Annotated in this window: 430 protein-coding genes, 4 tRNA genes and 5 pseudogenes (2 of these 439 only partly in view); 183 read left to right on the forward strand and 256 right to left on the reverse strand. The window is 61.7% G+C overall.

Going from position 1 to position 461373, the window contains the following annotated elements; genetic code table 11:
• Positions 1–574: the 5' portion of an SRPBCC family protein gene (locus tag M1E02_RS18095; RefSeq protein WP_479375569.1), read on the reverse strand. 341 nt of this gene lie to the left of the window's left edge; 574 of the gene's 915 nt are visible here — the first part of the coding sequence; it begins with the start codon at positions 572–574; its stop codon lies beyond the left edge, outside the window.
• Positions 575–835: 261 nt separating this feature from the next.
• Between M1E02_RS18095 and M1E02_RS18100 the strand changes: the two genes are divergently transcribed.
• Genes M1E02_RS18100 through M1E02_RS18115 form a run of 4 tightly spaced genes read left to right on the forward strand, consistent with a single transcriptional unit; the run spans position 836 to position 5924 of the window.
• Positions 836–2362 carry an ABC transporter substrate-binding protein gene (locus M1E02_RS18100; RefSeq protein WP_479378213.1) on the forward strand — a complete coding sequence of 509 codons (1527 nt, stop codon included), beginning with the start codon at positions 836–838 and terminating at the stop codon, positions 2360–2362.
• 26 nt (positions 2363–2388) lie between these two features.
• Positions 2389–3330: an ABC transporter permease gene (locus M1E02_RS18105; protein WP_479375570.1), complete on the forward strand. Its 942-nt coding sequence runs from the start codon at positions 2389–2391 to the stop codon at positions 3328–3330.
• A complete protein-coding gene (locus tag M1E02_RS18110) occupies positions 3323–4159 on the forward strand; it encodes an ABC transporter permease (protein WP_479375571.1) in 837 nt (278 codons plus the stop codon). Before M1E02_RS18105 ends, M1E02_RS18110 begins: the two co-directional genes overlap by 8 nt.
• Positions 4152–5924, forward strand: coding sequence for an ATP-binding cassette domain-containing protein (locus tag M1E02_RS18115; protein WP_479375572.1), 1773 nt, complete (start codon positions 4152–4154; stop codon positions 5922–5924). The genes M1E02_RS18110 and M1E02_RS18115 overlap by 8 nt, the downstream gene beginning before the upstream one ends.
• Here M1E02_RS18115 and M1E02_RS18120 read toward each other — a convergent pair.
• Positions 5897–6217: a DUF6221 family protein gene (locus tag M1E02_RS18120; RefSeq protein WP_479375573.1), complete on the reverse strand. Its 321-nt coding sequence runs from the start codon at positions 6215–6217 to the stop codon at positions 5897–5899. The two genes, M1E02_RS18115 and M1E02_RS18120, sit on opposite strands and share 28 nt — an antisense overlap.
• Before the next feature lie 79 nt (positions 6218–6296).
• The gene (locus M1E02_RS18125) at positions 6297–7430 is read right to left on the reverse strand and encodes an acyl-CoA dehydrogenase family protein (RefSeq protein WP_479375574.1); all 1134 of its coding nucleotides are present in this window, start codon (positions 7428–7430) and stop codon (positions 6297–6299) included.
• A 207-nt stretch (positions 7431–7637) separates the two neighbouring features.
• On the opposite strand from M1E02_RS18125, the gene M1E02_RS18130 reads away from it, so the two are divergent.
• Positions 7638–8141: a MarR family winged helix-turn-helix transcriptional regulator gene (locus M1E02_RS18130; protein WP_479375575.1), complete on the forward strand. Its 504-nt coding sequence runs from the start codon at positions 7638–7640 to the stop codon at positions 8139–8141.
• 60 nt (positions 8142–8201) lie between these two features.
• Here the strand turns inward: M1E02_RS18130 and M1E02_RS18135 are convergent, their stop codons facing one another.
• Positions 8202–9275, reverse strand: coding sequence for a LacI family DNA-binding transcriptional regulator (locus M1E02_RS18135; RefSeq protein ID WP_479375576.1), 1074 nt, complete (start codon positions 9273–9275; stop codon positions 8202–8204).
• A gap of 225 nt (positions 9276–9500) precedes the next feature.
• Between M1E02_RS18135 and M1E02_RS18140 the strand changes: the two genes are divergently transcribed.
• Entirely contained in the window at positions 9501–13757 is a 4257-nt protein-coding gene (locus M1E02_RS18140; RefSeq protein ID WP_479375577.1) for a putative Ig domain-containing protein, read from the forward strand.
• A gap of 58 nt (positions 13758–13815) precedes the next feature.
• On the opposite strand, the gene M1E02_RS18145 is transcribed toward M1E02_RS18140, so the two are convergent.
• The 11 genes from M1E02_RS18145 to M1E02_RS18195 all read right to left on the reverse strand — a co-directional run bounded on the left by M1E02_RS18145 (position 13816) and on the right by M1E02_RS18195 (position 24253).
• Entirely contained in the window at positions 13816–14922 is a 1107-nt protein-coding gene (locus M1E02_RS18145; RefSeq protein ID WP_479375578.1) for an NAD(P)-dependent alcohol dehydrogenase, read from the reverse strand.
• Positions 14923–14932: 10 nt separating this feature from the next.
• A complete protein-coding gene (locus tag M1E02_RS18150) occupies positions 14933–16441 on the reverse strand; it encodes an aldehyde dehydrogenase family protein (RefSeq protein WP_479375579.1) in 1509 nt (502 codons plus the stop codon).
• Between the two features lie 89 nt (positions 16442–16530).
• Complete coding sequence (locus M1E02_RS18155) at positions 16531–17019, reverse strand: MarR family winged helix-turn-helix transcriptional regulator (protein WP_479375580.1); 489 nt, start codon at positions 17017–17019, stop codon at positions 16531–16533.
• A 551-nt stretch (positions 17020–17570) separates the two neighbouring features.
• The gene (locus tag M1E02_RS18160) at positions 17571–18359 is read right to left on the reverse strand and encodes a class I SAM-dependent methyltransferase (protein WP_479375581.1); all 789 of its coding nucleotides are present in this window, start codon (positions 18357–18359) and stop codon (positions 17571–17573) included.
• A 510-nt stretch (positions 18360–18869) separates the two neighbouring features.
• Entirely contained in the window at positions 18870–19412 is a 543-nt protein-coding gene (locus M1E02_RS18165) for a GNAT family N-acetyltransferase (protein ID WP_479375582.1), read from the reverse strand.
• Positions 19413–19582: 170 nt separating this feature from the next.
• The gene (locus tag M1E02_RS18170) at positions 19583–19963 is read right to left on the reverse strand and encodes a hypothetical protein (RefSeq protein ID WP_479375583.1); all 381 of its coding nucleotides are present in this window, start codon (positions 19961–19963) and stop codon (positions 19583–19585) included.
• A gap of 273 nt (positions 19964–20236) precedes the next feature.
• Positions 20237–20500 carry a hypothetical protein gene (locus M1E02_RS18175; RefSeq protein ID WP_479375584.1) on the reverse strand — a complete coding sequence of 88 codons (264 nt, stop codon included), beginning with the start codon at positions 20498–20500 and terminating at the stop codon, positions 20237–20239.
• Positions 20501–21112: 612 nt separating this feature from the next.
• Positions 21113–21883 (reverse strand): MBL fold metallo-hydrolase, encoded by a 771-nt coding sequence (locus M1E02_RS18180; RefSeq protein WP_479375585.1) that lies wholly within the window; start codon positions 21881–21883, stop codon positions 21113–21115.
• Positions 21884–21885: 2 nt separating this feature from the next.
• Positions 21886–22674, reverse strand: coding sequence for an amino acid ABC transporter ATP-binding protein (locus M1E02_RS18185; protein WP_479375586.1), 789 nt, complete (start codon positions 22672–22674; stop codon positions 21886–21888).
• Positions 22674–23408, reverse strand: a complete 735-nt coding sequence (locus M1E02_RS18190) for an amino acid ABC transporter permease (protein WP_479375587.1) — start codon at positions 23406–23408, stop codon at positions 22674–22676. The genes M1E02_RS18185 and M1E02_RS18190 overlap by 1 nt, the downstream gene beginning before the upstream one ends.
• Positions 23408–24253 (reverse strand): transporter substrate-binding domain-containing protein, encoded by an 846-nt coding sequence (locus M1E02_RS18195; RefSeq protein ID WP_479375588.1) that lies wholly within the window; start codon positions 24251–24253, stop codon positions 23408–23410. Before M1E02_RS18195 ends, M1E02_RS18190 begins: the two co-directional genes overlap by 1 nt.
• Positions 24254–24474: 221 nt before the next feature.
• On the opposite strand from M1E02_RS18195, the gene M1E02_RS18200 reads away from it, so the two are divergent.
• A complete protein-coding gene (locus M1E02_RS18200) occupies positions 24475–25344 on the forward strand; it encodes an Lrp/AsnC family transcriptional regulator (protein WP_479375589.1) in 870 nt (289 codons plus the stop codon).
• A gap of 355 nt (positions 25345–25699) precedes the next feature.
• Here the strand turns inward: M1E02_RS18200 and M1E02_RS18205 are convergent, their stop codons facing one another.
• Entirely contained in the window at positions 25700–25930 is a 231-nt protein-coding gene (locus M1E02_RS18205) for a hypothetical protein (protein ID WP_479375590.1), read from the reverse strand.
• A 276-nt stretch (positions 25931–26206) separates the two neighbouring features.
• Here M1E02_RS18205 and M1E02_RS18210 point away from each other — a divergent pair, with 276 nt between their 5' ends.
• Complete coding sequence (locus tag M1E02_RS18210; protein WP_479375591.1) at positions 26207–26626, forward strand: response regulator transcription factor; 420 nt, start codon at positions 26207–26209, stop codon at positions 26624–26626.
• 302 nt (positions 26627–26928) lie between these two features.
• On the opposite strand, the gene M1E02_RS18215 is transcribed toward M1E02_RS18210, so the two are convergent.
• The 4 genes from M1E02_RS18215 to M1E02_RS18230 all read right to left on the reverse strand — a co-directional run bounded on the left by M1E02_RS18215 (position 26929) and on the right by M1E02_RS18230 (position 29935).
• Positions 26929–27954 (reverse strand): CU044_5270 family protein, encoded by a 1026-nt coding sequence (locus tag M1E02_RS18215; RefSeq protein ID WP_479375592.1) that lies wholly within the window; start codon positions 27952–27954, stop codon positions 26929–26931.
• Positions 27917–28516: an RNA polymerase sigma factor gene (locus M1E02_RS18220; protein ID WP_479375593.1), complete on the reverse strand. Its 600-nt coding sequence runs from the start codon at positions 28514–28516 to the stop codon at positions 27917–27919. Before M1E02_RS18220 ends, M1E02_RS18215 begins: the two co-directional genes overlap by 38 nt.
• A gap of 200 nt (positions 28517–28716) precedes the next feature.
• A complete protein-coding gene (locus M1E02_RS18225; RefSeq protein WP_479375594.1) occupies positions 28717–29154 on the reverse strand; it encodes a hypothetical protein in 438 nt (145 codons plus the stop codon).
• A 199-nt stretch (positions 29155–29353) separates the two neighbouring features.
• A complete protein-coding gene (locus tag M1E02_RS18230; RefSeq protein ID WP_479375595.1) occupies positions 29354–29935 on the reverse strand; it encodes a helix-turn-helix domain-containing protein in 582 nt (193 codons plus the stop codon).
• A 93-nt stretch (positions 29936–30028) separates the two neighbouring features.
• Here M1E02_RS18230 and M1E02_RS18235 point away from each other — a divergent pair, with 93 nt between their 5' ends.
• Positions 30029–30997 carry an NAD(P)/FAD-dependent oxidoreductase gene (locus tag M1E02_RS18235; protein ID WP_479375596.1) on the forward strand — a complete coding sequence of 323 codons (969 nt, stop codon included), beginning with the start codon at positions 30029–30031 and terminating at the stop codon, positions 30995–30997.
• Positions 30998–31009: 12 nt separating this feature from the next.
• On the opposite strand, the gene M1E02_RS18240 is transcribed toward M1E02_RS18235, so the two are convergent.
• Genes M1E02_RS18240 through M1E02_RS18260 form a run of 5 tightly spaced genes read right to left on the reverse strand, consistent with a single transcriptional unit; the run spans position 31010 to position 36252 of the window.
• A complete protein-coding gene (locus tag M1E02_RS18240; RefSeq protein WP_479375597.1) occupies positions 31010–31855 on the reverse strand; it encodes a CPBP family intramembrane glutamic endopeptidase in 846 nt (281 codons plus the stop codon).
• Between the two features lie 6 nt (positions 31856–31861).
• Positions 31862–32641 carry an enoyl-CoA hydratase gene (locus tag M1E02_RS18245; RefSeq protein WP_479375598.1) on the reverse strand — a complete coding sequence of 260 codons (780 nt, stop codon included), beginning with the start codon at positions 32639–32641 and terminating at the stop codon, positions 31862–31864.
• Positions 32638–33684, reverse strand: a complete 1047-nt coding sequence (gene mmsB / locus M1E02_RS18250) for a 3-hydroxyisobutyrate dehydrogenase (RefSeq protein ID WP_479375599.1) — start codon at positions 33682–33684, stop codon at positions 32638–32640. Before mmsB ends, M1E02_RS18245 begins: the two co-directional genes overlap by 4 nt.
• Positions 33677–34753 carry an enoyl-CoA hydratase/isomerase family protein gene (locus M1E02_RS18255; RefSeq protein ID WP_479375600.1) on the reverse strand — a complete coding sequence of 359 codons (1077 nt, stop codon included), beginning with the start codon at positions 34751–34753 and terminating at the stop codon, positions 33677–33679. Before M1E02_RS18255 ends, mmsB begins: the two co-directional genes overlap by 8 nt.
• Positions 34753–36252, reverse strand: a complete 1500-nt coding sequence (locus M1E02_RS18260) for a CoA-acylating methylmalonate-semialdehyde dehydrogenase (RefSeq protein ID WP_479375601.1) — start codon at positions 36250–36252, stop codon at positions 34753–34755. Before M1E02_RS18260 ends, M1E02_RS18255 begins: the two co-directional genes overlap by 1 nt.
• A gap of 251 nt (positions 36253–36503) precedes the next feature.
• Between M1E02_RS18260 and M1E02_RS18265 the strand changes: the two genes are divergently transcribed.
• Both M1E02_RS18265 and M1E02_RS18270 read left to right on the forward strand, forming a co-directional pair.
• Positions 36504–37310: an exodeoxyribonuclease III gene (locus M1E02_RS18265; protein WP_479375602.1), complete on the forward strand. Its 807-nt coding sequence runs from the start codon at positions 36504–36506 to the stop codon at positions 37308–37310.
• 37 nt (positions 37311–37347) lie between these two features.
• On the forward strand, positions 37348–38229 hold the full coding sequence (locus M1E02_RS18270) for a DUF8083 family protein (protein WP_479378214.1): 882 nt from the start codon (positions 37348–37350) through the stop codon (positions 38227–38229).
• Here M1E02_RS18270 and M1E02_RS18275 read toward each other — a convergent pair.
• The 13 genes from M1E02_RS18275 to M1E02_RS18335 all read right to left on the reverse strand — a co-directional run bounded on the left by M1E02_RS18275 (position 38226) and on the right by M1E02_RS18335 (position 46810).
• The gene (locus tag M1E02_RS18275; protein ID WP_479375603.1) at positions 38226–39320 is read right to left on the reverse strand and encodes a LacI family DNA-binding transcriptional regulator; all 1095 of its coding nucleotides are present in this window, start codon (positions 39318–39320) and stop codon (positions 38226–38228) included. The genes M1E02_RS18270 and M1E02_RS18275 overlap by 4 nt on opposite strands.
• 144 nt (positions 39321–39464) lie before the next feature.
• On the reverse strand, positions 39465–40433 hold the full coding sequence (locus M1E02_RS18280; RefSeq protein WP_479375604.1) for a carbohydrate ABC transporter permease: 969 nt from the start codon (positions 40431–40433) through the stop codon (positions 39465–39467).
• Entirely contained in the window at positions 40430–41395 is a 966-nt protein-coding gene (locus M1E02_RS18285; RefSeq protein WP_458113097.1) for a carbohydrate ABC transporter permease, read from the reverse strand. The genes M1E02_RS18280 and M1E02_RS18285 overlap by 4 nt, the downstream gene beginning before the upstream one ends.
• A 97-nt stretch (positions 41396–41492) precedes the next feature.
• Positions 41493–42830 (reverse strand): ABC transporter substrate-binding protein, encoded by a 1338-nt coding sequence (locus M1E02_RS18290; RefSeq protein WP_479375605.1) that lies wholly within the window; start codon positions 42828–42830, stop codon positions 41493–41495.
• Between the two features lie 154 nt (positions 42831–42984).
• Positions 42985–43596 carry a hypothetical protein gene (locus tag M1E02_RS18295; protein WP_479375606.1) on the reverse strand — a complete coding sequence of 204 codons (612 nt, stop codon included), beginning with the start codon at positions 43594–43596 and terminating at the stop codon, positions 42985–42987.
• On the reverse strand, positions 43593–44156 hold the full coding sequence (locus M1E02_RS18300) for a hypothetical protein (RefSeq protein ID WP_479378215.1): 564 nt from the start codon (positions 44154–44156) through the stop codon (positions 43593–43595). Before M1E02_RS18300 ends, M1E02_RS18295 begins: the two co-directional genes overlap by 4 nt.
• Positions 44157–44284: 128 nt before the next feature.
• On the reverse strand, positions 44285–44668 hold the full coding sequence (locus M1E02_RS18305) for a hypothetical protein (protein ID WP_479375607.1): 384 nt from the start codon (positions 44666–44668) through the stop codon (positions 44285–44287).
• Positions 44665–44856, reverse strand: coding sequence for a hypothetical protein (locus M1E02_RS18310; RefSeq protein WP_247048367.1), 192 nt, complete (start codon positions 44854–44856; stop codon positions 44665–44667). The genes M1E02_RS18305 and M1E02_RS18310 overlap by 4 nt, the downstream gene beginning before the upstream one ends.
• Positions 44853–45347, reverse strand: coding sequence for an Asp23/Gls24 family envelope stress response protein (locus M1E02_RS18315; RefSeq protein WP_479375608.1), 495 nt, complete (start codon positions 45345–45347; stop codon positions 44853–44855). The genes M1E02_RS18310 and M1E02_RS18315 overlap by 4 nt, the downstream gene beginning before the upstream one ends.
• A 107-nt stretch (positions 45348–45454) precedes the next feature.
• Positions 45455–45901, reverse strand: a complete 447-nt coding sequence (locus M1E02_RS18320) for a hypothetical protein (protein ID WP_479375609.1) — start codon at positions 45899–45901, stop codon at positions 45455–45457.
• Positions 45902–46442: 541 nt separating this feature from the next.
• A tRNA-Phe gene (locus tag M1E02_RS18325) sits at positions 46443–46518 on the reverse strand.
• 48 nt (positions 46519–46566) lie between these two features.
• A tRNA-Asp gene (locus M1E02_RS18330) sits at positions 46567–46640 on the reverse strand.
• A 97-nt stretch (positions 46641–46737) separates the two neighbouring features.
• Positions 46738–46810 (reverse strand) — tRNA-Glu (locus M1E02_RS18335).
• 240 nt (positions 46811–47050) lie between these two features.
• Between M1E02_RS18335 and M1E02_RS18340 the strand changes: the two genes are divergently transcribed.
• The 4 genes from M1E02_RS18340 (at position 47051) to M1E02_RS18355 (ending at position 51046) form a co-directional block, all read left to right on the forward strand.
• Positions 47051–48028: a DMT family transporter gene (locus M1E02_RS18340; RefSeq protein WP_479375610.1), complete on the forward strand. Its 978-nt coding sequence runs from the start codon at positions 47051–47053 to the stop codon at positions 48026–48028.
• A 10-nt stretch (positions 48029–48038) separates the two neighbouring features.
• Positions 48039–48464: a metallopeptidase family protein gene (locus M1E02_RS18345; protein ID WP_479375611.1), complete on the forward strand. Its 426-nt coding sequence runs from the start codon at positions 48039–48041 to the stop codon at positions 48462–48464.
• 59 nt (positions 48465–48523) lie between these two features.
• Positions 48524–49444, forward strand: coding sequence for a cation diffusion facilitator family transporter (locus M1E02_RS18350; protein WP_479375612.1), 921 nt, complete (start codon positions 48524–48526; stop codon positions 49442–49444).
• Between the two features lie 186 nt (positions 49445–49630).
• Positions 49631–51046, forward strand: coding sequence for a C40 family peptidase (locus M1E02_RS18355; protein ID WP_479375613.1), 1416 nt, complete (start codon positions 49631–49633; stop codon positions 51044–51046).
• Between the two features lie 45 nt (positions 51047–51091).
• Here M1E02_RS18355 and M1E02_RS18360 read toward each other — a convergent pair whose 3' ends face one another.
• The 4 genes from M1E02_RS18360 to M1E02_RS18375 all read right to left on the reverse strand — a co-directional run bounded on the left by M1E02_RS18360 (position 51092) and on the right by M1E02_RS18375 (position 55212).
• On the reverse strand, positions 51092–51985 hold the full coding sequence (locus tag M1E02_RS18360) for an ABC transporter permease (protein ID WP_479375614.1): 894 nt from the start codon (positions 51983–51985) through the stop codon (positions 51092–51094).
• Positions 51975–52967: an ABC transporter ATP-binding protein gene (locus M1E02_RS18365; RefSeq protein WP_479375615.1), complete on the reverse strand. Its 993-nt coding sequence runs from the start codon at positions 52965–52967 to the stop codon at positions 51975–51977. The genes M1E02_RS18360 and M1E02_RS18365 overlap by 11 nt, the downstream gene beginning before the upstream one ends.
• Positions 52964–54046: a LolA family protein gene (locus M1E02_RS18370; RefSeq protein ID WP_479375616.1), complete on the reverse strand. Its 1083-nt coding sequence runs from the start codon at positions 54044–54046 to the stop codon at positions 52964–52966. Before M1E02_RS18370 ends, M1E02_RS18365 begins: the two co-directional genes overlap by 4 nt.
• A 134-nt stretch (positions 54047–54180) precedes the next feature.
• Positions 54181–55212 carry a universal stress protein gene (locus tag M1E02_RS18375; protein WP_479375617.1) on the reverse strand — a complete coding sequence of 344 codons (1032 nt, stop codon included), beginning with the start codon at positions 55210–55212 and terminating at the stop codon, positions 54181–54183.
• 437 nt (positions 55213–55649) lie between these two features.
• Between M1E02_RS18375 and M1E02_RS18380 the strand changes: the two genes are divergently transcribed.
• Positions 55650–56282: an NAD(P)-binding protein gene (locus M1E02_RS18380; protein ID WP_479378216.1), complete on the forward strand. Its 633-nt coding sequence runs from the start codon at positions 55650–55652 to the stop codon at positions 56280–56282.
• A gap of 36 nt (positions 56283–56318) precedes the next feature.
• Here M1E02_RS18380 and M1E02_RS18385 read toward each other — a convergent pair whose 3' ends face one another.
• Positions 56319–56984, reverse strand: coding sequence for a copper resistance CopC family protein (locus tag M1E02_RS18385; protein WP_479375618.1), 666 nt, complete (start codon positions 56982–56984; stop codon positions 56319–56321).
• Positions 56985–57094: 110 nt separating this feature from the next.
• Between M1E02_RS18385 and M1E02_RS18390 the strand changes: the two genes are divergently transcribed.
• Together M1E02_RS18390 and hutG are read left to right on the forward strand one after the other, a co-directional pair.
• Positions 57095–58537: an NCS2 family permease gene (locus tag M1E02_RS18390; protein WP_479378217.1), complete on the forward strand. Its 1443-nt coding sequence runs from the start codon at positions 57095–57097 to the stop codon at positions 58535–58537.
• Positions 58538–58622: 85 nt separating this feature from the next.
• Positions 58623–59639 (forward strand): formimidoylglutamase, encoded by a 1017-nt coding sequence (hutG, locus tag M1E02_RS18395; protein ID WP_479375619.1) that lies wholly within the window; start codon positions 58623–58625, stop codon positions 59637–59639.
• Positions 59640–59642: 3 nt separating this feature from the next.
• On the opposite strand, the gene M1E02_RS18400 is transcribed toward hutG, so the two are convergent.
• A complete protein-coding gene (locus M1E02_RS18400; protein ID WP_479375620.1) occupies positions 59643–61511 on the reverse strand; it encodes a D-apionate lactonase family protein in 1869 nt (622 codons plus the stop codon).
• Positions 61512–61828: 317 nt separating this feature from the next.
• Between M1E02_RS18400 and M1E02_RS18405 the strand changes: the two genes are divergently transcribed.
• Genes M1E02_RS18405 through M1E02_RS18415 form a run of 3 tightly spaced genes read left to right on the forward strand, consistent with a single transcriptional unit; the run spans position 61829 to position 65160 of the window.
• Positions 61829–63163, forward strand: coding sequence for an ABC transporter substrate-binding protein (locus M1E02_RS18405; protein WP_479375621.1), 1335 nt, complete (start codon positions 61829–61831; stop codon positions 63161–63163).
• Positions 63164–63208: 45 nt separating this feature from the next.
• On the forward strand, positions 63209–64195 hold the full coding sequence (locus M1E02_RS18410; protein WP_479375622.1) for a carbohydrate ABC transporter permease: 987 nt from the start codon (positions 63209–63211) through the stop codon (positions 64193–64195).
• Positions 64192–65160: a carbohydrate ABC transporter permease gene (locus tag M1E02_RS18415; protein ID WP_479375623.1), complete on the forward strand. Its 969-nt coding sequence runs from the start codon at positions 64192–64194 to the stop codon at positions 65158–65160. The genes M1E02_RS18410 and M1E02_RS18415 overlap by 4 nt, the downstream gene beginning before the upstream one ends.
• Positions 65161–65204: 44 nt before the next feature.
• Here M1E02_RS18415 and M1E02_RS18420 read toward each other — a convergent pair whose 3' ends face one another.
• Positions 65205–66509, reverse strand: coding sequence for a cation:proton antiporter (locus M1E02_RS18420; RefSeq protein ID WP_479375624.1), 1305 nt, complete (start codon positions 66507–66509; stop codon positions 65205–65207).
• A 103-nt stretch (positions 66510–66612) separates the two neighbouring features.
• Positions 66613–67413: a GDSL-type esterase/lipase family protein gene (locus M1E02_RS18425; RefSeq protein ID WP_479375625.1), complete on the reverse strand. Its 801-nt coding sequence runs from the start codon at positions 67411–67413 to the stop codon at positions 66613–66615.
• Positions 67414–67614: 201 nt separating this feature from the next.
• On the opposite strand from M1E02_RS18425, the gene M1E02_RS18430 reads away from it, so the two are divergent.
• Positions 67615–67848, forward strand: coding sequence for a hypothetical protein (locus tag M1E02_RS18430; RefSeq protein WP_479375626.1), 234 nt, complete (start codon positions 67615–67617; stop codon positions 67846–67848).
• A 130-nt stretch (positions 67849–67978) separates the two neighbouring features.
• Here the strand turns inward: M1E02_RS18430 and M1E02_RS18435 are convergent, their stop codons facing one another.
• The 6 genes from M1E02_RS18435 to M1E02_RS18460 form a co-directional block, all read right to left on the reverse strand.
• Positions 67979–68215: a hypothetical protein gene (locus M1E02_RS18435; protein WP_479375627.1), complete on the reverse strand. Its 237-nt coding sequence runs from the start codon at positions 68213–68215 to the stop codon at positions 67979–67981.
• Positions 68216–68376: 161 nt separating this feature from the next.
• A complete protein-coding gene (gene hutH, locus M1E02_RS18440) occupies positions 68377–69969 on the reverse strand; it encodes a histidine ammonia-lyase (protein WP_479375628.1) in 1593 nt (530 codons plus the stop codon).
• Between the two features lie 5 nt (positions 69970–69974).
• Positions 69975–71681, reverse strand: a complete 1707-nt coding sequence (locus tag M1E02_RS18445) for a urocanate hydratase (protein WP_479375629.1) — start codon at positions 71679–71681, stop codon at positions 69975–69977.
• Between the two features lie 184 nt (positions 71682–71865).
• Positions 71866–72693, reverse strand: coding sequence for an IclR family transcriptional regulator (locus M1E02_RS18450; protein ID WP_479375630.1), 828 nt, complete (start codon positions 72691–72693; stop codon positions 71866–71868).
• Positions 72694–72769: 76 nt separating this feature from the next.
• Entirely contained in the window at positions 72770–72982 is a 213-nt protein-coding gene (locus M1E02_RS18455; protein WP_479375631.1) for a hypothetical protein, read from the reverse strand.
• Between the two features lie 62 nt (positions 72983–73044).
• On the reverse strand, positions 73045–73386 hold the full coding sequence (locus tag M1E02_RS18460) for a hypothetical protein (RefSeq protein WP_479375632.1): 342 nt from the start codon (positions 73384–73386) through the stop codon (positions 73045–73047).
• A 384-nt stretch (positions 73387–73770) separates the two neighbouring features.
• Between M1E02_RS18460 and M1E02_RS18465 the strand changes: the two genes are divergently transcribed.
• The gene (locus tag M1E02_RS18465; RefSeq protein WP_479375633.1) at positions 73771–75927 is read left to right on the forward strand and encodes an amylo-alpha-1,6-glucosidase; all 2157 of its coding nucleotides are present in this window, start codon (positions 73771–73773) and stop codon (positions 75925–75927) included.
• Between the two features lie 20 nt (positions 75928–75947).
• Here the strand turns inward: M1E02_RS18465 and M1E02_RS18470 are convergent, their stop codons facing one another.
• The 5 genes from M1E02_RS18470 to M1E02_RS18490 are packed head-to-tail and all read right to left on the reverse strand — an operon-like array spanning position 75948 to position 81562.
• Positions 75948–76925 carry a D-2-hydroxyacid dehydrogenase gene (locus M1E02_RS18470; RefSeq protein ID WP_479375634.1) on the reverse strand — a complete coding sequence of 326 codons (978 nt, stop codon included), beginning with the start codon at positions 76923–76925 and terminating at the stop codon, positions 75948–75950.
• A complete protein-coding gene (locus M1E02_RS18475; protein WP_479375635.1) occupies positions 76922–78004 on the reverse strand; it encodes a tartrate dehydrogenase in 1083 nt (360 codons plus the stop codon). The genes M1E02_RS18470 and M1E02_RS18475 overlap by 4 nt, the downstream gene beginning before the upstream one ends.
• Positions 78001–79548: an aldehyde dehydrogenase family protein gene (locus tag M1E02_RS18480; protein WP_479375636.1), complete on the reverse strand. Its 1548-nt coding sequence runs from the start codon at positions 79546–79548 to the stop codon at positions 78001–78003. Before M1E02_RS18480 ends, M1E02_RS18475 begins: the two co-directional genes overlap by 4 nt.
• A gap of 34 nt (positions 79549–79582) precedes the next feature.
• Entirely contained in the window at positions 79583–80860 is a 1278-nt protein-coding gene (locus M1E02_RS18485; protein WP_479375637.1) for an NAD(P)/FAD-dependent oxidoreductase, read from the reverse strand.
• Between the two features lie 27 nt (positions 80861–80887).
• Positions 80888–81562, reverse strand: a complete 675-nt coding sequence (locus M1E02_RS18490; protein WP_479375638.1) for a haloacid dehalogenase type II — start codon at positions 81560–81562, stop codon at positions 80888–80890.
• A gap of 357 nt (positions 81563–81919) precedes the next feature.
• Between M1E02_RS18490 and M1E02_RS18495 the strand changes: the two genes are divergently transcribed.
• From M1E02_RS18495 to M1E02_RS18550, 12 genes and pseudogenes are all read left to right on the forward strand, one after another.
• Complete coding sequence (locus M1E02_RS18495; RefSeq protein ID WP_479375639.1) at positions 81920–82849, forward strand: ABC transporter substrate-binding protein; 930 nt, start codon at positions 81920–81922, stop codon at positions 82847–82849.
• Between the two features lie 48 nt (positions 82850–82897).
• Positions 82898–83794 (forward strand): amino acid ABC transporter permease, encoded by an 897-nt coding sequence (locus tag M1E02_RS18500; protein ID WP_479375640.1) that lies wholly within the window; start codon positions 82898–82900, stop codon positions 83792–83794.
• Entirely contained in the window at positions 83791–84558 is a 768-nt protein-coding gene (locus tag M1E02_RS18505; protein ID WP_479375641.1) for an amino acid ABC transporter ATP-binding protein, read from the forward strand. The genes M1E02_RS18500 and M1E02_RS18505 overlap by 4 nt, the downstream gene beginning before the upstream one ends.
• A gap of 2 nt (positions 84559–84560) precedes the next feature.
• On the forward strand, positions 84561–85694 hold the full coding sequence (gene solA / locus M1E02_RS18510) for an N-methyl-L-tryptophan oxidase (protein WP_479375642.1): 1134 nt from the start codon (positions 84561–84563) through the stop codon (positions 85692–85694).
• A gap of 75 nt (positions 85695–85769) precedes the next feature.
• Positions 85770–87023, forward strand: a complete 1254-nt coding sequence (locus M1E02_RS18515) for an aspartate aminotransferase family protein (protein ID WP_479375643.1) — start codon at positions 85770–85772, stop codon at positions 87021–87023.
• A 29-nt stretch (positions 87024–87052) separates the two neighbouring features.
• Positions 87053–88507 (forward strand): NAD-dependent succinate-semialdehyde dehydrogenase, encoded by a 1455-nt coding sequence (locus M1E02_RS18520; RefSeq protein ID WP_479375644.1) that lies wholly within the window; start codon positions 87053–87055, stop codon positions 88505–88507.
• Between the two features lie 43 nt (positions 88508–88550).
• Positions 88551–89267, forward strand: coding sequence for a GntR family transcriptional regulator (locus M1E02_RS18525; RefSeq protein ID WP_479375645.1), 717 nt, complete (start codon positions 88551–88553; stop codon positions 89265–89267).
• Positions 89268–89435: 168 nt separating this feature from the next.
• Positions 89436–90362 (forward strand): ABC transporter substrate-binding protein, encoded by a 927-nt coding sequence (locus M1E02_RS18530; RefSeq protein WP_479375646.1) that lies wholly within the window; start codon positions 89436–89438, stop codon positions 90360–90362.
• A 9-nt stretch (positions 90363–90371) separates the two neighbouring features.
• The gene (locus tag M1E02_RS18535; RefSeq protein ID WP_479375647.1) at positions 90372–91304 is read left to right on the forward strand and encodes an amino acid ABC transporter permease; all 933 of its coding nucleotides are present in this window, start codon (positions 90372–90374) and stop codon (positions 91302–91304) included.
• Positions 91301–92065 (forward strand): amino acid ABC transporter ATP-binding protein, encoded by a 765-nt coding sequence (locus tag M1E02_RS18540; RefSeq protein WP_479375648.1) that lies wholly within the window; start codon positions 91301–91303, stop codon positions 92063–92065. The genes M1E02_RS18535 and M1E02_RS18540 overlap by 4 nt, the downstream gene beginning before the upstream one ends.
• 121 nt (positions 92066–92186) lie before the next feature.
• Positions 92187–92870: a GntR family transcriptional regulator gene (locus M1E02_RS18545; RefSeq protein ID WP_479375649.1), complete on the forward strand. Its 684-nt coding sequence runs from the start codon at positions 92187–92189 to the stop codon at positions 92868–92870.
• Between the two features lie 627 nt (positions 92871–93497).
• A pseudogene (locus M1E02_RS18550) lies at positions 93498–94026 on the forward strand (LysE family translocator); the annotation flags it as partial.
• Between the two features lie 39 nt (positions 94027–94065).
• On the opposite strand, the gene M1E02_RS18555 reads toward M1E02_RS18550, so the two are convergent.
• Positions 94066–94833: a 3-hydroxybutyrate dehydrogenase gene (locus M1E02_RS18555; protein ID WP_479375650.1), complete on the reverse strand. Its 768-nt coding sequence runs from the start codon at positions 94831–94833 to the stop codon at positions 94066–94068.
• Between the two features lie 112 nt (positions 94834–94945).
• Between M1E02_RS18555 and M1E02_RS18560 the strand changes: the two genes are divergently transcribed.
• A complete protein-coding gene (locus tag M1E02_RS18560) occupies positions 94946–95842 on the forward strand; it encodes a LysR family transcriptional regulator (RefSeq protein WP_479375651.1) in 897 nt (298 codons plus the stop codon).
• On the opposite strand, the gene M1E02_RS18565 is transcribed toward M1E02_RS18560, so the two are convergent.
• The 3 genes from M1E02_RS18565 to M1E02_RS18575 all read right to left on the reverse strand — a co-directional run bounded on the left by M1E02_RS18565 (position 95839) and on the right by M1E02_RS18575 (position 99913).
• Positions 95839–96777: a spermidine synthase gene (locus tag M1E02_RS18565; RefSeq protein WP_479375652.1), complete on the reverse strand. Its 939-nt coding sequence runs from the start codon at positions 96775–96777 to the stop codon at positions 95839–95841. The genes M1E02_RS18560 and M1E02_RS18565 overlap by 4 nt on opposite strands.
• A gap of 86 nt (positions 96778–96863) precedes the next feature.
• On the reverse strand, positions 96864–98390 hold the full coding sequence (rfaE2, locus tag M1E02_RS18570) for a D-glycero-beta-D-manno-heptose 1-phosphate adenylyltransferase (protein ID WP_479375653.1): 1527 nt from the start codon (positions 98388–98390) through the stop codon (positions 96864–96866).
• Positions 98387–99913: an aldehyde dehydrogenase family protein gene (locus tag M1E02_RS18575; RefSeq protein ID WP_479375654.1), complete on the reverse strand. Its 1527-nt coding sequence runs from the start codon at positions 99911–99913 to the stop codon at positions 98387–98389. The genes rfaE2 and M1E02_RS18575 overlap by 4 nt, the downstream gene beginning before the upstream one ends.
• Positions 99914–100165: 252 nt before the next feature.
• On the opposite strand from M1E02_RS18575, the gene M1E02_RS18580 reads away from it, so the two are divergent.
• Positions 100166–101311, forward strand: a complete 1146-nt coding sequence (locus M1E02_RS18580; protein WP_479375655.1) for a glycosyltransferase family 9 protein — start codon at positions 100166–100168, stop codon at positions 101309–101311.
• Here M1E02_RS18580 and M1E02_RS18585 read toward each other — a convergent pair.
• From M1E02_RS18585 to M1E02_RS18615, 7 genes are read right to left on the reverse strand one after another with little or no spacing between them, the layout of a single operon-like run.
• Positions 101277–101978 carry an SDR family oxidoreductase gene (locus tag M1E02_RS18585; RefSeq protein WP_479375656.1) on the reverse strand — a complete coding sequence of 234 codons (702 nt, stop codon included), beginning with the start codon at positions 101976–101978 and terminating at the stop codon, positions 101277–101279. The two genes, M1E02_RS18580 and M1E02_RS18585, sit on opposite strands and share 35 nt — an antisense overlap.
• 33 nt (positions 101979–102011) lie before the next feature.
• Positions 102012–103406, reverse strand: coding sequence for a PfkB family carbohydrate kinase (locus M1E02_RS18590; RefSeq protein ID WP_479375657.1), 1395 nt, complete (start codon positions 103404–103406; stop codon positions 102012–102014).
• A complete protein-coding gene (locus tag M1E02_RS18595; protein ID WP_479375658.1) occupies positions 103403–104113 on the reverse strand; it encodes a D-sedoheptulose-7-phosphate isomerase in 711 nt (236 codons plus the stop codon). Before M1E02_RS18595 ends, M1E02_RS18590 begins: the two co-directional genes overlap by 4 nt.
• Positions 104110–105369: a glycosyltransferase gene (locus M1E02_RS18600; RefSeq protein WP_479375659.1), complete on the reverse strand. Its 1260-nt coding sequence runs from the start codon at positions 105367–105369 to the stop codon at positions 104110–104112. Before M1E02_RS18600 ends, M1E02_RS18595 begins: the two co-directional genes overlap by 4 nt.
• Entirely contained in the window at positions 105366–106382 is a 1017-nt protein-coding gene (locus tag M1E02_RS18605) for a glycosyltransferase (RefSeq protein ID WP_479375660.1), read from the reverse strand. Before M1E02_RS18605 ends, M1E02_RS18600 begins: the two co-directional genes overlap by 4 nt.
• Positions 106379–107455, reverse strand: coding sequence for a glycosyltransferase family 9 protein (locus M1E02_RS18610; protein ID WP_479375661.1), 1077 nt, complete (start codon positions 107453–107455; stop codon positions 106379–106381). The genes M1E02_RS18605 and M1E02_RS18610 overlap by 4 nt, the downstream gene beginning before the upstream one ends.
• Positions 107452–107994, reverse strand: coding sequence for a D-glycero-alpha-D-manno-heptose-1,7-bisphosphate 7-phosphatase (locus M1E02_RS18615; RefSeq protein ID WP_479375662.1), 543 nt, complete (start codon positions 107992–107994; stop codon positions 107452–107454). The genes M1E02_RS18610 and M1E02_RS18615 overlap by 4 nt, the downstream gene beginning before the upstream one ends.
• An 85-nt stretch (positions 107995–108079) precedes the next feature.
• On the opposite strand from M1E02_RS18615, the gene M1E02_RS18620 reads away from it, so the two are divergent.
• Positions 108080–109030, forward strand: a complete 951-nt coding sequence (locus tag M1E02_RS18620; RefSeq protein ID WP_479375663.1) for a glycosyltransferase family 9 protein — start codon at positions 108080–108082, stop codon at positions 109028–109030.
• On the opposite strand, the gene M1E02_RS18625 is transcribed toward M1E02_RS18620, so the two are convergent.
• Positions 108988–109830 (reverse strand): sigma-70 family RNA polymerase sigma factor, encoded by an 843-nt coding sequence (locus M1E02_RS18625; protein ID WP_479375664.1) that lies wholly within the window; start codon positions 109828–109830, stop codon positions 108988–108990. The two genes, M1E02_RS18620 and M1E02_RS18625, sit on opposite strands and share 43 nt — an antisense overlap.
• A 185-nt stretch (positions 109831–110015) precedes the next feature.
• Between M1E02_RS18625 and M1E02_RS18630 the strand changes: the two genes are divergently transcribed.
• Positions 110016–111167 carry an NAD-dependent epimerase/dehydratase family protein gene (locus M1E02_RS18630; protein ID WP_479375665.1) on the forward strand — a complete coding sequence of 384 codons (1152 nt, stop codon included), beginning with the start codon at positions 110016–110018 and terminating at the stop codon, positions 111165–111167.
• A gap of 91 nt (positions 111168–111258) precedes the next feature.
• Here M1E02_RS18630 and M1E02_RS18635 read toward each other — a convergent pair whose 3' ends face one another.
• The gene (locus M1E02_RS18635) at positions 111259–111747 is read right to left on the reverse strand and encodes a hypothetical protein (protein ID WP_479375666.1); all 489 of its coding nucleotides are present in this window, start codon (positions 111745–111747) and stop codon (positions 111259–111261) included.
• 197 nt (positions 111748–111944) lie between these two features.
• Here M1E02_RS18635 and M1E02_RS18640 point away from each other — a divergent pair, with 197 nt between their 5' ends.
• The 5 genes from M1E02_RS18640 to M1E02_RS18660 all read left to right on the forward strand — a co-directional run bounded on the left by M1E02_RS18640 (position 111945) and on the right by M1E02_RS18660 (position 116139).
• Complete coding sequence (locus M1E02_RS18640) at positions 111945–112847, forward strand: hypothetical protein (RefSeq protein ID WP_479375667.1); 903 nt, start codon at positions 111945–111947, stop codon at positions 112845–112847.
• Positions 112844–113266: a phage holin family protein gene (locus tag M1E02_RS18645; RefSeq protein ID WP_479375668.1), complete on the forward strand. Its 423-nt coding sequence runs from the start codon at positions 112844–112846 to the stop codon at positions 113264–113266. Before M1E02_RS18640 ends, M1E02_RS18645 begins: the two co-directional genes overlap by 4 nt.
• Positions 113267–113284: 18 nt before the next feature.
• On the forward strand, positions 113285–113881 hold the full coding sequence (locus tag M1E02_RS18650) for a DUF3618 domain-containing protein (protein ID WP_479375669.1): 597 nt from the start codon (positions 113285–113287) through the stop codon (positions 113879–113881).
• A gap of 123 nt (positions 113882–114004) precedes the next feature.
• On the forward strand, positions 114005–115156 hold the full coding sequence (locus M1E02_RS18655) for a YihY/virulence factor BrkB family protein (protein WP_479375670.1): 1152 nt from the start codon (positions 114005–114007) through the stop codon (positions 115154–115156).
• Between the two features lie 131 nt (positions 115157–115287).
• Positions 115288–116139 (forward strand): universal stress protein, encoded by an 852-nt coding sequence (locus M1E02_RS18660; protein ID WP_479375671.1) that lies wholly within the window; start codon positions 115288–115290, stop codon positions 116137–116139.
• A 3-nt stretch (positions 116140–116142) separates the two neighbouring features.
• Here M1E02_RS18660 and M1E02_RS18665 read toward each other — a convergent pair whose 3' ends face one another.
• Both M1E02_RS18665 and M1E02_RS18670 read right to left on the reverse strand, forming a co-directional pair.
• Positions 116143–116820 (reverse strand): O-methyltransferase, encoded by a 678-nt coding sequence (locus M1E02_RS18665; RefSeq protein WP_479375672.1) that lies wholly within the window; start codon positions 116818–116820, stop codon positions 116143–116145.
• Between the two features lie 60 nt (positions 116821–116880).
• Entirely contained in the window at positions 116881–117234 is a 354-nt protein-coding gene (locus M1E02_RS18670; protein WP_479375673.1) for a thiamine-binding protein, read from the reverse strand.
• A gap of 70 nt (positions 117235–117304) precedes the next feature.
• Here M1E02_RS18670 and M1E02_RS18675 point away from each other — a divergent pair, with 70 nt between their 5' ends.
• The gene (locus M1E02_RS18675) at positions 117305–117925 is read left to right on the forward strand and encodes a TetR/AcrR family transcriptional regulator (RefSeq protein ID WP_479375674.1); all 621 of its coding nucleotides are present in this window, start codon (positions 117305–117307) and stop codon (positions 117923–117925) included.
• Between the two features lie 45 nt (positions 117926–117970).
• On the opposite strand, the gene M1E02_RS18680 is transcribed toward M1E02_RS18675, so the two are convergent.
• From M1E02_RS18680 to M1E02_RS18690, 3 genes are all read right to left on the reverse strand, one after another.
• Positions 117971–118294 (reverse strand): hypothetical protein, encoded by a 324-nt coding sequence (locus M1E02_RS18680; RefSeq protein ID WP_479375675.1) that lies wholly within the window; start codon positions 118292–118294, stop codon positions 117971–117973.
• A gap of 14 nt (positions 118295–118308) precedes the next feature.
• Positions 118309–119067 (reverse strand): GAF and ANTAR domain-containing protein, encoded by a 759-nt coding sequence (locus M1E02_RS18685; protein ID WP_479375676.1) that lies wholly within the window; start codon positions 119065–119067, stop codon positions 118309–118311.
• A gap of 98 nt (positions 119068–119165) precedes the next feature.
• Positions 119166–119897 (reverse strand): ANTAR domain-containing protein, encoded by a 732-nt coding sequence (locus tag M1E02_RS18690; RefSeq protein ID WP_479375677.1) that lies wholly within the window; start codon positions 119895–119897, stop codon positions 119166–119168.
• A 225-nt stretch (positions 119898–120122) separates the two neighbouring features.
• Here M1E02_RS18690 and M1E02_RS18695 point away from each other — a divergent pair, with 225 nt between their 5' ends.
• Complete coding sequence (locus M1E02_RS18695; protein WP_479375678.1) at positions 120123–120368, forward strand: hypothetical protein; 246 nt, start codon at positions 120123–120125, stop codon at positions 120366–120368.
• Positions 120369–120424: 56 nt separating this feature from the next.
• Here M1E02_RS18695 and M1E02_RS18700 read toward each other — a convergent pair whose 3' ends face one another.
• From M1E02_RS18700 to M1E02_RS18715, 4 genes are all read right to left on the reverse strand, one after another.
• Positions 120425–120649 (reverse strand): hypothetical protein, encoded by a 225-nt coding sequence (locus M1E02_RS18700; RefSeq protein WP_479375679.1) that lies wholly within the window; start codon positions 120647–120649, stop codon positions 120425–120427.
• Positions 120650–120725: 76 nt separating this feature from the next.
• Entirely contained in the window at positions 120726–121037 is a 312-nt protein-coding gene (locus M1E02_RS18705) for an AzlD domain-containing protein (protein ID WP_479375680.1), read from the reverse strand.
• Positions 121034–121825 (reverse strand): AzlC family ABC transporter permease, encoded by a 792-nt coding sequence (locus M1E02_RS18710; RefSeq protein ID WP_479375681.1) that lies wholly within the window; start codon positions 121823–121825, stop codon positions 121034–121036. Before M1E02_RS18710 ends, M1E02_RS18705 begins: the two co-directional genes overlap by 4 nt.
• An 18-nt stretch (positions 121826–121843) precedes the next feature.
• Positions 121844–122719, reverse strand: coding sequence for a glycerophosphodiester phosphodiesterase (locus tag M1E02_RS18715; RefSeq protein ID WP_479375682.1), 876 nt, complete (start codon positions 122717–122719; stop codon positions 121844–121846).
• Between the two features lie 50 nt (positions 122720–122769).
• On the opposite strand from M1E02_RS18715, the gene M1E02_RS18720 reads away from it, so the two are divergent.
• From M1E02_RS18720 to M1E02_RS18730, 3 genes are all read left to right on the forward strand, one after another.
• Entirely contained in the window at positions 122770–124086 is a 1317-nt protein-coding gene (locus M1E02_RS18720; RefSeq protein ID WP_479375683.1) for a DUF445 domain-containing protein, read from the forward strand.
• 58 nt (positions 124087–124144) lie between these two features.
• Complete coding sequence (locus M1E02_RS18725) at positions 124145–124636, forward strand: DUF488 domain-containing protein (protein ID WP_479375684.1); 492 nt, start codon at positions 124145–124147, stop codon at positions 124634–124636.
• Positions 124637–124703: 67 nt separating this feature from the next.
• Positions 124704–125735 carry an SDR family oxidoreductase gene (locus tag M1E02_RS18730; protein WP_479375685.1) on the forward strand — a complete coding sequence of 344 codons (1032 nt, stop codon included), beginning with the start codon at positions 124704–124706 and terminating at the stop codon, positions 125733–125735.
• On the opposite strand, the gene M1E02_RS18735 is transcribed toward M1E02_RS18730, so the two are convergent.
• From M1E02_RS18735 to M1E02_RS18745, 3 genes are all read right to left on the reverse strand, one after another.
• Positions 125697–126446: a LamB/YcsF family protein gene (locus M1E02_RS18735; protein WP_479375686.1), complete on the reverse strand. Its 750-nt coding sequence runs from the start codon at positions 126444–126446 to the stop codon at positions 125697–125699. The two genes, M1E02_RS18730 and M1E02_RS18735, sit on opposite strands and share 39 nt — an antisense overlap.
• Positions 126436–127296: a hypothetical protein gene (locus M1E02_RS18740; RefSeq protein WP_479378218.1), complete on the reverse strand. Its 861-nt coding sequence runs from the start codon at positions 127294–127296 to the stop codon at positions 126436–126438. Before M1E02_RS18740 ends, M1E02_RS18735 begins: the two co-directional genes overlap by 11 nt.
• A gap of 130 nt (positions 127297–127426) precedes the next feature.
• The gene (locus tag M1E02_RS18745; RefSeq protein WP_479375687.1) at positions 127427–128074 is read right to left on the reverse strand and encodes a hypothetical protein; all 648 of its coding nucleotides are present in this window, start codon (positions 128072–128074) and stop codon (positions 127427–127429) included.
• Between the two features lie 60 nt (positions 128075–128134).
• Here M1E02_RS18745 and M1E02_RS18750 point away from each other — a divergent pair, with 60 nt between their 5' ends.
• Complete coding sequence (locus M1E02_RS18750) at positions 128135–129460, forward strand: MFS transporter (RefSeq protein ID WP_479375688.1); 1326 nt, start codon at positions 128135–128137, stop codon at positions 129458–129460.
• 41 nt (positions 129461–129501) lie between these two features.
• Here M1E02_RS18750 and M1E02_RS18755 read toward each other — a convergent pair whose 3' ends face one another.
• Together M1E02_RS18755 and M1E02_RS18760 are read right to left on the reverse strand one after the other, a co-directional pair.
• Positions 129502–131859, reverse strand: coding sequence for a glycoside hydrolase family 65 protein (locus M1E02_RS18755; protein ID WP_479375689.1), 2358 nt, complete (start codon positions 131857–131859; stop codon positions 129502–129504).
• A 55-nt stretch (positions 131860–131914) separates the two neighbouring features.
• Positions 131915–132661 carry an HAD family hydrolase gene (locus M1E02_RS18760; RefSeq protein ID WP_479375690.1) on the reverse strand — a complete coding sequence of 249 codons (747 nt, stop codon included), beginning with the start codon at positions 132659–132661 and terminating at the stop codon, positions 131915–131917.
• 272 nt (positions 132662–132933) lie between these two features.
• Here M1E02_RS18760 and M1E02_RS18765 point away from each other — a divergent pair, with 272 nt between their 5' ends.
• Positions 132934–133311, forward strand: a complete 378-nt coding sequence (locus M1E02_RS18765) for a DUF7793 family protein (protein ID WP_479375691.1) — start codon at positions 132934–132936, stop codon at positions 133309–133311.
• Between the two features lie 23 nt (positions 133312–133334).
• Here M1E02_RS18765 and M1E02_RS18770 read toward each other — a convergent pair whose 3' ends face one another.
• Positions 133335–133952: an alpha/beta hydrolase gene (locus tag M1E02_RS18770; protein ID WP_479375692.1), complete on the reverse strand. Its 618-nt coding sequence runs from the start codon at positions 133950–133952 to the stop codon at positions 133335–133337.
• 196 nt (positions 133953–134148) lie between these two features.
• Here M1E02_RS18770 and M1E02_RS18775 point away from each other — a divergent pair, with 196 nt between their 5' ends.
• Positions 134149–134406, forward strand: a complete 258-nt coding sequence (locus tag M1E02_RS18775) for a DUF6458 family protein (RefSeq protein ID WP_479375694.1) — start codon at positions 134149–134151, stop codon at positions 134404–134406.
• A gap of 55 nt (positions 134407–134461) precedes the next feature.
• On the opposite strand, the gene M1E02_RS18780 is transcribed toward M1E02_RS18775, so the two are convergent.
• Positions 134462–135694, reverse strand: coding sequence for a pyridoxal phosphate-dependent aminotransferase (locus tag M1E02_RS18780; RefSeq protein ID WP_479375695.1), 1233 nt, complete (start codon positions 135692–135694; stop codon positions 134462–134464).
• A 3-nt stretch (positions 135695–135697) separates the two neighbouring features.
• Positions 135698–136408 carry a TetR/AcrR family transcriptional regulator C-terminal domain-containing protein gene (locus M1E02_RS18785; RefSeq protein ID WP_479375696.1) on the reverse strand — a complete coding sequence of 237 codons (711 nt, stop codon included), beginning with the start codon at positions 136406–136408 and terminating at the stop codon, positions 135698–135700.
• 115 nt (positions 136409–136523) lie between these two features.
• Between M1E02_RS18785 and M1E02_RS18790 the strand changes: the two genes are divergently transcribed.
• The 7 genes from M1E02_RS18790 (at position 136524) to M1E02_RS18820 (ending at position 142763) form a co-directional block, all read left to right on the forward strand.
• A complete protein-coding gene (locus M1E02_RS18790) occupies positions 136524–137231 on the forward strand; it encodes a DUF4386 domain-containing protein (protein ID WP_479375697.1) in 708 nt (235 codons plus the stop codon).
• Positions 137232–137492: 261 nt separating this feature from the next.
• A complete protein-coding gene (locus tag M1E02_RS18795; RefSeq protein WP_479375698.1) occupies positions 137493–138302 on the forward strand; it encodes a DeoR/GlpR family DNA-binding transcription regulator in 810 nt (269 codons plus the stop codon).
• A complete protein-coding gene (locus tag M1E02_RS18800; protein ID WP_479375699.1) occupies positions 138299–139297 on the forward strand; it encodes a 1-phosphofructokinase family hexose kinase in 999 nt (332 codons plus the stop codon). The genes M1E02_RS18795 and M1E02_RS18800 overlap by 4 nt, the downstream gene beginning before the upstream one ends.
• 1 nt (position 139298) lies before the next feature.
• Positions 139299–141344 carry a PTS fructose transporter subunit IIABC gene (locus M1E02_RS18805; protein WP_479375700.1) on the forward strand — a complete coding sequence of 682 codons (2046 nt, stop codon included), beginning with the start codon at positions 139299–139301 and terminating at the stop codon, positions 141342–141344.
• A 56-nt stretch (positions 141345–141400) separates the two neighbouring features.
• Entirely contained in the window at positions 141401–141679 is a 279-nt protein-coding gene (locus M1E02_RS18810) for an HPr family phosphocarrier protein (protein WP_479375701.1), read from the forward strand.
• 203 nt (positions 141680–141882) lie between these two features.
• Complete coding sequence (locus tag M1E02_RS18815; RefSeq protein ID WP_479375702.1) at positions 141883–142494, forward strand: SRPBCC family protein; 612 nt, start codon at positions 141883–141885, stop codon at positions 142492–142494.
• 2 nt (positions 142495–142496) lie between these two features.
• Positions 142497–142763: a DUF7218 family protein gene (locus M1E02_RS18820; RefSeq protein ID WP_479375703.1), complete on the forward strand. Its 267-nt coding sequence runs from the start codon at positions 142497–142499 to the stop codon at positions 142761–142763.
• Between the two features lie 104 nt (positions 142764–142867).
• On the opposite strand, the gene ku is transcribed toward M1E02_RS18820, so the two are convergent.
• A complete protein-coding gene (ku, locus tag M1E02_RS18825; protein ID WP_479375704.1) occupies positions 142868–143923 on the reverse strand; it encodes a non-homologous end joining protein Ku in 1056 nt (351 codons plus the stop codon).
• A 40-nt stretch (positions 143924–143963) separates the two neighbouring features.
• Between ku and M1E02_RS18830 the strand changes: the two genes are divergently transcribed.
• On the forward strand, positions 143964–146537 hold the full coding sequence (locus tag M1E02_RS18830; RefSeq protein WP_479375705.1) for an ATP-dependent DNA ligase: 2574 nt from the start codon (positions 143964–143966) through the stop codon (positions 146535–146537).
• 123 nt (positions 146538–146660) lie between these two features.
• On the opposite strand, the gene M1E02_RS18835 is transcribed toward M1E02_RS18830, so the two are convergent.
• Positions 146661–146921: a hypothetical protein gene (locus tag M1E02_RS18835; protein ID WP_479375706.1), complete on the reverse strand. Its 261-nt coding sequence runs from the start codon at positions 146919–146921 to the stop codon at positions 146661–146663.
• Between the two features lie 18 nt (positions 146922–146939).
• The gene (locus M1E02_RS18840) at positions 146940–147134 is read right to left on the reverse strand and encodes a hypothetical protein (RefSeq protein WP_479375707.1); all 195 of its coding nucleotides are present in this window, start codon (positions 147132–147134) and stop codon (positions 146940–146942) included.
• Positions 147135–147736: 602 nt separating this feature from the next.
• Here M1E02_RS18840 and M1E02_RS18845 point away from each other — a divergent pair.
• Positions 147737–149317, forward strand: a complete 1581-nt coding sequence (locus M1E02_RS18845; protein ID WP_479375708.1) for an MFS transporter — start codon at positions 147737–147739, stop codon at positions 149315–149317.
• Between the two features lie 111 nt (positions 149318–149428).
• Here the strand turns inward: M1E02_RS18845 and M1E02_RS18850 are convergent, their stop codons facing one another.
• The 5 genes from M1E02_RS18850 to M1E02_RS18870 are packed head-to-tail and all read right to left on the reverse strand — an operon-like array spanning position 149429 to position 155657.
• Positions 149429–150199: an SDR family NAD(P)-dependent oxidoreductase gene (locus M1E02_RS18850; protein ID WP_479375709.1), complete on the reverse strand. Its 771-nt coding sequence runs from the start codon at positions 150197–150199 to the stop codon at positions 149429–149431.
• A gap of 46 nt (positions 150200–150245) precedes the next feature.
• On the reverse strand, positions 150246–152111 hold the full coding sequence (locus tag M1E02_RS18855; protein WP_479375710.1) for an IucA/IucC family protein: 1866 nt from the start codon (positions 152109–152111) through the stop codon (positions 150246–150248).
• Positions 152108–152665 carry a GNAT family N-acetyltransferase gene (locus M1E02_RS18860; protein WP_479375711.1) on the reverse strand — a complete coding sequence of 186 codons (558 nt, stop codon included), beginning with the start codon at positions 152663–152665 and terminating at the stop codon, positions 152108–152110. The genes M1E02_RS18855 and M1E02_RS18860 overlap by 4 nt, the downstream gene beginning before the upstream one ends.
• Positions 152662–154062 (reverse strand): lysine N(6)-hydroxylase/L-ornithine N(5)-oxygenase family protein, encoded by a 1401-nt coding sequence (locus tag M1E02_RS18865; protein ID WP_479375712.1) that lies wholly within the window; start codon positions 154060–154062, stop codon positions 152662–152664. The genes M1E02_RS18860 and M1E02_RS18865 overlap by 4 nt, the downstream gene beginning before the upstream one ends.
• A complete protein-coding gene (locus tag M1E02_RS18870) occupies positions 154059–155657 on the reverse strand; it encodes a pyridoxal phosphate-dependent decarboxylase family protein (protein ID WP_479378219.1) in 1599 nt (532 codons plus the stop codon). The genes M1E02_RS18865 and M1E02_RS18870 overlap by 4 nt, the downstream gene beginning before the upstream one ends.
• A 298-nt stretch (positions 155658–155955) precedes the next feature.
• Between M1E02_RS18870 and M1E02_RS18875 the strand changes: the two genes are divergently transcribed.
• A complete protein-coding gene (locus M1E02_RS18875; RefSeq protein ID WP_479375713.1) occupies positions 155956–156540 on the forward strand; it encodes a dTMP kinase in 585 nt (194 codons plus the stop codon).
• Here M1E02_RS18875 and M1E02_RS18880 read toward each other — a convergent pair.
• The 5 genes from M1E02_RS18880 to M1E02_RS18900 all read right to left on the reverse strand — a co-directional run bounded on the left by M1E02_RS18880 (position 156537) and on the right by M1E02_RS18900 (position 161316).
• Positions 156537–156986 carry an ATP-binding protein gene (locus tag M1E02_RS18880; RefSeq protein WP_479375714.1) on the reverse strand — a complete coding sequence of 150 codons (450 nt, stop codon included), beginning with the start codon at positions 156984–156986 and terminating at the stop codon, positions 156537–156539. The genes M1E02_RS18875 and M1E02_RS18880 overlap by 4 nt on opposite strands.
• Entirely contained in the window at positions 156986–157315 is a 330-nt protein-coding gene (locus tag M1E02_RS18885; protein ID WP_247043422.1) for an STAS domain-containing protein, read from the reverse strand. Before M1E02_RS18885 ends, M1E02_RS18880 begins: the two co-directional genes overlap by 1 nt.
• A complete protein-coding gene (locus M1E02_RS18890; RefSeq protein ID WP_479375715.1) occupies positions 157312–159318 on the reverse strand; it encodes a glycosyltransferase family 2 protein in 2007 nt (668 codons plus the stop codon). The genes M1E02_RS18885 and M1E02_RS18890 overlap by 4 nt, the downstream gene beginning before the upstream one ends.
• Positions 159315–160550 carry a PP2C family protein-serine/threonine phosphatase gene (locus M1E02_RS18895; protein WP_479375716.1) on the reverse strand — a complete coding sequence of 412 codons (1236 nt, stop codon included), beginning with the start codon at positions 160548–160550 and terminating at the stop codon, positions 159315–159317. The genes M1E02_RS18890 and M1E02_RS18895 overlap by 4 nt, the downstream gene beginning before the upstream one ends.
• 166 nt (positions 160551–160716) lie before the next feature.
• Positions 160717–161316, reverse strand: coding sequence for a hypothetical protein (locus M1E02_RS18900; protein WP_479375717.1), 600 nt, complete (start codon positions 161314–161316; stop codon positions 160717–160719).
• A 253-nt stretch (positions 161317–161569) separates the two neighbouring features.
• Here M1E02_RS18900 and M1E02_RS18905 point away from each other — a divergent pair, with 253 nt between their 5' ends.
• Positions 161570–162307, forward strand: a complete 738-nt coding sequence (locus M1E02_RS18905; protein ID WP_479375718.1) for a GAF and ANTAR domain-containing protein — start codon at positions 161570–161572, stop codon at positions 162305–162307.
• 12 nt (positions 162308–162319) lie between these two features.
• Here the strand turns inward: M1E02_RS18905 and M1E02_RS18910 are convergent, their stop codons facing one another.
• From M1E02_RS18910 to M1E02_RS18920, 3 genes and pseudogenes are all read right to left on the reverse strand, one after another.
• Positions 162320–162664 carry a GNAT family N-acetyltransferase gene (locus tag M1E02_RS18910; RefSeq protein ID WP_479375719.1) on the reverse strand — a complete coding sequence of 115 codons (345 nt, stop codon included), beginning with the start codon at positions 162662–162664 and terminating at the stop codon, positions 162320–162322.
• A complete protein-coding gene (locus M1E02_RS18915; protein WP_479375720.1) occupies positions 162661–164004 on the reverse strand; it encodes an acyltransferase family protein in 1344 nt (447 codons plus the stop codon). The genes M1E02_RS18910 and M1E02_RS18915 overlap by 4 nt, the downstream gene beginning before the upstream one ends.
• Positions 164005–164125: 121 nt before the next feature.
• A pseudogene (locus tag M1E02_RS18920) lies at positions 164126–164518 on the reverse strand (DUF1304 domain-containing protein).
• Between the two features lie 194 nt (positions 164519–164712).
• On the opposite strand from M1E02_RS18920, the gene M1E02_RS18925 reads away from it, so the two are divergent.
• Complete coding sequence (locus M1E02_RS18925) at positions 164713–164922, forward strand: dodecin (RefSeq protein WP_479375721.1); 210 nt, start codon at positions 164713–164715, stop codon at positions 164920–164922.
• 178 nt (positions 164923–165100) lie between these two features.
• Here the strand turns inward: M1E02_RS18925 and M1E02_RS18930 are convergent, their stop codons facing one another.
• The 3 genes from M1E02_RS18930 to M1E02_RS18940 all read right to left on the reverse strand — a co-directional run bounded on the left by M1E02_RS18930 (position 165101) and on the right by M1E02_RS18940 (position 166416).
• Complete coding sequence (locus M1E02_RS18930; RefSeq protein WP_479375722.1) at positions 165101–165391, reverse strand: hypothetical protein; 291 nt, start codon at positions 165389–165391, stop codon at positions 165101–165103.
• Positions 165392–165516: 125 nt separating this feature from the next.
• Positions 165517–165681 (reverse strand): hypothetical protein, encoded by a 165-nt coding sequence (locus tag M1E02_RS18935; RefSeq protein ID WP_479375723.1) that lies wholly within the window; start codon positions 165679–165681, stop codon positions 165517–165519.
• A 351-nt stretch (positions 165682–166032) separates the two neighbouring features.
• Positions 166033–166416, reverse strand: a complete 384-nt coding sequence (locus M1E02_RS18940) for a MarR family winged helix-turn-helix transcriptional regulator (protein WP_479375724.1) — start codon at positions 166414–166416, stop codon at positions 166033–166035.
• 85 nt (positions 166417–166501) lie between these two features.
• On the opposite strand from M1E02_RS18940, the gene M1E02_RS18945 reads away from it, so the two are divergent.
• The 10 genes from M1E02_RS18945 to M1E02_RS18990 all read left to right on the forward strand — a co-directional run bounded on the left by M1E02_RS18945 (position 166502) and on the right by M1E02_RS18990 (position 179460).
• Positions 166502–167956, forward strand: a complete 1455-nt coding sequence (locus M1E02_RS18945) for an MFS transporter (RefSeq protein ID WP_479375725.1) — start codon at positions 166502–166504, stop codon at positions 167954–167956.
• A 184-nt stretch (positions 167957–168140) separates the two neighbouring features.
• A complete protein-coding gene (locus M1E02_RS18950; RefSeq protein ID WP_479375726.1) occupies positions 168141–169013 on the forward strand; it encodes an aldo/keto reductase in 873 nt (290 codons plus the stop codon).
• Between the two features lie 64 nt (positions 169014–169077).
• Positions 169078–170049 carry an aldo/keto reductase gene (locus tag M1E02_RS18955; protein WP_479375727.1) on the forward strand — a complete coding sequence of 324 codons (972 nt, stop codon included), beginning with the start codon at positions 169078–169080 and terminating at the stop codon, positions 170047–170049.
• 168 nt (positions 170050–170217) lie between these two features.
• Positions 170218–170493 carry a VOC family protein gene (locus M1E02_RS18960; RefSeq protein WP_479375728.1) on the forward strand — a complete coding sequence of 92 codons (276 nt, stop codon included), beginning with the start codon at positions 170218–170220 and terminating at the stop codon, positions 170491–170493.
• An 86-nt stretch (positions 170494–170579) separates the two neighbouring features.
• Positions 170580–173132, forward strand: a complete 2553-nt coding sequence (locus M1E02_RS18965; protein WP_479375729.1) for a rhamnogalacturonan lyase — start codon at positions 170580–170582, stop codon at positions 173130–173132.
• Between the two features lie 83 nt (positions 173133–173215).
• On the forward strand, positions 173216–174046 hold the full coding sequence (locus tag M1E02_RS18970) for an aldo/keto reductase (protein ID WP_479375730.1): 831 nt from the start codon (positions 173216–173218) through the stop codon (positions 174044–174046).
• Between the two features lie 111 nt (positions 174047–174157).
• Positions 174158–174421 carry a GlsB/YeaQ/YmgE family stress response membrane protein gene (locus M1E02_RS18975; protein WP_309105793.1) on the forward strand — a complete coding sequence of 88 codons (264 nt, stop codon included), beginning with the start codon at positions 174158–174160 and terminating at the stop codon, positions 174419–174421.
• Positions 174422–174552: 131 nt separating this feature from the next.
• Positions 174553–174948: a YtxH domain-containing protein gene (locus tag M1E02_RS18980; protein ID WP_479375731.1), complete on the forward strand. Its 396-nt coding sequence runs from the start codon at positions 174553–174555 to the stop codon at positions 174946–174948.
• Between the two features lie 182 nt (positions 174949–175130).
• Positions 175131–176183, forward strand: coding sequence for a LacI family DNA-binding transcriptional regulator (locus M1E02_RS18985; RefSeq protein ID WP_479375732.1), 1053 nt, complete (start codon positions 175131–175133; stop codon positions 176181–176183).
• Positions 176184–176445: 262 nt separating this feature from the next.
• Positions 176446–179460: an alpha-amylase family glycosyl hydrolase gene (locus M1E02_RS18990; RefSeq protein ID WP_479378220.1), complete on the forward strand. Its 3015-nt coding sequence runs from the start codon at positions 176446–176448 to the stop codon at positions 179458–179460.
• A 54-nt stretch (positions 179461–179514) separates the two neighbouring features.
• Here the strand turns inward: M1E02_RS18990 and M1E02_RS18995 are convergent, their stop codons facing one another.
• Together M1E02_RS18995 and cuyB are read right to left on the reverse strand one after the other, a co-directional pair.
• Positions 179515–180156, reverse strand: coding sequence for a GntR family transcriptional regulator (locus tag M1E02_RS18995; RefSeq protein WP_479375733.1), 642 nt, complete (start codon positions 180154–180156; stop codon positions 179515–179517).
• 59 nt (positions 180157–180215) lie between these two features.
• The gene (cuyB, locus tag M1E02_RS19000; protein WP_479375734.1) at positions 180216–180989 is read right to left on the reverse strand and encodes a cysteate racemase; all 774 of its coding nucleotides are present in this window, start codon (positions 180987–180989) and stop codon (positions 180216–180218) included.
• 203 nt (positions 180990–181192) lie between these two features.
• Between cuyB and M1E02_RS19005 the strand changes: the two genes are divergently transcribed.
• Entirely contained in the window at positions 181193–182476 is a 1284-nt protein-coding gene (locus M1E02_RS19005; RefSeq protein WP_479375735.1) for a dicarboxylate/amino acid:cation symporter, read from the forward strand.
• Positions 182477–182819: 343 nt separating this feature from the next.
• Here the strand turns inward: M1E02_RS19005 and M1E02_RS19010 are convergent, their stop codons facing one another.
• Positions 182820–183104 carry a hypothetical protein gene (locus tag M1E02_RS19010; RefSeq protein WP_479375736.1) on the reverse strand — a complete coding sequence of 95 codons (285 nt, stop codon included), beginning with the start codon at positions 183102–183104 and terminating at the stop codon, positions 182820–182822.
• Positions 183105–183495: 391 nt separating this feature from the next.
• On the opposite strand from M1E02_RS19010, the gene M1E02_RS19015 reads away from it, so the two are divergent.
• The 5 genes from M1E02_RS19015 to M1E02_RS19035 all read left to right on the forward strand — a co-directional run bounded on the left by M1E02_RS19015 (position 183496) and on the right by M1E02_RS19035 (position 196435).
• Positions 183496–186339, forward strand: coding sequence for a LamG-like jellyroll fold domain-containing protein (locus M1E02_RS19015; protein WP_479375737.1), 2844 nt, complete (start codon positions 183496–183498; stop codon positions 186337–186339).
• Entirely contained in the window at positions 186336–189158 is a 2823-nt protein-coding gene (locus M1E02_RS19020) for a LamG-like jellyroll fold domain-containing protein (RefSeq protein WP_479375738.1), read from the forward strand. The genes M1E02_RS19015 and M1E02_RS19020 overlap by 4 nt, the downstream gene beginning before the upstream one ends.
• Positions 189155–195418, forward strand: a complete 6264-nt coding sequence (locus M1E02_RS19025; protein WP_479375739.1) for an RHS repeat-associated core domain-containing protein — start codon at positions 189155–189157, stop codon at positions 195416–195418. The genes M1E02_RS19020 and M1E02_RS19025 overlap by 4 nt, the downstream gene beginning before the upstream one ends.
• Entirely contained in the window at positions 195403–195768 is a 366-nt protein-coding gene (locus tag M1E02_RS19030; protein ID WP_479375740.1) for a hypothetical protein, read from the forward strand. Before M1E02_RS19025 ends, M1E02_RS19030 begins: the two co-directional genes overlap by 16 nt.
• Positions 195769–195865: 97 nt before the next feature.
• Positions 195866–196435 (forward strand): RNA 2'-phosphotransferase, encoded by a 570-nt coding sequence (locus tag M1E02_RS19035; RefSeq protein ID WP_479375741.1) that lies wholly within the window; start codon positions 195866–195868, stop codon positions 196433–196435.
• Positions 196436–196802: 367 nt separating this feature from the next.
• Here M1E02_RS19035 and M1E02_RS19040 read toward each other — a convergent pair whose 3' ends face one another.
• On the reverse strand, positions 196803–197768 hold the full coding sequence (locus M1E02_RS19040; RefSeq protein WP_479375742.1) for a hypothetical protein: 966 nt from the start codon (positions 197766–197768) through the stop codon (positions 196803–196805).
• 855 nt (positions 197769–198623) lie between these two features.
• On the opposite strand from M1E02_RS19040, the gene M1E02_RS19045 reads away from it, so the two are divergent.
• On the forward strand, positions 198624–198824 hold the full coding sequence (locus M1E02_RS19045) for a hypothetical protein (RefSeq protein ID WP_479375743.1): 201 nt from the start codon (positions 198624–198626) through the stop codon (positions 198822–198824).
• A gap of 198 nt (positions 198825–199022) precedes the next feature.
• On the opposite strand, the gene M1E02_RS19050 is transcribed toward M1E02_RS19045, so the two are convergent.
• Positions 199023–199412: a deaminase gene (locus M1E02_RS19050; RefSeq protein ID WP_479375744.1), complete on the reverse strand. Its 390-nt coding sequence runs from the start codon at positions 199410–199412 to the stop codon at positions 199023–199025.
• 248 nt (positions 199413–199660) lie between these two features.
• On the opposite strand from M1E02_RS19050, the gene M1E02_RS19055 reads away from it, so the two are divergent.
• Both M1E02_RS19055 and M1E02_RS19060 read left to right on the forward strand, forming a co-directional pair.
• Positions 199661–200254, forward strand: a complete 594-nt coding sequence (locus M1E02_RS19055) for a hypothetical protein (RefSeq protein WP_479375745.1) — start codon at positions 199661–199663, stop codon at positions 200252–200254.
• A 360-nt stretch (positions 200255–200614) separates the two neighbouring features.
• A pseudogene (locus M1E02_RS19060) lies at positions 200615–200910 on the forward strand (barstar family protein).
• A 204-nt stretch (positions 200911–201114) separates the two neighbouring features.
• Here M1E02_RS19060 and M1E02_RS19065 read toward each other — a convergent pair.
• Complete coding sequence (locus tag M1E02_RS19065) at positions 201115–201336, reverse strand: hypothetical protein (RefSeq protein WP_479375746.1); 222 nt, start codon at positions 201334–201336, stop codon at positions 201115–201117.
• Here M1E02_RS19065 and M1E02_RS19070 point away from each other — a divergent pair.
• Complete coding sequence (locus tag M1E02_RS19070; protein ID WP_479375747.1) at positions 201335–201679, forward strand: hypothetical protein; 345 nt, start codon at positions 201335–201337, stop codon at positions 201677–201679. The two genes, M1E02_RS19065 and M1E02_RS19070, sit on opposite strands and share 2 nt — an antisense overlap.
• Before the next feature lie 583 nt (positions 201680–202262).
• On the forward strand, positions 202263–202499 hold the full coding sequence (locus M1E02_RS19075) for a hypothetical protein (RefSeq protein WP_479375748.1): 237 nt from the start codon (positions 202263–202265) through the stop codon (positions 202497–202499).
• 515 nt (positions 202500–203014) lie between these two features.
• On the opposite strand, the gene M1E02_RS19080 is transcribed toward M1E02_RS19075, so the two are convergent.
• Together M1E02_RS19080 and M1E02_RS19085 are read right to left on the reverse strand one after the other, a co-directional pair.
• Positions 203015–203560, reverse strand: a complete 546-nt coding sequence (locus tag M1E02_RS19080) for an RNA polymerase sigma factor (protein WP_479375749.1) — start codon at positions 203558–203560, stop codon at positions 203015–203017.
• A complete protein-coding gene (locus M1E02_RS19085) occupies positions 203557–204171 on the reverse strand; it encodes a hypothetical protein (protein WP_479375750.1) in 615 nt (204 codons plus the stop codon). The genes M1E02_RS19080 and M1E02_RS19085 overlap by 4 nt, the downstream gene beginning before the upstream one ends.
• A gap of 468 nt (positions 204172–204639) precedes the next feature.
• On the opposite strand from M1E02_RS19085, the gene M1E02_RS19090 reads away from it, so the two are divergent.
• The 3 genes from M1E02_RS19090 (at position 204640) to M1E02_RS19100 (ending at position 207258) form a co-directional block, all read left to right on the forward strand.
• Positions 204640–205083, forward strand: coding sequence for a hypothetical protein (locus tag M1E02_RS19090; protein ID WP_479375751.1), 444 nt, complete (start codon positions 204640–204642; stop codon positions 205081–205083).
• Positions 205084–205194: 111 nt separating this feature from the next.
• Positions 205195–205641: a hypothetical protein gene (locus tag M1E02_RS19095; protein ID WP_479375752.1), complete on the forward strand. Its 447-nt coding sequence runs from the start codon at positions 205195–205197 to the stop codon at positions 205639–205641.
• 1254 nt (positions 205642–206895) lie between these two features.
• Positions 206896–207258: a recombinase family protein gene (locus M1E02_RS19100; protein WP_479375753.1), complete on the forward strand. Its 363-nt coding sequence runs from the start codon at positions 206896–206898 to the stop codon at positions 207256–207258.
• On the opposite strand, the gene M1E02_RS19105 is transcribed toward M1E02_RS19100, so the two are convergent.
• From M1E02_RS19105 to M1E02_RS19115, 3 genes are all read right to left on the reverse strand, one after another.
• Entirely contained in the window at positions 207255–207590 is a 336-nt protein-coding gene (locus M1E02_RS19105) for a hypothetical protein (RefSeq protein ID WP_479375754.1), read from the reverse strand. The two genes, M1E02_RS19100 and M1E02_RS19105, sit on opposite strands and share 4 nt — an antisense overlap.
• Before the next feature lie 88 nt (positions 207591–207678).
• The gene (locus tag M1E02_RS19110) at positions 207679–207972 is read right to left on the reverse strand and encodes a putative quinol monooxygenase (protein ID WP_479375755.1); all 294 of its coding nucleotides are present in this window, start codon (positions 207970–207972) and stop codon (positions 207679–207681) included.
• Between the two features lie 72 nt (positions 207973–208044).
• On the reverse strand, positions 208045–209043 hold the full coding sequence (locus tag M1E02_RS19115; RefSeq protein ID WP_479378221.1) for a LacI family DNA-binding transcriptional regulator: 999 nt from the start codon (positions 209041–209043) through the stop codon (positions 208045–208047).
• Positions 209044–209206: 163 nt separating this feature from the next.
• On the opposite strand from M1E02_RS19115, the gene M1E02_RS19120 reads away from it, so the two are divergent.
• From M1E02_RS19120 to M1E02_RS19135, 4 genes are all read left to right on the forward strand, one after another.
• Positions 209207–210316 carry a substrate-binding domain-containing protein gene (locus M1E02_RS19120; protein ID WP_479375756.1) on the forward strand — a complete coding sequence of 370 codons (1110 nt, stop codon included), beginning with the start codon at positions 209207–209209 and terminating at the stop codon, positions 210314–210316.
• Between the two features lie 2 nt (positions 210317–210318).
• On the forward strand, positions 210319–211365 hold the full coding sequence (locus tag M1E02_RS19125; protein WP_479375757.1) for an ABC transporter permease: 1047 nt from the start codon (positions 210319–210321) through the stop codon (positions 211363–211365).
• The gene (locus tag M1E02_RS19130) at positions 211362–212156 is read left to right on the forward strand and encodes an ATP-binding cassette domain-containing protein (RefSeq protein ID WP_479375758.1); all 795 of its coding nucleotides are present in this window, start codon (positions 211362–211364) and stop codon (positions 212154–212156) included. The genes M1E02_RS19125 and M1E02_RS19130 overlap by 4 nt, the downstream gene beginning before the upstream one ends.
• A 94-nt stretch (positions 212157–212250) precedes the next feature.
• Entirely contained in the window at positions 212251–213198 is a 948-nt protein-coding gene (locus tag M1E02_RS19135) for a carbohydrate kinase family protein (RefSeq protein ID WP_479375759.1), read from the forward strand.
• On the opposite strand, the gene M1E02_RS19140 is transcribed toward M1E02_RS19135, so the two are convergent.
• On the reverse strand, positions 213181–214167 hold the full coding sequence (locus M1E02_RS19140; protein WP_479375760.1) for a LysR family transcriptional regulator: 987 nt from the start codon (positions 214165–214167) through the stop codon (positions 213181–213183). The genes M1E02_RS19135 and M1E02_RS19140 overlap by 18 nt on opposite strands.
• A 149-nt stretch (positions 214168–214316) precedes the next feature.
• On the opposite strand from M1E02_RS19140, the gene M1E02_RS19145 reads away from it, so the two are divergent.
• Positions 214317–217256 (forward strand): FAD-binding and (Fe-S)-binding domain-containing protein, encoded by a 2940-nt coding sequence (locus tag M1E02_RS19145; RefSeq protein WP_479375761.1) that lies wholly within the window; start codon positions 214317–214319, stop codon positions 217254–217256.
• Here M1E02_RS19145 and M1E02_RS19150 read toward each other — a convergent pair.
• The 6 genes from M1E02_RS19150 to M1E02_RS19175 form a co-directional block, all read right to left on the reverse strand.
• The gene (locus M1E02_RS19150) at positions 217231–217854 is read right to left on the reverse strand and encodes a DUF1349 domain-containing protein (protein ID WP_479375762.1); all 624 of its coding nucleotides are present in this window, start codon (positions 217852–217854) and stop codon (positions 217231–217233) included. The genes M1E02_RS19145 and M1E02_RS19150 overlap by 26 nt on opposite strands.
• 9 nt (positions 217855–217863) lie before the next feature.
• Positions 217864–218736 (reverse strand): carbohydrate kinase family protein, encoded by an 873-nt coding sequence (locus M1E02_RS19155; RefSeq protein ID WP_479375763.1) that lies wholly within the window; start codon positions 218734–218736, stop codon positions 217864–217866.
• Positions 218737–218841: 105 nt separating this feature from the next.
• The gene (locus tag M1E02_RS19160) at positions 218842–219780 is read right to left on the reverse strand and encodes a tetratricopeptide repeat protein (RefSeq protein ID WP_479375764.1); all 939 of its coding nucleotides are present in this window, start codon (positions 219778–219780) and stop codon (positions 218842–218844) included.
• A 147-nt stretch (positions 219781–219927) separates the two neighbouring features.
• Positions 219928–220656, reverse strand: a complete 729-nt coding sequence (locus tag M1E02_RS19165) for a Type 1 glutamine amidotransferase-like domain-containing protein (RefSeq protein ID WP_479375765.1) — start codon at positions 220654–220656, stop codon at positions 219928–219930.
• A 98-nt stretch (positions 220657–220754) separates the two neighbouring features.
• On the reverse strand, positions 220755–222419 hold the full coding sequence (locus M1E02_RS19170; protein ID WP_479375766.1) for an amidohydrolase: 1665 nt from the start codon (positions 222417–222419) through the stop codon (positions 220755–220757).
• Positions 222409–223866, reverse strand: a complete 1458-nt coding sequence (locus M1E02_RS19175) for an APC family permease (RefSeq protein ID WP_479375767.1) — start codon at positions 223864–223866, stop codon at positions 222409–222411. The genes M1E02_RS19170 and M1E02_RS19175 overlap by 11 nt, the downstream gene beginning before the upstream one ends.
• 164 nt (positions 223867–224030) lie before the next feature.
• Between M1E02_RS19175 and M1E02_RS19180 the strand changes: the two genes are divergently transcribed.
• Positions 224031–224639, forward strand: a complete 609-nt coding sequence (locus M1E02_RS19180) for a TetR/AcrR family transcriptional regulator (protein WP_479375768.1) — start codon at positions 224031–224033, stop codon at positions 224637–224639.
• Positions 224640–224643: 4 nt separating this feature from the next.
• Here M1E02_RS19180 and M1E02_RS19185 read toward each other — a convergent pair whose 3' ends face one another.
• The 8 genes from M1E02_RS19185 to M1E02_RS19220 form a co-directional block, all read right to left on the reverse strand.
• Complete coding sequence (locus M1E02_RS19185) at positions 224644–225675, reverse strand: HoxN/HupN/NixA family nickel/cobalt transporter (protein WP_479375769.1); 1032 nt, start codon at positions 225673–225675, stop codon at positions 224644–224646.
• Positions 225675–226460, reverse strand: a complete 786-nt coding sequence (locus tag M1E02_RS19190) for an urease accessory protein UreD (RefSeq protein WP_479378222.1) — start codon at positions 226458–226460, stop codon at positions 225675–225677. Before M1E02_RS19190 ends, M1E02_RS19185 begins: the two co-directional genes overlap by 1 nt.
• A 218-nt stretch (positions 226461–226678) precedes the next feature.
• On the reverse strand, positions 226679–227296 hold the full coding sequence (ureG, locus tag M1E02_RS19195; RefSeq protein WP_479375770.1) for an urease accessory protein UreG: 618 nt from the start codon (positions 227294–227296) through the stop codon (positions 226679–226681).
• Positions 227297–227328: 32 nt separating this feature from the next.
• Positions 227329–228006, reverse strand: coding sequence for an urease accessory protein UreF (locus tag M1E02_RS19200; protein WP_479375771.1), 678 nt, complete (start codon positions 228004–228006; stop codon positions 227329–227331).
• Positions 228007–228010: 4 nt separating this feature from the next.
• Positions 228011–228496: an urease accessory protein UreE gene (ureE, locus tag M1E02_RS19205; protein ID WP_479375772.1), complete on the reverse strand. Its 486-nt coding sequence runs from the start codon at positions 228494–228496 to the stop codon at positions 228011–228013.
• Between the two features lie 16 nt (positions 228497–228512).
• A complete protein-coding gene (ureC, locus tag M1E02_RS19210; protein WP_479375773.1) occupies positions 228513–230243 on the reverse strand; it encodes an urease subunit alpha in 1731 nt (576 codons plus the stop codon).
• Positions 230240–230599: an urease subunit beta gene (locus tag M1E02_RS19215; protein ID WP_479375774.1), complete on the reverse strand. Its 360-nt coding sequence runs from the start codon at positions 230597–230599 to the stop codon at positions 230240–230242. Before M1E02_RS19215 ends, ureC begins: the two co-directional genes overlap by 4 nt.
• 9 nt (positions 230600–230608) lie before the next feature.
• Complete coding sequence (locus M1E02_RS19220; RefSeq protein ID WP_247043639.1) at positions 230609–230911, reverse strand: urease subunit gamma; 303 nt, start codon at positions 230909–230911, stop codon at positions 230609–230611.
• A gap of 110 nt (positions 230912–231021) precedes the next feature.
• On the opposite strand from M1E02_RS19220, the gene M1E02_RS19225 reads away from it, so the two are divergent.
• Positions 231022–232377 (forward strand): alpha-amylase family protein, encoded by a 1356-nt coding sequence (locus tag M1E02_RS19225; protein WP_479375775.1) that lies wholly within the window; start codon positions 231022–231024, stop codon positions 232375–232377.
• On the opposite strand, the gene M1E02_RS19230 is transcribed toward M1E02_RS19225, so the two are convergent.
• The 5 genes from M1E02_RS19230 to M1E02_RS19250 all read right to left on the reverse strand — a co-directional run bounded on the left by M1E02_RS19230 (position 232374) and on the right by M1E02_RS19250 (position 235832).
• Positions 232374–233636 (reverse strand): glycoside hydrolase family 27 protein, encoded by a 1263-nt coding sequence (locus M1E02_RS19230; RefSeq protein WP_479375776.1) that lies wholly within the window; start codon positions 233634–233636, stop codon positions 232374–232376. The genes M1E02_RS19225 and M1E02_RS19230 overlap by 4 nt on opposite strands.
• Before the next feature lie 64 nt (positions 233637–233700).
• Positions 233701–234258 (reverse strand): cysteine hydrolase family protein, encoded by a 558-nt coding sequence (locus M1E02_RS19235; protein WP_479375777.1) that lies wholly within the window; start codon positions 234256–234258, stop codon positions 233701–233703.
• Between the two features lie 12 nt (positions 234259–234270).
• The gene (locus M1E02_RS19240) at positions 234271–234411 is read right to left on the reverse strand and encodes a hypothetical protein (RefSeq protein WP_479375778.1); all 141 of its coding nucleotides are present in this window, start codon (positions 234409–234411) and stop codon (positions 234271–234273) included.
• Between the two features lie 22 nt (positions 234412–234433).
• Positions 234434–235438, reverse strand: coding sequence for a LacI family DNA-binding transcriptional regulator (locus M1E02_RS19245; RefSeq protein ID WP_479375779.1), 1005 nt, complete (start codon positions 235436–235438; stop codon positions 234434–234436).
• 76 nt (positions 235439–235514) lie between these two features.
• The gene (locus tag M1E02_RS19250) at positions 235515–235832 is read right to left on the reverse strand and encodes a hypothetical protein (RefSeq protein WP_479375780.1); all 318 of its coding nucleotides are present in this window, start codon (positions 235830–235832) and stop codon (positions 235515–235517) included.
• Positions 235833–236145: 313 nt separating this feature from the next.
• On the opposite strand from M1E02_RS19250, the gene M1E02_RS19255 reads away from it, so the two are divergent.
• From M1E02_RS19255 to M1E02_RS19285, 7 genes are all read left to right on the forward strand, one after another.
• Entirely contained in the window at positions 236146–237192 is a 1047-nt protein-coding gene (locus tag M1E02_RS19255; protein WP_479375781.1) for a LacI family DNA-binding transcriptional regulator, read from the forward strand.
• A 132-nt stretch (positions 237193–237324) separates the two neighbouring features.
• Positions 237325–238596, forward strand: a complete 1272-nt coding sequence (locus M1E02_RS19260) for an ABC transporter substrate-binding protein (RefSeq protein ID WP_479375782.1) — start codon at positions 237325–237327, stop codon at positions 238594–238596.
• 59 nt (positions 238597–238655) lie between these two features.
• Positions 238656–239618 carry a carbohydrate ABC transporter permease gene (locus tag M1E02_RS19265; protein ID WP_479375783.1) on the forward strand — a complete coding sequence of 321 codons (963 nt, stop codon included), beginning with the start codon at positions 238656–238658 and terminating at the stop codon, positions 239616–239618.
• Positions 239618–240502: a carbohydrate ABC transporter permease gene (locus M1E02_RS19270; RefSeq protein ID WP_479375784.1), complete on the forward strand. Its 885-nt coding sequence runs from the start codon at positions 239618–239620 to the stop codon at positions 240500–240502. Before M1E02_RS19265 ends, M1E02_RS19270 begins: the two co-directional genes overlap by 1 nt.
• Before the next feature lie 8 nt (positions 240503–240510).
• A complete protein-coding gene (locus M1E02_RS19275; RefSeq protein ID WP_479375785.1) occupies positions 240511–241824 on the forward strand; it encodes a family 1 glycosylhydrolase in 1314 nt (437 codons plus the stop codon).
• Entirely contained in the window at positions 241806–243335 is a 1530-nt protein-coding gene (arfA, locus tag M1E02_RS19280; RefSeq protein WP_479375786.1) for an arabinosylfuranosidase ArfA, read from the forward strand. The genes M1E02_RS19275 and arfA (M1E02_RS19280) overlap by 19 nt, the downstream gene beginning before the upstream one ends.
• A 75-nt stretch (positions 243336–243410) precedes the next feature.
• Positions 243411–245540 (forward strand): RICIN domain-containing protein, encoded by a 2130-nt coding sequence (locus M1E02_RS19285; RefSeq protein ID WP_479375787.1) that lies wholly within the window; start codon positions 243411–243413, stop codon positions 245538–245540.
• Positions 245541–245690: 150 nt separating this feature from the next.
• Here M1E02_RS19285 and M1E02_RS19290 read toward each other — a convergent pair whose 3' ends face one another.
• A complete protein-coding gene (locus tag M1E02_RS19290; protein WP_479375788.1) occupies positions 245691–246287 on the reverse strand; it encodes a TetR/AcrR family transcriptional regulator in 597 nt (198 codons plus the stop codon).
• Between the two features lie 127 nt (positions 246288–246414).
• Between M1E02_RS19290 and M1E02_RS19295 the strand changes: the two genes are divergently transcribed.
• Positions 246415–247164, forward strand: coding sequence for an SDR family oxidoreductase (locus tag M1E02_RS19295; RefSeq protein ID WP_479375789.1), 750 nt, complete (start codon positions 246415–246417; stop codon positions 247162–247164).
• Positions 247165–247603: 439 nt separating this feature from the next.
• Here the strand turns inward: M1E02_RS19295 and M1E02_RS19300 are convergent, their stop codons facing one another.
• Positions 247604–248365: a DeoR/GlpR family DNA-binding transcription regulator gene (locus M1E02_RS19300; RefSeq protein WP_479375790.1), complete on the reverse strand. Its 762-nt coding sequence runs from the start codon at positions 248363–248365 to the stop codon at positions 247604–247606.
• 59 nt (positions 248366–248424) lie between these two features.
• Between M1E02_RS19300 and M1E02_RS19305 the strand changes: the two genes are divergently transcribed.
• From M1E02_RS19305 to M1E02_RS19315, 3 genes are all read left to right on the forward strand, one after another.
• Positions 248425–248802, forward strand: a complete 378-nt coding sequence (locus M1E02_RS19305) for a DUF4406 domain-containing protein (RefSeq protein WP_479375791.1) — start codon at positions 248425–248427, stop codon at positions 248800–248802.
• Positions 248803–248819: 17 nt separating this feature from the next.
• Positions 248820–249491, forward strand: a complete 672-nt coding sequence (locus M1E02_RS19310) for an NUDIX domain-containing protein (protein WP_479378223.1) — start codon at positions 248820–248822, stop codon at positions 249489–249491.
• Positions 249492–249680: 189 nt separating this feature from the next.
• Entirely contained in the window at positions 249681–249851 is a 171-nt protein-coding gene (locus M1E02_RS19315; protein ID WP_479375792.1) for a hypothetical protein, read from the forward strand.
• A 22-nt stretch (positions 249852–249873) separates the two neighbouring features.
• Here the strand turns inward: M1E02_RS19315 and M1E02_RS19320 are convergent, their stop codons facing one another.
• The 3 genes from M1E02_RS19320 to M1E02_RS19330 form a co-directional block, all read right to left on the reverse strand.
• Positions 249874–250494 carry a hypothetical protein gene (locus tag M1E02_RS19320; protein WP_479375793.1) on the reverse strand — a complete coding sequence of 207 codons (621 nt, stop codon included), beginning with the start codon at positions 250492–250494 and terminating at the stop codon, positions 249874–249876.
• A gap of 316 nt (positions 250495–250810) precedes the next feature.
• Positions 250811–251608: a helix-turn-helix domain-containing protein gene (locus M1E02_RS19325; RefSeq protein ID WP_479375794.1), complete on the reverse strand. Its 798-nt coding sequence runs from the start codon at positions 251606–251608 to the stop codon at positions 250811–250813.
• Positions 251609–251874: 266 nt separating this feature from the next.
• Positions 251875–252042, reverse strand: a complete 168-nt coding sequence (locus M1E02_RS19330) for a hypothetical protein (RefSeq protein WP_479375795.1) — start codon at positions 252040–252042, stop codon at positions 251875–251877.
• A 114-nt stretch (positions 252043–252156) separates the two neighbouring features.
• Here M1E02_RS19330 and M1E02_RS19335 point away from each other — a divergent pair, with 114 nt between their 5' ends.
• The gene (locus tag M1E02_RS19335) at positions 252157–253140 is read left to right on the forward strand and encodes a family 43 glycosylhydrolase (RefSeq protein ID WP_479375796.1); all 984 of its coding nucleotides are present in this window, start codon (positions 252157–252159) and stop codon (positions 253138–253140) included.
• 25 nt (positions 253141–253165) lie between these two features.
• Here the strand turns inward: M1E02_RS19335 and arfA (M1E02_RS19340) are convergent, their stop codons facing one another.
• The 7 genes from arfA (M1E02_RS19340) to M1E02_RS19370 all read right to left on the reverse strand — a co-directional run bounded on the left by arfA (M1E02_RS19340) (position 253166) and on the right by M1E02_RS19370 (position 264304).
• On the reverse strand, positions 253166–254701 hold the full coding sequence (gene arfA / locus M1E02_RS19340; protein WP_479375797.1) for an arabinosylfuranosidase ArfA: 1536 nt from the start codon (positions 254699–254701) through the stop codon (positions 253166–253168).
• Between the two features lie 548 nt (positions 254702–255249).
• Positions 255250–256266, reverse strand: a complete 1017-nt coding sequence (locus tag M1E02_RS19345) for a hypothetical protein (RefSeq protein WP_479375798.1) — start codon at positions 256264–256266, stop codon at positions 255250–255252.
• Positions 256267–256403: 137 nt separating this feature from the next.
• Positions 256404–257489, reverse strand: coding sequence for an alpha/beta hydrolase (locus tag M1E02_RS19350; RefSeq protein WP_479375799.1), 1086 nt, complete (start codon positions 257487–257489; stop codon positions 256404–256406).
• 139 nt (positions 257490–257628) lie between these two features.
• Positions 257629–259149: an L-arabinose isomerase gene (araA, locus tag M1E02_RS19355; protein ID WP_479375800.1), complete on the reverse strand. Its 1521-nt coding sequence runs from the start codon at positions 259147–259149 to the stop codon at positions 257629–257631.
• A gap of 25 nt (positions 259150–259174) precedes the next feature.
• Positions 259175–259870 (reverse strand): L-ribulose-5-phosphate 4-epimerase, encoded by a 696-nt coding sequence (locus M1E02_RS19360; protein ID WP_479375801.1) that lies wholly within the window; start codon positions 259868–259870, stop codon positions 259175–259177.
• The gene (gene araB, locus M1E02_RS19365; protein WP_479375802.1) at positions 259867–261642 is read right to left on the reverse strand and encodes a ribulokinase; all 1776 of its coding nucleotides are present in this window, start codon (positions 261640–261642) and stop codon (positions 259867–259869) included. Before araB ends, M1E02_RS19360 begins: the two co-directional genes overlap by 4 nt.
• Before the next feature lie 160 nt (positions 261643–261802).
• Positions 261803–264304: an alpha-L-arabinofuranosidase C-terminal domain-containing protein gene (locus M1E02_RS19370; RefSeq protein WP_479375803.1), complete on the reverse strand. Its 2502-nt coding sequence runs from the start codon at positions 264302–264304 to the stop codon at positions 261803–261805.
• A 340-nt stretch (positions 264305–264644) separates the two neighbouring features.
• Between M1E02_RS19370 and M1E02_RS19375 the strand changes: the two genes are divergently transcribed.
• The 5 genes from M1E02_RS19375 (at position 264645) to M1E02_RS19395 (ending at position 270839) form a co-directional block, all read left to right on the forward strand.
• On the forward strand, positions 264645–265625 hold the full coding sequence (locus M1E02_RS19375) for an ABC transporter substrate-binding protein (protein ID WP_479375804.1): 981 nt from the start codon (positions 264645–264647) through the stop codon (positions 265623–265625).
• Positions 265626–265704: 79 nt separating this feature from the next.
• The gene (locus tag M1E02_RS19380; protein WP_479375805.1) at positions 265705–267228 is read left to right on the forward strand and encodes a sugar ABC transporter ATP-binding protein; all 1524 of its coding nucleotides are present in this window, start codon (positions 265705–265707) and stop codon (positions 267226–267228) included.
• The gene (locus tag M1E02_RS19385; protein WP_479375806.1) at positions 267228–268259 is read left to right on the forward strand and encodes an ABC transporter permease; all 1032 of its coding nucleotides are present in this window, start codon (positions 267228–267230) and stop codon (positions 268257–268259) included. Before M1E02_RS19380 ends, M1E02_RS19385 begins: the two co-directional genes overlap by 1 nt.
• A complete protein-coding gene (gene yjfF, locus M1E02_RS19390) occupies positions 268259–269275 on the forward strand; it encodes a galactofuranose ABC transporter, permease protein YjfF (RefSeq protein WP_479375807.1) in 1017 nt (338 codons plus the stop codon). Before M1E02_RS19385 ends, yjfF begins: the two co-directional genes overlap by 1 nt.
• Before the next feature lie 106 nt (positions 269276–269381).
• Positions 269382–270839, forward strand: a complete 1458-nt coding sequence (locus M1E02_RS19395) for a family 43 glycosylhydrolase (protein ID WP_479375808.1) — start codon at positions 269382–269384, stop codon at positions 270837–270839.
• A gap of 9 nt (positions 270840–270848) precedes the next feature.
• Here the strand turns inward: M1E02_RS19395 and M1E02_RS19400 are convergent, their stop codons facing one another.
• The 3 genes from M1E02_RS19400 to M1E02_RS19410 form a co-directional block, all read right to left on the reverse strand.
• Entirely contained in the window at positions 270849–271877 is a 1029-nt protein-coding gene (locus M1E02_RS19400; RefSeq protein WP_479375809.1) for a LacI family DNA-binding transcriptional regulator, read from the reverse strand.
• A 66-nt stretch (positions 271878–271943) separates the two neighbouring features.
• Positions 271944–273611, reverse strand: a complete 1668-nt coding sequence (locus M1E02_RS19405; protein WP_479375810.1) for a VWA domain-containing protein — start codon at positions 273609–273611, stop codon at positions 271944–271946.
• A gap of 270 nt (positions 273612–273881) precedes the next feature.
• Positions 273882–273954: transfer RNA gene (locus M1E02_RS19410), tRNA-Lys, on the reverse strand.
• A 273-nt stretch (positions 273955–274227) separates the two neighbouring features.
• On the opposite strand from M1E02_RS19410, the gene M1E02_RS19415 reads away from it, so the two are divergent.
• The 5 genes from M1E02_RS19415 (at position 274228) to M1E02_RS19435 (ending at position 281408) form a co-directional block, all read left to right on the forward strand.
• Positions 274228–274887 carry a hypothetical protein gene (locus M1E02_RS19415; RefSeq protein ID WP_479375811.1) on the forward strand — a complete coding sequence of 220 codons (660 nt, stop codon included), beginning with the start codon at positions 274228–274230 and terminating at the stop codon, positions 274885–274887.
• Positions 274888–275168: 281 nt separating this feature from the next.
• Entirely contained in the window at positions 275169–275786 is a 618-nt protein-coding gene (locus M1E02_RS19420; RefSeq protein ID WP_479375812.1) for a DUF47 domain-containing protein, read from the forward strand.
• A 1-nt stretch (position 275787) separates the two neighbouring features.
• On the forward strand, positions 275788–276804 hold the full coding sequence (locus M1E02_RS19425) for an inorganic phosphate transporter (RefSeq protein ID WP_479375813.1): 1017 nt from the start codon (positions 275788–275790) through the stop codon (positions 276802–276804).
• Positions 276805–277240: 436 nt separating this feature from the next.
• Positions 277241–279841, forward strand: a complete 2601-nt coding sequence (locus M1E02_RS19430; protein WP_479375814.1) for a LamG-like jellyroll fold domain-containing protein — start codon at positions 277241–277243, stop codon at positions 279839–279841.
• Between the two features lie 100 nt (positions 279842–279941).
• Complete coding sequence (locus M1E02_RS19435) at positions 279942–281408, forward strand: family 43 glycosylhydrolase (RefSeq protein ID WP_479375815.1); 1467 nt, start codon at positions 279942–279944, stop codon at positions 281406–281408.
• Between the two features lie 99 nt (positions 281409–281507).
• On the opposite strand, the gene pstB is transcribed toward M1E02_RS19435, so the two are convergent.
• From pstB to pstS, 4 genes are all read right to left on the reverse strand, one after another.
• Positions 281508–282287, reverse strand: a complete 780-nt coding sequence (gene pstB, locus M1E02_RS19440; protein WP_479375816.1) for a phosphate ABC transporter ATP-binding protein PstB — start codon at positions 282285–282287, stop codon at positions 281508–281510.
• Positions 282288–282345: 58 nt separating this feature from the next.
• Entirely contained in the window at positions 282346–283449 is a 1104-nt protein-coding gene (gene pstA / locus M1E02_RS19445) for a phosphate ABC transporter permease PstA (RefSeq protein ID WP_479378224.1), read from the reverse strand.
• A gap of 12 nt (positions 283450–283461) precedes the next feature.
• Positions 283462–284394: a phosphate ABC transporter permease subunit PstC gene (gene pstC, locus M1E02_RS19450; protein ID WP_479375817.1), complete on the reverse strand. Its 933-nt coding sequence runs from the start codon at positions 284392–284394 to the stop codon at positions 283462–283464.
• 203 nt (positions 284395–284597) lie between these two features.
• Positions 284598–285716 carry a phosphate ABC transporter substrate-binding protein PstS gene (gene pstS, locus M1E02_RS19455; RefSeq protein ID WP_479375818.1) on the reverse strand — a complete coding sequence of 373 codons (1119 nt, stop codon included), beginning with the start codon at positions 285714–285716 and terminating at the stop codon, positions 284598–284600.
• A 357-nt stretch (positions 285717–286073) separates the two neighbouring features.
• Here pstS and M1E02_RS19460 point away from each other — a divergent pair, with 357 nt between their 5' ends.
• From M1E02_RS19460 to M1E02_RS19475, 4 genes are all read left to right on the forward strand, one after another.
• Positions 286074–287915, forward strand: a complete 1842-nt coding sequence (locus tag M1E02_RS19460) for an alpha-amylase family glycosyl hydrolase (protein WP_479378225.1) — start codon at positions 286074–286076, stop codon at positions 287913–287915.
• Positions 287916–287991: 76 nt separating this feature from the next.
• Positions 287992–288885, forward strand: coding sequence for a polyphosphate kinase 2 (gene ppk2, locus M1E02_RS19465; RefSeq protein WP_479375819.1), 894 nt, complete (start codon positions 287992–287994; stop codon positions 288883–288885).
• A complete protein-coding gene (locus M1E02_RS19470) occupies positions 288875–292843 on the forward strand; it encodes a Pls/PosA family non-ribosomal peptide synthetase (RefSeq protein ID WP_479375820.1) in 3969 nt (1322 codons plus the stop codon). The genes ppk2 and M1E02_RS19470 overlap by 11 nt, the downstream gene beginning before the upstream one ends.
• Positions 292840–294243, forward strand: coding sequence for a M1 family metallopeptidase (locus M1E02_RS19475; protein WP_479375821.1), 1404 nt, complete (start codon positions 292840–292842; stop codon positions 294241–294243). Before M1E02_RS19470 ends, M1E02_RS19475 begins: the two co-directional genes overlap by 4 nt.
• 16 nt (positions 294244–294259) lie before the next feature.
• Here M1E02_RS19475 and M1E02_RS19480 read toward each other — a convergent pair whose 3' ends face one another.
• Positions 294260–294940 carry a 4'-phosphopantetheinyl transferase family protein gene (locus tag M1E02_RS19480; protein ID WP_479375822.1) on the reverse strand — a complete coding sequence of 227 codons (681 nt, stop codon included), beginning with the start codon at positions 294938–294940 and terminating at the stop codon, positions 294260–294262.
• A 338-nt stretch (positions 294941–295278) separates the two neighbouring features.
• On the opposite strand from M1E02_RS19480, the gene M1E02_RS19485 reads away from it, so the two are divergent.
• On the forward strand, positions 295279–296136 hold the full coding sequence (locus M1E02_RS19485) for a helix-turn-helix transcriptional regulator (RefSeq protein WP_479375823.1): 858 nt from the start codon (positions 295279–295281) through the stop codon (positions 296134–296136).
• A 149-nt stretch (positions 296137–296285) separates the two neighbouring features.
• Positions 296286–297746: an MFS transporter gene (locus M1E02_RS19490; protein ID WP_479375824.1), complete on the forward strand. Its 1461-nt coding sequence runs from the start codon at positions 296286–296288 to the stop codon at positions 297744–297746.
• 186 nt (positions 297747–297932) lie between these two features.
• On the opposite strand, the gene M1E02_RS19495 is transcribed toward M1E02_RS19490, so the two are convergent.
• Entirely contained in the window at positions 297933–299834 is a 1902-nt protein-coding gene (locus M1E02_RS19495; protein WP_479375825.1) for an RICIN domain-containing protein, read from the reverse strand.
• 356 nt (positions 299835–300190) lie between these two features.
• Positions 300191–301048 (reverse strand): SDR family oxidoreductase, encoded by an 858-nt coding sequence (locus tag M1E02_RS19500; protein ID WP_479375826.1) that lies wholly within the window; start codon positions 301046–301048, stop codon positions 300191–300193.
• 124 nt (positions 301049–301172) lie between these two features.
• On the opposite strand from M1E02_RS19500, the gene M1E02_RS19505 reads away from it, so the two are divergent.
• The 3 genes from M1E02_RS19505 to M1E02_RS19515 all read left to right on the forward strand — a co-directional run bounded on the left by M1E02_RS19505 (position 301173) and on the right by M1E02_RS19515 (position 303632).
• Positions 301173–301577, forward strand: coding sequence for a winged helix-turn-helix transcriptional regulator (locus tag M1E02_RS19505; RefSeq protein WP_479375827.1), 405 nt, complete (start codon positions 301173–301175; stop codon positions 301575–301577).
• 128 nt (positions 301578–301705) lie between these two features.
• Positions 301706–302323, forward strand: a complete 618-nt coding sequence (locus M1E02_RS19510; RefSeq protein WP_479378226.1) for a DUF6919 domain-containing protein — start codon at positions 301706–301708, stop codon at positions 302321–302323.
• Positions 302324–302468: 145 nt separating this feature from the next.
• Entirely contained in the window at positions 302469–303632 is a 1164-nt protein-coding gene (locus M1E02_RS19515) for an ABC transporter substrate-binding protein (protein ID WP_479375828.1), read from the forward strand.
• 736 nt (positions 303633–304368) lie between these two features.
• Here the strand turns inward: M1E02_RS19515 and M1E02_RS19520 are convergent.
• The gene (locus M1E02_RS19520) at positions 304369–304803 is read right to left on the reverse strand and encodes a hypothetical protein (protein ID WP_479375829.1); all 435 of its coding nucleotides are present in this window, start codon (positions 304801–304803) and stop codon (positions 304369–304371) included.
• A gap of 264 nt (positions 304804–305067) precedes the next feature.
• Here M1E02_RS19520 and M1E02_RS19525 point away from each other — a divergent pair, with 264 nt between their 5' ends.
• Positions 305068–305481 carry a response regulator transcription factor gene (locus M1E02_RS19525; RefSeq protein ID WP_479375830.1) on the forward strand — a complete coding sequence of 138 codons (414 nt, stop codon included), beginning with the start codon at positions 305068–305070 and terminating at the stop codon, positions 305479–305481.
• Positions 305482–305507: 26 nt separating this feature from the next.
• On the opposite strand, the gene M1E02_RS19530 is transcribed toward M1E02_RS19525, so the two are convergent.
• Together M1E02_RS19530 and M1E02_RS19535 are read right to left on the reverse strand one after the other, a co-directional pair.
• Positions 305508–305945 carry a DUF3592 domain-containing protein gene (locus M1E02_RS19530; protein ID WP_479375831.1) on the reverse strand — a complete coding sequence of 146 codons (438 nt, stop codon included), beginning with the start codon at positions 305943–305945 and terminating at the stop codon, positions 305508–305510.
• A gap of 1 nt (position 305946) precedes the next feature.
• A complete protein-coding gene (locus tag M1E02_RS19535) occupies positions 305947–306333 on the reverse strand; it encodes a DUF3592 domain-containing protein (RefSeq protein WP_479375832.1) in 387 nt (128 codons plus the stop codon).
• Between the two features lie 259 nt (positions 306334–306592).
• Here M1E02_RS19535 and M1E02_RS19540 point away from each other — a divergent pair, with 259 nt between their 5' ends.
• The gene (locus M1E02_RS19540; protein WP_247043898.1) at positions 306593–306796 is read left to right on the forward strand and encodes a cold-shock protein; all 204 of its coding nucleotides are present in this window, start codon (positions 306593–306595) and stop codon (positions 306794–306796) included.
• Positions 306797–306859: 63 nt separating this feature from the next.
• Here the strand turns inward: M1E02_RS19540 and M1E02_RS19545 are convergent, their stop codons facing one another.
• A complete protein-coding gene (locus tag M1E02_RS19545) occupies positions 306860–308491 on the reverse strand; it encodes a CocE/NonD family hydrolase (RefSeq protein ID WP_479375833.1) in 1632 nt (543 codons plus the stop codon).
• The gene (locus M1E02_RS19550; RefSeq protein ID WP_479375834.1) at positions 308488–309120 is read right to left on the reverse strand and encodes a TetR/AcrR family transcriptional regulator; all 633 of its coding nucleotides are present in this window, start codon (positions 309118–309120) and stop codon (positions 308488–308490) included. Before M1E02_RS19550 ends, M1E02_RS19545 begins: the two co-directional genes overlap by 4 nt.
• A 158-nt stretch (positions 309121–309278) precedes the next feature.
• On the opposite strand from M1E02_RS19550, the gene M1E02_RS19555 reads away from it, so the two are divergent.
• Together M1E02_RS19555 and M1E02_RS19560 are read left to right on the forward strand one after the other, a co-directional pair.
• The gene (locus M1E02_RS19555; protein WP_479375835.1) at positions 309279–309983 is read left to right on the forward strand and encodes a GntR family transcriptional regulator; all 705 of its coding nucleotides are present in this window, start codon (positions 309279–309281) and stop codon (positions 309981–309983) included.
• A gap of 49 nt (positions 309984–310032) precedes the next feature.
• A complete protein-coding gene (locus M1E02_RS19560) occupies positions 310033–311520 on the forward strand; it encodes an NAD-dependent succinate-semialdehyde dehydrogenase (protein ID WP_479375836.1) in 1488 nt (495 codons plus the stop codon).
• Between the two features lie 75 nt (positions 311521–311595).
• Here M1E02_RS19560 and M1E02_RS19565 read toward each other — a convergent pair whose 3' ends face one another.
• The 3 genes from M1E02_RS19565 to M1E02_RS19575 form a co-directional block, all read right to left on the reverse strand.
• Entirely contained in the window at positions 311596–312147 is a 552-nt protein-coding gene (locus M1E02_RS19565) for a YdeI/OmpD-associated family protein (RefSeq protein WP_479375837.1), read from the reverse strand.
• Position 312148: 1 nt separating this feature from the next.
• Complete coding sequence (locus M1E02_RS19570) at positions 312149–312571, reverse strand: VOC family protein (RefSeq protein WP_479375838.1); 423 nt, start codon at positions 312569–312571, stop codon at positions 312149–312151.
• A gap of 114 nt (positions 312572–312685) precedes the next feature.
• On the reverse strand, positions 312686–313588 hold the full coding sequence (locus M1E02_RS19575; RefSeq protein WP_479375839.1) for an AEC family transporter: 903 nt from the start codon (positions 313586–313588) through the stop codon (positions 312686–312688).
• Positions 313589–313813: 225 nt separating this feature from the next.
• Here M1E02_RS19575 and M1E02_RS19580 point away from each other — a divergent pair, with 225 nt between their 5' ends.
• The 7 genes from M1E02_RS19580 to M1E02_RS19610 all read left to right on the forward strand — a co-directional run bounded on the left by M1E02_RS19580 (position 313814) and on the right by M1E02_RS19610 (position 320910).
• Positions 313814–314344 carry a CGNR zinc finger domain-containing protein gene (locus tag M1E02_RS19580; protein ID WP_479375840.1) on the forward strand — a complete coding sequence of 177 codons (531 nt, stop codon included), beginning with the start codon at positions 313814–313816 and terminating at the stop codon, positions 314342–314344.
• 128 nt (positions 314345–314472) lie between these two features.
• Positions 314473–315951, forward strand: a complete 1479-nt coding sequence (locus M1E02_RS19585) for a fumarylacetoacetate hydrolase family protein (protein ID WP_479375841.1) — start codon at positions 314473–314475, stop codon at positions 315949–315951.
• A complete protein-coding gene (locus M1E02_RS19590) occupies positions 315944–316615 on the forward strand; it encodes a GntR family transcriptional regulator (protein WP_479375842.1) in 672 nt (223 codons plus the stop codon). The genes M1E02_RS19585 and M1E02_RS19590 overlap by 8 nt, the downstream gene beginning before the upstream one ends.
• Positions 316616–316642: 27 nt before the next feature.
• Positions 316643–318184 carry a 5-carboxymethyl-2-hydroxymuconate semialdehyde dehydrogenase gene (hpaE, locus tag M1E02_RS19595; RefSeq protein ID WP_479375843.1) on the forward strand — a complete coding sequence of 514 codons (1542 nt, stop codon included), beginning with the start codon at positions 316643–316645 and terminating at the stop codon, positions 318182–318184.
• Between the two features lie 46 nt (positions 318185–318230).
• Entirely contained in the window at positions 318231–319328 is a 1098-nt protein-coding gene (hpaD, locus tag M1E02_RS19600; RefSeq protein ID WP_479375844.1) for a 3,4-dihydroxyphenylacetate 2,3-dioxygenase, read from the forward strand.
• A gap of 2 nt (positions 319329–319330) precedes the next feature.
• Positions 319331–320116 carry a 2-oxo-hept-4-ene-1,7-dioate hydratase gene (hpaH, locus tag M1E02_RS19605; RefSeq protein WP_479375845.1) on the forward strand — a complete coding sequence of 262 codons (786 nt, stop codon included), beginning with the start codon at positions 319331–319333 and terminating at the stop codon, positions 320114–320116.
• The gene (locus M1E02_RS19610) at positions 320101–320910 is read left to right on the forward strand and encodes an HpcH/HpaI aldolase family protein (protein ID WP_479375846.1); all 810 of its coding nucleotides are present in this window, start codon (positions 320101–320103) and stop codon (positions 320908–320910) included. Before hpaH ends, M1E02_RS19610 begins: the two co-directional genes overlap by 16 nt.
• Before the next feature lie 38 nt (positions 320911–320948).
• On the opposite strand, the gene M1E02_RS19615 is transcribed toward M1E02_RS19610, so the two are convergent.
• Entirely contained in the window at positions 320949–321890 is a 942-nt protein-coding gene (locus M1E02_RS19615; protein ID WP_479375847.1) for a proline dehydrogenase family protein, read from the reverse strand.
• A gap of 132 nt (positions 321891–322022) precedes the next feature.
• Between M1E02_RS19615 and M1E02_RS19620 the strand changes: the two genes are divergently transcribed.
• Together M1E02_RS19620 and M1E02_RS19625 are read left to right on the forward strand one after the other, a co-directional pair.
• Positions 322023–323672 carry an FAD-binding dehydrogenase gene (locus tag M1E02_RS19620; RefSeq protein ID WP_479375848.1) on the forward strand — a complete coding sequence of 550 codons (1650 nt, stop codon included), beginning with the start codon at positions 322023–322025 and terminating at the stop codon, positions 323670–323672.
• An 83-nt stretch (positions 323673–323755) separates the two neighbouring features.
• Positions 323756–324892, forward strand: coding sequence for an FUSC family protein (locus tag M1E02_RS19625; RefSeq protein ID WP_479375849.1), 1137 nt, complete (start codon positions 323756–323758; stop codon positions 324890–324892).
• Here the strand turns inward: M1E02_RS19625 and M1E02_RS19630 are convergent.
• Positions 324889–326109 carry an MFS transporter gene (locus tag M1E02_RS19630; protein ID WP_479375850.1) on the reverse strand — a complete coding sequence of 407 codons (1221 nt, stop codon included), beginning with the start codon at positions 326107–326109 and terminating at the stop codon, positions 324889–324891. The genes M1E02_RS19625 and M1E02_RS19630 overlap by 4 nt on opposite strands.
• Before the next feature lie 185 nt (positions 326110–326294).
• Between M1E02_RS19630 and radA the strand changes: the two genes are divergently transcribed.
• Positions 326295–327668, forward strand: a complete 1374-nt coding sequence (radA, locus tag M1E02_RS19635; RefSeq protein ID WP_479375851.1) for a DNA repair protein RadA — start codon at positions 326295–326297, stop codon at positions 327666–327668.
• On the opposite strand, the gene M1E02_RS19640 is transcribed toward radA, so the two are convergent.
• From M1E02_RS19640 to M1E02_RS19650, 3 genes are all read right to left on the reverse strand, one after another.
• Positions 327661–329082 (reverse strand): GH1 family beta-glucosidase, encoded by a 1422-nt coding sequence (locus M1E02_RS19640; protein ID WP_479375852.1) that lies wholly within the window; start codon positions 329080–329082, stop codon positions 327661–327663. The genes radA and M1E02_RS19640 overlap by 8 nt on opposite strands.
• Positions 329083–329213: 131 nt before the next feature.
• On the reverse strand, positions 329214–330398 hold the full coding sequence (locus M1E02_RS19645) for a fatty acid desaturase family protein (RefSeq protein WP_479375853.1): 1185 nt from the start codon (positions 330396–330398) through the stop codon (positions 329214–329216).
• A gap of 12 nt (positions 330399–330410) precedes the next feature.
• On the reverse strand, positions 330411–331517 hold the full coding sequence (locus M1E02_RS19650; RefSeq protein WP_479375854.1) for a ferredoxin reductase: 1107 nt from the start codon (positions 331515–331517) through the stop codon (positions 330411–330413).
• Positions 331518–331616: 99 nt separating this feature from the next.
• On the opposite strand from M1E02_RS19650, the gene M1E02_RS19655 reads away from it, so the two are divergent.
• Positions 331617–332819 (forward strand): PucR family transcriptional regulator, encoded by a 1203-nt coding sequence (locus tag M1E02_RS19655; protein WP_479375855.1) that lies wholly within the window; start codon positions 331617–331619, stop codon positions 332817–332819.
• A 38-nt stretch (positions 332820–332857) separates the two neighbouring features.
• Here M1E02_RS19655 and M1E02_RS19660 read toward each other — a convergent pair whose 3' ends face one another.
• Both M1E02_RS19660 and M1E02_RS19665 read right to left on the reverse strand, forming a co-directional pair.
• On the reverse strand, positions 332858–333403 hold the full coding sequence (locus tag M1E02_RS19660; protein ID WP_479375856.1) for a DinB family protein: 546 nt from the start codon (positions 333401–333403) through the stop codon (positions 332858–332860).
• 71 nt (positions 333404–333474) lie between these two features.
• Positions 333475–333873 carry an Hpt domain-containing protein gene (locus M1E02_RS19665; RefSeq protein ID WP_479375857.1) on the reverse strand — a complete coding sequence of 133 codons (399 nt, stop codon included), beginning with the start codon at positions 333871–333873 and terminating at the stop codon, positions 333475–333477.
• 114 nt (positions 333874–333987) lie between these two features.
• Here M1E02_RS19665 and M1E02_RS19670 point away from each other — a divergent pair, with 114 nt between their 5' ends.
• Positions 333988–334374 carry a DNA-directed RNA polymerase subunit alpha C-terminal domain-containing protein gene (locus M1E02_RS19670; protein WP_479375858.1) on the forward strand — a complete coding sequence of 129 codons (387 nt, stop codon included), beginning with the start codon at positions 333988–333990 and terminating at the stop codon, positions 334372–334374.
• Between the two features lie 80 nt (positions 334375–334454).
• A complete protein-coding gene (locus M1E02_RS19675; RefSeq protein ID WP_479375859.1) occupies positions 334455–334724 on the forward strand; it encodes a hypothetical protein in 270 nt (89 codons plus the stop codon).
• 42 nt (positions 334725–334766) lie between these two features.
• Here the strand turns inward: M1E02_RS19675 and M1E02_RS19680 are convergent, their stop codons facing one another.
• The 7 genes from M1E02_RS19680 to M1E02_RS19710 form a co-directional block, all read right to left on the reverse strand.
• A complete protein-coding gene (locus M1E02_RS19680; RefSeq protein ID WP_479375860.1) occupies positions 334767–336386 on the reverse strand; it encodes a glycoside hydrolase family 32 protein in 1620 nt (539 codons plus the stop codon).
• Positions 336383–337453, reverse strand: coding sequence for an ATP-binding cassette domain-containing protein (locus M1E02_RS19685; RefSeq protein ID WP_479375861.1), 1071 nt, complete (start codon positions 337451–337453; stop codon positions 336383–336385). Before M1E02_RS19685 ends, M1E02_RS19680 begins: the two co-directional genes overlap by 4 nt.
• A complete protein-coding gene (locus M1E02_RS19690; RefSeq protein WP_479375862.1) occupies positions 337450–338412 on the reverse strand; it encodes an ABC transporter ATP-binding protein in 963 nt (320 codons plus the stop codon). Before M1E02_RS19690 ends, M1E02_RS19685 begins: the two co-directional genes overlap by 4 nt.
• Positions 338409–339344, reverse strand: a complete 936-nt coding sequence (locus tag M1E02_RS19695; RefSeq protein WP_479375863.1) for an ABC transporter permease — start codon at positions 339342–339344, stop codon at positions 338409–338411. Before M1E02_RS19695 ends, M1E02_RS19690 begins: the two co-directional genes overlap by 4 nt.
• Before the next feature lie 10 nt (positions 339345–339354).
• On the reverse strand, positions 339355–340332 hold the full coding sequence (locus tag M1E02_RS19700) for an ABC transporter permease (RefSeq protein ID WP_479375864.1): 978 nt from the start codon (positions 340330–340332) through the stop codon (positions 339355–339357).
• A gap of 59 nt (positions 340333–340391) precedes the next feature.
• Entirely contained in the window at positions 340392–342113 is a 1722-nt protein-coding gene (locus M1E02_RS19705; RefSeq protein ID WP_479375865.1) for an ABC transporter substrate-binding protein, read from the reverse strand.
• A gap of 78 nt (positions 342114–342191) precedes the next feature.
• A complete protein-coding gene (locus tag M1E02_RS19710) occupies positions 342192–343259 on the reverse strand; it encodes a LacI family DNA-binding transcriptional regulator (protein WP_479375866.1) in 1068 nt (355 codons plus the stop codon).
• A gap of 300 nt (positions 343260–343559) precedes the next feature.
• On the opposite strand from M1E02_RS19710, the gene M1E02_RS19715 reads away from it, so the two are divergent.
• Positions 343560–346154 (forward strand): GH32 C-terminal domain-containing protein, encoded by a 2595-nt coding sequence (locus M1E02_RS19715; RefSeq protein ID WP_479375867.1) that lies wholly within the window; start codon positions 343560–343562, stop codon positions 346152–346154.
• 127 nt (positions 346155–346281) lie between these two features.
• Here M1E02_RS19715 and M1E02_RS19720 read toward each other — a convergent pair whose 3' ends face one another.
• Entirely contained in the window at positions 346282–346833 is a 552-nt protein-coding gene (locus M1E02_RS19720) for an AAA family ATPase (protein WP_479375868.1), read from the reverse strand.
• A 278-nt stretch (positions 346834–347111) separates the two neighbouring features.
• Between M1E02_RS19720 and M1E02_RS19725 the strand changes: the two genes are divergently transcribed.
• On the forward strand, positions 347112–349685 hold the full coding sequence (locus M1E02_RS19725; protein ID WP_479375869.1) for a GH32 C-terminal domain-containing protein: 2574 nt from the start codon (positions 347112–347114) through the stop codon (positions 349683–349685).
• An 85-nt stretch (positions 349686–349770) separates the two neighbouring features.
• On the opposite strand, the gene M1E02_RS19730 is transcribed toward M1E02_RS19725, so the two are convergent.
• The 6 genes from M1E02_RS19730 to M1E02_RS19755 all read right to left on the reverse strand — a co-directional run bounded on the left by M1E02_RS19730 (position 349771) and on the right by M1E02_RS19755 (position 354832).
• On the reverse strand, positions 349771–350298 hold the full coding sequence (locus tag M1E02_RS19730) for a sigma-70 family RNA polymerase sigma factor (protein ID WP_479375870.1): 528 nt from the start codon (positions 350296–350298) through the stop codon (positions 349771–349773).
• Positions 350299–350656: 358 nt separating this feature from the next.
• The gene (locus M1E02_RS19735; protein ID WP_479375871.1) at positions 350657–352540 is read right to left on the reverse strand and encodes a collagen-binding domain-containing protein; all 1884 of its coding nucleotides are present in this window, start codon (positions 352538–352540) and stop codon (positions 350657–350659) included.
• A gap of 318 nt (positions 352541–352858) precedes the next feature.
• Complete coding sequence (locus tag M1E02_RS19740) at positions 352859–353173, reverse strand: hypothetical protein (RefSeq protein WP_479375872.1); 315 nt, start codon at positions 353171–353173, stop codon at positions 352859–352861.
• Positions 353174–353635: 462 nt separating this feature from the next.
• Positions 353636–353995: a hypothetical protein gene (locus tag M1E02_RS19745; RefSeq protein WP_479375873.1), complete on the reverse strand. Its 360-nt coding sequence runs from the start codon at positions 353993–353995 to the stop codon at positions 353636–353638.
• On the reverse strand, positions 353992–354255 hold the full coding sequence (locus M1E02_RS19750; RefSeq protein ID WP_479375874.1) for a hypothetical protein: 264 nt from the start codon (positions 354253–354255) through the stop codon (positions 353992–353994). The genes M1E02_RS19745 and M1E02_RS19750 overlap by 4 nt, the downstream gene beginning before the upstream one ends.
• Entirely contained in the window at positions 354239–354832 is a 594-nt protein-coding gene (locus M1E02_RS19755) for an RNA polymerase sigma factor (protein WP_479375875.1), read from the reverse strand. The genes M1E02_RS19750 and M1E02_RS19755 overlap by 17 nt, the downstream gene beginning before the upstream one ends.
• A gap of 712 nt (positions 354833–355544) precedes the next feature.
• Here M1E02_RS19755 and M1E02_RS19760 point away from each other — a divergent pair.
• The 3 genes from M1E02_RS19760 (at position 355545) to M1E02_RS19770 (ending at position 356333) form a co-directional block, all read left to right on the forward strand.
• Entirely contained in the window at positions 355545–355700 is a 156-nt protein-coding gene (locus tag M1E02_RS19760; RefSeq protein WP_479378227.1) for a DUF6308 family protein, read from the forward strand.
• A gap of 98 nt (positions 355701–355798) precedes the next feature.
• Entirely contained in the window at positions 355799–356104 is a 306-nt protein-coding gene (locus M1E02_RS19765; protein ID WP_479375876.1) for a hypothetical protein, read from the forward strand.
• On the forward strand, positions 356085–356333 hold the full coding sequence (locus tag M1E02_RS19770) for a hypothetical protein (RefSeq protein ID WP_479375877.1): 249 nt from the start codon (positions 356085–356087) through the stop codon (positions 356331–356333). The genes M1E02_RS19765 and M1E02_RS19770 overlap by 20 nt, the downstream gene beginning before the upstream one ends.
• 80 nt (positions 356334–356413) lie before the next feature.
• Here the strand turns inward: M1E02_RS19770 and M1E02_RS19775 are convergent, their stop codons facing one another.
• A complete protein-coding gene (locus M1E02_RS19775; protein WP_479375878.1) occupies positions 356414–357094 on the reverse strand; it encodes a hypothetical protein in 681 nt (226 codons plus the stop codon).
• Between the two features lie 726 nt (positions 357095–357820).
• On the opposite strand from M1E02_RS19775, the gene M1E02_RS19780 reads away from it, so the two are divergent.
• The 8 genes and pseudogenes from M1E02_RS19780 (at position 357821) to M1E02_RS19815 (ending at position 368475) form a co-directional block, all read left to right on the forward strand.
• Positions 357821–358393, forward strand: coding sequence for a hypothetical protein (locus M1E02_RS19780; RefSeq protein WP_479375879.1), 573 nt, complete (start codon positions 357821–357823; stop codon positions 358391–358393).
• 176 nt (positions 358394–358569) lie between these two features.
• Positions 358570–358971 (forward strand): VOC family protein, encoded by a 402-nt coding sequence (locus M1E02_RS19785; RefSeq protein WP_479375880.1) that lies wholly within the window; start codon positions 358570–358572, stop codon positions 358969–358971.
• 688 nt (positions 358972–359659) lie between these two features.
• Positions 359660–360343: pseudogene (locus M1E02_RS19790) on the forward strand (IS30 family transposase); the annotation flags it as partial.
• A 465-nt stretch (positions 360344–360808) separates the two neighbouring features.
• Positions 360809–361768 carry a carbohydrate ABC transporter permease gene (locus tag M1E02_RS19795; protein ID WP_479375881.1) on the forward strand — a complete coding sequence of 320 codons (960 nt, stop codon included), beginning with the start codon at positions 360809–360811 and terminating at the stop codon, positions 361766–361768.
• 5 nt (positions 361769–361773) lie between these two features.
• The gene (locus M1E02_RS19800; RefSeq protein ID WP_479378228.1) at positions 361774–362676 is read left to right on the forward strand and encodes a carbohydrate ABC transporter permease; all 903 of its coding nucleotides are present in this window, start codon (positions 361774–361776) and stop codon (positions 362674–362676) included.
• Between the two features lie 82 nt (positions 362677–362758).
• Positions 362759–364102: an ABC transporter substrate-binding protein gene (locus tag M1E02_RS19805; protein WP_479375882.1), complete on the forward strand. Its 1344-nt coding sequence runs from the start codon at positions 362759–362761 to the stop codon at positions 364100–364102.
• A gap of 152 nt (positions 364103–364254) precedes the next feature.
• On the forward strand, positions 364255–366888 hold the full coding sequence (locus M1E02_RS19810; RefSeq protein ID WP_479375883.1) for an AMP-binding protein: 2634 nt from the start codon (positions 364255–364257) through the stop codon (positions 366886–366888).
• A gap of 75 nt (positions 366889–366963) precedes the next feature.
• Entirely contained in the window at positions 366964–368475 is a 1512-nt protein-coding gene (locus tag M1E02_RS19815) for a flotillin family protein (RefSeq protein WP_479375884.1), read from the forward strand.
• A 33-nt stretch (positions 368476–368508) separates the two neighbouring features.
• Here the strand turns inward: M1E02_RS19815 and M1E02_RS19820 are convergent, their stop codons facing one another.
• Positions 368509–368745 (reverse strand): hypothetical protein, encoded by a 237-nt coding sequence (locus tag M1E02_RS19820; protein ID WP_479375885.1) that lies wholly within the window; start codon positions 368743–368745, stop codon positions 368509–368511.
• Between the two features lie 231 nt (positions 368746–368976).
• Between M1E02_RS19820 and M1E02_RS19825 the strand changes: the two are divergent.
• A pseudogene (locus tag M1E02_RS19825) lies at positions 368977–369702 on the forward strand (ScbA/BarX family gamma-butyrolactone biosynthesis protein); the annotation flags it as partial.
• An 82-nt stretch (positions 369703–369784) separates the two neighbouring features.
• Here M1E02_RS19825 and M1E02_RS19830 read toward each other — a convergent pair.
• The gene (locus M1E02_RS19830) at positions 369785–370447 is read right to left on the reverse strand and encodes a ScbR family autoregulator-binding transcription factor (protein ID WP_479375886.1); all 663 of its coding nucleotides are present in this window, start codon (positions 370445–370447) and stop codon (positions 369785–369787) included.
• A 23-nt stretch (positions 370448–370470) separates the two neighbouring features.
• On the opposite strand from M1E02_RS19830, the gene M1E02_RS19835 reads away from it, so the two are divergent.
• Together M1E02_RS19835 and M1E02_RS19840 are read left to right on the forward strand one after the other, a co-directional pair.
• A complete protein-coding gene (locus tag M1E02_RS19835) occupies positions 370471–371496 on the forward strand; it encodes an NAD-dependent epimerase/dehydratase family protein (RefSeq protein WP_479375887.1) in 1026 nt (341 codons plus the stop codon).
• A gap of 247 nt (positions 371497–371743) precedes the next feature.
• Complete coding sequence (locus M1E02_RS19840) at positions 371744–372079, forward strand: histone-like nucleoid-structuring protein Lsr2 (protein WP_479375888.1); 336 nt, start codon at positions 371744–371746, stop codon at positions 372077–372079.
• Positions 372080–372106: 27 nt separating this feature from the next.
• Here M1E02_RS19840 and M1E02_RS19845 read toward each other — a convergent pair whose 3' ends face one another.
• A complete protein-coding gene (locus M1E02_RS19845; protein WP_479375889.1) occupies positions 372107–372691 on the reverse strand; it encodes an RNA polymerase sigma factor in 585 nt (194 codons plus the stop codon).
• Between the two features lie 277 nt (positions 372692–372968).
• On the opposite strand from M1E02_RS19845, the gene M1E02_RS19850 reads away from it, so the two are divergent.
• Entirely contained in the window at positions 372969–373205 is a 237-nt protein-coding gene (locus M1E02_RS19850; RefSeq protein WP_479375890.1) for a hypothetical protein, read from the forward strand.
• A gap of 657 nt (positions 373206–373862) precedes the next feature.
• On the opposite strand, the gene M1E02_RS19855 is transcribed toward M1E02_RS19850, so the two are convergent.
• The 8 genes from M1E02_RS19855 to eat all read right to left on the reverse strand — a co-directional run bounded on the left by M1E02_RS19855 (position 373863) and on the right by eat (position 382294).
• Entirely contained in the window at positions 373863–374081 is a 219-nt protein-coding gene (locus M1E02_RS19855; RefSeq protein ID WP_479375891.1) for a hypothetical protein, read from the reverse strand.
• Between the two features lie 160 nt (positions 374082–374241).
• A complete protein-coding gene (locus M1E02_RS19860) occupies positions 374242–375672 on the reverse strand; it encodes an RNA polymerase sigma factor (protein ID WP_479375892.1) in 1431 nt (476 codons plus the stop codon).
• A 100-nt stretch (positions 375673–375772) separates the two neighbouring features.
• Positions 375773–376381, reverse strand: coding sequence for a DUF2510 domain-containing protein (locus M1E02_RS19865; protein ID WP_479375893.1), 609 nt, complete (start codon positions 376379–376381; stop codon positions 375773–375775).
• 98 nt (positions 376382–376479) lie between these two features.
• Complete coding sequence (locus tag M1E02_RS19870) at positions 376480–377259, reverse strand: 3-oxoacyl-ACP reductase (RefSeq protein ID WP_479375894.1); 780 nt, start codon at positions 377257–377259, stop codon at positions 376480–376482.
• A 28-nt stretch (positions 377260–377287) separates the two neighbouring features.
• Entirely contained in the window at positions 377288–378655 is a 1368-nt protein-coding gene (locus M1E02_RS19875) for an aldehyde dehydrogenase family protein (RefSeq protein WP_479375895.1), read from the reverse strand.
• The gene (locus M1E02_RS19880; protein ID WP_479375896.1) at positions 378636–379403 is read right to left on the reverse strand and encodes a gamma-glutamyl-gamma-aminobutyrate hydrolase family protein; all 768 of its coding nucleotides are present in this window, start codon (positions 379401–379403) and stop codon (positions 378636–378638) included. The genes M1E02_RS19875 and M1E02_RS19880 overlap by 20 nt, the downstream gene beginning before the upstream one ends.
• The gene (locus M1E02_RS19885; protein WP_479375897.1) at positions 379384–380793 is read right to left on the reverse strand and encodes a glutamine synthetase family protein; all 1410 of its coding nucleotides are present in this window, start codon (positions 380791–380793) and stop codon (positions 379384–379386) included. The genes M1E02_RS19880 and M1E02_RS19885 overlap by 20 nt, the downstream gene beginning before the upstream one ends.
• A 64-nt stretch (positions 380794–380857) precedes the next feature.
• A complete protein-coding gene (gene eat, locus M1E02_RS19890; protein WP_479375898.1) occupies positions 380858–382294 on the reverse strand; it encodes an ethanolamine permease in 1437 nt (478 codons plus the stop codon).
• Positions 382295–382469: 175 nt separating this feature from the next.
• Here eat and M1E02_RS19895 point away from each other — a divergent pair, with 175 nt between their 5' ends.
• Positions 382470–383198, forward strand: coding sequence for a FadR/GntR family transcriptional regulator (locus M1E02_RS19895; protein WP_479375899.1), 729 nt, complete (start codon positions 382470–382472; stop codon positions 383196–383198).
• Between the two features lie 9 nt (positions 383199–383207).
• Here the strand turns inward: M1E02_RS19895 and M1E02_RS19900 are convergent, their stop codons facing one another.
• Positions 383208–384821, reverse strand: coding sequence for a peptide chain release factor 3 (locus tag M1E02_RS19900; protein WP_479375900.1), 1614 nt, complete (start codon positions 384819–384821; stop codon positions 383208–383210).
• Between the two features lie 340 nt (positions 384822–385161).
• Here M1E02_RS19900 and disA point away from each other — a divergent pair, with 340 nt between their 5' ends.
• A complete protein-coding gene (gene disA / locus M1E02_RS19905) occupies positions 385162–386238 on the forward strand; it encodes a DNA integrity scanning diadenylate cyclase DisA (RefSeq protein WP_247041202.1) in 1077 nt (358 codons plus the stop codon).
• Positions 386239–386336: 98 nt separating this feature from the next.
• The gene (locus M1E02_RS19910; RefSeq protein WP_479378229.1) at positions 386337–387065 is read left to right on the forward strand and encodes an HNH endonuclease family protein; all 729 of its coding nucleotides are present in this window, start codon (positions 386337–386339) and stop codon (positions 387063–387065) included.
• Between the two features lie 20 nt (positions 387066–387085).
• Here M1E02_RS19910 and M1E02_RS19915 read toward each other — a convergent pair whose 3' ends face one another.
• Positions 387086–387355, reverse strand: a complete 270-nt coding sequence (locus M1E02_RS19915) for a GlsB/YeaQ/YmgE family stress response membrane protein (RefSeq protein WP_479375901.1) — start codon at positions 387353–387355, stop codon at positions 387086–387088.
• A 186-nt stretch (positions 387356–387541) separates the two neighbouring features.
• Here M1E02_RS19915 and M1E02_RS19920 point away from each other — a divergent pair, with 186 nt between their 5' ends.
• The 3 genes from M1E02_RS19920 to M1E02_RS19930 are packed head-to-tail and all read left to right on the forward strand — an operon-like array spanning position 387542 to position 388922.
• Positions 387542–387934, forward strand: coding sequence for a hypothetical protein (locus M1E02_RS19920; RefSeq protein ID WP_479378230.1), 393 nt, complete (start codon positions 387542–387544; stop codon positions 387932–387934).
• A 1-nt stretch (position 387935) separates the two neighbouring features.
• The gene (locus M1E02_RS19925; protein ID WP_479375902.1) at positions 387936–388331 is read left to right on the forward strand and encodes a helix-turn-helix domain-containing protein; all 396 of its coding nucleotides are present in this window, start codon (positions 387936–387938) and stop codon (positions 388329–388331) included.
• A gap of 60 nt (positions 388332–388391) precedes the next feature.
• Positions 388392–388922 (forward strand): DUF2087 domain-containing protein, encoded by a 531-nt coding sequence (locus M1E02_RS19930; RefSeq protein WP_479375903.1) that lies wholly within the window; start codon positions 388392–388394, stop codon positions 388920–388922.
• Here the strand turns inward: M1E02_RS19930 and M1E02_RS19935 are convergent.
• Positions 388919–389677, reverse strand: coding sequence for a hypothetical protein (locus M1E02_RS19935; protein ID WP_479375904.1), 759 nt, complete (start codon positions 389675–389677; stop codon positions 388919–388921). The genes M1E02_RS19930 and M1E02_RS19935 overlap by 4 nt on opposite strands.
• Before the next feature lie 128 nt (positions 389678–389805).
• Between M1E02_RS19935 and M1E02_RS19940 the strand changes: the two genes are divergently transcribed.
• Together M1E02_RS19940 and M1E02_RS19945 are read left to right on the forward strand one after the other, a co-directional pair.
• A complete protein-coding gene (locus M1E02_RS19940) occupies positions 389806–390762 on the forward strand; it encodes an HhH-GPD family protein (RefSeq protein WP_479378231.1) in 957 nt (318 codons plus the stop codon).
• 90 nt (positions 390763–390852) lie between these two features.
• Entirely contained in the window at positions 390853–391383 is a 531-nt protein-coding gene (locus tag M1E02_RS19945) for a hypothetical protein (protein WP_479375905.1), read from the forward strand.
• Between the two features lie 21 nt (positions 391384–391404).
• On the opposite strand, the gene M1E02_RS19950 is transcribed toward M1E02_RS19945, so the two are convergent.
• The 5 genes from M1E02_RS19950 to M1E02_RS19970 all read right to left on the reverse strand — a co-directional run bounded on the left by M1E02_RS19950 (position 391405) and on the right by M1E02_RS19970 (position 394967).
• A complete protein-coding gene (locus tag M1E02_RS19950) occupies positions 391405–391875 on the reverse strand; it encodes a sensor histidine kinase (protein ID WP_479375906.1) in 471 nt (156 codons plus the stop codon).
• Between the two features lie 156 nt (positions 391876–392031).
• Positions 392032–392736, reverse strand: coding sequence for a dihydroxyacetone kinase phosphoryl donor subunit DhaM (dhaM, locus tag M1E02_RS19955; RefSeq protein ID WP_479375907.1), 705 nt, complete (start codon positions 392734–392736; stop codon positions 392032–392034).
• On the reverse strand, positions 392733–393362 hold the full coding sequence (dhaL, locus tag M1E02_RS19960) for a dihydroxyacetone kinase subunit DhaL (protein WP_479375908.1): 630 nt from the start codon (positions 393360–393362) through the stop codon (positions 392733–392735). The genes dhaM and dhaL overlap by 4 nt, the downstream gene beginning before the upstream one ends.
• A complete protein-coding gene (gene dhaK, locus M1E02_RS19965; RefSeq protein WP_479375909.1) occupies positions 393362–394363 on the reverse strand; it encodes a dihydroxyacetone kinase subunit DhaK in 1002 nt (333 codons plus the stop codon). The genes dhaL and dhaK overlap by 1 nt, the downstream gene beginning before the upstream one ends.
• 94 nt (positions 394364–394457) lie before the next feature.
• Positions 394458–394967, reverse strand: coding sequence for an amino-acid N-acetyltransferase (locus tag M1E02_RS19970; protein WP_479375910.1), 510 nt, complete (start codon positions 394965–394967; stop codon positions 394458–394460).
• 235 nt (positions 394968–395202) lie between these two features.
• Here M1E02_RS19970 and M1E02_RS19975 point away from each other — a divergent pair, with 235 nt between their 5' ends.
• Positions 395203–396288: a glycosyltransferase family 4 protein gene (locus M1E02_RS19975; protein WP_479375911.1), complete on the forward strand. Its 1086-nt coding sequence runs from the start codon at positions 395203–395205 to the stop codon at positions 396286–396288.
• 74 nt (positions 396289–396362) lie between these two features.
• Here the strand turns inward: M1E02_RS19975 and M1E02_RS19980 are convergent, their stop codons facing one another.
• The 4 genes from M1E02_RS19980 to lysS form a co-directional block, all read right to left on the reverse strand.
• Complete coding sequence (locus tag M1E02_RS19980; protein ID WP_309106030.1) at positions 396363–398855, reverse strand: ATP-dependent Clp protease ATP-binding subunit; 2493 nt, start codon at positions 398853–398855, stop codon at positions 396363–396365.
• A 414-nt stretch (positions 398856–399269) separates the two neighbouring features.
• Positions 399270–399596, reverse strand: a complete 327-nt coding sequence (locus M1E02_RS19985; protein ID WP_247041229.1) for a histone-like nucleoid-structuring protein Lsr2 — start codon at positions 399594–399596, stop codon at positions 399270–399272.
• Between the two features lie 178 nt (positions 399597–399774).
• Positions 399775–399963 (reverse strand): hypothetical protein, encoded by a 189-nt coding sequence (locus tag M1E02_RS19990; protein ID WP_479375912.1) that lies wholly within the window; start codon positions 399961–399963, stop codon positions 399775–399777.
• Positions 399964–399966: 3 nt separating this feature from the next.
• On the reverse strand, positions 399967–401499 hold the full coding sequence (gene lysS / locus M1E02_RS19995) for a lysine--tRNA ligase (RefSeq protein ID WP_479375913.1): 1533 nt from the start codon (positions 401497–401499) through the stop codon (positions 399967–399969).
• Between the two features lie 131 nt (positions 401500–401630).
• Here lysS and M1E02_RS20000 point away from each other — a divergent pair, with 131 nt between their 5' ends.
• Positions 401631–402464 carry an alpha/beta fold hydrolase gene (locus M1E02_RS20000; protein WP_479375914.1) on the forward strand — a complete coding sequence of 278 codons (834 nt, stop codon included), beginning with the start codon at positions 401631–401633 and terminating at the stop codon, positions 402462–402464.
• Between the two features lie 151 nt (positions 402465–402615).
• On the opposite strand, the gene M1E02_RS20005 is transcribed toward M1E02_RS20000, so the two are convergent.
• The 17 genes from M1E02_RS20005 to M1E02_RS20085 form a co-directional block, all read right to left on the reverse strand.
• Positions 402616–404178 (reverse strand): DHA2 family efflux MFS transporter permease subunit, encoded by a 1563-nt coding sequence (locus M1E02_RS20005; protein ID WP_479375915.1) that lies wholly within the window; start codon positions 404176–404178, stop codon positions 402616–402618.
• Between the two features lie 157 nt (positions 404179–404335).
• Positions 404336–405238, reverse strand: a complete 903-nt coding sequence (gene panC / locus M1E02_RS20010; protein ID WP_479375916.1) for a pantoate--beta-alanine ligase — start codon at positions 405236–405238, stop codon at positions 404336–404338.
• Positions 405239–406147: a Rossmann-like and DUF2520 domain-containing protein gene (locus M1E02_RS20015; protein WP_479375917.1), complete on the reverse strand. Its 909-nt coding sequence runs from the start codon at positions 406145–406147 to the stop codon at positions 405239–405241.
• Entirely contained in the window at positions 406140–407729 is a 1590-nt protein-coding gene (locus M1E02_RS20020) for a PH domain-containing protein (RefSeq protein WP_479375918.1), read from the reverse strand. The genes M1E02_RS20015 and M1E02_RS20020 overlap by 8 nt, the downstream gene beginning before the upstream one ends.
• A complete protein-coding gene (locus tag M1E02_RS20025) occupies positions 407726–408238 on the reverse strand; it encodes a PH domain-containing protein (RefSeq protein WP_479375919.1) in 513 nt (170 codons plus the stop codon). Before M1E02_RS20025 ends, M1E02_RS20020 begins: the two co-directional genes overlap by 4 nt.
• Positions 408219–408749, reverse strand: coding sequence for a DUF3180 domain-containing protein (locus tag M1E02_RS20030; protein ID WP_479375920.1), 531 nt, complete (start codon positions 408747–408749; stop codon positions 408219–408221). Before M1E02_RS20030 ends, M1E02_RS20025 begins: the two co-directional genes overlap by 20 nt.
• Before the next feature lie 3 nt (positions 408750–408752).
• The gene (gene folK, locus M1E02_RS20035; protein ID WP_479375921.1) at positions 408753–409301 is read right to left on the reverse strand and encodes a 2-amino-4-hydroxy-6-hydroxymethyldihydropteridine diphosphokinase; all 549 of its coding nucleotides are present in this window, start codon (positions 409299–409301) and stop codon (positions 408753–408755) included.
• Positions 409298–409657: a dihydroneopterin aldolase gene (gene folB / locus M1E02_RS20040; protein ID WP_479375922.1), complete on the reverse strand. Its 360-nt coding sequence runs from the start codon at positions 409655–409657 to the stop codon at positions 409298–409300. The genes folK and folB overlap by 4 nt, the downstream gene beginning before the upstream one ends.
• Positions 409658–409687: 30 nt before the next feature.
• Positions 409688–410608, reverse strand: a complete 921-nt coding sequence (folP, locus tag M1E02_RS20045; protein ID WP_479375923.1) for a dihydropteroate synthase — start codon at positions 410606–410608, stop codon at positions 409688–409690.
• A 9-nt stretch (positions 410609–410617) separates the two neighbouring features.
• Positions 410618–411262 (reverse strand): GTP cyclohydrolase I FolE, encoded by a 645-nt coding sequence (folE, locus tag M1E02_RS20050; RefSeq protein WP_372489797.1) that lies wholly within the window; start codon positions 411260–411262, stop codon positions 410618–410620.
• Between the two features lie 9 nt (positions 411263–411271).
• Entirely contained in the window at positions 411272–413338 is a 2067-nt protein-coding gene (gene ftsH, locus M1E02_RS20055) for an ATP-dependent zinc metalloprotease FtsH (protein ID WP_479375924.1), read from the reverse strand.
• A gap of 201 nt (positions 413339–413539) precedes the next feature.
• Positions 413540–413719 carry a PspC domain-containing protein gene (locus tag M1E02_RS20060; protein ID WP_458112777.1) on the reverse strand — a complete coding sequence of 60 codons (180 nt, stop codon included), beginning with the start codon at positions 413717–413719 and terminating at the stop codon, positions 413540–413542.
• 76 nt (positions 413720–413795) lie between these two features.
• Positions 413796–415310: a pectinesterase family protein gene (locus tag M1E02_RS20065; RefSeq protein WP_479375925.1), complete on the reverse strand. Its 1515-nt coding sequence runs from the start codon at positions 415308–415310 to the stop codon at positions 413796–413798.
• A gap of 1 nt (position 415311) precedes the next feature.
• Positions 415312–417336: a pectinesterase family protein gene (locus tag M1E02_RS20070; RefSeq protein ID WP_479375926.1), complete on the reverse strand. Its 2025-nt coding sequence runs from the start codon at positions 417334–417336 to the stop codon at positions 415312–415314.
• A 72-nt stretch (positions 417337–417408) separates the two neighbouring features.
• Complete coding sequence (locus tag M1E02_RS20075) at positions 417409–418317, reverse strand: carbohydrate ABC transporter permease (RefSeq protein WP_479375927.1); 909 nt, start codon at positions 418315–418317, stop codon at positions 417409–417411.
• A gap of 10 nt (positions 418318–418327) precedes the next feature.
• Positions 418328–419281, reverse strand: coding sequence for a carbohydrate ABC transporter permease (locus tag M1E02_RS20080; RefSeq protein ID WP_479375928.1), 954 nt, complete (start codon positions 419279–419281; stop codon positions 418328–418330).
• Positions 419282–419313: 32 nt separating this feature from the next.
• On the reverse strand, positions 419314–420618 hold the full coding sequence (locus M1E02_RS20085) for an ABC transporter substrate-binding protein (RefSeq protein WP_479375929.1): 1305 nt from the start codon (positions 420616–420618) through the stop codon (positions 419314–419316).
• A 284-nt stretch (positions 420619–420902) separates the two neighbouring features.
• Here M1E02_RS20085 and M1E02_RS20090 point away from each other — a divergent pair, with 284 nt between their 5' ends.
• Genes M1E02_RS20090 through M1E02_RS20100 form a run of 3 tightly spaced genes read left to right on the forward strand, consistent with a single transcriptional unit; the run spans position 420903 to position 424450 of the window.
• Positions 420903–421811: a DUF6807 domain-containing protein gene (locus M1E02_RS20090; protein ID WP_479375930.1), complete on the forward strand. Its 909-nt coding sequence runs from the start codon at positions 420903–420905 to the stop codon at positions 421809–421811.
• Positions 421812–421817: 6 nt separating this feature from the next.
• Complete coding sequence (locus tag M1E02_RS20095; protein WP_479375931.1) at positions 421818–423398, forward strand: glycoside hydrolase family 43 protein; 1581 nt, start codon at positions 421818–421820, stop codon at positions 423396–423398.
• On the forward strand, positions 423395–424450 hold the full coding sequence (locus tag M1E02_RS20100; protein ID WP_479375932.1) for a LacI family DNA-binding transcriptional regulator: 1056 nt from the start codon (positions 423395–423397) through the stop codon (positions 424448–424450). Before M1E02_RS20095 ends, M1E02_RS20100 begins: the two co-directional genes overlap by 4 nt.
• Positions 424451–424477: 27 nt before the next feature.
• Here M1E02_RS20100 and M1E02_RS20105 read toward each other — a convergent pair whose 3' ends face one another.
• Positions 424478–425539, reverse strand: a complete 1062-nt coding sequence (locus M1E02_RS20105) for an alanine racemase (protein ID WP_479378232.1) — start codon at positions 425537–425539, stop codon at positions 424478–424480.
• A gap of 282 nt (positions 425540–425821) precedes the next feature.
• Here M1E02_RS20105 and M1E02_RS20110 point away from each other — a divergent pair, with 282 nt between their 5' ends.
• Complete coding sequence (locus M1E02_RS20110) at positions 425822–426190, forward strand: YegP family protein (RefSeq protein ID WP_479375933.1); 369 nt, start codon at positions 425822–425824, stop codon at positions 426188–426190.
• 71 nt (positions 426191–426261) lie between these two features.
• Here M1E02_RS20110 and hpt read toward each other — a convergent pair whose 3' ends face one another.
• From hpt to dacB, 8 genes are all read right to left on the reverse strand, one after another.
• Positions 426262–426813 (reverse strand): hypoxanthine phosphoribosyltransferase, encoded by a 552-nt coding sequence (gene hpt, locus M1E02_RS20115; protein ID WP_479375934.1) that lies wholly within the window; start codon positions 426811–426813, stop codon positions 426262–426264.
• 30 nt (positions 426814–426843) lie between these two features.
• Positions 426844–427893: a tRNA lysidine(34) synthetase TilS gene (tilS, locus tag M1E02_RS20120; RefSeq protein WP_479375935.1), complete on the reverse strand. Its 1050-nt coding sequence runs from the start codon at positions 427891–427893 to the stop codon at positions 426844–426846.
• 132 nt (positions 427894–428025) lie between these two features.
• Complete coding sequence (locus M1E02_RS20125) at positions 428026–429144, reverse strand: zinc-dependent metalloprotease (protein WP_479375936.1); 1119 nt, start codon at positions 429142–429144, stop codon at positions 428026–428028.
• A 70-nt stretch (positions 429145–429214) separates the two neighbouring features.
• Positions 429215–430483 carry an ABC transporter permease gene (locus tag M1E02_RS20130; RefSeq protein WP_479375937.1) on the reverse strand — a complete coding sequence of 423 codons (1269 nt, stop codon included), beginning with the start codon at positions 430481–430483 and terminating at the stop codon, positions 429215–429217.
• The gene (locus tag M1E02_RS20135) at positions 430480–431361 is read right to left on the reverse strand and encodes an ABC transporter ATP-binding protein (RefSeq protein ID WP_479375938.1); all 882 of its coding nucleotides are present in this window, start codon (positions 431359–431361) and stop codon (positions 430480–430482) included. Before M1E02_RS20135 ends, M1E02_RS20130 begins: the two co-directional genes overlap by 4 nt.
• 105 nt (positions 431362–431466) lie before the next feature.
• A complete protein-coding gene (locus M1E02_RS20140) occupies positions 431467–432204 on the reverse strand; it encodes a response regulator (RefSeq protein ID WP_479375939.1) in 738 nt (245 codons plus the stop codon).
• Between the two features lie 38 nt (positions 432205–432242).
• The gene (locus M1E02_RS20145) at positions 432243–433628 is read right to left on the reverse strand and encodes a sensor histidine kinase (protein WP_479375940.1); all 1386 of its coding nucleotides are present in this window, start codon (positions 433626–433628) and stop codon (positions 432243–432245) included.
• Positions 433629–433705: 77 nt separating this feature from the next.
• Entirely contained in the window at positions 433706–435193 is a 1488-nt protein-coding gene (gene dacB, locus M1E02_RS20150; RefSeq protein WP_479375941.1) for a D-alanyl-D-alanine carboxypeptidase/D-alanyl-D-alanine endopeptidase, read from the reverse strand.
• A gap of 148 nt (positions 435194–435341) precedes the next feature.
• Here dacB and M1E02_RS20155 point away from each other — a divergent pair, with 148 nt between their 5' ends.
• On the forward strand, positions 435342–435833 hold the full coding sequence (locus M1E02_RS20155) for an inorganic diphosphatase (RefSeq protein WP_247041291.1): 492 nt from the start codon (positions 435342–435344) through the stop codon (positions 435831–435833).
• Between the two features lie 134 nt (positions 435834–435967).
• Here the strand turns inward: M1E02_RS20155 and M1E02_RS20160 are convergent, their stop codons facing one another.
• The gene (locus M1E02_RS20160; RefSeq protein ID WP_479375942.1) at positions 435968–438424 is read right to left on the reverse strand and encodes a phosphoketolase family protein; all 2457 of its coding nucleotides are present in this window, start codon (positions 438422–438424) and stop codon (positions 435968–435970) included.
• A 459-nt stretch (positions 438425–438883) separates the two neighbouring features.
• Between M1E02_RS20160 and M1E02_RS20165 the strand changes: the two genes are divergently transcribed.
• Positions 438884–440284 (forward strand): AbfB domain-containing protein, encoded by a 1401-nt coding sequence (locus M1E02_RS20165; RefSeq protein WP_479375943.1) that lies wholly within the window; start codon positions 438884–438886, stop codon positions 440282–440284.
• 288 nt (positions 440285–440572) lie between these two features.
• On the opposite strand, the gene M1E02_RS20170 is transcribed toward M1E02_RS20165, so the two are convergent.
• The 12 genes from M1E02_RS20170 to M1E02_RS20225 are packed head-to-tail and all read right to left on the reverse strand — an operon-like array spanning position 440573 to position 449750.
• The gene (locus tag M1E02_RS20170; RefSeq protein ID WP_479375944.1) at positions 440573–440902 is read right to left on the reverse strand and encodes a cupin domain-containing protein; all 330 of its coding nucleotides are present in this window, start codon (positions 440900–440902) and stop codon (positions 440573–440575) included.
• On the reverse strand, positions 440899–441687 hold the full coding sequence (locus tag M1E02_RS20175; RefSeq protein ID WP_479375945.1) for a hypothetical protein: 789 nt from the start codon (positions 441685–441687) through the stop codon (positions 440899–440901). The genes M1E02_RS20170 and M1E02_RS20175 overlap by 4 nt, the downstream gene beginning before the upstream one ends.
• Positions 441677–443065, reverse strand: coding sequence for an MFS transporter (locus tag M1E02_RS20180; RefSeq protein ID WP_479375946.1), 1389 nt, complete (start codon positions 443063–443065; stop codon positions 441677–441679). The genes M1E02_RS20175 and M1E02_RS20180 overlap by 11 nt, the downstream gene beginning before the upstream one ends.
• A gap of 1 nt (position 443066) precedes the next feature.
• Positions 443067–443729 (reverse strand): HAD family hydrolase, encoded by a 663-nt coding sequence (locus tag M1E02_RS20185; RefSeq protein WP_479375947.1) that lies wholly within the window; start codon positions 443727–443729, stop codon positions 443067–443069.
• Positions 443713–444645 carry a pseudouridine-5'-phosphate glycosidase gene (locus tag M1E02_RS20190; RefSeq protein ID WP_479375948.1) on the reverse strand — a complete coding sequence of 311 codons (933 nt, stop codon included), beginning with the start codon at positions 444643–444645 and terminating at the stop codon, positions 443713–443715. The genes M1E02_RS20185 and M1E02_RS20190 overlap by 17 nt, the downstream gene beginning before the upstream one ends.
• On the reverse strand, positions 444635–445303 hold the full coding sequence (locus M1E02_RS20195; RefSeq protein WP_479375949.1) for a transglutaminase-like domain-containing protein: 669 nt from the start codon (positions 445301–445303) through the stop codon (positions 444635–444637). The genes M1E02_RS20190 and M1E02_RS20195 overlap by 11 nt, the downstream gene beginning before the upstream one ends.
• Positions 445296–446405 (reverse strand): acyl-CoA dehydrogenase family protein, encoded by a 1110-nt coding sequence (locus M1E02_RS20200; RefSeq protein ID WP_479375950.1) that lies wholly within the window; start codon positions 446403–446405, stop codon positions 445296–445298. The genes M1E02_RS20195 and M1E02_RS20200 overlap by 8 nt, the downstream gene beginning before the upstream one ends.
• A complete protein-coding gene (locus tag M1E02_RS20205; protein WP_479375951.1) occupies positions 446386–446763 on the reverse strand; it encodes an ectoine synthase in 378 nt (125 codons plus the stop codon). Before M1E02_RS20205 ends, M1E02_RS20200 begins: the two co-directional genes overlap by 20 nt.
• 25 nt (positions 446764–446788) lie before the next feature.
• Positions 446789–447043 (reverse strand): acyl carrier protein, encoded by a 255-nt coding sequence (locus M1E02_RS20210; RefSeq protein WP_479375952.1) that lies wholly within the window; start codon positions 447041–447043, stop codon positions 446789–446791.
• Complete coding sequence (locus M1E02_RS20215; protein WP_479375953.1) at positions 447036–448466, reverse strand: class I adenylate-forming enzyme family protein; 1431 nt, start codon at positions 448464–448466, stop codon at positions 447036–447038. The genes M1E02_RS20210 and M1E02_RS20215 overlap by 8 nt, the downstream gene beginning before the upstream one ends.
• Before the next feature lie 58 nt (positions 448467–448524).
• Entirely contained in the window at positions 448525–449292 is a 768-nt protein-coding gene (locus tag M1E02_RS20220) for a 4'-phosphopantetheinyl transferase family protein (RefSeq protein ID WP_479375954.1), read from the reverse strand.
• Positions 449277–449750, reverse strand: a complete 474-nt coding sequence (locus M1E02_RS20225) for a nucleoside deaminase (protein WP_479375955.1) — start codon at positions 449748–449750, stop codon at positions 449277–449279. Before M1E02_RS20225 ends, M1E02_RS20220 begins: the two co-directional genes overlap by 16 nt.
• A gap of 608 nt (positions 449751–450358) precedes the next feature.
• Between M1E02_RS20225 and M1E02_RS20230 the strand changes: the two genes are divergently transcribed.
• Positions 450359–451228 (forward strand): AfsA-related hotdog domain-containing protein, encoded by an 870-nt coding sequence (locus tag M1E02_RS20230; RefSeq protein ID WP_479378233.1) that lies wholly within the window; start codon positions 450359–450361, stop codon positions 451226–451228.
• On the opposite strand, the gene M1E02_RS20235 is transcribed toward M1E02_RS20230, so the two are convergent.
• The gene (locus M1E02_RS20235; RefSeq protein ID WP_479375956.1) at positions 451164–451826 is read right to left on the reverse strand and encodes a ScbR family autoregulator-binding transcription factor; all 663 of its coding nucleotides are present in this window, start codon (positions 451824–451826) and stop codon (positions 451164–451166) included. The genes M1E02_RS20230 and M1E02_RS20235 overlap by 65 nt on opposite strands.
• A gap of 116 nt (positions 451827–451942) precedes the next feature.
• Between M1E02_RS20235 and M1E02_RS20240 the strand changes: the two genes are divergently transcribed.
• A complete protein-coding gene (locus tag M1E02_RS20240; protein ID WP_479378234.1) occupies positions 451943–452872 on the forward strand; it encodes an NAD-dependent epimerase/dehydratase family protein in 930 nt (309 codons plus the stop codon).
• Between the two features lie 357 nt (positions 452873–453229).
• Positions 453230–453829 (forward strand): MarR family transcriptional regulator, encoded by a 600-nt coding sequence (locus M1E02_RS20245; protein WP_479375957.1) that lies wholly within the window; start codon positions 453230–453232, stop codon positions 453827–453829.
• 116 nt (positions 453830–453945) lie between these two features.
• On the opposite strand, the gene M1E02_RS20250 is transcribed toward M1E02_RS20245, so the two are convergent.
• The 3 genes from M1E02_RS20250 to M1E02_RS20260 form a co-directional block, all read right to left on the reverse strand.
• Complete coding sequence (locus M1E02_RS20250) at positions 453946–454896, reverse strand: HAD family hydrolase (RefSeq protein WP_479375958.1); 951 nt, start codon at positions 454894–454896, stop codon at positions 453946–453948.
• 148 nt (positions 454897–455044) lie between these two features.
• A complete protein-coding gene (locus M1E02_RS20255; protein WP_479375959.1) occupies positions 455045–455893 on the reverse strand; it encodes an SDR family NAD(P)-dependent oxidoreductase in 849 nt (282 codons plus the stop codon).
• Between the two features lie 69 nt (positions 455894–455962).
• On the reverse strand, positions 455963–458212 hold the full coding sequence (locus tag M1E02_RS20260; RefSeq protein ID WP_479375960.1) for an MMPL family transporter: 2250 nt from the start codon (positions 458210–458212) through the stop codon (positions 455963–455965).
• 193 nt (positions 458213–458405) lie between these two features.
• On the opposite strand from M1E02_RS20260, the gene M1E02_RS20265 reads away from it, so the two are divergent.
• The 3 genes from M1E02_RS20265 to M1E02_RS20275 are packed head-to-tail and all read left to right on the forward strand — an operon-like array spanning position 458406 to position 459504.
• Positions 458406–458954 (forward strand): TetR/AcrR family transcriptional regulator, encoded by a 549-nt coding sequence (locus M1E02_RS20265; protein ID WP_479375961.1) that lies wholly within the window; start codon positions 458406–458408, stop codon positions 458952–458954.
• A gap of 22 nt (positions 458955–458976) precedes the next feature.
• A complete protein-coding gene (locus tag M1E02_RS20270) occupies positions 458977–459099 on the forward strand; it encodes a hypothetical protein (RefSeq protein WP_479375962.1) in 123 nt (40 codons plus the stop codon).
• A gap of 12 nt (positions 459100–459111) precedes the next feature.
• Entirely contained in the window at positions 459112–459504 is a 393-nt protein-coding gene (locus tag M1E02_RS20275; RefSeq protein WP_479375963.1) for a nuclear transport factor 2 family protein, read from the forward strand.
• Positions 459505–459530: 26 nt separating this feature from the next.
• Here the strand turns inward: M1E02_RS20275 and M1E02_RS20280 are convergent, their stop codons facing one another.
• Positions 459531–460565, reverse strand: coding sequence for a LacI family DNA-binding transcriptional regulator (locus tag M1E02_RS20280; protein ID WP_479375964.1), 1035 nt, complete (start codon positions 460563–460565; stop codon positions 459531–459533).
• A 216-nt stretch (positions 460566–460781) separates the two neighbouring features.
• Here M1E02_RS20280 and M1E02_RS20285 point away from each other — a divergent pair, with 216 nt between their 5' ends.
• Positions 460782–461373: the 5' portion of a Gfo/Idh/MocA family protein gene (locus M1E02_RS20285; RefSeq protein WP_479375965.1), read on the forward strand. The gene runs 587 nt beyond the window's last position; 592 of the gene's 1179 nt are visible here — the first part of the coding sequence; its start codon is at positions 460782–460784; the stop codon falls past the right edge of the window.

Genomic DNA, 461373 nt, shown 5'->3' on the forward strand with positions numbered 1-461373 from the left:
CTGCAGCGGCCGCCGCAGCTACCCCAACGCCGGCAGCAACCTTTCCGGATACTCCGGCCTTGCCCGAATCTCCGCGTGAACCCGCGGCATCCTCGACGCCGGGAGTCCCGACTGTGCCGCCTTCGTTGACCGAACCGCGCCAGGCCCCGCTGGCATATCCTTCTGCCTCAATGAATTCCTTGAACCTCTTCAAATCGGCTTCGGCCTGGTTTTCAATCACATTGAGCTTGTCCCCGACCTTTTCCAGGAGGCCCTCGGGCTCATACTCCAAGGTCAGTTGGATGGAGGTCTGCCCTCCGCCCACATCCTCAAACATCACTGCCCCGGCGTTGGTTGCGCCTTCGGTGGCCGCCCACGCCACTTTGCTGTCCGGTATCTGTTCCAGGATTTTTGCTTCCCAGCGCCGCCGGACGCCCGCGATTTCAGCAACCCATTCGAGGCGGTCGTCGCTTAGCTGGGTAACGCTCGTAATGCCTCCCATAAACTGGGGGAAATCCTCAAACTGGGTCCACTGGTTATAAGCGGTGCTCACCGGAACGTTGACCAGAATGCGCTTTTCAACCTTCGTGCTCACAGCGGTCTCCTTCGACTAGGACAGGTCACGACGAAAGCATTTCCATTTCGTCAGTATGCTTACTATATGCCTGCTTCGCGCCGTCGGCCACCGCCGGAAGTGACCAAAATCCCACCGTGACGGCCAGCCAAACGCACCTTTATTACCCATGCCAAATCGACAACTACGATAGGTAAGGCTACCCTCAGTAGGCGGCCCTTCGTTCCAGAAGAGCCTTGAGAATCCAACGAAGGTGGTTTTGTGCGTTTTCCCGTCCCGTCAATGGTGGCAACGGGCGCGGCAGCAGTCCTCGCGCTTTCCGCTTGTGGTTTTACCCCCGAAAACAGCTCTTCAGCGCAGCCTGTGGATACGAGCCAGCGCATTGTGGTGGACAATTTCCGTGCGCCGGTGGCCGGCTGGGAGCTGGAGACAGATTCCGCGTACATCCTTTCCCTGTCCGGGTGCCTTGAAACGCTCACGAAGTACGACCAGGGTAAAATTGTCCCCTCCCTCGCCACCGAGTGGAAGCAAGTTTCTCCGCTGGAATGGGACTTCACCCTTCGTGATGACGTGAAATTCCAGGACGGCACGGCCCTGACCCCCGAAGCCGTAACAGCTTCGCTCCAGCACGTGCTCAAGGCCAAAGTGCCGGCGCGCGCCTTCAATCCCAAGATGGTCAGTGGAGTAAAGGCTCTGGACGCACACACCGTTCGCGTCACAACGCCCACTGAAAGTCCTCTGGTTCCCTACCGGTTGGCCAGTGTGAACACCGGCATCCTTGCACCGGCTGCCTATGCCAAGGACACCATCGATCCCTTCGGGCACTGCACCGGCCCCTTTAAACCTGTCTCCGAAGTAACCAAACAGTCCCTCACGCTGGACCGCAATGAGAACTACTGGGGCGGCCCGGTCCAACTCGCAGGTGCGGAAATACGCTTCATCACCAATGGCGCCACCCGCGCAGCCCAGGTGCAGACCGGTGAAGCCGATGTGTCCCTTTCGGTCCCTGTTTCCAGCCTCCCTGCCCTGGAGAAAGCCGCCGGTGTTGGCATTCTGAAGGCGGACTCACCGAGGACCGCCACCCTTTACATGAACAACGGGCGTGCGCCATTCAACAACCTCAACTTCCGGAAGGCGCTCCGGACCGCCTTGGATCTGGATTCGCTGGCGGCCAGTGTCTACGAGGGCGCAGCGTTGCCGGCCACCGGCCCCTTCGCTCCCTCCGAGCCGTGGGCTCCGGCTGGCGTCGAATCTCCGAAGCAGAATGTTGAGGAAGCCAAGTCTCTGCTGGCAGCAGCCGGTTACACAGCCGAACGGCCTTTGGAAATCATTGCGATCGTGGAGCGGGCGGAGTTTGCGGACGTCGCAACCGTAGTCCAGGAGAACCTGAAGAACATCGGTATCCCCGTCAGCATCCAGACCAAAGAGTACGCGTCAGTGGAGCCGGACCTGCTTGCTGGCAACTACGACATGGTACTCAGCCAGCGCAACCGCCTGATCGACATCGCTGATCCGATCGGCTTCCTCACTGCCGACTACACCTGCGCCGGCACGTACAACCTCAGCCACTTCTGCGATGCAGAATACGACAAAACCATCGCCAAGGCGACTCAGACCAACGACACAGCGGAGCGCCACAAGCTCTATGCCGAGGCCGGGAAGATCCTGGACGATCAGGCAGTCAACGCCTGGCTGGTGAACGAACAAGCGATCGACGCCGTCCGAAGCAGTGTGCAGTCGTACGTTCAGGACCCTCTGTCGCGGTACGTCCTCACAGCCCAGACAGCGAAGTCGGGGTCCGGCTCATAGGGAGCCTGACGCCGTAACAGAAACCCATGATCTCCTTTATCGCCAGGCGGACGGCGGCCCTTGTGGTCGCCGTCCTGCTGGCGTCCATCGCGGTTTTCATGGTGCCGTACGTGACCCCCGGCGATCCTGTACGCAAGATCATTCGGACACGGGTTGCGGGCGACGTGGTAGACGACTCCTCGGTCCAGGCGTTGAGCAACAGTCTTGGGCTACAGGATCCACTGCCCGTGCAGTACTTTCGTTGGCTGGCCCGCTTTTGCACGGGGGACATGGGCCTGTCCCACATCAGCCGGACCCCTGTAGTGGAACAAGTGCTGCCTGCCCTCGCCGTGACGGTAAGCCTGGTAATCCTGGCCCTTGGCGCTGCAGTGTTGATTTCCTTGCCTCTGGGGATCACGGCCGCCCTGCGGGAAGGGCGCCCGACTGACAAGATCATCACTACCGTCACTCAATCCTTTATTGCAATGCCCGAGTACTGGCTGGCTCCCTTGCTGGTCCTGGTCTTCGCACTCCGCCTGGCCCTGCTGCCCTCGGCCGGATGGACAGGTCCGGCCTCCATGGTCCTGCCCGTTGCCACCCTGGCCCTGCGTCCGATCAGCTATTTCACCTCTGCAACCCGTTCAGGCATGATCGACGCCTTGGCAGCTGACCACGTCAACGCCGCCCGAAGCCGTGGATTGAGTTATCCGCAAGCAGTCCTGAGGCACGTTATTCCCAATGGCCTGCTGCCGCTGACCACATTATTTGCTGTGTGGTTTGCCGGGCTGCTGGGCGGATCGGTGATCGTTGAAGTGATCTTCGCGGTTCCGGGCATGGGCAGGCTCCTCTACGACGCTGTCCTCAACAGTGATATTCCCCTTGCCCAAGGAGGCGTGGTGGTGGTCGTTGCGTTGGCTGTGCTGATAACAACAATCGCCGACTTCGTGCATCAGCTCCTGAACCCGAGGCTGGGTGGACGTCTTGGCTAGGAAACAAACGGCAGGCTGGGCCGCCGTCGTGATCCTTGCCATTATTGTCCTGGCCGTGACCTTCTCCCCTTGGCTCATGCCGCATCCCCCTGCGCAGCAGAACCTGGCCTTGCGCCTGAGTGCGCCCAGCCTCAATAACTGGCTGGGGACTGACCACCTTGGCCGGGATACATTCAGCCGCCTGCTGGACGGCGGGCGGTTCTCCATGTCGATAGCGGGATTGGCCACCCTGCTGACCGGCCTCCTTGGAACGGCAATTGGCGTGATCAGCGCTCGCCGCCGGGGGTGGTTCGACGAGTTCTTCACCCGCACCAACGACGTCCTCCTGGCGCTTCCCGAAATGGTGATAGCCCTGTTCATCGTGGCCGCGATGGGCACAGGTTTTCCTTCCCTCCTACTTGCTCTGACGATAACCGGCTGGACCCCCTTCGCCCGGCTTGCCAGAACGCTCGCCTATGACATCTCCGCGGAAGGTTTCGTGGAGGCAGCCAAGGTGGTGGGATGCTCGCCGTCGTTCATTATTTTCCGCCATATTCTTCCGCACCTTGCTGGGCCTTTACTGGGCCAGGCAACGCTGCGCTTCGGTCAACTGCTGATCAGCGTCGGCGCTCTTTCTTATCTGGGCCTCGGTGTCCAGCCGCCGCAATCGGACTGGGGTTCCATGCTCGCCGCAGCACAGCCATATTCCGAGAGGGCTCCCCTGGCGATCCTGGCTCCGGGGCTCGCAATCTTTACTGTTGCATTGTGCGTGACGCTGACCGGCCAACGTATCTCCCAGATGGCCGGCAGCCGGCTGCTCATTCCGACCGGGACGGTGAAGGATGTCTGAGAAACTCGTTATAGAAGCTCTCCATACCGGCACAGACGAAACGCGTTCCATACTGGCCGGTGTCAGCCTGTCCGTAAATCCGGGAGAATTCGTGGCCCTGGTTGGCGGGTCCGGCTGCGGGAAAACGATGACGGCCATGTCCATCCTTCAGCTGTTGCCGCCGAACGTGCGACTCCAATCGGGGAGCATCCGCCTAGGTTCCCACGAGTTGACGACGGCGGACGAGGGCGTACTGAACAACGTTCGCGGTGGAGGCATCGGGATGTTGTATCAACAGCCCAAACGCATGTTCAATCCACGCAAGTCAATAGCCAGCCATTTGAAGGAGCCACTCAAGCGCCATTGCGGGCTGCAGGGAAAAGCTGCCGACGCTAAAGTGCTGGAACTGCTTACTGAAGTGGGCTTCGACGAACCCCACCTTGGTGCCCAGGCCAAAGCGCATCAGCTCTCCGGTGGGATGGCTCAACGGGCCATGACGGCCCTTGCGCTGGCCGGTGCGCCGGACATCCTGCTGGCGGATGAACCCACCTCAGCTCTGGACAAGATGCTTGAGGTTCAGATCCTTGAGTTGCTTGACCGGGAGCGCCGGGAACGTGGACTTGGGATTCTCTACATCACCCACAACATCCGCACGGTGGCGCAGTTTGCCGATAGGGTCCTGGTGATGGAGACCGGCTCGATTGTTGAATCGGGCCCGGCGCAGGAGGTCCTGAATTACCCCCGGTCCCCCTACACCAAACGCCTGCTGGAGGCCGCAAGCCTTGCCCCGGAGGGGAACAGCTCGCGGCAGGGCCAGCCCGTTCAGGGCCAGCCGGGTCAGGTGCTCGGGGTTGAGGGGGTCGGAGTTCCGGAACACGGGGTTCAGAGGCGCCGGGAGGTGCTGAGCCTCAACCACGTCAGCAAGGACTTCGCGGCCAAGAAAAGGGCAAACAAACGCGGAAACCAGCCAGCGTTAAGTGATATTTCCCTTGGCCTTGGACAGGGTGAAATCTTGGGCGTCCTGGGGCAATCCGGTTCAGGGAAGAGCACCTTGGCCAGATCAATCATCGGCCTGGAAAACATCGACAGCGGAAAAATCAGCCTTGATCTCCAGGATCATGCCCAGGGTCCCGGTAATCAGGATGCCCGCAGAGCCGGTCAGCATTCCCCGGTCCAGCTCGTATTCCAGGAACCGCATGACTCTTTTGATCCACGGATGCGCCTGCAGACCAGCCTGGAAGCACCGCTGCTCCAGCGCAAGGACCTGAGCAAGGAGCACCGTTCCGCACGCATCCTTCAGGCCATGGAGGAGGTGGGGCTGGACCCCATCCTGCTGGACCGGCTCCCTGGCCAATGTTCGGGAGGCCAGCTCCAGAGGCTCACCATTGCCCGGGCGCTTCTCCTGGAGCCCTCAATCCTGATCTGTGATGAGGCGACCTCCGCGTTGGACGCCCTGACCCAGCGGATGGTCCTGAACCTGCTCTTGCGCCTGCATCGGGACAAGGGCCTCTCCCTTGTCCTGATCAGCCACGACATGGACGTCATCCGCTATATGAGTGACCGGGTGGCCGTGCTGTTCAAGGGCCGGCTCGTGGAGGTCGCCGAAACCGGAGAGTTCTTTACGCGGCCGCAACATGCACACAGCCAGGCCCTGGTTTCGGCTGCGCTCCCCGTCTGCGAACTCTTGAGCCGCACGGTGCGACCCTCGCCCCTCGCCAAATTTATCCCGGCTGAAGTAACCATGAGCAGCCCTGACAGCTACTCCGTCAGCCGCCAGCCCTCCTGAAAATCAGGGTGGTCCGAGTAGGGGAAGGCAAGGGCGTGGAGGGCCAGGGCAGTCCAGGCTATTGCTTCGGTCATCCCGGCTGTCTCCCCCGGCGAAGAGGCCACAATCCGGGTCAGGCTCGCCTGCCGGGCCGATTCGATGACAGCGATGAGACGCCGTTTTGCTTCACATTCGCGCAGCAGCCGGTGCTCGTACCATCGGCCGGATTGGGAGATGGAGCGGTCTCCCAGGAGTTTTTGCGCGGCCTTCTCATCTTCCTTGATCCGTTCGAGCAGGAACTCCACAACGTCCATAGGCAGAGCCTACCCGCGCCGGAACAAAGAGTAGCGGGATGCAGGGCAGCAGTCTTTGGCCACCGCAACCCGGCAAGGATCAGGTGAAGGCGGATTTCCCGGTGACGGCCCGCCCTACAATCAGCGAGTTGATTTCGTAGCTGCCTTCATAGGTGTAGAGAACCTCAGCGTCTCCGAACAACTTGGCCATTTCAAAATCGCTGCTGATTCCGTTGCCGCCCAGCATGGATCTCCCCTTGGCTACCGTGGACCGGGCCAGCCGGGTGGTGGTGGCTTTGGCCATCGCAGCCTGTGCCATCTCCAATTTTCCCTCGGCCTGGATCCGCGCGATCTGGACCATCAGGGCAAGGGAAGCAGTGGCGTTGCCCAGCATGTCGGCCAGCTGCTGCTGGATGAGCTGAAAGCGCGCCAGTTCCCTTCCGAACTGCTTGCGTTGCAATGAATAGGAACGCCCGACGTCGAACGCGGCCAACTGGATTCCTGCACCTTGCCAGCCCACCCAGGCGCGCGAATCCCGCAGGAGGCTGTTGGCTTTTGAGAAGTCCGTGGCGCCGGGGAGCAGGTTGGCCGTGGGTATCCGGACCTCCGAGAGCGTGATGTCCGCGTTCTGCATGATCCGGAGGCCGATTTTGTTGCTGATTTTCGTGGCGGAGTAGCCTGGGCGGTCAGTTTCAACAATGAAGCCCTTGATCTGGCTGTCTTCGACGTCCCGTGCCCAGACCAATGCGAAATCAGCGATGGTGCCGGCGCCGATCCACCGTTTGGCGCCGTTAATCACCCACTCCTCGCCTTCCCTCCGCGCACTGGTTTCCAGTCCGCCTGCGATGTCCGAGCCATGATCGGGTTCGGTCAGGGCAAAGGCGCCCAGCTGGGTGAAGGCGGTGAGGCCTGGCAGCCATTGCCTCTTTTGCTCGGTAGAGCCGAGCTGATCGATCATTCCCACGATGAGCTCGTTGTGAATCCCCACCAACGCCGAGAGAGACACGTCAGCACGGGCCACCTCGACGTACATCATGCCCTTGAACAGCTGGGAACTGCCGTCCGTTTGGAGGCCCCCCAAGCCGTATTTCCCCATCTCTGCGACGAGCGTGAAAGGGAATTCCTCCCGGTTCCAGTAATCAATGGAAGCCGCGCGGATCCGGGACTGCAGGAACTCCCTGACTTCCAGATAGCGGGACCGCTCGGCGGCGGGCAGGAGCTCCGCAATGTACATCAAATCGGCGTCCGGAAAAGGTGGGAGGGCAGGGATCCCGGCTGTTGCTGGCGGGTCAGCGTCCGGTCTGTCATGACGTCCTGATGGCTGCACCCGTCCCCCGGCCCCTTCGCTCTTCCAAACCCTTGGATGTCCTAGTATATTGCACAGTGATGTGGATCACTAGGCTGAGCAGACGCCCCGGCCGGGCAAGGCTAAGGAGGAACGGTGGGAACTCCTCTTCCCCGTGACCCCATCGCGGATGCCCAGCGCAACTGGGAAGGCCACGGTTGGGGAAATGTTGCAGCCCCCATGGCAGCCGTCACCGCCATCATGCGCACCCAGCAGATTTTGCTGGGACGGATCGAGGCCGTCCTCAAACCGTTCGGCCTGACGTTCGCCCGTTACGAACTTCTGGCACTGCTGAGTTTCACACGCAGCGGGGCACTTCCCATGAACAAAGCCAGCGCACTCCTGCAGGTCCATCCCACCTCCGTGACAAACGCCGTCGACCGCCTGCAGGCCGCAGGACTGGTGGTGCGGTCCGCACACCCAACTGACGGCCGGACCACCCTGATAGAGCTCACCTCTGAGGGGCGGACGCTTGCCAAGAGTGCGACGGCGGCGCTGAACACTGAGGTATTCGCCCAGTCGGGATTCGCTGACCAGGATGTGGAGCAGCTGATCAGGATCCTCAGTGAGTTTCGGAAGAACGCAGGCGATTTCACCTGACAGGACTCCCCTTCACAGGAGCCCGCTTCTGCTTTTGCGCAGCGCGAGCCTACCTGTCCCCTATCGGCGGCGCACCGGCTTACCGTGCACAATGGGGGTCGCGCGCAAGGCGATGTGGGTGCTCGCGCCGGGATCGTCGTCGTCCACTGCTAACGAAAGCGCCGCTTCGCCAAATGCTTTGAGCGGCACCTCCACCGTGCTGAAGCCGGGAAGTACGTCCCCGAGCATCGGGATCTGGTCGAAGCCCGTGACCTCAACGTCCCGTGGGGACTCGAGGCCGAGTTCGCGGAGCCGTGCGATGGCCCCAACGGCCATCGCGTCGCTCATGGCGGCGATGACATCGAACTCCGCGGCCCGGTTGGCGAGCTGATCGATCGCATCGAATCCACCGTCCCGCGAGAAGGTGCGAAAGATAATGTCGTCCTGCCCAACGGAGATTCCGTGAGCCGAGAGCCCCTCGAGAAACCCCTCCACCCGGTCTCTGGAAGTGATCTGGACCGGCGGCGCAGAGAGGATCGCGAAGCGCTTCTTGCCTGACTTGGCCAAGGAATCCGCCAGAAGGCGCGCTGCCTGGTGGTTATCCACCGTGACCGACGGAAAGTCCAGAGAGCTGTCGCCGACGATTACTACGCGGGTACCGTGCTCCGCGAGGGTTCGGAGCCGCGCTTCCAGCGCCCGTTCACGAGGCTCGTCCGTCGTGCGTCCGGTGGCAACCACCAGCGCACGGTGCCGCTCCCCCCGCAGTGCTGTGAGTAACTCCAACTCGCGGAGCGGATCGTCCAGAGTAGTGCGGACGGCAACGGAGACGCCCCGCTTCTCAGCAGCGTGCATCACTCCCGAAATAATGGTTGCGGATCCGAAGTCCTCGATGTTGCCCACCAGCAAGGCTACGCTGCGTGCGCGCCCATCCTTGGTGGCCTGGGCGGCGGGGTTCACGGAGTATCCCAGCGCCCTCGCCGCATCCTCTACGCGGCGCTTAAGCTCCGGGGAGCCACTCTCTGCTCCCCGGACTCCGCCGTTAAGCGAACGGGATGCAGTGGGCACCGACACTCCCGCGAGGCGGGCAACGTCGGCAAGCGTAGGCGGTTTATCCGGGCGCAAGCTCAACTCTCCCCCAATTTCTTCTGCAAACATTATCCAGTCTAGGGCAGTGGCAGGCGGCGCTGTGGAGGCTCTGCTTCCGCACTGATGCCCACTCCCGTGAGCGTCGCAGTCCTTCCCAATCACTTCTGAACCCTTGATTCTCGGCTCCGCGACCGCTAACCTACCATTCAGGATAACGTTATCCTAGTTTTCCGGCGTGAGATGCGGCCTCCCTGAACAGTCGCCACCATGCCAAGTTCCGGGAAGGAATATGCAATGACGCAAGCCCGAAAACGATCACAGCTGCCTGCCTTGACCGCCATATTGGCGATCGTGGCAGGCATGTTCGTGATGGCGTCCCCAGCGAGGGCCGCCGAGTACGACACCCTGCTCACCAACCATGTGGTCACGATCAACGAGACGGTCAGCGACGCCGGATTCGTCCACCCCGGCGTGGGCCTATCGGCCGATGACCTGCGCAACGCGCAGGCGATGGTGCGCTCCGGCCAGGAACCGTGGGCCTCCTACTTCAAGGCCATGACGGCCACCGGTGCCGCGTCCAAGACTTACCGGGCGGCCAACTCCAAGTCCGCCGCCCAACCAGATGTCGCGCTCGACCCGAACTTCAACCACGGGGGCCTGCGGGGCAGGGAGACCAACGACTCCTTCGGCACACTCACTCAATCTCTTATGTGGGTCATGACCGGCAATGAGGTCCACCGCAAGAACGCGATCCAGGCGCTGCGCACCTGGGCGAGCATGAACCCCGATGGCTTCAAGTATTTCCCCGACGCGCACATCCACACCGGCAAGCCGCTCTCCCAGTTCCTTATGGCTGCCGAGATCATCCGTGCCACCGACCCGGTAGCCGACGACACCCCGGGCACCCAGGACGGCTACAACGTGGTGTGGAGCGCCGAGGACGACAAGCGTCTGCTGAACAACTTCGCGAATCCGCTTGTCAAAACGTTCCTCTACTCGCCCGAGCGGTGGATGAACCAGCACAACTTCGGGCTCTACGGCCGCATCGCCACCGCGATCTATGCCGACGACGCCGATGCCTATGCCAAGGGCGTCGAATGGTTTACCGTGAACTCCGAGTTCGTGAACTACACCAGCGGCGGCCTCGCGCAACAGATCCCGCTCATCAAAGCCGACGACCCCGCCAACCCCTATGGCGAGGACTTCGTCCAGATGCGCGAGATGGGCCGCGACCAGGCCCACGGCGAATGCAACCTCGACAACTTTGCTGCGATGGCGCGCTTCCTCCACGTCCAGGGCACCAAAGTGGACCCCAAAAACGGCACCGTCTCCAAAGCTGACAACGCCGTCACCGCTTACAAGTTCCTCGACAACCGGCTCCTCGAAGGCGCGGACGTCTTCGACGGCTACATGATGGGCCAGCCCACAAAGTACATCGACGACCGCGGTACCGGCGGGACGATCTCCCCGGCCTACCGCGGCCGGATGTTCAACGCCCTCAACGAGTTGTACTACCAGTACAAGTACGTCGAGGGAGTCGACGTCGATGCCGAGGCTCCGAACGTTGCCCTGCTCCACGAGCGTATGGACGGCCCCCTTTACTACAACGGCACCGGCGTCAACAACTTCTGGAGCGCAGGTGACAAGAGCATCGAGTACTGGGTGGCGTTCCCGCCGGCGATCGCCGGGACCAAGCCGACCCCCGTGGAGGACACTACTGTCACTTTCGGCCACTACGGCATCGCGCTGGATGAGGGCACTAAGATCGTTACCGAAGGCGACCGGACATTTGCCCGCGCTACCGCGGATGCGGACGGCACCGTGAGCGTTGTCAGCCGCGTGATGTACCCCGGGAATAGCAAGATGGGCGTGCTCGTGCGGACCGATGGCCCCGCCACCATCGAGGTGCTCGACAAGGAGGAGCGGGACCCCCGCAACAAGCTCGAACCCGAGCCGGGCGTCATGACGAGGATCGAACTGCCTGACACCAAAGGCCAGTGGCGGTACATCACCTATCCCGCAGCCGGCCCCAACACCCACTTCTACCGGGTGACCGGCGACGGCACCAAGGTGGACATGGATACCCTCATGTTCAACGCCCAGACGCAGCTCACCCCGCCCGCCTTTGAGCAGGCCCGGGGGCTGTACTACCTGTGGCCGGACGCTACCTCCACCTTTGAACTCGGCGCCACCGATGCCGGCGGCGCCCCCGCCTACACCTCAGGCAACCTTCCCAATGGGGCGGTACTGGATTCCGCGACCGGCAAGATCACTTGGAAGCCCACTGACCGCGACACGGGCCTACACAAGGTCCAGATCGTGGCCGACGACGGCCAAGCCGTCACTGCACGGACCTTCGAGTTTGTGGTGGCCAAGAACCGTCCCAAGATGATTGACGCCGCCGTCGCAGCCGGCACCGAGGAGGGTGCGGTCTACACCACGGTCTCCAACGAGCCCTACCAGGCCGCGTTGGCCGCTGCAAGGGACAGGTCCGAGAATGGCACCGATGCTGAGTTCCGCACCGCCTTCGAGGCGCTGCTCGGCGCGATCGAGGGGCTCAAACTTCTCAACCCGCGCCTGACGGACGGATCTCTTGACTACCGCGGCGCCATTACGCCCATCAGCATCACCGCGGACGCGGCGCGCGCCCTCGCCGATGGGAACAGCCACAGCCACTCCGGCGACCTGCGCGTCGCGTCGTTCACACTTGACTTCGGGACCCGGTACCGCGTCGCTGCCGAGAAGTTCGGCATCCAGGCCCGCTTCTCGTTCCCGATGCGCTCACAGGGTACCAACGTGTACGGCTCGAACGACGGCATCACCTGGGCCCTCCTCACCGAGCGGCAGAGCGGCGACACCAACGACATGGAGACCATCCCCGTCAAAGCCGAGCACCGCGGCAAGGAGTTCCGCTACCTGAAACTCCAGATGGACCAGCCGGCACCGCCTATCGACCCCGATTACCCGGGCATCTGGTCCTTCGGCGAGTTCCACGTCTTCGGCGACCGCTCAGAAGTCCCAGGGGACATCACCGACGTCTCTGTGGCCTCACCGGATGCACTGGCGAGCAGGATAACGGCCGGTGGCAACGTCAACGTGACGTTCACCAGCGCGAAGCCCGTAAGCAATGTCGCAGTCAGTGTCGGCGGACAGCAGCTCGCAGCTACCAGCGGGGACTCACTGTCGTGGACGGCTACAGGAACGCTCGGCGACCTCACCGGCGGCGGCCGCCTCGATCTCGTGATAGACCACACCACTAAGGACGGAAGGACAGCTGCGACCATCCACGGCTCTACGGACGGCACTGCACTGTACGGCACGGACGAACGTAACCTGATTGATCTCGCCGACGCCCAAGTGGTCAAGGTGGATGGTTCGGCCGATCCGTCGAAGGCCACGCACTCGGCGAACATGCTTGACGGCAAACCCGCTACGTTCAGCGACGTGCCCGCCCTCGATGGCCAGTACTACCTCATCTGGGACTTCGGCGCCGGCAGGCAGGTGAGCGTGGATCGCTTCGACTACCTTGCACGCCAGGACCCCGAAGGCGTGCGCCGTATGAACGACCAGGTGCTCCAAGGTTCAAACGACCTGAACACCTGGACGACCGTAGCCGACGCGTCGTACAAGACGCTCTCATGGCAGAACTTCGACGCGACCGACGCCGGCAGCTACCGCTACCTGCGGGTCACGAATAAAGCGCCCATCTACATCGCCGAACTCCGGCTCTTCGGTAAGTCCGTGTACAGCATCGATCCGCTCCTTCAGCGCGCCGATGCCGTGGATCTGAGCACTTACACCCGCGGCTCGAAGCTCCTGTTCCCCCGCGAGGTCGCGGCGGTCCGCGAGGCACTCACCAAGCAGGACGCGGACGAGCAGGCGCTCGCACAGCGACTCGTCAACGCCTGGGCCCTCCTGATCCCCTTGGCGACCGAGGCGCCCGCGACGTTCGACCAGTCTTGGGTCGCGGCGAACACCGCGACTGCTGACGGCGTGACGAGCGCGGCGGCGAACGGCTGGCGCATGTTCGACGGGAACACCGGGACGTACACCGACACCACCACGAAGTCCTGCACCAACACCGTGCTCCCCGCCGACGGGAGCGCGTACACGGTGGTTGGCGTGAAGTACTTCCCGCGGGACAACGCGGTGTTGCGGGCCACCGGCATGGGAATCCAGGGTTCCAACGACGGCGGCGCCACGTGGACGCAGTTCGCGAGCACCGGAACCCCGGTCCGCGGCTGGAATACCATCACCCTGCCCGAGCCTGTGCACTACGGGGCTCTACGCATCAATGGCGGCAACGGCTTCTGCAACGTGGCCGAGCTCCAGTTCATCGTCAAAGCCATCGACAAGTCGGGACTGGCTGTCTACCTGGATGACGCGAAGGCACTGAGCGAGGCAGGCTGGACTGCAGGCTCATGGGCGGGCCTCGTCGCCGCGCGAGACGAAGCGACGGCGGTCAACGGGAACAAGGGAGCCACCCAAGAGGAAGTCGATCAAGCGGCAGACAAACTCGCCCAGGCGATCAAAGGACTGACTGCGGCCTAGCAACAGCCCTAAACCAAGACCCCCAAGCGCATTTTTGCGCTTGGGGGTCTTGGTCATTTCAGGTCAGCAGGACCGGTTTGATCACGGTTCCGGATTTAGTGTCTGCCACAGCCTGGTTGATCTCTTCCAGGCGATAGGTCCGCACCAACCGTTCCACGGGAAACCTCCCCGATTCCATCAGGGTGATGATGGACGGAATCAGGGTTTCAATCTCGCTGTCACCCAGAGTCACTCCCTCAATGCGGCGCCCGGGCATCATGAAGTTCACGTCCACGGCAACAGTAGCCCCGAACGCAGGAGCTCCGATCACCACAATGTGTCCCCTCGCCCGGGTGGCACCAATGGCCTGTTCAAGAACCCTGGTGTTTCCCGTAGCCTCGATGGCTGAGTGGGCGCCGCCACCGGTAATCTTGTGGATGGCCTCCGCGACGTCGCTGACCACCGAGGCGTCAATAACGTGCGTGGCACCAAGTTCAAGGGCCAACTCCAAGCGGGAAGCAACACGGTCAACGGCGATGATGATTGTTGCAGGGGTCAGGGCCGCGGCCATAACGGCCGCCAGCCCAACAGTCCCGGCTCCAAAAACCACAAGACTGGAGCCTGGGGCCGGCCGGATGACATTCCAAACAGCGCCGGCACCGGTCTGCACGCCGCAGGCAAGAGGGGCGATGTGTTCCAGCGGAAGTGTGGTGTTGATCTTGACTACACTTCGTTCGTCCGCGATAACAGCCCTGGCAAACGAGGATTGACCGAAGAAGCGGCCACCCAGCGGTTGCCCGCCACGGGAAATAGTGGAGGAGCCATCGGCCCTCACTCCCCCCAGCAGGTTATCCGGCAGCCAAGTATCGCAGTACGCCGGATGGCCTCCCCTGCAGTTGCTGCATCGCCCGCAGGACGTAAAGGAAAGCACAGCTGTGTCGCCCGGCTTTACCCTCGTGACGGCGGAGCCCACTCCGGTGACAATCCCAACCCCTTCATGTCCCAGGACACCAGGGAGAGGAAAAGGCAAACCTCCTCCTGCCACCGAAATGTCGGTGTGGCATAAGCCTGCTGCCTTAATTTCCAGTCGGACTTCCTCAGGGCGCAGCGCATCAAGCTGTACGGACTGGAAGGTGAATTCGGCATCCGGGGCTTCGATAACAGCGGCTTCGGTTGTTACGGTCATGCTGAACTCCCTAGTCGGTTGCGATGACGACGGACTTGGTCCGGCAATAGGACTCGAGGGATTCCGGCCCGTATTCCCGGCCCCATCCTGAATTCTTGACGCCGCCAAAAGGCACGGCCGGATCCAGCAGGGCCCAGGCGTTCACCCAGACGATTCCGGCTTCCAGTTGAGCTGACACCCGGTGAGCCCGGGAGATACTCGAGGTCTGCACGCCCGACGCCAGTCCGTACTGCGTGCTGTTGGCCAGCTGGATGGCCTCTTCTTCAGTGTCAAAGGGCTGGACGGTCAGGACCGGGCCGAACACTTCCTCTTGCACGGCTGCGGCGTCGTTTTCAAGCCCGGCTATCACCGTGGGCTTATAGAAGAAGCCCCCGTTCAGGTCCAGCGCTTCACCGCCAACAATCACTTGGCCTCCGGCCGCCTTGGCACCCTCCACATACTCGGCCACCTTGTCCAGCTGCTTCCGGCTTGCCAGCGGGCCCATGACGGTGGCCGGATCTGTAGGATCGCCCACCGGCACTCCCGCCACGGCGTCCCTGAGGATGCCCAGCACCGTCTCGTAAATGGGCCGCTCCACCAGCAGGCGGGGGCCGCCCATGCAGAATTGTCCCGAGTTGAAAATAAAGGCCCCAATCACTGTGCCGATCGCCTTCTCCAGGTCAGCATCGGCAAAGAGAATATTTGCCGCGTTACCGCCCAGTTCGGCTGTCACAGGCTTCAGGCTGGCACCTGCAAGCGCAGCGACATGGCTTCCGATCTCAGTGGAACCGGTGAAGGCCACCTTGTTGACATCAGGATGCGCCACCAAGTGATCCCCCAGGGCACCACCGGAGCCAGTGACCACATTGAAGACGCCGGCAGGGACACCGGCCTCTGTGAGGATTTCAGCCATCAGGAGCGCACTCAGCGGTGTATCGCTGGCGGGTTTGTGAACCACGCTGTTACCGGCAGCCAAGGCAGCCGCAATCTTCGTACTGGAAAGGATCAGCGGGAAGTTGAAAGGCGTGATGGCTGCAACCACCCCCAGGGGCTCCCGCTTCGTGAAGGCGTGGGCAGCGAGCGGGGTTTCCCGAACAGAACCGTCCAACTGCTGGGCCATTGCCGCAACATACTCGTACTGGTCAGCCGCCGTGGCAACGTCCACCACCCGGGCGAACGTGATCGGCTTTCCTACATCGGTGCTTTCCACCAGGGCAAGCTCTTCAGCCCGCTCGCGGATAATTGCTGCGGCCTTGTTGAGAACGCGGGAGCGCTCGCGGCCACTCAGTCGGGACCATCTGCCGTCATTGACCGAAGCTCTGGCGGCGGCGACTGCTGCGTCAATGTCAGCAATAACGGCTGAGGCTACGGTGGCGACTTCCTGCCCGGTGCCGGGGTTCAGTACTGATGTCCGGGCGCCGCCGGCGGATTCCTGCCAGGCACCATTGATGAAGAGCCTGCCATTGGCCACAATCTCCGGCAGGGAAACCGGTTCATTTGGTGCCGGAGCGGCAAGGGTTTGTGATTCCTGAACAGTCATTGCTGGGTCCTGTCTCTGATTCGCGGTGTCGGGAGCAGCTTTGCTCCGGTTGAAGAGGTTCGTGCTGAAAAAGGGATTGAAGGTTGCCGCTAATGCGCGTGGACGCCGCCGAGCGCAAGCCGGCAGGATCGCAGCGCACGGCGCAAGGTGGAACGGTCGTCGTCGTCAAGATCGGCCACCATCTGGCGCTCAATTGCCGCCACCTCCTCACGAAGCGCGTCCAACGCACCCTGGCCTTCGGGAGTCAGCGACAACAGGTACTGCCGTTTGCTATCAGGGTCGCGGTGGCGTGCAAGGAAGCCCCGCTCGTCAAGGACTGTGATCATCTGCGCCATGGTCTGGGATCGCACAAATGAATTCCGTGCCAGTTCCGCGGATGTCAGGCCGGGATGGCGCTCAAGCACGGTAAGGGCTGTGTACTGCTGGGTGGTCAGGCCATGGGCGGACACGACGTCGTCCAGCCGGGACCTGACGGCCAGTTCCAGTTGCTTGATGAGGTACAGCATGGTGATGTCCGAGGAGGCGTTTGCCGCTGACGCCTCGGATTTCGGTGCTGCGCTGGAGGTGACTCCGGCCATTGGATCAGCCCCTGGCCTTGCCACATGGCGCCAGCGACTGCCTGTTCGCCAATGGTGCCACAGTGCTGTGCTGGGTCTCCGGGCGAAGCCGGCAATGATACGGACGGAAGATCCGACGGCGGGAGCAGAACTTGCTGTTCATAGGAACACCCAGGTTTTCGACATTGAAACGGAGGGAGGCAGCCGCAAAATTGCGCCGCAACTGCCATGTACGAGAGCTGATCATCAGGATTACTGATAATCAGGGAACCTGTGGATGACAATACGGCGGACGCTCCGATACGTCAAGAGAAATCTGCCACTCCGGGCCCCAACCACCACGGGAATCAAGGCTGCCCGGTGCGTCCAGGTTGTGCAGGACCGCACGGAAATGGTGCAGGAGGGTGTACACACGAATCTGACGGTTGGTGGTAACGACGTCGAGATCGGGCATGCAAGGGCGGAAAACCCATACTTCCAAGGACGAAAACTTCAGGGAACAAGCCTTATTAAGGACCTACCGTCGGGGGCCTTCACCCTCGCCTGGGTCGACACCTTGGGCTTGGCCGCAGTCAGGTTGTTTGGGCTGACAGGAGCAGGAACAACGGAACACGGCGCCTGCGGGCCAACTCGGCTTCGTCTCCGCCGAATCGGCTGGGTTCCGGTGCGCACTCCCGCAGGGAGGTCACGTTGAATCCAGCACCAGTAATCCCGCCCACATACTGTTCGACCGTCCGGTGGAACCAGGTTACGGTGTCACCCATCCACAGGCGCTCCCGGGCTCCACTGGAGAAGTAGTCATCAACGGTCCAACTCCCACGCGGTCCGGGAGATGGCTGCGCCTCAGATGAGGTAATAACGGGGTGAAGAACTGAAAAGCAGAGCCTTCCACCCGGACGCAATACGTCATGGCAGGCGGACAGGACAGCGTCCAGGTCCTCAAGATAGTGCAGGGCCAGTCGCGAGACCACGAGATCAACGCTCCCGGCAGGAAGCGAGAGCTCCTCCATGTTCTGAACGGCCACTGTCCCCCGAGTGTCCTGGAGTGTCACCCCGGCCCGCGTAGCCATCTCCTGGGAACCATCAATACCCAGATAACTGGTGCATCCCTGTTGCAGAAGCATTGCCCCCAGTGCTGCGTCTCCGCAACCAAGATCCAGGACATCTAACCCTGCTACGTCCCCGAGCTCAGCAAGCAGCGCCGGCTCCTCCATCACGAAATTCGGGCTGGAAACTCCACCGTGGCGATGAACTCCGTACCTCCCGGCCACGCCAGGACGGTCATAAAACAAGGCCCCACTGGCAGATGCGGGAGAAATGTCCGGGGATGAGGTGCCGTTTACAGCGCTTGGTTGGGTCACCCTCACAGTCCACCACAAGGCAACCCATTTCGACTGCGCCACCGAGCGTGGTCCCACTTTCTTGGAACTGGGACGCCTCCCAACACCTGGTTAGTCCTCGATCGCCTGAACGCCGTGTCGGCCAGCACATGCGCTGCGTAGGCGGGGGCGGATTATCACTAGTTCTCGATGCCCGGCGTGGCTATGCCAAGGCTCGTTCCCAGACCGCATGGTTCTTGAGGACGTAGGCGCCATCGCATCCGGCAAGGCTTTAGCCCAGAGGCCGGGGAACCTCCACGCCAGCTGAGCAGAGTGCAGTGAGATAGCTCTGCACGGCCGCGGAATGCTTCAGCCAGGGCTTTCGTACCGTGCCGCCTACGCGCACAACGCTTCCGGACGCATTTCCACCTGAAAGTTCATGCTCATCTCCAACCACCCCAACAGGCTACTTGGCCTACAACGGCACTATCCAACGACTAATGTCGCCAAGGGACTGCCGGTGACAACCTGGTGCCGATATGGCGGTCCTCGTCAGTAGAGGATGCGTTGGTACAACAGGTGATCCTGCCAGCTGCCCGCAATCTTCAAGTAGGCCGGGGCGAAGCCTATCTCTTCAAAGCGTGAACGTTTTAGCGCTTTCTGGGACGCTTGGTTGTGCTTGAGAGTCGCAGCTTGCAGGCGATGGAGGTGCAAATCTTGCTTTGCCGTTTCGGCGGCGAAGGCAACGGCAGCTGAGGCAATTCCCCGACCGTTGTGCCCTCCGTCTACCCAGTATCCAACATGGGCGCTAAGGAAGGGGCCACGGACGATGCCGGACAGGGTCAGGGTCCCGATGATTCGGCCCGCAGCGAGCAGGACCCAAGGGACCTCCGAATCTGCTGCATAGAGATCGAGCTTTGCCGCAATGACTGCGGCCTGGCCTGCCGGGGTGAAAAAATCCTCAGAGCGTGCCGGCTCCCATGGAGCCAGATGCTCTCTATTGAGCTCGTAGGCACTCGACAGTAGATCGGCATCCAGGGAATTCATCAGCCTGATGTGAACTTTCCCGGTCAGGGTTTGTGCCTTTGCCACCATCGAAACACCTTAGCGTCCCCTCCAAAGGAACGAGTACGTCGTTTAGGTGTTCCACTTCCTTGGAACCGGAAGCACGAATGGGCAACCCTTCCGTTGACCGACAAAGAACAGGACGCGTCGGGCGCCCGTGACTGCAGGCACCCAAACGCGTCCTGTCCTTTGCTGCGTTCCTAAGCGGCCGTGGCGACCCAACCTGAGCAACCGTAGATGCCGGTGCCCTCGCTTCGGTTATTGAGGCATGCCCGGACGTAAACTGTGCCACTCAGACCGCTGCCTTGCGCTTGACTCTGGGTGCCGCTTCCGTTGCTGTTGGTCAGCGTCGCAATGTAGGTATTCCCATTCGAAACATACCTGAGCTGCGCTACAGATGAGATGCCGTCCACGCGGGTGTCCTGGCTCGATAGGACGTTGGTGGATGAGTTGTAGTAGGCGTAGGACCCGGTCACCGACGCCCCTGCGCTGGCGGATGCAATCGGCGCTGTTGCCAGCATTGAGATTGCAATAGCGCCAGCGGCTGCAGCACCGGAAAGAGCCAATCGTGATTTACGCATGTCGTAATACCTTTCCCCAAATTTTTGTAAATTAGTCGCATCACACCCGCCCCAAAGAATATGTTGGCGATCACACCGCGAAGCCGCTCTCAAGGTAATCGAGGAACTCATCTCGATTCCACGGCAATCCCAGTTTCAGAATGCTTCGTTACAGAATTGTCATAATATATGACAAGATCGTTGATTTCCCTTTCCCTGTCGTTCATGAAGGCAGGCAGTGCTCCACTTCCTTGGAACTGGGATGGATGGCCCGAGATTCGGGCGACGCTGCGATTATGGCGTGACTGTTTGCTTTTTCCAACGTGGAGGGATCCAGATGTGCGTTGCGAAGAACGAGAGCATGAACCAGCCGGGCAGGGAGTAGGCCCACGCAGGTGAATACAGAGTGATGGGAGCCGAAATCTCCGGATCCACTACGGTTACCTCGTTTCCCATGAGATAGCCATAAGCGGTCAGTCCGAGACTGAGGACTACACCGACCATGGCGATCTCGCCATGGCGGATCCACCAGCGCCGGATCCTGGGGATGCGGCGCACGGGCAGCCCGGCCCAGGAGTAGGTCGGTCAGATTCCGCCGACACGCCAAGGACGGTTGTCGCTTTTCGGAAGAATCTCATCGCTATGGAGAACCACACTGGTTGCTCCGTCAGTGCATGGACGGAGTGAAATCCTCCTACGACATGCACGTCCCATTTCCTTGGAACTGGGACACCCTTGGCGGGATAACCCTTCGCCTATTTCTGCACTTCGTGGGAGAGCTTGGTTCTACTATCCAGGTCTCGTTCCATGGTGACGCCATAAGGGATTTCGCTGCTCAGGTTCGCGGTGTATATCCCGGGTTCGTGCCGGGTCACAAGCACCCCTTCCCAGCCATCCGTTTTTGAGTGAGCGTGGGCCAAACTGACGGCGCTACTGATGTCGTCCTCGATCTCTGAGGTGGTGAGCCCCGTGATGTGGAAGTAGCGGTCGGCTTCTATTGTGATGATTATTGGAACTCCCTGGTAGCCCTTAGTAGTCGTTAGGTCTGGTCGAGGGTCAGCTGGGAGCTCTGCTTTGAAGGTAAGAATTGATCAGTTCGACCATTCTTACCGCGTTGAAGCTCTTTCCGTGTCCTGGGTGGACGACACACCAATCACGTCCTTTCCAGCGCTACAGGCGTGCCAGGTAGTCGGTCGCAATGTTTTTCATCGCTTGGAGGCCGAACTCAGGTCCGTGGCCCGCGAAGACAGCGGTGACTTCCAAATGAGAGAGCCGCTCCATGGTTTGCCGGTAGTCAGCCTGGCTGGCTCCTCTTATGGTGTCCAACAGATTGCCCTCATATACCGTGTCTCCTGTAAAGAGCCATTTCCGTTGCGGGTCGTAGACACAGATGCTTCCAGGAGAGTGTCCTGGTGTTCCGATGACCTCCAACGGGGTTCCGAGGGTGTCAATGACATCTCCATCCTGGAGGAGCCGCTGTGGGGTGGCCCGACGGACGTGATAGAGGCCGGGGTCGTAGTCGGGGTATGGGAATCTTCGCAGCATGGAGTCCGCCTCACCCTCAGGTACCTCGATTCCGAGGATGCCGTAGAGGGCGCGTGTGTGAAGGGAAACCGGTCCTGGATTGATCAGCGCGTTGGCTTCGGCGACTTGGACCGCGATGTCGTCGAACTCGTGTGCGCCTCCCACATGGTCCAGATGGGTGTGGGTAAGGATGAGGAGAGGATCCCGTTCAAACATCCGGGGTATCTCCTGCCGAAGCGGGACAATACCCAAGCCCGCGTCAATGACCACGTCCCTCATCTGGCCCCGTATCCACCAGATATTGGACTGGAGCATCGGGTGGACGTGGGGTTCTGTGATTTTAGTCAGCCCAGGGAGTACTTCTTCGACGGCGTACCATCCCAGTGAGGGGCGGGATTCCATGGTTTCCGCTTCCATGCTCAATGGATGTGCCTGAGGAAGTCCCGTGTCCGCTGGTGTTGCGGGTTCTTGAAGAACTCCTCAGGGGGTGCCTGTTCCACGAGGACGCCTTGGTCAAAAAGCGCTACTTCGGTTCCCACTCTCCGCGCAAACTGCATTTCGTGAGTTACCACAACCATGGTCATTCCGTCAGCGGCGAGTTTTTCCATTACTTCCAGGACGTCGTTGACCAATTCCGGGTCCAGGGCTGATGTTGGTTCGTCGAAAAGCATCACCGACGGGTTCAGAACCAGTGCCCGGGCGATTGCGACCCGTTGCTGCTGCCCACCGGAAAGTTCGCTGGGGTAATGGCGCAGGTGGGAACCCAAGCCGACTCGATTGAGGATTTGGGCGGCCTTGTCTTTTGCTTCTGCGGCGTGAACATTTCTGCTCAGGCGCTGGGCCAAAGTGACGTTTTGTAGAACGGTGAGGTGGGCGAAGAGGTTGAAGCGTTGAAACACCATGCCGATCTCGGACCGCTGACGGGCCAAGGTCCGTTCACGTGCAGGGCGGTTCCTGGTGTCGACGCCAATGCGGTTGCCTTTGAATATGACTTCCCCGGCATCGAGGGGTTCCAACAGTGCCATCAACCGGAGCATCGTTGACTTCCCGGATCCAGAACGGCCCAGAACAACTTTTACTTCGCCGGGGGCTACGGAGAAATTCACGCCTTTAAGGACTTCCTGGGTTCCATATTTTTTGTGAAGGTTCCTGACCTCAAGCACAGTCGTGGTCATTGATGGACGCGCATTTGTGAGTGTCTTGGACATCAGAGTCCTTTCAGCGTCGAAGGCACAGGCTTGGACCAGACCTGGGACCTATCTGGTTTGGAGACCCACCGGTATCGTTTTTCAACTTGGTGCTGCAATGCCATGACGGCACTGACGATAACGAGGTAGTAGACGAGCGCAGCGGTGTAGTACTCGGCGTAGCGGAAGGTGGTCGCTACTTGCACCTGCGCCGTGGTCATCAATTCCTGAAGTGAGATAACGGAGGCCAAGGACGTGTACTTGATCATCCCGATGAACTCGTTGCCAGTGGGCGGCAGCGCGACCTTTATAGCTTGGGGAAGCTCTACCCTGAGGAAGGTCTGTGCTGGGGTCAGCCCCAAGGCCCTTGCGGCGAGTTTCTGTCCGCTGTCGACGCTGAGCAGCGCCGAACGGAGTATCTCTGCCATGAAGGCACCTTCAACCACGGAAAGCCCAATGAACCCTGCTAAGAAGGGCGAGTACCAGCTGTCCCGGAGCGCCGGAATGATCTGGGGTGCTGCGTTCCAGACAATGAGAAGCAACAAGAGCGTCGGAACGGAGCGGAAGAACCAAACATAGGCCCATGCCAGGCTGCGCAGGGTCTTCTTTTTAGAGATTCCGGCCAGGGCAACGCCGAGTCCGATCAACGCTGCCGCTATTTGTGAAACTATTGCAAGTTCAAGCGCCAAAGCGGCACCGGTCAGGAATTCTTTGGAAATCAGGGCCTGGAGGAATATGTTCTGGTCAAAATCCATTATTTGCCCGCATCAGTGAGCCGGGCAGGATCCAATCCGTAGGTCTTTGCGATCTCGGCGAGTTTGCCTTCTTCGACCAGCTTCTTCAGTCCGCTTCGGATCTCCTCTGTCAGGGCCGAGCCCTTCTTGGCGTACACGCCGAAGACAGCCTCTGTTTCGAAGATGCCGGGAACGGCTTGCAGTTTCCCGCCGGTCTTTTCTGCGATTTCACCGACTGAAACGTCGGTATCAATGAGTGCATCGGCCTTTCCGTTCATCACCGCAGCCGTGGTTTGGGTGTTCTGCGGGTACGACTGTTGGACCAGGTCTTCTAACCCTTTACTCTTCAAGGTGGCCGACAGGTCCTTGAGGTTCGCCTCGTATGCTCCGCCGGCGAGAACGGCAATCGTCTTTCCGGCCAAGTCATCCACGCTCTTGATGTTCGAGCCCTGGGGGGCAATGATGACCGAACCCGTCTTCAGATACGGGACAGCATCGGCAACCTGCTGCCGCGCGTCATTAACGTAGAGGCCGGACCAGACCACATCGCAGCGGCTGGCTTGCAGGGCCGGCATCAAGCCGTCGAATGCGACATCGGAGAATTTAGCTTTCACACCCCATGACTCCGCTAGGGCAACTGCTGAATCGGCATCAAACCCAATCGGCTGGCTGCCCGTGTTGCCGTCTTTGTAAAATTCCAGGGGCTTGTATTGCGGCGTCATGCATACGCTGAACTCACCGGCTTTCAGGAGCCCCTTGGGGCCGTTGGCTGACTCCGGGGCGGAAGCGTCGGCGCCTCCGGCACATCCGCTCAACATTAGGGCCGCAGTCAGTACAACTGCCGAGCTCAGAAAAACTTTCATCATGACCAATCCTTCGCATAGAACAAGGCCATCGATGTGGCACTCCTCACATAATAGGACCCCTGATTGACAAAAAGTTAGATAGATAGGCTACTCCTAATGATATGTAAACGATTGTGTGATACTTGGTTACTATGCGACTTATCTCTCCTCGCCTTTCTAACGATCTAGTACTTGGGATGGACCGAAAAAAGTTCTGTAACGAAAAAAATAAGTGATGACTCATGGATGAAATCGACGAGCAAATACTGGGTGAGCTGCTGCGGAACGGACGAATCACCCTGACCGAGCTCGCCAACACACTGGGCGTTAGCCGCGTCTCGGCTGCCCGACGTTTGAACGCGCTCCTGACCGAATCCGGAGTCCGCGTCATAGGCTTGGCACACCCTGCTGTTGTTGGGCTTCCTGTCATGGCCCATGTCTCCATCGATGCAGCCGTTCCGGTCCACGATCTGGCCGAACAGATCGCTCAAGACCCTCGGGTGCCTTTCGTCTCCATCACCGCCGGCTTAATGTCTTTGATCGCTGAAATTCGTGCCAAAAACCACGAAGAACTCCAAAGCTGCATCGACGACGTACGTGGGGTCACCGGAGTGACATACATGCGCACCAGCATCTACACCGAACTGCTTATCGACATCCTGCATCCGGCCCCCATAAAGAACCCGGTTCTCGACCAACTCGACCTCGCCCTCATCGAGATGCTCCGACAGGATGGACGAACCAGCTACGCAACCATGGCCTCAACGCTGGGCGTATCAACCGGAACCGCAAGGACACGCGTCATGCGCATCCTGGACAGCGGAATCGTCAAAGTAGGCCTCACCTGGCGTCCTTCCTCCCAGGAACGCGTTACCCGTATGGGACTTGGCATCCGGATCACAGGCACAGCGCTGGACCTTTCAAGCTCACTTGAAGAAATCCCAGGATTTACATTCCTGGCATCGAGCATCGGCCAGCATGACGTCATCGCAACCATCCACGGATCCGACGCGCACTCCGTACTCAGGGCAGTCGACCAAATCAGGGCACTCCCAGAGGTTCTGAACATCGAGTCTTGGATTCATCTCAAAGTCATCAAAGAAGAGCACTAGAAGCCATGCCCCATCCCAATCACAAGATGACGTGAATTGCACCCACTGGATGCTGCACCGCACAAAAGAGCAGTGACGTCGCTCCATTGCCTTGCACATGGGAAGCGAGCGCGGAAGCGGCACAAACGGGACAACCGTTATGGGTACTGCCCGCACGGGCGATGCCCAAGCCATTGGGGCTGCCGCCGCCTACCCTGTACTGGCCTCGCAGAAGCAGAGGGAAGGGCGACCCCCAAGGACCGCCCTCCCCATAATCCTGCCAAGCTCCCCTCAGCGGCCCGGTAACCAGAGGCCACAACCGGGTAAATCCCACCCATGATTTACACCGATTGTCCAACTTTATTAGTAAGCATACTTAGGGGTCAATTAGGTTACTCGGAACATGGCCTTCCGAGTTCTCGAGCACTGAAAGAATTTCTGACACTGGAACTTCCGCAACTGCGGCAACGGCGTCGATCTTGGCACCTTGTTCAAGTGCTGCTGCCGCCGCCTGGGCCAAATCCACACCTGCCTGATCCAGGGCGAACTCCGCAGACTCTTTATGTGCGGCTGCTACCTGGATCCGGCGGCGATTCTCATCATTCATGGGGACGCTCTCTGTTCGGGAACGCCGGAGGCGTTGAACATAGTATGAGCACAAAGGAATGTCCTGCCAAAACGGTCAGGACAGCCGCCGTAACAACGTGCCTCCTGGGCCAGCGACCCCACGGGAATGATCGCGCCTGGCTTTCGTCACCAGCATGATGCCGGACGGCTCCCAGCAAGGAGCGCCCGATCTTTTCCAGATTCTGTCTTGGCTTTCTTCAGTGTTCGTTCCGAATCACCGTAGACTCGGGCGGAACAATCAGCTTGGGGGAAGCTCATGAAATCACGCGGCAAGTGCCTGGTCATCGAAGACGACCATGACGTGAGGGAACTTCTGGCCCTGATCCTCACCGGTCAAGGCTTCGACGTGTACACCTTCGCCACCGCCACCGAGGGAGTACGGGCAGCCCAGACGATGGATCTGGCCCTGATTGCCTTGGACCTTGGCCCTCCGGATGTCGACGGCTCCGAGCTCGTACAGAGCTTCAAGACCACCTCGGCCGCCCCTGTCCTAATGATCACCACAAAAGCCCGGGCCGCCGACGAAGATCAGCGGATGGCCGCAGGTGCAGACGCTTACCTGGTCAAACCCTTCCGTGCTGCCCTGCTCCGCAAGCTCATCAACCAACTGAGCCCGCAAGAGCAACCCAAGGCAATAAAAACCCAGGGCGAAACCCTCACTGAACAAGCCTCATAACACCAAGGATCACCTCCACACATATTCGGCATCCGCCACTTCGTGCGTCAGAAGCGGCGTAGCCAATCCACTGGATAGCCCATTTCTTCGAGCGTTAGGAGTACTGAGTCCGGATGAGCAGCGCCGACCCTCCAGTCCAAGCGATGGGCGCCCTCCACCGCGATGGCAGACGAGATTAAGAAGCGGGTTTTGTAGATCGTCATTATCTGCTCCCGCTCGAGGTCGCCATGGACTCGATCCCAGACGACAGGGAGCGCCCCTAAGCCGCTTGGTTGTGGGACGGATCAAGAGGTGGGACACCACTACGGAGCGGTGTCCGCGACCGTTGTTTCAATACTGGTCCAGCCAATTGTCGTTCCGGCGGGGATCGGCCCACGGGGCTGGGTGAGCACGTGTCGTTCCCCTATCAGCATGCCTGATTTGGGGTCGATGATGATGTCCTGACGGAAATGGGATGCGTCCTCGACACGGCCGATGGCAATCCCTTTGCGTCCGTCGAGCGTTGCCTGATCGTCCGTGATGGTCACACCGGGAATCAACGCTGCCGCCTTGTACAGGGAGGCACGAAGATCGGCAGGGACAATCCCGGTGTGCAGAAGATCGGCGATGAAGACCAGCGCTTCTCCGTCGATCGACTGACCCTTTGCCAAAGTCCGCTTGTAGATGTTGTTCAGAAGCAGGTATGGGTCCCGGGGCAGAGAACCCAGGTAGCTGGGCGAGGGAAAAGTGGATTGCTCCGGAGGGCCGTAGAAGCCTCCGTTTCTGCCACGCAGCAGCTCCGCCTTGCCGACCATTTCTGCTGCCTTGGGGCTGAGCGCGTAGGCTTTGGACTTTTCATCAAAGAAAGTCGTCGGAATCCGGGCCGAGCGCTGCCACACCCATTCATCGTCGCGGTTGGCCGGCACATACATCGTGCTCTTTTCCATGTCCAGCCAATCGTATGTATTTCCGCTCTCGTCGACCATGCTCGCGGACCAGATATTGGTGCTCTGAATCTTCAGATACTGGCCAGGACCTACCACCGGGTCAGCCGTCTGAATGGTGAGTTGGGCTGCATCGTTGAGCACCTGGGCTGCTTGGGCTGTTGCCGCTCCCCGCCAGCCGGCCGGACCTAGAACGTCCCCGGCAAACAGAGCACCGACGACGGCAACGGTTGCCACCGCTCCCAGACCAAACCTCATAGCTGTCCGAGGACGCAGCTTTGGCTTTGCTGGCACCAGCGCCGGGTTTATGCGCTGCAACAGTTTCCTCCGGCCAGCCTCAACGGCGGCGTCACTGGCAACAGGGGTCTTAGCGTGCATTGCGTGCAGGAGCGATAACTCGTCCATGATCCATCTCCTTGTCATCCTTTTGAAGTAGGCCGGCCGCATCGCGAAGGATGCGCCGGGCCCTGTTGAGCCGTGACCGGACAGTGCCCACGGGCACACCCATTGCCAGGGCTATCCCCTCGTAGCTCAGGTCCGCCCAGGCATAGAGCAACAGGCATTCCCTGTCGGCGGGAGAGAGCTTGCGCATCGCGGCCGAAAGGTTGGACGTCGCTGCTGCGGCGTCCAACCTTTCGGCAACACGCTCCGCCCCGTCGTCATAACTGCCCCGCCCGGCCGCCTTCGCGAACGCCTTGAGTCTCCTGGCCTCGGTGCGGTGATGGCGACGGAGCAGATTCGTTGCAATGCCGAACAGCCAGGGCCTGGCGTCTTCCCATTGATGATCGAAGGAATCCCTGCCCTCGAAAGCAGCCAGGAAAGTCTGGGACATCACGTCATCGGCCACCGATTCACCCGCCCGGGTGGCCGCGTATCGATGCACCGCACGGGAGTATTTGTCATACAGCACAGCAAAGACCTGCGGGTCCTCACTCGAGCTGCGGATGATGTCGCTATCGGTAGTCACAAGCTGTATTGCCCCTTCACCGGAAAAGAGTTCACGGCAGTCTAAAGGGCACCCGCGGACCGCCTCAGTTCCCAGTGACTGGAACAGCCCCAACGGGCCATGGCTTTTTGAAAAACAGGGAGGTTCCGGCGCGATGCCGAACCTCCCTGTTGGAAACTGGCTCTACCCAGCCTGCCAGTTGGCATGGACCATCCGAAGACCTACCTCGGCTCCCACACCTGAATCAGGTAACTCTCCACCACTTCTGTGGCGACCAGATCCCTCATCCGGTCCCGGCCCTTGGCCTGAATCCGGAACCTGTAGACAGAAGGATTCTCTACGGTGCCGATGTGCAACATACTCCCCATCGTCGGGCCGTTCAGGAACGCGGTCCCCTGCGGCAGCTCAAAGTCGAAATCTTCCCAGGCTTCATCCCAGTCATCACTGGCATCTTCGGCAGGTTCTTCGGCCAGCACTTCGAGCTGCACGCTGACGGGTCCCATATTGATGCCTGTCTCCATGAGAATCTCGTTGAAGTCCCGGTCTTCGTCATGAGCACGGGCGGCCCTGGCTTCAGCCAGCGTCTTAGGAGGTCGCTCAACTACCAGCACTACTGAGCCTTCGGCGGCGTACACCAGTCCATTCGTTGACGTGATCATCAGCTAGCGCCTACTCGCCCATATTCCGCGGATCGTTGAGCGTGGAATGACGCGAACGCTCCACATCGTTCACTTTTACGAGCCAAACAGAACCACCCGGAACCACGTGTGCTGCCGCCATGACTACCCCCTGTAATTGATACGGAAGCCCAGCCTACTTGCGAGCAGCCGCCCTGGACGGTATCCGGGTTCTCGGTCGCTACCGCCCGGCCGGTTTCGCCCGCACATGCATGCGCTCTCCCTGCCGGCCGAACAAGCTCAGGAACTCCACGGCCTCAGCATCAGCCCGCCCGAACCAATGCAGCACCCTGGTGTCGAACTCTGCAGCTTCGCCGGCGGGAAGAATCAGGTCCCTCTCCCCCAGCACCATCCGCAGGTTCCCGTTCAGAACATACAGCCACTCATAGCCCTCGTGGACCTGCGGGTCGGGTTGCTCGGGCCCGCCCGCGTGCAGGATGTGTTTGTACGCCTGGAGTCCGCCGGGCCGGCGCGTCAACGGAATGATGGTCATCCGCTTCTTCACGATAGGGCGGAGGTGGACTCTGGGATCTCCAGTGGCAGGAGCGCCCACCAGTTCATCGAGAGGCACCTGATGGGCCTTCGCGAGGGGCAGCAGCAGCTCCAGGTTGGGACGCCGTTGCCCCGATTCCAACCTCGACAGTGTGCTCACCGAAATGCCCGTCGCTTCCGAGAGGGAGGCAAGGGTGGTTTCCCTGGTTAACCGCAGTGCGCGGAGGCGGGGCCCCACCGCCGAAAGAACGTCGTCGATCATTTCATCCATTCCCACATTTTGCCATTCCGGCAAGATCTTTTGCCACTAATAGGGGTAAGGCGAAAAGGATTGGGACAACGAAGAATCCTGAAAGGAAACGCTATGTATGACGTGGTAATAGTCGGTGGAGGCGCGGCTGGCCTAAGCGCAGCCCAAATGCTGGGCCGTGCCCGGCGGTCGGTGATAGCGGTCGACGGCGGTGAGCCACGGAACGCTCCTGCCGAGGCTGTCCACGGCTTCTTGTCCCGCGATGGAATCAGCCCGGCCGCCCTCCTGCGGGCGGGCCGGGCTGAGATGGAATCCTACGGCGGCCGGATCCTTGATGGCCGGGTGACCGCAGTGGAGCGTATGGACGGGGAATCCGGCCCCTTCGAGGTAAGGCTCCAGGACGGAACGGGAGAGGAAAGTACTGTTCAGGGCCGGCGCCTGTTGATCGCTACCGGCCTGGTGGACGGGTTGCCCGGTATCCCTGGCATTGCGGATCTCTGGGGCAAGGACGTTCTGCACTGCCCGTACTGCCATGGGTGGGAGGTCAGGGACCGGGAAATCGGCGTCCTGGGCACAAGACCGATGGCGGTCTTCCAGGCACTTCTGTTCCGGCAATGGAGCAGCAATATCACGCTGTTTCTCAATGGATCCATAGAACCTGATGAGGTGGAGCTGGAGCAGCTGGCGGCAAGGAATATCACTGTGGTGCATGGCGCCGTGGAGCGGCTGCAACTGAATCAGGGAAGGCTCAGCGGGGTGAAACTTGCCACCGGCGGCGTGGTTTCAATTGAGGCCTTGGCTGTGGCGCCGGTTTTCAGGGCCCGTACTCAGTACTTTTCCGGACTTGGACTTCGAATCCAGCAACATCCCAGCGGAATGGGGGAATACGTTGAGACCGACGCCGACGGCGCCACCGGTGTTCCTGGGGTGTGGGCCGCCGGGAACGTGGCGGATCTTCGGGCCCAGGTCCTGTCGTCAGCAGCGGCGGGCGCCGCAGCCGCCGTCGCGATCAACTCCGATTTGATGGCAGAAGAGCTGCACGCGGCGGTGGCCGATTACCGCCAACGCGTCACCGCGGCGTAAGCCGCGTAGGGCTCAGTAGAGGAAGATATCGATCCACTCGCGGTTGTGGGCGTGGACCAGCACCAGGAACAGGACAAAGTCGAACAGCAGGTGGACGCACACGATGTACAGCAGCGATTTGGTAATCGTGAAGAGTCGGGCCTGGAGCAGTGCAAACGGAAAGATAAAAAACGGGGCGTAGGCGTGGAATCCCAATTCCCAGAGGAAGGAGGTGAAGAGGACCGCCTGAAGCAGATTGGCCTGCCAATCCGGAAGATGCCGCCGCAGCAGGGTGAACGCGGTGCAGATGAAGAAGAGTTCATCCCAAATGCCCAACCCGTTCGTTCCGACGAATAGGCGGGTAATGCCCTCAACGTCGCTGACTGCAGGCCAGTTGTTGTAGACGCCCGTCTGGATCATATAGACCGGAATCAGCGCATAACCGATAACGACGACGGCGGGCAGGTACCACTTCTCCGCCCGGGTCCAGGGCTGGCCGGTACGGATGGGGAATCTGATCGCATAGTCCTTGGTGATAAACCGCGAGACCGCATAGGGAATCCCCACTGCCAGGATCATCGCCGTTCCCATGACAAGCATGTGCTCCGTGCTGATGTCAGTGGTGATGGGAACGGCACTCATTGCAATCAGGCCGACGGCAATAAGCGCGAGGTCCGTGAAAAGCGTCCGCTTGATGATCGCAGCAAGTACCAGGGCTGCCCCCAGCACCGTGTATCCCACCGTGCGGTTCTCCAGGACGAAGAGGACAAAGCCTGACAAGGACAGCAGTGCTGCAGGGACAATGCTCAAGGAGACCATGTCCGACCTGCCTCGGCCGGTGGTCCGGGCCTCCGCCGGCGCCTTGGGTTGATGACTCATGCTGGCCTACCTGTGCTTGAACTCCGGCGTGCGCTTCTCGCTGAACGCCGCCATGCCTTCCTTCTGGTCCTCAGTGGCGAAGAGGGCATGGAAAATCCTGCGCTCGAAAAGGACACCCTGGGCCAGCCCGGTTTCAAAGGCTGTGTTGACTGCTTCCTTGGCCATCATTGCCGCCGGCTTGGATTTGGAGGCAATGACTTCGGCCACCCGCAGCGCTTCCTCGACGACGTCGGCGGCGGGAACCACCCGGGATACCAGCCCGGAGCGCTCAGCTTCCTGGGCGTCCATGAACCGTCCGGTGAGGATCATGTCCATCGCTTTGGCCTTGCCCACGGCCCGGGTCAGCCGCTGTGAACCACCCATTCCGGGCAGGACACCGAGATTGATTTCGGGCTGGCCGAACTTCGCGTTGTCACCGGCGATGATGAAATCACACATCATCGCCAGCTCGCAGCCACCGCCTAAAGCGAAGCCGGAAACTGCTGCCACCACCGGAATGCGGAGCCTGGTGAAATCCTCCCAGCCCCGGAACCAGTCCGCGGAGTACATGTCCGCGTACCCTTTTGCCTGCATCTCCTTGATATCGGCTCCGGCGGCAAAGGCCTTGGCTGACCCGGTGAGGACAACGGCACCCACTTCAGCATCGGTGTCCATGGCGCTCACAGCCGAAACGAGTTCATCCATGGTGGCTTTATCCAAGGCGTTCAAGGCCTCGGGTCGGTTCAGCGTCACCAGGCCTACCCGCCCACGGCGCTCCACCAGGATGTTTGAGTACTGTTCCGTCATCCGTGGCCCCTTGCTTCTCGCTGGTCCTGGTCCTGTTCTGCCGCCCGTTCAGGCTCTTCCACCTGACCGGACTTGTCCCGGATGGCTGTGATGATTGCCGAAAAGTCCTTTCCGGCACCGCCTTCCGCCGCAAACGTATCGTAAATCTCGGACGCCAGGGGACCTACCCGCGCTGCAACCCCGGCGCTTTCCAGCGCATTCAGTGCAAGCCTGAGGTCCTTGGCCATCAGTGCCCCGGCGAACCCCGGCTGGTAGTCGCGGTTGGCTGGGCTGGTGGGCACCGGGCCTGGAACAGGGCAGTTGGTGGTCAGCGCCCAGCATTGTCCCGAGGCCGCCGACGCCACATCAAAGAGAGCCTGGTGGGTGAGGCCAAGCTTCTCCCCCAACACAAACGCCTCACTCACCGCAATCATCGAAACACCGAGGATCAGGTTGTTGCAGATTTTGGCAGCCTGGCCGGCCCCGTGATCGCCGCAGTGGACAACCCGTTTGCCCATGACTTCCAGCAACGGCCGGACGGCCTCGAAATCTTCAGCGAGAGCACCCACCATAAACGTCAGGGTCCCGGCCTCAGCGCCAACAACACCCCCGGAGACGGGTGCGTCAACCGAGCGGTGTCCGGCGTCCACCGCCAATACTGCGGCCTCCCGGGCTTCATCCACATTGATGGTGGAGCAGTCCAGGAACATGGTGCCGGGTGCTGCCACCGCCAGCAGTCCGCGTTCCCAGCCGCCTCCGGAGGAGAAGTCGCTCCCGGCGGAGAAGTCGCTGCCCGTGGCGGAGTCCCTCCCCCTGTACGCGTCCAGGAGATGTTTGCCGCTGGGAAGCATGGTCAGCACCACAGAGGCCCCCTCGACGGCGGCAGCAGCGGTGTCCGCCGTCGGGATTCCATGGCTGCGGGCGGCTTCCACGGCCTCGGGCATCACGTCGTAGCCCACTACCTGGTATCCGGCGTTGACGAGATTCAGGGCCATGGGAGCGCCCATGTGTCCGAGCCCCAGGAAAGCAATGGTTCCGGCCCCATCGGGTGATGCCTCAGGCATTGTCCGTCTCCTTTACTGAAAGATTCAGCTCGCGATTACCGTGCGGCTCAAAATACCTCGCGACGTCGGCGTCCCGCACGTCTGCCAGCGTTGCCGGCAGCCAGTGCGGGTTCCTGTCCTTGTCCACCACCTGGGCCCGGATCCCTTCGCGAAAGTCAGGACCAGCCAGGAAGTGCAGGCCCACTGTGAATTCCTGCGTCAGCGCCTGTTCCAGAGTCATTCCCCGTACTCTTCGTAACGACTCCAGCGCAACCTTCACGGCGGTGGGCGATTTCGACTCTATGGTATCGGCGGCCTTGGCTGCTTCCCCGCCGAAAGCCCGCAGCCGGCGGAGGATGCCTTCCACATCGTTGCCCGCGTAGCATTCGTCAATCCACGTCCGCTGACCGGCCAGCACAGACTCCGGGGCCCGTTCCGCAAAACGGCCGACGGCGTCTTCCGCTGTTTCACTTTCCAGGGCGGCGGCCAGCGCCGGCAGATTTTCCGAGCGGACAAGGTGATCGGCCAGCCCGAGGAACAAGGCATCGGCGCCGTCCAGGTGGGCGCCGGTCAGAGCGGCATGGGTGCCCGTCTCACCCGGCGAGCGCGAGAGCAGCAGAGTACCGCCGACGTCGGGCACAAAACCGATGGTGGTCTCCGGCATTCCTGTCCGGGTGCGCTCGGTGACTATCCTGGCGGAGCCGTGCGCCGAGATCCCCACTCCTCCGCCCAGCACTAGTCCGTCCATGAATGCCACGTACGGCTTGGGGTACCGGGAGATCATGGCATTCAGCTGATACTCCGCCTCCCAGAAGTCGGCCGTCGCTGACCCTCCTATCAGCATGTCCTGGTAAATGGCCACGATGTCCCCGCCGGCACACAGCCCCCGGCTGCCGGAACCCTGGACCAGCACTGTAGAAACTGCGTCGTCCTCCGCCCAGTCGGCAAGCTGGCCCAGCATGGCGTGAACCATGCCCGCCGTGAGGGCGTTGACGGCCTGGGGACGGTTCAGTGTGATGATGGCAAGGTGCCCCCGTTTCTCAGCGAGCACCTCGCTAGGCGTGCTGCCCGCCGAGCCGCTGCCCGCCATCAGCTTCCTTCCGGCATGATGAAGCTTGCGCCCTGCCGGATGCCCGACGGCCAGCGCGTGGTCACGGTCTTGGTCTTGGTGTAGAAACGGAACGCGTCAGCGCCATGCTGGTTGAGGTCTCCGAACCCTGAGGCCTTCCAGCCGCCGAAGGTGTAGTAGGCAATCGGCACGGGGATCGGTACATTGATTCCCACCATCCCCACCTGGACCCGGCTCGCGAAGTCCCTGGCTGCATCCCCGTCCCGGGTGAAGATGGCCACGCCATTGCCGAATTCGTGCTCGCTGCACAGCCGCAGGGCCTCCTCGTAGTCCCCGGCGCGGACCACGCTGAGGACCGGGCCGAAAATCTCCTCCCGGTAGATTTTCATGTCCTTCGTGACGTTGTCGAAGAGAGTCGGACCAACCCAGAAGCCGTTTTCATACCCTTCGACTGTGAGGCCTCGCCCGTCGGCAAGGAGGGTGGCTCCCTGATCGACGCCGGACTGGATGTAGCCCGCGATGCGCTCTTTGGCGGAGGCTGCAACAACAGGGCCGAAGTCCGAGTCCTTGTCCAGGCTGTGGCCTACCCTGAGGGCCTTGACGCGTTCTTCGAGCTTCGCCACGAGGGCATCGGCAGTCTCCTGCCCAACAGGCACCGCGACAGAAACAGCCATGCAGCGTTCGCCGGCGGAGCCATACCCCGCTCCGATCAGGGCATCCGCGGCCATTTCCAGATCGGCATCCGGCAGGATCACCATGTGGTTCTTGGCCCCGCCGAAGCACTGTGCCCGCTTGCCGTGAGCGGCAGCCGTGGCGTAGATGTATTGGGCAATCGGAGTTGAACCAACAAACCCGATCGCTTTCACCCGCTGATCCTCCAGCAGCGAATCCACCGCTTCCTTGTCCCCGTTGACCACATTGAAGACGCCATCAGGAACCCCTGCCTCGCTGTACAGTTCGGCGAGCCGCAGCGGGACCGACGGATCACGCTCGGAGGGCTTGAGGATAAAGGCGTTGCCGGCGGCGAGGGCCGGGCCGGACTTCCACAACGGAATCATCGCCGGGAAGTTGAAAGGTGTGATGCCGGCGACCACCCCCAGCGGCTGCCGTAGGGAGTGGACGTCGATGCCTGCGCCGGCGTCGTCGGAAAATTCGCCTTTCAGGAGATGGGGGGCGCCTGCGGCAAACTCCACCACCTCCACACCGCGCTGAACGTCCCCTCTGGCATCAGCGAGGGTCTTGCCGTGTTCTGAGGCCAGCAACCTGGCTAGCTCGTCCACGTTTTGGTTGACGAGGTCCACGAACCTGAGCAGTATCCTTCCGCGTCTCTGCGGGTTCATCGCCGCCCACTCAGGCTGGGCCTTTTCCGCGCTGGCTATGGCCAGCTCCACCTCATTCCGCGCTGCCAGCGCAAGCCGGGCCTGCACCTCGCCCGTGCAAGGATCGTAGACCTCTCCCCAGCGTCCCGAGGTGCCTTCCACCCGTTGGCCGTCAATGTAATGGCCTAGCTCGCGAACCATGATCGATGCTCCCTTGCATGTGGGTCCTGGAATGCCGGTCCGGCAACAGACGCCTGGGATCCCTGCTACCGGAACATTGTGAGTCCGGTGCAAGTGTGACCCACGCCATCTGTTGCCGAATATACTCGGACTTCCTACTAAATTCCAGACCGGTTGCCGGTGGTTTCCGGCCATGCCTTCTCTGTGGGGCAACGGCTTGGAGGGCCCGTCCGAGGCGGATCATGGGAGCCAAGTTGGGTAAGTTAGGAACTGTGAAGATTGCAACCTGGAATGTGAACTCCCTCCGTGCCCGAGCCGACCGCGTAGAGGCGTGGCTTCGCCGCAGTGACTGCGATGTCCTGGCGATCCAGGAAACCAAGTGCTCGGACGAGAACTTCCCCTGGGAGCTTTTTGAGCGGGACGGCTACGAAGTAGCCCACTTCGGGCTCAACCAGTGGAACGGCGTCGCTATCGCCTCCCGCGTGGGGATCGACGACGTCGAACGCACCTTCCTGGACCAGCCGGTATTCGGCAAAGCGGGCAAGGATCCGGTGGCGGAGGCCCGAGCCATCGGCGCCACGTGCGGAGGCATCAAAATCTGGAGCCTCTACGTGCCAAACGGACGGTCCCTCGACGACGAACACATGCCCTACAAACTCAGCTGGCTCAACACGCTCAAAACCCACGCGCAGGGCTGGGTGACCGAAAACCCGGAGTCCCAGATTGCCCTCATGGGCGACTGGAACATCGCTCCGCAGGATGAAGACGTCTGGGACATCGATCTTTTCCTTTCACAGGGTTACACCCACGTCAGCCCGCCAGAGCGTGCCGCCTTCCACGCCTTCGAAGCTGCCGGGTACGCGGACGTCGTCAGGCCTTACACTCCCGGGCCCGGCGTCTACACCTACTGGGACTACACCCAGCTCCGCTTCCCCAAGAAGGAAGGCATGCGGATCGACTTCGTCCTGGCCTCTCCGGCCCTGGCTGCAAGGGTCACTGGCGCCTCGATCGACAGGGAAGAACGCAAGGGTAAGGGTGCTTCAGACCATGCGCCGGTTATTGTTGAGTTGACGGGCTGATGAGCAGAACGCAAGGGATGATGGGGAGGTGGCTGCACTGACCGGCAACCTTTACCGTGGACAGGCTGGCCTGCCCTTCTCCTCAACCCTGCGCATCTACGAGCCTCTGACTGCCTTTCCTGAAGAGCAACGGGCCGCCATCCGAGCGTCCGCCGCCCGTGCCAAATCACGGGCTGCTGTGGAAAACGCCGAGCTCCTGGCATCCCTGGGACGCATCACCAGGCCAGGGGGAGATCCGTTCCCCACCGGACGTACGGACCTTGTTCGCGTGATGCCCCATACCGAGAAGCCCGACGGCGATACGCCCGAGGGGAAGCCTTCCGTCACGCTGTTGTACTGCCCCAGCCAGCTTGTTCTGCGGGCAGGCCTGGCAGCCAATGCACTGATGGAAGGCATTCACGGTCCGCTGGCTGAACTGCTGATCGCGGAAGAACAAAGGGACCGCCATCAGGAACGGATAGACCTGGTTAAGGCCAAGGAAGGCGTGGGCAAGGTACACACCCGCGCATCCACCTGGGGAATCCCCTTCAGCTGGTTCTCGCTTTTCCAGGAATCCGACCACAAGGATGTGGTGGAATCAGGCGGCCGCATCCTCACCGTTCGTGTGCGGGCCAACATCGGTGACGCATTGGAGCGTGTCCGTTACGCGGTGGCGAACCTTGCATTGGCGGCGCCGGACCTGGATATGCTCGACGACCTTGCCCAGCTGACCGAATGGCTGGAACTGTTCCACAGCGATTCCTGGGTTGAACTGGACTACGGAGCCGTGGCGGACAAGGTGTACCCCGATGACTCCCCCATGGATGTCCGCCTTGGCATTGAGTGCTTGGCCGAGGGCGATATGACGGGCGCTGCCGCTGCCTACCGCCGGCTGGCTTCCCGGTGGATCCCGATCCGGCAGCTGGCGCGCGCGTCCTAGGCAGAGACCGGGCGGGGCTCCTTGCGTGGGGTTGCCCCGTGAGCCGGCGGAGGTGCCGTCGTCGAACGAACAATAAGCTGGTGAGGTGCCACCATGGAGTGAACGGACCCGCTGCGGCCATCGAGTTCATCCAGCAGCATCCTTGTTGCCAGCTCCGCTTGGACGTCCGGACGTTGGCCAACGGTGGTCAGGCCCAGGGTGACAGAGAAATCATGATCGTCAATGCCGATCACGGAAAGGTCCTCGGGGACCCGCACGCCCCGGCGGTTGGCCTCAAAAATAACTCCCATAGCCATCTCATCCGAGGCGCAGAAAATTGCTGTCGGCTTAGGACCGGCAGTTTCCCACAGCTTGATAAACGCCTGCTGCCCGCTCCTGACGGTAAAGTCACCCACTTCGTCCCACTCCGGACGCAGGTCAAGCCCTGATGCTGTCATCACATCCTGGAAGGCCTTGATGCGAACCCTGGGAACGTCGAAATTCAGGTCCGTCTCGTCGTCGCCATGAAGCAGGGCGATGTCCTTGTGGCCCAGGTCGATGAGGTGACGGACGGCAGTGGCGGCGGCGGCGTAGTCATCAATGCCGATGTAGGCGCATTCCTCCACATGACCGCCAACCACTACCAAGGGAATATCGATTTTCTGAAGATGGCTGAGTTCTTCGTGGGTCAGTGCCATACACAGGACCAGCAGGGCATCAATTTGCTTGTACACCATAGTCCGGCTGAAGAGACGCTCACGGTTGCTGCCGTGCCCGCCCAGGTTGAACAAGGACAGGTTGTACTGCCGGGCATGCAGTTCCCGGTCAGCTCCCTCAATGGCTTTGGAGAAGAACCAGCGGCTCACGAATGGAGCCAGCACACCAATGGTCTTGGTGCGGCCCGTGGCCAGTCCCGAGGCTGAGGAGGAAGCCACATAGCCGAGCTCCGCGGCAACGCGCAGGATCTTCTCGCGCGTGACAGGCGATACCCTGGGCAGTCCCCGCACCGCCCGTGAGACAGTGGCCGTGGACACTCCTGCGGCGGCTGCCACGTCCTCAATGCTGACACCGGAATGGCCGCCCCGTTGAGCCCTCTCAGATGTCCGTGCCACGATCTCCCCTTATTCGGCTATGCCGCGGAAGTCGCTGCTGTGCTCCCTGTCCGCAACAAATGAGTCTAGTGCCCGCGCTCCAGCTGGGCCGCCTGAGGTCCGTAGGTTACAGACGGCACAGCCGGAGGCGGGTCATACAGAGGATCAGCCCTTGAGGCCACCAGCAAGCAGGCCTCGTACGAAGTAGCGTTGGAGGGCGAAGAAGACGCCCAACGGAATAATGATGGACACGAAGGCAGCTGCGGGGTTCAGGTAGTCCCTTGCGCCGCGTGTGCCGGAAATTTCCGCAAGCCGCTGGGTAATGGGAGCGACGTCCGGAGTTCCGCCGGAGAAGACCAAAGCCACCAGCAAGTCATTCCACACCCACAGGAACTGGAAAATCGCCAGGGAGGCCAGAGCCGGAACGGACAGTGGCAGGATGATTCGCCAGAAGATTGTGGTGTGCCCTGCTCCATCCACCCTTGCTGCCTCAATCACTTCCCCGGGGATCTCGGAAATGAAGTTGTGCAACAGGAAGATGCCCAACGGCAAACCGAAGATCGTGTGGGCAATCCACAGCTGAGTATAGGACCCGGCCGGCAGTTGCAGGACTTGGGTGAAGAGCTGCAGCAGAGGAATCAGGGCCATCTGCAGGGGGACAATCTGTAGGGCGAAAACGAAGATAAACATCGCATGGCGCCCCCTGAAATTGCCCCAGGCGAAGATGTAAGCCGCCATCGACGCCAGCACAAGGACGAACAACGTTACCGGGATCACGATGGCGGTTGAGTTGATCAAGTACTGGGACAGATTGGGTGACTGCGACCCTGCAGCGGCGGTCGCATCGACATAGTTCTTGAAAGTGAACTGCCCGTCAAAAAAGGCATTCCACCAGCCGTCGGAGCGGGGGCCCACCTGTTTTGCGGCCGGACGGAACGATTGAACGAAAAGGCCCAAAGTGGGCACAGTCCAGATTGCGGCAATGATGAGGGCGGCAGCAGTGGCAAAAGGCGAGGTGAGCTTGGTTTTCACACGGCGCATGATGGGCTCATCGGCGGCGCGGAGACCCTTCTCGCCAAGAGGAAGACCAACCAAGGCCTTATCTGCCTCGTCCCGTGCTGGCGTGGCGGTCATCGGATCTCCCTTTGCTGACGAAGTACGCGTGCGTTGTAAACGACGATGGGTAGGACCAAAAGGAAAAGCACAAGGGCCAAGGCGGCACCACGGCCGGGTTCGTCGGCGCGGAAAGCCTGGGTGTACATTTCATTGGCCACCACAGAGGTCTCGAAGTTTCCGGCCGTCATGGTGCGGACAATATCGAACACCTTGAGGGTGGCAATGGTGATGGTGGTCAGCACCACAACCAAAGATCCACGGATCCCGGGGATGGTGACATTACGGAACTGCTGCCAGGGGTTGGCTCCATCAAGCCTTGCCGCCTCAACAAGTTCCACGGGGACGCCCTTAATAGCGGCTGACAGGATCACCATAGCGAAACCTGTCTGGATCCAAACCATGACGATGATCAGGAAGATGGTGTTTTCCGGAGCGTCGAGGAGGAACTGTTTGGGCTCCATCCCAACTGCCACACGCAGCGCATTGAGCACGCCCGTTTGTTCGATGCCGGCGCCACGGAAGTCGTAGACCAGCTTCCAGATAACGCCGGCGCCCACGAATGAGATGGCCATGGGCATGAATACCAGGGCCTTCAGGATTCTCTCGCCCCGCGCTTTGTCGATGAAAACCGCATAGGCGAGGCCGAAGACAGTTGATAGCAGGGGGACGAGTACGGTCCAGATAACGGTGTTCCGCAGCGTGATGACCGCCTCAGGCTGGGTAAACATCCAGACGAAGTTGTCCACTCCATTCGGCGTCCCCTTGGCATCTGTAAATGCCAGATACGACGTCTGCACCGCGGGGTAGACCAGCCCGACGATCATCAGGATGGCCGCCGGCGCTAGAAAGCCGATGACTGTAACTTTATCTCTTGTTGATTTCGGTGCCCTGTCCACAAGCAGCATGATGAGCCCGATGACGGCTGCGAAAGCCGCGATCGCGATCCCTACTTGGAGAAGTTTCCCTCCGACGAATTCCATGGCCAACCTCCGGGGTGTGGGTGGATGAGTTGATTGAAGACAAAAGTGCTGCGTTCCCCCACTCGTGTAAGTGCAGGGGAACGCAGCACTGCAGCCCTTAGCTCTTGGGCCAGCTGCCTTCAATACTGTCGGCGACCTGCTGGGACGGCGTGCCATTGATCCACGCCACAATGCCCTTCCAGAACGAGTTGGAGCCAACTGCTGCGGGCATCAGGTCAGAACCGTCGAACCGGAATACCGTCTCGGGATCCTGGAGGAGCTCAACGGAAAGCTTGTCCAGCTCCGACTGGGCGTTCGCAGGATCGAGGCCCTTGTTGGCGCTGACTACACCACCGAGCTTGACCCTGTTGTTCGCGAATTCCGCGCTCGCCATGTACTGCAGGAAGGACTGGACCTCGGGGGTGTCCTTGTAGGCGCCCACCATCTCGCCACCGCCGGTGATCGCCTTGCCCTTGCTCTCGTCGGTCGGAGGGGTCATGAAGGCCCAAACGTCACCATCGGGAGCCACAACCGTACCTTCAGGCCAGTTGGCGGCCTGGAAGTTGGCCTGGTGGTGCATGGCGCACTGACCATCAAGTACAGGCTGGCCTGCCTGGGCGAAACCGGTTGTCAGGATGGAACGGACATCACCGAAGCCACCATTGACGTAGTCCGGGTTGAGCAGGATCTCGCCGGTCTTGTCCATAGCCGAAACAATGCGGGGATCGTTGAACGGGATCTGGTGGGCGACCCACTGGTCGTACACCTCAGGGCCTGCCTCGCGGAGGACGACGTCCTCGATCCAGTCAGTACCCGGCCAACCCGTGGCCTCACCGGACTCGAATCCCGCACACCACGGCTTCGTGGCACCGTCATCTGCGATCGTCTTTGTCAGGGTCATCATTTCGTCAAAGGTCTTGGGAACTTCCCAGCCCTTTTCCTCGAATGTCTTGGGCGCGTACCACACGAAGCCCTTGACGTTGGCAAGCATGGGGGCTGCATAGAACGTTCCGTTGACGGTTCCGTACTTCTTCCAGTCCGCTGACCAGTTTTCGTCCACGAGGTCCGAGACGGCCTTCGGAGCCGGCTTCAGGTTGCTGGCCTGAGCGGCCAACAAACCGGGCTGCGGGAAGATGGCAACGTCCGGCGGGTTCCCGGCTTGGGCGCGCACACCGATCTGCGTTTCGAATTCCTTGCTGCCTTCGTATTTGACCGTGATGCCGGTGCATTCTTCGAAGTCCGACCAGGCTGTCTCAAGGTTTGTGGCTTCAATGTCAACGATGGTCGAGTAAACCGAAACCGTCTTGCCTTCGTGCTTGCCGTAATCGGAGTAGGCGGAGCAATCTGCAGCCTCGCCCCCTCCGCCACCGCCACCAGTTTCAGGACTACATGCCGTGACGGTTAGGGCCAGGACACCGACCGCTGCGGCCGGAATTAGGAACTTTGGGCTTTTCATTACTGGAGACTCCTCGCTGAGTGACAAGAGAAAATCGCGGTGCAGACTGTGTGACCTCAATCACCCTAGTAAGCCTACGTATAGAAATGCAAGCGTTTACATAAAGCTTTATCGAAAGGAGACCTGATCATCAGAATCCCAACAGGAAGCTCGGCTAACGGACGCGTTCGGCCCTGCTGAAACGGGCCCGGGTGCCTGCCCCCAGGTGAAGCAACACCGGGGTACGTTTGCCGATTACAAGGTCCAGTGCCTCGACGAGCGCCGAGACTTCGGCGGCCAAGGCGTTCGGAGCCACGCCCAAGCGCGGCTGCAACCTGATTCTTAAGGCAGGTTTCCCGCGGATCTGGTACGTGGCTACAGATACTCCAGCGAGATCCGGACGCTCAGCAAGGGCTGCTTTGAGTGCCTGCTCGGCAACGCCGCCGCCGATTCGAAGATCACCCGGCACATCGCCGGGATCCTCCTCAAACAGGATGAGATCCGCCCGGCCCTTACCCTGTTGGGCAATCCACGCCACCATGGCACCGATCAGCAGCACCAACAGGAGCACCAGCAGGATCCACACCCAGCTCTCCTGACGGCCCGGAAACCTGGTCTGCTCAAACAACTGCTGAGCTCCGGACCACGCTCCTGCCGACCACGACTGCCACCACGAGGCCACGGCAGGGGCGCTTGACAGCAGAACCAGCAGAGCGCCGAGAACCAGCAAAATAACGCCCAGAATGCCGATCAGGATCCGGTTAAGAAGCCGGGGGGTGCTGTTCATGCTCCCACCACCCCCGACGTCGCCAGATTCACCCGGACGTCGGGCATAGGCGACGGCGCCATGCGCGTGAGTTCGTCCTGCACAGCCGCCAAAACGTCGTCATGCCTTACGGGCACTCCGGACGTGGGGCGGACATTGACCACTGCCTGATGCCTGGACACCACCACCATCACCTGTTCCGGAGTGACGTTGGCGGCGAGCCGGGCGCGTCTGGCCAGCGCGGCGGCAATGATTTCATCGTCCACCAACACACCTGCGCGGGGGTCCTGGAGGATGTGCCGGGCTTTGCGCCCGGGCAGTACCGCGCTGAGGAAGAAAAACAGTCCGGCCATGAACACGACGCCTCCCGTCACGCCCAGCAGGAGTGGCGGGATACCTCCGGGGAGGGCGGCTATCCGTTGGGCGGCCGTCTGCGGATCGATCAGCCAAGGAGGCTGCCCAATGGCGCGCACAGCCGCCTCCAAAAGGGCATAAGCGCAAAGAATAATCACCAGCACACCGGCAACAACGGCTACACCGGCCCTTGAGGACTGCGTTTCGCGCTGGAGGATCCGCGGCATCAGGGAATCATGGGGGCCAACAGTTCCATCTTGTTCCTTCCACTCCCCTTCAGGCCTGGCAATGACTTCGGTGTCTTGCGCGGCAGCGGGAGTTTGGATGTCACCGGAGTTGTTTCCGAAGGCGTGGCTCACAGTACCCGACCCCTCTCGGAAACGGCCGTGCCGCTGATTCGTATGTCCACGCGACTCAACTGGGCTCCGCTGAGTTGCATCACGCGATCCAGAATGACCGATTTGGCAGCGACTGCCCTGTCACGGATGGAACCGCCAAAGACGGCCACGCGCTCCGGGTTCCGCAGCACGGAAGCCAACGGCGGGATCCTGATAGGGGATACGAGCGACAGCGCAAGCAGGCCGTCGTCGTCGGACCATTCAGCCCGGACATCGTGAGCCTCAACGCCCAAGGCCTCCGCGGCTGCTGCACGGGCAAGACTGGTGAGGGCTTGGGTGCTGATCCTGTTGTGCCCTTCCAGTACCCGGCCCTGCTCTGTCATTGGGGCCGTACTGCTCATGATGAAGAGCGCCGGCCCGTAATGGCGTCCATAACGCTGCGCAGATCGAGTTTCCCTTCAGCCGCGCGGCCCAGTAAGGCCCCGATCCCCATAAAAAGGAGGGAACCCAGGAAGCCCCACACTCCGAACTCGAAAGACATGAAGGCGACGAAGGCGCCCATTGCAATTCCGGCAACTGTCAGGCTCATGGGATTGCCTCTCTCTCCGGACGGTTTCCCGGGGCTGCCGGGGCGTTAAGTACTGGACGTGGCTCCGAGGTTGTTCCAGGCTTCACCGGTCCCGGCACATAAATGTCATTGATCTCGACGTTGACTTCGATGACCTGCAGCCCCACAAGCTCTTCCACCGCTGAATACACAGCGGAACGAACTTGATTGGCAAGGGAATGAAGAGGGGTGCCATAGACCGCCACCAGGTTGAGATCCACGGCGACCTGCGTCTCACCTACTTCAGCATGGACACCGGCGGCGTGGTCCGAGCTGCCTACAGCGTCCCGGATGGCGCCCAAGGCCCGGGATGGACCCGTCCCCAGGGAATAAACCCCCGGCACTGACCGTGCGGCGATGCCGGCGACTTTTGCGACTGCGGTCTCGGAAATGACGGTACGTCCACCGCCTGGTACGGCAGCGGCGGCGTCCGCGCGGATCCCCTGGCCGGGTTGTGGGTTCTGGTATTCCATCGAGCACTCCCCTATCTCTTGGAACAACCCTATCCCTTGGCCCCGACAACCGCGCGGACCCCGGCCAATGTCCCTGGAGGGAGACCGCAGGCAGCTACCGTTCGTGCTTATTTACAGTTCGCGGCCAGCCACGTTGTCACCGGCCCCATCGCCTGGTTGAACTTGCCACTGGAAAAGACGGTCTGGTCAGTGAGGCCTGCGACAGCCACCTCATTGAGGTGTTCAAAATCGGCCTTGACGCTGTCCGGCGCCTTCTCTGCGGTTTCCGCCAGTTCCGCCTTGAGCTGTTCGAGTTCCTGCGTCTTGCCTTGGGCCGCTGACATCGGCAGGAGGGATGCTCCCGTGGCCTGCTGCGAAATTGTGGTGCAGGCTTCAGCAGCGCTGGCAAAACCGCCGAAAGGGCCGGAGGACTTCGTAGGGCTGGGTGTTGCGGAAGGAGCTGCGGCCTCCGAAGCCGACGCGTTGGCGGTACTGCTGGTTTGCGGCGCCGAACAGGCCGACAGTGCGAGGAGGGTGAACAGGGCGGCGGCAAGAGGGCGTGCAGAGAGTTTCACAAGTCACATTTCTGTTGAGGATAGTTTCTGTTGAAAGTGCACCACCGGCCGTTTCCGACTCTGGCGGCAGCATATGTCCCCGGCGTGCGAGTCTAGCCCGGAATGCGGCCCGGATTCCAAGCGGCCTGACTTGTGGAAGGCGCGTGATGCTGGAAATACGGGCAGTTCAGCCGAAAAAAGGGGGCACAGGGAAGGGCCGACGACGGCTGGGGGGGAGCCTCGGTCTCAGAAGGCTCTGCCATCGTCGGCCCCGTCAATCTCCCGGCCGTAACCTGGGAAACCCGTGCGAGACCTCGGCATCTGGCGGAAGCGTCCCGGTTTATTCGGGTTCGCCGCTAGCTGCCGTTCTCATTTAATCTCGCAGGGGCACCCGTCCACACGCGTAGTGTGTACTCGTTTTTTTGGCCAAGTAGAGGCCGCACCACTTGCTTTTTCAGCTGTACTGCAGCCCCGGCAACTGCGCTGATCCTGGCCTAATTCCAACTTCGGATCGGCGCTTAAAGAAGAAAAGCACCAGTTCCGAAGAACTGATGCTTCCCAGTGGTGGCTCCGACCGGCGTCGATCCGGTGACCTTTCGATTTTCAGTCGAACGCTCTACCAACTGAGCTACAGAGCCTAGGTGACATGTCACCATGACAGCCGGAATTTCTTCTGGCAATCAAAGCGACCCTGACGGGACTTGAACCCGCGACCTCCGCCGTGACAGGGCGGCGCGCTAACCAACTGCGCTACAGGGCCTTGCTTTTTTCTTGCTTTTCTGCAGTATCGCTACCGCAATTTTTCAAGGCTTTTAGCCTACCAGACTTTCACATCCGGTTTGACCGCGTTCCTTGCGTACCCCCAACGGGATTCGAACCCGTGCCGCCGCCGTGAAAGGGCGGTGTCCTAGGCCGCTAGACGATGGGGGCCAGAACTCAATTCGCCTGAACGAGGGCAAAAATTAAGGGCCGAAGCCTTCCGTTTTTGTCCTTTCGTTTCCGTCGAACTGGACCTATAAAACTATAGGGGCAACCCCGGGATTATCCAAAATCGGCGGAATGGGGCCTTTGTCACAGGCGCCAACGGTCCGCCAAAAGTTGGCAGTTTTTCGGGTAGACGTGGCCGATTTCCGCCAGCCGCTCTGTCCCTCCAGCGGTTAGATTTGCCTCATGGCAAGCACAGCCGAAACAAATCCCGCGCAACCGTCCCGCTCCCATGAGGCGCCGGCGGCCGCATCTGCCCCATTCCCGCAAACCACCGGCACAATTCCCGCCGGCAAGGAACCCATCAACAAGCTGGGCGTAGCCGCCGTCGTCATCACCGTAGTCCTCTGGGCATCCGCCTTCGTAGGCATCAGGGCCATCGGCCCAAGCTTCTCCCCCGGCCCCCTGACCCTTGGCAGGCTGGTGGTTGCCGCCGTCGTCCTGGGCGTGTTTGTGCTCCCAACACTGCGCAGGCTGCCCCGCGGCCGCGAGTGGTGGCCAATCCTTGCCTACGGCGTCATGTGGTTCGGCGGCTACAACGTGGCCCTTAATGCCGCGGAGCACCTCCTCGACGCCGGTACCAGCGCGATGCTGATCAACGTTTCCCCCATCATCGTGGCGGTTCTGGCCGGCTTCATACTGAAGGACGGCTTTCCGCGCTGGCTGATCATTGGCAGCACCCTGGCGTTCGGGGGCGTGGCCATGATCGCCGTTGGCTCCGGCCAAAGGTCGACGGCGGACGTGGTGGGTGTGTTGCTGTGCCTCCTTGCCGCCGTGCTTGCCGCTGTCAGCGTGATCATCCAGAAACCCGTACTGAAGAAATTCCCTGCAGCCCAGGCAACCTGGTTCGGGATTATGGTCGGAACCATATGCTGCCTTCCGTTCACGGGGCAGCTTGTCACAGAGGTTCAGCAGGCCCCCATCCCGGCAACACTTGGCCTGCTTTACCTGGGGATCTTTCCCACCGCCATTGCCTTCACCACGTGGGCCTATGCGCTGTCCCTGATCGACGCCGGCAAGATGGCTGCCACAACCTACCTCGTACCGGGCACCACCATCCTGATTTCGTGGCTGATCCTGAGCGAGATCCCTACCATCTGGGGTCTCATCGGCGGCATCATCTGCCTTGTGGGCGTGGGTCTGACGAGGCGCAGATCCCGCTAGAGTTCTGGATATGCAAGCAAACCTGCCGCCGGGCCTTCCGATCATTCCGGACGGCGGCGATTCCTCACCCTTTCCAATGTCCGCCGAGGATTTCGAGGCTGCTGTAAGTGCGGCCCTGGAACGTATCCCGGCGGACATCGCAAAGGCAATGGACAATGTGGCCGTGTTTATCGACGACGATTACACACCTCAGCCTGGAGAGGACCCGGACACGGTGCTGCTGGGGCTCTACGAAGGCGTCCCCCTGACCGAACGGGACGGCTGGTGGGATGCAGGATCGTTGCCCGACCGCATCACCATCTACCGGCAACCGATCCTGGACATCTGCAGCTCCCGGGAAGAAGTGATCCAGGAGGTTGCCATCACGGTCACCCACGAGGTTGCCCACCACTTCGGTATCAGCGACGAACGGCTCCACGAGCTCGGTTGGGGCTGACCAAAGGACCTGGGGATCACAGCTCCGGCACCAGCGGCGTTGGGACTAGCCTTGTAGGCATGGGACATGATCACGGCCATGCACACGGAATAACGGCCACCGGACGCCACCGAAACCGGCTGATTGCCGTCCTGGGGATCACATTGGCTGTGGTCCTAATCCAGATAGCGGGCGGAATCGTTTCAGGTTCGCTGGCACTGCTTGCTGACGCCGGCCACATGCTCTCCGATGCAGCCGGCGTTTTCATCGCACTGTTGGCTGCGTGGATTGCCTCCCGTCCGGCCAGTGATCTCCGGACCTACGGATACCAGCGGGCCGAAGTCCTTGCGGCCCTCGCGAACGCCTTGGTGCTGATTGTCATCTCCGTGGTCATTTTCATCGAAGCAATCCGCCGGTGGGGCTCGGAGCCAGAAGTCCAGACGGACGTCATGCTCTATGCCGCAATCGTGGGCGCCGCTGCAAACCTGATCTCCCTCCTGATCCTGCGCAGCGCCCAGAAGGAAAGCCTCAACGTCCGTGGGGCCTACCTTGAAGTGCTTGGCGACCTGCTCGGATCATTCGCGGTCATCGCGGCTGCCCTGACCATCATGCTCACCGGGCTCCAAGCAGCAGACACTATCGCCTCCATCATCATCGCGATCATGATCCTGCCGCGCGCCTGGCACCTGCTGCGGGACGTGGTGGATGTCCTCCTGGAAGCGAGCCCAAAGGGCGTGGAGGTGCAGATGATCCGGGAGCACATCCTTTCCGTCCCGGGGGTTGTAGCTGTCCATGACATCCACATCTGGACCATCACTTCCGGCGTTCCGGTGTTCTCCGCCCACGTAGTGGTGGAGGACGAGTTGCTGAGCGCGAAAGGGGCGGACCAGGTCCTGGACAAACTGACCACCTGCCTTGGCTCCCATTTTGATACAGAGCACTGCACGTTCCAGCTGGAGCCTGCAAGCCATGCCGCCCACGAGTCCCACCAGCACGCCTAAGGGCGACACGCCTACGTCGCCTGCCAGCCTCCGGGCCCACTGGTGATTATGTTAAAGATGAGACTCCTGTTGCCAAAGTGGTTTTAGAACACGTACCCTCGGGTTTGCTGCACCTTTCGCCGAGGGACTTTCTGCGCGCAGAACCTGCACCTCGTTCGCTACAGCCCGACACCACGAGGTTTGCCCATGGCTTGGACCCGTTCCACCCGAAGATCCGCCATGCTGTGCAGCGCCGTCGCGCTCCTCTTTTCGGCCACATTGCCTGCAGCGGCTGCACCGACAGTAGCGGCAGCACCAACAACGGCGGTCCAGGCTGCGGGACGGTTCCCGGCGACTCTCCCGGCCGCGCCTGAAATCCCGTCGCCCGAGGAGATCGCAGCCGCCAAGGCCAGTGAAAGTGCGACGGCGGATGAGGTCGCCAGGATCGACCGGATCCTTGCTGCGACCGCAGCTGAGCAGGACTTGACCGCCGCGGCTTCCATGCGCGCCAACAACGCCTACGGTGACGCGCTGGTAGAGCTCCGCACCCGCCAAGAAACCGCAAACCTTGCCTCCGCCAAAGCCGCGGCCGCAGGCACTGAACAGCAGAAAACCCGTAAGCAGGTAGGCCAGATCGCGGCGGATCTCTACCGGAATGGCGGGCTCAACCCTGCCCTGAGCACCGTGCTCTCGGGGAGCGGCGAGAGCCTGCAACAGGCTGCCACCCTCGAGGCAATCTCGGCTGACCGCAGCCGCGCCTTCGAATCCGCAGAAACAGCCGCAGCGGCCGCGGAGTCCTTGACCGCAGCCGCACAGGAAGCGAATAAGGCCGCCGAAGAGGCGGCCCGGACTGCTGAGGTCCGGAAGTCCGAAGCCGACCAAGCCAATGCTGCGCTGATGAAGAGCATGGCCGACGCCAAGGCTCAGCGCACCGTACTGGTCAGCCAGCTGGCCACCCTGAAGAACACCACAGAAGCGCTTGAGTCCGCCCGGGTTGAGGCGATGGAGCGGCAACGCCAGCAGGAGCAATTGGCTGCCGTTACCGCCGCCAGCCAACAGAAGGCCCCAGAATCTCCCGCTGTGTCAGGGCCTCCTCCAGCGGCTCCGCAGGCTCCGGGCCCTGCCCCTGCGCCTGCTCCAGCCCCTCCAAACACCCCGCCGGCACCTGCCCCTGCTCCTCCCGTGGCACCCGCTCCTCCATCTCCTCCCGGACCAGCCCCTGGGCCAGCACCGGCCCCGTCACCAGGGGTAGGCGGCAACCAGGCTGCGACCTCCGCGGCCATGGGGAAAGTCGGCGCACCGTACTTCTACGAATACGGCGGCACGGGGCCCTTGGGTTTCGATTGTTCAGGTTTTGTGCAGAACTCCTTCGCGGCAGCTGGAAAGTATTTGCCTCGGACCGCGGCGCAGCAGTTTGCCCAGGCCCCCGTCCGGGTTCCTCTCGCGCAGGCACAACCCGGCGATCTGCTGGTGTGGGGTTCGCCGTCGGACTTCAGCCACGTAGCCATCTACCTGGGCAACGGGCAGGTGGTGCAGGCCTTGAACCAACAGGCCGGGATAGAGGTCACCCCTTTGAGCTGGATGGCCGGAATGCAGCTGTACCCCTACGCTGCCCGGTACTGACACCGTTCCTGGAACACCGGCATTGCCTGCCCGGCGCGTAGGGCGCTATGACAGGATGTCCTTGGTCACGAACCGGCTGTAAGCGAGGGCACCGAAGACAGCCACGTAGCCTGCCTGCAGCCAGGCGTTGCTGGCAAAGGAGTCCCATCCGATGGGCTGGCGAAGCAGTTCCGAAAAGCCCAGCCAGTAGTGGCTGAACAGCCACGGATGCAGCCACTCAAGCTGGGGCAAAGCGTCCAGCACCTGGGAAACCACGGACAGCACCACGGTCGCTGCCATGGCACCTACCGGGACATCGGTCAAGGTGGACATGAAGAGGCCGATCGCAGAGAAACCCAACAAGGAAACCGCGATGTAGGCAGCAATCAGGATCAGCCTCACCACCGCCTCGCCGGGAGCGATGGTATCCCCGGAGAGCAGAGTCACCCGGCCAACCGGGAACAAAGCCGCACCGATTGCCGCACCGGTAAGGGCAATCACAAGGGGCGCGACAACGCAGAAAACTACTGCGCCGGTGTACTTGACCAGCAGGAGCTTGACCCGTCCTGCCGGAGCCACCAAGAGGTAGCGCAGCGTGCCGAGCCCGGCTTCCCCGGCTACCGTATCGCCCGCCACCACCCCCACGGTAAGGGGTAGGAAGAGCGGGATGGACACCAACATTCCCGTAACCCCGACAAAGAGCCCGTTCTGAGTAATCCTGTCAAGGAACGCGGGGCCACGGCCCGGCGGCACAGCTGAAGAAAGCCGCACCGCTACGGCGATCAGAATCGGGATAGCTGCCAGCGCCACCAGCATGGCCCACGTCCGCCGACGACGGAACAGGACAATCAATTCGGACGCCAGGAGGGACCACGCCGACGAGCCCCTGCCTCTGCCACTGGCCTGTTGCGCACTGCCGGACCCCCCGGTCACCCCATTGGGCAGGCTGTCACTGGGCAATGTCGAACCCCTCCCCCGTCAGCGCCACAAAGCGGTCCTCGAGGCTTCCTTGCTCAACAGCAAATCCTCTGACCCGCACTCCGGCATCGACCAAGGCAGCCACAATGTCCTCCGGAGCCACCACACCGTCAGGAGCAGCCATGCCGTCCGGGGCCGGAAGTGCCGCCGTCAGCACCCCGCTCGCACGGGTTGCGCCGTCAGTAACCGGAGTAATACCCAACCGCAAGAGCACGGCAGAGGCGGTTCCGGCGTCGGGCGTTAATAAACGAAGCGTTCGGCCGCCGGACTGGCGCAAGGAGGCCAAGGTCCCCTGCGCCACCAGGCTGCCCGCGCTCATCACCGCAGCGTGCGTGCAGATCTGTTCAACTTCGGCGAGGAGATGGCTGGAGACGAACACGGTGGCGCCATCGGCTGCCAGTGAGCGGACCAGGTGCCTCACTTCCCTTGTGCCCTGGGGATCCAGGCCATTGGTGGGTTCATCCAGCACCAGGAGTTCACGGGGAGACAGCAGCGCATTGGCGATGCCAAGGCGCTGCTTCATCCCCAGGGAATAGGCGCGGACTTTCTTACCCGCCGCATGGGTCAGCCCTACCCGCTGGAGCGCCACCTGGACACGCACTTCCCGGGTCCCTCGGACGGAATGCGGATCGGCCGCATCGAAGCGGTGCAGATTAGCCGCGCCGGAAAGAAAAGGGTAGAAGGCGGGACCCTCCACCAGGGCGCCAACCCGTGGCAGCACGTCCTGCAGTTGCCGCGGCATCTCCTGACCCAGCACGCTGATGGTCCCTTCGGAGGCGGCGGCGAGTCCGAGCACCATACGGATGGTGGTGGTCTTTCCGGAACCGTTTGGGCCGAGGAATCCGAACACCGATCCCCTGGGCACGGCGAGATCGATGTTATTCACGGCCAGCTGGTGGCCGAACCGCTTGCTCAGCCCCTTGGCCGCGATGGCAAGGCCGTCAGCCGTGCTGGCACCCGTCACCTTGGCGTGGCTGCAGCCTGCAGCATTTCCACCGGAACTGCACCAGCGAAGATCCGGCCGTCATCGGTAAGCAGGACGTTCAGCAGGGACGTGGACAGGACCTTTCCGCCTGGAACAGTAACCGTAGCCTGCTGGAGCAGCGGCTCCGTGGCCAGGAGTCCTTCTGCGGCAAAGGCATCGTTGCCGGCGGGGAATCCGACAATTGTCTCCCATCCGCTGCCGGTCACCTGGGGACGTCCGACGTCGGACCCGCCGGCGTGGCCGTCCAGCTCGGGATGAGAAGCCAGGGGACCCGGCGGTGGCTGCAGTTCCTTTACTGTGGTGCCCGGAGGCGGCGTGAACTCAAAGAGGGCGGGATCAGGGGGCCCAAGGGAAAGGCTGGTGTAGGCAAGCGAGAATGCTGGCTCCGCTTGACCGCGCGCCATCACCTGAAGGGACAGCGGCAACCCGTTTTCGCCGTCCACAGCTACGGACACAGAACCCACCAGGGTCTGCTGCGAGCGCGGCGTGAGCACCAGGTTGTAGGCAGCACGGCCCGCCACCTGAACATCCGGGCCTACCGAGATGTCAGTACTGGGATCAAGCTTTGCCAGCAGCTTGTCGGTCAGTTCCCCAAGCTCCAGAGGCTCTCGCCCCGAGAACTCCCCCGCAGGGGATTCCGGCAGGATAGCGTGAACGGCCGTCTGGTCCTTTGAGCTGTACCACCAGAGTTCCCGGCCGTTCCGCACAAGATCCCGCTCGGCCATCCGGTCGAGGATTTGGATCCTCATTTTGGCCCGACCGTCTTTGTAGACCCGCGCAGTGTGGGGCCCGGAAAGGAGCTCAAGCCAGGACGTCCGGGCTGACGCTGCTGACGGGCCTGCCTGAGGAAGTTCGGGCAGGCCAAGGTTGGAGGTCTGTTGCACATTCCCGGAGAGGGCCTGCACCTTGTGCTCAGCCACGAGCGCCAGAACCTGCGCGGGACTCTTGGCTGGGAGGGGATCCACTGCGCTCGCGGGCAAGGAACCCACCGCAACACCGGCCGCGATGACTGCCGGCACCACCACGGCAGGCATCCACCGCAGCAAACGGCGGTTCATTTCAGTCCCGATCCAACGTCGCAACCCATGGTTCAAGATTACGCCTCGAAGGTCAGGCGCGGCCGGGTTGGTCCCCGTTGTTTCAGGCTGCTTGCTCAGGCAGCTTGTTCAGGCAGCTTGTTCAGGCAGCTTGTTCAGGCAGCACCGAGCATCGGACCGAACTTGGGCCGGTCCGCCAGACGCGGATCGTCCTTGTCCGGCACTACCAAAACCGGTCCCTTCGCGTGGTGCAGGACGCCGTCGGACGTGGAGCCAAGGAGCATCCCTGCAAAGCCGCCCCTGCCCCGGGTTCCCACCACCACAAGCTCCACGTGCCTGCTCGCCTCTACCAAGACATCCACAGGGGTTCCATCCACCAGCTGGGTCTCAAGGGACAGGTTGGGATAGTGACTCTGCAGCCACGCCGCCCCGGCATCCAGCTGGATCCGGATATCGGCGAACAAGGCCTCACGGTCCATCGGTGCGGGAACCCATGCCAGGGAGCCGCTGTACTGCGGAACAGCGCATACGGCGCGCAGCCTGGCTCCCATCCGTTCAGCTTGGGCCGCTGCTTCCAGCACAGCCACGCGGGCCTGCTCGGAGCCGTCCACCCCCACCACAACCACGTTCTCCACCGGCTGGCTGCCGGATTTCTGCTGCTCCGCGCGGACGCGCTTGTCCGTGGTGGTTTCGCCCAGGCGTGCGGCGCATACAAGCGGCACGGTAACCGTGGGGCACTTTGCATGTGCGGGCAGCGCACTGCTGACCGATCCCAGGAGCCGGCCTACAAAGCCGCCCCGTCCGCGGGTGCCGAACACCAGGAGCTCCGCCGTCTCTGACATCTCCAGGAGAACACCGGAGGCATCGCCGTTCTCTACCGAAGCGTCAACATCAATGTCGTACGCAGCCACCTTGTCCACGGCCTGCTTGAGGATGGCCTCGGCACCTTCCCGAATGACCGAATCATCGACAGTGGCGTAACCGCCATCCAACCCTGAAGCGGCAAAGATGGGCACTGAGTATGCCGTCACAATATGCAAAGGACGACGGCGGCGTTCCGCTTCACGTGCAGCCCAAACCAAGGCGCACTGGCTATGCTCGGATCCGTCAACACCCACAACAATTCCCTGAGGGGAGACGACGTCGTCATCCCCCTCTGATTCCGGGTGCATCTGTTGTCGGGCCATGGGGTCCGCCTCCTCGCGATACTGCCTGATGTTCCGGCTATTCTGCCAGAAGATCCCGCCCTCGGATGACACCTGGTGCGTGGACCTGCAGCCACTCGGAAAAGCCGTTCCTGAAACTCACTATTCTCGTTTCCCAGACACTTGGCAAGAGCCTGTAACGGCGGGTAAGCAGGAAGGAAATCCGGCGGAAACAATGCGGTTGGAACGCCTCTCTTCACTTGGAGCGTCCATCGTATGGAAGATCCGCCAATCTTGGGCGAACCCTTTCCAGACCCGGAAAAGTTCTGTAGTCTTCGAGGCGTTGTTGAAGCGGTTGTGTGTTTTGGAACATGCTTCCGGTTCAGTCAGGCGGCCGCACTTTGGGGGTAACGGAGCGCGTGCGGAACACTACAGCTCCGCATTTCGAACCATCAAGGAGGATCCCGGTAGTGTCAAGCATGCCTATATACGACGGGGCCGAAAAGACCACCACGGTGATCATCGGCACGGGTCTCTCCGGACTGGCCGTTGCCAGTGAACTGCGCCGTCATGGGGTGGCCTCCATTCTTGTCGAAGGACTCGACTCCGCAGGCGGCCCCTCCTCACCTCTTACCGCTTCCCTGCCGCGCTGCGACGCCGGAGATGCCGGGAGCAGGCAGGAAAGAAACGAGATCCTCCGGCATCTGCGTAACTACGCAGCCAGCCATCACCTGGACATCCGCAATCAGACCTTCGCCGTGCAGCTGGACAGGGTTGCAACCGGAACCGCCGGTGGTTCGGTGCATCAATGGGCGGTCCACACTGCGGACGGCGTACTCTTCGCGGACCACATCGTGCTGACCCGATGCGGTCAAAGCCAGCTCCGCCGGATGTTGTCCGAGCTGGGAATGACAATGGGCCAGAACTTTGCGGCGGCCATGCGCGCGGTGGGCATCTACCTTGTGGGTGTGGGCGAGTTGGTGGCTCCGACGCCCAAGGACGTCCTCAGGCAGGCAAAAGTAGTAGGCCAGGCCATCGCCGCAAAGGTTCACCCGGACCGGGTTCCGTCTATCCTGACCGGCAGCTTCGCCGCATTGCCTTCTCCGGCTTAGAAGTGTTATCGCTCACCTGAACCGAAAGAGGCGCCTCTAGGGCCGTGAGGACGGCAACTGGTCGTCCTGCTCAAATTCGTCCTCCTTGGACGGAACGAGCCGCCGCTTGGCCATGATGGCGAGGGTCACCAGCAGGCCCAGGGCCACCGCGGCGAAGATCACCAGGCTCCACGGAAATGGCTCTGAAGAATCTGCCACAATTTCCGGTGCGGAAGTAACGCCCGGCTGGGCGGTTCCAATGGTAGGCACGGCACCCTGAGTCGCCGACGGGGACGATACTGCCGGCGTCGAAACCGATCCTGGAGCAGCTGTGCCCGTTGCGCCGGACGTCGCCGTGAAAGTGAAGCTTCCCTCGATGGGATGCGAATCCGAGCTGACAACCCGCCAAACCACCGTAAACAGCCCTGCCGGGGCCCCCTCTTTGAGCTTTTGGGATACCACGTTGTCCACGATCTCGACGTCGCCTTCAGCCCAATCCGTTCCGGCGGCGTCATTCACGCGAATCTGTGAGCCAAGAGTCAACGGATTGTTGTTGAAGGTAATGGCTACCTGCCCGGGAGGCGTTGGAACGGTGGCACCTTGCGCCGGGCTGCTGGACTCTGCAGCGTCATGGGCTGATGCAGGCACAGCTCCCAACAGCATGGTGGCGGTGAGAAGACAAAGGCCGAGGATAATTCCCAGCGGCTGGCGGATGGAACGCATGAGGGGGCAACTCCTGTGTGTTGGCTTCCTTACAGACTAGGCGAATTTGTCCGCCGGCCCCCGGGCACCCTAATAGGATTCAATGCATGACTTCAACGCGCGGTGGTCTCATGCTCAAGCAGGGCTCGGCCCTGGACCGGTACTTTATGATCTCGGAACGGGGCTCCAATGTGTCCCGTGAGATCCGAGGCGGCTTTGCCACGTTCTTCGCCATGAGCTACATCGTGGTGCTCAACCCGCTGATTCTCTCCGGAGCAGATTCCAGCGGCGCCACACTGGGCTTCCCGGCGGTGGCCGCCGTCACCGCGTTCGTGGCCGGCATCCTGACCATCCTCATGGGCGCCTGGGCCAAACATCCCTTCGCCATGGCCACCGGCCTGGGCGTCAATGCCTTCGTGGCGGTCACCGTGGCCACCAACCCGGGGCTGACCTGGCCGGATGTGATGGGCCTCGTGGTGATCTCGGGCATCACCATGCTCATCCTGGTGCTGACAGGGTTCAGGACTGCTGTCTTCAAAGCGGTTCCCGACGGATTGAAGACAGCCATCGTCGTCGGAATCGGCCTGTTCATCGCCCTGATCGGCCTGGTAAACGCAGGCTTCGTGCGGCGCATCCCGGACGTCGCCGGTACCACAGTGCCAGTGGGGCTGGGCTTCGACGGCAAGCTCCTGGGCTGGCCGACTCTGGTGTTCGTTTTCGGCCTGATCCTGACCATTGCGCTTGTGGTCCGCAAGGCTAAGGGTGCAATCCTCATTGGCATCATCAGCTCCACCGTGCTGGCCGTGATCCTCGAATTCACCCTCCACATCGGACCAAGTTTCGACGGCAAGAACGTCAACCCGCAGGGCTGGTCCTTGGTAGCCCCCACGTTTACGGAATGGGCGGCACCTGACCTGTCCCTGATCGGCAAGGCGAACCCGCTCGGAGCCTTTGACCACCTGGGCTTCGTGGCCGCAAGCCTGCTGGCGTTCGTGATCCTGCTAAGCATCTTCTTCGACGCCATGGGCACCATGGTGGGCCTGGCGAACGAGGCCGGCACTGTTGACGAACACGGCAACATCCCTGATGTGGATCGGGTGCTGATGGTGGATGCCCTTGGCGCCATCGCCGGCGGCGGCGCCTCCGTCTCCTCCAATCAGATCTATGTGGAGTCCGGCGCTGGAATCGGCGAAGGTGCCCGCACCGGCCTGGCTTCAATCGTCACGGGCCTCCTGTTCCTGGTGGCTATGTTCTTCACTCCACTCATCAACCTCGTTCCGTTCGAAGCCGTAGCCCCCGCGCTGGTGGTTGTTGGCTTCATGATGGTGTCCCAGGTGGGCAAGATCGACTGGCAGGACTGGGGCATCGCAATCCCCGCCTTCTTGACCTTCACGCTCATGCCGTTCACCTACTCCATCGCGAACGGCCTCGGGGCAGGGTTCATCGCGTTTGTCCTCATCCGCACCTTCCAGGGCCGCGGCAAGGAAGTCCACCCCCTGATGTGGGCTGTGGCGGCGGCATTCCTGCTCTTCTTCGCGATCGGCCCCATCGAACAGGCGCTTGGGCTCCACTAGGATCCCAAAGGCAGTTTCCGGTATTCCGGACAGGGCGACGGCGGCGCGGCTGGTTTTGGTGCTCCACGTAAGGTGAGCTTGGAGTATGGATTTCACTGCACTCGTTGTGGACGTACCGCCACAGCCCTGGACCGGCCGTTTCGACGGCGAAGAAGAGGAACACCGCCGCTGGTGGCAGGCCGTCAAGCCCTACCCGGGGATGCCTCTGGTTCCGGATGCCGCGGGGACGGCCACAGGCCCTCGAGTTGCCCCCCAAGCGGTTTTGCAGGCCAGTCCGGACAGCCGTCCCGCAGTGATCCTCGGTTTTTGCAGCGATGAAGGCGTCCGGCGGAACAACGGCCGCCTCGGTGCTGCCGCCGCTCCGGCTGCCCTCCGGACTTCCCTGGGTTCACTCGCTTTTCACCTGAACCGCCGTGTCTTCGACGCCGGCGACGTGGCGGTGGACGGCACACGATTGGAGGCCGGGCAGGCCCGCGCAGGACTGGCAGTGTCTGCAATGCTCGACGCCGGCAACCTCCCCGTGGTGCTGGGCGGCGGGCACGAGACAGCGTTCGCCAGCTACCTTGGCGTTGCACATTCTGCGGCTGTACTCCAGGGCAAACGGCTCGGAGTCCTCAACCTGGACGCCCACTTCGATCTCAGGGACCATCCGGAACCCACCTCGGGAACCCCGTTCCTCCAGATGGCCAACGCCGAAGCCGCTGCTGACCGGGAACTCAACTACGCCGTCGTCGGGATTTCTGAACCAAACAACACCGGGGCACTGTTCAACACCGCCAGGCGGCTGGGAGTTAAGTACCTGCTGGATGAGGATTGCTCGGTGGAGCGGACCCGGGACTTCGTGGCGGAGTTCCTGGACGGTGTGGACATCGTGTACCTCACCATCGATCTGGACGTACTGCCTGCCGCCGTGGCCCCCGGTGTCAGCGCACCCGCCGCCTACGGCGTCCCACTGGCCGTTATCACAGCCATCTGCCGGCAGGTAGCCGCCAGCGGCAAGCTTTTCCACCTCGATGTGGCCGAGCTGAATCCGGTTCTGGACATCGATCAGCGCACAGCGAGGGTGGCAGCACGGCTCATCAACACCCTGTTGTCGAACTGAGGTTCAGGAAAATTCAACCACCGCAGTGGACCACGGAGCCAGCTCGAAGGTGAGACCGCCGTCGTCATTCCGTTCGATTCTTGCGCCGGAGCCCGCCGGCTCCCCTATCACCGTGAGCCGGGCGGAAGCAGCGCCGGCGCCCGCGGGCAAACCTTCGGCGAAGGATACCTGCACCGTCTCGTTTTCCGGCCCGAGGTTCCCTGCGAACAACCACAAGCCAGAGGCATCGGAAACAGGGTAAAGAGTTACCGGGCTGCCCTCTGAGTGGTCCTGCCCCACTGAGTGCACAGCCTCGCCTTTCAACCTGGCCAACCGCCCTAAAAGCTCGCCGGCAGGCGTCGGGCGGCCATCGGGAGTCCGGATCCCGCGGGGAGGCCAGGCTTCGAAGTAGCTGATGGAGGCCACCCCTTCCAGGGTCAGGCTGCTGATGCTGCCAAGCGTCCACGCCGCCGTAAAGGCGTGGTCCTGCAGCTCATCGGAATCTGGTGCCTGGCCGGGAGCATGAATCCGTGGCTTCAGGGTGATAGGGCCGATGTGAACCGGCTTTCCCCCACCAAGGCGCAAGGCGTTCAAGGCAGTGAGCCGCTGAATGGGGATGGTTTCCACGATGTGGGCAATCTCGGTGCTGTGGGCTTGCGGTGTGAGGCTGTACGCCAGTGCATCTGCATCGCGGAATGCCGCCGCATCCTTGGCCCACTTGTTCAAGTCAGTGAAGTGGGAACGGGTTCCGGCGACTATTTCGCCACTGAAGCCCATGGCCTCAAGAGTTCTTTTAAGGTCGGGGAGCAAAGCCGGGTCACTGCAATCTGTGTCCGGGCTGAAGATTCCCAGCCGCCGGACGGGCCTTAGCTTTTCCGCTTCTGCAATCAGCTCGGGCAGCCCTCCCAGGTCCTCCGCCACGATCCGCACATCCAGCGCGGCGCCGTGAATGGCGGCCTCGGTGGCGGCCGCCTGGAGCCGTGCGGTCCGGACTTCAGAAGGCCCGTAAAGTTCGACGACGACGGCGTCCAGGCCTTCCAGTGCCAGCACCGGTTGAGCGTGGGCAGCGGCCACTTCCCCCTGGGTGCCTGTTGGATCAACGGAGACCCCGAGGGGTGGGACGGTGCCAACTGCCGGGCCCACCGAGAACACCGAGACGGAAGGTCGAAGGGATACAGCCGTCATGTCCGGGGACTCAATGCTTGCGGCCTCCAGACTTACCGACTGGCGGACAGTATCGCCTGGTTCCACGTCAACCGGGATAGGGTCCGCCGACGGCGTGCTATAGGTCTTGAAGGAGGCATCGGTCCAGTTCCGCTGGTCCTCGGTTTCGAAAACATCCCCGGCAAAGGAGAGGTCAAAGGCCGTTCCAGCGTCGGCCCACTCGAGGGACGCGATGTCGGTGAAGATGAGCTCCGGGCTGATGTCCTCCGGGAAACGCCTGGTGGAGACATTGCCGGCCGGCGAAACAGCAGTAAGTTCCCGCCCCGATTCGCTCGCGGGGTGGAGCACCACCAGTCCGATCCGGTTTCGCCGGAAAGCCGTTTTGGCCCTGCCGTTGAATTCCACATCCACCGTGAGCGGGGTCAACCGCACCTTGAACATTGCCTCGTAGCGGGCTTCCGCGCCGGCATAATCCACATGGAATCTGACGGTGACGCCGTCGTCGTCCTCCAAAAAAGCCAGGTCGCGGACTGCCGGCTGAAGCGTCCGCCACTGGTGGTCCCGGATCACTCCCTTGATGGCGCGAAGTACAGGACGGCCGGCATACGTGATGTTGGCCAGTTCGTCCCCCACAAGCTCTGCCGTCCAGTTGCCGACGGCGAATGTCCTGACTTCCGGGGCCAAGCGGTTCTGCAGTTCCGTGGCATGGTTCAGGTCCGGGAGGCTCATGGCTTTGACCCTATCCGAAGGTGGCCGGGCCCTCAACGGAGCGTGGGAAGATTCGTGGGGGAGAAAATGACCAGGGCGCCACACCTGGAGCCGAAGCAGAAACATGCGGGCAAAAAAGGAAACTTTTGGCCACGTCTTGAATGTGGGCCCCGACACATGACATCATCAGGCCACAGGATAACGATTTCCTCAAAGCTTTTGGGAGCGGTCCTCGAGGTTGAGGGTCCTGATTCACGGGATCTGGGAAATTTCCTTGTCCTCAGCATTTTTGCATCCCTTTAGCGTAAGTAAGACCTGCATCCCAAGGAAGTGAACAGATGAGAACAGCACACAAGAAGGTGCTTTCAGTAGCTGCAGCAATCGCAGCAATCGGCCTTGTCAGCGGTTGCGGCAGTGCCGCTGCCCCGGCAGCCCCAACAGCGGACGCTGGTCCGGTAACGATCGATGTGTGGGGGTGGGACGCCGAATCCACGCCGAACGTTGTGGCCGCGTACAACGCCAGCCAGGACAAGATCAAGGTCAACTACGTTCTTCAGGCCAGCCTCAAAGCCACCCAGACGAACTTCAGGAACGTCATGGAGTCGAAGAAGGACATCCCCTGCTACATAGGGGGCATCGCACCCATGGCCACCACGCTTGTCAACGGTTGGGCCCAGGACATCACTGAGTACATCAACCCCATCAAGGACGTTTACAGCAAGGGCGCGCAGGCGACCGCACAGGTTGAGGGTAAGTTCTTCGGCTTCCCGGCGGGACCCTCGGCAACGTTCATGATGGCCAACAAAGCTGTTTATGAGAAGCACGGACTGGCCGTTCCGAAAACGTGGGAAGAGTTTGTCACCACCGGCAAGGAGCTGAAGAAGCACGGCGTCACGGTGATGAACCTCGCCGGAGAAGACCCCTCAACACTCCTGCAGATGTCCCAGCAGGCCGGTGCCAGCTGGTTCGAGATCGATGGGGACAAGTGGAAAGTCAACCTCCAGGACGACTCCACCATGAAGGCCGTGGACATCATCCAGCAGATGGTGGACAACGATCTGGTAGCCCACCAGACCTACCAGGACAGGCCCGCCCTGTACTCCTATTTTGACAGTGGCCAGCTTGCCACGGTTCCTCTCGCATGGTGGTCCATGGCCGGATACCAGACCAACTTCAAGGCCTCCCTCGGACAGTGGGAAGCAGTGGACGTTCCTCAGTTCAAGGATGCCAAGGAGTTTGTGAGCTCCGGCATGGCAGATCCCGGATTCGTTCCGGTCGGCTGCGAAAACCCCGCCGCTGCCGTTGAATACGTCCACTGGACCGCCACCTCCAAGGAAGCCATAGAAGCAGGCAGAAACAAGAAAACCGGGGCAATCGGCGTTCCCACCGCCCTCGCTGACGTTTCCACCTATACGGAGGACGTAGTCCCGGACAAGATGTTCGGTGCCCAGCCCGCAGCCGAGGTCGGCAAGGTCATCTCCAAGGCGCAGAATGCTGCCGTCGGCAAGTTCGAGCGCGGCCCGAACTACGACGCCTGGTTCCCGGAGATGCAGGACCAGTGGGGCAAGGCGATGGCCAAGCAGATAACCCTGAAGGAGGCCATGGCCAACGTCCAGACCTTCATCACCAAGGACCTTGACAGCAAGGGCATCAAGTACGAGGTCAGCAAGTAACTACCCCGGTTCTCTTCGGAGATCCGCTACAGAGAGGAGACGCGGATGTCTTCCAGTTTAGAAGTCCGTAATACCCTAGACGGCAAAAAGCAGGAGCCTTCAAGGCCGGGACGGACACAAGGAAGCTCCGCGTCTCCCCGCTTGTCGTGGCGCAGCATTCAACGGATCAAGGGCGCATCGTTCACCTGGCCATTCGTTGTTGGTTTTGTGGTTTTCACCATCCTTCCCGTGGTGGTCGGTCTGGCCCAGAGCATGTACGCGTCCAAGACCAGCGGCCTGGGCTTCGGGGCGGCGACCATCAGCTTTGCCGGATTCGACAACTTTGCCCGCGGGCTCGTGGATGTGGTCTTTTGGGAGTCCATGCTGCGGGTGAGCATCTACGCCGTGGTGATCGTCCCCGTGATCCAGGTAGTCAGCCTGGTGCTGGCGCTCCTCATTGATGCCGTCCAGCGCCGCATAGCCAACAGGTTCCGCCTGATCCTGCTGGTTCCGTACATGATTCCGGGCATCGTGGCCACCATGATCTGGATCTATCTCTACAGCCCGGTGGTGGGGCCGTTGACTCCCGTCCTGAGTTTCTTCGGGCTTGACGTCGACTTCTTCAGCGGTGAGATGATCTGGGTGTCCATTGGAAACCTTGCACTCTGGGGCGCCATCGGTTTCAACATGCTGATCCTCTACGGAGCACTGCAGGCTGTCCCCCGGGAAATTTTTGACGCCGCCAGGGTGGATGGCGCTTCGGAGTTCCGGATCGCGATGTCCATCAAAGTGCCTTATGTCCAGACGTCCCTGGTGTTGACGGGACTCCTGTCCATCATCGGAACGCTGCAGATCTTCGCTGAGCCCACCCTGTTCCGGTCCATCTCACCGGAGACCATCACCAAGGACTTCACGCCCAGCATGGTGATCTACAACCAGGCATTCCAGGTGGGAAACCTTAACTATGCCGCAGCCCAGTCCATCATCCTCGCCGCCGTGGTGGGGGTAGCTTCGGTGATCATTTACCGACTGACAAAAAAGGTCGACTCATGACCCTCACTTCCGTTACAGCCGACTCACCTCGAACCGAAGAAGAGGTGCAGAAATCCGTCCTCAAGTCCCGCCGTCGCCCCCGTCCGAAGAAAATCCGCGAGGGTGATGACTCGTCCGAACTGAGCGGTAAGCGTGGCGGTTCCCGGGTAGTGGTCATCATCGGGCTAGTGCTGTTCGCCCTGTATTCCATAGGTCCTGCGTGGTGGTTGATCGTTTCGTCAACCAAAAGCAAGGAAGACCTCTACACCACTGACGCCATGTGGTTCTCCAACTTCAGCCTGTTCGACAACCTGTACTCCCTTTTCACCTACCAGGACGGCATCTTCGGACTGTGGATGTGGAACTCCACCCTCTATGCCTTTGCCGGTTCCATCGGGCATACCCTGATCTCCCTGGCGGCGGGGTATGGGCTGGCCATGTACTCCTTCCGGGGCAAGGGAACCACCATGGGCTTTATCATCGGTTCGTTCCTGATTCCGGGAGCCCTGCTGACCATTCCGTCCTACCTGCTCTTTGTGCAGTTGGGCATGTACGACACCATCTGGGCCATGATTATCCCTGCCTTCTTCAGCCCTTTCGCGGTGTATCTGGCCAAGATTTACACCGAGGGGGCGGTGCCCAGTGAATTGCTGGAGGCTGCAAGGATCGACGGCGCGGGTGAATACCGGATCTTCTTCCAGATTGCGTTCCGGCTCCTGACAACAGCGGGTGCCACCATTTTCCTCCTGCACTTCGTGGGCTCATGGAACGCCTTCTTCGGCCCGATGGTGTTTCTGCGCGGAACTGACAAATGGCCAGTGATGCTAGGCCTGTACTCATGGCTTCAGCGTGGCACGGACTCCACGGTGGACCTCACCGGCATGGTGATTACCGGCTCGTTGGTGGCCACCATCCCCATGGTGGTCCTGATGATCGCCATGCAGCGCTACTGGCGCTCCGGCGTGGCCATGGGCAGCCTCAAGTAGGGAGTTCCCACGTTCGACGGCGGCTGCCTTAGACGGCAGTCGCCTCAGACGGCAGTGCGGGGGGCTTCGCCCTCGTCGCCAAACTTCTCCACGGCCTTCTCAACGCGAAGGCGGTCAAGCCAGTTCATCACCGGTGCGGTGGTGGCTCCATGAAGGACCACCGACGCTGCCACTACCAGGCCCACAAGGGCCCAGAGCTGGCTGGCTTGGCCGCCGAATTCGCCCTTACCCAGGGCGTAAGCGAGGTAGTAGAGGGAGCCGATCCCCCGGATCCCGAAGAAGGAGATCGCGATGCGTTCCCGAGGACCGGTTGTTCCTCCTAAGAGGCCGATCCAGCCCGCAAGTGGCCGCACCAGCAACAGGAACAAGGCGGCCAAGGCTACTTCGGGCCAGCCGATTCCGCCCAGGAGGCCCCTGGCTATGGCGCCGCCCAACAGCACCAGGATGACCACCGTCAGCAGCCGCTCGAGCTGTTCGACATACGCATGCAATATCCGGTGGTACCCATGCGTGTGTTCAGCGGCCCTGATGGTCACAGCGCAAACGAAGACAGCGATAAACCCATAGCCTTCCACCATCTCTGTCACCCCGTAGGCGAGGAAAGTGGCGGCCAACGCCACAAACCCCTCAGAGTGGTTCGACAGCCTCACACTTTCGTGGCGGGCAGAAAAGAAGATCCGGGCGAAGACCTTTCCGGCAGCAAACCCCAGGACCAGGCCAACGCCGATGCGCCACAGCACATCCACGCCGAACCACTGCGGAAACCAGGCCTCTGGTGACGTGCCCATGACGCTGAGGGCGATGGCCAGATACACGAAGGGAAACGCAAGCCCGTCGTTAAGGCCGGCCTCCGATGTCAGGCCGAACCGGACCTCATCCTCCTTGTCAGCATCCTCCTTTTGGTCCGCAGGCTCCCCCACCTGCACTTCCGAGGCCAGCACAGGATCCGTGGGAGCCAGGCATGCCGCAATCAAGACGGCGGCCGCCAGGCTTAACCCCAGGAGCCAGAGGCCTAAAAGCATTAGTCCGAGGATGGACAAGGGCATGGCGATCCCCAGCATGCGCCACGTGGTGGCCCACCTCAACCTCCCGAACGGCCGGTCCAGCGCAAGGCCTGCACCCATAAGCGAGATGATGACGCAGACTTCGGTCAGGTGCGTGACGAATTCCCCGTTCGCTGCAGGGTCAGGGTTGGGCAGATCCGGAATGATGCTGAACGCCAGAAATCCCGAGCCAAGAAACACCATGGGCATGGAAAACGGAGCATTCTGCAGCAGCTTGGGAGCAATGGCAGCGACAAAAACGGCGATTCCAGCGGCCGCAAAAATGATGCTTGGAGCCTCAAACACCTCCACCCCCTCCTGCCCGTCACCAGGCGTCTCAATGATCCGGGCATCCGTGAATCCTGTACTGCACTGGATCCCCACGTTGGCTTAGGGATCCGCCGCATCCTCAGGGACCCCAGTATGAAGCCTTCCAAGTCAGCTCGGCCAGAGCCTCCTGGCCTCGAACCCCTGGATGGAAGTAGTCAACGGTACTGACATCCTCTGCTTGAAATCTGTAGCCGTAGACGGCTCCGCTGTCCCACCTGCAGTTCCGGAACCGGGCGCATGACCCTGCGAGGACCGCGTTGAATTCCTGTTGGCGTTGGACCACTAATTGGCGGTCCGCTTCGGTATTGGACAGGCTGAGCATGGACTGGCAAATGTTAGAGCCCGCCCACTTCCCGCTTGCCGAAGAGTTCCCGTGCAGCACAGCCCACAACTGATACAGGTCCGGGATGCTGCTGATGAATACGCGGGAACGCGGAAGCCGCTCGTCAAGGGTGGCAAGAGCAGTCATAACGTGCCCTTCAAATTCTTTGACCGTCGTCATGCTTGCCGGAGACGAAGCACAAAGATCATTCGCTCCAATCAGTATGGTGACGTATTCGGCGCGTTGGGATGCGGCAGCAGCAGCCTGGGCCGGCAGGCCGGCCGCTGTGGCTCCGCTGACTGCGTTGTTGTTTCGTGTAATCCCGGGTTCCAGTTTGAACAGACGCCGGTAGTGGCTGTGGATGCCTTCAGGTGCGCTGGAGCCGGTAGACCAGGAGAGTTCCGGCTGGTCCCCCGATTGGCAGCAGGCTGAGTGCGCACGCGTGATGGAATCCCCCAGCGCGGCCATGCTCCGCGGAAAGGAAGCCCGTGGCGGCTGAATTCCGACAGCCAGCAGCACCAGGAGCAGGACCACCACTATTTTGGTGACATTGCGCATGGGACCGCCTCGAAAGTGTCGGTACTGCCTGGTTCATCTTCGATGAGGGCTACACCAGAGACGGTACGCGCAGTGGCCCGACGTCGTCGATGGCAGAGAGTTGGGAGCGCAGCTGATATGCCAGGCGTCTTACCTGAGGCACGTGCAGGGTCTAAAATTGCCTGGTCCCCCAACGGCATGCCCTACAAGAAAGCCGACACTATGAGCTCTGCAGCCATCGACCCCCTGGCCTCCCCGCCACGGTCAATCAGCCTTAACTTTGCCGCCGCAGAGGAAATCCACCTCGGAATCGAAGACGCCGTCAAGACCCTCATCATCGCAGCCAGCCAGGACGGAACCTGTGGCATCCGGGTGACCCGCCACGAGCCCGGGGCCTTCACCGTTGCTTTGGATGAAACCGTGCCTTTCGGCGAGACATATGAGGATCTGGCCTGATTTTCGGCCGGACACTTTTCCGCTTGCGAATATTCATTTCCAAAACAAGAATCCCCGCCCTCTAACCAATCCCCTAATAAAGGGAAATAGCTAAAGGGCGGGGACTTTTGAGCGTCTGGTTTATTCGAGATTAGCTCCGGCGTACCCTGACGCCGTCGGACTTCATAAACAACTGAGTCTCCGAGGGCCCCGTTGGCACCAGCCACAAGACTTGCGCACTGAGCGAGACTTCCTCGACTTCGCCAGCGGCAATAACATGTGCGTGCTTGAGAATTTCCACCCGCTCCCCCGGCTTCAATGTTCCCCAATCGGAAACCGTGCCGGCGTGCGCGATGCGCCTGGACAGAACTGTCCCGCGTGCTTTCATTGAACTTCTACCCCTTTGTGGATGTTCGCTGCCACAACATCTTTGGTGCGGCCTTTGTTACACCCTCTTTTTTACTACAGATTCCGGGCCCCCGTTGACCGTGTTGCCTCTTGTTTCGGGGGCACCGGCAGTTCTGCAGCTTCTTTGAATTACCTTCGGCTTCAGGCGAGAATTCCGACGGCGGATTCGGCAGCCTCGCGAATTGCACCGGAGGCCACGAGGCGGTCAGCCGCTTCCAGTTCCGGTGAGAGGAAACGATCGGTGCCGGGGCCCTCGACGACGGCTCGCAAGGCCGAGATGACCGCGGACCCCGCCGGTCCCGGCGTAAGTTCCCCGCCGGACTCCTGCGTGCGGATATCCAGGGCTCGGGCAGACGTCACCAGCTCGATGGCCAGCACGCGGCGAAGGTTCTCTACTGCCCGGCGAAGCTTGCGTGCCGCATGCCAGCCCATGGACACATGGTCCTCCTGCATTGCAGAGCTGGGGATCGAATCCACCGACGCCGGTACAGCCAGCCGCTTGTTGTCGGAGACGAGCCCCGCCTGGGTGTACTGGGCGATCATCATTCCGGAATCGACGCCGGGATCGCTCGCAAGGAAGGCGGGCAACCCGTGGGAGCGTGCGGGGTCCAGCATACGGTCGGTGCGGCGTTCGGCAATGGAGCTGAGGTCCGCCACCGCGATGGCAAGGAAGTCCAGCACGTAGCCCACGGGGGCGCCATGGAAGTTGCCGTTGGAGCTCACCCGTCCATCCGGAAGGACTACCGGGTTATCAATTGCAGCCGCCAGTTCGCGCGAGGCAACCAGGGCAGCGTGATCTACGGTGTCGCGGACCGCGCCCGCCACCTGGGGTGCACACCTGAGTGAGTAGGCGTCCTGGACCTTGGTGTCGTTGATGCGGTGAGAGGCCACAATCGCCGAGTTGGAGAGGACCCGCAGCATGTTGTCAGCACTGGCCGCCTGGCCGGGGTGCGGCCGGAGCGCGGCGTGGAGTTCGGGCAGGAACACCTGATCCGTTCCGAGCAGCGCCTCGACGCTGAGCGCTGCGGTGATATCCGCCGTCGTCAGCAGGTGGCGGATGTCTGCGATAGCCATCAGGAGCATCCCGAGCATTCCTTCGGTGCCATTGACCAGCGCCAGTCCTTCTTTTTCGGCGAGGGTCACGGGGGCGATGCCGTGTGCGGCGAGCAGTTCGGCAACAGTGCTTTCGCCCCGCCCGCCGTAGGTCACGCCGTCAGGTCCTGCGGCTTCCCCTTCGCCCATGAGTACCAGGGCGCAGTGCGAAAGCGGGGCAAGATCGCCGGAGCAGCCCAGCGAACCGAACTCACGGACCACCGGGGTGATCCCGGCGTTCAACACGTCCACCATGGTCTGCAGGACCACGGGGCGGACGCCGGTACGGCCGGAGGCAAGCGTCTTGGCGCGCAGGAACATGATGCCGCGGACCACTTCGCGTTCCACTGCAGGACCCATGCCGGCCGCGTGGCTGCGGATCAGCGACTTCTGCAGTTGCGTGCGAAGTTCATTGGGGATGTGCCGGTTGGCGAGGGCACCGAAGCCGGTTGAAATGCCATAGGCGGGCACGTCACTGTGAGCCAGACCGTCTATATGGGCGCGGACTTTAGCCACTGTGTCCAGCGCGTCCTCGGAAATTATCACCTTGGCGTTGTGGCGTGCGACGGCGAGGACATCTTCAGGGGTGATCCCGCTGGAGCCGAGGGTAACGGTGCGTGGTGCGTGGGTTGTAAGTGTCATGATTCCTACTTGCTTTCCTGGTGTTCGGCCATCGGGATGCGGACGCCGCGTTCTTTGGCGACGTCGAGGGCGCGCTCGTAGCCGGCGTCGGCGTGGCGGATGACGCCCATGCCGGGGTCGTTGGTGAGGAGCCGTTCGAGCTTTTGGGCAGCGAGGTCCGTGCCGTCGGCCACAGAGACCTGCCCGGCGTGGATGGACCGGCCGATCCCCACGCCGCCGCCGTGGTGCAGCGACACCCAGGTGGCTCCCGAGGCGGTGTTCAGCAGGGCGTTGAGCATGGGCCAGTCAGCGATCGCGTCCGAACCGTCGGCCATCGCCTCGGTCTCACGGTACGGGGAAGCGACGGAGCCGGAGTCCAGGTGGTCACGGCCGATCACGATGGGGGCCTTGACCTTGCCTTCCTTGACGAGCTGGTTGAACAGGAGACCGGCCTTGGCGCGGTCGCCGTAGCCAAGCCAGCAGATCCGGGCCGGGAGGCCTTCGAACTCGACCCTTTCCTGGGCTGCGTCGATCCAGCGGTGCAGGTGCTTGTTCTCCGGGAAGAGTTCCTTAATGGCCTCATCGGTGACCCGGATATCCTCCGGATCCCCTGAGAGCGCCACCCAGCGGAACGGGCCCAGGCCTTCGCAGAACAGCGGGCGGATGTAGGCGGGGACGAAGCCCGGGAACTCGAACGCCCGGGCGTAGCCGCCTTTGCGGGCTTCGTCGCGGATGGAGTTGCCGTAGTCGAAGACCTCGGCCCCGGCGTCCTGGAACTCCACCATCGCCTGCACATGGCGGGCCATGGAGGCCTGGGCCTTCTTGGTGAAGCCTTCCGGATCCGCCTCGGCCTCACGGTGCCACTCTGCCACGGAGATGCCCTCCGGCAGGTAGGACAACGGATCATGGGCGGAGGTCTGGTCTGTAACAATATCCACGGTAAGTTCCCCGGCGTTGTGGCGGCGCAGGATCTCCGGGAACACCTCCGCGGCGTTCCCTACATACCCCACCGACCAGCCACGGCGTTCTTCCTTGGCCTTTTGCACCTTGGCGATCGCGGCGTCGAGGTCTGTTTCCACCTCGTCCAGGTAGCGTTTGCCGGCGCGGCGACGCAAGCGGGTCTCGTCGACGTCGACAATCAGGCAGGCGCCGTCGTTCAGGGTGACGGCGAGTGGCTGGGCCCCGCCCATCCCGCCGCAGCCACCGGTCAGCGTCAGGGTGCCCGCAAGGGTGCCGTTTTCATCCCCTGTCAGCTTCCGGGCGATTGCGGCGAAGGTCTCGAACGTGCCCTGCAGGATGCCCTGGGTGCCGATGTAAATCCACGAACCCGCGGTCATCTGCCCGTACATCATCAGGCCCTCGGCCTCGAGCCGGCGGAACTCAGGCCAGTTCGCCCAGTCGCCCACCAGGTTGGAGTTCGCCAGCAGTACACGCGGCGCCCACTCGTTCGTGCGGAACACACCCACCGGCTTGCCCGACTGGACCAGCAGCGTCTCATCCGCCTCCATGGTCTCCAGCGTGCGGGTGATCGCATCAAACGCAGCCCAGGACCGGACCGCACGTCCCGTGCCGCCATAAACCACCAGGTCATCCGGACGCTCGGCGACCTCAGGATCCAGGTTGTTCATCAGCATGCGCAACGGGGCTTCCGTCTGCCAGGACTTGGCGGTGAGCTCGGTGCCGCGGGCAGCTTTGACCGGGCGGGCACCGGTTGTGAAATCGGCGGGTGCCATGAGGGGCTCCTTCGGGTGTCAGGGGTAGTTCCGGATAAGTTCTCCTGTATCTACTAAAGCCTGTTCGCAAGAGGCTTGACAGGGGTTCCGTGAGGGCGATGTCCGGTATATCAGACACTCGTCAAGTCATGACCCAGATGCCAGTAGTTGTGGTTTTGGGCGCCTAAAACAGAACCGCTGCGAGCTAGTTGGGGTGTGGGCGTCCATGGATGCGGATCGACAGATCGTCTGCCACTTTCTGGACCCGGGCCGCGAGCTCTGCCCATTGATCCGCGGGCAGTTTGTCCTCCAGGAACGTGACAGCGACGGCTGCAGTGGGCCACCCAACATGGTCAGTCACGGCGGCGGCGATTGAACCGAAGCCGGGAGTCACTTCACCATGTTCTGTGGCGTAGCCTCGTTGCCGCACCTGGTCCAGATGAGAGGACAAAGCCGAGTACTTCATGATGGCGCCTTCCACTTCGTGGCGCGCAGTGAAGGCGGCAGCATTCGGGTACAGCGCCCGGACCTGCGACTTCGGCAAGGCAGCAAGGATGGCGCGGCCGCTGGCGGTGAGGTGGCTGGGCAGGCGGACGCCGACGTCGGTCACCAGGGAGGGCCTGTTCTTTGCACGTTCCTCCACGATGTACAGCACGTCCCTGCCATGGAGCACCGCCAGGTGTGCGCTCTCCCCCAGGACGTCGACGAGGGAGGCCAGCATGGGGCGGCCCAGGCGGGAAAGGGGTTCCTGCCGTGAATAGGCCGAGCTCAGCTCGAAGGCGCTGATCCCCAAGCCGTAGCGCTGCTCCTCATGCAGGTGCAGGACGAAACCGTTGGCCTCCATTACGCCCAGGAGGTGGTAGACGCTGGAGCGTGGCAATCCGAGTGCGGTGGCAATGTTCGACGCCGCCATCGGCCCACGCTTGGATGCCAGCAGTTTGAGGATTCGAAGGGTATTTTCAGCGGCAGGGACTTTGGACGCAGCCTTGCGTTGAGAGGTCCTGGCGGGGGTGGTGGCGCTGCTCGCTTGCATGGTCCTCTTTGCTCCTGTGTGTCCGGTATCCCGTACTCAAGGATGCACTACGGCGAACTAATTCACTGTGCTTGGATCAAAATGAGAGCCGGCGGAGGTCCTCTGCCGTGAGGAATTCTTCGGAATCCTCGGGGAAGAGTCCCAGGATGAAATCTGCTGCCTGCCCAATAGGCCATCCGGATGCAGAGTGCCGTTCGCCGGCTCCCCCGCTCATCTTGCGGTGGGGAAACTTCACTGCGGGAACGGCCAAATGATTTCCGGCCCTTGAAACTAATTCTCGCTTCTTCATGATGGGGTCCTTTTTGCGTTTCAAAGCTTTGCGGACGTGATAGTTGGAAGTTAGTTCGCGGGTCAGCCCGGCTCCTCACAGGTGACAACTACGGCATCAGCCACGCACAACATTTTGCGGCCCATGCCATCGTCGGGCCAGATCCACACAATCGAGCCGTCATGCATGACGTCGTCGATTATGCCGGCGCCCTTGAAGCCATCTGCTTCAAACAACACCCGACTGCCAGCGGAAAAACCGTGGGGCTGATCTTTCCTTGCTGCAGCACCGACAGGTGGGGTTTCGTCAAGCTTGCTGACCTGCAGAGCCGGCAGAACCTCATTTTTTATCGGCTTGGGCGGGGGTGTCCGCACCAGGCCCCGCCTGACGCGTTTGGTCTTTGAAAGGGAGGAATGGATTGACATTGGATTACCTCGTGTACTGGGGTTGGGGAGAGCTTGGTAAAGGTGATACGCCAACCGGAGGATTACCGGCTGTGACAGACGCAGGACTTGCTCTTCGCACCAGAACTGGGGTCTCCAGCCGGAGCAACTTCTTGGTTCCATCCTAGCAATTGTCAACAATCTACGATAGACCGTAAGGGTAGTTATTTTTCCCCGCGAATCACTGCCCCGGCAAGCTCAGCCGCCCAACTGAAGCACTCTCTTGAAGCAGCCGGCCGGGGTCTGGCATCCGGACCCAAGCGGGAGTAGCGTCGATTGGAGAATGCGTCGAGCAGGTTCAGCAACGGGATCCCCGGCAGGTCGGGGCGAAGGTTCGCTGGTGCCAGTCTGTTGAAGGAGCCTGGGATGGCTGGATGGAATGCTGACACGGCGGCGGGTCCCCTGGGGGCCACAGTCACATTGGTAGAAGGTTCTTCCTTCTGCATTTCGCTGCCGAACGGGGACATATTTCCTGAACATCCCCATGGCGCTTTCTATCTCGACACCCGGATCCTGTCCGGCTGGCGCCTCACGGTAAATGGCCAGGCTGTTGAGCCCCTCGCGGCGGAGACAAAGGAGCCATACCGCGCGCTGCTGGCCGGCCGGATTCCCCGCGCGGACGGGTACGCCGACAGCCCCCTCATCGTGGAGCGGCTGCGCGAAGTGGGCGCCGGCATCCAGGAGCAGGTCACAGTTCGCAACTACTCGGTGGAACCCGCTGAATGCCTGATAAGGGTTGAGGTTGAGGCAGATTTTGCCGATCTTTTTGAGGTGAAAGAGGCGCGGATCCAGCGGCGGTGGACAGAAAACCGGGAGGTCGACGGAGATACTCTGTCTATCCGCTCTGTCTGGCAGGACATCCGGAAGGGCATTCTGGTCCAGGCTCCTAAAGCCGAGGTCACTCCGGAAGGTTTGACCTACCGGGTAACCGTGGCACCGCACGAGCAGTGGAGCACAGTCCTCACAGTGGTACCCAGCAGCGAGGCAGCGAGCCCTCCCCCGCCGTCGTTCATTCATGCCGACTTCGAAGGGCTGTCCCCCCGGGACCTGAGGCGGAAGGAGTGGGTGGAGAAGATCCCCGAGCTTCATATGACCAACCGCTCCATTGAACGGACCCTGCGGCGCAGCTACGACGATCTGGGCGCCCTCCGCATCGAGGATCCGAACCATCCCGAGCGTGTAGTGGTGGCAGCCGGCGCCCCCTGGTTCATGACGCTGTTTGGCCGTGACTCCCTTTGGGCCTCGATTATGGCCACGGCCGTTGATCCTTCCCTGGCCCTAGGCACGCTGCAGACGCTGGCAGACCGGCAGGGCAGAGTGGTGGATCGCATGAGCGAGGAAGAGCCGGGGAAGATCCTTCACGAGGTCCGGCTCGACGTCTCCAGCGGCTTGTCCCTGGGTGGCAAGTCCGTCTACTACGGAAGTGTGGACGCCACGCCACTGTTCGTCATTGTGATCGGAGTGATCAGCCGGTGGGGGTTCGCCCCCGACACCATCGCCGCCCTGCTGCCTCACGCAGACCGTGCGTTGAAGTGGATGACAGACTATGGGGACAAGGACGGCGACGGCTTCGTCGAGTACGAGCGCCTCAACCCCCAGGGACTGATCAACCAAGGGTGGAAGGACTCGTGGGACGGCATCAACTTTGCCAACGGCAAGATGGCCGAGGGGCCAATCGCGCTCTGTGAGGTGCAGGCCTATGTCTACGACGCTTATATGGCGCGTTCCTGGCTGGCGTACGATGCCGGAGACGTGACCTTCGCGGCCGAACTCGCCGAAAAGGCGGCACAGTTCAAAAAGCGGTTCAACGAGCAATTCTGGATGCCGGACCGTGGCTACTACGCTGTGGCCCTCGACGGTAAGAAGCGCCAGGTCGATGCCTGCGCTTCCAATATGGGGCACTGTCTCTGGCACGGCATCGTGGATGAGGACAAGGCGCCCCTCGTGGTGGAGCGGCTGATGTCCCCGGAAATGTTCAGCGGCTGGGGCATCCGGACATTGGCGAGCGACATGGGCGCTTACAACCCGGCGAGCTACCATAACGGCTCTGTCTGGCCGCACGACAACGCCATCATCCAGGCGGGCATGCTGCGTTACGGTTTTGTGGCAGAGGCACAGCGGGTCTCCACTGCCCTGCTGGAGGCCGCCGATTATTCAGACGGCCGCTTGCCTGAGCTGTTCTGTGGCTTCAGCCGGGAGCAGTTCGCCGAACCGGTGCCCTACCCGACTGCCTGCTCCCCTCAAGCCTGGGCAGCTACAACACCGATTCAACTGGTGACGAGCCTGATGGGATACGACGCCCACGTTTCCCGCGGCGGAGTGTGGCTGGATCCTGTAATTCCGGAATCCTACGGCGACCTCCACATCACCAATGCGCCCATGGCCGGTGGCCGCATCACCATAGACATCGCCAATTCCGTGCCTATAGTCCAGAACCTGCCGGACGGAATGGTGTTCCACCAAGGGCACCGGCCATGGATGGCCGAACTTGTGGAGCAGGAGGGGCTGCGCCGAAAGGCCTAGCCTCCCGTCGAGGCACGCATCTAGCGTGCTGCGACGAATCCGAGTTTCTTGTCGACGATGTTTTCGAGTGGTTCGCCGTTGCAGTAGCGTTTGAGGTTTTCCACGAAGAGCTGGCCAAGGTCGTCCAAATAGTCTTCGGTGTCTCCGCTCATGTGCGGGGTGATGATGACGTTCTCCATGCTCCAGAGCGGGTGTCCGGCCGGGAGCGGTTCCGGGTCCACAACGTCCAGGGCTGCGCCGGCGATGGAGCCGGTGGCCAGCGCATGGGTGAGCGCGTTGGTGTCCACGAGTTGGCCGCGGCCTACGTTGATGAGCCTGGCTGAGGGTTTCATCGCGGCGAGCACGTCAGCGCCCACGAGCCCGGTGGTGTCAGCGGTCAGCGGTGCGGCGAGGACGAGGTAGTCATAGTCCGCTGCGACGCTGGCCAGGTCCCGGGAGGAGTGGATGAGATCGAAGTCGGCGTCTCCGGGCCGGGTTGTCCGGCCGGCGCCGCTGACTTCCATGCCGACGGCGCGGAACAGGCGGGCGATCTCGCGGCCGATGGATCCGGTGCCGACAACGAGTGCTCTCTGGCCCTGGATTTTGCGGGTGACCCGGTGCTGCCAGCGCTGTTCCTGCTGAAGCCGGAAGGATCCGTGGGAGTCCTTGGCCATGTCCAGGACGAACCCCAGGGCGAACTCGGCGATGGCCCGGCTGAGCACTCCCCGGGAGTTGGTGTAGATGACGTCGCTGCGGACGAGGTCGTCGAAGAGGAGCTGGCTGACGCCGGCGGCGGAGACATGGATCCACTCCAGGGTGGACGCAGCGGCCCAGTTCTCCTTCAACGCGGGTGAGAAGGAATGCCACTGGTAGAGCACGTCCGCGCCGTCCATTGCCTCGGCGAGTCCGTCTGCCTTGGTGAGGCGGACCTCGGCGAGTTCCCGGACCTCTGCGATGCGTGGCGGGAGCGCCTCACGGTACAGGGCCGCGACCACCGGCCGCCTGTTACCGGTTGTCATGCTGTGACCGGGGTGAGGGCGTCGATGGCAGTGAGGATGGCCGCGGTGAATTCGGTGGTGGTTGCGGTTCCGCCGATATCGCGGGTGCCGTGGCCCTCGCGCAGGGCTGATTCGAACGCGACCTGGAGGTGGGCGGCGGCTGCGGGGTGGCCGAGGTGTTCGAGCATCATGGCCCCTGACCAGATTTGTCCGACCGGGTTGGCGAGGTTCCTTCCGGCGATATCGGGGGCGGACCCGTGGACTGGTTCGAACAGGGAGGGGAAGTCCCCTTCGGGGTTCAGGTTCGCACTTGGTGCCAGGCCGATGGAGCCGGTCACGGAGCTGCCCAAGTCCGAGAGGATGTCTCCGAAGAGGTTGGAGGCGACGATAACGTCCAGTGTCCAGGGCTTCAGGACCAGGTGCGCGGCGAGGGCATCGACGAGCTCGTGGGTCACGCTCACGCCGGGGTACTGGTTGACGGTCTCTTGAACCACTTCGTCCCAGAACGGCATGGTGTGCACGATGCCGTTGCTTTTAGTCGCGGACGTCAGCTTGCCGGTGCGGGACGATGCCAGGGCTGCGGCGTAGTGCGCGGCGCGGGAGACGCCGAGGCGGGTGAAGATGGTTTCCTGCACGGCGCTTTCGTGCGGCAGGCCCCGGTACATCCGTCCGCCAACCTCGGAGTATTCACCCTCGTTGTTTTCCCGCACGATCAGGATATCGATCGGGTTGGCCGAGGCGAGCGGTGAGGAGACGCCGTCGAGCGTTTTGACCGGGCGGAGGTTGATGTACTGCTGGAATTCCCGCCGGATCGGGATCAGCAAACCCCACAGCGATTCGGTGTCCGGAACCTCCGGTGAGCCCACAGCACCCAGGAAAATCGCGTCATGCTTCGCGAGCTGGTCGATTCCATCCGCGGGCATCATTCGCCCGTGCCGGCCGTAGTAGTCCGAGCCCCAGTCAAAATAGGTGAACGCCAGGTCCAGTCCGTGGATCGAGGCGATCCGCTCCAGGCACGTGATGGCCGCGGGGACGACCTCCTTGCCGATCCCGTCCCCGGCGATCACCGCGATACTGTGCTTGCTGGTTTCGTTGGTCATGGTGTGGTCCTTTCTGTCAGGCCGCCGAGGACCTGCCAGCGGGCCTGTGACTCGCCGAGGTTGATGATGGTGTTTTTGGGTTCTGTCATTTCGCGGACGGCGTGGCGGACGCCTTCGCGGCCTACCCCTGATTTTTTGAACCCGCCAAAGGGCATGGAGTCGATCCGGACGTCGGACGTTTCGTTGATGACCACCGCGCCGACGTGGAGTTTCTCGGCGATGGCCAGGGCCAGGTCGATGGACTGGGTGAAGACCCCGGCCTGGAGGCCGAACTCGGTGTTGTTGGCTTCGAACACGGCGTCCCGGACCTCGATGAACGGCAGGATGCTGACCACCGGGCCGAAGACCTCGTCCCGGATGACCCGGGCGTGGGAGGGCACATCGGTCAGGACTGTCGGTTCGTAGTAGGCGTTCCGCCGGGTCCCGCCGGTGTGGACCGTGGCGCCGGCCGCGACGGCTTCTTCCACCCATTCCTCAACCCGTTGGGCTTCGGCTTCAGAGATCAGCGGGCCAACGTCCGTGGCCCGGTCAAGCTTCGGCCCGGTCCGCAGCTTCCTGGTCCCGGCCGTGACCAGCTCCAGGACCTGCTCGAAGAGTGAGGTGTGCACGTAGACGCGCTGGACCGAGAGGCAGTTCTGCCCTGCTACCCCGAACGCGCCGGCCACAATGGCAGTCGCGGCGGCCTGCGCGTCAGCGTCGGCACACACGATCGTGGCGTTGTTCCCGCCGAGTTCGGAGAGGATTTTCTTCGCCCCGGCCGCCGCGGCGATCCGTTCGGCCGTTACGGGGCCGCCGGTGAAGGAAATCAGGTCCACCCGCGGGTCAGTGACAACGGCCTCGGACACACCCGGACCGGTGACGATCGCGGCGATCCGGCCCGAGGGGACACCGGCCTCCAGCAGCAGCTGGACAAAAGCCAGCCCCACCAAAGGTGTGCGGGTGGAAGGCTTCAACAGGACACCGTTGCCGCCAATGATGGCCGGGCCCAGCTTGTGCGCCACCAGGTTCAGCGGATCATTGAACGGCGTGATCGCCGCGACAATGCCCACCGGTTTCCGGCTGTACCAGCCGATCTTCCCGGCCCCGGCCATGCTGTCCTCAAAGCCCAGAGTCTCCCCTGCGAGCTCCTCGGACGCAGCCCCGGACAGCCGCAAGGTCTCGGCGCAGCGCCGCACCTCACGCTCCGCCTCAGTGATGGTCTTGCTGCTCTCGGAAGCGATGATGTTGGCGAAACGCTCAGCCTGCTCCCCCAACAGCACCACCGCCCGCTCCAACGCCTCACGACGGGCACGCAGCGGCCACTCGTCCTCTTGGAGGTGGCGGTGGATGTGCAAGGTGGCACGCTCCACGTCCTGTGACGTGGAGGTGCACACCCGGCCGAGCAGGACACCGTCTTCGGGATCCCGCACCTCCAAGGTCAACTCCGAGGTCTGCCACTGACCCTCGAAAAAAGCTCCCCCTGGCAGGTTGGCAAATCGTGCACGCCTGTAGGCAGATTCCTCTGTAGTTTTTGGGCGCGATTCAGCGACAGTTGGTGATGACATGGGGACCCTTATCTTGCCTGGAGGTGAGAAACGTCTATTTGACTCGGTCGATAATTTTTGCCGCTGCGCCAATGAAGGGCAGGAACCATGGCGGGCCGAAGTGTCCCGGCACTGGCGGATTCTTCAGGTCTTCCCACACGTTGGCGCTCTTGTCGCCGGCCATGTAGTGGGCCATCCGCTTACCCATGTGCGCTGCCATCTGGACGCCGTGGCCGCTGTAGCAGAGCGAGTAGAAAAGGCCGTCATGCTGGCCAGCATGGACCATCTGGTCCATGGACAGGTCCACCAGCCCGCCCCAGATGTAGTCCACCTTGGCGTTGGAAAGGTACGGGAAGAGTTCAAGCATGGCCTTGCGGAGGATCTCGGCGCTCTTGACGTCCGAATCCGGGCTGGACAGGGCGAAACGGGCCCGGCCGCCGAACAGCAGACGGTTATCCGGGGTAATCCGGAAGTAGTAGGTCAGCATCTTGCTGTCCGAGGCCTGGCGGCGGTTGGGCAGGATCCGGTTGACCACGTCTTCGGGCAATGGGTCAGTGACAATGATGAAGCTGCCCACGGGGATCACGCGGCGCTGCAGCCATGGCGTGACGTTGCCGGTGTAACCGCTGGTGGCCACCAGGACCTGCTTGGCGCGGGTGATGCCACGGGTGGTGTGCACGTCGTGCACAGTACCGGAGACCTTCTTCAGTTCCGTCACCGCAGCGTTCTCACAGATATCGGCTCCAGCGGCAACAGCCACTCCGGCCAAGCCGTGCACGAACTTGCCCACGTGCAGGCCAGCGCCGAGGGGATCAACCATCGCGCCCTGGTAGAAGTCCGTTCCGATTTCACTGTGGATCTCGGACTTCGGGATAACCGTCACATGGTGGTCGGCCAGCTTTGCCAGTTTTTCCTGCGACCTCAGGAAGCCCTCGTAGTGGGACTTGTGGAAGGCCAGGGAGAGCTTTCCAAAGCGGTTGTAGTCGCAGTCGATGCCGTTGTCATGCACCAGTTTTTCAATGGTGTCGATGGCGTCGTTGTATTCCTGGAACATCTCCACGGCACGGGTGGCGCCGTAGCGCTTGACGGCCGTGCTGAAGCTGATGGCCAACCCGGTAGTTGCCATTCCCCCGTTGCGTCCCGACGCGCCCCACCCTACGGTGTGGCGTTCGAAAACGGCAACGCTCGCGCCCTGCTTGGCAAATTCCAGGGCTGCTGACAGCCCGGTAAATCCGGCGCCGATGATGGCGACGTCGACATTCTCCGGTACCGGCGTCTGCCGGTAGTCTCCGGATGCTTCGGCTGTATCCAGCCAGTAAGGAATGAGTTTCACGGTTTGACCTTTCGCCTCGAAGTCGGTTTAGAGACCGAGGTGCTTGTTGATCTCGTCCAGGGACTTGGCAATGTTGAGGTCGTAGCCCGGGCCAATGGGGTCATAGCCACGGTCCAGCAGCCAGAGGTTCCGGAAGCCCATGTCGTGCATCGGGTGTACGTCGTAGCGGGTGTGCGAGGAGATGTGCAGGAAGTCCTCCGGCTTGGCGTTCAGGGTATCGAGCATGTATTCGAAGGCCTGGTAACGCGGCTTGTAGGCCTGGGCCTGCTCAGCCGTCAGCACGGCGTGGAATTCAGCGCCGAGCTTGGGGATGCTGATGTCCAGGAAGCTGTCGTCGGCGTTGGACAGGGCCACCAGCTTGTAGTTGTCGCCCATGAGCTTCAGCGGGGCCGGCACGTCCTCATGGGCAACCCAGCCGCGGACAGCGTCAGCGAATGCGGCGCCGGCGCCTTCGGTCGGCCCAATGCCCCAGCGCTTGCACACCCGGTCAAAGGAATCCTGAAGGATTGCCTCGTAAGACTTGTAGTCGCCACAGACCTCGTCGAACCGGTACCCGCGGAACTGCTTCTTGAAGGCAGGCCACTGCTCTTCAGAGATGCGTCCGTCAAGGAGGCGACGCGTGGTGGGATCGATGTCGAAGTTGATCAACGTGCCGTAGATATCAAAAGATATGTACTTCGGCCGGGAGTTGGTGTCTGCCATGATTCGTCCGTTTCATTCGGTCTTGAACGGGAGGCCCGGATGTGTGGCCTGCCGCCTTCCTGTGGTCTGCGCCAGCGGTTCCTAGGGTTTATCAGGCTGCTTTGCCGGCTCTTCTCGACTCTAGATCTGCGATTGTAGATTGTCAACAGTTCTTTTTGAGACCCTTTCGCAAGTAGCACACCACTGGAGAAATACTCAATTTATTTATCGTCAATTGTTGACAATCGGCGATTGGACCTGTTGCATTGCTTTAGATGCGGAACGAGATCCTGATCACAACCGCATGGAGCAACAATCAAAAGACTGCCCCCAACTCAGCAAATCAACAACAGCTGAAACCATTTGAAGGGAAGCACCATGAAGACCATCAACAAAGTTCAGACCGCAGCCGCAGGGCTCGCCGTCGTATTCGCCCTGAGTGCATGTGGCGGCGCTGCCACCGGCACACCGGCATCTGATGACGCAAAGTCAAAGACCTCCGACACGACTGACATTTCAGAAGGTGTCCAGCCGGATGCGGCAGCTGTGGCCTTGTTGCCGCAGTCCTACAAGGACAAGGGCGAGCTGACGGTCGCGATGGACCTGCACTACCCGCCCACCACCTTCCTCGCTGAGGACAACACCACCGCGATTGGCCTCAATCCAGACGTGGCCCGGCTCGTTGCGAAGAAGCTTGACCTCAAGCTGAAGTTCGTGGACACGAAGTTCGACACGATCGTCCCGGGCCTTGACGGCGGCCGCTTCGACTTCACCGCTACCACCATGTCAAAGACTGAAGAGCGGCTTAAGGTCCTGGACATGATCGACTACTTCAAGGCCGGCAACTCTGTGGCCGCGGCTGCAGGGAACCCGCTGAAGCTCACCGTCGAGACCCTGTGCGGCAAGAACATCGCCGTCACCCAGGGTTCAACCGGCCAGCTCAAGCGCCTTCCGGCCCTGAGCGAGCAGACCTGCACCTCCAAGGGACAGCCTGCGATCAACGGCGTGACACTGCCCAACGTCCAGGAGGCCCTGACCCAGCTGCACTCCAAGCGGATCGACGGCGTCCTCTACGACACCACCTCCCTCGGTTGGGCCCAGAAGCAGCAGCCGGGCTCCTTCGAACTGATCGGCCGCGTCAACGTCGGCAACAGCGACGTGACGGCCATTGGCCTGAAGAAGAACTCTCCGCTGACCCCGGCCTTGCAGAAGGCCATCCAGTCCGTCCTTGAAACTCCGGAGTACAAGGAGTCCCTGGAGAACTGGGGTCTCGAGTCCGGGGCCATCACCGACGCCAAGCTGAACTAGCAGGACGCCTCCATGGTCACAGCTACTAAAAAAGGGAGTGAACCAACGATGAGTAGCATTGAAGCAGCGCTCAAGCCACGGATTCGGCTTCGGACACCCGCTGAGTACACAGGATGGGTCCTGGCCATTCTTGCCGGCATCGGAATCCTCGTCTCGGTCCTGACCAACCCCAACTTCAAGTGGGGCGTGGTTGCCCAGTACTTCACGCACGAATCCATCCTCCGTGGGCTGATGCTCACGATCTTCCTCACCCTTGCCAGCATGGCCCTGGGCACGCTGCTGGGACTGGGACTGGCGATCATGCGCTCATCCCACGTGAAGCCGATTTCCATCGCCGCAAATATCTACATCACGCTTTTCCGTGGCACCCCGGTGCTGGTACAGCTGATCTTCTGGTTCAACATCTCCGCCTTGTACCCGAACCTGACCATCGGAATCCCGTTCACGAACATCGGCACCGCGATCGACACGAACGCCCTGATGGCACCCATCACGGCAGCCTTGGTCGGCCTGACCCTCAACGAGGCCGCCTACATGGCCGAGATCATCCGCGGCGGGTTCTCCTCAGTGGGCAAGGGCCAGATCGAGGCAGCTGATTCGCTGGGGATGAGCGCCGGCACCAGGATGCGCAAGGTCATCATCCCGCAGGCGATGCCCTCCATCATCCCGGCCACCGGTAACCAGGTCATCGGCATGTTCAAGGGAACGTCTCTCGTGAGTGTGCTCGGTGTGGCCGAACTGCTCCAAAGCGCCCAGCTCATCTACGCCCGCACTTATGAAACCATCCCGCTGCTGCTCGTTGCCAGCCTCTGGTACCTGGTGATGACGCTGCTGCTGAGCTACCCGCAGTCCAAGCTCGAACAGAAATACTCCCGCGCAACATCCAGGCTTCCTCGGAAGGCGAAAAAAGTTGTGCTGACAGAACCGGAAGGTAACCTTCGATGAGCAACGACGGCACGATTCTTGCCCAGAAAATCCGGAAGTCTTTTGGACCCAAAACGGTTCTGAAGGACATCAACCTGGATATCGCCAGCGGAGAGATCTGCTGCATCATCGGCCCCAGCGGCTCGGGGAAGTCCACTATCCTGCGCTGCATCAACGGCCTGGAGACCGTTGACTCAGGGGTTCTGAAGGTCAACGGCGAGGACTTCGGCTACTACGAGACTGCCCACGCCTACCACGCGCACAGTCCCAAGAAGCTCGCCGAGCAGCGCACCCGGGTTGGGATGGTGTTCCAGTCGTTCAACCTGTTCCCGAACATGACCGCCCTGGAAAACGTCATGTCCGGACCTGTCCTGGTCAAGGGCGCAAACAAGAAGGAGTCCGCCAAGCGGGCCCAGGAACTGCTCGCGAGCGTCGGTCTGGCCGGCTTCGGGGACTACTACCCGGCCCAGCTTTCCGGCGGACAGCAGCAGCGTGTCGCGATCGCCCGTTCACTGGCGATGGACCCGGAGATCATGCTCTTTGACGAGCCCACCTCCGCGCTGGACCCCGAAAAGGTCGGTGAGGTCCTGGCCGTCATGAAGGATCTCGCGAAGAAGGGCATGACCATGGTGGTGGTCACCCACGAAATGGGCTTCGCCCGCGAAGTGGCCGACTCGCTGATCTTCATGGACGACGGCTACGTCGTCGAACGCGGGGACGCCCGGGAAGTCCTGTCCAACCCGCAGGAACCCCGCACCCAGGCGTTCCTGCAGCAGGTGCTCTAACCGTGGATGGAAAACTCGCCGTCATCGGCCTGGGCAGTATCGGTTCCATGGCGCTCTGGCAGGCCTCACGCCTGTCCGATTCCGTCGTCGGATTCGAAGCCCATGCTCCCGCCCACGGCCGCAGCGCCGTCGGCGGCGATACCAGGCTCTTCCGCATGCTCTACCGCGGAGTCCCTGACTTCTACCCCATCCTCAAGCGCTCCCGTGACCTGTGGGCGGAGCTCGAAGCCGAAACGGGCCAGAGCATTCTGACCCGCTGCGGTGGACTCTCCATCGGCACCAAAGACGGGCCCTACATCCCAAGGCTGCTCGAAACCACCAGGGCAAACGGCGCCGAGCACCAGATCCTCAGCCGCGAGGAGATGGCCGAACGCTACCCCCAGCACAACCTCCGCCCGGACGACGTCGCCGTTTACGATCCCAACGGCGGCGCGCTGCGCACCGACCGTGCAGTGACGGCGGCGGTCGCCGCAGCGGAAGCCAACGGCGCAACCATCCACACGAACACCCCGATCGACAGCATCACGGAAACCGTCGACGGCGTCGTCATCACCTCGGGTGATAAGTCCTGGACCTTCGAGAACGTCATCGTCTCCTCCGGCGGCTGGTCCCAGCGCCTGATGCCCGATTACCTGAAGGCAGCAACCGAAACACGGCGGAATTATCTTTCCTGGTTCGTTGCCCGGGACGCAGCAGATTTCTCGCCGGAAAAGTTCCCCATCTTCATCCGGATCTCCGGGGACCGCTCCATGTACGGGGCGCCGGCTGTTGACGGCGTCACCGTGAAAGCGACCCTGGATGGCAGATCGGAACGGGCGTCCGGGCCGGATTCCGTCGTCAGGGAACTAACAGCCGCGGAAATCTCGGAAACCATGGAAACGGTCACCGAGTTCTTCCCGGGGCTGTTCCCCAACATCGTCCGCTCCGACGCCTTCCCTGATCTCTACACCAAAGACGGCAATCCCCTGCTCGGGCACCTGAACGAGCAGAGCAAAATCTACCTCGCCACAGGCTTTTCCGGCGGGGGCTTCAAAATGGCTACGGGTTACGGAGAGATCGCCGCAAACGAAGCCTTGGGCAAGCGGCCCTTTGATGGCCTGGCTTTCGTCAGGCCCGAACGCTTCAAGACGAGCTAGTCGTCCAGCAAGTGTTTGACGCGGATCACTCCGCTAATTGTTGACAATCTACAACCCCTACGAAAGTATGAAGCCATGGCAACTCTCAGTCCCCTCCTCAAGCAAGCTACCCCCGTCGTCGTAGACCACGCCCTTGGCAGCTGGATCCACGCGACCGACGGGAAAAAGTACCTCGATTTCACCACTGGAATCGGTGTCACCAGCACGGGTCACTGCCACCCCGACGTTGTAGCGGCAGCACGCGAGCAGGTGGGCAAGATTGTCCATGCCCAGTACACCACCGTGATGCACAAGCCCTTGCTTGAGCTCACCGAAAAACTGGGAGAGTTCCTGCCCTCGGGGCTGGACAGCGTTTTCTATGCAACGTCCGGCTCCGAGGCAGTGGAAGCTTCAGTACGCCTGGCACGCATGGCCACCGGGCGCCCCAACATCATTTCCTTCCACGGCGGCTTCCACGGCCGCACAGTTGGAGCCGCGTCGCTCACCACGGCCGGCACCAAATTCCGCTCAGGCTTCTCCCCCCTCATGGGCGGAGTGCACATCTCACCCTTCCCGCACTCCTACCGGTACGGCTGGGATGAGGAAACCGCAGTCAACTTCGCGCTGAAGGAACTGGACCACCTCCTCCTGAGCATCAGCAGCCCCGCAGACACTGCAGGTTTCATCATCGAACCGGTCCTGGGCGACGGCGGGTACATCCCCACTCCCCCGGCCTTCCTGCAGGGACTGCGGGAACGCGCTGACCGCCACGGCATCGTGCTCATCCTCGACGAGGTCCAGGCCGGCGTAGGCCGCACCGGAAAGTTCTGGGGCCACGACTGGGCAGGCATCACCCCTGACGTTGTCATCACCGCGAAAGGACTCGCCAGTGGCTTCCCCATCTCAGCCATCGCAGCTTCCACTGAGCTGATGGGCAAGGCCTGGGCAGGTTCACAGGGCGGCACCTACGGCGGAAACGCCGTCGCCGCCGCAGCCGGTGTGGCAACCCTCGGCGTCATCGAGCGCGAGAACCTGGTCCAGAATGCCCTGCTCCGGGGCGACGAACTCCGCGCAGGACTTGACCTGCTCAAGACGGAATTCACCGGAATCGGCAATGTCCGCGGCCGCGGCCTTATGCAAGGTGTCGAATTCACCGCTGCAGACAACACTCCTGACGCGGCTTCTGCACTGGCCGTCCAGCAGGCCGCCATCAAGGAAGAACTTCTCCTCCTCACCTGCGGACCCCACGGCAACGTTGTCCGCATCATCCCGGCGCTGAACGTCACCAGCGACGAGATCCAGGCCGGCCTGACCAGGTTCACCCAGGCACTGAAGACGGCCACCTCCTAATCCTTCCCTTCCATCATTGAAAGCGTGACATGAGCACTTCATTTGATCCCAGTACCCTCTACACCGACCTGTTTATAGATGGCGTATGGCAGAAGGCCAGCAGCGGGGCGACGTTCCCTGTTGAGAACCCGGCCACAAATGAAGTCATTGCCCACGTGGCCGATGGTGGTCCCGAGGACGCGGCCCTGGCCATCCAGGCAGCGGGCCGTGCCCAGGCGGCGTGGGGTAAGTCCGCTCCGCGGGAACGGGCGGACATCCTGCGCCGCGCGTTCGAGCTGGTCCTTGCCAATACCGACCGGTTGGCGGCGATCATGACCGCGGAGATGGGCAAACCCCTTGCCGAAGCGAAGGGGGAGGTGGTGTACGGGGCAGAGATGCTCCGCTGGTTCTCCGAAGAGGCCGTCCGGATCGGCGGGGACAACACCACCTCGGTGGACGGCAACACCCGGATCATGATCACCAAGGAACCCGTGGGTCCGTCGGTGCTGGTGACCCCGTGGAACTTCCCGCTGGCAATGGGGGCACGCAAGATCGCCCCCGCGGTCGCGGCCGGCTGCACCATGGTGTTCAAGCCTGCCGAACTGACCCCGCTGACTTCCCTTGCCCTGGTGGACATCTTCCGCCAGGCCGGCCTGCCGGACGGGGTGCTGAACGTCGTGACCACCGCCAGCGCCGCTCCCGTGGTGGAGAACTGGACGGCCAGCGGCATCGCCCGGAAGATCAGCTTCACCGGCTCCACCGGGGTGGGCAAGATCCTGCTGAAGCAGGCCGCGGAGAACGTGATGCGCTCCTCGATGGAACTGGGCGGGAACGCCCCGTTCATCGTCCTGGCCGACGCCGACATCGAGAAAGCAGTCGACGGGGCCATGAAAGCGAAGATGCGGAACATGGGCGAGGCCTGCACCGCCGCGAACCGTTTCTTCGTGCACCGCTCAGTCGTTACCGAATTCAGCGAGAAGTTCGCGAAGAAAATATCCGAACTGCAGGTCGGCAACGGCGCCCTGGAAGGAACCGACGTCGGTCCCCTGATCGAACAGAAGGGCCTGGACAAGGTCCAGGCCCTCGTCGCCGACGCCGTGTCCAAGGGCGCTAAAGTCCTCACCGGCGGCAACCGCCCCGAAGGCCCCGGCTACTTCTACACCCCCACCGTCCTGACCGACGTGAGCCTGGACGCGGACCTGATGCACACCGAGATCTTCGGACCCGTCGCCGCCATCACCACCTTCGACAGCGAAGACGACGTGCTCCGCGCAGCCAACGACACCGAATGGGGCCTGGTGGGCTACGTGTTCACCGAAAGCACCGCCAAGACCCTGCGGTTCTCCGCCGAACTCGAAGTGGGAATGGTCGGCATCAACACCGGCCTCGTCTCCAACCCGATAGCCCCCTTCGGCGGCATCAAACAATCCGGACTCGGACGCGAAGGCGGCAAGATCGGCATCGAGGAATTCCTTGAATACAAATACACAGCAATAGCAATCTAGAAACTATGTAGTAATGCCAAAAAGCGAGACGAGGGGGATGTCAATGGCGGCACCAGGAGCACTGTTTGCACTGGAAGGAAGGCCCACGGCGCAACTGATCGCAGACCAGTTGCGGGAACAAATTGTCCAGGGGATGTTCCGTCCGGGAGAGCAGATCAATGAGTCTGTCCTGGCAAGCCAGCTCAACACATCACGGGGACCTGTCCGTGAGGCGTTGCAGCGGCTGTGCCAGGAAGGAATCCTGGTCAGCCGTAGGAACCGGGGAGTGTTCGTCCTGGAGCTTGCCATTGATGACGTCAGGGAGATCTACGCAGTCCGCGAGGCTGTGGAAACCACCGCTGCGGACGCCCTGCTGGATGGCGGCCAGGAACAGGTGGACGACACCTGCCAGGTCTTGACGTCAGTCATCGAAGACATGGCCAAGCAGGTAGCGGTATCCGACTGGCAGGCAATTGCGCGGCTGGATATGCAGTTCCACACCGCCTTCGTGTCCGGGGCAGGCAACACCCGCCTGATCCGCATTTACGAGACCCTCGCAGCGGAATCGAGGATGTGCATCCTCAACCTCGCCGTCGCTTACCCCCGGATCGACGTCTTGGTCCAGGAACACCAGAACCTTCTGGATCTATTGGCGGCAGGCGACAGGGAAGCCCTCCACGAAGCCATCGCACGGCACATGCAAAAGGCGGTTGAGGACCTCACATCGTCCACAGAAGATCCGGGAAGCGCAGTCCAGGCCTCCCCGGCACAAATTTCATAAAGCCCTTAAAGGAGAAGGCCAGATCAATCTGAACTGGCCTTCTCCTTGCTTACTGGCCGCACGCGGGGAGATCCCGCAAAGAAAGATCATGTGAACTGTCGACGATCTGCTATTTGGGTGGTTGCATTGTAACTACAGAACGGCGGGGGACGTGCATAGGAGGTAAGCATGAAACCCGGAAACAGAGTCAAGGCTTGGGCTGGAGCAGCGGCAGCTTTGCTGGTACTCAGTGCGTGCGGGCCGAGCGCCAGCAACGACCCCGGTGGTATCGGCTCCAAGACCTCGAACACGGCCGATATCTCTGAAGGGATCCAGCCTGACGAGGCCGCCGTCAAGCTTCTGCCGCAGTCCTTCAAGGACAAGGGCGAACTGACAGTGGCAATGGACCTGCACTACCCGCCGACGACGTTCCTGGCTGATGACAACACCACTCCTATCGGGCTGAACCCGGATGTGGCGCGTCTGATTGCCAAGAAGCTTGGACTGAAGCTGAAGTTCGAGAACACGGCGTTCGACACGATCATTCCCGGTATCGACGGCGGCCGTTATGACTTCACCGCCACCACCATGTCCCCGACGGAGGAGCGCCTGAACGTCCTGGACATGATCGACTACTTCAACGGAGGGCTTTCTCTTGCAGTTGCCCACGGCAACCCGCTGAACATCACCAATGCTGACATGTGCGGCAAGAACATTGCCGTCACCAAGGGTTCGAACGCCCAGCTGAAGCACCTGCCGAACGTCTCGAAGTGGACGTGCGAGGAAAAGGGCAAGCCGGCCATCAGCGGCGTTACGCTTCCCAACGTCCAGGAAGCCCTGACCCAGCTGGCCTCCAAGCGCGTCGACGGCATCCTGTATGACACTGTTTCGCTTGTCTGGGCAGACGAACAGCAGCCGGATACTTTCACGGTCCTGACCCCGCAGGTGGACACGCGTTCGGACCATGTGGTGGCTATTGGCCTGAAAAAGGGATCGCCCTTGACGCCGGCATTGCAGAAGGCCACGCAGAGTGTCCTTGATAGCCCCGAATACAAGAAGTCACTCGCCAACTGGGGCCTCGAAGAAGGCGCCATAACCGAAGCAAAGCTGAACTAGAGGGACGCCGTGCTGAAAATAGTTCGTCAAGCAAATGAGGAATCCACGGGTGTCATGGACCCGGCCCTCAAACCCAGGCTGCGGCGGCGAAGTACTTCCGAGTACGTCGCGTGGGTGCTGTCCACACTGGTGGGGCTGGGCATCCTGATCTCCGTATCAACCAATCCCAACTTCAAGTGGGGTGTGGTTGCCCGGTACTTTACCCACGAAACAATCATCCGCGGGCTCATGCTCACCATCTTCCTGACGGTGGCCAGCATGGCACTTGGAACCCTCCTGGGGCTGGCGCTTGCGATCATGAGGTCCTCCAGCATCAAACCCATTGCGGCCACGGCGGGCGTCTACATCACCATTTTCCGTGGCACGCCCGTCCTGGTGCAGCTCATTTTCTGGTTCAACGTTGCTGCCCTCTACCCGAACCTGTCGATCGGCATTCCGTTTACGGACATCAGCACAGCAATTGATATGAACACTCTGATGGCACCGATCACGGCGGCACTGGTCGGCTTGACCCTCAATGAGGCCGCGTACATGGCCGAGATCATCCGTGGCGGGTTCTCGTCGGTGGGCAAGGGCCAGATTGAAGCAGCAGATTCCCTTGGTATGAGCGGTGCGATGAAGATGCGCAAGGTGGTCATTCCGCAGGCGATGCCCTCAATCATCCCGGCCACCGGTAACCAGGTCATTGGAATGTTCAAGGAAACCTCCCTTGTGAGTGTGCTGGGCGTCGCGGAACTGCTTCAAAGCGCCCAGCTGATCTACGCCCGCACTTATGAGACCATTCCGCTGCTGATCGTGGCCAGCCTCTGGTACCTGGTGATGACTCTGCTGCTGAGCTACCCCCAGTCCAAGCTCGAACAGAAGTACTCCCGAGCGACCTCCAGGCTTCCCCGAAAGGCCAAACCCGTTCAGCTCACTGACCCGGAGGGTATTGCCCGATGAGCGACGACGGAACGATTTTTGCCCGGGGAATCCGGAAGTCCTTCGGCCCCAAGACAGTCCTGAAGGACATTGACCTGGAAATAGCCAGTGGCGAGATCTGCTGCATCATCGGCCCCAGCGGTTCCGGCAAATCCACGCTGCTGCGCTGTATCAATGGCCTGGAGACGGTGGACTCGGGCGTCCTGAAGGTTAATGGCGAGGACTTCGGGTATTACGAGACGGACCACGCCTACCACGCCGTGAGCCGCAAAAAGCTGGCTGAGCAGCGCACCAAGGTAGGCATGGTGTTCCAGCAGTTCAACCTCTTTCCGAACATGAGTGCACAGGAAAACATCATGGCCGGACCAGTCCTCGTGAAAGGCGATAAGCAGGAAGCCGCCAAGCAGGCCCACCAGCTGCTCGCCAGTGTTGGCCTGAGCGGGTTTCGGGATTACTTCCCGGCGCAGCTCTCAGGCGGTCAGCAGCAACGTGTGGCCATGGCCAGGTCGCTGGCAATGGAACCGAGCATCATCTTGTTTGACGAACCCACCTCCGCACTGGACCCGGAAAAAGTTGGCGAAGTCCTCGCCGTCATGAAGGACCTCGCCAAGAAGGGCATGACCATGGTGGTGGTCACCCATGAGATGGGCTTCGCCCGCGAAGTGGCAGACTCGCTGATCTTCATGGACGACGGTTCTGTTGTGGAACGCGGTGACGCCCGTGAGGTCCTTGCCGACCCCAAGGAACTACGCACGCAGGCCTTCCTGAACATGGTGCTCTGAGGAGAAGGGGCTCTGATGGACGGGAAACTGGCAGTGATCGGCGCCCGATGCCGTTTGAAGGGCCACGAGTCCAATACTGTCTATGAAGGTAATAGCCCAAAAATGAAGTGAGGGGATAGCAATGGCGGCACTTGAGGGACTGTTTGAGCTGGAAGGAAGGCCCACTGCTCAGCTGATCGCTGATCAGTTGCGGGAACAGATTGTCCAGGGGATTTTCCGTCCAGGTGAGCAGATCAATGAATCTGTCCTGGCAAGCCAGCTGCATTCGTCCAGGGGTCCGGTCCGTGAGGCACTGCAGCGGTTGTCCCAGGAGGGTCTCCTAGTCAGTCATCGCAACCGGGGAGTGTTCGTCCTGCAGCTCTCCAACGAGGACATCAAGGAGATCTACGCGGTCCGGGAAGCCGTGGAAACAACGGCGGCCGAAGCTTTGCTGGCTGCCGGCGATGAGCGGGTGAAGGACACCTGCCAGATTCTGACGGGCATCATCGAGGACATGGCCAAGCAGGTTGCCGCATCGGACTGGCAGGCCATTGCACGGCTGGACATGCAGTTTCACACCGCCTTCGTCTCGGGAACAGGCAACAGCCGCCTGATCCGGATCTACCAGACCCTGGCAGCGGAATCGAGAATGTGTATCCTCAACCTGGAAGTGGCCTACCCCCGTATTGACGCCTTGGTGGAGGAACACCAGAAGCTACTGGACCTCTTGGCGTCGGGCAACAAAACAGGACTCCTCAAGGCCATCAAACGGCACATGCAAACCGCCGTTGACGATCTCACCGGGCAGAGGAAAGAGAAGGCCTAGCCTGCAAACTCGGTTTTCTCTCTAGTAATTGTCAACAGTTGACGATAGGATGCCATAAGGGCATTCCGCCCAGTGGACAAGAGTGGAACCGGAAAGGCAGCGGAGAATGCTACAAAACCACGGTGAATCTCCGGGGCCGTCATGTTGAGCCTGAGCGTGCTCATCGCGGCCGCACTCCTAACCAGCTCATGCGCCGTCTTAGGCTTTCCGCGCTCAGCTCCCGGCACAAGGCTGGGGAAGACATTCAGCGACAGCACCTTGTTTCAGGTCTGTACCGGCCTGGTTGCTCTGGGTTCCTTGCTCTTCGCCCTCCATGTTGACTTGGGCATGTCCCTTGGCTGAGCCGTTGTTAGCAGCAACTCCCTTTCCACGGGGAGCGGAGCTGATCTTCCACGACCCTCTTACTGCTTTGGAGCCCGAGCGGCCGGCAGGCCACTCCCGCGTACCTGCTCAGTCTCATCAGTTTTCCCCCGGACCGAAACGCCAGGAGCCGAAACGCCGGGAGAGAGTGCCGGCTTCAAGGGCGGATCGCCTTGAAGCTGTTTCCAGGGAGCTGGTTATCCTCGCCCGGGAAAGAGGGAAGCCGGGCGGCTGACACCAGGCTGGTGATCCGCCGCCGGTTCCAAAATGGGACGCAAAGGCGGATTGCTGAGTGTACTGGGCAATACCCTCGGAGAACTGGTCCAGGTAGCAGCGGTGGCCGTGGGTCTCGGCGTCGTCCTGACCCAATCAGTGGTGCTTTTCACCGTGATCAAATTCGCCGGCGCGGCGTATTTGGTCTACTTGGGCATCCGGGCCATCAGGCACCGTGGACAGGGTACGACGACGGACCCGGTCCGCGGGTCCTCCACCGGGCGTGTCCTCAGGGAAGGCACGCTTGTGGGGGGCCACTAATCCAAAGTCGTTGATGTTTTTCGTGGCCGTGCTGCCGCAGTTCGTTGACTACTCCGCAGGCGCAATTCCCTGGCAGCTTGCCACCCTGGGCCTGGTTTTCCTGCTGATAGCTGTGGTGTCCGACAGCGTCTGGGCGCTTGCCGCGGGGACAGCCCGGCAATGGTTTGCGCGCTCCCCGCGAAGGGTAGCGACCGTGGGAACCACCGGCGGTGTGATGATGATCGGCTTGGGTGGCGCTCTCGCCCTGACCGGCACCAAAACCTGGGTCCAAAACCTAGGTCCAAGCCCTCGCCCCGGCCAGCTACCGTGCCGACCAGCCGCCGTCCATCGTGTAGCTGGCGCCGGTCACCATCCCGGCGTGCTCGGAGGCCAGCCAGGCAACCAGCGAAGCTACCTCTTCGGGTTCAACCAGGCGCTTCACTGCGCTCTCTGTCAGCATGACCTTTGCCAGGACTTCGGCCTCCGGAATCCCGTGGACCTTGGCCTGATCGGCTATCTGGGATTCCACCAGCGGCGTGCGGACGTAGCCCGGGTTGATGCAATTGGACGTTACCCCGTGTTCCCCACCTTCAAGGGCCGTTACCTTACTCAGTCCCTCGAGGCCGTGTTTGGCGGCAACATAGGCGCCCTTGAAGGGAGACGCGCGGATCCCGTGGACCGAGGAAACGTTGATGATGCGCCCAAAGCCGTTCGCATACATGTGCGGAAGGGCTGCGCGGATGAGGAGGAACGGCGCTTCCAGCATGAGGGCAAGCAGCTGCCGGAAATCAGCAGGGTCGAACTCGTGCAGGGGGTTGATGCGCTGGATTCCGGCGTTATTGACCAGGATGTCGCAGTCCAGGCTCAGTGCCTCCAGCGATCCGACGTCCAGCAGGTCCACCGCCCAGGCTGTGCCACCCACTTCGTCGGCCAAAGCTGTGGCCCCGGCCTGGTCCACATCAGCCACCACAACCTTCGCACCATCATCAGCAAGAGCCCGCACGCAGGCCGCTCCGATTCCGCTCGCGCCGCCCGTGACCAGCGCTTTCCTGCCGTTCAGCATGTTTTCCTTTTCCATGGTCCCAGTCATTCCTTAGATCAACGCCCCCCAAACCAGCAGGATTGTGCATTCCTGAGTATTACTTTCCGGATGTTGCGGTTCAATGGGCAATGAAGCAGCACTCCTGTGCAGAATTGCAGATATGGACATTAATCCTGACGACCTGCTGGTGCTGCTCGCGGTATCCCGCTCGGCAAAATTCACGACGGCGGCCCAGGCTTTGGGTCTGAACCACACCACCGTTTCACGCCGGATAGCGGCGTTGGAAAAAACTCTCGGAGGCCGGGTGCTGGCCCGCGCTGCGGGCGGCTGGGAACTGACCGAGCTCGGCGCCCAGGCCGTGGCAGTCGCTGAGCAGGTGGAGGCGGCTGTGGACACGCTGGGTCCGTCAGGCAAGGCGCCTGACCCGATTACCGGCGTCGTCCGCATGACCGCTACTGATGGCTTCAGCGCTTACATTGCCGCCCCGGCAGTGGCGCGGCTGCGTAAGAATCATCCCGGGCTGAGCGTGGAAATCGTGACGGTGACCAGGCGGGCGCTGCAACAGCGGTCCGGCCTGGACATCGAGGTGGTGGTCGGAGAGCCCCAGGTCCATCGCGCCGAGGCGTTCCGTCTGGGCGAATACGTGCTGGGAATGTATGCCTCAAAGAGATATCTCGCCGCCAACGGGACCCCGGCCACCGTGGCGGAACTCGCCGAACATCCCCTGGTCTACTTTGTGGACTCGATGCTGCAGGTGGATGATCTTGATGCTCCGCGCAGACTGGTTCCGGAGATGAAGGACGGGCTCAGCTCCACCAATGTTTTCGTCCATGTGGAGGCCACCCGCGCCGGGGCCGGAATCGGATTCCTGCCGTGCTTTATGGGCGATCTGCACGAGGATCTGGTGCGGCTGATGCCGGAGAAGTTCGCAGAGCGACTCCCCTACTGGATGGTCCTGCGCCCGGATTCGATGCGCCGCCCCGCCGTCGCCGCCGTCGTCCATGGCTTGCGTGAGCAGACAGTGGCGCACCGCAAAGCGCTGCTGGGTATGGCTTAGGGAACGTTAGCGGTCTCCACCGTTTCCGGCAGCTCGACAGGATCGTGGCGGATCGGCGAACCGGCCGCGAAAGCACGCACCTTGGTATCGTCCCAGATATGCGCGGGCACGCCGCCGCCCAGGAGCCGACGGGTCAGCTGGGGATCGTCATCGAACCGCTGGTCACTCCCGGCCATCACCATGTTGCCGTAGCGGCGGCCCTTGAGCATGGCCGGGTCCGCAATGATCATGGTGTGCTCGAAGGTAGCGGCAATGGTGGCGGCGTCTTCCCGGGCATTTTTCAGATCAGGCGCGTCTCCCGAGTTCACAATGTAGATTCCGCCGGGGGCGAGGACCCGTCGGGCGTGCTGGTTGAATTCCCGCGTGGTCAGGGAGCGCGGGGTGAACGCGCCGGCAAAGACGTCCCTGATGATGACGTCCCGGGTATCCGGAGTGAGGGTTTCTGTCACCTCGCGGGCTTCACCCACGCGCAGGCGCAGCATGGGGGCTTTGGGCAGATCGAACCAGCCGCGGACATATTCGGCCAGTTTGCCGTCCAGTTCCACCACCACCTGGCGGGCCTCGGGATAGGAGGCATGGAAATACCTGGCCAGGGAGCACGCGCCGCCGCCCAGGTGCAGTAGCCGCAGCTTGGGTTTGGACTCCGGCGGCCAGCGTGATTCAACCAAGGCGGACATCCAGCGCATGTACTCGAATTCGAGGAGGAGCGGATCGGCCAGGTCAATGTGGGAGCTCATCACCCCGTTGATCCGCAGGAGCCAGCCTGATGAGTTGTCCTGGTCAGCGATCAGCTGGCAGTCGCCGGTGTCGATGTAATAGACGCCTTCCGCAGGTCCCTCCGGGCGGGTTCCTTTAGGTATCTCCACCACGCCCGGCTCTGATTTTCCGGCCGTTGTGCTTCCGGAGGTTCTACCGGCTCTACCCTTCCGCCCCATCAGCCGGCCACTGCTTTACTCATGCCTTAACCCTAGTTGCTGATACGTGAACGCTGGTTCACAGCACCGCCGTGGCAGCAGCGTCGCTAACCAGCACCGTTAATGCCGCTGTTTCCAAGTGCAGCGCTATCGCCCTTCCGGATTCGCTCCACCACGGCGGTGGTGGAGAGTTCTGCGACGTAATCCAGGATGGTCACCTTGCCGCCGTAGCTCTCCACAGCCTGGGTCTCCGCGAGCATCTCCGGAGTGTAATCGCCACCCTTGGCGTAGATCTCGGGCTGGACCATCTCGATCAAGGGAATAGGGGTCGGCGTATCGAAAACCGTCACATAGTCCACGCAGCTCAACGCGGCGATGACTGCTGCCCGGTCGGCCACCGTATTGATCGGCCGGCCGGGACCTTTGAGTTTCCGGACGGAATCGTCGCTGTTGAGCGCCACCACCAGGATGTCGCCCAATTGCTTGGCCTGGTTGAGGTATCTCGTGTGGCCGCGGTGCAGCACGTCGAAGCAGCCGTTGGTGAGCACGATCCTCCGGCCGTCGCTGCGGTGGCCTCGAATGTGGCGTACCAGTTCGTCAGCACTGAGCGCGGTATCCGCGAAGCTTTCGAGGTACCGGCTGAGTTCCGCCGTGCCGCACACCGAGGTACCGGCATGGTGAACCACGACGTCGGCGGCAGCCTGGGCGAGATCAAGGCTGGTGGTGAGGGGCAGGGACGCGGTCCGAGCCAGAGTCAGGGCAGCCACGAAGGTGTCCCCCGCCCCTGAAGCCTGCTTTTCGGCAGCCGGCCGTGCCCAGGTGCGGTGGGTGGTGCCTGCCGCTGGCAGCAGCAACGTGCCGTCCCGGTCCAGTGTGACTACCACCGCCTTCGCCCCCGTTGCTTCGATGAGCCGGTCCCGGTTGCTCTCGATCACGGCGGGGCGGTCGTCTTCGTCGGACAAGCCAAGGCCCAGCAGCCGTGCAGCCTCCTGCGCGTTGGGCGTCACAAGGTCCGGTTGTAGGGGTGCCCAAGGGCGCGGATCATGGGCGTCAACTACGGCCAGAAGTCCCGTCTGCCGGTCGGAAAGAACATCCAGGAGGGCGCTGCGGACCGGACCCTCAAGCGATCCCGAACTGTAATCGCACAGGACAACGGCATCCTGTCCCTTGATGGAATCGCCCACAGCATCCGCCAGCGCATTCAACGCCTCCAGGGGAATGGCCCGGGCGGCATCATCGAAACGGAGCAGCACCTGACCTCCGCTGCTGACGCGGGTCTTGGTGGTGGTGATCATATCTGCATGGTCCACCAGGTTCCGGACGTCCACGCCTGCGGCCTGCAACTGCCGCTTGAGTTCCCGGCCTGCCTCATCCCGGCCGATTATTCCCGCAATACTGACTCGGGCCCCCAACGCAGCTAGGTTCATGGCGGTGTTGGCGGCGCCTCCGGGGGCGAAATCCCTGCGGTTGATTTCCACCACCGGTGCCGGCGCTTCACGGCAGAAACGGTTAATGGCACCGCTCCACCAGCCATCGAGCATGACGTCGCCCATCACGGTAATGGCAGGAGATGTGGCGGCCAGCCTTCCGGGCAGCCAGTCCGCGAGGCCCCGCTGCTCGGAGAGTTCCGTCATGGCTGACCGTCCACGCTGCCATCGACGACGGCGGAACCCTCTGTGCGAACAAGCGCGACGGTTGCCGGAGCGGCCTCAGCTTCAGGAGCGGTGTCAGCCTCAGGAGCGGCAACTTCCGGGGCGGAGTCAGCCTCCGGGGCAGCGGCGATGTGGACAACCTTGACGCGGGTGAATTCATCCAGCAGTTCCGGCCCGTACCCGAAGCCATCGCCGCTCTCGCCCCGGGGTTGGGCTGAGCCGCCCGGTGCCCCGCCAAAGACCTCGTTGATCTTCACAGTGCCCACCGGGAGTCCTGCTATGGCGCGCTGGGCGTGTGCGATCCTTCCCGTGAGTACCGTGGCGGCCAGGCCGTAGCGTCCTCCCGCAGCCAGGGCCAGGCCCTCGTCGAAAGTGTCCACCACCTGCACCGGCGCCACGGGCCCGAACGTCTCTTTTTTCATGATGCCCATGCCGCCAGTGCAGTTCAGCAGAACGGTCGCCGGGTAATAAGCGCCCGGGCCTTCCGGCACCTCGCCCCCTTCAATCGCCTTGGCTCCCTGTTCCAGGGCAGCCTCCACCTGCTGGTGGACGGCCTCCCGCATGCGGAGATCCACCAGCGGCGCCAAGGCACCGGCGTCGTTCCTTTGGCGCGCCTCCGCCTCCAGGGCTGTGCAGAATGCGTCCGCGATGGAACGGTGAACATAGATGCGTTCCACTGAGGTGCAGATCTGCCCGCTGTTGCTGAACGCGCCGATGGCAGCCTGCCGGGCCGCCCAGACGGGGTCGACGTCGTCATCCACCAGAAGGGGATCGTTGCCGCCGTTTTCCCTGATCACATGGGCCGCGTTCTGCAGCGACGTGCGCGCAATCTTTGCCCCGGCTTCGCTGGAGCCGACGTGCGCCACCACTGCCACTCCCGCTTGTTCGGTCAGGAGGGTTCCGATCTCCGGGCCGCCTGTAAGAGTTATCAGAACGTCCGGCGGGAATACTGGTGCCAGAACCTCGCCAAGCAGTACACCAAGGTGCGGGCACCGTTCGCTTGGCTTGTGGATCACCGTATTCCCGGTCACCAGGGCGGCCCCGATCAGTCCGCAGGCCACAGCAACGGGATCGTTCCAAGGCGTCAAAAGAGCGGCAACGCCACGGGGTTCGGCAACGGTGTAGTCGGAAGCCAGAAGGTTACCTCTCAGGCTATGGCCGCGGTGGACTGGCCCCAGCTCCGCATATTGCTCCAACGTTGAGACGCCTGCCGCAATGCCGGCCAGAGCTTCTTCCACAGGCCGCCCTGTTTCCCGGGCGTTCAACTCAGCGAGCTCGGCCGCCGCGGCGTTCAAGGCGAGCGCGGCTTCCCTCAGGCGGCGTCCGCGGTCAGAGGGAGACGTGGCACCCCACCCTTCCTGGGCGTCACGGGCGGCGTTGACGGCTCGTCGGATATCCAAGGGAGCCGCTTCCTGCAAGGTACCTACCAGGTCTCCGGTCCGCGGATCGTAAATGGTGATTCCTTCCACCTCGGCGGTACGGACTCGCTGGACAACTGTAGACATCGCACTCCTCCTCGGCAGGCGCTCCCCGGCCCCCAGGGTAAGGGGTGGGAAGCAGTAGCTGCAAGACGTTCTTATCCCGTGTCCGTACCCCTCGGGAGGGCTTTTTAGACACCAAAACGCGAACTCGTTTTGGAGCGGAAGGAGTGGGTACTTTGCCAGTAGCAGGAGGCCGTGGAAGAGCCGTATGGTGTCCCCACGGGGAGCGGCGGCCGGACCCTCTAAAGAGGCGATCAGCAGCATAAGGAGAGCAGAGTGGAGCAGCTCACGGCAGATTTTGGTGGAGCGGGCGTCGTTGGAACCGGGGTGGGGCCTGTCCTGGAAAAATTCGAAGGAATTTCAAGGATTGCGGTGCTTCGCGGAGGGGGGCTCGGGGATCTGCTGTTCGCCATTCCTGCCATCACTGCGCTGAAGGCCGCCTACCCCGGGGCGGACGTCACTCTCCTGGGAACGCCAATCCATGAGCAGGTGGTCTCTGCAACGGTGGGACCCATCAACAGGGTGCGCATCCTGCCCTATTCCGAAGGCGTCCGCCCGGGCGAAGAGGACCCGGCCAGGCTGGAGCGTTTTTTTGCGGAGATGCGCGCGCAACAGTTTGACCTTGCCGTGCAGCTCCACGGAGGCGGACGCTACTCCAACCCGTTCCTGCTGAGGCTGGGAGCCCGCCACACGGTGGGCACGCGGACAGTTGACGCGGCCAGCCTGGAGCGCACAGTCCCCTACCTTTACTACCAACATGAGCCGCTCCGGGCATTGGAGGTGGCTGGCTTTGCCGGGGCCCCTCCGGTTGACCTTGAGGCGAGGCTGGCCCCTTCCGCCGGCCTGGATGAGGACCTCGTGAACAACGAGGCAGAGGCGCTGGTGGTGATCCATCCCGGCGCCACAGACCCCCGACGGCGTTGGCCGGCGGAGCGGTTTGCGGAAGTGGCCGCATCCTGCGCTGCCGATGGATGTCAGGTGCTGATCGTGGGTGACTCCAGTGAACAACCGCTCGCTGAACGGATCGCTGAACTGGCCGCCGCCTCCTCCCCCGGAATGGTCAGGTCAGTAGCGGGCCGGCTCGACGTGTCCGGACTGGCAGCACTGCTGGCCCGGTGCACGGTGATGGTGGCCAACGACAGCGGGCCGCGCCATTTGGCCCAGGCGCTGGGCGCTCCCACCGTTGGCATCTACTGGGCGGGCAACGTTATCAACGCAGGTGCCCTGGGCCGGAGCCTCCACCGCGTCCATGCCTCCTGGACAACCAAATGTCCGAGCTGCGGGATAGATGTGACGCAGGTAGGCTGGACGGCTCCCCGCTGCAGCCACAACGATTCCCTCGTGGAGGAAGTGGCGGCCACGCAAGTCTATGAGGACGTCAGGGGCCTTACGGCCAGGAGCCCTCGTCTTCGTGGCAGATGAGCATTTCGCGGATTTCGCATCCTTGAGGTTGGGACAGCACAAAAAGAATGGCCTGCGCGACGTTGGCCGGATCATTCAACCGGGAGTCATCCTGGGGTTTGTACTGCTCAGGACGGTCGTCGAAGAACCTGGTTTTCATTCCACCGGGGATCATGGTGGTCACGCCGATCTCGCCTCCGGTCTCAGCTGCGAGTGCGTGACTGAAGCCCACTACTCCGAACTTTGAGGCGCAGTAGGCCGACGCCTCAGGCAGGGCCCGTTTCCCCAGGGTGGACGCAACGGTCACCGCTCTGCCACGGGAGGCCTTCAGATACGGCAAGGCGGCGCGGACAACAGAGACCGTCCCCAGCAGGTTGACGCCGATTACCTTCTCCCAGTCCTCGGCAGCTACGTCCTCCAGTTTTCCGCACCGGTCAATCCCTGCGGCAGTCACCACGGCGTCAAGTCCATCGAGGGTCTCCGCCGCCTGGCGCACGGCCTCCTCCACTGCCAGCCGGTCAGAGACGTCCACTTCGAAAGCCTTAACGGCCGAGACATTGCTGATATCGCGGTCCAGCACCACGGGAGTCCCGCCCGCTTTCAGGACGGCGTCGACGACGGCGGCACCGAGTCCGGAGGCTCCCCCCGTCACCAGTACACGGCCAGGGCGCATTGATTCTGCATTCATGGTGTTCCTTCCGTTTGTGAAAATGTTGGGCGTTCAGCCGACTTTCAAGAGCGCTTCCGCCAGGTTCGACGTCGATCTGGCCGGGTGGTAGGGCACTGTGGTGCAGCGTCCGCCCCAGCTTTCAACGAGTGCGGCTTCCGGCAGTTCCGTGACGTCGTAGTCACCGCCCTTTACCCAAAGATCCGGCCGCAACTGGTCCAGGCATACTTCAGGCGTGTCCTCGTCGAACACCATCACGGCGTCCACGTATTCGAGGGCAAGGAGCATCTCTGTTCGGTCTTCCTGGCTGATGATGGGCCGGTGCTCGCCCTTGATGCGGCGCACTGATTGATCCGAATTCAGGCACACGATCAGGCAATCCCCCAGCTTCCGGGCAGCGGCGAGCGCCCGGATGTGCCCGGCGTGCAGGAGATCGAAGCATCCCCCGGTGGCCACCACTGTGCCGCCTGCCGCGTGGACGTTGTGGGCCAGCGTCAAAGCATCGGTGCCGCTGCCGTGCAGTTTCACGGGTTCCCGTTCGCCGGCCAGTGTGGCCACGCCGCCTGCTCCGAGGAACGCTGCTGCTTCCCGGACGGCCAGGACCGCGGAGTCATCGACGTTGTGGCCGTCCAGCAAATGAACGGCCAGGCTGGCTGCAAGCCGATCACCCGCACCGCACGGGTCAGACACAGAGGTGACGGGAGCGGGGACCGTCAGGGCGGGCCTGCCGTCGTCCCGCACCAGAACGGCGCCGCGGGCTCCCATCGTTACCAGCACGGCTTTGCTGTGCCAGTTCCGCATGAGGGCCGAAGCAATGTATCCGGGGTCTTCGCTGCGGTCATCTCCCTTAGGCTCAGGGCCTCTGAACTCCCCCGCCCGTGCCGAGAATTTGCGGGCTTCGCTCAGGTTGGGAGTCACGGCCTCTACGCCGTGGACAGGTTCAGTCCCTGCCGGGTGCGGGTCCCAGACGATGGGGATCTGCGAGGCCAGGGACTCCAGGAGCACCCGGAGCTCCGGTGCGGCCGTCAGTCCCCTGCCGTAGTCAGCCACCACAATGGCCTTGGCCTGTTCAAGGGCGTGCAGCATGGGCCCTGTAACAGCAGGCACCGGTGCGGGCTCGCAGCCCTCGTCAAAGCGCACAACCGGGTGGCCATCGGCCCGCACCCGGGTCTTGACCGGAGTCGGCGCTCCGGAGGGTCCGGCAATGACAGTGACCCCTTCCAGGGCGCGTTCCAGGTGCGAGGCGGAGTCGTCGTCGGACAGTACAGTCACCAGGGTGACGTGATGACCGTCAGCGGCCAGCATCTTCGCCACAAGCCCCGCGCCCCCGGCCCGGCGCTGGACAGATCCAACGTCCACCACTGGAACGGGGGCATCCGGGCACAAACGGGTGGCGTGCCCGGCGAGATCAACATCCAGCAGCACATCCCCCACTACGGTTATCCTCACGGCCGGACCTCCCCGGAGGAAAAGGAAGCGGGAGAGCCGGCCCCCCGCCTCGAAACCTCGGCGTCGAACGCCCGGCAGATTGCGTGCAGTGCGATCAAGTGCCCCTCCTGTGCATTGGCTGAAACGGCATCAATAGTTACTGCTTCATCGCAGGCATCCGCCAGCGGATTCGGTCCAGGTCCTGTCAGGGCCCACGTCCTGATGTTCAGGCCTGCGGCGGTCTCAACGGCCCGCAGGAGGTTAGGGCTTTTGCCGCTCGTCGAGAGCAGGATCAGCACATCCCCTGACCTTCCATGCGCCCTGACCTGGCGGGCGAAGAGCTCCTCAAAGCCGTAATCATTGGCAATGGCCGTCACGGCAGACGTCTCGGCATGCAGGCTGATGGCCGAAAACGGCACCCTCTCGCCGTCGAACCTTCCTACCAGCTCCGCCGTCAGGTGCTGGGCCTCGGCAGCAGAACCGCCGTTGCCTGCAGCGAGAAGCCGCTGCCCGCGCAGCAACCGCTGCGCCAGCTCCTGCCCCCAAAAAGCGAGACGATCAGCCTGCCCGCGCAGTGACTCCAGGGCGGGCAGGAAGTTCTGCAGGTGGGCCTGGACGGCCATCAGGGACTGGTTGCCCCTGCCGTCAGCCACAGGCGCGGGGGCCGACGGCGGGAACGGAAGCAGTGCCGGACGGGCACCATCCTTGACTTTCCATTCAGTAGTCACAGCGCTGCTCCTTTCATGTGCTCCAGCTGACGGGATGCGGCGTTTCCTGCTACCGCCAGTTGATATGCCTTCTCCGACTCCGCTGCCACCCTGTCCCAGGAGTAGCGGGACCTGGCACGTTTCTCCCCGGCTTTGCCCAGCTCGGACCGCAGCGCCGGGGCCCCGAGCAGCTCCGCCACCGCGGCCGCAATAGCTTCAGGGTCCCTCGGTGGCACGTGCAGTCCGGTCTTGCGGTCCACAACGGTGTCCCGCAGCCCACCCACGGCTGCAGCCACAACAGGGACACCGCAGGCCATGGCTTCAAGCGGCACAATTCCGAACGGCTCGTACCAGGGTGTGCAGACCACGGCGTCGGCGCTGCGCAGGATTCCCGGCATGGCGTCCCGTGGCAGTTGCCCGCGCAGGCTCACCTGGTTGGCAACCCCAAGCTCCTCGGCAATGGCCATCAGCCGGCTGCCCTCGGGATCGGCACCCGTCACGGCTGCATCCCCTTCTCCGCCCACAATCAGCAACTCGACGTCGTCGAACCCCGCCGCACGCAGGAGCGGCAAGGCCTGAATCACCAGATCCACTCCCTTACGTGGAACGAGGCGCCCCACGGACAGGATGCGGTAGGTACGGGGCCGCACTTCGGAACCGCCTGTGGCGGAAAACAGGTCCAGGTCCACACCGCAGGGGGCGATGGAAATCTTCGCGGTGTTGATGCCCATGGCTTTGAGCTCGAAGACTTCGTCGGAGCAAGTGGCGATGATCCTGTCAGCGGCCCGGCCAACGTACGGTTCCAGCCATTCGCGCTCGGCCGGGCTGGTGTCCTGCGCGCCCTGGTGGCGTCGTTTCACTGTTCCCAGCGCATGGAAAGTCTGCACCATCGGCACATACCCGCCCGGGTCGCCCCTTCTGGCGGCGTCCAGCGAGGCCAATCCGGACATCCAGAAATGCCCATGGACGACGTCGGGACGCCGGCTTCCCCAGTCCTTGACGATTCCGTCGGCGAGCTTGCCCATAAAGGGGAGCAACTCATCCTTGGGAACATGCTTCGCCGGACCGGCATCAACATGGACCACTTCGAGCCGAGGCATGATCCTGACCCTGGCCGGCAGATCGGCGGAGTCCCGGCGTGTATACACCGTGACGTGGTGGCCGCGGCGGGATAGTGCTGTTGAGAGCGCCGCGACATGGACGTTCTGCCCTCCGGCGTCCACACCGCCCAGCGCGGCCAGAGGACTCGCGTGCTCAGACACCATGGATATTCTCATTGCATTTTCCTCTCTTGCGCCGGAACAAGTATTTGTCCCCTCCGGAAACGCCTGCATAGGAGATCGTCCAGCAGCTCGTCCCAGGCACCGAGGAAGGCACCCAGGCTGTGGTTCGCCAGGGCAGCCTCCCGCGCGGCAGCTCCCATCCGCCGCGCTTCCTCCGGATCAAGGATCAGCCTGTGGGCCCAGCGGCGGAGCTCCTCGACCTCGGTTGAAACGACGCCGGCCCCGGGAGGAACCGCGCGGACTGCCTCCGTGGTGGCAAGCGCCAGCACGGGCATGCCCAGGTGCATCGCCTCCAGCAGCGACAGTCCCAGCGAGGTCCAGCGCAGCGGATGCAGGTACACACGGCAGCGGGCCAGTTCACGGTGCAGGTCCGGCGTCGGCAAGTCTCCGCGCACTTTCAGCCGTGAGGGATAAATTCCTGTTTCTGCCACCAGCCCGCCGCCGCCCATACCGAAGACCTGGAGCGGGGCGATGGAGGCAAAACGTGCCAAGAGGTCTGTCCCTGTCACTCGCCCGCGGCGCACCGGCTCATTGACCACGACGCCCAGATCAGGGGTCTCCCCCGTGTAGAGGCAGCCAGGATCCGGGATGCCGTGTTCAATCACCACCGTGGGGGCAACACCGCTGTCCCAGAAGAGATCGTTGAAATGGGTCACGTGGACTATGGGAATGGTGTGTTGGCCGGCAAGGGGGTGGCTTGTCCACGGCACGTCGCCCTTAGGCGTGTTGTGCTCCACATACACAGCAGGAAGCTCCGTGCCGGACCTGCGTCCCAGCACGCGCTGGACTTCGTCGATTTCTTCGGGCCGTTGGAGGACGACGGCGTCAATGGTGTCCGGGTCCAGTGTCGCCAACGCGACTTCAGAAACCGACGCCGGCCAGTTCCTGCCTGCGCGTCCCAGCCCCCAGGGACCGCCCTCGGGAAGGACCGGCAGGAGGTACTCGTGGTGCCCGCGGACAAACGCATCCGTCCAGGAGCCGTGAACATGCCACAACAGGATTCTCATGGGTGCCAGACCTTTCGCCGGGTACTGAGGGAAGACACTCCGCTGATCAGGCGTTCCACCGCGTCCGCCACCTGTTCGGGTGCCACGGAGCTGAGGCAGGGATGCCCTGGTACCGGACATTCTCTTGCCCTGCTGAGCCTGCACGGAGCATTTTGGTCTCCCAGCAGCTCCAGCGGAACCCCGTAGGGTGCCCAGCGGACGGCGGGAACCACGGGGGAAAAGAGACAGACGACGGGAGTTCCCACAGCGGCGGCAAGATGCGCGGGCCCGGTGTTGCCGGTCACCACTGCCTTCGCCCGGGCCAGGACACCGGACAGGGTCCGCAGGTCGGTGCGGCCGCCGAGGTCGATTCCCGATGGCCCTGCGACAGTTGCCGTCAGGGCCCTTTCACCCGGAGCGCCGGTCACCACCACCCGGTGACCGGCACCTTCGAGCAGTTCCACGGCGGCAGCATGATGCAGTGGCGGCCAGGCCCGAGCGGGGGCTGTTGCCCCGGGATGCACCACGATGTACGGCTCCTCCCCCACCAGGTCAGTGACGTCGGGGACGGGCACCACCTTGAGCTTGCCGTCGTCGCCCGGGGGCAGTTCGAAGCCGGCCGCACGGGCGATGCCAAGTGCACGCTCGGCTTCAGGTTGATCCTCAGGAAAATCCTCGCCCGGGCGCAGCCGGACATCCAACAGAGAGCCAGGATAGTCCGTTGAGGCACCCGTAATACGGGAAACTCCGGCGAGGCGCAGCAGCAGCGCCAGGGGCAGCGGAGATTGATGAAACGAAGTGAGGATGACTGCTTCGGTGATCCTGGAGTGCCGGATGAAATCCGTAAGAGTGTCCAGGTGCCGTGAGCTGACTGGCGGGGCGGGATTGACGATCCATGGGCACGCCCAGCTGAAGACCTCGGTTACGTCGGGAAGAATGGACGCCGCTGCTTCGCCTTGGGGCCCGCACAACATGACAACGTCGTTTGCATTCCCGGGGCCTGAGCGCCTGCCATGGGCAACTGCCCGCACGGCAGGGCCTGCCAGCAGGACATCGCCGACGCTGTCCAGGCGGGCTACCAGGACGCGGCTCACGGCGGACCGTCCAGGAGCATCCGGATTGCGGCGCTAAGGTCCGGCGCAACATTCCCGACGGCGGCATCCACCTCTTCGGCGCGTGTAGCCGGCGTCGGGACCAGGACGCCCCTGGCACCGGCGGCTTCGGCCGCTTCCAGGTCAGAGCCGATGTCTCCTATGTAGGCTGCCTCTGCCGGGGAGATTCCGAGGCGGCGGCAGGCGGCGATGATCATCCCCGGGGCGGGCTTCCGGCAGCTACAGCTGTCCTCGGGTGCGTGCGGACAGATTTCCCAAACATCGAAGGGCCCCAGCAGCTCTTCGATGCGTGAATTGACGCTGCTGACCTGGCTTTGGGTCAAGAGACCGCGCGAAATTCCGGACTGGTTGCTGATGACGCCCGTAGCCAGGCCCAAGGTGCGAAGTTCCTGCAAAACTACGGCGGCATGGCCCATGGGTTCCACCAGGTCCGGGTCCCCGTTGTAGGGCACGTCCTGTACCAGCGTGCCGTCCCGGTCGAACAGGACAGCCCGAAGCGGTAATGAGTTGTCACTTCCCATATCCAGTCCGTTCCCCGTTACAGTCCTTGCTAAACAAGTCAGGCAGGACTTCTCTTGGAGCTAGACTCCAAGCTGGGGAAAGGACATGGATTTGAGCCGTCATTCAGGGCAGCAGGACAAGCCGGAATTGCTGGTATTGCGGGCGCTCAAACTCGGTGACCTGCTGGTTGCGGTGCCGGCATTGCACGCTTTGCGCCGCGCTTATCCGGAACACCGTCTTCGTTATGCTGCCCAAGGCTGGCTGACCGAGGCGCTCCAGCTGGTTGGCGGTTTTGAACTTCTGCCAACGCACGGGCTGGACGAACCGATCGACGTGGAGCCGGGCACTGTAGACGTGGCAGTCAATCTGCACGGCAGCGGGCCGGAAAGCCAGGAGCGGATCGAGGAACTCAAGGCACGGCACACCATTTCCCATATATCGAAGCGCAGGGACGGGCCACCTTGGCAACCTGACCTTCATGAGCGGGAGCGGTGGACGAGGCTGCTGCAATGGCATGGCATCGATGCTGACCCCCTGGACTTTCGCCTCAACCGTCCGGCAATAGCTACCGCGGCACTGGAAGCCACCGTAATCCACGTAGGCGCGGCCTACGGAAGCCGTCTCTGGCCCGTCGACCGTTTTGCCTGCCTGGCCTCGAAGCTGGCGGCTTCGGGACATCGCGTTCTTTTTACGGGAAGCGCAGTGGAACGGGAGCGCGCGCTGGTGGTGTGCCGCATGGCAGGCCTCTCCGAAGCCGCGGTGGTCGCGGGGCAACTGACGCTCAGCCAATTCGCTGCGACGGTGGCTGACGCACGGCTCGTCATCTCGGCAGACACGGGGGCCGCTCACCTGGCCTCCGCTTATGGCAGGCCGTCTGTGGTGCTCTTCGGCCCTGCTCCCCCCGAGATCTGGGGCCCTCCGCCAGGCCCGCATGTGGTGCTGACCAAGGCCGCCGTGAGGCGGGGAGATACCTTTGCCGCTGATCCGGATCCTGCGATATTGGGGGTGACCACTCAGGAGGTGCTTGAGGCGGTCCGCGGCCTGGGCCTGCTGTGAGTTTCGTCGTCGAGCAGCCGTTGCTGGAGCTGGACCAGGATCTTTGAGAGCCGGCGGGAGACCTGCATTTGGGTCATTCCCACTCTCTGGCCCAGTTCGCTTTGTGATTCCTCCAGGAAGTATCGCCGGTAGAGCAGCTGCCGGTCCGCTTCACTGAGCTCCTGGATGGCGTCGCTGAGGCTGAGAAGTTCTTCAAGCCGCTCGGGGGACGCATCCGGGGAGACGAGCGTCTCCGCGGGAGGCGGGGCATCACCGTGTACATCAACCGCATCCAGGGAGTCCGGGCGAAGGCTGGCAGAAGCTGCCATCGCCTCGCGGACGCAGGCGACGTCGGCACCCAGTTCCCGGGCGATTTCAGCATCCGTGGGTGACCTTCGCAGCCTCTGCGACAGCAGCGGCTCAGTCCGCAGAATCTCCGTGCGCAGGTCCTGGATGTGACGGGGTGGGCGGACCATCCAGCAACGGTCCCGCAGATATCGTTTGAGTTCACCAGTGATGGTAGGGGTGGCGTAAGCGGGAAAACTCCCGCCCCGGCTCTCATCGAACCCCCGGGCAGCCTTGACCAGGCCCAGGTAGGCAACCTGGTTCAGGTCTGCCCTTTCGCGTCCTCTGGAGACGAACCTTGCGGCCAGGGACTCCGCAAGATCGAGGTAGTTCAGAACCAGGTGGTTCTGGAATGTGAGCTGAATCTGCCCTTGCTGGCTGTGTAAAGGCCGCGTACGTACAGGCCGGTTTTGGGCCGACCGGGCGCTTCGTCCGGTTGCCGGGAGCAACGGCAGGGAGGGCTGGGTTTCCCGCATGTCGTTCGTTCCTTCGTGCTGGAGCGTTCGAAAAGCCCGTGGCAAGACTTATCAGTAGCGAACCATAAGGTTGCTTATTAAACAATGCCCGGTAGCGTTATTCGAAGAACCTTGTCTGAACCTGGGATCAGATCGTTTGGGTTTCCGGGCCCATGGCCATCAGCTGAACGGAAGGACCGTCCGAGATGCGCGTTGTCATCGTAGGAGCCAGCGGCAATGTAGGAACGGCCGTCCTTCGCAGGCTGCAAAAAGAGCGTTCTGTCAGGCCGGAACTGGAGCTGGTCGGCGTCAGCAGACGGGTGCCGGACTCCTCCAAGCCACCTTTCGAAGGCGTTCTGTGGCATGCACTCGATGTTGGCGCCGAAGAGGATGGACACCGGCTCAGGGCAGCCCTCAAAGGAGCAGATGCGGTGGTGCATCTTGCCTGGCAGGTCCAACCAAACCACGATCTGGACCAGCTCTACCGCACCAACGTGACAGGCACCGCCAACATGCTCAGCGCGGCCAAAGAGGCCGGCGTAAAGCACATCGTGTGCGCTTCTTCGATCGGCGCGTACAGCCCGGCCGCCAGCAAGGAATCCCGCGTCGATGAGAGCTGGCCGGTTGGCGGCATTGCCGGCTCACACTACAGCAGGCACAAGGCGGAGCAGGAGGCCCTGCTGGACAGCTTTATGGCAGAGAACCCCGCTGTTACCGTAGCCCGGCTAAGGCCAGGCCTGACTTTCCAGCGTGATGCCGGATCCGAGATCGGGAGGTATTTCCTGGGGCCCCTGATCCCGAAGCTCCTGCTCGGGAAGCCCAGGACGCCTGTCCTTCCCGTGCCCCCGCAATTTGTGTTCCAAGCCGCTCATGCCGACGACGTAGCAGACGCCTACTGGCGGGTTCTTAACCTGGGAGCCGGAGGCGCCTTCAACATTGCCGCCGAACCGGTGGTCACACCCCAGGGACTTGCCGCCCTGTTCCACGCAAAGCGCTGGTTACCAATCTCCGTACGTATGGTCCACGCCGCCGCGGATCTGAGCTGGAGGTTGCATTTACAGCGCACCGACGCCGGTTGGGTGGACATGGCTGAGGGGGCTCCCATCATGGACACCACCCGGGCACGGGAAGTCCTCGGCTGGGCACCACAGGTATCCTCGCTGGATGCCATCAGGGAGGTACTGGCCGGGCTCGGTTCCGGGCAGGGCATACCAGCATCGCCCGCCATGCACCCGCGGCCGATACTGGGGCCGGCGGGACTTCGAAAGCGGGCGATGCGCAGGGTGGCCGTCCGTAGTGGCGCGTTGCGCAGCGAGGCCTTGCGTCGGCAGGCGCTTCGCACCCCCGGTGAGCAGTAGATCACCCGGTGCGCAGTAGATACCGCAAGGCCAAGCACAAGTAATGCCTGGCGGTTAGCCGCCAGGCATTACTGCGGGCCCTGTTAGGGCCCTATCGGCGTCCGTCGTCCTCCCGGCCGCGGCCTTTGGGATCGCGGTCAGCAGCATCAAGGTCAGCACGGCCCCGGTCAGGAACACCATGTTCAATATGGCTCTGCTCCCGGCCGGGGGCCTGATCCCGACGGTTTTTCGTATCGACGTCCGGATCGAGTGAATCAGCGTGTTGCCGCCGTTCAACCGATTCATTACGGAGTGATTCAGCCTCAGTCTGCCGTTTCTCGGCTTCCTGGCGCATCCTCTCGGCATCAACCTGAGCCTGTTCCGCATCCGCACGGGCCTTGATGGCGTTGGCCTCGCGCTCACGGGCGTCCAGTTCGATGTTTTCTGCCTTGCGGCGTATCTCGCCCGCCTGTTGACGCTGTTCGACGACGTGCTTGTGGTGCAGTTCCTGTTTGCGCTTCCTGGCGGCCATCACTCCCAGAACGAGCACAACCACAACAACGATTCCTATTACGATCCAGACCCAGGCCATTGCATCCATGGGAAATTCAACCCTTTCAACTCGCGCAAGATCCGGCCGTTTCCACTGCCGTCCTTACTGTTCAGCAGCACCCTTCCCCGTCCACTTGAAAGATCTTAGGAAGGGTACTTACTATTCGATAGTAATCATGCTTACTATTTAGTGCCAGTAATGCTGGTTCTTGATCAGCAGCCGACCTTTTGAGAAAGAGAGCGAAGATGACAGAGAACCAATGGCCGCAGGACGGAAGCTACGGCACCGCTCCGGCCGATGCACGATCGACCGACCCCTATGACCCCGCCTACCCTGCAGGAACAACCACTTCCGCAGGAATGCAGTCCGGTGCGGAAACCGGGTCATCCAAAAAGGACGCCATGAAGAGTGAGGCCGGGGAAGTCGGCAAGCAGGCCAGCGACTCTGCCAAAAACGTGGCGGAAACTGCAAAGGCTGAGGCAGCAAACGTTGCAACAGAGGTCAAGACGAACGCAAAGGATCTGCTGTACCAGGCAAGGTCCGACCTGACGAACCAAGCCGGAACCCAACAGCAGAAAGTAGCTGAAGGGTTGCGCTCCATCTCCAGCCAGTTGCAGTCCATGGCCTCTGCCCCTGATGAGCAGGGCGTCGCCTCGGATCTGGTCCGGCAAGCAGCCGAGCGCTCGTCCTCTGTAGCTTCCTGGCTTGAAGCACGGGATCCAGGCTCGCTGCTGGACGAGGTAAAGTCCTTTGCCCGCCAGCGTCCAGGAACCTTCCTCCTGCTTGCAGCAGGAGCAGGCGTCCTGGCCGGCCGCTTGACCAAGGGCTTGACGTCCGGTTCCCCTGATTCCGGAATGAGCGCCGGCGCCGGCCGCAGCACCGCAATGGCTGAGCCAATGCCCGGAGGAATGGCAGTTCCGCCGCCCCCCGTCCAGTACCCGGCTCCCACAACAACCACAGCCGGCGCCGCAGCAGGGACTGGCGGACAAACCTACCCGCCTAATCCCATGGAGGGTGCAGGAACCACGGGCGGCCAGTGGGCCGATGACCCACTGGCAGGCGACCGCGTTGGTGAGAGCCCCTTGTCAGGAAGCCGTCCAACTGACGATCCCTACCGCGACGATCCGTTTGATGGTGGGCGTCGATGAGCAGCCAGATACCGGAGCCTCCTCCCTCTGAGGCGCATGTAAAAGCGGACAACTCCTCTCTTGGCGATCTGCTGGGCGATGTCACCAAGGACATTTCCACGCTGATGCGCCAGGAAGTTGAGTTGGCCAAGGCCGAGCTCAAGCAGTCAGGAACCCGGGCCGGGAAAGGTGCAGGTCTATTGGCCGGCGCCGGGGTAGCCGGTCACTTCGTGCTGCTTTTCCTCTCCGTGGCTCTCTGGTGGGGACTGGGCAACTTGATCGGGCACGGCTGGTCCGCCGTCGTCGTCGCCGTGATCTGGGCCATCATCGCCGCAATCCTCGCTTCCATGGGTCGCAAGGAGCTCAAGGCGATCAAGGGCATGCCGCAAACAGCGGAAACGCTCCAGGAGATTCCACCCACCCTGAAACCAAATACCTAGATCGAGCAAGGACACACGATGACCGAAAACCCGGACGCAATCCGCGCCGACATAGAAGCAACCCGCGCACGGCTTGGCACCAATGTGGATGCAGTGGCAGACAAAGTCACGCCGTCCAACATTGTCCACCGCCAGACCGACAAGGCAAGGGAAGCCGTTTTTGGAGTGAAGGAGAAAGTCATGGGAGCAGCCGAGAACACCGCTGACCGTATGCACTCAGCCCAGCAAGGAACCGGGTCCGCTCTCAGTGACGCTGGCTCCGCGATCAGCGAGGCGCCGCAGCAGATGAAGACAAAAGCCCAGGGGAATCCGCTCGCTGCCGGGCTGATTGCTTTTGGCGCCGGAATGCTCCTCTCCTCCCTGATACCGGCAAGTGAGAAGGAGCGCGAGGCGGCCCAGCAGGTCAAGAGCGCCGCCGAGCCCCTGACCACACAACTGACGGAAACCGCCAAGGACATGGCCCAAGGGCTGAAGGAACCTGCCCAGGAAGCCATGGAAAACGTCAAGACAACTGCCACCCAGGCCACCGAACACGTCAAAGGCGAGGGTCAGATGGCAGTGGAGGACGTCAAATACAAGGCAACAGACGCCAAGGACAACGTCCAGAACGCCTGACCATGCCAGGTTCGGCCAGGCCGGCCGCCCGCACGCGCGGGCCGGCCGGCCTGCCCGTCTACCCGTCCCTTATTTGTGGCGCGACGCCCGTAAGGAAATCCGGCAGATTTGAGGATAATTCCCATGGCCAGCAACAACTTCTCTGCAAAGAACAGTTCAAACGCAGGCGCCGAGACAGCTGACAGCAGCACAGCAAAGGCTCAAACAGCCCCCGCCCCGGACGATGAGAGCAAACCCGACAGCCCCCAGGACATCAGCAAACGGTCCTGGAAATACATTGCCAAGAAGTCGTTCCGGGAGTTCACGAGCGATCAGTGCCAGGATCTGGCCGCCGCCCTGACGTATTTTGGTGTGCTGTCCCTGTTCCCGGCCCTCCTGGCACTGGTGTCATTGCTGGGTGTCTTTGGCCAGGCGGAAAGGACCACCTCGGGCCTGCTGGATATCGTTCAGGGTGTGGCGCCAGGCGGAACGGTGGACTTCATCCGGCAACCCGTGGAGGAATTAGTCAACTCCCCGGCTGCCGGTTTCACTCTGGTCTTGGGTATTCTGACCGCCCTTTGGTCTGCCTCAGGTTATGTAGGAGCCTTCGGCCGGGCCATGAACCGGATCTACGAGACCGACGAGGGCCGTGGTTTCGTCAAACTTCGCGGCACGATGCTGGGTGTCACAGTGGTGACCGTCCTTCTCGTGGCACTGATCGCGGCCATGCTGGTTCTCAGTGGGCCGGTGGCAGAGGCCGTAGGAAACGCCATTGGACTGGGTGGGGCCTTCCTCACCACCTGGAACATCCTGAAGTGGCCTGTAATCGTGATCCTGGTGGTTGTGGCCATCGCCATCCTTTACTACACCACCCCCAATGTGAAGCAGCCCAAGTTCCGCTGGATGAGCATGGGCTCGTTCATTGCCTTGGTGGTATCGTTCCTGGCCACTCTCGGCTTCGCCTTCTATGTGGCAAACTTCGCCAACTACAACAAGACCTATGGCGCTCTGGGCGGCGTCATAGTGCTGCTGCTGTGGCTTTGGATCCTGAACATGTCACTCCTCTTTGGGGCAGAGTTCGACGCCGAGATGGAACGTGGGCGCCAGCTTCAGGCGGGCATTGAGGCAGAGGAGACTATCCAGTTGCCGCCCCGTGACACCAAAAAGAGCGACAAGATGCAGGAAAAGGAAGAAGAAGATATCCGCCAGGGCCGGGAACTACGCGAACAGCATGTTAGCGAGCAGCAAGACACAAGGAACGGCGCTGAGCGCAACGATCGCAATCGCGGCCGCTAGCCGCTGGGCGCCAGCCGTTGAACTCTTGCCGTCGGTGATCAGGAACGCGGCGGCCTACACCCTAGTAATCCTGCGGTTCGTGGCGTTTACTTGGTTCCACCTTCGTGCCGAAGCCGTCCAGGGAGGCCGCAATGCCGGGAGCCGCAGAATGGAACGAGAACCGCATCCTTGCCGTGGGATTCGACGGGTCCGAGCAGTCCCAGCTTGCCGTCAGGTGGGCAGCTGAACATGCCGCCGACCAGAACTTGAAGCTGCGGATTATTCACGCCTGGGTCTGGCCTGTATTCACCAAGTCCTTGGGACCAGTCAAGGGCGTCTCCGGTAGCGGGCTGCGCCATGCCGCTGAGGCCACCCTGCAGGATGGCGTGGATCTTGCGCACGAGGTATCTGGCGAACTTGAGGTTGAAGGCGTCTTCGAGGCAGGTCTCCCGGGCCAGGTGCTCAGGGACGCCACCAAGGACGCCCGCCTTCTGGTTGTGGGGCACCGCGGGCTGGGCGGGATCGTTGGCCAACTGGCAGGTTCCGTCTGCTTGGACCTCGCCGGCCATTCACCGTGCCCCCTATTGGTTGTCCGGTATCCCCACCGTGGCGGCGAACCCGTTGTGGCAGCCGTGAGTACTGCCCCTAACAGCGAGGCGGTAATCGTTGACGCCCTCAGAATGGCACGCGCGCTGAAAACCTCGCTGGAACTGGTTCATGTAGAGGTGGAAAACGGACGCCATCATGAACCCCACGGCAAGCATTCCCCGCTCCATGGGCAGGCGCTGGTGGACCATGCCGTCGAGACTGCCCGTGAGTTGGCAACCGATGTGACTGTTTCGGGCGCCCTTCGGCAAGGGCATCCCATCTCCAGGGAGCTTGTTGCCGCCACAGCGAACGCCAGCCTGCTTGTCCTGGGAGCCCACCGTCGGGAGGGTGGCCCGGGGCGTACAGTTTCAGCCCTCCTCCCGCGGGCATTGTGCAACGTGATGATTTCCCGGTGACGGCTACCTGACCACTGCGAGGGCAAAGCCGTCCCAGCCCTTTGAGCCAACAGTCTGGATCACAGTGGCATCCACCCGTGGGTCTTCCCCCATGATGTGGAGCGCATCGAGGATGCCGGGGGCGTTGACGTTGTCCTTTTCCGGCTCCAGTACAGCGCCTTCCCACACCACGTTGTCCATGACGATGGTGGTTCCTGGCCGGCCAAGGCGGATAGCCCAGTCAAGGTAGTGCGGATCGTTTTCCTTGTCGGCATCGATGAAGACAAAATCAAAGGGCCCCCGCGATTCAGACTCCAGCAGAGGCAGGGTTTCCAGCGCTGCTCCGACCCGGATCTCCACTTTGTGTCCTACGCCTGCCGCGTCCATGTTTGCCCGGGCTACCTCGGCGTGCCGTTGGCGGTATTCGCAGGTGACCAGCCGGCCGTCGTCGGGCAGTCCCTGTGCCATCCAGATGGTGCTGAAACCGGCAAGGGTGCCGATCTCCAGCACATTCCGGGAACCGGACAGCTGCACGAGCAACTTCAACAACTTCCCTGCGTTGGGCGCCACCTCAATGCCGGGCATGCCCGCCGCGGCCGCGGCCACCACCGCCCGCTGGAGTCCAGGATCAGGATGGACGACGACGTCGGTCAGGAATTCTTCCACTGCGGTCCAGTTTGCCTCGGCCTTGTGCTCGATCATCCGCCCAGTCTGGCAGTTCACAGGCATGTGCGGAAGCACGAAGGAGACGGAAGGCCGGATTTACTGGCTTTCGCTGATCGCCTTTTCCAGCCGCTCGACCTTGCCGGACAATTCCCCGGAGTAACCCGGCCTGATATCCGCTTTGATGACCAGGGACACCCGGCTGCCGAAACGCCCCACTGCTTCGGTGGCCTTTTTTACAACAGCGAAAACCTCGTCCCATTCACCCTCAATGGTGGTGAACATGGAGTCCGTCTGATGAGGAAGTCCCGATTCGCGGACGATTTTCACTGCCGCGGCGACGGCGTCGTGAACGGAACCGTCCGCACCATAGGTAGAGGAATCAGTAGCGGAAGAAGCGGGGTTTCCTCCTGCGGGCGTGCCTGAAGGGGCGACGGAGAATGCAAGCAACATCTGTCCAGTGTTTCATGGCCCCTTCCGTCATATAGGGTGTCTACCAATCAGTAACCCATAACCTTGAAAAATGAACGTGGCAGTAGAACGAAAGCCCCTCCGTGCTGATGCTGCACGCAATGTAGACAAAATCATCAGCGCCGCGAGGCAGTGTTTCCGCGAATATGGTCCTGAAGTTCCTCTCCAGACCATCGCAGAAACGGCCGGGGTAGGACCCGCAACACTTTTCCGGAACTTTGCGGACAAGGAACAGCTGGTGCTGGCAGCGCTCAACCGCCAGCTCCGGCTTCACGTGGATCCCGTTATCGACGAGGCCCTCTCCGGACAAGATGCCGCTGCTGGCCTCTTCAGTGTCATCGACTCCTTGATGGCGGCTGCCAGCGAGGACGCCAATCTTCTCGGAGCCGTAGCCGGACGGCGGCAGTTGCTCACAGGCATCACAGGCGGGCTTATCGAGTCTGTGGGAGTCCTGCTGGGCCGGGGCCAGGGTCAAGGAACGCTGCGCGAGGACATTTCGCTGACGGACCTGTTCAGGCTGCTGGCCATGCTGATCGGTGTGGTGGATACCATGGAGCCGGGCTCTGATGCCTGGCGCCGCCCGGTCGCGCTGATCGAGGACGCAATCCGCACCGAGCGTCCCCGCCGTCCTCTGCCTGCCCAGTCACCCCTGCCGGGGTTACAGCTGGCCTGACCCGGCTTCTGGCCTGACCCGGGGGCTGGTTTACTGGCCGTCGGTTTACTCCTGGTCCCCCGGCTCATTCTCCGAATGCTCGCCGTCGTCGTGCGTGCGTCCGGCATCCTCGGACTCCCTGCTGTAGGGCGCCCGCCCACCTTGCGCATCGAGCTCGTCCAGGCGCTCGTTGAGGGCATGGCTCAAGATGTCACGCTGCAGGGGCGGCAAGGCTATGGCTCCATGGATGTAGGCCTCCACTTCAAACTGGCCTGCAACCCCGCCGATGCTGAAATACCTCAGCCACAGTTCTTCGATCCGCAGATCCGCATCCCTCAGCGTCTCTTCGAACCGAAGCCTTTGCTCATCCTCGTCTTTGCCCAGGGCCAAAGCGCAACCCCCGATCAGATGCCGGCAATCCGGGTGGAAGAAAGCAGTTCCGCCGAAATCTCGCGCAAAGGCTTCCGGTCCCGCCGCGATTCTGTCAGGAGCTGCTGCATGGCTGAGGCCTCGTCAATCCCGTACCTCGCCATCAGGACCCCTCTGGCCGCCGCAATCATTTCACGCCCCGCCAGGGCATCCTGCAACATCTCGCTCAAGGTCTGGGCGCTCTCCCGGGCCTGGACGTTGATGAGGAAGATGGAGGCCTGTGCCGCAAAGAGTTCCATCAGCCCCACCGTGGATGAGTCGAAGGTTCCGGCCTCACGGGCATAAACCTTTACAGCGCCCAGGACCGAATCTCCAGCGAGCAGGGGTGCACTTACGGCGGATGTCAGCCCAAGCTCGGCAGCGGCTTCCAGCCAATCCGGCCAACGGTTATCCGTCCGGACATCCTCAACCAAAACCGGCTTCCCCATAGCCCAAGCCTGCAAGCATGGGCCCTCTTCCAAGATGTACTGGGCGTTGTCGGCTGTTTCCACCAAGGGATCGGATGCCGCAGCGGTCCGCTTCCGTCCCACGGCATCAACCAGAGTGACCCCGGCCCCCACAGCGCCCGGAATGGCCGCCTGGGCTGCAGCGCTGATGAGTTTGAGGGCACGGGAAACGGTCTCCTCGGTAAGGAGAAGGTCATTTGCCCTTGCGAACACTGCTGCAAGCTCGTCGGCAAGTGGAAGGCCTACCACCATGACTGCCCCGATCGCACCAACCCCGCCGCCTTCCATCTCTCCTAAGTCCAATCCCAGCATATCCCCGCAAGGACGCTGGAGCGCCGGATTGTTGCGACTGGTTTGCAGGATCTGCCAAAGCTTCCGGCAGCGTGTCAGAGGTCGAAGTGGGTGCTGTTCTCTGCGGAGAGGGAGGAGTCGTAGTTCCGGAGGATCTCCTCAGCAACAACCCGGAGCTTGACATTCCTGTTGTTCGAAACCCTGGTCAGGATTGATATTGCCTCGGCCTGTGTGCACCGGCTTTGGCCCATGACGATTCCGGACGCCAGATTGATGCTGGTCCGGGACTTCATGGCGGCAAGGACATCATCCCTGAGTTCCTGTGACGCACCTATCCTGACGGCCAGCCTGAGCGCCTTACCCCCTTGGCAGGCGAAGGTCTGGCAATGACGGATGATTTCCTCTGTAAAGGTGTCCGCTTCCGGAGCAAAGAAACTCAAAGACGCCGTGGCCCCGTGATCAAGTGCCAACGGCACGCCGAGGATACTCAACTGGCCGCGGTCGGCCACAAGCTGGTTGTAGCGGCCCCACCGCGTATCCGTCCTGGTATCCCGGACCACCACGACACTTGACTCCCGCACTGCCTGCAGGCACGGGCCGTCCCCGAAGGCCTGCTGGATTTCGTCCAATTGACGTGCTTCGGGACAGCTGCCGGCAACGGTCACTGACTTGCGCTTGCGGGAAAGGGCCACTGCACAGGTGACCGGCAATCCGGCTGCTTCACTGATGGATGCAGCCGAAAGCACGGACATTTCCTGTAGGAAAGCGCCGACATCATTGCTGTCCAGGACGAGGTCCTGCAGGCGCTGGAAAAAAATCTGATCCACTTCAACCCCCTTATGGAATGGATCCAAACTCAGAAAAAGAAACATGCTGTTGTGGGTTAGGCCACATTTCAATAGACTTTTTGTGGGTTACGCAGTCAGCCCCAGAACCTTGGTATTGGAGCTAGTAATGTCCGTGCAACTGCAACGCCATATCCAGCCCGACTGCTTCCGTCCTGAACTTCCACGTTTGGCAGCCCGGCAACTCATTACCCCAGCATCTTCGCAATGGCTCCCGGCGGCGACATCATGAACCGCCCCCAGCTGGTCCACTACATCAACGACTCCCGGGATCCCGGAGTTGTTCTCTCCGAGGCCACGGTAAGGGAACTCGAGCAACTGGTTGACGCCCTGTACCGGAACCTGGACACACCCGAACCTGAGTTCGGCGCCCAAGTCTGGTATGAGCTCGCTTCCGAAGAGCTGGAGCGGCGGAAGGTTGGGAAGTTTCCCGACGCCTATGGTGCCGCCTGAGACAAGGCTCCCTGATCCGTAATCGCCTGAATCCAGGGGCGCGAGGGGCCCTCCTCTCATTCGGGACGTCCGTCTTGCGCCCCTGCAGGCTTATCCTGGGCGTCTTTGTCCTGGGCTTCCTTTAACTGCTGCTGCAGCTTCTCTTCGGATTCCCGACGACGGCGGGACACGTCCTGTAATTCACGGCTTGACTCGGATACCGTCGTGGGCGGAGAAACCCGCGCCTGCGAGCGCGTATCGTCGTCGTCCCGCGCTTCAGCAGGGACGTTTTCTTCGGTCATGTTCGAATACTGGCATATTTCCAGTACCGCAGGATAGGGCCTTAGGGCCGTAGAAAACAGTGGTCGGGATCCTGAGTCAGTTCCAGCCAATCAGCCTTAATCCTGCGGCTGCCCCGGCTCCGGCAAGGACCACTACGAGGAACGGCGCCCTGAGCCAGAGAGCTGTTGCTGCGGCGGCGAGCGCGCCGACGCGGGCGTCAAGGGTCACCGATTGACCTGCTGCCACCGTGTTCACGATGGCCAGTGAGGCCAAAAGTCCGATGGTCATTGTGCCGGCGATCCTGGACATGCGCGGGTTCCTGAGCAGGCTTGCAGGCACAAGGTATCCGGCCAGTTTCCATAGGTATCCCAGGAGGCAGGAGATCAGAAGCCAGATCCACAGGCTCACCGCGCACCTTCTTCCGGAGCGGTCTTCTGCCCTGGTGCAGTGGCCTCATGCCGGGGATGACTGTGAAGGTGGTGATGATGGCGCTCGGCATAGGGATCGACGTCGGGCTCCATGCCCTCATCGCTGCGACCATGGCTGAACCAGCCAATCGCTGCTGCCACCACTGCCGCGATCAGGATCGGCACCCCTGAGGGCACCAACGGAACCGTTATCACTGTCGCGAGAGCGCAGACAGCAGCAATGGCAACCGGTTCCCTGCCCTTGAGCCTGGGCCACAGCAGGCCCAGGAACGCTGCCACAGCAGCGCCGTCGAGACCCCACTGCTTCGGGTCACCGAGGGCGCTTCCGGCGAGTGCTCCAACCGCGGTGAAAATGTTCCAGAGAACATAGATGCCAATTCCGGCCGTCCAGAATCCACGCTGCTGCTCACCAGGATCGGTCTGGCCGGTACTGGTCGCCGTGGATTCATCGATAGTGATGTGCGCTGCAACGTACTTCCGCCACCCACTCGGGCGGAGCAAGGCGTTGAGCTGCATCCCGTAGATTCCATTCCGCATGCCCAGCAGGGTGGCGGCGCTCATGGCGGCAATCCCTGTTCCGCCGCCGGCAACAACACCGATGAACGCGAACTGGGAGCCGCCGCTGAACAACAGCAGGCTCAGCGCCATGGTCTGGAAAAAGTCGAGGCCGGAAGATACCGACAGCGCGCCAAAGGAGATGCCGTAAAGGCCTGTGGCGATGCTGATGGAAACGCCCACCCGCACGGCGGGGGACTTGAGGAGGGTCATGCCGTGAATATCCGTTTCCTAAAGCTGTGCCAATACCTGTGCGGGCCGGTTGGTGGTTATTTCGTGAATCCCCAACCCTTGGCACAGCGCCACATCATTCTCCGAGTCCACGGTCCACACCCTGAAGCGTCGGCCCGATTCAAGCCATCGCTGCACTGCCCGGGCATGCTGACGGACGTAGTCAATGCCGGGACCGGCCATGCCTACTTCGCCTTCGTCCAGAATTCTTTCCCCTTCGAGCTGGGCTGCCTTCATGACGTTGGCTACGGCCCCGCCGGTGAACGGGCCAAGCCCAAGTTCTTCCCGGATCTCTTCCACGTTGATGTCATCCACCAATTGGCAAATGAAATCGCCGGGTATCGATTTCCGCAGATGCCGCACGGAATCGGGGCTGAAGCTCATAAAAGAAACGGAAACATTGTCCACGGCCGAGGATCTCGGATCCCAGCCCTCGGCCCGAAGCACGTCAAGCACCCGGTCCTCGAGCTTCAGCTGATACGGGCTGGGGTGCTTGAGTTCAATGGCCAAGCCGATAGGCCTTGCTGCTGCGCGGAGGATATCCAGCAAGTCGGGCAGGGTCAGGAACTGTTCTGACCTGGCACCGTATTCGGTCGGAATTTTGGCGCCCTTCCAGGAGGAAAAATCCAAGAGCCTGAGCTCGTCCAGGGTCCGTTCAGCCACGGGCCCGGTGCCGTCAGAGGTACGGTCCAGGTTAGCGTCGTGCAACAGGACAACGTGCTGGTCCTTTGTCAGGTGGACGTCGCACTCCACCCCGTCGGCACCTTCGGCAATGGCCCGCAGGTACGCCGCGCGGGTGTGCTCGGCGAAAGCGGCACTTGAGCCGCGATGGGCATAGACCAGGGGACGAACAGGTCTGGACTCGTGGATTGTCATGCTGCCACGTTATCGGACACGTGTTAAAGATGCGGCGATAGGCTGGGCACATGCAGGTGAATACTGAGCCAACCACCGTTCCGGCCGCTCCCGGACGCGTATCCAACACCGAAACCGAAGCAGCATCCGGCGACGCCTTCAAGGCTGCTGCCCTCCGCAGGATGAAGCTGCTCGCCTTGGCAATGCTCATCGCGATGGCAGTCATCTTCGTCTTTGCGTTCGCCCTGCAGGACGAATATCCGTGGCTGCAGTATGTCCGCGCGGCTGCAGAGGGCGGAATGGTGGGTGCCCTCGCAGACTGGTTCGCAGTAACTGCCCTCTTCAAGTACCCCATGGGCATCAGGATCCCGCACACGGCCATCATTCCGCGGAGGAAGGACCAGATCGGTGCCTCTCTCGGTGAATTCGTGGAGACCAACTTCCTGTCCGAGCAGGTTGTGCAGGAAAAGCTTGCCAGCGTGGATGTGGCCCGGAAGGCTGGCTCCTGGTTGGCCGGGCCCGGTGGCGCCGAGCGCGTCGCGAAGGAGGGCGCCGCCGTCATCCGCGGGGCGTTCAAGGTTCTGAACGACGACGACGTCCAGGCTGTCATTGAAGGCATGGTGCGGAAGCATCTGCTGGCTCCGCCATGGGGGCCGCCCGTAGGACGCCTCGCTGAACGTATTTTCGCCGACGGCCACCACCACACGCTGGTGGACCTCCTCGTGGACCGGACCGTGGATTGGGTCGCCCAAAACCACGAGACGGTCAGCCGGCTGGTTTCACAGCGCTCCCCGCAATGGGTTCCGCGGCTCGTGGACGGGTTGGTGGGCGACAAGGTGTACGTGGAGGTGCTGAAGTTTGTCCGTGCAGTGCAATTGGATCCGCTGCACCAGGTCAGGAAGTCGATCGATACCTACCTCAGCGATCTCGCGCAAGATCTCCAGCACGATCCCGTAATGATCGCGCGGGCCGAAGGCATCAAGGCTCAGGTCCTCGGCGATCCCGAGGTTCGGGAGCTGGCTTCCCGTACATGGGGAACAGTAAAGCGCGCGCTGCTCGACGCCGTCGACGATCCCCGCAGCGAACTGACCATCAAGTTTAAGGCCGCCGTGCGGGACTTCGGATCCCGACTGGTGGACGACGACGAGCTTGCGGGCAAGGTAAACGCCTGGATCGGTGACGCTGCCGGCTACCTCGTCAAGACCTACCGCTCGGACATTGCAGCCGTTATTACGGATACCGTGGCCCGCTGGGACGCCGAGGAGACTTCACGCAAAATCGAACTCCAGGTGGGCAAGGACCTGCAGTTCATCCGGATCAACGGCACCGTGGTGGGAGCCTTGGCGGGCTGCGGGATCTTCACGGTGGCCCACCTGATCTTCGGTTGACGCATTGCCTCCGCTGCTGTTCACGGTGGGGCACGGAACTGCTTCCCGGAATGAGCTCATGCAGGTGCTCGAAAAGGCGGAAGTGCAGAGCCTGGTAGACGTCCGGATCGCGCCGGGAAGCCGCAAGTTTCCGCACTTTGACCGTGACAGCCTTGAGGAGTGGCTGCCCGCTGCCGGTATTTCGTACCGCTGGGAGAAGAGCCTGGGCGGCTTCCGGAAGCTTCCCCCTGACTCACCTGACATTGCGCTTCGCAACGAATCCTTCCGGGCTTATGCCGCCCACATGCGCTCGGCTGAGTTCCTCACCCCGCTCCAGCACCTTATTGAGGCGGCGGCAACCGAACGTACTGTGATTATGTGCAGCGAGACCCTGTGGTGGCGCTGCCACCGCCGCCTGATTGCCGATCATTGCGTCCTGATCGACGGCGTCGGGATTAATCACCTCATGCCTTCCGGAAAGCCTGTGCCGCACCAACCCACCGAGGGGGTCCGGGTTCTGGGTCAGGAACTGGTGTACGACGTCGTTGTTCCAGACGGCTTTTCTGGATAGCATCTAGAAACTAAGCTTGCTTAGTTTTAGCCAAACGCTTGAGCTCTGATGATCTCGGGAGACCAAGATGCGGATTAAGGATTCTGTTGTTGTAATCACCGGTGCATCGAGCGGTATCGGCCGCGCGACAGCCCTCGCCTTTGCCCGGAAGAAGGCGCGACTGGTTCTCGCTGCGAGGCGTTCGGAAGCGCTTGAATCCCTGGCTGGGGAGTGTCGGAAACTTGGGGCCAAGGCATTGGCCGTGCCAACCGACGTCGTGGATGCTGCCTCCATGGACGGGCTGGCAGCCCGAGCAGTCGAAGAATTCGGGGGGATCGACGTCTGGGTCAACAACGCCGCTGTGGCCGCCTTCGGACGGTTTCAGGACGTTCCCCTCCGGGATTTCGAACGGGTGCTGGACGTGAACGTTATGGGTTACGTGCATGGAGCCCGGGCGGCCCTCCCTCATTTCCGGGTTCAGGGATCCGGAGTGCTCATCAACGTCTCCTCCGTCGTAGCGGCGATCGCCCAGCCCTACGCGGCGGCCTACTCCATCTCCAAAGCAGCCGTCCGTGCCCTCGGCGTCAGCCTGCGGGCCGAACTCATGCTGGATGGGCTTAGCGGCGTCCATGTGTGTACCGTCCTGCCAGCAGCGATCGATACTCCTATTTTCGAGCAGGCGGCAAATTACACGGGCTACAAAGTGAAGGCGTTACCACCCGTCCATACTCCGCAACGGGTGGCCCGTACCATCGTGAAGTTGGCGCGGAAACCCCGCCGAGAGGCTGCGGTGGGTACAACCGGGCGTCTCATGCTATTCCAGTACAAGCTGACGCCGGGAACAGTGGAGGCCTTGATGGCAAGGCAGGTGGACAAAACACAACTGTCGCGTAGACACAATGCCGCCGCCTCGTCGGGAAACCTCTACCGCCCTTCGGCGGCGAAGAGAACAGCGAGGGTGGAAGGCGGATGGCACGGCCGGAGCCGGACAGCCCGACGTCGGCTGTTCGCCGTTACACTGCTGGCCGGGGCCGGAAAGGTCCTGCTGAAACGGCAGCCCGGGGCCCGGGATCCTGGACGTTCAGGCGAACGCGTCAAGCTCCACACCGGCTTGAAGTAGTGCTTCCCGCACAGCAGAAGCAGTCGCGGCCGGGTTGGGAGCATCCCCGGAGAGGTACAGCGAATCGGGACGGAGCCGCAGCATGCTTCCATCGGCTGCCTCCACTTCGCCTTTCAGCGCCAGGCGGACCGCCCGCTCTATGATCTGTTCCTCATGGACCAGTACTGCTCCGTCCTCATCCCGGCTCATGGGACGGCCATCTGGATGGTAAACGCGGTCGATATACGCCTCGTGGAAGACGGGCTGGCCTGCTTCTGCAGCCAACGTCAGGAGCGCAGAGTCCGGCAGGCCGAGCACAGGAAGCCCGGGATCATAGGCCTGGATTGCTGCTATCACCGCGGAAGCCTGCTCGGCGTCGTGCAGGGTCCGGGTAAAGAGCGCGCCATGGAGCTTGACGTAGTCCACTGAAGCGCCTACAGCATGGGCCACCCCGTCCAGTGCGCCGAGCTGGTAAAGCACATCACCAAAAAGCTCATCAAAGGACACATCAAGGAAGCGGCGTCCGTACCCTTGGAGGTCGCGGTAACCCAGATGTGCACCCACGGTGACATCGAGTTCGACAGCTGCGCGGCACGTGTCCAGCATCGTGACAGGGTCCCCGGCGTGCAGTCCGCACGCGACGTTGGCGCTGGTCAGCAGCGGGAGGAGAGCTGCGTCATCTCCGGCTGCCCAGGCGCCGAATGATTGCCCCAAATCGGCGTTAAGATCCAAAAGTGTTGCCTTCCTGAACAGGGTTCCGCTCAATCGCGTTTCCGGATGGGAAGTTTCCGGGTGCGGAGTTTCCGGGTGCGGCTCCTTCTCCGTTTGGTCCAGCTTTCAACTCCCCGGGAATTGTATCCGGCATAGGGCCAAAGGCCTTTTTCGCATTGGCCACAACGGCTCGACCCATCATGCGGTTGCCTACTCCGCCAACCACAGCGCCCACACCGAACGGCAGTGCGCGTCCCAGCAAGGCCGTGCCCTGGCGCTTCAGCAGATTGTTGAGGAAGGCCTTCTGGATGCGCGCACGCACTGCACCACCGGAAAACGGGGTTGCCCGGGCAAAAGCGGAACCCCAGGCCTGTGTTGGCCCCTTGCCTTTTCCTGTCGCCTGGCCACCGAGTGAGCCGAGCAAGGACGTGCCCTCCTCCCCGAGCATGATGGCCATAACCAAGGTGCCGGCTTTCTCAGGATCCACAAGCCGCACACCATGGAGTTCGGCGAGGGACGTCGCGTAAAGGGCTGTCGCCTCCAGGAAACCTACAGTGGCCAGGGCCGACAACCCCAATGCAGCCACCGTTCCAACGCCTGGAACCACTGCAGTGCCGCCCACTATCGCGCCGCCCCCTGTAACGGCAACAATGTAGTCACGCTCAAGTTTGTCCGCCAACTGCGCTGCGGTGGCGGTCGGATACTTCCGCTGGAGACGCCGGATATTTGCCAGGACAAGGGGCCTCTGGACCTCCACTGCACGCAACAGCATGTTGTGGACTCCGGGCTTGGGCTTCCCGTTGGCATCGAAAACCGCGTTCTGGGCTGTCTTCTGCGCAATCTTCATCGCCGGGTTTTGTCGCATGGCCATCATCACCTCATGTGGGATCGGGAACACTTATCAGTTGTCATATACCCCGCAGAGCGGAAAACTTTCATCCACCTCCCACCCTAGGCCACCATCGATGTTCCTCGCGGCATCGTTGGTGCCACCGGCGGCACTACGTCATCCAGGATTCCGCCACGGCGATGTAGGCCGACGACGGACCCCGCGGTCCGGCATATGTGATGGGCGCGCCGGGCCATTGGACTTCCAACTCGCTCAGCCGGCCGGAGCTGCAGGGCAGGTAGACATTGTTGAGCGTGCCGCTTCCGCCACCCAGCTGGAAGTCGGGGGCCGCGAATTGCCTGCGGTCAAGGACACCGCTGATTTCCAGCTGCGCCTTGCGTCCCGTCGCCCGGAAGCCGCGTTCAAGGTCAAGTTCGACGTCGAACTCGTCCTGCGTATGGATCAGTTCAGTTAGGGGAAATCTCGCCGCTTCAGGGAAGTATCGGGTGAATTCAGAGGCCATGGTGGATGCGAAGAACTGGTTGGGTCCATAGCTCCGCCATCCTTTGGTGGTGGCCACCAGCAGGGCCACGCCAACACCCCAGCGCGACCAGTCCGCCATCCAGAACGAGGCGAAACAGCTTGCGGGCTCTCCGGGGACATGGACGCCATTCTGGTCCACCGGATGTAAGGCGAGGCCGGGGTTTGCCCCAACAAAAGCCATGGACCGCCGTGACGATCCCGGCCGTGGCGAACCCAGCGGGATCGATCCCGGTATGGACGATCCAGTGGTGCTGTTCCCCGTGCCAAGAGTCCCCATACCGGGAGCCTAACGTGAATGTCTGGAAACCGAGGGGGTACCCCGGCCTAGAATTGCCCTATGCCTGCCCCTCGAGCCCTGCGTCCGTTTGCCCATCGGGAGTATCGCGTACTGATTGCAGCCTTGGCCGTTTCGATTTTCGGCTCCGGAATGTGGGCCGTGGCCATGGTGTACCAGGTGATCCATCTGGGTGGCGGACCCTTGGAGCTCTCCCTGGTGGCTGCGGCAGCCGGCGTTGGGTTGGTCGCCTTCGTGCTGGCCGGAGGCATCGCAGCGGATCGGCTTCCGCAGCGGCTGCTCATCATTGCGGTGGAGGGCATCAATCTTGCCGTCATAGCGGCGGTCACCGGCTTATCCTTCATGGGTTGGCTGCAACTGTGGCATCTCGCCGCAGGTGCGTTTGTTTTGGGCGTGGGCGCGGCCTTCTTCTTTCCTGCATACTCGGCCATACTGCCGAGGATCCTTCCGCCGGAAGACCTTTTGGCTGCCAATGGCATGGAGGGCACCATGCGGCCCATCCTGCAACAAGCGGCGGGTCCGGCGCTGGCAGGAATCATCGTGGCCGAGCTTTCTCCATCACATGCCGTCGCCGGAGTTGCCCTCTGCCACGTAACGGCTTTTATTGTCCTGAATTTCCTGGGCCAGCATGCACTGGAAGCGCCGGGCCACGACGGCCAGCCAGCGCCGGTGCGAGCCAAAACGTCGGTCCTCCATGACCTTCGGGAGGGCGTGAGGTACACCATCCACACACCCTGGCTGTTGTGGACACTCCTGTGGGCATGCATTTCAGTACTTTTCCTGATTGGGCCCATCGAAGTGCTGCTGCCGTTTGTGGTGGAGGACCAGCTCGGCGGGGACTCAAGAATGTTCGGTTTCCTGCTGTCGATCATGGGGGTGGGAGGCGCAATAGCGTCGCTGGCCACAGCATCTTTTCGCCTGCCCAGGCGTTACCTCACCCTGATGATGGTCACTTGGGGGGCCGGGGCGTTGCCGCTGGCCGCCGTCGGGTTCATTGACAACTTCTGGGGCGTGGCAATTGTCCTGTTCGTCTTCGGCGCCACGGGTGGCGTGGGCATGGTCATCTGGGGAACCCTCCTGCAGCGCCGTGTACCACCGCACCTGCTCGGCAGGATCTCGAGCCTGGACTTTTTCGTATCGCTGGCCTTGATGCCAGTGTCCATGGCGCTGGCAGGCCCGGCCGCAGAAGTAGTTCCCATCTGGGTGATCTTCTTGGTGGCCGGTGTAGTCTGCCCGGCCATGTCAGTGGTGGCGCTCATCGTTGCCAAGATGCCGGCAGATGAACTTGCCCACCCCCTGGACAGGGGGCGGGCAAGTGTTGCAGCTCAGGAGGCCAGCAACGCCAGCAACGCCAGCCTCCACGACTAGACACGTCCGAAGCGAAAAAGTTCGGCTGCGGAAGCTGGATCTTAGGCGCGTGCCCGGACGATCGGGATGCTCGCCGTCGGAAGTCCGCTGGGGAAGACCGTGGGCTCGGGAACCTCAACCGGCTCCAGTGCCACATGCACCGCTTCCCTTCCCACTGTGTGGACTTCGCCTCGGACACTGACGTCCAAAGGTGAACCCTCACGAACGGAAAGGACAATGCCTTCATGGCTGAGGTCCACGAACAGGAGCCTCCCCTGGAGCTTCAGGTGGAAGGAAAGGCGCTCCCATTCGCTGGGCAACCGGGGATCGAAGAACGGCAAGGCTCCTTGGTCACGCATACCGGCAAAGCCACAGACCAGTGAACTCCAGACCCCGCCGGTTGACGCGATGTGCACACCGTCGATGGTGTTGCCGTGCGTATCATCCAGATCGATGAACAGGGCGTCCGTGAAGTGTTCCAAGGCCGCTTTTCCGTAGCCCACCTCGGCGGCCATGATGCCCTGGACGCAAGCTGAGAGTGTCGAGTCCCCGGTGGTGATGGGATCGTAAAAATCGAACGCACGCCGCTTTTCGTCAGCGCTGAAATCGGCCCACTGCAGGAACATTGCAAGGACCGTATCTGCCTGCTTCAGCACCTGGTGCCGGTAGATCACCAAAGGGTGGAAGTGCAGCAGCAGCGGGTACTTGGACCTGGGCGTGTTCCAGTCCCAGGCCTCCAGGGTCATGAAGTCGTTGTCCTGGGAGTAAACCTCAAGCCGCTCATCGAAGGGCAGCTGCATGCGGTCGGCCGCAGCTGCCCAAAGCTGCCGCTCGGCGTCGTCAATCCCTGCATGGTCCAGGGCAGCGGCAGCCCGGAGGTTAAAGCGTGCCATGACGTTCGTATAGAGGTTGTCATTGACAACGGCGGTGTATTCGTCCGGTCCAGTGACGCCGTGGATATGAAATTGCCCGTCTTTGCCAAAGAAGCCAAGGGACACCCACATGCGTGCCGTTTCGATGAGCAGCTCGGCCCCCATACCGGCCTTGAAGTCCTCATCTCCGCTGGCCCAGAGGTACCTGTTGGTGGCAAAGGCAATGGCGGCAGCAATGTGGAACTGGGCGGTTCCTGCCGCGTAGTAGGCGCTGGCCTCCAGCCCGTTGATGGTCCGCCAAGGGAACAGGGCGCCATCAACGCTTAGTTCCTTGGCCCTGATTTTGGCCTCCGGGAGCATTGCGTGACGGAATTCCAGCACCTGGCGGGCGCCGTCGGGGTTGGTGTAAGTCAGGTAGGGAAGGAGGTAAATCTCCTGGTCCCAGAAGTAGTGCCCTTCGTAGCCCGAACCGCTCACGCCCTTCGCGGGAATGCCAGCGACGTCGGCACAAGCTGTTGCCTGGGCCAGCTGGAAAAGGCTCCAGCGGATGGCTTGCTGCAGTTCCGGTTGCGCCCCCACCTGGATGTCCGTTGAGGCCCAGTAATCGGAATAATGCTCCTGGCTCTGTGCAAAAATGTCAGCCGCGGGCAAGAGCGCAGCCTCCGCCAGCTCTATTGGATCCTGGTTGGAGACATCGCCCAGAGTGGGGTCAACGGCGCGCGCTACGGCATAGCTGACCGACTTTTCCAAGCGGAATGGCCTGTCAGGTCCCACCGCCAGGACGTAGCGGGCATGGCTCTCATCCGGACCTACCGGAGTATCGAAGGGCTGGAGCACGGGAGATGTCACATGATCCACGGCGAGCCCGATCCGCTGGCGGGATTCCGCAGCCTGCCATGACAGGCGCAATGACCCATCGCCGCCCTCGAGCTGCATCGGAAGCAGCACACGGCCGGCGTGCCGCCCGGCACGGCGGGGGTCATGCTCCGATTGGTCCTCAACAGGCTGATCCTGCCTGTTGATTACTGATGACGTTACGTCCGCGGAAATGTATTGGTCTGCGTAAAGCTCCAAGGTGATCGCCATGCACCCACGCGACTCAAAACCTACGGCACGGCGCTCAACGGTAGTGACCACAGCACCCGAGCGGCACAGCCAGGTGACCCTGCACTCGTAGACGCCCGTGCCGAAGTCCACGCTGCGCTGGTAGTCCTGCACAGCGGATTCGGCCAGGCTCAGGGTTTCGCCGTCAATGATCACGGTGAAGTTGTTGACGTCAGGGATATAAAGAATGCGCTGGCCCGTCCGGGCAAAGCCAAAGGCATTCTCGGCATGCTTGATGTCCCAGATCTCGTGGAACCCGTTGATGAAGCTGCCGGGGAGCTCAGTGTCTGCAGCGGCCCAATGTCCGCCACGGATTCCGAGGTGTCCGTTGCCGAGGCAGAAGAGCGTTTCGAGGGTTCCGGCGTTGCCGGGTTCATGGGCAGTTTCGACGAGCCGCCAAGGGTCATTGGGGAACCGGGAACGGTCGGAGCTGATGAGTGCCATGGTGTTGGGGTCCTTTGGCGTGAATACCGTGATGAATGCGGGGAACTGCGGCGGCCTACACCAGTTCGATAAGGTCGTTAACCACAAAGGTAGCCCCGGCGGCCAGCAAAATCTGCCGCCCGGCTCCCCTGTCTACCCCGATGACGGAATGAAACTTTCCGGAGCTGCCGGCTTTCACCCCCGAGACCGCGTCCTCCACCACTACACACTCCTCGCTCGGCAGCCCCAGCAGCCGTGCAGCGTACTCGTAGGTCGCAGGATCCGGCTTGCCAGGCAGGCCTTCAGCCGCGGCCACAACGCCGTCGACGACCACCGGGAAGTGGTGCGACAGTCCCGCCGCGTCCAGCACTGCGGGCGCGTTCCGGGAGGAGGAGACGACGGCGAGCTTCAGCCCGCGCGCCAGTGCTGCTTCCAGGAAGCGCACCGAACCTTCATAAGGCTCCACTCCCGCTGCCACGATCTCGTTGAAGACCAGGTTCTTGCGGTTTCCGAGGCCCTGCACCGTTTCGTTGGCGGGGTCGTCGTCTGCAGGCCCCTCGGGGAGCACGATGCTCCGGGAAGCGAGAAAGTCCCGGACGCCGTCGAACCGCGGTTTTCCGTCGATGTGGTCGAAGTAGTCGCTTTCACTGTATCCCGCGGCGCCGGGCACCGACTCAAGGTAGCCGTCGAACAGCTCCTGCCACGCGCGCTCATGGACCACTGCGGTGGGCGTCAGGACGCCATCGAGGTCGAAGAGGATGGCTGAGGCAGTAGTCCAACTGCTGAGCTGGGCTTTTTGGGCACTGCTTTGGAGTTGAGGCATGCGGATTCTTGTCCCTTCAGACGTGAGGCGTGGTGCATTGGGGTGCGCCTTGGCAGAGGCGTCTTCGCCGCATGGCCGAAATCGAGTGTAAGCGCTTGCAATTCCGCTTGCAAGTGGTTTTTTAGTTCCTGGTGCTAAGACAATCATAGGGGGCGCGCGATGCATGGGCGGCGGCATATTACGGTCGGTTTGACCGATCCTGAGGCGGCTCCGCGCAGAAGGGCCGGCAGGCACTACCATGGGGCCAGAACTGCTCACTGGGAGGGAACGGCGTGGAACCCATCGTTATCGACGGAGGCAAGGGCACTGTTGCCCTGAGTTCGGACGGCGTAATTAATCTCGTGTGGAAATCCAAGGTCAGTATTGACCGCAGAGACTCTGAGGCCGCAATGGCCATGGTCAACGAAATCAGCGGGGGCTCTCGATACCCCATGCTCGTGGACATGGCCACTACCGAATCGGTGAGCCGCGATGCCAGGGCAGTATTTTCCATCCCCTGCGCAGCTAACCGGATCGCCTTACTGGGCTCGAGCCCGGTGGATCGGGTGCTGGCGAACTTTTTCCTCGGAATCTACACCCCTCCGTGCCCAACGCGCTTCTTCACGTCCAGGAGCGATGCCATGACCTGGCTCAAGAAGGTGGACTCCTGAATTTCCCTTCAGGGAACAGCTGATCAGCGCAGCACGTAGTGGCGAAGAAAAGCGCTGACGTCCACCATCTCTGCCTTACTCATTGCATGCCCCATTCCGGGGTAGGTGCGGGAAGTCAGTTGCGTGTTCCTTTGCAGCCAGTCCTCAGTAAACGCAATAGCATCCTCGTTGATGACCAGGTCGGCCTTATCCCTGCCCCAAAAGAAGGGCGGCGGTGAGTCAAAGGATTCGCTCATAGACAACAGTTCGTTGTCCAGGACAAACCCAGACAGTCCGACGACGGCGCGGTACTCCTGCGGGCGAAGCCGCAGGAGGGTGCTGGCCATGGCCATCCCTTGCGAATATCCCAGCAGGCTCACGCTGGTGTGCTGCCCCTTGACGGTGTTGATCCAGTCCGCCACCTTGTTGGTGACGGCAACGACGTCGGCAAAATCATTGGTGAGGAAGTAATCCAGCAGGAACCAGCCGTAGTGGTCCCCGATGTCCGTTGGAGCCCGGAGCGCGGCGCACGTGAACTCCTGAGGCAAGTGCGGAAACAGGTTCACCATGCGGGACTCGTCGGTGCCGTAGCCGTGCATCATGACCAGCAGCGGTGTTCCAGCGCGTTCGTGTTTGGGCTTGGACCATACGACTGTCTCCATCGGAACAGCCTAGCTTTTACCGTGGTGTGCCATCGCAGTGGGCGTTCCCCACTCTTCCCGGGCGTTCCGACGCGCCGGAGAGGCGGACGTTGAATCAGCCGGTGCTCGGATGTAGCCTGACAACAAGACAGCATGCTTAGCATTGTTGTCGACAAGTCCTCCATGGACTTGTCCATCCGGACATAAGGAGAACGTCATGAGAATCGGTTCCTCCATCTTTCTGATCGCCCTCGGCGCGATCCTGGCCTGGGCAGTAACACCCGGCCTCATCCCCAACGTTGACCTGACCCTGATCGGGTACATTCTCATGGTTGTCGGAGTGATCGGCCTGGTTGCCTCGCTCATACTGGCGTCCCCTGGCCGCAGCCGCAGGGTCAGCGAGACCCGGTCCGTCGTCGACCCCAACACGGGAGAACGGATCACCCGGAACGAAAGCCGGGACGGCACTATCTGACCAGAACGTCTGACAGCAGCCATGCGGCCGCAGCGCCTCCTGCGTTAGAACCGCGCTAGGACACTCTTGCGCGGACAGCTCTGTGCGCCGCAAGGAAAGCAGCGATCCTCCGCACCGCTTCCCTGATGTCCTGTACTGACGGAAGAATCACAAAGCGGAAATGATCGGGCTGCGGCCAGTTGAATGCCGTCCCGTGGGACACAAGGATCTTCTGCTCCCGCAGCAAGTCCAGGACAAACAGCTCGTCGCTTTCGAACGGGTACAAATCCGGGTCCAGCCGAGGAAAGAGATACATGGCGCCGGCTGCAGGGACGCAGGTAACCCCGGGGATGGCGGTGAGAAGCTCAAAGGCAAGGTCCCTCTGTTCGCGGAGCCTGCCTCCGGGCCGGATCAGTGCCTCAATGCTCTGATACCCGCCGAGGCAGGTCTGGATGGCGTGCTGGGCGGGAACGTTGGGGCAGAGGCGCAACGATGCCAACAGCTCCAGGCCCTCCCGGTATGCCAAGGTAGCTGCACGGGGACCCGTGATTGCCACCCAGCCTGCCCGGTACCCCGGCATCCGGTATGCCTTTGAGAGCCCACTGAACGTCAGGCAACTGACGTCTTCGGCCACGGAAGCCGTGTGGATGTGCTGGGCGTCCTCGTACCGGACTTTCTCGTAGATCTCATCGGAGAACAGCACAAGGTCGTGCTTGCGGGCCAACGCAGCAAACTGTTCCAGGATGTGCCTCGGGTAGACGGCTCCGGTGGGGTTGTTCGGGTTGATGGTCACCATGCCCTTGGTGCGGCTGGTGATCTTTGATTCGACCTCGGCCATGTCTGGCCACCAGTTTTCGTTCTCATCGCACACGTAGTGCACCGCCTTGCCCCCTGCCAACGTCACGGCCGCAGTCCACAGTGGATAGTCGGGCGCAGGGATCAGGATTTCGTCGCCGTTTTCCAGAAACGCCTGCAGGGTCATGGAAATGAGCTCGCTGACCCCGTTACCGATGAAAATGTCCTCGACGCCAATCTGCATGAGTCCGCGCGTCTGGTAGTACTGGGAGATGGCCGTGCGGGCGGAAAATATACCCTTGGAGTCGCTGTAGCCCTGCGCCCCGCGGAGGTGGTGAATCATATCCAGCACAACGGACTCCGGCGCTTCGAGCCCGAACGGCGCGGTGTCTCCGAGATTCATTTTGAGGATCCGGTGTCCCTCTGCCTCCATCTCCCTTGCCGCCTGCAGGATGGGTCCGCGGAGCTCGTAGTTAACGTTCTGGAGTTTGCTGGAATGTTGCATCGGAGGCATGGCTCATCTTTTCACAGCCAGGGCATGGCTGGAGGTCCAGTTCTGCTGGTGGAGCCGCTCAAACCCATCAAGGAGGAGGTCCAGGGCGAACTCGAACTCGAACTGATCATCGCAGCCGCTGCCAACTGCCGTTTCCTGGTCGTGAGACCCGGCCGTGGCAATTTCGATGATGTAGGGATACTGCATTGCCACCTGGTTGAACACAGCTGCCCGCGCTTCAGGATCGGCGGGTGGGGGCGGTGTGGGAAACACCTCCTGGGTGAATCCCCACATCCTGCTGCCAAGGGCGTGCATTACGTGGTGGGTAAGGTCAGCTGACAATCCCCCGCCCCGAAACAGTCCCACCAGCGAGTTCATGTACTCGAGGACAACAGCCGGGGCTTGCGTGCGGGATTCGATCACCTGGGACGCCCAGCGGTGGCGCAGCATGGCTTGCCGGGCGGAGAGGATCCGCAGCCGCACCGCGGTCTTCCAATATCCGCCCCGTACCTGGGTGTCGATCTCGCTGATGATGACCTCCACCATGCCATCCAGGAGCTCTTCCTTGTTCGCCACATGTTTGTAGAGCGCCATCGGCACAACATCCAGCTTTTGGGAGAGCTTACGCATGCTGAGCGACTCAACTCCCGCTTCATCAGCGAGGGCGACGGCGGCGTGCAGGACCCGCTCCCTGCTCAGGGGGGCACGGCGCCCGGTATTTCCTGACTGAGCCAAGTGACCACCCTTCGTTGGAACTCAAGGTCTGCGTGTTGACAAGTGTACAACGTACACCTATGGTCGGAACCATCATTGGTGTACGCCGTACACCTTTCACCGCAGGAGAGATGAAATGACCACAAACCGAAGGATCGCCATTGCCGCAGGCATCCTCTTCCTCGCCACTCACATCACCTCAATAACGGCACGCGCCCTGTACCTTCCGATGCTCAACAATCCTGCGTACATCGAGAGTGGGGGCCAGGATGGCCAAGTGTTCCTTGGCGCCCTCCTTGAGGTGCTCCTCGCCCTCACAATTGTCGGAACGGGAGTGGCGCTCTACCCGGTGATAAAGCGCCAAAACGAGGGCGTCGCACTCGGGTATGTGGCGTTGCGGACCCTTGAGGCCGGGGTCATAGCAGTTGGCGTACTCTCCCTGCTTGCCATCGTGACCTTGCGGCAGGATCTGACAGACCTGGCGGCCACCGACAGCGCCCCCCTCGCGAGCGCCCTGGCTGCCTTCAATAAGTGGGCATTCCTGGTTGGACCAAGCTTGATCCTGGGCACCAACACGGTATTGCTCGCTTACCTGCTTTACCGATCCACCCTCGTGCCCAGATTCATCGCCATACTTGGACTGATTGGCGGCCCGCTGGTGTTCGCCTCCGGCATCGCGCAGATGTTCGGCGCCTATGAGCAGGTTTCAGTGTGGGCCGGAGTTGGGGCGCTCCCGGTATTTGCGTGGGAAATCTGCCTCGCCGTCTACCTCATCGCAAAGGGCTTCAGGCCGTCCGTCGACGCCGGGCTCGCCGTTCGACAGGCCGCCGCCCTGAAAGTATAGCTTCAACATATAGCCGCCTCCGTGGCGCAGAAAAAGGGGCCGGCCCTCCTTCGCTGAACCAGTCACGCGAAGAGAGGGACGGCCCTTTCTGTAGGAATCTTTGTTTATGTGGTTTTTCCATTGACAAAGCAACACGATCAAAGATAAAGTCAAGGTATTCAACATCCATGTGATGCCTGTCACGACCGTCTCGAGAGTCTTCGTATCGGCGTCGCACTTTTAGCTTCTCGCAGTAATCGATCTGTACGCAATGGAGGGTAAGTGTTTGCTGAAGAGCGCCAGCAGCTGATCGCAGGGCTTGTCGCAGAGAGCGGCCGGGCCAGCGTCACTGATTTGGCGGAGCGGTTCAGCATCACCACTGAAACTGTGCGGAGGGACCTCGCTGCCCTCGAATCGGCCGGCAGCCTGCGCCGCGTCCACGGCGGGGCAGTTGCCACCGATCGGCTCAGCACCACTGAGGAGAGCATCCTGGTTCGTACGGTGCAGAAGCAGCCGGAAAAACTCAGGATCGCTGAGGCTGCTTTGGCCTTTGTTCCGGAAGGCCCATCCGGGAGCATCCTGATGGACGCCGGCTCCACCACGGAGGCCTTGGCGGATCTTCTCGCTCTCCGGATGTCAGACCCGTCCTCGATCCGGGCAGTGGCGGAGGGTAACGAACTGGTTGTTATCACCAACGCGATTCCCATCGCAGGAAAGCTTGCCGGCGAACCCGGCATTGCCCTCCAGATCCTGGGGGGCCGCGTACGCGGGCTCACTCAGGCTGCCGTGGGGCAGTCAACCGTGGAGGCGGCACAACGGATTCGTCCCGATATTGCCTTCATCGGCACAAACGGAATACACGCAGCCTTCGGGCTGAGCACTCCCGATCCTGAAGAAGCCGCCGCCAAGGCTGCCTTCGTCCAATCGGCCCGCCGCATCGTGGTGCTGGCCGATTCGTCCAAGCTGGATACAGAGACCCTGGTCCAGTTCGCTTCGTTGAAAGATCTGGATACCTTGATTACAAACAGTGAACCCAGCGTGGAATTGGCCGCGGCCTTGACCGAAGCCGGCGTAGAGGTGGTAATCGCATGATTGTCACCCTCACAGCCAATCCCAGCCTGGACCGCACAGTCGCGTTGCCGTCACCGTTGGAACGCGGCGAAGTCCAACGGGCAGTGTCCGTAAGCCAGGAGTCGGGCGGGAAAGGCGTCAACGTCTCCCGTGCGTTGGTTTCTTCTGGTGTGGAAACCATCGCCATACTTCCGGGCGGAGACGGCGACCCCGTCCTCGCAGGGCTGCGGGAGGGCGGTGTTCCTTTTGCTGCACTTGCTATTGGCGAGCCTTTGCGGACCAACGTGGCACTGACCGAACCCGGCGGTGTGACTACCAAAATCAACGAACCCGGGCCGGCACTGAACGCCGAGCAGCAGGAGGCCCTGATCGGGCTCCTGCTGGAACGCTCTCACGGCGCCACCTGGGTGGTCCTGGCAGGCTCACTCCCACCAGGGGTCCCTGCCGACTTCTATGCCACCGTCACCCGGCGGCTCCGTTCCATAAGTAACGGCCAGGTTGCCCCCCGCATCGCCGTCGACTCCTCTGGTGAACCTCTTAGCGCTGCCATAGCGGGGGATGAAAACGGCGGCATCTCCGGGAAGCCGGACCTACTTAAGCCCAATGCGGAGGAACTTGCCGAACTGGCCGCGGCAGCGGGCTTCACCACGGTAGTTTCTGCCGAGGAACTCGAAGCGGACCCGCTGGCAGCAGCAAACGCGGCTGCCGCCGTCGTCCGTTCCGGGGTGGGTGCTGTTCTTGCCACCTTGGGGTCCAAGGGCGCGGTTCTTGTAACGCCCGACGGCGCGTGGCTGGCTACTCATGCGCCCGTCAAGGCTGTCAGCACTGTAGGCGCCGGAGATTCCTCGCTGGCAGGTTATCTGCTCGCTTCCAGCAACGGCGCGGCTCCACCCGACTGCCTCCGTCAGGCTGTGGCACACGGTGCCGCCGCCGCTTCCCTGCCGGGCTCCACAGTTCCGGCAGTGCACCAAACCACCCCCGATGCCGTAACCATCACGGCTCTCCGGAAGGACTGACATGACTCAGCTCATCACCACCGAATTGGTCATTCTTGACCAGGATCTGGGCAATTCGCCCGAGGATGTGATCCGGCACCTTGCCAGCAAAGTTGCTGAAACCGGACGCGCCACTGAAGTTCAGGGACTCTTCGCCGACGCCTTTGCCCGTGAACAGAAGACTGCAACCGGGGTGCCGGGCGGCATCGCCATTCCGCACTGCCGCTCAGGAGCCGTAGTTGTTCCCACCCTCGCGATGGCCCGGCTCTCCCGGCCCGTGGACTTCGGCGCGAAGGACGGCCCCGCCGATCTGATCTTTTTCATTGCGGCTCCGGACGGAGCGGACCAGGAGCACCTGAAGCTCCTTTCCAAGCTTGCCCGCTCACTTATCAAAAAGGACTTCACCGGTGCACTCCGGGCGGCATCCACCGAAGCGGAAATCGTTGAGCTGGTGGAGGGAGCTGTAGCGGACAAGCCTGCGGCGCACGCAGCCGCTCCGGCCGGAGCTACCGCTGCCGGGACCACTGGCGAATCCGCTCCTGTCGCGGCAGGGGCCCCGGCGGCCGGTAACGGCGTCAAGCGCCTCGTGGCTGTGACGGCCTGCCCCACCGGCATCGCCCACACCTACATGGCCGCGGATTCCCTCGTGGCGGCCGCTAAGGAAGTCGGCGTGGACCTGCAGGTGGAAACCCAGGGTTCCTCAGGCGCCAAGCCGCTTGACCCCGCGGTCATCGCCGCTGCCGACGCCGTAATCTTCGCCGTCGATGTTGATGTTCGCGGCAAGGAGCGGTTCGCCGGTAAGCCCGTCATCAATGCTCCCGTGAAGCGCGGCATCGATGAGCCGGGCAAGATGGTCCAGGAGGCACTGGCTGCTGCGGACAACCCCAACGCACGCCGTGTTCCTCATTTCGGTGCCGAGGAGCAGGCGCAGAACGCCGAGATGGAAAAGGGCGAGCACATCGGCCAGAAGCTGAAGAAGGCTCTCCTCACGGGTGTCAGCTACATGATTCCGTTTGTGGCGGGTGGCGGTCTGCTGATGGCGTTGGGCTTCCTTCTTGGTGGCTACGACATCACGGAAGTCGCTAACAAGGTAGTGCTGGAGAACAGCTTCGGCAACCTTCCGGAAGGCGGACTCAGCATCTATCTGGGAGCCGTTGCTTTCAAGATCGGCAACTTGTCCATGAGCTTCCTCGTTCCGGCTCTGGCAGGTTACATCGCCTATGCCATTGCCGATCGTCCCGGCATCGCCCCGGGCTTCACGGCCGGAGCGGTTGCCCTTTTCATGGGTGCCGGTTTTATAGGTGGCATGGTTGGAGGCTTGTTGGCCGGCTACATTGCCTATCAGATCGGATCTTGGGCTGTGCCGCGCTGGCTGCGCGGGCTGATGCCCGTCGCCATCATTCCGTTGCTTGCGTCGATTGTTGCATCAGGACTTCTGTTCCTGGTTCTCGGTAACCCCATTAAGAACCTCACCGACGGCTTGAATGGCTGGCTCACCGGGATGACCGGCGCCTCAGCAATTGCCCTCGGCATCATCCTTGGCCTCATGATGTGCTTCGACCTTGGTGGCCCGGTTAACAAGGTTGCGTATGCCTTCGCTGTCGCAGGATTGGTCAACGGAAGTGCCACCAACTCAGCCCCTTGGCAGATCATGGCAACAGTTATGGCGGCTGGAATGGTTCCGCCGCTGGCGATGGCCCTGGCCACCGTGCTGGACAAGAAGCGCTTCAGCCTGGCCGAGCGGGAAAACGGCAAGGCTGCCTGGCTGCTGGGAGCATCCTTCATCTCCGAAGGCGCCATCCCCTTCGCCGCAGCCGATCCCCTGCGTGTTATCCCGGCCAGCATGCTTGGTGGAGCTCTAACGGGAGCGCTGACCATGGCAACAGGAGTCACGTCTCAGGCACCTCATGGAGGCATCTTCGTTTTCTTCGCCATCGGAAACCTGCCGATGTTCATCATCGCCATCATTGCCGGAACAGTCGTCAGCGCGTTCGCAGTCCTGGCCCTCAAGCGTTGGGCCGTCCGCGAACCCGTTGATACGGTGGAGAAAGTTCCCGTAAGTGTCTGATCCGTCTGAAAAGTTTCACTAACAGAAATCCACGTACAGCAATGCAAGGAGCAGAAATGCCAGAACGTACCGCAACCGTCGCCAGCCGTGTCGGCCTGCACGCCCGCCCTGCCGCCATCTTCGCCGAGGCAGCCGGGGAGTTCGATCTCGACATCACTATCGCCCGTGATGGCGAGCCCGCCGACGAAGCCATGGACGCAGCCAGCATCCTGTCGCTCATGAGCCTGGGAGCATCGCACGGGGACGTTGTGGTCCTGCGCGCTGACGGTGACGGCGCCGATGCCGCCCTGGACCAGCTGGTCCAGATCCTGGAAACGGATCACGACGCCGAGTAGCAGCACCGGAAGCACCCGCTTCTAAACCGTGGCCGGTCCCCCGCACAAGCAGATTTTCCCGTCGAGGAAAGGCTGCAACGGAGAGCCGGCCACGTTTTTTTGCTGCAATTTTGGGAGTCGAAACCGATAAGCTTCCTTACTAAAATTGCTTGTTTTTGCCTAAGAGCCCAACTAGCGTGGAAAACCTAGGGGAGGAAAACACCATGGCAACTTTGCATGAAAGCATCGAGGTGGAAGTACCCGTAACCACCGCCTACAACCAGTGGACGCAGTTCGAAACGTTCCCGAAGTTTATGAGCGGTGTGGACTCCGTAGAGCAGCTCGATGAGACGTCACTTCGCTTCCGGACGGACATCGCCGGTGTGAAGCGTGAATACAATGCCAAGATCTCGGAGCAGCTCCCGGATAGGCGAATTACGTGGGTCAGCACGGACAAACCTCGCAACTCCGGCACGGTCACTTTTGAACCCTTGGACGATCAACGGACCCGGGTCAACGTGGAAGTGTATTGGGAACCCCAAGGCCTGGCCGAGAAGGCGGGTTCTGCCCTTGGGGTAGACAGCCGCCAGGTGAGCGCCGATCTTAAACGCTTCAAGGAGTTTATTGAGTCCAGAGGAATAGAAACCGGGGCTTGGCGGTCCACTGTGGAGCAAGGGGAGGTTGACGATCCGCCCTTTGAAACGGCAGCCTCCGGCATTCCGTCCAGCACTCCTTCCGGGGCTCCGACCGTTGTCCCTTCCGCAGTTCCCTCGCCCGAGCGTCCGGCCGGCACCGATCCCATCATCGACGACGACGAGCCCGTAGATCCGAGGTAGAGATGCCTGAGAAGAAGAATCCGAGCGTTAAAGATCCCAAGCTTTACGAAGAGCTTCGGGAGGAAGGCGCCTCGAAGCAAAAGGCAGCCAGGATCTCCAATGCAGTCGCCAAAAAAGGCCGTTCCTCCGTGGGGAAGAAAGGCGGCAAGGCCGGTAACTACGACGACTGGACTGTTGCGCAGCTGAAAGCAAAAGCCAAGGAGATCGGGCTGACAGGCTACTCCGGCAAAAAGAAGAGCGAGCTCATTTCGGCGCTGAGAAACTCCTGATCCCTGCAATGGATTCCCGCAAACGGGGTTCCCGCAAACGGGATTGGCGCCGGCGGGATAAACGCCACCAGGATTCCCCAGCGGCCTACAGACCCAGGTGCCTTTCAGGCGCCCTTTCGCCTGCTCTTGGTTTCAGTGCCGGCTTCGGCGGCTGCCGGCTTCTTGGCCGGCGCCTTGGAAGCGGTGGACTTCGTTGCTGTCGACTTAGCAGGGGCCGACTTAGTGGCAGCGGACCTAGTGGCAGTGGACTTAGTCGCGGTGGATTTTGTGGCCGTGGATTTGCTCGCAGTGGCCTTTGTGCCACTGGATTTACTCGCGGTGGACTTTTCAGCACTGGATTTGCTGGCAGCAGCGGCGGGTTTCTCCTCCCCGCCTCCGCGTTTCTTGTCCAGACTGCGCTTGAGGGCCTCCATCAGGTCGATCACCTCGCCCTTGCCCGCATCATCGGCCGTGACTCCAAACGTTTCCTCGGTATCGAGCGATTCGCCCTGCTCAAGCTTTGCCTCAATGAGCTGGCGCAATTGCTCCTGGTACTCGTCGGTAAAACGTTCCGGCTCAAAGTCGCCTGCCATGGATTCAACAAGGGCAGCGGACATCTCCCGTTCCTGGGAGGAAATTTTAATGCTGGTATCCAGCGACGGAAACTTCGCTTCACGAACCTCATCCGGCCACAGCAGGGACTGGAGCATCAGTACATCATCCCGGATCCGCAGTATTCCGAGGCGGGTCTTGTCACGCAGGGCGAACTGCACGATGGCCACCCTGTCCGTGTCCTCGAGTGCCCGGCGCAAGAGCATGTACGCCTTCGGGGACTTCGAGTCTGGCTCCAGGTAGTAGCTCTTTTCGAACATGATGGGGTCCATCTGCTCGGACGGCACAAACTCCACCACTTCGATCTCGTTGCTGTTTTCGGCCGGAATGGCTTTAAGCTCGTCGCGCGTCAGAATTACTGTGCGGCCGCCTTCTTCGTACGCCTTTTCAATGTCCGCGTAGTCAACAACCTCGCTGCAAACCTCGCAGCGACGCTGGTAGCGGATCCGTCCGCCGTCGGCATTGTGGACTTGGTGCAGACTGATGTCATGGTCCTCAGTGGCGCTGTAAACCTTTACCGGGACATTAACCAGCCCGAACGCGATGGCGCCTTTCCAGATCGCTCTCATGGATCAAGTGAACCTCAGACTGGGGCGGAGGTGAAGACCCATGGCCGGTAGCAAGGAACGTGTCCGCGTGGGGGGACGCGAATTGGTGGTCACCAACCTGGACAAAGTGCTGTATCCGGGGAGCGGCACCACCAAGGCGGACGTCCTGGCCTACTACGCAGCGGTAGCCCACGTCCTTATCCCTGCCGGCAAAAACAGGCCGGTTACGCGGAAGCGGTGGGTCCATGGAGTGGGGACTGCAGAGGAGCCAGGAGAAGTGTTCTTCCAAAAGAACCTGGAGGAGTCCGCTCCCGGCTGGATACCCCGTGCCTCCATCACACACAAAGACCGCACTATTCAGTATCCGCTGGTCAATGATGCCGCCACCCTGACCTGGCTGGCTCAGATAGCCTCACTGGAGATCCATGTGCCGCAGTGGCGGATTGACTCGCACGGGGACCCGATGCCACCTGACCGCATGGTGCTGGACCTGGACCCCGGGGAGGGCGCCGGTCTTGCCGAGTGTGTGGAAGTGGCAAAGCTCGCCCGCGTGATCCTCAAGGACGTTGGACTGGATCCGGTGCCCGTGACCAGCGGCAGCAAGGGAATCCACCTGTATGCCGGACTGGATGGCACGCAGAGTTCCGAGCAGATTTCAGCCTTTGCAAGGGAACTGGCCCGCGCATTGGAAGCCGACCACCCGGAGCTTGCTGTCAGCGACATGAAAAAGACCCTGCGCACCGGCAAGGTGCTGGTGGACTGGAGCCAAAACAACGCCGCCAAGACCACAATCGTGCCCTACTCCCTCCGCGGCCGCCTCCACCCCACTGTGGCTGCGCCGCGGACATGGCGCGAGCTTACCGCACCTTCTTTACGCCAGCTTGACTATGAGGAGGTCATGCGGCGCGTCAAGAACGGCAAGGATCCCTTTGCACCGATTTCCGATGTTGCCGCCCACCCCCACCCAAGCAGCACTCATGGCACCTTTCCCGCCGTCGAAAGTTCCGCCAGTGTCACTGAAGGCAAACACGACGGCGGAACCACCGATCCCCGGCTCGAAAAGTACCGCTCGATGAGGGATCCGGGCGAAACCCCCGAGCCCTTTGCCGCCGACCGGCATCGGGCTGCGGCCGACGGCGGTGAACCGCCGCGGGAAATTTTCGTGATCCAGGAGCACCACGCCAGCAGGCTGCACTTCGACTTCCGGCTGGAGCGCGACGGCGTGCTGGTTTCCTGGGCTTTGCCCAAAGGCGTGCCTACCTCCACCGATAAGAATCACCTGGCAGTCCAGACCGAGGACCACCCGATGGACTACGCAGCCTTCGAGGGAACCATTCCCAAGGGGCAGTACGGGGCCGGGTCAGTCACCATCTGGGACCGTGGCACCTACGAATGCGAGAAATGGATTGCGGGTAAGGAGGTCATCGTCACCCTGACGGGGGCGGAGGACGGCAACCTGGGCGGTACCCGCAAGTTCGCCCTTATCAACACAGGAAGAGGGCGGGACAACCAGGGGCAGTGGCTGATCCATCTCATGGACCCCGGCCGCAAGACGCACCACCCTCGGCGATCCCTGCCCCGCGACGACGTTGAGCGGGATGATGACGGTTCCCCGCCTGCCGCTCCCCCACCGGCCCGTGTGCCTAAAGCTGATCCCCCACCCGACGTCGACAGTCTCACCCCGATGCTGGCCACCGCCGGTACTGTCTCTGACCTGACTGACAGCCACTGGCGGTTTGAGCTCAAATGGGATGGGGTGCGGGCACTGGTCATAGGTGAAGGAAGCAGGATCAGGCTCGTCAGCCGCAACGGCAACGACATGACCCTCAGCTATCCGGAGCTCACCGTGCGGGAATGCTGGCCAGCGGGTGATTTCGTGGCGGACGGCGAGATCATCGCCGTCGGACCTTCAGGAAGACCTGACTTCGGGCTGCTGCAGTCCCGGATGAAGCTCACCAAACCTGCCGACGTCCGCAGGGCCCAAAAAGCGACGCCCGTCCGGCTGATGCTTTTCGATTTGCTCGTCCACGAGGGCGCAGACCTCCGACGGCGCCCGTGGAACGAGCGGCGCGAGCGGCTGGATCGCTTTTACCAACCATCCGGCTGCCCCGTGTACCTCTCCGATGTAATTGACGACGACGTCCGACACATCCTGGCGAGCGCCCGGGAACTGGGCCTGGAAGGTGTCATGGCCAAAAGATCGGACAGCCGGTACGTCACTGGCCAGCGGAGCATGTCCTGGCTCAAGCTCAAGGTGGAGCGCACCCAGGAAGTAGTGGTGGGCGGCTGGCGCCCGGGGAACGGGTCCCGCAAGGATTCGATCGGTTCACTGCTCCTCGGGATCCCCGACGGCTCTTCGCTGCGCTACGTGGGCCGGGTGGGAAGCGGGTTCAGCACCCACGAACTGGAAGAACTGCGGCAACGGCTGGAGACCATTTCAAGGAAAACCTCGCCGTTCAGCGACATTCCGGCCGCTGACGCCTCCGATGCACACTGGGTCATGCCCGGGCTGGTGGGGGAAGTGACTTATGGCGAATGGACCAGCGCCGGAAAACTGCGGCACCCTGTGTGGCGTGGATGGCGGCTGGACAAGGAACCCGAGGACGTGGTCATGGAGGCAGTGGCTTTCCAGTAGTGCTGGGGCTTTCCAGTAGTGCTGGCTGTGGCGCCGGGATGCGCAAACGGTCTGGGGCCACCTGTATTCAGGCATCCCCAGACCGTTCGCGCGTCCTCAGGCGCTTAGCGCGTCCCGCCAGGGCTAGGAGGAGTGCGGCATCTGCGGCGTGCTGGTCCGGTGGACGGCAGTTACCGCCGCCCCTTGGCCCATCCGTCCATGGCCGTTGCCCCTCTCTTTGGCGTGGCGGCGCTTGCCGTTCCCGGCCGGCCATTGTGGTCCTTCGCCGGGGATCTTTGCCAGTCCAAGGGGCGCGGGTTCGGGGAGAAGCACTTGATTCATAGAGGCCACCAGGTGCTCCGCGATTTCGGCTTTGATTTCTTGTTCAGCCTGCTGTTCAGCCATTGCTTGTCCTTCCTGTACCTACCAGCGGACTTTCTTCTCGGCGGGCCCCTGTTTGCCGCTCGTGTGGGTGGGCTTGTGGTTATGGCCAACACTTTGCGACGTTGTTCCGCCGCGCGATTTACTGGCCAGCATCTCCTTCTGGGCTTCTGTCAGCTTCGACTTGATGCCTTTGGAGCTGTCCTGCTCCTTGCCGGAATCTTTCGGCTTGGTCATGATTTATCTCCTATCCGAGCGCTCTCAGCAGCCCGTAAACCTCGGTACCGCGTGGACCCGGATACCCCACGGCAGAAATAGCCCCTGAGGAAAATCGCCGATGACAGAGCATCAAAAATGGGAACAACGCGAAGGTATGGTCTCTTCAAGCGCAGAGTTTTTGTGGTTAACGTGGCGATCGGACCATCGACAGCTGCGATGGCAAGCGACCGGCCTGGCTACTCAAAAATCAGTGTTCCCATGGCTCAACCATAAACAATAATCAGACAACTTGTGAACCCCGGAACCGGGACCAATTCGGGAAGCTCTTCTCACCCGTGGATTCCCCAGATCCTGACCCCTAAATGGCGGACAATTGCCGCCTTCGGCGTTACTTCTTGAAAAAAATTTGAATGGCGCGGGCGCAAGTACGAAAAATCCGCGCCAGTACAGGGCAGAACCGGGCAAAAAATGTCTGATATCTATCTCTCGAAAAGGCCGAAATGGCGGGATGATACGGCACCAGAATCGGAAAAGCCATAGACATCGCGTAAAATTGAAGGCCTGCCCGGAGCGGGGCAGCTACAAGTCGCAAGCAAATGACCTCCACGGGAGTTGCCCAAATGCCCACAGACCGAAGCATGACCGACTCTTCAGCGGGCGCCACAAGCGCCAGCGGAACCAACAACATCGCACCAACAGGTGTCAGGAAAAAGCTCATACCGCGTCGACGGCTCAAGGAGTCCGACGTCAACGTCGTAGACCAGCCCATGCTGAAGAAAGCATTGGGCGGCACCATCGTTGGAAACACGATGGAATGGTTCGATGTCGGCGTATTCGGCTACCTGATCACCACCATGGGACCTGTCTTCCTGCCAGAGGCCGACGCCGAAGTCCAGACACTGTTCCTGCTGGGAACCTTCGCCGCCACCTTCATTGCCCGCCCGCTGGGCGGAGTCTTCTTCGGCTGGCTTGGCGACAAGATCGGCCGGCAGAAGGTACTCGCAGCAACCCTGATGCTCATGGCGGCGAGCACGTTCGCCGTCGGACTTCTGCCGGGTTATGCGCAGATCGGCATCTGGGCCGCTGCGCTTCTTGTCATCCTGAAGCTCGTGCAGGGCTTCTCCACCGGTGGTGAATACGCCGGCGCAACCACGTTCGTGAGCGAATACGCCCCGGATAAGCGCCGCGGGTTCTTCGCGAGCTTCCTGGACATGGGCAGTTATTTGGGCTTCGCCTTGGGCGCCGCATTGGTCTCCGTCCTGCAACTGACGCTTGGTCAGTCCACCATGGAGGAATGGGGCTGGAGAATACCGTTCCTGGTCGCCGGACCGCTGGGTCTCATCGCCATCTACTTCCGGAACAAGATCGAGGAATCCCCTCAGTTCCAGGCCACGCTGGATGCCCAGGAATCAGCGGCGCAGGATCCGGACGCTGCCCCCTTGGTCACCGGTAAGGGTCCCTTCGGAATTGTGAAGGCCTACTGGCGCTCGCTCCTGGTCGCCATGACCCTGGTAGCTGCCGCCAACACAGCCGGTTACGCCCTGACCTCTTACATGCCTACTTATCTCACCGAGTCCAAGGGCTACGATCCTGTCCATGGGACGCTGCTGACCATTCCCGTCCTGGTGATTATGAGCCTGTGCATTCCGCTGACGGGGAAGCTGTCCGACCGTATTGGACGCCGTCCTGTTCTATGGATCGGCGCCCTCAGCACAGTAGTCCTGGCTACCCCGGCGTTCCTGCTGATCGGAATCGGGGAAACCTGGTCGACACTCGCTGGCCTGTCTCTGGTCGCTTTCCCCGTGGCGTTCTACGTGGCCAACCTTGCCTCGGCTCTCCCCGCGCAGTTCCCCACGGCCAGCCGATACGGAGCCATGGGAATCGCGTACAACTTCGCTGTGGCCATTTTCGGTGGGACCACGCCCTTCATCGTCGACGCTCTGATCAAGGGCACCGGCAATGACATGATGCCCGCGTACTACCTCATGGCCACCTCGGCCATAGGTGCAGTTGCCATCTACTTCCTCAAGGAATCCGCCAACCGCCCCCTGCCTGGGTCCATGCCCAGCGTGGACACCGTGGCTGAAGCCAAAGAGCTGGTTGCGACCCAGGACGAGAACCCACACATCGACCTCGATGATCTGCCGTTCGATACTCCGGCATCAGGGCAGGAGCCGGAGAAGGTCCCGGCCGGCGTCTGATCGCCTTGGCGCCAAATGAAACAGGCGCCTAATAACAACGTTGAGGCCCGCTCTGCATGCTCCCACTTGGGGGAAGCACGGAGAGCGGGCCTCAGAGCGTTAACCGAACCACTACCGTGCCCGCCGTGGCGGTCCCGTCGTCAGCCGAGCCGGCAGTACCTGCGCCGCAGCCATCATGAACCGGTACCGCTTGGACGGAATCCAAACCGCCTTGCCGTGCTCACTCGCGGCAATGCCTTCACGGACCACACGATCCGGATGCAGCCACATCCATCGAGGGGCCACAGACTTGTCCATGTCCATGCGGTCGTGGAACTCAGTGTGGGTCAGGCCGGGGCAAACGGCCGTGACAGTGACACCCTGCGGAGAGTAGGCGAGGTTGGCCCAGCGGCTAAAGGCAACAAGCCAGCCCTTGGCCGCGGAGTAGGTTCCCCGCGGAAGGAACGCGGCCACGCTGGCCACGTTGATGATTCTTCCGGAGCCACGCTTCAGCATCGCTTTCAACGCAGCATGGCTCAGCACCATAGGCGTCTCCACCAGCAGTTTCAGGTGCCTCTTTTCCTCCTCAATGTCATTCTCTTCGAAGGACTTGAGCAGCCCGAACCCTGCATTGTTGACCAGAATCTGCACGGGACGCGCTTCGGCGGACAAGCGTTCGACGACGGCTGCCACCCCTGCGTCGTCCGTAAGATCTGCCACGATCACCTCAGTGGAGATGCTGTACAGGTTCTCCAGCTCCGCGGCGGAAGCATCCAGCCGCTCCTGGTCCCGTGCCACCAGTACGAGTTGATGTCCTTGTTCGGCCAGCTGGCGGGCGAACTCGGCGCCCAGTCCGGCTGTGGCACCGGTGATCAATGCTGTTGTTCCTGTTGGCATGCCCATGGTCTCAGACTAGTCGGCTGGCTTACCGTGCGGCAGGGACTGAAGATCAGCCTGCGAAGGCGGCCAGCGGATTCTTCAGACGGCCCGCCATCTGGAGCCCGCCTGACGGATCAGAGATATCGAGCATCTGCTGGTTGTTCCGCAACTGAAGGCGGTTCAGGCAGGAGAGCTCAAAGTCCTCGGCAAAGAGGTCATGCCTGCAGAACTGATCCGAGAGTTCGGGATGCTGCGCCTGGTAATCGCGAATGGCCTCGGCCGCTGTCCGCCAGAATGTCTCCTGGCTCATCACCGCATCTTCCTCCAAAAGAGCGGTGAGGAAGCGGAAGATGCAGTCGAACACGTCAGTGAAGATTGCAAGGACCTTCTCGCCGTCGGGGATGTCAGCCTTGACCCTGCTGACTTCCTCCGGCAGTTCCAGCCTCTCCCCCATCACCACGATCTCCTCGGCGATGTCCTTCATGATCGCGCGCACCGGCACCCCGTTCTCGAGCACCAGAATGACGTTTTCGCCATGTGGCATGAACGCAAGTTCGTAGCGGAAGAGGCAGTGGACCAGAGGGATGAGATATGCCTCAAAGTAGCGGCGCATCCAGTCCGAAGGGGCAAGCCCGGACCGCGCAATGAGGGCTGAAACGAAAGGTTTGCCTGAACTGTCCACGTGCAGCAGTGATGCCATGGTGGTTAGCTGCTGGCCGTCCTGGAGCAACGGAAGCGGACTTTCCCTCCACAGCGCCGAGAGCATCTTCCGGTAGGGCGAGCCCTTGGCAGATGCGGCCTCGTAGTAGCCATTGTGGTAGCCCATGGCCGCCACTTCCTTGATCATGGCCAGCCCGCGCGACTGGAGCGCCTCGTCGCCGTCGATCAGTTCCTGCAACCAGTCATTGATGGCAGGGGTGGCCTTCATGTAATAGGGCGAGAGTCCCCTCATGAAGCCCATGTTCAGCACGGAGATGGCCGTTTTGACGTAGCATTTTTCTGGCTCGCTTGTGTTAAAAAACGTCCTGATGGATTGCTGGGCCTGATAGGCATCCGCCCCGATCCCCAGGTGCACAATGTGCTGTTGTGCGATTTCGGCGGCGAAAGTGACGGTCAGTTTGTTTTCCCACTGCCAAGGATGCACCGGCATTAGGAAGTAGTCAGACGGATCGAGGCCCTGGCTTCGGAGCTCGGCATCGAAAAAGGCGGCATCGCTGCCCAGTTCCGCCTCGAGGTGTCCGCGGTAGTCCAGTCCTTCACTGGACGTGAAAACCGCTTTGGTTCTATGCACCGCGATCCAGTCGAGTTGGACAGGCGCTCCCGTCTCGGGCGCAAACGCACGGAAATCCGCAATGCCGAAGCCCAGGCGGCCGTTGTTGGCCACGAAGCACGGGTGCCCCTCCGTCATGCTGCGCTCAATGGTCTGGAAGTCGATACTCGGATCAGCTCCCCCAGTGACTCCAACAGCAAGCTCGGCCGACGACGGCTGCCCCATCCACTGCTTGAAAGCATGGCTGGCAAGCGTGCTGCTGATTTCCTCCAGATATACGGGGAGCATCTCTTCCCGGATGGCCAGGGTGTCCCGGAATTCGGTGATGAAGGTCAAGGCATCAACGGTTGCTTCTGCACCGTTCCGAGTGCAGGCGATGGTGGCGGCGTCGATTGACCAGTGATCCAGTTCCAACCGCCGGGCCGCGAACGTGTACTCGGCCAGGCCGTCGTCGCTGACGAGGCGGTAGGAGTCCGCCATCCCCTCGCCTTTTGCGTCGGTCCCCGTGGCAGGGCTGACCTTCTCGGGAGACAAAATCCTCTCGTGTGAGAATTCGGCGAGCGCCTTGCGTACCAGGTGGCGGTTGGCCTTTGCCCACAGTTCCGGTTTTAGGTGGGCAGCAGAATGTCCTGCCGCCACCACGGATTCGAGTGCAATGGTGCTCATAAGGTGGCTCCCTGGAGGTCGTGTTCGATGAGGTCGCGGGCAACATGGAAGTCGGCGCGGGTGCAGAAGCTCAGCAGCGCCTGCTTGTCCGGAAGGTCCACCACACCTGCAGGCTGGAATCCCAGCCGTTCATTGAGTGCATGGATCTTGGTGTTTCGGGCATCCGGCTCAACAACCACACGCTCGATGCCAGGCTTCTGGAACAGGTGCTCCAGTACGGCCGTCATGACCGCGGTGGTGTAGCCGGACCGAGGCTGTTCCGGGGGCGGCGCCACCAGGAGGTGCATCCCGATATCACCGGACTGCACAGCGTAAACGGCTGCAAGGGGTGATGAGTCCGGCTGGTATTCCTCCATGAGGAAGGCCGGCTCAGCGCCGTCGAGCCCCAGAAGCGCATGGTGATGGCCGCTCGACTGGATTCTGGAGTATTCCTCTACAACGTCGTCGAGGCCGGCTGTCAGCATTCCCCAGAATGAGGCGTAGGGCTTGGTGACCCAGCTGTGAAGCAATGGCGCGTCGTGGACAGCATCGAGGCAACGGAATGTGAAACTCATCCGCGGACCGCCAATGCGTCCGGCAAACCAGCCGCGCTCTCAGCTGAGGGTCCCTGTCCTGATATGTCCTGCCCCGGCGCACCGAACTGCTGGAAGGAGATGCTCCTCTCCACCGGATACACCTCGGTGCCGGTCATCTCCCGCAAAATGCAGGAGTTTCGGTATGCGGCCATGCCAAGGTCAGGGGTCACAAACCCGTGCGTGTGCAGTTCCGCGTTCTGGACAAAGATCTCAGAGGGTTCGACGCCGGTGCTGTAGTTGCGGTTCACGGCGAACCGGCCGCGGGAATCACGTTCAATGCGGTCCTGGATGCCGGCGAGGAACCCGGGTTCCCGGTAGCTGTAGCCGGTGGCAAGAACCACCGCGTCGGTCTCCAGCGTGTAGTCCTGGCCCTGCTCCTCGTGCCGCAACTGCAGGGTGTGGGATGCGGCGGAGGCGTCCCACGAGGCCGCGGTGAGGGCGGAGTGGGTCAGCAGCCTCGTGTCCACCAGCCCGGACAGGCTCTTGGTGTAGAGGAGGTCATAGATGGCGTCGATGAGTTCGGAGTTGATGCCTTTGTACAGGTTCTTCTGGCTCTTGATCAGCCCGTCCCGCTGCGCCTCCGGGAGCTCATGGAAGTAGTCCACGTATTCCGGGGACGTCATCTCCAGCGTGAGCTTGGTGTATTCGAGCGGGAAGAACCGCCCGGACCTGGTGACCCAGTTGAGCTGGTAACCGTAGACGTCGATCTCCTGCAGCAGCTCATAGTAGATCTCTGCCGCACTCTGCCCGCTGCCGACGATGGTGATGCTGGCCTTGGACTGCAGCTCACTTTTCCTCGACAGGTAGTCGGCGTTGTGGAGGACAAGTCCGCCGGCATCAATCACGCCAGTACAGGAGTCCGGCACATAAGGTGACGTCCCCGTCCCCAGCACCAGCCGCCGCGCCCGGAGCACCTCGGGCCCGTCCGGACCGTTCACCGACAGTGTGTACACGCCGTCGTCGTACTTGATCTCCCGGACGTCGGTGCCGAAGCGTACTGACTCGAGCTGCCCTGCAACCCATTGGCAGTACTGGTTGTACTCCGCGCGCAGCGGATAGAAGTTTTCCCGGATGTAGAAGCGGTAAAGCCTCCCGGTCTGCTTCAGGAAGTTCAGGAAGGAATACTGCGACGTCGGATCGGCCAGCGTCACCAGATCTGCCATGAATGGCACCTGCAGGTGGGCGGGCTCGAGCATCATGCCCGGATGCCAGTCGAAGGACTCCCTTCGCTCGAGGAATACAGCGTCGAGCCCGTCAACAGGCTCGCTCAGGGCTGCCAGCCCCAGGTTGAACGGCCCGACGCCGATCCCGGCGAAATCGTAGACGCGTGCTGCGGAATTGCTGCGGTTCACTTCGCTGGCTGTTGCCGTGTTCATGCGCGCACCCCGGCAGTCGAAGGATCCGAGTGGGCAGCGAGCACATCGGGCAGCAGGTTTTCACCGGTGGTCCGGAGCAGGGCGATGATCTCCGCGATGTCCTCAAGAGTGGCCTCGGCGTTGAGAAGGGTGAACTTCAGATAATGCCTGCCGGCTACCGTTGTGCCGGCCACAACAGCCTTGCCCGATGCGAACACTGCTGAACGGATAGCCGGGTTGAGGACGTCGGCCACCCCTTCCTGGACTCGCGAACCATCGGCGTTGTGTGGCCGGTAGCGGAATACAAGGGTGCTGAGCTGCGGCTTGGCGGCCAGTTCAAAGTCCTGATCCTCCGCCAGTACCTCGCCCACCCGGGCAGCAAGATCGATCGCCTCGTCAAAGAGCGCACCAACGGCGTCTGCGCCCATTATCCGCAGGGTGAGCCACAGCTTGAGGGCGTCGAACCGACGGGTGGTCTGGATGCTCTTATCAACCTGGTTCGGAATTTCGGCGCGTGCGGCGCTTTCCGGGTTGAGGTAATCGGCGTAGTAGGTCACATGGCCCAGCATGGAGGACTCACGAAGCAGCAGCGCGCTGGAACTCACGGGCTGGAAGAACGTTTTGTGGAAGTCAACGGTGACTGAATCGGCGAGGCCGGTTCCCTCCAAAAGGTGGCGGTAAGCCCCCGAAACCATCAGTCCGCCACCGTAGGCAGCGTCAATGTGGAACCAGGCTCCATAAGCCCGGGCCAGCGCCGCCAGGTCAGCCAAGGGATCCACAGCGCCAAAGTCCGTTGTCCCGGCAGTGGCCACAACAGCCATGGGGACCAGTCCGGCGTCGTGCGATTCCGCCAACGCCGAGGCCAGGGCGGCTGGGTCCATGCGGTGGTCAGAATCGCAGGGAACGGAGACGACGGCGTCGTACCCGAGGCCAAGCATGGAAGCTGACTTGCGGATACTGAAGTGGCTGTCTGCCGACGTGAAAATTCGCATCTTGTCCAGCAGAGCAGGAAGGCGCAGGGCTGCTGTTCCGTCACACTCGCCGTTCCTGCGAAGCTCTGCTGCTGCATGGTTACGGGCGATCAGAAGCGCCTGGAAGTTCGACTGGCTGCCGCCGGAGGTGAATATTCCGTCCGCTGCAGGTCCCAGCTGCAACCGTTCGGCGGCCCAGTCGATGAGGCGCCGTTCGATCATGGTGGCCCCTGCACTTTGGTCCCACGTATCCATGGAAGAATTCACCGCCGACAGAATGGCTTCGCCTACCAGCGCCGGAATCACGACCGGGCAATTTAGGTGGGCGGCGTATTTGGCGTCGTGGAAGTAGATGGCGTCCCTCAGGTACAGCGTCTCCAGCTCTTCAAGGGCGGCAGCGGTATCCGGGAGAGGTTGCTCCAGGTTTACGCCGTCCACCCTCAGTTTCAACTCGCCGGGCTGGACACCGGTGAAGGGCCGGGTGGTGCGGTCCAGCTTGGTGGCGACGGCGTTAACACCCTGCAGGACCTGGGCCACGTACCGGGGCGAATTGCGGGCGTTGAAGAGCTGATTGGTGGCTGAAAGCGCCAGCTCGACGCGGGAACCAAAGTCCTGAGCGGGCTTGGCCGGAACGTCGGCAGGCATTTCATCCAGAGGGGACGGCAACGTCACGTGGGCTTCCTTTGATCGCAGTGTGGGGTTGCAGAGCAAGGTAAGCCTTACTTAGGTTCGCCTTTACGTCAAACTCATGTGATGTAATTCATTTCACACTCGGGAATGCAGGTACTTTAGCCGTCATTGACTTTTCTGCCGGGCAAAATCAGGGCAGAATTCCGCTTCCGGCACCGCAGGCCAGAGGGATTCGGTGTGAGACCTGCGACATCACACCCACTCTGCCGGGCAGGGAGGTTAGGGTTAATAACTCATGACGGAGGGAAACCGCTTGTTGATTGTACTGACAGGAATTGACGGCTCAGGAAAGACCACCGCCGCCCAAGCCCTGGCTCGGGATCAAGGAGCACTGCTGCTGAGCAATTACGCTGGGCGGCGCCGGATGTCGCTGCTGGCAGACGGATGTGGGGTCCGCTTCCATGGACGCCTTGCTGACTTGATTGAAACCACTATCCGGACGTTAAATGTGCTGGTTTCCCATGCACGGGCCCACAACCATCCTGGCCTGGTAGTCATGGACCGGCACCTGTATTGCCAGCTCGCGTTGCGCCAGGCAAAAGGTCTTCCCCGTGGCCGCTTTTTGCCTTATCTCCTGCGCATACTCCCGACACCGGACATGGTGGTCCATCTTGTTGTTGATCCGGGGCAGGCACTCCAGAGAGTCCTGGCGCGCGCCACTGACACGGAGTCGCTCGAGGAGTTGGGCGGGCTTGATGCCGCCTACCGCTCACTGCCGGAATACGAGGACTTCCTTGAACTCGATGCCAGCGGGACCCCTGATGAGGTGCTGGCAGGGCTGTCACAACTGCTTGAAGCACACTCAGCGCGGCCTGTTACTGCAGCAAGCCTGCTCTAGCTGCCAAGTGTGTCCTGGGACGCGTTCCGCTTGCACATCAGCGTCCACTTGTTGCCGGAATCCAGCTTGGCGTAGGAAAACTCATCGAGGGCCACTTTGGCCAGTGCGAGTCCCCTGCCTGAAGAGGAGATGTTGTCGAGGGAAGACAGATCCTGGGCAGGCGGGGCTGCGGAAAGATCTATCCCGGCAGGTTTCGCATTGTCATGGAACTCCGCATACAGGCGCTCAGGGGAGCATTCCAGTTCCAACCGAAACCGGATGGGATCCGAAGCCGCCGGCCTGGAATGTTCGATGATATTGGAAGCCACCTCGATGAGCGCCGTTTCAAAACGGATGCGCTCCATCAGCTCGATTCCGGCCTCACTCTCCCACACCTGGTCAAGCAGTTCGTGAACAAGTTCCAAGCTCTCCGGCACCCCGTCGGCACGAAGGCTGAACCGGCTCATCAATAAGCTTCTTCCACGGAAGCCACCGGCTGAAGGACCCTGTTGAGGTTTGTCATCTCGAGCACAGCAGTGATCTGCGGCGTGGGGTTGGCAAGCCGGAGGTCACCTCCTGCCTGCCTTGATTTCTTCAGGCCGGTAATGAGAGCGCCAAGCCCTGAAGAATCGATGAAGTCAGTGCCCGCGAGGTCCACCACTAACCTCACGGTGCCCCCATTGATCAGTGCCTCGATGTTTGCCCCAAGATGCGGCGCAGAGACCATGTTGAGCCGACCGATGGGCCGGATGACGCCAACACCGTTGGCCAGTGTGTCATTGATGAACTCGATCATGGGCGAACCTCTTTCTTCTCGTGTCCTGCATGCCCTTCGCTGCCGGCCTTCTTACTGTTCTCAGCCAACCACGCCTCATAGCCCGGGTAACGCACCGCCTCGATCACCACGCTGAGAATCAAGAGATCAAAAGCAATCCAGAGGCAATTGACCAGCGTTCCCACTGTGTCCGCCCCGCCGAGCAACATCCGCACAATTCCCACCACCACGGCCAGAACCAGCACGGCCATCGCGATCAGCTGCGGCTTGATCAGATACCAGGGCAAGCTGGTCCGCTTCTGCAGAGTCTTTGGCGTCACCCGGAAATCCAGGTCCCGGCCAAGATACACATTCCCGAACGCAGACGTCACAGACTTGATCCAGGTTGGGAACATGGCCAGCGAATACTGCTGCCCCCGCCACGTCTTGATTCCCCTGCCCACCACATGGAACAAGAGCTGGTTAACGATCAGGAAAGGCAGCAGCCGCACGAAGAACTCACTGCTGAGCGCGTTCACGGGGAGGATTCCCAGGGTCAGGAAGATGACCGGCGAAGCCAGGTAAATCACGGCCGCGAACCCGGACAAGTACGTCCACATGGTTCCCAGGTACATGATCCGTTGAGCGGGGCTCAGGCCCTTCTGCAGCAACGGGTTTTCACGAAACATGACCTGCGCTGTTCCCTGCGCCCAGCGAAGCCTCTGCGTAAGCATGGAATCGAGGTCCTCGGGCGCCAGTCCGTCGGCGAGTTTCTCGTGGTGGTAAGCGGATTGCCAGCCGAGGGCGTGAAGCCTCATGCACGTAGCCATATCCTCGGTCACGGAGATGGTAGCGATGGGCATCACGGCTTGCGCCTCACCATCCTTTTCGGCATTGACAGAGTCAATGAGCACGCGGACAGTTTCGATCGCACCCAGCGGGGACCAGTCACGTTGGGAGAAGCGGTCCAGCGCCGCGTTATCCACGACGGCGAGGGAACCGTCAACGTGCACGGTCCGGGCCAGTCCCTCGATAGAACTGAGTTCGGCATTGAGGGCCTCAAAATCATGGGCCACCAGCTCACGGGCGAGTGCGTCCACCCTGCGCTGGAAGCGGTAGGTGACATCGGCGATGCCCTGCCCCTCTCGCAGTTCCCGCTTCACGCCCTGCAGATCAACCGCCACCGTGGTGAGCGCTGCCGCAAGCCGTTCCTGGCCGGGGCCAAGCTCCCGCCGCGCTTTAGCCACCACTTTTCCTGCTGTTTTGAGTGCCTTGTTGAGCGAGAGTTCAACTTCGGAAACGTATCTCATGACACCCAACTGCATCAGTGCTTCCCTGCGGATGATGGCGTTGGAGCCGCAGAAGAACGCGGCATTCCAGCCGTCTTTGCCTTGCTGGATGGGGCCGTAGAAGAGAGGGGCCTGGCTGCCGAGCGGATCATGGGGAGGCACGTTGGTGAACACCTGGGGTGTCTGGACCAGGGCCATGCGGCGATCGTTGAAATAGCCCAAAGTCTGGTGGAGAATCCTCGGATCGGGAATCTGGTCCGCATCCAGAATGAGCATGAACTCGCCGTCAGTAGACAACAGAGCATTGTTGAGGTTGCCCGCTTTCGCATGGCGTGGACGGTTGGCCCAGTCCTCAGACCGCGTGATCCAACCGATCCCTTCAGCAGCGGCGATCCTCCGCAGCTCCGGGCGGTTCCCGTCGTCGAGAATCCATGTCGTGTGCGGATAATCAATATTCTTGGCAGCCCTGGCCGTGGTCATAACGAGGTCCAGCGGCTCGTTATAAGTGGTGATGAAAACGTCCACTGTCAGCCCGTCAGGCGGTGCAGCCGGCTTGTCCCGCTCCCGGAACTTCCACATCGTAAGGCCAAACAGCAGGGAATCCAGCAGGGAGTACGTCTCGGCCATTACCAGGGGAACCGCAATCCACCACGCCTCCCAGTTAAGGGAATCCATCCAGCGCCAGAGGATGTAGTTAAGCCCAAGGATGGCTGTTGAAAGGACCACAACCCGTATGGCGAACAGGCGAAGGTTCACGCCATTCTCCTGACCGCCACGGCCGTCACATCGTCCAGGGGAGTGCCTGCTGATGCCAGAACGGCTATGGTGTCAACCAGCTTTTGCGGATCCTGGTTGGCCGCCATCAGCTGGGCGATCCCTTCGAAAGAGGTGGAGGTACCGCCAAAGAGGTCAAAAAGCCCGTCGGAGAAAATCAACATGGTTTCACCAGGGCCAAGCGTGAAGGCCGACTGGCTCCATCTTCCTTCCGGATCAATTCCCAGCGGCAAGCCGTCTCCCGAGACGCGCCGGAAGGATCCGTCAGGGGCAGTCACCACGCAGAATCCGTGGCCGGCATCCGCAAAGTCCACCCGTCCGGTGCTCTGTTCCAAGTGGACCAGGAAGACGGTGACAAACATGTCCGCCCGGGCAAGGTCGGGGTTGAGGATCCGCCCCAGGTTGGACATGATGCGCCCCAGCTGAAAACGGCCATCAGCGTCCCGGCGGGTCAGTTCTGCCGCTGTTCTGAGGCCGGAGCGCGTTGTGGCGCTCATAATGGCAGCAGCCGTGCCTTTACCCATGACGTCGGCTAGTCCAATGGCCGTTCCGTAATCGGTCCGGAGCCAGTCGTAGTAGTCACCGCCAATATGGAACGACGGCGAACTGGTTGCCGCCATTGCATAGCCGGCCATCCTGGGTACTTGAACAGGGAGCAGTGCCCGCTGGACTTCCCTCGCCCGTTCCATGTCCGAGGTTTGCAGGAGTTCAGCCTGCGCCCAGGCCGCAAGCCCCGAGAAGGCGGCCTCCTGTTCAGGAGTAAAAACCCTGGGCACTACGTCGTAGACGCAAAACGATCCCACTACCTGCCCATTGCGGTCCAGGAGCGGCTGGCCGGCATAAAAACGGAGGTTGGCTTCGCCTGCAACATCCGGGAGGCTCCTGAAGCGGGGATCACGGATTGCGTCCGTAACAACGAGGCGTTCACGGGTTTGCCCTGTCACTGCGCAGAAGGCCTCCCGCAAAGGCACTTCCCGGCGAGCGAAGCCGTCCACCGACTTGAACCATGCGGTATCCCCGTCGAAGATGGCCAGGGTGGAAACCGGAGCAGCAAGCATCATGCGGGCCATCCTGGTGATGCGGTCAAACCGCTCTTCCGGTGGCGTGCCCACAATGTCCAGCCGGGCTACAGCCCTTGCCTGCCGGTTGGCGGCGTCTTCGGGCGGGAGTCCCCACTGCCCACTTGGGTTGTCCTCAATCTTCTGGCTCTTCACGGCCAGGCCCCCCTGCATTGATCCCTTCCCGGACTGCTTTCCGAAGGTTCGGTTCCTGGCTGAGACCGTGGAACCGCACCGGCAATCCGGGTGAGACCACCCTATCTGTCACAGCGTCAAAATGGGGAGAACTATCTGGATTTCGGGCCGGGTCTCCATCCGGCCCCTAGCCCAGCGCCAACTCGTCTTGCGGCGGCGCGTCTGAGCCCTCTGCATGCCGGTGCTGCAGCTCATCTGCAGCAAAGTCATACCAAGTGTGGGCACCGAAGAGCGGCTTCCGGGTGTCCAGGTGCCGGTATAGGGCGTCAGTCAGCTCGGCGAGGTTTTCGTCGGACATCGCGGCAACCGTGGATACGGGATCCAGAGTGCCCTCCAAGTAGAAGGAGAGGTCCACTCCCCCTTCCGACGCAGGCATTCCATCGCCGGCGTGCGAGCTTCCAGCAATCGATCCAAGATCCCCTACCCCGGCTGACAACATATTGTCGCTGCCAAGTCCGGAAAGAATTTCGCCACCGAGTCCCGCCATCCGCTCCCCGGCCTCCCCCGCATGGACAAGGCAAACGGGAAGCTCTGCGGGCTCCTTAAGCGTCAGATGGAAGGGATAGGGAGGGGGCAGGGTGTCATCCCCGTCTGTCCCATCCGTGGCTGCGGCTTCCCTGCCTTCGATGTGCCGCAGGTACTCCAGCACTTCGAGGTCCACATGGGTGGTCTGGGTCAGGTCTACCTGGAGGGATGCACCGCTGGCGAGCCGTTGGGAACGGCGCATAATGTGCAACAGAACCGGATAGTTTGACCGTGTAAGGCAACCGGCCGTAAGGAGGGTTACGCGCCCGGGTTCAACATCAACGCGAACTGTGACACGCAGTTTGTGGTTCAAGGGTTTCTCCACCGATACGTCAAGAGAATATCCAGGAGCCAACTTCTTAACTCCCTTACACCCTATGAGGCCGGGATTGCGGGCCACAAGTCAGGGCCCGATTCTTACGGTGCATTTCGGGGAGCGGAACTAGAATTGGCACATGGACGACATGGCAGTTGATACCTCAGTGGCTGAACGTCTTCAGGACCTCGTAATAGACAGCCCGGACGTCGGCAGCTTCCTCGCCGAACTGTGTGAATTGTCGGCCGCCTCGCTCTCCGAGGCCATGGGCCTGGAGGTCACTTGCGCCGTCACCCTGCAAAGGCGCCACCGGACCACCACTGCGGGCTGGAGCAGCGAGGCATCCCGCGCCTGCGATGAGATCCAGCATAATTTCGGCGAGGGGCCGTGCCTCCAGGCGATGAATACCGGGACCACCGTGCTGGTACGGGACACTCGGACTGATATGCGCTGGCCCGAGTATGCAGCCGCGATCTCAGCACTGGGACAGTTCAGCGTACTCGGAGTCCCGCTGGCGCTGGATGAGGGCGCAGCTGCCGCTCTCAATGTTTTCGCGCCAGTGCCGGAAGCCTTCGATGCCACGGCCATCGGCCTCGCGGAGACCTTTGCCCGTCATGCCGAAAAGTCGCTAAGGCTTGCGGTGCGGATCGGGGCGCGTCAGCAGTTGGCTGATGATCTGCGCGCGGCAATGGAGTCGCGGACAGCGATCGACCTCGCTGCCGGGATCATCATGGCGCAGAATCGTTGTTCACAGGAGGAGGCCCTGAGGATCCTGGCAAAGGCATCGAGCGGGCGCAATAAGAAGCTCAGGCTCGTGGCCGAGGAACTGGTGAAGAGCGTTGCCGCCTCTGCGCCGTCGACGCATTTCATGCCCTAGGCCAAAGGCTGCCTACCCAGCGCCTGCGGGCGTCTCCGGCCAGTCAATAAAGAGTTCGTAGGCCTCGTGCTTCCTCAGGTAACCGGCGATGAAGGGGTCGTGCGGAATGATCCGTTTTCCAGAGGCCAAGACGTCATCCAGGGCGAAGTGTGCCAGAACCTTGGAGTGTCCTTTTCCTTTAAACTCCTCAGCTGTTTCCGTCTGGATGAAGTCGATATGTCCGGGGCGGTCGATGAACCGCAACTGAACCGCGAGCTTACTGCCCACCCGCAGCTCGTAGCGGTGGAGGGCGTCATTGCGAAGGGTTGAAACGTCCGGGCTGAACGTGTCCTCGGTGGATACCATGTTCTCCGTCATGATTCGACATTGGCACTAAACGGCGGCGGTGGCAATGCCGCTTCCGAGCCGCCAGCGACGCTCTCCGCAGGCAATCTGGCGGGAACGCGGCCCAGAAGGAGCGCAGCCAAGGTAAAACATGCCGCTCCCCCGCCGAGAAGTCCCAAAGTCAGGCCGTTAAAGGCGGCATCAGTCACGGGGATAAAGACGACGACGGCTGCGGTCGCCACAGCAGCGGCGTGCCGGCGGCGGGTGTGGACGGACGCCGTCGGACGATCCTCCAACCGCCCAAAAAGCGCCAGCACGGGAAGCAGGAGCGTGATCAATCCCAGTAGCACCACCGAACGGGACCACCACCACTCAGCCGTGCCGCCTGCAGGTTTGGGGAAGTCAGTCAGGAGCCACAATCCTGACATTGCGGCAAGAAGGGGCAGGTGCCACAGGTAGACGGTCATGGAACGGCGGCCCGCAACCGCGAGGACCTTCTGCACCCACATTAGGGAAGCCACAGAAGTGAGCCCTGGCCTGAAGAGCTCAAGAGTGGCGGCCTGGGAAATGCCCAGCAGCAGCAGGGTCAGGTTGGGCGGGTTCAGGTTCACCAGCATGTTCCCCGGGTACAGGCCCAACCCGGTCAGAACAGCCAGGAGAAGGTTACTCAGAGCAATAAGCGCCACCAATGCTGTGCGGCTCAGCTTCCTGACATGGCCGTCGGCAATCACGAATCCCAATTGCTGCACCGCGCACCAGAGGAAAACCATGTTGGCGTACGCCAGAAGCGGCAGGACGCCGCGGAAGCAATCAACGGCCACCACCAGCGCCGCGAGCCCGCCGAGCGTAAGCCACGCGGAGCGCTCATGCAGCCTGGCCAGGACGGGGATGCTCAATTGCGCTGCGAGGTAGGCTGCCAGGAACCACAGTGGCATTCCCGCCCCTGAGGCAAGAAGCTGGATCACCTGTGGATGCACGCCGAGCAACAGTGCGGCCCAGAGGCCCGTAAACATAACCGCGAGCAAGGCGGCGGCGGGACGGATAAGGCGCAGCAGCCGCGCCTGGGCGAATTCGACGCCGGTTCCGCCCCGGTTGCGCAGCCTTCGCCACGACTGGAGTCCGGTGATTCCCCCGGCCACGAAAAAGAGCGGCATGACCATAAAGATCCAGATCACGGGCTCGAACCAGTCCTGGTTGCCCAAGGTGTTTTCCGACGTCACCGTTCCATCAGAATGAAGGACGGGGCTGACCATCATGGTGTGGCTAACCACCACCAGCAACAGGCAGAAGAAGCGGGCAAGGTCGATCACCAGGTCCCGTGGCGGCGTGTCCCCCCGATCCACGACCTGCGGCTTCCCCGCTGGAAGGCCCATTGCGTTCCCCTATGAACACGGGTTCAGAACCCGACTGCTTACTCTCATTCTCCGCCCGTGGCCGCGTTAAGTGCCAGCAACGCCACGCCAGCCCTCTGCCGTTACTGTTTCACCCTCAGGCTTAGGCCGTCAGCAGGGCCAGAATTCCCAGCCCGACAGCGAGCAGAGGGGTGGCGCCTTGTGTTGTGGCCGCGCGGAGGAACTTTCGCCCGCTCAGGGCCAGCACCACGGCGGCCAGCAGCATGGACCCGCAACTGCCGAAAATCAGGGTCCAGCCCACAACGGGCTGGCCGAGGGCAACTGCCGCGATGCCTACGAAGGCACCGATGGCCAGGAAGAGATTGTAGAAACCCTGGTTGTAGGCGAGAGACCTGGTGGTTTCGGCATCAGCCTGGGAGGAGATGCTGAAGCGCTTCCAGGTTGCAGGCCGGGTTCACGTGAGGGATTCCATGGTGAAGATGTAGACGTGGAGGAGCGCTGCGATGGTCGCGAAGATAAGGGAGGCCAGGATCATTTAGCTGATCCTAGCCCCCCTTTCTTACTTGATTGTTCGCATTGGAGTCCTACGGCCCGCTGGAGGCCTGATTAACGTACGTCCTCGAGGCCCGGGTAAGCCCCGCCTAGGCCTAGCTGGACCCGGCTCCGTCCGATACTCTGCAGAGACGGCCCGGCCGGCCCGGGTATCGACGAGGATCACGAGGAGCTACGTTGCCTAACCACACCTATAGCATTTCTGAAATTGTCGGAACATCCACAGAAGGCGTCGATGATGCCGTCCGCAACGGCCTCGCTGAGGCCGCCAAGACCCTTCGCAACATGGACTGGTTTGAGGTCAAAGAAATCAGGGGCCATCTGGAAAACGGGGCCGTTGCCGATTGGCAAGTGACTATGAAGCTCGGATTCCGCTTGGAGCGCTAGGCAGCTCCCGGTATTCACCGGCCACAAAACCAGCCCCCGCGGAGCAATTCACAGACTGCGGGGGCTGCTGTGACCAGATAACCCGGTATCGTCCCTGGATCCACTTCCCAAACAACGGAAACCCCAAAAGAGGGCGAGCAAGCACGGTAGAACCGGTTGTGGGGTTGAGTCCTGTTCGTCAAGGCGAAAGAACTTCAATGCTGCGGTCGTTGCCCGTATGTATTGTCACGACGACGCCGCTTGACCAGTCCGCCATTCCGGCCTCGACTTCGGACTTCAGCGCGCTGAGGCGCTCATCGTCGGGCACATACTCTTTGGTCGTCGAGAAGTCGATTCGGCACCATGGCATCATGCCGCCGTCGCCCCAAGCGCTGTTTATGGATGGCGCGGACCCGATGGACTTCTCGATGACCGGGGAGAGCTCGTTCGCAAGATCGTCGCATTCGCCGGACGCGAAGTAGTCGCCCATACAGCCAGCTAGCAGTGGGGTCAGCAACAGAAGCAGCCCAGCTGACACGAACCCGCGTTTCATGCTCCGACCATAACAGTCACGGCTCCTACCGAAAAAGCTCCAGGACGCGCGGGCGCCCACCCTCACGGTGCACAGCAGCTGTTCGTGATCTCGGTAGTCACACGGGACGGCGAGGTGCTCTCAACCGGAGATGCTGTGGAGTTCTCCATCCAGAGCATCTCCAAAGTCGGCGTCACAGTGTCTACGGCTGTGAGGGAAACTTTGGAGTTCTGGCCTGGAATTGGCATGCTCATCCTCTCGGCCGGCAGCGGGACAGGTCTCGTCGTCCTGGTTGGCAGCATGATCCAGCCCATACGATGCCCGTTCGGCCCGCGGCGAGCCTTAGCGTTCAATTTCCCGCCGTTACTACTCACGCCCCATTGCAGGGGTTCACTTGATCTTGTTCAGCTGTCCTTCGCCTTCGGACTCATTCCGTTTCGGCCCGGAGCTGCGGGCGAGCAACCAAATCGGCAACCAAACGGCAGCGTTCCATTCAACGCCAGCAGGGAGGAGGCCAGCGTGAGCCAGTCTTAACACAGACATCGCATTTGCGAGTCCAACTTTCCGGGACCAATTCACAGACTGCGGGGGCTGCTTGGTTAACTGGACTGAGTCAGGTTCTCCTGGAGCAAGGTCCTGTGAGCGACGGCGGCATCCGCATGCAAGGCACGGCCGGCGTCAGTAAGTTCAAGGAACAGTGACCGCCTGTCATCCTCGCACGACTGCCGGGTTATCAAACCGGCTTTCTGAAGGCGGTCAACCACCTTGGACAACGCACTTTGGGTCATGGGGGTTCGCTGCCCCAACTGCTTCATACGGCAGGCATCGGCATTTTCCGCCACGAGGTCCAGGATCTCGAACTCATTGAGCCCGATGTTGAACCTCGCCTCAAGCTCGCGGTCGATGGCTCCGGCAGTGCGGAAGTAGGCGCTCTGTATGCTGCGCCATTGCTCCACCAGCTCACGATCCTGCGCCATTTCCATGACGCCATTCTAGTAGATCCACTTAATAATGTCCACGTCATAATATTCCTTGTCATTAGATGACGCGTCATATAGATTGACGGTTATGACTTCACTTTCCACTCTTGAGAGATCAGCTGGAGAACAGCACGCACCCGTCCGCTGGAACCGTGCCCAATGGATGCTGCTTCTGGTTCTCTGCACCGTTCTTGCACTCGATGGCCTTGACGTCTCCATGGTGGGTGTCGCGTTGCCCTCAATCGGTCAGGAACTCAACCTTGGCACCGACTCGCTCCAGTGGATCGTGTCCGCGTATGTGCTCGGCTACGGAAGTCTCCTGCTCCTGGGCGGACGGCTGGCCGATCTGCTGGGCCGCCGTCGTATCTTCCTAATTGCCCTCACGGTCTTCGCCGCAGCCTCACTGCTGGGCGGACTCGTGGATGACCCCACCCTCCTGATCGCTACCCGCTTTATCAAGGGACTCGCTGCCGCGTTCACTGCGCCTACCGGCTTTTCCATCATCACCACTAACTTCGCCGAAGGACGTGAACGTAACCGCGCGCTGTCCATCTTCTCGACGTTCGGCGCCAGCGGTTTCTCCCTGGGCTTGGTGGTGGGCGGTCTCATGACTACCATGAGCTGGCGCTGGACCTTCCTGGTCTCGGTACCCATCGCCATCGCCGTCGTTCTTCTGGGCCTCAAATTCATCCCGAAGGACAACCCGGCGGATCAGGAACAGGACAGCGGCCACGATATCTGGGGCGCCGTGACCCTGGCTTTGGGCATGCTGGGCCTCGTGTACACCCTGGTTTCAGCACCGGAGCGGGGATGGGGATCTGTGGCAACTATCGCCGGGTTCGCAATCTCCGCCGCAATACTGACAGCCTTCGCCGTGATCGAAAAGAGAGTTGCCCATCCCCTTATCCGCTTCAGCATTCTGAAGGAAGGATGGGTGGCCCGCGCCAACTTGAGTGCTGTGGGCCTCTTTGGCTCCTACCTCAGCTTCCAGTTCATCGTGACCATGTTCCTGCAGTCGGTCCTCGGCTGGAGCCCCCTGAGCATGGCACTGGCGCTTCTGCCTGCCGGACTGCTGGTGGTGGCTACGGCACCGTTTGCTGACAAATTCATTGACCGGTTCGGGGCTCCGCGGCTGATTGTGGTTGGCCTGGCTGCACTGACCCTGGGCTACATCCTGTTCCTGCGGGTCGGAACTACGCCGAACTACGCGATAGACATCCTTCCCTCCATCCTTCTGCTCGGCGTAGGCTTTGCCCTGGCATTTCCCTCCATCAACGTCCAGGCGACGGCGGGCATCCGCAACTCCGAGCAAGGGCTGGCTGCCGGACTGATTCAGACCAGTACACAGGTTGGTGCAGCACTGGTACTCGCAGTCACCACAGCCGTCATCAGCGGCCACGGGGCCCAGACGCAATCCACTGCTGCCGAGATGCTGGCCCAGTACCGCCCGGGCCTGATCCTGAGTGGTGTTGTGGCCATCGCCGCCCTCGCCATCGCGGCGGCCCCGGCACGGCGGTCAAAGGTGCTGGCGACGGTCGGATAGCCGGTCTCGCTCCAGTCATCGGACTGAAGGCGGACGGGAAAGAGGACCGGGCCCCGCAAACGTGTGCAACTGGCAGATTTGCGGGCCCGATCCTGCTGACATCAAGGCTGAAAATGCTTAGGCTCGATAAAGAGCGGAAGCGAAAACGCTTTCTCAGACCGCCCTCGATCGGAAAGAGCCAACAGTGTCAGATTTTCCAAAGAGCCCGCAGACCCGCGAAATCCCAGTTGGCCGCGTCCCGGACATCGCCCTGAATAACGCAATCAAGGTCCCGCAACTTGGGTTTGGGGTGTTCCAGATCCCGCCGGAAGAGACGCAACGCGTGGTCGAGGATGCCCTGGAAGCGGGGTACCGCCACATTGATACGGCTGCTGCCTACCGCAACGAGGCCGGCGTGGGTGCCGCGATAGCATCCTCCGGACTCCCGCGGGAAGAACTCTTTGTTACCACGAAGCTTCGCAACGGGGAGCAGGGGAAAGCCCTCGAAGCCTTCCATAACAGCCTTCGGGCACTTGGCTTGGATTACGTGGACCTTTACCTGATCCACTGGCCCGTTCCTTCCCAAGGGCTCTTCGTCAACGCGTGGCAGGCCATGGAGAAGATCTATGCCAACAACCAGGCGCGGGCCATCGGCATCTCCAACTTCCTTTCCGAGCATGTGGACACCCTCCTTGCCCAGGCCGAGGTTGTTCCCGCCATCAACCAGATAGAACTCCACCCCACCTACCAGCAGCGGGATCTGGCGGCCAAGTGCCGCTCTTTGGGGATTGCCGTCGAGGCCTACAGCCCGCTGGGCCAGGGTGCGGATCTTGAGGCGTCAGTGGTAGGGAAACTGGCCACCAGTCACGGGGCTACTCCAGCCCAGATCGTCCTTGCCTGGCATCTCGCCCAAGGCACCATCGTCATTCCAAAATCCGCGGACTCGGCAAGGATGAGGGAGAACCTGGCTGCCACATCCATCCAGCTCAAGCAGGCGGAAATGGAATCCATTGCCGCCTTGGAGTCCGGAGCACGCATCGGGTCCGATCCCGCCGTCGCGGCCTTTACGCAAATGTAGGCCAGCGACACTCCTCCGCCGGTCTCTCTCCGATCTCCTCCACATCCACCCAAAGGAACTGACAATGCAGTACACACATCTTGGCCGCTCAGGCCTGAAAGTCTCGCGCCTGTGCCTGGGAACCATGAACTTCGGACCGCAGACCGAAGAAGGCGATTCCCACGCCATCATGGACTCCGCGCTTGACTCCGGCATCAATTTCTTCGACACGGCGAACGTCTACGGAGGGGCTGAGCACCGCGGCTGGACGGAGGAGATCATCGGCCGCTGGTTCGCCAAGGGCGCCGAGCGGCGTGAAAGGACGGTTCTGGCCACCAAGCTCTACGGCACCATGACCGACCGCCCCAACGAATCGAGGCTGTCCGCCCTCAATATCCGCCGGGCCCTAGACGCGAGCCTCAAGCGGCTCCAGACCGACTACATCGATATTTACCAGTTCCATCACATCGATCGGGACACTCCGTGGGACGAGATCTGGCAGGCTATGGAGGTGGCAGTCCAGCAGGGCAAGATCCTGTATGCCGGCAGCAGCAATTTCGCCGGGTGGCACATTGCCCAGGCACAGGAAGCCGCTGCCCGCCGCAACTACACCGGACTTGTCAGCGAACAATCCATCTACAACCTCCTGACACGCGCGGTGGAACTGGAAGTCATTCCCGCCGCACAGCAATACGGGCTGGGACTGATCCCCTGGTCTCCGCTTCAGGGCGGTCCGCTCGGTGGCGTTCTCAAGAAGGAGAACGACGGCGTTCGACGCACCCAGGGCCGCGCAGCCGAGGCCTTGGCAAAACACCGGGACAAGATCCAGCAGTATGAGGACCTTGCTGACGATCTTGGCCTCGAACCAGGTAACGTGGCCCTCGCGTGGCTCCTGCATCAGCCGGTGGTGACGGCCCCGATCGTCGGCCCACGCACCCAGCAGCAGCTCGACGCCGCCCTCCGGGCTTTGGACGTGAAGCTGGATGCCGATGCACTCAAGCGGCTCGACGACATTTTTCCGGGGCACCGGACTGCCCCGGAGGATTACGCCTGGTAGCTCAGGAAAGTAATCGCCCAGCGATGACTCAAGCTGCCGCAAACCACTCTGCATTTACCGGCTTCCGTGAAAAGATAGCGCGATGAAGATCACCAGGCAGACTGTTGTGTTCGACACTGCAGACCTGAGAACGAAAGCGACTTCTGGGCGCGACTGCTCTGCGGCACGGTGGAGGCAGATGACGATTGGCACACTGTCTTCGTTGACGGGGAACCGCGAGTGGCCTTTCAGCTCGCGCCGAACCACATCCGGCCCGAGTGGCCGGATGGGACACAACAGCAGATTCATCTGGATCTGTATGTGGATGACGTTGCCGCCGCCCATGTTGAAGCTATCTCGTTGGGCGCCAAGCTGCTGAAGCCAGCGGATGATTTGGAAGCGGTAGAGGGCTTCCAGGTGTACGCGGATCCCTCGGGTCACCCCTTCTGTCTCTGCTGGGGCTGATACGGCAGAACCCTTGACGCACAGCCTGGGCCCCATTACGGTACTGGGGAAGCGTTTTCCCATTCCGTAATTGAAAGGATTCACTGATGAATCCGAGCAAAATATCCAAACGGTATTTGTCTGTCCTTGCCGCCGCGAGCGCCTTGGCCTTGGGATGCTCCGGCGTCCCGGCGAACGCCGTCGAATCTTCCGGACGTGATACTTCCGGAGTGCACCTGGACTACCTGGATCGCGGCCTGGTGGCTGCAGGCACTTCCGAAGGAGTCTTCCTCAGCTGGCGGCTTCTGGGCCACGAGGCAAGTAGCGCATCCGCCACCGGCCTGACTGGCACGGACTTCGCCGTGTACCGGGACGGCCAAAAAATCGCCACCGTCACGGACAGCACCAACTTCCTTGATCCAGCAGGTAAACCCGCCTCAAAATACTCGGTTGCAGCCATCAGCGCAGGCCAGGAAGTGGACCGCAGCGAGGACGTCACGTCGTGGGCCGGCAACTTCAGGGACCTGCCATTGAAGAAGCCTGCGGACGGGCTTACACCCAAGGGCGACAGTTACACATACTCCGCCAACGACATGAGCGTGGGTGACGTCGATGGTGACGGCCAGTACGAGTACGTCGTCAAGTGGGACCCCTCCAATTCCAAGGACGTCTCACAGGTGGGCTACACAGGGCCAACCTACGTGGACACCTACACCGCCGACGGAACATTGCTCCACCGGATCAATCTCGGCGTCAATATCCGCTCCGGCGCGCACTACACGCAGCTGCTGGTAAATGATTTTGATGGCGACGGCCGCTCCGAGATGATGTTCAAAACCGCTCCGGGTACCAAGACTGTCGCGTACGCCCCAGACGGGGCGGCCAGTGGCGAGCAGTTCATTTCCCTCCCGAAGGCGGACCAAGAGGCCGGCTACTCGCATGCCGACGACTATCGCATGAGTGCCGGGGACTACTACAAGCACATGGTTGAAACGTTCCAGAAGTGGACTCAACACCCCGAAGTGAAGGCGGGAAACTGGCCGGCGACGCTGGAGGAAGCTTTCGGGATCGCCCCCAAGTACCAGTACCCGCTGTCGCAGCAGGATGCCGAGGCCCTGACCGACTACTTCATGGACGTGTATGCTCCATCGCGCAGCGCCCGCAACAACTTGCGGGCCTTTGAAGGTTTTATTGTCTCCGGCCCGGAATACTTGACGGTTTTTGACGGCGCCAGCGGTAAGGAACTGCAGACAGTGCCGTACAAACCTGAACGCCACGACGACGGCCTGATGTGGGGCGACTACGCCATGGCCCGCATTGAGCCGGGCAACAGGGTGGACCGTTTCCTCGCCGGTGTGGCCTATCTCGACGGCAAGAAGCCGGCAGCTGTCTTTGCCCGCGGCTATTACACCCGTACCACCCTGGCCAGCTACACCTGGGACGGCCGGAAGCTCAGCGAGGTGTGGAACATTGACAGCGGCTGGACTCCTATGACCAACCCTTTCAACGACTCCCCTCACGGTCGCGACGGCACCGATCCGGAATACGGCAAGCTGACCACGCAGGGTTTCCACTCCCTCAGCGCCTCCGACGTGGATGGGGATGGCAAACAGGAAATCGTCTACGGCTCCGCGACAATCGATGACGACGGCTCAGTGCTGTACAGCTCCTTCGACCAGCTCCCGCCCGGAAGTGCAGCGCCCGGAGAGCAGGCACGGCTTGGCCACGGTGACGCAATGCACGTCACTGACATCGATCCGGACAGGCCCGGCAAGGAAATCTTCACTGTGCACGAAGGCGCCACTTGGGCGCCCTATGGCTATGCGATGCGTGATGCCGCCACCGGTGAGGTGCTGTTCGGAGCCTACTCCGGAAAAGACACTGGACGTGGAATGATCGGCGACGTCGACCCCGCCGTCCGGGGCATCGAAAACTGGGCCATCGGAATGCAGTCGGCCGACGGCGACAAGCTGTCGCCTGCCGCCACGCCAGGCACCAACATGAGCATCAAGTGGGCTGCAGACATGACCACCCAGATCATCAACGGCTCGGGCGATCAAACCCCCTCAATTGTGGACTGGAAGCGCGGGACTCTGCTCACCGCCATCGGCACCCGCACCAACAACGGAACCAAGGGTACGCCGTCCCTCGTGGCGGACGTTGTGGGTGACTGGCGCGAGGAAATGCTGGTCCGCACGGCCGACAGTTCAGCCATTCGGATGTATCTGAGCACCGAGGTAACCCAGCACAAGCTCTACACGCTGATGCACGATGCTCAGTACCGGGCGGAGGTGGCCCGGCAGAACACCACCTACAACCAGCCCTCCTACACCGGGTTCTATTTCGCGTCCGATATGGAGTTCACCACGGTACCCCTGCCGTCACTGTGGACTCCGGGCAGCATCGCTGCCCTGCAGTCGAGGCTGGACGGGCTCATTGAATCCCGCGAAGTCAGCGGGCCGGTTGCCAAGCAGCTCTCGGCCATTCTCAAACCTGCCGTGGGGGCTGTGGAACGCGGCGACGAAGGGCAGTCAGTGCCCGCAATTGAAAGATTCCTGGCCTTCCTGGAGCAGCAGAAACAGGCTGATCAGGTATCGGACAGCGCCCGCGCAACGCTGGTGCATCACGCATCATCAATCCTGAAGATGCTGGGCGGATAGCAAGCCACGTTTGTGTGCACACCCCCGGTTCCAGGAACGAACCGGGGGTGTGCAAAAACGATCCGATAGGAAAGACTGCTCAGATGTCACTTTCACCCCTGATTGAGCTCAATGATGGATTCAAGATCCCACAGCTGGGCCTCGGCACCTGGCCGCTTAATGACCTGGAGGTGGCCGACGCCGTCGTGTCCGCGGTGGAAGCCGGCTACCGGCACATTGACACTGCTGTGAAGTATGGCAACGAAGCGGGAGTGGGTGAAGGCATCCGCAGAAGCGGAATCGACCGCTCCGAGCTATACGTGACCACAAAACTCGACGGCGAATTCCAAGGACAGGAGCGTGCCGTCGAGGGATTGGATGGTTCGCTGAAGCGGTTGGGCCTGGACTATGTGGATCTTCTCCTTATTCACTGGCCACTCCCCCGACGCGGGGAGTTCATCTCTACCTGGAAGACGTTTGAGAGGCTTCAGGCGCAGGGAAAAGTCCGCTCCATCGGAGTCTCCAATTTCAAGCCTGCCCATCTTGATGTCCTCCTCAGCCAAACAACAGTTGTTCCTGCCGTTAACCAGCTTCAAATCAGCCCGGCGGTCCCAAGAAGCTTTGAGCGGTCCTACAACGCCAGGAAGGGAATCCAGGCCGTCGCGTACAGCCCGCTGGGCGCCGGCACCGAGCTCCTGCACGCCCCTGTGCTGGGACGTATTTCCGAGAAGTACGGCAAAACCCCGGGACAGGTGGTGCTCCGGTGGCACGTTCAGCAAGGGCTTGTGCCCATCCCGAAATCAGCCAATCCCGAGCGTATCCGCGAGAATTTCGACGTATTCGATTTCGAACTGGACGACCAGGATTTCGAGGCTATTGCCACCCTGGATGCCGGCCCCGACGCAGGCGTGGACTCCGATATCCAAGGCCACTAAGGCGGCCCTGACTGGCAAAAAAATACTAAGCATGATTACTATTGGGGAGAAGGATGAAGCGCACCCGGCAACCCGGGTGCCTCCTCAAGAAGAAGAAGGAACGATAAAAAAATGGGTTTTTTCGCATTTCTGATTCTGGGCCTTATTGCCGGCGCCATCGCTAAGGCAGTCCTCCCCGGCCGGCAGGGTGGTGGCATCTTCATCACGCTGCTGCTCGGTGTGGTTGGGGCCATCCTCGGCGGCTGGATCGGTGGAATGATCTTCGGCACCGGCCTCCAGGAGTTCTTCTCCTTGCAGACGTGGCTGCTGGCCATCGGCGGTGCGCTTATCGTACTGCTGGTCTACGGCATGATCACCAAGCGCTCGCACCGCTAATCACGGTGCGGCCTGAAACCGGCTCCAGGAACCATCCTGGGGCCGGTTTTCTCGCTAAGGCTCAGCGTGGCTGATGGCAGCCTTCGCTGGGGCCAAGTACAAAAAACCTTCTCACAGAGCAGGAGTACATCATGAAGAAAAAGCTTCTATTCGGAACGGGGATGGCCGCAGGGTACGTTCTCGGTTCTCGCTCAGGACGCGCCGCCTACGAAAAAATCAAGGCGCGGGCGGCAAGTATCTGGGACAGCAAACCAGTCCAGGATAAAGTTTCCGCAGCCACTGAGGTGGTCAAGGAGAAGGCACCCGAGGTTACTGATCAGTTGACCGAGGCGGCCCGGCGCGCGGGCACAGTCATTAGTTCCGCCATGCACCGGGACGGAAAATCCGGCGAACCGGACGGACACCGGTCCGACGCCGAAGCGGTGGCCGAAACCAGCATCCCGGCTCACAGCACCCACCCGGAAACCGCGAACCTGGGCACCTCCAGCGATGAGGGTCCGGCTGTGGATCCCGGCAAGAACATTTAGCACCTTCACCGGGCACCGGCGTCACGATCACGGATCCGGCCACTAAAAGTTTGTCAGCATGGGCACTGCGGCCAGTCGGATATCCCCCGACTGGCCGCACCCCGTTGACGTTGCTTTGTGATGCGGATAGAGTTCTCGCGTTATACGAATAACCAACTATCACTTACCCCCTGGAGGTCTCCTTGGCTGCAAATCGGCCCAAGTCCGGACCCACCATGCATGACGTTGCGGCCGCCGCCGGAGTATCCCAGGCCACCGTCTCTTTGGTACTGAACTCAGCCGGCGGTTCGCGTTTCTCCGCCGAGACACGGAAGCGCGTGCAGGATGCTGTGGACAAGCTCGGCTACCGCACCAACGCGCACGCCAAGACCCTGCGCGAGGGCGTGGCCGGGATGATCGGTTTCGTAGGCGACTCTGTCGCCACCTCCCCCTTCGCCGGCGCCATCATCGAAGGGGCGCAACAGCGTGCGTGGGAGGACGGACTACTCCTCCTCACTGTTAACACAGGTGGCGACAAAGAACTTGAGGCCGCATCTCTGGACACCATGCTGTCGTACAAGGTGGCTGGTGTTGTGTACGGCGCCATGTACCACCGGCGGCTCGACGTTCCGGAGGCGCTGGCCAGCGTCCCCTCCGTTGTCCTCAATTCACAGGACAAGGCCGGGCGCCTTCCCAGCGTGGCACCGGACGAGGTGCGGGGAGGCTACACCGCTACCCGAAGGCTGTTGGATGCAGGGCACTCACGGATAGCGTTTATCAACATCGAGAGCCTGGAGAGCGGCCTCCCCGCCGCCGTCGGACGCCATGAAGGTTACCTGACAGCACTGGGAGAGGCCGGACTTGAACCAGATCCGGCCCTCATCCGGTTTGGGCGGGGCGGCGAGGAAGACGGCTACACCTACACAATGGAACTGCTGACGGCCAACAAGCCACCCACTGCAATATTTTGCGGCAACGACCGCGGCGCCTGGGGTGCCTACCAGGCCGTCTCGGACCTGCACCTCTCAGTCCCCCGCGACGTCTCGATTGTCGGGTTCGACAACCAGGCAATTCTGGCGCCCAACCTGCGTCCGGGCCTGACCACTCTCGAATTGCCGTTCCTCGCAATGGGGCGGCGCGCGGTTGAGCTGATCCTCCAAAGTGCAGAACCCGATGGGCGGGTCGAGCTGATGGACTGCCCTCTGATTGAACGCAGTTCTGTCACTCACCCTAAAGAGACGCCAGCACAGACGTAACCGCCTTCACCGTCCGCGGCACTCAAAAAGGCGTTGCACGACCAGTTGGGGAATTGCTGGAAAATGTCGGTGCAAGCGCTTACAGTGTGAGTTGGCTCTCAGTAGCCGGTCTCCATTACATCGTTGTCTCACACTGCCCTTCGCTGCAGCAGCGCCGCTAACCGGAAGGATCCCTATTGTGTTTTCCCGTTCCCTGCCGTCCCTCCAGCCCAGACCAAGCCGAGTAACCATGGAACGGACGGGCCCGGCCTTCCGTACCGGCATGGCCTTCCTCATCGCTGCCGCTACGGCTGCTGCCGGCATGAGCACAGCGCATGCCGCGCCGAAACTCGAAGACCCACAGTCGCCGTCGGGCGTTCACTCCCTGCGGGCGCCGGTAACAGACGAACGGTTCTACTTCGTGATGGCGGACCGTTTCAGCAACGGGAACACGCAGAACGACGACGGCGGCCTTGGTCCGGACCCGATGGTGTCCGGGTTCGAGCCCACCAAGAAGGGCTTCTACAACGGCGGGGACCTCCAGGGCCTGCGGGAACAGATCGACTACATCGAGGGGCTTGGCACAACCTCCATCTGGCTTACCCCCAGCTTCAAGAACAAGGCGGTGCAGCCAGAGGACAAGTCGGCCGGGTATCACGGCTACTGGATCACGGACTTCACCCAGATCGATCCGCACCTGGGTACCAACGCGGAGCTGAAAGCCCTCATCGACGATGCCCATGCCCGCGGCATGAAGGTCTACTTCGACATCATCACCAACCACACTGCAGACGTGATCGGCTACGAGGAAGGCGACCGGACTGCGTACGTCTCCAAGGACGTGGAGCCGTACACCAATTCCGCCGGGGAGGAATTCGATGACCGGGATTATGCAGGAACCGGGGAGTTTCCGGAACTGGATCCGGCCACTTCATTTCCCTACACTCCTGAGCTGAAGGCCGGAGAGGAAGACCTGAAGGTCCCGGCCTGGCTCAACGATCCCACGCTATACCACAACAGGGGTGACACCACGTTCGCCGGTGAGGACTCCTACTACGGCGACTTCTTCGGCCTGGACGATCTGTTCACTGAGCACCCCACAGTGGTGAACGGCATGAAGGAAATTTACAAGACCTGGATCCGTGACTTTGGCGTGGACGGTTTCCGGATCGATACCATGAAGCACGTCAATGACGAGTTCTGGCAGGATTTCGGGCCGGACGTGCTCGCCTACGCCAAGGAACAAGGCAAAGACGAGTTCTTCATGTTTGGTGAGGTCTTCGACACCACCAAGAGCTCCACCTCCCAGTTCACCACCCGGAACAAGATGCAGGCTGTCCTCGATTTCCCGTTCCAGGACGCTGCCCGCAACTTCGCCTCGCGCGGACAGGACGCGGCACAGCTGGCGGGCTTCTTCGCCGGTGACGACTGGTACACGGACGCTGACTCCAACGTTTACCAGCTGCCCACCTTCCTCGGAAACCATGACATGGGCCGGATCGGCAGCTTCATCAGTGCGGACAACCCCGGTTCGGACGACGCAGAAAAAGTAGCCCGCGACACCCTGGCCCACGAGCTGATGTACTTCTCACGCGGCAACCCGGTGATCTACTACGGCGATGAGCAGGGCTTTACGGGTCCAGGCGGCGACCAGGACGCGCGGCAGACGCTGTTCGCCAGCAAGGTGCCCGAGTACCTTGATGACGACCTCCTTGGTACCGACGCCACCCATGCCACCGACAACTTCAACACCGCCCACCCCCTTTACGGCAAGATCAGCGAACTCGCCACCCTGACCACGGAACATCCGGCACTCCGGGATGGCGCACACCAGCACCGTTACGCCTCGGAAGGTCCGGGTATCTACGCCTTCTCCCGGATCGATGCCGAGGACCAGCGTGAATACGTGGTGGCCCTCAACAACAGCGAGCAACCCCAGACGGCCACCGTTCCTACTTATGTTGGCAAGCGGACGTTCACGAAGATTTACGGAGAGGCGGCCGCGGAGTCCAAGACCAGTCCGGAGCGAGAACTCACGGTCACCGTTCCCCCATTGTCCGCCGTGGTGTACCAGTCCTCAGGCCGCATTCCGCACTCAAAGACGGCCCCCGGCGTCGTCCTCCGGGATCCAAAACCCGCCCAAGGCGACAACGGGCGCCTTCAGGTGGTTGCCGACGTCGACGGTTCCTCGTTCTACGAAGTTACCTTCGAGGCAAAGAAGTCCGACGGCTCGTGGGAGCGGATCGGAACCGATGACACCGCCCCCTATCAGGTGTTCCATGACGTGGCGGCGTTGGAGACGGGAACCGCTGTGGAGTACCGCGCCGTGGTGCTGGACAACGGCGGGCACTCGTCCACCAGCGGCGTCAAGAGCGGTACCGTTCCGGCTCCAGTCCTGGCCATGCAAAAGCCTGCGGCAGGGAGCAGCGTTCAGGGCACAGTTGAAGTCAGCGCCATCGACAGCCCCGAAAAGGCAGACTACGTGGTGGAATTTGAGCGAAGCATCGACGGGGGCAGCTGGACGGCCATCGGCACCGACGGCTCCTCCCCTGCCTACACGACGTTCGATGACATAGCTGCTTTGGGTCTGGAAAACGGAACGAAGGTGAGCTACCGGGCCACCATGGAGGTAGCCGGAGCCGGGACAGTGACCAGCGATGTCCGGACCGTGGTGGTCGGTGAGATCCCGCAGCCCGATTCGGTCACCGTGGCCGGGGACCTCAACTCGGAAATGGGCTGCCCCCAGGACTGGCAGGCTGACTGTTCGTCGGCGTTCATGACCCTTGATCCTGCCGACAAGATCTGGCGCCTCACCTTTCCGCCCCTGCCCGCGGGGACATACCAGTACAAGGCCGCCCTGAACGGCACCTGGGACGAGAACTACGGAGCCGGCGGCGGCCTCAACGGTGCCAACATCGCCCTGGACCATCCCGGTGGTCCCGTCACGTTCCGCTATGACCACAGCACGCACATCATCAGCGCCGTTTACGCCTCCCAGCAGCCAGGCGCTGTGGCCGTGGCCGGCAGCCTCGATTCTGAACTGGGCTGCCCCGAGGACTGGATGCCCGGGTGCGATCAGGCTCAGTTGGCCCTGGACCCGGCCGATCTGGTGTGGAAGCTGACCGTACCCGATCTTCCCGCAGGAAATTACGAGTTCAAGGCCGCGCTCAACAGGTCATGGGACGTCAACTATGGTGCTGGCGGAGCGCCTGCAGGCGCCAACATCGCCATCAACCACGACGGCGGACCCGTCACCTTCCGGTATGACCATGTCACCCACGTCATGACAGCCGGCTGACTCGCAGGGCCACGGTTGGCCCGGGAGCTCAGTCTGCGGAAGATGCGGACTGCATCAGCCGGAAAGCTCGTTTGAGGCGAAGAGACCGCTGATGAGATCGCCGAGGTGGGACCAGTGTTCGCTTGACATACTGGCGGCCGCCTCGGCGTCTCCTTGTTCGCAGACGCGGATGAGTTGATCGTGGTGATTAATGGTGTCCTCCCCGCCCAGGAGGCCGGAAAACTTCCGGTAGAGGATTCTGTGGAGCTGGGGGTGAAGCTGTTCGATGATGCGTTTGATGACAGGGTTCCCGGCGGCGTCGATGATCACACTGTGGAACGCGTCGTCCGCCGCTATGGCCTTGGAAACGTCCTGTTTTTTAACCGCGGCGGCAAAGTTCTTATTGGCCTGCCGCATTACCTGGAGGTCGCGGTCCGTCAGTCGTGGAACCGCCGATTCCATGGCCAGGGAATCGAGCGCCTTGAGCACGGCAAGGTTTGCCGCAATGTCGTCTTGATTGAGCGTCGAGACTCTTGTGTAAACACCCGGCTTGGACTCTATGAGCCCACTTTCCACGAGCCGGGTGAGGGCTTCGCGCACCGGAGTCCTGCTTAGACCGAGCATTTCTGCCAGATCAGAGTCTTTGATTTTCTCGCCGGGAGCGAGCTCGCCCCGGACAATGGCATCCCGGAGCCGGTCATAAGCTGCGTCGCTCATTTTTGGTCGCTCAACGGTGCTGGTGCGGACTAGTGGCATATTGGACACAGTACTCTGCGTTACCGCTCAGCGAGGATGCTCCGGACCACCGTGACGGCAAGAATGTCGGCGGGATCGATGAACGGCACGGGGAGATCATCGGCTGACAGGCCAACGGGAACCTCCGTGCAGCCCGCAATGATGGCTTGGGCCCCGGCGTCGATAAGACGCTGTGCAGCCTGGATGAACAGCGGGCGGGCCACGGTGGTGTTTCCCGCTTTAATGGCGCGAATGGGAGTCATCACGAAATTCTCCTGGCAGTCGGCGGCGGGCGTCATGACGGAGATGCCCTCCCTGTCGAGCCAGGACTGGTAAAGGCCGGCCTTCTGGGTTCCTGTCGTTGACAGTAACCCCACCTTTTGAATCGTTGGTGAGAGCCGTTGAACGTACTTTGCCGTCTCTTCGATCATGTGAATGATGGGGATATCCACCTCCGCCTGCACGGCTGCGAGGAAGGCATGGGCCGTGTTGCAGGGAACGGCAAGCATCTTGGCCCCCGCCGCTTTCAAGAGCCTGGCCCCGGCAATCAGGGCAGGGGTGGGATCCTCACCGTGCGTCAGCAGGGCGTCTGTCCTGTCCGGAATCGTGGGGTCGGACCAGATCAGGACCTGAAGGTGCTCCTGATCGCGCGTGGCCGGGGTTGCGTGCACCAGTTTGAGGTAGAAATCTGCCGTTGCTTCTGGGCCCATGCCGCCGAGGATCCCTACGACGCTGCGATGGCGCAAGGCGGCCTTCAAGCCAGGAGCCGCAAGCGGGGGCAGCGAGAAGAAGGGTGCAGTCGGTGATTTTTGCACGCTAATCCGAGTCTTCATTGGAGTCGTTTCTAAGGTAGCGGGTTTGTTGCTGTATCCAATATATTACATACCGCTTGACCTTGGTATGCAATATATTGCACACTGATTCTGCATGAGACGCAGGTCACGAAGGATAGCCAAAGCCCTGCGGAGTCCCACGCCCCGGCTCGTCTGCCCGCACCCTTAAACACCTAGGACTACTGATGAAAAACAAAACGACGGCATGGATCCTTGCCGCATTGATAATTGGCATCGCTGGCGGCCTGCTCGGTCACTGGCTGCTTCCGGAAGGTCTTCGCAACGGACTGGTCACCATCCTCGACACCGTGACGCACATGTTCCTCAACTTGATCAAAATGATCATCGCTCCGCTGATCTTCGCCACACTGGTCTCCGGCATTGCTGGGGCGGCGAAATCAGCCGGTGTCGGAAAGCTCTTTGCACGCTCGCTGCTGTGGTTCGTCATTGCCTCAGCACTGGTGGGAACGTTCGGTTTCATCACCGCCCATGCCCTCAACGTCGGCGACGGATTGGGTCTGGTGCCCACGGGCGATGCCGGCATCGAGTCCAAACCCATGGATTACCAGGCATTCATCACCAACATCATCCCCACGAGCGTCTTTGCTGCACTGACGAGCAACAATCCGCTCCAGATCCTCGTATTCGGAGCCCTGTTCGGGATTGCCCTGCTGAACCTGCGGAAGAAGGGGCATTCCTCTATCGCCAACGCCGTGGACGAACTAATGGAAGTCATGCTCAAAGTCACCGGCTACGTTATGTTGGCGGCGCCTGTCGGCGTCTTCGCAGCCATCGCTGCAGCATTCACCGCAGAAGGCTTCGACGCCTTCGCCACTTACGCCTCATTTATCGGTGGCTTCTACGTATCCCTCTCAGCCCTCTGGGTGATCATGATGGCCGTGGCCGTGGCCTTCCTCGGGAAAGCAGCGTTCCGCTTGATGCGTACTATCCGTGAGCCTATGGTCATCGCGTTCGCTACCTCCAGCAGCGAAGCAGCGCTCCCCAAACTCATTGAAGGGCTGACCAAATTTGGTGTGGACAAGCGAACCACCGGGTTCGTCCTCCCCCTCGGATACTCCTTCAACGTCGACGGCTCCATGATGTACATGACATTCGCGTCGGTGTTCCTTCTGAACGCCTATGGCATTGACATGGACCTGGGCCAGCAGATCGCCATGACGGCCATGCTGTTGCTGAGCAGCAAAGGCATGGCAGGAGTTCCCCGCGGTTCGCTTGTTATCGTGGCCGCCGTGGTACCAGCATTCGGGATTCCCGCTGCCGGTATCGCCGTCCTCCTGGTGATTGATCAGCTCCTGGACATGGGCCGGACAGCCACGAACATCCTCGGCAACGCGATCGCAACCGCCGTCCTGGGCCGCAGCCACGACAAGGCGACCCGCCTTGAAAATCAGGACCAGATCAACCAGCCTGCTGCTTTGGAGGAGGCCGAACTGACATCAGTCAGGTAACTGGGCCGTCCTTCACACAACGGAGGGGGCGGGCACGAATGAACTGGGCCCTCCGTCAAACGGTGTTACGAACAGCGGGGCGGCACGACGAACGCCGACGGGTAAAGGGCATCGGCCCTAACCCAGCCGGCCACGCCAGTGGACGTGTTACGGGCGTACACCCATGTCCGTTGTCGTTCACACGGGCCCCGGCAGCCGACAGCTGACGAACTCTCTACAGCAACCGGTTTAGAGAATCTCCATTATCGGCGTTTGAAGCAAGGGAGTAGAGGTGGATGCGAGACGGCGCCCAATCCGGAAGATCCAGGCTTGCGACTCACTGCCAAGCGCGTGCAGAAACCGGCTACTTTGTTGTCGAATAGAAGATCGTCAAGACGATGATTCCGCCAATTACGTCGAGCGCGGCAAGCACTTTGCCGGCGGTTGCCTTGACGCCATTTTCCTCAGCTTTCCGCGCCATCATGAACGCCACGACTCCGGCTGCAATACCGAATAGGAACAAACCGACAATGCCAATAATGATGGATGAGCGCCGATATTTCTGGCCCAAATTCTTGCTGGATGTGACGGCCTCCACATCTTCCTGGTTTTGCTGAGGCTGGTTCTGAATATCTTGGATGCCGCTCATTGTTCCCATCCCAAATCGGTATGCCGCGTGGTGCGTTGCTCGAAGAGTACTGGACTCACATTGGTCTATCAAACGGTAAACGATTTCAGCTATGGCCCGCATGGTAGCGGTAACATTCCGATGTGGTACTTCAGAAGTGGCTGTGGCGGCGACCTCACCTTAAGAATCTATATTGGTGAGGTCAAGTGGAGGTGCCGGCACACGATAGTCGTAAGGAAGCTGTCTAATTCCGCCTTCTTAGATGCGCTGTTCCGACATTTTTTCGTCATGAAATCTCGGTATTGCGCGTAGGCAGGGAATCCATGTAGCTTTCTCTCAGCTATCCCGTGTATTGGGTAAACGGACTTTATTGGGAACCCCGCACACTTCCCTTCTTCTGGAAAGTTCTCACGTGGGAATTCCCTTCTCCGCGCCCTTGCGCGCGCTTTGTTCCGTGGCCCTCGCCGTGAGCGTTGTTAGCGCTATCCCGGCCGTTTCCGCAGCCGCCCCGTCCGGGAATGTTCCGGCTAACGGGGCGGTGATGACGGAGGGCCTCGCCAGTGACCAGGCCTCCTCAGCGGGAACCGATGTCGTGCTCGAATCCGCAACGACACCCACCGAGCAAACGGTAGCCCACCCCGACGGGACATTCACCAGGACCATCAGCAACGAGCCGGTACGGATGCAAACCGGGAATGGCTGGGCCGACATCTCAACCGATCTTGTCACCAGGGACCAGGCCGGGGCGAAGGTCCTCTCCCCCAAAATGGTGCCCGTAGCCGTGACCCTCGGGACCAAGGGCTCCACCACGATGGCCACCATCGATAACGGCCACGGGCACTCGATCAAGCAGTCCTGGCCCTTCGGCCCCCTGCCTGAACCCCTGGTTGAGGGCAACACCGCAACCTACCCCTCGGTTCTTCCCGGCGTGGACCTGATCCAGATCGCCCACAAAACCGGCGTCTCCCAGGTCCTAAAAATCGCAACCCCCGAAGCCGCCAAAGACCCCCGCGTGATCCGCATGCGCATCCTCCTGGATTCGCAGAACGTCACCGTCCAGGACGACGGGAAGGGCGGGCTCACCGCCCAGGGCAAGGACACCGGCGCTGTTGAACTCCGCACAGCTGCCGGACAGTGGTGGGACTCCTCGCATGAAGGTGCTTCGGCCTCCGATCCGGGCGGCCCTGGCCTCACGAGGACCTTCGCCCTGAGCCTGGGCTCGGACAAGGGAAAACAGGCACAGAACTTCGGCATGGGTGAGATCCTCAATACCCCGAACCTGAAGTTCCCTTTGTTCGTGGACCCTGACTGGGGCGTGGTCAGGACCTCGTACGTGTATGTCGACAGCGCATACGCCGGCACTTCCTACTGGAACGGCCAATACACCGATTCGACAGTCCATGTCGGCTACCTTCCCCCGAGCTGGGCACCTGACGGGGTGTCGCACACCACCCGAGGCTATTACCAGTTCAACACCTCGGCCATGGCGGGCAAGGTCATCCTCGCGGCAAGGATGAACACAACCGAGACGTGGTCATCGTCCTGCACCCCTACGTGGGTTGATGCCTACGTCACTGGCGGCGTCAGCCCCGGAACTACCTGGAACAATCAGCCCGGACTCGTCGCCAAGGTCGACGCTAAGGCTGCGGCAATGGGCTATTCCGCCTCCTGCCCGGCCGGGACCCTCGGCTTCGACATGGGATCAGCCAAAAACATCATCTCCACCGTGGGCCAATGGACCGTCATGCTGAGGGCAGGCAACGAAGGGGATCCACTTGGCTGGAAGCGATTCGCGAACGACGCCTCCCTGATCGTCACGTATGACACCAAACCGAACACGCCCCACATCTGGACTATCAGCGGTGCGCTGTGGACGGGGACTCCCTTCGCGTCCACTTATGTCACGCGGCAAAAACAGCCGATCTACCAGGTAGGTGCGAGCGACCCCGACGGCGATGCTGGTGGCTCTATCTATGTATGGATGAGCGTTTTCAACGCAGCCGGGCAAGTCATGGCCCAGACGCACACTCCAGTCACAACACCGGGATCCGGGGGCTATCCGAGCTGGCAAGGTGGTGTGTTGCCGGATGGAAACTACCAGCTGCAGGCTCAAACCCAGGACCAGCAAGGCCAGGTTTCCGGCGTGATGCAGTTCTACTTCACCGTGGACACGACCGCGCCAGCACCTCCGACAATTTCGGCGCCCGCCGTTTTTGACACTAGTCATACCGACCCGGCGGGCGTAGTCGGAGCGACGGAGTACGGCTTCACCCTGAACAACAACGGACCTTACACGGCCCGCGGTTTCGTCTATGCCGTCACCGGGGCAAGTGATACGCCAACGTTCCCTGGCAACGTCAGCTGCGATGCCCGGTTTGGTGAGTACGTCGTGGTCTGTCCGGCCGGTGGGAGAACCGCACCTGTTACGGTCGGGGCCGTCGACTCCACCAGCAAGCTGACCGTCTGGTCCTTCGACTATGCCGGAAACGTCAACCAGCAAGTCAACAGCACACCTGTCTCCTACCAATTCAACATGGGCGGTGTTGCCGATGATCCCGAGGACGTACTCGGGGTTACCGCCCAGGGCGGGGCGACATGGGTCGAAATCGAAACCAGCAACCACGTCCCGGTAGCCACGTCGTGCCAGGGTGGCTTTCCTGTAGATAACGACCCGAATAACGACCCGCTTGAAACAAGCACTGTTCTGCAGTTAAGCGCTCCGGGACAGTACGGCAGCACTATTTCGCGGGCGGTCGACACTTCGCAGAGCTTCAGCGTCTCGGGCTGGTTCTGCCCGACCGCACCGGTCGGTTCCGGGGTCCAGTCTCTGATCACCCAGATGGCCGGAGCAGGTTCCCCCGGCGGGGCGCTGAGACTGAGCACCAGCGGGAACGCCACATTCGATACGTGGACAGCCGCGAACGGCGCCGGCCAGGAATCAGTCCGGCGTGTTCCTGCACTGGCAGAGAACACCTGGTACTTCATCTCCTCTGTTTACGACAGGATCAACCGGCAACTGCGGATCACTGTCTCAGGTGACGGTTACACCGGAACCTGGACGACCGCCACTTCGGCGGCGAACCATATAGCCTCCCCGGCAAACCAACCCGTCCTCCTCGGAGCCGCCGGGCCAGGCGGGTCGGGACAATTCAAAGGCCAGATCCTCAACCCGGTCATGACTCAAGCGGTCCTCACCCCAGGACAGTTCAATTTGGCTCAAAGCGCCTTCAACGGCCAGACAGGTGTACTGAGTTGAGCGGAATTCCGTTCTCCGCGCCCTTGCGTGCGCTCTGTTCCCTTGCCCTTGCCGCGGGTCTTGTCACCGCTGTGCCGTCCCTCTCAGCAGCCCTTCCGGCGGGCACAGTGATGACCGAGACCCTAGCCAGTGAACAGGCCTCCTCTGAGGGAGGTGACGTTGTGGTTGAGTCTGCAACAACCCCCACCGGGCAGACCGTAGCCCACCCTGACGGGACCTTCACCCGGACCATCAGCAACGAGCCCGTACGGATGCAGTCCGGCGAGGGCTGGGCGGACATCTCAACGGACCTTGTCCGCAAGGACGTCGCTGGCGTGCAGGTCCTCGCCCCTGAAATGGTGCCGGTCGCAGTGACCCTTGGCACCAAGGGATCCACAACGATGGCCACCCTTGATAACGGCCACGGGCACTCGATCAAGCAGTCCTGGCCGTTCGGGGCCTTGCCGGAACCCCTGGTTGAAGGCAACACCGCTACGTACCCGTCGGTTCTTCCCGGCGTGGACCTGATCCAGGTCGCGAACAACAGCGGCGTCTCCCAGGTCCTGAAAATCGCTACACCTGAAGCGGCCAAAGACCCCCGCGTTATTCAGATGCGTATCCTGCTCGATGCCCAGAACGTCACTGTCCAGGACGATGGGAACGGAGGACTCACTGCCCGGGGCAATGACACCGGCGCCGTTGAGCTCCGCACCGCGGATGGCCAGTGGTGGGACTCCTCCCAGATCGGGGCCTCGGCCTCCGATCCGGGGGGCCATGGCCTGACCCGGACATTCTCCCTAACCTTGGGAACCGAGAACGGTAAGCAGACCCAGATCTTCGGGATGGACCAGATCCTCAGCACCCCGAACCTGAAGTTCCCCCTCTTCGTGGATCCGGACTGGGGCGTGGTCAGGACTTCCTACGTTTACGTCGACAGCGCATACCCGAACACTCCCTACTGGAACGGCCAGTACACAGATTCGACCGGACACGTCGGCTACCTTCCCGCCAACTGGGCACCCGACGGCGTCAACCACCTGACCCGTACGTTCTATCAGTTCGATACCCATCTCCTGGCGGGGAAAGTCATTCTCGCGGCCAGGATGAACACCACCGAGACCTGGTCCTCCTCCTGCACGCCCAGGCGTGTAAATGCATGGGTCGCAGCCGGAATCTGGCCCAGCACCACCTGGAACACCCAGCCTGCGCTGCTGACTTACGTGGATCAGAAAACAGTGGCCATGGGCTACTCCGCAGCGTGCCCTGCCGGAACCGTCGGCTTCGACATGGGATCGGCCAAGAGCCAACTCTCGAACTCGCCCCAGTGGACAGTTGCCCTCTCAGCCAACGAAGAATCAGATCCCCTTGGCTGGAAGCGCTTCGCGAACGACGCCTCCATGATCATCACCTATGACACACCCCCCGTCACCCCATGGATCTGGTCAATCAGCGGTGCCCTCTGGACCGGAACCCCGTTCGCCGCTGGCTCCACCTACGTCACCCGCCATCGCCAGCCCGTCTACCAGGTCGGGACCTGGGACCCTGACGGGTCCGCCGGCGGTGCCATCAACGTGTGGATGACCGTCCGCAACACCTCAGGACAGGCATTGTTCACAACACCTAACGGGCTCCCCGTGGACGCCTGGGGCGGGTACCCCTCCTGGCAGGGCGGAGTCCTCGCTGACGGGGACTACGTGCTCGAAGCGTACGCCGTTGACCAACAAGGAGTCGGCTCAGGGGTGATGCATTTCAGCTTCAAGGTCGACACGACAGCCCCCGCACCGCCGACCATCGCAGCCCCCGCAGCCTTTGACGCCAGCCACACGGATGCTGCCGGCGTGGTCGGCGCCACCCCATACACCTTCACCCTCAACAACAACGGACCCTACCCCGCCAAAGGCTTTGTCTACGCGGTAACCGGAGCCGGTGAGACGCCAACGTTCCCTGGCGAGGTCAGCTGTGATGCCCGGTTCGGGGAGTACATCGTCATCTGCCCTTCAGGCGGACGAACGACACCGATCACTATCGGAGCCGTAAGATCAAGTAGCTGGCTGACCGTCTGGTCCTTCGACCAGGCAGGAAACGTCAACCAGCAAGTCAACAGCACCCCGGTCACCTATGAGTTCAGCATGGGCAGCACTGCTCCTGATCCGTCAGAGATACTCCCGGTTACCACCCAGGGCGGGGCGTCATGGGTGGAGATAGAAACCAGCAACCAGATCCCGGTAGCCACATCATGCCAGGGCGGACTGCCCGCCGACTCTGATGCGCTTGAACGGAGCACAGTCCTGCAGCTCAGCGCACCAGGCCAGTATGCCAGCACTGTTTCCCGTGCCGTCGATACCTCGCAAAGCTTCAGCGTGTCGGGCTGGTTCTGCCCCACCACACCAGTCAGCTCCGGAGTCCAGTCTCTGATCACCCAGATGGCCGGAACAGGGTCACCGGGAGGGGCACTGCGACTGAATACTAGCGGGAAAGCCCAGTTCGATACCTGGACCGGGACCAACGGTGCTGGCCAGGAATCAGTTCAACGTGTCCCGGCGCTGACGGCAAATACCTGGTCCTTCATCTCAGCTGTCTACGACAGGATTAACCGGCAGCTCCGCATCACCAAAACCAACAACGGATACACCGGAACCTGGACAACCGCCACATCAGCGGCAGCACATATAGCTGCCCCGGCAACGCAGCCAGTACTGCTGGGCACCGCCGCAGCAGGCGGCTCCGGCCAGTTCACCGGCCAGATCCTGAACCCCGTCATGACCCAGGCGGTCCTCACCCCAGAACAATTCGGTCTGGCACAAATCAGCTTCAACGGCACGACAGGGGTTCTGAAATGAACAAGGTATTCTCACCGGCCATCACCGGATACAGGACACTGGTCCTTGCTGTCAGCGCAGCCGTAGCCGTGACCGGCGCGGGCCTGTTCGCGCTCGTCGCGGGCAGCGGACAGGACTGGACACCGGCGAAGATGGACACCGTCACTTCCGTCGACGTCAGCCCATGGTCCGTAGACACCACACCAACAGCCCCCCGCCCTTTCCTGAACGGTGAAGACCCCGCAAGGACCCAAGGAACGGTGGAGGGCACAAGCCCAGCCATCATTGCGGGAGAACCCGCCAGCGCATCCGACACCAAAAACGGCCTGACTATCAAGAAGGCCGTCTTCGGTGGCGCGCCTATGGCTCCGGTTCCGGCCAACGATAAGGGAGCCGGGGACTTCACCGGACTGCCCGGGGCATCCTCCGGGGCGTGGGGCGTCACGGGCCAGACCGGTGCGTTCACCTGGAGCTACCCGTTCAGCACAAGAGAAGCACCCGCCGGGCCAACACCCTCTCTGGCGTTGGCCTATGACTCGTCCTCCATCGACGGGCTGACCAGTGCTACCAATAACCAGGCATCCGTCGTCGGCGACGGCTGGTCCCTGGCCGGTATGGGCTCCATCAGCCAGAGATTCAGCTCCTGCATGGACCAGGGAGTTCCCAACTCCTATGACCTCTGCGGGTCCCCCGCTGGTCAGCAGTTCAGTATTTCCTTCGGAGGTCGCTCCGGGGCTGTCATCAAGGACGCAGCCACCGGGACGTTCCGGCTGCAAAATGATGACAACACCCGCATCGAATACCTCACTGCAGCCGGAGCCAACGGCACCTTCGACGGCGGCTACTGGAAACTCACCGACACCAACGGGACACAGTACTTCTTCGGAAGGAACCATCTTCCCGGCTGGGCCGCGGGCAAGGTCAGCACCAACTCCACCGACACTGTTCCCGTGGGGGCCGCGAACGAATCCCAGCCCTGCGCCGCCGGGTCATTCGCCGCATCCCTGTGTCAGCAGGCCTACGCCTGGAACCTGGACTACGTCCTCGATGTCCACGGAAACTCCCAGGCCATCTACTACACACAGGACACCAACAGCTACTCAGCCCAGGCAGGAACAGGTGCAAGGCTCAGCTATGTGCGTGCCAGCCGGCCTGCCCGCATCGACTACGGCATGCGGACCGGCAGCGAACTGGACAGCCCCGCTCCCCTGCGCGTCGAAATGGGATATACGGGGCGCTGCACCGGGGTCGATTGCTCGGTAGGCAACGACATCCCCTCCGGCCTCGCCTGCCAGCCCACCGGAACCTGCACGGTATATTCACCGACCTTCTACACAGACCAGCGCCTGCTCACGGTCACCACCCGTACGGCAACCGGCCCAACCGCCTACCAAGACGCCGACGTCTGGACACTCCACCACTCCATGCCCGACCCTGGCGACCTGACCAAGCCTGCCCTCTGGCTTGGTTCCATAGACCATAAGGGAGCCAACACCGCCACAGGCGTCGGCGGAACCATCTCGGACCCACCGGTAGTGTTCGGCGGCCAGACACTGCAGAACCGTGTCTGGGTCGTGGACGGACTTGCTCCCTTGGACCGCTACCGGATCGCCTCGATCAAGACCGTTACGGGCGCCTCCATCGCCGTCACTTACCAGGCACCCGAATGTTCACCCAGCAATCTCCCGGCATCCCCTGAAACCAACACCAAGCGGTGCTTCCCGCAGTGGTGGGCACCAACAACCCCCATCGCCCAGCCTGCCAGGATGGACTACTTCCACATCTACCCGGTCGCTTCGGTATCCACCAGCGCGGGGCCAGGCGGCTCCGGAAGCCCGGACATGATCAGCCGGTACGAGTACCAGGGAACCCCTGCCTGGAAGTACGCCGGGCCAAAATATGTGGCAGGGGCGGGAGGATCGCAGCTCACTTGGTCAGTTAATGCGGGCTGGGCCAAGGTCAAAACCATCTCGGGAAACGGCCTTTCAGGCCAAAACCCGTCAGCCGTTACGACGTATCTCCGTGGCCTCCACGGGACACCGTCCAACGGCAGCGGCGGGACAATCGCTTCAGCTGTGACCCTCTCGGACGCCACTACTATTACGGATTCCCCTTGGTTGGCCGGTTCTGCCGTGGAAACAGAAAAATTCCTTGGCGAAACCGGGCCGCGTCTGACCAGCGCCATCACAACACCCTGGTCCTCTGCCCCAACTGCGACAGGCAGTGCCGGGACAGTTGCAGCGCAATCCCGTCACATCGGGACCCAGTCGCAAAAGAAAATCCTGGCCAGCAGCGCCACCGGTGGATCCAAGACAACGACCACCACGAACCATTTCGACGGACTCGGCCGGATCACCTCTGTCTCCGACACCGGAGAAACCGGTGGATCAGCGGGTACTTGCACGGTAACTGCCTACGCTGACAACACCGCAGCCAACCTTTTGGCGCTGCCTGCCACGACGAGCACTTATGCCGGGCCTTGCACCAGCAACGGCGCTCCCGGGGGGAACATCATCCAGGCCACCCGGACCCTGTACGACGCGTCCGCCTCGGCTGTTCCCGGCTCCGCCGGGTACCAAGTCCCCAGCATGGGTAACACCACCCGGACAGATGTCGCCGCCGCTGTTTCGGGTACTGCCGTCAGTACCTGGCAGACCGGATCCACCACTGCCTATGACGCCCTCGGCCGGCCGGTTACCTCCACCGACAGCTCAACCGGCACCGCACGGACCACTTCCGTGGCCTATACGCCCTCTTCAGGGCTGCCGACATCAGCTACCGCCACCAACCCACTGGGCTGGACGACCAGTACTACCTTCGACACTGTCCGGGGACAAAAGACCACCAGCACAGACGAGAACGGCAACGTCACCAGCTACCAGTACGACGCCTCCGGCCGCATCACCGGGGTGTGGGACCCCATGCGTCCCCAGGCGACCAACGCCGTCCCAACCGAGGCCATCGGCTACACCATCTCCCAGACCGCGCCCTCATGGATTGTTCACACCAGCATCAACGGCACCGGTGAAGCGATGAGCAGCTACGACATCTACGACGGCCTCGGGAGGATACGCCAAACCCAAAAACATTCACCCGGCGGGGGCACGATCGCCACCGACACGTATTACAACACCCACGGGGCCAAGAGGCTCGTCAACAACGACTACTACTACTACGCCGAACCCGGCGGAACCCTCATGGTCCCAAACGTGGCAGTCCCGTCCTCAAGCCAGTACGACTACGACGGTGCAGGCCGCATCACCACCGTCACCGCCCTTGCCATGGACAACCAACAACTCTGGGCCACCCAGATCAACTACACCGGCGCCGACACCACCACCACCACGGGACCCGGCAACGAACCGGCAACCCGGACCATCGTCAACACCGAAGGCAACGTCACCACCCGCCTGCTTTATAAGGGCACCACCGCCACGGGAACCCCGGACACCACCAGCTACGGGTACAACGCCCTCGGGCAGATGACCTCGATGACCGACACGGCTGCCAACCAATGGACCTGGTCCTTCGACCCCGCCGGCCGACAGATCTCCGCGACCGACCCCGACACCGGGACACTATCCACCGCCTACGACTCAACAGGTCGGGCCGCCACCAGCACAGACGCCTTGGGCACCGTAACCACCAGCACCTTCGACGTCCTTGACCGAAAAACTGCCACCACAGTCACACCGACCGGCGGCACAGCCAAGACGTTGCAGACGATCACCTATGACGGGGAGAAGAAGGGGCAACTCAGCAGCGCCACCAGGTACAACGGACCCAACTACGACCAGGCAGTCACAACTGCCGTTTCCGGATACAACGCGGCATACCTTCCCAGAACCACAACCCTCACCCTTCCCGCATCAATCACCGGTTACGCCGGAAACTACACCACCACCAGGACCTACACGAGCACCGGCAATCTCAAAGCCCAGGTCAGCCCCGCCATCGGAGGACTGCCTGCAGAGACTCTCTACTTCGGCTATGACTCCTTCGAAAACCCCTCATCGATAGCGAACCAGAACGCCGACACCATCGCAGGCGCCACCGAATACAGCCACCTGAACGACATCGCGACGTTCCAGCAGTACGACCGGAACTTCAACAGCACCACGGTCAACACAACCGGGCTTAACCAGCAGTACTTCTCCTGGGACGCCACCACAGGACGCATGGCTAAGCAGTGGGCGACCAACAGGGCCAAGGGTGTCGTCGCCGACCTGGGCACGACCACCTACACTTACACGCCCTCGGGGAAGCTCACGGCCCGTGAACTCTCCTACGGAAACCGGCCAGGAACCCCCGCGGACTACCAGTGCTACGACTACGACTATGCCTCCCGCCTCGCAGCTGTCTGGACCCCCGCAACGAAAAACTGCGCCAACGCCCCTTCCCCGTCATCAACCTCAGTCAGCGGGCTCGGCGGACTGGCACCTTACGCCCAGACCTATGCCTACACACCCTCGGGCGACCGGTCGCAGGTCAAGAGATTCGACGCCGCAGGCGCCCTGGCCACCACCGAAAGCTATACCTACCCGGGAGCCGGCCAGCCCGGACCGCACCGACTCCAAAGCCTTACCTCAACCCCTGCATCCGGCCCGGCCACAACCTCCACGTTCACTTGGGACGTGGCCGGTCGCATGTCCGGCCGCGCAGGACAAACCATCAACTACACTCTCGATGGGCTGATCTCCAGCACCACCGGACCTTCGACACTGCCGGCAAACCCGAACCCGTCCGCTGGGGCAGGCACCCCGCCCGCCCCCGGAGCGGGAACAGCCGGAAGCACCGGAACCCGCTATTACGACGCCGGAGGAAACCTCGTCGGGCTCATCGACGGAAGCGGAACCACCGTGACCGTAGGCTCTCGTACCGCCCACGCAACCCCTAGCGGAGTGAAGACAGCGACCTGCACATACACCTTTGCGGGAAAGACCGTCGCCCAGCGCACCGCGGCAGGCGGTTCCGTGAAACTCATGTTCCTTATCAGTGACAGCGTCGACACAGCCCAGACGGTGGTTCAGCCAACCAACGGGACAACCCTGGCCACCGCCATCACCCGGTTCGTCGACCCCTCCGGACTGGCCCGAGGACCCACCCAGAATGCCACCGGCTCGGGAGCATACTCAGTGGCGCCAGCAGCCGCAACAGGCGTCGGTTCCAATGCAGCCAACCCCGCGGGGTTCGGTTCTGTCAACGGCTACATAGCTGGACTGGCAGACACTGTAAGCAGCCTCACCCACCTCGGGGCAAGAGACCTTGACCCCGTTCTTGGCGCATTCACCGCCCCGGACCCCATACTCCACACGGACAAGCCCGCCGCATTCACACCATATGCCTACTCAGGCAATGACCCCATCAACTACTCGGACCCATCCGGGCTCGACATGTGGGGCGACATCGGTAAATGGGTTCACGACAACGCCGGAACCATCGCCAACGTGGCAGTCGCGGTCGTCGTTACCGTTGTGGTGACGGCAGTAGTGGTCACAGCGGCCTCCGCATGCGTCGCCACCGTTGTATGCGGACTAGCCGTAGCTGCCGGAATTGGCGCCGTAAGCGCCGCCGCCGGATACGCCGCAGGCAATGCCGTGGACGTTGCAGTAGGGAATAAATCCGCACCAAGCCAGCAAGAATACTGGTCCGGAATGGGCCAAGCCGCAGCATGGGGAGCCTTCGGCGGAGTCCTTGGCGGCGCAGCCGGAGCTGTCGCCAGCAAAGCGGCCCCATACCTTGGAAAGTGGATAAGCAACGCTACCTCGAGTAGTAGAAATGCCGCCAGCGCCGCGGCCAACTCGGCACCCCGCCTCATCGCAGCGGCCCGACAAGCCGCCGTCAGAAGCGCGGAATATAGCAAGAGTCTTGGACAAAGCGCCTTGGCCCATGCCAGCATGCCACCTGCTGCTTCTGTTCCACCTTCATCGATCCGGTTCAGCCAGACCTCTGTCAATGATGCTGCGGAAATCATAGACAGCATGAAAGCCAAAGGTTGGCGTGGGAATGCAATCGACGCTGTGAGGATGCCTGATGGTGGGTTGACCACAGTCGACAACACACGGCTCTTAGCGGCCCACCGAGCAGGAATTAATGTGCGAGCCAATATAAGGGGTTTCGATGAACAACTGTCGCCCATACAAGCCAATAGACTGACGACAAGGAAGGGGATCCCGGAGACTTGGGGAGACGCTGTGAGGCTACGGATCGGAAAGCAAGGCTCCACCTATAGGAGCAAATATCCTTCGGGATCATCAGTCACAGGATGGACGGGAAACTGATGGATAATGGGCTGTTGGCAAGAGGAGAACTACCGCCGGGCTTTGACTATCCGCCGGAGTTCCTTCGGCTTATCGAACTTGACCTGCTGACTCTGGAACCGTGGTGGGTCATAACAGGAGAGAATCTTCGGACCCGCTACGCTGGGCTGAAGGAACGATATCCGCAGCGAAGGTTGGTTCCCTTCGCGCGCCGGGAAGACAATGATGACGTTGCATGTTGGGACCTGGAAACGGGACAGGTATCGATCGTCCACGACTTCGCCTCTCCAGGTTGGGAGAGGCGCGGGGAGTATGCGGATTTCTCGACATGGCTGCACGTCGCCATCGACGACATGCTTGACTTTAGATAACCTTTTGGTCCCATCCAGATTCCTCTGGTTCTTTCATGCCCTTTTCCACAACGGGCGGGCTGAAATCAAGCGGACCTAAGAATTGTGGAGGACCAAAGTGGTCAATCTTGAAAAGCTCAGCAAAGCAGTTTCACACGCGCTTCGTCATGAGCCCTGGCTCTATGAGCTTGAGCTTGATAAAGAAGGCTGGGTTCGGTTAGAGGACCTAATATCTGCCCTTCGAACCGAGACCCCTCTCTGGTCTGACCTGAAAATCTCCGACCTGAAAACGATGATTGAAAAATCCAACAAACCTCGTCACGAGATCCATGGTGAGAATATCCGAGCTTTGTATGGCCACAGTCTTCCTCAAATGGTCTCCGTATCCAGCGCCCACCCCCCAACCATGCTGTACCATGGCACCTCGCCATTGAGTGTAGAAACCATACTGACCGACGGCCTGCTCCCAATGGGGCGCCAATACGTGCACATGTCAAAGGATATAGAAACGGCGGTATTGGTGGGAAAAAGGAAGGCCGGGAGCCCGGCAATTCTCAGGATCGCGGCAGCATCTGCCAGCGAGGCTGGAGTTGAATTTTACCGCGCCAATGACCTTGTTTGGCTCAGTAAGCGGGTGCCACCAAAATTTATTTCCGTTGACATGCCGGAAGGTGGCGTAAGTTCGTAACGCGCCCTCGGGTGCATGCCTTTCGAGTATGCCCTACTTCGGAGGTGCGACCCACTCGCTTTTGACCTCATCAGGGATCCGTATTGCCTTCTGATGTTCTCGCTTAGTCGATTTTCAACGTGGAAGGAGCCTGGGCTGCGCGGTGGATGTACGCAGGCGGGCCTGCACTGCACGACTGATGATGGCTTACCGGGCCACACGCGTCCCCCGCCCCTCTCCCCTGCTGCGTCTCAGAGACGGGCGTTCCGCTCGGCTCGGCCTAGAACGGTCGTGAGGTTTGTCCGGCAGCGGTGTTGCTCGACTTGATTTCCTTCACTGAACCAAAATCAGCATGGATGGTTGGACCGTTGTTACGACTTAATGGGCACTAACGCTCCAAACCGCCGCGTTCTAGCATTGTGCCCTTGCCACCCTGCTTTGCCATCTTTGATGTCTTGGTAATGGAGGGTCTGTGGGCTACGGCGGCTGGCGCTGGCGTCCCCTGGTGTTTGTCCGCCAAGAGCAGGGAGCTAACGGCTTCCCGATCTCCCTTGCCGTCGAGACTTTCGGCCAGTTGCTGGCGCCGCTCAGATGAGTCATAGGCCGGATCCGCCTGCGTCTTTTGAGCAGCACTGTCCTGCCTGTTGGCTCCGGCAACGGCAGCGACGGTAACAGCTTCATCTGCCCGTACCGCTGAGGCTTTGTCCCGTTCACTTTCGGCATCGGAGCGCGCCTGCTGTGCGCGGGCATGGGCTGCCGAGACTGATCCCTCGCTGGCGCCCGTGTCGTTTACGTCTATGCCGTACCGGCCGTGAATCTGCTCGCGGACCTGCTCCGACGCCTGTGCGGCTTCGGGGTCGTATGCCTTCCATGCTGTGGCTGTCTGGTGGGCGCTTTCGATCATTTCGGGGGTGGCTTTCTCCCACCAGTCCTTCCGACCTACCGGTGCCAGCTGCACTCGGGCTGCTGCACGCTGGGCATCGAGGCGCTCCTGCAGTTCGCGTGCGCGTTGTTCCTCTGCTGCGGCGATGGTGTAGGTTGCCCAGGACGCGATTAAGATCAAGTCGTGAGCAAACGCGAGATCTTCATAGCCTTGAGCGCTGACGATAACTATCTTCGGGGCAACATTTGGAAGATCACCGCCAAGAAGACGGACTTCTATCTCGACTTCGAGGGGAAGCACGGCGGTGGGTTCCACCTCTCTATGCACGGGCCCAACGAAGCCTTCGAGGGCCACCGATTCCATATCAAAAGCGATAGGCAGGCCGTCAAGAAGGCTCGGATTGAGGGGAGCTTCATAGAACATGAGCTCGGACTGGGGCATAGGTTTAACGGGGTGCAGGTGGCCGAGCATGCATATCAGGTTGCTCGCTTGCGCTGGAATTGGGACCTCCAACGTACTCGGTTCCGGCAAGCGGCACTGACCCGAGCGGCTGCCCCGAAGTTGGGCTCTGGTCGGGATGGGAAAATACTCGGTACGCCCCTAAAGCCCAACAGCGCCTGGGATGTGGACATCGTCGTTGCCTATGGTGAGCCGTTTTGGCCGGATGCCGAGGATTCTGACCGTGACAATTCCCGCATTGAGCCCCTACGAAACGGGTCGGGGATGTGGCTGACAGCAACGTCCTATCACCGTTCCCAGACCTTCGATCCGAGCCCCGATGGACTGCGATTGCCGGCACCCCGTCCAGGAGAGACACCCCAATCGATCATGAGCGGCGGTCCCGGGCCCCTTGGTGCACTGGATATGTACTGGTTCGTGGAAGGAATCACGTCCAAAGAGCTGCTCGCCAACACCGCCGCGAGCAGAGGAAGAAGCTTCGGAGGCTCTCGCATATAAGAAAGACCCAACGCTCACCAGTTCGCACCTCCGGCGAACTGGTGTCCCATTTCCTTGGAATTGGGTCACTTCCGGATTCCGGGACTCGCCGTGCCGTTTCCGGGCAAAGCTGACACAGAAGGTTCCTTGGGGGGTTGCTGTGGCGCCCCGGCATCTGTGGACGTCCTGGGGAGAGAAGAATCCTGGATCTTGGGCACGCGGCCGAACCCGTCCCCGCAGGAAAGCTCAAAGAGCAGGGAGAATCAGAGCCCCAGTAGCTCCTGCAAAAGCTCGGCAGCATATGGCATGATCATTCCAGCAAGACCGCTATGAAGATGGCGACTGTAGGCGGGTGTGAACCGTTCGGTCAACCGAACGAAGGACCCCGCGATGAGCTGTCAGAAGAACCCGTATCCCTCCCAGTATCTGGCCTTGCGTGCCCTGGAGTCGATCCATGCTGCCGGGAAGCTAGGTAAGCAGCCCGTCCGCGCCTACCCGTGCCAGCACTGCCACTCCTGGCACCTCACCTCCAAGAGGCTCACCGGAAAGACACCCAGATGGGAGCGGAAGCCTTCGTTGACGGGTCGTTGATCAAGCGCCCTAGCTGCGCTAGAAGCGCTGGCGGAGAATGGCCGGTAAATCGGCTGAACTGCGGTCCTGGAATGCGATTAGGTTGCTGGAGACAGCGACAGCCCCCGGGCCCATTCACGCATCCCTGCCGGCCCTGACGATCGCGAGTAACGGGCAAATTGGTCTCGAACTACAGCCCGGTGGATACCACCGACTATCTCATTCGGTCTGCGGAAGAATGGTTGTTCCACGGGGGGGCCGCCACTGGTCCAGCAGCGCTACCGCGCCGTCGTTGGGAGACTCCAAGCCGAACCAGACACGGTCGATTCCTAAGGTGATGGCGGCTCCCATGCACATCAGGCAGGGTCCGAGATTAACCACCAATGTCAGGGGCAGTGACGAGCGGGTAAGCCCAATATGCTGATCCGCTTCCAACATCGCCATAAGATCAGCGTGGACCACCCGTCGGCCCAGGACTTGCTCCTGGGTATAGGCTTTGGCCACTACCCGATCCCCGACCAGCACAAGAGCTCCGATTGGCATCTCCCCTGCATCCAGTCCTTCTTCAGCAAGTTCGATGGCAAGCCCTACGGCTTCTTCTGGTCCCATCGAAACCTCCAATAACTCAAGCGCCACATTCCTTAGCCGCCATCATGCCCAATTCGAGCACCCTTCACGATACGGTGTCCCACTTCCTTGGAACTGGAACACGTCCCGATGGTTGACATTGCAGATGCCCGCGTCAGGATTTGTTGACTGAGTGGTTGATGTACCGTAGTTCGGGCCACGGGTTAGGCGCCTCCCCCACTCCCCAAATCATTCTGTCGACATCACCGGCCTGAAAGTGCAGAAAACTGATGACCCGTTCCGAGAATGCAGCCATCGAGGAACTGGCCGATGCCATTGCTCTATGGAGTTTCAATCCCAATGGCCGGGGGCAGGAAATCGTCGATGCCGCCGTGGATGCACTCGTTGGTGGCGTTGATTCCCCTACCTTGCGTGAGTTGGCCGGCGTTCCGGGGAGCGAGTCCCGGTCCGTTCTCTCCGAACTGGTCGCCCAGACCTGCGCGGAGCTGGGCATCACTTATTCACCGGATCCCACCGGATCAGTTGCCTTCCGGGTTTTGGCACGCCGGACGATTGCAGGGCGTCTCAATCCCGGGGCGCTCACTTTCTGGGCCACCACCTACATCGGGCCAGAATCTGAGGAGTTCGCACAGCCCTTCGTGCACCTTGGTTGGCTTTACGACGAGGAGCTGTTGAATTTCACGACAGAAGACATCGACCGCGCCGTCATCTCCGAAGCGGAAGCCTTTCTAGCAGGAGAGCCGTCCCAATGGTTGGAGCTTCCTATCAATGCAAACAACCTAACCGTCCTGCCCCATCGAAGAAGCCTGACTGCCCGAATTTGGGACTGGCTTAAGTTGGCGACGCCCCGGCGCTCAAGATGAACCTTCCTTAGCCGGTCCCTGACCTGTCCCAGTTCCTTGGAAAGGAGGCGTCCGATTGGTCTCGCCGCCGCTGAAGGTCCGGCACGACAACAGTAGGATTTCGAAATGACCTCCCGAGCGCTTGCTTCAGGCGAAGTCCTCACTATGCGGACCTTGCTCGATCGTGCATACGAGCCCGGTGGAAGGAAATCGATGTTCAGGCCTTGGCGGTTTTGTTAGGTGGCGGCAATGACAACTTTTGAATTGGTAACAAGCCTCTTGGGCCCCCGTGTGCACCAAGCGACTAAACGTGAGGCCAGTGTTATCCGCAACGCAGCATCCAAGGCTGACGTCCTCGTCATCGAACTCGCTGGTAACAGGATGCGGACCTTGGATGGGCTCTTTGGCGAGTACGCTCAGGCGTTTGCCTTCCCGGGCTATTTCGGCTGGAACTGGGCGGCTTTTACGAGTGCTTGTACGATCTGGGTTGGCTTCCCGCGCGGAGCTACCTGACCATAATCTCCCAAGGATCCGAAGTCTTGTCCAAGGAATCGGAAGAACTTGAGACGTACATGCGGGTAATAGGGAGACTTGGGCAGCGCTGGTCAACGTCTGTGGGCCGGGGATATGAATGGGGACACGGCGAATTGCCTTTCCATACAGTCCTCGTCAAGTGAGCAATGTCCTGCTGGCTTCGGAGAGTACGCGTTGGGCGGGCGAGTTGATTCAGCACGTGGAATCCCCAGCCCCACAAGACAACTTGGTATCGCCCTCTTGATCATCTGGACCTTCTGGCGTGTTCCCGGTTCCCGTCCGTCCCACTTCCTTGGAACTGGGACACATCCACTGATTCCATTCCACATGCCCGGGTCCGCGCCTGCCTAAAGCAAGTTCAGGGTCTTTGCTTCGACTTCGACTCTTCGGGCATATTCCGCGATACGGTCCTGTGCTTCCGGAAGCGTAACCCTGTCGTTGAGGATGTCGAGGCTCAGATTTATGTACAGCAGATCGAGTTCCCCCCACCCCTCTTGATGCATGAGAGGACGCAACTCGTCCCTTGCGAACAGCATCAGCTTGCTCAAGCCGCTGGCAGCATCAATCATGTCCGTGAATGGACCCTTACCTCGCTCGATTGCTTCCGCGAACGTGGCAGGAGGGGCCTTCCTAGATGGCGCGACCTTTGCTGTCGACGTCACGGCTGGAACTGGCGCCGTGAACCTCGGGGTAGAAGGTGGCGGTGTGAATGCTGGAGTGGAAGGTCGCGACGAGGACGTGGCGACCACAGATGGCGACTGGGAGACCTCTTCAGTCAGCGGGGTCGCCTGGGAGCAGCCGGTTAAAACCGCGACAGCGGTGAATAGGAGCGTGACGAAGCCGATGCCCAGAGTTTTGGGGGTTTTTACGGCCACAGGCCTGGTGGGCTGCAAGACGGACGGCATGAGTTAGCCTTCGCTTTCAATGCCTGGTGGGACCCCCGCCAAGCAATACTTCCTGAAATGTTTAGTGCTGCGACCTGTCACGCGAGCTGAGTCCCGCTAAAGAGATTCTTATGGTCCGGGCTCAAGGACTCGTCGATTTCTACCCAGCAAACGCTCAAGACGTTGCTTACCAAGGGACGCACATGCACCTCCCAGCGCCGCGAAGGGTAGATGTCCCACTTCCTTGGATATGGGACACCGGCAGTGGGACACTCCCCCATGTGTGGAGTTTGCTAATAAATGGCGGCGTTTTGTGATCGCTCTTTGTCGTACCACGCGCGTCGGCTGTCTTGAATCTCTAGGGATTTGAGGCACTCAGGTTAGTTATAAGCGAATAAAGCCACCCCGGTCTGCTCAGCAAACTGGACCGACGCATCGGAGTATCCAGAGCGGGAGAAGAACAGGGCGAGCTTCCTCTCGGCCACCGCTACTCCCAAAATTTGGCGGACGAGAGCGGGAGATACAGGATTGGCGTGATGTTTTACCTCAGCGACATCATTGTGCGGTAGAAGTGAACGCCAGGAATGCCGCCGACGCCGAAAGGATGGGAAATGATCGAGTCCGGACCAGTCAGAATCGAACTTAGCGAAGAGGAGGCCTTGGTGCTGTTCGACTGGCTAAGTCGCTTCAACGACCTCAAGGACGTTGATTTCGCTAGCCATGCCGAGCAACGCGTCTTGTGTGACATTCAGAGCTCTCTAGAATCAGTGCTGGTTGCTCCGCTCCTGACCAACTACGACTCCCTGCTCGCGCAGGCAAGAAACCGTCTCAGTGACCCCAGGCAGTAGTGTTCCAATTCCTTGGTAGCGGGACACGCAGATTCGGTGGGACGCTCCCCCACCGGTACGGGGATCCAAGGGATGCGTAATGTGACTGTCCCGTAAGTTGTCCCAAATCTGCCGCCGCAATCCCCCGTCACCGAGACAACTTTCGGTACGGCTTCAGACATTGGTGTGCGCGTTATCGCTCCCCGCGGGTGCCCGTAAGCCGGAACCCTCTGCGGGCACAATCGAGGCTGGATACGATGAAGGTGTGGGGTTTGCCGATAAATGGCGGCGTTTTGTGATCGCTCTTTGTCGCACCACTGCGCGTCGGCTGTCTTGAATCTCTAGTGTTTCGAGGCGCAGAGGTTTCGAGACACTTAATCTCGATGAGACGAGGGGTGAGCGAAGGCACGGTACAAAGGGTCGAAGCAGGATCTCTCAGTCCTCGTAAGCGGAAGCCTAGAACGGTTCTTTATTTTGAGATCGCTTCTCTGCGCACTTGGACTACGGGAATGGGTTCGGTCCGCGGCAAGGTGAGCTCAGATGGGCGCAGCTTGTACGCGGGTGGAGCTTTCTCTTTCGCAATCGATCTCTTCCAGCGCTACGCGCAACTGCTGCTTCGCCCGTGATAACCGTGAGCGGGCTGTCGACGCGTTGATGCCCAGAACGGCTGCTGCCTCGTGAGACGCTAAGCCATCCCAGTAGGTGAGTCGGACGAGCTCGGCATCCTCGTCCGGCAGTCGGTCGAGTGCGTCCCGCAGCTCGATCGCCGTGTCATCCCATGTGGGCCCGTTCAAGAGCCGCGTATCATTGACCAGCCGCTCAACCGCTGCAGAACGACGTGCCAACGTGCGACGGGAATCCCGCAATACGTTATGCGCGGTAACGAACAACCACATCCGCCCCTGGGTCGGGTCCGTCGGCACTCTTCGGCGTAACTTCCAGGCGGTGAGCAGCAACTCACCGAGCGCCTCCGCCGCATCGGAGTCGTTCAGAAGGCGCCGCTGGAAGTAGCGCAGCAGATCTTCCACATTGTCTCGGACGAGTTCGTCGATCGACGTCGCCGCCTCCCGTCCGCTGGTCACCGGCAACCCTGCGCCATGCTGAACAGCATCACGGAATCTTCCTCGTCCGAGAGCAGCCCACGGGCCTCCAGCTCGGCATACAGAAGGTCCGCGGCTGTGCGGTTCATCGCGTCCTGTGCGATCTCTTCAGGAGTGAGTTTCATGGCGATCTCTTCCGGAGTGCGGTGCACGACTCCTGGGGTACCGACGCCGAACGTGCGGTCATTCTCCGACTCAAGCCACGCCGTCCACTTCGAGGTGTCAAGTGCGTCGAGGTCGAGCCCTGAGACGATCTCACGGGCGGCGATAACAACCGCTGCGTCGTCGGCGACTCCGTCTGGCTTCACCTGCAGCCCGGCGAAACAGGTCTGACCGTTCGGTCCAGGGAACTGGTACACGTTGTCGGCTGTGTAACCCCAGGGCGTGTGCAGGCCATTGCCTGCGACAGCGACCGTCCCGCCTCCAACAATCACGACCGAAGCTGCCACGCCCACCGCCCACTTGCGCAGCCCACGCCCACGTCGTGCGCGCGCTTCCTGCAGGATGCGTGTGCTGTGCTCGGCCAGCCCCAGCGGACTGGATACGTGCGGTGCCGCCGCACGGATTCGTGTTTCGAGATCGAGGTCATTCATTAGGGTGTCGCCTTCCTGAGAGAAGCTTTACCAGTACATGGCCGCAAACCGCACGACTGTCCACCGCTGGCACGAATTTCTCAGGACCAGAACAGGCCGGCGCCACGCCATCGCACACCCCTAGGGATTCGAGGCGCCCAAGTTACGAGACACGTTATGTCGGGTTACGCGCCGCCTCGGTGCCCGTAAACGGGATCGGTCAGAGCCTTCGTCAGATTCGACTGAGTACCTACGCCCGAGAAGGATCCCTCAGCGCACTGTTGGCGCCCGATAGCCGAACCCTCACCGGGCAATTTTGCGCGCAGCAGTTTTTGCGGTGCCGGCCGATTTGCCTACCGGCGTGTCCGGTGACGGTCGTTTTGAAGACTCGGGCAAGTGCTGCATGCAGCGTCCCTAAGTCATTTACGACATGATTGCCGTACGGGGTTGGATTGTTTGATTGATGTCAGATGAAGCATATGGGGAATCATGTTTTCTATTTTTGTGCCTGAGGGTGAGCCCAGATGGTCGCCCGAGCGTCAGGTGCTGGACCGTGACCGGGACATTTCGCTCCAGCTCGAGGGGCTGACCGGCCGGGAGCCGGGAAGGGCTTTTGTTCTTAGCCATGGCGCCATGCGCGTCCCGTTGCATACTGCCGAGCAGGTTGGCCTGGTTGATGCCGTAACAGGCAAGCCGTACTTCATTTCCGAGATTGTGTCCTTCGGGACGAGTATCTACCTCAAGGACGACAAGGATGTGCCCAATTACGATTTCAGCAGCGATGAAGAGGCGAGGCACTGGCGTCGTGTTGTAGCGGAGGCTCTGCTTATTTTCGGAACAAATTACAACGGTTTCGACCTTGACCCTGCTTATGCTCGGGTGCTGCTCAACGGAGAGCTTTTAACCCGCGGGGATTTCGGCTACACAAAATAGGAATCGTGTTGGGGTGGAAAGATGTCCTTCACTGCTATCTCGCGCCCGTTGCTGTTGAAAGCTTTGCGGCTCATATTCGGGCCGCATCCATAGTCGCATTGGGGGAGTTGTATGTTTGCCGTTGAACAAGCGGAACCATGGGCCAGGCATTCAGGTCTCTGGGTTGTCGACCACGAACGAGGAATCTATCTGCAGCATGTTGGGGGTATCGGCAGGCAAGCAGGCGGCCTTTTTGTTGTCGCTCAAGGGGAGATAGAGATTCCCTTTGAGATTGTCCGTGAGACCGCCTATGAACCCGACGGCACCGGGACCCGCACAACCATGAAGTTCCAGTTCTTCGGAAACAGCCGCCGGGGAACGGATGTAGGCATACCGGTATACGAATTCGCGGATGACGCCGAAAGGGACTATTGGATGCGTATCGCTGCCGAGGCCCTTTTGGTCTACGGGATCGGTTACATCGGCTTGAGCATCAAGGACGGCATCCTGCGCGTCGACTTGAACGGTGAGCTCGTCACTCTTTCCACTTTCGGATACACCAATCAGGACCACGCATAGCCGCTGATCCAACCGTGATGGTGGCAACAAAAGATCGCCGGATTCCCAGGCTCTGTGGCCTGATCCTCGCGCTGAACCAAACAGGTCCGAAAACGGCCGTTTTCGTGCACGGACACAGTCCGATCCTGCACGCTTGTGAATCGCGGCGATAAGTGGCGGCATTTTCGCGGCGCTAAATGTCGCCCCTGGTGCCCGTTAGCCGAACCTTGGCCGGGCGAGAACCCGAGTGGTCTAACGATGCCGTCCAGCTAGCCCGCGAAGTCCTCAGCGGCCATCGGGCAACTTTGATCTAAGTTCTTATGCATAGGAAGCAATGGCCCGACGCTGGTCTCGGGTCCGCGACCACTTTGCGAAATTTTTATCAAGGTGCCGCTGATGCTGGCAAGGGTGGTCCCACTGCACCAATCCGTGTTGAACTGCTCAATGACATCATTGGAAAACTGAACGGCGGCTGATATTTAATGAAAAAGAATTCGCATGCGTCCGAGCCCAACATCCGCTTGGTCTGTTTGGCTGATGAGCCGTGTGCCATCTATTTCGAGCCGTGGGGAAATGACTATGTGCTTAATCCCGGCGAAGTGTTTCAGGTTTTTTCTTCCGCTTTCTCGACAGGCGAAGTCGAGGTTTGCTACCTGCCGAGTGCTATTTCACTAGCGTTTAGTGGTAGCGCTCCGGTTACCGTCACCGACCAAGCCGGTCAAGTTTTCGTTGTCCTATGAATCGGAGACCGCGGGAACAGAATCATGACGTGACTACTCGTCAGCGGACTCGAGGGCGGCCGAACCGCCCTAAAGGGCAGACCTGGTTCGATGCCAGCTATGTAGAGGTTCCACCAGCCGGCCTTCCCCGAGCAGCACCCGGCAAATCGGATGTAGTCCGGAGGCGATGAATCCTTCTGAGTAGCTGGCGACCACAGCGGGAAGCTCTCAAAGCCAAACCAATTCCGGTTTCTGGGCATGTCATCCTCGTGGGGGTTCGAGAATTCTGGCTCTTCGTCATAGCGAAGTTCCATCCCGTAAGTCTCGCACCCGGAACCACCGAGAATACAAACGCATTTTGTAAAGACATCCACCATGGTCGCCAGCCGTGAGGTCCGTCTCAAATACGATCGATTATTGAGACAAGATGGCCACTCCCCCGCGGCTTCTAGAAAACGCTTGGCGATACAGACACTGACTGTCGCAAAATGCCGTCTAACAACCGATAGTCTCACAACTGAATATGATCGGGATTAAGAAAATACGGTGCCGGCCAATGGTTGTGATCGGGTACGCGAGAGTTTCCACCACCGAACAGAACCTCGATCTGCAGCTAACTGCACTCAAGGCAGCCGGCGCGGCCAGAGTGTTTGCCAACAATGGCGTGAGCGGGTCCACCATCGAACGCCCTCAACTCTCCAAGGCCATGGAAAGGTTGGAGCCCGGTGACATACTGACCGTCTGGAAGCTCGACCGCTTGGGACGCCATACCAGGCATTTCCTTGACGTCGTGGAAAACATCCGGGGACAAGGAGCGGGTTTCCGCTCACTCACCGAAGGGCTGGACACCACCGGACACAGACGGAGGGGCCGGGATCCGTGTTTGCGGATCCCGGCCCCTCCATGGTGTCTTCGTTAGGCGGCGCAGGCCTTCTGCAGTTCAGCGACAGAGGCTGCTGGAACTTCCTCGCCGGCCTCGGCGATCTGCTTCATGGGGTCAGTAATCTCAACGGGCACTCCGGCGGCCTCCGCTCCACCGACCAGACCGACCAGCAGCTTCTTGTCCTCAACGCTCACAAGTCCGTCCTCGATGACTGCGCACACCTGCCCCTTCACCTGGTCAGCAGCTGCGTTGGCCACTTCCGTTACCGCGGAGCTGGCAGCGTTCTGGGCCGCTTCCTCTACCTGGCTGCAGCCAACAACGACGGCTATGAGCGGGATCATGGACAGCAAGGCAAGGGAACGTTTCATCCATCCACCCTAACAATGTCCGGGTGGCCGCCACGCACTCAGGCCGGATACGCAGTACTGGCTCGACGGCACAGAGAAAGAGGTCAGATCAGTTCACAGCGTCCAGCCAGGTCAGTACAGAGCCGTCCTCCTCGATATGCTCCGCGAGTTCTCCGTTGAACTTCGCGCCGTAGTCTGCGGTGATGTGTTCTTGAAAGGCTGCATCGTCCGCATAGACCTCAAAGACGAAATACTCACGTGGATTCGTTTGCCTGGTGTACGGCAGGAAGAGCTGGTTGCCGGGTTCCTCCCGGACCTTCCGGGTCAGTTCACGCATCATTTCCGCTACCCGCACTTCGCTTCCGGGTTTGACGGTGAATTCGGCATAGAGGGTCTTGGTCATCAGGTTCTCCTTTGAGGTTGCAGATTGCAGGGTGCGGCAAGGTTCTTAGGGGCGGGAAGGCGCAAGTGCCCGTCAGTCGGGAGGGGGGAGTTCGCCGGAACCCCGGACAATGAGTTCAGAAGGCACTACATACGTCTGGGGAGCCGACTGGTCGCCGTCGATACGGGCCAGAATTCTTTCGGCGGCCAGTTTTCCGATCCGTTCCGGGTGCTGTGCCACCACGGTAGTGCCGGGATCCATCATGTCCGCCAGGGCAAAATCATCGAACCCGACCAATGCGATCCTCTTGTTGGCGTTCATTTCCTTCAGCCCGCGCATTGCGCCGAAAGTGACGAGGTTCTGGCTCGAGAAGATGGCTGTGGGGGGATCCTCAGAGGCAAGCAGCTCACGGGTTGCCTGCCGGGCGGACTCTTCGTCGTGGAGGCCTTCGCGGACTGGAACAGCAGAAGCGGCGATACCGGCCGAAGCCAGAGACTCCAGAAATCCCCGACGGCGTTCGCGTGCAGTCTGGATGTCTGTCCGGTCTCCGAGGTAAGCAAGTTTCCTGTGCCCCCGGCTGATCAGATGGGCAGCTGCCTTCGCCGCTCCGGCAGCATTGTCCGTAACCACGGAGTCGGCCTCGAGCCCAACAGGTTCGCGGTCGATGAAGACGGTGGGCAGGTCCCTGGAATGTTCGGGAATGACGTAGGCCTGGCTCCGGGCGATGGGTGTCAGCACCAACCCGTCCACGCGCCTGCCAAGGAATGCCGCCACCAGGGCTTTTTCGCGCTCCGGGTCATCGTCCAGGCTTGCAGCGAACACCGCAATGCCCCGCACTGACAAGGCATCCTCCATAGCCCGGTGGATTTCACTGCTGAAGGGGTTGGAGACGCTCGGAAGCAGCAGCCCCACCGAAAGGGTTTGCCGCCCTGACCTGCGCAGGCTCCCGGCGGTCATGTCCAGCTGGTAGTTCAGCTGCTGGGACGCACCAACGACGCGCAAGCGGGTTGCCTCGGACACGCCGGGCTCGTTATTCATGACGCGCGAGACTGTCTTTATTCCGACCCCGGCAAGCGCCGCAACATGCTTCATCGTGGGCCGGCTCTTTCCCACTTCAGCTTGGTAACGATTAGACATCGTTGTCACAACCTCGTCCTTCATCATCGACTTTCCCTTGACTCTACCCTGTGATCCTGATTACATGATGGCTGACAACGTTGTCATTGAACAACACGCCCCAAACCCAGGAGATTCAATGTTGAGTTCCAAAGCTCCGCGATCCGCCGCCATTCGTACGCTCGCCGCAGGCGCCGTCCTGACGCTCGCCACCCTTAGCCTCAGTGCCTGCGGAGGGAGCTCAACAGCCACTTCCACGGACGGCTCTGAGAAGATCGGCGTATCGCTGATCGTTAAGACCACCAGCAACCCCTTCTTCGTCTCCATGCAGGACGGCGCTAAAGAAGCAGCCGCAGCAGAAGGCGTTGACCTCAAGCTCGCAGCAGGCAAGGCCGACGGCGACGAGGAAACCCAGATCCAGGCCATTGAAAACGCCATCTCCAAGGGCGACAAGGGCATCCTCATCACCCCGAATGGCCCCTCCGTTGTCGACGCGCTGAAGAAGGCCAAGGATGCAGGGTTGTTTGTCATCGCCCTGGACACCCCGCCGGACCCGGCAGATGCCGCAGACATCACCTTCGCCACTGACAACTTCGCCGCCGGCGAGCTGATCGGCAAGTGGACGGCAGTCCAGCTCGGCGGCAAGAAGGCCACCATCGCACTGCTCGACCTCTTTGACGACAAGGTTGTCTCCGTTGACTACAACCGTGACCAGGGCTTCCTGACCGGACTCGGCGTGGACACGGCAGACAAGAAGAAGAATGGCGACGAAGCCAAGACCGGCAAGTACACCGGAGGCAAGGGCGGCGAGTACGAGATCGTCGGCAACCAGGCTTCGCAGGGTGCAGAAGACGGTGGCCGCACAGCCATGGAGACGCTGCTGGCCAAAAACCCGAACGTCAACGTGGTTTACACCATCAACGAGCCTGCAGCGGCCGGCGCCTTCGAAGCGCTCAAGTCAGCCGGCAAGGAAAAGGACGTGCTGGTAGTTTCGGTCGACGGCGGTTGCAGCGGCGTGAACAACGTCAAGTCCGGCGTTATCGGCGCGACAGCACAGCAGTACCCGGTGAAGATGGCAGAACTCGGCGTCAAAGCCATTGTGGAGATCGCCAAGACCGGCAAGAAGCCGGCCAACTCGGAAGGCCTGGACTTCTACAACACCGGCGTTGAACTTGTTACGGACAAGCCCGCCGACGGCGTCAAGAGCATCACCACCGCCGCTGCCGCCGACATCTGCTGGGGCAAGTAAGCATGACACAGCAGCAGACCGCAGGACCCCCCGCCACCGGGAGCGCTGATCTGGCCGAGGAGTTCCTGGACCGCCAGACCCCGCTCAGCCGGGTCAGGAACGTCCTCCACCGCTACCCCGCCCTCAGCCCGGCAATTGTCCTCCTCATTGCAGTGGTTGTCTTCGGGCTTCTCAATGACCGGTTCCTCCGGGTTGAGAACCTCTCGCTGATCACCCAGCAGGTCTCGGTGGTGGGAACACTCGCCATCGCGCAGACCCTGATTATCCTGACCGCGGGAATCGACCTCTCGGTGGGAGCAGTCATGATTCTCGCCTCAATGGTGGTTGCGCAAATCTCCGTGGGCAGTGGAATGCCAGCCCCCTTGGCCCTTCTGATAGGGCTCGTGGTGGGACTGGGCGCAGGAGCTCTCAACGGCTTCCTGGTCACCAGATTCCGGCTCCCGCCGTTCATCGTGACGCTGGGAACCCTGAACATATTCATCGCGCTGACGCTGCTCTACTCCGGTGGCTCAACTGTCCGCGGCTCCAGCATGCCTGACCTGTTGACCTGGATGGGAAGCACCTTCCCGGTGGGCCCGGTGCGGATTTCCACCGGTGTGGTGATGATGCTTCTCCTCTACGTGGCCATGGCCTTCATCCTTGGCAAGACCGCCTGGGGCCGCCACGTCTATGCGGTTGGTGACGACAAGGAAGCCGCCCGCCTGGCCGGTATCCCCGTGAACCGCGTCCTCATGAGCGTTTACCTGGCAGCGGGTGCCATTCTCGCCGTCGGCGCCTGGATCCAGATCGGCCGCACCAACGCAGCCAGCCCCAACGGCGGCGTGGACCTAAACCTGGACTCCATTACCGCCGTCGTTATCGGTGGAACCAGCCTGTTCGGCGGGCGCGGCTCCGTCTGGGGATCGCTCCTCGGAGCACTCATTGTGGGTGTTTTCCGCAATGGCCTGTCCCTCGCCGGGCTGGATGTGCTCTACCAGACACTGGCTGTGGGCGTCCTCATCATCGTCGCTGTGTCCATCGACCAGTGGATCCGAAAGGTGAAATCATGACCGCCGCAGATCTCGAGAGCACCGGTACCAAAGTGCGCCAGCCAATCATGCAGGCAAGGAACCTCGTCAAGACCTTCGGCAAGGTAGTGGGCCTGGACGGCGTAAGCCTGGACCTCTACCCCGGCGAAGTCCTGGCCATCATTGGCGATAACGGCGCGGGAAAATCGACACTCATCAAGTGCCTTACGGGTGCCGAAATTCCGGATTCGGGCGAGCTGACGGTTTCCGGTCAGCCTGTCCACTTCAAACGCCCGCAGGACGCCCGTGCACATGGGATCGAAACGGTGTACCAGAACCTGGCCGTATCACCGGCGCTGGATGTCGCTTCCAACCTGTTCCTGGGCCGGGAGGAACGGTTGCCCGGTCCGCTGGGCACGATCTTCCGGATGCTGGACACCAAGGGCATGCGGCGCAAGGCCAAAGAGGAGCTCACCCGCTTGGGAATCTCCACACTGCAGGATGTCACTGTGCCCGTGGAGAACCTTTCCGGCGGTCAGCGCCAGGCTGTTGCGGTGGCCAGGGCTGCGGCCTTCGGCTCCAAGGTAGTTGTGTTGGATGAGCCGACGGCGGCACTCGGCGTCCGCGAGTCCAACCAGGTGCTCCAACTCGTCAGGGACCTGCGTGACAGAGGGCTGCCAGTGATCCTGATCAGCCACAATATGCCGCATGTGTTCGATGTGGCCGATAGGATCCACATCCAGCGCCTCGGAAAGTGCGCGGCTACCATCACGCCGGAATCACACACCATGACTGACGCCGTGGCCATTATGACCGGCGCTGCCACCGCCTGATTCCGGCGGCAGCCCTGTTTCCACCCACACCCGTCCTGCACCCCGTCCGCGGACCTGCCAAAGGTCCGCGGACGGCTCCACGAAAGGCCTCCTCATGCCCAGCTCGCCCAGCCCCGCAGGGGCCGCAGCACACTCCGACGTCGTTGTTATCGGCGAAGCCCTGATTGACGTCGTCGCCTCTTCGCAAGGGACGGTGGAGCACCCAGGCGGCTCGCCGGCGAACGTCGCCTATGGGCTGGGACGCCTCGGAATCAGTACAGCACTGCTCACGTCAATCGGCGACGACGAACGGGGCTCTGCGATCGAACATCACCTCGGCAGGGCAGGAGTTGCGCTGCTCCCGGGGTCCAAACATCAGGGGCGGCGCACGGCGTCTGCAACCGCAACCCTCGCCGCTGACGGCTCGGCCCGCTACGAGTTCGATATCAGCTGGGAACTGCAGCCTGTTCCGCCCGCATACCTCCCCAAGGTGATCCACACCGGATCCATCGCCACCTTCCTCGCTCCTGGCGCAGCCGCCGTAAGGTCGCTGCTGGAGCAGGCCCACCGGGAATGCGTGATCACCTATGACCCCAACATCCGCCCAGCCTTGCTCGGCAGCCACGCCGAGGCGACTGCCCTGTTCGAGGAACTGGTTCCCCTGACCGACGTCGTCAAGCTCAGCGACGAGGACGCTCACTGGCTCTACCCCCACAAACAGCTGGAGGAAACGGCAACGCGGATCCTGCAGCTGGGCGCGGGGCTGGCAGTCATCACGAAAGGTTCGGAAGGTTCGCTTCTGGCAACCCCGGCAACCCAACTCACCGTTCCGTCCATCCCCTCCGTGGTAGCGGACACCATCGGCGCCGGTGATTCCTACATGGCGGCGCTGATCTACGGACTGCTTTCACGGGGCGTTGACGGGCTTTCTTCCGAGGTCCTGGAAAATCTGGGCCGCACCGCATCCAAGGCAGCTGCCATCACCGTCCGCAGGGCCGGCGCAAATCCCCCCACTATCGATGAGCTCCTTGCCGGACTGAAGGAATCAGAGCCAGTCGCCTAACGGCGGCTCCGGCTTTCGACGACGGCGGCAGGTGCGCCCTTCACGAAAGCCGGCGGCCGCCGTCGTCGCCTCAAGGCGTTCCGCAAGCCCGCGCCGCAGGTAATCAATGAGGGCGGTCACGCGCCGCGGAGTGTGCACGGCGGCTGGGTAGACGGCGTGAATGTCCGCGGCCGGAGTTGAAACATCCGCCAGGACCTGTTGCAGCAGGCCTTGGCGAAGCATGGGGTTCACATGCCAGGTAGAGCGCATCATCAACCCGAGTCCTTGGAGACACCAGCCGGCAACCACTTCACCGTCGTCGCCGACCATATTCCCCTTCACGCGGACGTTTTGCTCCCGGCCGTCTGCCCCAAAGCGCCACACCGCATAGTCACTGTTGTCCTGCCGCAGGACGATGCAATTGTGCTGTTCCAGGTCAGCTGTTGTCAGCGGGGTTCCGTAGGTTTCGAGATACTGCGGCGATGCGCAGACCACCCTGCGGCTTTCGGCGAGGCGCGTGAATTTGAGCCGGGAGTCCTCCAGAGTCCCGACCCGGATCCCGATGTCGAAAGGACTCGCGGCGATGTTAAGCGGAAGTGCGGACAGTTGCAGGTCCACCGAAACACCCGGGTGGTTCCGGACAAACTCTCCCAGCAGCGGGGCAATATGGATGCGGCCAAGGCCAACTGTGGAGTGCAGAGCGATCCGGCCGCGGAGCTCGCCGTGTTTTGGTGACATGCCTTCCTCGAGATCCGATTTTTGCTGCAGGATCGCCAGTACGCCGGCCGCATAGTGCTCTCCTTCCGGGGTGAGGGTGAGTTTGCGAGTGCTCCTGCGAACCAGCTGGACTCCGAGCCGCGATTCCAGCTGCGTGAGCCGTCGACTGACAGTAGGCAAGGACATCCCCCAGGTTCTCGCGGCTTCAGTCAGGCTTCTGGAACGCGAAATCTGTTCAAAGAACTCGAGGTCATCCACCTTTGCCAGATCCATCGCTGAGCTTCTTTCACTCGGAGAAACAATGCCTTACTCATAATGCCTTACTGGGGTGTTTATTAATCCATACACTGGTTCGACAGGAAGCACAATGCGAGTAACACCTGGCGCCTGGTCTGGCTCGCCCGAATCGAAAGCTGAATCAGATGAACCGTGCCGGAACTGACAGCCTCGTGCGAGACCTGGAGAAGGACGGGGTGGAGGTTGATGCCAGCAGCCGCAGGCTGTCGGAGTACTCCTATGACGCCTCGAACTACAAGGTGCGCCCCACAGCAGTCGCCTTTCCGCGCTCCAGCCAGGATGTGGCCGCAGTCATTCGTGCTTGCCGGCGCCACGGCATCCCGCTCACCAGCCGCGGCGGCGGGACCAGCATGGCAGGAAACGCCATCGGAAGCGGAGTGGTCATCGACTTCTCCCGCCACATGTCCGGGCTCCTGCAGCTGGATCGCGATGCCCGGACCGTCACCGTTGAGCCAGGCATGGTTCTGACCACGCTGCAGAAAAAGGTGCAGGCCGCTACGGGTGGAGCCCTGACTTTTGCCCCGGATCCCTCAAGCATGGGCAGGGTGACAGTGGCCGGCGCCATCGGTAACGACGCCTGCGGAAATCACTCCGTACGATACGGCCGCACCGTAGACCACGTCGTTTCCGTGGACCTGGTGACTGCGTCGGGACATCTTGTAACCGCCGGCCCGGGCGGGGTGCGCGCCATTGACCAGGCCGACGAGGCCGCTGTCGCCGAAGCTGCACGCATCGATGCCGGCCTGAAGCAGCTGCGCGACGCCAACCTGGGACTCCTCCGGACAGAATTCGGGCGCATCGCCCGACAGGTCTCCGGCTACCAGCTGGCCAACCTGCTTCCCGAGAACGGCTTCGACGCCGCCAAGGCCCTCGCCGGAAGCGAGGGTACCTGCGCTGTCATCGTCTCAGCCACCGTGAAGCTGGTGGAGGTTCCTGCCGCTGCGCTGCTCGTCTGCCTTGGATACCGCGATGTCGTCGCGGCGGCCACCGACGTCATGGAGATCCTGCGCTTCAACCCCGCCGCCGTCGAAGGCATCGACGAAGCCATTGTGCAGACCATGCGCGAGCGGCGCGGTCCGGACTCCGTGGGTGCTTTGCCTGATGGTACGGCTTATTTGTACGTGGACCTGGACGGCAGCGATCCCGCGGAGGTGCGGGCAAAGGCCGACGATCTGCTGAAGACGCTGAAGCAGCGTGGCAACGTGGTTGACGGCGTTGTGGTCTCCGATCCAGTTGACAGGGCCAACCTTTGGCGTGTCCGGGAAGACGGAGCAGGGCTGTCTTCCCGGCTCGCCGGCGGAGTCCAGTCCTGGGCAGGATGGGAAGACGCGGCGGTCGCGCCGGAAAACCTGGCCGCCTATCTGGCCGATTTCACCCGGCTTCTTGATGAGCATCAGCTGCGTGGCGTGATGTATGGCCATTTCGGCGCCGGCTGCACGCACGTCCGCATCACCTTTGACCCCCGGACCGAGTCCGGAAGAGCCGTTATGGATAGATTCCTCCGCGCGGCTGCTGATCTCGTGACCCGCCACGGTGGATCCCTCTCCGGCGAACACGGCGACGGCCGGGCCCGCTCCGGGCTTCTCCCCATCATGTACAGCCCTGAAGCGCTGCAGGCCTTTGCCCGGTATAAGGCCGTCTGGGACCCGGAGGGAATCCTCAATCCCGGCATCATCACTGATCCGGCTCCAGTAATGTCCGACCTTGCACTGGCGGCAGCCCCTGCCCGCGGTTTCCGGACGTCCTTTGCCCTGGAACCGGCAAACGCAGGCCGGGAGGGGTTCACGGACGCCGTCCAGACCTGCATCGGCGTAGGCCGGTGCAGGACCACTTCCGGGGCCGGGGTCATGTGCCCCAGCTATCGCGCGACGAGGGACGAGAAGGACTCCACCCGGGCACGGGCACGGGTGCTTCAGGACATGATCAGCGGATCCGCCAGCGCCAAGGAAGGCTGGAAATCAGAAGACGTGCGGGAATCCCTGGACCTGTGCCTCTCCTGCAAGGCCTGCTCCACGGATTGTCCCGCCGGCGTGGATATGGCCACGTACAAATCCGAGTTCTTCGATCATTACTACGAAGGCCGCTTGCGGCCTATAGCCCACTACACCCTGGGCTGGCTGCCCACCTGGCTGAAAATAACCAGCAGGATCGCTCCGCTGATTAACGCGGCACTTGCATCGCCGCTTCGGCCGCTCATTGCACGCATCTCCGGCATCACCACTCACCGCAGGATGCCCGACTTCGCCTCCCGCGCGCAGCTGTTGAAAGAGATCGGCGATGAGCCCGCCCGCGGTGCCGAAAAAGCTCCAGCGGATACAGTCCTGTTCATCGACAGCTTCACCCGAGGCTTCCGCCCCTCAGTGGCCGGCGCGGCCAAGCGGGTCCTCGAAGACGCCCAGCGCACCGTGGAATGCAGCGCGGACGTGTGCTGCGGCCTCACCTGGATTTCGACAGGGCAGCTGGACACAGCCCGCAAGTTGCTCACCCGGACGGCTGAGGCACTCGACGACGGAACCGACAGGCCCATCGTTGTCATCGAACCCAGCTGCGCGGCCGCCCTCCGCAAGGACCTGCCGGAACTGGTTCACACGGAAGCGGCCCAGCGCGTCGCCAACCGGATTCAGAGCTTCGCCACGGCTGTCATAGAGCAGACCAAAACAGGCTGGCAACCAGCGTCGGTCCCGGCTGCCGTGACAGTCCAGACCCACTGCCATGAGTACGCCGTCTTCGGCTCCGGAACCCAGGCGAACGCATTGGCCGCGCTGGGCATCACCACCGTCAGGCAAGCCACTGGTTGCTGCGGCGTGGCGGGAAACTTTGGCTTTGAGGCGCAGCACTACGACGTAAGCATGGCAGTTGCCGAGCAGTCACTCGCCCCGGCTCTGAGGGAAACTGCGGACGGAACGCCCATCCTGACCGACGGATTCAGCTGCCACATGCAGGTGCGGCAGGTCCTGGATAACCACTCGAACGGTGCGTCCAGCCATCTCGCCGAACTCATCGATCCAAGGAACCAGGTGACCGCGCTTCCGGAGTTGGCTAAGAGCCGTCCCTTACCTGAGTGAGCGTCTTGGTATCGAAGGTGATGTGGCTGAATGTCGCCGTCGTGCCTTCTCCTGAAGGGGACTGCGCCACAAACCCGATTTTCACGGACTCGGGTGCCGGATCGCCCATGGCGAAGTACCGGACCATGTTCCACCGTTCCCCGTCGACGGATGCGTGGAGGGCGAATGCCTGGCCCAGACGGGAGATCCGCAGGTAGGTCCCCGCCGTGTCGATGGGCCAGCTGTCGCAGTCATCGGACTTGCCGTTGCGGGTCACCACTGAGACCACCCTTGTTGTTCCGCTCGGATCCAGCTCCGCGCATACTTTGAACCAATTCAACGGATCAAGGTAGCCAATCAGCACGCCTGAGTCGAAGTCACTCACAAACACGGGGCTCACGAACGCGCTGAGCCGGAAGTCACCCTGTACCGGCGAGACAAACCTTTCGGCATCAGATGTTCCGGCGGATCCCGCGGGGTCAAGGAACAAGTCTGCCCCCGCATCAGCTGTCAGTGTCAGCATCTGCCCCTGAAGCAGCGGAGGAACCTGTGATTGCGGCCCTTCACCCACCAAGGGGAAGGGCAGGGCATCAATTTCCAGTTCGCGGGGATTGTTCACAGATCAAACCTATCGGTCCTGTCTATCCAAGTGCCCAAGCACCGGGTGCAGATGCTTGCTCTCAACGGCAATACGGGCCTGCGCCGCCGCTGCATTGAGAGCATTCCCAACTGACGCACCATGAAGGCTCGCAGCCAGGAACCCGGCCATGAACGCATCGCCCGCACCATTGGTGTCCACGACGTTGGCGGGAACTGCGTCTATCTCGTGCTGCGTCCCGCCCCTTTCGAGCGCGATCGCACCTTCCGCTCCCCGTGTGCATACGGCCAGACGAGGACCCCGTCCGAGGCACGAACGCATGAGATCCCAAGGATCATCCGTCTTGTCGTCGTTCATGAACACCGCATCGGCCGCACGCAGGAACGGTTCATGAGACGTAGAGGAGCCGTCGTAGTCCTGGAGGTCCACCCACAGCGGTGTGCGCCGGACCTCTTCGCGTTCCAGCAAAAGCAGGCCAAGCTCGCCCAGATCAATCGCGGCTAGATCCGCCGCCGCCACCAGAGCTCCGACGGCTTCGAGTTCGTCCTCGGCTGGCATGGAAGGCCTTGCAATGGAAATGGATATGCGTCCGCCGTCGTTGGTCATCAGATTAACGTGGCGCTCCGTGTATTCAGACGCAATTGCTTCGCAGGTAATGCCGGCCGTGGCGAGTGCTCGCCGGACCCGCCCGCCCTCTTGGTCCGGCCCAAGCGGTGCGCACAAACGCACGTCGATGTCGAGATCCGCCAGGTGCAGAGCCTTGCCAGCCGAAGTTCCACCCACCGTCTCCCAGGAGGCCAGCGCGAACTGCATGTGCGGAACAGGCTCCGGTAGACGGTCAAGGAGGATGATCTGGTTCCAGGAGGCCGAGCCGCAGACAACGACCTTAGGCGAAAAGGACATGCCCTATTCAAGCACCGTGAAACGCTCTTTTTCATTCGGTGGGAGCCTGCCGGCATAGACTGCGACTGCCATAGGTGAAGTGGAGCGTCCAAGTCTGGGTCAGGGTCACCAGAGCAGCGTGAGGTTGTGCAGTTCGATCCAGGACCTGTGTTCCAACCAATGCCCGAGTCCGTTTTTGAGCTCCGCTTCGCCGCCCGCCAGCCCAAGCCGTATCGCATCCGACGCAGCAGGAGCGTGATTGTGTCTGTTCTGAGCCGGGCCGTGCGAGCACTCTGAGCACATCAGGCGGATGCCGGACCATTCGTCCATGCCCAGGCCATCCTGTCCGAGGATGTCAGCCAACGCCTCCATGTCCTCGGGGGTCGCGCCGATCACTTCGGCCTGCCACGTCGACAGGTTCGATTCTTCCAACCTGGCCAGCTCGTCGAAGACGGAGACCTCCCTGCCTCCGAGCATCCGCGTTCCCTTTGGCTCTCCATCATGGAGCAGAACGTCCCGGAACCTGTGCCCCGATTCGGGAAGCGGAACACTTGCAATAACGCCGTGCGCCGGGCTGCGGCGCCAGCACCAAACGACCTCGGGTTCGCCGGCGGTGGATGCCACCTGATGCGAGAGGCTCGGCCTGTCAGGATTGAGCCGCACGGGCGCGAGCCCGAGGTTGGCATCGATGGGCCCAGTCTCGTCGCCGAATCCCTTCAAGCCGTAGGCTTCCCAGGCCCGCCTGGCCGTGGCCCAGTCCCCCACCGCTGTTGATGCGATGCCCAGATTCCAGGCTGCCGGATTGAGGCCACCGAACTCTTCAGCCTCCCCAGCCGTAAAGAGTTCAAGGGCGCGGGCATTGCGTTTGAAGCATTCGGCCCAATCGCCAAGGGCTTTTGACAAGAGGCCGGCTTCAAACCAGCTAAAGAACGAATTCGGCGTCAGGTCAAGCAGCTCTGAAGCGAACATTGCAGCCCTGTCCGGTTGTCCTGCCTCATCGGCCGCCTTCCAGTCCGTCCACACGTCCCGAGGCAGGCGTTTCGGCTTCGGCCAGTCAAGTCCCATGCGCTCAGTATTCCAGCACTCCGGGGCCCTGTGGGACGAGAGTGCCAGCTCAGTTGGTCGGCGGCTTCAGCCATCCATCCAGGCTGGCTGCCATCCCGCCAAACACGGTGCCCATGAACGCGACGCTAGCCACGCCGGGCTGCCTGGTCAAGATGCTGCCATGGACACCGTTGTCTTCCCGCCACTCTTGGTGATAGTCCAGCAGTTGCCGGATCCTACGACTTCCGTTTTCCTCGGATCTGCGGAATCCACCACGAGCGCTGTGTCTTCATCGATTGCCATGACCGAATCCACCACGCCGTGATGAACGGCTGCAACGGCCCTGCCCAAGGTGCCGCCCTGGGCCGCATGAACATCCACGGCGAAGGGAATCAAACCCAAACCAGGATGAAAGGTCAGCTCTTCCAAGCCCTCTGACCATTCCTCAGGACAGACTTCAGTACCGCGGATTCTGAATCCGCCGGTCAACGCAGAGTCCGGGGCAATCATTGCTCCAGCAGAAAATCCCACATACGGCACGCCAGACCCCACAGCCAGACGGATTTCGCTGGCTGCACCCTTAAGGCCGTCCAAATACGCTGGCGTCGGTCCCCCGCCCACAACGATTGCATCGACGTCGGCAAACAGAGCAGGGTCTACGGATTCACCGGTCCGGACGTAAATCCCGGCAATCAGGCAATTGTTTCTGCTTTTTACCGGATCTGCATAAAAAGGCAGAAAGTGGGCGCCGCTTCCTTCCTGATCGAACAGGACCACGGCAACTCGGGGCACTCGATTGAGCGCTTCTGCCCTCTGGCTTATTTCGCTCGTAAAGAGCGCGTGCACAGCGGCGCCGCGCGTTGTATCCGGGCCGCCTCCCACCAAGAAAATACTCACATCTGCCAACGTACCGGCGTTTTGGCTCCGATGCGCTCAAGGAGCGTCCCGCCCGCAGGCCTGACCTCGCCTTGCCAGCCGAACGTCTGGAGGGGCGTCTACCTTGCAGACCCCACCGCCAGGTGCTGCACCCGGCCGTCCACAAACGTGGCCACAACGCCAGAAGAGGCCAGCTCATCGGGGGTAACAAGAAGCGGATCGGCTTCGAACACCGTGAAATCGGCGCGCTTTCCTACCGTGACCGAACCCGAAACCGCCCACTCCCCTGCCGCCCGCGCCGCGTGGGAGGTGTAGCCTTCGAGGGCCTGCCAGGCTGTGAGGGCCTGGCCCGGTAGGATCGGCTGTTCGTCAAAATGTCCTGCCCGCCGCCGCAACTGTGCGTCGGCCAGGATGGGCAGGGGTTCGAACCGGGCGATGGGCCAGTCCGAGCCGAGGGCCAGGATGGCTCCGGCAGCGCGAAGGTCCCCGCACCTCCAGGCATTGTTGGCACGCTCGGCCCCGAGTCTCGTGGACCAATTATCCGTCTGGTCGGCGCGCGAATAGTGCGTGCAGTGCGTGGGCTGCATGCTGGCCACCAGACCTGAACGGGAGAACCTGTCTATCAGGGCGTCCGGAACGGTTTCGAGATGCTCAATTCGATGCACGGCCTTGGGATTACCGGATGGCACTGACTCAAAGGCGTCCAGGACGGCTGCGACGCCGGCGTCACCGATGGCGTGGGTCGCGGTGGGAATACCCCGGGAGGCAAAGAAGCGGACCGCTTGGGCATACTCCTCCGGCCGGGGCCAGAACGGGTGAATGGACTCCCCGTACGCATCAGGTTCGAACAGCCATGCTGTGCCGTTGTCCACAGTGCCGTCAACGAACAGCTTTACGCCGGACACCTCCCAGCGCCGTCCCGCCAACGTCCCGACCTGCTCAGCGAGGGCGCGCCACTCCGTCTCACTGCTGCCGGGCATGCACCACGGCGAGACTCGCAGGCGCAGCGGAAGGCCGACAGCGGACCCATCCCTGCCGCCGTCGGCGTCGTTTTCGAGTGCCTGGTAGAGCTCCAGGGAACCTTCCCCGCAATCCATTACATGCCCACCCGTCAGTCCTGACCGGGAAAAATGCGTGAAGAGTTCTGCCAACCGCGCTTTTCTGGAGGCGAAGGGCTCGGCGGGCATCACACGGGCAACCAGCTCCACCGCTGCTGACTCAAGCAGCAGCCCGGTAGGTTGCCCGGCAGCATCGCAGACTACTTCGGAGGCCTGGTCAAACGAACGGGGTCCCGTGATTCCCGCCATTTCGAGTGCACGGGAGTTTGCAAGTGCCGAATGCCCGTCGAACAGCCGGACAAGGCACGGACGTCCAGAGACGACGTCGTCAATCAGCCCGCGATGGCATTGGGCCGAGCCGAAAAGATTAGGATCCAGTCCCCAGCCCCTCACCCAGTCGCCGGGAGGAGTTACTGCCGCTTCCTCCCGCAGCATCGCCCGCACCTGCCCGAGGTCTGTGGCGCCGGAGAGGTCGCGGCCACGTGTCAGTTCGAGCCCCAGCACAGGGTGGATGTGGCAGTCCACCAGACCAGGTGTCAGGACGGCAGAGCCAAAGTCGATGACCTCAGCAGCCTGCCAGCTTTCAGCGTCCGTGCGGGATCCGACGGCGGCGATAACGCCGTCCTTAACAGCCACAGCCTGCAACGGGGTTCCTGCTGTGCTGGCCGTGGAGGTTTCCTCCATGGTGTGGATGGTGCCGGCAAGGATGATCAGGTCAGGATTCATGGGCTTCGAAGCTTCCAATCTGCGCGAAGGTTTCGGGTCGGTGGCGGCGTACCCAGCGGGCCGTGAGGAGTCCGGCAAGAAGGACCACCGGCATCGCCAGGATGAGGATGGTGTTGGTCAGGCTGTCAGCGAAGGTAAGAAGCTCGATGTTCAGGCCGATGAGCAGGACCACGCCGAATAGGAGAACCGCCGACACCAGGCTGATCGGAACCAGGAATTTGGAAGTCACGGCATCGGGATTCCGGCGAAGATAAAGGAAGGCTGCGACGGAAACCAGGCCTTGAAGCCCGACGATTCCGAAGATCCCAGGCGTGTTCACCCAGATCAGCAGTTGCTGGTAAGGATCGGCGTTCAGGAGCGCGCAGATGCTGATCACCAGCGCGGCCAGGAGGGTCTGCAACTGGCCAGCCCGGTGCGGGGACTTGAACCTGGGGTGGGTGCGGGCGAGGAAGGCAGGCAGCGCACCGTCACGCGCCAGCATGTAGACGTATCGGTTGATTGCGTTGTGGAAGGCCAGCTGGGAGGCGTAGACACTGGTGACGATCAGGACGTACATCACCGCTTCCGCCCAGGGACCCACGTAGTGGTTGATGGTCTGGAAGAACATCCCGCCAGCCAGTTCCCCTGCTGCTTCCACAACCCGGCCTTCGCCATGGGCCTGCACCACAGTCCAGACGATGAAGGCATAGAACACGGACATAAAGCCAACAGCAATGTAGGTGGCCCGCGGCACGGATTTGTCGGGATTCCGGGCTTCTGAGCGATACAGGACGGTTGACTCGAAGCCCATGAAGGCCGCGAAGCAGATGCCCAGGATGGCCAGGATACCCGGGCTGAACACCTGGTCCGGGCTGAATGATCCCAGGCTGATGCCCTCCGCCCCGCCGCTGCTGAGAATGCCGACGCCCATAATGGTGAGGATTCCGGTTTCTGCGACGAGAAGCACGCCCAGCACCTTCGCACCGACGTCGATCCCCCGGTAGCCGAGGAACCATACGGCAGCAACGGCGGCTAACGCAATGGCCGGCCAAGGCACCTCGAGCCCGAAGAGAACTTTGAACATGTCGTGGGTCTGGACGGCGAAAAGCCCGTAGATGCCGATCTGGAGGCAGTTGTAGGAGACGATCGCCAGGATGGCAGAGGCCAGGCCCATGGTCTTCCCCATCGCCAGGGAAATGTAGGTGTAGAAGCCCCCGGAGGCTTTGACGTGGCGGGTCATGGCCATAAAGGGGACGGCGAAGAGCGTGAGTACGAGGCCCGCGAGGAGATAGCCGGCGGGAGCGCCGATGCCTCCGACGCCGATTGCCAAGGGAGCGACCCCCGCCATTACGGTCAGCGGCGCTGCTGCCGAGATGACGAGGAAGGCGATGCCGCCCGTACCGAGGGCATTGCGCTTGAGGGCGCCGTCCGCGGACGACGTCGGTGGTCTGGTTTGGGTGTCCGGCACTGGTCCGTCCTTTCTGGGAGCCCAACTAAACGAAAGGCTTTCGTTTAGTATGAATGCGTGTGGCGCAGAGCACAATAGCTCGGCCAAAATCGCCTTTTTGCTACGGCACCCTTCCGGCCCACTAGGCTGGGTTTGATATCCGCGAGCTGCAGTCAGGAGAACCAATGGGGCGTCCGCTCCTCCCCCTCATATCCGTGGAGGCCCTCACTTCGGCAGCCCTGGAACTGGTAGATGAAGCCGGGGATTTCAGCTTCCCGAAGCTGGCCAAGAAGATAGGCGTCAGCCAGTCCTCCATCTACAACCACGTCAGCGGCAGGGACGAAATCCTGGAGCTTTTGCGGCATAGGATCATCACCGAGGAGCCGTACGCGCCGGTGGACCACAGCGATTGGGAAGCCGCCCTGCGGGTCCTGATCCGCGCCTACCGGGACGCGTTCATGCGCCACCCGCGGCTGGCACCGCTCCTGGTCCTGCAAACCATCACTGATCCGGACGTCATCGGCCTCTACGAGGATCTGGCCATGGCCCTGGAAAGCGCCGGCTTCAGTGGCCGCGATGTGGTGGCGGGTATTTCCACCATCGACAGCTTCGCTCTGGGTGCGGCCCTGGACCTGGCGGCTCCGGAGGTTGTTTGGGATCCACCGGCCGAAGGATACCCAACCCTTAAGCGCGCAGTCGGTAACGCCGGACCGCCGGAGGAACGCGGCAGCCACGCCTTCGAGTTCGGACTGGACGTGATCATTGGCGGACTCAAGACCAAGCGCCAGGTGTAACGCCTTAGGTTTTTCCAGCGCGCCCCTGCAACGCAACCACGGCCCACGCCCCCAGCAACATTGCAATCAGCAGCAGGCCGGCGTCGCCAAGATCCACTGACCCCAGCCAAATGGTCAACGGATCTTCCCATCTGAAGGCGGCATGGAAAAACCCGCCCAAAGTTATCACTGCAATGAAAAGGGCGGATGCAGCAGAGATGCCGGTGACCACTGCGTTGAAGCCCAGCTTGTGCAGGGGACGGCGGATCGCGGAGCGGTACAGGCGCATCATGGCCACGCCGTTGAGGGTGTCACAGAACGTCATGGCTGCGGTGAACGCCAGTGGCAGCGCCAGCAGAGCCAGAGGATGAACCCCGGCGGCGGACGCTGAGACGGCCATCATCAGCAGCGCAATGGTGGTGGCGGTGTCGAAGCCCAGTCCGAAGAGGAAACCGATCACATAAATATTGCGTGGCCGTTTCACGCGGGAGAGCGGTTTGGCCAGCAGCCGCGCCACCAGTCCTCTGGCCTCGAGCTCCTGTGCAGTGACTTTCAGTCCGGAACGGGCCTTAATGTAGGAACGCGTTGCCGCAAGGAATGCCGAGCCGTTGAACAACCCCATGAACAGCAGGAACAGCCCTGAAACTCCGCTTCCTATGAGCCCGAGCACCAGATTTCCAGCAGTGCCACCGGCCATGAACTGGCCCATCACCGAGGCACCTCCTACCAGCAAAACCCCTGCGAGCATCACGACGGAACTGTGGCCCAGGCTGAAAGCGAATCCGACACTGACCGGATCCTGGTGTTGCGCCACGAACTTACGGGTGGAGTTGTCGATGGCTGCCAGATGGTCCCAGTCGTAGCTGTGCTTGACGCCGGCAAGGTACGCGGTGATCGCCAGGCCAACCGCCAGCGGTTCCGCGCTACCCAGCAGGAGGAGAACGACGGCGGCCGCGTGGAGCGCTGCTACCGCACCCAATGTGAAGGCCAGCCTCGTGCGCAGCGGCAACTGCCCGCGCTCCCGGTACAGCTGCCCGGCAAGTGCCGCTGAGATCATCAGTATTTCCTGAGGTCCAGGGGAGGCTGACCGTACCAGCGTCTCCGCAGCAAGGTTGTACACGCTTGCAGCAGGCGCTGGAGCTCTTCGGTGCTGTTGGACAGCGAGCGCAACACCAGCCCGGTTGTTCCGCTAACGGTGGCCGTCAACGAAACGCCCGTGTAGGCCTCGTGGGCGCTGGTCACCTCGTGGAGTTCGTCCGCGAGCGCCTGATCCACCCTCCGGTCAACCACCAGCAATGAACCCACATGGCTGTAGCCCTCCATAAACCCCATTTCTGTCACGTCATCTGCCGAGGGCACCATCAGGAGGTTATCCAGCGCCAGCAACTGCGAAGCTTTTCCTGAATCGACGGCGATCTCGCTCCGCAGGCGCACCTCCTCATAGCGGAACGCGGCCCCGTCCGGGGACCAACCAGGAGTGACCACTTCGGCCATGATGAGACTGGATGTCGGCCGCACGGTGATGTGGGTGTTCTGGCGGTAGCTGGCCTCGCGGTAGGCGATCAACTGGTCAGGGGCCAGCTCAAGCTGCGCCTCGTCCCCGAGCACCAACCTCATCCGCTGCTCAGCAAAGGACCCCGGTGTCCGGTAGATCTTCGTGGCGGACTGGGTGGTCAGGAGCAGCCGCGCACCATCCTCCACCACCACCTCAATGACATAAAGATCGGCCCCTAGATAAGCCCCACCCGGATTCACGAGCACAAAACAAACCTGCCCGCTCTCATCCAAGTAATGCGGCCGCAAAACCCGTAAAGCACCGCGATGGTACTGATGCGTCGCCACAGACTTCCCGTCGCGGTCACTGACGACGAGTTGGAGTTCACCGATCGGTGACCTGCCCACGGAGGAGGCGAGGCCGGGTTTGGGGGCCGCGGTGTGGTGGGCCTCGTGGGGGGCCCACTGCTGCGAGGGCCCCGACTCGAGCTTGCGAGAGTTGGGAGCGGCTGGGGACGGGCACGGCCCCAAATCCGGCGAAGCCGCCGGACTTGGCAACACCGTGCTCATGACGCCAGATCGAGCATCAGGACATCACGCCGGATCCAGGAGATGACGGCGTCGAGCCCTTCGTCCGTTTTGAGGTTAGTAAAGCAGAACGGTTTGGTGCCGCGGAATTCGCGGGAGTCCCGTTCCATGACTGCCAGGTCTGCGCCGACGTGGGGCGCCAGGTCCGTCTTGTTGATGATGAACAGATCGGACTTGATCATGCCCTGCCCGGCCTTGCGGGGGATCTTCTCCCCCTGGGCAACATCGATGATGTAGATGGAGAAGTCCACCAGTTCAGGGCTGAAGGTGGCGGAGAGGTTGTCGCCGCCGGATTCCACGAATATCACCTGCAGGTCCTGGTGCCTCGCCTTGAGCTCCTCGATGGCAGCCGTATTCATGGACGTATCTTCGCGGATGGCGGTGTGCGGGCAGCCGCCGGTTTCGACGCCGATGATCCGGTCCAAGGGCAGGATGCCGTTTGCCGCGAGAATCTTGGCATCCTCGATGGTGTAAATGTCGTTGGTTATGGCCGCCATGGATATCTCGGCACTCATGTGGCGGGTCAGCCGTTCCACGAGCTGGGTTTTCCCGGCGCCTACGGGGCCGCCAATACCGATCTTGATAGGTTCAGACATCACTTCTCCTGACAGTCCAGCGTGCAATTCGACTAACTCATGAACATTCGGGCGCGTTGCCGCTCGTGCCGCATCTGCGAAATTTCCAGCCCAGGACTCACTGCCCCAAAGTCGTCCAACGTCAGCTGTCCCACCCGCTCGACGGCGGCAGCAACGCCGTCGGCCGCCTGGCGCAGCAGCCGCTGCCCGGCGTTCTGCCCCAGCGGGATTGCCCGGACGGCGTTCTGGGTCAGCGAGGTGACGGCGGCAAAGAGGTACGCGGCGAGCGCCTCGTTCATCGGGACCCCGAGGGAACGGGTGACGACGGCGAATGCCAGCGGCTGATGGCCGGAAGCACGGCCCCTGCCCACCAGCCCGCGGTACTCCTCGAGGGCCGGCGAGGGAAACACGTCACCCCCGATTTCCAGCAACCGTCCTCCCATTTTCATGCTGGCCTCGCGCAGCTGCCGCGGCAAAAGCTGGGCGGTCAGCAGGGAATCAAGCTCTGCAACCGGAAGGTCCTCGTATAGGAGGCGAATGGCCAGGCCGTCCGAGAAGGTGAGCTGCTGCCGTACAAAAGCACTAAGCCACACCCCAAAGCTGGCCTCATCCCGCACCAAACCGCGGTCTATGTAAGTCTCAAAGCCCAGTGAGTGAGCAAACGCTCCCGTTGGCAACGCGGAGTCAGTCAACTGCTGCAATGCAAGCTGATAGCTGGGAGTAGCTTCCATACAATCAGTGCGAGTGTTCAGCGTGGCGGAAAGGCACCGGCATCACCCGTTCCTGGCGGCCGTAGGGCACTCCCACGTGTTTGAGGTAATCCTCAACGGTGTGGTCATACTGGCACACCATGACTTCGGCACCATATTCCGAGCTTGAGTCGAAGAACTGGGCCTGCAGGTGCCGGTTACCCAGGGAATGTGCCACCACTCCCATTTCAAAAACGGTCCGCGGAGCGATCACCAGGACGTCTGTTGGCAGAACGGACACCACGATCATGTTGGATTCGGCCACATGAAGGATGTCGCCGTCCCGCAGATCGCCGGAACCTGCCGACAGCCGGATCCCGAGCTCCTTACCATGATCTGTGGTGACCCTCTGGATACGTTTGACGAGTTGGGCGCTGGGCAGCACCACCTTCTCCTGGTGCAGGGCGGCATAGGCTTCGGCCGCACTGGTAGTCAGTTCGTGCACGTTTCCGAGGACTTTCTCGATGATCACGCCAACTCCAGTTTTTCTAGAAGAGGAAGTAGCGCTGCGCCATGGGCAGCACTTCGGAGGGTTCGCAGGTGACCTTCTCGCCGTCCACTGTCACCTGATAGGTTTCCGGATCCACGTGGATGTCCGGCGTTGCGTCGTTGTACCTGAGATCGGCCTTGGTGAGGTTCCTGATCCCGGACACGGGGCGGATCACCTTCTGGAGGCCGAGCTCTTCGGGTACGCCGGCGTCAACAGCGGCCTGGGACAGGAAGGTGATGGAGGACTGCTGCAGCGCTTTGCCGAAGGTGGCGAACATGGGCCGCATGGTGCGTGGTTGTGGCGTAGGGATGGACGCATTGGCATCTCCCATCAGGGCGTAGGCGATCTGCCCGCCCTTGAGCACCAGTTCAGGTTTGACGCCGAAGAACGCCGGATCCCACAGGACCAGGTCAGCGAATTTGCCTTCCTCCACGGATCCGATCGAGTCCGCCATTCCGTGCGCGATGGCGGGATTGATGGTGTATTTGGCCACGTACCGCTTCAGCCGGAAATTGTCGCTGCCGGCTGAACCGTGGACACCGCCGTCGGGATCCTCCAAACCTCCGCGTTGCTTCTTCATCTTGTCCGCCACCTGCCAAGTGCGGGTGATGACCTCGCCCACCCGTCCCATAGCCTGCGAATCCGAGGAGGTGATGGAAAAAATCCCCAGGTCCTGCAGGACGTCCTCCGCGGCGATGGTCTCTGCACGGATACGCGAATCAGCGAAGGCGACGTCCTCGGGAATATCCGGGTTCAGGTGGTGGCAGACCATCAGCATGTCCAAATGTTCTTCGATAGTGTTGCGGGTGTACGGCAGGGTGGGGTTGGTGGACGCGGGAAGCACATTCGGGAGGCCCGCGATCTTGATAATGTCCGGTGCGTGCCCTCCCCCGGCGCCCTCGGTGTGAAAGGTGTGGATGACGCGGCCGTCGATTGCCCTGATGGTGTCCTCTACGAAGCCGCACTCGTTGAGGGTGTCAGTGTGGATTGCCACCTGGACGTCGTACTCGTCGGCGACTTTCAGGGACGTATCGATCGAGGAGGTGGTGGATCCCCAGTCCTCATGCACCTTGAGTCCGATCGCCCCGGCCCGGATCTGCTCCGCGAGGGGCTCGACAGCGGACGCGTGTCCCTTCCCGAAGAGGCCGATGTTGACAGGCAGGCCCTCAGCAGCCTGGAGCATCCACTGGATATGCCATTTCCCGGGCGTAACAGTGGTGGCCTTGGTGCCTTCGGCCGGGCCGGTTCCGCCGCCCAGCATGGTGGTCACTCCGCTGCACAGGGCGGTGGGCACCTGTTCGGGGGAAATGAAGTGGATGTGGGAATCAACCCCGCCGGCTGTGAGGATTTTCCGTTCCCCGGCGATGATCTCGGTACTGGCGCCGATGATGATGTCCACACCGTCCGTGATCTGGGGATTTCCGGCTTTGCCGATTTTGAAGATGTGGCCGTCCCGGAGGGCAATATCGGCCTTGTAGATGCCTGTGTAATCCAGCACGATCGCGTTGGTGATAACGGTGTCCGGCACGTCCTCTTCACGGGTAACCTGGCCGTTCTGGCCCATGCCGTCCCGGATTACCTTGCCACCGCCGAACACCACTTCCTCGCCGTAGACGGTGAGGTCCTTCTCGATTTCCAGGAACAGTTCTGTGTCTGCCAGGCGGATGGCGTCGCCGGTCGTGGGCCCGTACAGGTCCGAGTACTGCTTGCGGGACAGTTCAAAACTCACGCGGATCCCCCGTCTACTGTGGCTTTCGCCGCGGCCGCGGGCCCACCGGCGTCGAGCGTTCCGTTTACTGCGTTGCTGAGCCCGAAAACCTCGCGGTGCCCGGCGAGCCCGATCAGCCGGACAGTCCTGCGGTCGCCAGGTTCGAACCGTGCAGCTGTGCCGGCGGGAATGTCCAGGCGCCGTCCGTGGGCTGCCCGGCGATCGAACTCGAGGGCCCTGTTTGCCTCGGCAAAATGGTAATGGGAGCCCACCTGGACGGGGCGGTCGCCGGTGTTCAGTACGACGACGTCGATCGCGTCCCGTCCGGCGTTCACCACCACCGGTTCAGGCCGGAGGACGTATTCTCCTGGGATCATCTGTCGCCCCTAGCGGATGGGATCGTGGACGGTGACCAGTTTGGTGCCGTCAGGAAAGGTGGCTTCTATTTGGACGTCATGGATCATCTCCGGGATGCCTTCCATGACGTCCTCGCGGGTGAGCAGCGTGGTGCCGTAACTCATCAGCTCGGCCACTGTCCTGCCGTCCCGGGCGCCCTCGATCAACTCGTAGCTGATGATGGCCACTGCTTCCGGAAAATTGAGCTTAAGCCCGCGGGCCTGCCGGCGCCGCGCAAGGTCAGCCGCCACCACGATCATGAGCTTTTCCTGCTCACGGGGTAAAAGATGCATCCGATATCCCTTCAGCTTGTGACCAGAGTAAGCCCGCCAGGTTTCGGAAAGATTTCGGCTCACTGGCAGAATGGCCCGGGTACGTTCCCTTCCAGCAAAGGAGCCCCGCCTTGGCCGAACCGGATTGGGTGCAGCATGCCGTGTGGTGGCAGGTCTACCCCCTTGGATTAGTAGGCGCTGAGCAAAATGCCCTCCCCGCTGGAGAGCCTGTGATTCATCGGCTCCCGCAGCTCATCTCCTGGCTGGACTATGCCGTGGAACTGGGAGCTTCAGGCATCGCGCTTGGCCCTGTCTTCGCCTCCGAAACCCACGGCTATGACACCACCGACTATTTCCGCCTCGACCCCCGCCTCGGAGACGACGCTGACTTTGACGAGCTGATCCGCGAAGCGCACTCCCGCGGCCTCCGGGTGCTTTTGGACGGCGTATTCAACCACACCGGCCGGAGTTTCCCGCCCTTCCAGGAGGCCATATCCCAGGGTCCGGACGGGGCCAAGGCCTCCTGGTTCCACTTCAACTGGCCTGACTCCGGCTGGGCTCCCGGGACGGAGCCCGAGTACGCGGATTTTGAGGGACACCACCACCTCGTCGCCCTGAACCATGCCGAACCGGAAGTTGCCGGATTCGTTGCCGGCGTCATGAAGCACTGGCTGTCACGGGGAGCTGACGGTTGGCGGCTTGACGCTGCGTACGCTGTGCCGACGTCGTTCTGGTCCAGCGTCCTGGCCGAAGTGCGGGCAGAGTTTCCCGATGCCTACTTTATGGGCGAATACATTCACGGGGATTACGCGGCGGCGGTCAGTGACGGCAGCCTGGATTCCGCGACCCAGTACGAACTCTGGAAAGCGGTGTGGAGCTCGCTCAACGACCGCAACTTCTATGAGCTGGCAGCTGCTCTGGAACGGCATAACTCGTTCCTGGCTGGTTTTACGCCGCTGACGTTCATCGGGAACCATGACGTAACCCGCATTGCCAGCAAGCTTGAGGATCCTGCGCTGCTGCCCCTCGCACTGGTGGTCCTGCTTACGGTGGGTGGCACACCATCGATCTACTACGGGGATGAACAGGCATTTCGTGGCGTCAAGGAGGACAGGGCCGGGGGCGACGACGCCGTGCGGCCTGCCTTCCCTGCCTCGCCTGCGGATCTCAGCCCTGCGGGATGGCCCACGTACCGGCTTTACCAGGAACTGATAGGAGTACGACGGCGGCATGCGTGGCTCCACTCGGCCCGCACCTCCATTTTGTCCTTGACCAACGAGCAGTTCATTTTCGTGGCCGAAAATGGTGGCGACTCGCTGGTGGTGGCGCTGAACCTCGCCGACAAGCCGGCAGACTTCGAGGTAACCGACTTACGCGAACAGTCAGCCCTGCTTACTCGTTCCTCGCTGCTTGCCGGAACCGGAAACCTCGACGCTGAGTCCGGAAGGGTGAAGCTGCCGGCACGAGGGTGGGCGATCCTCGGCTAGATTACGCGTGGCGTGAAACGGTAGAAACAGACTCCGTGCGGAGCAATCTCGAAGCTCAGCACATCCCCGGTCCCTTCCAGTTTCTCCTGGGTCCACGACTCGAGCGCTGACCAGTCTTGCCATGCCGCGTTTTCGCCCAGGCCGAGATCCCTTAGCGGGATGTCCCGGCGAAGCACCTCAGTCCCGGTGTTGAAGACAGCACCAAACCGGTCCTCCGACGTCGTGCTTTCAGCTGCCCAGATCACCAGGTCCCCCTCGCGGAGGAGCTCACGGTTTCCGGTGCTGGCCTTCAGGACGTCAGTGGCATCCGGGTTGGTCAGCAGGCCCAGGGTTTCCGGCGGTGAGCTTGGCAGGTCGCAGCCCAGCATCAGGGGTGAGCGGGAAATGCTCCAGAGGGTCATCATGGTGCGCTGTTCGTCGAGGCTGAGCCTGGTGACCCGTGCGGTGCCGCGTTCGGCACGCAGCGCGATCCGGCCTACCGGCAGCATGTCGGCGTCGGCCCACGCTCCCGCTCTCTGGTGCGGCGCCCAGCGTGCCATACGGGCAAACTGGGCCTCGACGTCGTCCCAGTTGTCCCAAAGATCATCGGAGACGCGCCACATTTGGGAGTTCTCGCGGAGGTGCTCAAGGTGCGCGAGGGAGAGGGCCCGGCCCGGGGAAAGGCTGAGGATCATCTCCCGGCCTGAGTTCCGGATGGCCTGCTGGTAGGACTGAATCTCCCCCGCCAGGTAGGGACCCACCAGGTCGTCTGCCTTGATGAAGTCCACACCCCACTCGGCGAAGAGCGCCAGCTGGGAATCGTAGTAGGCCTGGGCCCCGGGATGGTTATGATTCAGCCCGTAGTTGTCAGTGTTCCAGTCGCAGACCGAATCGAGGTCCGCCACCTGGTCTGCGGTGAAGCCCGTGCCGGCTACGGGAAGCTTGTCCCGCACCGCCTGCCGCGGGATGCCCCGCATGATGTGGAGGCCGAACTTGAGGCCAAGGGCATGGATTTTTGCGGCCAGCGGGGCGAATCCCTTGCCCTGCGCCGCTGAGGGGAAGCGGTTCACTGCAGGCATCTGCCGGCCCACGTGGTCCAGGACCAGGGCCGCGCCATCGTTGTAACCGCCCGCTTTCGCGGCCGGCTCGTACCACTGGATATCGACGACCACTGTGTCCCAGCCGTAAGGGGCCAGATGGGCGGCCATGTACTCTGCGTTGGCCAGGACCTCGTCCTCAGTGACCGTGGTCCCGTAGCAATCCCAGCTGTTCCAGCCCATGGGCGGAGTGTGCGCTAACAACATTCCTACAACGTTATAGAGCGTCCCTCGGAAACGGAAGACCCTAGAGCCTCTTCCTCAGCAGTTCCTTGACCTGGGGCGGAGTCAGAACAGCCTGACGGTAGCCCTTGGACAGGATGGATAAAACAGCTTCTGCCGCCTCCTGATCCTCAGAACCGATGGCTTCCCGGGCATAAGCCACCCGGACATTGTTGGCGAAGGCGTCAGCTGCGGTCTGGGCGATGCAGTTGTGAGTAGAGACGCCGCCGAGAATGATCTGGTCCACGCTCCAGTTCCGCAGGCGAAGCAGCAGATCGGTGCCCATAAAGGCGCTGTCCCTGGTCTTGGCAAGGCACGGCAGGCCATCAGTCCGCAGCCCCGGAACGAAGTCGGCCTGTTTGCTGCCCCGGAAGATGAAGCCCTGGTCGTCGTCGAGCATGCTGAGGGTCCAGGTTGACTTGTCCCGCTCATGCTCGGTCTTCACCATCAAAACTTTGCCGCCGGCTTCTTCAACGGCGTCCATGAGGTCATTGCAGGCAGCGACCAGCTCATCCTGCTGGGCTGCCAGGTCCGGGTTCTCGAAGAAGGCGTTCTGCATATCGATGATGAGGGCCGCGATCATGGTCCGCTCCTTTCAGCTGGATTCGAGCAGTTCCTTGAGTTTCCGCAGGTCCTTCCGCATGGCCCGCCGCATCACAAGGCGTTGATTCGGCTGGAGCTCAATGAATTCGTACACGTAGTCCAACGTCACGGTCTCCACGTGAACATCCACCATTGCCCTTGTCCTTCCTCGCGCCCTACGGAGCTGAGTCCCGCATCCTGAGCGCGAAGCCCGCTTCGAGTTGGAGACTGTCGGCTGTTGCCCCGTTCCCTTCAATCCGGTCTATCAACAACCCTACGGAGCGTTCTGCGATTTCGTCCATGCCTGGGGCCACAGTAGTGAGTGAGGGAGACGCAAAACGGGCCTCATCAATATCATCAAAGCCAGCGACGGCTACTTCATCCGGCACTTTGACCCCCTGCATCAGCAGCTCATGCATCGCACCCAGCGCCACTGTGTCGTTGAGCCCGAATACGGCGTCAAACTGCACTCCGCTGTCCAGCAACTGGCGGATGGCGGTAGCGCCGCCGTCCCTCCGCCAGTCGCACATCACGGCGAGGTCGGGATCGAAGTCCATCCCGGCAGCCGTCAGAGCCTGGCGATAGCCCAGCATACGCAGACCGGAGCTACCGGTGGTGTCCTCCGGAACGGCACCGAGAACGGCCACTCGACGGCGTCCGGATGCCAGGAGGTGGGAGGTGATGGCGTGCGCCGCTTCAGTGTTCTTCATGGTGACAAGATCAAAGCGGGGATCGGCAATGTGCTCTCCCAGCAGCACCAGCGGTTTGTCGCCTTGGGCCGCCGCGATGTCGTCGGGCCCTAACGCCAAGGGCGTGAACAGGAGGCCATCGGTCAACTGGCGGAACTGGCCCTGCAGCGCGGCTAGTTCGTTCGCACCGGTTGCCGCGGACTGCTCCACGAGCACCCGGTATCCCCTGTCTGAGGCTACTTTCATGAGGTGGGAGGCCAGCTCGGCGTAGTACGGGGCGGAGAGATCGGAAAGCACCAGTCCCAGCATGCGCGTCTTGCCGGAGCGGAGGCTGCGTGCTGTGAGGTTGGCTTCGTAGCCCAGCGCTGCTATCGCGTCCAGCACCTTCTGTTTGGTGGCGGGCCGGATGAACTCGTAGTCATTAAGCACATTGGACACCGTTTTGAGGGAGACGCCGGCTGCTCGCGCGACGTCGTTCATGGTGACAGCCATACCTGGGTCCTTTGTCCGGCAACTCTTCCAGTTACATCGTTGCAGAAATATCCCGACATGTGGTCCAGGGATGCCGTCAGATGTGAGTCAGGATCATCAAGGGGACCACAATTACGGAGAAAATGACCGGCAGCCCAGCGACGAGGAGGGCGCCGAGCGCCCATCCCTCTTCCCCGTTTCGCTTCAGCAGGCCGATAGCGACAATGAAGGTGAACACCAGCAGCAGGAAGGATAGAACCACTATTCCGAAGGAACTGGCGACGATCGGGGACTGCGGAGCAGTGCAGGAAAACAGGCAGATGGAATCAAAAAACACAGCGATCCCACCAACAAAGCCAACAATGCCTACGATTGCGAGGACGAAAACCGTCAGACCTGAATATTTGCTCTTCATAGCCGTAATCATGCGCTAGTACCGGAAGCAAATCCAAACGATGGACTAACCCTTTGGCCATTGATCGGTGCATTCTGGCAACGGGCTTTGCCGGGGCGGAGGGCAACCAAAAAACCTGGGCATGGACGGGACGTGCCCAATATTGGGCGAGTTGTGGGCACTATTGGGCGGGCTGTGACCAAGGGAAAACCCCAGCGGCTTCGTTGTGCCTCGCCCTGCACTGACCGCTACTAACGTTGTACCCGACTGCTTCCAACGTTGTACCCTGATGGCAGGGCAGTCTTCCTGCCCGTACGCGGGGGAAGGAGTGGCTGTGTCGGTCACGATCAAGGATGTTGCACGAGTCAGCGGCTTTTCCATTAAGACGGTGTCCAATGTGATTAATGGACATCCGCAGCTGCGTCCTGAAACCAAGCAACGGGTGGAAGACGCCATTGAGCAGTTGGGCTACCGCCCGAATCTCTCAGCACGGAACCTGAGGTCGGGCAGGTCAGGGGTCATCGGATTGATCATTCCTGATCTCACCACCGCATATTTTGCGGAGCTCGCCGACGCGATTATGCGTGCGGCCGCCGCCAGGGGGCTTGCGGTGTTGATCGAACCTATCGGCAGCGGCCGCGAAAACGAACTCGCTGCGCTACAAGGCCAGCACAGGCACATGGTGGACGGTGTTATCTACAGCTCTCTCACGCTTGGTGCAGCCGACGCCGACCTCCTGAAGAGTGTTGACACGCCATTGGTTGTCCTCGGCGATACTTCCTTCGATGGCCAAGTGGACAGAATCACGATGGCAAACACGGCTGGTGCGCGCGCAGCGACTGACCATCTGCTGTCGACGGGTCGCCGGCGCATTTTGGCACTGGCTGCCCATGAAGGTGACATCGTCGCTTCAGCTGAGCTCCGTTTGGCTGGTTACCGTCAGGCTATTGAGGCCGCAGGCCTGACTTTTGATCCAAAGCTGGTCTGCTACGCAGATTCCTGGCATCGCCGCGGCGGTGCCGCAGCGATGACGAGGCTGCTCGAAGATGGAGTGTCTTTCGACGGAATTTTCGCCTTCAACGACACTCTGGCACTTGGTGCCATGCGTGTGCTTCAGGAGTCTGGCCTGCGCATCCCGAAGGATGTAGCCATCGTGGGCTTCGATGACCTGGACGAAACGCGCTATACACTGCCGGCCCTTTCAACGGTGAACCCGCGAAGGGATGAGATCGCCTCGGCTGCTGTAGAGACACTGCTTCGCCGTATTCAAGGTGGGCCGGAGCTGGAAGCCATCGAGATCGAGACGGCGTTTTCCCTCGAAGTCCGCGAGTCCTCCGGGCCCTCGGGCCAAAAGGCTCCGACCGCAACGAACGCCGCCTGAAGAAAATCGCTGGAAAGTCTTGACCCCTCGGCAATAGCGCTGCATGCTTGGTACAACGTTTACTTACAACGTTTACCCTAGATGGTAATCAGGTTCAGGGACACGGAAGTCCCGCACATTGAAAGGGCCGACATGAACAGGTCGCTCACACTTCTTACCGCGGTAGCTGCCGCGTCGCTGGTCCTGACCTCCTGCTCCGGCGCAGGCGCAGGCTCCGATAACAAGGAAGGCTCCAAAGCGGAGCTCACGTTCTGGCACGGCTACACCGAGGCCGACGGTAAGGTCCTGAACAAGATCGTGGAGGACTTCAACGCCTCCCAAAGCGATGTCAGCATCAAGGTCCAGACCAACCCCTGGTCCGTCATCGATGACACGCTGCTGCCGGCACTGTCATCCGGAAACGGACCAGACATAGTGGCCATGCCGGCTGAACGCCTCCCGGTATACGCGGACAAGGGCGCCTTCGTCGAACTCGATGACCTTTACAAAGACCCCAACAGCAATCTGGACAAGCTGGTCCCGGCCGCAGCTGACATGGAGACCGTCAACGGACACAAGTACGGCGTACCGTCCGGCTTCGTGCCCCTGGCAATGTTCTACAACAAGGACCTCTTTGCCAAAGCCGGCATCACCACTCCACCCGCCACCTGGGATGAATGGATCGCAGCGGCCAAGAAGCTCACTGTCGACGCCAACGGTGACGGGACACCCGAGCAGTTCGGACTGGGCCTCCCTGACCACGCCACCGTAGCCAACGGTGTATGGCCGTCCCTCTTCTACGGAAACGGCGGAGACATCGTCAAGGACGGCAAGGCCGTGGTGAACTCACCCGAAAACGCCCAGACGCTGAAGACATGGGTCGACGCCATCCGCAATGACAAGATCTCCCCCGCAGGCCTGGACGGTATTGCGGGTGACAAGCTCTTCAGCAGCGGCAAGGCCGCCATGTACCTGGGCGGGCCCTGGATGTCCTCCATCGCCAAGGAAAACAACATCAATTACGGAATCGCCGCCGTCCCCGCTGGCCCCAAGGATCAGGCTGCATCAGCGATCGGCGTTTCCATGGCCATCACGGAGCAGAAGGACGATTCCAAGGCCGCTGCTGCCCAGAAGTTCTTCAGCTACTTCCTGCAGAGGGAACAGGCCACCGCCTGGTCCCTGGGGTCCGGATGGCCGCCGCTACGCTCAGACATCCCCGCCGCTGACGTTGCCGCCAATCCCGTGGTGGAAGCCTTGACGAAGCAGTCCGAGTTGGGCCGTCCCCTTCTGCCCGGCGTCGTCAACAGCACCGACACCCTCACAGCAGTGGACAAGCTCACGCAGCGAGCCGTGGCCGGCGAAAACGTCCAGGACCTGCTGAACGAGACACAGGCCTCGATACAGAAGATCCTCGACGCCAAGTAATCACGACCTACGGATGCGGCGCCTCCTCCCGGGCGCCGCATCCTTCGAAAGAAGCTCCCATGAGCACGACTGTGCACAAGAAACCGCAGGAAACACGGCGGTACCGGGCTCCCGCGCCCCTCGGCGGCCGCCGCAACCCAGCCATCGGCCAGCGCCGCAAGAACCTCCAGGCCCTCGCATTCCTTCTCCCAGCCCTCGTGGTCCTCGGCGCCTTCACGGCCTGGCCCATGTTCTCCGCTCTCCGCCTGTCCTTCACCGACGCCAGCGGATTCGGCAAAGAAGAATGGGTGGGCTTTGAAAACTACGCCCGCATCTTCACCGACCCCGTCATCATCAACGCCGTCGTCAATACGGCTCTTTATGCACTGTTGTTTACGCCGACGGCGGTGGCCCTCGCTTTGGCGCTTGCCCTGCTGCTGAATGATCCGAGGCTGCCGTTCAGGGGATTCTTCCGCACAGCCTTGTTCCTGCCGTTCATCATCAGCCTCGCCGTTGCCGCTATCGCCTGGGCGTATCTGATCGATCCCCAGGTCGGCCTGCTGAACTACTGGCTCGGCAACGCCGGAATCCGGATTGGAAACGTCCTGCAGGATCCGGTCCTTGCCATGCCGGCCGTCGCATTCGTCGCCGTATGGAAGAGCTTTGGCTTCTACATGGTCATCTTCCTCGCAGGGCTCCAGGAAATCCCCGGAAGTCTATACGAGGCCGCCCGCGTCGACGGTGCCGGACCTTGGACACGCTTCCGGCATGTGACCATGCCGATGCTCTCTAACACCACCGCGTTCGTCCTGATCTTCGCCCTCATAGCAGCATTGCAGGCCTTCGACCAGATCTACGTCATGACCGGCGGCGGCCCCTACGGCCACACCGAAACCGTCGTCATGCAGATCTACACGTCCGGCTTCCGCAAACTCGACGTCGGATTTGCCTCCGCGCTTTCCTATGTCCTGCTCGCCGCGACCTTGCTGCTGAGCGTTATCCAATTCGTCTTCTTCGGAAAACGGGAACGGGAAGGTGACTGATGTCCACCACACTCCGGCCATACTTCTCCGCCAGGAATGCCGGGACCGGCATGCGCTCCCCGAAACGTTCCACGTTCAACCGCGCTCTGGTGGTCGCACTGCTGGCCCTGGCCACCGCGGTGATCCTCCTGCCCATCGCAATCATCGTCTTTACGGCCTTCAAGCCCGCCGCCGAAGTCAATGCCTTCCCTCCCACGCTCGTACCGGGACAGTGGACACTGGATAACTTCGCCAGGATCTTCCAGGAACTGCCCTTTGCCCGGCTGATCGCCAACAGCTTCATCTTCGCAGGCGGCGTCACACTGTTCGCCCTGTTGTTTGACTCCCTGGCTGCCTATGCCTTGGCGAGGATTGACTTCACTGGCAAGAAATTCCTGCTCATCGCGATCATCGCAAGCCTGATGATACCGTTCCAGGCCACCCTCGTGCCGGTCTACCAGCTCGCCAGCGACCTCGGGTGGGTAAATTCCTTCGCCGCCCTGATCTTCCCCCGGGCCGCGGACGCCTTCGGGATCTTCTTCCTGCGTCAGTTCTTCCTTTCCCTGCCCAGGGATTTGGATAATGCGGCCCGCATCGACGGCGCTTCCGAGTGGCGGGTCTACTGGAACGTCATCCTGCCAAATGCCATGCCGGCCATCCTGACCCTGGGAGTGTTCGTGTTCGTCAACAACTGGAACGACCTGCTCTGGCCGCTGATCTTCACGACCGATAAGAACATGGGCACACTGACCTCGGGACTGACCCTCCTGACTGGCCCCGGCGGCATCGTCCCGTACGGCGTGATGATGGCAGGAGCCCTCGTGGCCATCCTCCCCCTCGCCGCCATCTTTATGTTTGTCCAACGCCGCTTCATCGAAAGCGTCGCCACCACCGGATTGAAGTGAGGAAAAATTTGAACTGGTACCAAGACGGGCACCTGCACTTCGGCCTCGGCATCGAAGATACGTTCATTCCCCAGGAACGCGCAGGAGAACGGTCCCTCGACGAATACGAGCTCACCCAGCACTACAGGTTCTGGCACCAGGATCTTGGCCTGGCCAAAGAAGCCGGCGGCGAATTCCTCCGCTGGGGAATCCCCTGGTACCGGATCAACCCCGAGCCCGGGGTGTGGAAGTGGGAGTGGCTGGACAAAGTAATGGACCGCTTCGCCGAACTCCAACTCAGGCCGCTGGTGGACCTCATGCACTACGGGACCCCGACCTGGCTGGACAACCAGTTCCTGAATTCCAGCTATCCCGAACGCGTCGCCGACTACTCCGCCCGTGTCGCCGCCCGCTACGCAGACACAGTAGTGGACTACACCCCCGTCAACGAGCCGATGATCCACACGCTGTTCTCGGGCAAGTTCGGGCACTGGCCACCGTATCTTTCCGGGGACGACGGGCTGGTCGCCCTGGTACGCAATCTGTCCAAGGGCTTTGTCCTGGCCCAGCAAAACATGGCAGAGGTCCTCGGGGACCGCGCCATCTTCACACACGTCGACGCCGGATTCCGGTTCGTCAGCGACTCCAGTGACGGTTTGCACGACGAGGAAATCCGGCACCTCACGGCGCGTTCCTACCTCGTTGAAGACCTCGTCACAGGCAAGGTGGATGCCGGCCACGAGCTCGCGTCCTGGCTCAGCCGCCACGGGATGACGGACTACGACCTGAGCTGGCACCAGGAGAACATCGTGCTTCCCGATGTGATGGGCGTGAACTACTATCCTTTGCACTCCACGGAACTGCTCGAAGCCGGGAAACCCCGGCGCGGAGACATCTCGGACCCCCGTGCCGTCCGCAATGACTGGACCAAAGGGCTGGCCGATGTCCTCACCAATTACGGGCAGCGCTACGGCGCCCCGGTAGCCCTGACTGAAACCTGCCTCACTGGATCCCACGACCGGCGCCTGGAGTGGCTGGACGCGTCAGTGGAATGCGTGCAGCAGCTGCGAGCCGCTGGACAGAACATCGTCGGCTACACCTGGTGGCCGGTCACGGACATGTATGAATGGACCTACCGCTACGGAACCGAACCGCTGGAACACTACCGGCTGACCATGGGCCTGTGGGACCTGGTGCCAGATGAAATCGGTACGCTCCACCGCATCAAAAACCCCGTCGCGGACCGATTCCTGCACCACGCAACCAAGGCCATCGCCGATATGACCCCAAAACCCGTATTCGTCTCCGAACAGGAAAGAAGCCCGTGGCCACTGCACGCCTGACCCTTGACCCCCGGCGCGTGGTCGGCGCCATCAACCGCCGCATGTTTGGCTCCTTCGTTGAGCATCTCGGCCGAAGCGTCTACGACGGAATCTATGAACCCGGGCATGAACATGCCGATTCCGCCGGATTCCGAAACGACGTCAAAGAACTGGTAATGGAACTGGGCATCTCCGCCATCCGCTACCCTGGCGGCAACTTTGTATCCGGCTTCAAATGGGAAGACAGCGTCGGTCCCGTCGAGCAACGCCCTCGGCGACTCGATCTCGCTTGGCACTCCACGGAGACCAATGAAGTAGGACTGCACGAATTCGCGGGCTGGCTCGAGGAAATCGGTAGCGAACTCATGCTTGCCGTCAACCTCGGAACCCGCGGGACCCAGGAAGCCCTGGAGCTCCTGGAGTACTGCAACCTCCCCTTCGGGACCGCGCTCGCGGCCGAGCGTGCCCGCAACGGCCGGGACAAACCGTTCAATATCAAGATGTGGTGCCTGGGCAACGAAATGGACGGACCCTGGCAAATCGGGCACCGCAGTGCAGAGGACTACGGCAAGCTCGCCTCACAAACCGCCAAAGCCATGCGCCAACTGGACCCCTCCATTGAATTAGTGGCTTGCGGATCATCCAGCGCAGACATGCCTACATTCGGCGAATGGGAACGGGTTGTCCTCAACCACACTTACGACGACGTCGACTTCATCTCCTGCCACGCCTACTACGAAATCAAGAACTGTGACCTCGGCAGCTTCCTTGCCTCAGCGGTGAACATGGACCGCTTCATAGACTCCGTCACGGCCACCGCAGACCACATCAAAGCTGTCCATAGCAGCGACAAGACGCTGAACATCTCCTTTGATGAATGGAATGTCTGGTACAACGAACGCTTCGAAAACGTCGACAAAATCACAGGCATCGACAACTGGCCTGTAGCCCCGCGTCTCTTGGAAGACACCTACACCGTCGCGGACGCAGTCGTCGTCGGGAACCTGCTCATCTCACTCCTCAACCACGCCGACAGGGTCACCTCCGCATCCCTGGCCCAACTGGTTAACGTCATCGCCCCCATCATGACGGAGCCAGGCGGACCGGCCTGGAAACAGACCACGTTTTTCCCCTTCGCCCTGACCTCCAACAACGCTAACGGCTTCACTCTCGACACTGGGCTGGAAAGCGAAACCTACGACACTGCCACGCACGGTACGGTCCGTACCGTCGATGCCGCGGCCAGCTACGACCCCACAGATGGCAAGGCGGCGGTGTTCCTGGTGAACCGCAACACCCAAGGGCCCTCGACAGTCTCCATCGACACCCGTCACCTTGGAAACGTGAAGATCCTGGGCGCACAGACCCTGACGGACTCTGACGTCTTCGCATCCAACACACTGAGCAACCCCCAACGGGTCCAGCTCCAACCTTTAGAAGGGATCGAACAGCACGGGGGCTCCATCACCCTGACGCTGCCCCCCGTATCCTGGAGCGCACTCCTCCTGGCCGGCACTCCCGCGCACGCCTAGGAAGCGCCCGGAGCGCCCACTGCATGCACCCCGCCCGTCGCTCGCATCCCCCAAAAAACACACATCGGAGAAGGAATGAAAGATGTCTCGCCACGTTCAGCCATGCCCCGTTACTTTGCCGGACCAAGGGGGGCCCAACCCCTCATAGCCGGCGTACTGCTGGTCCTCTTGATGGTGCTATCAGCACAATTCACTGCGGCAACCCCTGCCGCAGCCGTCACCACAGGAAATGGCGCCCTTGTCTACTCCCCGCCGGCAGGTTCCTCGTTCAACCCTGAGGGCGGTCGGGCCGCCGGCACCACGTACCCCAAAGTCATCACACTGAAAAACAATGGAACCGCCAACGGAACACTACTGGCAACGTTCGACAAACTGGTTCTGACCAATGGAGTACAGACCTACCCGATCCACCGCAGCACCGATAACGGAACCACGTGGACCAAGATCTCCGATGTAAATCCCAGTACCAACTTCCCCGCCCTGACCCGCACCGCTCAGCCGTACCTCTTCGAACTTCCCCAACAAGTGGGCAACCTCCCGGCCGGGACCGTACTGCTCGCCGGCATGATCATGCCAGAGGACAGGTCAAGCAGCAGACTCGTGGTCTACAAGAGCCTGGACAAGGGAGTCACCTGGTCATTCCAGAGCACCATCGACTCCGGCGGCCCCGCTGTGTACGATCCGAGCCCAACCTCCACCACCACCACAGTGTGGGAGCCTTCGCTCGCCATCGACGGGCTCGGCGGCCTGGTAGCCTACTTCTCCGACGAGCGGCAGAAAGCCAACGGCGTGCTGCAGGCCGTGTCCTACCGCCGCTCCACCGACGGCGGTCTCACCTGGGGTGCATTGGCCAACGTATCTGCCCCGCCAAACAATAGTGACCGCCCGGGAATGATCACTGTCACCAAAATGCAGGATGGCCGCTACCTGGCCACTTTCGAGGTAGTGAACCGCCCAAGCCAGACCCAGAACACAGCTCCCGTCTACTTCAAGACTTCACCGGATGGCCTGAACTGGTCCCCCGAGGCCAGCATTGGCACAAAAGTGGCGCTCCAGGATGGCCGGGGCATTGGCTCGTCCCCCTACGTCAAATGGGTTCCGACCGGCGGCCCAAAGGGCATGGTGATCATCGCCTCAAAGTGGGCCCTGGATGCGTCCGGAACCATCGACGGCGGCCAGAACTTCTATGTCAACTACAACCTCGGCGAGGGCCCTTGGGAACGCCTGCCGTTCGCCGTCACTTACGATGCCACCGATACCCAGGGCGGCTCCTTCACAGGATTCGCTCAAGGATTCGATACAAGTGTCGACGGGAGAACCCTCTACCAGGCCGCCAATGTCGAAAACCTCAGCACTACCTATAACGATGTCAGAGTGGGCTCGATCCCCTTGGACGCTCAACAGTACGAAGCCGAACGGGCAGTACGTCAGGATACTGCCCTGGTCACAGACCCCGATGCGTCCAATGGAGCCAAGGTCGGCAACATCAACAACACCGGCAGCTCCGTCACGTTCACTGTCAGGGTGCCCGCAGCCGGTACCTACACCCTGAACATGCGCTATTCGAACGGAACAGGCGCCACCAGTTCCCACTCCGTCAAGGTCAATGGTGGGGCCTCCAGCACGTTGAACTACCCGGCCACAGTCGACTGGGGACGCTACGGCTGGGCGCAGATGACGGCCACCCTTGCCGAGGGAACCAACACCGTCTCCTTTACCAAGGCGGGTTCATTTGCTGAGCTGGACGCTCTCCACGTCTACCGCGCATCCGCGGGCCTGGACCCGCAGTTCCGCATCGTTAACCGTAACAGCGGTAAATCACTGGAAATCCTCGGAGCTTCCACCGCTGACGGCGCAGGGGCCGGACAGTGGGGCGACACCGGCAATCCGACCCAACTGTGGAGCGTCAGCCAGGCCACCGGCGGAATCCAATTGAGAAACGTCAACAGCGGCAAACTGCTCGAGATCGGTTCTGCTGCAACAGCAAACGGAGTTCAAGCAACACAATGGGGCCCCACCGGAAACCCCACTCAGGTCTGGTCCCCCAGCGTCAGCGGCGGCTGGTGGAAACTCACTAATGCCAACAGCGGAAAGTTACTTGAAATAGCGGGCGCGTCAACCGCCGACGGAGCTATCGCGCAGCAGTACACGGCGAATGGCTTCACTTGCCAGCAATGGAAGCTTGTGCGCGAAGGCGTTCAATAGCAAGGCCTAAGCCAGCACGTCAGTACGCAATGGAACAAGGTCCCTGCCAGGAAATCCTGGTCAGGGACCTTGTTCCATTTTCCATTGTTCTTTTCATTGGAAGGCTCGCGCCGTCCGGAGCCAACTCCGAGAACCCTCACGTTGCCGTCGTTAGCCTGGTAGGAGTGGGTTACGGTTGCGCGCACCAGCGCGCAGCCCGTCCATGACGAGGTCCAGGAGCCACGTCAACCGTGGTTGCCAATCCGTGTGGGAGTCGAGTTGCCACAGACCCGCGATGGCGAGGAAGAAGTCATCTGCTGTGACTCCGGGGCGAATGGTGCCGGCCTGCTCGCCGGAGCGCAGCAGCAGGTCGGCCGCGGCGAACATTGGCGCGTATCCCGGCTTCTCCTTGCTGCCTGGTGCGGAGGTGGCCTGGCGGACCGCGTCGGCCAGGCCGGCTTTAGCAATCGCGTACCGAGCGAGGTGATCCATCCATTCCCTCAGGGCTTGATCCGCCGGCCGGGTCTTGAGTAGGTCTGCCGCCACATCTGCGACCTGTTCCATCCCGTGGCGGTAAACCTCCAGAATCAGAGCCTCACGGTCCGGGAAGTGCCGGTAGATGGTGCCCTGCCCCACGCCTGCCTTCTTCGCGATCACACTGAGGGGGACGTCCGCGGAACGTGTCAGCTCAGCAAATGCCACGTCAAGAATGCGGTCACGGTTCAGTTTTGCATCCGAGCGTATCGATGCGTCTTTCGGTTCTGGCACCAGACCTCCTTCGCGAGAGTTTATTACAGTCAACCTTGCTAACCGGACAACTGTCCGCTAACGTCGTATCCGAACCGGACAACTGTCCGCTATGCCCTTGGACATTTTAGTGAGAGAGAACAACTCAATGAAATCTACCGGAAACACCATACTGATCACCGGCGGCACCTCGGGCATCGGGTACGGCCTTGCCCTACGCTTCCACGAGGCCGGCAACACGGTGATCGTGGCTGGTCGGCGCAAAGAGCTGCTGGACCAGATCACTACCGAACACCCCGGCATCGAGGCGATCATCCTCGACGTTGCCGACCCTGACTCGATCACCCGGGCGGCCGAAGTCCTGGCTGTCAGCCACCCGCAATTGAACGTCCTGATCAACAACGCCGGAATCATGCAGCACGAGAACGTGTTGGACCCAGCCGCACCGCAGATCGCCGAGGACCACATCACTACAAACCTGCTCGGCGCCATCCGGATGACCTACGCCTTGCTGCCGCACTTGGTGACCAAGGACGACGCCGCCGTCATGAACGTCACCTCCGCGCTGGCGTTCGTACCGTTGCCGATCACCCCGACCTATAGCGCCACCAAAGCCGCCCTGCACTCCTTCACCACGAGCCTGCGTGTCCAACTCGCCGATACCGCAGTCCAGGTCATCGAGGTCGTTCCGCCGGGCGTGCGGACGGCGCTGTTGGGCCAGCAGGACGACGAGAACGCCATGCCGCTGGAGGAGTACCTGTTGGAAACTATGACGCTGCTCAACGCCCGGCCTGACGCCAAGGAAATCGTGGTGGAACGCGCTAAGTTCCTCCGCGATGCCGAGGCCGACGGCCGGTACGAAAACGCCCTCGACATGCTCAGCGGTGTCGGCGCCTGAACCTCGCGACGTCATCCTGGCGATCCCGTTTGGTGTCCAGCGCGATCTCACGGCTGCAGAGTCATCATCGTCGTCAGGTACTTTCGCAGATTGAACGATTCGCGTGCGTCATGTCCACAGCGCTATAGAAGAGGAGGCCAGCGAGCTTTGCATCGAAGCACGCGGTTTTAATCGCGTCATTGACTACGATCCCGCGCGGGTTTTCCTGGCAGCGGACGATGTCGAATTCGCTCTCACTGGCCTCACGCAGCACGGTGTAGAGGAACATATACGTCGGGTCCCGGCCAGCGGCGTGCCCTCGAAGAACAGACTGTATGGCGCCGAGAGCTTGTGATCGTACTCCACCATGCCGTAGGTGCTGATGCTGGGTGATGCCAGATAGATCATCAAGATCCTTTCACGGATGCCTTCGCTACTTTCTCAGGCGCAGCGCGGGGGGTCAATCGTGTGCATGGATGATGGAAATGCCATTCCTCCGGAGATCGCTGAGGGTGGGATCACTCTGGGGGCTGTCCGTGATGATTCCCGCTATCTCGTCAAGCGGCAGAACTTTGTAACGGGACGAGACTCCGATTTTTTCGGTGCTTGCAAGAACGTAGGTCTCAGCTGCCCGGCTTGCAAGTGCCCGCTTCATTGCCGCCTCCTCAACATCCCCCGTGGTGAGCCCCTCGATGGAACGCACACCGGTCACTCCGAGGAGGAAGAGGTCAGCCGAAATTGCCTGGGCCGCCTCAGCCGCAGCAGCTCCGCAAGTCACCGCCGAATGCTTGAACAGACGACCACCGAGGAGAAAGACGTCGATACCCGTATGCGACACGAGCGCGGCGGCGATCGTAGGGCTGTGCGTAATGATTGTGCACGAAAGGGACGGTGCAAGAGCCCGAACAACTGCAAGGGTCGTGGTGCCGCCGTCAAGGATGACGGTACTGCCCGGATCAATGAGCCGGGCAGCCCGCCGGGCGACCCTGTCCTTGCTTTCCGGCTGAACAGTGGTGCGTGCATCGTAGTCCGCAATCGCCGGCGAGACGGGTAATGCCCCGCCATACACGCGTTGGCACAGTCCGGCTGAAGCGAGTTCGCGGAGATCACGGCGCACACTGTCCGCGGACAGCCCCAGCTCAGCGGCGATTTCCTTGGCGACCAGCTTTCCCTCGGTCGACAACCGGTTGAGGAGAAGAGTGTGACGTTCAGCAGCAAGCATTCGCGTTCCTTCCGATTAATGCACGTTATTGCGTTATTGTAACCGGTATGACTACGTCCATGATGATTTTGATCGCCGGTCCTTACAGATCCGGCACAGGTGATGACCCGCAACTGCTGGGCCAAAACCTCGCCCGCCTCGAGCAGGCGGCGTGGCCGATATTCAATGCCGGGCATTTGCCGATGATCGGCGAGTGGGTCGCACTCCCGGTTTTGAGGGGCGCGGGAGTCAATGATCTCTCCGATCCGCTTGCCGGCGAGGTGATGTACCCGGCAGCTCAACGCCTGCTCCAGCGATGCGATGCGGTTCTGAGGCTTGCCGGCGAGTCGTGCGGCGCCGACCAGGATGTTGCCATCGCACGGGAACGGGGCATCCCTGTCTACTACGACCTTGATGAAATCCCCGGCATGACGACGCGAACGGGCGTCATTCAGTGAGATCGACCCTGGCCTGCATTTCGCCCGGACAGCCCGGGGTAGACATCCCGGACAGCCGGGGACGCATGGGGCTGGACCATGCTGGCATCGATCTGAACAGCAACCCGAACGTGGGGATCATCCGCGTCGAGGTGACCTCGGAGGGGTGGCATGTCCTGCGACGAACCACCTTCACGTTCCGCCGACGGGACGGGCAACAGGTAGTCCAGCAGCGCGAAACCTATGACCGAGGCAACGGCGCAACAATTCTTTTGTACGACCACAATCGGAGGACTGTCCTCCTGACGCGGCAGTTCCGCTTCCCCGCATATGTTAACGAGCACGTCGACGGGATGCTCATCGAAACAGCCGCTGGCCTCCTGGACGATGATGCGCCCGATGTTGCAATCCGACGGGAAGCCCGCGAGGAGCTCGGCGTCACCGTCGGGGATCTGCAGCACGTATTCGATCTCTACATGAGCCCCGGGTCCGTCACGGAGCGTGTCCACTTCTTCGCCGCCCCTTACGTCCGAAACGATCAGACTGGCCCAGGGGGCGGCTTGCAGGAGGAGGGAGAAGACATCGAGGTTCTCGAGATGCCCTTCGATGAAGCACTTGCCATGACAACCGATGGCAGGATCGTCGACGGCAAAACCGTTATTCTCCTTCAGTGGGCCGCCATCACCCATCTCCTTCAGCCCTCCAGCTAAAAACCCAGAACGGGGCAAGGATCCGATCAACAAGTGATACGGCCTACGGGGTACCGGACGGACGCCGTCGCCGTATCACTGGCCGTATGGACGCACCAGCCGGCCCTTACGTCGTGCGCGCAGGTAAAGGCGACGTCACCGGCGAGCCCGGGCCGCTCGACCGGTACCTCCTCGAGAGCGCGAACTCGCGTGCTCGAGATAATCGTCCCCGGGGGTGTCGAGGCGATGTTCCGCCGACTCGCCGAGCCCGGCGGCGAGTACTCCCCCGATACGCTTCCCGCCCTGGCGGCCGAGTACGGCGCCGAGGTGGACTTCGAGGCGACGATGCCACTGGTCGAGCGGCACGGACTGTTGTTCTAGCCGGGGTGTCGGTCTGCCAGTCTCAGCAGTACAGTGCTCGCTCTTCGTTTGTCATGGGTCGGGTGTGTCCCTGAACGATTTCGCTTCCAATGCCGTTTTTGTCTGGTCCTTCGACGGTGACGGTGCTGGTCGTCCAGTAGTAGTGGTCCCATCTGCGCTCACTAAAGTTCATTTTGTAGTGACCCTTGACCCTCTCCATCGCCGTCGATTTAGTGACATACCCAATGCTCAACGCAGGCACGTGAACCGTGACAAACCCGCCTCTCGAGTCGCTGCGGCTCCATTGATGGTTGTAGTTGGCCTCAACGGAAGCTTCAAATAGACCAAACAGAACGCCAGACTTGACTGTGATCGCACCGCCCACAGTGTCGCTGCTACCCGTTGTTTCTGACCAGTTGCTTTGGAGGTCAACGACGCCTGGACCGCAATTAGGTGACATCGGCGAAACCAACTTCAGGTCCGTTGTGTACCGCTCACTGGACTCCGGAACGAACTCGCAGTGGTCGGCTCCCTCGCATGCTGCCAGCAGCTCTTCAGTCGTTGGCCCTTCGGCTGCCATCGCCGCGGTAGCCGGCAGCAACGTCAGGAGCAGGGTACCTGCGGCAGCCATCCCGGCCGCCTTGGACAATCTGAGTTTCTTCATACTTCCTACTTTCGTTGGGGTCTCCCGGAACGAGGTTGGGGCTACCCGCGCCGAGAGCTTGCAGCAGATCACTCATCTACCCGGGTAAGGCTAGTCACACCGATAAGCCCCCTAGGGGATTCCGGGCCTGAATCAGCAGAACACTGGCCACTCGTCTAACTGATTCCTTACATGACATGCACAAGGGCTCAGTAAGGTGTAGGGAATTCAGGAGGTTCTGGGCGTGCGCAAATCAGGAAGGCTATCGCTTCTGCGCTTTCCACAATGAGACGGTTTGGAAGAACAGGGATGGCGGCTGTGAATAGAGTTCCGGCAGTTATCGTTCTTGCGAGTCTTTTGCGGAATCCGGCGATAGATGTGCGCGCTTCGCGCACAGTGCGCCACGCAGAAACGCAACCGAAACGAGGGCCGCCCGGTTGCCCACTTTCCACGCCCTCATTACCCGAGCCAAATGCCATTTGACCGCTTGGGGGCTGTAGTCCAAAGCCTCTGCTATTTGTTCGTTTGAACGCCCAGCGGCAACCAAGGCCAGCATATCGAGCACGGGACTCTCTAGAATCCCGGGCACGGGTTCAAGGATGTCGTCTAAGTTATCGCCATCTGCCCCCGGCCCGCCGAGGTGTGGATGCTTGACTGCGTCAAACCAAAACTCAACCCAATATGCTGTCATCTCGGCCGAGAGGCGCGCGGCTCGTTCCATGAGCAGAGTAAGCTCCCGGTGAGAAAGTGCATGTTTCCAGGAGCGTGCATATGCGTAGAAAACGCGAAGTGAAGGGGCGCCTCCTCGTAGCATCAGCCTGAGTGGCACATCAGCCAGCCGCATGGATCTCGCGGAGGCACGAAGCGCTGTGAGCGTGTGCGGGCTCAAGGCACCGCCCGACTCTATGCACCGCAGAACATCATGTATCACCACCGGGAGGAGCTCGGCATAGCGGGCCCGGAGGTACAGAGAGTGCGGGGAAACCGGCCCGAACGCCCGGGCATCGAGCATCGCTTCAATGAGCATGTCAGCATCGGCAAGGAGGCCGCCAATTCTAACCTGCTCTGTGCGCCCAGGCCGCTCGCCCTTCTCGTTGCCCTGGGCCCAAGAACGAAGGTCATCTGCAAGTGTCATCCTGTGTCCTGTGGTTTGATCGTGCGGCTTGGCGGGATTGGCCGCGAAGGGCGGCTGCCATCAGGTGATCACGCAGGGTTTCAACAATCCCGGATTGCTGCCTCTTTTCCTCTCTTTACGAGGCATGTCCGGGCCAGCGTAACTGCCTTCCCTGACAGTTCCCTGTCTCGAATTGCACGGTCTAACAACTGACAGCCCCAATACTGCAATCAGTGGGGATAGACGAGAATAACCACTTGCTGGTGAGACGGCCGCCCTCGCCCGCGTCAGTCTGACTCCGGCCCAAGGTCCAGTTCTTCTTCGTCTCCGTCCGGCACGGCCTGGTTTGCGATCAGGTCCACGCGATCGGCAGCAGTCAGGCTCTCATCTCCTTGGATCTGTGCAACATCCTGGCTTTCGATGGCCTCGGCCGGTTCAGGCTTGGATTCGGACATCTTCGTCTCCCTCGTGGTCCATAAACGCTATCTGGATGGCCAGAATAACCCCGTCAATCCAGCCAGTCCAGAGCCCTCTTCCGCGCATTTCTCCAACGTTATAGACTCTTCGTCATGATCCCTGACTCCCCCCTTTTCCGGTGCCCCGTTTTCGACGGCGCGGCCGATCCGACAGTTATCCACAAGCGCGGCAGCGAAGAGTGGTGGATGTTTTACACTGCACGCCGGGCAACACATACGGCGGGCGGATGCGAATGGATTACCGGCACCCGTATCGGCATCGCAGTCTCCCTTAACGGGGGATCGTCCTGGGAATACCGCGGCGTAGTGGACGGCCTGGATCCAGAGGAATCTCCCGGCCTCAACACGCACTGGGCACCGGAGGTTGTGTGGCACGAGGGCAAGTACCACATGTTCCTCACGTGGGGTGCTGGAGCACCCGGAACCTGGGCTGAACAGACAGAGCGGCGCTTGGTTCACTTCATCAGCGATGACCTGGAGCAGTGGGACTTCATTGAAAGGATCGACGTCGGCTCAGAGAACGTGATCGACGCCGCCTTCGCTATGGTGGCGGACGGCCAACCACGCCTGTGGTTCAAAGATGAAGTGGACGGATCCACCACCTGGTCAGCCGTCAGCGACGATGCAACAGGCCTCACCGGCTGGCGCCCGGAAGGGCAGGTAATTGGCCGTCCCGCCCACGAAGGGCCGAACGTTTTCCAGCTGGGCGGCTGGTACTGGATGGTGGTTGATGAATGGCGTGGCCAGGCAGTGCACCGTTCTGTAGACGGCCTGACGTGGGAGCGGCAAGAGGCGAGCAACGGACTCATCCTCGACGCTCCCGGCAGCGGCCCGGACGATGCTACGTATGGCAGGCATGCCGATGTTGTCACGCAGGGTGACCACGCCTACATCTTTTACTTCACCCATCCCGAGTGGCAGGACACAGAGATGGTCAGCGGGCTGCTGGACCCCGCCCAGGCCCTGCGTGAGCAGCGCACCAGCATCCACGCAGCCCGGCTCCACGTAGAAGAGGGAGTCCTGGTCTGCACCCGAGACCTGGACTCCCCCGTCAACTTGGACCCTGCCCTTATCTAAGCAGTGGCCTGACTCCTGGCTATTGCTAGGAGTCCACGGCCAGGCGGATCATGCTCCAGGACACCGCCGGAAGCTCGGCGGTGAGCCGCCCGCCGTCGAGCTTTGCCGAAGGGTTTTCGGTGGGCAGGACCGACGTCGAGTCGTCAGCGGTTGCCTGCCAGTACGGATCCTTGTTCGCGTAGGTCACAGCCTCGACGACGCGCACGTTGCCCAATCCTGCGACGGCAGCGTCCAACGTGAGTGCATCCGTGACCGACCGGTTGACGGCGAACACCACTGCCTCACCCTTCTCGGCGTCGAAGGTGGCCACCGCTGACAGTGCATCGAAGTTCTCGATTTTCCCGGCGCTCAGCGCCGGCGATTCCAGGGCAACCTTGAGCACCGTACCCGCGGCATGGCGGGACGTGAGCGCAAAGGGGTGGAACGAGGTCTGCTTCCAGGCGCGGCCGCCCGGCTCGGTCATAATCGGGGCAATGACGTTCACCAACTGGGCCAGGCTGGCGGAGTGCACCCGGTCCGTGTTCCGGAGCAGGGTGATCAGGAGATCACCGACGACGACGGCGTCCGCCACTGTGTAGCGATCCTCCAGCAGCACGGGTGCCACAGGCCAGTCCTTGCCGCTCGGGACCTTGGATTCAGCGCGGCTGCCATGCCAGACATTCCACTCGTCAAAGGAAATGTTCACCTGCTTGGAGGATTTCTTCACGGACTTCACGTGATCGATGTGTGCCACGGTGTCCCGGATGAACTGATCCATCTTGTGGCCCGCGGAAAGGTGCTCCTGCAGGTCACCGAAGTCTTCAAAGTACTGGTGGGCAGAAACAAGGTCCACCAGGTCGTAGGTCTCTGTCAGGACAATACGCTCCCATTCCCCGAAGGTGTCCATACCGGGTGAGGAGCTTCCGCAGGCCACGAGCTCCAGGTCAGGCTCGATCATCCGCATGCCGCGTGCTGTGTCCGCAGCGAGGCGCCCGTACTCCAGGGCGTTCTTGTGACCGATCTGCCAGGGACCGTCCATTTCGTTGCCAAGGCACCACATCTTGATGCCATAGCCGGTTTCCGCGCCGTTGGCCCGGCGCTGATCCGAGAACGCTGTGCCGCCGTCGATATTGCAGTATTCAAGAAGGTCCAGAGCCTCCTGAGTGCCCCGGGTTCCGAGGTTCACGGCCATCATGGGTTCGACGCCGGCCTTCGCCGTCCATTTTGCGAACTCGTCCACGCCAACGTGGTTCGGGTCGGTGGTGTGCCAGGCAAGGTCAAGACGTACCGGGCGCTTTTCCACCGGCCCCACACCATCTTCCCAACGGTAACCGGAGACGAAGTTTCCGCCCGGGTAACGGATGGTGGAAACCCCGAGCTCACGCGTGAGCTCCAGGACGTCGGTGCGGAAGCCATCCTCATCCGCAGAAGGATGGCCGGGCTCGAAGATGCCCGTATAAACACAGCGGCCCAGGTGCTCCACAAAGGAGCCAAAAGTCCTCCTGCGGACCGGCCCCACGGTGAAGGCGGGGTCGATGGTGATTTGTGCCGTGGCTGACTCAGTATTGCCCGTATTACTCAAGGGAAGGATCCTCGCTCTAGTTTCTACAACGTTATAGAACATTCTTGAAGATCAAGCGTGGTACGTCAAGGGATTTGGAAAGTCAGCCCAGGAATTCCTTTCACGTTGGTTTGGCGCTGCCGCCGCGCCCCCCAGCAGCGCGGCGACAGCATGGGTGAACACAGAGAGGCCAGCCTGGTCTTTGGCAATGGTTGATCAACCGGCGGGGCTGTTAATCCCGCTGCTTCACCCGCTGCCCGGCCAGGAAATGTATCAGGTGTCTGGCCTGGCTTTGCTGCCGGACCAGACAGCCGATATCGAAGGCCGACTAACTACTGGGCAGCTAGTGGGTCTGGGCCAGGGGGTCCGGCCAGTTGCCGACGGCGCCCCGCACCGCATGCGGCCACCAACCGATCCGTCCTCTGGCGGAGGACCGCTCCCGGACTAGGGCCCGGGCACAGTCCAGTTGGGTGCAAACAGACATGAGATTCTCCTGACTGAAGTTTCATTCCGAACGCTGACAGCGTCCGGGGCCTTCGTCTGCCTGGAAAAGGGCAGAGTTGACCCATTCAGTCGGGGGTGCACCCGGGATCGAAGGGTGGAGCGACGGGTGGGAGTTCCTGGAGGCTGGGCATTCTGCCAAAGCGGGCCGCCAAGGGAATTGCCCAGAACGCTGCCACTTCCGCCCACGCCTGGGCTCCGCCACCCGCAGATCCGGTGGATCCGGAGCCTGGGCCGACAGCAAGGGCAGCCTGGAGGCGCCGTTCTCCGGGGACTGGTGCCTCCGGTACCGGCGCTGATCCAGCGGGTTCTCCCATAACCGCCAGCGCGTGCAGGGCAGGCGGGGTCAAAAGCCCTTGTCCTGTTCTTGTTCCGGCCGTGATTCCGGCGGGTTCGCTCTCTAGGGGAGGTGAAGGCGGCCCGGCGTTCGCCTCAACGGCCTCGGCGCCGGGTTGGCTGGCAATCGCTTCGCTGTTTTGGCTGCCGTTGAGACCTTCTTGACCAGGTAAAAGAACATCCGGTACGGGCGGAAGCGGCTCCGACAGAACAGGAGGCACCACGTCCGTTCCCGGCAACGGAGCAGGCGGCAGGATATCCACCACGCCTTCCACCACGCCCGGGACAATATCCCCCGCACCGTCCACCACGCCGTCGACGACCTCCACTACGTCTGTAACCACGGGCACCAGCAGTACCGGATCCACCGTTGACTGAACGGTTGACTCAACGGCCCCCACTACCTCAGCGAGTGCGGCGCCGACGGTCGGAATGGTGCCTGCGACGGTGTCGCTGGCAGCTTCTGTCACCGTATTGGTCACCGTGTTCACCGGTTCGGTCACGGCATCCGTTTCCGGAAGCAGCGTGTTCGACGGGAGTTCGGCAAGGGCCGGAAGTGGGACCGTCGTGGCGGACGCTTCCTCGAGAGTGGTGGTGCCGGTCTGCGTCGACTGAGGCACGAGGTCAGAATCCGACAGGGCGGCGCTGGCGGTTCCAGCACCCCAGATCAGCCAGGCCAAGGCAGCAAAAGCGGCGAACAAAAAAGGGCGCAGGACACTTCGGCGACGATCATTTGGCGCGAGGTCCATTTTCCACCACCACATGCACAAGGGGAGGCCAGAATACGCCCGACGCCATAGCATCGTCTAGACCACGGCGCTGCCTTCCAGACCATGCCTGACCCACCAGGCGCAGCGGTCCAGCACCTTGAGCGTGGCCTGCGAGCCTAAGGCGCGGTGTGCTTGGCCAGGAAATCGAACGTCTGGTCCCGCGCATCCTGGGCCGCTTTGTAGTCCAGATGGAACTGGTACTCGTGCGGAAGCGCCGGCTCGTGCCCGGCAGGGAAGAACAGCTCTGTCACTGGCACCCCTGCGGATTTCAGCCGGTTGCTGTAGGGGATGGACTGGAGCCACGTGAGGCCGTCACCGTTCCCACCGCTGATGAACGTGGGTGGGAAATCGCCGGTGACGAACTCCACGGTGGACATGGTGCTGCCCGCATAGGTGTCCGACCAGTCCTTGGTGCCCGTGTACCCCCAGAGGGATATTTTGAAGCCCCAGGCCGCAATACCGTTGAGATCCGCCATGGCCTGGAGATCGTAAACGCCGCAGTGCAGGATGGTGGCGGCCAGCTGCTTCTTCTCCAGCGCGGGTTCGATGCCCAGGAGGTTGGCATAGGCGGGGTTCACGGTGAGCGTGGCGAGCTGGCTGGCCAGTTGCGCACCGGCAGAATCCCCGGCGAGCACAATCTTGTTCGGATCGACTTTGAGTTCGGCAGCATGCTCGATGATGTACCCGAGTGCCTTGTTGAGGTCCTCCACCGCAGCCGGGTAGGTGGTCTCCGGGGCTATCGGGTAGTCGAGGCTGATGGTCGTGTATCCCTTGGCTGCCAGGATCCGAAGATAGGGCTCCACATTGGTTTTGTTTCCGGAGATCCAGGCCCCGCCATGGATCCAGACGACGGCGGGCAACGGCCCGGCAGCGCTCTCGGGAGTAAAGGCGTCCAAGGTGCCGCCCTCCATGTAGGCAACATCCCTGCTTTCTGCCATCGGAGTGTCGGGAACGTACGGAAGCATCTCTTCGACGGTGGACTTCGCTCCGCCCTCGAACACGCTGCGGATCAGGAGTGCGGATGGCCAGGGAGTGATGGACAGGGCAATCAGTGCCACGAGGACCAGCACTATGGCGACGTCAAGAATCCGAAACCTTCTTCGCCTGACCTTTGGGTCCCGCTTCTCCTCGAAATCAGCCAAGGCAACGTCTACCGTGTTGCGGCGTTCAGCGGTGATGGCAGTCGGTTCTAAAGGTCCCATTGCGCGCTCTCCCCCGGTCAGGCGTTCAGGATCTGTTCAGAGCTTCAGGATAGGGCAGAGGGCCGGACTTAAACAGGAGCGGGGCGTGGTGGATGTCCACCGCGCCCCGCTCCGTTCCCTAAAAGAAAACGGTCAGTTCTTAGAGCCCGCCGGCCAGCTTGTAGTAGGCGGCGTTCCAGTTCAGCTCTTTCTTGAACTGCTTGATGGTGGTGTTTTCGTCAATGGTGAGCAGTTCGGTCTGGGCGATCTCTGCGAAGTCCTCGAACACATCCATCCCGACTGCGGTGGAAAGCACCGTGTGGTGGGCCGCTCCGGCCGTGAGCCAGGCTGCCGCGGACGTGGCGAAGTCAGGCTTGGGCGACCACAGGGCTCGGGCAACCGGAAGGTTGGGCAGGGGCTCGTCGAGGTCCACGACGTCCACGGCGTTGGCAACAAGGCGGAAGCGGTCGCGCATGTCGGACAGGGCCACCACAACTCCCGGGCCGGCGTCGGTGTCGAAGACCATGCGAACGGGGTCTTCCTTGCCGCCGATGCCCAGCGGGTGGATCTCGACGCGCGGCTTGGAGGCTGTCAGCGACGGGCAGACCTCGAGCATGTGCGCCCCGAGGATCTTTTCCTGGCCCGGTGTGAGGTGGTAGGTGTAGTCCTCCATGAGCGAGGCGCCGCCGGGCAGTCCCGCGCCCATGACCTTGGCCGCGCGGACCAGGATGGCTGTCTTCCAGTCGCCCTCGGCACCGAAGCCGTAACCGTCGGCCATGAGCCGCTGCACTGCCATGCCGGGGAGCTGCCGGAGCGCGCCGAGGTCCTCGAAGGAGGTTGTGAACGCGGCGGAGCCGTTGCCTTCCAGGAAGCTGCGGAGGCCGAGCTCGATCCGTGCACTGTAGCGCAGCGATTCGTGCCGGGTACCGCCGGCCTTCAGCTCCTCTGCCACCTCGTAGAGGTCCTCGTACTCAGCAACAAGCTTGTCGACGTCGGAGTCGGCAGTACCGTGCACGGCGTCAGCGAGTTCGTTCACCGACCAGGTGTTGACTGATACGCCGAACCGGAGCTCGGCCTCGGTCTTGTCCCCCTCGGTGACAGCGACGTTGCGCATGTTGTCACCGAAGCGGGTCAGTTTCAAGGTCCGGACGGCAGCCCAGCCGGCAGACGCGCGCTGCCAGACACCAACCTGGCGGGTGACCTCGGGGTTGGAAACGTGGCCCACAACAGTCTTGCGCGGAATGCCCAGGCGGGACTGGATGTAGCCGAATTCGCGGTCGCCGTGGGCGGCCTGGTTCAGGTTCATGAAGTCAAAGTCGATGTCCGCCCAGGGCAGTTCGACGTTGGCCTGGGTGTGCAGGTGCAGGAGCGGCTTGCGGAGCAGATCCAGGCCCTGGATCCACATCTTGGCGGGAGAGAACGTGTGCATCCAGGCGGTGACGCCGATGACCTGATCGGCGGAGTTGGCCTCCAGTGCAGTACGGCGGATCGCGTCTGAATCGGTGAGGACCGGCTTCCAGACCACCTTAACCGGAACGGAGGATGAGGCGTTGAGCTGGTTGGCGATCTCCTGGGACTGCGCTGCGACCTGCTTCAGTACGTCCTCGCCGTAGAGGTGCTGGCTGCCGGTCAGGAACCAGACTTCATACTGTTCGAGCGAAGTGTTGTTGGCGTTGTTCATGATGACTCCTGGAAAAAGTGGGGGCCTACTGGCCGTAAACGTTCTGGTAGCGGGCGTAGAGGGATTCGATGGCTGCTTCATCGATGGGCAGCGGTTCGCCCAGCTGCCTGGAAATATGGACGGTGCGTGCCACTTCTTCGCACATGACGGCTGCCTTGACGGCGGATTTGGCATCTTTGCCGATGGTGAAAGGCCCGTGGTTCTGCATGAGGACTGCCGGTGAATGGGAGTCCTTGAGAGTGTCCACAATGCCTTGGCCGATGGAGTCGTCACCGATGAGGGCGAACGGCCCCACGGGGATGGATCCACCGAACTCGTCGCTCATCATGGTCAGGACGCAGGGGATTGCCTCGCCCCGCGCTGCCCACGCCGTGGCGTAGGTGGAGTGGGTGTGCACCACTCCACCGACCTCCGGCATGTGCCGGTAGACGTACGCATGGGCTGCAGTGTCCGACGACGGCGCGAGGGCCGGGTTGCCCCACTCCCCCTCCGCCGGGTCACCATTGACAGGAGTCCCGAACAGGTCCGTGACCACCATCGACTCGGGGGTCAGATCGTCGTAGGAGACGCCGGAGGGCTTGATGACCATCAGGTCATGGCCGGGGACGCGGGCCGAAACGTTGCCAGCGGTCCACACCACCAGTTCATACCGGGTCAGCTCCGCATGCAGGGAACAGACCTCGGCGCGCAGCCGGCCGATTGTTTCCAGGAGCGTGCTCATGCGTCTACCTTCTCTGCCCGCTCAGCGGCGTCGGATTCGCTTGCTTCACTGGAATGACCGCCCAGGCCGGGTTTGGCCGCCCGCTGGATCGCCTTGAGCCGATGCATCACGTCATTCGCACCGCGGCCGAAGTAATCGTGCAGGGTACGGTATTCCTGGAACAGGGCGTCGTACGCGGCCACGTTCTCGGGAATGGGCACATAGACCTCTCCGGGCTCCGACCCCATAGCGGCCGCTGCCTCCCGGATATCCGGGTAAGCGCCGGCTGCCACAGCGGCATGGATGGCGGACCCCAGGGCAGGTCCCTGGGTGGAACCGATGGTGGAGAGCTGCAGCCCTGTGGCGTCCGCATAGATCTGCATCAGGAGCTTGTTCTTCAGCAGCCCGCCGGCAACGATGAATTCCTTGACCGGAACTCCTGAGTCCCGGAATGCGTCCACGATGGTGCGGGTGCCAAAGGCCGTAGCCTCCAACAGCGCACGGTACGTGTCCTCCGGCTTGGTGGCAAGGGTCTGGCCAACCACTACGCCCGAGAGCTCGTGGTCCACCAGCACCGAGCGGTTACCGCTGTGCCAGTCCAGGGCAATCAGCCCGTGCTCGCCGATGGCCTGGCGGGAGGCCAGTTCCGTCAGGTACTCATGGATGCCCAGCCCCGCGGCGGCTGCTGCCTCGTGGTACGCCGGCGGAACACCGTTCTTGGTGAACCAGCCAAAGATGTCGCCCACACCGGACTGGCCGGCCTCGTAGCCCCAAAGGCCGTCGACGATGCCGCCGTCCACCACGCCGCACATACCCGGAACCTCGTGCAGCTCCGTTCCGTTCATGACATGGCAGGTGGAGGTTCCCATGATGGCCACCAGCTGGCCGGACTCAACAGCCTTCGCCGCCGGTGCAGTAACGTGCGCGTCAACGTTTCCGACGGCGACGGCGATGCCCTCCGGCAACCCGGTCCAGGCAGCGGCCTCGGCAGTGAGGTAGCCGGCGGCGTCGCCAAGGCGGCCGATGGTGTGCTCCAGCTTGTCGCTCACGAACGTCTCGAACGCCGGGTTCAATGCCGTGAGGAAGTCTGCGGAGGGGTAGCGGCCGTCCTGGTAGATACCCTTGTAGCCGGCGGTGCAGGCGTTGCGGACGTAGTTCCCGCTCAGCTGCCACACAATCCAGTCGGCTGCTTCAACCCAGTGATCCATTGCTTCATATGCCTGCGGGTCCTCTTCCAGAAGCTGCAGGCCCTTCGCGAATTCCCACTCGGAGGAAATGAGACCGCCGTAACGGGGCAGCCAGCTCTCGCCCAGTTCAGCGGCGAGGGTGTTGATGCGGTCCGCCTGCGGCTGGGCGGCGTGGTGGCGCCACAGTTTTACGTAAGCGTGCGGACGGTTGGCGAACTCCGGCAGTTCGTTCAGCGGTGTGCCGTCAGCCTTGACGGGGACCATGGTGCAAGCCGTGAAGTCGGTGGCGATACCGATGACCGCGGCAGGATCGATGCCGGCTTCGGCGATGGCAGCGGGAACGGCGTTCCGGAGCACATCGCGGTAGTCGTTGGGAACTTGAAGGGCCCAGTCAGCGGGAAGCCGCACGCCGCCGTCGCCCGCTACATCAGCGGGCAACGCCTCCGTGACCACAGCATGCGGGTAATCAAATACACCGCTGCCCAGTTCCTTGCCATCCGAGACGCGGACCACCACAGCACGGCCGGAGAGGGTGCCGTAGTCAACGCCGATGACGTATTGCTCAGCCACGGAACCGTGGTGAGCGGGAGAATTTTCGTTCTGCATATCTGCCTCCAGGGAAGAGGCAACGACCTCTTTTGCCTTCGTTGGAAATTGATGGTTATTACTAATTGTGAACGCTAACACGGCCGACGTCAAGACGCTGATACCGCTTTCGGAAAGGTGATACCCAGCCATCGGGAACCGGCTGGGTATCACCTCGGTTTTACTTGGTTTTTTGGCCGTCAACCGGCGCAAGCCGGATGAACGTCACCGATTTCGGTTGGAAGTTGTATGTGAAATTAGTGCCTGCACCTGTGAACACACTGGCTGCCGGAACCAGGTTTTGACCATCACTGGTAGTGGTCAAAGTGGTCACTGCGGCGCTGGAGCTGATCTTTGGTGTTCCAGCGACTTTGACGTCGACGGCGGCCGCCTCACCCGAGGTGTTGACTACCTTGAGGATTGTTTCCCCTGTCTCGGCATCTTTGGTGGCAACGGAGTAGATGGGATCCACCGGAGTTTCGTCAATCGTCCCCCAGAGGACATCGTCGAGGTACAGCTTGGCTGTTGGCCCTGTGACTTCGATCCGGATATCGTACTGGCGGCCCGTCTCAATGGTGGTGCCGGTTTCGATCAGGGTGCTCTTTGCCCCGTTGACGGCCTTCTCCACCACTGACTTGCTGTTGTTCCAGCCGCCCAGGTTCCACCAGTAGTAGTTGCCGGTGTCCTTGACCCCGAAAGCGATGAGGAATCCTTCTGCACCGGCAGTCTTGGTGGCCTTGGTGTTGAGGGTGTAGTTGCTCCACGCCGGGTTTCCGGCGGTGACCATAGTGTTCAGCGCTGTGGTGCTCGACTGGACGTAAGCGCCGTCCTGGACTGACCAGGTTCCAACTCCGTTGCCCGTCCATGCCGAGGCCGTGCCGGCGAAGTCATCAGTAAACAGCTGGCTGCCGTCCGCACTGGTGACCCTCACGTCGTCGTACTTTGCCGCGGTGGCCCATGTCGAGAGCCCGATCTGGCCGGTAATGGGTGGTGCCGCCAGGCCCGGGGCGTTGTTCTGGGAGCTGGGCACAACGTGGCTGCCGACGTTGTTCATGAAGAGCTTCTGCACTTCGAAGTTGGGCGTGGTCCTGATGGAGGTGCCGTTGAAGAACATAAGGTCCGGGCTCCACTGGACGTTGGCTTCGTTGGCGATCAACGGCGCGTAGGAAGCCATCCGGACAACGTCAGCATTCCGCTCCAAGCCCGTCATGAATGACGCTTCGGCCAAGGCGTTCTCCGGCTTGTTGGCCAACGAAGCGAACTCACCGAGGAATACCTTGTAGCTGTCGCGGTCATAGGAGTCGTAACGGTGGTTGTTGGTCAGGAACCAGTCGGGCGAGTTGTAGTAGTGCTCGTCGACGAAGTCGACCTTACGGTCGGCGTTGAATTTGGAGAGATCATCGAAGTTGGCCCCCTGATCGTCCGGGCCGGTGTTGCCGATGACCTGGATATCGGGATAGGCCGCCTCAACAGCGTCCTGGAACTGGATGAAGTACGCCTTGAACTCCGGCTTGTACTCCTCGTTGCCCAGGCTGATGCGGCCCAGGTTGTAGGGCGCAGGGTGGCCATAGGCGATGCGCTTGGCGCCCCATTCGGTACTGGCGTCTCCATTCGCGAACTCGATCAGGTCCAGGGTGTCCTGGATGTACTTGTCCAGGGTTGCCTGGTCGGGGACGGCACGGTTGTCGCCGCAGCCGGTGACACCGACGGGGACCACGGGAACGGGGATGGCCTTGAGGTCTTCGGCCCACTGGAAATACTCCATGTAGCCGAGGCCGTAGGTCTGGTTGTAGCCCCAGAAGTTCCTGTTGGCGGGACGCTGCTCAACCGGGCCAATGGTTTCTTTCCATTGATACGTACGGGAGCGGGTGTAATTGGGCGCAGAGTAGGAGTCGTAACTGCCGGTGTTGACGATGCAGCCACCGGGAAACCGGAGGAACCCGGGATTGAGTTCAGCGATTTTTTCCGCGAGATCCTTACGCAGCCCATGGCCGTTCCACGTCTCCTGGGGCATCAGCGAAATCATGTCCAGGCGGACTGTGCCTGTCCCCTGAACAACAGTGGAGAGCCGTCCCGACGCCGTCGAGGACTTAGGCGAAAGAGTCACATTGTATTTTTTCCAGGCATCACCCTTGACCTTGATGCTGGCCAGGTCAAGCCGGGTGCCTTCAGGTGTTTCCAGTGCGACGGCGAGAGTGGAACCCGCCGGATTGGAGGTTCTGGCCCAGACGGAATAGTCGTACTTCTTGCGGGCCTCCAGACGGTGTCCGCCGTTCCAGCCGCTGTTGCGGACGCCGACGCCGGCTCCTGCACCAGCGCCGGCAGTACCTGCCTCGATCAGCAGGTAGTTCCGGTTGTTCTCGTTCAGGCGATGGTCGTCGTTCTGAACAGAGGCCGTACCGGCGCTTCCGCGCTGGAGGATTTCCCATGCACTGAGCGGAGTATAGGAGCGGTTGTCCTCTGAATCGAATTCGAAGGACCTGTTCTGCACCAGTTCGGCGTAGATGCCCCCGTCCGCGCCCTGGTTGATGTCCTCGTAGAAGGCGCCATACATCGTCGGAGCTATATCAGGACCGGCTTGGTCAGCGTTCACTGTAATGGTGCGGTTGGTGGTTTCGGCGTGGGCGGGAAGAGCCGGCGCGAGGGTGAGGGTGGCTGCCGCGAGCGATCCCGCCAGGGCCATGGTGCAAGCCCTCTTTACGGGGCTTGGACGAACTGTGCTTTGCATGGGAGGTGAGAACCCTTTCTCCATTGAACGGCTGCGGCCCGGGCTGCGGTTTGTGAACGCTAACACACCGGAGGCTGTAGAAAGTATTGTTCAGGCCCTGGTCAAAAGTAAAGAGGGTCAGCCATAGAGAAGCCGGCTCCTTGCGTCATAAACCGACAGTGTCCCAATTGTGATGTCCGCTACTTGACGCATGTCATTGTTAGCGTTCACACTTGCTGGCAGAGCAAGCAGCTCACAGCAATGGCGGTGTTAGGTCTCCCGCCTGCATGTAACTAACGCTTCCGGGAGGAATGTTGTGTTTAAGAAATCTCTAGTCGCCGTTATGGCCGCGTCAGCTATTGCCCTCACTGCCTGTGGAGGTGGCGGCCAGGCCGCTTCCAGCACCGGCGGTGCGGATAAGAAAATCGTGATGGGCTTCGCCCAGGTCGGCGCGGAAAGCGGCTGGCGCAGTGCCAACACCAAGTCTGTTCAGGAATCCGCCAAGGAAGCCGGCATCGACCTGAAGTTCTCCGATGCCCAGCAGAAGCAGGAAAACCAGATCAAGGCGATCCGGTCCTACATCCAGCAGAAGGTCGACGTCATCGCCTTCTCCCCCGTGGTTGAGTCCGGCTGGGACACCGTCCTGAAGGAAGCCAAGGACGCGAAGATCCCCGTGATCCTCACCGACCGTGCCGTGGACTCGGCAGATAAGACCCTGTACAAGACGTTCCTGGGTTCGGACTTCGTCCTCGAAGGCAAGAAGGCCGGTGAGTGGCTCGTTGGTGAGTCCAAGGCCGCCACCGATACCGTGAACATCGTCGAGATCCAGGGCACCACCGGTTCCGCCCCGGCCAACGACCGCAAGGAAGGCTTCGAAGCGGCCATCAAGGCTGACCCGAAGCTGAAGATCATCGCTTCCCAGAGCGGTGACTTCACCCGCAGCGGCGGCAAGCAGGTCATGGAAGCGTTCCTGAAGAACAACCCGGACATCGACGTCGTCTTCGCCCACAACGATGACGAAGGCCTCGGCGCGATCGAAGCCATCGAAGCCGCCGGCAAGGTCCCGGGCAAGGACATCAAGATCATCACCATCGACGCCGTCAAGGACGGCATGACCGCCCTGAGCGCCGGCAAGATCAACTTCATCGTCGAGTGCAGCCCGCTGCTGGGCACCCAGCTCATGGACCTCGCCAAGAAGGTCCTCGCCGGCGAAACAGTCCCCGAGCGCGTCGTCACCGAAGAAACCACCTTCACCCAGGAACAGGCCACCAAGGCCCTGCCTACCCGTCAGTACTGAGCCCCGCTCACCTGATCGTCCGTGCGGCGGCAGTACCTACACTGCCGCCGCACGGATCAACACAGAAAAGATATCTAGGATGAACGAACTCGTTCCGGTCGTCGAGATGACCGACATTGCCATCGGATTCCCAGGGGTCAAGGCCCTTGACGACGTCAGCTTCCGTCTTTTCCAAGGCGAGGTACACGCCCTTATGGGCGAAAATGGGGCGGGCAAATCCACCCTTATCAAAGCGCTGACTGGTGTCTACACCATTGATTCAGGCCGGATCACGGTCCTCGGCCAGCAGAAGAACTTCTCTACCCCTGCGGAATCCCAGGCGGCCGGCATCAGCACGGTCTACCAGGAAGTCAATCTCTGCACCAACCTCACCGTCGAAGAGAATGTGATGCTGGGCCGCGAGCCCCGCCGTCGCGGTTCCATCGACTGGCGTGCCGTGCGCGCCCGGACCCGTGAGGTCCTGGCCCAGCTGCACCTTGAACACGTGGAACCCGGTTCCCTGCTTTCCGAACACTCCATCGCGGTGCAGCAGCTGATAGCGATCGCCCGCTCCGTCGAGGTCAACGCGAAGGTCCTGATCCTGGACGAGCCCACGTCAAGCCTTGATGCGGACGAAGTGAACCAACTCTTCCGCGTGATCCGTGACCTGCGCGACCGCGGCGTTGCCATCCTGTTTGTATCGCACTTCCTCGAGCAGGTCTACGAGCTTTCAGACCGCATGACCGTCCTGCGCAACGGCAAGCTCGTCGGTGAGTACATGACCCGGGACCTGTCCCGCATGAACCTCATTTCAAAGATGATCGGCAAGGACCTTGAGGTCCTTGAGGAACTCGACCAGGCTTCCACCCGCTCCCAGGCCCGGCTTGCAGCCAATGCCCAGCCCTTCATGGAAACAGCCGGCCTCGGAAGAAAGGGCTCTGTCTCCAACGTCAATCTCTCCATCTACCCGGGCGAGGTAGTAGGGCTGGCTGGACTGCTCGGAGCAGGGCGTACAGAAACTGCCCGTCTGCTCTTCGGTGCGGACAAGGCCGACGAAGGTTCAATCAAGGTCAAGGGAGAGCCGCTGAAAATGCGCAGCCCGCGGACCGCGATCGACCACGGCATCGGTTTCTGCTCCGAAGACCGCAAAGAGGAAGGCCTGATCGGCGACCTCACAGTCCGCGACAACCTTGTGCTGGCGATGCAGGCCACCAAAGGTTGGGCCCGCAGGATCCCCCGCCGGGTGCAGGACGAGCTCGTTGCCGAATTCATCGAGGCCCTCGACATCCGTCCGGCAAACCCCGAGGCTCTGATCCGCAACCTCAGTGGCGGCAACCAGCAGAAAGTCCTGCTTGCGCGTTGGATGGTGACATCCCCGGACCTGTTGATCCTGGACGAGCCGACACGCGGCATCGACATCGGCGCGAAAACCCAGATCCAGAAGCTGGTCAACCGGTTGGCGTCCGAGGGCATGTCCATCCTCTTCATTTCCTCAGAACTTGAGGAAGTGCTCCGGCTCAGCGACCGCATCGCCATTATCAAGGACCGGGCCATGGTCGCCGATATCAGTAACGACGACGTTTCGGTCGAGGACGTCCTCACAGTCATCGCCGGAGGCGCATAGTGAAATCCATTCTGAAAAACCGACTGGCCTGGCCGGTCATAGCCCTTGTCGCCCTGCTGGCGGTCAACCAGATCTTCCGTGCAGACTTCCTCAGCCTCAGGATGCAGGACGGCCACCTCTACGGCAGCCTCATCGACATCATGCGGAACGGCGCTCCCACCATCCTCATCGCGCTCGGCATGACCCTGGTCATCGCTTCACGCGGCATTGACCTTTCTGTAGGCGCAGTGGTGGCCATCGCCGGCGCCGCGTCATGCGCCTATATCGCGGCCTCCCCGGAGCCCGCTTCACCCGCCACAGCAGCAGTAGCCGTCCTCATCGCCGTTGTAGCCGGCCTGGTCCTTGGAGTCTGGAACGGGTTCCTGGTTTCCACTATCGGAATCCAGCCCATCATTGCCACGCTGGTGCTCATGACCGCCGGGCGCGGCATCGCCCAGCTCATCACGGACGGCCAGATCGTCTCCGTGACCAACGACAGCTATAAGGCAATCGGGGCGGGCTACCTCTTCACGCTCCCCATCTCCATCCTTATCACCGCCGTCGTGTTCATCCTGGCCGCTGTCCTGACCCGCAGGACCGCCCTGGGTACCCTGATCGAGGCAGTGGGAATCAACCCGGTTGCCAGCCGGCTGGCAGGCCTGCGCGCCCGCAACATCATCTGGATTGTGTACATCTTCAGCGCGTTCTGTGCAGCTATCGCCGGGTTGATGATCAGCTCCAATGTCACTGCAGCGGACGCCAACAACGCCGGGCTCTACATTGAGATGGACGCCATCCTCGCCGTCGTAATCGGGGGCACCTCACTTGCCGGAGGCCGCTACAGCCTGGTGGGAACAGTGGTGGGAGCATTCATCATCCAGACCCTCACCACCACCGTCTACACCCTTGGCATTCCGCCGGAGGTCACCCTGGTATTCAAAGCACTGGTGGTCCTCACGGTCTGCCTATTGCAGGCGCCCAAGGCCCGGAACCTCCTGAGGAACTTCAAGCCGGCAAGCCCGCTTCGCACTAAGGAAAAGGTCGCAGTCTAATGTCTCCCCTCTCCACAGTGGCCCCGCCCACCGTCAAAAAGCCCTCGGCCGTCGGGGCCCGCATCCGCGGCGGCGCCCGCTACGCACCCACCCTGGCTACACTGGTCCTCTTCATCCTGATGTTTGTGGTCGGGGCCGGAATGTACCCCAGCTTCCTGTCCGGCCAGGTCCTGCTTAACCTCTTCATCGACAACACGTTCCTCATCGTTCTTGCAGTTGGCATGACCTTCGTCATTATTACCGGCGGTATTGATCTCTCCGTGGGAGCCGTCGTCGCACTGTCCATGATGGTTACGGCCACCATGCTTCAGAACGGCTGGAACCCAGCGATGGTGATTCTCGCCGTGCTGGTGATCGGAGGAGGACTCGGCCTGCTCATGGGGATGGTCATCCAGTATTTCGACATCCAGCCCTTCATCGTGACGCTGGCGGGAATGTTCCTGGCACGCGGGCTTTGCTACGTGATCAGCCTCGACTCGATTTCGGTCACCGATCCCTTCTTCACAAGCATGGCCCAGGCCCGTATCCCGCTCTCGGAGGAGCTGTTCATCTCTCCCGGTGTGCTGATCGCCCTCGTCGTCGTCGGTCTGGCGTTCTTCATCCTCCACCACACACGCTTCGGCCGGACCGTCTACGCCATTGGTGGCAACGAGAACTCTGCAATGCTCATGGGCCTCGCAGTCAAGAGCACCAAGATCCTCGTGTACTGCGTCAGCGGCCTCTGCTCCGCGATAGCAGGAATTCTGTTCTCCTTCTACAGCCTCTCCGGGTACAGCCTGGCGGCCCAAGGCATGGAACTGGATGCCATCGCCGCCGTCGTCATCGGTGGAACCCTGCTGACCGGCGGGGTGGGCTACGTACTCGGTTCGGTGGTAGGTGTCCTGGTTCTGGGCATCGTCCAGACCTTCATCGCCTACGACGGAACGCTCAGCTCCTGGTGGACCAAGATCGTCATCGGCGGTTTGCTCCTGGTCTTCATCCTCCTGCAGAGGCTCTTCACAAGACGCACAGCCTAGACGGGACCGCTTTCCAGCCTCACCTCCTTAACCCACGCATGACTTGGGCCCTGCTTTACGCGGGGCCCAAGTCATGCGAAGGCACAAACGAAAGGACACCTCTGCAATGACTGCTTTGTCTCAATCCCCCCTTTCCCGCCGTACCTTCCTGGGTTCCGGATCAGCCGCAGCTGCCGGGCTGCTCCTCACGGGAGGCAGCACGGCCACTGGCCTGTTCCACGCTTCCTCCGCCAACGCCGCCGTCGGACCGCAAGCGGTGATCAACCCGATCGTCAATCAGCGGGCCGATCCGTGGCTCATGAAACATACAGACAACAGGTACTACTTCACCGGATCAGTTCCCGAGTACGACCGCATCATTATCCGGTCCTCATCCACCATCTCCGGACTCGGCAGCGCCGCCGAAACCGTCGTGTGGAAAAGGCCGCCTTCAGGCACCATGGGAGGCCATATCTGGGCTCCCGAACTGCATCACTTCGGCGGCAAGTGGCACATCTACTTCGCGGCCGGCGACAGCACGGACGTCTTCCGGGTACGGATTTACGTGATCTCAACAGACTCGGCCGATCCTGCGAACGCCGTCTGGGAAGAGCCCGTACGCGTCTTCACCCATGCCGACACGTTCTCCCTGGATGCCACCACCTTCGAACACGCCGGTTCACGCTACCTGGTATGGGCCCAGGCTGATGCCGGGGTGAACTCCAGCCTCTTCATCGCGACCATGGGTTCGCCATCGACGCTTTCCAGCACGCCCGTCCGCATCGCCGTGCCCACGTTGCCCTGGGAGACTATTGGCTTCCGCGTCAACGAAGGAGCCGCCGTCATCAAGCGAAACGGCCGGATCTTCCTGACTTTTTCCGCCAGCGCCACTGACGCCAACTACTGCATCGGCCTCTTGACCGCTGACGAGGACGCAGACCTGCTCGATCCAGCCTCCTGGATCAAAACCCCGACGCCGGTATTTACCACCTCTGATGCAACCAAGCAGTACGGGCCTGGCCACAATTCCTTCACCGTGGATGAGGCAGGCAACGACGTCATGGTCTACCACGCCAGGTCCTACCGGGACATCACCGGTGACCCCTTGTACGATCCCAACCGGCATGCACGGGTGCAGCGGCTGCACTGGAACGCCGACGGAACTCCCCAGTTCGGAGTACCTGTCGGTGATGGCCCGTTGCCTTACCGGTGGCAGTCAGCCGAAGCTCCTGGGCTCTACCTTGCCCATGACGGAACCACTATCACCGCCGCACCGGCACCATCCCTGGCGGCCTCCCAGTTCCGGATTCTCCCGGGTTATGCCAAGAAGAACTCTGTCCTGATCGAACCGGTCCTGACCAGGGGACGCTACCTGAGGATCGAAGGTGGCAAGCTTGTCATCGCATCCGCCCCCGGCGCCTCCTCCGCCTTCATTCAGCGGAAGGGACTACCGGATAGCGCCGGATTCTCCTTCGAATCAGTTGACATCCCTGGTTCCTACCTGTGCCTGAGCCAAGGGATCCTGACAGTGTCCAAGGCCGCCGCCAGCCAACGGGCAGCCGCCACCTTCAGGCTGACAAGCTGACGCGCTGAGTTAGGCCTTCAGTACGACCGCGACGGAGGCAGTGCTTTTGCGGATTACCAGTTCCGGGGTAACGACGACGCCGCTGACCTCAGCCCCTTGCTCGATTTCACCCACCATGACGTCAACGCAGCGCCGGCCAAGTTCCTCGAAGTCCTGGCGTACGGTGGTCAGCGGCGGGACAAAGTAGGCTGCCTCCGGCTGGTCATCAAAGCCCACCACAGACACGTCTCCGGGCACACTGACTCCTGCCTCGTTGAAGGCACGCAGGAGCCCCAGGGCCATTTGGTCATTTCCCACAAAGATGGCTGTGGCTGTGCGTTTCTCAGCCAGTTTCCGGCCGATCTCGTAGCCGCTTCCTGCGCTCCAGTCGCCTTCGGCCATGAGATCGTCCTCGAGGCCGGCCGCGCGAAGTGTCTGGCTCCAGCCCTCGGCCCTCGCCGCGCCGTCGATCCAGTCCTGAGGGCCGGAGATGTGGCCGATGCGGCTGTGGCCCTGGTCAATAAGGTGCCTGACGGCGAGTTCCGCCCCGCGCTTCTGGTCCACCATAACCCCGCTGACGCTGTCGTTTCCGAGGGAGCCGACAGCCACCACGGGAACCCCAAGGTCCATCTCATCCAGGGCGTGCAATGTTTCGGAGTGCGGAACCACCACCACGATTCCATCTACTGACTGGTCCTGGAAATGCCTTAGAGCATCGGAGATGGTTTCCCTGTTGACGGTTTTGAGGGCGGCGATGCTGACAAAATATCCGGCATCACGCGCCGCCTGCTCCACGCCCAGGATGGTGTTGGCGGGACCGTACTGCGATAGCTCGCTCCCCAATACTCCGATGGTCTGGGAACGGCGCGTCACGAGGCTGCGCGCGGCGGAGTTACGCCGGTAGCCAAGCTCCGAAATGGCTACCTCCACACGGGCCCGGGTTGCCTTGCTGACATTCGGATGGTTGTTGACCACCCTGGAAACTGTCTGGTGGGATACACCAGCCAGTTCCGCTACGTCCTCAAGGCGCGGTAGCCGCCGGCCGTTGGTGTTCGCCACGAATGGGCCTTTCCACTGGGAGAGTATTGATCCATATCCTATTGCCCCCAGCTGCTTACGCAGTATCTATTTCCGCCGCGCCAGAAGTGCGTCAGCAAAAACACTCGGGATGTCCTGGGGTGCGCGGGCCACGTAGCTTGTTCCACCTGTCGCTGCAGAGATTTTCTGGAGCGTCTCGGCGTCGGCATCCTCAGTAATGCCGATGGTCACGATCACAACCGGTTTCGCGGGGTCCCGTTCGCGCTGCAATGTCTCCAGCAGCTGATCAAGTTCCAGTGATTCGGCGTCGTCATTGGCGCCGTCCGTGAACAGGATGACGCTGTTGATCGCACGGGAGTCGTACGAGGCCTGCACGGTCCGGTAGGCGGCCAGGGTGGAGTCATAGAGCCCCGTAGCGCCTCCGGTGCGTTCAGAGAGCCCTGCAATGCCTGCCACAAGGCGCTCACGCTGGGTTACACCTTCCACCACCTCATCCATCTTCCGGATGGGTTCGAGCTCCAGGTAGTCCTGGTTCCCGCCGCCGAGGCCAATTGAGAAGGCCCACAGCCCCAAGGCAGCCGTATCGGGGAACAACTTGCTGCCCGTGGTCGCAGCCTGCTGTGTGAGCTGCATCCGTGTTTGGTCACCGGCAGGGAGTTCCATAGAACCGGAGACGTCCATGACCACCAGGGACCTGAAAGGTATGGCCTGAACGGCCCACGCGCTTAGAGTCTGGCTGACGGCTTGCGCCGAAGCAGGCGCCAGCGCAACGACTGCACCGACCCCCTTCTGGTCCAGCAGGTTACTGCTGTCCGCCGGCCGCAAGCCTTGTTCGGCCAGGTTCGCCTTGCCTTCGTCACTGCCCAGGGCTTCTCCAAGAGCCTTCGCTGCCTTCTTTATCACCTCACTGCGGTGGCCGTTTCCCGCCGTGGCAACCAGCGGGTAGTCCAGGGACACTGCCCCGCTTTTCGGCACCGATGCTGTCAAGCTGGCTCCTGAGGTTGTCGTGGAAAACTTCAGCCAGGCTTCCTCGGTGACAATGGCGAAGCCGCCGCTTGCAGCAACTGACTCGAGCTGTTCCGAATCTGAAAGCTTCGCCCCCGAACGCTTGCTCTCCTTCTGTGCGAGCTGCGCAGTGACCCCCTGGAGCGTTTTAGCGTCCGTCAGGCCGGACTGCACTTCAGAAACTGCCCCCAGCAGCGCCACTTCACCGCTCCCGCTGACGAGTGGATCACCAAAACGCACTCCCGGCGCCTGCAGGGCACTTAACCACGTGGCGAAAACCTGGGCCTCGCTCGTGCGGCCCACGATGACTCCCGGGGTCGAGGCCAGCGAGGACACGATGACCTCCGGAGGTGATGCCGTCACCACCCTTTGAACCCGGACAGCGGAGTCTGCAACCCACAAGTCCGGTGCATCCTTGTCCGCCGCCACCTTGCCGGAAAGCTCCGGTTGGCTGAGCGTCTGGAAGGTGAAACTCACGCAGACGTGAGCCGGGACCCTGGACGCAGCCTTTTCCAGCGCCGGTGTCATGTTGGGGTCAGCCCCGACGCTCACTTCCATGGTTACGTCTTGGCACTTTGCAGGCTCCGCCTCTGCGGGAGTCCGCATGCCGGTGATCCAGACGACGGCGCCGGCCGCCACTGCAATAGCGACGACGGTTCCGAAAATCATGGCTATCCGGTGCCAAAAAAACGGCGACCGGCGGGGGAACTTGCCATGACGCGCACGGCGGGCGGCTCGACGAGCTGACATGGGCGAATACCTATCTGCTGGGGGGATTCCCGCTGCGTACCGGAGGGGGCCGGACAGCATTTGCCCGAGCCGGGAAGTCCCGGCGGGCGTACGGAAACGAGTCCAGTATACGTAGCCAAGTGCCCTGTATCACATTCGGGACCTGAGATGCGAGTCATCTCCCGGCGATTCGCGAGCACTTCAGGTGATTTCTCAGGCTCAGAAGCAACAAAAAACCCCCGGCTTCCTGCTGACAGGATGCCGGGGGTTTTCCACTCTTCGCTAAAAGAGTGGGCCCTGTGGGGCTCGAACCCACGACCCACGGATTAAAAGTCCGATGCTCTACCAACTGAGCTAAAGGCCCCAACCAACGACCGCAAAACGGCCATCAGCCCAGTCCATTTCTGGACGTTAACACTGTACCCCAGACTTATGGATGCTTTGACGCGTCCGGAGCGCGCCGCCGTCGTGCTTGCTCTTGCGCCATTTCGACGGTTCCCTGCCCAAAAGACGACGCCGAACATCGAGCTGGCACGGAACCATCGAAACGGGCACCACTCCCCTTCCGGTGCGCGCCAAGGAGGACTGTTTAAGCCGTGCTCGATTTCCCCTACACCACAGGAGTAGCGTGGGGGGCATGAACGAGCAAGCGGGATCCAGCCACTACGGCGGAGCGAACAGGCACCACAAGCCAAAGCCCTTCGCTCCCATTGATTTCGAGCCGTTCGCGGGCGGCGCCGATCCGGCGCGCGTCTCCGAAGCTGCCCATCTCGCGGCCCAGGCGCTGGTCCAGCATGGCCGGGACAGCGATGATCCGGTGATCACGGAGAGACTGGTCAAGCTGGCCGATGAACAGGGCCTGGAAGCCATCGCCGAGATGTGGGCTGAGAGCCCGGCACGCTCGCTGCCCGGCGCCTTGTGGCGTCTTTATGCCCTCCGCGCAGCCACCATTCAAGATCCGGAGAGGATCTCCCTCTACTTCCGGGCGGGCAAGGACACGGCGCAGGTATCCAATGTTGTAGCTGGCCCGGCCGAACCTCCGGGAGCCCAGGAAATGAAGGAAATGGCTGACGCCATCCTCTCGGGAGCGTTCGACGGCGAGTTCGACGTCGCGCTGGAACGTTCCGCCGCCTTCTGCCGGGTGGTGGCCTTGGGTCAGGCGACCTTGGCGGACAACGCCGAGCACAGCAATGAGGGCCACGCATCGAAGTTAACCCGCAATTCACACCTGCTGGTCAAGACAGCCGAGGACCTGGAACATGCCGCGAACGCCTGGCGCCTCGGCGAACTGGACTGATGGCGAAGGCCCGCTGGCCGCGGCTGTTACAGCTGATTTCGGGGCTGCGAGCCTGCCACGGGAGCCCCTTACTGTCAATGTTGACTTGGTTGGGGCAACGTAGAACACTGAGACTGGTGCCGAACCGCGAAACCCCCGGGCTTCAACATTCAGCCGCCTAGAGCGGCCTACCGCCGAGAGGCGTATCCGGTTCGGCACCACTTTTGTGTCCGGATCCACCGCCGTGTTCCACTACAAGATAAACAGCCCTGTCAGTTCCTCCCCAAGACCGGAAAACCCACGTGAAACTGCGCCTTTTCCCCCAGGAGCCCGCCGGGCTGAACCTCCTCGCACAGATGGCCCGCCAGATCGTCCTGGCAACCGGAACCATGGCGGAAATCCTCGGGACGCCCGCAGCGGAACACGCCCGGCTCGTGGAAGACATGCACAATCACGAGGCAAAGTCAGCGGAACTGCACTTCGCGCTCCTGACCCACATGCGCACCAGCTTCGTGAACCCGCTTCCCCGCGAGGATATGTACGCTTTGTCGCGGTACCTCAATGAGGCCATCGAAAAGCTCGACGCCGCCGCAGACCTGGTGGCACTGTACAAGCTGGAACGGCTGCCAAAACGCGCCGCCGATCAGCTGGAGATCATCAGCCGGCAGGCCGAACTCACCGTGGACGCCATGCGGCGACTGAACAACCTTGACGATCTTGAGGACTACTGGATCGAAATCCTGCGGCTGGCGAAGCGTGCTGAACGTACCCACCGGGTCTGGGTGGCGGACATGCTCAAGGACATGAAGGCCGCGCAGTACGCCCGCAACCGTGACGTCGCCACCCAACTCGTGGATGTCACCAAGGACATGCGCCGGGTGGCCACCCAGGTAGGCAGCATCATCGTCAAGGAATCCTGAGGTGACGGGGGTCTTTTTCACTCTGGTGGTCCTGTCCGCCGGGATCTTCGCCTTTCTCAACGGCTTCCGGGATGCCTCGGCTTCCGTGGCACTGGCCGTCCGCACCCGGGCGCTGACTCCCACCGTGGGAGTCCTCCTCGCCGCGTTGTTCAACTTTATTGGCGCCGCCTTGAGCGCCACCCTTGCCCTCACCGTAAGCCACGCCTGGGTGACGGTTCCAAACGGCGACGGCGGACTAACCATCCTCCTCGCAGGACTCCTGAGCGCCGTCATTTGGGGTGTCTATACATGGCGGCGCGGCATACCGTCCTCGTCCACGCATGCATTGGTGGGAGGGCTGGCCGGGGCTGGCCTGGCCAGCCTCGTCCTGGGTGGCCCCGGCGTCGGAGGAGTGGACAACTCCATGCTGTTCCAGGTGGTGCTGCCGCTGCTGGTCTCGCCCATCATCGCGTTTGTGGGCGCCTATCTCCTGGTCTGGCCAGCCACGTGGGCGGCCCGCTATACGCCCCCAAACGTGGTCAACACCCGTTCCCGCAGAATCCAGGCCGTCGCTGCCGGAGCCGTCGCTTTCGCCCACGGCCTGCAGGACGGGCAGCGCACCAGCGCTATCCTGCTCCTCGCGTTGCTGGCTTCGGGGCAGACGGACGGCACCGTCCTGCCAATGTGGGTGGCCCTCCTGACAGCCGCCATGCTGACGGCGGGAACGCTGGCGGGCGGTTGGCGCATCTCGCACACCATTGGATACCGCATGGCCAGGATCGACCCGCTGCGGGGTTTTGTGGCCCAGATCTACAGCTCGCTGATCCTGCTGCTGGGCGCTATTGGGCTCCACTGGCCCATTTCCACCACCCACACGGTGACCACCGCGACGCTCGGTGCTGGAAGCAATCAGCCTTTCCCTGGAACCAACCGCCGCCTGGTCCTGCGGATCCTGTCCTTTTGGGTTCTCACTCCGATTGTGACGGCGGCAGCTGCCTTGGTTCTGGCGCTGGCCCTCTCCCCGCTTCGAAGCAGCTAGCCGCTTCAAAAAGACGCGAAAGCGTGTTCTCAGGAGCTGCTATTGACGGATCCAAAGTCTTCATAAATACTCTAATCCAGCCGATGTTAGCCCTAACAATTTTTCCCGGGCACCTGGAATGTCCAGAAAGTGATAGCGAACCTGCCTCGTAACCCGAGGCGGGATTTCTTGAAATAGCGCCCCCTCGACGACGACGGGCGTTAGTAAGGCGGCAGGGCGCCGTCGGCCCTTCCGTTCAGTTACGGAGCCCTCTTCAAGGGCCCCCTTCAGTCAACGACTGAGACCCCGCTGCGGCACCAGCCATCCCTGCCTGGCTGCCGCATGCTCAAAAGTTTTTCCCCGCCGCCCGGACCACCGTCCGGCGGCCGCCACCATGCGATATGGCCTTGCGGTTCACCGCCAAGGCCATTCCATCAGCACGGAAAGTAGCAATGGAATGCGACAAAGACGACGTTTACGCTCAAGCCTCGCAGGAGGCATCCTGCTGGGGCTCCTGGTCCCCGGAGCTTCCCTCCCAAGCATGGCCACCGCGGCGGACAGCCGCCTGGTCCTCGAATACCAACTGAACGAGACAGCGGGGACCCGGGTAATCGACTCGTCCGGCAAGGGAAACGACGGCATGTTAGTCAATGGTGCCGTCCCCTCAGGCCCGGCGGGAGTAAAGCTGGACGGTGTTAATGACTATGTCCAGCTTCCAAACAACATCCTCTCGGGCCTGAATGCCGTTACAGTCAGCACCGAAGTCCTGATCGATGCTGACCAGCAGAATCCCTACTTCATCTACGGCCTCGGAAACTCCACCAACGGAGCAGGAAACGGCTACCTCTTCACCACCGGGAACAACTACCGCACCAGCATCGCCACCGGCAACTGGTCAACGGAACAGACCGTCACAGGCACCCAGGCCCTTCCCCGCGCTGCCTGGAAAACCCTCACGTACACACTCTCCGGCGGCACAGCTGTCCTGTACCTCGACGGAGTGGAAGTCAATCGAAAGACCGGTGTCACCATCACGCCGGGCTCAATCGGCGGCGGCACCACCACGGCGAACTGGATCGGACGGTCCCTGTATTCCGTCGATAAGTACTTCAAGGGCAGCGTACGGAACTTCAGGATCTATAACGCCGCCCTCACCCAGCAGGAGGTGACCGCGCTTTCCCCAACAGACCAAAGCCGGGCAACTGACGCCGCGAATTCCATCACGGTAGTCAACGCCAACGATGTGCGTGGAAACCTCACACTCCCCACAACTGCCCAGGGCTTGCCCATCACCTGGACTTCGTCAAATCCCTCGGTAGTGTCCACCACTGGCGTGGTGACGCGCCCTGCCACCAACACAGACGTCACCCTGACGGCCAAAGTGACCTCAGGCTCCGCTTCGGCCACCAAGACGATTGTGGCCCATGTGCGGGCGGCGGCAGTCCTTGCCCCCTACGCCGGATACGCATTCAGCTACTTCACAGCAAGCACCATTGCGGGCGAGAACATCTACTTCGCCGCCAGCAACGGAAACAATGCTTTGGACTGGAGTGAGCTGAACGCCGGCCAGCCCGTCCTGACCTCCAATCAGGGAACCAAGGGGCTTCGCGACCCGTTCCTGGTGCGTTCCCCCGAAGGCGACAAGTTCTACCTGATCGCGACCGACCTCTCCATCGGCAGCGGGACCACCTGGGACGCTTCCCAGCGCACCGGAAGCAAGTTCCTGGAAGTCTGGGAATCCACCGACCTTGTTACATGGTCGGCCCAACGGCATGTGAAGTTGGCACCGGACACAGCCGGGAACCTTTGGGCTCCCGAAGCTGTTTACGATCCTTCCCTTGGCGCTTACGTGGTCTTCTGGGCCTCCAAGCTGTACGCCGAATCCGATGTGAACCACACAGGCACCACCTACAACAAGATGATGTACGCCACCACTCGGGACTTCGTGACGTTCTCCACTCCCCAGATCTGGGTTGACCCGGGACAGTCCGTCATCGACTCCACAGTGGTGAAGGAAGGCAATACCTTCTACCGCTTCACCAAGGACGAAGGAAGCGCCTCGGGCTGCGCCGACATCATCCAGGAGAAGTCCAGCAACCTCCTGGCAGTTGACCTTCCCACCACCTCCCCCAAAAACTGGACGCTGATGGACACCTGCATTGGCAGGGACGCCGGCACCAAAGCGGTTGAAGGCCCCACTGCCTTCAAATCCAACATCGAAAACAAGTGGTACCTCTTCGTGGACGAATTCGGTGGACGCGGCTACATTCCACTGGAGAGCACAAGCCTGGAAAACCCGAACTGGAAAATGCCGGCATCCTATAAGCTTCCGGCCAGCCCCCGGCACGGAACGGTCATCCCGGTCACACAAGCAGAACTGACAGCGCTCAAGAATGAGCCGGCCCCGAAACCGGCCAATGCCAACGGTGAAATCCTGCGGTACTCCTTCAACCAGACCACCGGAACCACCGTCACGGATTCCTCGGGCAACGGCCTTAACGCCACGGCTGTCGGTGGAACCACCTGGCAGACCGGAGGGTCCCTGAAGCTGAACGGCACCGACGGCCACGTTGACCTGCCGGATAACCTGCTGGCCGGCATAGTGGACGTGACGGTCGAAGCGGACGTCTTTGTGGACTCTGCCCAAAGCGGGAGCTACTTCCTTTACGGGATAGGCAACACCAACTCTTCGGGCGCCGGCAACGGCTACCTCTTCGCGACGGGCAACTCAACGTACAAGAACGCGATCGCCACGGGGAACTGGGCTACCGAACAGAGCGTCACCGGCACTGCCGCGCTTCCCCGAGGAACCTGGCAGCACTTGGTCTACACCCTTAAGGGCGACGTCGCCACCATCTACAGCAACGGCGTACAGGTTGCACAGGCGACGGGAGTAACCATAGATCCGCGTGACATCGGCGGTGGCCAGACCAAGGCGAACTACATCGGCCGTTCCGCCTACTCGGTGGACAAGTACTTCTCCGGCCAGATCAGGGAATTCGCCATCTACAACCGGGCGCTGACCGCTGCTGAAGCAGTCACTCTCTCAAGCAAGTAAGCACCGCCAGCCTAACGACTGGGCGCCAGGTCCTTACCCGGCGCCCAGTCATTAGCACCACGCACTTAGCACTAAGCACCTAGCACCAGAAAGAAGTCCCATGCCTATCACCCAGGGAACATCAGAGATCAGCCGCCGGGGAATCCTCACCGGCCTTGGCGTAGCCGCTGCTGCCGCGGCTTTCCCGCCTCTCGCCTTGGCGGGCGCCACAACAGCTTTCGCCGCTGCCGTCAGCCAGACGAACCCCTTGATTTTGAAGCGCGCGGACCCGCACATCATGCGCCACACGGACGGAAAGTACTACTTCACCGCGTCAGTGCCGGAATATGACCGCCTGGTGATCCGGTCCGCCTCCACGCTCGCAGGCCTTGGAACCGCCACGGAAAAGGTTCTATGGACCCGCTCTGCAGGCTCCATGGGCGGACACATCTGGGCACCGGAACTGCACTTTTTCAACGACCGCTGGTACATGTATTTTGCTGCCGGGACATCCGCTGAGCCTTTCCGGGTCCGCCCCTACGTGCTGCAGTCCAGCGGCCCGGACGCGATGACGTCCACCTGGTCTGTACTGGGCCGAATCTTCACCGCCTGGGATACCTTCTCCCTGGATGCAACCACCTTCGTGCACAACGGCGAGCGCTATATGGTGTGGGCTCAGCAGGAAGCAGCGGTCGGTCCAGGCACAAACCTCTACATCTCGCGCATGAGCGGTCCCGCCACACTGACCGGACCGCAAGCCCGCATTTCCGTTCCAACGTTGGCCTGGGAACGTGTGGGACATGTTGTGAACGAGGGGCCGGCAGTGATCATCCGCAACGGCCGCGTCTTCTGCACCTACTCTGCCAGTGCCACCGACGCCAACTACTGCATGGGCCTGCTCACGGCATCGGCCACGGCTGACCTGTTGAACCCGGCGTCATGGACCAAATCCCCCAACCCGGTCTTCAAATCCTCGGATGCGACGAGTCAGTACGGGCCGGGACACAACTCGTTTACAGTCGCGGAAGACGGAGTCTCGGACATCCTCGTCTACCACTCCCGGGACTACCGGGACATCAATGGGGAGCCGCTTTACGACCAAAACCGGCACACGAGGGTACAAAAGGTCTACTGGAATGCAGACGGGACGCCCAATTTGGGAATACCGCTGAAGAACGGCCCTCTGCCCGTACGGCTGATGTCCTTCAACTTCCCCAACCGTTGTGTGCGCCACTACTTCAACGAGGCTCGCCTGGACGCCGACGTCACGCTTCTTGCAGATTCGCAGTTCAACCTCAGTACCGGACTGGCGGGTGGCACTTCGGTTTCACTGGAATCGGCAAATTTCCCGGGCAAGTACCTGGTGGACAGGGGTACCTCTGTCCGCTTGGAGGCGTCTGACGGCAGTGCGTCGTTCGCGGCAGCGGCCTCCTTCAACAGGCGCTCTGGCCTGGCCTCCAGCTCGGGCGTTTCCTTTGAATCTGTGGCCAACCCCGGAAAGTACCTACGCCACTTCGATTACAAGATGCTGGTTCAGAGCGTCAGCGCAGGCCTCGGCTACCAGGACGCGACGTTCACTCTGGACTAACGCCCTCTCGTACCATCCGCACTGACTGCCCGTTTGCTGCCGGTTCCTTTTCGGGACCGGCAGCAAACCGCTGCGGCAGGGCCGCTCAGCTGACAGGAATTATCCGAACCGGCCGGAGACGTAGTCTTCGGTGGCCTTCTGGGTGGGGTTGCTGAAGATCGTGTGGGTGTCGCCCACCTCGATGAGCTTGCCCGGCTTGCCTGTTCCCGCAATGTTGAAGAAGGCGGTCCTGTCGGAGACGCGGGCTGCCTGCTGCATGTTGTGGGTGACGATGACCACCGTGTACTGGTCCTTGAGGTCGTTGATGAGGTCCTCGATGGCCAGGGTGGAGATGGGGTCCAGAGCTGAACAGGGCTCATCCATCAGGATCACCTGAGGTTCAACAGCGATGGCACGGGCAATGCACAGACGCTGCTGCTGCCCGCCGGAAAGTCCGGATCCCGGCTTCTGGAGCCTGTCCTTGACCTCGTTCCAGAGGTTCGCGCCACGCAGGGAACGTTCCACCAGGGCATCTGCCTCACCCTTGGACATCTTCTGGTTGTTCAGCTTGACGCCTGCGAGGACGTTGTCGCGGATGGACATGGTGGGGAACGGGTTGGGGCGCTGGAACACCATGCCGATCTGGGAGCGCACGGTCACCGGGTCAACGCCGGGGCCGTAAAGGTTATCGCCGTCGAGCAGCACTTCACCTTCAACCCGGGCACCGGGAATGACTTCATGCATCCGGTTCAGGGTGCGCAGAAAAGTCGACTTTCCACAGCCGGACGGGCCGATGAAGGCCGTGACGGATTTGGCTTCGATGTTGATGCTGACGTCTTCGACGGCAAGGAACTTGCTGTAGTAGACGTTCAGGTCCTTGACGTCGATGCGCTTTGACATGTTGTTCCTTCACTTACTGAGGTACGGATTGAAGTTTAGTTCCAGCGGGGCTGCGGTACTAGCGGCCGGCCTTGGGCGCGAAGACCCTGGCGATCAGGCGGGCGCCGAGGTTCAGCAGCATAACCAGGATGATCAGCACCAGGGCCGCTCCCCAAGCCCGCTGGGATGACGGATCCGGGTTGGAGGGCGACGTCGGATTCAGGATCTGCGTGTAGATGAACGTTGGCAGTGACGCCATCCAGCCGCTGAAGACGTTGGCGTTGATGGCCGTCGCAAAGCCCGCCGTCACCAGGATGGGGGCCGTTTCCCCGATAACACGGGCGATGGCCAGGGTGACGCCGGACGCGATGCCCGAAATCGCCGTCGGGATCACTACCTTGAGGATGGTGCGCCACTTCCGGACGCCCAATGCGTACGCTGCCTCGCGGAGTTCGTTGGGTACAATCTTCAGCATTTCCTCGCTGGAGCGGACCACCACGGGAATCATCAGGACGGAAAGCGCGACGGCGGCCACCGCGCCTGTTTTGGTCCCCGGCCCCACGATGGCGAAGAAGAATGCGGCAGCGAAGAGCCCGGCAACGATGGACGGGATCCCGGTCATAACGTCAACGAAGAACGTAATGGCGCGGGCAAGCGGCCGGTCGTTGCCGTACTCAACGAGGTAGATGGCCGTAAGCAACCCGACGGGAACTGACATCGCCGTGGCCAAAAGGGTTATCTCCAGAGTGCCGAGTAAGGCATGGTAGATGCCGCCAATAATCGGGGCGCCCTCTTCGACTGCCCTGTTGTCATAGGCCCCGGTCACACCATTCATGGAGTAGGTGAGGAAGCCAGGCGTTACCAGTCCCGGGATGCCGTTCACCAGAACGGTCCAGATCACGGAGACAAGCGGCAGGAGAGCCACAATAAATGCGCCACTGACAAGGCAGGTAGCCAGCTTGTCCTGTGCCTTGCGGCGGCCTTCAACAACTGCGCTCCAGCCCACCAGGCCGGCAGCGAAAAGGATGGCTGACACAATGCCCCAGCCGAACGGGTTGAAGCCGACTACGGCCAGGATCGCCGCTCCGACTACCAGCGCGATGGCCAGGACAATGTAGGGCGCGGCCTTGGGCAGCTGGCCCTTTGTCAGGGAGGACCGTTTTCGGACCGGGGTGGGGGTCATGGTGGCGGTCATTTAGTTGGCTCCAGAGAATTCTTTATGCCTGCTGATAATCCAGCGGGCCACGATGTTCACGGCGAGGGTGATGAGGAACAGCACCAGGCCGGCGGCGATCAGCGTGCTGACCTTCAGGCCGCTCGCTTCGGGGAAGTTCAGGGCGATCTCCGCGGCGATGGTCTGGTTTCCGGACTGGATCAGGCTCGCGGTAAGGGCGCCGGAGGAGAGAACCAGTGCAACGGCCATCGTCTCGCCAAGTGCCCGGCCCAGGCCCAGCATCACAGCGCTGATGATTCCTGGCCGGCCAAATGGCAGCACAGTCATCTTGATCATTTCCCAGCGCGTAGCGCCCAGTGCCAAGGCGGCTTCCTCGTGCAGTTTGGGGGTCTGCAGGAAGATTTCGCGTGTCAGGGAGGTGATGATGGGCAGGACCATCACGGCCAGCACGATGCCGGCGGTGAGGATCGTTTTGCCAGTTGCGGAGGCGGGGCCCTGGAAGATGGGCAGCCATCCCATGTTGTCCGCGAGCCAGTTGTACGCCGGTGATATCTCCTTGGCCAGGAAGGCTGCTCCCCAAGCGCCGTAAACCACTGATGGAATGGCGGCGAGGAGGTCGATCACATACCCGAGCCCGGAGGCGAGCTGGCGCGGAGCGAAGTGGGAGATAAAGAGGGCTACCCCGATGGCAATGGGAGTGGCGATCACCAGCGCGATAAGCGCAGCGATCAAGGTACCGATAACGATCGGCCAGATGTAGGCAAAAAACCCTTCGCCGCCTTGGATCTTGTCAGCGGGTGCCATGAACGCGGGGAGGGATTGGATAACAAGAAAAAGAGCAACTCCAAAGAGCACCGCAAGGATCAGGCAGCCTGCTGCCATGGCGGCTCCGGAGAAGACCTTATCCCCGGCGCGGCCTGCGCCCCGGGAACGTGTCAGGGAGGTGATGGTCACAAACGATCCTCTGGGATCTGAACCGCTTGCCGGGAGGCCAGCTCTCCTTCCCGATAAGCGGTGAATCTGGTGATGCTTCGGACAACAGCCAGAATCCCTGCCCGCGGCGGACGGTCCGTGACCGCCCGGCCGGAGCAGGGAACCTGGTTCAGTTTGGTTTTTCCACTATGCCTTGCAGCAGTCGGGAATCCCTAGGACTGACCCTAGGACTTGACCTTGATGGATTCGATGGCCTTGACGGCCTTCTCGCGAAGTTCTGCCGAAAGGGGTGCGGACTTCGCAGCATCGGCTGCGGCTTCCTGGCCCTCTTCAGAGACAACATAGGATTCGAAGGCCTTGACGAGGTCAACCGTCTCTTTGCTGTCGTAAGTCGAGCAGACAATGTGGAACGAAACCAGCACTACGGGGTAAGCACCCTCGACGGCAGTCTTGCGGTCCAGCTTAATCGACAGATCGTTGGCTGACCGACCCTCGACCGGCTTGCCGGCATCCACTGCCTTTGCAGCGGCCTCAGCTGAGATCTTGGTGAAGGTTTCACCCACCTTGATCCGGGCAATGCCCAGCTTGCCACTCACGGCGGAGTCATCGGCATAGGTAACTGCACCCGGGGTGTCCGTGACGGTCTTGACAACGCCGGAGGTTCCCTTGGCGTTTTCACCCTTGAGGGAGGCGGGCCAGACTCCCGAAGCCTTGTCAGTCCAGGCTTCTGGAGCTGCGGCGGCAAGGTAGTCCGTGAAGTTGGTGGTGGTGCCCGAGTCATCAGAGCGGTTCACTGGAGTGACCTGGAGGTCAGGCAGGCTCGTGTCGGGGTTCAGTTCCGAGATTGCGGGGTCATTCCAGTTCTTGATCTCGCCCCGGAAGATTTTCGCAACCGTAACGGCGTCGAGGTTCAGTTCCTTGATGTCCGGGACATTGAAGGCGATAGCGATCGGGGAAATGTAGACCGGGATGTTGACTGCGCCCTCAGGACCGCAAATCTCCTTGGACGATTCGTACTCATCGTCCTTCAGGTAGGCGTCTGAGCCGCCGAACTGGGCTGAACCGTCCAGAAGCGCCTTACGGCCAGCCCCCGAGCCGTCCGGAGAGTATTGAACGGTGGCGCCCTGGTTGGCTGAAGCGAACTCTGACTTCCAAACATCCATTGCTGCGCCCTGCGCGGAGGAACCGATACCGGTCAGTGTGCCGCTGGCGTTGGAGCCGGACTTGGCCCCGCCGTTTGCGGCAGCTTCGGTGGGGTTGTCGGAACCACAAGCCGTCAACGCAAGTGCCCCGGCTGCGATGACTGCAATGGCCGCATGGCGGCCGAAACGGAATGCCTTCACTTAGATGTACCCCTTCCAGGGTTATTCAGGTGCGGGCAGGGCCGGAGACGCCCTGCAGCGCGATGCGTACGTTGTGTACCTTCAACGAAGTTATGGGCTGCAGGTAACGGGACGCCATGACCAAGGTGAACGAAGGGTTAACGACGGCGGCATATTGGCTGACACATGACCGGTCACCGTTGCGTCAACGATTCCGGCGGCGTAGGGACGGCGAAGCCGGGCTGCGCTTGACTAGACTTTCAGCCAGTAGACCGAACCGCAACCTTCTCCAAGGAGCAGTTTTCCATGCCTGAGCTTAGCGAAGCAGATCAGATCCAAAGCCGGAAGGTGCTTGACGCCGTCGCCGAGCAGGCAGGCATGGGACGTGGAGATCAGGACTGGGCAGACTTCGAGCGGCGCTTCGGCCGGCATTTTCCTGACCTATCCCGGTTGTTCCATTCGCTCTACGGCTCTCGTCCGGACTTTCAGGACCAGCTGACTTCGCTGGTCCTCGAAATCGCCCGCTCCTGGAAGCAAAGGCCCGCGGACTTGAAGCTGCTCGACGCCGGGCGGGAGGGCAAAAGCGACTGGTTCCAGTCCAACCAGATGCTCGGCGGGGTCTGCTACGTAGACCGGTATGCTGCGGACCTCGAGGGTGTCCGCGCCCGGATCCCCTACTTCAAGGAACTCGGCCTCACCTACCTGCACCTGATGCCGCTGTTTTTGGCACCCGAGCCGCACTCTGACGGCGGTTATGCCGTCTCCAGCTACCGCGAGGTCAACCCCAGGCTCGGCACGATGGAACAGCTTCGCAGCCTTGCAGCTGAACTGCGGGCCAACGGCATCAGCCTGGTGGTCGATTTCATTTTTAATCACACCTCGGACGAACACGAATGGGCCCGCAAGGCCGCTGAGGGCGATCCCGAGTACAGCGGCTACTACTGGATCTTCCCGGACCGTTCCCTGCCTGACGAGTTTGAGAAAAACGTTCGCGAGATTTTTCCCGACGATCACCCTGGCTCATTCGTTCAAATGCCTGACGGGCGGTGGGTCTGGGCGACATTCCATTCCTTCCAATGGGACTTGAACTACTCCAACCCGGAGGTGTTTCGCGCCATGGCCGGGGAGATGCTCTTCCTGGCCAACCAGGGAGTGGACATCCTCCGGATGGACGCTGTGGCCTTCATCTGGAAGCAGCTCGGAACGACGTCCGAGAACCTGCCCGAGGCCCACACTCTGTTGCAGGCGTTCAATGCGGTCTGCCGCATCGGCGCCCCCTCCCTCCTCTTCAAATCCGAAGCCATCGTTCACCCGGATGAAGTGGCCTTGTACATCGACCCGGCAGAGTGTCAGCTTTCCTACAATCCGCTGCAGATGGCCCTCATCTGGGAAGCGATGGCCACAAGGGACGTATCCCTGCTCTCGCAGGCACTGGAACGGCGGCACAACATCCCGGCGGGAACGTCCTGGATCAACTACGTGCGCAGCCACGACGATATCGGCTGGACCTTTTCCGATGAAGACGCCGCGGAACTGGGCATCAACGGCTTTGACCACCGTCGCTTCCTGAACTCCTTCTACGTCAGCCGGTTCCCCGGCAGCTTCGCCCACGGTGTCCCGTTCCAGGACAACCCGCGCACCGGCGATTGCCGGATTTCCGGAACGACGGCGTCCCTCTGCGGCCTGGAGGACGCTTCCGCTCAGGCGCTGGAGAGAATCCTGTTGGCTCATTCTGTGGTGTTCAGCACCGGCGGCATCCCCCTGCTCTACCTCGGCGACGAGGTGGGCCAACTCAATGACTACCAGTACGCGATGGAAGAAGGTCACGAGGCGGACAGCCGCTGGGTACACCGCCCGCACTATCCCCTGGAGCAATACGAAAAACGCCACGACCCCACCACCCCGGAAGGCAAAATCTTCGGCGGGTTGCGGAGGATGATTTCAGTACGCTCTGCCACGCCGGAAATGGCGGGCACGCGCCTCGTCGACTTCAACACCCGGAACCCGAGCGTTCTTGGCTATCAGCGCCCGGGTGATGGTTCGGCGATCCTGGTCCTGGCCAACTTCAGTGACGAGCCCCAGGACATTCCCGCCGCCACGTTGTCAGGATTCACCCCTGATGCCGAGGATATTCTGTCCGGCGATCCGCTGAGCCTCGGCGGCGGAATCATCCTCAGCCCGCGGTCATACGTCTGGCTCAGGGTCCGGCCACAACTCTAGGATCGGGCGGATTCACATCTCATTCCGTTGTTTCCCCGTTCATCAGGAGTTCACCGGGCGGGCGTACGTTCTGCCGGTGAATGTATTCGATCTGTCCAGCCATGGCTTCAGCGTGCTCGACGATGATGATGATGACCCGGTCCTGGTCAGTCCTGACGGCGCCCCCATTGACACCTGGCGGGAAGGATACCCGTACGCGGACCGGATGACGCGAGAGCAGTACGAGATGGAGAAGCGGTTACTTCAGATCGAGCTGCTGAAGCTGCAGAAGTGGATAAAGGCCACGGGCCGTCGCCTTGTGGTGGTTTTTGAAGGGCGGGATGCCGCCGGTAAAGGCGGCACCATCAAGCGTTTCACCGAGCATCTGAACCCCCGCGGGGCGCATGTTGTGGCGTTGGAGAAGCCCAGTGAACGTGAGCAGTCACAGTGGTACTTCCAGCGCTATGTTGCCCACCTGCCTGCTGCAGGGGAGATCATCATGTTTGACCGCTCTTGGTACAACCGGGCAGGGGTGGAGCGGGTCATGGGATTTTGTACCGACCACCAATACCAGGGGTTCCTCCGGCAGGCTCCGGCATTCGAGCAGGTTCTGACCAACGACGGTATCGACGTCGTAAAGTTCTGGTTTTCCGTGTCCCGGACCGAGCAACTGACACGGTTCACCATCCGCCAGGTGGACCCGGTCCGGCAATGGAAGCTCTCCCCCATGGATCTGGCCTCACTGGATAAATGGGATTCCTACACGGCGGCCAAAGAGACCATGTTCCGAGCCACGGACACGGATTGGGCACCCTGGACGGTGGTCAAGAGCAACGACAAGAAACGCGCCCGGCTGGAGGCCATGCGCCATGTGCTGCACATGTTTGATTATGAGGACAAGGACACCGAACTTGTCGCCGCGCCGGACAGCCTGATTGTTGGCCCCGCTTCAAGGATCTTCGAGGACGGTGAAAGTCCCGGTGGAAGTTAAGCCTGTGGTTGCCACGTCTGTGGCAGGCACGAACGGGTCCTTTCAGACCCACAGCCCTCAGCTGACGGGGGCACTAAAGGCCTCCGCCCCGCGCACGCTCGTAGAGATTTTTGAAGATACCGTGGCGGCGTATCCCGACTCATCCGCCCTGGACGATGGCCGTGCCTGCCTCAGTTACACCGAGCTGCTGGCAGAGGTCAGGGCCTATGCCCGCCAGCTCCACCGCTCCGGCATTGGCGCGGGGCACAGGGTTGGTGTGCGGATTCCCTCCGGGACGAATGAACTGTACGTGGCGATCCTTGCTGTCCTGTCTGTCGGAGCAGCGTACGTCCCGGTGGACGCCGATGACCCTGAGGAGCGTGCCAGGCTCGTTTTTGCCGAAGCAGGAGTCTCCGCCGTACTGGGTGCCGGCGGCATCCAGGACGCCTCCGCCGTCGTCGAGGGCTTTCTGCCGGAGCCGCGTACTGCCGCCCCTGATGACGACGCGTGGATCATTTTTACGTCGGGTTCAACGGGAACGCCCAAAGGTGTGGCGGTGACACACCGCTCGGCGGCGGCATTCGTCGACGCCGAGGCACGCCTCTTCCTGCAGGAGGAGCCGCTTGGTCCTGCCGACAGGGTACTGGCAGGCCTCTCCGTCGCCTTTGACGCATCGTGCGAGGAGATGTGGCTGGCATGGCGGCACGGGGCATGCCTGGTTCCGGCTCCTCGCGCCCTGGTAAGGACAGGAATGGACCTTGGTCCGTGGCTGGTTACCAAGGGCATTACTGCCGTCTCCACCGTGCCGACGCTGGCCGCACTCTGGCCCGTTGAGACACTTGACGCCGTCCGGCTGCTGATCTTCGGCGGCGAAGCATGTCCGCCGGAGCTGGCGGCCCGCCTGGCAGTCCAGGACCGTCAGGTGTGGAACACATACGGACCGACCGAGGCGACGGTAGTAGCCTGCGCGGCATTGATGGATGGATCCGTCCCGGTCAGAATAGGCCTTCCGCTGGATGGCTGGGACCTCGCCGTGGTGGACTCGGAAGGCATTCCGGTGGCTGAGGGCGATATCGGAGAACTGATCATCGGCGGAGTAGGACTGGCCCGGTATCTGGATCCGCTTAAAGACGCCGAAAAGTTCGCAGCCATGGAAAGCCTGGGATGGGACCGCGCCTACCGCAGCGGCGACCTTGTGCGCTATGAACGTGAGGGGCTTCTGTTCATGGGCCGGGCCGATGAACAGGTCAAGCTCGGTGGCCGACGCATCGAACTGGGGGAAGTTGATTCCGCCCTGCAGGCCCTGCCCGGAATCCACGGCGCAGCTGCCGCAGTGAAAACCACCGGCGCAGGACACCAGGTCCTGGTCGGATACCTTGCCCCGGCGCCAGGCGTCGAACCCGACCTTGCCGCCCTTCGTGAGGTGCTGACCCTGAGCCTTCCAGCCGCGCTGGTTCCCATGCTCGCCGTCGTCGGCTCCCTCCCCGTAAAGACCAGCGGCAAGGTGGACCGGGCCGCCCTGCCGTGGCCGCTCAAATCCCTGCCCGAGGAAGCATCTGCCGCCGCAGTGACCATGGATCCGGTTGCAACCTGGATCGCCGAGCAGTGGGCTGCGGTCCTCGGCGGGACGCCCGAAGGCCTGGAGGCGGACTTTTTCGCCCATGGCGGAGGAAGTCTGGCAGCCGCTCAGCTGGTATCCGCGCTGCGTACCAGATATCCGACCATCACTGTCGCCGATATCTATTCCCGGCCCCGTCTGGGAGCCCTGGTGGAACTGGCGCTGGCATCGGGCGACGGCGGCGCTCCAGTTCCGCCCCGTGAACGCACCGTCAGGCCCACCGCCCGCAAATCCCAGGTCTTTCAGGTGCTCATCAGTGCGCCCCTGCATGTTCTGGTGGGTATGCGGTGGCTGACCTATCTCATGGCCGGGAACAACGTCCTGTCCATGCTTGGTGTTCTTACCGCTGCCACCACCGTTTCCTGGTGGTGGGTGTTGGCTTCCTGGGCGGTTTTCGTCAGTCCTTTGGGGCGCATGACAATCGCTGCGGCTTCCGCCAGGATCCTTCTGCGGGGAGTGGTCCCGGGCGCCTATCCGCGATCGGGGAAAGTGCACTTGAGGCTGTGGCTGGCAGAGCAGATCGCTGACCTCGCTGGTGCCGTCAGTCTCGCCGGCGCCCCCTGGATTCCCTACTATGCCAGGGCTCTGGGCGCGAAGATCGGCCCGAACGTGGACCTCCATTCAGTGCCTCCGGTCACCGGGATGCTCTACCTCGGTCCGGAGTCCTCGATTGAACCTGAAGTGGATCTCTCCGGCTGGTGGATCGACGGTGACCTGGTCCATATAGGGCGCATCCATGTAGGCCGCGGTGCGACGGTCGGTTCCCGCAGCACTCTGATGCCGGGTGCCCGGGTGGGGGCCGGAGCCGAGGTCTCCCCAGGTTCAGCGGTTCTGGGGAAGGTCCGCGCCAACCAGCACTACGCCGGATCACCGGCCGTAAGAATAGGTAAGGCCCGCCGGGACGTTCCCGCGGATCCGGCACCAGGCAAAGGAACCAGGATTTGGTTTCCCGCCTACGCTGCCGGCTCGGCCCTGCTCGCTGGGATCCCGTTTTGCTCGGTGTTGGCAGCGGCTTCCGTGGTGGCCTGGGCGGTTCACGGCCAGGGTTCCCTCGTCCAGGCCTGGCCGGTTGTGCTTGGAGCTGTGCCAGTGGCGGCCGCAGTGTGGTTCATCGCCAACCTCCTGCTCACTGCCGGCGTGGTGCGCATCCTGGGGATCGGCTTGACGGAAGGCCATTACCGGGTCCGCAGCCTGACAGGATGGCGGATCTGGGCCACCGAGCGGGTGCTGGACGCAGCCCGGGACCTGCTGTTTCCGATTTACGCAAGCCTGTTCACTCCAATGTGGTTGAGAATGCTCGGTGCCAAGGTAGGACGGAACGTCGAAGCCTCCACAGTGCTGCTCCTACCTTCAATGACAACAGTCGGCGACGGCGCCTTTCTTGCCGATGACACGATGATCGCCTCGTACGAACTCGGCGGGGGCTGGATGAAGGTGGCTCCCGCAAAGATTGGCAAGCGCGCGTTCCTGGGGAACTCCGGTATGACCGGCCCGGGTCGCAGCGTGCCTAAGAATTCCCTCGTCGCAGTACTCTCGGCTACACCGGCCAAGGCCAAGTCAGGCACGTCCTGGCTCGGCAGCCCTCCCGTAAGGCTCAGGAGGTCCAAACTCGACGCCGACCAAACCCTGACGTTTGATCCCCCGCTGCGGCTGAAAATATTCCGTGCATGCTGGGAGCTCTGCCGGGCGATTCCCGTGATCCTGACTGTAGGCATCGCCGCTGGGGTCCTGGTGGCCCTGGACCTTCTGGCCGGCAGCGCAGGAGGGTACGCCGCTGCGGCACTTTTGGGTGGAGTAATCGTCATTGCGGCTGGAGCTGTGGCAGCGGCCGCTTCAGTCGCGGCCAAATGGACCCTTGTGGGCCGCATCGAGGCCAGCGAACATCCGTTGTGGAGTTCTTTCATCTGGCGCAACGAGGTAGTGGACACTTTTGTGGAGATGGTGACCGCACCCTGGTTCGCCCGGTCCGCAACAGGCAGTCCTGCCCTTGTTTGGTGGCTCCGCGCCCTGGGCGCTCGCATTGGCTCCGGCAGCTGGTGCGAAAGCTACTGGCTGCCCGAAGCCGATCTTGTCACCCTGGGTGAAAACTCCACGGTCAACCGCGGCTGCGTGATCCAGACGCACCTGTTCCACGACCGCGTCATGAGCATGGCAGCGGTGACTCTGGAGGACGGGGCCACCATAGGCCCCCACGGCGTGATCCTGCCGGCAGCACGCATCGGTGCCGGAGGCACTGTGGGCCCTGCGTCCCTCGTGATGCGCGGGGAAACCGTCCCTGCAGGCAGCTACTGGATCGGGAACCCTGTCAGCCCCTGGTCCGTGGGGCCCGGCGGGCCGGGCCAAGTTACGATGATCGGGTGAACCGACCTTTAGCTTCCCCTGAACTGGGCCGGACACTCCTCCCGGATCCTCTGCCTGACCCCTATACGCCCGGTCACGGTTCCTCGGACTTCAACGTTTCCCGGTATGAGCTGCACCTTGACTACCGTGTGGCCACGAACCGTCTCGAAGCCCACGTAACAGTTTCCGCGACCGCAAGCACGCGGCTGACGTCCATCATGCTGAACCTTTCAGGGCTGCGCGTTATGAAGGTCAGGGTGGACGGCCAGCGGCCCGCACGATTCATCCAGCGCGAGGGCCGCGTTGTCATCACCCCCGCCGGCCCGATCCCTGAAGGATCCGAATTCGGCGTTGACATCCGCTACGAAGGACGGCCCGGCCCCCTGAGGGGAAACTGGGGCGACGTCGGGTGGGAGGAACTGACCGACGGCGTCCTCGTCGCCGGTCAGCCCACGGGAGCACCGTCCTGGTTCCCATGCAATGACCATCCGAGTCGCAAAGCCAGCTTCGGTTTCACCGTCACCACCGAGGCGAACTACCAGGTGGTGTGCAACGGGACCCTGGTTTCCAGGCATGCGAAGGCCAGCCGCGAGACCTGGGTCTATGAACAATCAGAGCCCATGGCAACTTACTTGGCGACCGTACAGATCGGCCGCTACGAGATCGTGCCCCTGGCGAGCGCCCACTCTGATGTGCCTGGCCCCGGCGACCAGGACAAACCGGCCACAGGAAGCAGAGTCCCGCAGCTCGTAGCGGCGCCGGCGGTCCTGATGGGACGTGCGCAGGCAACGCTGGCCCGGCAGGACCAGATGATGACCACTTTTGAAAGCTGCTTCGGACCGTACCCCTTTCACTCGTATACCGTCGTCGTCCCGGACGACGAACTGGAAATTCCCCTTGAGGCGCAGTCACTGTCAATCATCGGCCGCAACCATCTGGACCAGCGGTGGGAATCACAGCGGCTGATTGCCCATGAACTGGCGCATCAGTGGTTCGGGAATTCTGTTACGGCTTCCTCCTGGAAGGACATCTGGCTCCACGAGGGTTTTGCCTGCTACGCAGAATGGTTGTGGTCAGAGGCTTCCGGCCAAGGAACGGCAGCATCACGGGCAGAGGCTGCCCGGCAGGGTCTCGCAGCCAAGCCGCAGGACCTGATGATCGGAGACCCCGGTCCGGAACTGATGTTCGATGACCGGGTTTACAAGCGAGGCGCTTTGGCCCTCCATGGCCTCAGGACGGCCATGGGCGACCCGCTCTTCTTCGGGTTTCTCAGGGCCTGGACAGAACGAAACCGCTTCGGGTCAGTGACAACCGGTGATCTCATTCGGCTGGCACAAGAAGTGTGCGCAGGTGTCCAGGGCCTTGACGCCCAGAGCATCCTTCACCCTTGGCTCTACCAGGCAAGCCTGCCTAAACGCTAAAGCGCGGGGGAACCACTCAGAACCGCTCATCAAGAGTTGCCAGGGCTGCGACCGTTCCGGAGGGGAGCCCAAACTGCTCGGGTTCCAGGTCAACCAACGCTGCCCCCTCCAGCATGTCCCCGGTTACATCACACGATGCCGGCTCCCGTTCCAGTCCTTCGCCGATGGCCTTGAGGAAGGCTTCCTTCCGGGCCCAAAGCCGTGCCCGCTGACGAAGCCCCTCGGCTGTTGTCTCCGATGAGAGGCCGCTGCGCTCCCGCTGCGTCAGGACAAGGTAGTCAAAGCCCGGGAATGCCGTCCTGCTGATCTGTTCCGCATCGATCCCAACTCCGCGAACGCCATCACCGCCAATGACGCCGGCCAGGAGGACCCATCCGCTGGTCCGGCTCAAACTCAGCAAAGGACCCGGGCTCCCATTTTTGAGGACGTAACCCGGCCGGCCATGATCCCCTTTTCCTCCGCCGCAACGAGGGCATTGGAAGTCTGCCACCAAAGTCTCCGGCGGAGCGCCCGCCAACTCAGCGGCGAACAATCGCAAGGCCAACCTCCCGGCCAGGAAGTCCGAGGCATCAGACGGGTTCACGAAACGAATGGCGCGCCGATGTTCCGAGTCGTCGAGCATCTTCAAGTCCGAAGCACCGGGCGCCAGCAGAGCTAACGCTCTGACTGCAACCCCTCCTAGCTCCGTATCGCGCACATTAGCCATTGTAAGGATCGGCAACCCTCGACTGGCTTGGAGCGGCTGATTCCTGGAACAACTCAGACGGGCATGGCTGGATACCTTGACCACGTCAGACGGGCACCGTTTGTAACAGTTTGAGCGAATGCGTCTCTGGGAGGACTTCTGTGAGCCCCCTCCTCGCTACTATCAAGTGGATGGGGGACATCTTTTTCACCGCTCTGCGCTGGGCGATTTCATGGTCCTGTTGCGGCAGCCGGTTCCCTGCAACGTAAGTCAAACGGGAACTGCTGCAGCTTCCTGACTCTCCGGGCCACCAGGGACTTCCGGGCTGAAATATGAAAGAGCAGATTGAGATGACACAGACAACCGCCGAAACGCCTTCCTTTGCGGTCCCGCGGGACGCTGATGAGTCAGAGGCCCGTCGGATGGGTCTGGCCCAGTTTCTCCGGGCTCGCCGTGAGCAACTCAGGCCGCAGGATGTCGGCTTGCCTACCAGTTCCCGACGCCGTACCCCAGGACTGCGCAGGGAAGAAGTGGCTGTCCTGGCCAATGTTGGAGTCACCTGGTACACATGGCTTGAGCAGGGGCGGGACATTGGAGTGTCTTCAGTAGTGGTAGATGCGATCGGCCAGGCGCTGAAACTCGAAGACGGAGACCTGGAACACCTTTACGAGCTCGCTGGCAAGCAACAGCCCGTCCGCCGCTCGGCAGCAGCAGAGATCCGCGGCGCCATGGACCGCATGCTCGCCGGATTTACCCAATCGCCGGCCTACGCCGTGGACCGGTACTGGAACGTAGTGGCCACCAACCCGATATCCGAGTACGTCTTTGGCATCAGAGTGGGCTCGAACTGCCTCGAAGAGTTCTTTACAAAAGCAGAGGTGGCAGCCCGCTATCCCCACCGCGAGCTGGCCGGCCGCATGATGGCCGCCCAATTCCGGCGGCAGGCAGCTATGTACGCAGGAGATGCAACTTTCGACATACTGGCGGACAAGATAGCCGGGGTATCACCGGAATTTAAGCAGTACTGGGACACCCATGTGGTGGGAGTGGAACCCCATGTGGACGTTGTGTTCGACCATAACCAGCTTGGCCGGCTCACCCTCGAATCCGTAGTCCTCAACCCTGTTGGGGGAGATGACCTGCGGGTGCTGCTCTACCTGCCCAAACCCGGCTCCGGCACCGCCGAAGCCCTCGCCCGCGCCAGCTGAGGGGGATGCATTTCGGTGACGTTGTTTTCGGGCGCGTCGCGACCCTGCACGGGGAACGGACCTGGCTGCCGATCCACTAAGGGTGGTGGATTCGGTACCACCATAAGCGGACTCTGGATGGAGGCTGGCCGGCCCCGCAGGCTGGAGACATGTCAACGACTACTCCATCCCCGCCGCTGGCCCTTTCAGCCCGCCAGCGGCTCGTGCTCACACTTCTTCTCGGCGCCCAGTTCATGTTCGCCCTCGATTTCTCGATTGTCACCGTGGCTTTGCCCGCCATGGGCAGGGACCTTGGCATCGCCGACAGCGATCTGCAATGGATCATCACATTGTTCGCCCTCTCGGCTGCCGGGCTCGTCCTGCTCATGGGTCGCATCGGCGACTACTACGGCCGCAAAAAGATGTTTCTCATCGGAATGTTCATTCTGACCGTCGCGTCGGCGGTGGGAGGACTTGCCACCGATCCATCTGTCCTCTTTGGGGCCCGCATTGGCCAGGGCCTGGCAACTGCCATCACCATGCCCGCTGCCCTCTCCCTCCTGACCACATCCTTTGAAGAGGGCCCGCTGCGGAACAAGGCGCTTGGCTTGAACGGTGCGCTGCTTTCCCTGGGCTTCGCCGTTGGTGCAGTCCTGGGAGGGGTTCTGACCGATCTGTTCGGATGGCGCTTCACCTTCTTCATCAATGTCCCGATGGGTGTCATCATCCTGGCGCTGGCTACCTTCGTCATCAAAGACCTCTCGGCACGGGTTCAGCAGAAACTGGACGTGCCGGGCGCAATCACCCTCACACTTGGCCTGTTGGCGCTTGTCCTGGGCGTCACCGCTGTTGAACGCGAAGGATGGGGCTCCCCCACTACCCTCGGCCTGCTGGGCGCCGCCCTTATAGCCTTCATCGTGTTCTGGAATGTCGAAGCCCGTTCGTCACACCCCTTGGCAGCCGTCACAATCCTCAAGCGGCCCTCTGTCTCTTTGGGAAACCTCGGAGGACTTATCACCTTCGCAATGGAAAGCGGGAAGGTCTTCCTCCTGACCATCTATCTGCAGCGGGTGCTGGAGACCTCTGCTCTCGCCACAGGCCTCGCCTTTGGCGTACTCGGCGCCGGCGCGTTCACTGGCGGATTGGTTGCTGCCAGCGTCATCAACCGGATCGGCGCCAAATCGACTTTGGTCCTTGGACTCGCCCTGCAGGGAATCTCCACGCTTAGTTTCCTCCTGCTTGGAATGGACATGGGTGTCGGCTTTACCCACATTTTGATCGCAACCGCGATCGGCGGCTTCGGGCATGTGCTCGTGATCGTTGCCTACACAGTTGCCGTTACCTCCGGCCTGCCTGACTCCGAACAAGGTCTGGCGACGGGCCTTGCCGGTCAGACCCAGCAGGTAGCCTTCACCATCGGTACACCCATCGTCAGTGCCATTGCTTTGGCTTTCACCACAGGCAATTACGTTGATCCAGCCTCCGCAGAGGCTGTCCTTGGCGGTGTCCACTTCGGATTGTTAGTCAACGCCGTCGTCGTCCTTGCTGCAGCCGGCATCATCATGGCCTTCCTCCCCACAAAGAAGGAAGCGGCGGCCGAACGCGAGCTCGTCCCTGCCGAATCCTTCTAAGCCGCTAAGCCACACAGAGAGTGTTTCCAATGAGCCTCGCTTAGGAGGAAAGGATCTCTGCCGCGCTTGCCCACCTTGATGCCAGAGCCTTGGTTTAGCTGAGACAAGGCGAGAGGCCGGTGAGCAGTTACGCTGCGCCCCGGCCTCTCGATCTTCTGCCGCTACCTCACTTCAAGGGACCGTCGATTACGGGGTCACCCGAAATTGCTGGCAGGTGTTGTTCAAGTTGGACCACTGGTTTATGCGCGTTCCGTTGGCCAGGCCGCAGCCAGCCAGGTCAAGCACCTTCCCGCTGTGCGCAGCGACGAAGTTGATGGTGCCGTCCTGGCGGTGATCGATGCGCCAACGGGTTCCGTTTTCTGTGCAGGCAGTCTGGGCCACGCCAGCTCCATCGGCCGTGCTGGACGCTGAGACACCCAGGCAGAGGCTCGGCGCGGACTGGGGGTGGATCTGGACGTATCCGCTTGCTGCCGACGAGAAGCTCCACCGCTGGCAAGCGGTCCCGGACCACTCCCATTGCTGCAGCGACGCTCCGCTTGCCGTGGAGCAACCGGGAATATCGAACGACTTACCGCTCGCCGCGGACACGATCCCTACGTTGCCGACCGGCCTTAGTGCCCACTGCTGGCAGGCGTTGCCCAGGGAGGTCCACAGCTGGACCTTGGATCCGGACGCGACGGAGCAGCCCGTGGCGTCAAGGACCTTCCCGCTGTTGCGGTTTGTCAGTGACGAGTAGCCGTCTGCGGCGGGAGCGGGCCGCCACTCCTGGCAGGCGTTGGCCAGCCAGGACCATTGCCGTACCTGGGTTCCGTTGGCAGTGCCGCAGTTTGCAGCATCGAGGGATTTATTACTGGCAGCGCCCACCAGCCGGTAGTAACCATCCGCCGTCGAATCCAGCTTCCAACTGCTTGCAGGAGTGCCAGTACAGGCCGTCTGCACCAGACCGGCACCGTCGGCACCGGAACCGCCGCTGACGGTGGCGCACAGGCCACTGTTGCGGTTGACGAGCTCATATGCGGCGCCGTTCACCGGCGTCGTGATGGGTCCTCTTTCACCGCTGGGTACGTTGACTTCGGTTGAGGTGGAAACCGGCTGCCCCAGCAGGGGGCTTCCGCCGGCACTCCAGGAAACGGGCTGCGCCCGCGTTGAGCGCGTCTTTCCGCAGCCGTCTCCTGATGAATCGTTGCCGTGGTAGGCGTTCCACACCTGCGTACCGTCAGGAGAGGTGAAGAAGTCGTTGTGGCCTGGCCCGAAAACGCCGTTGGCCTTGCTGAAAATGGGATCGGCTCCCTTGGTCCAGGAGGCTGAAAGGACGGGGTCTCCGCCGTTATACGTGAGCATGCCCAGTTTGTAGTCGGGGGTCCAGCAGCCGCTGGCTGAGTAGACGATGAAGGTCTTTCCGTCGCGCTGCAACGGGATGGGGCCCTCGTTGACTGCGCCTCCTTCGGTCTCCCAGCTCAAGGTTGGTTGGGACAGGATTTGCGCAGGCCCGGACACCGTCCAAGGGTTGGACATGCGCGCGATGTAGTTGCTTTGGCGGCCGTCCGGAGCGGGGGCAAATTGCGACCAGACGGCGAACAGCTCGCCATTCAGCTGCAGGTACGCCCCGTCGATGTTCCAGGCTGTGGTAGGGACTGGCTGACCTTTATAGGAGTAGGGTCCCAGCGGGTCATCGCCTGAGCTTTCGAGCACGTGCAGGTGCTGGTTATCGAAGTTCCCGGGCGTGCCCATGGTGTACATCAGGTACCAGCGCCAGCCGTTGGGCCCCTGCAGCCTCTGCAGCTCCGGCGCCCACATGTTCGATGACCGGCCTGTGGCCGTATCGGAATAGACGACGACGGGTGCGGCCGTTTTGAGGTTGGCCAGAGTTGGCGCCTTCCGCATGGTCACGACGCCGGACCAAGTGGTGGCTGCGGCGTAGTAGTTCCCGTTGTAGTACTCAACGGTGGGATCGGCCTCGGTGAAGAGCGCGTTGGTAAAGGTGGGTTCGCCCACGCTTTGCGCTGGCGGTGTGAAGGGAAGGGCCGCAAGGCCAAGAACGAGGGCAGTGGCTGCGGAGGCAGCCGCGAGCCTGAACAGTCTCTTCATGGCCATCAGGATGTGGCCCTGACTGCGATAAAGGAGGGTGCCAACTGAACCAGCTGTGTACCCGGCGGAAAGTACGTTGAATAAAGCGCTGAACCGGACATCCTCGTCCTGCTTCCTCTTAGACCGTGACATGGAATTGTGAGCGTTAACAACGCCGCGCTCCATCATCTACGGTGCCGCAGTTCCCGTCAAGGGCTTGTCTGCTCAGAGGGATACCAGTACATCAGCTGCGCAAACGGCCTGGGGATGGCGGACGGTCCAGGGTCACCCTTTTTCAGATGTCCCCGGACCGTATGCGCGTCATGCCATCTCGTGCTTATGCTCTGGCTCGCGGAGCTTGGGAGCCGAGGGACGGATCAGGCCAGGCGGGCGAGCGCCTCGGTCAGCGGAACCGTGGGGCGCCCCGTCAGCCGGGACAGGTCACCTGTGGTGGAGGACAATTCGCCGTCGCGGATGTTTCCGTCCAGTGCCACAAGGAAGCCGGCCGTCTGTTCATCCAGGCCTGCACCCGTGAGGACGGCCAGGTGTTCGGCGGGATCCACTGCCTCGTAGGCCACCTCACGGCCCAGGACACTGCTGAATGCCTCGGCAAGCTCTTCGAAATCCCAGGCGACATCCCCATTCAACTCGTAAACCGCATTGTGGTGGCCGTCAGTGGTGAGAACGGTGGCCGCGGCACTGGCGAAGTCCGAGCGGGCCGCGCTGGCTACCTTTCCCTTGCCTGCACTAGCCACAAGCTTTCCGGTATGGCGGGCCTGCTCCAAGGCAGGCGCATAGTTCTCTGTGTACCAGCCATTGCGAAGGATCGTGTACGGAACACCGGACGCGATGATGGCTTCTTCTGTGGCCTTGTGCTCGGGCGCCAGCACCAGGGTTGTGGTGTCAGCCTTGGGTGCACTGGTGTAGACGAGCTGGTCGACGCCGGCCTTCCGGGCCGCCTTAATCACGTTTACGTGCTGCTCCACGCGCCTTCCCAGCTCGCTGCCAGAGACCAGCAGGACCCTGTCGCCGGTCTGGAAAACTGCGTCGAGTGAATCCGTATCATCAAAGTCGATCCGGGCTGTTCGCACTCCTTTGGCCGCATACAGGTCCGTCAGTTTTTCCTGGTTCCGGCCTGCGGCCAGGAGCTCCTCGGGAGCAATCCCCAGATCAAGCAGGCTGTCAATAACGAGTTTTCCGAGTTGTCCGGTCGCGCCGGTGATAACGATTGACATGTTCGTCTTCCTTCAGATGGGGGATTTTATTCAAGCGATCCAACCGCTCGATCACTTCTGACAACCGCTGGTATTTCCGGTACATTCCAAAACGCCTGTACGCACTTTTTGGTAAGCTCCTTTTATGCCCCCGAACCTGTTACGCAATGCCCTAGCCGCCCCCGGCACCGCCAGCGTCATTGAAGGCTTTGCGGACAACGTCTTTGCAGAGCAGTGCCCCTCAAGGACTCTGCTGACCCACGTCACCAACAAATGGGGAACGTTGGTCATCCTGGCGCTGTCAGAGGGTACCCTCCGGTGGAGCGAGCTTTCGCGCATGGTGGGTGGAATCAGCGAAAAAATGCTTGCGCAGACGCTTCGCACTCTCGAAGCCGACGGCGTCATCCGCCGCGATGCCCGCCCTGTGGTGCCGCCATTCGTGGAGTACAGCCTGACCGATAGCGGCACCGAACTCAGCCGCCTCTTGATTCCGCTGGTCCAATGGGTGGCTGTACACGCATCTGAGAATGCCCCGAAACAAGCTTCCTAACGCCAACCGCAAAGGTCTTAGGAAAACTGCGTGTCGCCAAATGGCCAAATGCTGCAGCAAATGGAGCAGCATAACGCGGGGCGTCAAGCCCGGTGCAACTGAAGCCCCATTCCCTCTAGGGTCGAATGATGAACGATTCCCGATTTACCACCGAACTGGACAGCCACGGACGGCTCCTGCGGGACCGCGAAGTGTGGCGCCAAGCCACAACTCTCGCCGCCGCAGGGGAGCTCACTGCCCGATGGCTTGAGGGCAACAGCCACTATCAGGCCGGAACATTTTCACCACAAATGGATGAAGAAACCCGGTCAATAGCTGCCGGACTGGCTGAGCTGAACCGGAGCGGATTCTTCAGCAAGGAATCCCAGCCGGGCCTCCTGCTGGATAACGGGCAGGCCCAGCGGCAGTACGTGACTGGCTTTTGCTCCCCGGAAGTGGCACGGCGCCTGCTCCAGCTTTCGACGCAGACAGAACTCATCGCCGTCGTCCATTCCCCCGGCGAGATGAGCCGCTCTTCCATCCCCGTCACCGTCATCGACGGCGAAGTGGTCACAGTCCTGGGCACCAGCGAAAGCCCCATCGAGGCCGGACAGATCCGGGACTGGGCCGAGGAAAGCAATGACGCACTGGCACTTCTGTTGGCTGAATCCTGGTACGTCGAATTGCTCGACCCGGTGTGGGGCCGGAACGATCAACTGCTCCCCGCGGTACTGGAAACAGTGAAAGAGTCAGCCAACAGTTTTTGACGGAATGAGTCCTTTGATGAACCTCCGGGACCTTCAGTGAACGTCCACGACTCCGGGTGAACCTCCAAGACCTGCACCTTTGTCACCGGCCTGCGGCCCTACGTAATCTCGATCCAACACCCAGCCGCATGACCGAAGGAACACCATGTCTACCCCTCAGAATGACCCCGGATCCACCCGAATCTCCGCTGGTGAGCCACGCACACCCAAACGCTCGCTTCGTTTCAAAATCGGCGTCGCCGTCGGACTGCTTGCCCTGGTGGGTGCAGGCGCCGCCGTCGCCACGACAGGAGCCGGAGCCGGTAAACCCCAGCCGGCCGCAAGCTCTGTGGGCTCAGGGCCCGCAGCGGAGCTGCGACTCGGCTACTTTGGCAACATCACCCACGCTCCCGCGCTGGTGGGGGTCAACCAAGGCTTCATCCAGGAGAACCTTGGCACTACCAAGCTCAGCACCCAGGTGTTCAATGCCGGCCCTGCTGCAGTGGAAGCGCTCAATGCCGGCGCCATCGATGCGACTTACATCGGACCCAACCCGGCCATCAACTCCTTTGTGAAGAGCCAGGGTGAATCGATCAGCATCATCGCCGGTGCGGCCTCCGGCGGAGCCCAGCTGGTGGTCAAGCCGGATATCAAGTCCCCGGCCGATCTGAAGGGCAAAACGCTTGCGTCGCCGCAACTGGGTGGAACGCAGGATGTGGCGCTGCGTTCGTGGCTTGCAAAGCAGGGCTTCAAGACCAATCCAGACGGCGGCGGGGACGTAGCCATCAACCCCACCGAAAATGCCCAGACTCTGAAGCTCTTCCTCGACGGAAAACTCGACGGCGCGTGGTTGCCGGAACCCTGGGCGTCACGTTTGGTGCTCGACGCCGGAGCAAAGGTTTTGGTTGATGAAAAGGACCTTTGGGACGGCTCGCTGTCCGCTAAGCCGGGTGAATTCCCCACAACGATCCTGATCGTGAACAAGAAGTTTGCTGCCGAGCATCCTGAAACTGTCGAGGCGCTCCTCAAGGGCCATGTGCAGTCGGTGAAGTGGCTCAACGACACCCCCGCGGCCGAAAAGGCTACGAAGCTGAATGCGGCGCTTGAAAAAGTGGCAGGGAAGGCTCTGCCCCAGAACGTTATTGACCGGTCCCTTCAGAACATCGACTTCACTGTGGACCCCCTGGCCGGGACTTACAAGAAGCTGCTCCAGGACGGTGTGGAGGCAGGCACCACCAAGCAGGCTGACATCAATGGAATCTTTGATCTCACCACTCTGAACAGCGTCACAGGAGAAAAGACGTCAGCCGCAGGTCTCGGCAAGGAGTAGCCTCGACGCGTTAGCGCCCCGAAGCACGTCCCGGACGGCAATAAGGCAGATCCCGGCGGGATGAACTGCTCCCCGAAGGTTGGACATGTGATTGTGTGAGTTCCACTCCAGCGGCCGGCGACGGCTCTTCTAAGAAGTCCCCGTCCCAAAAAAATGGGACGGGGACTTCTGTCGTCTTTAAGGGCGCCTGTGAAGGTCTTCTTCCGGCGGTGACCGACCTGACGTACAGCTAGTCGTCGGACTGTGAACGCTGCGGAATGACGATGACGCGATAGGCTCACGCTATGAAGCCTCGGGGTGTGGTTGCGCTTGCCATTGGTGCTCCGGTCACCGCGTTAGGTCTTGCCGCTCTAATCGTGTTTATGCCTGGTCTCAATCACGCATGTCCAGCAATTGGGTACGCATATGTGGGCGATGTGGAGTTGGCCTTTTCCGGGGAGCCAGCGTCAGCAGCGGCTTGCTTCGGGGAGGGCTGCAGGCCTGAGCCTTTGGTGCCACGTGATGGAAAGTGGCTGGTGCCCCAGGCGCCGCCGTACCTGGTCACCCCCACGAGTGTCGATACGATCTATGTCCAGGCCTTGGCACCTTCCGGTAATCGCGTGGCACGAACCCTGAATATAGAAAACGAATCATCCGGGGAGCGCCCCCACGGACCTCATTGCCCTGGACCCTCTAAGTTCAGGCCTGTCCAAGTGCTCCTAGACTGAAAACCCTCGTCAGTGGGACTCGGTGGGATTCAGCGGGACTCAGGAGGCGTCCACGAATAGTAGGGAATCTGGTCCTCGATCAGGGAATAGTGGAACACCACGCCTCCCGGCGTTTCCACCGATTCAATAAATTCGGCTGCCATCCACGAGCCACCTGCAACAGCCCCGGCCCAGGCATGGGCTTCATCCCAGTGATGCTGCGAGACGCTGCCATCTCTGTGAAAGCGCAAGGCAACGGAAACGCCCAACCCGCTGGTTCCATTGCCGGAACTTTGAGCTACGAATCCCACTACGTCAACGGAAACATCATCGCTGGTGAGGGACCGCCGTCGGCCCATCGCGGTGGCCGCGCAGTCCAGACCGCCTGTCCCGATCTCCTGCTTGGAAAGCGCATGGACTTGGTCGAGGAAGAGATCGAGCTCTTCCCCGCACTGACTCCAGATCCTGTGGGCCAAGCCTGTCATCGTGCAACCTGTCTGATCGGTACGGGTGGGAATATGCCCCCAATCAATCATTCGTTTTAGTGGTTCTCAATGGCGTGCGACACCCACAGACTCACGGCGCAACACTGCTTAATGCGCCTCAGCATGGGGTAACAATTCGCGTTGCCTCGAGGACGATCAGTCATCCTGCCGGGCAGCACGTCCATGCCGGGAAGTCAGCACCCCGCCTAGGCCGATGCGCCGCACCCTGCTGGTAAACTCGTGACACTGCAGGGGGTGGGGTCCATGGTTTCACGAGGAACGTGCCTGGTCATTGAAGATGATCACGATGTACGCGGACTGATCCGGTACATCCTGGCCAAGGAAGGCTTCGAGGTCCGTGAGGCCATGTTTGGGGCTGATGGGCTTAAGGCCGCCGCGGAGCCTGGCCTGGTCCTCATCACCGTGGACGTGGGACTGCCTGACATCAACGGACTCGACGTCGCAGCCAAAATAAGGGACATCACTTCTGTGCCGCTGGTCTTTGTCACCGCCCGTGCAGAAATGAGCGACCAGCTGGCGGGAATGGCAACAGGCGCTGCGGGATACCTCATCAAACCGTTCCGGCCTGCTCAACTCACATCGCTCGTGAACCAGCTCTGCCCCCAGGACAAGATAACGACGGCGGCCGTCTCCTCCGAGGTTTCCGCACCGGAATAGCCATTGGTCCGGAGCACTCTGGCCGCTTAGGCCTTAGGAGCGAGGACGATTGCGAACATCGCAAAGGCTCCTGCCCCGAAAATGGCCAGAATGAGGCCTCGCACGAGCCGGGTCTTTCCCACCAGGAAAACCGGGCGCGTGGATTCCGCCGGGTTTGCAGGGTTATAGAGCACAGGGATGGTGGTACCGACGATCTCCTCATCCGTGCCATAGAGGTCAGAGCGGCCAAGCCAGCGTTTCCCGTGGGCATCCACAAACTCGTAGAGCGGGGCAAAACGCTCTCCCTCGCTGCCGGGACCGTCTTTCCCATGGAGGTTCCCCGTGACGGTTGCAGCGGCCTCCACCCAGCCGTGCAGCGAATTGCGGCGGCGGACGGATGCGGATAACGACAGCCCCACCAGCAACAGCCCGATCGCCAGAAAAAGCGCTGGGAGTACCAAGAACACGAGCTTCACAGATTCCACTTCAACCCTCCGGAAATGCACTGATAAAGAAGAACATCCCTACAGTGATTGCCGTGAAGAAGGGAATGACACAGCCCAGCAGGACCTTGGATCCGGAGGAGACGTGGAAGGACTGGTTGGGATTGAGCGGGTTATAGGCCACTTCCACCAGCGAGCCGGGCGGGGTGGCATAGGGTACGTCGGACTCCCCCGCGAACAACGTGCCGTTGGGATCCCTGAACTGATACGTGGGGTAGGAGCGCTTCCTCGGACCGGCCACGAGGCCCGTTACTGTAGCCTGCACACGTGGCCACCGGGCAATGAGCTTTTCGTGGCGATTGCTTTTCCGCACCGTGTGCACGGTAGAAAAAACCGCGACAAGGACAAACACCGCCAAGAAGGCGTACATCACTATCCTCAAAGCACTCCCCCGGTTCCACTCACCAAGAAAGTATGCCAGCACGGGTCTATGTCGCAGCAAAAGACCTGCACCGGGGCTACTGCGTCCTGAGGCTGTGCATCTGATGCCCTTCTCAAAAAACAGGGCAAACCACACGTCCCTGACCTTGTGCTCCCGGCCCTTCCCGGTATGTTTAGGGAAGGGCAGGTTCCCCGGCCGTTGCCCCGCTGGTGTCGGCAGAGACAGATTTGAAGTTAAGGAAACAGTCATGGCTACAGGAACAGTAAAGTGGTTCAACTCCGAGAAGGGTTTTGGCTTCATTGCCCCCGACGACGGGTCACCCGACGTATTCGCCCACTACTCAGCCATTGCCAGCAGCGGCTACCGGTCACTTGAGGAAAACCAGAAGGTCGAATTCGACGTAACCCAGGGACCGAAGGGCCCCCAGGCAGAGAACATCCGCCCGCTCTAACGAGTCTCCGCGAGGCTCCGCCCTGCCCGGGCGGAGCCTTTCGCGCGTCTGCATTTTGCCGGGCTAGGTTCGCACCGGCAAGATCACCGCCGAAGGATAGTTCGGGCCGTAGTACACGGCCTGGTCTGCGGATCGAAGCGTTATTGCGGTAGCGCGTGGTTCGCCCGTGCCGGGATTCCGCGCAAAGCGGGGGAACGCCCCGCTGGAGACCTGAATCCGGATGCGGTGGCCCTGCTTGAAAACATACGCTGTGGGCCACAACCGGACCGTCACTGCCGAAAGTTCGTCCGCTGCGGACAGGCTGGTCAATCCGTCGCAAATGTTGTGCGAGCGGCCGTCGGCACCGACGTCGCACAGCCTGACGAACACATCAGCGTTGGCGAGGCTAGAGCGGAACCAGATTTCTGCGCTGACCTCGCCGATGATCTCCAGATCCTCATCAAGTTCGTCAGTGGTGTAGGTGAGCACGTCCTGCCGTGCCTCCAGCGCGGTGTTCTCGACCCGGCCGCCGTGGTTAATACTTATGCCTCCTGCAGCGGGCGTCGGGTCACTTGGGTCATAGCGGTACCGGTCAGGTTCTGCTTCCTCCGGCGGCGCGTCGGAAAGACGCCCAGCGAACAAACCGCCACCGGACAACCCGCCATCGGCTTGCAGGTGGAACTTCTTCGGCGCGTAGCCCGGCGGCGGCCAGGAATGGAAGTCCCGCCAGACGTCCTCGCCCATGATATGGAGCCGGACCGGAGCGCGGTCAGCGGGAACTTCACCCTTTGCATACGCCAATCCGAATTCGACGGCCTCCAGCACGCCGATGTTGGTGAACTGCGCATGGGTCCAGGGACCCACAGTCAGCCGGGCCGGCCGCCCTGCGTCCTGGAGTGCCTGGAAATCCCGGAGCTGTCCGGGCAGGAAAATGTCGTACCAACCCCCGATAGAGCTGACCGGCACGCTGACCCCGGCCACCCGGTGGGAATGGTCGGCGTCGGCCCAGTATTCATGTTTTGCGTCGAACGCGAGAATGTCCTGAATGTATTTTGAGCGGTGGCCGATCGCAGCGACGTCAGCCTGGTTGAGGGGCAGCATTTTCAGCGCCCGGGCCGTTTTCTTTGCCTGGCTCCTGCTGCGGAGCATTGCCCATGGACGCTCCTGGACAGCTGTCATGACTCCCCATTCAAAAGGAAGCTCCAGCGACATGCCGTCCTCGCGGAGAAACTCCAGGCTGAGCGCGGATTCAGTCACTTGAGGAATCATCGCCTTCACCTGCGGCGGTAGCTGGTCGGCCACCGCCCACTGGACAAATCCGAGGTAGCTTACGCCCACCAGAACCATCGAGTCCCCGAACCAAGGCTGCTCCACCACCCAGTCCAGCGTGGCTGAACCGTCCTCGCGCTCCTGCCGCATGGGGTCCAACGTTCCGCCAGATCCGAATCCCCCACGGACGCTTTGGATGAGCACCTGGAAGCCCCGCTCCGCAAGTGGCCTGGCCATGGCCGCGCCAAACATCCCTGACCGGCCGTACGGGGACCGGAGCAGCGCCGTCGGCAACCCTTCTTCCGTGTTCCGGGGAGCCCAACGGTCCGCCAGCAGCACCACACCGTCGGGCATCGGCACCGGGAGGTCCTTTTGTACGACGAGGTCCCGGGTCAGGGGCGGAGGGAGTTCCAGTCTGCGCTGGAGGATGTGGCTCATCAGATTCATGGCTTTGGCTCCTCGGGAGGTGTGGTGGTCGCCGTCGTCGGCGTTGACGAGAGCAGCAGCGAAGCGAAACTCAGGCGCATAAGGCGATCCGCGAATTCATCGGGATCGAGGGGGTCGGGGGCCTCAACCACCCAGGTGTTGACGAAGGCAGCACCCCCTCCGGTGATGAATGTGGCGAGGTCCTCTTCCCCCTGAGCGTCAAGGGACCCGCCGGATAAGTCATGCACGAGTTGCCTGTTGATGGGAATCAGCAGGCCCGTGAGGGCTTTGTTCAGTGCAAAGGCACAGGAACTTGTCAGAACGGCCCGGTAGAAAGACCGGTGTTCAGCGAAGTGCCGGGTCAGGGAAAGGGCCCCTTCCCGTCTGCTCCCGGCGCCGGCGGCGTCCGCCATACGCGGCAAAAGTTCACGGGTTGCGAGGTCGACGGCGGACTCCAGGAGGAGCCTGTCGAGGTTGCCGAAGTGCTGGTAGACGAGGGGACGGCTGACGTCCGCGGCCTCGGCGATGTCAGAGACGGGAACAGCAGCTGTGCCCCTCTCGGCCACCAGAGTGATCGTGGCCTGCATAAGAGCAGAGCGTGAGCGGCGCACCCGGGGATCGACAGCAACCAGGTCTGGCGTCAGGTTCATGCGGCAATCTTATACATCTGTAAATAACTTTACAAGTGTCAATTAGTGGTCTTTCCCAATTGCCCCATTGCAAATTGTTGACTGTTTACAGTTTTGTCCTTACTGTTATCAGGAAGACGTCGACGGCGACCGAAGGCATGAGAGGACGGGCACTGCACGTGGCACCTCAAAGAGTGAACTTCCAGCTAAAAGTCACCGCGGACCTCATTGCTGAATATCTGCGTGAGCGGATCCTTGACGGGACATACGCGCCCTCAACAAACATCAATGAAGTACAACTCGCTGCCCATCTGAACATCAGCCGGGGACCGCTCCGCGAAGCCGTCCAGCGGCTTGTGCAGGAGGGGCTCCTTGTCTGCACCCGTAACTACGGCACCTCCGTTGTGGACCTTGGCCCCGAGGACACCGAGGACATCTACAAGGCGCGCATGGCGATCGAACTGGAGGCCGGCCGCCTCGTCCTCCAGGAAGACACTGCCGGGCTGGCCGCCGAGCTAAACACAGTCCTCGAACGCATGCACGATGCTTTGACGGAGGACAGGTGGCAGGACGTGGCCGCCCTGGACGTCAAGTTCCACCAGACCATCGTGCAGGCTACCCGCAGCCCCCGGCTGGACAGGATGTTCTCAACCCTGGCCGCCGAAACCCTGCTGTGCATCCGCCAGTTCCGGCACATTCATGGCCGGAAGGACACCGTTCTGGAACAGCACCGCCGTCTGCAGGAACTTATCCGGACGCGCGATGAAGCAGGCTACCTTGCCGAGATCGAATGGCATCTGAAGGAGTCGGTCCCCATGCTGGAGGCGGCCCGAAGCCCGGCGATTCCGGATCTCCTGCCAATACCTGTACTCAGCGCCAGTTAGCAATCCCTCAAAAAGCCACCGAGCAATCCATCACCGAAAGAGAGAACCCATGAGCCTCGTATCCGACGTCACCACGCCCCTGATTGCGGCAGACCCTGACAGCCTCCGGCACGCGGACGCCGTCATCCGGTCCATCAACCTTCCGAGCACTGGGATCGCGGTCCAGGACCCTGCCACGGCCGAGACCATAGCCCATGTCCCCGACCATGATGTTGAGGCTGCACTGGAAGCTGTGGGGAAGGCCGACTCGGCCGGAGCCGTCTGGGCCACCAGCAGCCTCCGCCAGCGCGCCGACGTACTCCACGCCTGGTACAACAAGCTCGTTGCACATACTGAAGATCTCGCCCACCTGATTTCGCGCGAAATGGGCAAGCCGCTCGCCGAGGCCCGCGGCGAGGTCAAGTACGGGACAGACTTCGTCCGCTGGTACGCCGAGGAAGCAGTCCGCCCCGCAGGAAACTTCCGCGAAACTCCCGACGGCGGAGCAAGCCTGCTGACGCGCCGCTCCCCCGTAGGGCTGGCCGTGCTGATCACCCCGTGGAACTTCCCGCTGGCCATGGCAACCCGAAAGATCGCACCGGCACTGGCAGCAGGATGCCCCGTGGTCATCAAACCCGCCACCCTCACACCCCTCACCACCTACTTCGCGGTCCAGCTCGCCATCGAAGCAGGAGTGCCCGAAGACCTGATCCAGGTCATCACCACCTCAAAGTCAGGCGCATTCAGCGAAGCCGTCCTGACTGACCCACGCGTCCGGAAAGTCTCCTTCACCGGCTCAACCCCGGTGGGCCGCCAGCTCCTGAAGCTTGCCTCCCAGAACGTCCTCCGCAGCTCCATGGAACTCGGCGGCAACGCACCACTCATCGTCTTCAACGACGCCGACCTCCAGCGGGCAGTGGACGGAACCTTCGCAGCGAAGCTCCGCAACGGCGGACAGTCCTGCATCGGAGCCAACCGCATCTACGTCCAGGACGGCATAGCGGACGACTTCGTGGCCGCACTCACCGAACGCTTCTCCCAGATAACCGTCGGAAGCGGCCTCGGACAGCAGACCGGGCTCGGCGCCCTCATCGATGACCGCGCCGTAGCCCAGATGCAGGCCTACACCGACAACGCCGTCGCACTCGGCGCCACCCTGCTCACCGGCGGCCACGGCTACGACTCCCCCGGCAACTTCTTCGCCCCCACCGTGCTGGACAACGTCACCGAAGACTCCGACGTCGCCCAATCCGAGATCTTCGGCCCCATCGCCGCCATCCAGCGCTTCAGCACAGAAGCCGAGGCCATCACGCGCGCCAACGCAACCGAGTTCGGCCTCGCCGGCTACGTCTTCACCGAGAACCTGGACCGCGCCCTCAACGTCGCCGACCGTCTCGAAACAGGAATCGTCGGCATCAACCAAGGCGTGCCGTCCAACGCCGGCGCCCCGTTCGGAGGCATCAAGCAGTCAGGCCTCGGACGCGAAGGAAGCGCCGAAGGCCTCGAAGAATACGAAAACATCCGCTTCTACAATGTGGCGCGACGCGAGACCGCCTAACAAAAGGTGCCATGACGCGCACACGGTCCGGGGACACCTGATATGGGTGACCCTGGACCGTTTGCGCATCCCAGGCTATTTCCGTGCCGCCAGTCTCGCCGTCTCCCGAGCCACAATTTTGGCGCGGGACTCAGGGGTGCGTGCCTTGAGCAGCGGCAGGATCACGGCGTAGCGCTCGGATCGTCCCAGCTTTTCAAAGGCAGCGTGGGCTGCAGCATTGGCTGCCAGCGCCTCCGCAAGATCGGGAGGAACGACGGCGGTGCGCTGGGACTCGTAGGCAGCCTCCCAGCGCCCGTCAGCAACAGCAGCCTCGATCTCGGCAAATCCGGATTGTCGCATCCGCCCGGCCGCTATCAATTCCTCAGCCTTGACCACGTTGACCCTCGACCAAGAGCTTCTGGCCCGGCGTCGCGAGTAGCGCTGGAGGAATGACACGTCGTCGAATGACTTGCGCTGACCGTCAATCCACCCATGGCAAAGGGCGACGTCGAGCGCTTCCTCGATGCTGATCAGGGCCTTCCCCGAATGCCGCTTTCCGATCAGCAGCCAGGCCTCCGATTGTTCATGCTGATGGTCCTCCAGCCACAACTCCCACTCGGCAGCGCCGCGGAATTCGAGGGGCTCCACCTCACTTGTGCTTGAAAGAGGCAAGGACGTCGAGGTAGTGGGGGTTGTTCATAACGCCCAGCACATTGCCGAAGGGGTCAATCACCGAAGCCGTGATGAAGCCGGCCTCCCCGTGCGCAGTGATGGGCTGGTACTCAGTGGCGCCCATCGATAGCAGCCGCTCCACCGTGGCCTCAAGGTCGTCCACATGCCAGTGCATCACGGCCCCGCCGGGCTCCGCTGCTGCAGGCGGCCGGAAGCGGCTGTCGATGATGCCCAGCTCATTCTGGTAGTCGCCGATGCGGAATTCAGCGTACGCCACATTCCCATCGGGTCCTGGGCGCTGAAAATACGCCTCAAAGCCCAGGAATTCCTGGTACCACGCGGCGGCGGCCGATACGTCGTCCGCCCAGAAGTTGATGGTGCTGAATCCTCGCAGGCTCATTGGCTCGTTCCCTTCCCCGGAAACCAAGATGATGTGTATTTCCGTACCCTATGACGAGGAACAGGCAGAATGCACGCACTTACCGGTACGTACTGACCGGCTCAGGATTGCCAGCTACGCGGTGAATGACGTGATGAGGAGCAGAAGGCCCGGCAGGTAGAACACTCCTGTGATGGTTTGCAGCGTAATGGTTGATGCCATCAGCGAGGAGTCTCCCCCGAGTGCCTTGGCCATAACGTACGCCGAGGACGCCGTGGGCAATGCCAGGAACAGGACGACGATGCCCGCTGGTGGCCCGGCAAGGCCCAGGAGCAGGCATCCTGCCACTGCCGTTGCCGGCAGCACGAGAAATTTGATGGCGGACGCGTAGGCGATGGGGAGAACGTTCCGCCCGATGCTGTTCACTTGGAGTCCCGCACCGACGCACAGCAGTCCAAGGGGCAGAGATGCGCTGCCGAGCGCCCGGACAAGTTCTGCGATCCCCGCCGGGAGTCCGACGCCGGTGAGGTTGAGTACGATTCCGACTGCGCACGCGAGGATCAACGGATTCGTCCCGATGCTGCGGAAGGTGCCCCCGACAGAGAGCGGTTTGGTGCCGTGGCGGGCAAAGACAATGGTGCAGAGCACATTCACCAGCGGGACCAGAATCGCGTTGGTAATCGCAGCCAGAGCCACTCCCTGTTCCCCGTAGAGGATGACGGCGATGGAGAGCCCCAGATAGTTGTTGAACCGGATACTTCCCTGCACAACAGAGGTGAAGGCAGGCCCGTCAAAGCGGAACCTGCGCTGCACCAGGAGCAAGGCCATGGCCGTCAAGATCACCGATCCGGCAAGGATCGGTGCCATGGTGCCGATCGGCAGCTCGCTGAGGTGGGTGGTAGCCGTCCCGTTGATGAACAATGCGGGTAAGAGTACGTAGTAGCAGAGCTTTTCGGCCTGGGGCCAGAATGCGGGAGTCAGGAAGGTCCTCGCCTTCATGGCGAAGCCGCCTCCGATTAATCCCAGAACTGGAAGCAATGCCAACAGGCTGTTGGCTATCACGGAATTTTGTAGTTCACGACGGCGGCCAGGAGGGTTTCGGTGTCCGCCTTCAGCCTCATTGTGTGGGCACCGCAGCGGCAGTTTGAATAGGTGACTGTTCCGCAGGATGTGGAGTGCTCGGATTGGATTTGCCAATGATGTTCGTGCATAGATCCAGCATCCTGTAATGGGTTAGTGACGTTCAACCATTACAATTAATGGATGGCCTACAGTCACGAAAACCAGGTGGGAGCCGAACTGGCCGCTGCCCTGGTCAACGCCCCTGAAGGGCACAACCTGGAAGCTCTACTGCGGGAATTCAGCATCCGCGAACCCACGCTGGACGCCAAGGCGGAGCAGGGCCTGCAAACGTGGGCGGGCGAGCTCAAGCCAGCCTTTGCTGCCCAAACCGTGGATGAAAGATGCACAGCAATCAATGCCCTCCTCGACAGCGCCGCCGGAACCATCTCCCTCACCACCCACGACGGTTCCCGTCCGCACCTGCACCTCTTCCCTGAAGGCGATGACGTCCTGTCCCGCGTGAAGGCCGTTACAGCCGGCGGCCTGGCCTTGTTCATAGCCTGGAGCGGCGGGGAACGGATCGGCAGCTGTGCACGGGAGAGCTGCTTCAAAGCGTTCGTGGACAATTCCAAAGCCGGCAGGCAGCGATACTGCAGTGCCCGGTGCGGAAACACCGATGCCGTAGCCAGGCACAGGCAGGCTGCTAACAGGGCCCCTTCCAGTCGAATATAGCGCGTCAACCGGACTGGTACCCGCGGCCGGAACCACGGGTGCCGGCATTCCCCCTCCAGACTCTTGACGGGAGGGCGCTCTCGGTGGAGTATGTTTCGTATACGATTTCGTACTTGATAGGAGGACTTGTGCAGCAGGTCAATGGCGACACCTTAGGTTCAGCACGCAAAGTGATTGCAGTGCACTTGAACTACCCGAGCCGCGCCGCTCAGCGCGGACGCACTCCTGCACAACCTTCGTACTTCCTCAAGCCCCCGTCTTCCCTGGCGCTCGGTTCCGCAGATGCTCCGGGGGTGGTGGAGCGGCCTGCGGGTTGCGAGCTCCTCGGTTACGAAGGTGAAATCGCCCTGGTGATAGGAAAGCCCGCACGCCGTGTCAGCCTTGAGACGGCCTGGAGCCACGTCGGCTGGGTGACTGCGAGCAATGATCTGGGTGTGTACGACCTCCGATATGCGGACAAGGGCTCCAACGTCCGCTCCAAAGGCGGAGACGGATTCACCCCCGTTGGCCCGGCTCTCATCCCCGCCGAGGCAGTGGAGCCCACCCAACTCCGCGTCCGCACCTGGCACAACGGTGAGCTCGTCCAGGAGGACACCACCGAGGAGTTACTATTCCCTTTCGCCCGGCTGGTCGCGGACCTTTCGCAGCTGCTTACCCTGGAACCAGGTGACATCATCCTCACCGGGACGCCGGCTGGCGCCTCAGTAGCGGTGCCGGGCGACGTCGTCGAGGTTGAAGTGGATTCCCCGGAAACGGGGCAGAGCAGCGGCCGCCTGGCCACAACCGTTACGCAGGGAACGACGCCGTTCGCTGACTTCGGGGCCCAGCCCAGGACAGATGACGTCCAGCGGGAAGAAGCCTTCGGCTCCCGGGAAGCCGCGGGACTGCCGGAACTGAAATCCGGGCTGTCGTCGGAGCTGAAGAAAAAGCTCGAAAGCGTTGCCACCGCCACCCTTTCCTCGCAGTTGCGGAAGCGGGGCATGAATAACGTCAGCATCGACGGGCTCCAGGGCACCCGCCCTGACCGGCGTGTGGTGGGCCTCGCCCGCACTCTTCGCTATGTACCGAACAGGGAGGACCTCTTCGAGACCCACGGCGGCGGCTTCAATGCCCAGAAGAAGGCCATCGATTCCGTGAACGACGGCGAGATCCTGGTCATGGAAGCCCGCGGCGAGAAGGGCACGGGCACCATCGGGGACATCCTCGCTCTCCGCGCCCAGATGCGCGGTGCGGCTGCCATCATTACCGACGGCGGAGTGCGGGACTTTTCAGCTGTGGCCGGGCTGGACATGCCTACCTATTTCGCCAACCCGCACCCTGCCGTGCTGGGCCGGAAACACGTTCCGTGGGATACGGACATCACCATCGCGTGCGGCGGTACGACAGTTCAGCCAGGTGACATCATCGTGGCCGACTCGGACGGCATCCTGGTGATCCCGCCGTCGCTCGCTGAAGATCTTGTTGAAGACTGCATCGCCCAGGAGAAGGAAGAAGCCTTCATTTTCGAGATGGTCAAGCAGGGGAACAGCGTGGACGGGCTGTACCCGCTCAACGCCGAATGGCGCAGCAAGTATGAAGCATGGGAAGCAGGAAAAGCCAATGACTGAAACCGCAACGGCCGCTGCCACGGGCAGCAAGTCCCAGCAGGCATATGAGGCAGTCAAAGCCCGCATAGTTGATGGCGCCTACTCCCCCGGCTACCGCCTGGTGCTCGCCAAAATCGCGGAGAACCTTGGCGTCAGCGTCGTCCCCGTCCGCGAGGCCATCCGCCGGCTCGAAGCCGAAGGACTGGTGACTTTTGAGCGGAACGTGGGCGCCACCGTTTCCGGGATAGATCCCACCGAATACCTGTACACCATGCAGACCCTGAGCATCGTGGAGGGTGCGGCCACAGCCCTGTCTGCGCCGCTCATCGGCCGGACGGACATTGACCGCGCCCGCGCCGTGAACGCGGAGATGCGCGACTGCCTGAAACACTTTGATCCCGTCCGCTTCACGCTGTTGAACCAGGAGTTCCATAGTGTCCTGTTCGAGCACTGCCCCAACCCGCACATCCTTGACCTGGTCCACCGCGGCTGGAACCGCTTAGCCTCCCTGCGATCCTCCACCTTCCGTTTCGTGCCGGGCCGGGCCCACGACTCCGTGGATGAACACGAAGCCCTGCTCCAGCTCATCGAATCCGGCGCCAGCGCTGACGAGATCGAAAAAGCCGCCCGCGTCCACCGCTCCGCCACCCTGGACGCGTACCTGAGCCAAGCCAAAAACATCTGACCAGCCCCCAGCAGTAAGGAAACAACAATGACGTTCACTGCAGAAGACACCAAAGCCCACTACGTCCCCCAGGACCTCCCCGCACACATACAGCACTACATCAACGGCCAGTTCGTTGACTCCGTGGGCGGGAAGACCTTCGACGTCCTGGATCCGGTTTCCAACCGGAACTACGCCACTGCCGCCGCCGGTCAGAAAGAAGACATCGACCTCGCTGTCGCCGCCGCCCGCGAAGCGTTCGTCAACGGGCCATGGCCGAAGATGAAGCCTCGCGAACGGGCACGAGTCCTGAACAAAATCGCTGACGCCGTCGAAGCCCAGGAGGGACGGCTTGCCGAGCTGGAGACCTTCGATACCGGGCTGCCGATCACCCAGGCAAAGGGCCAGGCCCTCCGCGCGGCCGAGAACTTCCGCTTCTTCGCGGACCTGATTGTGGCCCAGTTCGATGACGCCATGAAGGTCCCGGGCTCGCAGATCAACTACGTGAACCGCAAGCCGATCGGCGTCGCCGGCCTCATCACCCCGTGGAACACCCCGTTCATGCTCGAGTCCTGGAAGCTCGCCCCGGCCCTGGCCACCGGTAACACCGTTGTCCTCAAGCCTGCCGAGTTCACCCCGCTCTCGGCCTCGCTGTGGGCCCAGATCTTCAAGGACGCCGGACTCCCGGACGGCGTCTTCAACCTGGTTAACGGCCTCGGCGAGGAGGCCGGCGATGCCCTGGTCAAGCACCCTGACGTGCCGCTGATTTCATTCACCGGTGAGACCACCACGGGCCAGACAATCTTCCGGAACGCCGCGGCCAACCTCAAAGGGCTCTCCATGGAGCTCGGCGGCAAGTCTCCCTGTGTCGTGTTCGCCGACGCCGATCTGGATGCCGCCATCGACTCCGCCCTGTTCGGCGTGTTCTCCCTTAACGGCGAGCGCTGCACAGCAGGGTCCCGGATCCTGGTGGAGCGCGCCGTGTACGACGAGTTCTGCGAAAAGTACGCCGCCCGCGCAAAGAGCATCGTCGTCGGCGATCCGCACGATCCCAAAACCGAGGTGGGCGCACTGGTCCACCCGGAGCACTACGACAAAGTGGCGTCCTACGTGGAGATCGGTAAGTCGGAAGGCCGGCTTTTGGCCGGCGGCGGACGGCCGGAGCACCTCCCCCACGGCAACTACATCGCCCCGACAGTCTTCGCTGATGTCTCCCCCGACGCGCGGATCTTCCAGGAAGAGATCTTCGGTCCCGTCGTCGCCATCACCCCGTTTGAGAACGACGACGAGGCGCTGGCTCTGGCGAACAACACCCGCTACGGCCTGGCGGCCTACATCTGGACACAGAACCTGACCCGGGCGCACAACTTCTCCCAGAACGTCGAGGCGGGAATGGTGTGGCTGAACAGCCATAACGTGCGCGACCTCCGCACGCCCTTCGGCGGCGTCAAGGCGTCCGGCTTGGGCCACGAGGGCGGCTACCGCTCCATCGATTTCTATACGGACCAGCAGGCCGTCCACATCACCCTCGGCTCTGTTCACACTCCTAAATTCGGCAGCATCGAAGCGTCGGCCGCCAACGAGGGCTAGCCTCTGCGTCCGCCGCCCCAAACCTCCTCGAAGAAGAGAGAATCCCATGACAAATTTCGTCCCCACCCCTTCTGTCCCGGCTCCGGATATCGTCCGCTGCGCCTACATGGAAATTGTAGTTACTGACCTGGCCAAGTCCCGCGAGTTCTATGTGGACCTGCTGGGCCTGCATGTCACCGAGGAAGATGAGAACGCCATCTACCTGCGTTCCCTCGAGGAGTTCATCCACCACAACCTGGTACTGCGCAAGGGGCCCGTTGCCGCCGTCGCAGCGTTTGCCTATCGGGTGAAGTCCCCCACCGAGGTGGACGCCGCCGAGGCGTACTACAAGGAGCTGGGCTGCCGGGTTGAGCGCCGGAAGGAAGGCTTCACCAAGGGGATCGGCGATTCCGTCCGCGTGGAGGACCCGCTGGGCTTCCCCTACGAGTTCTTCTACGACGTGCAGCACGTGGAACGCCTCACGCAACGCTACGACCTCTACTCCGCCGGCGAGCTGGTGCGTCTGGACCACTTCAACCAGGTCACCCCTGACGTGCCCCGCGGCCGTAAATACCTCGAGGACCTCGGCTTCCGTGTCTCCGAGGACATCCAGGACTCCGACGGCGTCACGTACGCCGCGTGGATGCACCGCAAGCAGACCGTCCACGACACCGCCCTCACCGGCGGCAACGGGCCCCGGATGCACCACGTCGCGTTCGCCACGCACGAGAAGCACAACATCATCCAGATCTGCGACAAGATGGGCGCGCTGCGCATCAGCGACAGGATCGAGCGCGGCCCCGGCCGGCACGGGGTATCCAACGCGTTCTACCTGTACATCCTGGACCCGGACGGCCACCGCATCGAGATCTACACCCAGGACTACTACACCGGCGACCCGGACAACCCCACCATCACCTGGGACGTCCACGACAATCAGCGCCGCGACTGGTGGGGAAACCCGGTGGTTCCGTCCTGGTACACCGAGGCGTCCCTGGTGCTGGACCTGGACGGCAACCCGCAGCCCGTGATCGAACGCGAGGAAAAGAGCGAGATGGCTGTCACCGTGGGCGCCGACGGATTCTCCTACACCCGCAAGGAAAGCGGCTCCGGTGATACGGAAGCCGGGGAAAAGACGGGCTTCAAACTGGGAGCGCAGCTTTAGTCATGCTGGATGCCAAGACGATTGAGGCCATTGCCGACGAACTGCTGGAGGCCGGACGTTCGCGCACTCCCGTCCCCCGCCTGACAGCCCGCTATCCCGAGATGACAGTGGAGGACTCCTACGCTGTACAGCAGCTGTGGCGCCGCCGGAATGAGGATGCCGGACGCACGCTGGTGGGCCGGAAGATCGGCCTCACATCCAAGGCCATGCAGGCCGCTACCGGGATCACCGAGCCGGACTACGGCGCCATCTTCGATGACATGGTGTTGGAAACCGGCTGCTCGGTGGAATGGGACCAGTACACCCATCCGCGGGTGGAAGTGGAGCTGGCGTTTGTCCTCAAGGACGGGCTCAAAGGCTCGGGCTGCACCATCTTCGACGTCCTGAAGGCCACCGACTACGTGGTCCCGGCGTTGGAGATCCTGGACTCCCGGATTGAGATGGAAGGCCGGACCATCGTGGACACCATCGCGGACAACGCCGCGATGGGCGCCATGGTGATCGGCGGCCGCCCGGTCAAGCCCGACGCCGTCGACCTCCGCTGGGTAGCGGCCATCCTCTACAAGAACCAGACCGTAGAGGAAACCGGCGTCGCCGCGGGCGTCCTGGACCACCCCGCCAACGGCGTCCACTGGCTGGCCAACAAAATCGCCGCCCACGGAGACAGCATGAAAGCCGGCGACATCATCCTCGCCGGCTCCTTCACCCGCCCCCTGTGGGTATATAAAGGGGACACCGTCCATGCCGACTACGGACCGCTGGGGAGTGTCACATGCCGCTTCGACTAGAACCGCACAACACCTTCCGGGACGCTCTCGCCGCGGCCAACAGGCCACTGGCCGGCATGTGGGTCTGCTCCGGCAGCCCGCTGATCGCCGAACTCTGCGCGGGCTCCGGTCTCGACTGGCTGTTGGTGGATGCCGAGCACAGCCCGAACGGCCTCGAATCCATCCTCGCCCAGCTCCAGGCAACCCACGGCTACCCCGTCCACACCCTGGTCCGGCCGGCAGTGAATGACACTGTGCTCATCAAGCAGTACCTGGACCTGGGCGTCCAGAACCTGCTGATCCCCATGGTCAACTCCGCAGCTGAGGCCGAGGCCGCCGTCGCAGCCACACGCTACCCTCCCCACGGGGTCCGCGGCGTGGGCTCAGCCCTTGCCCGCGCCGCCCGCTGGAACCGCATCCCGGACTACCTCGCCCGGGCCTCGGAAACCATCAGCATCACCGTCCAGATCGAATCCACAAGGGCAGTGGATTCAGTGGCGGATATCCTCGCCGTCGAAGGTGTAGACGCCATCTTCCTCGGCCCCTCCGACCTCGCAGCCTCCATGGGCCTGCTGGGACAGCAGGAACACCCCGAGGTGCGTGCCGCCGTCGAACACTGCCTCGGAGCCGCGAAAGCGGCCGGTAAACCCGCCGGAGTGAACGCCTTCAACCCCGACACCGCCCGCCACTACCTCGACAACGGCGCCAACTTCATCCTGGTGGGGGCCGACGTCGCACTGCTGGCCCGCGGCTCCGAAGCCCTGGCCGCAACCTTCATCAAACCGGGCGAGGGCCAAGAACCGGGAAGTTATTGACCGCAGATGGAACCTGCGGGCTTTCAAGCGCGTAGTGGTCAGCGGCCAGCCGCAATAATGGCGTCGAACACCCGCTCCGGAACCTCCGCGATGCGGTTCAATACGTAGAGCCACCATTCGTCGCCAAAAATGGCATATTCCCGGGTGGTAAAGCCCTCATCGCGCAGATGGTCGAGGGTGGACGTGCCCAACCCCAGAAGCATCTCAAACTCGAGATTCTTCACCTCCCTCAAGTTGGGGTGCCTGTCGAGGATTTCAGCGATCAGCCCGGCGTCATGCGTCGCTATGGAGAAGGGATGTCCGGCGTCGATAATCCGGCTGGCAAGGCGAAGATAGTTCTCCTGGAGATCAGCGCTGCCACGCGGGTAGGCGATCCCTTCCGGTTCCAGGAATGCTCCCTTCACGAGCCTGATGGTCCCCGGCTGCTCCAGCAGACGCTCAAGGTCATTTTCGCTGCGGTGCAAACGGGCCTGGAGGGTGATACCGACGTCGGCCTTTTCGTTCCTGAGGGACTCGTATAGGTCAAGCACCAGATCGGTCCGGTCAGAGCCTTCCGCAGAAATCATCAGTGACGTCCCCAGGGACGCCAAGGCATCTGCCATCCGTCGCGCGTTCTCCAAAGCGAGTGCCGGACTGACAAGGGAACCGAGGTGCGAGAGGTCAAAGGACACTGTGCCGGCTATATTCGCCTGCTGCAACGCGGAAATCAGGTCCAGGAATACTGCGGTCTCGGCCTCTGCAACCCCGGCGTCCCGTACGCTTTCGCCTGCATACTCCAGGCTGATCAGATGGCCTCGGGCCATACTTTGTTTGGCAGTTTCAATGGCATCCCGGACCGTCTCTCCCGCCGAGTAGTCCGCCGCGATCTTCTGCGCAACAGAGGCCAAGGGCGCGGACGACATCACCCGTCGCTTCAGTTCCTCATCCAAAGCCCACTTCCGCAGCACATCTGCCGCTTTCTCCCGCGTGGAATCTCCCACAGAAACCCCTTCCTCTTGCGCTACGTACCGAGCAGCGCTTTTCCGATCAGCGACTATCCGATCCTAAAGAAAACCCTGGCCTTGGTCAGCCAGTGACGATCATGTGAAGGTCAGTGAAATACGCTCTCCCTCATGGATGCAGACGTAATTGTCGTGGGAGCAGGACTTGCCGGCCTGGTGGCCACCGCCGAGCTGGCCGACGCCGGCCGCCGGGTGATTCTGTTGGACCAGGAGCCGGAGACTAATCTCGGCGGGCAGGCGTTTTGGTCCCTGGGAGGCTTGTTCCTGGTTGATTCGCCGGAGCAGCGCAGGATGGGAATCAAGGATTCACGCGAGCTGGCTCTGCAGGACTGGATGGGGACGGCTGGCTTTGACCGGGCCGAGGACCACTGGCCACGAAAATGGGCGGAAGCCTATGTGGACTTCGCCGCCGGAGAGAAGCGGTCCTGGCTGCATGCGCAGGGCCTACGCTTCTTTCCTTTGGTCGGCTGGGCGGAACGCGGCGGATACGGAGCAATCGGGCACGGCAACTCCGTCCCCCGCTTCCACGTCACCTGGGGTACCGGCCCGGACGTAGTGGCGCCCTTCGTGCGCCGGGTACGGGAGGCTGCCGCACAGGGTCTGGTGACCTTCGCATTCCGGCACCGGGTGGACGAGCTCACAGTGACCGACGGCGTCGTGACCGGCGTCAAGGGCGCAGTCCTGGAACCGAGCACCGCCGCCCGGGGCTCGGCCAGCTCCCGGCTGGAAGTTGGAGAGTTCGACCTCTCAGCGCAGGCAGTCCTGGTCACCTCGGGCGGCATCGGAGGCAACCACGAACTGGTGCGCAAAAACTGGCCTGCCCGCCTGGGCAATGCCCCGGAGCACATGATCACCGGCGTCCCCGCGCACGTGGACGGCAGAATGCTGCAGATCGCCCAGGACGCCGGCGGGAACATCATCAACGCGGACCGGATGTGGCACTACGTGGAAGGCGTGAAGAACTGGAACCCCATCTGGGCCGGTCATGGGATCCGGATCCTGCCCGGCCCGTCCTCACTGTGGTTCGACGCCACAGGCAAGCGCCTGCCGGTACCGCTCTACCCTGGCTTCGACACCCTCGGCACCCTTGCCCATCTACGGACCACCGGGCATGACCACAGCTGGTTCATCCTGACCCAGAAGATCATCGAGAAGGAGTTTGCCCTCTCGGGTTCGGAGCAGAATCCGGATTTGACGAACAAGTCCATTCCGCTAACCCTCAGCCGGATCCGGCCAGGCGCCCCCGGACCAGTCGAGGCCTTCAAGCAGCACGGCGAGGACTTCGTCGTCGCCGCCACCCTCGACGAACTCGTGGCCGGGATGAACGCCCTGACCGACCCTCCCCTGCTCGACGTCGAGGACATCCGCCGTGAAGTGGTGGCCCGCGACCGGGAGATGGACAACGCCTTCACCAAGGACGGGCAGGTTTCCGCCATCCACAATGCCCGCAGGTACCGCGGCGACAGGATCTCACGCACCGCCGCCCCTCACAAGATCCTCGGTCCGAAGGCCGGTCCGCTCATTGCTGTCCGTTTGCACGTCATCACCCGCAAGACACTCGGGGGCCTGGAGACGGATCTGTCCGGGCAGGTGCTGGGGGCCGGCGGGGCTCCCTTCCCCGGCCTGTACGCTGCGGGAGAGGCCAGCGGCTTCGGCGGCGGCGGTGTCCATGGCTACCGTTCATTGGAAGGCACCTTCCTGGGCGGCTGCATCTTCTCGGGCCGCCAGGCTGGACGGGCAATTGCGGACGCTACCGTCTGAAGCACGTGTGCTCAGGCTTGGGGCAAATTCGGTAGGCGGTCCAGTTCCATTGGGCGTCCGACGAAACAAATAGACTGGAGACCATGGCCGTCACTGGAATATCCGCAAGCAGACGATTCCTCCGCGGCCGGGCCCGGACCGGTCTGGTCAGGAGCAAGAACTCGCTGGTCCCTGCCCTCCAGATGACGGTGTGTGCGGTGGGCGCGTACGCCTTTGCCGAGTATGTCCTGGGCCATTCGGGACCCTTGTTCGCGGCGACATCCTCATTGATTGCCCTCGGTTTCTCACGCGAGCCACGGCTGCGCAGGGTGGTGGAGGTAGGGCTGGGCTGCACCATTGGCATCGCCGTCGGTGATCTGCTCCTCCACTGGCTGGGCGGCGATATCTGGGTGGCCGCCGTCGTACTTTTCGTCTCCATCCTGCTGGCAAGATTCCTGGACGGCGGCAACATCTTCACCACCCAGATGGGGCTGCAATCCCTGCTGGTGGTGCTGCTGCCGGCGCCCGCGGGAGGGCCATTTACCCGGAGCCTGGACGCCGTGGTGGGTGGGCTTTTTGCCTTGTTGGTGACAATCCTGGTGCCCAAGGATCCGCGCCGTGAACCGCGGAAGGACGTCCGGAAGCTGCTGCATGAACTGGCCGAGGTGCTGCGGGAGTGCGCCTCTGCCCTGACCTACAGCGACTCCACCCAGGCCTGGCATGCCCTGGTTCGGGGCCGCAACTGCCAGCCGCTGGTGGATGCCATGCGCCAGACCCTCCGGGCTTCCGGCGAAGTAGCAACTTTGGCTCCGGCCTACCGCAGGCATCGCGATGAGCTGGACCGGCTGGAACAATCACTGGACTACATCGACCTCGCCCTCCGTAACAGCCGGGTGTTCGCGCGGCGCCTCACAAGTGCCATCAACCATGCCGCCCTGTCTGATGACGCAACGGAGAACCTCGCTGAAGTGCTGCGGGAAACGGCGGACGCCATCGATGAACTCTCGTTGGGTCTTGGCGAGGTGCACGACGGCGTTCGTCGGGCCCATTTGCGCGCCGCCCGTAAGGATCTGAGCTACGTCGCCGGAAGGCTGCACCCCCGGATGCTCGACGTCGATCGCTTGGAAGGCGAAACAGTGGTGATGCTCTTCCGCCCGCTTATGGTTGACCTGCTCGAGGCCACCGGGATCGACTCGAAGGAAGCCCGGGACCTCCTGCCGCCATTGCAGGACGAGAGCTAGCGCCGGTTTCCTTCCCGCCCTTCTTTCGGGCCGGGCGGGTAGCCTGCCTTGCGCCCGGCTATCACCGCAACAAGCGCGACGGCGGCGGGCAGCGCCGCTGCGACGGGAACCAGCAGCGGCCCGGCCACGGACAACGCTAGCCCGCCATAAGCAGCTCCGACGGCGATCCCCAACTGGGTGGCCAGCACCATCAGTGAATTGGCGGCGTCGCTGTGTTCCTTTCCTGCCTTCAGGATTGCCGCCTGGTTGTAGATGCCGCAGGCGCCAAGGGCCGCTCCCCAGACTGCCATCAGAGAATAGACGCCGGGCAGGGTGGTTCCCGCCCACGGCAGGAGCAGGCAGGCCACCACCACGGTTCCTGCGGCTGCGATCAGGGAACGTCGGGGCCGGGAGTCAACAGTCAATCCGGCAATCCAGAGCCCGGCAAAGCTGGCTGCCCCCACCACGGAGAGGGAGATGCTGATGGCTTGTGCAGGGAGTCCCGCAGCCAGAATGAAGGGCGCAATGTAGGTGAAGATTGCAAAGCGGGCGAAGAGCATCAAAGGCCAGGCCACTGTCACGGATTTCACGCCGGGCTGGCGGATGGCCCCCAGCACTGACGGCCGCTGCCCCTTGCGGCTGCCTGCCACCGCTGGAAGCAGCCAGAGGGCCAGCAGAGCCAGCACGGCTCCCGTCGCAGCCATGACCAGGAAGGACGTTCGCCAGCCCACCCAGGCTCCCAGCGCCGTTCCCACCGGTGCGCCGACGGCAAGGCCAAGACTGTTCCCGCTGAACACAACGGCCATGGCCCGTCCCAGCATATGCTCCGGCACCAGCGCTTTGATGTACGGAGCCATGGTGGACCACAGGAGTCCGTGCGCAACACCGCCGATAAGGCGGGCCGCCACGGCTACAGAAAATTCGGGGCTGAGGGCAAGCAGCACGTTGCTCAGGGCGAATGTCACCACCAGGCCCAGCATCAGCGCCTGCCGCGGCAGGCGTGCACACAGCTGGGCCATCGGCACTACTGTGACCACCACAATCCCTGCATAGGCCACTGTCAGGAAGCCAACCTGCGATTCGCCTACGTTGAAGTCCTTGGCCATCTGCGGAAGCAATCCCGACGGCAGGAGTTCTGTTGTGATGGCTGTGAAGCCAATGGCTGCCAGGACGAGCATGGCTGCAAGCGGCAGCGTTCCTGTTGTGGAGGGGGCTTTCGCCGTCGCTTTCAGGGTCACGTTCAGTTCAATTCCGGCTTGCAGGATTGCTTAATAAGTATGCTTACAATCCAAACTATCCGGGGCTGAGAGGCAAGGTCAACGGGCAATACCAGCATTACGGAACGCAGTGAACTGCCGCAGCGACACCGCGGTGCCGTGTAGCCGGGGACAATCCTGTCCGTCCCCGCGGCTACTGTGTACCCATGGCAACCAAGACTTCCCGGGCGTCCAAAGCCCCGGCCTATAAGTGCGCCGAATGCGGCTGGACCACCGTGAAGTGGGTGGGGCGTTGCGGCGAATGTCAGGCCTGGGGAACGGTTGAGGAGACCGGCGCCGCTGTTGCGCGTACGACGGCGGCGTCCACAGTGTTGGAGCCGGCCCGCCGGATCGCTGAGGTGGATGCCACCACGGCCGCTTTTCTGCCGACGGGTGTTGACGAGCTGGACCGCGTGCTGGGCGGGGGGCTGGTTCCCGGAGCGGTGATCCTGCTCGCGGGAGAGCCCGGCGTGGGAAAGTCCACCCTCCTGCTGGACGTTGCAGCCAAGTTCGCGCGCAGCGGCCAGGACGTCCTCTACGTCACCGGTGAGGAATCCGCCGCCCAGGTAAAACTCCGGGCGGAGCGGATCGATGCTGTTGCGGATTCACTGTATCTCTCCGCGGAAACCGACCTCGGCCAGGCCCTGGGCCAGGTGGAGAAGGTGGAACCCCGGCTGTTGGTGGTCGATTCGGTCCAGACCCTCAGCAGTGCCGACGTCGAGGGGAGCTCGGGCGGGGTTTCCCAGGTCCGCGAGGTGGCGGCGTCCATCATCGCCGCAGCCAAGCGGCGCAACATGACCACCCTCCTGGTAGGCCACGTCACCAAGGATGGCTCCATTGCGGGCCCCCGTCTCCTGGAGCACCTGGTGGATGTCGTCTGCCAGTTCGAAGGCGAGCGCCATTCGCGGCTCAGGCTGTTGCGGGCCGTCAAAAACCGGTACGGCCCCACTGACGACGTCGGCTGCTTCGACCTGACCGAGGACGGCATCATGGGCCTTGCCGATCCCAGCGGTCTTTTTGTCACGCGGACCAAGGACCCTGTTTCCGGTACCTGCATAACGGTGACCATGGAGGGCAGGCGTCCCCTGCTGGCCGAGGTCCAATCATTGTTGGCCGAGAGCGCCAATTCACAGCCGCGCCGGGCTACCAGCGGGCTGGACAGTTCCCGGGTGGCAATGCTCCTTGCTGTTCTTCAGCAGAGGGCCGGCTGCCTGCTGCACAAGGACGACTCCTACGTGGCCACGGTGGGCGGGGTGAAGCTGAGCGAACCTGCCACTGACCTGGCCATCGCCCTGGCGGTCGCCTCGGCCAAGGCCAAGAAGCCGCTCCCCCAGCGACTCATTGCGTTCGGCGAAGTGGGCCTCGCCGGTGAGGTCCGCCCCGTCCCCGGAATCAACCAGCGTATCCACGAGGCCCACCGGCTCGGCTTCACCCACGCAGTGGTCCCGCTGAGCCCCAACGGGCCGGGCACGGTGCCGGCTGGTTTCTCCGTCCGGGAAGTGGGCCACCTGACCGAGGCACTGGGGTTGCTGATCAGCTGACTGACTGGCCCTTTGCGGCGGCAATGTGGCGGGCGTACGCGAGCCCGCTGTCTTTGATGGTGCGCTCCATGGTGTCGTAGTCCACGCGCACGATGCCAAAGCGCTTTCCGTACCCGTAGGACCACTCAAAGTTGTCCAGGAGCGACCAGACAAAGTATCCGTGGACGTCAGCCCCCTGTTCCATGGCCTGCCTCATCGCTTCAATATGGTCCAGGATGAAGTTGGTGCGCTCCACGTCATGGATTTTCCCGTCAGGGCTGAGAGTGTCCTCATATGCTGCACCGTTCTCGGTAACGTACAGCGGCGGCAGGGACGGGTATTCCTTGCCCAGCCTGACCAGCAGGTGGCGGAGGCCGTCGGGGTTTACTTCCCAGTTCATCGCTGTCCGGGGCAGGCCCCTGCTGGGGAACGTGATGTCTTCCGAACCCACCCAGGGTGAGGCAGCCTTCCGCTCCGCACCTCCGGAGTGGCCATCAATGTTCGGCTCGTCAGGGTGCCCGCTGACGAGGTCGTCGTGGTAGTGATTCACGCCGAGGAAATCGAGCGGGGCCCCAATGAGCTTCATGTCTCCGGGGTGGATCAGCTCCGGGAGCCCGAAGGGTGCCAGGTCCCGCAAAGTGTCCTCCGGATACGCCCCGCGGAGCAGGGGATCAAGGAAAATGCGGTTCTGCAGTGAATCGAAGCGCCGGGCGGCATCCAGGTCCACCGGATCATTGGGATCCCGGGGAATGGAGTTGCTCAGATTGAGGGTGATGCCCAAGTGCTGGGCTCCCTGCCGGCGCAGCTCATCGAGGGCAAGCCCGTGAGCCAGGTGCTGATAGTGGACAGCTGCAACGACAGCTCGTGGTTCCTGCCGCCCTGGCGCATGCACACCTGAGCCGTAGCCAAGCAGGGCCGAGCAGAACGGTTCGTTAAAGGTTGTCCAGTGCTGGACCCTGTCACCGAGGGCGGCGTAGACGTCGTTGGCGTACTCCACGAAGCGGTAGGCGGTGTCCCTGCTGGCCCACCCGCCCTGGTCCTCCAGCGCCTGCGGCAGGTCCCAGTGGTACAAAGTCAGCCAGGGGAGGATTCCCGCCTCCAGCAATTCGTCCACCAGCCTGGAGTAGAAATCAAGGGCTTTGGTGTTGGTGAAGCGGTCACCGGGCCGCACCCGGGCCCAGCTGGTGGAGAACCGATAGGAATCAAGCCCCAGCTCCTTCATCAGCTGCACGTCCTGCGGCATCCGGTGGTAGTGGTCAACGGCCCTTTCCAGGTTGTCGCCGTGGGCGATTGCACCGGGAAGGCGGGCGAAGGCGTCCCAGACGGAGTCTTCTTTCCCGTCCTCATGCCCGGCGCCCTCGATTTGGGCTGCCGCAGTGGCCGATCCCCAGATGAAGTCCTTTGGCCATGACTGTGCGTTTGAGCTGATTGCCATTCGCCCAGTGTTCCACGATCCCGTCGGGGCTGCCAGAGCCTCCATGGCGTGATCTGAAGCCGGCGTGAAGGCGGCATAAAAAGGCCCCGGTTGCGCGTTTTTCATGAGCAACCGGGGCCTCAAAGAGTGAATTAAGCTGTCTTGGCCTTACCCGGCACAGCCAGCTTGAAGACCTTTGCCCACGAGGATCCGACCTGCTTGAGCAGCGGGCCGGTGGTGTACGGAAGGTTGTAGCGCTTGCAGATCTCCTGGACCTTCGGAGCCACCTCTGAGTACCTGTTTGACGGAAGGTCAGGGAAGAGGTGGTGCTCGATCTGGTGCGACAGGTTGCCGGTCATGAGGTGCATGAACTTGGAACCTGAGATGTTGGCGGAACCGATCATCTGGCGCACATACCAGTCGCCACGGGTCTCGCCTTCCACCATTTCCTCGGTAAAGGTGTCCGCACCGTCGGGGAAGTGGCCGCAGAAAATCACTGCGTGGGCCCAGACGTTGCGGACGGCGTTGGCTGTGAGGGTGCCGTAGAGCGCCTGCTTGCCTGAACCGGTGAGCATGGCTGCGGCGGGGGTAGCGGCGTAGTCCTTGGTGAACTGCTTCAGCGCCTTTTTCCCAAGGGCCTTGAGGTCCCGCATCAGGGCTTCCTTGGTCTTCTTCCCCTCCTGGTAGTCAGCGAGTTCGAGGTCGTAGATGGCGATGCCCCACTCGAAGACGGGTGCCAGGAGCGCGTTGTACAGCGGGTTGCCCAGGTTGAACGGCTTCCATTCCTGGTCGGCGTCCATGCGCAGGAGGTTGTATCCGACGTCGTTGTCCTTGCCCACCACGTTGGTCCAGCGGTGGTGGAGGTCGTTGTGCGTGTGCTGCCAGGAGCGAGCCGGGGTGACAAAGTCCCATTCCCAGGTGGTGGAGTGGATGTCCGGGTCCCGCATCCAGTCCCACTGGCCGTGCAGGATGTTGTGGCCGAGCTCCATGTTTTCCAGGATCTTGGCGAAGCTGAGCAGCGTGGTACCCGCCACCCAGGCCTTCTTGTTCTTGCTGAAGAGGAGGGCTGCCCTGCCCGAGATCTCGAGGGCGCGCTGGATTTTGATCATCCGGCGGATGTAGTCGGCATCCGAACTTCCGCGTTTGCCGAGGATGTCGTCCTTGATGGCGTCGAGTTCCCGGCCCAGCTCCGCCACCTGTTCGTCGGTGAGGTGCGCTGCAGCGGGCGGGCGCACCAGAGGGCTGCCGCTTGTTGCCAGCGCGCCGGGGCGCGTTTTGGCGGCTGCCGGAGCTCCGGCTGCCGTTGCCTCGTGGGTGCGATTTGAAACAGTTGTCATCAGTGTTGCTCCTCAGATGTCGAGGTTAACGGGTCCGGCGGCTGCCGAAACACACGTCTGGATCAGTTGGCCCGGTTCGCCATGGACTTCACCGGTGCGGAGGTCACGGACGTGACCTGCGCGCAGTGGAATGAGACAGCTGTGGCAAATACCCATGCGGCATCCGCTGGGCATCAGCAGGCCGGCGTCTTCGCCGACGTCGAGAAGAGGAGTGGCGCCGTCGGCCTCGACTTCGCGGTCCGAGGCCTCAAAGGTGACCAGTCCGCCGTCGTGCCCGTCACCTCCGGCCAGGCTGGTGGTGAAGCGTTCAATGATGAGGTTCACCGGATCGGCGGCAAAAGGCCCCTCGGGGGACGTGCCTCCATTCTTGGCGGCAGTAGCAGCCTCGGCGGACCACAGCGACTCGGCATCGTCCAGGAAGCCCTCGGGCCCACAGGCGTAGGCGGCACGGCTGCGCCAGTCCGGGCAAAGTGCATCCAGCTCTTTGGACGAGCTGAAGTCGAACCTGCCGCGTTCGCTGGTGAACCAGTGCGTAACCTTCAAATTCGGGAACTGGTCCGCAAGTTCAGCCAGTTCCTCCCGGAAGATGCTGTCCGCAGGCGTCCTCGCCGAATGAATGAGTTCGACGTCGGAATCAGGGCGGTGCGGCACCAGCGTGCGGATCATGGACATCACGGGGGTGATTCCCGCTCCGGCGGTGAGCATCAGGAGCGGCCGGGGGTGCTCGGGGAGCACGAAATCGCCCTGCGGCGGGGCCAGGAAGAGGACGTCGCCGGGCTTGGTGTTGCGGACCAGCGCTCCGGATACCGCCCCGACGTCGGACACGGTAATGGCAGGGTCCTGCCCGGCGGGAGCACTGAGCGAATACGAGCGCCAATGGAACACACCATCAAGCTCGACGCCGATGCGGGCCCACTGGCCGGCCTTGTGGGCCTGCCAGCCGCGGCCGGGACGGAAGAAAATTGTGGCGGAATCGGCGGTCTCCGGAACCACCCTGGTAACCACGCCACGAAGTTGTCGCGTAGAGAAAACAGGGTTGAATAGCGCCAGGAAGTCTTCTGGAGCCAGCGGGGTTGTGAACAGAGATGCGGCGCGCGCCAGCTTACGGAGCCGGATCATAGACCTAAGCTTATGTCGGAACGAGGCATATTACTTCTCCCAGGGAATACGATCGAACGTTCTAAACTGTTCCCCCGAAACAACTTATGGAAGTCTCTCATGAACTATCCCTCCAAGAAGAGTCAAGCCACCCCGGCCCATGAACCTCCCTGGCTGGAGCTCCCGGTGGAAGTCAGCGAAATACTGCGGCCTCTGATGCCCGGCATTGTTGAGGCCATTATCGAGTCCGTACCCCAGCTGGTGCCTGCTTACGCGCGCCCCATTGAAGGCCGCTTCGGCCGCGGGCTGCGGCGCGGAGTGGGAGCCGCTCTCGACCGGTTCCTACAGCTCCCCGGTACCAGACTTCCTGCGCTGTCCGAGGAAAGCAGGCAGTTGGTTGCCGGCCTGGGAAGCGGGGAGTTCCGGCAGGGCAGGAGCATGGACGCCCTCCTCAGCGCGTATCGCATGAGCGCCAGGGTGACCTTCCGCGAGATGTCGAGGATCTCGATGGACCGGGATCTCGGGCTGAACGTGGTTGTGGCCCTAGGCGAATCCATCCTCGCGTACATTGATGAACTGTCCGCCGTGAGCGCTGAGGCGTTCGCGTTTGAACAGTCTGAGCGCGCCGGGGCGGTGGAACGGCGGCGCACCGAACTGTTGGAACTCCTGTTGTCCGGCCAGGCCGATGAAGCTGCGTTGCGGCAGAAGGCCTCCATGGCGGACTGGGCCATTCCTGAGGAGCTGAGGGTGGTCACCATGCCACTTGACCGTACCGCCGGGCTGCGGCTGCAACTCGGCGCAGGGACCCTGGTGGTGGAGCGCGAAACTGACGTTGTGGCGCTGGTTCCCTCCCGCAACTCCCAGGCCAGCCGGGGGCAGTTGCAAAACGCGCTGCGTGGGCGCTCTGCCGCGGTTGGGCCCGCCGTCGGCTGGGAAAAGGTGCCCGATTCCCTGCGACTGGCTGTTCTGGCTGCCTCGGTGTTGCCACCGCGCGATGGGCCGGAGGAAGGTCCTGTATGGGCCGACGAGCACCTCTCCAAGATCATCCTGGGCTCCGAACCGTCGGCGATTGCTGAACTCGCAAACCGGCGGCTGGCCCCCTTGGAAGCCTTGCGCCCGGCCCAACGCGAACGGTTGGCCGAGACGCTCCTGTCCTGGCTGCGGCATTGGGGCCAGCGAGGCCCGGTCGCCGCTGAGCTCGGTATCCACCCGCAGACGGTGGGATACCGCGCCGCCCAGCTCCGCGAGCTGTTCGGCGAGGACCTTGAGGACCCCAATGCACGCTTCGAGCTGGAGCTGGCCCTGCATGCAGGGCGCCGCTGAACGCGGGAGAAGTGTCCTAACCGGGCAGGAGCGGGTTTCTACTCCCCTGTAAGACCATCTATGGATTCACGGATGAAGTCAGCGTGACCGTTGTGCCGTGAGTACTCCTCGATCATGTGAACAAGGATCCATCTCAGGCTGGGGGCTGTCCCGTCCGGCCAGGGACGCCGCGCCAGCTGGTCCAGCCCTCCGTTGGCCAATGCCTCGCTTGTGAGGGAGCGGGACCGGTCCACAGCCTCCTGCCAGAATGTACGGATCTGCTCAGGGGAGTCCATGGCACCCGAACGCCACTCCCAGTCCCGGCCCTCGTCCCAGTCCACACTGTCCCAGGGCGGCTGCAGCTCCCGGCCGAACAGGGACTCCGAGAACCACACGTCCTCTACATACGCCAGATGCTTCAGGAGCCCGCCCAGCGTCAGCGACGATGGAGCAACAGTTGCACTGAGTCCGTCGGAATCGAGCCCTGAACATTTCCAGGCCAGCGTAGCGCGCTGGAAATCCAGGAATCCTAGAAGGGTCCCTGCCTCGTCGGCTGCCAAAGGAGGTTCTGGGCGACCCTGTTCGTCGATGGTGATATCAGTCATGGTTCGGAGCCTACCTGCAACCCGGCAGTAGACATGTGCCCGGACAATGGCGCGACTAACTTACGACTGAGCTATGAACGGTTTCCGGTGTGTTCCTGCCCTGCGGACGGAGAGCCCCGGAGGAGAACGGACATCGTGTCCTCGCCGCATGACTTTAATCCAGGCAACAGCATTCCGGCGGCATGAAGCTGCCTGCTGCGGATTGCCTGCTCCACGGCCAAGGCCAATCTGGCAAGGTTCACGGCGCCCAACATTTCGCTGGAGGACCTGAGGCTCAGTGCAGCGTCCATAGCTTGGTCCCAATCACGAACGTGGACTGCGTGGGCCAGCCGACTATATCTTCCGGGCCACATGTCCGCGTAGGTACGGATGAAATCTGTGTGTGCGGCCGGATCTGCGACGTCATCGCGCAACGTTGATTGGACCGTCCAGGATACGAGGGGTGGCTTTCCGATATGAGGCTTTCTCACGTGGCGTTTCTCCATAGTCATTGCGAGATGTGCTCGCCAGGGTTGAGTAGTTTGGGGCGCGCCGGATCATGTTTCGTCAATCCGACGCTATTACAACGTGGCTGGGAGGAAATCGTGACGAAGACCACGCTGCCAATCGAGGAATTCCACGTCACGAATGGCGGGCAGGGCGGTCAGCCAGACATGGAATTACAGCTGATCCGGCAAGCCGAACTGCAGCGTCAGCGTCCGGTCGCTCTCCTCTTCCTGCCTGGGCGGGTGCAAAACGCACTACTGCGGCACGGCATCAGAACAGTGGGGCAGCTCATCGCCCGGTCGGAAGAAGATTTGCTGAGTGAAGTCAGGGGTTTGGGAGCAACGTCCATGACGGTGATCATTGCGGCTCTTGCAGGCGATGGGCTGAGCCTCGCCGCCGATTCCGGTTACACCAGGTATCCGACGAGGGACGGCCGACATGTAGTGAACCACCACGCTTGGCTGGTCTCCGGCTCCCGTTCCTGATCGGCGATTCAATTTTTACAGCCTGACTTCCCTGGCTACCGCTTAATGTCACGATCCGGGCTAAGGGACGTTAGTCCCGTATGAGCCCTGATGGCTCTAAACTGCGGGCAGAGGTCATCGGGGAACTCGCTGCGGCTCTTCAAGCGGGGCTCCACACCGTTGGGGACATGATTGGCAGCAGCCATCGTCCTTGGCCGGATGCTCCCGCGGCGATCATTGCCTGGATCGAGGCGGTGTGGCCCGATGACACTCTTCCTTTCTCCTTCGAGATGCTGCAGAACATCTGCTGGCTGGTGAACACACCGGCAGGAGACCGTGCCGCGGAAGTTTCGAGAGATCTTCCCGCGTAACGGTTTGCGTCAAGGGATGAACTTCCAGCAAGGGCGCTAGGTTCAGGGAAAGAGCCGGCGCTCGCTGCCGAAGATTTCCCCCATGGACCACGCATCGAAGCGGACTACGCGGCTTGTTCCTTCGAAGGCGTTGAGGCTGACACCCCCTCCGCCAAGCCGGGGATACACGCGTGCAGTGAGGGGTTTGCCGTTGGCGAAAATCTCGACGGCGGAACGGTCCACGATGACACGCAGCGAAACCCGCCCGCCAGGCATGGGAACCGGCCCCTCCCGGACCTCGGTGTCAACGTCGTCTTCGAGGCTGCTCCGGGTCCGGTTCAGCCGCAGTGTGCCCTGGTTCGGCGCCGCACCGCTGCTTTCGCTGGCATCCTCGCGGGAAAGCTCGACGGCGGTCTGCTCCACCGCCGTTCCGTCGGCATCCCTCGTCTCCAGCACGCCCAGGCGGACGACGGCGCCGGGGTCCAGTTCCAGCTCCAGCTCCAGGTCCAGTTGGAGGCCCGAAACGCCGGGTAGGAGACCTGCTCCCAGCGTGGGTGCCGTCATCACTGTCGGCGTCACACTGACGTGCTCACGGCGGAGCGCAGCAACCTCGGGCACGGGGGCGAAGAACAGGGAACCGTCAGCGTCTCGCGAGACAACCCGTGGGAGGCTCATCACTCCCGACCATCCCGCTTCCACGCAGGTATCCGCGTCGCGGCCCTCCTGCAGCCATCCGAACATGATCCGGCGGCCCGACTCGTCCTGGAACGACTGCGGTGCGTAGAAATAGCGGCCCCCGTAGTCCAGCCGGTACAGGGCGTGCAGCTTGTACCCGTCGTCCGAGTATCGCCCTGTCCAATAGAGCGGATGGTGCGTGACGCCGTCGTCCCAAGCCGAGAAGACCAGCACATGTGAATCCGCGCCCAAAGGGCTTGGAGCACCGTCTAAACCGCCCGAGGCGTCCGGCACCTGACCAGGAGCACCGCCGTCGGCACGGAACAGATCCACGCATACCCACATGGTGCCCGTCCAGTCCGGGTCGGTGCGGGCGCCCTGGGACGAGTCGCCGATGCAGAGCGGACCGATGTACTCCCAGCTCCGCAGATCCTCCGATTCGTACAGGAACGCCGTTCCGCCGCGCCCGCGGATGCCTGAGCCGACCAGTTGCCGCCAGCGGCCTCCCTCCTCCCAGACGCAGTGGTCACGGTAGGCGGTGATGTCGACGTCGGCAGGGGGTGCCGCTATCACAGGGTTCCCGGCCAACTTGGTCCAGCTGAGCAGGTCCGGGCTCCCGATCGCGACACAAGGCAACTCATGCTCCCCGTGCCGGCCGGAGTAGACGATGGTGGGCGTACCGCCGTCGTTCACCAAAACCCCGGACCAGCAACCGTCAGCGTCGGCGCTGTCCGGACCGCCCGCAGACAGCGCCACAGGCTGGTCCTTCCAGGTAACCAGATCCGTGCTGGTTGCATGGCCCCACTGGATGCGGTGATGGAAGGCGCCCTCGGGGTTGTACTGGTAGAAGAGGTGGTAGGTCCCGTCCCACTGCGAAACTCCGTTGGGGTCGTTCAGCCAACCGGCCGGGGATACAAAGTGGAAGCGGGGCCGGAGCGGGTCAGCTTCCGCCCGGGCGACGAGTTCGTCTCGAGGCACCGTGGCCAGGGGGTGCATTAGTTCAGTCATGCTGAAGCTTTGTTGTCGGTAGGTTCAGTTGCCAGGGCATGGCCGCCGGCACCAGCCTGCGGGCGGTATAGGTGGCAGCGCACCCAGTGACTGTTTTCCGGGTCGCCAACGCGGTGGCGAACGGGTTCCTCGGCCGAGCAGGCCTGGTTTGGGTCGCCGTCGAACATGCAGGTGGTCGAAGCCATCACAGCCTGCCGCAGCTCGGCACGGCGGACGGGATCGTAGGAGCCAGCCCGGGACGGATCCGGGACGGCTGAGACCAGTAGTTGCGTATAGGGGTGGGCAGGGTTGGCCAGGAGGTCCAGGGACTCCCCTTCTTCAACAAGCTCTCCCGCGAACATGACCGCCGTCCGGTCAGCGAGGTAGCGGGCAGAGGCGAGGTCGTGCGTTATGTAGAGCATGGAGATTCCCTGCTCATCGCGGAGCTTGCGCATCAGGTTCAACACGCCGATCCGGACCGACACATCCAGCATGGAGGTGGGTTCGTCGGCGAGGATGACCTGTGGTTCCACGGCAAGGGCCCGGGCAATCGCGACGCGCTGACGCTGCCCGCCGGAGAGCTCGTGCGGGTAGGAGTTCAGCATGTCGGCCTGCAGGCCCACGGTGGTCATAAGCTCCTCGAGCCGCTGCTGCGTCTCTGTCTCGGAGCTGCCGCCCTTCCGGTGGATCGCCAGCGACCTCCGCAGGAAGTGCTCCACTCTATGGGCAGGGTTCAGCGAGCCGAAGGGATCCTGAAAGACCATCTGCAGTTGCGAGCGGAAGGCCCGGGATGCCTGGAAGCGGTCGCGTTTGAGGACGTCGACGCCGTCAATCAGGATCTGGCCGGAGCCCGGCTTTTCCAGCCGGGCAACGCACCGGGCCAGGGTACTTTTACCTGACCCGGACTCTCCCACGAGGGCCACGATTTCGCCGCGGCCAATGGTCAGGTCCACGCCGTGCAGGGCCCGCACGGAATTCCGGGAGAATAAACCACCTATTGGGAAAGACTTTCCCAGTCCGCGGACCTCGAGGGCCGGAGCTTCGGTGTTGGCGGAGGGGCGCTGGGATGACAGTACAACGTGACTCATCGTGCGGCTCCTTCCATGATGGCGGTGCCGGCCGCTGCAGCTTCGGCACTGACAGGTGCCACGAAATGGCCGGGTGCTGCTTCGGTAAGGTCCGGGATGTTCCTGAACTTCACGCCGTCGGGCAGTCCCGTCAGCGGAACCCGCGGGCCGGTGAGCGGCGGGAACGCACTCATCAGGGCCTGAGTGTAGGGGTGGCGGGGGTTGGTGTAGACGTCCTGGGCCTTGGCAGTCTCCACGACCCGGCCCCCGTACATAACGGCCATGCGGTGCGAGAGCTCCACCATGAGGGACATGTCGTGGGTGATAAAGAGGACGGAGAAGCCCAGTTCGCGCTGGAGTTCCTTGATTTGGCCCATGATCTCCTGCTGCACCACCACGTCCAGCGCGGTGGTGGGTTCGTCCAGGATCAAAAGGGACGGTTTGAGCGCCACAGCCATGGCGATCACCGCACGCTGGCGCATACCGCCCGAGAGCTGGTGCGGGTAGGACTTGAGGCGTGCGGAGTCGATCCTCACCAATTCGAGCAACTCACCGGCCCGGCGCAGCGATTCTTTGCGCGAATAACCCGCATGGGTGGTGAAAATATCCACGATCTGCTCGCCGATTGTCAGCACGGGGTTCAGCGAGTTCATGGCCGACTGGAACACCATGGCAACGTCCTGCCAGCGGAAGCGCCGCAGCTCCTCCGGGCTCATGGCGAGGACGTCTTTGCCGCCGAAGGAGATGCTGCCGCCTGCGATCTTGGCGGGATCCTTCAGGAGCCGCATGATCGAGTTGGCGATGGTGGACTTTCCGCAGCCTGACTCACCGGCCAGCCCGAACACCTCACCGGTGCCGATGCTGAAGGAAACACGGTCGACGGCGGTGGTGGAGCGGGTGTCACCGATGTACTTGACGGTGAGGTTCTTGACCTCGAGGACGGGCTCGTGGGAGCCGAAGGAAACTTGGGAGACTGTCACTTTGCGGCGCTCCTTTCGGTAATTTTTGGGGCTTTGATCTTTCGCAGGCGGGGGTTGGTGACCTCGTCCACGGCGTAGTTGATGAGCGCCAGTGCGAAGGCGACCAGCGCGATGCAGACGCCCGAGGGAACAAAGACCCACCAGCTGCCGGTCAGCAGGGCCCCCTCGTTGCCGGCCCAGAAGAGGTTGTTGCCCCAGGAGATGGTGCTGACGTCACCCAAGCCAAGGAACTCCAGCCCTGCCTGGGCGCCGATGCCGTAGATCACGCAGGCCAGCAGCGTACCCATGACGATTGAGGCCATGTTCGGCAGGATCTCGCGGAACATGATCCGGCCCGCCCGTTCTCCGGACACCACGGCCGCGGCCACAAAGTCCTTTGAGCGGATGGACAGCGCCTGGGAGCGCAAAACACGTGCGGACCCGGCCCAGCCGGTGACCACGAGGACCAGGATCACTGTTCCCAGACCCGGCGGCAGGAACGCGGCCAGGATGACAAGAAGCGGCAGTCCGGGCAGGAGCAGGAACACATTGGTCACCAGGGACAGTGCTTCGTCAATGAACTTGCCAAAGTACGCCGAGGCCAAGCCCACTAAAATGCCGATGAAGGTGGACGCGAAGCCCACAGTCAGCCCAACGAACAGGGAACTGCGTGAGCCGTGGACAGTCAGGGCAAGCACGTCCTGGCCTTTGGCCGTGGTGCCTAGCCAGTGCTCGGGAGACGGTTCAAGCGAGGCCATCGCGGTGATCCGCGACGGGTCTCCGGGGAACAGCACAGGGGCCAGCAAAGCAAGCGCGATGAACACGAGCATCACGATCATGCCCACCAGGGCCTTCTTGTTGGTGATAAGTCCGTGGACGAAACTGCGGTTCGGCTTGCGGGCAGCTGTGGGCTGAACGGGCTCAGTGGGCTGCTTCAGGATTGCGGTTGTCATGATGGATCCCTCAGTTGCTGCGCACGCGCGGGTCGAGGCGGACGTAGAGGATGTCCACCAGGAAGTTTGCCAACAGCACGGCGGCGGTGATGGTCAGGAAGAGGCCCTGCATGAGCGGGTAGTCGAGGCCTTGGACTGCGTTGAGGAGCTGGTAGCCAACACCGGGGTAGGCGAACACCACCTCGGTGAGCAGCGCACCACCCACCACAAAGCCCAGCCCCATGCCGAAGCTCGTGACCGACGGCAGCATGGCGTTCCGCGCCGCATAACGGAGCATGATCCGGCCCGGCCGGAGACCCTTGGCCTCGGCCATGGTGATGTAATCCTCCGAATTCGTGGCGATCATGGTGTTCCGCATGCCCAACATCCAGCCGCCTATGGATACCAGCACAATCGTCAAGGCCGGCAGTACAAGGTGAGCACCGACGTCGCCGATGAACTCCCAGGTAAACGCGGGCTCCAATCCGTCCGTGAAGGCGTGGCGGATCGGGAACCAGCCCAGCACCACGCCGAACAAGTACAGCGCACCCATCGCGAGCCAGAAGTACGGGAACGAGCCGATGAACACCAGCACCGGCGGCAGCGCCGAATCGATCACCCCGCCGCGTCGCCAGGCCGCGAGGATGCCCAGCAGGTTGCCCACGACGGCGGCAATCACCAGCGCGGTACCACCCAGCAGGAGGGTCCAGCCGATCTGGGACGAGATAACCTCGGTGACCGGAGTGGGGAAACGGGAGATGGAGACGCCCATGTTGCCCGTGACAATGTTGTGCAGATAGTCGACGTACTGCTCCCAGATGGGACGGTCGTCCACACCGAGCAGCCTACGCAGTGCGTCGATCTGTTCAGGCTGCATCTTGCCCTGGGTACGGGCAAACATGCGCGAGACGGGGTCACCGGGCATGAAGCGCGGGAGCAGGAAGTTCAAGGTGATGGATGCCCAGAAGGCGATCAGGTAGAAACCCAGTCGGCGCAGGATAAAGCGCACGGTTTCCTCCATTCAGGTATTGCGGCAATGGGGAGGGGGCGGCTTGCCCGGCGCGGTGATCAGGCGCCGGGCATGCCGGGCTGCTGGGCCCTGCGGGCACAGCTGTTACTTGCCGGTTCCAAAGTGGTGAGAATCAGCACCGTGGTAGGAGAACGATCGGAAAGTGTGGCATAAGGGTTGTCCTGCGAAGGCCATCCCGCGAAGTGGACGTCCGTGTAGTTGCCCCATTCAGGTCCTGAGAACAGCGGCACCAGCGGGGCGGCTTCGTTGTATTCTTCCTGGAGCTTGTACGCGACGTCCCTCTGCTTTGCTTCATCGGCGGCGGCCACGAAATCCTGCAGGAGCGCATCGGCCTTGGGGTCACCAAAGCGGTGGTAGTTGTCGAACGTCTTGGTGCCCACCGGCTTCACTGTGGCGCTGCCCATGGCATTCTTGAAGTACTTGAACGGGCTGGGATCGTTGGCGCTCCAGACAATGCCGGAGTCAAACGTGCCCTGTTCGTAGCCTGCCACCACGGAGGCCCAGTCCGGAGAGTCCACCTTGGCCGTGACTCCCACAGCTTGGAGGTTCTGTGAGATCACGTTGGCTACGGACAGCCAGTCGGAGGAGCTGGCGCCCACAGAGATCTTGAACTCGAAAGGCGTTCCATCCTTCAAGGTGCGCTTGCCGTCGGCCCCCTTGGGGTAGCCGGCTTCGTCCAAGACTTTATTGGCTTCGTCCACGTTGAGCTTGGTCCAGCTGCAGTTGTCCTTGACGGCCAGGTTCTTCCACTTCTCGTAGTTGCCGGAAAGGCCGGTGCAGTCGGCAGGCTGGGCGTAGCCGCTCATCCCGATCTTGGTCACCTGGTCTCGGTCCACGGCCATGCTGAGCGCCTTGCGGACGTCAACATCGTTGAACGGCGCCTTGGTGGTATTGAGCTGCCAGTTGATCATGGCACCCGTGGGCGGGAACCAGTAGTGGCGGTGCTCCTTATCTTTGGAGATGAAGGTCTTCTCGATGTTTGGGATGAACTGGGTGGACCAGTCGACATCCCCGTTGACGCTGGCCAGATTGGCTGCGTCGTTGCCGGACATTGCAAGCATCTTGATGCCGGCAATCTTCTGTTTTTCCGGCTGCCAGTAGTTGGGGTTTTTCTTGAGTGCGTAGGACTGAGCCTGGAAGGAATCAACCTCCGTGTAAGGTCCTGTTCCCACGGGCGTGGCGTTGGCCTCCTTCGCCGGGTCGGCGATCGCAGACCAGATGTGCTTGGGCAGAATGGGTAGCTGGCCCACTTCGTAGAGCGCCGGAGACCAAGGCTGGTCGAAGGTGAAGGTCACCTTGTTGGTTCCCTCGGCGGTGGCGCCGACGAGGTACTCGTAGCCGCCCTTGAGCTGCTTCTGCAGCTCGAACGTGTAGGCGACGTCGTCGGCCACGAGTGGCTGACCATCGGACCACTTCACGCCGTCGCGCAGGGTGAAGGTGATGGATTTGCCGTCAGCAGCAGTCTTCCATTCGGTGGCGAGCCACGGCGTCGTGTCTCCCTTGGCCGGGTTGAAGACCAACAGGGGTTCGTAGATCGCCTGGTTGACCATGGGATTCACCGCGGGCGCAAAGGGATTGAAGTTGCGGTCGAAGGTGCTCATGTCTTCCCGTGGGATGGTGAGCATGGCGTTCGCGTTCGCACCGGCATCAGTGCCGGCGGGCTTATTAACGGTGGCAACGCAGCCAGTTAGCAGCATTGCGCCTACCGCCAATCCGGCCGCTGCCACGCGGGCAGACCTCAGGTATCGGGCTTGTGTCATGATGGGTATCTCTTTCCTATCTTCATCAGCAAGGTGAAGGGGTGGGTAAGGGTTAGCTCTTCGACATTGATTTCACGGTCAGACCGAAGAGCGTTCTAGCAGCGGACAGTCGACCAGTTGCTGGTCGGCAGTGATCGGCTGTCCTGCTGTCAGAGCGGCGAGCGTCCGGACTCCCAGAGCGCCCATTTTTTCGAATGGCAACGCAACCGTGGTCAGTTTTGGCCTAAGGTAGGCCGCAATCAGTTCCTGGTTGTCGAAGCCGATCACAGCGATGTCCCCGGGGATTGTCAGGCCCCGTTCTTTGATGGCGTCATAGGCGCCCATCGCCATGCGGTCATTGAGGCAGAACAGGGCGGTTGGCCGTTGATCTTTTGGATATCGGTCCAGGATTTCGCAGGCCGCCTCGTAGCCCCCGTCCGCCGTCGCATATCCGGACACCACCAGCTCCGGATCCAGTTCCAGCCCGGCGGCCGCCAGTGCGTCGCGTGCACCGTCCAAACGTCCGACGGCGGCCGGAATGTTCGGGTCCAGATTGATGATTCCGATCCTGCGGTGGCCAGCCAGGAGCAAACGTTCGACGGCGACCCTGCCACCGGCGCGTTCGTCCGGGACGATCGAGGGCAGCTTCCCGTCCGCATCGAAACAGTTGATCAGGACAGTGGGAACCTCGTGGGCGCTTTCCGGAACATGCACGCCGCGGTGGAACGTTGCCGCGTACAGAAGCCCTTCCACTCGCTGTTCCAGCAGCTTTTCAATGGCCGCATCTTCCATGCCTTGGTTGGGTCCTACGGCGTCGGCCTGGTCGGATGGCGCAATGAGGAGGAACCGGCGGTCAAGCCAAGCTTGGTCCTGGGCGCCCTTGATGACGTTCACTGCAAACGGAGCCGTCACGATCTCAGTGACCAGCCCGTACCAGTCGCTCCGCTGGGAGGCCAATGCACGTGCGCCGGCGTTTGGGCGGTAGCCCAGTTCCTGCACGGCCTCAATAATGCGCTTGCGGGTTTCTTCCGAGATATTGGCGGTGGACCGGTTGTTCAGAACGAAAGACACGGTGGTGCGGCTGACGCCAGCATAGTTCGCGACGTCGTTCATGGTGACGCCCCGGTCCCGCACTGCAGCCGACTTCGTGGGCCCGTTCTTCGGCATTGAAATACTCCCGTGGTCTCCGTTGACGCCCGCGCTATGACTGGCGATGGTGCGTGGGTCTGTGTCCTTTTGGACCGCGTTCACCTCGTGAGTAAAGCGCGTTACCAAGACGTGGGATCGAGGTTACGCGCGTTACTAAAGCGTGTCAACAACTTTTTTATTCATTGACTTGTCCCCTGGACTTAGCCTAGCGTTCCGTTCACTGACAACGTTGTCTACTGGGGAAGGCACACGCGCAATGAAGGGCGATTTCTAAATATGCACAAGAAACGAACGGCAAGGTTTCAGTCTTTTTCGGCCATGACCCTGGCTGGGCTGACGCTCGCCGGCTTGCTGAGCGGGGCGGGTCCCGTCTCGGCGGGAGAGCCCGACGTCGGGAATCCCCAAGGCAGCCTAGGGCAGGAACAGTACCGCCCGGCGGTGCATTTCTCGCCGGAGAAAAACTGGATGAACGATCCCAACGGCATGGTTTACCACGAGGGCGTTTACCACCTCTACTACCAGCACAACCCCTCGGGAAACACTTGGGGGAACATGTCCTGGGGGCATGCGACGTCTTCAGATCTGGTCCATTGGAAGGAGCAGCCGCTGGCCATCTCCACGGATGATCAGGAAGACGTTTTCTCGGGAAGCGTTGTGGTGGACAAGGACAATTCCTCGGGCTTTGGAACTCCGGAGAACCCGCCCTTGGTGGCGATCTATACCAGCGCCTACAAGGACGCTTCACCGCACCGCGGGTTGCAGGCGCAGTCACTGGCTTACAGCCTCGATGACGGCCAGACGTGGACCAAGTACAGCGGAAACCCGGTCCTGACCAGGAATTCAGCAAACTTCCGCGACCCCAAGGTCTTCTGGTACAGCTCCCCTGACGGTGGGGGTTACTGGGTGATGACAGCCGTAGAGGCAACGGACCACAAGGTGCACCTCTACAAGTCCACTGATCTTAAGGACTGGACAGCCCTCAGCGAGTTCGGGCCCGCCAACGCTACGGGCGGGCTGTGGGAGTGCCCGGATCTCTTCCCCCTGGCCGTGGACGGCGATCCGAACAACGTCAAATGGGTCATGGTGGTCAACATTAACCCGGGCGGTGTGGCGGGAGGTTCAGCGGGACAATACTTCGTCGGCAGCTTCGATGGCACCACCTTCACCTCCGAGAGCACCAAGCCGAGTGAGGCCCTGCCGGCAGGGACTCCGATAGCCGGGTTCAACGACGGCACGTACAACGGCTGGACGGTGAACAATGAGCCCGGCAACTGGAAGAACGGACCCTTCGGAGACGCCCCGGCGGCCGGGTCCCTCCCCGGTCAGAGCCCTGTCACAGGCTTCGCTGGCGCCGGACTGGTCAATTCCTTCAACGACGGCGACTGGCCGCTGGGATCCATGTCCTCCCCCGACTTCACCGTGGACAGCGATTACATCAACTTCCTGGTGGGCGGCGGGCAGCACCCGAGGGTGTCCGACAAACTGGACAACACTCCCCCGTCCGGCGAGCTGCTTTTCAACGGTTTTGAGGTCCCGGACGGCAGCACCCTCGCCGACGCCGGCTGGACGGGCACCGGTGACCTCGCGCCGTCGTTCCAGCCCGCTACCTCCGGCGGTGACTACTTCATAGGCGCCAAGCGCATCAACACGTGGGAAACCGGCGTCACGCCCGGCGATGATCGGCAAGGAACCCTCACATCCCCCGAATTCACTCTCACGCGCAACTTCATCAGCCTGCTGGTGGGCGGCGGCAAGCGCACCCCCGGGAGCGGCCAGGTGCTTGAGGCCCAGCTGCTGGTGGACGGCAGCGTCGTGCGAACACTCTCAGGGGAGGACTCCGGCCAGCTCAACTGGAAGGGCTGGGACGTTTCCGAGTTTGCCGGCAAGCAGGCGCAGTTGCGGATCGTCGATCAGGCCACGGGCGGGTGGGGCCACCTCACGCTCGACCACGTCATGCTGACTTACCAGGCGGCTGTGCCCCGTTCGGACGAGACCAGTGTGAACCTGGTGGTGGACGGCCAGGTGGTCCGGTCCACCACGGGAGCAAACAGTGAGGTTCTGGACTGGGCCAACTGGAACGTCTCCGAGTTCAGGGGCCGTCAGGCGCAGATCAGGATCGTTGATAACAACCGCTTCGGCTGGGGCCACGTCCTGGCGGACGAGTTCATCTCGTCCTCCCAACCGGCAGAGCCCCGGATCAACTCCTACGACTGGCTGGACTACGGGCGGGACTACTACGCCTCGGTCTCCTTCGGGAACATGCCCGAGGACAAGCGAGTCATGCTGGGCTGGATGAACAACTGGGACTACGCCAACACCATCCCCACCTCACCGTGGCGCAGCGCCATGTCCCTGCCGCGTGAAGTCTCGCTGACGCAAACCCCGGCTGGCCCCAGGCTTGCCCAGAAGGCCGTGAAGCAGGTGGACAAACTCGGCTCCAAGGCGAGCTACAGCGACAAGAAGGGCGCAAATATTGCTCCTGGCATACACCCCCTGCCGGCATCGGCCTCCGGTGACGTTCAACGGATCGACGTAACGTTTGCGCCCGGAACAGCAACAAAATCTGGCATCACAGTCCTTGGCGACGGGACGCACTCCACGGTGATCGGCTACGACGCATCAACTGGTGAGGTCTACGTGGACCGGGGCAACTCCGGAAACACAACATTCCATCCCCTTTTCACCTCGGTGGATTCGGCTCCCGTCACACTGAACGCCGACGGCACCGTGACACTTCGGATCTATGTGGACCGTTCCTCCGTGGAGGTCTTCGCCCAGGGCGGCCAACGGACCATCACGGACCAGGTGTTCCCCGGGGCGGGTGCAGGCGAGGTAGCACTGTTTGCCGACGGCGGCACCGCCCGCCTGAAGTCGCTGACGGTTACTCCGCTGCAGCAGTCAATGTTCAAGTAGCTCCGACACTCCAAGACCGTAATGGTGGAGGGCGGATAGAGCAGGCGCCCGGCTGGGGTTCCCAGCCGGGCGCCTTGCGTTCCCAGTCTCGATGCCTCGTCGGCTGGCCCTCTCGATCCGGGTTTCCTTAGCCCAGCTTGGGAAGACCTTCGATGACCCGCCGTGCAATGTCCTTCGAGGTTAATTCCTCAGTGTCGAACTCGACGTCATGGGCAATGTCCGCCCATGTCCTCTCGAACCGTTGGTACATCCGCCGGAGGAAGTCAGGGTCCTTTGATGATCCGCGGCGGGGGTCGGAGACGGCACGTGCCAGCGCTGTTTCATAACTTGCTCTGATCAGCACTTTCTGGACAGTGACGTGCGGGCCAACATGGCGCAGAATCTGCTCTATCTCCTCAGGTGTTTCGGGCCCCTCGGCGATCACGGTCGGAATTGGCTTTTCAAGCCAGGCGCCAACCAGCTGCCCGTGAACCTCATGCGCCCAGGACCAGTCGGCCAGGCTGGGCAGGGCCATCTCTGCCACAGTGTCCAACCCGACCACCACCACTGCCTCGCCGCGGCTCCGTAACATGCCTGCAAGAGTTTCAGCCAATGTGCTTTTCCCCGAGGCGATCGGCCCGATGATAAGCACGAGCCTGCGCATGGGGAGGCCGCTTTCTTGCGAGGGAGGGGCGTTCATGCAGCAAGTCAACCGAGGGCTGGCCTTGCCTGCAAGCCCGCCGCACCGAGAGTTTGTGGCCCATTGACGGCTGAATGTGATGCGGGATACAGTTTGCGTCAGTTATACGCATAACTGTGCGGCATCTTTTGCTTGGTCCTACCCGGCCTGACATGAACCAGACGGCACAGTGGCCGCTGCATAAAAGCTCTCCCTTCATTTCATCTGAAGGAGGCCGGTGATAGTTATACGTATTACTCGCATCAGCAGTTTCCTCCCCATCACAAGGAAGTGGTTTTGTGAATTACCCAATCCCAGGCCCCGGCAGACGCCTTCGAACGTGGCGACCCACCACCGCAGTTGCCACCGTTGTGCTGGCCCTCGCCGCCACACTGGCCTCCGGCGCACCCGCATCCTCCGTCGAACCCGAACCGGCCCCGTACACGGAGCAGTACCGGCCCCAGTTCCACTACACGCCCGAGAAGAACTGGATGAACGATCCGAACGGAATGGTGTTCTACCAAGGCGAGTACCACCTCTTCTACCAGCACAACCCGTCGGGCAGCCAATGGGGCAACATGTCGTGGGGTCACGCCGTCAGTACGGACCTGGTGCACTGGAGCGAACTTCCCGTCGCCATCCCACATGACGATGCCGAGATGGTCTTCTCGGGCAGTGCTGTCATCGACACCAATAACACCAGCGGGTTCGGCACCAAGGACAACCCTGCGATGGTGGCGGTGTACACGCGTTTGGATAAGGCCACGGGGATTCAGTCCCAGGCGCTTGCCTACAGCACCGACCGCGGCCGCACGTTCACCAAGTACGCCGACAACCCGGTCCTGGACATCGGCTCACGCGACTTCCGCGACCCGAAGGTCTTCTGGTACGAACAGGGCCAGGAGTGGATCATGAGCGTGGCCCTGAGTGCAGAGCGCAAGGTGGCCTTCTACCGCTCGAGTGATTTGAAGTCCTGGGAGCACCTGAGCAACTTCGGTCCGGCCGGCGCCACCGGTGGGGTCTGGGAGTGCCCGGACCTCTTCCCGCTTCCTGTCGACGGCGACAAGAAGAAGACCAAATGGGTACTCCTGGTCAACATTGGTACGGGGGGCATCTCCGGCGGATCGGCTAACCAGTACTTCACCGGAACATTCGACGGCAAGAACTTCGTCTCGGACGACAAACCGTACGTCGCCCCGGCCGGCGTCGACGTCGGCAGTTTCGACGACGGTACGTACGGCGGATGGGTGCCTGACGGCGCTGCCTTCGGTACGGCACCCGCCACAGGGAACCTCCCGGGACAGGGCGGCGTCTCCGACTGGGTGGGTGCCGGGCTGGCCAACAGCTTCAACAACTTCGATGGGGGCACGGGCACGCTGACATCTCCCGAGTTCACTCTCAATGCCGGATACCTTAACTTCAAGGTTGGCGGTGGCAAGCACCCCTATGTGCCCGGATCAACACTCAGCCCCTCGCCTCCCGCAGGAGACGTTTTTGCGGACTTCGAGGGAAGCGCGTACGGCGCCGGATGGGTGGCCACAGGTGACTTCGCCGGCACCGCCCCGGTGAAGGGCACCATCGGAGATCAGCAGCAGGTCACCGGCTACGTCGGTGAGCAGCTGGTCAACACCTTCATCGATCACGACGCCTCACAAGGCACCATTACGTCCCCGGAATTCACCATCGCCAAGAGCCACATCAACCTGCTGGTCGGAGGTGGCAACCACCCCTTTACCGCCAGCGAGCCGACCTCCGTTGACCTGGTCGTCGACGGCAAGATCGTCAGGTCCGCTACCGGGGCCAACAACGAGGCCCTCAACTGGACGGGCTGGGACGTCTCCGAGTTTGCCGGCAAGAATGCCATGATCCAGATTGTGGACAAGAACTCCGGCGGCTGGGGACACATCAACGTGGACCACATTATGTTCTCCGACGAGGCAGCGGCAGCACGCGCGGTCGATACCTCAGTGCGACTGGTGGTCGACGGCGAGGTGGTCAGGACTGCCACCGGAGCGGACAGCGAGGCGCTCGACTGGAACGGCTGGGACGTTCGCGATCTTCAGGGGAAGACCGCCCGGATCGTCCTGGCAGACAATAACACCGGCGGCTGGGGCCATATCCTCGCCGATCAGTTCAGCCTGTCTGACACGCCGGCACGCTCCAGCGTCCAGCGGGCGCACTGGGTGGACTACGGCAAGGACAACTACGCGGGTATAACGTTTGACGATGCCCCCTCTGACCGCCGCGTCATGATGGGCTGGATGAACAACTGGGAGTACTCAGGCTCCATCCCGACTGACCCTTGGCGTAGCGCCATGACAGTGCCGCGCGAGCTGGGTCTTCGCAGCAGTGCCGATGGTGTGCATCTGATTCAGCAACCCGTCGCCGAGCTGAAGGACCTTCGCGGAGAAGCCCTGCTGAACGCCAAAAATGTGCCCATAACGGCAGGCTCCACACCGCTCCCTGCCACAGGCACGGCCTACGAGCTGACGGCAACGTTCGCACCCGGTACGGCCAGCGAGTTCGGGGTGAAGGTACGCACCGGCAACGGCCAGGAGACCCGGATCGGTTACGACCCGTCAGCGGGCGAGGTCTTTGTCGACCGGACCAAGTCTGGCGATGTCGGCTTCAGCACCGACTTCCCCGGCGTGCAAAGGGCCCCGTTGAAGGTGGGCCCCACCGGCGAGGTGAGCCTGCGGGTGCTGGTGGACTGGTCCTCCGTGGAAGTGTTCGCCCAGGATGGCTCAGTGGTTATAACGGACCAGATCTTCCCCGATGCCAGCAGCGACGCGCTCGAGTCCTTCGCCACTGGCGGTGATGCCATCCTGAGGTCGGTGAAGGTAACGCCGCTGCGGTCCATCTGGGCCGACTAAGCAAAGAGTCTTCGCAAAGTGGGGCGCCGAACATGGTTCGGCGCCCCACCCGTGCGTTCAGGTCGCGCACCCCCTGAATCGGTCCCTACGCCTGGTTACCGCTGCGCGTGCTGACATCAGGCCTGGGCTGCGACTGCAGCGCATAGGCGGCACGGAGTCCGGCACGAGCCCGGCTAAGCAAGGCTGAGACAGCATTGGGTTCAATCCCAAGCAGCGGGGCAATCTTCCTGGGCGGTTCACCCATCACCTCGGCATGCCACAGCACGGTCCGCCACCGCTCAGGCAACGACCGCATCGCCGCGGCAACGTTCTCGTGCTCAAACACGGACAAGATTGTTTCCAGCGCCGGGTCCTCTACCGCGTCGGCATCCAAGTGGTCCAAAAAGGAAGGGCTCTCCCGCGCCCGTTTGGTCCACAAGGAATTTGCGGCCGATCGAACGCAGGTGCTTAGGTATGCTCCGAAGCTATCCGTAGGGCCAAACCCGTTCCGGATAGCGCTAACTGTCTTGGTAAAAGCTTCGTGCAGAACGTCCTCTGCATCCTCAGATGAGTTGAGGAGGGTCCTCGCGAATTGCAGCCCCTGAACCCGGTGGCGCTCATAGAGCTCAGCCATCGCTGCAGGGTCCCCACTCCTCACCCCCAGGATCAGGTGGGCCTCGGAAACCGCAGGGGTCAGTGGGCCAGTATGACTCGCAACCTTCCCAGCGAGAGCGATACCCGCCTCGTGGAAACGTGGACGTTCGTGCTGTAGCGGTTCCCCAAGCGCCATGCCCCCATAACTCTGCACGTCATTCATCCCGTCGATGGGCCCCGAACCTCTGGAGGCGATGAAATTACTTTGTTCTTATACGGCCCAACTAGCCGTTCGTGACGCCAAATCTGCCAACAGCTTTTTTACGATGTTCCCACCTGCCAATCCCCGCCCTGATGGGGGCAGGGATTGGCAGGATGAAAACGGCTAAGGGTTTGGACTAGTGTCCTGCCCTGCCAGCGGCCCGCTTGCCTTGATGACGGCGGTTCAGCGCCACGGCGACGGCGCCACCAAACATCAGAACGAGAGCGACGACGACCATCCACGCACGGTCGAAGCCAGTCTCTGCGAGCTGATCTGACGAACTACTCTGCACGGATATTGCCGGGTTGGTGGGTCCAGGGACTGAAACAACTCCGGGAGCCGACGTTGTTGACGTCGGGCCCGGCGTCGCAGCCTGGCCACTCGGAACAGTTTCGGTCGGCTCCGGTGTTGGCGTTGGCTCTTCGCTTCCTACCGCAGGGTTCGTGAAGGTAAGTTCCGGCGTCGGGGTTACGGAGGCTGACGGCGTCACGGAGGCTGACGGCGTCACGGATGCCGACGGCGTCGGGGTAACAGACGCAGACGGCGTCGGGGTAACAGACGCTGACGGGGTTACCGAGGCCGACGGCGTCGGGGTAACGGACGCTGACGGCGTCGGGGTAACTGAAGCGGAAGGCGTTACGGATGCCGACGGCGTCGGGGTAACTGAAGCGGACGGTGTCGGGGTAACGGACGCCGACGGTGTCGGGGTAACGGACGCGGACGGCGTTACGGACGCTGACGGCGTCGGGGTAACTGAAGCGGACGGCGTTACGGACGCTGACGGCGTCGGGGTAACAGACGCTGACGGCGTCGGGGTAACTGACGCGGACGGCGTTACGGACGCTGACGGCGTCGGGGTAACAGAAGCTGACGGCGTCGGGGTAACAGAAGCTGACGGCGTCGGGGTAACAGAAGCTGACGGCGTCGGGGTAACTGACGCCGACGGCGTGACGGTCACTTCCGTGCAAGCCGGGGCTGCGTAGCTCCAGTGGTGGATTTCTCCGGCCGCGGTGATGTTGAGGCTCTCCGCAAGGATCTGGCCGCGAAGCGGGTTGTTTCGGTTATAGTCCAGCGCAGCGTCGGGGGCCAGCAGCATCCCGCTCATTTCCGTCGCGCCAACGAGGCGGAGGTTTTCCCAGCCGTTGAAGTTCCAGACGACCCAGGGGGCGAAGTATCGGTCCGAGACGGTATCGCCGTTGAAACGTACCCCTCCAACGTCGGTGGAGCCGTCGGGAAGAACGTTGACTACCAAGCGGGTATCAGCACTGGGCTTTGCTCCGTCGAAATTTACTGCGGTAGCAGCAGCAAGAGTGGTAGCGCTAACATTCCACACGTTGGTTTTACCCTCTTGAAGGGCCAGGTGGAGTTCCCCGCCGCCTGTGGCAGAAACCAGCGCGGTGTCATCACCTTCGGTCAGAGCCGCGTAGTGATCGGACAGGGTGCGCAGCTGGTCGAAGTAGTCAGCCGGAAAAGCTTCGCTGTAGGTCCCGGCTGCTGCCGTGTAGTCCGCTACGCTGCTCTGCCCGGCACCGAACTGCGACTTTATGTAGCGGTTGGCGTCATACTGCACAAGCCTCCCATCGGCCGTCACACTCAGACCGTTGGTGTCCGTGATCTTGCCGAATCCTGCATTCAGGTCAAGCTTCTGGCCGCTGCTGTAATCAACCGTCCCTCCGACCAGGAGCTGAGTCGCAGAACTCCCGATCGTCGGCAGCGCGCTGTCGTCGGAGTTGCCCAAAAGGTTGTATAAGCCGAAACTGACGTCGCCTCCAGCTGCCAGGCTTCCCTCGATTTCGCCGCCCGCGCCGGTTGAGCCGAGTGCAGCATTGTCTTCCACAATGACTGTGAAGTTATGTGTTCCCGCGAGCGGGTTTACGCAAGTAGGTGATCCTGATGTTGCGGACGCGGCAACGGCGGATACAGCCGCGACAACAACAAGGGCAGCACCTCCCGCAATAGTACGGGTGAAGCTTGATGCGGCCAGGGGTTTCCTGGCGGCAAGGTTTCTAGATCTGAGCATCGTAGAGTGAACTTTCTTTTTGAGCGCGCCAAAATTCTCGGATGGAGGCCTGGCGGCTGTTTGTAGGGCCCGAATTCACGTTGATCGTGGTCAGGGCTGCCACCAAAAGAACACAGCGGCAATGAGAGATGCTACTGATGCGTATGTGCCGAATTGTTCAAACCGACACTTCTTGACTGCAAAGGTTCCCTTTTTTGATGGAAACTTGATCGGAAGTTGCGCTGGGCCGTCACAAACGGAATTAGAGGTCACAACTTACGCAAGGGGCCTTTTCGTTGTCGCGGATATCGATTACCAAGTGGGACGCGGGCGAACAGTTTAGGCGCTGGGTACCAGCGCGATCTGGTCTCCTTGCGTGACTGAAATGCGGCCCATGCCATGGTCCAGAAAGATCCAAACGGTACTGCCGTCATGGGTGCGCACATCGACCGTTCCACTTTTACTGTGGTTCCCGTGGATGAGTTCCACCCGGTCGCCGCTGTTCAGCGTCCGCCACAGACGAGCCTCCCCTGTTTGTAGCGGCGGCTTCTCATACTCCGCAAGCCGCTTGCCCTTCCGGCCAGTCTGGCGTGTGGAACGGGGTTTTTGAGCAGAACCACTGCCAATCCCGGGGGGCAGGGAAGGGAAAGACATGACACATTCTCCAAAGTCGATGATGAGCGCTGTTTTCGACGCTGAACCAAAAGGCCGGCAGTCCGGCCATAAGTCCATTCGCCTACGGCGCTTGACCGTTCCATGGAATTTTCATGACGGCCAGAGGAGGAACGAAAGCTCAGCCTTCTGCATCGGCGTCGCGACGGTATGAAACGCCGATCCCGCTCGCGGTGACATGGACGCGTGGTGTGGGACGGGCGGTCCAGCTCTTCAGGAACACTGTTCCGCCCGTCCCGATGGGTGGCAAGGAGTCTCACGTCTTGGCACCCTAAGCGGGACTCTCAAACTTCATCCGGGGGACTTGCGTGAGAGATCCGGGCATCAACCGCCCGCTCATCTGGTTAACGCAGAAGCAGACAAATCCTGACGCGGTTTCTTCCATCAGATTCCGTAAGGGCATAGATGCGCTGCTTCTAGTCGAGCGGTTCAGGGCCGGTCCCGTTAGGCGGCAGCCTTAGCGCCGGCACTCGCTCGGCGTCGGCGAAGGTGCCTGCTTGGAGCCCTCCGGAGGTGGATGGCGGTTCTTTGATCGTTCCCAGGGCGTTCGTCCGAGTACGCTGCTTTCTCCGCAGCTACCCGGCGCAGTGCCTCTTCCATGGGCAGAGGCAATGCCACCGCTTTCGTCCGCCTGCGTGCCCGGCTCGGCCGCCTACGTCCGTTGTGTCGCTTGGCGAACCGGACGGCGACGATTGCAAGGAAGCCTGTGGACAGAAACAGGAATGCGCTGAGGGCGATGAATGCTGCCCCGGTAAGGAAGACCACGAGCACAGCAGCGTAGGTGAGGTGGAGACTGTCGATCACTTTCTGGCCTTCCCTGGGTTTTCCGGTCGCTGTCCGGGCGGCTGCCCGATGGCAGTGAGGATGATGCCGACTGACTGTAGGACGTCTCCCGTGAGTGCCAGGATTTTCACAGGGTCAAAGGGGCCAGCCAGGGCCTGGCGGTATTGCGTATAGCGCGCCGCAAGGTCCTCAAGCAACTCCCCCTCGACGCCGACCAAGGCGCGGGGAGACGAACCGGAACTCTCAGGTTGCCCCTCCGGTCGCTCAGATGACTTCGTCATGGCCAGCGCCTTCCGGTTCGGTTGTCTGGAGGGTTTGCTGATCGTAAGCGGCACGGAGCCCAGCCCGGGCCCGGATGAGCAGCGACGAGACTGCGTTGGCTTCGATCCCCAGCAGGGGCGCGATGTTCCTGGGCGGTTCACCCATCACCTCGGCGTGCCAGAGCACCGTGCGCCATCGCTCCGGCAATGTCCGCATAGCCGCAGCGACGTGCTCATGTTCGAACACATTCAGCACTGTTTCAAGGCCAGGGTCCTCGACAGCGATGGCGATGGGGTCCAGGTCCTCGAAGGGGGATGTCCTCTCCCTTGCCTGCTTCTTCCAGGCATTGTTCGCGACCGACCGCACACAGGTGTTCAGGTACGGCGCGAACACGTCGGTGGGTCCGTGGCCGTTCCGGATAGCGCGGACTGCGTTGGCGAACGCCTCATGGAGAATATCTTCGGCATCCTCCATCCTGGACATCAGAGACCGGGCAAACTTCAATGCCGGGCCCCGGTGCCCCTCGTACAGGGCAGCCATCGCCGCCGAATCCCCGTTGCGGACGCCATTGATCAGGTCCGCTTCGGTACCAACCACTGCGTCCCTCTCCGGAACCCGATCCCCCGCTATCTCCAATGCCGTGTTCCCATCACTCGCCCCAAACTCCGCGAGCGATGACCATCGCTCTCCCCCTATACGCGAGTGGCCTCCGTTTTATGACGCGAAAGTGCGCCTGTCCAGGAACAATTCTTTAGGTCCTCTGGGACGCGCAGCCGCCGCTCCGGCCGCGGGCGAAAATTGAAGCGTCATGATTCCCTGGCACAGGCGTCAACATGAAGCCATCCACTCCGCGCAAGGATGAGGCCCGACCCGGGACCACAAGATTTCCGGCAGAAACACGGGATCCAGGGAAGTGGACCTCGATCGGGACACTTTCCATCCTTGCGGGCATCTGTGGAATCGCCGTTTTCTGGCTGCCGTGGTTGAACCTGGTGTTTCCTCTGATCTCCATAACTCTTGGAGTGGCGTCTCTACGTGGGGCAGGTAAGGACGCCTGTCAGAAGTTCTGAGATAGAAAAAAGGGAGCGAGCGGATGGCCAAGTGGGTCCAGGAGAACCACTCCGGGATTGAGGTTCGCCATACAGACTGACTACGCAGCCAAGTCGCAAGGGTCAGCCAGAATCATAGTCCGCGCATTGAAGCCATAGGGGGACCTCATGGAACTACCAGCCATCCTAAAAGAAGAGAACATCCAGGCGGCAGCCGAGCTGCTCAGTCGCTAGTATCTCGAACATCCACAAAGACGGGACTGGTCAGTACCGGCAGCTATTTTGATGAATGGGCGAACCGCGGCGACAACCCGGACGTGAAGGACAGAATCACCGACAGCGACGCTGTCGCCGTGTCGATGCTCAGCGTCAAAGTACCGGCCCAGGCCGTCATCGGGCTGCAGGAAGAGCCCTAGGCCGGATGTATAGAGAACCTCCTGGCTGACATACCCACTGATGTGAAGATGAGCGACCGCATCTCATCCCCATCTGGGACAAAGTAATCGGGGCAGTCGTGGGCAAAGACACCGCTGAAGACCAATGCCTGAACTGCCATAACCTCTTTATGGAAGACCCTGACCTTGCTAGCCGGTTGGGCCGCATTCATCAGATCTCTACGGTCCAGACACCCTTTTCCGAACTGCGCATCATCGGACGCCATCCTTTGGCGCTATGGCAAGGACCAGGGCATCACGGGCGGGCGGTCGAGCACACCGGGAATCGCCAGCTGAAGTGGGGTCAGGAAAGGCAAGCAGGGACTTCTGAAGGAGCGTCAATCTATCCAGCTAGTCACGCTGCCGGTGGCGCCGCGCCCAGATAACCCTGACAACCCCGCCGAGGACGAGCGCCACCGGGGACTTAACGGGAACCAACCCGAGCGGAACTGGCTGGCCAACAACCTTCGGGTAGCAGCCGCCCTCGCTGAAGCCGGCTATGACTTCCGCTTGGTCCTGGGCGACGGCGGCCACAGCCCCAACCACGGCGGTGTCCTGCTCCCCGATGCCCTCCGCTGGCTACACCGCCAACCTGACCTGATCAGCCGTCGGTAGAGCCTTGAACGTACGTGAACACATCCCGGCCCTTGTCATCCCGGCCGAGGTAAGCGGAAACACCGCAGGTGGACAGAAATTCATGGCTGGATGGGCAAAGGGGTCTGCTCGATGTAATTGATTACCAGGAAATCACCTGCCGGCACCAGCTCCACATACCAGCGGGTGGGGGTTTCCCAGCCCTCCCAGGAACCTGCGTCTGCGGTCCCGCTGGCCGGACGAGGCCTATAGACGGCGTCGAACTTCAGGAACGTTCCATTGTCCGTGGCACTGGAGTCAATCTCCTGGAGCAGCTCGAAGGTTCCGCGGCCGCCCTGGCCCGGCTCGGCCTTCGCAACGCTCCACAGGTTCCGGGCATTCATGGCCTCCACCGTCCCGAAATACTGCTGCCAGGCAACGTCAGAGTGCGAGGTGAAAACCGTGGCGGCATAGGCCTCGGCATTCCGGGCCGCAAGCTGCGCCACGCATCTTTCCGTTACGGATCGGCCGGATGCCCACGAAGTCATGGTCTCAGAGCCGGCGTTCAACCAGGCGCTGTATGTGTTGAGAACACCGCCGATGGCTTCCTTGGGAGTTCCCCGGGGAATCCGCACCGGTACGATTTCCTCTTTGTCCAGGAAGGGGCAGTTTGCGCCCACCAGTGATGTGGGGCTGGGCGGCAACGGCGGGGGTGGAGATGGAAAAAGGCTGCATCCCGACACTCCCGCCGCCAGCGCAAGCAAGGCAGCCGCCGTCGTGATTTTCCTGCCATGCATTTTCATTGACGCTCCCCCAATTCGGCCGGCCCCGTTCAGCCAACGCTGACTAGCCTAGCCAGACCAGCGGCGTCCGGACTCGTCCTGCGGGATGATTCAGCCGGGATAGTTGGACACTGCGCCGGCCTTATTGACAAAGAACGCCTTCATTCCGGGGGCCAGGCCGAGCTCGGCGGTCGCTTACGGCGTGATGTCGGCACTGAGCTGGCCCCGTTCGGAATGCGTTGGTGCCGCTATGGCGTCGAGCCCTCTCCGGCAGGTGCATCGGACTCTAATGGGGCGGCTGGGGTCCCGGGGACAATTACGCTTCACTCGGGCCGATTCGTTGCTGGTGGCACGCTCGAAACGGTGACCGCCCAGTTGGTGGCCGAAGTCGCCGCATCCGAGCCGGTGTCGCGCTCCTGTGATGAGTCGGCAACGATGTTCCTGGTGCTCTGGCCGACGTGCGCGAGATGCTCACGGCTCAAACCAGCATGTAACCGTCTCAAAAGGCCGCCATTTATCGCTAAAAGTCACAATGAACGCTACATGGGACCGAACAGCGGCCGGTGGAGGACCGGATTACGGGCGCCATTCCCTGCATCGGTAGGGTTGGCGGAATGGACCAACAAGGGGCGCGGTAACCAGCGACGACTGCACGGTCACTTCATCGTGAAGTGAGACTAACCTCCGGTCAGCGGCAGAGGATCGATGCAGCTAAACTCTCAGCCCATGGGGACCGGGGGAAAAGTAATGAGCTCGTTGAACATTCCGGTACTGCGCAGGCTGGAGTCGGCGTGCCTGGCGCTTGCGGCCATGACGGCCGTGGCGCAACTTGGCGCGCTGCTTTTGGTCATCGGCGGGACTGTGCTGACCTTCTGGGCCGTCAGTGGCATGCTGCTGGTCGCCTCCGTGACGCTTCGTCTGGTCTCCAGTCGGGCAGCTCGCGGCACTGACGTGCCACCGTTTGCAGCGCATGTCCGGCTGTTATGCAGCATCGTGGCCTCTGCGGTGTGCCTCATCTGCCTGGGCGGTGCGTTCAGCGACCTGGGCGCCAGCTACCGCGTTCTAGATCCTCCTGCGGCCAACGGTTGCCGCGCCGTCGTGCGCGAGTTTTCTTTCCTCTTCGCCGGCAGAGGAGACGTGTACGCGGTCAGGTTCGGCGGGATCGGATTGCGCGCGAGCTCGTGGACCGCGGACGACGGGTACGAACCGGTCGCCCGCGGCTCGTACACCCTGGACTGGGATGGGAACGATGGTGTCCTCAATCTCATCGGAGGCATTGACCCAGTATGGCCCACGGTCCATGCCATCCCATGCAGCTAAAGGGAAATCAGCGCACGGCCCAACCCGGCGTGTTCGGCTCATCGCGCGCCCCGACCGGTCTGCCAAATCCATCTCCTTCAGTAACCCGGAGTTCTACTTCATTGCCTGCAGCGCCTATGCTGCGGCCACGTTCGAGAAACGGGGACGATGATCTGGCGTATGGAAGACTCACCTTCGTGAACAGCGATTCCAAAGGGACCTTGCACCATATCGAACTGTGGGTACCTGACCTCGGTCGGGCCAACCAGGAATGGGGCTGGGCGTTGGAGGGCTTGGGGTACTCGATCTACCAGAGCTGGGCCACAGGGATCAGCTGGCGGCTCGGTCTGACCTACATCGTTGCTGAGCAATCACCGGCCATGAGCAGCCCGGAACACGAGCGAACACTGCCAGGGCTTAATCACCTTGCGTTCCATGCCGGCAGTAAAGAAGACCTCGATGTCTTTGTCGAGGAGAGCCGCCGGCACGGTTGGGTGCAGTTGTTCCAGGACAAGTACCCGCACGCTGGCTGGTCCGAGCACTACGCTGCATACCTCGTAAATTCTGACGGATTCGAGCTGGAGCTTGTGGCCACCTAGGCGATCGTGGTACCGCGTCCGGTAGAGGTTCCCCAAACGGAAAGGGGAGCTTGCCCTGCGGGTTGAGCGTATGCTCTGGTCAGGCTGAGAGTTCGGGGAAAGGAGCCGCAAATGAGACCTCGGGCGTGCCGTTGGATCGGTATAGTCCTGTTGCCCCTTGCCCTGGCCAGCTGCGGTGGGGCAGCAGACGAAACAAGCATCACCCCAGGAACATCGGACCGGTGGAGTGTCTCGGTGCTCGGACCGAGAGACGGCGCATCGACAGATCACTGCTTTGAGGATCCGCTCATTGAGGAGTCGCTCCAATCGGCAGATTTGCCTTCTACGCACCTGGGTATCAAGCTGCACGAAACAGCGACACAAGAAGACGCTGAACGGATCGCTAACTGCCTTCGAGAACGACTCAGCAGCGGCAAAGTCTCCATCAGAAGCCCAAAAAGGTGATGCAAGACTGGGCCCTTGAATGATGTCCCGCTCAAGGTTGCTTGGGTTCTTGCGGTGATTGCACCACTTAGCGGATGGGTGTTGTCATAACGACGTATTCGATTTAGGTAAGGCCTGATCTTCTGCAGCTGTTTTGGGCTGGGATGCAGGCTGGTGATTTCATCACTGACGCTGTTGTGCCGATCAATTCGAACAGGCGGACCGGGCGCCGGGTCCTGTCCGAGGCGGGGGGGGGTGTCAGGCTGAGCAGATCGCAGGACGACTGCGGGTCGAGTTTCCCGATGAGCCGGAGATGCGGTGTCACCAGAGACCATTTACCAGTCCCTCTACGTTCAGTCCCGCGGAGCCCTGAACCGTGATCTGGCCGCGTGTTTACGCACAGGACGTGCACTCAAGGCAGCCTGCAGGAAGGCCGGCCAGAGGAAGAAACCGGATCCCGGGGATGATCAATGTCTCCGAACGTCCCCCCGAGGTTCAGGACCGTGCGGTGCCGGGCCATTGGGAGGGTGATCTAATCATCGGCAAGGGAAACCAGTCCGCGATCGGGACCCTCGTGGAGAGAACCACCAACTACACGATGCTCGTTCATCTGCCCGATGGTTACAAAGCAGAACAAATGCGAGACGCCCTGGCAGCGAAAATCAAGACACTCCCCGAGGCGCTGAGGCTTTCCCTCACCTGGGACCAGGGCATCGAAATGCAGGCCTGGAAGAGCGTGAAAATGGACACCGGCATCGATATCTACTTCTGTGACCCTCACTCACCCTGGCAGCGCGGCATCAACGAAAACACCAACGGCCTGCTACGCCAGTACTTCCCCAAGGGCACCGACCTGAGCATCCACAGCGCCGAAGACCTCAACTGGGTCGCCCAGGAACTCAACGACCGGCCACGCAAACGACTAGAGTCAAAAAACCGATCGAACTGATCGAAGGACTCCTGTTGCAATGACCGCCTGAATCCGCCGTTGGGCTTACGGGCACCAGGGGCGGCATTTAGCGCCGCAAGAATGCCGCCACTTATAGCTGCGATTCACAACAAATTCGGCCTTGGATTCCCGAGGATCCCAGAACGCGCGCGAAGCGTCTCGCGAACGATCATTTCTGACCGTCCGTAACAGCTTAGTTCCCGTTCGCTCGGTTTGAATCTCGTGTTCCACGCTGCCGAAGTTCATCTCCGCCGGGTCTCTGGTACTGCCGGCAGAAACGCCGCCCAGCCAGAAAATGAACGTTTTCCCTCCGCGGCTCAACGGGTAATTAACGGGCAAAGAAGGCTTGGCCAACAATGTTCGCAAAGCGGATTCCTGGTGATTGGCGGGGGCGACGAGGATGTGGTGGAGTGAAGGCGGATTCCGTCCCTGCGCCTGCCATCAGGCCTTTCCCCGTAAGAGACCATGACTCAACTACTCGCCGAACAGCAGGCAACCCAGGCTGTCCCCGTTTCCGGAAGGCATGCACCCGCACGCCGGAAGCGCTGGTCAGGAAGGGCCCGGCGGGACTTCTTCATTTTCCTCGCCCTGGCCCTCCCAAACCTGTTGCTCATCGCAGTGTTCACCTACCTGCCACTCATCAACAACATCTACTACTCCACGCTGGACTGGACCCTCGGATCGGCTTCGGCCACTGTGGTCGGGCTGGAGAATTACGTCACCTTTTTCACCAGTTCCGACGCCGTGAATGTACTCGGGACCACGGCGGCGTTCACCGCCGTTACCGTAGGTGGTTCCATGGCGTTGGGCCTACTGGTGGCGCTGGTATTGAACTCCAAGGTCCGCGGCACAACCTTCGCCCGATCAGCGGTGTTTGCTCCTTATGTGCTGTCCGGCGTAGGCGTGGGCCTGGTCTGGTTGTTCATTTTCGATCCCGGCTACGGCGTTCTCGCCTGGATTCTGCGTGGCCTTGGCCAGCAGAGCCCACAGTGGATCAATGATCCCCAGCTTTCCCTGGTGATGGTGATTGTTGTGTACGTCTGGAAGAACCTTGGTTACTGCGCCGTGGTTTTCCTTGCCGGTTTGCAGTCCCTCCCCCAGGACGTCATGGAGGCAGCTTCCTTGGACGGAGCCAACAGCTTCCGCCGTTTTGTCAGCATGGCCATGCCGCTCCTCTCCCCCACCACCTTTTTCCTGCTTATCACCACCATGCTCAGCTCGCTGCAGGCCTTTGACCTCATCAGGATCATGACACCCCTCGGCAACGGCACCAGCACACTGATTTACGAGGCCTACCTGCAGGCGTTTGGCGCCTATAACCGCGCCGGATACTCCGCAGCTATCTCGGTGGTGCTCTTCACCATCCTGCTGATCATCACCGTGGTGCAGTTGCGATTCGTCGAGAGGAAGGTCCACTACTCGTGAGCACAATCGTCCCTTTGGACCTGCCGCCGGAAGTTTCAACGTCCGACGCCGTCCCTCCCCGTGAGCGGGCTTTCTCCCTTTCGAATCTGGTCCGGACGGTGGTGGCTGGCTACATTCCGCTGATAATTGCAGTCCTTGTTGTGTTCCTGCCGTTGCTGTGGATGGTGCTTAGTTCCTTCAAGCAACCCGGCGAAATCGTCACACTGGATTTGAGGATCCTTCCGGCCGGCCTGTACCCGGAAAACTACCAGACGGCAATGACCACAGTGCCGTTCGGGCAGTTTTTCCTCAACAGCACAATCGTGACCATCGTGGGATCAGCCATCAAGGTGATCCTGGCGATCCTCACAGCCTATGCCTTGGTTTTTGTGCGCTTTCCCTTCAAAAACGTGATCTTCGTGCTGATCCTCGTGGCCCTTATGGTTCCGGCGCAGGTGTCCATCCTTCCCAATTACATCCTGATCGCCGGGATGGGAGGAAAGAACACCCTGTGGGGCATCATCCTGCCGGGTCTGGGGACCGCCTTCGGCACGTTCCTGCTGCGGCAGCATTTCCTCACATTGCCGGGCTCCATCCTGGAATCCGCAGAGATCGATGGTGCGGGCCACTGGCGCAGAATCTGGCAGATAGTGGTGCCCGTTTCCGTTCCCTCAATCGCGACGGTCGCCCTGGTAACCGTGGTGAGCGAATGGAACGACTACATCTGGCCGCTCATCATCACAGACAAACCGGACAGCATGACACTTCCGGTTGGACTGACCCTCCTGCAGAACTCCGAGGGGAACGGAGCCGGCTGGGGAATCATGATGGCCGGCGCCGTCCTGGTGATCATTCCCATACTTGTCATCTTTGCCATGCTCCAGCGCTACATCGTTGCTGGCCTGACTCAAGGCAGCGTCACCGGTTAGCGCGTCCAGGAGCACCGGCGTCGAACGTCCACCATCCACAAAGCAACCAGCCCGACCCAGGCACCAACCGAAAGGCACCACCATGACCTTGACACTTGACCGGCGGCTCTTCCTCACTCTTGCCAGTGCCGGGGCCGGCGCCGTTGCCCTGGCAGCTTGCGGCGGGCCGACAACCACAGGATCCGTGGCCACAGCAGCCGCTGCCATCGACTTCAGTGGTGTCAAGCCTGCAGCCTCCATCGACTTCTGGTCCAACCACCCTGGGAAGTCCCAGGATGTCGAAAAAAGCATCATCGACAAGTTCCACGCCAAGTACCCGGACATCAAGGTGAACCTGGTGACGGCCGGCGCCAACTACGAGGAGATCGCACAGAAGTTCCAGACTGCGCAGGCTGCCAAGTCCGGCCTTCCCTCATTGGTGGTCCTCTCGGATGTCTGGTGGTTCCGCTACTACCTGAACGAGAGCATCATTCCGCTCGACTCCCTCGTCGAGCAGCTTAGCGTCAAGCTGGACGACTTCCGCACATCTCTGGTGGACGACTACAAGTACGCAGGCAAGCAGTGGGCCCTCCCGTATGGCCGCTCCACCCCGCTGTTCTACTACAACAGGGACCACTTCGCTGCAGCAGGGCTGCCTGACCGCGCGCCAAAGACGTGGCAGGAATTCGCGGGATGGGCCCCGAAACTCAAAGCGGCCTCCGGCGCCCAGTACGCTTTCATGCACCCCGCCCTGGCCGGTTACGCCGGCTGGACCCTTCAGAACAACCTCTGGGGCGAGGGCGGCGCCTGGTCCAAGGATTGGGAAATCACCTGTGATTCGCCAGAATCGGTGGCAGCGCTCCAGGCCGCACAGGACTCGGTCTACAAGGATGGCTGGGCGGGTGTCTCTTCCAAGGAATCCGCAGACGACTTCGCAGCTGGTCTGGCGTCGGCAACACTGTCCTCCACCGGCTCTCTGATTGGCATCCTCAAGTCCGCCTCGTTCAACGTGGGCGTCGGCTTCCTGCCTGGCGGATCCAAGACGGAGACCGGAGTCTGCCCCACTGGCGGCGCCGGCCTGGGCATTCCCAGCGGTGTAACCAAAGAAGAGCAGCTCGCCGCTGCGATGTTCCTGCAGTTCATGACCGAGCCTGAAAACACGGCGGCCTTCTCGGCTGCCACTGGCTACATGCCTACGCGTTTGTCAGCGGACATGGCTACAGTTCTAGCCACGACGCCGCAGATCAAGACGGCAATGGACCAGCTCACCGTCACCCGCGTCCAGGACAATGCCCGGGTATTCCTGCCCGGCGCTGACCAGGAGATGGCCAAAGCAGCTGCGAAAATCCTCACGCAACACGGCGATGTCAAATCCACAATGACAGAGCTCAAAGCAACGCTCGAACGCATCTACACCAAGGACGTCCAGCCCAGGCTCAAGGCGTAGCTTCCCCAACTGAGTAGCGCCAACTGTCGTTTTGGTTTTCGAAGCGGCAGTTGGCGCTCTTCGTTTCCTGTGCTGCTCGCCCTGCCCGGTGTAACTTTCGACGCGTATGAACATTGTCCATTTGAGTTAGGTAAGCATTACCTTCTAATGTGATGCGGGTGACTGTACAGCCAGAGCTGGCCGGTGTCTCATTTGCGGCTCAGCTGGCCCGCTTCGGGGACAGCACCGCCATCAGGACAAAAAACCAATCAGTGAGCTACCGCGAGCTGGCACGACGCGTCGAGGATATGATCCGCGCGTTCGGACCCGCCCGGCGGCTGATCGCCCTCGAGGCCGAGAACTCCCTGCCCTCTCTGGTGGCCTACCTCGCTGCCCTGTCCTCCGGCAATCCCTTGCTCATTCTGCCGACGGGCGGCGGGATGGCCGCCGAGATGCTCGTCGAGGCCTACGATCCGGATATCGTGGTCCGCGCCTCAGACGGTGAGGCGGTTCTGGACGTAAGACGGGACGAGACCCGCCATGAGCTGCACCCGGATCTCGCGCTCCTGCTGAGCACCTCGGGTTCCACCGGTTCACCAAAACTCGTTCGTCTGTCCGCCGAATCGGTGCAAGCCAATGCCACGGCGATAGCTGAGTACCTGCACCTGCGTCCCAGCGACACAGCCGCCACCACACTTCCCCTCTCGTACTGCTACGGGATGAGCGTGGTGAACAGCCACCTCCTGGTAGGCGCGTCCCTGGCACTGACTGACCTCTCCGTGGTGGACCCCTGTTTCTGGGAGCTGGTCCGCGCCGATAACGTGACATCCTTTGCAGCAGTTCCCTACACCTTCGACCTGCTGGAGCGAGTCGGTTTTGAGCATATGGACCTGCCCAGCCTGCGCTACATCACGCAGGCGGGAGGGCGGCTCGCTCCAGACCGGGTGCGCTCCTACGCCGAACTGGGCCGGAGGCAGGGCTGGGACCTGTTTGTCATGTACGGCCAGACCGAGGCCACGGCCAGGATGGCGTATCTACCCCCTGATATGGCAGCAGAACATCCGCAGGCCGTTGGAGTGCCGGTGCCCGGCGGGTCTTTCCGGCTGGAGCCTGTACCGGGCCTCGATGCCTCTGAGCTTGTCTACTCGGGACCCAATGTGATGCTGGGGTACGCGGAAAAACCGGAGGACCTTGCCTTGGGACGGGTCATCACAGAGCTTCATACCGGAGACCTGGCTAAGCGCGGTTCGAACGGCCTGTACGAAATCGTTGGCCGTCGCAGCAGGTTCGTCAAGATCGTTGGCCTCCGCGTGGACCTGGGCCAGGTGGAACGCCTGCTGGCCGACCTCGGCCTGACCGCCGCGGCTGCAGGCTCTGACGACGCAGTGGTGGCAGCGGTGGAAGGACTCCACGATCTCGCCCTGATCGCAAAGTCCCTCGCGCAGCACCTGGGCGTACCGCGCGCCGCCATCCAACTCCATTCCGTCCCGGAGATCCCCCGGCTAGCCAACGGTAAACCTGATTACCCAGCAGTCCAGGCCCTGGCATCGCGTCATGAGGACCCCGCCAGCACCTCTGCTCCAGCGGCGGAACAGGGAGAAACCTTGGCAGACATCCGGAGGATTTTCGCCGAGGTCCTGGAACAGGAAAACATCGCCGACACGGATACCTTTGTTTCCCTGGGTGGCGACTCCCTCTCATATGTAGCAGCGTCCCTCCGGTTGGAGCGTGCCCTGGGCTACATCCCGCAGGGCTGGCACCTGATGCCGATTTGTGAGCTTGTTCCCGCCCAGCACCGCGCGGTGAGCCCCGCAGCCGCATCGGCCACCGGCTCGCCTGAATCCCAGCAAGCGGTGAGCGTCGGACGCACTGCCCGTAACATGTACCGGCGGATGTTTGCCCCAATGGAGACCGGGATCGTGCTCCGGGCCATCGCCATCATCTTCATCGTCTCCACACACATCGGGTTCTTCCACTGGGGCGGCACCGCCCACGTACTCATCGCCGTCGCCGGCTATAACTTTGCCCGGTTCCAGCTCAGCGGCACCCGCCGTGCCCGGCTCAAACGGCAACTGCGAAGTATTGCCCGGATCGTCGTGCCCAGCATTGCGTTCATCGGCTTCGCCTTCGCGGTGACAGATACCTATACCTGGATCAACGTTTTTCTGCTGAACCCCCTCCTCGGGCCGGAAGGGTGGGGCGACCATTCAAGGTTCTGGTTTATCGAGATCCTGGTCCACATCCTGCTGGGCCTCGCGGTTCTCCTCGCGATACCGGCCGCCGACAGGGCCCAGCGCAGGTGGCCGTGGGCCTTCGCACTTGCGTTGATAGCTGTGGATATGCCGCTGTTCTTCGGCTTGATTGACTCCCGCTACCCAGGCCAGGGCCCCGTTCTGTGGCTGTTCGGTCTCGGCTTGGCCGCCGCCGCATCGCGAACGCTATGGCAGCGGGCCGCAGTGACGGCGATTGCGCTCCTGACAATCCCTTTATCCTTCAGCGACCAGTACCGCACCACAACAATGCTGGTGGGATTCCTCATCTTGCTCTGGGTCCCAACACTGACGGTACCGCGCGGACTTCACCGTCTTATCGCTCTGTTGGCCAGCGCGTCCCTGTATATCTACGTCACTCATTGGCTGGTGTACCTGCTCGTCGAAGAATCGGGCAAAGGCCTCGCTGTCCTCGCTTCCCTGGCAGCGGGAATCCTCTACTGGGCCGCGGCCACCAGAGCAATGGGGTGGGTGGAACGCCAACTCCGGCGGCGGAGGGCAAGAGCTCATCACGAATTGCCCGCCTCCGCGTCATAAATCCGTGCAGGCCAAGAGATACTTGTCTCTGGTCGTGGGGCCGTTTGGGCCCGATGCAGATTCCTAGGGGGAACAATGATTGAACTACTGATCGGCGGGGGCGTTCTCGTCCTCCTGCTCATTGCGGGCTTTATGTACTACGTCATGAGTATTCGGTTTGCGAAGCCGAACGAGGCCATGCTTATCACAGGTAAGAGCGACCCGAATCCTACCGAAGACATGTCCGAGGACCAGTCCCGCGTCGTGATCAACAACCGGGCCTTCGTCAATCCGATCACGGAGCGCGTCAGCCACATTTCGCTGTCCTCCCGTCAGGTCGAAGTGACCATTGAAGCAATCTCAAATAACGGCATCCAGCTCAAGCTGGCAGGTGTTGCCCAGGTTAAGGTCGGAGGCGACAAGGCCTCGGTCCGCAAGGCAGCCCAGCGCTTCCTTGACCAGCAGGACGCCATTGATCACTACACGCAGGAAACCCTCTCCGGTTCGCTGCGTTCCATCGTGGGTACGCTCAGCGTTGACGCGATCATCAAGGACCGCGCGCAGTTTGCTGCTTCCGTCAAGGAAGAGGCCGAGCACTCCATGACCAATCAGGGTCTGGTCATCGATACGTTCCAGATCAAGTCGGTTGAGGACTCCAGCGGCTACCTGAAGAACCTTGGCCGTCCTGAGGCTGCTCTGGTGGCGCGCAACGCCAGCATTGCTGAAGCCAATTCCCAGCGTGAAGCTGCGGAGGCAAAGGCACTCGCGGACCAGAAGACCGCCGAGGCTGAGCAGAAGCTGGCGCTCCGCCGGGCTGAGCTCAAGCAGGAAACGGATGCCCGTCAAGCAGAAGCTGATGCGGCAGGCCCTCTGGCCCAGGCCGAACAGCAGCAGGCAATCATCCTCAAGAACCAGCAGGTGGTTGCACGTCAGGCCGAGCTCCGTGAAAAGGAACTGGACATTGAGGTCCGTAAGCCTGCAGACGCTGCCAAGTACAAAGTTGAAACGGAAGCGGCGGCTGATCTTTCACGCCGCACACGCATCTCCGAAGCCACCAAGGTGGAAGCGGCTGCCGAACTCGAGACGCGCAGGCTGAAAGCAACCGGTAACGAGGTCGAAGCGCTGGCTCTGGCTGCTGCAAACACCGCCAAGGGTAATGCCGAGACCGAGATCAACAAGATCCGCGGCCTGGCTGAGGCAGAGGTCATCAAGTCCAAGGGTGTTGCCGAAGCCGATGTCATTGGTCTTCGCGGTAAGGCCGAAGCAGGAGCCATCGAGGCCCAGGCCAAGGCGTACAGCGAGTTCAATGAGGCTGCCATCCTGAACAAGGTCCTGGAGGTGTTGCCGGGCATCGCCAAGGAGATCGCCGCACCGATGGGGGCCATCAGCAACATGACGGTCATCTCCAACGACGGCGCAAGCCAGTTGAGCAAAAATGTTTCCTCGGGCGTGCAGGAGACTGCGCAGATGCTCAAGGACACCACCGGCTTTGACGTTATCGAGATGCTCTCCGGCTTCGGCAAATCACGTCCGGCACCGAAAACCAACGGTGCGGTAGACCAACCGGCGCGGACCGCCGTCGTGAGTGACACGCTGAAGGACAACTAGTCCCAAGAAAACAGGAGCACGACGCCGGGTGGGCTAGCTTAGCTGCCCGGCGTCGTCGTTGGATCCCGCAGCGTCCTGTTCAGAGACGACAGTGGCAGCCAACTGTTCCAGGGAGCGGAGCACGGTGCCTGTCCGCCGCATTGCCAGGATCGGATCCACCGGTTTCAACGTCTGGGTTGCTTCGAGATAGGCGGACCAGGCTTCCGTGAGATTCTCGAATTCCCTACGTCCGACGGAGACAGTGAGCCGCCCCCCTGGCTCTCCCCGCATGTCCCACTCCTCAATGATTCGATCAGTGCATTGGCCACAGTACTAGGACGCTGCTGAATAAGCCATACGACCGGTATGCTTTTGCCACCAGCTCGCTACGGAAGGGGAACCATGCGCGTTGACGGCGGGAGGCCCGACGGCGGTCTGCAGCTTTTCCTTGAGCGTTCGGTATCGTTCAGCAGCACCGTGCAACGGGAGTTGGTGCACCGCTGGGGACTTTCCGAGGTCTTTATGACTGACATCCGCAGAGCGGGCGAGGGCCGCTACATCGCCGGGGCCCAATGGCCACGGCTGCACACCTTTTACCATCCGTTTCCCGGGGTGTACGACTCGGCATTGGTTGTGGAAACGCTGCGGCAGGCGACCATCCTCACAGCCCATTCGATGGAGGGCGTGCCTCTCGGTGAGGTCTTCCTCTTACCTGAAATGGCCATTCATGCCCTGGACGGGCACTTACGGGATCCCGGAATTCCGACAAACGTTCATATCAGCCTTGAGGTCGACGTCCTGCAACGGACTCCCCGCGGGCCTGCCAAGCTGCACGTCAACGCACGGTTTTATGTGAACGGCAGCTGTATCGCGACAGGGACAGCGGGAGCTCGGATGGTAAACCCCTCTACCTATGCCCGGATGCGGCTTCGATCCGACACCGGAGGCCCGTCCAGGTCTCCTGTCACTTTACGGCCGGAGCAGGTAGGTCACCGGCATTCCGGTCACGTAGTTATCGGCGAAGCCACAGGGGACGGTACGTGGCCGCTGCATGTGGATGAGGCAAATCCCATCATGTTTGACCATCCGCTGGACCACGTCCCGGGAGTACTTCTGGTGGAAGGGGTCCGCCAGGCACTCAGGGCGGAAACGAGGATGCCTGACCTGGATTTTGCGAGCTTCGACGCCTCATTCCTGAAGATCGTGGAACTCAGCGACAACCCGGAGGTTTCAATCCGCCGCGGCAAAAGCCAATTTGGCCGCACCCAAGCCACGGCCGAAATCAGGGTCGACGGCGAAGTTTGCGTGGTGGTGAGGTGTGAGTTTGAGTCTAGGGCTGAGAGTTCAGATCGGACTCTGGATCCTGGACACTTACCCGGACCAGCTTCAGGAACTCATCCCGTCTCGACTCTGGCACCAGTACGGGCAGCAGGATCGACCACATGTCCTCAATCCGCTCGAGCACATCCGCGCGTTCCGTGAGAATCGTGGACAGCATCTGCACTCCGGTAAAGGACGCCACAAGGTACCGGGCGAAGGCAGCCGCGTCCACTAGTTCTTTGATCTCGCCTTTTGCCTGGCCCTGCTGGGTTAAGCTCTCCATAGTGCGGATCCAGTCGTGGTAGGGCTCGGTGACCTGGTGTCCGAAGGCGGAGGCTTCAAGAGTCAATCGCACGCCGGCACGCACTACGGGTTCCCTGACCAGCTGCCTGCCGAAACTTCCACAGATCATGACCATGATGGACAAGGCATCGTTTCCACTCAACGCCGCTCGCCGGGCGTCTTCGGTCACCAAAGCATGCTGGGCCTGAATGACGGCAAGGGCAAGGTCTTCTTTAGAACAGAAGTGAAAGTACAGAGCCCCCTTTGTCACGCCTGCCCGCTCGGCGACAGCGCTCAGACTCGCACTGCCGTAGCCTACTTCTTCGAAGACAGCGGCCGCCCCGGCCACTATGGAGCCCTTCGTGACCCTGGCACGTTCCTGCACAGTCATATATACGATCCCTCGTTGATTGGATGTGCCACCAGACTCCGGCCGTCCTATACAAGACCAAGAACCGTCCCTGCCGGGCCGAGCCCATCGTGAGACAAGGTTCGCGGAAACCTACAGTTCTACTCACCGGCGCATCCGGATTCATCGGCCGCAACATCGTTGAAGCCGTCACCGCCCGCGGCGAAGCCGACCTTCGGATCCTGGTACGTCCGACGACTCTCCTCCCGGAGAGCAGCAGAGCCAGCATATACGTCGGCGACACCACAGACGGCGACAGCCTCAACGCAGCGGCGGCTGGAGCCGACATAATTGTTAACGCTGCCAGCTACACCGGCACGGACGCCTTGACGGCCGCTCGAGTCAACGTTGACGGCACCCGCAATCTTCTCGAGGCAGCTGCGCGAAATGGTGTCTCGCGGTTCGTACAGATCAGTACCACTGCCGTTTATGGAACAGGCCCGCACCGAGGACCGGGCACTTCCCTCCCCTACGCACCCGCATCCATGGCAAGCCGCTCCCGGGCGTCCGCTGAACGACTGGTCCTGGAGGCCGCAGGCAGCGTCATTCGAACCGGACTGGTCTACGGCCCGGGAGACAAATGGTTTATCCCCGGCTTGATCCGCATGGCCACACTCCTGGGTGGACCTGTTGGTGACGGCACCTCAAAACTCTCAGTGATCGACGTCGGGCAGCTTGGCAGGCTGATCGCCGCGCTGGTAGGGCCGCGCTTTGCCACCGAGGTCACTGGGCCATTTCACGCCGCCGAGCCGGAACCCGTGAGCGTGGCTCAGCTGCTGCTCCACATCCAAAACAAAATTGCCGGGCCGCGGTGGTCAACCTCAACGGACTTTGAAAAGTCCCTCACCATCCTTCTCCAAGGTGGATTCACCAGTCATCAGGCCGCCCTGCTCTCGCAGGACCACTGGTATGAGTCGGACCGCCTATGGGCCCTCACCGGCCTGAATCCGGCGCCCTTCACCATTTCGCCGGAAGCGGCCTTCTGGTACCGCCGCTTCGCCGCGCCCTGGCTGCGGGAGCAACCGGAATAAACCGCTGGCCCTTTTTTGGCCTGAAGGCGTCCCGCGTCACGATTGCCCGTGCCGACGGTCATTACAGGTGTCCGGGCACCGGTTTTTGACCGTCTCCCGCATGCATGAATCCGCCGAGGATCTCGTAGTACGCCGGCGGATGGGGATTCTGGCGGTGCAAGCACTGCTGGATTCCGGCGGCCGGTTGTGAAGCAGTCCGCAACCGGCCGCACCCAGCCAGCACAGACTCTGAATGAAGGATAGTTTCATGGCGACAAAGATAGTGACGGAATTTATCGATGATCTGGATGGCACCACGGCAGACAGGACCGTGTCCTTCAGGATCGATGGGACTGAATACGATATCGACCTGTCGGCCGCGAATGCCGCTGCATTCCGGGAACTACTTGCGCCCTACATGAGCGCCGGCCGAAAAGTTACGGGCAGAGTCCAGCGGACAGTTGGCCCCGCCCGCCAAACCGGAGAAGCATTGTCCAACCCGTCCAGCATCCGTGAATGGGCCGAACGGAATGGTTATTCAACCAGCAGCCGGGGAAGGCTTCCCGCCGAGATCCTGGAAGCCCACGAGCTGGCCACAGCCTAGGCGCGTTCATCCTTTCCCTGACAGCTGCTACTCCAGCTGCGGCGGACTAACTGCTTTTTGGCTTTCTTCGAACAGTACATTCGCATAGGCTTCCCGGAGTCCGGCCCGGGCCCGTCTGACCAAGGCGGACACCGCGTTGGGTTTGATGCCGAGAACAGGCCCGATCTTCCGTGGTGGCTCCTGCAGTACGTCGGCATACCAGAGTGCTGTCTGCCACCGGGCAGGCAAGGACTGCAAAGCAGTCAGGACCTGTTCGTTGCCGTCCCGTTCGAGAACCCGGTGTAGCCGGTTGTCTTCGGTTGGGCCCTGCCCTGCATCCAGGACGCCCGTTTCCACCGGCATTTCCCGGGAATTCTTGTTCCACCATTCAGCGGCACAGCTCTTGATCGCGGTGAACAGGTAGCCCAGAAAATTCTCATGCGGACCGTTTCCGTTGGCCACCGCGCTGATGGTCTTGGCGAAGGCCTCCCGCACGAGGTCCTTTGCGTCATGGTCCGACCGCACCAGTCCCCGGGCAAAAGCCAATGCGTCAGCAGCGTGCCGCCGATACAAGACGTCTACCGCATCCTTGTTCCCGGCCCTCAGCCCCGTTAGCAGCGCAGGATCCCCCATTCCAGCTGCGGGAAGCCGTGGTTCGCCTGAAGTCCCCTCTAAAGCCAAGCTGGTTCGTTCCGTTCGTTGATCGGTGCAGGCCGGACGCCAACTACCCACGTAATTCGATCCAACGAATAGTCATTCGTGACGGAGCATGTTTAACTGTCCGCATGCTGGGCAGCTCCCTCCGCATAGTGGTCATTTCCGCCTGTCCAAAAGCGTCGGAGCGTGGATTCGCAATCAATCCCACATTTCCGGTTCGTCACGATTCGCTTCTAACGGGGTCAATCAGGGCATGAGTGAAGAACACCTCCAGCTATTGAACGTCCACGATGCAACCGCGGTGACAGCCACAGTGGGAGCCCGACAATTCGGACAGCTGAAGCACGAATGGTCAGAATACTGCTCCGTTACAGACCCACGGAACGGGCCGATTGATCCCGTGGCGGCCCTTCACCGCACAGGATCTCTCCTCCATGCTGTTGGTGATGTCATTGTTTCCGCTAGCTCCGCCAATCAGGATCCCTCATAAACATCAGGCCGTCATGAAATGCCGGTTTCGCAGTTAGATAGTTGTGCAGGATGTGGGGTACGCAGCCCTCGTCCGGCGGTAAGTCCCCCTTATCGCCGTATTGCACTGCACTGACGTGGAGCAGCCCAGTTTGCTCCACAGGGGTGGGTGGTATCCGCATACCTTGAGACGTGATCGGATACCGCCTGCCCCAACTTAAGCGCTCGCCTCGCGAGCACTGCCCGCAAGGGGTCTCCGTGGAAGGGTTGCAGCGAAGGCCACGCGAAGGGCTGTCCGTGCCTCGTGAAGGACGGTGGAAAACAGCTCGGGACCCATTTGCAGAAGTTGTCCGGCGTCGTTCGGAGTCAAGCCCTGCAGGTCGGAATACCAGAGGGCACGCCGCCAGTTCTCAGGAAGTGTGGCGAATGCCCCCATCAGGCACGTACCCGCTGGCTCGGTTCGGCAAACCCCGGCAGCCTCTTTCAGGCGGAGCGCTGGCGGGAAAGGGTCGACTCTTGACATTCGGGCTCCGCAGGATTGGGGTCCCGAGCAACTCGGAACAAGGGATGCCCTAACGGAACCACCCGGAAGCCAATCAAGAGGCTTTTGGTCATAAAGAACGTAAGAAAGTCACCGGATTACGTGCGGCGGCAGATTTAGGCGCTCTGCTGGGCATCCTCAGCCAGCGGTTCCAGCCAGCTTGGTTCCTGGCTCCATTGTGTTCATCAACTGCTCCAGGGTGCGGAGAACAACACCCGTCCGTTGCATTGCCAGGATCGGGTCGACTGCTTCGAGGCTCTTGGTTGCCTGGAGATAAGACGCCCAAGCACCCGCGAGTTCTTCGAACTCCCGGCGGCCCACAGACAAGGTGAGCCGCTCTCCTGATTCGCCAGGCATGCCTATTCCCCTCAATTGATACGTATGCTTATTAATCCCCAATACTACGGGTTTGAAGCGCCGGCCCTTCTCTGGAAGGCCTGGGCATCCCTACGACCTTCAGAACCATTTACTGGTCACCTTATAACTCGAGCTGCGCGGGCTTCCACGGTGGCTGTTCCTAGATGGTGAAACACAAATTGAAAATGCTGACGCACTTTGGCTCCAGTGGAGCCCCAGTAGGCGTAACGGTCGGGGTTTGAGTTGGTGTCGGGGATGATGTCGCTGTTGGGGTCGGCTTTGCTGTCAGGGTCGGTGTAGGAGTCAAAGTCGGCGTTGGTGTAGGGCTTGGAGTCGGTGTGGCCCGTGGGGAAGCGTTATCGGTAGTCACCGGAGCCGGAGTCGAGGTGGGAGAAGCCGTCGGCCTGGCAGGAACAGTTCCTGCAGCAGCGCGCGGACTGGTGGCACGTACTGACGGCCAGGGGTCAAAGCGCGCCGTACCGGGGAAGACATCCGTGTCAGGTTCTGCGAACAGGTCCTCAGGCGGGTATTGCGGGCCAGGTTGAGCCGGATCCCCCATTGGCATGGATCCAGGGGTTGGGGCAGCTGTGTTGATGCTTGCGGGAGGCAGCGATGGGCTGGCCGGAACTGACCGGTTCAACTCGGTTCCATGCGGGGGCGGGGCAGCGGAGGGTCCGCTGCTGACGAGACCACCCGCTACTGCGACGGCTGCCACGGCTACAGCCGTCAGGGCCGCTACGCCCGCAGCAGCCGTTGTTCCTGTCCAACGAGGAGGAAAATGCTCTTGCAGAGAGAAGCGGGCTCCGCCCAGCACAGGGCCGAGGAGAACAAGAGGTGCAACGATACCCCGCATTGTCGCTCCGACGTCGGTCAGTTGAGCAATGACTTTGGCGCAGTCTTCACAGTCGCGGGCGTGTTCATTCACCTTCCGACGATCACGGGCAGAGCTGGTGCCGAGTACCGTAGCTGCAAGGTAGGGGAAGGTTGGTTCGCAGTCTGACCGCAGAGGTGCTTCGACGTAGGCGCTGAGATAGGCCTCACGGAGACCTTTTCTGGCACGTAAGAGCAGGGCTGAAACGGCCCCTGGTTCCATGCCGAGGATAGGCGCGATTTTGCGCGGCGGCTCCCTTTCCACTTCCGCATGCCAGAGGACGGTCATCCATCTCAACGGGAGTGACTGGAACGCTTTCATTACCAATTCGGGGTTGTCCCGATTGAATAGGGAGGCCAGTGAGGCGTCCTCCACCGGGGTATCACCGGTATTGTCTGTCGGGGTCTCCTTGGCCTGCCCGTCCCAGTGATCAGCGGCTGCCGTGCGCACGGCCCTTAAAAAGTAAGGCCTGAATGCAGTTTCCGGACCGTTGCCGCGCTCCATGGCTGCAACAACCTTGAGGAATGCTTCCTGGGTTACGTCGTCGGCGTCGGCCCTGTTGCCCATGAGCCTCCGCGCGAACTTTAGACCGGCGTCATGATGCCTGTTGTAGAGGACCTCCAAGGCAGTGCGATCGCCGTCGCGGCTGGAACGGATGAGATCCTCGTCGGCAACTTCCGCTATTTCATGCACTGTCCTGGCACCGCCTATTCGCTTCATTCGGCCGTCGGACTGGCGTGAGGTTCCGGCCGCTCCGACATCCGGCTAGTGTTTAACCCCCTCTTTCCGCAATCGTGACGCCGACCCCGGAGACCGGTTCCTACACTGTCTCCCACGGCGCGGCAGCAAAGAATGCCGACATGAACTCGGCCATCTTCAGCGTGATGCCAACAGAGAGCAGTGCATTGGTCCCGGTGGCGATCCAGACGGGCCCGAGCCCCCTGCCTTGGGCTACCTTGTGGACTATCACCGAACGGCCCACTACGTAGATGATCGCGCCGAGGAAGGACCAGGCCCAGTGGAAGGGGCGGACCACACCGCTCCTTCCGAGCCTTTGCCAATCGAGAAAGGCCAAGACGACCGAGCCGGCGGTGACACCCCAGCTAATTAAGCTCATCAGGAAATAACCCGGGGTCATTATCGAGTAGGGATCGGGAACCTTGACGTTTTCTCCGGGCAGGACGCTGTACGTCAGCGTCGGGCTCCACAGCAGCAGCGAGGCGACGGACAGCAGCGGAAGCAGGGCGACGGCCCAGATGAACGGATTCCCGACAGGGACGGTCGGGGGAAGCTCGGGACGCTGTCGCATCATTGCGGGATCGTAGCCCGCTGCCCACGTCCGGCCATCCCACCACCTCAGTCCCGGCGCCCCGGAGGGATCCGGGTACCAGCCGGGAGGAGCCGGGGAGGCATTCGGGGACTGTGTCATTGTGCTCCTTTACGGCAGAAGGCCCGGCGCCTCCCAGCGCCGGGCCTGTCCCGCGTTCGTTATGCTCCGGTCTACCACAAAAGTGTGCCCGGATCAGATCACTGGGGCGTTACATACGCTCCCGAGATACCGCCGTCCACCATGAACGTTGAGGCGGTAATGAACGAAGAGTCATCACTGGCCAGGAAGGCCACCGCGGCAGCAAGCTCTTCCGGTTCGGCGAACCTGCCCAACGGAATATGTACCAGACGCCTGGCCGCCTTTTCCGGGTCCTTGGCAAACAGCTCCTTCAAGAGCGGCGTGTTCGCCGGTCCCGGGCAGAGTGCATTGATCCGGATGCCTTGGCGGGCGAATTCGACGCCAAGTTCCCGGCTCATGGCCAGGACTCCGCCTTTGGAGGCGCTGTAGGAGATCTGCGAAGTTGCCGCCCCCATCACAGCGACGAACGAGGCCGTATTGATGATGGACCCCTTGCCCTGCGCCTGCATGTACGGCAAGGCATATTTGCAGCAATAGAACACTGAGGTGAGGTTGACTTCCTGGACCTTGCGCCAGGCGTCGATGCCGGTGTCCAGGATGGAGGCGTCATCCGGCGGGGAGATGCCAGCGTTGTTGAACGCAATGTCAACGCTGCCGTAGGTCTCGTTGGTGACGGCATAGAGGTTTTTGACGTCCTCTTCGCTGGTGACGTCCACTTTGACGAACAGTCCGCCCACCTCTTCCGCAGCGCGCAAGCCGGCGGTGGGGTCGACGTCGGCGATGACCACCTTGGCCCCTTCGGAAGCGAAACGGCGGGCTGTGGCGAGGCCGATTCCGCTGGCTCCACCCGTGATGACGGCGCTGCGGTCCTTGAGACGGTTTGAGATAACTTCGATCATTGCTGGCATCCTTGCTCTTGCTTGGGCGCTAAGCCCGGCTGGAAATAAAGACGTTTTTGGTTTCGGTGAAGGCATTCAGCGCATCCGGTCCGAGCTCGCGGCCGAGGCCGGACTGTTTGAACCCTCCGAAAGGGGTGGAGTACCTGACCGAAGAGTGCGAGTTCACGGAGAGATTTCCCGATTCCAGGCCACGAGCCATCCGCAACGCGCGTCCGATGTCCCGGGTCCAGATGGAGCCAGAAAGCCCGTAGATCGAGTCGTTCGCCAGACGCAGGGCGTCCGCTTCGTCGTCGAACGGTACGACGGCGACGACGGGGCCGAAGATCTCCTCGTACATAACCCGGTCGCCGGGGGACGGAGTGAGAACTGTGGGAGGAAACCAGAAACCCTTCCCGGTCGGAGCCGAGCCGCGGAACGCGACCGGTGACCCCTCCGGGACATATCCGGAGACGGTCCGGTGCTGGGCCGCCGAAATCAACGGTCCCATGAACGAGGACTCATCCCCCGGATCGCCGACGTTTAACGCCTCAACAATCGGCTGCAGCAATCCGAGGAACCTTTCATACACACTGCGCTGGACCAGGATCCGCGACCGGGCGCAACAGTCCTGGCCGGCGTTGTCGAAGGCCCCGCCCGGTGCAGCAGCAGCTGCTTCTTCCAGATCCGCATCCGCAAAGATGATGTTGGCGCTCTTGCCGCCCAGCTCGAGCGTCACAGGTTTCAGCTGGTCCGCGCAGCCCGCCATGATGCGCTTGCCCACGGCAGTGGATCCCGTGAAGACCACCTTCCGCACCGCCGGGTGGGTGACGAACCGCTCCCCCACCACCGAGCCCTTGCCCGGGATGATGGTCAGCACGCCCTCGGGAATGCCCGCCTCACGGGCAAGCTCGCCGATCCGAACGGCTGTCATCGGTGTCAGCTCGGCCGGTTTCAGGACAACCGTGTTGCCGGCGGCGAGCGCGGGAGCGAAACCCCACGCTGCGATGGGCATGGGAAAGTTCCACGGAACAATGACGCCCACGACCCCGAGGGGTTCGTTGAAGGTCACGTTGATACCCCCGTCCACGGGGATCTGCTGGCCCAGGTGCCTCTCCGGAGCAGCCGAGTAGTAAGACAGAACGTCCCGGACGTTGCCCGCTTCCCAGCGGGCGTTGCCGATGGTGTGGCCGGCGTTGAGCACCTCCAGCTGGGCCAGATTCTCCAGGTCGGAGTCAACGGCAGCGGCAAAACGGCGGAGCAGCAACGCCCTGTCCGCAGGAGCCACCTGCCGCCAGGTTTCAAACGCCTGCGCAGCCTTTTGGATGGCCCTGTCCGTCTCCTCCAGGGTGGCCAGCTCCAGAGTGTGGATGACTTCCTCGGTGGCCGGATTTAGTACCTCATACGTACTGCTGGACATCAGCAGAGCCCTCCATTCGATGTGTTCTGTAACGGCGTGCTTCCTCAATGAACCCGCTGAACAGCCGCAGGTCATTCGGGTTCTGTTCAGGATGGAACTGGACGCCCAGCACCCAGCCGCCCGTTGTTGTTTCGACTGCTTCTACCGTGCCGTCCAAGGCCTCCGCGGTGACGCGAAGACCACGTGCCACCTCATCGATGGCCTGGTGGTGGTAGCAGGGCGCGCTGGCCCGCGGGCCCAGCAGCTGTTCGCTGATGCTGCCGGAGGTTGTGGTGAATTCGACGTTCCCGAAGACGCCGGGAGCAGGCTGGTAGTCTGCCTCGGGATTCACGTCCGGGATGTGCTGGACGAGGGTTCCGCCCAATGCGACGTTGAGGATCTGGGCCCCGCGGCAAATCGCAAAGAGCGGCACCTGGTATTCCAAAGCAGCCCGCGTAAGGGCGATGTCGTGCTCGTCCCTGACTGTCTGGGATCGAGTCAACGGGTGAGGCTGCGCGCCGTAATACTCCGGCCCGACGTCGGATCCTCCCGAGATGATCAGCCCGTCGAGCAACTCAACAATCGAAGGATCTGTTCCAACTGGTGGCAGCAGGACCGGGGTGCCACCGGCCGCCACCACCGCCTGGACATAGGTTCCGGGCAGGATGGCGGCTTCCGAGGTCCAGACACCCCAGGAGGCTTCCTGGTAGTAGGTGGTCAGCCCGATACGCGGACGGTATGACCCAGGATCAGAGCCGCTCAAAGACACGCTTCCGCTCCCAATCCGTCACTGCGCTGTCAAAGGCCTTCAGTTCGACGCCGGCGGCGTGGACGTAGTGGTCCACCACCTCATCCCCGAAGGATTTGCGGGCGATCTCACTTCCGGACAGCAATGCCCGGGAATCGCGGAGGTTGCTGGGGATTCTGGCCGAATCAGAGAGGTAGGCGTTACCGGTCATGATCGGCTCGAGCGGGAGTTCGTTTTCGATCCCATGGATGGCTGCCGCAATCAGTGACGCTGCAGCCAGGTAGGGGTTGACGTCTCCTCCGCCTACGCGGTTTTCCACCCGCATCCCCCGTCCGCGGCCTACCACGCGCAGGGCACAGCTGCGGTTGTCCAGGCCCCACGCAATGGCGGTCGGGGCAAAGCTGCCCTCGACAAAGCGCTTGTAGGAGTTGATGTTAGGCGCCTGGAAGTACGCCAGCTCCTGCAGTGCAGCAAGCTGTCCCGCGATGAAGTGCTCCATCAGGGGGCTGAAACCGTGCTCGCCATCCCCGGGCAGCACGGGGTTTCCGTCCAGGTCCGTGAGGCTGAAATGGATGTGGCAGGAGCTGCCTTCGCGTTCGTTGTACTTCGCCATGAACGTGATGCTCTTGCCGTGCTGATCGGCGATTTCTTTGGCGCCGTTCTTGTAAAAGGCGTGGTTGTCGCACGCTGTCAGCGCCTCGGCGTAGCGGAAGGTGATTTCCTGCTGGCCGTAGTTGCACTCCCCTTTGGAAGATTCGACGACGAGTCCCGCCCTCTCCATGTTCGTCCGGATGCTGCGGATCACCGGTTCCAGCCGCGCGGTGGCAAGCAGGGAGTAATCCACGTTGTAGCTCGTGGACGGGGTCAGGGCCTCGTACTTCTTGTCCCACGCTTCGGCATAGCTGTCATCGAACATGATGAACTCAAGTTCCGTGCCGATGTGCGCGCGGTAACCCAGGTTCTCCAGCCGTTCGATCTGTCCCCGCAGGATCTGCCGCGGCGACTGCGCTACGGGCCTTCCGTCCAGCCACAGGATGTCGCACTGGATCATGGCAGTGCCTTCGAGCCATGGCACTAGGCGCAGCGTGGAGATATCCGGACTCATCACCATGTCCCCGTAACCGTTCTCCCAGGAAGACATCGTGTAGCCGTCGATGGTATTCATCTCCACGTCCACGGACAGGAGGTAGTTGCAGCCTTCCGCCCCGTGACCCAGGACGTCTTCGAGGAAGGACCTGGCGCCGCACCGCTTGCCCTGCAGCCGTCCCAGGGAGTCAGTAATGGCAACTACCACCGTGTCGATCGTTCCGGCAGCCACCATCTCCCTTAGTTCGTCGACGCTCAACGGGGCTTTTGATGCGGATCCAACTGATTTTTCTGAACCATCTGTTCCATTTGATTGCTGTGTCATTTTCTTCCGTAACCTTGTCTTCATCAGGGATCAGGAGCCTTGGCTCACCGTCCCGCCGGAGCTGTCAGTGCTGAAGTTCGGCCTCGGCCGCTGCCAGGTGTGCAAACTCTTCCTCGGGGGCACCCGCCACAATGTGGTGCCTGCTGTAGAACCAGTAGTAGAGCAGCGCGGCCCCGAAAATAGCCGCGGTAATGGTTGCGGCAAAGACGTCGACGACGAACGTTGCCACGACTGCCACAAGCGCAAGTACCAACGCCACCGAGGTTGTCCAGATGCCGCCTGGAGTGCGGTAGCCGCGCGGCAGGTTGGGCTCCTTTATGCGGAGCACAATATGGGACAGGTTCAGCAGCACGTAGGACACGGTGGCGCCGAAGACCGCAATGTTGATCAGCAGGGCGCCGTTGCCGGTGGCTGCAGCCAGAATGAATCCGATGGTGCCCGGCACAATGAGCGCCAGGTAGGGCGTGTGCCTCTTGCCCGTCAGGGAGAGCCATTTCGGCAAGTAGCCGGCCCTTGAAAGTGCAAACATTTGCCGCGAATAGGCGTAGATGATGGAGAAGAAGCTGGCCACCAACCCTGCGAGGCCTGCGTAGTTCACGAAGTCGGCCAGGAACGTGTTTCCGCCGTAGGCCAGGCGAAGGGCCTCCGGCAGCGGGTTGTTGGACGTGCTCATGGCTGTGGAACCGGCGGCGCCTGGGACAAGCACCAGCATCAGGGCGCCAAAGACAACGAGGATGGCCATCGCTGCGATGATTCCGCGGGGCATGTCCTTCTTGGGATCCGCGGTTTCCTCCGCTGCCAGCGGGACTCCCTCTACAGCAAGGAAGAACCAGATGCCGTAAACCAGTGCACCAACAATTCCGCTGATGCCCATCGGCAGGAAGGCGCTGGATGCGGGCGAGCCGTTGGGAACAATGTCGAACAGCTTGGCTGCGTCGAAATGCGGGATCAGGCCAATCACGACGGCGAAGAGGGCTATCACTGCCACTGCGGTGATGCCGAAGATCAGCTTCAGGGCCTCGCCAACACCCCGAAGGTGGATGCCGATGAAGATTGCATATGTCACCAGATACACCGGCCAGGAGTTGGTCAGGCCGAAGAGCCCCAGCGCCTCGACATACCCGCCGATGAAGATCGCGATTGCTGCAGGAGCCACGGCGTACTCAATCAGCACCGCCATTCCGGTGGCGAAGCCTCCCAGCGGGCCCAGCGCCCTACGGGCGAAGCCATAGCCGGCACCGGCGGTGGGCAGGGTGGAGGAGAGTTCCGCCAACCCGAACACCATGCACGCATACATGATCCCCATCAGCACGAAGGCGATGAGGAGGCTGCCCCACCCACCCTGCGCCAACCCAAGGTTCCAACCGGCGAAGTCCCCCGAAATTACGTAGGCGACGCCGAGTCCGGCCAAGAGAATCCAGCCGGCTGCACCCCGTTTCAGCTGCCGGTGTTTCAGGTACCCGTCATCGTCCTTGATTGAATCAGCGCTGGGGGTTGACATCCTGTTTCCTTCTTTCGAGGGACCATGGCTTCAATGGACTATTTTTAGTCCACTGGCTCCTGCCCAAGTGTGGTAGAGCTCACCGCGAGAGTCAAGCTTTTTCTTTTGTTGCCAATGTGACAGGCGGCGGCGCTGTGGCTTATTGGTACTTTTCCAGTCGGTTTAGGATGGGGGAATGGATCAGGTGCCGTTCGAAACCCCAGCGTCACTGCTTCGGCCTGTCAGGCATGGAAACGCCTTCGAAGAAACAATTGAACGTCTCCTCCAGACCATCAAGCTGGGCCTCTTTGCCGCCGGCGACAAATTGCCTCCCGAGCGGGAGCTTTCCGAGCAGCTCGGAGTTTCCCGGGCAACCCTGCGCGAGGCACTGGCTGAACTCCAAAAGGCCGGGTACGTCGAGGTTCAGCGTGGCCGATACGGCGGAACTTATGTCTCGCTGAAACTGCCGGCAGGAAGGGGCAAGGACACCGCCCTGGACCCGGCAGAAGTGGACGATGCCCTGGCATTCAGGAGCGTGCTGGAACCTGCCGCGGCCTCACTCGCGGCAAGGGCCAAACTCTCGGCACGGGAACGCCGGCATCTGCTCGACACCCTGGCGGACGTAGCCAACGCCCCGGCTGAGCTTTACCGGCCCAAGGATGCGCGCTTCCACGTTGCTGTAGCCGAACTCGCGGGTTCGCCCAGCCTGGCCGCTGCTGTGGCTGATGTGCGGGCCCGGATCAATGACCTGCTGGACCGCATTCCGTTTCTGGAGCCAAACCTGGAACACTCCAACCGCCAACACCAGCGCATTGTGGACGCCATCCTTCGCGGTGATGATGAGGAAGCACGGCAGGCAATGGAAGACCACCTTCTTGGCACGGCTTCCCTGCTGCACGGATTCCTTGGTCCAGGGGAAGAATAACGCCGGCAGTTACTTCGCCGGGTTATGCGTTCCGATGGGCACCAGGGTCAGCTCGGGCAGGTTCTTCTCGATCCGCCGGAGCGCCCAGACGTCGTTGAACAGGGCGAGGTATTCGCCGTCGGAACGCAGCAGCACCTCAGCGCCGGGAACGTTTGCCAGCGCAGGCATGGCATCCGCCGTCGAGATCCTGGCGATTGAATACGGGAGGCGCTCCAGCCGCATGGGGGCGCTGAAGTCGTGGGCCATGCGGTCCTCCACAACCTCGAACTGCATGGGGCCGACGGCGGCCAGCACTGGCGCCTGATCCCCGCGAATGTCGCTGCGCAGGACCTGGATGACGCCCTCGTGTTCGAGCTGCTCGATGCCCCGCCGGAACTGCTTGAAGCGGCTCGGATCCTTGGACCGCGCTACCTGGAAGTGCTCGGGCGCGAACAGCGGGATGGCCGGGAATTCGACCGGCTGCTCAAGGAACAGGCTGTCTCCCACCCGCAGTGATGACGCGTTCACCAGGCCCACAACGTCGCCCGGATAGGCCTCGTCAATCACTTCCCGTTCCCGTCCGAACACCTGCTGGGCATACTTGGTGGCGAAGGATTTTCCGGTACGCGTCTGTGTGACAACCATCCCGCGCTCAAACACCCCTGAACACACCCGGATAAAGGCCACGTGATCACGGTGGGCCTTGTTCATACCGGCCTGGACCTTGAAGACGAAGCCTGCGAACGGAGCATCAACGGGGCGGGGTGAACCATCCACGTCGGGACGCGGCGCTGCCGGAGGAGCAAAGTCCACCAGGGCGTCGAGGATTTCCTTCACGCCGAAGTTCAGGGCTGCGGAACTGAAGAGAATGGGGGTTGCCTTGCCGGCGTGGAAGCTGTCGACGTCGAACTCGAGGTTCGATTCGATCACCAGCCCGGCCTCGTCCACGGCGTTGTCCCAATCGTCACCCTGGCTGGCCGCGGCCTCATCCGGCGTGAAGTACTCGGTGAGGGCGATGTTGGCGCCGGCGTTGTTGCGCTTGAACTGGGCGAAGCGGTCGTTACGGAGATCCCACACACCACGGAAGTCGCCGGAGATTCCGACGGCCCACGTCAGCGGCATGGGAAGCAGTCCGGTACGTTCGGTGATTTCGTCCATGAGGGCCAAGGCGTCCAAGCCCGGACGGTCCCATTTGTTGATAACGGTGATGATGGGCAGGTTGCGCTGTTTGCAGACCTCAAAGAGTTTCATGGTCTGCGTTTCCAGGCCCTTCGCCGCGTCCACAAGCATCACTGCACAGTCGACGGCGGCCAGCACCCGGTAAGTGTCCTCAGAGAAGTCGGCGTGGCCCGGGGTGTCCAGGAGATTGATGACCGTGTCCCGGTAGGAGAACTGGAGGGCTGCGGAGCTGATGGAAATACCGCGGTCCTTCTCCATCTGCATCCAATCCGAGACCGTTTCCTTGCGGTTGGCCTTGCCACTGGAGGCTCCGGCGGTGCCGATCACTTTGGCATGCAGCGCCAGCGCCTCAGTGAGCGTGGACTTGCCGGCGTCGGGGTGGGAGATAACAGCGAACGTCCGACGCCGCGCCGCCTGTTTGTGAATCTCTTGGACTCTGGCGGGGCTAAGGACTTCTTGGGACACGGTGCTACTTTCGCTGCAGTCAAAGGGAACGCGGAGGGGATCTGGGAGCCGGGTGCATGCTGCACGCGGTGGTGCAGTCCGGCTCCCAAGTTTATCGCAGCCCACCCGGGGACGATGATGGGGGATGAAAACGGCCTATCTCCGGGCCGCATGGAAGGCACCTGCCGTGCCTATTGCGGGGACGTCAAACGAGGCACTTTGAGGCTTATCCGTGCGGTTAAGGGGCACCTTTACCTCTATTATGGAGCTTGCGGGAAAACGAGTACTTTTTATCCTGTCGGAGCTCTTCTAAAACCGGCATACCTGCGGGCGCCTGCCCGCACCTTTGAAGGGAAAATCTATGGCTCGGAGCCCTGAAGATTCACTCAAGGCGACTCTGGGCAGAGTGGCTCCCGGAACGGCGCTGCGCGACGGACTCGAACGCATCCTGCGCGGACGCACCGGTGCCCTCATCGTTTTGGGATCTGACAGGACCATCGAATCCATCTGCTCAGGCGGTTTCGATATCGGCATCGACTTTTCCCCGACCCGCCTGCGCGAGCTGGCCAAGATGGACGGGGCCATCATTTGTGACAAGGATGCCGGCAACATCCTCCGGGCCGCCGTGCAGCTTGTTCCGGATTCGAGCATCGAAACCCAGGAATCCGGCACGCGCCACCGGACCGCTGAGCGCGTGGCCATCCAGACCGGCGTTCCGGTCATTTCCGTCAGCCAGTCCATGCAGATCATTGCCCTTTACGTGAACGGCCTGCGCCACGTCCTGGAAGGCTCGGAGAAGGTGCTGGCCCGCGCCAACCAGGCCCTCGCCACTCTGGAGCGCTACCGTTCCCGTTTGGACCAGGTCACCAGTTCACTCTCCGCCCTGGAGATTGAAGCCATGGTGACGGTCAGGGACGTTGCCGTCACCCTGCAGCGCCAGGAAATGGTGCGGCGCATCTCGGAGGAGATCTCGCAGTATGTGCTGGAACTGGGCGAAGACGGCCGCCTGCTGTCCCTGCAGCTCGATGAACTCACCGTGGGCCGAGGCCCGGGCAGCGACGTCATCATCCGCGATTATGCCGGGCCTGACGCCTCTCCTGAGGACATTGACGGCGCCGTCAACGCCCTGGTCAGCTTGGGCCCTACCGAACTGATCGATCTTGGCAAGATCGCCCACATCATCGGCTTTGCCGGCGGTGTGGAAACGCTCGACGCCGTGGTCCAGCCCCGCGGTTACCGGCTCCTCTCCGGGCTCAAAGCTGTCCCCAAAGCTGTAGCCGACCGCTTGGTGGACCACTTCGGCGGGCTGCAGAACCTTATGGCAGCCACCATTGACGACCTTATGACCGTGGACGGTATTGGCGACCAGCGTGCCCGGACAGTCCGCGAGGGCCTGAGCCGTATGGCAGAAGCCAGCCTGCTGGACCGCTTCCTGTAGACAACGCCACCGCTCCCGGACTCAGGCTTACCGGGTTGGAGCGCGCGCAGCGGGTAGGGTGTCTTTGCCCCAACACCTGGCTGAAGAAAGACAGAACAATCACACACCGCACCGCTAAAGCCCTGACCTCGCTCACCGCTGTTCTGTTGATCGGAGGGCTCGCGGGATGCAGCGCTGTCAACACCGCCGTCGCCGACGCTGTGGAAGCCGCTCAGGAAGCCGGGCCTTCAACCGGGGCCGCTCCGGAAGCCTCCCCCGTCAACGGCACCGCTGCCGCAGCACTGGAGCAACTGGCGGCCATCCCGGTGAAGGGCCGCGCTCCTAAGACCGGCTACACCCGGGAGGAGTTCGGCCCGGCCTGGGCCGACGTCGATCACAACGGCTGTGATACCCGCAACGACATCCTGGCTAGGGACCTCGAAGGTGAGACATTCAAGCCGGGCACCCATAACTGCATAGTGCTTACCGGGACGCTTGCCGACAAGTACACGGGCACCACCATCAGCTTCGTCCGGGGAGCCGACACCAGCTCGGAAGTCCAGATCGACCACATCATTCCGCTGTCCCTGGCCTGGCAGACGGGTGCTCAGCAGATAAATGAAGAACAGCGACGGCAGTTCGCCAACGATCCCCTGAACCTCATGGCCGCCGATGGCACGGCGAACATGAGCAAGGGCGATAAAGACGCCGCCAGCTGGCTGCCGGCCAACAAGGCTTTCCGTTGCGAGTACGTGGCGCGCCAGACGGCGGTGAAGGCCAAATACCAGCTGTGGGTTACCCCGCCGGAACGCGACGCTATCGCGGGGATTCTCGCCGCCTGCAAGTAGGAGTGGGACTCCTGTCGTCTTCAGGAGTTTCGTCGGGTTACTCCACGGCGGGAGGACAGTCCTTCAGCAACGCCGATCAGCAGCACCGATGCAATGACGGCCACAATGAACCCGAGGAAGTTCAGTTCGAAGATGTCTCCCGTTCCCAGGAGGCTGGCAATACTGCCCCCGATGACTGAACCAACAAGCCCGAGCAACAGTGTGGCCAGGAGGCTGAGGTTCTGTTTTCCTGGTTTGATAAGCCGGGCCAAAGCACCGATGACCAGGCCCGCGACGATGAATCCAATCATGACGTGCTCCTTCTCTTCGTTCTTTTCCACGCTCCCGCTCGCAGGGGGCCCGCGGGCTGCGCTTCTGACGATCATAAAACGTGCTGTTCCCGGCTGTCCCGCTAAGCATTGAACTCCCGGGTCGGCCGGCTGCGCGAGCCAGAATTATGGCTTGCAATGCATATGCATTACAAGCCATAATCAGTGATGGAACTTTTCTGGCCGGACAGCTTCGATGAGCAGTTGGACCGTTTGGAAAGAGAAGCTGATGCGGGGGATGAGAGGGCCAGAGCAGTTCTCGAGTACGTCGTCGCCGAAATGAACTATCTCCGAAGTTTATCTACTGCGCCCACGGAGGAAACTCCCACTCTTAAGACAGTTCGCCAAGCCAAGAAATATCAGGTGTGGCGTGTATCCCATCCTTACCATCACGGGATCGCGGTACGGCTGATTTGCTGGTTTCCTCCCGACGCGAGGACTGCCGTCGTCGCTCTCTTCTCGGGAGACAAAGCAAATATGGGCGACGTGTTCTACGACAGCGTGGGAACACGAGCCGACCAGATCATCGATCAATGGATTAGAGAAGGGGAGGTTGATTAAGATGGCAAGGAAGTCATTCAGGAACGGCAATGATCGACTTGATGCGCTGTTGGCAAAGCAGGGGATGAAGGAACGCGTCGCTGAGATCCGGGAAGCGTCAGCCAGAGAAGATCGAATCTTCGCACTAAACCTTGCTACCATCCGCAAGGCCGCGGAGCTAACCCAGGATGACCTAGCACAAAGGCTGGGGATAGATCAGAGCGTGGTCTCGAAAACAGAGCGTCGAGAAGACATGCTTCTATCCACCCTCATGGACTATCTCTCGGCCGCCGGTGTAGAGGACGCCAAGATGGTTGTGCAGGTAAATGGTCGTGAAATCGAACTCGATCTTCGGACTTTACAGCAACCGCCTGCGGGTCTGGGAACCGGTTCAACCGAAGCCGACACCCCGTCCTAGCCCGGAACCCGGCCGGATCTTGGCCAAACCGCGAGAATGACAATGCGGAGGAGGAGCATCTTGAACGACCCGCAACAGTGGAAAGGCGTGCTGTCCATCCTCGCCAATGAGAATCTGCGGCTGGCTGCCGGGGAACTCATCCTCGAAGAAGCAGCCGCATCAGGCCGGTCCCTCAGGGAGGGAGAGCGGAGCAAAGCCCGGGACCGCCTTGTGAAATCAGGTTTGTTCCGTAGCGAAGACGGAACATTCAACTCTTCCTTGGTTACGGGGATACTCGGCTCCGCGAAAAAACCCGGCGGCACTTCCGGAGTGGAACGGTTCCTCGCGCAGGGGAGGATCGAAACTTACCCCACCCGGGCGAGGCATCGGGATGAGGTGCTTGCCTGGGCCTGCTCCAAGGTCATCAGCGCCGGAGAAGTCCTGAGCGAAAAGGGCATCAACGAGCGGTTGAAGACGGTGGCCGATGACTACGCCTTGCTGCGGCGATACCTCGTAGACGGCGGCTGGCTGGTCCGGACTGCATCAGGCTCCGAATACTCCTTGGCCCCAACGCCTCCGGAAACCCCTCCGGAAGCCAGGGTTAACCGCTAGCCCAGCTGGAAAACGGCCTTGGGGCTGGTTTTGGTCCCAAGCTTGGCGGTGAAGACGTAGTACGCGCCGCCGGCACCTGGCTTGGCTGAGACAGCTGAACAGCCGGGCACACTGCGGTTGCGGGGCCAGGGGAAGTTTGCGGTTTCGCTTTTCCCGGGGGCGATGGTCTTTATGAGGTCCTTGCTGTCAGCCTGGCAGTCAATGGACGAGAAGATCCTGTCCGAACCACTGGTCACCAGGAACTCCATCTGCGAAGTACCGATATTGACGTCGCAAGGAAGCTGCCCGCCGTTGGTGACCTTCAGGCTCAGCAACGGGTTTTCGCCGTCACCGTACACAGGCTTGTCCGTTGACGCAGTAACTGTCACCAGGTTCTCATCGCAGCTTGGGGTCGCAGGAGGGGAGCTGGGCGCTGCTGCGGAAGCGTCCGGAGCAGCGGTTGGCTGGGCAGAGGCATCTGAGCCGCCTTCAGAGTTGCCACCCTCTGTGGAAGACACCTGCTCCTTGTCCCCGTTCAGGATCCCTGACAGCGCCGCAAAACCTCCGATGCCCATGGCCAGCACCATAAGTAGAGCGACTCCTACGAACAGGCGACGACGCCGGTACACGGCGCTGACCGATTTGCCCCCGGCCCTGCCGCGTGACGTTCCCGCAGACTTTCCTTTGGAAGAGCCGTTTGAGCCGCCCGTGGGTTTCCTCCCGGAGGGTGCCCCCTGCCGTGAACCGTTGTTTCCTGTGCTGCCTTGCCTGACCATATCTTCTAGGCTAGAGAACCGTCGGCATGGATGAGCAACCACCACGCCGCCCGCCCGCGTCCCTTTCCGGTGACGGGCCCACATCCACTAAAGTATGGGGAATCAAAGCCCCAACAGATCCCGCCGCCATGCCACCGGTCATTCCTCCTCACCTGCCCCTGAATAAACTCCACAATGCGCTCGACTCCTGGTTTGAGGAGACCGCCCGCAGACTTCCCTGGCGCGACCCCGCCTGCAGCCCGTGGGGTGTCCTGGTCAGTGAAATCATGCTCCAGCAAACTCCCGTGGTCCGGGTTCTGCCGGTGTGGAAGGACTGGCTTGATCGTTGGCCTGCGCCCGCTGATCTCGCAAGCGATGCCGCTGGTGAAGCAGTGAGGCATTGGGGACGCCTTGGCTACCCCCGGCGGGCACTCCGGCTGCACGCGGCGGCTGTGGCAATAGCAAACAATCACGGCGGACGCGTGCCCCAGAATTACGCTGAGCTTCTCGAGCTTCCGGGGGTGGGAAGCTATACAGCCGCTGCGGTGGCTGCGTTCGCCTTCGGAAAGCGGGAGACAGTGGTGGACACCAATATCCGCCGTGTTCATGCCCGGCTGGTTCGCGGTGCAGCCTTGCCTTCGCCAGCTTTAACAGCGGCAGAGATGAGGCTTGCGGAGCAGCTGCTTCCGTTCGACGACCATGCATCGGTCCGCTGGAACGCCTCCGTTATGGAACTGGGCGCTCTCATCTGCACTGCCCGTTCCCCCAAATGCGCCGACTGTCCTGTCCGTGACTCCTGCGAGTGGCTGGCTGCAGGTGAGCCGCCGCCGTCGTACATTCCCAAGGGCCAGTCCTGGCACGGGACAGACCGGCAGGTCCGCGGCGCGGTCATGGCGGTCCTTCGGGCGGCGGACGCTCCCGTAGCCGCTGAGTTCTTTTCACAGGCTCCCGCAGATCTGGGGTTCGAGCCCGACGGGATCGGCGTGCCGCTCGCGGCCCTGCACCGCCTCAACTCCGCCCCCGAGCAGTTGGAGCGTGCACTGGCAGGGCTCCTGGACGACGGTCTTGCTGAACTCCACCCCGCCGGTTTTCAACTCCCAGGCTGAGACGGCGCCCGGAAGCCGTAAAGGTAACGATGTAACTCCCACTTTGGCTTCGTCCATATGCGGCCCCCAGCCCCGGATCTACCCTGAAGTATGCGCATCCTGTACGGTTTCCTTGTTCTCGGGGCGACGGCGGTTCTGATCTCAGGGTGCCATTTCTATGAGCAGCCGTGCCCGGCCATAGGGCAGGCGCCTGCGGTCCACCTGACGGTGGATTCCAGCTATGTGCCCTCGGTGAAAGGCCTCCACCTCAAAGCCTGCCAGGACGGCGTCTGCAAGGAAGCGGACCTCGACCTTATGCAGGGAACCGCCTCCATTGACCAGGGCTGCACGGGAGACGGGCCGGACGACACCTGCTCAGCCACCTCAGTTCCCGACGGCACCCTGTTTGGCATGCTCATGCTGGACGTACTGACGGAATCCCCGATCGAAGCGTCATTGACCGGAACATCCCCCGATGGTGCTCCGTTGCCCCAGCGTTCCCTGACGTTCACCCCGACAAGCAACTTTCCTTTTGGCCAGCAGTGCGGAAAGTTCCTCGGCGCCTCCCTCATTCTCGACGCTGACGGCCTCCGCCAGACGGGCCTGAACCAGAGCATCGAGCCAGACGCCCCGGCCCGCTGACCGCCATTCAGTCCAGCGGGATCAGTCCAACGGGAGCGTGATGGTGACCTTGGTGCCAGCTCCGGGATTGGAGTCAACCACGCTGCTGCCGCCAGCCCCGGTCACGGCGGCGCACATCAGCCGCAGCCCGAATCCGTGCCGCCTGCCCCGGACCGCTTTTTTGCAGTCAAAGCCGGCCCCGTTGTCCGAGATGACCAGCCGGATGCCGTGGTAAACAGCGTCAAGCCGGATGGTGACATCTGTTGCGTGGGCATATTTGTAGGTGTTGCTTAGGGTTTCCTGGGCGGCCCGGTAGAGCAGTGACGCAGAACGGGCGTCGATCTCAACTCCGTGGTGGGGCGTTTCCCAATGCAGCCTGGTTCCCTGCCCCCGCAGCGGAGTTGCCAGCCTGTCAATGCACCCTGCGAGACCCAGGGCTTGAAAATCCAGTGGCCGCGGGTCGGTGAGGACACCGTGCACGGCTTTGATTTCTTCTTCCGAGGTAGTGGTCATGGCGTCAGCCCCCGCTGCTCTAGTCCTTTGGCGGCCCTTGGGGCTGGCCCCTCGCCGGGCCCCAAGGACTGATATACCCAGACTGCGCCGGGACACTCAAGAACCGTGTCGGCTTATGGCAGGAGTTCCGCAAATTCTCCTCAAGAGTGCAAGGATTCAGGATTCGCCGAACCCGGACTCCACCAGACCCCTTACATAGCGCACCGCTTTCGCAGCATCCGGGCCCTTGGCCTCGACGCGAAGCACCGATCCTTTGCCTGCTGCGAGGGTCATCAGCCCGGTCATGGAAGCGCCGTCGACGCCGTTGACGGTAACTTCGGCATCCATCCCGGCGAGCCCGCCGGCGATCTTAGCGGCCGGGCGTGCGTGCAGCCCCGCCTGGTTGACCAGTTCAAAAGTCTCGCTGACGTCCGGGTGCCATTCCGTCATCTGTTTGGCCTGGGCCCCTTCATTGAGATCGGCAGGCTCATAGCGGCCCTGCCCCGTGGCGCCCCGGACAGCCTCCGCCGCACGCTTCACAGTGCGCAGATCGGCCCCTGTCTGGGCAGCCACCGCGGCGGCGATGAGCCCTTCGATCAGCGGGGCGTCGGCAAGCACCACCGAACCGGGGTCAGCGGAAAACTCGATGGCGGCCTCAGCAGTCATCATGGCTGAGCCCAGGTCCGTAAGGACAACAATGCCGTCCCCGTCTGCAGCCTCGGTGAGCGCCGCCATCACCTTTTCAAGGCTCGTTCCGATCCGGCCATCGTCAGTTCCCCCGGCGGGGAGGATGACGACGTCGGGCGCCATTTGAGCGGCAAGCTCCACCGCACCTTCGGCGATTTTTTCGCTATGGGACACCACGATCAGCCGGACGGTCACGCGGCCGCTCCTGCAGCCGCGCGAAGAATCAGGGCCGTAGACACCGCTCCGGGATCGCGGTGGCCTATGCTGCGTTCTCCCAGGTAGCTTGCACGGCCCTTTCGTGCGATCAGGGGGTCGGTTGCCACTGCACCTTCCTCTGCAGCCTCAGCAGCGGCGACCAGTACCGCGAGTACATTGGCGCCAGCGGCCGAGGCCGCTCCGGCTGCCTCTACGGCGGGCGTCCAGGCATCAACCATGGTCTTGTCGCCCCGCTCGGCCTTCCCTCGGGCCACCACGCCGTCACGCGCTGCTTCGAGCGCCTCTGCGAGAGCTGCAGGGCCGACGTCGGGAGTGTCCCCCAGCGCTGTGGCCGCACGGAGGAATGCAGTTCCATAAAGCGGCCCCGCTGCCCCGCCCACTTTTGACATCAGGGACATCGCTGTCAGTTTCAAAGCGGCGCCGGGCGTCTCCGGCTGGGATTCAGCCAGCTTGTCCAGGACAGCCTGGAACCCCCTGTCCATGTTCTCGCCGTGATCGGAATCGCCAATGGCGCGGTCCAGTTCGATCAGCTCGAGCCTGTGCTCGGCCATCGCCTGCGCACACATAGTCAGCCATTTAACGGCCCATTTCACGTCCAGGGCCATCAGATCCCCCAGCGCAGAGCTGCCGTGTGGACGGGTGCGTCCCAAAGCGTTGTCATCTCATCATCGAGCCGGAGCACTGACACCGAGCAGCCCTGCATTTCCAAGGCAGTGATGTAGTTACCAACCAGTGAGCGTTCCACTGTGAGCCCGCGCTCCTTCAGAACCTGAACTGCCCGCCGGAAGACGATGTACAGCTCGCTGAGGGGCGTGCCGCCCATCCCGTTGACGAACAGCAGGACCCGCTCCCCAGCGTTGAGGCCCAGGTCCGACAGGATGGGTTCCAGCAACCTGTCGGTGATGCCGTCAGCGTTTTCCATGGGGATCTTGTGCCTGCCGGGCTCGCCATGGATTCCAATACCGATCTCGATCTCGTTCTCCTCAAGATCGAAGCTGGGGCCTCCCGCGTGAGGCACCGTACATGCAGTCAAGGCAACTCCCATGCTGCGGACATTGCTGTTGACCCGGTTGCCAATGGCCGCAACGGTTTCGAGATCGTCACCACGTTCGGCGGCCGCTCCGGCGATCTTTTCAACCAGGACGGTACCACCGACGCCCCTGCGCCCTGCTGTGTACAACGAGTCTTCGACTGCGACGTCGTCATTGACCAGCACAGTCCGGACCTCCACGCCTTCGGCTTGCGCCATCTCAGCCGCGGTTTCGAAGTTGAGGAGGTCCCCCGTGTAGTTCTTCACAATATGCACGACGCCGGCACCGGAGTTCACTGCGAGGGTTGCCGGAATGATCTGGTCAGGTGTTGGTGAGGTAAATACAGCCCCAGGAACTGCTGCGTCGAGCATGCCGAGTCCCACGAAACCGCCATGAAGCGGTTCGTGCCCGCTGCCTCCGCCGGAGACCAGCCCCACCTTGCCTGCTACGGGAGCATCCCTGCGGGTGATGAACTTCGGTTCCGTCGATATGGCTACGATGTCCGAGTGGGCCAGGCCGAATCCCTCTACGGATTCGTCTACGACTGCACGGGGTTCGTTGATGAGCTTCTTCATGGCTGTGCTCCCTAAATGGACCGGCCGGTTTGCTCTGACCCTACTACCGGGGAGCCGTTCCGCGGTAGCGCCTTCCCCTGCCCAGTGCCCCTGCCTAAAGAACCTTGATCATCCGGGTGTTGCCGAGTGTATTCGGCTTAACGCGGGCAAGGTCCAGGAATTCCGCCACGCCTTCGTCATGCGAGCGCAGCAGCTCGGAGTAGACCACGGGGTCAACGGCTGTCTGGTCAGGCATGACCTCAAATCCGTGGCGCTTGAAGAAATCCACCTCGAAGGTGAGGCAAAAAACCCGGGAGATACCTAACGCCTTGGCGGCTTCCAGAAGGGTCTCCACCAGCACGTGGCCCACTCCCCTGCCGCGCCATGCGTCGGAGGCTGCCAGAGTGCGCACTTCAGCGAGGTCCTCCCACATCACGTGCAGGGCACCACAGCCAATCACCTCGCCGTCGGCGGACTCGGCGATCCGGAACTCCTGAAGACTCTCGTAGTAGGCCACCGTCTCCTTGGCCATCAGGATCCGCTGATCCGCCAGGGGCGCCACAAGCTGTTTGATGGCAGCGACATCGCTGGTGCGGGCAGGGCGGATGCGGAAGGACTCGGTCACAGCCCCAATCTTACGGCGGCCAACTCATGCCGTTAGGACAGGTCCTGTGATGAGGGGACGGCTGGTAGGACCAAATACCCCTTGCCCGGGACCGGCCGGGATCCTATGGTTTGATCTAGGCAGCCAACTTAGCTTTTGTGACGGCTGACAAGGCAGTACCGCAGCTGGGGGCGGAAGCGAATTGCAGACTGGTCTCACAAACAGGTCCGTTATGAGGCGGACCGGGGAGGTCGGCATGCGTATCGGACTAATCGGAAACCCATGGATACCGGTGCCTCCACCGACGTACGGCGGAATTGAACGGGTAATGGATCATCTGGCGAGGGGCTTGACTGCTGCGGGTCATGAAGTCCTCCTGGCCGTGCCGTCGGATAGTGAATGTCCTGTACCCCTGGCCCCGGGAATGACCCGTTCAGCGCCTGATGAGATGGGCTACACCATTTCTGAAATGAGCCACGTGGTGAGGTCCTATGCAGCCATGGAGGGAATGGACATCATCCATGACCACACCCTCGCAGGACCTTTGTATGCCCGCCGCCCGCGGCATCTGCCTGTTGTCACCACCATCCACGGGCCCCTCCTGCCCGACGCTGTCGATGTCTACCGTGCAATGGGTAAAGACACGAGCATTATTGCGATTTCAAGGGATCAGGCGATGCAGGCACCCGATGTGAAGGTAACCAGGGTTATCCATCACGGTTTGGATCTTTCCACCGTCCCGGTGGGGCGCGGAGACGGAGGCTACGCCTGTTTCGTAGGCAGGATCTGCCCTGACAAGGGTGTCATGGAGGCAATCCAGATTGCCCGGGAAGCCGGGTATCCCCTCCATATCGCCGCGAAAATGCGCGAGCCCGGAGAAATTCGGTACTTCCACGAGGTGGTGGAGCCGATGCTCGGCTCCAATGAGGAATACATGGGTGAGATCGGCGACAGCGAAAAGTATGAGCTTATGGGGGGCGCCGTTGCCTTGCTGAATCCGATTCAATGGCATGAACCGTTCGGCCTGGTGATGATCGAGGCAATGGCGACAGGCACACCAGTGGTGGGTACGCCCATTGGGTCAGCACCGGAAATCGTGGAGCATGGTTCCACTGGCTATCTGGCGCCTACCGAGCAGCTTCCGGGGTTCCTGCAGCTGGCGGAAGGGTTGGACCGCGCCGCGTGCCGCGCCGCCGTCAAGGAAAATTTCAGCTCGGAACGGATGGTGGCGGACCACCTGGACCTCTACAGCGAAATCCTCGCGAACCATCTGGGTAATGGGGTTTCAGCGCTGCGTTCGTTGGACGAGAATCATAAGCAGGGCCCGCTCACGCACGCCTGAACCCAACCTTCAACGAACAGGCCCCGCCTTCACCTTGCGGTGAGGGCGGGGCCTGTTGGTGGAGCGGTGTGCGCCTAGACGCTGGGGGCGATCTCCGGGATTCGCGGCTTGGCATTGCCGGCGAAGGTGAACTTGGCGTCGTCGCCTTCGCCGTCCACATCCACCACCACGATGTCCCCGGCGTGAATCTCGCCGAACAGGATCTTCTCGGAGAGCTGGTCCTCGATCTCGCGCTGGATAGTCCGACGCAGTGGCCGGGCGCCCATGGCGGGATCGTAACCGCGGGTTGCCAGGAGCACCTTGGCCGCGGGCGTGAGCTCGATGCCCATGTCCTTGTCCTTGAGCCGCTTCTCCAGGCGGCCAACGAACATGTCCACGATCTCGATGATCTCGTCCTGGGTCAGCTGCGGGAACACCACAACGTCATCAACACGGTTCAGGAACTCGGGACGGAAGTGCTGCTTCAGCTCCTCGGTGACACGGGCACGCATGCGGTTGTAGCCCGTCTGCGTATCTGTGCCCGACTGGAAGCCCGTTGCAACGCTCTTGGAAATGTCGCGGGTGCCAAGGTTGGTGGTCATGATGATCACCGTGTTCTTGAAGTCCACCACGCGGCCCTGAGAGTCGGTCAAGCGGCCGTCTTCCAGGATCTGCAAGAGGGAGTTGAAGAGGTCCGCGTGGGCCTTTTCAACTTCGTCGAACAGCACCACGGAGAACGGACGACGGCGGACCTTTTCAGTCAGCTGCCCACCCTCTTCGTAGCCGACATAGCCAGGAGGTGCACCGAAGAGACGTGACACGGTGTGCTTCTCCGAGTACTCGGACATGTCCAGCGTGATGAGGGCGTCTTCCTCGCCGAAGAGGAATTCAGCAAGGGCCTTGGCGAGCTCGGTCTTCCCGACGCCGGTGGGGCCGGCGAAGATGAACGAGCCACCCGGGCGCTTCGGATCCTTCAGACCCGCACGGGTCCGGCGGATGGCCTGCGACAGAGCCTTGATGGCCTCGTTCTGGCCCACAACACGCTTGTGCAGTTCGTCTTCCATCTTCAGCAGGCGCGAGGACTCTTCCTCGGTCAGCTTGAAGACCGGGATGCCGGTGGAGTTGGCCAGCACCTCGGCGATGAGATCCTCATCCACCTCGGAAATGTCGTCCATTCCGCCGGTCTTCCAGTGGCGTTCCTTCTCGGCCCGCTCGGCAATGAGCTTTTGCTCCTTGTCGCGCAGTGATGCGGCGCCCTCGAAGTCCTGGGCGTCGATTGCAGACTCTTTTTCCATCTTCAGTTCTGCAATGCGCTCGTCCATGGCCTTGAGCTCGGGCGGAGCGGTCATCCGGCGAATACGGAGGCGTGCGCCGGCTTCGTCGATAAGGTCGATGGCCTTGTCCGGCAGGAAGCGGTCCGAAATGTAGCGTTCGGCGAGGCTGGCTGCCGAGGCGAGGGCGCCGTCGGTGATGGTGACCCTGTGGTGGGCTTCATAGCGGTCACGCAGGCCTTTGAGGATTTCGATTGCGTGTGCAACCGACGGTTCCTTGACCTGGATCGGCTGGAAGCGGCGCTCAAGGGCGGCGTCCTTCTCGATGTGCTTGCGGTATTCATCCAGCGTGGTGGCACCGATGGTCTGGAGCTCACCGCGGGCCAGCATTGGCTTCAGGATGGAAGCGGCGTCAATCGCGCCCTCGGCGGCACCGGCACCTACAAGGGTGTGGATCTCGTCGATGAACAGGATGATGTCGCCACGGGTGCGGATTTCCTTGAGGACCTTCTTCAGGCGCTCCTCGAAGTCACCGCGGTAACGGGAACCTGCAACCAGGGAACCAAGGTCCAGCGTGTAGAGCTGCTTGTCCTTGATGGTCTCCGGCACGTCCCCGCGGACAATTGCCTGCGCCAGGCCCTCGACGACGGCGGTCTTGCCGACGCCCGGTTCACCGATCAGCACAGGGTTGTTCTTGGTGCGGCGGGAAAGGACCTGCATGACGCGTTCCATTTCCTGTTCGCGCCCGATCACAGGGTCAAGCTTGTTCTCGCGGGCGGCCTGCGTCAGGTTCCGGCCGAACTGGTCCAGTACAACGGAGCCAGCCGGGGTGCCTTCAGCCTGGCCCGGGCCAACACCGGCACCGGTGGTCTCTTTGCCCTGGTAGCCCGAGAGAAGCTGGATTACCTGCTGGCGGACACGGTTCAGGTCAGCACCGAGCTTGACCAGCACCTGGGCCGCAACACCTTCACCCTCGCGGATGAGTCCCAGGAGGATGTGCTCAGTCCCGATGTAATTGTGGCCCAGCTGCAGTGCTTCACGCAGGGACAGCTCCAGTACCTTCTTGGCACGAGGCGTGAAGGGGATGTGGCCGGAAGGGGCCTGCTGGCCCTGTCCGATGATCTCCTGCACCTGCTCCCGTACGCCGTCGAGCGAAATGCTCAAGGACTCAAGAGCTTTGGCGGCAACGCCCTCACCCTCATGGATCAGACCCAAGAGGATGTGTTCGGTACCAATGTAATTGTGGTTCAGCATGCGTGCCTCTTCTTGGGCAAGCACAACTACGCGACGGGCACGGTCCGTAAATCGCTCAAACATTTCGCCACACTCCTAGCTACGACGTACTTTGATGCTACGTGGAGGAGCCCGACTTTTGGAGCTTGTTCGCCACGGGGGAAACCCGGAAGCAACTTTGCCGTGGATCAGGGCAAACAATCGGGCTGGCGGCAGCTCGTTCAGCGGGAGCCGGGCCTGAACCGGCAGGGGGCCCAGGAAGTGCTGCGCGGGGCATTATCTGCTCTGCTACGTTCGGGCGGGAAAGCCCCTTGACTTTTGGAATGAGTGGGCGAAGGTTCAAACTCTCGCCTTTTCCGGATAAAGTCCGGTGGGCGCGCGTTCAGCCAGAAAAACTGTGGCGGAAAATGCGGGATGGACGGTTAAGGCAGCAAAAAAGTCGGAGCCCCCGCCAGGTGGCGGGGGCTCCGACTTTTGCAACGCATAGATACTTCAACTCTAGGAATTGGCCCTTTGGTACGCTTCCTGAATTTCGGCTTGGATACGGCCGCGGCTGTTAACCGCATAACCGTTCTCCCGAGCCCACTGACGGATCTGTGCAGAGTCCTGATTGCGGCCGGTTGAGACCTTTGTGCGCGTTGCGCGGCCGGTGGACGTCTTGCGGGCGCTGGAAATAAAGCGCTCCAGTGCGGAGCGCAGTTCCGACGCATTGTCTGATGACAGGTCAATTTCGTAGCTGACGCCATCAAGACCAAAACGGACAGTTTCGTCCGCGGTTCCCCCATCCAGATCATCCACGAGGATGATTTTTACTTTCTGTGCCATGGAAATTCTCTCTTTTGGAAAGGACGGGTATTCAGAAAAGCAGGATGTAACAAATAAAGTATCCCTCGCTTTATGGCAACGCGTCAAAACAGAAAAAGGTTCCTGTGGAAAGCGCACGCCCAAGGAGCGACATTTGTTTTGCCCAACCATCATTGAAGACATTCAGGGCAGAAGGGAACTAAGCGTTAGTTCCGGTTCCGGCAGAGGGATCTTCCCGCTTGGGATCAGCCGCAATGGCCTCCGCTTCGGCCTGGGCACGGGCCTCAGCCTGCCGCTCAGCCTTGTCCGCGTTAAAAATGGATTTCATGGCGAACCAGAAGAGGAGGCCCACCACAACGGATGGAAGCAATACGGCCACGTACTCCATGGCCTAGTGGCCTTCCGGCTTCAGGAGCGGGAAGAGAATGGTCTCGCGGATACCGGCTCCGGTGAAGAGCATCACCAGACGGTCAATTCCCAGGCCGAGGCCACCCATGGGCGGCGCACCGTATTCAAGGGCGCGGAGGAAGTCCTCGTCCAGCTGCATGGCCTCGTCGTCGCCCGCTGCCGCGCGGCGGGACTGTTCCGTGAGCCGCTCACGCTGGATCACGGGATCGATGAGCTCGGAGAACGCCGTTCCGCGTTCCATGCCGCCGATGATCAGGTCCCACGCTTCGATCAGCCTGGGGTTATCACGGTGCTGACGGGCCAGCGGTTGTGCTGACGGCGGGTAATCGTAGACAAACGTCGGGTTAAGCAGGGTTGGCTCCACAATTTCGCCGAAGAGTTCAACCGCCAGCTTTTCTGCGTCCCAGGCGGTGTCGAACTTGACCTCATGCTGTTTCGCGAGCGCCTGCAGTTCCGTAAGGGGCGTTTCAGGAGTGACTTCCTGGCCCACGGCCTCGGAGAGGCCAGGGTAAACCGAGAGCCAGGCCCAGTCGCCGTCGAGGTTAACCTCTCCTGCCGGGGTCTGGATGACCCGTCCCACACCGGCTGCGTCAGCGGCGTCGAGGATGATCTCCTTGATGCGGTCGGCCATGACAAACTGGTCAGCCCAGGCTTCGTAGGCCTCCAGAGTGGTGAACTCGGGGCTGTGGGTGGAATCGACGCCTTCGTTGCGGAAGACGCGGCCCATGTCATACACACGGTCGATGCCGCCAACGACTGCGCGCTTGAGGTAGAGCTCGGTGGCGATGCGCAGGGTCATTTTCTGGTCGAACGCGTTCATGTGGGTCTCGAACGGGCGGGCAGTGGCGCCGCCATGCACCAGTTGCAGCATGGGGGTCTCCACCTCAACATAGTTGCGGCGGTGCAGGCTTTCCCTGATGGACCGGGTGATGGCTGCACGGGTGTAGACCATTTCGCGGGCCTCGTCACGGACCATGAGGTCCACATAGCGCTGCCGGACACGGGTTTCCTCATTGAGGTCGGCATGCAGGACAGGCAGTGGCCGCAAGGACTTCGAGGCCATGGACCAGGACTCGGCCATGACAGACAATTCGCCGCGGCGGGAAGAGATGACTTCGCCCTTGATGAAGACGTGGTCGCCGAGGTCCACCAGAGCCTTCCATTCGGCCAGGGCTTCCTCCCCGACGTTGGCGAGGCTGAGCATGGCCTGCAGCCTGGTGGCAGTACCGTCCACGCCACCTTCCTGCAGCGTGGCAAAGCAGAGCTTTCCGGTGTTCCGGACAAAAACCACCCGGCCGGTGACTCCTACGACGTCCCCTGTGGTGTCGTCCGCCTGAAGATGGGCGTACTTTTCCCTGATCTCGCTGAGGGAGTGTGTGCGCTCCACGCCCACCGGGTACGCCTCCACGCCGCGCTCAATCAGCTTGGCGCGCTTTTCCATGCGGATGCGCATCTGTTCGCTGGCGTCGGCAGGCTGGGCGGCGTTGTTGGGGGCGGGGTTGTTTTGGGAAGTCACAATCCCCAAGTTTACCGTCGAATTCCGGCGCAGCCTTCCCCTCATAGGTCCGTTCGTAACGCACCGCTGTAATCCCCACCGAGGTCACGCGTTTTGTGCACGGGTGCGGCGGCCTCAGTTAGGCTCGGATCATGACCCGCGAGAACATCACAACCCCCGACGGCGGCACCCTCGAGCTCTTCAGCACGGGAGCCGAATTGGCGGCGGCCGGTTCGGGCGTCGTCGTAGTGCACCCCTCGATGGTCACTGCGGCCGATTACACCCGCTTCGCCCAGAAACTCAGTGCATCCCTGGGGCGCCCGGTGCATACCTTCAACCGCCGTGGCCGCGGGCAATCGTCACCCCAGCCGGAGGACTACACCCTGGACACTGACATCCGGGACCTGGACGCGGTAATGAAGCACACCTCCAGCACTGACGTCTTCGGGCACAGCTTCGGCGGCGCCGTTGCGCTTCACGCTGCCCGGTCGCTCCCCGTAGAGCGGCTGGCGGTCTATGACCCTGCCGTTTCCGTCAACCACAGCGTCAAGGCTGACTGGACCGGGGAATATGAACGGGCGACGGCGGCCGGAGACGACGACCGCGCCCTCGCCGTCATGATCAGGGGGATGGAGACGGGCGGCACCTTCGCCAGGATGCCGCTCAGCATGCTGACGCTGGCAAACAAGCTGACAGCCGCAACCCCTCTGGGCAAGCAGAACCGGGAACTGATGAAGACCGGAGTCCGCGAAATAAAGGCCATCATCGCCGCCGACATGCCGGCAGAGCCCTTCCTGGAATTGCCGCTTGAAACGCTCATTGTGGTGGGCGAAAAGAGCCCGGCCTACTTCGGCGTCGCCTGCGGGCAGATCCACGATGTGCTGTCGGGTTCGAGCTACACCATCCTGCCCGGCTACGGCCACGACGGGGTCAACAGAGCCCCGGACAAGCTCATCACTGAACTGAGCGACTTCTTCTCGGGCTAATACTCAGATCCCGCCGGAATTGCGTAACTTTGCAGTGTGCGCCCTGCATAAACAGCGTTGTCTAGCGGAATTCCGACCAACAAGCGGCCACTCTGCAGAAAAGTTACGCAATTCGGCCGGGCTCCGCTCTCAGGGGCCGAGACTTGGTGGCCTAGTGTCCGTGGGCACCTTCTGCGCCGGCCGTCTTCCGCATCATCAGGGACAGTACGACGGCGACCACGGCCAGCGCGGCGGCCGTCAGGAAAGCTGCCTGCATTCCCGCCACCACTCCTGAGCCGAGGGATACCGCTGCGAAAACGGACACCAGCAAAGCAGTGCCGGCAGCTCCGGCAACTTGCTGGAGCGTGCTCATGATGGCCGAGCCGTGCGAATACAGATGCGGGGGCAGCGGGTTGAGGCCCGTTGTGAACGCAGGCGTGAACAGGAGCGCAAGGCCAAGGCTGAGGCTGACGTGCAGTGCAACGATCCATGCCACGGGCGATTCCGCATTCAGCATCGAGAACTGCCACAGGGCTAGCACCATCATGATCGAGCCGGTGACCGTAAGCGGCAGCGGCCCCACCTTGTCAAAGAGCCTGCCAATGAACGGACCCAGGAGTCCCATGGCAAGTCCGCCCGGCAACAACGCCAGCCCGGTCTCCAACGACTTAAGCCCGCGGATCTCCTGCAGGTAAAGCGGCAGGAGAATGACGGCGCCAAACAGCGCGATCATTGCCACTACCAGCAGCAGGACGGAGACGGTGAACATCCGGAAGTTGAAGGCCCGGAGATCCAGCAGCGGAGCGTCGGATTTCTGCAACTGCAATTGCCGGAGCACAAATGCCAGCAGGCTCACCACGCCAATCACCAGGGCGGCAATGGCAGCAGCGCCCGGCCCGGCCTGGCCGCCATGACCGCCGCCGATCTGGCTCAGGCCATACACCAATCCCCCGAATGCCGGGATGGTCAGCAGCACCGACAGGAAATCAAGCCGGTTCTTCTCCTTCTCGCCAATGTTGGTCAAGTACTTTGCGCCGATGGCAAAAGCGGCCAGGGCAATGGGCAGCACAAACACGAACATGAAGCGCCAGGAGAAGTGCTCAAGGATGAAGCCAGAAACTGTGGGGCCCAGCGCCGGTGCCACCGAGATGGCGATGCTTACATTGCCCATCACAGCACCACGGCGCTGCAACGGCACCAAAGTGAGGATGGTGGTCATCAGGAGGGGAAGCATGATGGCCGTGCCTCCAGCCTGGATGATTCTCCCGAAAAGCAGAACCACGAAGCCTGGTGCCAGTGCGGCCAAGAGTGTGCCGCTCGAGAAGAGGCCCATTGCGAGCATGAAGACCGCGCGGGTTGAGAGTCGCTGGAGGATGAAGCCGGTGGTGGGGATAACCACTGCCATGGTGAGCATAAAGCCTGTGGAAAGCCACTGCACCGTGGGGGCGTCAACCCGCAGATCCACCATGAGGCGCTGCAGGGCAACGTTCATGATGGTCTCGTTCAGGATCACCACGAAGGTGGCCACGAGCAGGGTGGTAATGATCGTGACGGATTCGCGCGACATTTTGGCAGGCGAAGTGGCGGCACCATGTGGAGCGGTAGAACCGGCTGAAACAGAAGCAGCGGCTTGGCCGGCTGTAACGGCAGTGTCAGCAACTGCGGTATTGGACCGAGGTTGTTGAGAATCGCTTTGCACGTTATCGCCCGCGTTCGAAGTAAGGTCTGTGGACATGAAGGTTCCCCCAGGAAGTGTCGCGTGAGATCCGGCGAGCATCGTCGCTGCAGATTGCAACAGTCTAGCCTGCGGACTCATTCCCCCGTGAGGGAAAATCCGTGAGAAAAACTCTTCCGGAATTGGCGGCTCCTTTTTAGCGAGCCGGGCGGGAAGGTCAGGAACTCAGCGGTATGTTGTCGATCAGGCGGACCGGACCCACCCGCGCGGCGATGATTGCCAAGCCCTCACCGCGGAATGGCGTCTCCCGGCAGTTCTCGGCGAGGGGCTCCAAAGTAGCCGGATCCACAACCTCGAAGTAGTCCAGTTGTACGAGCGGCTGCGACTCCACAAGCTCCACTGCGGAATCGAGATCCAGTGGCTGGTGGGCAATGGCGCGCTCCTCGACCAGCCGTAGCGCGCGGGACAGTACCAGCGCTGCCTGGCGTTCTTCCGCGGAAAGGAATCGGTTCCGGCTGGACAGGGCCAGGCCGTCGCTGGCCCGCACTGTGGGGACGGGGACGATTTCCACGGGAAAGTTCAGGTCAGCCACCATCCGCTGAACCAGGGTCAGCTGCTGGGCGTCCTTCTGGCCGAAGTATGCCCGGTAGCGCGGCGGCACCCCGTTGTTTCCGCAGGCCCCGGGGATGCCGAAATGGAGCAGTTTGGCCACCACGGTAAGGGCTCCATCAAAGTGCCCAGGCCTGGAGGCGCCCTCCCATTTCTCGGCCAGCTTGCCAGAGGTAATCCGCACCATGGGTTCCCCGCCGGGATAAACCTCCTCAACATTCGGCGCGAACACGAGATCAACGCCTTGGCCTTCGAGGAGTTCCAGATCGGCGTCAAGCGTACGCGGGTAGCGCTCCAGGTCGGTTGCTTCGCCGAACTGGAGCGGATTCACGAAGATACTGACCACGGTGACGTCGTTCTGTTCGACGGCGGTACGGGCAAGTTGGGCGTGTCCCTCGTGCAAGGCTCCCATCGTTGGCACCAGTCCCTGCGAGCTGCCCTGTTTTGCTGTCAGCAGCCGGGCGCTTTCCGCGCGAAGAGCGGCCGCAGTGGTGACTAGTTTGATCGGCACTTATGGTCCTTCCGGCGGCTGGGTTCCGTCACCAAGGGCACGCTTCATCTCCGCAAACTGATCTTCTTTCAACAGGCCGCGGCTGGCTGCGCGTCCCGCGGTTGCCCGGGCCATGGCAAGGTACGCGGCCAGAATGTCCCCGCCGACGCCGCCGTCGTGTTCCTTCAAAGCCTCAGCGTGGGCCGTAACGGTTCCCGCATCACCGCGGGCTACCGGGCCGGTCAGCGCCGATTCACCGGAAGCCAGGGCGTTCTCCAAAGTGGCGCGCAGCAGCGGTCCGAGCATGCGTTCAGGTGACTCCACTCCTATTTCCCGGAGCAGCTGTGAGGACTGGGCAACAAGGGTCACCAGATGGTTCGAGCCATGTGCCAGAGCCGCGTGATAGAGCGTCCGGTCGGCCTCCGCGATGGCCACAGGCTCAGCACCCATCTCCACCACAAGTGCCTGCGCGATGGGCAGCATGGCTGCATCCGCCGTGACGCCGAAGGTGCAGTCCAGCAGACGGGTAAGGTCCAGGCTCATGCCGGTAAACGTCATTGCTGGGTGCAATGCGAGCGGTATGGCACCGGCGGCCCGCACCGGGCGGAGGATTCCCACTCCGAAGCGGCCCGATGTGTGTGCCACGAGCTGCCCGGGCTGCCAGGCGCCAAGCTTTCCGAGCCCGTCCACCAAGGAACCCAGAGCATCGTCCGGAACGGCCAAAAGCACCAGTTCCGAACGCTCCACGATCTCTTGAACCTCAAGGACGGGGACACGGGGCAACAGTGTTTCGGCACGCTCACGGCTTGCATCTGATACTGCGGAAACCCCGACGACGGCGTGTTCAGCGGCGCGCAGCGCCGCACCGAGGACTGCGCCCACCTTTCCCGCGCCAATGATTCCAACACCAAGGCGTCCGGGCTTAGCCATTCTGGGGACCGTCCTGACTGGGGGCTAGAGGTTCGCGGGGGGCTAGAGGTTCGCGGGCAGCGGGAGGTTCGCCGGCAGCGGGAGGTTCGCCGGAGGCAGGGGGCTCAGCGGCTGGAGTTTCCGGGGCAACCTGGGCCAGCCATTGTTCGCTGGTCTGGCGCTTCCTGGCGGCCCGTGCCCGAGCCGCCTGTTCCTGGAACAGGACCCTGGCCTCGTCGATGTCCGCCTGAATGAGCCTGGGCACAACCGGGCCTGAGGTGGTGTGCAGGACCAGATCCGCGACTCGGAACCGCCTCGCGAGCGGCCCCTGGTGGAGGGCCATGGACTGTGTTCGTTGGTGCGGTACCACCACGAGCTGCCGCCACCACCGGCCGGAACGGAGCAGCAAGGCGGTTTTAGTTGCCACATAGCCGTTACGGCGCCAGGCCAGGGGCGCTAGGAGGCGGGCACGCGCAGGCGTGGTGACGAAGCCGCCGTCGTTCCCGGTGCCGTTGATGCCCGCGGTGAAGACGCCGGCAGCATCAGGGGTTCCGGGGTCCGGCAGGACCAGGGACATCATGGTCATCACGTCCGCCAGCGTTCCCACCGGCAGGAGGGTGGTCCGCGAGCCGCCTTCGCCGTTTCCGGCGGCAGCGCCGTAGCCGGCAACGTTCACCTGCATCCGGTACCAGCCGAAGATCCGCCAAATGGGTGGCTGAGACACCCTGAGCGCCTGGATCCTGCCCGGGGGAAGGGTCTGCGCCTGGGTATCCAGCAAGCCGTACCGCAGCCGGATACCGTCCGGGGAGATAGCTGCGGTGAAGTTCCAACCCTTGTTGAAGGAGGACCAATAAGCGGCAGCGAGGCCCAAGGCGGCCGGGATCAGGTACAGGAAGAATCCGCCGTTGCCGGTGAGGACCGAGAGCAGCACCGAGCCAACCGCCCCCAACAGCACAAAGACACTCTGTTCGCTCAGGAGCAGGGAACCCACAAGCCTCGACGGCGGCACCGACAATACAGCCTGCTCCGGCGCTTCCTGCACGGCAGCGTCCGGGCTCTCGGGATCGGCCTGGACTCCCGCGGCGCGCGCGAGAATGGTGGCCCGCAGCTGGCGGGCATCGTCCATCCGCAGGAAAGCGAGCCGGACTGCTGACTCCCCCGCGTCGGCCACTTCGAACCGCAGCTCCGCGAGGCCAAAGATCCGCGCCAGCAACGGCTGGACGATGTCGATGGCCTGCACCCGGTCCAGGCGGGCCTGGCGGTGTTGGCGGAACAGGAAACCGGTCTTGACCCGCACATACCCCTCGGCCACCTGATACCGGGTGAAGTACCAGGTCATGATGAAGCCGAAAATGGCCAGAATCAGGATGGCTCCGCCAGCGGCAAGAAGCCAGGGTGCACGGCCCGCCATCCGGTCGTCGATGAGCGGCCCCCCTTGGATCATCCGCTCGAAAATGTCCCGGCCGAAGAAGTAGCCGATTGCCGCGAGGGCTATCCAGCCCCGCACAAACGGCGACGCCGGATGGACCCGGAGCCATTCGCCGTCGGCATCATCGGGGGGAAATCCGGCCGCACCGGCATCCCCGGCGGCCTTCACCGTCACAGTCCTGCCAGCCTGGCTTCACCGCGGGCGGAAAGCTGCTCGCGCAAGCGGGCGCCTTCGCTCTCGGGAAGGCCGGGAATCTGGGCGTTGGTTCCGGCGGAAGCTGTGTGCAGCTTCAAAGTGCACAGGCCCAGCCAGCGCTCCAGCGGGCCAACGCCAATGTCCACGTATTGCATGCGTCCATAGGGAACCACCATTACGCGTTGAAAGAAGATGCCGCCGCGGATCAGGAGGTCATCGTCGCGCTCGGCGTAGCCGATGGCGCGCACTTGCCGGGGAATCAGTACGAGCCGCCATAACGCAAGAACCACCATCAGTGACGGTACTGTCACAGCAAGCCACAGCGGCGGCCAGGTCCACCAGCCCAGAAGCACAAAGCTCAGGGGCAGGGACAGGACGACGACGGCAATCAGGTTGCCGATGGCCCATTCCACGAGGCGGGCCGTCACGTACTTTGGTGAGACGCGCAGCCATGTGACGCCGGGAGGATCAATCGCCTTGGTAGGCATAGCCGCCCTCCCCCTTCGCTTCTCCACGGGCATGTCCCGGGAGTTTAGTAGTGCCATCGCCGTCGCCGTCCTCGGGCGGAATCCGGCAGAACCGCTCCACGAGGAGCCCCACGATGATCATGACCAAGCCTCCTGCCGCCATGGCGATCGCGAGCCAGGTGACGCCTTGATCGCTGCGCAGGCTCCACACCCGCAACTGGTCCAGGATGATGCCTGCATGCCAGCCAAGAAGCACGGTCCCGGCGTAGGCACTGGCCTGGGCCAGCACCAGGGTGCGGGCAGCCAGGATGGGGTCAAGCATGATTTTCTTCTTAGTGCTGTTGCGCCAGCGAAGTACGCGGATTCCCAGTACCAGGGTGAGGGCCACGATCACGCCCATGGTGACCAGGGCGGTAAGGGGCAGCACCGGAGTGGCGAAACTGAAGCGGTTGGCCAGCAGGGTGCCGAGCCAGCCGGCAACGGCGAGGACCAGGCCGATACCGAGGAGCAGCAGTGGGTTGATGGGTTTCACGTGCTACACCGCCCCGGCAGTAGGGAGACCGTTGAAGTCGCCGAAGCCATCGAAGGGCCGGAGTCCGGAAAGGTCCTGGGCCTTGGCCGCAAGCACGCCCACCCGCTCTCCGTTGAGTTCCGCCATTGGCTCGATCAGCGACCAGGGATAGAGCACGAAGGCGCGCTCTGCTGCCCGGGGATGCGGAAGTGTAAGTTCGGGATCGGAGCTCACCACATCGCCGTAAACAATGACGTCCACGTCCAGGGTCCGCGGCCCCCACCTCACGTCACGAACACGAAGGTGCTTGTTTTCCACCGCTTGGCAGTGCCGGAGCAGTTCCATAGGGCTCAGCGTGGTCTCCACGGACATCACCATGTTCAGGAAGTCCGGCTGGTCCTGCGGTCCGCCGACCGGCTTCGTCTGCATGACGGGCGAGACTGCGAGCAGCCGCACTTCCGGCCTGTCCACCAGATCCGCGACCGCGCTGGAGAGGGTGTCGTTCCGCTCCCCCAAATTGCTGCCAAGCGCCAGGACGGCGTGCGTGTACGGCAGTGTTGCCCGCAAACTCATTCTCGCTCCCGATGGACGCTGACAGAGACGTCACCGAACTCGACGTCGATGGGCGCCTGCGGTTTGTGGACAGTGATATCGACGGCGGACAGGGGAAACTCCTGCAGCAGGTCCTCAGCAATACGCACGGCAAGCGCCTCGATGAGGTTTACCGGTTCGCCGGTGATCCACTTCCTGATCCGGCCGGCCACCTCGCCGTAGTGCGCAGTATCTGAGACGTCGTCCGAGGCGGCCGCCTTGGCGAAGTCCAGGTGCAGCACGGCATCAACAATGAACGGCTGGCCGTCACGGCGCTCGAAGTCGAACACTCCGTGATTCCCCATAGCGGTAACGCCGCTCAACGTGATCTTGTCCATCCAGCCTTCCCCTTGTCGGTTGGTGGTGCGTCAGATACTGACGCGTGCTTGAGCCAGGCGGGCAGCAACCTTGACGGCGTCGAGGCTGGGGCCGACGTCGTGGACGCGGACGGCCCAGGCGCCACGGGCAGCGCAGATGGCGGTGATGGCTGCTGTTGCCGCATCACGCTCGTCGGGGGCAGCGGACTTGCCGGCCACCGTGAGGAGCGTGCCGAGGAAGCGCTTGCGCGATGCCCCCACCAGGACCCGGTGGCCCAAGGCCTCCAGCAAATCCAGGTTCCGCAGCAGTTCCCAGTTCTGTTCGTCGGTCTTGGAGAAGCCGATCCCCGGATCCAGAATGATCTGCCCGGGTGCCACGCCTGCCGCATACAGCTTGTCGCGGACACCGGTCAGTTCTGCCACGACGTCCTCGGCCACATTCGAATACTCCGTGAGGGAGTTCATGGTGCGGGCGTCGCCGCGGCGGTGGGTCAGCACGTAGGGAACCTTGCTGGCGGCCACGAGTTCGGCCATGCCCGGTTCGATGCTGAGTCCGGAGACGTCATTGATGATGGCAGCGCCGGCGTCCACAGCTGCGGCCGCCGTCGAGGTGTGGATAGTGTCGATGCTGACCAAGGCTCCGGCCTTGACCAGAGCGGCGATCACGGGCAGTACGCGGCGCTGTTCTTCTTCAGGGCTGACGTCCTCGGCTCCTGGCCTGGTGGACTCGCCCCCGACGTCGATGATGTCCGCTCCGGCGTAGAACATCCTTAGGCCAGCGGCGATAGCGGTGTCCGGAGTGGCGTTCTTCCCGCCGTCGCTGAAGGAATCAGGGGTGACGTTCAGGATCCCCATTACAAGGGTGCGGTCAGTGGGCAGGCCATCCAATGTTGCGGCCGGCCGCGGTTTGCGGAGTATAGGCAGCGGAGATGTTGCGGGTCCGGTTCCAGGTGCTGCAGCTAGGGAGTCCATAGTCTGTTGTTACCTTCCGATGATGAGGCTCATTGCTTCGGCGCGGGTTGCCGGGTCATGCAGTTGCCCCCGTACCGCACTGGTGACGGTTTTGGCACCTGGCTTGCGGATGCCGCGCATTGACATGCACAGGTGTTCACATTCGACGACGACGATCGCTCCCCGTGGTTTGAGGTGGGTGACCAGGGCCTCAACAATCTGGGTGGTGAGGCGTTCCTGAACCTGCGGACGCTTGGCGAACATGTCCACGAGCCTGGCCAGCTTACTCAAGCCTGTCACTTTACCGTCGTGCGAGGGGATGTAACCAACGTGGGCCACCCCGTGGAACGGCACCAGGTGGTGCTCGCAGGTTGAGTAGAACGGGATGTCCTTAACCAGCACCAGCTCCTCATGATCGAGGTCGAAGGTGGTGGACAGGATCTCTGCGGGGTCGTGATGCAGGCCGGCAAACATCTCGGAGTAGGCCTTGGCGACCCGCTTGGGGGTGTCCTGCAGCCCACCGCGGTCCGGGTCCTCGCCTATGGCGAGCAGGATCTCCCGGACAGCGGCTTCGATCCGTGGCCGGTCAACTTTGATGCCCCGGTGTCCCGCAGGATTCTCGGCAGCAGAAAGGTAACCGACCTCGGTGAGGTCGTCATGGTCGTAGTGGTTCACAAGACGAGTTTAGCCGTGGCCGGGTACATCAGGCCCGACGTCGGTGCTGCCCCCAAAGACCTCCTGGCCTGCCACACCCTGCGGATGCGGAGGCTGGGCGTCCAGTGGCTCATCCATGCGGGCCTCCGTGGCCTCCTCCTGGGCTTCACGCTCAGCTTTCTCCAGGCGCGACTCAACAGGGCCTGCCTTTTGCACCGGACGCGACTCCTTGGACAGCCAGACCTCGCGGAAATCACGCTTGCGGATGTCACGGAAAATATCGGCAATTTCGGCCTGGTTCAGGGTTTCCCGTTCCAGCAGTTCAAGAGCCAGGTAGTCCAGGACATCCCGGTTTTCCGTGAGGATGGCGTAAGCCTCGTCATGGGCCTGATCGATCAGACGCCTGACTTCCTCATCGACGATGTACGCGATCTGGTCCGAGTAGTTACGCTCATGCCCGGCATCCCGGCCCAGGAACGGCTCGCCGCCACCCTGGCCCAGGCGCACCGCACCCACGCGTTCACTCATGCCGAACTCCGTGACCATCTTGCGGGCCGTGGACGTGGCCTTCTCGATGTCGTTCGAAGCCCCGGTGGAGGGATCGTGGAAGACAATTTCCTCAGCGACGCGGCCGCCCATGGCATAGGCCATCTGGTCCAGCAGCTCGTTGCGGGTCACCGAGTACTTGTCGTTGTCCGGAACCACCATGGTGTATCCAAGGGCCCGGCCACGCGGCAGGATGGTGATCTTCGTGACCGGTGCCGAGTTCCGCAGAGCTGCGGCAACGAGGGCGTGTCCGCCTTCGTGGTAAGCGGTGATCTTGCGCTCGTGCTCCTTCATGACGCGGCTGCGCTTCTGCGGCCCGGCCATGACGCGGTCAATGGCTTCATCCAGGGCGCGGTCGTCAATCAGGTTGGCGTTGGACCTGGCTGTGAGCAGGGCGGCCTCGTTCAGAACGTTGGCGAGGTCAGCACCGGTGTAGCCGGGGGTCTTCTTGGCCACAGCCTTAAGGTCGACGCCGGGCGCCATCGGCTTGCCCTTGGCGTGAACCTGGAGGATCTGGTCGCGGCCAACAAGGTCCGGAGCCTCAACGGAGATCTGCCGGTCGAAGCGGCCCGGGCGCAGGAGCGCGGGGTCCAGAACGTCGGGACGGTTGGTGGCCGCGATCAGGATGACGTTGGTCTTGACGTCGAAGCCGTCCATTTCAACCAGCAACTGGTTAAGGGTCTGCTCGCGTTCGTCATTGCCGCCGCCGATGCCGGCACCGCGGTGGCGGCCGACGGCGTCGATCTCGTCAACAAAGATGATTGCCGGTGAGTTGGCCTTGGCCTGCTCGAAGAGGTCGCGGACACGGGACGCACCCACACCGACGAACATTTCAACGAAGTCCGAGCCGGAAATGGAGAAGAACGGCACTCCGGCTTCGCCTGCCACTGCACGGGCCAGCAGGGTTTTACCGGTACCGGGAGGGCCGTACAGGAGGACACCCTTAGGGATCTTGGCGCCCACAGCCTGGAACTTGGCAGGCTCCTGGAGGAACTCCTTGATTTCCTGGAGCTCCTCAACAGCTTCGTCAGCGCCGGCGACGTCGATGAAGGTCACCTGTGGCATGTCCTTGCTGACCATTTTTGCCTTGGACTTGCCGAACTGCATGATCTTGGAGCCGCCGCCCTGCATACGGGACAACAGGAACCAGAAGAGGAGGCCGAGGAGAATTACCGGGACGAGGAGGGAGAACAGGCCTGAGAACCAGTTGCTCTCGATCGGCTGGTCCGTGTAGCCGTTGGCTGGCTTGGCGTCGGTGACTGCCTTGACGACGTCGTCGGCCCTGGCGTTGACGAAGAAGAACTGGACGCTCTTGCCCTTGTCCTGTCCGTCAATGGTCAGGTTGTCCTTGAGCGTCAGGTCCACGCGGTTCTCGGCGTCGAAAATCTTTGCCTGTTCCACCTGGCCGTTCTGCGAAAGCAGCTCAAGGCCCTTGTCTGTGTCTATTCGTGAGGCACCGCCGGGGGCGAGGGTGGCAAAGGCCAGCAGGAGCATTGCGACAACAACAATGATCCAAATTCCCGGACCCTTGAAGAAACTCTTAGCTTTCATTTGTTCGGGGCTCGCCCCGTCCCTCCTGGTAGTGCTGCACGGCGCAATTGCGCGCGCGTGAGGTACTGCTTCAGCTACTAGCTATACACCGTACGGAGTAATTCACGCACGGTGAAGACCAAAAGTTCCCTATGGGCGTAGCTTTTGCAGCACACAATGCCCGGGGGTGTGAGCCTGCATGCTGGCCGGCTTTCCGTGGAATCAGGCCTTGGGGATCAGTATCCACAGGGCTATGTAAACCAGCTCCCCCACACCCACCAGGCCGAAGATCACAAAGGCCAGGCGGACGATGAATTTGGGGATGCCGAACCGTGCAGAGAGTGCTGCACAGACACCTGCGATGATCTTGCCATTCCGGGGTCGAACCAGGGTTGCGTCCATGCGCTCATGCTAACGGGCCGGCTCGACGGAGGGAACCATCGAGCCGGCCCGGAGGCATGCCCTATCGGCAGAGCCCCTATCCGTGACGCCCGTTCAGCACGGTTACGTTCTCATAGGAGACGTCCTTACCGGTGGTCAGCACCACGAATCCGGATTGGGTTTTTCCCGACGTGACGGTCAGGTGCCGCACTGCGGTCCCATCTCCCGCGACCAGAAGGGTGATCCCCTCTTTGAAGGTAAGCACGACGTCCGCGGCGTTGCCTGTACTGCCCTCCAGCGTGATGCCGCTACGGTCCTGCCAGATGACCACAGGCTCGTCGTAGACCCCGGGATCGAGCCGGATGGTGACCGGCCGGGTATAACCGGAAGGGATGGCCCCCACCGCTGCACGGATGCTCCCGTAGTCACCCGAGCCGTCCAAGGCAACAGTGATGACCTCGGCGGGAAGCGTAACGGTCCCTCCCCGTGGACCGGCGAACCTGCCGACGAGGGCGGGGACGGCCTCGGCAGGGTCAAGCCTGTACTCGTAACGCGCCGCGGGATCGAAAGCAGTCCCGCGGGAAGGACTGTTCACCCCTGCGCAGTCCTCGAAAATGTTTCCCGAGGCAGCCAGTTCACCTTCCGGGTCCTGGATGTTCAGCGGATTCCTGACGTCCTGGAAGAAGTTCCCTTCGACCACGAGCCTGGCAGAGTTGCGGCCCAGCATTCCGTAGCTTGAAATGTCCTGCAGATAGTTGTTGTAAACGTGACCGGCCAGCACGTTGTCCAGACTGGCATTGCGCTGATGCGTGTTCCTGATCCAGTTGTGGTGGAAGGTCAGCTGCGTAACGACGTTTTCCGTCCAGCCTTCGCCGACGGCCTTGTTGTGGTCCGCAAAGACGTTCCATGAATATGTCACGAAATCGCAGTCCTTGCGGGTATCCACCAAGCCGTCCCCCAACCGGGTGAAATACATGTGGTCCACCCAGATATGGTGCGAGGTGTCCACCTGGATTCCGTCACGGTCGTTGTCGGGCCGCTTTCCTTCGAAATCTCCCGGGATGTACGAATCGCGCACTGTGAAGTTCCGGAAGATCACGTTGGCGATGTTGATGAGCTTGAAACCGGCATTCACCACTTCTGCGTCAGAACCAGCGCCAAGGAAGGACTTGTTCGATTGGACCCGCAGCTTTTCGTAGGCGGGGAAGGCGATGCTGCCGTGCAGGATGACCACAAGAGCCTCTGTTGCGTTCGCGAAGGTCCGCAGGTCAGCAGGGGTGCGGGCGTGGACAATGTTTCCCCCGGCGCCCCCGGTTGTTCCGTCCAGTCCAAGCCCGGGGAGCGATGCGAACCCCGTGGGCTGATCCGGCCAGACCGTTCCGCCGAGGGTGCTGCTGTTGGGCAGGCCTGCCTCCAGGTATCCGTTCCCCTCCCTGGCGGCTCTGGCGTCGCGGGACAGGTCATTGGCTGCGGCATCATTGGCTGCGGCGGCCGGTCCCCCGGCGAGCAGGGAAGTGGTGGCCGTCAGCCCTCCCCCGAGCAGGGCTGTTGCCAGCAGGGCCCTGCGGGAAGGGACAGTAATTGCCTGGGCCTTGGGACTTTGCACCGTCATCTCAGTTCCCTGCCTCTGTCAGTGCCGCTGTTCCTGCGTACGGCGCCCAGTCGCCAAGGTAGTTGGCAACGGTGAACCGCTGCGCTCCCGCGGCATCGAGCTGCGGGTGGAAGGCATTGAGCCAGGCTCCCGGACCGCTGTTGTTATGTTCTCCGAACCGGCCTTCCGTCCAGGAGTGTCCGCTCATGTCCGCCCAGCCCTGCTGCGCAATGTGTGGGCCCAGCCACGAGTCACGGATGACGGCCTGGGGGTGGGCATCCGGATCGCTGCTGGCGAACCAGGGCCGGCCCAGGCTTACTGTCCCGGCTGCGGCATCACCGGTCAGCCTGCTGTTGATGATGAGGAGTCCGTACGGGTTTGAGTTCTTGGTGCTCGGGGCCACGATGTAGCCGTTGTTTGTTGGGCTGCCCCGGTCGAGGGAGTGGACAGTGCAGCCGTCCAGGACGGCCGTGCCTCGACCGTAAATAAAGTCGACGTCGCCCTCGATGTAGCAGTTCTTCAGGTAGGTGCGAGCCGTCGCGTCGCGGCCGGTGGTGTCTGCCAGGTACGTGTCCTGGTTCCCAAGGAAGCGGGTGTTGTCGAACGTGACCCTGTCGCCCACCGAGCGGACAGCGAGCGCCTGGCTGGAGCCGTTGGCGGCTTCGTCGTACGTATTCTCGACGGTCAGGTTTTTCACCGTGGTGTTCTCTGCGGCGACTGTCATGGTGGGGCTGCCCTTGGCTCCCCAGGTTCCACCGAAGAACTTCTGCTGGCCAGCGGCGGTGTTGTAGCTGAGAACGACGTCGGCCGGGTTGCCTGTGGCTCCGGTGATGGTGACGTTCCTGCGGTCCGGCCAGACGTTGGCCACCTCCCGGTAGACGCCGGGTTTCACCGTGATGGTCCGTGCCAGGGTGTTGTGGTCCGGGATGGCTCCGATCGCGGCTTGGATGCTGCCGAAATCACCCGTACCGTCAAGGGCTACGGTGATATTTTCTCCGAACACTTTTGCGGCAGAGTTCCGGGGGCCCGCGCCTTCAGAGACTATCCGGGGGACGTCCGCCGTCGTGTCCTTTTGGTACTGGTAGAACGACGACGGGTCAAACGCCGCGCCCACGTTGTCCTTGCGCCCGTAGGTCTGTCCCTTGAAGATGTTGTCGCGGTTCAGCACCTGGGTCGCGGGGTCTTTCGCGACGATGGGGTCAGCCACGGTGTCGAAGTAGTTGCCCTCCACCACAACTTTGGCCGCGTTCCTGCCCATCATGCCGTACTGGCCGATGTCCTCCAGAAAGTTGTTGTACACGTGGGCAGCGGCGGTGTTATCAAGGCTGGCGTTGCGCTGGACGGTGTTGCGGATCCAGTTGTGGTGAAGGGTCATCCGGGTAACTGCATTGTTCGTCCAGCCCACCCCGAGAGCCTTATTATGGTCCGCGAAAACGTTCCAGGAGTAGGTCAGGAAGTCCGAGTCCTTACGCGTGTCGATCATGCCGTCACCCAAACGCTCAAAAGCCATGTGGTCCACCCACACGTGGTGGCTTGTATCCAGTTGGATGCCGTCGTGGTCCCCCGTCTTGCCGTCCCAGTCACCGGGAATGTACGAATCCCTGATGGTGAAGTTCCGGAAGATGACATTGGAAACATTGATGAGCTTGAAGCCGCCATTGACCAGCTCAGGACTGTCACCCACGCCGATGAAGCTCTTGTTGGACGCGACAGGGATCTTGAAATACGCATCAAGTTTGATGGAGCCCGAAATCAGAATCACCAGCGGTTCTTCGGCCGCTGCGTAGCTCTTCAGTTCCTCGAAGGTCTCGGCGTTGACCACCCGGCCGGCCTGTCCTCCCGTGGTGCCGCTGAGTCCGTTTCCAGGCAGTGCAGCGAAGCCGTCAGGCGCCTGTTTCCAGAGTGCCTGCGCCCGGCCGTCGTCTCTGGTGCCGGTCGCTTGAGCTCCGGCAACGTGATCGGATGGCACGGCGTGAGCCGGAACTGCAGCCGCTCCTCCCACCAGACTCGCCGCCACGAGGGCGCCAAACATCGATAGAACTTTCATCCCATACTCCTTTGTGTGTGATTACTTGCTGGTTCGGCGATGACGCCGGAAGTCAGTGAATGGGCGACGCCGTCACTTCAGGCCGGTGGTTGCGATGCCGCTGATGAGGTACTTCTGCCCGGCGATGAAGAAGCCGATGATCGGCGCGATGGACACCACGGACATGGCGAACATGGGCCCCCACATGCTCTGGCCTTCGGAGTCCATGAAGGCCCGGAGAGCCAACGGGACGGTGTACAGGTCCTGGTTCTGGATGTAGATCAGCGGTCCGAAAAACTCGTTCCAGGTGGAGATGAACGTGAAGATCGCGGTGGTGGCCATGGCCGGGACGCACAAGGGCAGGATCACCTTGATGAAGGTGCGGAAGGGGCCGCAGCCATCTATCTGCGCAGCGTCATCCAACTCCACTGGCAGGGACTTCATGAACTGGACCATAAGGAAGATGAAGAACGCGTTGGTGGCCATGAAGTTCGGCACCACCAGGGGAAGGTACGTGTCCAGCCAGCCCAGCTGGGAAAAGATGATGTACTGCGGCACCAGCAGGACGTGGCCGGGCAGCATCAGGGTCCCCAGCATCAGGGCGAAGAAGAGCTTCCGTCCGGTGAACTCCATTCTGGCGAACGCGTAGGCAGCCAAGGCGCAGGAGAAGATATTGCCCGCGATGGACAGCACCACGATGACCAGGGAGTTAAAGAGGTACACGTGGAAAGGCTGGTTGAGAGCAGTCCAGCCCTCGGCATAGTTTGCGAAGTTCCAGTTCTGCGGCCACAAGCCCAGTTGCCGGAAGATGTCCTCGCTGGGCTTGACCGAGCTGGAAATGAGCCACAGCAGCGGATAGAGCATCACCAGCCCCACCAGACAGAGGATGAGGTGTTTGGTGAACCGCTGGGCGGGGGTTCCATCAGTTTCCCCGTCCGGTACGGACGGGTTCCTTTGCGGCTGTTTTTGTGACCGCTTCAAGGGAAGATCTAGCAAAGCCATGTCGGTTGCCTTAATTGTCGTAGAAGACCCAGAACTTGGATGCGATGAAGTTGATGGCGGTGAAAATCGCGATGATCATCAGCAGCACCCACGCCATAGCCGAGGCATAACCCATCTCGAACTCGGTGAAGCCCTTCTGGTACAGGTAAAGGTTGTAGAAGAGGGTGGAATCCGCCGGGCCGCCCGTGCCGCCGCTCATGACGTAGCCCTGGGTGAAGGTCTGGAACGAGCCGATGAGCTGCATGATCAGGTTGAAGAAGATGATTGGACTGATCAGCGGAATCGTGATGCTCCGGAACTGGCGCCACTTCGAGGCTCCGTCAATGGACGCAGCCTCGTAGTACATGGACGGAACCTGCCGGAGCCCGGCGAGGAAGATCACCATGGGCGAGCCAAAGGTCCAGACGTTGAGCACTATCAGGGTGCTCAGGGCGAACTCGGGGTCAGTGACCCAGGCGGGCCCCTGGATGCCGAACAGCCCCAGGAAACTATTAACGATGCCGTCATTGCCGAAGATGTACCGCCACAGCATGACGATCGCGACACTCCCACCCAGGAGGGAGGGAAGGTAGTAAACGGAGCGGTAGATCGGCAGGCCCCTGATACCGCGGTTCAGCACCAGTGCCACTGCCAGGGCCGCGGCCAGCGAGATGGGAACTGAAACGAACGTATAGACGAAGGTCACCTTCAGCGACTGCCAGAGCCTCGGGTCCTCAAACATGGCCTCAAAGTTGGCCAGCCCCACCCAGGACGGCTGGTTAAAGAGGTTGTAGTCCGTGAAGGCCAGGTACAGCGAAGCGAAGAACGGGATCACCGTGAACAGCATGCCGATGAACCACGGCAGCAGGAACAGGTAACCGGACCGCTGCCGTTTCCGGGAAGAAACCTTGCGGGAGCCCCGGCCCGGCAGGTCCGCGATGGAACCCGCCGGCACGGTCTTTGGCTGTTTAGTCAGGACCGACATGGTGTCAGGCTCCAATCGCGAGGACGGCCGGGCTACTTGTTGATGGCTGCATTGCTCTTCTCAAGGAAGGTCTTGGCAGCATCGGACGGGCTGATCCGGCCGAATTCAACCTCGGTGGTTAGCTGCTTGAGGGTGTCGGCAACAACGCTTGCGCCCTTGGGGTAAACGTAGGCCTCGGGGAGTTCGTCCTCCTGGATGGCCGCCATCATGTCAACGAACGTCTTGTCGTCCTTGCTGAGCTTGGACGTGATGGACTCAGCAACGTCGGGATTGATGGGCACGCCGCGCTGGGTGAGAGTGTGCGCCGCGCCGTCGCTGTCGTTGGTCAGGAAGTCCACCAGCTTGGCTGCTTCCTTGGGGTGCTTGGACTTTGCAGCGACTGACCAGAGCATGGTGGGATCAGCAGAGTAGCCCCGCCGTTCACCCGTGGTTTCTCCGGGAATGCGAAGGAGGACCAGGTCTCCTTCTACGGCCTCGTTGTAACCCTTGAAGTTGTTGATGGGGATGATCTGGGAGGCAACGGTCCCCTTTGCCAGATAAGACTGGGCCGGTGATCCACCGATCTGCTCAAAGAAACCTGCGGGCGGATACCCCCCGGCTTTGCGGAGGTCCACACTGTACTGGAACCAGTCACGGATGGTTTCCTCACTGACACCGAGCTTGTTGTCCTTGGTGTAGAAGTCTTCCCCACGCTGACGGGCGAGGAGGATCGGCCCGGTTTCGGTGGCCACGTCATAGCCTGCGCCGTAAACCTTTCCACCAGTCTTCTGCGTCACCTCGCTGGCAAACTTGGCGTAGTCTTCCCAGCTCCAGGTCTTGTCGTCAGGTATGGCCACCCCGGCCTGGTCCGTGATGGTTTTGTTGACCACCATGCCGATTGTTGTCACCCCCGTTGCCAGTCCGTACAGCTTTCCATCGACGGTTCCACGGCTGAGCACCGTCTCCGGTACGGCGTCGAGCTTGAGTTCCGGGAGGGTCTTGAGGTCCGCCAGAGCGCCGCGCTGTGCGTATTCGAGGAGGCTGCGGTTCGCCATGGCGAGAACGTCCGGCGGGTTCCCGCCCGCAAAGCGGGTGGCCAGCTTGTCCGCGTAGGGTCCGCTGTCCTGATATTCGGTCTTGACCTTGATGCCGGGGTTCTTCTCCTCAAAGACGCGGAGGGCAGCTTCAGTGACCTTCGCTCGGTTGGCATCACCCCAGAACACGAAGTTGAGTTCCACGGTGCCGTTCTGGCCAGCCGGGTTTCCCGAGCCGGCGCAGCCGGTCAGGGCCAGGCCGAGCGTGAGCCCGGCTGCTGCTAGGACGGTTCTGCGGGTGTGGGGCTGCACTGTCATCTTCATCGAATGACAACCTCTCTGGTTTGAAAGTTCTGTAGAAAGCTCGTAGGGGGATGAAAAACATTTGCGAAAGTTTCCGTTAGTAAGCCCGCGGACCGGAAGACCTGCGACGTGCGGACACTTCCCCTGAAGTTCGGCTCAGTAAACGATTTCTAGCAAGGAACCACTGTGACTGTCAACACATGCTCGAAAATTCGCGGGCTAAGAAACTTTCTGAGTACTTGCCTATTTGTTTCCGATTGGTTAGTCTCATCCAACCCACGAACTTCCGGACGAAAGGAACCGCAATGGTCCCCGGCCACCGTCACAGCAATGCCGTGGACCTTCGAGTCGGCGGTGCAGGAATTCTCCGTTATCAGAGCGGAAGCGCCTTGGACGGCAGGCAGTCCCCGCGGCCCTTCCTGCACCCGGTTCAAACCCTGTCAGGCACCTTGGTCACAGATTCCGAGCCTCCGGACCACTCGCATCACCTGGGAATCTCAGTCGCCTTCTCGGACGTGAGCGGCACCAATTACTGGGGCGGACGAACCTTCACGCCAGCCGGCGGCGCTGTCTTGTTGGCAAATCATGGCCGGCAGGAGGTCACTGACGTCTACTCCGGAAAGGACTCCATCAGTGAGAATCTGGACTGGATCGGAGCCGGCGGCAACATCCAGGCAGTTGAGCGCCGCCGCATCCAGGTGATGAGGCACGGCGATCCGCGGGCCTGGGCCATGAGCATCAGCTCCACCATCCGGCCTGCGGACGGACTGGAAGTGCTGGAAGTATCTTCCTCGGCGGTCAAGGGAAGGCCCGGGGCCGGGTATGGCGGCATCTTCTGGCGCTTCCCCCGGGATGCCCGCGCAGAACTGGTACTGACTGAAGCCGGAGCGGGTACCGGTCTTGCCCACGGTTCCCTTTCACCCTGGCTGTCTGTAGCCGCGATCGTCGCGGGAAGGCGCGCGAGCGTAATCCTGGCCCAGGATCCCGGAATGGCGCTTCCCTGGTTCCTGCGGACCGAAGGTTATCTCGGGGCAGGCCCCGCCGTCGCCTGGGACAACAGCAGGACCGTCTCCCGGCACAACCCGCTCAATCTGACCCTTCACGCCGTCGTGATGGACGGGGTGGTGGATTCTCCCGCCCAGGTGCGCAGGCTCTTGAACCTTCACCCGACCCTCCGCCAGCAGAGTTTCCAGCCGGCCCTCACTCACCGATAGGATCCAGTGACTTCCGCAGACAGCAAGCCCACGTTCAACAACCCCATCCTCAATGCAGACTGGCCTGATCCTGATGCCATCGAGGTGGATGGCTACTACTACCTCATTTCGTCAAGTTTCAACCGGGCCCCCGGACTGCCTGTTCTCCGTTCGCGCAACCTGGTGGACTGGGAGCATCTTGGGCATGCACTGAAAGCACTCCCGCCTGTGGACCACTTTTCCCTGGTCCGGCATGGAAGCGGGGTCTGGGCGCCGGCGCTCCGTCACCACGACGGCCGTTTCTGGATTTTCTATCCCGACCCTGACCACGGCATATTCGTGCTCCATTCCGAGAAGGCAGAGGGCCCTTGGAGCGAGCCGCACCTGCTTTACCCCGGCCGCGGAATCATCGATCCCTGCCCCCTCTGGGATGAGGATGGTGAGGCTTATCTGGTCCATGGCTGGGCAAAGAGCAGGATCGGGCTCAAGAACGTCCTGACGGTGCACCGGATGAGCCCGGACGCCTCCCGGCTGCTGGACAGCGGCACCCACGTTATTAAGGGCGAAGATTTTCCGGGATACACCACCATCGAGGGGCCCAAATTCTACAAACGCGATGGCTGGTACTGGATTTTTGCACCCGCAGGAGGAGTAGCCACGGGATGGCAGTCAGTGTTCCGCGCGCGCTCACCCTTCGGGCCCTATGAAGCGCGTAAGGTCCTGGAGCAGGGAAACAGCCCTGTCAACGGTCCCCATCAAGGCGCCTGGGTCACCTCACCTGCCGGCCAGGACTGGTTCCTCCACTTCCAGGACCGCGGCCCTTACGGCCGGGTGGTCCATCTTCAGCCCATGGGATGGGGCGACGACGGCTGGCCGTGGATGGGGGCCCAATCCGCTGACGCTCCAGCCGGGACTCCGGTAATGAGCCATGCGTATCCACAAGGGACGGCCCCCGACGCCGTCCGCCTTCCGGCGTCGGACGGCTTCCGCAAAACGACGTTGGGGAACCAATGGCACTGGCAGGCCAACCCGCAGGCTGACTGGCTGTCCCTGCCAGGCGACGGGCGGGCCATCCTCCGTTCCTTGCCCAACGATCCCGGCAATCTCCGGGAGTTGCCCAACGTCCTGGGCCAGATCCTTCCGGGTGTCCCGTCCGTCTTCAGCACGTCAATCGAACTGGGCGATGTTCCGGCGGGAACCCGGGCCGGGGTGGTGGTGCTGGGATTGGAGTACGCCTGGCTTGGCCTCAGGAGAACCCCAACCGGGGTGCAACTGACCGCAGGCACCGGAGGGAGCACGCCGCAGGAGGAGCCGCTTGGTGCCCAGGTGGCGCTTCCGGCCGGTGCGATAGAGCTGCGGGTCCGCACTGATGCAAAGCAGCGTGCGCATTTCGCCTGGCGTCCGGGGGGAACCGGCGAATGGCACGAGCAGGACTGGGAGTTCGCCCTGACCAAGGGCCATTGGATCGGGGCGGAGTTAGGGATCTTCGCTACCTCACCCAGAGGTTCCAGCGGGACGGGCGATGTTATCGTGGGGACAGTACAGCTGGAAGCCGCACGTACTGCACAGGAACAATCGCCGGAGTTTGCGGGATCCGCACAACTATGACTCCTAGGACTTCCACTTTGGCCACGCCACCATCGACGCCCGCTTCCCGCTCCACCATTGCGGATGTGGCAACGGCTGCGGGTGTGTCCGTTCCGACAGTCTCCAAAGTCCTCAATGGCCGTGCCCACGTTTCCCAGGAGACCCGGGACCGCGTTAACACCGCCGTCGAGGAACTGGGCTACAACAAGAGAAAAACCCAGGTCAACGGGGCACGGTTGCTGCAACTCGTAGTGAATAACTTCGACAGCCCCTGGGTCCTTGAGATCCTCAAGGGCACGGAGGCAGCCGCCGCCCGCCAGGGCTACAACGTGTTGTGCACCAAAACAGAACATGTGTCGTCCGAGGAGTGGCGGAAACTCCGCCGCTCCTCAACCAATCAGCTCGCCGGGGTGATGTTGCTGGCTCCGCACCGGGGGTCACGACTGGTGACGGCACTGCGCTCGCTGAACATTCCCGCCGTCGCCCTTGATCCTCAAGGCAACGAGGCACTCGCAATTCCGAGCGTCGGGCCGGCATCATTCTCGGGGGCAATGCTCGCAGTGGACCATCTTCTCAAGCTGGGTCACCGGAGGATCGGAATGATTACCGGCGGGGGCGCTGATTCCGTCCACAGTCCCGCCCGTTATGCCGCTTATGCCACAGCGCTGAGGTCGGCGGGGATAGAATTGAACCCCGATTTTGTGCGCGACGGCAACTTCAGCATCGAGGCCGGACTCCGGCTCGGCGGCGAACTCCTGGACCTGGACCCGAGACCCACCGCGGTATTCGCCGGGAACGACCTTCAGGCGTTGGGTCTGATGAGTGCCGCCGCCGCGAGATCCATCAAGGTTCCTGAAGAGCTCAGCGTGGTTGGGTTCGACGACATTGCCCAGGCAGCGCTGACATCACCGCCCCTGACAACCATCCGGCAGCCTTCAGAACAGATGGGCGGGCTCGCCGTCGGCATGCTGGTGGACCAGATCGAAAACGCACCAGCCGCTCCACGCTCCATAGAGTTGGCCACGGAACTGATCCAGAGGGGCTCCACCGCGCCGTACCGGCAGCCTTCCTGAAAGTTGCCCTTGGCCCGGGGATAGCGGTTAGTTGTTCCTTCCCCTGGCCGCTACTGTCCAAGTGCCGCTATAGATCCCATCTGTGACCAGACTGACCTCATCAACGAGGTTCATGGTCAGGCAAACGTGGTTGGGGATGACCCTGAGCCGCTGCCCGCGTTCCGGAAGTTCCGCTCCTGGCGGCCACTGCACTGTGGCGTGGTGTTCCGAGAGCGCGATGATCCTCGCAGCAGGGTAGTCGAGCAACCGCCCATACCCGGTGGCCCACGGGGCACGGTCGCTGCCCAAGATCTTGCTTCCGGCATCGATGATGAAACGCCCTGGCTCGTCCGGGCCGGTCGTATGGTGGCTGACAACCGTGCTGGCGACAGTAAGTGCGATGTCCTCAGGGCTGCACCGCTCAAGCTCGAGCTGCTGCGCGTCGCCAAAAACATACACACCCGGCCTCAGTTCTGTGCATGCTGTTTCCCCGCCGAGCAGGGCAGTTGGCGTCGATCCGCCGCTGAGCTCCAAGAGCGTGAAGCCCGCGGAAGTAAGGGCCGCGGCGGCCTGGCGAAGGACTGCGTCTTCTTCCTTCGCAGCGAGACGAGGCATGCCGGGTTTGTAGCTGTGGCCGGGGAAGGTGAAAATCCCTGTGACATCCAGGCCGGCGTCGGCTGCGGCCAACGCGACGGCGACAGCTGACTCGGGATTAACCCCGCTGCGGTGGTGTCCGCTGTCCAGCTCCACCCGGACGCCGATTCTTTCCGCATCCTTTCCGAGGCTCCTTCCCATGTAGGAAGCGCTCTCGGCAGAGTCCACGCCTACCGTGATGCGGGTGATCTCCGTGAGGCGCCGCAGCCTTTCGGCTTGCCGGACACCCACCCAGAGCGGGTATGCGATGAAAATATCCTCGACTCCGTCCTGCGCGAAGACTTCGGCCTCACCGATGGTTGCCACAGTCAGCCCTACTGCCCCAGCCGCGAGCTGTCTGGCCGCAATTTCCAGGACTTTGTGGGTTTTGGCGTGAGGGCGCAGCTTCACGCCGCGGCTGCTGGTGGCCGATGCCATCCTGGCGATATTGCGGTCCAGGATTCCGACGTCGATCATGACGTCCGGGGTGGTGATCTCATCGGGAACAGTCACTCGGGGCCTCCGTTAATCAAGATCCGCTGGGAGTCGCAGGGAATTTACCTGCGGTTTACGCGCTAAGTCTTGCCCGGATGGCCGGCCTGCGACAGACTCATTCCCATCTGATGAACGGATCCGCGTGGCGATTGAACGTAATCGAGTGAATTCGTTCGGCCAAACCACGTGCGACACGAACGCCTCGACGCGTTCCGGCTCTGGGCGATGACGCCGGCAGGGAGCCCGCCAACCGGGAGGATCGTCATGACAGGATCGTTTGAAGTATTCGTTGATTCGGAGCGCTATTTCAGATTCCGGCTCAAGGCTCCGGATGGAACCATCATGGCTGTCTCCATGGCCTTTGAGGACAAACCCGCGGCGGTGGCCGGCATAACTGCCGTACGTGAGTATGCCGGAATGGGGCTTATCACCGACCTCTGTCCGGCCGGTTTGTCCACCCGCACCCCGGAACCTGCGTTTTCCGGTGAAACACCGCGTCCAATGGGTGAACGGCTGAGCAATGACCACAGCAACAGGCCTGGTGATCACCGAACAGCCGCTGACCATTTCAGGACGCGTGCCAGGACCTTGCGCCAGGCAGCGGCCGGACCACGCTGGACCCACCTGGTCTGAGACTCACCAGCGACCCATCTGGTCTGAGACCTGTGGGGGTCCCAGACCATTGCGGGCTAACAGTCCAGGGGTTACTCGTAGACGTGCGGCGCCAGGGTGCCTACGAAATCCAGGTTGCGGTACTTTTCCGCGTAGTCCAGCCCGTAGCCGACGACGAATTCATTGGGAATGTCGAACCCTACGTACTTAACGTCGATCTGAACCTTGGCTGCCGTGGGCTTGCGGAAGGCTGTGCAGATTTCCACTGACGCGGTGCCGCGGGACTCAAGGTTGGTCTTCAGCCATGACAGGGTGAGGCCGGAATCGATGATGTCCTCAACGATCAGCACATCCTTGCCCATGAGGTCCGTATCCAGGTCCTTAAGGATGCGGACCACGCCGGAGGACTGGGTGCCGGAGCCATAGGAAGAAACAGCCATCCAGTCCATGGAAACGTGGCTGTGGAGTGCCCTGGCGAGGTCAGCCATGACCATCACTGCACCCTTGAGGACACCGACGATAAGGAGCTCGCGTCCCTCGTAGTCCCTGTCGATTTCCGCAGCGAGCTCGGTAATCCGCTGTTGGATCTGTTCCTTGGTGTAGAGAACGTGCTTAAGATCTGCCTGGACGTCGTTTGAATCCACCAATGGCTCCTGTGTAGATACGGGGTGCGACTATTTCTGGGGCGGTTTGTGAGACCGGAATACTAGCTTCCCACAGCGTGCGCCTTCACGGGGAACGGGGCGTCCGCCGGTCTCGCGATTGAGCTGGTCTTCGGCCAGGATCTGGGCCAGGGACAGCCTGTACACACTGACCCCGCCGGGAAGCTCCACGGGGCCCGCGGATCCCCTCCGCCGCAGGAGGGCTTCCGCTGCCAGGAGCCTCTGGTAGCTGGGCTGTTGACCCCCGACGGCGGCAGCCGCCTTGGCGATGACCCGGTACCTGATGGCGGGGGCAAGTTCCCGCAGCTCATCCTCCGGCAGGGCAACGTCCGCTCCGGAACGCTGAGCCAGCAGCTCATACGTGCTGTTTGCCACATCCTCCAGGTAGTCAGCGTCGAGCTGCAGTATAGAGGCGGTGCGGGCCAGCGATTCAGCCACTCCCGGGCCGAGTTTTTCCTCCAGCAGCGGCAGGACCTCAACGCGGGTCCGGGAGCGGGCGAAGGCTGGATCCCTGTTGCTGGGATCGTGCCAGGGTTCAAGGCCCTCCACTTCGCAGATTTCCAAAGTTTCGGCCCGACGCAGGCCAAGAAACGGCCGCAGCAGACGCCCCCGGACGGGGCGCATCCCTGCCAGGGATCGGGTACCTGATCCGCGTGCCAGGCCAAGCAGCACCTGCTCGGCCTGGTCATCCAGTGTGTGCCCCAGCAGGATGGCGGCAGCTCCGACGTCGTCCGCTACCGACTCGAGTGCGGCGTGCCGGGCATCGCGGGCGGCAGCTTCGGGGCCAACACCGGTTGTGGCCACGTCGACGGCCTGCACCACAACGGGAGAGAGGCCCAGTTCCTCCAGCATGGCCGCAGTTTTGGCAGCAACATCGGCCGAGCCTTGCTGCAGCTGATGGTCAACCACCACGGCGCCTACCGATACGCTGTGCCCGTCCACGTGTCCGCGGCGGGCAAAATACGCCGCAACGGCCGCCAGCGCCAGTGAATCGGGGCCACCGCTGCATGCCACGAGGACGTGTTCCGGGTAGCCCGCGGAGGCCAAGGCGTCTTGCAACATTTTCCGGGCGGTCCCCACGACGGGAGCAAGACGGCCGGGACGCCGTCGTCCGCCCTTTCCTGGCACAGCGCGCGCCACAGCGCCCGACCCGGCACCCGACGCAGCGCCCGGCTCACGGCCTTGCACGGTAATTTAGAGCCCCATTCGGTCGAGCCAGATCTTGGCATCGTGGATTTCGGGCTCTGTGGGGAGATTTTCGGCGGATTCCCAGACCCGGTTGAAGCCTTCCATCCCCGCCACATCAACAACAGCGCGGACGAACTTCGCTCCATCGGTGTACTGCCGCATCTTCGCGTCCAGGCCCAAAAGGTTGCGGATGAACTTTTCCACAATGCCCCGGTCCTTGCCGCGGTCGTTGAAACGCTGCCGGATGGTTTTCACGGACGGGACGATGCTGGCATCGACTGCGTCCATCACCACGTTGGCGTGCCCTTCGAGGAGGCTCATCACGGCCGTCAGGTGCGAGATGGCGGCCTTTTCCTCAGGATCCTGGAGCAGGTCCAGAATGACGCCGCGTCCGGGCGTATTCCCCGACGCCGACCTGTCCTTGAGCGAGCGAGCCGCAGCGGTGGCACGCTCCATGAGCGAATCAACATTCCCAAGGAGGTGCCCGCTGAGATCGTCGATCTGGGTGAGCATGTGGTGCCGCAGCCAAGGTGCAGCAGCAAACTGCACACGGTGCGTTTGCTCGTGCAGGCAGACCCACAGCCGGAAGTCCTCCGGCGTGACGTTGAGTTCCCGCTCTACAGCAATGATGTTGGGAGCAACCAGGAGCAGCCGTCCCCCAGCCGGGGCGTTGGAGTCCTCGGCCAGGGCTGAAAACGGATCGTACTGGCCAAGCACTTTGCTGGACAGGAAGGCCAGGATGGCGCCGAGCTGGCTGCCGGTAATGGCTCCGCTCACGGCTGCTGCCCCAGGGGTCAGCGTGCCCCGCCGGCTTTCAAGAAGCTTTTCGATCGCCGGTTTGAGCATCACCGCGAAACTCTGGGTGTTGGCCCTGGCCCAGGATGCCCTGTCCACCACCAGGACTGAGGAATCACGGAGGTCCCGGGCGGCTTCCAGACCTGTGATGTCGTGGACGTGGGGTACTGACACATCGGCCATGAACCGCAGGTTCTCCACGGCTGAGCCGATCTCTGATGACCCCAGTGAAGGGCCGGCCGGAGCAAGCCTGGCCGCTGTGGAAGCGGCAAGCTCCCAATTGATGAGCGCCTGGGCCGGAACTGTTGACTCGCCTGCTGAAGACTCCATAACGTCCATCACACCATAGCCCGCTGCTGTGCGTCCTTAAGTTCGCCCAACGGCGAACCCGCCAGTCTGATTAGTGTTCCAGTTTGAGGGCTTTCCGAAGACTGAGGGCTCCGCCGCCCTGCATCACGGCACGGCGGTACACTCTTTCGCCCAGGCGCAGCAACGCAACGGCCGTCACGAGAGCCAGCCCCAGGGCAAGGAAGGGTTCCCACGGCTCTACGGTGGAATTAAGCATGCGGATCGGCATGGCCACTGAGGACACAACCGGAACAAAGGACGCCAGCACCAGGATCTGCCCTTTGGCGAACATGCCCACGAACAGCGCAGCAAGTATTAGCGACATAACAGGAGCGGAACTGCCGCTGAGATCTTCCGGACGGCTGGCCAGGGAGCCAAGGACTGCCCACATCGCGGCGAGGATCAGGAAGCCGAACAGGAAGAAGACCAGGAACCAGCCCGACGACGGGATGACACTTCCGGCCAGTTCGGCAGTTCCTGTCAGGTTCAGGGCCAGCAAAGCTGTTCCCCCATAAAGCGCCAGCTGCACCATGGCCATCAGAGTATTTCCCAATACCTTGCCGTAAAGCAGGTGGCGGATGGGAATGGCGGTGGCCAGGATTTCGACCACGCGGTTCTGTTTTTCTTCCACCACCGAGTTGGCAATGGCCATTCCGAAGATGATGGCCGCGGTGTAGAACAGGAAACTAAAGATAAAACCGATGATGGAGGCCAGGATCTGCTTCTCCGCGTCCCCCTCCAAGAGGCTCGTGCGCAGTTCGGAGCCCTTCAGCAGTTGCTCGCTGGTGGTTCCGGCCGCAGCCGCGTTGGTGTCCAGCACGTAACCCCGGAGCGACTGTTCGAGGATCTGTAACAGCTCAGCGGGAACCTCATTCTTCCCCGTAACTGTCCACGCGCCCGCCGTCTCCTGCAGGAGCGCAACGTCTGCCTCTCCCCTGCGGACGAGGTCCAGTGCTGCCTCGTTGCTGTCGGTGGTTTCGGCAGCAAAGGAGACATTTCCGCCGTCGGCGCGCCCGGATTCGTCGGCGGCGGACACAATTGCCCGGCCCGGGTCGGCGGTAACGGCTACCGAGTAGCTCTCCCCGCGCGCAGACATAAAGGCGTTGAAGACCACCCCAGCCACAATCAGCAGGAGGGTGACGACGGTGTAGACGCGGAAACTCTTGTCCTTGGCCTTAACGGTGATCTCCCGCATGGACACTATGGCCCAGGGACGGAAGGGGCGATCAGAAGAGGACTCCCCCGGGGCAAAGCTGCCGGAAGCTTCCGATTGCGGTGTGGCCCTCTGGCCTGTAACGGTTCTGGTGCTGTTGGTGGTCATTTCACTACCTCCCGGTAGAGCTCGCTGAGACTGCGGCGGATCGGAGCGAATTCCTCAACTGTTCCCCTGGCCATGGCTTTGGCAAGGAGCCGCTGCGCAGTGGCAGCATCCTGGATTTCCAGCACGGCGTTACTGCCTTCGACGTCGATGACAGTCACCCCTGGCTCCTCCCTGATCCAGCCGGCGTCCGGTGCCGCGGTGAGGCGGTGCCGCTGGACTGCATTCGCACGTAGCTCGGTCCCGCTTCCGGCGGCAACGACTTCTCCCTTCTGCAGTACCACAAGGCTGTCGCACAGCCTGTCCACGAGGTCCAGCTGGTGACTCGAGAAAAGCACAGGGACGCCTTCGGCTGTGCGCTCCCGGAGCAGCTCCACCATGGCGTCCACGGCCAAGGGATCGAGTCCGGAAAAGGGTTCGTCCAGAATCAGGACGGTGGGCCGGTGCAGGAGCGAAGCGGCAATCTGGACACGCTGCTGGTTTCCCAGGGAAAGAGCCTCCAGCTTGTCCTTGCTGCGGTCCGCCAGTCCGAACCGTTCGAGGAGTTCCAGCGCCCCGACCCTCGCACTGCGAGCGCTCATCCGGTGGAGCTGGCCCAGGTAAACAAGCTGATCGATGATCGGTTGTTTGGGGTACAGTCCCCGTTCTTCAGGCATGTAGCCGAAGCTTGCACGCTGCAGCGCCGTCAGCGGTTCACCGTCCAAAAGTACCTCACCCCCATGGGCGGCGAGTACTCCCATGATCATCCTCATGGTGGTGGTTTTCCCGGCACCATTGGCCCCAACGAAGCCGGTCATATGCCCGGCCGGCACGACGAAGCTGACGTTGTTCACGGCCGTGTTTGTACCGAATCGCCGCGTGAGGTTCTTCACGTGCAGCATGCTTGTTGCTCCTTCGCCCCGCCCGGGGGATGCAGATCAGGTTGACCCCTCAAGTCTAGGAATCACCCGGTCAGCAAGGATCGGCCAAACGGCGGAACAACCTCCCTACTGACTGTCCCCCGGAAGGATGAGCCCGCACTCATAGGCGAACACCACCGCCTGCACGCGGTCCCGTACCTGGATTTTGGACAACAGGTTGGAGACGTGGGTTTTGACAGTCGCCTCTGAAAGAAACAATGCGGAAGCCAGCTCAGCGTTGCTCATGCCCTTGGCCATCCCTTGGAGTACCTCGCGTTCGCGGTTGGTCAGCAGCTCCAAGCGGGCGGTGCCTGCTCGTTCCCTCTCCGCCGTTCCGGTTCCGTCCGGAGAGCGGGTGGGCAATCCGCCGTGCTCGGGAGAATGTTCCCGGGCGAAACGCTGGATGACCCTGAGGGTTACTTCCGGGGCCAGCAACGCATATCCACCGGCAACCGTATGAATGGCCGCCACAACGTCGTCCGGGTCGGTGTTCTTGAGCAGGAAACCACTCGCACCGGCACTGAGTGCGTCGAAAAGGTAATCGTCCCGCTCAAAAGTGGTCAGGATAATGACTTTGCTTTCCTTGGAGCCTGGGCCGGCGTTCGCCGCCCTGATCCGTTCGGTAGCGCGAATCCCGTCCAGCACCGGCATCTGAACGTCCATGAGGATCACATCGACGTCGTTCTCGGCGGCGAAACGAATTGCTTCCTCACCGTTGGCCACCTGGCCGACTACCTCGATGTCCTCTTCTACGGACAGCATCGTGGCGAGTCCTTCGCGGAGGAGCGACTGATCGTCGGCCAGGAGGACACGTACAAGTTTCATCTGAATCTTTCGGTTGTGCTTGCTGGTCTGAAGGTAGGTCAGTTGAGGCTGAAGCGCGCACGGACCCGCCAGCCGGTCTCCGCCCGGGGACCGATCTCCGCCATGCCGCGGTGCAGCGCCACCCGTTCGCGTATTCCCTGCAGTCCGTATCCGGAACTGACCGGTGCTGCCCCCGGACGTGGACGGCCGTCGTCGAGCGTTTCCAGCTCCACCCAGCGCTGCCCGCCACTCCGCCCGGTTCTGAGGGTCATCTTCGCGGTACTGGAGGTCGAGTGCCGGCGTACGTTCGTCAGCGATTCCTGCGCAGTCCGGTAGATGGATAAGGCCAGCGGCGCCGGAATCGTTTCGAGGTCACCCGGTTGGTCCTCCACCTTGTTCAGGACCACGCTCAGTCCCAAGGCGCGGTTCTCCTCGGCCAGCGCTTCGATATCGCCCAGGCCAGGCTCCGGACCCCTGACCGCGGCACCATCCTGCTGATCGATGGCGATAACGGCAGTTTCAGTCCGCAGCACGCCCAGCAGGTTCCGCATGTCCGTAACGGCCTGGCGGCTGGTGCTTTCGATAACCCGCAACGGCTCTATGGCCGCTTCCGGCTTTTTGGTCAGAACGCGGCGGGCTGCGCCGGCATGGACGCCCACCACGGCGATGTGATGGGCGACGACGTCGTGCAGCTCACGGGCTATGCGCAGGCGCTCATCCACCACGGCACGCCGGGCCAACTCGGCAGCCTGATGGCGGATCTGTTCCGCCTGTTCCGCGAGTTGGGTCCGTTGCAGCGCTTTCCGCCAGGAGGTGAGCCCGGCGAGGATCGCTCCGCCGAAGTAAGCAAAGTTGATGATGAAGTGATAAATGGCTACCGAGGTGAGGGGTTCCAGCAGGCTCTGGGCGCCGTTCAATTCCTCGGTGGCGCGCGCAATCATTTCGTCGTAGGTGTTGGCAACCGTAAGGCCCAGGATCAGCCACAGCGTCATGGCAAGCACCACAACAGTGGTGCCGAGCCACAGCACCCGCCGGTTCCGTGCCCACGCCACTGCCGAGTACAGCGAAGCGAAATAGGCCACCTGAAAGGACATCTGGAGGGACAGGACCGGAATCCAAAGGCCCAGGCCAATGAAGGCTGCCGACATCACCAGCATCACGGCCACCGGATACTTTCTGCGGAGCACCAGCGGGCTGATCATCAGCGCCAGCACCAGGTGCTGCAGCCAGATGGGGTGGTCGTCTTCGGTCAGGGCGCCAAAGCCGCGGCTTAGTTCCATGGCCAGGGCGCTGATGACCAAAAAGACCACTACGCCCAGGGCATCCCGCCGGAGCTCATTGCCGCTTGGGCCTGGCCTCTCCCAGTTGGCTTCGTCAGCTGATCTGGCATCCCCAGGCGTCTGGTTGGTGCCGGTTCCAACCAGCTCACGGATTCGCTCGAACATTATGGTTTGGCGCTACCGGGTGCCTGTGACATGGTGCCCAGTCTAGCCAGACTCTTGCCTGCCCCCGGGCGCGCGGGTCAGCGGCAGCCGCAAGATGCCAGAACAGACGCGGAGCGGTCCAGCGCAACACGGTTTCCCGCCGCGCCGGGGGTCAGGTCGTTTCCGATGAAGGAAAACACCAACAGCCTGCCTTCGGCATCCACCACGTAGCCGCTGAGGGCGATGACGGAATTGAGTGTGCCGGTCTTGGCGCGCACCAGTCCTGCGCCGGACGCCGTGGAACCTTCCGTGTAGCGAGCCCCCAGGGTTCCGGTGAGGCCGGCCACGGGAAGCCCGTCCAAGGCCGCCCGAAGCCTCGGGTCCTCCCCCGATGTGATGGCGCGGACCACTTCGGACAGCTGCCGGGCGGATACCTGGTTCGCCAGAGTCAGCCCGGATACATCGGCCAGCTGCAGGCCGGCGGTGGTGATGCCCAGCCGGGTGAGTTGGTCAATAACGTTGGAGGTGGCGCCGTCGTTGCTTCCAGCCAGGCCAGAGGCGGCGGCCGCCATCCGCCCAAGGGCCTCGGCAAGATAGTTGTCTGAAGTTTCCAGCATGAGGTGCACTTGGTCCCGCACTGTGGCTGAACGTACCTCCGCCAGCACCTTGCCCTGGAGTCCCTGGCCCGGGGCCCGCTGTACTCCGGGCGCAACTGTAAACCCCGCAGCAGCACCGGCGGCAGTGAGCTGTGCCGAGAAAGCCTCGGCCGCAGCCAGGGCAGAGTCCTGGGGGCGCTGGCCTGTGGTCACGGCGGGGTCGAACCGTGCGGAATTCAGCGCCAGCGGGAACAACGGAGCCACCTCCCCCGCGGCGACGTCGTCAAGGCTCCAGGCGGGGTTCAGGGCAGGACCGGTAAAAAGGGAATCGTCCAACTGCACGGAGAGAGTCCCGGTAGCGCCGCTGGCCTTCAGTGCCTGAACTGTATGCTCGGCCAACGTCGCGAGCCCCGCGTATCCCAGGGCGCCCTTCCCGGAGGAAGCACCGGCTGCAAGCAGCACGTCTCCGCCGCCGGTAAGGACTACAGAACCAGGGGTAGGGCCTGTCACCGCTTTAGTGCTGAAGCGGTGGTCCGGGCCAAGCGACCTCAGTGCAGCCACCGCCGTCAGGAGTTTCACATTCGACGCCGGAACCCGGCTGTCAGCCCCGCCGCGGTCAAACAGCACCTGGCCCGTGGCCGCGTCCTGAACCACGCCGGTGAAGCTTCCCCCGCCGTCGGGCTTCAAAGTGGCGTTGAGTTGGGCAGCCAACGTATCCGGCCAGGGAACAGGCGCAGATCCTCTGAGGGGTTCGATCCCGTCCGGGTGGGAAAGGTCACGGGGGGCCTGCTGCCATGGTGGAATCGAGGGGCTCGGCTGCGCAGGATACAACCCTTGGCCCGTGAAGCCGGGGGCGATAGCCATACCGGCAGGTACCGCGAGGGCGGCAATGAGAAGGGAGAGCAACATCAGCGGGTAGTGCCGCCGGAGGACTTCAAGGACGTTACGGAGGGCCATTTTTACGCCTGACAGGCTGGTGATGTCTTTCATGCTGCAGCTGGTCCTTAAGTCCTGAATGTCCCCACTAGTTCAGAAAACCTGGGCCTCTCGCTATATCCTCAATAGTAGTCGGCGGCACGGACACTCCTTAGCAGAAGGTCACGAGTGCCGCGAACCCCCTGAAGTCGAGGAGCATTCCATGAAGCACGACGTGACCATCGAGATCCCCAAGGGATCACGCGTCAAGTACGAAGTCGACCACGAGACCGGCCGCGTCCGCCTGGACCGCGTCCTCTTCACGTCCATGCAGTACCCCACCCACTACGGCTTTTTCGAGAACACGCTCGGTGAAGACGGCGACCCGTTGGACGCACTGGTGCTCCTGCAGGATTTCGATCTCCACCCGGGCGTCATCGTCGAAGCCCGCCCCATTGGCGTCTTCAACATGACTGACGACGGCGGCGGAGACGCCAAGGTCCTATGCGTTCCGGCGGATCCCCGCTTCGACCACATCCAGGAAGTCACCGACGTAAGCGAGTTCCTGATCAAGGAAATCGAGCACTTCTTCACCCGTTACAAGGACCTGGAGCCCGGCAAATGGGTCAAGGCCGAAGGCTGGGCGGACCGCGCCGCAGCGGAAGCCGAACTCGAGGCCTCCATCAAGCGCTACGTTCCGGCTGCAGGCCATTGATCCCCACCGTCTCCCTGACCTCGCCTCGCTCGGCGAGGAAACCCTGACGGTGCGGGCCCCCCTTGTGATTTGCGCCGACGGCGGTGGTGCGGTTTGTTACGAACCGCACCACCGCCGTCGCACGTTAAGGACAGCTAAGCGAGTGACCAGTTGCGGATTTCCTCCGGGTCCTCTCCCTGCGTCCGCGTGTGGTTCAGTGCTTTAATCCGGCGGTCCTGAAGGGACTGGCGTAACACCGAGTGTTTTTCCGCGAGTCCGGGAACCCTGTCGATGGCATCGATTGCGAGCTGAAAGCGGTCGATGCCGTTTAGCATGGCCATGTCGAAGGGCGTGGTGGTGGTGCCCTCTTCCTTGTAGCCACGAACATGCAGCCCCTCCTGGTTGCTCCTCCGGTAGGTCAGCCGATGGATCAGCGACGGGTATCCGTGGTAGGCGAAAATAATGGGCTTGTCCGCCGTGAAAATGCCATCGAAGTCCCTGGTTGTCAGTCCATGCGGGTGCTCACCCGAATCCTGGAGGCGCATCAGGTCCACCACATTGACCACCCGTACTTTCAGCCCGGGAGCCCCCGATTTTAGGAGCTCCGCCGCTGCCACCGTTTCCACCGTAGGAACGTCACCGGCACAGGCAAGTACGACGTCGGGTTCCTCGCCGGGGACTTCCGAGCCGGCAAATGCCCAGATCCCCAGGCCCCGCTGGCAATGGTGCGCTGCTTCCTCCGGCCCAAGCCAGGTTGGAGAGGGTTGCTTTCCACTGACCACAATGTTCACGTAGTCCCTGGATCTCAAGCAATGTTCCATCACGGAAAGCAGGGTGTTTGCGTCCGGCGGCAGGTACACCCGGATGACCTCGGCCTTCTTGTTCACCGCGTGGTCAATGAAGCCGGGGTCCTGATGTGAGAAGCCGTTGTGGTCCTGCTGCCAGACGTGGGAGGACAGCAGGTAGTTCAGCGATGCCACCGGCTGGCGCCAAGGAAGGGCACGGTGGACCTTGAGCCACTTCGCATGCTGGTTGAACATGGAATCCACAATGTGGATGAAGGCCTCATAGCAGCTGAAAACCCCGTGGCGCCCGGTCAGGAGGTATCCCTCCAGCCATCCCTGGCACAGATGTTCGCTGAGGACTTCCATAACGCGTCCCGCCCTGGCGAGGTGTTCATCCAGGGCGTCAATCCTGTACTGCCATACCTTGTCCGTGGCCTCGTAGACGTTCTGCAGCCGGTTTGAGGCAGTTTCGTCAGGGCCGAACAACCGGAACGTCTCCGGGTTCCCCGCAATGACGTCCCGCAGCCAGGAGCCCAGGGTGATCATGGGGCTCACCCGCTCCAACCCCGGCCTGGCGACCTCCACGGCATGGCGGTCATAGTTCGGGAGCTTCAGGTCCCGCAGCAGCACGCCGCCATTCGCATGCGGCGTCGCGCTCATCCGCAACTCACCTTCGGGGGCATTGGCGGCGACGTCGGCGCGGAGGCGGCCGGCGTCGTTGAACAGTTCTTCCGGCCGGTAGGACTCCAACCACTCCTGCAGCTGCGCCAGATGCCCGGGGTCGGTGCGTACCTTGTCCAGGGGAACCTGGTGGCTTCGCCAGGTCCCCTCCACCTGTTTTCCATCGACAATGCGGGGACCGGTCCAGCCCTTCGGCGAGCGCAGCACGATCATGGGCCACTGCGGGGCAGCATCGTCCTGTGAGCCCTGCCCGCCCCGGCGCTCCTCCTGAATAGTGCGGATCTCCGCCAGGCACTCGTCCAGGACCCTGGCGAAGTCCCTGTGCGCCTGAACCGTGTTGTCCGGGTGGTCCACCGTGACAAAGTACGGCTTGTGACCGTAGCCCCTCAGTAACTGTTCCAACTGCGCCTCGGGCATCCTTGCCAGCACAGTGGGGTTGGCGATTTTGTAGCCGTTCAGGTGCAGGATGGGCAGGACTGCACCATCAGCTACCGGGTCCAGGAAGTTGTGGGAGTGCCAGCTTGCGGCGAGCGGCCCGGTTTCGGCCTCGCCATCGCCAATCACGACGGCGGTGATGAGCTTTGGGTTATCAAATACCGATCCGTAGGCGTGCGCGAGCGAATACCCCAGCTCGCCGCCTTCGCTGATAGAGCCTGGCGTCTCCGGGGCGGCATGGCTTGGGATTCCACCGGGGTAGGAAAACTGCCTGAAAAGTTCGGCCAGCCCCTGTTCGTCCTCGGCTACGTTGCTGTAAATCTCCGAGTACGTCCCCTCCAGCCAGGCATTGGCCACCACCGCCGGTCCGCCGTGGCCCGGCCCTGCGACGAACAGCATCTCCTGCCGGTCCCGGCGGATGACCCTGTTGAGGTGGGCGTACACGAAGTTGAGTCCCGGCGTGGTACCCCAATGGCCCAGAAGCCTGGACTTGGTATCTTCGGCGTCCAGGGGCTTCCGGATCAGGGGGTTGGAACGAAGGTAGATCTGGCCCACCGAGAGATAATTGGCTGCGCGCCACCAACGGTCCACCAGGTCCAGAGCGTCCTGGTTTGCGGCATGCCCGCTGAGGGGGCTTTCATCAGCTTGTGCCGGGTTTTGGTTCGGAACGCCCGCTTCACTTTCTCTGTTCAGGCCCAAGTCGCTGGTCATCGCATCCTCCGGGTTGGTCGCTGCCGCCCATGACGGCTGTCCTCCCCCATCGCAACATCTTCCTGTCGAAGACACAACCAAATTGGTGACGGGTGGCCCCCGAATCCGCTTCCTATCCCGGTGCCGCACCTTCGTGACGAACAATAAGGCAAAGGATTACTGCGTCGTGCCGCTGCCCCTGAGGACCTAGAGCTCTGGCACCTCGGCTCTCGCCCATTCCCCTATCACAAACTTCTGCGGACCGAGCCTTGACAGGTCTCTCAAGGCATCCGTACAGTCTGGGGACCACGATGTGTGAACGCTAACAATAGCTCATTGTTTCGAACGAAGGAGTTCTTCTGGCGCGCCCTGATCGTGTGGGGACGGCCTTCCCAGCCATCGCTCTCCACGCTGCTCCCCCGTAGTCAACCACTTGTATCCGCAGCCGCCTGCATTGGGGTGGCCACAGAGAGGCATCCATTGTCCCCCAAAACAACGCACCTGTCCCGTCGCTCTTTCACCCTTCTGGCCGGTGCTGCGGCGGTAGTGCTGCCGGCAGCGCTAAACTCGTCCGTTCCCGCGGCAGCTGCTGTAGGCGACGCCTTTGTCATGGGCTATTTCACGGAATCGCCGCAGGGCCTGGGCAATGACTACGGACTGCACCTGGCGGTCAGTTCTGATGGCTTGGAGTGGCAGCCCCTCAATCAGAATGCTGCGGTGGTCTATCCAACTGATGGCACCCGCGGTTTGCGGGATCCGTTCATTTTTCGCAAGCAGGACGGCACCTTCGTTGTGCTCGCTACCGACCTGAACGGGCTTGATTTCACCCAACAGAACCAGTTCGTCCACATCTGGGATTCTGCCGATCTCCGCAGCTTCACGGGATACCGCCGTGTGAGAATGCACAGCCTCCCCACGCATTCCTGGGCTCCCGAAGCGTTTTGGGATCCAGCTCGCGGACAGTACGGCCTGGTCTACTCGGCATACGACGGGACACAGGACGTGATTCTCGTCAACTACACCACGGATTTCCGTACGTTCTCTTCCCAACAGAAGTGGTTCGACGGCGGCGTCCCTGTCATCGATGCCACCTTGCACATGGACGGCTCCACCCCTTACCTCTACTACAAGCGGGACAACAAGCTCTACGGCGCTAAAGGAACTCTCGCTCCGCGCGGTTTTGAAGGTGGGACCTACACAAGAGGCTACGCAGGTCCCGGACTCACGGAAGCTCCTATCATCGTTCGCTCTGTCACAAGCCGTACCTGGTACCTGTGGGGCGACGTGTACACACCGGTCAACGGAACGTTCATGGTGTGGTCGTCCCCTGACATCGCGCAGGACCTGTGGACACCTCTTTCCCGCCGGCTGTACACGCAGCCGATCAATTCCAAGCACGCCACCATCCAGCCCATCTCGGCCACCGAATACACGAACCTCGTCGCAGCCTGGGGCCTTCCGCGGTGGAACCGCATAAAGTCGTACAACTTCCCTGACCGGTTCATCCGCCACCGTGATTCAGTGGCACGCATCGACGCCTACCCTCTGGACCCGTTCACCGACTCCCAGTTTGCCCTCATTCCAGGGCTGGCGGACAGTTCCGCCATATCCTTCCGCTCCGTCACAGATGCCGGCCTGTTTCTTCGCCACTCCGGATTTGGGCTGGTTCTGGCCCGCAACGACGGATCCTCACTGTTCGCCCGCGATGCCACCTTCACCAAACGGGCAGGGCTGGCAGATCCATCCTGGACCACCTTCGGATCCCTCAACTTTCCGGACCGTGTCATCCGGCACCGGAACTTCCAGCTGTACGTCGAGCCGGTTTCGGCGTCGTCATCCGTTGCAGAGCGCGAAGACGCGACTTTCCGCATAACTTCCTGATCACCACGAAAACGAGATCAAAGGAGTTCTCCATGCTAAGAGCCCGCCATCTTGCGCTATACGCGCTCGCGGCGCGCTCGGGGCGGCCGACGCGTCCTTCACCGTCGTCTAGAAAGCGCGCGGATCCGCCGTCGTCTTGTCCGCCCGTAATGGGTGGGGACGGCGGCGGTTCCGTGTGCCCTGGCCGGTGTACCCACGAGGCTGACATGCGGGAACACTGAATCCAGCCACCTGGAGGCCGGGTCCAACTTGTTTTCGCGCTTTAAGGGCACTGTTTGGGGGTCCCCGTCAGATTGTCCAAGGGGAGTCTTGTCCCGCATAGGCTATCCGGAGGAGTTTAACGTCCTGATCAGCGGCGACAATCATCTCCACCTCAACACTGGGAGCGGACAGGATAACGCCGGGCTCGATAACGTAACGCGTCTTTCCCCCGGGCACTGATGCCCAGCCGCGGCCCTCTATGCAGTAAAACGACACGCCCGGGACAATTGGCAAGGAGTGTTGTTTGGTGCTCCTTTCGACGCGGACTTCAGCGATTGTGTAACCGATTTTGTCGTCTAGTGAGATTGCGGAGCCCGTGCTTGATGCCGCACGATCGGTCGCTGTTGAATGGATCATGAATGTTCCTTGATGTTCATGTCGTTTTGGTGCAGCAGCTCCTCTAGGACGGCGCTGTTGGCTGTAAACATAGGCAGTGGAGAGTCAGCTGGGACTTCATGGAGTAGGTCCAGGCTCGGGAAACCGCTTCCGGGGATCAGTATCGAGTCCGAGGTTGCTAGGTCACGAGTCTGTAGATCCATGGCGAGTTCGTGTGGCAGTACGGCCCACTTGGCCCCGTGATCAAACCGGTCCTGGCGCGGGTAACGGTCCCAAATCGGAGGGAGCTCGTACTGGTGAGATCCAGACATTTTGAGGCCGTGGAATTGTAGATAAGCCCCGAGCGCCTGGACTGTCGGGGGAGTGAACCAAGGCGGAATAACCACGTGAGGTTGATGGGCGTGCGCCCGTTTCATCGTCGAAATTATGGCTCTGGCCGCGGTAGTTACCTTCCATTCCGGGTCCACGGAGAGTGCTGCTTCGATGAAAGCGTTGTCAAAATGAGCTGGGTTGAAGATACTGCTGCTCGTGAAGCAAAGACCCACAGCATCTACTCCGATTCGAGCCAGCGTTCTAAGAGGGTCCATAAGATGATGGCCGATTTCAGACGCGTCAGTCGTCTCACCAACGAATTCCTCTCCCGCGGCGCGCGGTAACTGGAACCGGACGACATGGATGGATACTCCCGCAGGGGCGAGCCGGTTAATCTCCATCTCCGGGACCGGGTCATTGTCCACAACTACGACGCCGATGCGATACCGCCGAAAATCAGTAATACCAGAAGGGCTCAGTTCTTCAGACGCCATTCACAAGCTCCTTGCGACGGATGGATAGGGCAAGGATGAGCCCGAGAGCAGCGAAAGCGGCGTTAATCCCGAAAGCAAGGGGATAGCCCACCGTTGCCCCAGCGAGACCTATTACCAGCACGAGGACTGCCAAGCTGACCCCGCCTGCCACGTACTGGGCTGTGGTAATAAGCGAGCCAGCCGCTCCCTGGCTCGCTTGCGGCGCGTCTGATGTCCCTAGTACAAACATGGCCGTGTAAATGACACCGTGTCCGAAGCCGCTAATCAGAAATCCGGGGAGAAGCCCCAGCCAGAAGTTGTCCACTCCCAAGGAGAATGCAAGGAGCAACAATCCGAAGGAGGCGATGGCGAAGCCTAATCCGAGCACAAATTTGACGCTCTTGTTGGCGATAATTTTTCCGGCAACGACGTTGCCCACGGTGACCATGATGGCCAATGGCAAGAACGCAATCCCGGCGGCCAGGGCAGAGTACGCGCGCTGTTCCTGCAAATAGAGGGTGACCAGGAAGAATTCGGTCCCGACACTGGCCATGTAGAGCCCGGCCGCAATTGCTCCAGACCTGAGGGCCGTGAGTTTCCGCAGTTGTCTTTCGACAAGGGGGGCAGCGGATTTTCGCTCGTTCACAGTAAATACTGCGACCGCAACGGCAGCCAGAGCGACGCTCGACCAGAAAACGCTCGGCGTTGTTTCCGGGTCGGCCAAGAGCGTCAGAACAAGCACGACGAGAAGTATTGCGCTGGTTCCGGCGACACTGGAGAGGACGGGAATCTCCGTGGACGTGGCTTGGCTGGGGTTGCTTTTGAATGCCTTGATGGCACCGAGAACACAAATCAAGACCAAGGGAAGGTTGATGAAGAAAGTCCATCGCCAGGAAACTGTCGTTAGGAGGCCACCGAAGACCACGCCGGCGGCCAAGCCGGATGCCCCGACTGCCCCCCAAACGGCGTAGGCACTGCTGCGAAGTTTTCCTGATGGAAATGACTGGCTGAGGAGGGCCAGTACGGATGGCAGGAGCGCCGCGGCTGCTATGCCTTGGAGAGCCCGGGAGAGCAACAGAAGAGTTGTGTTGTCAGCAATTCCGCCAAGCAAACTGGCCAGGCCGAACAACAGGACAGCTGCAATAAACACATTCTTGCCGCCCAGCCTGTCGACGATTCTCCCTCCCAATAGAAGAAGTCCTGCGAATAGAAGGGCGTATGAGCTCACCACCCATTGAAGGGACGCCTCATTCATATTAAGTTCAGCACCAATGCTGGGAAGCGCAACGTAGACGATGGAGTAGTCCAGCGCGATGACGAACTGAGCGATGGAAATGACGATCAAAGTGAGAGATTGGACGGCAGTCCGCCTCTCAACAGGCATGGTTATCGTAGACAAGTCAGACTTCCTTAAGGAGGAGCGGGATACGGATGAGGGAGTCGGCAAGGTCGCCTGGACTCCGGCAGATAGTTGACGCACCTGCTGTTGCCAGGTCCCCGGGTGTGTCTACACCCCAAGAGACACCCACGGCGTCCATGCCTGCAGCTACCGCCATCTTCATGTCATAGATGGAATCCCCGACAACTGAGCAAGTTTCCGGGGCAGATCCAAGTCTGTTGGCAACATGGAGAGCCATATCCGGAGACGGCTTGGGGTTTGAGACACTGTCGGCGCCAGCGACGACGTCAAAGTAGTTACGGAGTCCGGCAGCAGCGAGAATTTCCTCAGCGCTGTGGACGATCTTGCTAGTGGCCACCGCAAGGCGATGCTGGGACGCGAGGGCGTTGAGGCTCTGCTCGATGCCTGGGAACACGAGATTGGATGCCTGGCTCACTACCGTTTCGGAGAAGAGCTGGCGAAAAACGGTTACGGCTTGCTCTATGCTGGCATCCGGCCAGTTAAAAGCGTTGAACATATGCGGCAGTGGTTTGCCGATCATGGAACGGACAAGAGCCTCTGCTGGGACGGCGATTCCAAGTTCGCTGGCGGTCAAGCCAACCACTTCCACAATGCCGGCCGGGGTATCTAGCAGTGTGCCGTCGAGATCAAATATGACTGTCATGAGGGGTCCCAGCCTGTAGTTGGGTCGCAATCTCTGCTGCGGCTACTGCCGTTGAGACGAGCACTGCCCTGTTCGCCTGGACGCTCGCCCCGCCTGTCGCCTCGGAAATCGCCGAAAGAACGACTGGAGTCAGAGCTTGGCCGCGGATTCCTTCAGTGCGTGCCGAGTCCAGTGCGTTTTCGACCGCTTCGTTGAGAATGTCTGATGGCAGGGCGTCCGCCTCTGCGATGGGTTTGGTTACGAGCACACCGCCGGGCAGCCCGGATCCTAGGTGAATGTCGATGAATCGGGCGACATCTTCGGTGGTGCTGAGGGTCCAGGGTACTTCGTATCCTGACGAAACGCCGTAGTAGTTCGGGAACATTTTCGTTCCAAGACCGACTACAGGGATACCCTTCGTTTCCAGGTACTCCAAGGTCAGAGCAGGGTCCAGGAGGGACTTAGCTCCGGCGCACACGACAGCGATACGCTGTCGCGCTAGTTCGTCTAGGTCAGTTGATATGTCCAGAGATGTCTCGGCGCCGCGGTGTACACCCCCGATCCCTGCAACGCTGAAAACTCTGATGCCAGCGCTGGCTGCGACGATGATACTGGCAGAGACTGTGGTCCCCGCTGTTGTCCTTGTCGCCATGGCTAGTGCAATATCGCGGGAACCGACCTTTTGAGATGAGTTTTCGTGCGCCAAACGTTCAAGTTGACTGTTTGTCACGCCCAGCTTGATGCTTCCGTTAATAAGGGCAACACGTGCCGGAGTGGCGCCGGCCTTCCGAATCGCAGCATCGACTTGGAGTGCAGATTCGTAGTTCGCAGGGAAAGTTCCGCCCGAGACAACTGACGTCTCCATCGCCACGACGGGCTGGCCGTCGGCGAGAGCCGCCGATACTTCCGTCGATATGTCTGTGTGTTTAGTTAGCATTTGCCGTTCCTAGTTTTGGTTGGGTGACGGTGGCGGTAGAAGGCACAAGGCCGCTGGGATGGACCATGAGGGGATGATGATGCTGAACGATCCCTAGAAGGAAGTCGTAGCTCGGCGTTGCCGGGACCGTCGGTCGGGACAGAAACAGCATGCTCCCGCCGTGGTTAGAGGCTTGGTGTATGGAATCGGTTGCCGTGTCGAATTCCAGCGGATCGATCCCGTACAGCCGACACAGAAGCTTCCCGAAAACAGGAGTCACCTTGATCCACCGGTCCTCAATTCGAATCTCCGCATACCAGTGCAGGAACGTTGTTCCGCCGACGAGTAACTCCAGATCTGGCGTGGAAAGATGATTCTCTACTGTCGCAGCGACCAGGCGGGCCGGAATTCCAACTGCCCGGCACGTACTGACGTACAGGATCGACTTGTGGAGACAGAAACCCGTTTTGGCCTCTGCCACTGCAGAGGACCGCAAGCCCGATTCTCTGAGATCAGTACAGAAGACTTCGTAGTTGATGCCGTCCCGTACCGCGTAAAAGAGGTCTTTTGCTTTTGCTTCCGCAGTTACGCTTCCGGGTGAGATCGCCCGGCTTAGAAACTGGCGGACATTTCCGTGGGAATAGTCGAAGACGGCGCTTTCGACGAGTAGTTCATCCATCAGTGAGCAGACCGAGCATTGCTGCTATCCGGGTTTTCTGGATGCGGTTCGTACCTGAATAGATCGGCCCGGCGAGGGCGTCCAGAACATCTTGGACACTCGCACTGCCGGCCTGTACGCCTTTTCCTCCCAGAATCTGACTGGCATCAACAGCGGACTTAAGGTTTGCTTCACTGATGACAACCTTCGCCGCTGCAACCTCCTTGGTGATGTCCCGATTTTCCGAAATTCTCCGAAGGATCTCGTTGATCATCGCAGTACCTGCAAGGCAATCAATGTACATTTCGGCAATCGTGAAGGAAACCGACTGATACGTCGCCAGGCGTGAGTTGAACTGCCGTCTGGAATTGGCAAAGGCGACGCAGTCGTCTATGCGCTTCTCGATGCGGCCCAGATCTGCCGAGAAGGCATAGACGATTTCGCGTTTCATGACAAAATCCAGGATCTGAAGCCCAGCCCCCTCGGCGCCGAGACGCCACGTGCGCGGGACTTTGACATTTGCCAACTCAACTTCACCGATAGGGGAGTCAGGCAGGCTTGCGGTCGGGTACCTCCCGGTAGTGACAACACCGGACCAAGTGGTATCGACAACGTAAGCAGAGATTCCTTGGTCCTCGCCGCTGCGAAACGTTCGTGCGTAGACGACGATGTGAGTTGCGATAGGAGCGTTTGTGATGAATACCTTGCTCCCCTGGAGAATGACGCTCCCGTCGGCATCATCGACCACTGCCGTGGCAAGCATGGCCGAAGCGTCTGATCCTGCAGTGGCTTCGGTTATCGCATGAGCTCCTACCGATTCACCCGTAACAAGTCGCGGTACCAAGTCCTCTTTGAGGTCATCGGATCCGAAGCGCGTCACTGCGGTAATCGTCGAGGCAAGATGCGTAGCGACTGCAAACAGGAGTCCAGGATTCTCGCCTGCACGCCCGAAGGCTTTCATCCGCGAGGCCGTCTCGCAGATCCGATCTGCCTGGCTCAGGTTTGTGTCTGCTAAAGTCCGGAACACGCCAGTGGCGGCAATCCGTGTCCAGCCTTCATGGTCAAACGATGCAGTAGCCGGGCGCTCTCCACCCGCAGGCAGGTCAGTAGCTAGAGAATTCATGTTCGGAGAGTTCATGACGTTCGTGTCCTTCCAGAGCAGGGGAAAAGACGCTGACTAGGTGCATGTCCGAATCTTCATCTGCGCAGAGAACGTGCGCGTCGTTTTCGTCCAACCCATATAGGACACCCGGCTCGATGACCAGTTCGATCTCACCGTCGGCGCTAACGACCTTGCCGGTCCCAGAGATGCAATAGCAAGCCTCAAGGTGGCTCTCGTACTTGAGCTTTGAAGAAGTTCCTGCCTTGACCACGGTGTGCGCGACGCCGAAGCCTAGCTGTTCGCCTTTGTTTACGAGCCGGAAGCTCGTGCCGTTTCCCCAATCGACTGCGGGAACGTCGTTGCGGTTTTTCATAAACATGGTTTCTCCTTCTATGGGTGTGGCACTACCGGACGTTGTTGGCCTCGATGAATCTGGCGATAGCGCGGATGCTTGTCAGGTCTTTGGGATTGATTTCCAGGTCGTTGACCTGGAGTCCGAATTCCTCGCCTGTCCATGCGATTACGCGGAGCAGTGAGAGGCTGGTGAGGATGCCAAGGGCGACCAGGTTCATGTCCGGGTCCAACTCCTCGGCGGCCACATCTGTGGCGATTTTTCCGGCAATGAACCCCTGGACTTTTGTGATGGTTGCTTCAGGCATTGACTGTTCCTTTGTAGTGGATGAGTTCCGAGGCGTTTCGGTCGATTTTGTGCGTCGAGGTCCGGGGAAACGACTCGTTCACGATCCTGAGGACCCCGGGCATGGCATACGCGGGCAAGTGCTTTGAGCAGTGGCTGCGAAGCCCAAGAATCGTAGTTTGGCTGCCGGGACGGAGCTTTACCAAGGCTTCGATTCGCAGCTCCTGGTCTGAGTCGGGACGGGCGATCACCACTGATTCTTCGACATCTGGATGCCCTTCAATGACTGCCTCCAGCTGGTCGAGATTTATCCTGTTCCCCCGTACTTTGACGATTCGGGAGCTGCGCGATTCGATGTGGTACCGGCCGTTCTGGTCGCGGAATACGATGTCGCCGGTGGGAAAAAGTTTTGATTCGGAGCGGACTGCTCCCAGATAGCCGGACATCATGAACGGCGTCCGGACGTGCAATTCGCCCGTGGCCTGACCTGCCAGGACATTTCCATCGTGGTCCAGGACATGGGCTTCCACACCGGGCAGAGGAAATCCAATAGGAGGGGTCTCAAACTGCCCGATCTGCGACTTGTCCGCTGTGAATATGAAGCTGTTATTCGTCTCGGTAGAGCCGTATACGTTGTGAAAGACGGCGTTGGGAAACGAGGACACCATGAGGCGCCGGGTATCGTGATTGGCTTTCGACCCGGTGACAATGACATCTCTAACCCCAGGGATGCTGACCTCCATCTCTCCCTCGGGTGACTTCAATGTCTGGAAAACAAAGGGAACGGCCTGGATCAAATCGACCCTTGAACTGCGGAGATGGCGACGAAGCTCGCGAGGGTTGAGGGCTTCTTCATCTGAAACGAGGTCCACGGTGCCGCCGGTCGCCAATGTCGCCCAAATCTCGAGGATCGACAGGTCGAAATTTATGGGCGCGAAGCCGAGCACAGTGCGCCGGGAAAGCGTAAACATACCCTCGGCCCATTTTGTGAAAGCCTCTACTGCTGTTGTCGTCAGCGGAACAAGTTTCGGCTCCCCGGTGCTCCCCGATGTTGGGAGGATTAATGTCGTGCGTTCTTCGGCGGCCGGGAACCCGGCCAGTGTGCCTGCTGAATGTGGATCGCCCCCCGGTCGTAGGATCCAGTTGGCCTGGGCTTGTCCCACCATGTTCTTAATCAGCCGGTCTTCGCTGCCGGCGGGGAATGGCATGACGGTACAGCCAAGCATCCACAGGGCTCCCACATCGATTACGGCGTCCAGTCCTCGAACCGCCTCGACTGCTACCGTCCCTTCGCTGCTCACGCCTTTCAAACCCATAGCGCGGGCGCGATCATCGATCATGGACTCGATGACTGAGTATGGGTAGTCCCTCCGGCGCCATCGTATTGCCGGCTTGCCGGCGTGCTCGCGGGCTTGGCGACGAAGTCCGCCCATGGTGAAATGCATGATTCCCCCTTTCAGTTGTTGTTTCGAGTACTGGTGATTCAATTCACCGCTGTGGGTGCTACTGCCTGGGCTCTAGTGATGGATTTGGACGAGAGTGTGGTGAGCCCTCAACCATCCGGGACGTAGGCGCGTGTGTAGTCTTCGGCTGAAATTGACACATAGTCAGAACCACGTCATTGACACAGGCGAAGTAGCCAATGCCATGGAACCCGCCGGGGACCTCGGCATGGAAGGCTCCGTGCTCGGGGCCGAGCGGTTCACAGCGTATTTCGATCTGTCGAATGGACCTGGCGACCCCACTTTGAGACATCGCCTTGAAGGCAGCTTCCTTGGCACTGAAGAACAAGCATGCTCTCGTATCGCGAGAGAAGTTTCGCAAGGCGTCCATGGCACGAACCTCTTGTGCGCTGGACATGAGCTCAAGCATCGCCTGGGAGAAAGGCTGAACCTTCTCGACGTCGATTCCGATGCTTGGACCGAGTCTGCTAACTGCTGCAACTGCCAAGTGACAACAATGGCTGATGCTTCCCTTGCTGCCCTTAGGCCAGAACACTCCGCCGTCCGCCAGAGCCGTTAGAGGTTCGTCTGTGGAACTTCCCAACCTCTTCAAGGCTTGCCGGGCAGCGTGCCGACCGGCGTCGAATTCCGCACTCCTACGTCCTTCCCATGGAGGGGAGGGCGTACCGTGTGAGGCATCCAGCACAGGACGCACTGAGATTGCCAGCCCTTTTGCCGCGTCAACGGACAATTGTTCACTTCCTCGGGAGCAAGTCTCGAGAATTCCGAGGAGGATCGCCGACAGCTTCTGACCTATGAGCGGGTCCACTCTATGAACGGACGAAGTCTGTCCTCAAGATCGACGAATACGGTGTCGGGACCCCATCCTTCAGCTTCGTGGGGAAATTGAAGGTACGTTCCCCGCAGGTCGCAGCCGTAGGTTCCTGCCTCTTCGCGGGTGACGCTATAGAAAATTGTCTCGATGCCTGCATAGAACGCGGACACGTAGCAGAGGGAACATGGAGAACAAGACGTGTACATCGTCCCGCCTCTCACTCCGTCTATTCCGAGTTCCAGGCATGCCTCGCGAATGGCCGCAACTTCTGCGTGAGCCGTCGGATCGGACTGCTCACTGACGCGATTTGGAGTCGGTGGAAGGGCGAATCCCTGTGCAGTCACGATAGTTGTGACAAATGGCAGTCCGCCCCCAGCCACTTCCGCTGTCGCAGCTCGCACAGTATCCACAGCAATCGCGTGGTTGAATCTCACATCGGTGTTGGCTGTCATTTCCTGAAATCCCCTGATCTTCTCCAGTCGGAAGCATCGAGCCTTGAAGTGGGCCCGTTTCACGGTCAACATCCGAGAATCCGAATCGATGACGCTGACCCGGGCGCTCAATCACTGGTCCGCAATTTCGCTTTTCAGGGCCAAGCGCCCTCTCGTGGATGAGTCTAGAGTTTCGATTTCATTGAAACAAGACGGACGGTCGGTTTTGTAATAAAAGTACGCACTTGCTGGCGATGTACACACGAGGGCAACATCGGGCCGCAGGGAGGCTCCAAGGGTGTACCTAAAGTTGCTCCCGCCAGATGGCTTGAAGATTCGAAAATCGGGAAGGACTGGCCTCCAGATTGTGATCAACGTGCAGGTTCCGAGCCGGTGGGAAGGGGTCCCGGGCAGATGCGGACTTTTACGACGGGGCGGGAGATGCGTGTCCTACGGGTTAGGCTACAGAGAACGGGAGAACCGGTCGGTTTGTTTCTCTACTCCAAGGAGCATAGGTGGACGTACTCCCAGCGGGACTAGGGACGGTTAATGACCCCCAGGCAAAGGTCACTGGTTCCTCCTCTGGACTTATGCCAGGATGGATGGCGCACAAATTAAGCTTGGCTGAAGTGCTGCTGACAGACGTGCTGTCACTGCCGGACAATTGCGCGCTTGTGCGATTGCAGTGGCCTCGTGCCCACTACTTCTATAAGACGGAGTCCGGATCCGCCGATACGCTATTGCTGGCTGAATCTCTGCGACAGATCACACTGGGCGTAGCCCACTCGGTTTACCATGTTCCTGACGACATGAAGTTCGTCCTGGCGGCACTGGAGATCGGGAATCACTCATTGATCCCCGACTTCTCGCGCTTGAAGCCGACCAACGTAGTAGCTCGAGTCTCAATGGATGGCATAGTCAAGAGGCGCAATGCGCTTAGCGCCTTCAGAATCAACGTCTCTTTCCTGGTGGGGTCCGAGCTGTTTGCTTCGGGATCATTGGCTGCACAGATAATTCCCCCGGCAGTCTATGCCCGCCTTCGGCTCGGCTGCGCGGCACCCGCTAACCCGGCTGGTCCCACACCGGATACTACGTCGATGGAACTGGCCACAGGCAGGCCAAGCCAAGGTGACCGAGCCGTGGAGCCGTTGCCTTCCGGCCAGGGGTGGCGCTTAACACCTGATCCACTCCATCCACTTCTCTTCGACCACCCTCTCGACCACATTTCAGGGATGTTTGTTGTTGAGGCCATCCGTCAAGTGTTCCTGCAGCTGCGGAATGGGCGTACTGGCGAACCTGCTTCGATTGTTGTCGAATACAGAAAGATGATTGAGCTGAGCGCCGACTGCTTCCTGAGGATTCGAGGGAACGAAGACGCCAAGTCAGGTCGGCTGCGCTTCGACTTCATACAGTTCGGGGAAATTGTTGCCCAAGCTAACGTATCCCTGGGGACAGAGTCGGAGGCGATGATGCCCATATCGACTGCAGCTTTGGAATAAGGTGTTTGCGGTCCTCGGCCAAGATGGACGGAAGCAGGTACTTCCACAGACCCGCCGCAACCACAAGTAGGTCCTTACGCAGTGTCAGCACGTTAGACACCATCTGCACTCCCGTGTAAGCGCCGACGATGAGCCTCGCGAATTCTGCTGCATCCACGTCCTTACTAATGTCACCTTCACCAATTGCCCGGTGAAGCAAAGCTTCGAAAGAGGCTATCCAATCCTCATAAGGATGGGTTACGGCGACACTGAATGCGGAGGCTTCGAAGGTCAAGCGAATGCCAGCCCGCACCACGACGTTGCTATGCAACAAATCGGAAAAGGAGCGAAGGGTCCACAAAATCATTTCGAGGGCGGAACAGTCCATGGAGCGGATGATTTCTCCCGCTTCGGTGGCTATACGATGCTGTTCATTAATAACAGCGAGGGCGAGGGCTTCTTTGGACTTGTAATGGAAGTAGAGACCTCCCTTTGTCACGCCGGCAGACTCTGTTATTTCGCTGACGCTAGCCTCGCCGTACCCGTACTTTTCGAACACATCCGCGGCGCCTCTAACAATCGCCTCGTGGGTTGTTACCGCACGCTGTTGTCTAACCAAGTGAGAGTCCTTGTCCTGATGATTTTGTCGAATCCCTTCTCCCACGCTAGACCACGCCGCCAAACTGAGGGAGTGTTGCGCCAGTGAGGCCTAAGCCGGACAAGGCGTTGCCGACAGTGCTCCTCCTAGGTGCAACGGGATTCCTTGGACGTGCGATCTCAAGAGAACTCCAGGAACGGAGAGCCTTCAATTTGGTGCTCGCAACACGACAGGTCGGCTCTCCCGCCCGCGGGAATCATGCAGAATACGTGTACGTGGACCTGAGGGACGTGAACACACTCATTGCCGCTGCAAGAGGGGCAGATTGGGTTGTCCATGTGGCCAACTACATAGGCTCTGACGTAGCGGAAATGGAGCGTACGAATGTAGTCGGAACAGAACGAGTTGTTCAAGCGGTAGTCCAAGCGAGGGCAGAGCTCGTTTATGTAAGCACCGCCTCGGTGTATGGGCACGGGCCGTTCAGAGGAGAGAACGAGTCCCTACCTATCGCGCCTGCGTCCCTTTTGAGCCAGAGCCGAGTGGAAGCTGAGCGCCAGGTTCTCGCTGCAGGTGGGACTGTTCTCCGCCCAAATCTGACTTATGGGCACGGGGACAAATGGTTTATCCCTACGCTTGTCTCCATGACGCAGCGCCTAAACGCATTGGTTGAATCAGGCACAAGTCTGGTCTCGGTAGTATCTGTCGAACTACTTGCGAAGATTGTGGCCGAACTCCTGAGCGGAAACGGAAGAGCAATCAAAGGAACGGCCGTGAATGCGTCTGAGCCTGACCCTGTTGCGGTGCGAACCATCATCACGGCACTTGAACGCGAAGTTGGCATTCAATTCCCCTCCGCCAATCTGACTGTGGCTGAAGCGCTGGAGCAAGCTGCAGATATCGGGCTATCGCTTCATCAGATTCGGTTGCTTACCGAAGACAACTGGTTTAATTCATCCAAATTATGGGATGCACTGCCAACCCTCTCCCCAACTGGTTTCCACCTTACGGACAACAGTCGCAAGTGGTATGAGGGTTACTTCCGCAACAGTGCGGCAGGAAAGACATAGGGTCAAAATCAACCTTGGCGAGCCTCAATCAAGCGGCGGGGGCACTCTTTTAGAGCGGCGTATCGCAGGCAGGAGAACCGTGGACGGATTTTCCTTGTTTGTATCTGGATCGTTCTGCCCCTTTCGCAGATCTCAGCCGGGCGTGGATCGACTTCGAATCCTGCCATTGCCGAATTCACTGGGCAGCCCACTTCCTCCCGGGGTCCGGGTTTGTTCTCAAAACCTCCCTCTGCATGTGGTGGCAAGCCTCCTGACAGGGCTGCTGCTGTGCGCGCTGGCGCCCGCCGTCGTAAGTTCCTCCGTGGCACTGGATTAAAGCTTGCCTCTTAAGTGGCAGCCGGTAGTCTTTGACCCACAATGTTCACGCTGACCATCAACCAAAGGGACAGCCGGCGCGATGGTGACCGGGTTCCGCAGCTCCTCAAGGATCTGCGCCACATCCCCGCGCGCCTGGATTTCGACCGGTCAGTGGAGGACGAAGTCCAAGGCATAGTGGACGCCGCTGAGCAGGCTGTAGAGGCAGCCCTGATTGCCCTTCGTTGCGGCAGCTGGTTTGTAGGAATAGGTGTGGGGCCGGTCAATGAACCCCTGCCGAACCAGATTAAGGATGCGTCAGGTCATGGACTCATCTATGCGCGGCGGGCAGTGGACCGGCTGCGGAACGGGAAAGAACGGGTTCCGGTGGCAGTCGAAGGTCCCCTGGCTGACCTATCCGGGGAAGCCGAGGCGGTCCTGCGGCTCCTCGGCCACATTGTGCACGGAAGGAGCCCTGCCGAATGGCGGGTGCTGGATCTGCTGACACCCGGGGTGCGGGGGCAGCAGAAAGCTGTGGCCGAAGAACTGGGCATCACCACGCAGGCGGTCAGCAAAGCCGTGGCAAGGGCCCAATGGGCTGATGAACATGCCGCACGCCCCGCCGCCGCGCGGTTGCTGCACATGATCCTCGAAGTCCGCTAACCCTGTAGCGCCGCCGTGACCCTCTTTGCCGTCTGAATGGCTCCGACACGCCTGATTGACGGCGTGTCCCAGTGTCCGCTTGCGCAAACAAGGTCAGGACGGTCTTCGCGAACCCTCTAGAGCAGGCTGCGGAGCACGTGGGCGGCGCCGTCGTCGTAGACCGAGAGCGTGACTTCATCTGCCGCCGCCGCAACTTCATCCGGCGCTTGGCCCATGGCCACACCCCGGCCTGCCCAATCGAGCATCTCGATGTCGTTACGGCCATCCCCGATTGCCACAGTGCGGTGCTCGGGGATGTCCAGTTGGCCCCGGATCCGCTCAAGGGCGCTTGCCTTCGTGACCCCGGCTGCGGCGATGTCCAGCCAGGCCGTCCATCCCACGGAGTACGTCACACCGGCAAGGCCAACGTGCTGGATTGCCTCTGTGAATTCCTCCGGGGTGTTCTCGGAACTGAAAACCACCACACGGACAGCCGTCGACTCGAGCAGGGTCTGGAAGTCGACGCCGATGGCTTCGACACCAAAGCTGGGGTCCTGGAACCGCTCGGTTGAAAGGAAGTTGCCGTCGGCATCCTCCAGCGCGTACTTGGCCGAGGGCAGGCGTTCACGGAGTGCGCGGAGCGCAGGGCCGGGATCGAACGTTGCCTTGTGGAGGACCTTGTAGCCGTCCGTATGGGCAGGGTCGAGGTGTAGGGTCACTCCCCCGTTGCAGCAGACTGCGTAGCCGGTCTCAATGCCAAGCTGTTCAATGATGGGAAGCGTCGCATTGAGCGAACGGCCGGTGGCGATCATCACTTCGTGGCCGGCCGCAACCACTGCCTGGGCCGCTTCCCGGACAGGGGCTGACATATGCCCATCGTGGTCCACCAGGGTGCCGTCTACGTCCAGCGCAACCATCAGTTTGTGCTTTACACCGTTGCTGCCGTTGTGCTTTGCCTTGTGGCTGCTGCCGTTTTGGCTCGTCAGCTGGTTAGCAGTATCGGGCAGAAAGGTGGTCAGTTTGTTTTTCTTGTTTTCGTTTCGCCGGTCATCGTTGCCAGCGACTGAAGTTTCAGTCAATGTACTCATCCATCTAGTAGAGCAGACGCCCCCGGTCCTCGCTAGGACGCACACCACAGATTCATCTTGTGTTCGCCAACGAGTGGCAGAATCTCAAGCGGTGATTGATGCGGGATCGGGGGCACTGCTCGACGACGTCCTGGAGGAGCCGCTCCTGTCACAGTGCCTTTTTCTGCGCCTTTGCAAACTCTTGCCCGGCCTTGGTGCCCCCATCGACCAAGATGTCGACCCCAGTCAGGTAGCCGGGTGCTTCGCTTGCACAGAACGCGATGACAGCCGCGACCTCCTCAGGCTTGCCGAATCGCTTGATTGCTGCCGACTTCACCAGATCGCCGGCTCCATGGTTCTCCTCCAAACGCCCCATAGCAGTATCGAAGCTCCCTGGTGAGACAGAAACCACCCGCGCTCCCCGCTCGCCGAACCTGGCCGCAAGGAAACGGCTGTACCACTGGACGAAGTTCTTGCTGATCGCGTAGGCCAGACCTGGTTTCAGCTTTGTGCCGACGAACCTCGCGCGGCTGACGATCGCTTTCTCGAAGTCATCGGCCCGTTGTTCGGCCAGACGGAAAGCGCGGAGCGGGATCAGGACCTTTGGAAGGCTATGCCCGGCGGTTGATGCCACATTGACCAGTACGTCACCATCGGCGGCCCTTGAGAAGAACGCCAGTGCGACATTGACTGTGCCGGTTGCATTTATGCGCGCAATGCGTTCAGCAGTCCCCATGTGTGGGCTGATTCCAGCGGCGTGGACTACTGCACGAACGTGGCTTCCTTCCGACTCTGCATGCTGAAACAGTTGCTCCACGGATGCCTTGTCGGTGATGTCGCAAACCACGCCCATTGCTTCAATTCCGTCAGCGGCCAGCTCGCCCACTGCGTCATCGAGGCGTGCCCGGTCAAGGTCTGCCAGCACGATTCTGTGGTCTTTACCCATGAGTCTTGCCGTTGCTATCCCCATGCCGCCGGTCCCACCTGTGATGATGGCGGCGGGCTGTGTAATTGACATGTTGATCCTCCTCGTTTTGGGCGTGGAATTGAGCGCGCGGGCCTGGTGCAGTCTAAAAATCGTGTTGTATCAGCGCTGCAATGTCACCGGTTCGCGGTCCTTTTCTGCTGTTTCTCTCACCGGCGCGGGGGTCTGCGGAGTCGTTTCGAGGGATTTGGTGAGGTTGCTGCCTTCCACGTCGAGGTCGGGCAGAACACGCTCGAGCCAGCGGGGCAGCCAGTATGCCCTGTTGCCGAGCAGGGACATGAGGGCAGGGACCAGGGTCATCCGGATCAGGAAGGCGTCGGCGAACACCCCAACTGCAAGGGCGAAGCCGATGGACTTGATGACTGGCTCCGGCGCCGTGATAAAGCCGGCGAACACGCCAACCATGATCAGGGCTGCGGCCGTGACCACCCGCGCGCCGTGGCGGAATCCGAGAGCAATCGATTCGTCCGCCGTCGCCCCATGGACATGCTCCTCGCGCATCCTGGTGACGAGAAATACTTGATAGTCCATTGCGAGGCCGAACAGGATGCCCACCAGAAGGATCGGGAGGAAACTGATGATTGGTCCGGGGTTGTCGATGCCAAGAAGATCCGCGGCGAAGCCATTCTGGAATACCGCCACCACGGCACCGAAAGCTGCCATAACGCTGAGGAGGAAACCACCGACGGCCTTGAGCGGGATAAGAATGCTGCGGAAGACAAGCATCAGCAGAACGAACGCGAGCCCGACGATGACAGCAAGGTAAGGAACAAGTGCGTCGGAGAGTTTCTGTGAGACGTCGATCCCTGCCGCGGTGGTTCCCGTCACATAGATCTGCGCACCTGTCTGAGACTGCCAGCCGCCGGATTCGGCCCGGATCGCATGGACAAGGTCTTCGGTCTGGACACTGGTTGGTCCGCTCTTCGGAATCACGGTGATCACTGCGGTGTCCCCGCCCTGGTTGAACGTGGCCGGGACTACGACGGCGACGTCCGCCATCTTGGACAGATCCGTGCCAATAACCTGGGCAGCCTGCTGGGGCACCCCGGCATTGGCCAGGTCAGCAACGATCACCAACGGACCATTGAAACCTGCCCCGAACCCGGCAGCCAGGGCCTCATAAGCCTTGTGTTCGGTGGTCTCGGCGGAAGCTGTTGCGTCTGAAGGCAACCCAAGGCGCATGTCCAACGCAGGTATTGCAACCACACCGAGCATGATGATGACACCCACCACCGCCAGGACACGGTGACGGAGCACGCCACGAGCCCATCGCTCCCCGAAAGGTGCCCGAACCCGCCCGGATCCCTCCGCGTCGGCGCCTCCGGAGGCCCGGGCTGCGCGGCCCTTCCGGCCGAGGACGCGATCTCCGGCGAAACCCAACAGGGCGGGCAGCAGCGTGATGGCAATGACGACTGCCCCCAGGACAGTGCCGGCAGCGGCCAGACCCATCTGCACCAGAAACGGGATGCCCACCACAGACAGGGCGGCCAGGGCGATGATGACCGTCAGCCCCGCGAACACGACAGCCGATCCAGCCGTACCCACCGCCCGGCCGGCCGCCTCTTCCGGGGAATGCCCCTCCATCAGCTCATGCCGGTAACGCGAGACGATGAACAGGGCGTAGTCGATCCCAACGGCCAGGCCGAGCATAAGGGCCAGAGAGGACGTGTTTGAACCAAGTTCGAAGAAGCCACTGGCAATCTGGATACCCAGCATCCCGGCGCCAACACTGATGATCGCAGTCAGCAGCGGCAGCCCGGCCGCGACGAGCGCTCCGAAAGTGATCACCAGAACCAAGGCTGCCACGATGACACCGATTCCCTCCGTGGCGCTCTGAGCCGGAGAGGCCGTAACCGCATCGCCGCCGAATTCAACGGTCAGGCCAGCGGATTCGGCACTGCGACCAGCGTCGAAGAGGGCATCCCGGTCCACTGATTCCAGGTCAGAGGCCTTCACGGCATAGCTGACGGTGGCGAACGCCGTGCGCTCATCAGAAGAAACTGCGCGGGAAGCAAAAGGATCTGCCACCGCCCTGACATCTGGAAGTTCTGAGAGGTTCTTCACCGCTGTCTGGATTGCCGCCTTCGCTGATGGTGTGGCCAAGGTGGTGGCATCGGGGGCGACGAATACCACCCTTGCTGTAGCCGAGTCCGCGTTGGCCCCCGTCAGCGAAGAGAGCAAGTCCAGCGCCCGCTGCGACTCGGTACCCGGAATCGAAACCGAATTGGACACAGGGGCGGACAACGTTGCGGCTCCGACGCCAAGTCCGCCAAGAATGACGGCCCACACGATGAGCACCAGACCCCGGCGCCGGAACACCCAGCGCCCGAAACGATAAAGAAAAGCAGCCAAAACAGGACCTCCTGAAAGGGATTCGTGGTGGACGCAGCATTGAGGACATCCAAGCCGATCGGCTAACTACAAAGTTAGCCGCTCGGCTTAGTTTTGACAAGCCGTTCGGCTAACTTGCCGCTAGAATGGGTACTGCCGTCCAAATGAGCCGGCCATGCGGGCCCAATGGCGCCTGCCACGATCAAGGGGGATTATGGGAAAGCCAAAAGCACCGCGGGGCCAGGGACGCGAGCGGGTGGTTGCAGCGGCCCTCGAACTTTTCTCCGAGAGGGGGGTCAGCGGGACGTCCCTGCAGATGATTGCGGATCGCCTGGAAATCGGGAAGGCCGCTGTCTACTACCAGTTCAAGACCAAGGAAGGCATCATCGAAGCCGTCCTCGCCCCCGCCTTCGAAGAGATGCGCCGCATCATCGCCGATGCAGAGGACTCCGAGTCACAGCAGGAGGTGGCTATTGCGGGACTCTGCAGCCTGGTGATCGCCCAACGTGAAGTGGTGGCGGCACTCAGTCATGATCCGGAAGTCCGTCGCTTCCTCGAGACGCACAGCGAGGCAGCCGGGCTCATTCTGCAGCTAGGCAGGATGCTCCTGGGGCCGGAACCGGACACCCGCCGCCGGATCGCTGTTTCCCTATTTGGCGGAGGACTTGCCAGCGTCGGCATAGATCCGAACCTGGCCGACATCGACGACGAAGCTCTCCGCAGCGAAATCATATCCCTCGGGCAATTTCTCTTGAAGGCCTGACCCCGCCCCACTTCAGGGAGCCATGACTAGCAATGCCCGCATCATTTGCGGCTGCACAGCGAGCCAGAATACGGAACACATCTTCTTTGTTCCTGAAATGCAGATAGACCGCGGCATTGATTGGGAAGACAACCTGCCCAAATGATTGGATAGCCGAATGAGCACACAAGCAAACCTCGAAGCGGAACGAATCCGCGACGTCGAACGATCCCGCCTGAAAGCGCTGGTCGAAGGCAACATCCCGGCCGCTCATGCCTTGCACTCAAAGGACTTCCAACTCGTTACACCCATTGGAGCGCTTCTGGACAAAGAGCAGTACCTGGGAGCCATCGCAACCGGCCAGATCTCCTACATCTCTTGGGAGCCGGGTCCCATGGACGTTCGGCATTCCGGCTCTTTCGCGACCATCCGATACCGGGCAGATCTCGAAGTCATCTTTGGCGGTCATCGCGTGGCCCGAACCGGATACTGGCACACCGACACCTACGAGCTGAATGAGGGTGAATGGCAGGCGGTGTGGTCACAGGCAACAGCGATAGGCCGCGGGTAGCGACCTCCCTTCGCCCAACCCTCGACTCAGTGGACCAGGGCGGTGGATTCCCGGACTACGAGGTGCGTAGCCAGCTCAACCCTGCGGGAATCCAGCAGCTCGCCCCGCATTTGGCTCAGGATGAACCGCAGAGCAGCACGTCCCATCTCCTGTAGCGGCTGAGTCACCGAGGTCAGGGCGGGCACGGACGCCTCGGCCTGTGAGGTGCCGTCGAAACCGACAAGACTCAGGTCTTCGGGCACGCGAACGCCGTTCCGGCGCGCCTCGGCCAACACACCCAGGGCAATGCTGTCATTCGCAGCGAAAATCGCGGTTGGGCGCTGTTTCAGTTGAAGCAGGGCCTTCAGGCCCTCAACTCCGTGTTCGGAGCTGAAGGACCCGGGGACGATGTAGCGGCTATCCACCGTTACTCCCTTTGCCCGCATCGCTGCCAGATAGCCATGGAGCCGCGCCTGATTGCATTCGACGCCGTCCGGCCCGCCCAGGTATGCAATCCTGCGATGGCCAAGTTCGATCAGGTGGGATGTTGCCTCTTTGCCGCCAGCCCAGTTTGTGGCCCCAACGCTCACCACCTCGGCAGGGGGTGGGTTGAATGGGTCAATCACAACAGTGGGAACTCCCCTTCGGTGGAAGGCATTCAGCTTGGCCCCGCTGAAGGCGGATGTCACAACAATCATTCCGCAGCGGCCCTCGTCGATTATCCGGGCTGCGCGTTGCTCCGCGGACAGCCGCGAACTGCTCTGCTTGCCCGTGACACTGAGCACCACCTCTGTCTCCGACTCCCCCGCTGCCTCCAGGATTCCATTGAGCACCTCGATTGCGTAGGCCGTATTTAGCGAGTCAAAGACCACCTCGACAGCCTGCCTGCCAGTGAGGCTCCTGCGCTGCTGAAGCGGCGACTTGTACCCCGTCCGCGCCAGGACCGCCATGACCTTGGTGCGGGTTTCGGCCGCGACATCGTCGCGGCCGTTAATCACCTTTGAAACGGTGGGCGGAGAAACCCCGGCCTCGCGCGCTACTGCTGCCAGGGTCAGTTTCCGCTTGGGCTGGACCGTTGACATGTTACTCCTTGGCTTCGAAATATTTCGAGAAGTAGAGTTCTCGCAGTTGGTCCACCGAACGTCAATCGATTCCAGAGATTTCTTGACCGAGGCCTTGACCTGCGCTTGTGGTCGACATTACTTTTATCTCACTCTCCCGTTATCATAGCGAAATCTTTCGAAGGTTGTGAGTGGGAGCCGCAAAACCCCTGACACAGCATTCACGAAAGGTATTTGATGACTTCCGCACAGCCATTACGCGTGGGCATGGTGGGCTATGCCTTCATGGGCGCCGCACATTCCCACGCGTGGCGGACCGCACCCCGGTTCTTCGACCTGCCTCTTGAACCAGAGCTGACGGCTGTAGCCGGACGGGACCAGGCAGGCGTCACGGCAGCAGCCGAGAAGCTTGGCTGGGCCTCGGTTGAAACCGATTGGCGGCGCCTGATCGAGCGTGACGACATCGACCTGATTGACATCTGCACCCCCGGCGACACACACGCGGAAATCGCGGTGGCCGCATTGGAAGCAGGAAAGCACGTGCTCTGCGAAAAGCCGCTGGCAAACTCAGTGGCCGAGGCAGAACGCATGTCCCAGGCCGCGGAAGCCGCCTTCAAACGCGGCGTCTACTCAATGTGCGGCTTCACTTACCGCCGCACTCCGGCTTTGTCGCTGGCCAAGCGGATGGTGGACGAGGGCCGCCTCGGAACCATCCGCCAGGTCCGCGCACAATACCTGCAGGACTGGCTCAGCGATGAGAACGCCCCTATGACGTGGCGGTTGGACAAGACGAAATCAGGGTCCGGATCCCTGGGCGATATCGGCGCCC

Source organism: Arthrobacter sp. Z5-13 (genome assembly GCF_056499105.1).

Coding starts and splice junctions, on each gene's coding strand:
- M1E02_RS18100 (WP_479378213.1), top strand. CDS start 836: ATGGTGGCAACGGGCGCGGCAGCAGTCCTCGCGCTTTCCGCTTGTGGT.
- M1E02_RS18105 (WP_479375570.1), top strand. CDS start 2,389: ATGATCTCCTTTATCGCCAGGCGGACGGCGGCCCTTGTGGTCGCCGTC.
- M1E02_RS18115 (WP_479375572.1), top strand. CDS start 4,152: ATGTCTGAGAAACTCGTTATAGAAGCTCTCCATACCGGCACAGACGAA.
- M1E02_RS18120 (WP_479375573.1), bottom strand. CDS start 6,217: ATGGACGTTGTGGAGTTCCTGCTCGAACGGATCAAGGAAGATGAGAAG.
- M1E02_RS18125 (WP_479375574.1), bottom strand. CDS start 7,430: ATGTACATTGCGGAGCTCCTGCCCGCCGCCGAGCGGTCCCGCTATCTG.
- M1E02_RS18135 (WP_479375576.1), bottom strand. CDS start 9,275: ATGTTTGCAGAAGAAATTGGGGGAGAGTTGAGCTTGCGCCCGGATAAA.
- M1E02_RS18140 (WP_479375577.1), top strand. CDS start 9,501: ATGACGCAAGCCCGAAAACGATCACAGCTGCCTGCCTTGACCGCCATA.
- M1E02_RS18145 (WP_479375578.1), bottom strand. CDS start 14,922: ATGACCGTAACAACCGAAGCCGCTGTTATCGAAGCCCCGGATGCCGAA.
- M1E02_RS18150 (WP_479375579.1), bottom strand. CDS start 16,441: ATGACTGTTCAGGAATCACAAACCCTTGCCGCTCCGGCACCAAATGAA.
- M1E02_RS18155 (WP_479375580.1), bottom strand. CDS start 17,019: ATGGCCGGAGTCACCTCCAGCGCAGCACCGAAATCCGAGGCGTCAGCG.
- M1E02_RS18165 (WP_479375582.1), bottom strand. CDS start 19,412: ATGGTGGCAAAGGCACAAACCCTGACCGGGAAAGTTCACATCAGGCTG.
- M1E02_RS18170 (WP_479375583.1), bottom strand. CDS start 19,963: ATGCGTAAATCACGATTGGCTCTTTCCGGTGCTGCAGCCGCTGGCGCT.
- M1E02_RS18180 (WP_479375585.1), bottom strand. CDS start 21,883: ATGGAAGCGGAAACCATGGAATCCCGCCCCTCACTGGGATGGTACGCC.
- M1E02_RS18185 (WP_479375586.1), bottom strand. CDS start 22,674: ATGTCCAAGACACTCACAAATGCGCGTCCATCAATGACCACGACTGTG.
- M1E02_RS18190 (WP_479375587.1), bottom strand. CDS start 23,408: ATGGATTTTGACCAGAACATATTCCTCCAGGCCCTGATTTCCAAAGAA.
- M1E02_RS18195 (WP_479375588.1), bottom strand. CDS start 24,253: ATGATGAAAGTTTTTCTGAGCTCGGCAGTTGTACTGACTGCGGCCCTA.
- M1E02_RS18200 (WP_479375589.1), top strand. CDS start 24,475: ATGGATGAAATCGACGAGCAAATACTGGGTGAGCTGCTGCGGAACGGA.
- M1E02_RS18205 (WP_479375590.1), bottom strand. CDS start 25,930: ATGAATGATGAGAATCGCCGCCGGATCCAGGTAGCAGCCGCACATAAA.
- M1E02_RS18210 (WP_479375591.1), top strand. CDS start 26,207: ATGAAATCACGCGGCAAGTGCCTGGTCATCGAAGACGACCATGACGTG.
- M1E02_RS18215 (WP_479375592.1), bottom strand. CDS start 27,954: ATGGACGAGTTATCGCTCCTGCACGCAATGCACGCTAAGACCCCTGTT.
- M1E02_RS18225 (WP_479375594.1), bottom strand. CDS start 29,154: ATGATCACGTCAACGAATGGACTGGTGTACGCCGCCGAAGGCTCAGTA.
- M1E02_RS18230 (WP_479375595.1), bottom strand. CDS start 29,935: ATGGATGAAATGATCGACGACGTTCTTTCGGCGGTGGGGCCCCGCCTC.
- M1E02_RS18235 (WP_479375596.1), top strand. CDS start 30,029: ATGTATGACGTGGTAATAGTCGGTGGAGGCGCGGCTGGCCTAAGCGCA.
- M1E02_RS18240 (WP_479375597.1), bottom strand. CDS start 31,855: ATGAGTCATCAACCCAAGGCGCCGGCGGAGGCCCGGACCACCGGCCGA.
- M1E02_RS18245 (WP_479375598.1), bottom strand. CDS start 32,641: ATGACGGAACAGTACTCAAACATCCTGGTGGAGCGCCGTGGGCGGGTA.
- mmsB (WP_479375599.1), bottom strand. CDS start 33,684: ATGCCTGAGGCATCACCCGATGGGGCCGGAACCATTGCTTTCCTGGGG.
- M1E02_RS18255 (WP_479375600.1), bottom strand. CDS start 34,753: ATGGCGGGCAGCGGCTCGGCGGGCAGCACGCCTAGCGAGGTGCTCGCT.
- M1E02_RS18260 (WP_479375601.1), bottom strand. CDS start 36,252: ATGGTTCGCGAGCTAGGCCATTACATTGACGGCCAACGGGTGGAAGGC.
- M1E02_RS18280 (WP_479375604.1), bottom strand. CDS start 40,433: ATGACCGCCACGCCAGCACGGGACGAGGCAGATAAGGCCTTGGTTGGT.
- M1E02_RS18285 (WP_458113097.1), bottom strand. CDS start 41,395: ATGGAATTCGTCGGAGGGAAACTTCTCCAAGTAGGGATCGCGATCGCG.
- M1E02_RS18290 (WP_479375605.1), bottom strand. CDS start 42,830: ATGAAAAGCCCAAAGTTCCTAATTCCGGCCGCAGCGGTCGGTGTCCTG.
- M1E02_RS18295 (WP_479375606.1), bottom strand. CDS start 43,596: ATGAACAGCACCCCCCGGCTTCTTAACCGGATCCTGATCGGCATTCTG.
- M1E02_RS18300 (WP_479378215.1), bottom strand. CDS start 44,156: ATGCCGCGGATCCTCCAGCGCGAAACGCAGTCCTCAAGGGCCGGTGTA.
- M1E02_RS18305 (WP_479375607.1), bottom strand. CDS start 44,668: ATGAGCAGTACGGCCCCAATGACAGAGCAGGGCCGGGTACTGGAAGGG.
- M1E02_RS18310 (WP_247048367.1), bottom strand. CDS start 44,856: ATGAGCCTGACAGTTGCCGGAATTGCAATGGGCGCCTTCGTCGCCTTC.
- M1E02_RS18315 (WP_479375608.1), bottom strand. CDS start 45,347: ATGGAATACCAGAACCCACAACCCGGCCAGGGGATCCGCGCGGACGCC.
- M1E02_RS18340 (WP_479375610.1), top strand. CDS start 47,051: ATGGCAAGCACAGCCGAAACAAATCCCGCGCAACCGTCCCGCTCCCAT.
- M1E02_RS18345 (WP_479375611.1), top strand. CDS start 48,039: ATGCAAGCAAACCTGCCGCCGGGCCTTCCGATCATTCCGGACGGCGGC.
- M1E02_RS18350 (WP_479375612.1), top strand. CDS start 48,524: ATGGGACATGATCACGGCCATGCACACGGAATAACGGCCACCGGACGC.
- M1E02_RS18355 (WP_479375613.1), top strand. CDS start 49,631: ATGGCTTGGACCCGTTCCACCCGAAGATCCGCCATGCTGTGCAGCGCC.
- M1E02_RS18370 (WP_479375616.1), bottom strand. CDS start 54,046: ATGAACCGCCGTTTGCTGCGGTGGATGCCTGCCGTGGTGGTGCCGGCA.
- M1E02_RS18375 (WP_479375617.1), bottom strand. CDS start 55,212: ATGGCCCGACAACAGATGCACCCGGAATCAGAGGGGGATGACGACGTC.
- M1E02_RS18380 (WP_479378216.1), top strand. CDS start 55,650: ATGCCTATATACGACGGGGCCGAAAAGACCACCACGGTGATCATCGGC.
- M1E02_RS18385 (WP_479375618.1), bottom strand. CDS start 56,984: ATGCGTTCCATCCGCCAGCCGCTGGGAATTATCCTCGGCCTTTGTCTT.
- M1E02_RS18390 (WP_479378217.1), top strand. CDS start 57,095: ATGCTCAAGCAGGGCTCGGCCCTGGACCGGTACTTTATGATCTCGGAA.
- hutG (WP_479375619.1), top strand. CDS start 58,623: ATGGATTTCACTGCACTCGTTGTGGACGTACCGCCACAGCCCTGGACC.
- M1E02_RS18400 (WP_479375620.1), bottom strand. CDS start 61,511: ATGAGCCTCCCGGACCTGAACCATGCCACGGAACTGCAGAACCGCTTG.
- M1E02_RS18405 (WP_479375621.1), top strand. CDS start 61,829: ATGAGAACAGCACACAAGAAGGTGCTTTCAGTAGCTGCAGCAATCGCA.
- M1E02_RS18410 (WP_479375622.1), top strand. CDS start 63,209: ATGTCTTCCAGTTTAGAAGTCCGTAATACCCTAGACGGCAAAAAGCAG.
- M1E02_RS18415 (WP_479375623.1), top strand. CDS start 64,192: ATGACCCTCACTTCCGTTACAGCCGACTCACCTCGAACCGAAGAAGAG.
- M1E02_RS18425 (WP_479375625.1), bottom strand. CDS start 67,413: ATGCGCAATGTCACCAAAATAGTGGTGGTCCTGCTCCTGGTGCTGCTG.
- M1E02_RS18430 (WP_479375626.1), top strand. CDS start 67,615: ATGAGCTCTGCAGCCATCGACCCCCTGGCCTCCCCGCCACGGTCAATC.
- M1E02_RS18435 (WP_479375627.1), bottom strand. CDS start 68,215: ATGAAAGCACGCGGGACAGTTCTGTCCAGGCGCATCGCGCACGCCGGC.
- hutH (WP_479375628.1), bottom strand. CDS start 69,969: ATGACACTTACAACCCACGCACCACGCACCGTTACCCTCGGCTCCAGC.
- M1E02_RS18445 (WP_479375629.1), bottom strand. CDS start 71,681: ATGGCACCCGCCGATTTCACAACCGGTGCCCGCCCGGTCAAAGCTGCC.
- M1E02_RS18450 (WP_479375630.1), bottom strand. CDS start 72,693: ATGCAAGCGAGCAGCGCCACCACCCCCGCCAGGACCTCTCAACGCAAG.
- M1E02_RS18455 (WP_479375631.1), bottom strand. CDS start 72,982: ATGAAGAAGCGAGAATTAGTTTCAAGGGCCGGAAATCATTTGGCCGTT.
- M1E02_RS18460 (WP_479375632.1), bottom strand. CDS start 73,386: ATGTCAATCCATTCCTCCCTTTCAAAGACCAAACGCGTCAGGCGGGGC.
- M1E02_RS18465 (WP_479375633.1), top strand. CDS start 73,771: ATGGCTGGATGGAATGCTGACACGGCGGCGGGTCCCCTGGGGGCCACA.
- M1E02_RS18470 (WP_479375634.1), bottom strand. CDS start 76,925: ATGACAACCGGTAACAGGCGGCCGGTGGTCGCGGCCCTGTACCGTGAG.
- M1E02_RS18475 (WP_479375635.1), bottom strand. CDS start 78,004: ATGACCAACGAAACCAGCAAGCACAGTATCGCGGTGATCGCCGGGGAC.
- M1E02_RS18480 (WP_479375636.1), bottom strand. CDS start 79,548: ATGTCATCACCAACTGTCGCTGAATCGCGCCCAAAAACTACAGAGGAA.
- M1E02_RS18490 (WP_479375638.1), bottom strand. CDS start 81,562: ATGGCAGACACCAACTCCCGGCCGAAGTACATATCTTTTGATATCTAC.
- M1E02_RS18495 (WP_479375639.1), top strand. CDS start 81,920: ATGAAGACCATCAACAAAGTTCAGACCGCAGCCGCAGGGCTCGCCGTC.
- M1E02_RS18500 (WP_479375640.1), top strand. CDS start 82,898: ATGAGTAGCATTGAAGCAGCGCTCAAGCCACGGATTCGGCTTCGGACA.
- M1E02_RS18505 (WP_479375641.1), top strand. CDS start 83,791: ATGAGCAACGACGGCACGATTCTTGCCCAGAAAATCCGGAAGTCTTTT.
- M1E02_RS18515 (WP_479375643.1), top strand. CDS start 85,770: ATGGCAACTCTCAGTCCCCTCCTCAAGCAAGCTACCCCCGTCGTCGTA.
- M1E02_RS18520 (WP_479375644.1), top strand. CDS start 87,053: ATGAGCACTTCATTTGATCCCAGTACCCTCTACACCGACCTGTTTATA.
- M1E02_RS18525 (WP_479375645.1), top strand. CDS start 88,551: ATGGCGGCACCAGGAGCACTGTTTGCACTGGAAGGAAGGCCCACGGCG.
- M1E02_RS18530 (WP_479375646.1), top strand. CDS start 89,436: ATGAAACCCGGAAACAGAGTCAAGGCTTGGGCTGGAGCAGCGGCAGCT.
- M1E02_RS18540 (WP_479375648.1), top strand. CDS start 91,301: ATGAGCGACGACGGAACGATTTTTGCCCGGGGAATCCGGAAGTCCTTC.
- M1E02_RS18545 (WP_479375649.1), top strand. CDS start 92,187: ATGGCGGCACTTGAGGGACTGTTTGAGCTGGAAGGAAGGCCCACTGCT.
- M1E02_RS18555 (WP_479375650.1), bottom strand. CDS start 94,833: ATGACTGGGACCATGGAAAAGGAAAACATGCTGAACGGCAGGAAAGCG.
- M1E02_RS18560 (WP_479375651.1), top strand. CDS start 94,946: ATGGACATTAATCCTGACGACCTGCTGGTGCTGCTCGCGGTATCCCGC.
- M1E02_RS18565 (WP_479375652.1), bottom strand. CDS start 96,777: ATGGGGCGGAAGGGTAGAGCCGGTAGAACCTCCGGAAGCACAACGGCC.
- rfaE2 (WP_479375653.1), bottom strand. CDS start 98,390: ATGACGGAACTCTCCGAGCAGCGGGGCCTCGCGGACTGGCTGCCCGGA.
- M1E02_RS18575 (WP_479375654.1), bottom strand. CDS start 99,913: ATGTCTACAGTTGTCCAGCGAGTCCGTACCGCCGAGGTGGAAGGAATC.
- M1E02_RS18585 (WP_479375656.1), bottom strand. CDS start 101,978: ATGAATGCAGAATCAATGCGCCCTGGCCGTGTACTGGTGACGGGGGGA.
- M1E02_RS18600 (WP_479375659.1), bottom strand. CDS start 105,369: ATGAGAATATCCATGGTGTCTGAGCACGCGAGTCCTCTGGCCGCGCTG.
- M1E02_RS18605 (WP_479375660.1), bottom strand. CDS start 106,382: ATGAGAATCCTGTTGTGGCATGTTCACGGCTCCTGGACGGATGCGTTT.
- M1E02_RS18615 (WP_479375662.1), bottom strand. CDS start 107,994: ATGGGAAGTGACAACTCATTACCGCTTCGGGCTGTCCTGTTCGACCGG.
- M1E02_RS18620 (WP_479375663.1), top strand. CDS start 108,080: ATGGATTTGAGCCGTCATTCAGGGCAGCAGGACAAGCCGGAATTGCTG.
- M1E02_RS18625 (WP_479375664.1), bottom strand. CDS start 109,830: ATGCGGGAAACCCAGCCCTCCCTGCCGTTGCTCCCGGCAACCGGACGA.
- M1E02_RS18630 (WP_479375665.1), top strand. CDS start 110,016: ATGCGCGTTGTCATCGTAGGAGCCAGCGGCAATGTAGGAACGGCCGTC.
- M1E02_RS18635 (WP_479375666.1), bottom strand. CDS start 111,747: ATGGATGCAATGGCCTGGGTCTGGATCGTAATAGGAATCGTTGTTGTG.
- M1E02_RS18640 (WP_479375667.1), top strand. CDS start 111,945: ATGACAGAGAACCAATGGCCGCAGGACGGAAGCTACGGCACCGCTCCG.
- M1E02_RS18645 (WP_479375668.1), top strand. CDS start 112,844: ATGAGCAGCCAGATACCGGAGCCTCCTCCCTCTGAGGCGCATGTAAAA.
- M1E02_RS18650 (WP_479375669.1), top strand. CDS start 113,285: ATGACCGAAAACCCGGACGCAATCCGCGCCGACATAGAAGCAACCCGC.
- M1E02_RS18655 (WP_479375670.1), top strand. CDS start 114,005: ATGGCCAGCAACAACTTCTCTGCAAAGAACAGTTCAAACGCAGGCGCC.
- M1E02_RS18660 (WP_479375671.1), top strand. CDS start 115,288: ATGCCGGGAGCCGCAGAATGGAACGAGAACCGCATCCTTGCCGTGGGA.
- M1E02_RS18665 (WP_479375672.1), bottom strand. CDS start 116,820: ATGATCGAGCACAAGGCCGAGGCAAACTGGACCGCAGTGGAAGAATTC.
- M1E02_RS18670 (WP_479375673.1), bottom strand. CDS start 117,234: ATGTTGCTTGCATTCTCCGTCGCCCCTTCAGGCACGCCCGCAGGAGGA.
- M1E02_RS18675 (WP_479375674.1), top strand. CDS start 117,305: ATGAACGTGGCAGTAGAACGAAAGCCCCTCCGTGCTGATGCTGCACGC.
- M1E02_RS18685 (WP_479375676.1), bottom strand. CDS start 119,067: ATGGAAGGCGGCGGGGTTGGTGCGATCGGGGCAGTCATGGTGGTAGGC.
- M1E02_RS18695 (WP_479375678.1), top strand. CDS start 120,123: ATGGCTCCCGGCGGCGACATCATGAACCGCCCCCAGCTGGTCCACTAC.
- M1E02_RS18700 (WP_479375679.1), bottom strand. CDS start 120,649: ATGACCGAAGAAAACGTCCCTGCTGAAGCGCGGGACGACGACGATACG.
- M1E02_RS18710 (WP_479375681.1), bottom strand. CDS start 121,825: ATGACCCTCCTCAAGTCCCCCGCCGTGCGGGTGGGCGTTTCCATCAGC.
- M1E02_RS18715 (WP_479375682.1), bottom strand. CDS start 122,719: ATGACAATCCACGAGTCCAGACCTGTTCGTCCCCTGGTCTATGCCCAT.
- M1E02_RS18720 (WP_479375683.1), top strand. CDS start 122,770: ATGCAGGTGAATACTGAGCCAACCACCGTTCCGGCCGCTCCCGGACGC.
- M1E02_RS18725 (WP_479375684.1), top strand. CDS start 124,145: ATGCAGGTGCTCGAAAAGGCGGAAGTGCAGAGCCTGGTAGACGTCCGG.
- M1E02_RS18730 (WP_479375685.1), top strand. CDS start 124,704: ATGCGGATTAAGGATTCTGTTGTTGTAATCACCGGTGCATCGAGCGGT.
- M1E02_RS18740 (WP_479378218.1), bottom strand. CDS start 127,296: ATGGCCATGCGACAAAACCCGGCGATGAAGATTGCGCAGAAGACAGCC.
- M1E02_RS18745 (WP_479375687.1), bottom strand. CDS start 128,074: ATGGGGACTCTTGGCACGGGGAACAGCACCACTGGATCGTCCATACCG.
- M1E02_RS18750 (WP_479375688.1), top strand. CDS start 128,135: ATGCCTGCCCCTCGAGCCCTGCGTCCGTTTGCCCATCGGGAGTATCGC.
- M1E02_RS18755 (WP_479375689.1), bottom strand. CDS start 131,859: ATGGCACTCATCAGCTCCGACCGTTCCCGGTTCCCCAATGACCCTTGG.
- M1E02_RS18760 (WP_479375690.1), bottom strand. CDS start 132,661: ATGCCTCAACTCCAAAGCAGTGCCCAAAAAGCCCAGCTCAGCAGTTGG.
- M1E02_RS18770 (WP_479375692.1), bottom strand. CDS start 133,952: ATGGAGACAGTCGTATGGTCCAAGCCCAAACACGAACGCGCTGGAACA.
- M1E02_RS18775 (WP_479375694.1), top strand. CDS start 134,149: ATGAGAATCGGTTCCTCCATCTTTCTGATCGCCCTCGGCGCGATCCTG.
- M1E02_RS18780 (WP_479375695.1), bottom strand. CDS start 135,694: ATGCCTCCGATGCAACATTCCAGCAAACTCCAGAACGTTAACTACGAG.
- M1E02_RS18790 (WP_479375697.1), top strand. CDS start 136,524: ATGACCACAAACCGAAGGATCGCCATTGCCGCAGGCATCCTCTTCCTC.
- M1E02_RS18800 (WP_479375699.1), top strand. CDS start 138,299: ATGATTGTCACCCTCACAGCCAATCCCAGCCTGGACCGCACAGTCGCG.
- M1E02_RS18805 (WP_479375700.1), top strand. CDS start 139,299: ATGACTCAGCTCATCACCACCGAATTGGTCATTCTTGACCAGGATCTG.
- M1E02_RS18810 (WP_479375701.1), top strand. CDS start 141,401: ATGCCAGAACGTACCGCAACCGTCGCCAGCCGTGTCGGCCTGCACGCC.
- M1E02_RS18815 (WP_479375702.1), top strand. CDS start 141,883: ATGGCAACTTTGCATGAAAGCATCGAGGTGGAAGTACCCGTAACCACC.
- M1E02_RS18820 (WP_479375703.1), top strand. CDS start 142,497: ATGCCTGAGAAGAAGAATCCGAGCGTTAAAGATCCCAAGCTTTACGAA.
- ku (WP_479375704.1), bottom strand. CDS start 143,923: ATGAGAGCGATCTGGAAAGGCGCCATCGCGTTCGGGCTGGTTAATGTC.
- M1E02_RS18830 (WP_479375705.1), top strand. CDS start 143,964: ATGGCCGGTAGCAAGGAACGTGTCCGCGTGGGGGGACGCGAATTGGTG.
- M1E02_RS18835 (WP_479375706.1), bottom strand. CDS start 146,921: ATGGCTGAACAGCAGGCTGAACAAGAAATCAAAGCCGAAATCGCGGAG.
- M1E02_RS18840 (WP_479375707.1), bottom strand. CDS start 147,134: ATGACCAAGCCGAAAGATTCCGGCAAGGAGCAGGACAGCTCCAAAGGC.
- M1E02_RS18845 (WP_479375708.1), top strand. CDS start 147,737: ATGCCCACAGACCGAAGCATGACCGACTCTTCAGCGGGCGCCACAAGC.
- M1E02_RS18850 (WP_479375709.1), bottom strand. CDS start 150,199: ATGGGCATGCCAACAGGAACAACAGCATTGATCACCGGTGCCACAGCC.
- M1E02_RS18855 (WP_479375710.1), bottom strand. CDS start 152,111: ATGAGCACCATTGCACTCGAATCCGTGGTGGCGGCAGGACATTCTGCT.
- M1E02_RS18860 (WP_479375711.1), bottom strand. CDS start 152,665: ATGAGTTTCACATTCCGTTGCCTCGATGCTGTCCACGACGCGCCATTG.
- M1E02_RS18865 (WP_479375712.1), bottom strand. CDS start 154,062: ATGAACACGGCAACAGCCAGCGAAGTGAACCGCAGCAATTCCGCAGCA.
- M1E02_RS18870 (WP_479378219.1), bottom strand. CDS start 155,657: ATGCCTGCCGACGTTCCGGCCAAGCCCGCTCAGGACTTTGGTTCCCGC.
- M1E02_RS18880 (WP_479375714.1), bottom strand. CDS start 156,986: ATGAGCCGGTTCAGCCTTCGTGCCGACGGGGTGCCGGAGAGCTTGGAA.
- M1E02_RS18885 (WP_247043422.1), bottom strand. CDS start 157,315: ATGATCGAGTTCATCAATGACACACTGGCCAACGGTGTTGGCGTCATC.
- M1E02_RS18900 (WP_479375717.1), bottom strand. CDS start 161,316: ATGCGCCGTTCCCAACGGCTCGCCAGCGGTGCATCCCTCCAGGTAGAC.
- M1E02_RS18905 (WP_479375718.1), top strand. CDS start 161,570: ATGGACGACATGGCAGTTGATACCTCAGTGGCTGAACGTCTTCAGGAC.
- M1E02_RS18910 (WP_479375719.1), bottom strand. CDS start 162,664: ATGACGGAGAACATGGTATCCACCGAGGACACGTTCAGCCCGGACGTT.
- M1E02_RS18915 (WP_479375720.1), bottom strand. CDS start 164,004: ATGGGCCTTCCAGCGGGGAAGCCGCAGGTCGTGGATCGGGGGGACACG.
- M1E02_RS18930 (WP_479375722.1), bottom strand. CDS start 165,391: ATGGGCGACTACTTCGCGTCCGGCGAATGCGACGATCTTGCGAACGAG.
- M1E02_RS18935 (WP_479375723.1), bottom strand. CDS start 165,681: ATGCCAATTCCAGGCCAGAACTCCAAAGTTTCCCTCACAGCCGTAGAC.
- M1E02_RS18940 (WP_479375724.1), bottom strand. CDS start 166,416: ATGGAAATGGCGCAGGATCGTGAGCTGGTGGAGCAATGGCGCAGCATA.
- M1E02_RS18945 (WP_479375725.1), top strand. CDS start 166,502: ATGACTTCACTTTCCACTCTTGAGAGATCAGCTGGAGAACAGCACGCA.
- M1E02_RS18955 (WP_479375727.1), top strand. CDS start 169,078: ATGCAGTACACACATCTTGGCCGCTCAGGCCTGAAAGTCTCGCGCCTG.
- M1E02_RS18965 (WP_479375729.1), top strand. CDS start 170,580: ATGAATCCGAGCAAAATATCCAAACGGTATTTGTCTGTCCTTGCCGCC.
- M1E02_RS18970 (WP_479375730.1), top strand. CDS start 173,216: ATGTCACTTTCACCCCTGATTGAGCTCAATGATGGATTCAAGATCCCA.
- M1E02_RS18975 (WP_309105793.1), top strand. CDS start 174,158: ATGGGTTTTTTCGCATTTCTGATTCTGGGCCTTATTGCCGGCGCCATC.
- M1E02_RS18980 (WP_479375731.1), top strand. CDS start 174,553: ATGAAGAAAAAGCTTCTATTCGGAACGGGGATGGCCGCAGGGTACGTT.
- M1E02_RS18990 (WP_479378220.1), top strand. CDS start 176,446: ATGGCCTTCCTCATCGCTGCCGCTACGGCTGCTGCCGGCATGAGCACA.
- M1E02_RS18995 (WP_479375733.1), bottom strand. CDS start 180,156: ATGAGCGACGCAGCTTATGACCGGCTCCGGGATGCCATTGTCCGGGGC.
- M1E02_RS19005 (WP_479375735.1), top strand. CDS start 181,193: ATGAAAAACAAAACGACGGCATGGATCCTTGCCGCATTGATAATTGGC.
- M1E02_RS19010 (WP_479375736.1), bottom strand. CDS start 183,104: ATGAGCGGCATCCAAGATATTCAGAACCAGCCTCAGCAAAACCAGGAA.
- M1E02_RS19025 (WP_479375739.1), top strand. CDS start 189,155: ATGAACAAGGTATTCTCACCGGCCATCACCGGATACAGGACACTGGTC.
- M1E02_RS19030 (WP_479375740.1), top strand. CDS start 195,403: ATGGACGGGAAACTGATGGATAATGGGCTGTTGGCAAGAGGAGAACTA.
- M1E02_RS19040 (WP_479375742.1), bottom strand. CDS start 197,768: ATGCTCGGCCACCTGCACCCCGTTAAACCTATGCCCCAGTCCGAGCTC.
- M1E02_RS19045 (WP_479375743.1), top strand. CDS start 198,624: ATGAGCTGTCAGAAGAACCCGTATCCCTCCCAGTATCTGGCCTTGCGT.
- M1E02_RS19050 (WP_479375744.1), bottom strand. CDS start 199,412: ATGGGACCAGAAGAAGCCGTAGGGCTTGCCATCGAACTTGCTGAAGAA.
- M1E02_RS19055 (WP_479375745.1), top strand. CDS start 199,661: ATGACCCGTTCCGAGAATGCAGCCATCGAGGAACTGGCCGATGCCATT.
- M1E02_RS19070 (WP_479375747.1), top strand. CDS start 201,335: ATGTCCGTGAATGGACCCTTACCTCGCTCGATTGCTTCCGCGAACGTG.
- M1E02_RS19065 (WP_479375746.1), bottom strand. CDS start 201,336: ATGATTGATGCTGCCAGCGGCTTGAGCAAGCTGATGCTGTTCGCAAGG.
- M1E02_RS19075 (WP_479375748.1), top strand. CDS start 202,263: ATGATCGAGTCCGGACCAGTCAGAATCGAACTTAGCGAAGAGGAGGCC.
- M1E02_RS19085 (WP_479375750.1), bottom strand. CDS start 204,171: ATGAATGACCTCGATCTCGAAACACGAATCCGTGCGGCGGCACCGCAC.
- M1E02_RS19090 (WP_479375751.1), top strand. CDS start 204,640: ATGTTTTCTATTTTTGTGCCTGAGGGTGAGCCCAGATGGTCGCCCGAG.
- M1E02_RS19095 (WP_479375752.1), top strand. CDS start 205,195: ATGTTTGCCGTTGAACAAGCGGAACCATGGGCCAGGCATTCAGGTCTC.
- M1E02_RS19100 (WP_479375753.1), top strand. CDS start 206,896: ATGGTTGTGATCGGGTACGCGAGAGTTTCCACCACCGAACAGAACCTC.
- M1E02_RS19105 (WP_479375754.1), bottom strand. CDS start 207,590: ATGAAACGTTCCCTTGCCTTGCTGTCCATGATCCCGCTCATAGCCGTC.
- M1E02_RS19110 (WP_479375755.1), bottom strand. CDS start 207,972: ATGACCAAGACCCTCTATGCCGAATTCACCGTCAAACCCGGAAGCGAA.
- M1E02_RS19115 (WP_479378221.1), bottom strand. CDS start 209,043: ATGAAGCATGTTGCGGCGCTTGCCGGGGTCGGAATAAAGACAGTCTCG.
- M1E02_RS19120 (WP_479375756.1), top strand. CDS start 209,207: ATGTTGAGTTCCAAAGCTCCGCGATCCGCCGCCATTCGTACGCTCGCC.
- M1E02_RS19125 (WP_479375757.1), top strand. CDS start 210,319: ATGACACAGCAGCAGACCGCAGGACCCCCCGCCACCGGGAGCGCTGAT.
- M1E02_RS19130 (WP_479375758.1), top strand. CDS start 211,362: ATGACCGCCGCAGATCTCGAGAGCACCGGTACCAAAGTGCGCCAGCCA.
- M1E02_RS19135 (WP_479375759.1), top strand. CDS start 212,251: ATGCCCAGCTCGCCCAGCCCCGCAGGGGCCGCAGCACACTCCGACGTC.
- M1E02_RS19140 (WP_479375760.1), bottom strand. CDS start 214,167: ATGGATCTGGCAAAGGTGGATGACCTCGAGTTCTTTGAACAGATTTCG.
- M1E02_RS19145 (WP_479375761.1), top strand. CDS start 214,317: ATGAACCGTGCCGGAACTGACAGCCTCGTGCGAGACCTGGAGAAGGAC.
- M1E02_RS19155 (WP_479375763.1), bottom strand. CDS start 218,736: ATGTCCTTTTCGCCTAAGGTCGTTGTCTGCGGCTCGGCCTCCTGGAAC.
- M1E02_RS19160 (WP_479375764.1), bottom strand. CDS start 219,780: ATGGGACTTGACTGGCCGAAGCCGAAACGCCTGCCTCGGGACGTGTGG.
- M1E02_RS19170 (WP_479375766.1), bottom strand. CDS start 222,419: ATGAATCCTGACCTGATCATCCTTGCCGGCACCATCCACACCATGGAG.
- M1E02_RS19180 (WP_479375768.1), top strand. CDS start 224,031: ATGGGGCGTCCGCTCCTCCCCCTCATATCCGTGGAGGCCCTCACTTCG.
- M1E02_RS19185 (WP_479375769.1), bottom strand. CDS start 225,675: ATGATCTCAGCGGCACTTGCCGGGCAGCTGTACCGGGAGCGCGGGCAG.
- ureG (WP_479375770.1), bottom strand. CDS start 227,296: ATGTCTGAACCTATCAAGATCGGTATTGGCGGCCCCGTAGGCGCCGGG.
- M1E02_RS19200 (WP_479375771.1), bottom strand. CDS start 228,006: ATGGAAGCTACTCCCAGCTATCAGCTTGCATTGCAGCAGTTGACTGAC.
- M1E02_RS19215 (WP_479375774.1), bottom strand. CDS start 230,599: ATGATCCCAGGAGAATACGTCCTCCGGCCTGAACCGGTGGTGGTGAAC.
- M1E02_RS19220 (WP_247043639.1), bottom strand. CDS start 230,911: ATGCATCTTTTACCCCGTGAGCAGGAAAAGCTCATGATCGTGGTGGCG.
- M1E02_RS19230 (WP_479375776.1), bottom strand. CDS start 233,636: ATGGGCTGGAACAGCTGGGATTGCTACGGGACCACGGTCACTGAGGAC.
- M1E02_RS19235 (WP_479375777.1), bottom strand. CDS start 234,258: ATGATCGCGGCCCTCATCATCGATATGCAGAACGCCTTCTTCGAGAAC.
- M1E02_RS19240 (WP_479375778.1), bottom strand. CDS start 234,411: ATGGTGGATGTTCACGTGGAGACCGTGACGTTGGACTACGTGTACGAA.
- M1E02_RS19245 (WP_479375779.1), bottom strand. CDS start 235,438: ATGGCTGTCACCATGAACGACGTCGCGCGAGCAGCCGGCGTCTCCCTC.
- M1E02_RS19250 (WP_479375780.1), bottom strand. CDS start 235,832: ATGAAGAGCAAATATTCAGGTCTGACGGTTTTCGTCCTCGCAATCGTA.
- M1E02_RS19260 (WP_479375782.1), top strand. CDS start 237,325: ATGAACAGGTCGCTCACACTTCTTACCGCGGTAGCTGCCGCGTCGCTG.
- M1E02_RS19265 (WP_479375783.1), top strand. CDS start 238,656: ATGAGCACGACTGTGCACAAGAAACCGCAGGAAACACGGCGGTACCGG.
- M1E02_RS19270 (WP_479375784.1), top strand. CDS start 239,618: ATGTCCACCACACTCCGGCCATACTTCTCCGCCAGGAATGCCGGGACC.
- M1E02_RS19285 (WP_479375787.1), top strand. CDS start 243,411: ATGAAAGATGTCTCGCCACGTTCAGCCATGCCCCGTTACTTTGCCGGA.
- M1E02_RS19295 (WP_479375789.1), top strand. CDS start 246,415: ATGAAATCTACCGGAAACACCATACTGATCACCGGCGGCACCTCGGGC.
- M1E02_RS19300 (WP_479375790.1), bottom strand. CDS start 248,365: ATGCTTGCTGCTGAACGTCACACTCTTCTCCTCAACCGGTTGTCGACC.
- M1E02_RS19305 (WP_479375791.1), top strand. CDS start 248,425: ATGATGATTTTGATCGCCGGTCCTTACAGATCCGGCACAGGTGATGAC.
- M1E02_RS19320 (WP_479375793.1), bottom strand. CDS start 250,494: ATGAAGAAACTCAGATTGTCCAAGGCGGCCGGGATGGCTGCCGCAGGT.
- M1E02_RS19325 (WP_479375794.1), bottom strand. CDS start 251,608: ATGACACTTGCAGATGACCTTCGTTCTTGGGCCCAGGGCAACGAGAAG.
- M1E02_RS19330 (WP_479375795.1), bottom strand. CDS start 252,042: ATGTCCGAATCCAAGCCTGAACCGGCCGAGGCCATCGAAAGCCAGGAT.
- M1E02_RS19335 (WP_479375796.1), top strand. CDS start 252,157: ATGATCCCTGACTCCCCCCTTTTCCGGTGCCCCGTTTTCGACGGCGCG.
- M1E02_RS19345 (WP_479375798.1), bottom strand. CDS start 256,266: ATGGACCTCGCGCCAAATGATCGTCGCCGAAGTGTCCTGCGCCCTTTT.
- M1E02_RS19350 (WP_479375799.1), bottom strand. CDS start 257,489: ATGGGACCTTTAGAACCGACTGCCATCACCGCTGAACGCCGCAACACG.
- araA (WP_479375800.1), bottom strand. CDS start 259,149: ATGAACAACGCCAACAACACTTCGCTCGAACAGTATGAAGTCTGGTTC.
- M1E02_RS19360 (WP_479375801.1), bottom strand. CDS start 259,870: ATGAGCACGCTCCTGGAAACAATCGGCCGGCTGCGCGCCGAGGTCTGT.
- araB (WP_479375802.1), bottom strand. CDS start 261,642: ATGCAGAACGAAAATTCTCCCGCTCACCACGGTTCCGTGGCTGAGCAA.
- M1E02_RS19370 (WP_479375803.1), bottom strand. CDS start 264,304: ATGGCCCTGGCGGGATCGCTCGCGGCAGCCACCCTCACCCTCGCGCCG.
- M1E02_RS19380 (WP_479375805.1), top strand. CDS start 265,705: ATGAACGAACTCGTTCCGGTCGTCGAGATGACCGACATTGCCATCGGA.
- yjfF (WP_479375807.1), top strand. CDS start 268,259: ATGTCTCCCCTCTCCACAGTGGCCCCGCCCACCGTCAAAAAGCCCTCG.
- M1E02_RS19395 (WP_479375808.1), top strand. CDS start 269,382: ATGACTGCTTTGTCTCAATCCCCCCTTTCCCGCCGTACCTTCCTGGGT.
- M1E02_RS19405 (WP_479375810.1), bottom strand. CDS start 273,611: ATGTCAGCTCGTCGAGCCGCCCGCCGTGCGCGTCATGGCAAGTTCCCC.
- M1E02_RS19415 (WP_479375811.1), top strand. CDS start 274,228: ATGAACGAGCAAGCGGGATCCAGCCACTACGGCGGAGCGAACAGGCAC.
- M1E02_RS19430 (WP_479375814.1), top strand. CDS start 277,241: ATGCGACAAAGACGACGTTTACGCTCAAGCCTCGCAGGAGGCATCCTG.
- M1E02_RS19435 (WP_479375815.1), top strand. CDS start 279,942: ATGCCTATCACCCAGGGAACATCAGAGATCAGCCGCCGGGGAATCCTC.
- pstB (WP_479375816.1), bottom strand. CDS start 282,287: ATGTCAAAGCGCATCGACGTCAAGGACCTGAACGTCTACTACAGCAAG.
- pstA (WP_479378224.1), bottom strand. CDS start 283,449: ATGACCCCCACCCCGGTCCGAAAACGGTCCTCCCTGACAAAGGGCCAG.
- M1E02_RS19460 (WP_479378225.1), top strand. CDS start 286,074: ATGGGACGTGGAGATCAGGACTGGGCAGACTTCGAGCGGCGCTTCGGC.
- M1E02_RS19485 (WP_479375823.1), top strand. CDS start 295,279: ATGACACAGACAACCGCCGAAACGCCTTCCTTTGCGGTCCCGCGGGAC.
- M1E02_RS19490 (WP_479375824.1), top strand. CDS start 296,286: ATGTCAACGACTACTCCATCCCCGCCGCTGGCCCTTTCAGCCCGCCAG.
- M1E02_RS19495 (WP_479375825.1), bottom strand. CDS start 299,834: ATGAAGAGACTGTTCAGGCTCGCGGCTGCCTCCGCAGCCACTGCCCTC.
- M1E02_RS19500 (WP_479375826.1), bottom strand. CDS start 301,048: ATGTCAATCGTTATCACCGGCGCGACCGGACAACTCGGAAAACTCGTT.
- M1E02_RS19505 (WP_479375827.1), top strand. CDS start 301,173: ATGCCCCCGAACCTGTTACGCAATGCCCTAGCCGCCCCCGGCACCGCC.
- M1E02_RS19510 (WP_479378226.1), top strand. CDS start 301,706: ATGAACGATTCCCGATTTACCACCGAACTGGACAGCCACGGACGGCTC.
- M1E02_RS19515 (WP_479375828.1), top strand. CDS start 302,469: ATGTCTACCCCTCAGAATGACCCCGGATCCACCCGAATCTCCGCTGGT.
- M1E02_RS19520 (WP_479375829.1), bottom strand. CDS start 304,803: ATGACAGGCTTGGCCCACAGGATCTGGAGTCAGTGCGGGGAAGAGCTC.
- M1E02_RS19525 (WP_479375830.1), top strand. CDS start 305,068: ATGGTTTCACGAGGAACGTGCCTGGTCATTGAAGATGATCACGATGTA.
- M1E02_RS19535 (WP_479375832.1), bottom strand. CDS start 306,333: ATGTACGCCTTCTTGGCGGTGTTTGTCCTTGTCGCGGTTTTTTCTACC.
- M1E02_RS19540 (WP_247043898.1), top strand. CDS start 306,593: ATGGCTACAGGAACAGTAAAGTGGTTCAACTCCGAGAAGGGTTTTGGC.
- M1E02_RS19545 (WP_479375833.1), bottom strand. CDS start 308,491: ATGAATCTGATGAGCCACATCCTCCAGCGCAGACTGGAACTCCCTCCG.
- M1E02_RS19550 (WP_479375834.1), bottom strand. CDS start 309,120: ATGAACCTGACGCCAGACCTGGTTGCTGTCGATCCCCGGGTGCGCCGC.
- M1E02_RS19560 (WP_479375836.1), top strand. CDS start 310,033: ATGAGCCTCGTATCCGACGTCACCACGCCCCTGATTGCGGCAGACCCT.
- M1E02_RS19570 (WP_479375838.1), bottom strand. CDS start 312,571: ATGAGCCTGCGAGGATTCAGCACCATCAACTTCTGGGCGGACGACGTA.
- M1E02_RS19580 (WP_479375840.1), top strand. CDS start 313,814: ATGGCCTACAGTCACGAAAACCAGGTGGGAGCCGAACTGGCCGCTGCC.
- M1E02_RS19590 (WP_479375842.1), top strand. CDS start 315,944: ATGACTGAAACCGCAACGGCCGCTGCCACGGGCAGCAAGTCCCAGCAG.
- hpaE (WP_479375843.1), top strand. CDS start 316,643: ATGACGTTCACTGCAGAAGACACCAAAGCCCACTACGTCCCCCAGGAC.
- hpaD (WP_479375844.1), top strand. CDS start 318,231: ATGACAAATTTCGTCCCCACCCCTTCTGTCCCGGCTCCGGATATCGTC.
- hpaH (WP_479375845.1), top strand. CDS start 319,331: ATGCTGGATGCCAAGACGATTGAGGCCATTGCCGACGAACTGCTGGAG.
- M1E02_RS19610 (WP_479375846.1), top strand. CDS start 320,101: ATGCCGCTTCGACTAGAACCGCACAACACCTTCCGGGACGCTCTCGCC.
- M1E02_RS19620 (WP_479375848.1), top strand. CDS start 322,023: ATGGATGCAGACGTAATTGTCGTGGGAGCAGGACTTGCCGGCCTGGTG.
- M1E02_RS19625 (WP_479375849.1), top strand. CDS start 323,756: ATGGCCGTCACTGGAATATCCGCAAGCAGACGATTCCTCCGCGGCCGG.
- radA (WP_479375851.1), top strand. CDS start 326,295: ATGGCAACCAAGACTTCCCGGGCGTCCAAAGCCCCGGCCTATAAGTGC.
- M1E02_RS19640 (WP_479375852.1), bottom strand. CDS start 329,082: ATGGCAATCAGCTCAAACGCACAGTCATGGCCAAAGGACTTCATCTGG.
- M1E02_RS19645 (WP_479375853.1), bottom strand. CDS start 330,398: ATGACAACTGTTTCAAATCGCACCCACGAGGCAACGGCAGCCGGAGCT.
- M1E02_RS19650 (WP_479375854.1), bottom strand. CDS start 331,517: ATGATCCGGCTCCGTAAGCTGGCGCGCGCCGCATCTCTGTTCACAACC.
- M1E02_RS19655 (WP_479375855.1), top strand. CDS start 331,617: ATGAACTATCCCTCCAAGAAGAGTCAAGCCACCCCGGCCCATGAACCT.
- M1E02_RS19660 (WP_479375856.1), bottom strand. CDS start 333,403: ATGACTGATATCACCATCGACGAACAGGGTCGCCCAGAACCTCCTTTG.
- M1E02_RS19675 (WP_479375859.1), top strand. CDS start 334,455: ATGAGCCCTGATGGCTCTAAACTGCGGGCAGAGGTCATCGGGGAACTC.
- M1E02_RS19680 (WP_479375860.1), bottom strand. CDS start 336,386: ATGACTGAACTAATGCACCCCCTGGCCACGGTGCCTCGAGACGAACTC.
- M1E02_RS19685 (WP_479375861.1), bottom strand. CDS start 337,453: ATGAGTCACGTTGTACTGTCATCCCAGCGCCCCTCCGCCAACACCGAA.
- M1E02_RS19695 (WP_479375863.1), bottom strand. CDS start 339,344: ATGACAACCGCAATCCTGAAGCAGCCCACTGAGCCCGTTCAGCCCACA.
- M1E02_RS19705 (WP_479375865.1), bottom strand. CDS start 342,113: ATGACACAAGCCCGATACCTGAGGTCTGCCCGCGTGGCAGCGGCCGGA.
- M1E02_RS19710 (WP_479375866.1), bottom strand. CDS start 343,259: ATGCCGAAGAACGGGCCCACGAAGTCGGCTGCAGTGCGGGACCGGGGC.
- M1E02_RS19715 (WP_479375867.1), top strand. CDS start 343,560: ATGACCCTGGCTGGGCTGACGCTCGCCGGCTTGCTGAGCGGGGCGGGT.
- M1E02_RS19720 (WP_479375868.1), bottom strand. CDS start 346,833: ATGAACGCCCCTCCCTCGCAAGAAAGCGGCCTCCCCATGCGCAGGCTC.
- M1E02_RS19730 (WP_479375870.1), bottom strand. CDS start 350,298: ATGGCTGAGCTCTATGAGCGCCACCGGGTTCAGGGGCTGCAATTCGCG.
- M1E02_RS19735 (WP_479375871.1), bottom strand. CDS start 352,540: ATGCTCAGATCTAGAAACCTTGCCGCCAGGAAACCCCTGGCCGCATCA.
- M1E02_RS19740 (WP_479375872.1), bottom strand. CDS start 353,173: ATGTCTTTCCCTTCCCTGCCCCCCGGGATTGGCAGTGGTTCTGCTCAA.
- M1E02_RS19750 (WP_479375874.1), bottom strand. CDS start 354,255: ATGACGAAGTCATCTGAGCGACCGGAGGGGCAACCTGAGAGTTCCGGT.
- M1E02_RS19775 (WP_479375878.1), bottom strand. CDS start 357,094: ATGAAAATGCATGGCAGGAAAATCACGACGGCGGCTGCCTTGCTTGCG.
- M1E02_RS19780 (WP_479375879.1), top strand. CDS start 357,821: ATGAGCTCGTTGAACATTCCGGTACTGCGCAGGCTGGAGTCGGCGTGC.
- M1E02_RS19795 (WP_479375881.1), top strand. CDS start 360,809: ATGACTCAACTACTCGCCGAACAGCAGGCAACCCAGGCTGTCCCCGTT.
- M1E02_RS19805 (WP_479375882.1), top strand. CDS start 362,759: ATGACCTTGACACTTGACCGGCGGCTCTTCCTCACTCTTGCCAGTGCC.
- M1E02_RS19810 (WP_479375883.1), top strand. CDS start 364,255: ATGCGGGTGACTGTACAGCCAGAGCTGGCCGGTGTCTCATTTGCGGCT.
- M1E02_RS19815 (WP_479375884.1), top strand. CDS start 366,964: ATGATTGAACTACTGATCGGCGGGGGCGTTCTCGTCCTCCTGCTCATT.
- M1E02_RS19820 (WP_479375885.1), bottom strand. CDS start 368,745: ATGCGGGGAGAGCCAGGGGGGCGGCTCACTGTCTCCGTCGGACGTAGG.
- M1E02_RS19830 (WP_479375886.1), bottom strand. CDS start 370,447: ATGACTGTGCAGGAACGTGCCAGGGTCACGAAGGGCTCCATAGTGGCC.
- M1E02_RS19835 (WP_479375887.1), top strand. CDS start 370,471: ATGTGCCACCAGACTCCGGCCGTCCTATACAAGACCAAGAACCGTCCC.
- M1E02_RS19840 (WP_479375888.1), top strand. CDS start 371,744: ATGGCGACAAAGATAGTGACGGAATTTATCGATGATCTGGATGGCACC.
- M1E02_RS19845 (WP_479375889.1), bottom strand. CDS start 372,691: ATGGGGGATCCTGCGCTGCTAACGGGGCTGAGGGCCGGGAACAAGGAT.
- M1E02_RS19850 (WP_479375890.1), top strand. CDS start 372,969: ATGAGTGAAGAACACCTCCAGCTATTGAACGTCCACGATGCAACCGCG.
- M1E02_RS19855 (WP_479375891.1), bottom strand. CDS start 374,081: ATGCCTGGCGAATCAGGAGAGCGGCTCACCTTGTCTGTGGGCCGCCGG.
- M1E02_RS19860 (WP_479375892.1), bottom strand. CDS start 375,672: ATGAAGCGAATAGGCGGTGCCAGGACAGTGCATGAAATAGCGGAAGTT.
- M1E02_RS19865 (WP_479375893.1), bottom strand. CDS start 376,381: ATGACACAGTCCCCGAATGCCTCCCCGGCTCCTCCCGGCTGGTACCCG.
- M1E02_RS19870 (WP_479375894.1), bottom strand. CDS start 377,259: ATGATCGAAGTTATCTCAAACCGTCTCAAGGACCGCAGCGCCGTCATC.
- M1E02_RS19875 (WP_479375895.1), bottom strand. CDS start 378,655: ATGTCCAGCAGTACGTATGAGGTACTAAATCCGGCCACCGAGGAAGTC.
- M1E02_RS19885 (WP_479375897.1), bottom strand. CDS start 380,793: ATGACACAGCAATCAAATGGAACAGATGGTTCAGAAAAATCAGTTGGA.
- eat (WP_479375898.1), bottom strand. CDS start 382,294: ATGTCAACCCCCAGCGCTGATTCAATCAAGGACGATGACGGGTACCTG.
- M1E02_RS19895 (WP_479375899.1), top strand. CDS start 382,470: ATGGATCAGGTGCCGTTCGAAACCCCAGCGTCACTGCTTCGGCCTGTC.
- disA (WP_247041202.1), top strand. CDS start 385,162: ATGGCTCGGAGCCCTGAAGATTCACTCAAGGCGACTCTGGGCAGAGTG.
- M1E02_RS19915 (WP_479375901.1), bottom strand. CDS start 387,355: ATGATTGGATTCATCGTCGCGGGCCTGGTCATCGGTGCTTTGGCCCGG.
- M1E02_RS19920 (WP_479378230.1), top strand. CDS start 387,542: ATGGAACTTTTCTGGCCGGACAGCTTCGATGAGCAGTTGGACCGTTTG.
- M1E02_RS19925 (WP_479375902.1), top strand. CDS start 387,936: ATGGCAAGGAAGTCATTCAGGAACGGCAATGATCGACTTGATGCGCTG.
- M1E02_RS19935 (WP_479375904.1), bottom strand. CDS start 389,677: ATGGTCAGGCAAGGCAGCACAGGAAACAACGGTTCACGGCAGGGGGCA.
- M1E02_RS19940 (WP_479378231.1), top strand. CDS start 389,806: ATGCCACCGGTCATTCCTCCTCACCTGCCCCTGAATAAACTCCACAAT.
- M1E02_RS19945 (WP_479375905.1), top strand. CDS start 390,853: ATGCGCATCCTGTACGGTTTCCTTGTTCTCGGGGCGACGGCGGTTCTG.
- M1E02_RS19950 (WP_479375906.1), bottom strand. CDS start 391,875: ATGACCACTACCTCGGAAGAAGAAATCAAAGCCGTGCACGGTGTCCTC.
- dhaL (WP_479375908.1), bottom strand. CDS start 393,362: ATGGCCCTGGACGTGAAATGGGCCGTTAAATGGCTGACTATGTGTGCG.
- dhaK (WP_479375909.1), bottom strand. CDS start 394,363: ATGAAGAAGCTCATCAACGAACCCCGTGCAGTCGTAGACGAATCCGTA.
- M1E02_RS19975 (WP_479375911.1), top strand. CDS start 395,203: ATGCGTATCGGACTAATCGGAAACCCATGGATACCGGTGCCTCCACCG.
- M1E02_RS19980 (WP_309106030.1), bottom strand. CDS start 398,855: ATGTTTGAGCGATTTACGGACCGTGCCCGTCGCGTAGTTGTGCTTGCC.
- M1E02_RS19985 (WP_247041229.1), bottom strand. CDS start 399,596: ATGGCACAGAAAGTAAAAATCATCCTCGTGGATGATCTGGATGGGGGA.
- M1E02_RS19990 (WP_479375912.1), bottom strand. CDS start 399,963: ATGGAGTACGTGGCCGTATTGCTTCCATCCGTTGTGGTGGGCCTCCTC.
- M1E02_RS20000 (WP_479375914.1), top strand. CDS start 401,631: ATGACCCGCGAGAACATCACAACCCCCGACGGCGGCACCCTCGAGCTC.
- M1E02_RS20005 (WP_479375915.1), bottom strand. CDS start 404,178: ATGTCCACAGACCTTACTTCGAACGCGGGCGATAACGTGCAAAGCGAT.
- M1E02_RS20015 (WP_479375917.1), bottom strand. CDS start 406,147: ATGGCTAAGCCCGGACGCCTTGGTGTTGGAATCATTGGCGCGGGAAAG.
- M1E02_RS20025 (WP_479375919.1), bottom strand. CDS start 408,238: ATGCCTACCAAGGCGATTGATCCTCCCGGCGTCACATGGCTGCGCGTC.
- folK (WP_479375921.1), bottom strand. CDS start 409,301: ATGAGTTTGCGGGCAACACTGCCGTACACGCACGCCGTCCTGGCGCTT.
- folB (WP_479375922.1), bottom strand. CDS start 409,657: ATGGACAAGATCACGTTGAGCGGCGTTACCGCTATGGGGAATCACGGA.
- folP (WP_479375923.1), bottom strand. CDS start 410,608: ATGGACTCCCTAGCTGCAGCACCTGGAACCGGACCCGCAACATCTCCG.
- ftsH (WP_479375924.1), bottom strand. CDS start 413,338: ATGAAAGCTAAGAGTTTCTTCAAGGGTCCGGGAATTTGGATCATTGTT.
- M1E02_RS20060 (WP_458112777.1), bottom strand. CDS start 413,719: ATGGACGCAACCCTGGTTCGACCCCGGAATGGCAAGATCATCGCAGGT.
- M1E02_RS20065 (WP_479375925.1), bottom strand. CDS start 415,310: ATGACGGTGCAAAGTCCCAAGGCCCAGGCAATTACTGTCCCTTCCCGC.
- M1E02_RS20070 (WP_479375926.1), bottom strand. CDS start 417,336: ATGAAAGTTCTATCGATGTTTGGCGCCCTCGTGGCGGCGAGTCTGGTG.
- M1E02_RS20075 (WP_479375927.1), bottom strand. CDS start 418,317: ATGGCTTTGCTAGATCTTCCCTTGAAGCGGTCACAAAAACAGCCGCAA.
- M1E02_RS20080 (WP_479375928.1), bottom strand. CDS start 419,281: ATGTCGGTCCTGACTAAACAGCCAAAGACCGTGCCGGCGGGTTCCATC.
- M1E02_RS20085 (WP_479375929.1), bottom strand. CDS start 420,618: ATGAAGATGACAGTGCAGCCCCACACCCGCAGAACCGTCCTAGCAGCA.
- M1E02_RS20090 (WP_479375930.1), top strand. CDS start 420,903: ATGGTCCCCGGCCACCGTCACAGCAATGCCGTGGACCTTCGAGTCGGC.
- M1E02_RS20100 (WP_479375932.1), top strand. CDS start 423,395: ATGACTCCTAGGACTTCCACTTTGGCCACGCCACCATCGACGCCCGCT.
- M1E02_RS20105 (WP_479378232.1), bottom strand. CDS start 425,539: ATGATCGACGTCGGAATCCTGGACCGCAATATCGCCAGGATGGCATCG.
- M1E02_RS20110 (WP_479375933.1), top strand. CDS start 425,822: ATGACAGGATCGTTTGAAGTATTCGTTGATTCGGAGCGCTATTTCAGA.
- tilS (WP_479375935.1), bottom strand. CDS start 427,893: ATGTTGCAAGACGCCTTGGCCTCCGCGGGCTACCCGGAACACGTCCTC.
- M1E02_RS20125 (WP_479375936.1), bottom strand. CDS start 429,144: ATGGAGTCTTCAGCAGGCGAGTCAACAGTTCCGGCCCAGGCGCTCATC.
- M1E02_RS20130 (WP_479375937.1), bottom strand. CDS start 430,483: ATGACCACCAACAGCACCAGAACCGTTACAGGCCAGAGGGCCACACCG.
- M1E02_RS20135 (WP_479375938.1), bottom strand. CDS start 431,361: ATGCTGCACGTGAAGAACCTCACGCGGCGATTCGGTACAAACACGGCC.
- M1E02_RS20140 (WP_479375939.1), bottom strand. CDS start 432,204: ATGAAACTTGTACGTGTCCTCCTGGCCGACGATCAGTCGCTCCTCCGC.
- M1E02_RS20145 (WP_479375940.1), bottom strand. CDS start 433,628: ATGTTCGAGCGAATCCGTGAGCTGGTTGGAACCGGCACCAACCAGACG.
- dacB (WP_479375941.1), bottom strand. CDS start 435,193: ATGAAAGACATCACCAGCCTGTCAGGCGTAAAAATGGCCCTCCGTAAC.
- M1E02_RS20155 (WP_247041291.1), top strand. CDS start 435,342: ATGAAGCACGACGTGACCATCGAGATCCCCAAGGGATCACGCGTCAAG.
- M1E02_RS20160 (WP_479375942.1), bottom strand. CDS start 438,424: ATGACCAGCGACTTGGGCCTGAACAGAGAAAGTGAAGCGGGCGTTCCG.
- M1E02_RS20170 (WP_479375944.1), bottom strand. CDS start 440,902: ATGATCCATTCAACAGCGACCGATCGTGCGGCATCAAGCACGGGCTCC.
- M1E02_RS20175 (WP_479375945.1), bottom strand. CDS start 441,687: ATGGCGTCTGAAGAACTGAGCCCTTCTGGTATTACTGATTTTCGGCGG.
- M1E02_RS20185 (WP_479375947.1), bottom strand. CDS start 443,729: ATGACAGTCATATTTGATCTCGACGGCACACTGCTAGATACCCCGGCC.
- M1E02_RS20190 (WP_479375948.1), bottom strand. CDS start 444,645: ATGCTAACTAAACACACAGACATATCGACGGAAGTATCGGCGGCTCTC.
- M1E02_RS20195 (WP_479375949.1), bottom strand. CDS start 445,303: ATGGATGAACTACTCGTCGAAAGCGCCGTCTTCGACTATTCCCACGGA.
- M1E02_RS20200 (WP_479375950.1), bottom strand. CDS start 446,405: ATGAATTCTCTAGCTACTGACCTGCCTGCGGGTGGAGAGCGCCCGGCT.
- M1E02_RS20205 (WP_479375951.1), bottom strand. CDS start 446,763: ATGTTTATGAAAAACCGCAACGACGTTCCCGCAGTCGATTGGGGAAAC.
- M1E02_RS20210 (WP_479375952.1), bottom strand. CDS start 447,043: ATGCCTGAAGCAACCATCACAAAAGTCCAGGGGTTCATTGCCGGAAAA.
- M1E02_RS20215 (WP_479375953.1), bottom strand. CDS start 448,466: ATGCATTTCACCATGGGCGGACTTCGTCGCCAAGCCCGCGAGCACGCC.
- M1E02_RS20225 (WP_479375955.1), bottom strand. CDS start 449,750: ATGACAGCCAACACCGATGTGAGATTCAACCACGCGATTGCTGTGGAT.
- M1E02_RS20245 (WP_479375957.1), top strand. CDS start 453,230: ATGTTCACGCTGACCATCAACCAAAGGGACAGCCGGCGCGATGGTGAC.
- M1E02_RS20250 (WP_479375958.1), bottom strand. CDS start 454,896: ATGAGTACATTGACTGAAACTTCAGTCGCTGGCAACGATGACCGGCGA.
- M1E02_RS20255 (WP_479375959.1), bottom strand. CDS start 455,893: ATGTCAATTACACAGCCCGCCGCCATCATCACAGGTGGGACCGGCGGC.
- M1E02_RS20265 (WP_479375961.1), top strand. CDS start 458,406: ATGGGAAAGCCAAAAGCACCGCGGGGCCAGGGACGCGAGCGGGTGGTT.
- M1E02_RS20270 (WP_479375962.1), top strand. CDS start 458,977: ATGACTAGCAATGCCCGCATCATTTGCGGCTGCACAGCGAGCCAGAAT.
- M1E02_RS20275 (WP_479375963.1), top strand. CDS start 459,112: ATGAGCACACAAGCAAACCTCGAAGCGGAACGAATCCGCGACGTCGAA.
- M1E02_RS20280 (WP_479375964.1), bottom strand. CDS start 460,565: ATGTCAACGGTCCAGCCCAAGCGGAAACTGACCCTGGCAGCAGTAGCG.